This window comes from Flavobacterium sp., assembly GCF_965262375.1.
Classification (GTDB): Bacteria; Bacteroidota; Bacteroidia; order Flavobacteriales; family Flavobacteriaceae; genus Flavobacterium.
In genome coordinates this window covers 2,193,056-2,654,428 of the sequence record NZ_OZ253527.1, presented here as the reverse complement: position 1 = coordinate 2,654,428, position 461,373 = coordinate 2,193,056, and the positions used below count along the sequence as shown (strand labels likewise).

367 protein-coding genes, 3 tRNA genes, 2 other RNA genes and 4 pseudogenes (1 of these 376 running past the window's edge) are annotated in these 461,373 nt (G+C 33.5%); 181 read left to right on the top strand and 195 right to left on the bottom strand.

Annotated features, from left to right (window positions below; translation table 11 throughout):
* Positions 1-321 carry the 5' portion of a hypothetical protein gene (locus tag ACQY29_RS12130; protein ID WP_428225444.1) on the bottom strand. 600 nt of this gene lie to the left of the window's left edge, so only the first 321 of its 921 coding nucleotides appear in the window; the start codon lies at positions 319-321; its stop codon lies off the left edge, out of view.
* 120 nt (positions 322-441) lie between these two features.
* Here ACQY29_RS12130 and ACQY29_RS12125 point away from each other — a divergent pair, with 120 nt between their 5' ends.
* From ACQY29_RS12125 to ACQY29_RS12115, 3 genes are all read left to right on the top strand, one after another.
* Positions 442-1,746 carry a sugar MFS transporter gene (locus ACQY29_RS12125; protein ID WP_428225443.1) on the top strand — a complete coding sequence of 435 codons (1,305 nt, stop codon included), beginning with the start codon at positions 442-444 and terminating at the stop codon, positions 1,744-1,746.
* 82 nt (positions 1,747-1,828) lie between these two features.
* The gene (locus ACQY29_RS12120) at positions 1,829-3,079 is read left to right on the top strand and encodes a hypothetical protein (RefSeq protein ID WP_428225442.1); all 1,251 of its coding nucleotides are present in this window, start codon (positions 1,829-1,831) and stop codon (positions 3,077-3,079) included.
* Positions 3,080-3,081: 2 nt separating this feature from the next.
* On the top strand, positions 3,082-3,975 hold the full coding sequence (locus tag ACQY29_RS12115; protein WP_428225441.1) for an EamA family transporter: 894 nt from the start codon (positions 3,082-3,084) through the stop codon (positions 3,973-3,975).
* A 30-nt stretch (positions 3,976-4,005) separates the two neighbouring features.
* Here ACQY29_RS12115 and lysA read toward each other — a convergent pair whose 3' ends face one another.
* Positions 4,006-5,217: a diaminopimelate decarboxylase gene (lysA, locus tag ACQY29_RS12110; RefSeq protein WP_428225440.1), complete on the bottom strand. Its 1,212-nt coding sequence runs from the start codon at positions 5,215-5,217 to the stop codon at positions 4,006-4,008.
* A gap of 452 nt (positions 5,218-5,669) precedes the next feature.
* On the opposite strand from lysA, the gene ACQY29_RS12105 reads away from it, so the two are divergent.
* The 10 genes from ACQY29_RS12105 to ACQY29_RS12060 all read left to right on the top strand — a co-directional run bounded on the left by ACQY29_RS12105 (position 5,670) and on the right by ACQY29_RS12060 (position 13,036).
* Positions 5,670-6,296, top strand: coding sequence for a hypothetical protein (locus tag ACQY29_RS12105; RefSeq protein ID WP_428225439.1), 627 nt, complete (start codon positions 5,670-5,672; stop codon positions 6,294-6,296).
* A 60-nt stretch (positions 6,297-6,356) separates the two neighbouring features.
* Positions 6,357-7,664 carry a 2TM domain-containing protein gene (locus tag ACQY29_RS12100; protein WP_428225438.1) on the top strand — a complete coding sequence of 436 codons (1,308 nt, stop codon included), beginning with the start codon at positions 6,357-6,359 and terminating at the stop codon, positions 7,662-7,664.
* A gap of 1 nt (position 7,665) precedes the next feature.
* On the top strand, positions 7,666-7,974 hold the full coding sequence (locus ACQY29_RS12095; protein WP_428225437.1) for a 2TM domain-containing protein: 309 nt from the start codon (positions 7,666-7,668) through the stop codon (positions 7,972-7,974).
* Between the two features lie 119 nt (positions 7,975-8,093).
* The gene (locus tag ACQY29_RS12090) at positions 8,094-8,396 is read left to right on the top strand and encodes a 2TM domain-containing protein (protein WP_428225436.1); all 303 of its coding nucleotides are present in this window, start codon (positions 8,094-8,096) and stop codon (positions 8,394-8,396) included.
* Between the two features lies 1 nt (position 8,397).
* The gene (locus tag ACQY29_RS12085; protein ID WP_428225435.1) at positions 8,398-8,766 is read left to right on the top strand and encodes a 2TM domain-containing protein; all 369 of its coding nucleotides are present in this window, start codon (positions 8,398-8,400) and stop codon (positions 8,764-8,766) included.
* A 439-nt stretch (positions 8,767-9,205) separates the two neighbouring features.
* On the top strand, positions 9,206-9,958 hold the full coding sequence (locus ACQY29_RS12080; RefSeq protein WP_428225434.1) for a LytR/AlgR family response regulator transcription factor: 753 nt from the start codon (positions 9,206-9,208) through the stop codon (positions 9,956-9,958).
* A gap of 78 nt (positions 9,959-10,036) precedes the next feature.
* Positions 10,037-10,909 carry an OmpA family protein gene (locus tag ACQY29_RS12075; protein ID WP_428225433.1) on the top strand — a complete coding sequence of 291 codons (873 nt, stop codon included), beginning with the start codon at positions 10,037-10,039 and terminating at the stop codon, positions 10,907-10,909.
* Between the two features lie 76 nt (positions 10,910-10,985).
* Complete coding sequence (locus ACQY29_RS12070) at positions 10,986-12,164, top strand: AIR synthase related protein (RefSeq protein WP_428225432.1); 1,179 nt, start codon at positions 10,986-10,988, stop codon at positions 12,162-12,164.
* A gap of 68 nt (positions 12,165-12,232) precedes the next feature.
* Positions 12,233-12,589 carry a hypothetical protein gene (locus ACQY29_RS12065; protein ID WP_428225431.1) on the top strand — a complete coding sequence of 119 codons (357 nt, stop codon included), beginning with the start codon at positions 12,233-12,235 and terminating at the stop codon, positions 12,587-12,589.
* Positions 12,590-12,595: 6 nt separating this feature from the next.
* On the top strand, positions 12,596-13,036 hold the full coding sequence (locus ACQY29_RS12060; protein ID WP_428225430.1) for a hypothetical protein: 441 nt from the start codon (positions 12,596-12,598) through the stop codon (positions 13,034-13,036).
* Between the two features lie 44 nt (positions 13,037-13,080).
* Here the strand turns inward: ACQY29_RS12060 and ACQY29_RS12055 are convergent, their stop codons facing one another.
* Both ACQY29_RS12055 and ACQY29_RS12050 read right to left on the bottom strand, forming a co-directional pair.
* On the bottom strand, positions 13,081-13,569 hold the full coding sequence (locus tag ACQY29_RS12055) for a hypothetical protein (protein WP_428225429.1): 489 nt from the start codon (positions 13,567-13,569) through the stop codon (positions 13,081-13,083).
* A 328-nt stretch (positions 13,570-13,897) separates the two neighbouring features.
* Positions 13,898-17,398 (bottom strand): reprolysin-like metallopeptidase, encoded by a 3,501-nt coding sequence (locus ACQY29_RS12050; protein ID WP_428225428.1) that lies wholly within the window; start codon positions 17,396-17,398, stop codon positions 13,898-13,900.
* A gap of 672 nt (positions 17,399-18,070) precedes the next feature.
* Between ACQY29_RS12050 and ACQY29_RS12045 the strand changes: the two genes are divergently transcribed.
* Positions 18,071-21,889: a SprB repeat-containing protein gene (locus tag ACQY29_RS12045; RefSeq protein ID WP_428225427.1), complete on the top strand. Its 3,819-nt coding sequence runs from the start codon at positions 18,071-18,073 to the stop codon at positions 21,887-21,889.
* Between the two features lie 28 nt (positions 21,890-21,917).
* Positions 21,918-24,377: a hypothetical protein gene (locus tag ACQY29_RS12040; RefSeq protein WP_428225426.1), complete on the top strand. Its 2,460-nt coding sequence runs from the start codon at positions 21,918-21,920 to the stop codon at positions 24,375-24,377.
* 116 nt (positions 24,378-24,493) lie between these two features.
* Here the strand turns inward: ACQY29_RS12040 and ACQY29_RS12035 are convergent, their stop codons facing one another.
* The 7 genes from ACQY29_RS12035 to ACQY29_RS12005 all read right to left on the bottom strand — a co-directional run bounded on the left by ACQY29_RS12035 (position 24,494) and on the right by ACQY29_RS12005 (position 29,834).
* A complete protein-coding gene (locus ACQY29_RS12035; RefSeq protein WP_428225425.1) occupies positions 24,494-24,799 on the bottom strand; it encodes a DUF6787 family protein in 306 nt (101 codons plus the stop codon).
* Positions 24,800-24,826: 27 nt separating this feature from the next.
* Positions 24,827-25,264 (bottom strand): DUF6146 family protein, encoded by a 438-nt coding sequence (locus ACQY29_RS12030; RefSeq protein WP_428225424.1) that lies wholly within the window; start codon positions 25,262-25,264, stop codon positions 24,827-24,829.
* Positions 25,265-25,437: 173 nt separating this feature from the next.
* Positions 25,438-26,055: a DUF937 domain-containing protein gene (locus tag ACQY29_RS12025; RefSeq protein ID WP_428225423.1), complete on the bottom strand. Its 618-nt coding sequence runs from the start codon at positions 26,053-26,055 to the stop codon at positions 25,438-25,440.
* Between the two features lie 55 nt (positions 26,056-26,110).
* A complete protein-coding gene (locus ACQY29_RS12020; RefSeq protein ID WP_428225422.1) occupies positions 26,111-27,061 on the bottom strand; it encodes a D-2-hydroxyacid dehydrogenase in 951 nt (316 codons plus the stop codon).
* A gap of 61 nt (positions 27,062-27,122) precedes the next feature.
* Positions 27,123-27,527, bottom strand: coding sequence for an inner membrane protein YiaA (yiaA, locus tag ACQY29_RS12015; protein WP_428225421.1), 405 nt, complete (start codon positions 27,525-27,527; stop codon positions 27,123-27,125).
* A gap of 26 nt (positions 27,528-27,553) precedes the next feature.
* Positions 27,554-28,624: a 3-phosphoserine/phosphohydroxythreonine transaminase gene (gene serC / locus ACQY29_RS12010; RefSeq protein WP_428225915.1), complete on the bottom strand. Its 1,071-nt coding sequence runs from the start codon at positions 28,622-28,624 to the stop codon at positions 27,554-27,556.
* Between the two features lie 130 nt (positions 28,625-28,754).
* A complete protein-coding gene (locus ACQY29_RS12005; protein ID WP_428225420.1) occupies positions 28,755-29,834 on the bottom strand; it encodes an acyl-CoA reductase in 1,080 nt (359 codons plus the stop codon).
* Between the two features lie 147 nt (positions 29,835-29,981).
* Between ACQY29_RS12005 and ACQY29_RS12000 the strand changes: the two genes are divergently transcribed.
* Positions 29,982-30,332 (top strand): 4Fe-4S dicluster domain-containing protein, encoded by a 351-nt coding sequence (locus ACQY29_RS12000; protein ID WP_428225419.1) that lies wholly within the window; start codon positions 29,982-29,984, stop codon positions 30,330-30,332.
* 61 nt (positions 30,333-30,393) lie between these two features.
* On the opposite strand, the gene yidD is transcribed toward ACQY29_RS12000, so the two are convergent.
* The 5 genes from yidD to ACQY29_RS11975 form a co-directional block, all read right to left on the bottom strand.
* Positions 30,394-30,618, bottom strand: a complete 225-nt coding sequence (yidD, locus tag ACQY29_RS11995) for a membrane protein insertion efficiency factor YidD (RefSeq protein ID WP_428225418.1) — start codon at positions 30,616-30,618, stop codon at positions 30,394-30,396.
* Between the two features lie 63 nt (positions 30,619-30,681).
* On the bottom strand, positions 30,682-31,047 hold the full coding sequence (locus ACQY29_RS11990) for a hypothetical protein (protein ID WP_428225417.1): 366 nt from the start codon (positions 31,045-31,047) through the stop codon (positions 30,682-30,684).
* An 80-nt stretch (positions 31,048-31,127) separates the two neighbouring features.
* The gene (gene cysS / locus ACQY29_RS11985) at positions 31,128-32,609 is read right to left on the bottom strand and encodes a cysteine--tRNA ligase (RefSeq protein ID WP_428225416.1); all 1,482 of its coding nucleotides are present in this window, start codon (positions 32,607-32,609) and stop codon (positions 31,128-31,130) included.
* A gap of 93 nt (positions 32,610-32,702) precedes the next feature.
* Positions 32,703-33,374, bottom strand: coding sequence for a GTP cyclohydrolase I FolE (folE, locus tag ACQY29_RS11980; protein ID WP_428225415.1), 672 nt, complete (start codon positions 33,372-33,374; stop codon positions 32,703-32,705).
* Positions 33,375-33,448: 74 nt separating this feature from the next.
* The gene (locus tag ACQY29_RS11975; RefSeq protein WP_428225414.1) at positions 33,449-34,642 is read right to left on the bottom strand and encodes a pyridoxal phosphate-dependent aminotransferase; all 1,194 of its coding nucleotides are present in this window, start codon (positions 34,640-34,642) and stop codon (positions 33,449-33,451) included.
* Positions 34,643-34,858: 216 nt separating this feature from the next.
* Here ACQY29_RS11975 and ACQY29_RS11970 point away from each other — a divergent pair, with 216 nt between their 5' ends.
* On the top strand, positions 34,859-36,190 hold the full coding sequence (locus ACQY29_RS11970; protein WP_428225413.1) for an aspartyl protease family protein: 1,332 nt from the start codon (positions 34,859-34,861) through the stop codon (positions 36,188-36,190).
* Positions 36,191-36,268: 78 nt separating this feature from the next.
* Here ACQY29_RS11970 and ACQY29_RS11965 read toward each other — a convergent pair whose 3' ends face one another.
* A complete protein-coding gene (locus ACQY29_RS11965) occupies positions 36,269-36,895 on the bottom strand; it encodes a Crp/Fnr family transcriptional regulator (RefSeq protein WP_428225412.1) in 627 nt (208 codons plus the stop codon).
* Between the two features lie 105 nt (positions 36,896-37,000).
* Here ACQY29_RS11965 and ACQY29_RS11960 point away from each other — a divergent pair, with 105 nt between their 5' ends.
* Positions 37,001-38,599: a class I SAM-dependent methyltransferase gene (locus tag ACQY29_RS11960; protein WP_428225411.1), complete on the top strand. Its 1,599-nt coding sequence runs from the start codon at positions 37,001-37,003 to the stop codon at positions 38,597-38,599.
* A gap of 274 nt (positions 38,600-38,873) precedes the next feature.
* Here ACQY29_RS11960 and sucC read toward each other — a convergent pair whose 3' ends face one another.
* The 9 genes from sucC to ACQY29_RS11915 all read right to left on the bottom strand — a co-directional run bounded on the left by sucC (position 38,874) and on the right by ACQY29_RS11915 (position 49,605).
* Positions 38,874-40,067 (bottom strand): ADP-forming succinate--CoA ligase subunit beta, encoded by a 1,194-nt coding sequence (gene sucC / locus ACQY29_RS11955; RefSeq protein WP_428225410.1) that lies wholly within the window; start codon positions 40,065-40,067, stop codon positions 38,874-38,876.
* 313 nt (positions 40,068-40,380) lie between these two features.
* Positions 40,381-41,103, bottom strand: coding sequence for a TIGR00730 family Rossman fold protein (locus ACQY29_RS11950; RefSeq protein WP_428225409.1), 723 nt, complete (start codon positions 41,101-41,103; stop codon positions 40,381-40,383).
* A gap of 68 nt (positions 41,104-41,171) precedes the next feature.
* The gene (uvrA, locus tag ACQY29_RS11945) at positions 41,172-44,003 is read right to left on the bottom strand and encodes an excinuclease ABC subunit UvrA (RefSeq protein WP_428225408.1); all 2,832 of its coding nucleotides are present in this window, start codon (positions 44,001-44,003) and stop codon (positions 41,172-41,174) included.
* A 107-nt stretch (positions 44,004-44,110) separates the two neighbouring features.
* Positions 44,111-45,349: an MFS transporter gene (locus ACQY29_RS11940; RefSeq protein ID WP_428225407.1), complete on the bottom strand. Its 1,239-nt coding sequence runs from the start codon at positions 45,347-45,349 to the stop codon at positions 44,111-44,113.
* Positions 45,350-45,436: 87 nt separating this feature from the next.
* Complete coding sequence (locus ACQY29_RS11935; RefSeq protein WP_428225406.1) at positions 45,437-46,117, bottom strand: ATP-binding cassette domain-containing protein; 681 nt, start codon at positions 46,115-46,117, stop codon at positions 45,437-45,439.
* The gene (locus tag ACQY29_RS11930) at positions 46,114-46,809 is read right to left on the bottom strand and encodes an ABC transporter permease (protein ID WP_428225405.1); all 696 of its coding nucleotides are present in this window, start codon (positions 46,807-46,809) and stop codon (positions 46,114-46,116) included. Before ACQY29_RS11930 ends, ACQY29_RS11935 begins: the two co-directional genes overlap by 4 nt.
* A gap of 226 nt (positions 46,810-47,035) precedes the next feature.
* Entirely contained in the window at positions 47,036-48,724 is a 1,689-nt protein-coding gene (recJ, locus tag ACQY29_RS11925; protein ID WP_428225404.1) for a single-stranded-DNA-specific exonuclease RecJ, read from the bottom strand.
* Between the two features lie 91 nt (positions 48,725-48,815).
* Positions 48,816-49,157 carry a HopJ type III effector protein gene (locus tag ACQY29_RS11920; protein WP_428225403.1) on the bottom strand — a complete coding sequence of 114 codons (342 nt, stop codon included), beginning with the start codon at positions 49,155-49,157 and terminating at the stop codon, positions 48,816-48,818.
* The gene (locus ACQY29_RS11915; RefSeq protein ID WP_428225402.1) at positions 49,147-49,605 is read right to left on the bottom strand and encodes a DUF2750 domain-containing protein; all 459 of its coding nucleotides are present in this window, start codon (positions 49,603-49,605) and stop codon (positions 49,147-49,149) included. Before ACQY29_RS11915 ends, ACQY29_RS11920 begins: the two co-directional genes overlap by 11 nt.
* 710 nt (positions 49,606-50,315) lie before the next feature.
* Between ACQY29_RS11915 and ACQY29_RS11910 the strand changes: the two are divergent.
* The 4 genes and pseudogenes from ACQY29_RS11910 to ACQY29_RS11895 form a co-directional block, all read left to right on the top strand.
* Positions 50,316-50,519 (top strand): annotated as a pseudogene (locus ACQY29_RS11910) (hypothetical protein); the annotation flags it as partial.
* Positions 50,520-50,594: 75 nt separating this feature from the next.
* Complete coding sequence (gene pyrF / locus ACQY29_RS11905) at positions 50,595-51,428, top strand: orotidine-5'-phosphate decarboxylase (RefSeq protein ID WP_428225401.1); 834 nt, start codon at positions 50,595-50,597, stop codon at positions 51,426-51,428.
* 338 nt (positions 51,429-51,766) lie between these two features.
* Complete coding sequence (locus tag ACQY29_RS11900) at positions 51,767-52,603, top strand: ABC transporter substrate-binding protein (RefSeq protein WP_428225400.1); 837 nt, start codon at positions 51,767-51,769, stop codon at positions 52,601-52,603.
* Positions 52,604-52,613: 10 nt separating this feature from the next.
* Positions 52,614-53,390, top strand: coding sequence for an alpha/beta fold hydrolase (locus ACQY29_RS11895; protein WP_428225399.1), 777 nt, complete (start codon positions 52,614-52,616; stop codon positions 53,388-53,390).
* A 144-nt stretch (positions 53,391-53,534) separates the two neighbouring features.
* On the opposite strand, the gene ACQY29_RS11890 is transcribed toward ACQY29_RS11895, so the two are convergent.
* On the bottom strand, positions 53,535-54,272 hold the full coding sequence (locus ACQY29_RS11890; RefSeq protein WP_428225398.1) for a DUF4197 domain-containing protein: 738 nt from the start codon (positions 54,270-54,272) through the stop codon (positions 53,535-53,537).
* Between the two features lie 182 nt (positions 54,273-54,454).
* Here ACQY29_RS11890 and ACQY29_RS11885 point away from each other — a divergent pair, with 182 nt between their 5' ends.
* Both ACQY29_RS11885 and ACQY29_RS11880 read left to right on the top strand, forming a co-directional pair.
* Positions 54,455-55,006, top strand: a complete 552-nt coding sequence (locus tag ACQY29_RS11885; RefSeq protein WP_428225397.1) for a DUF4494 domain-containing protein — start codon at positions 54,455-54,457, stop codon at positions 55,004-55,006.
* 105 nt (positions 55,007-55,111) lie between these two features.
* Entirely contained in the window at positions 55,112-58,543 is a 3,432-nt protein-coding gene (locus ACQY29_RS11880) for a methylmalonyl-CoA mutase family protein (RefSeq protein WP_428225396.1), read from the top strand.
* Positions 58,544-58,698: 155 nt separating this feature from the next.
* Here ACQY29_RS11880 and ACQY29_RS11875 read toward each other — a convergent pair whose 3' ends face one another.
* The 6 genes from ACQY29_RS11875 to ACQY29_RS11850 all read right to left on the bottom strand — a co-directional run bounded on the left by ACQY29_RS11875 (position 58,699) and on the right by ACQY29_RS11850 (position 64,516).
* On the bottom strand, positions 58,699-60,750 hold the full coding sequence (locus tag ACQY29_RS11875; protein WP_428225395.1) for a DUF3732 domain-containing protein: 2,052 nt from the start codon (positions 60,748-60,750) through the stop codon (positions 58,699-58,701).
* Positions 60,750-61,259 (bottom strand): three component ABC system middle component, encoded by a 510-nt coding sequence (locus tag ACQY29_RS11870; RefSeq protein WP_428225394.1) that lies wholly within the window; start codon positions 61,257-61,259, stop codon positions 60,750-60,752. Before ACQY29_RS11870 ends, ACQY29_RS11875 begins: the two co-directional genes overlap by 1 nt.
* Complete coding sequence (locus ACQY29_RS11865; RefSeq protein ID WP_428225393.1) at positions 61,256-62,473, bottom strand: ABC-three component system protein; 1,218 nt, start codon at positions 62,471-62,473, stop codon at positions 61,256-61,258. The genes ACQY29_RS11870 and ACQY29_RS11865 overlap by 4 nt, the downstream gene beginning before the upstream one ends.
* Positions 62,474-63,037: 564 nt before the next feature.
* Positions 63,038-63,490, bottom strand: a complete 453-nt coding sequence (locus tag ACQY29_RS11860; protein ID WP_428225392.1) for a sensor of ECF-type sigma factor — start codon at positions 63,488-63,490, stop codon at positions 63,038-63,040.
* Complete coding sequence (locus ACQY29_RS11855; protein ID WP_428225391.1) at positions 63,490-63,876, bottom strand: hypothetical protein; 387 nt, start codon at positions 63,874-63,876, stop codon at positions 63,490-63,492. Before ACQY29_RS11855 ends, ACQY29_RS11860 begins: the two co-directional genes overlap by 1 nt.
* Before the next feature lie 97 nt (positions 63,877-63,973).
* A complete protein-coding gene (locus ACQY29_RS11850) occupies positions 63,974-64,516 on the bottom strand; it encodes an RNA polymerase sigma factor (protein ID WP_428225390.1) in 543 nt (180 codons plus the stop codon).
* Between the two features lie 101 nt (positions 64,517-64,617).
* On the opposite strand from ACQY29_RS11850, the gene ACQY29_RS11845 reads away from it, so the two are divergent.
* Positions 64,618-65,268, top strand: coding sequence for an HAD family hydrolase (locus ACQY29_RS11845; RefSeq protein ID WP_428225388.1), 651 nt, complete (start codon positions 64,618-64,620; stop codon positions 65,266-65,268).
* Positions 65,269-65,351: 83 nt separating this feature from the next.
* Here ACQY29_RS11845 and ACQY29_RS11840 read toward each other — a convergent pair.
* From ACQY29_RS11840 to ACQY29_RS11825, 4 genes are all read right to left on the bottom strand, one after another.
* Positions 65,352-65,425, bottom strand: a tRNA-Arg gene (locus tag ACQY29_RS11840).
* Positions 65,426-65,437: 12 nt separating this feature from the next.
* Positions 65,438-65,512 (bottom strand) — tRNA-Pro (locus ACQY29_RS11835).
* A gap of 20 nt (positions 65,513-65,532) precedes the next feature.
* A tRNA-Ser gene (locus tag ACQY29_RS11830) sits at positions 65,533-65,616 on the bottom strand.
* Between the two features lie 237 nt (positions 65,617-65,853).
* Positions 65,854-68,022 (bottom strand): DPP IV N-terminal domain-containing protein, encoded by a 2,169-nt coding sequence (locus tag ACQY29_RS11825; protein WP_428225387.1) that lies wholly within the window; start codon positions 68,020-68,022, stop codon positions 65,854-65,856.
* Positions 68,023-68,156: 134 nt separating this feature from the next.
* Here ACQY29_RS11825 and ACQY29_RS11820 point away from each other — a divergent pair, with 134 nt between their 5' ends.
* The 5 genes from ACQY29_RS11820 to ACQY29_RS11800 all read left to right on the top strand — a co-directional run bounded on the left by ACQY29_RS11820 (position 68,157) and on the right by ACQY29_RS11800 (position 73,218).
* Positions 68,157-68,609, top strand: a complete 453-nt coding sequence (locus ACQY29_RS11820) for an Lrp/AsnC family transcriptional regulator (protein ID WP_428225386.1) — start codon at positions 68,157-68,159, stop codon at positions 68,607-68,609.
* Positions 68,610-68,703: 94 nt separating this feature from the next.
* Positions 68,704-70,107 carry a dihydrolipoyl dehydrogenase gene (lpdA, locus tag ACQY29_RS11815; protein WP_428225385.1) on the top strand — a complete coding sequence of 468 codons (1,404 nt, stop codon included), beginning with the start codon at positions 68,704-68,706 and terminating at the stop codon, positions 70,105-70,107.
* 72 nt (positions 70,108-70,179) lie between these two features.
* Complete coding sequence (locus tag ACQY29_RS11810) at positions 70,180-70,632, top strand: hypothetical protein (RefSeq protein WP_428225384.1); 453 nt, start codon at positions 70,180-70,182, stop codon at positions 70,630-70,632.
* Between the two features lie 68 nt (positions 70,633-70,700).
* Positions 70,701-72,329, top strand: a complete 1,629-nt coding sequence (locus ACQY29_RS11805; RefSeq protein ID WP_428225383.1) for an amidohydrolase — start codon at positions 70,701-70,703, stop codon at positions 72,327-72,329.
* A 244-nt stretch (positions 72,330-72,573) separates the two neighbouring features.
* Complete coding sequence (locus ACQY29_RS11800) at positions 72,574-73,218, top strand: peptidoglycan-binding protein LysM (RefSeq protein ID WP_428225382.1); 645 nt, start codon at positions 72,574-72,576, stop codon at positions 73,216-73,218.
* 424 nt (positions 73,219-73,642) lie between these two features.
* Here ACQY29_RS11800 and scpA read toward each other — a convergent pair whose 3' ends face one another.
* The 6 genes from scpA to ACQY29_RS11770 form a co-directional block, all read right to left on the bottom strand.
* Positions 73,643-75,772, bottom strand: coding sequence for a methylmalonyl-CoA mutase (gene scpA, locus ACQY29_RS11795; protein WP_428225381.1), 2,130 nt, complete (start codon positions 75,770-75,772; stop codon positions 73,643-73,645).
* Positions 75,769-76,836, bottom strand: a complete 1,068-nt coding sequence (locus ACQY29_RS11790) for a PDDEXK nuclease domain-containing protein (RefSeq protein ID WP_428225380.1) — start codon at positions 76,834-76,836, stop codon at positions 75,769-75,771. Before ACQY29_RS11790 ends, scpA begins: the two co-directional genes overlap by 4 nt.
* 43 nt (positions 76,837-76,879) lie before the next feature.
* Positions 76,880-77,329 carry a hypothetical protein gene (locus ACQY29_RS11785; RefSeq protein ID WP_428225379.1) on the bottom strand — a complete coding sequence of 150 codons (450 nt, stop codon included), beginning with the start codon at positions 77,327-77,329 and terminating at the stop codon, positions 76,880-76,882.
* 58 nt (positions 77,330-77,387) lie between these two features.
* Complete coding sequence (locus tag ACQY29_RS11780) at positions 77,388-78,719, bottom strand: methylmalonyl-CoA mutase subunit beta (protein ID WP_428225378.1); 1,332 nt, start codon at positions 78,717-78,719, stop codon at positions 77,388-77,390.
* A 164-nt stretch (positions 78,720-78,883) separates the two neighbouring features.
* On the bottom strand, positions 78,884-80,842 hold the full coding sequence (locus tag ACQY29_RS11775) for a lipase family protein (protein WP_428225377.1): 1,959 nt from the start codon (positions 80,840-80,842) through the stop codon (positions 78,884-78,886).
* Positions 80,843-81,594: 752 nt separating this feature from the next.
* The gene (locus ACQY29_RS11770) at positions 81,595-82,734 is read right to left on the bottom strand and encodes an acyl-CoA dehydrogenase (RefSeq protein ID WP_428225376.1); all 1,140 of its coding nucleotides are present in this window, start codon (positions 82,732-82,734) and stop codon (positions 81,595-81,597) included.
* A gap of 135 nt (positions 82,735-82,869) precedes the next feature.
* On the opposite strand from ACQY29_RS11770, the gene ACQY29_RS11765 reads away from it, so the two are divergent.
* The 4 genes from ACQY29_RS11765 (at position 82,870) to ACQY29_RS11750 (ending at position 86,889) form a co-directional block, all read left to right on the top strand.
* Positions 82,870-83,943 (top strand): anhydro-N-acetylmuramic acid kinase, encoded by a 1,074-nt coding sequence (locus tag ACQY29_RS11765; RefSeq protein ID WP_428225375.1) that lies wholly within the window; start codon positions 82,870-82,872, stop codon positions 83,941-83,943.
* Between the two features lie 70 nt (positions 83,944-84,013).
* The gene (locus tag ACQY29_RS11760; protein ID WP_428225374.1) at positions 84,014-84,589 is read left to right on the top strand and encodes a chalcone isomerase family protein; all 576 of its coding nucleotides are present in this window, start codon (positions 84,014-84,016) and stop codon (positions 84,587-84,589) included.
* Positions 84,590-84,678: 89 nt separating this feature from the next.
* Positions 84,679-85,905 (top strand): Glu/Leu/Phe/Val dehydrogenase dimerization domain-containing protein, encoded by a 1,227-nt coding sequence (locus tag ACQY29_RS11755; RefSeq protein WP_428225373.1) that lies wholly within the window; start codon positions 84,679-84,681, stop codon positions 85,903-85,905.
* 72 nt (positions 85,906-85,977) lie between these two features.
* Positions 85,978-86,889 carry an energy transducer TonB gene (locus ACQY29_RS11750; RefSeq protein ID WP_428225372.1) on the top strand — a complete coding sequence of 304 codons (912 nt, stop codon included), beginning with the start codon at positions 85,978-85,980 and terminating at the stop codon, positions 86,887-86,889.
* 29 nt (positions 86,890-86,918) lie between these two features.
* Here the strand turns inward: ACQY29_RS11750 and ACQY29_RS11745 are convergent, their stop codons facing one another.
* A complete protein-coding gene (locus ACQY29_RS11745) occupies positions 86,919-87,458 on the bottom strand; it encodes a DUF1697 domain-containing protein (protein WP_428225371.1) in 540 nt (179 codons plus the stop codon).
* 320 nt (positions 87,459-87,778) lie between these two features.
* Between ACQY29_RS11745 and ACQY29_RS11740 the strand changes: the two genes are divergently transcribed.
* Positions 87,779-88,363, top strand: a complete 585-nt coding sequence (locus ACQY29_RS11740; protein WP_428225370.1) for an RNA polymerase sigma factor — start codon at positions 87,779-87,781, stop codon at positions 88,361-88,363.
* A gap of 51 nt (positions 88,364-88,414) precedes the next feature.
* Positions 88,415-88,558, top strand: a complete 144-nt coding sequence (locus tag ACQY29_RS11735; RefSeq protein WP_428225369.1) for a hypothetical protein — start codon at positions 88,415-88,417, stop codon at positions 88,556-88,558.
* 173 nt (positions 88,559-88,731) lie between these two features.
* Here ACQY29_RS11735 and ACQY29_RS11730 read toward each other — a convergent pair whose 3' ends face one another.
* Both ACQY29_RS11730 and ACQY29_RS11725 read right to left on the bottom strand, forming a co-directional pair.
* Positions 88,732-89,508, bottom strand: coding sequence for a T9SS type A sorting domain-containing protein (locus tag ACQY29_RS11730; RefSeq protein WP_428225368.1), 777 nt, complete (start codon positions 89,506-89,508; stop codon positions 88,732-88,734).
* A 12-nt stretch (positions 89,509-89,520) separates the two neighbouring features.
* Positions 89,521-90,126 carry an NUDIX hydrolase gene (locus tag ACQY29_RS11725; protein ID WP_428225367.1) on the bottom strand — a complete coding sequence of 202 codons (606 nt, stop codon included), beginning with the start codon at positions 90,124-90,126 and terminating at the stop codon, positions 89,521-89,523.
* 7 nt (positions 90,127-90,133) lie between these two features.
* Between ACQY29_RS11725 and pyrE the strand changes: the two genes are divergently transcribed.
* The gene (pyrE, locus tag ACQY29_RS11720) at positions 90,134-90,781 is read left to right on the top strand and encodes an orotate phosphoribosyltransferase (RefSeq protein WP_428225366.1); all 648 of its coding nucleotides are present in this window, start codon (positions 90,134-90,136) and stop codon (positions 90,779-90,781) included.
* A gap of 15 nt (positions 90,782-90,796) precedes the next feature.
* A complete protein-coding gene (locus tag ACQY29_RS11715; protein WP_428225365.1) occupies positions 90,797-91,189 on the top strand; it encodes an SRPBCC family protein in 393 nt (130 codons plus the stop codon).
* Positions 91,190-91,260: 71 nt separating this feature from the next.
* Here ACQY29_RS11715 and rocD read toward each other — a convergent pair whose 3' ends face one another.
* Complete coding sequence (gene rocD / locus ACQY29_RS11710; protein ID WP_428225364.1) at positions 91,261-92,502, bottom strand: ornithine--oxo-acid transaminase; 1,242 nt, start codon at positions 92,500-92,502, stop codon at positions 91,261-91,263.
* A gap of 267 nt (positions 92,503-92,769) precedes the next feature.
* Between rocD and ACQY29_RS11705 the strand changes: the two genes are divergently transcribed.
* The gene (locus tag ACQY29_RS11705) at positions 92,770-94,230 is read left to right on the top strand and encodes a hypothetical protein (protein WP_428225363.1); all 1,461 of its coding nucleotides are present in this window, start codon (positions 92,770-92,772) and stop codon (positions 94,228-94,230) included.
* A gap of 72 nt (positions 94,231-94,302) precedes the next feature.
* Positions 94,303-96,066, top strand: a complete 1,764-nt coding sequence (locus tag ACQY29_RS11700) for a cytochrome-c peroxidase (protein ID WP_428225362.1) — start codon at positions 94,303-94,305, stop codon at positions 96,064-96,066.
* A gap of 122 nt (positions 96,067-96,188) precedes the next feature.
* Here the strand turns inward: ACQY29_RS11700 and ypfJ are convergent, their stop codons facing one another.
* From ypfJ to ACQY29_RS11685, 3 genes are all read right to left on the bottom strand, one after another.
* A complete protein-coding gene (ypfJ, locus tag ACQY29_RS11695) occupies positions 96,189-97,040 on the bottom strand; it encodes a KPN_02809 family neutral zinc metallopeptidase (protein WP_428225361.1) in 852 nt (283 codons plus the stop codon).
* A 13-nt stretch (positions 97,041-97,053) separates the two neighbouring features.
* On the bottom strand, positions 97,054-100,995 hold the full coding sequence (locus ACQY29_RS11690) for a PAS domain S-box protein (protein WP_428225360.1): 3,942 nt from the start codon (positions 100,993-100,995) through the stop codon (positions 97,054-97,056).
* A 115-nt stretch (positions 100,996-101,110) separates the two neighbouring features.
* Complete coding sequence (locus ACQY29_RS11685; protein WP_428225359.1) at positions 101,111-102,325, bottom strand: glycosyltransferase; 1,215 nt, start codon at positions 102,323-102,325, stop codon at positions 101,111-101,113.
* 196 nt (positions 102,326-102,521) lie between these two features.
* Between ACQY29_RS11685 and ACQY29_RS11680 the strand changes: the two genes are divergently transcribed.
* On the top strand, positions 102,522-103,877 hold the full coding sequence (locus ACQY29_RS11680) for a thioredoxin-like domain-containing protein (protein ID WP_428225358.1): 1,356 nt from the start codon (positions 102,522-102,524) through the stop codon (positions 103,875-103,877).
* Between the two features lie 88 nt (positions 103,878-103,965).
* Here ACQY29_RS11680 and ACQY29_RS11675 read toward each other — a convergent pair whose 3' ends face one another.
* Positions 103,966-104,487 (bottom strand): hypothetical protein, encoded by a 522-nt coding sequence (locus ACQY29_RS11675; RefSeq protein ID WP_428225356.1) that lies wholly within the window; start codon positions 104,485-104,487, stop codon positions 103,966-103,968.
* Positions 104,488-104,656: 169 nt separating this feature from the next.
* Here ACQY29_RS11675 and ACQY29_RS11670 point away from each other — a divergent pair, with 169 nt between their 5' ends.
* From ACQY29_RS11670 to ACQY29_RS11655, 4 genes are all read left to right on the top strand, one after another.
* Positions 104,657-106,990, top strand: coding sequence for an ATP-dependent helicase (locus ACQY29_RS11670; protein WP_428225355.1), 2,334 nt, complete (start codon positions 104,657-104,659; stop codon positions 106,988-106,990).
* A gap of 101 nt (positions 106,991-107,091) precedes the next feature.
* Positions 107,092-108,210 carry a hypothetical protein gene (locus ACQY29_RS11665; RefSeq protein ID WP_428225354.1) on the top strand — a complete coding sequence of 373 codons (1,119 nt, stop codon included), beginning with the start codon at positions 107,092-107,094 and terminating at the stop codon, positions 108,208-108,210.
* Between the two features lie 4 nt (positions 108,211-108,214).
* Positions 108,215-108,562 (top strand): TfoX/Sxy family protein, encoded by a 348-nt coding sequence (locus tag ACQY29_RS11660; RefSeq protein WP_428225353.1) that lies wholly within the window; start codon positions 108,215-108,217, stop codon positions 108,560-108,562.
* A gap of 84 nt (positions 108,563-108,646) precedes the next feature.
* Positions 108,647-109,267: an L-threonylcarbamoyladenylate synthase gene (locus tag ACQY29_RS11655; protein ID WP_428225352.1), complete on the top strand. Its 621-nt coding sequence runs from the start codon at positions 108,647-108,649 to the stop codon at positions 109,265-109,267.
* Between the two features lie 31 nt (positions 109,268-109,298).
* Here the strand turns inward: ACQY29_RS11655 and ACQY29_RS11650 are convergent, their stop codons facing one another.
* The 4 genes from ACQY29_RS11650 to ACQY29_RS11635 form a co-directional block, all read right to left on the bottom strand.
* Entirely contained in the window at positions 109,299-109,883 is a 585-nt protein-coding gene (locus ACQY29_RS11650) for an alpha-ketoglutarate-dependent dioxygenase AlkB family protein (protein ID WP_428225351.1), read from the bottom strand.
* Positions 109,883-110,776: an EamA family transporter gene (locus ACQY29_RS11645; RefSeq protein ID WP_428225350.1), complete on the bottom strand. Its 894-nt coding sequence runs from the start codon at positions 110,774-110,776 to the stop codon at positions 109,883-109,885. The genes ACQY29_RS11650 and ACQY29_RS11645 overlap by 1 nt, the downstream gene beginning before the upstream one ends.
* 70 nt (positions 110,777-110,846) lie before the next feature.
* Positions 110,847-112,019 (bottom strand): DUF1501 domain-containing protein, encoded by a 1,173-nt coding sequence (locus ACQY29_RS11640; protein WP_428225349.1) that lies wholly within the window; start codon positions 112,017-112,019, stop codon positions 110,847-110,849.
* A 118-nt stretch (positions 112,020-112,137) separates the two neighbouring features.
* Positions 112,138-113,520 carry a DUF1800 domain-containing protein gene (locus tag ACQY29_RS11635; RefSeq protein ID WP_428225348.1) on the bottom strand — a complete coding sequence of 461 codons (1,383 nt, stop codon included), beginning with the start codon at positions 113,518-113,520 and terminating at the stop codon, positions 112,138-112,140.
* A gap of 97 nt (positions 113,521-113,617) precedes the next feature.
* Between ACQY29_RS11635 and ACQY29_RS11630 the strand changes: the two genes are divergently transcribed.
* From ACQY29_RS11630 to kdsB, 4 genes are all read left to right on the top strand, one after another.
* A complete protein-coding gene (locus ACQY29_RS11630) occupies positions 113,618-115,099 on the top strand; it encodes a DUF2254 family protein (protein WP_428225347.1) in 1,482 nt (493 codons plus the stop codon).
* Between the two features lie 126 nt (positions 115,100-115,225).
* Positions 115,226-117,424 (top strand): ATP-binding protein, encoded by a 2,199-nt coding sequence (locus tag ACQY29_RS11625; RefSeq protein ID WP_428225346.1) that lies wholly within the window; start codon positions 115,226-115,228, stop codon positions 117,422-117,424.
* A gap of 143 nt (positions 117,425-117,567) precedes the next feature.
* Positions 117,568-118,989: an ATP-dependent DNA helicase gene (locus ACQY29_RS11620; RefSeq protein ID WP_428225345.1), complete on the top strand. Its 1,422-nt coding sequence runs from the start codon at positions 117,568-117,570 to the stop codon at positions 118,987-118,989.
* 20 nt (positions 118,990-119,009) lie between these two features.
* The gene (gene kdsB, locus ACQY29_RS11615; protein ID WP_428225344.1) at positions 119,010-119,735 is read left to right on the top strand and encodes a 3-deoxy-manno-octulosonate cytidylyltransferase; all 726 of its coding nucleotides are present in this window, start codon (positions 119,010-119,012) and stop codon (positions 119,733-119,735) included.
* Positions 119,736-120,076: 341 nt separating this feature from the next.
* Here kdsB and ACQY29_RS11610 read toward each other — a convergent pair whose 3' ends face one another.
* From ACQY29_RS11610 to ACQY29_RS11595, 4 genes are all read right to left on the bottom strand, one after another.
* Positions 120,077-122,128, bottom strand: a complete 2,052-nt coding sequence (locus ACQY29_RS11610; RefSeq protein ID WP_428225343.1) for a M43 family zinc metalloprotease — start codon at positions 122,126-122,128, stop codon at positions 120,077-120,079.
* A 252-nt stretch (positions 122,129-122,380) separates the two neighbouring features.
* Positions 122,381-125,188, bottom strand: coding sequence for an excinuclease ABC subunit UvrA (uvrA, locus tag ACQY29_RS11605; RefSeq protein ID WP_428225342.1), 2,808 nt, complete (start codon positions 125,186-125,188; stop codon positions 122,381-122,383).
* 91 nt (positions 125,189-125,279) lie between these two features.
* Complete coding sequence (locus ACQY29_RS11600; protein WP_428225341.1) at positions 125,280-125,867, bottom strand: fused DSP-PTPase phosphatase/NAD kinase-like protein; 588 nt, start codon at positions 125,865-125,867, stop codon at positions 125,280-125,282.
* 13 nt (positions 125,868-125,880) lie between these two features.
* Positions 125,881-127,809, bottom strand: coding sequence for an LTA synthase family protein (locus ACQY29_RS11595; RefSeq protein WP_428225340.1), 1,929 nt, complete (start codon positions 127,807-127,809; stop codon positions 125,881-125,883).
* 125 nt (positions 127,810-127,934) lie between these two features.
* Here ACQY29_RS11595 and ACQY29_RS11590 point away from each other — a divergent pair, with 125 nt between their 5' ends.
* On the top strand, positions 127,935-129,359 hold the full coding sequence (locus tag ACQY29_RS11590) for an L-serine ammonia-lyase (RefSeq protein WP_428225339.1): 1,425 nt from the start codon (positions 127,935-127,937) through the stop codon (positions 129,357-129,359).
* A gap of 57 nt (positions 129,360-129,416) precedes the next feature.
* On the opposite strand, the gene ACQY29_RS11585 is transcribed toward ACQY29_RS11590, so the two are convergent.
* The 4 genes from ACQY29_RS11585 to ACQY29_RS11570 form a co-directional block, all read right to left on the bottom strand.
* Positions 129,417-130,898: a hypothetical protein gene (locus tag ACQY29_RS11585; protein WP_428225338.1), complete on the bottom strand. Its 1,482-nt coding sequence runs from the start codon at positions 130,896-130,898 to the stop codon at positions 129,417-129,419.
* A gap of 100 nt (positions 130,899-130,998) precedes the next feature.
* Positions 130,999-133,083: a hypothetical protein gene (locus ACQY29_RS11580; RefSeq protein ID WP_428225337.1), complete on the bottom strand. Its 2,085-nt coding sequence runs from the start codon at positions 133,081-133,083 to the stop codon at positions 130,999-131,001.
* Between the two features lie 95 nt (positions 133,084-133,178).
* Complete coding sequence (locus ACQY29_RS11575) at positions 133,179-134,198, bottom strand: helix-turn-helix transcriptional regulator (protein WP_428225336.1); 1,020 nt, start codon at positions 134,196-134,198, stop codon at positions 133,179-133,181.
* A 166-nt stretch (positions 134,199-134,364) separates the two neighbouring features.
* Positions 134,365-134,973, bottom strand: a complete 609-nt coding sequence (locus ACQY29_RS11570; protein WP_428225335.1) for an HD domain-containing protein — start codon at positions 134,971-134,973, stop codon at positions 134,365-134,367.
* Between the two features lie 92 nt (positions 134,974-135,065).
* Here ACQY29_RS11570 and ACQY29_RS11565 point away from each other — a divergent pair, with 92 nt between their 5' ends.
* The 6 genes from ACQY29_RS11565 to ACQY29_RS11540 all read left to right on the top strand — a co-directional run bounded on the left by ACQY29_RS11565 (position 135,066) and on the right by ACQY29_RS11540 (position 142,332).
* Positions 135,066-136,088, top strand: a complete 1,023-nt coding sequence (locus ACQY29_RS11565; protein WP_428225334.1) for an RNA ligase — start codon at positions 135,066-135,068, stop codon at positions 136,086-136,088.
* 49 nt (positions 136,089-136,137) lie between these two features.
* Entirely contained in the window at positions 136,138-137,457 is a 1,320-nt protein-coding gene (locus ACQY29_RS11560; RefSeq protein ID WP_428225333.1) for a class I SAM-dependent methyltransferase, read from the top strand.
* The gene (locus ACQY29_RS11555) at positions 137,450-138,655 is read left to right on the top strand and encodes a hypothetical protein (protein WP_428225332.1); all 1,206 of its coding nucleotides are present in this window, start codon (positions 137,450-137,452) and stop codon (positions 138,653-138,655) included. The genes ACQY29_RS11560 and ACQY29_RS11555 overlap by 8 nt, the downstream gene beginning before the upstream one ends.
* 97 nt (positions 138,656-138,752) lie before the next feature.
* Complete coding sequence (locus ACQY29_RS11550; RefSeq protein WP_428225331.1) at positions 138,753-139,664, top strand: AAA family ATPase; 912 nt, start codon at positions 138,753-138,755, stop codon at positions 139,662-139,664.
* 268 nt (positions 139,665-139,932) lie between these two features.
* Entirely contained in the window at positions 139,933-141,333 is a 1,401-nt protein-coding gene (gene mnmE, locus ACQY29_RS11545; RefSeq protein ID WP_428225330.1) for a tRNA uridine-5-carboxymethylaminomethyl(34) synthesis GTPase MnmE, read from the top strand.
* A 36-nt stretch (positions 141,334-141,369) separates the two neighbouring features.
* Entirely contained in the window at positions 141,370-142,332 is a 963-nt protein-coding gene (locus ACQY29_RS11540) for a Fic family protein (RefSeq protein WP_428225329.1), read from the top strand.
* 293 nt (positions 142,333-142,625) lie between these two features.
* Here the strand turns inward: ACQY29_RS11540 and ACQY29_RS11535 are convergent, their stop codons facing one another.
* The 5 genes from ACQY29_RS11535 to ACQY29_RS11515 all read right to left on the bottom strand — a co-directional run bounded on the left by ACQY29_RS11535 (position 142,626) and on the right by ACQY29_RS11515 (position 146,777).
* Entirely contained in the window at positions 142,626-143,192 is a 567-nt protein-coding gene (locus ACQY29_RS11535; protein WP_428225328.1) for a hypothetical protein, read from the bottom strand.
* 184 nt (positions 143,193-143,376) lie between these two features.
* Entirely contained in the window at positions 143,377-143,856 is a 480-nt protein-coding gene (locus ACQY29_RS11530; RefSeq protein WP_428225327.1) for an Lrp/AsnC family transcriptional regulator, read from the bottom strand.
* 55 nt (positions 143,857-143,911) lie between these two features.
* Positions 143,912-145,066 carry a M14 family metallopeptidase gene (locus ACQY29_RS11525; RefSeq protein ID WP_428225326.1) on the bottom strand — a complete coding sequence of 385 codons (1,155 nt, stop codon included), beginning with the start codon at positions 145,064-145,066 and terminating at the stop codon, positions 143,912-143,914.
* 243 nt (positions 145,067-145,309) lie between these two features.
* Positions 145,310-146,428: a DegT/DnrJ/EryC1/StrS family aminotransferase gene (locus tag ACQY29_RS11520; RefSeq protein WP_428225325.1), complete on the bottom strand. Its 1,119-nt coding sequence runs from the start codon at positions 146,426-146,428 to the stop codon at positions 145,310-145,312.
* On the bottom strand, positions 146,397-146,777 hold the full coding sequence (locus tag ACQY29_RS11515; RefSeq protein ID WP_428225324.1) for a sugar 3,4-ketoisomerase: 381 nt from the start codon (positions 146,775-146,777) through the stop codon (positions 146,397-146,399). The genes ACQY29_RS11520 and ACQY29_RS11515 overlap by 32 nt, the downstream gene beginning before the upstream one ends.
* Positions 146,778-147,030: 253 nt before the next feature.
* On the opposite strand from ACQY29_RS11515, the gene ACQY29_RS11510 reads away from it, so the two are divergent.
* The 7 genes from ACQY29_RS11510 to ACQY29_RS11480 all read left to right on the top strand — a co-directional run bounded on the left by ACQY29_RS11510 (position 147,031) and on the right by ACQY29_RS11480 (position 154,990).
* Positions 147,031-147,999, top strand: a complete 969-nt coding sequence (locus ACQY29_RS11510; protein ID WP_428225322.1) for a glycosyltransferase — start codon at positions 147,031-147,033, stop codon at positions 147,997-147,999.
* A gap of 178 nt (positions 148,000-148,177) precedes the next feature.
* On the top strand, positions 148,178-150,139 hold the full coding sequence (locus ACQY29_RS11505) for a glycosyltransferase (protein WP_428225321.1): 1,962 nt from the start codon (positions 148,178-148,180) through the stop codon (positions 150,137-150,139).
* A complete protein-coding gene (locus tag ACQY29_RS11500) occupies positions 150,136-151,209 on the top strand; it encodes a DegT/DnrJ/EryC1/StrS family aminotransferase (RefSeq protein WP_428225320.1) in 1,074 nt (357 codons plus the stop codon). Before ACQY29_RS11505 ends, ACQY29_RS11500 begins: the two co-directional genes overlap by 4 nt.
* Positions 151,203-151,850 (top strand): acetyltransferase, encoded by a 648-nt coding sequence (locus tag ACQY29_RS11495; RefSeq protein WP_324712347.1) that lies wholly within the window; start codon positions 151,203-151,205, stop codon positions 151,848-151,850. The genes ACQY29_RS11500 and ACQY29_RS11495 overlap by 7 nt, the downstream gene beginning before the upstream one ends.
* Positions 151,851-151,852: 2 nt before the next feature.
* Positions 151,853-152,419: an L-threonylcarbamoyladenylate synthase gene (locus ACQY29_RS11490; RefSeq protein ID WP_428225319.1), complete on the top strand. Its 567-nt coding sequence runs from the start codon at positions 151,853-151,855 to the stop codon at positions 152,417-152,419.
* A gap of 70 nt (positions 152,420-152,489) precedes the next feature.
* A complete protein-coding gene (locus ACQY29_RS11485; RefSeq protein WP_428225318.1) occupies positions 152,490-153,908 on the top strand; it encodes a CCA tRNA nucleotidyltransferase in 1,419 nt (472 codons plus the stop codon).
* A 56-nt stretch (positions 153,909-153,964) separates the two neighbouring features.
* Complete coding sequence (locus tag ACQY29_RS11480; protein ID WP_428225317.1) at positions 153,965-154,990, top strand: COX15/CtaA family protein; 1,026 nt, start codon at positions 153,965-153,967, stop codon at positions 154,988-154,990.
* A 351-nt stretch (positions 154,991-155,341) separates the two neighbouring features.
* On the opposite strand, the gene pheT is transcribed toward ACQY29_RS11480, so the two are convergent.
* Both pheT and ACQY29_RS11470 read right to left on the bottom strand, forming a co-directional pair.
* Entirely contained in the window at positions 155,342-157,762 is a 2,421-nt protein-coding gene (pheT, locus tag ACQY29_RS11475; protein ID WP_428225316.1) for a phenylalanine--tRNA ligase subunit beta, read from the bottom strand.
* 97 nt (positions 157,763-157,859) lie between these two features.
* The gene (locus ACQY29_RS11470) at positions 157,860-159,071 is read right to left on the bottom strand and encodes a cytochrome-c peroxidase (RefSeq protein ID WP_428225315.1); all 1,212 of its coding nucleotides are present in this window, start codon (positions 159,069-159,071) and stop codon (positions 157,860-157,862) included.
* 142 nt (positions 159,072-159,213) lie between these two features.
* On the opposite strand from ACQY29_RS11470, the gene fabG reads away from it, so the two are divergent.
* Entirely contained in the window at positions 159,214-159,960 is a 747-nt protein-coding gene (gene fabG / locus ACQY29_RS11465; protein WP_428225314.1) for a 3-oxoacyl-[acyl-carrier-protein] reductase, read from the top strand.
* A 298-nt stretch (positions 159,961-160,258) separates the two neighbouring features.
* A complete protein-coding gene (locus ACQY29_RS11460; protein WP_428225313.1) occupies positions 160,259-162,286 on the top strand; it encodes a hypothetical protein in 2,028 nt (675 codons plus the stop codon).
* Positions 162,287-162,547: 261 nt separating this feature from the next.
* Here the strand turns inward: ACQY29_RS11460 and ACQY29_RS11455 are convergent, their stop codons facing one another.
* The 5 genes from ACQY29_RS11455 to ACQY29_RS11435 all read right to left on the bottom strand — a co-directional run bounded on the left by ACQY29_RS11455 (position 162,548) and on the right by ACQY29_RS11435 (position 167,239).
* Positions 162,548-163,336: a PhzF family phenazine biosynthesis protein gene (locus ACQY29_RS11455; RefSeq protein WP_428225312.1), complete on the bottom strand. Its 789-nt coding sequence runs from the start codon at positions 163,334-163,336 to the stop codon at positions 162,548-162,550.
* 398 nt (positions 163,337-163,734) lie between these two features.
* A complete protein-coding gene (locus tag ACQY29_RS11450) occupies positions 163,735-164,931 on the bottom strand; it encodes an IS256 family transposase (RefSeq protein ID WP_428224620.1) in 1,197 nt (398 codons plus the stop codon).
* Between the two features lie 190 nt (positions 164,932-165,121).
* Positions 165,122-165,640 (bottom strand): hypothetical protein, encoded by a 519-nt coding sequence (locus ACQY29_RS11445; protein WP_428225311.1) that lies wholly within the window; start codon positions 165,638-165,640, stop codon positions 165,122-165,124.
* Between the two features lie 802 nt (positions 165,641-166,442).
* Positions 166,443-166,781 (bottom strand): n-acetylglutamate synthase, encoded by a 339-nt coding sequence (locus ACQY29_RS11440; protein WP_428225310.1) that lies wholly within the window; start codon positions 166,779-166,781, stop codon positions 166,443-166,445.
* Complete coding sequence (locus ACQY29_RS11435; protein WP_428225309.1) at positions 166,778-167,239, bottom strand: GNAT family N-acetyltransferase; 462 nt, start codon at positions 167,237-167,239, stop codon at positions 166,778-166,780. The genes ACQY29_RS11440 and ACQY29_RS11435 overlap by 4 nt, the downstream gene beginning before the upstream one ends.
* A 136-nt stretch (positions 167,240-167,375) precedes the next feature.
* Between ACQY29_RS11435 and ACQY29_RS11430 the strand changes: the two are divergent.
* Positions 167,376-168,938 (top strand): annotated as a pseudogene (locus ACQY29_RS11430) (IS1182 family transposase).
* A gap of 334 nt (positions 168,939-169,272) precedes the next feature.
* Here the strand turns inward: ACQY29_RS11430 and ACQY29_RS11425 are convergent.
* Complete coding sequence (locus ACQY29_RS11425) at positions 169,273-169,791, bottom strand: hypothetical protein (RefSeq protein ID WP_428225308.1); 519 nt, start codon at positions 169,789-169,791, stop codon at positions 169,273-169,275.
* Positions 169,792-169,957: 166 nt separating this feature from the next.
* Between ACQY29_RS11425 and ACQY29_RS11420 the strand changes: the two genes are divergently transcribed.
* Complete coding sequence (locus ACQY29_RS11420; RefSeq protein WP_428225307.1) at positions 169,958-171,520, top strand: IS1182 family transposase; 1,563 nt, start codon at positions 169,958-169,960, stop codon at positions 171,518-171,520.
* Between the two features lie 204 nt (positions 171,521-171,724).
* Here ACQY29_RS11420 and ACQY29_RS11415 read toward each other — a convergent pair whose 3' ends face one another.
* On the bottom strand, positions 171,725-172,399 hold the full coding sequence (locus ACQY29_RS11415; RefSeq protein ID WP_428225306.1) for an XAC2610-related protein: 675 nt from the start codon (positions 172,397-172,399) through the stop codon (positions 171,725-171,727).
* Positions 172,400-172,523: 124 nt separating this feature from the next.
* Here ACQY29_RS11415 and ACQY29_RS11410 point away from each other — a divergent pair.
* Both ACQY29_RS11410 and ACQY29_RS11405 read left to right on the top strand, forming a co-directional pair.
* Positions 172,524-174,085 (top strand): annotated as a pseudogene (locus ACQY29_RS11410) (IS1182 family transposase).
* A 1,458-nt stretch (positions 174,086-175,543) separates the two neighbouring features.
* The gene (locus ACQY29_RS11405) at positions 175,544-177,106 is read left to right on the top strand and encodes an IS1182 family transposase (RefSeq protein WP_428225305.1); all 1,563 of its coding nucleotides are present in this window, start codon (positions 175,544-175,546) and stop codon (positions 177,104-177,106) included.
* A gap of 864 nt (positions 177,107-177,970) precedes the next feature.
* Here the strand turns inward: ACQY29_RS11405 and ACQY29_RS11400 are convergent.
* On the bottom strand, positions 177,971-178,459 hold the full coding sequence (locus ACQY29_RS11400; protein ID WP_428225304.1) for a DMP19 family protein: 489 nt from the start codon (positions 178,457-178,459) through the stop codon (positions 177,971-177,973).
* An 850-nt stretch (positions 178,460-179,309) separates the two neighbouring features.
* Between ACQY29_RS11400 and ACQY29_RS11395 the strand changes: the two genes are divergently transcribed.
* On the top strand, positions 179,310-179,510 hold the full coding sequence (locus ACQY29_RS11395) for a hypothetical protein (RefSeq protein WP_428225303.1): 201 nt from the start codon (positions 179,310-179,312) through the stop codon (positions 179,508-179,510).
* A 98-nt stretch (positions 179,511-179,608) separates the two neighbouring features.
* Positions 179,609-181,171 carry an IS1182 family transposase gene (locus tag ACQY29_RS11390; protein ID WP_428225302.1) on the top strand — a complete coding sequence of 521 codons (1,563 nt, stop codon included), beginning with the start codon at positions 179,609-179,611 and terminating at the stop codon, positions 181,169-181,171.
* 849 nt (positions 181,172-182,020) lie between these two features.
* Here ACQY29_RS11390 and ACQY29_RS11385 read toward each other — a convergent pair.
* Complete coding sequence (locus ACQY29_RS11385) at positions 182,021-182,827, bottom strand: hypothetical protein (protein WP_428225301.1); 807 nt, start codon at positions 182,825-182,827, stop codon at positions 182,021-182,023.
* 119 nt (positions 182,828-182,946) lie between these two features.
* Here ACQY29_RS11385 and ACQY29_RS11380 point away from each other — a divergent pair, with 119 nt between their 5' ends.
* Positions 182,947-184,509 (top strand): IS1182 family transposase, encoded by a 1,563-nt coding sequence (locus ACQY29_RS11380; protein ID WP_428225181.1) that lies wholly within the window; start codon positions 182,947-182,949, stop codon positions 184,507-184,509.
* 202 nt (positions 184,510-184,711) lie between these two features.
* On the opposite strand, the gene ACQY29_RS11375 is transcribed toward ACQY29_RS11380, so the two are convergent.
* The 5 genes from ACQY29_RS11375 to ACQY29_RS11355 all read right to left on the bottom strand — a co-directional run bounded on the left by ACQY29_RS11375 (position 184,712) and on the right by ACQY29_RS11355 (position 188,168).
* Positions 184,712-184,924: a hypothetical protein gene (locus ACQY29_RS11375; protein ID WP_428225300.1), complete on the bottom strand. Its 213-nt coding sequence runs from the start codon at positions 184,922-184,924 to the stop codon at positions 184,712-184,714.
* A gap of 89 nt (positions 184,925-185,013) precedes the next feature.
* Entirely contained in the window at positions 185,014-185,514 is a 501-nt protein-coding gene (locus tag ACQY29_RS11370) for a hypothetical protein (protein WP_428225299.1), read from the bottom strand.
* 139 nt (positions 185,515-185,653) lie between these two features.
* Positions 185,654-187,216, bottom strand: a complete 1,563-nt coding sequence (locus ACQY29_RS11365) for an IS1182 family transposase (protein ID WP_428225184.1) — start codon at positions 187,214-187,216, stop codon at positions 185,654-185,656.
* A 221-nt stretch (positions 187,217-187,437) separates the two neighbouring features.
* On the bottom strand, positions 187,438-187,911 hold the full coding sequence (locus tag ACQY29_RS11360) for a macro domain-containing protein (protein WP_428225298.1): 474 nt from the start codon (positions 187,909-187,911) through the stop codon (positions 187,438-187,440).
* Positions 187,899-188,168, bottom strand: a complete 270-nt coding sequence (locus ACQY29_RS11355) for a hypothetical protein (protein ID WP_428225297.1) — start codon at positions 188,166-188,168, stop codon at positions 187,899-187,901. Before ACQY29_RS11355 ends, ACQY29_RS11360 begins: the two co-directional genes overlap by 13 nt.
* A 119-nt stretch (positions 188,169-188,287) precedes the next feature.
* Between ACQY29_RS11355 and ACQY29_RS11350 the strand changes: the two genes are divergently transcribed.
* A complete protein-coding gene (locus ACQY29_RS11350) occupies positions 188,288-188,827 on the top strand; it encodes a hypothetical protein (RefSeq protein WP_428225296.1) in 540 nt (179 codons plus the stop codon).
* A gap of 151 nt (positions 188,828-188,978) precedes the next feature.
* Here ACQY29_RS11350 and ACQY29_RS11345 read toward each other — a convergent pair whose 3' ends face one another.
* Together ACQY29_RS11345 and ACQY29_RS11340 are read right to left on the bottom strand one after the other, a co-directional pair.
* Positions 188,979-190,115 (bottom strand): hypothetical protein, encoded by a 1,137-nt coding sequence (locus ACQY29_RS11345; protein WP_428225295.1) that lies wholly within the window; start codon positions 190,113-190,115, stop codon positions 188,979-188,981.
* Between the two features lie 147 nt (positions 190,116-190,262).
* Positions 190,263-190,523, bottom strand: a complete 261-nt coding sequence (locus ACQY29_RS11340) for a DUF2752 domain-containing protein (RefSeq protein ID WP_428225914.1) — start codon at positions 190,521-190,523, stop codon at positions 190,263-190,265.
* A gap of 82 nt (positions 190,524-190,605) precedes the next feature.
* On the opposite strand from ACQY29_RS11340, the gene ACQY29_RS11335 reads away from it, so the two are divergent.
* On the top strand, positions 190,606-191,151 hold the full coding sequence (locus tag ACQY29_RS11335; RefSeq protein WP_428225294.1) for a Smr/MutS family protein: 546 nt from the start codon (positions 190,606-190,608) through the stop codon (positions 191,149-191,151).
* A 3-nt stretch (positions 191,152-191,154) separates the two neighbouring features.
* Here the strand turns inward: ACQY29_RS11335 and ACQY29_RS11330 are convergent, their stop codons facing one another.
* The 4 genes from ACQY29_RS11330 to ACQY29_RS11315 all read right to left on the bottom strand — a co-directional run bounded on the left by ACQY29_RS11330 (position 191,155) and on the right by ACQY29_RS11315 (position 195,826).
* On the bottom strand, positions 191,155-191,565 hold the full coding sequence (locus tag ACQY29_RS11330; protein ID WP_428225293.1) for a thiol-disulfide oxidoreductase DCC family protein: 411 nt from the start codon (positions 191,563-191,565) through the stop codon (positions 191,155-191,157).
* 22 nt (positions 191,566-191,587) lie between these two features.
* On the bottom strand, positions 191,588-192,481 hold the full coding sequence (locus tag ACQY29_RS11325) for an IS1595 family transposase (RefSeq protein WP_428224999.1): 894 nt from the start codon (positions 192,479-192,481) through the stop codon (positions 191,588-191,590).
* A 134-nt stretch (positions 192,482-192,615) separates the two neighbouring features.
* Positions 192,616-194,784: an endonuclease MutS2 gene (locus tag ACQY29_RS11320; protein ID WP_428225292.1), complete on the bottom strand. Its 2,169-nt coding sequence runs from the start codon at positions 194,782-194,784 to the stop codon at positions 192,616-192,618.
* 157 nt (positions 194,785-194,941) lie between these two features.
* Positions 194,942-195,826, bottom strand: coding sequence for an Rpn family recombination-promoting nuclease/putative transposase (locus ACQY29_RS11315; protein WP_428225913.1), 885 nt, complete (start codon positions 195,824-195,826; stop codon positions 194,942-194,944).
* 136 nt (positions 195,827-195,962) lie between these two features.
* Between ACQY29_RS11315 and ACQY29_RS11310 the strand changes: the two genes are divergently transcribed.
* From ACQY29_RS11310 to lpdA (ACQY29_RS11285), 6 genes are all read left to right on the top strand, one after another.
* Positions 195,963-196,631: a uracil-DNA glycosylase gene (locus ACQY29_RS11310; RefSeq protein ID WP_428225291.1), complete on the top strand. Its 669-nt coding sequence runs from the start codon at positions 195,963-195,965 to the stop codon at positions 196,629-196,631.
* A 135-nt stretch (positions 196,632-196,766) separates the two neighbouring features.
* Complete coding sequence (locus ACQY29_RS11305) at positions 196,767-197,123, top strand: hypothetical protein (RefSeq protein WP_428225290.1); 357 nt, start codon at positions 196,767-196,769, stop codon at positions 197,121-197,123.
* A gap of 56 nt (positions 197,124-197,179) precedes the next feature.
* Positions 197,180-199,387, top strand: coding sequence for a TonB-dependent receptor (locus tag ACQY29_RS11300; protein ID WP_428225289.1), 2,208 nt, complete (start codon positions 197,180-197,182; stop codon positions 199,385-199,387).
* Positions 199,388-199,566: 179 nt separating this feature from the next.
* On the top strand, positions 199,567-201,615 hold the full coding sequence (locus tag ACQY29_RS11295) for a prolyl oligopeptidase family serine peptidase (RefSeq protein WP_428225912.1): 2,049 nt from the start codon (positions 199,567-199,569) through the stop codon (positions 201,613-201,615).
* Positions 201,616-201,728: 113 nt separating this feature from the next.
* Positions 201,729-202,490 (top strand): cyclase family protein, encoded by a 762-nt coding sequence (locus ACQY29_RS11290; RefSeq protein ID WP_428225288.1) that lies wholly within the window; start codon positions 201,729-201,731, stop codon positions 202,488-202,490.
* A 118-nt stretch (positions 202,491-202,608) separates the two neighbouring features.
* Positions 202,609-203,997: a dihydrolipoyl dehydrogenase gene (gene lpdA, locus ACQY29_RS11285; RefSeq protein WP_428225287.1), complete on the top strand. Its 1,389-nt coding sequence runs from the start codon at positions 202,609-202,611 to the stop codon at positions 203,995-203,997.
* A gap of 478 nt (positions 203,998-204,475) precedes the next feature.
* Here the strand turns inward: lpdA (ACQY29_RS11285) and ACQY29_RS11280 are convergent, their stop codons facing one another.
* The 3 genes from ACQY29_RS11280 to ACQY29_RS11270 all read right to left on the bottom strand — a co-directional run bounded on the left by ACQY29_RS11280 (position 204,476) and on the right by ACQY29_RS11270 (position 206,553).
* Positions 204,476-204,805, bottom strand: a complete 330-nt coding sequence (locus ACQY29_RS11280) for an FtsB family cell division protein (RefSeq protein ID WP_428225286.1) — start codon at positions 204,803-204,805, stop codon at positions 204,476-204,478.
* 30 nt (positions 204,806-204,835) lie between these two features.
* Complete coding sequence (gene udk, locus ACQY29_RS11275) at positions 204,836-205,444, bottom strand: uridine kinase (protein ID WP_428225285.1); 609 nt, start codon at positions 205,442-205,444, stop codon at positions 204,836-204,838.
* Positions 205,445-205,536: 92 nt separating this feature from the next.
* Positions 205,537-206,553 carry a GyrI-like domain-containing protein gene (locus ACQY29_RS11270; RefSeq protein ID WP_428225284.1) on the bottom strand — a complete coding sequence of 339 codons (1,017 nt, stop codon included), beginning with the start codon at positions 206,551-206,553 and terminating at the stop codon, positions 205,537-205,539.
* Positions 206,554-206,916: 363 nt separating this feature from the next.
* Here ACQY29_RS11270 and ACQY29_RS11265 point away from each other — a divergent pair, with 363 nt between their 5' ends.
* The gene (locus ACQY29_RS11265) at positions 206,917-207,300 is read left to right on the top strand and encodes a hypothetical protein (protein WP_428225283.1); all 384 of its coding nucleotides are present in this window, start codon (positions 206,917-206,919) and stop codon (positions 207,298-207,300) included.
* Positions 207,301-207,392: 92 nt separating this feature from the next.
* On the opposite strand, the gene ACQY29_RS11260 is transcribed toward ACQY29_RS11265, so the two are convergent.
* From ACQY29_RS11260 to ACQY29_RS11250, 3 genes are read right to left on the bottom strand one after another with little or no spacing between them, the layout of a single operon-like run.
* Entirely contained in the window at positions 207,393-209,318 is a 1,926-nt protein-coding gene (locus ACQY29_RS11260) for an OmpA family protein (RefSeq protein ID WP_428225282.1), read from the bottom strand.
* A gap of 17 nt (positions 209,319-209,335) precedes the next feature.
* On the bottom strand, positions 209,336-210,253 hold the full coding sequence (locus ACQY29_RS11255; RefSeq protein WP_428225281.1) for a PorP/SprF family type IX secretion system membrane protein: 918 nt from the start codon (positions 210,251-210,253) through the stop codon (positions 209,336-209,338).
* A gap of 6 nt (positions 210,254-210,259) precedes the next feature.
* Positions 210,260-219,895 carry a gliding motility-associated C-terminal domain-containing protein gene (locus tag ACQY29_RS11250; protein WP_428225280.1) on the bottom strand — a complete coding sequence of 3,212 codons (9,636 nt, stop codon included), beginning with the start codon at positions 219,893-219,895 and terminating at the stop codon, positions 210,260-210,262.
* Between the two features lie 331 nt (positions 219,896-220,226).
* On the opposite strand from ACQY29_RS11250, the gene ACQY29_RS11245 reads away from it, so the two are divergent.
* From ACQY29_RS11245 to ACQY29_RS11235, 3 genes are all read left to right on the top strand, one after another.
* The gene (locus ACQY29_RS11245; protein ID WP_428225279.1) at positions 220,227-220,712 is read left to right on the top strand and encodes a SixA phosphatase family protein; all 486 of its coding nucleotides are present in this window, start codon (positions 220,227-220,229) and stop codon (positions 220,710-220,712) included.
* 5 nt (positions 220,713-220,717) lie between these two features.
* The gene (gene ppk1 / locus ACQY29_RS11240; protein WP_428225278.1) at positions 220,718-222,832 is read left to right on the top strand and encodes a polyphosphate kinase 1; all 2,115 of its coding nucleotides are present in this window, start codon (positions 220,718-220,720) and stop codon (positions 222,830-222,832) included.
* A gap of 62 nt (positions 222,833-222,894) precedes the next feature.
* A complete protein-coding gene (locus ACQY29_RS11235; protein WP_428225277.1) occupies positions 222,895-223,785 on the top strand; it encodes a Ppx/GppA phosphatase family protein in 891 nt (296 codons plus the stop codon).
* 40 nt (positions 223,786-223,825) lie between these two features.
* On the opposite strand, the gene ACQY29_RS11230 is transcribed toward ACQY29_RS11235, so the two are convergent.
* The 4 genes from ACQY29_RS11230 to panB all read right to left on the bottom strand — a co-directional run bounded on the left by ACQY29_RS11230 (position 223,826) and on the right by panB (position 227,726).
* Positions 223,826-224,566, bottom strand: coding sequence for a hypothetical protein (locus tag ACQY29_RS11230; protein WP_428225276.1), 741 nt, complete (start codon positions 224,564-224,566; stop codon positions 223,826-223,828).
* Positions 224,567-224,576: 10 nt separating this feature from the next.
* Positions 224,577-225,896 (bottom strand): aldehyde dehydrogenase, encoded by a 1,320-nt coding sequence (locus ACQY29_RS11225; protein WP_428225275.1) that lies wholly within the window; start codon positions 225,894-225,896, stop codon positions 224,577-224,579.
* Between the two features lie 27 nt (positions 225,897-225,923).
* Positions 225,924-226,616, bottom strand: coding sequence for an RluA family pseudouridine synthase (locus ACQY29_RS11220; RefSeq protein ID WP_428225274.1), 693 nt, complete (start codon positions 226,614-226,616; stop codon positions 225,924-225,926).
* Positions 226,617-226,907: 291 nt separating this feature from the next.
* Positions 226,908-227,726: a 3-methyl-2-oxobutanoate hydroxymethyltransferase gene (gene panB / locus ACQY29_RS11215; RefSeq protein WP_428225273.1), complete on the bottom strand. Its 819-nt coding sequence runs from the start codon at positions 227,724-227,726 to the stop codon at positions 226,908-226,910.
* A 147-nt stretch (positions 227,727-227,873) separates the two neighbouring features.
* Here panB and ACQY29_RS11210 point away from each other — a divergent pair, with 147 nt between their 5' ends.
* Positions 227,874-228,308: a nuclear transport factor 2 family protein gene (locus ACQY29_RS11210; RefSeq protein ID WP_428225272.1), complete on the top strand. Its 435-nt coding sequence runs from the start codon at positions 227,874-227,876 to the stop codon at positions 228,306-228,308.
* A complete protein-coding gene (locus ACQY29_RS11205; protein WP_428225271.1) occupies positions 228,305-229,363 on the top strand; it encodes an outer membrane beta-barrel protein in 1,059 nt (352 codons plus the stop codon). The genes ACQY29_RS11210 and ACQY29_RS11205 overlap by 4 nt, the downstream gene beginning before the upstream one ends.
* A gap of 25 nt (positions 229,364-229,388) precedes the next feature.
* Here the strand turns inward: ACQY29_RS11205 and ACQY29_RS11200 are convergent, their stop codons facing one another.
* Complete coding sequence (locus tag ACQY29_RS11200; RefSeq protein ID WP_428225270.1) at positions 229,389-229,979, bottom strand: ACP phosphodiesterase; 591 nt, start codon at positions 229,977-229,979, stop codon at positions 229,389-229,391.
* Between the two features lie 113 nt (positions 229,980-230,092).
* On the opposite strand from ACQY29_RS11200, the gene glmM reads away from it, so the two are divergent.
* Positions 230,093-231,481 (top strand): phosphoglucosamine mutase, encoded by a 1,389-nt coding sequence (gene glmM, locus ACQY29_RS11195; protein WP_428225269.1) that lies wholly within the window; start codon positions 230,093-230,095, stop codon positions 231,479-231,481.
* Positions 231,482-231,559: 78 nt separating this feature from the next.
* On the opposite strand, the gene ACQY29_RS11190 is transcribed toward glmM, so the two are convergent.
* The 4 genes from ACQY29_RS11190 to ACQY29_RS11175 are packed head-to-tail and all read right to left on the bottom strand — an operon-like array spanning position 231,560 to position 234,446.
* Positions 231,560-232,414 carry an OmpA/MotB family protein gene (locus ACQY29_RS11190; protein ID WP_428225268.1) on the bottom strand — a complete coding sequence of 285 codons (855 nt, stop codon included), beginning with the start codon at positions 232,412-232,414 and terminating at the stop codon, positions 231,560-231,562.
* A gap of 10 nt (positions 232,415-232,424) precedes the next feature.
* Positions 232,425-233,426 (bottom strand): glycosyltransferase family 2 protein, encoded by a 1,002-nt coding sequence (locus ACQY29_RS11185; RefSeq protein WP_428225267.1) that lies wholly within the window; start codon positions 233,424-233,426, stop codon positions 232,425-232,427.
* Positions 233,427-233,455: 29 nt separating this feature from the next.
* Positions 233,456-233,995, bottom strand: coding sequence for a hypothetical protein (locus ACQY29_RS11180; protein WP_428225266.1), 540 nt, complete (start codon positions 233,993-233,995; stop codon positions 233,456-233,458).
* 1 nt (position 233,996) lies between these two features.
* Entirely contained in the window at positions 233,997-234,446 is a 450-nt protein-coding gene (locus ACQY29_RS11175) for a type I restriction enzyme HsdR N-terminal domain-containing protein (RefSeq protein ID WP_428225265.1), read from the bottom strand.
* Between the two features lie 36 nt (positions 234,447-234,482).
* On the opposite strand from ACQY29_RS11175, the gene ACQY29_RS11170 reads away from it, so the two are divergent.
* The 6 genes from ACQY29_RS11170 (at position 234,483) to ettA (ending at position 239,009) form a co-directional block, all read left to right on the top strand.
* Positions 234,483-234,755, top strand: coding sequence for a four helix bundle protein (locus ACQY29_RS11170; RefSeq protein WP_428225264.1), 273 nt, complete (start codon positions 234,483-234,485; stop codon positions 234,753-234,755).
* 150 nt (positions 234,756-234,905) lie between these two features.
* A complete protein-coding gene (gene holA / locus ACQY29_RS11165) occupies positions 234,906-235,910 on the top strand; it encodes a DNA polymerase III subunit delta (protein ID WP_428225263.1) in 1,005 nt (334 codons plus the stop codon).
* Positions 235,911-235,918: 8 nt separating this feature from the next.
* A complete protein-coding gene (locus tag ACQY29_RS11160; RefSeq protein WP_428225262.1) occupies positions 235,919-236,332 on the top strand; it encodes a hypothetical protein in 414 nt (137 codons plus the stop codon).
* 90 nt (positions 236,333-236,422) lie between these two features.
* Positions 236,423-236,599: a CAL67264 family membrane protein gene (locus ACQY29_RS11155; protein ID WP_428225261.1), complete on the top strand. Its 177-nt coding sequence runs from the start codon at positions 236,423-236,425 to the stop codon at positions 236,597-236,599.
* Complete coding sequence (locus tag ACQY29_RS11150; RefSeq protein WP_428225260.1) at positions 236,600-237,232, top strand: hypothetical protein; 633 nt, start codon at positions 236,600-236,602, stop codon at positions 237,230-237,232. It begins immediately after the preceding gene.
* A gap of 88 nt (positions 237,233-237,320) precedes the next feature.
* A complete protein-coding gene (ettA, locus tag ACQY29_RS11145) occupies positions 237,321-239,009 on the top strand; it encodes an energy-dependent translational throttle protein EttA (protein WP_428225259.1) in 1,689 nt (562 codons plus the stop codon).
* Between the two features lie 318 nt (positions 239,010-239,327).
* Here ettA and mscL read toward each other — a convergent pair whose 3' ends face one another.
* The 3 genes from mscL to ACQY29_RS11130 form a co-directional block, all read right to left on the bottom strand.
* Complete coding sequence (gene mscL, locus ACQY29_RS11140) at positions 239,328-239,705, bottom strand: large conductance mechanosensitive channel protein MscL (RefSeq protein ID WP_428225258.1); 378 nt, start codon at positions 239,703-239,705, stop codon at positions 239,328-239,330.
* 69 nt (positions 239,706-239,774) lie between these two features.
* On the bottom strand, positions 239,775-242,219 hold the full coding sequence (locus ACQY29_RS11135) for a bifunctional UDP-N-acetylmuramoyl-tripeptide:D-alanyl-D-alanine ligase/alanine racemase (RefSeq protein ID WP_428225257.1): 2,445 nt from the start codon (positions 242,217-242,219) through the stop codon (positions 239,775-239,777).
* A gap of 1 nt (position 242,220) precedes the next feature.
* Complete coding sequence (locus ACQY29_RS11130) at positions 242,221-242,844, bottom strand: thymidine kinase (RefSeq protein WP_428225256.1); 624 nt, start codon at positions 242,842-242,844, stop codon at positions 242,221-242,223.
* Positions 242,845-243,078: 234 nt separating this feature from the next.
* Between ACQY29_RS11130 and ACQY29_RS11125 the strand changes: the two genes are divergently transcribed.
* From ACQY29_RS11125 to rsmI, 3 genes are read left to right on the top strand one after another with little or no spacing between them, the layout of a single operon-like run.
* Complete coding sequence (locus ACQY29_RS11125) at positions 243,079-244,080, top strand: hypothetical protein (protein ID WP_428225255.1); 1,002 nt, start codon at positions 243,079-243,081, stop codon at positions 244,078-244,080.
* A complete protein-coding gene (locus tag ACQY29_RS11120; RefSeq protein ID WP_428225254.1) occupies positions 244,080-244,865 on the top strand; it encodes a HEAT repeat domain-containing protein in 786 nt (261 codons plus the stop codon). Before ACQY29_RS11125 ends, ACQY29_RS11120 begins: the two co-directional genes overlap by 1 nt.
* A 10-nt stretch (positions 244,866-244,875) precedes the next feature.
* Complete coding sequence (gene rsmI / locus ACQY29_RS11115; RefSeq protein WP_428225253.1) at positions 244,876-245,547, top strand: 16S rRNA (cytidine(1402)-2'-O)-methyltransferase; 672 nt, start codon at positions 244,876-244,878, stop codon at positions 245,545-245,547.
* A gap of 142 nt (positions 245,548-245,689) precedes the next feature.
* On the opposite strand, the gene ACQY29_RS11110 is transcribed toward rsmI, so the two are convergent.
* From ACQY29_RS11110 to ACQY29_RS11080, 7 genes are all read right to left on the bottom strand, one after another.
* Entirely contained in the window at positions 245,690-246,037 is a 348-nt protein-coding gene (locus ACQY29_RS11110) for a DUF2200 domain-containing protein (protein WP_428225252.1), read from the bottom strand.
* Positions 246,038-246,609: 572 nt separating this feature from the next.
* Positions 246,610-247,152, bottom strand: coding sequence for a hypothetical protein (locus ACQY29_RS11105; protein ID WP_428225251.1), 543 nt, complete (start codon positions 247,150-247,152; stop codon positions 246,610-246,612).
* Between the two features lie 101 nt (positions 247,153-247,253).
* The gene (gene purL, locus ACQY29_RS11100) at positions 247,254-250,928 is read right to left on the bottom strand and encodes a phosphoribosylformylglycinamidine synthase (RefSeq protein WP_428225250.1); all 3,675 of its coding nucleotides are present in this window, start codon (positions 250,926-250,928) and stop codon (positions 247,254-247,256) included.
* Between the two features lie 71 nt (positions 250,929-250,999).
* Positions 251,000-252,382, bottom strand: a complete 1,383-nt coding sequence (locus ACQY29_RS11095) for an endonuclease (protein ID WP_428225249.1) — start codon at positions 252,380-252,382, stop codon at positions 251,000-251,002.
* A 69-nt stretch (positions 252,383-252,451) separates the two neighbouring features.
* The gene (locus tag ACQY29_RS11090) at positions 252,452-254,854 is read right to left on the bottom strand and encodes an alpha-ketoacid dehydrogenase subunit alpha/beta (protein ID WP_428225248.1); all 2,403 of its coding nucleotides are present in this window, start codon (positions 254,852-254,854) and stop codon (positions 252,452-252,454) included.
* Between the two features lie 179 nt (positions 254,855-255,033).
* Positions 255,034-257,757 (bottom strand): aminopeptidase, encoded by a 2,724-nt coding sequence (locus tag ACQY29_RS11085; protein ID WP_428225247.1) that lies wholly within the window; start codon positions 257,755-257,757, stop codon positions 255,034-255,036.
* Between the two features lie 140 nt (positions 257,758-257,897).
* Entirely contained in the window at positions 257,898-258,626 is a 729-nt protein-coding gene (locus tag ACQY29_RS11080; protein ID WP_428225246.1) for a biotin--[acetyl-CoA-carboxylase] ligase, read from the bottom strand.
* A gap of 102 nt (positions 258,627-258,728) precedes the next feature.
* On the opposite strand from ACQY29_RS11080, the gene rsfS reads away from it, so the two are divergent.
* The 7 genes from rsfS to ACQY29_RS11045 all read left to right on the top strand — a co-directional run bounded on the left by rsfS (position 258,729) and on the right by ACQY29_RS11045 (position 264,331).
* On the top strand, positions 258,729-259,100 hold the full coding sequence (gene rsfS, locus ACQY29_RS11075; RefSeq protein ID WP_428225245.1) for a ribosome silencing factor: 372 nt from the start codon (positions 258,729-258,731) through the stop codon (positions 259,098-259,100).
* Between the two features lie 11 nt (positions 259,101-259,111).
* Positions 259,112-261,034: an ATP-dependent zinc metalloprotease FtsH gene (gene ftsH, locus ACQY29_RS11070; protein ID WP_428225244.1), complete on the top strand. Its 1,923-nt coding sequence runs from the start codon at positions 259,112-259,114 to the stop codon at positions 261,032-261,034.
* A gap of 108 nt (positions 261,035-261,142) precedes the next feature.
* Entirely contained in the window at positions 261,143-261,748 is a 606-nt protein-coding gene (locus ACQY29_RS11065; protein ID WP_428225243.1) for an LUD domain-containing protein, read from the top strand.
* A gap of 1 nt (position 261,749) precedes the next feature.
* Positions 261,750-262,553, top strand: a complete 804-nt coding sequence (locus tag ACQY29_RS11060; RefSeq protein ID WP_428225242.1) for a phosphatidate cytidylyltransferase — start codon at positions 261,750-261,752, stop codon at positions 262,551-262,553.
* Complete coding sequence (locus tag ACQY29_RS11055; protein WP_428225241.1) at positions 262,543-263,196, top strand: phosphatidylserine decarboxylase family protein; 654 nt, start codon at positions 262,543-262,545, stop codon at positions 263,194-263,196. Before ACQY29_RS11060 ends, ACQY29_RS11055 begins: the two co-directional genes overlap by 11 nt.
* Before the next feature lie 2 nt (positions 263,197-263,198).
* Positions 263,199-263,468, top strand: coding sequence for an acyl-CoA-binding protein (locus ACQY29_RS11050; protein ID WP_428225240.1), 270 nt, complete (start codon positions 263,199-263,201; stop codon positions 263,466-263,468).
* Positions 263,465-264,331 (top strand): superoxide dismutase, encoded by an 867-nt coding sequence (locus tag ACQY29_RS11045; protein WP_428225239.1) that lies wholly within the window; start codon positions 263,465-263,467, stop codon positions 264,329-264,331. Before ACQY29_RS11050 ends, ACQY29_RS11045 begins: the two co-directional genes overlap by 4 nt.
* 516 nt (positions 264,332-264,847) lie before the next feature.
* Here ACQY29_RS11045 and ACQY29_RS11040 read toward each other — a convergent pair.
* On the bottom strand, positions 264,848-265,915 hold the full coding sequence (locus tag ACQY29_RS11040) for a glutaminyl-peptide cyclotransferase (RefSeq protein WP_428225238.1): 1,068 nt from the start codon (positions 265,913-265,915) through the stop codon (positions 264,848-264,850).
* 88 nt (positions 265,916-266,003) lie between these two features.
* Here ACQY29_RS11040 and ffs point away from each other — a divergent pair.
* The 5 genes from ffs (at position 266,004) to ACQY29_RS11015 (ending at position 269,628) form a co-directional block, all read left to right on the top strand.
* Positions 266,004-266,102, top strand: an RNA gene (ffs, locus tag ACQY29_RS11035) — signal recognition particle sRNA small type.
* A gap of 75 nt (positions 266,103-266,177) precedes the next feature.
* Complete coding sequence (locus ACQY29_RS11030; RefSeq protein WP_428225237.1) at positions 266,178-267,170, top strand: enolase C-terminal domain-like protein; 993 nt, start codon at positions 266,178-266,180, stop codon at positions 267,168-267,170.
* Between the two features lie 23 nt (positions 267,171-267,193).
* Entirely contained in the window at positions 267,194-267,997 is an 804-nt protein-coding gene (locus ACQY29_RS11025; protein WP_428225236.1) for an SDR family oxidoreductase, read from the top strand.
* Between the two features lie 127 nt (positions 267,998-268,124).
* Positions 268,125-268,781 (top strand): fructose-6-phosphate aldolase, encoded by a 657-nt coding sequence (gene fsa, locus ACQY29_RS11020; protein ID WP_428225235.1) that lies wholly within the window; start codon positions 268,125-268,127, stop codon positions 268,779-268,781.
* 136 nt (positions 268,782-268,917) lie between these two features.
* Positions 268,918-269,628, top strand: coding sequence for a YebC/PmpR family DNA-binding transcriptional regulator (locus ACQY29_RS11015; protein ID WP_428225234.1), 711 nt, complete (start codon positions 268,918-268,920; stop codon positions 269,626-269,628).
* Positions 269,629-269,668: 40 nt separating this feature from the next.
* Here ACQY29_RS11015 and ACQY29_RS11010 read toward each other — a convergent pair whose 3' ends face one another.
* The 7 genes from ACQY29_RS11010 to ACQY29_RS10980 are packed head-to-tail and all read right to left on the bottom strand — an operon-like array spanning position 269,669 to position 274,434.
* Complete coding sequence (locus ACQY29_RS11010) at positions 269,669-270,229, bottom strand: 2'-5' RNA ligase family protein (protein WP_428225233.1); 561 nt, start codon at positions 270,227-270,229, stop codon at positions 269,669-269,671.
* Positions 270,230-270,243: 14 nt separating this feature from the next.
* Positions 270,244-271,197, bottom strand: a complete 954-nt coding sequence (locus ACQY29_RS11005; RefSeq protein WP_428225232.1) for a transglutaminase — start codon at positions 271,195-271,197, stop codon at positions 270,244-270,246.
* Between the two features lie 19 nt (positions 271,198-271,216).
* Positions 271,217-272,062, bottom strand: coding sequence for a substrate-binding domain-containing protein (locus tag ACQY29_RS11000; RefSeq protein ID WP_428225231.1), 846 nt, complete (start codon positions 272,060-272,062; stop codon positions 271,217-271,219).
* Between the two features lie 22 nt (positions 272,063-272,084).
* A complete protein-coding gene (locus tag ACQY29_RS10995; RefSeq protein WP_428225230.1) occupies positions 272,085-272,612 on the bottom strand; it encodes a hypothetical protein in 528 nt (175 codons plus the stop codon).
* Positions 272,612-273,196, bottom strand: a complete 585-nt coding sequence (locus tag ACQY29_RS10990; RefSeq protein ID WP_428225229.1) for a GNAT family N-acetyltransferase — start codon at positions 273,194-273,196, stop codon at positions 272,612-272,614. Before ACQY29_RS10990 ends, ACQY29_RS10995 begins: the two co-directional genes overlap by 1 nt.
* A gap of 41 nt (positions 273,197-273,237) precedes the next feature.
* A complete protein-coding gene (locus tag ACQY29_RS10985) occupies positions 273,238-273,765 on the bottom strand; it encodes a GNAT family N-acetyltransferase (protein ID WP_428225228.1) in 528 nt (175 codons plus the stop codon).
* Positions 273,766-273,777: 12 nt separating this feature from the next.
* Positions 273,778-274,434 (bottom strand): endonuclease III domain-containing protein, encoded by a 657-nt coding sequence (locus tag ACQY29_RS10980; RefSeq protein ID WP_428225227.1) that lies wholly within the window; start codon positions 274,432-274,434, stop codon positions 273,778-273,780.
* A 33-nt stretch (positions 274,435-274,467) separates the two neighbouring features.
* Here ACQY29_RS10980 and bcp point away from each other — a divergent pair, with 33 nt between their 5' ends.
* From bcp to ACQY29_RS10965, 3 genes are all read left to right on the top strand, one after another.
* Complete coding sequence (gene bcp, locus ACQY29_RS10975; RefSeq protein ID WP_428225226.1) at positions 274,468-274,923, top strand: thioredoxin-dependent thiol peroxidase; 456 nt, start codon at positions 274,468-274,470, stop codon at positions 274,921-274,923.
* Positions 274,924-275,110: 187 nt separating this feature from the next.
* Positions 275,111-277,300 carry a glutamine synthetase III gene (locus ACQY29_RS10970; RefSeq protein ID WP_428225225.1) on the top strand — a complete coding sequence of 730 codons (2,190 nt, stop codon included), beginning with the start codon at positions 275,111-275,113 and terminating at the stop codon, positions 277,298-277,300.
* A 153-nt stretch (positions 277,301-277,453) separates the two neighbouring features.
* The gene (locus ACQY29_RS10965) at positions 277,454-278,293 is read left to right on the top strand and encodes a universal stress protein (RefSeq protein WP_428225224.1); all 840 of its coding nucleotides are present in this window, start codon (positions 277,454-277,456) and stop codon (positions 278,291-278,293) included.
* Between the two features lie 58 nt (positions 278,294-278,351).
* Here the strand turns inward: ACQY29_RS10965 and ACQY29_RS10960 are convergent, their stop codons facing one another.
* The 5 genes from ACQY29_RS10960 to rlmD all read right to left on the bottom strand — a co-directional run bounded on the left by ACQY29_RS10960 (position 278,352) and on the right by rlmD (position 283,962).
* Positions 278,352-280,208 (bottom strand): DUF349 domain-containing protein, encoded by a 1,857-nt coding sequence (locus ACQY29_RS10960; RefSeq protein WP_428225223.1) that lies wholly within the window; start codon positions 280,206-280,208, stop codon positions 278,352-278,354.
* Positions 280,209-280,447: 239 nt separating this feature from the next.
* A complete protein-coding gene (locus ACQY29_RS10955; protein ID WP_428225222.1) occupies positions 280,448-281,122 on the bottom strand; it encodes a hypothetical protein in 675 nt (224 codons plus the stop codon).
* A gap of 182 nt (positions 281,123-281,304) precedes the next feature.
* Entirely contained in the window at positions 281,305-282,000 is a 696-nt protein-coding gene (locus ACQY29_RS10950) for a DUF6048 family protein (protein WP_428225911.1), read from the bottom strand.
* Positions 281,981-282,475 (bottom strand): DUF6452 family protein, encoded by a 495-nt coding sequence (locus ACQY29_RS10945; protein WP_428225221.1) that lies wholly within the window; start codon positions 282,473-282,475, stop codon positions 281,981-281,983. The genes ACQY29_RS10950 and ACQY29_RS10945 overlap by 20 nt, the downstream gene beginning before the upstream one ends.
* Before the next feature lie 74 nt (positions 282,476-282,549).
* Complete coding sequence (gene rlmD / locus ACQY29_RS10940; protein WP_428225220.1) at positions 282,550-283,962, bottom strand: 23S rRNA (uracil(1939)-C(5))-methyltransferase RlmD; 1,413 nt, start codon at positions 283,960-283,962, stop codon at positions 282,550-282,552.
* Between the two features lie 153 nt (positions 283,963-284,115).
* Here rlmD and ACQY29_RS10935 point away from each other — a divergent pair, with 153 nt between their 5' ends.
* Positions 284,116-285,456 carry a T9SS type A sorting domain-containing protein gene (locus tag ACQY29_RS10935; protein WP_428225219.1) on the top strand — a complete coding sequence of 447 codons (1,341 nt, stop codon included), beginning with the start codon at positions 284,116-284,118 and terminating at the stop codon, positions 285,454-285,456.
* Positions 285,457-285,878: 422 nt separating this feature from the next.
* Here the strand turns inward: ACQY29_RS10935 and ACQY29_RS10930 are convergent, their stop codons facing one another.
* The 3 genes from ACQY29_RS10930 to ACQY29_RS10920 all read right to left on the bottom strand — a co-directional run bounded on the left by ACQY29_RS10930 (position 285,879) and on the right by ACQY29_RS10920 (position 290,505).
* Entirely contained in the window at positions 285,879-288,098 is a 2,220-nt protein-coding gene (locus ACQY29_RS10930) for a RelA/SpoT family protein (protein ID WP_428225218.1), read from the bottom strand.
* Positions 288,099-288,169: 71 nt separating this feature from the next.
* The gene (locus tag ACQY29_RS10925; RefSeq protein ID WP_428225217.1) at positions 288,170-289,708 is read right to left on the bottom strand and encodes a serine hydrolase; all 1,539 of its coding nucleotides are present in this window, start codon (positions 289,706-289,708) and stop codon (positions 288,170-288,172) included.
* Between the two features lie 11 nt (positions 289,709-289,719).
* On the bottom strand, positions 289,720-290,505 hold the full coding sequence (locus ACQY29_RS10920) for a TrmH family RNA methyltransferase (protein ID WP_428225216.1): 786 nt from the start codon (positions 290,503-290,505) through the stop codon (positions 289,720-289,722).
* Between the two features lie 107 nt (positions 290,506-290,612).
* Between ACQY29_RS10920 and ACQY29_RS10915 the strand changes: the two genes are divergently transcribed.
* Together ACQY29_RS10915 and ACQY29_RS10910 are read left to right on the top strand one after the other, a co-directional pair.
* Complete coding sequence (locus ACQY29_RS10915) at positions 290,613-291,575, top strand: FemAB family protein (RefSeq protein WP_428225215.1); 963 nt, start codon at positions 290,613-290,615, stop codon at positions 291,573-291,575.
* Positions 291,576-291,617: 42 nt separating this feature from the next.
* Complete coding sequence (locus ACQY29_RS10910) at positions 291,618-292,913, top strand: O-antigen translocase (RefSeq protein ID WP_428225214.1); 1,296 nt, start codon at positions 291,618-291,620, stop codon at positions 292,911-292,913.
* Here ACQY29_RS10910 and bla read toward each other — a convergent pair.
* From bla to ACQY29_RS10880, 6 genes are all read right to left on the bottom strand, one after another.
* Entirely contained in the window at positions 292,906-293,814 is a 909-nt protein-coding gene (gene bla / locus ACQY29_RS10905) for a class A beta-lactamase, subclass A2 (protein ID WP_428225213.1), read from the bottom strand. The two genes, ACQY29_RS10910 and bla, sit on opposite strands and share 8 nt — an antisense overlap.
* A gap of 9 nt (positions 293,815-293,823) precedes the next feature.
* Positions 293,824-294,504, bottom strand: coding sequence for a hypothetical protein (locus ACQY29_RS10900; RefSeq protein ID WP_428225212.1), 681 nt, complete (start codon positions 294,502-294,504; stop codon positions 293,824-293,826).
* A 217-nt stretch (positions 294,505-294,721) separates the two neighbouring features.
* Positions 294,722-297,964 carry a LamG-like jellyroll fold domain-containing protein gene (locus ACQY29_RS10895; RefSeq protein ID WP_428225211.1) on the bottom strand — a complete coding sequence of 1,081 codons (3,243 nt, stop codon included), beginning with the start codon at positions 297,962-297,964 and terminating at the stop codon, positions 294,722-294,724.
* A gap of 2 nt (positions 297,965-297,966) precedes the next feature.
* A complete protein-coding gene (locus ACQY29_RS10890) occupies positions 297,967-303,333 on the bottom strand; it encodes a LamG-like jellyroll fold domain-containing protein (protein ID WP_428225210.1) in 5,367 nt (1,788 codons plus the stop codon).
* 18 nt (positions 303,334-303,351) lie between these two features.
* Positions 303,352-303,870, bottom strand: coding sequence for an RICIN domain-containing protein (locus ACQY29_RS10885; protein WP_428225209.1), 519 nt, complete (start codon positions 303,868-303,870; stop codon positions 303,352-303,354).
* 20 nt (positions 303,871-303,890) lie between these two features.
* Positions 303,891-305,207 carry a hypothetical protein gene (locus ACQY29_RS10880; RefSeq protein WP_428225208.1) on the bottom strand — a complete coding sequence of 439 codons (1,317 nt, stop codon included), beginning with the start codon at positions 305,205-305,207 and terminating at the stop codon, positions 303,891-303,893.
* Positions 305,208-305,598: 391 nt separating this feature from the next.
* Between ACQY29_RS10880 and ACQY29_RS10875 the strand changes: the two genes are divergently transcribed.
* From ACQY29_RS10875 to ACQY29_RS10865, 3 genes are all read left to right on the top strand, one after another.
* Complete coding sequence (locus tag ACQY29_RS10875; RefSeq protein ID WP_428225207.1) at positions 305,599-306,288, top strand: Bax inhibitor-1/YccA family protein; 690 nt, start codon at positions 305,599-305,601, stop codon at positions 306,286-306,288.
* Positions 306,289-306,476: 188 nt separating this feature from the next.
* Positions 306,477-308,381 carry an acetate--CoA ligase gene (gene acs / locus ACQY29_RS10870; RefSeq protein WP_428225205.1) on the top strand — a complete coding sequence of 635 codons (1,905 nt, stop codon included), beginning with the start codon at positions 306,477-306,479 and terminating at the stop codon, positions 308,379-308,381.
* A gap of 4 nt (positions 308,382-308,385) precedes the next feature.
* Complete coding sequence (locus ACQY29_RS10865) at positions 308,386-310,569, top strand: T9SS type A sorting domain-containing protein (RefSeq protein ID WP_428225204.1); 2,184 nt, start codon at positions 308,386-308,388, stop codon at positions 310,567-310,569.
* On the opposite strand, the gene ACQY29_RS10860 is transcribed toward ACQY29_RS10865, so the two are convergent.
* The 3 genes from ACQY29_RS10860 to ACQY29_RS10850 all read right to left on the bottom strand — a co-directional run bounded on the left by ACQY29_RS10860 (position 310,564) and on the right by ACQY29_RS10850 (position 314,689).
* Positions 310,564-311,124 (bottom strand): exonuclease domain-containing protein, encoded by a 561-nt coding sequence (locus ACQY29_RS10860; protein WP_428225203.1) that lies wholly within the window; start codon positions 311,122-311,124, stop codon positions 310,564-310,566. The genes ACQY29_RS10865 and ACQY29_RS10860 overlap by 6 nt on opposite strands.
* Before the next feature lies 1 nt (position 311,125).
* A complete protein-coding gene (locus tag ACQY29_RS10855; RefSeq protein ID WP_428225202.1) occupies positions 311,126-313,036 on the bottom strand; it encodes a DUF294 nucleotidyltransferase-like domain-containing protein in 1,911 nt (636 codons plus the stop codon).
* 114 nt (positions 313,037-313,150) lie between these two features.
* The gene (locus ACQY29_RS10850) at positions 313,151-314,689 is read right to left on the bottom strand and encodes a DEAD/DEAH box helicase (RefSeq protein WP_428225201.1); all 1,539 of its coding nucleotides are present in this window, start codon (positions 314,687-314,689) and stop codon (positions 313,151-313,153) included.
* Positions 314,690-314,846: 157 nt separating this feature from the next.
* Between ACQY29_RS10850 and ACQY29_RS10845 the strand changes: the two genes are divergently transcribed.
* Positions 314,847-315,131, top strand: a complete 285-nt coding sequence (locus tag ACQY29_RS10845) for a DUF3817 domain-containing protein (protein ID WP_428225200.1) — start codon at positions 314,847-314,849, stop codon at positions 315,129-315,131.
* Positions 315,124-316,383, top strand: coding sequence for a mechanosensitive ion channel family protein (locus ACQY29_RS10840; protein WP_428225199.1), 1,260 nt, complete (start codon positions 315,124-315,126; stop codon positions 316,381-316,383). Before ACQY29_RS10845 ends, ACQY29_RS10840 begins: the two co-directional genes overlap by 8 nt.
* 177 nt (positions 316,384-316,560) lie before the next feature.
* Here ACQY29_RS10840 and ACQY29_RS10835 read toward each other — a convergent pair whose 3' ends face one another.
* From ACQY29_RS10835 to ACQY29_RS10815, 5 genes are all read right to left on the bottom strand, one after another.
* Positions 316,561-317,271 carry an MIP/aquaporin family protein gene (locus ACQY29_RS10835; RefSeq protein WP_428225910.1) on the bottom strand — a complete coding sequence of 237 codons (711 nt, stop codon included), beginning with the start codon at positions 317,269-317,271 and terminating at the stop codon, positions 316,561-316,563.
* Between the two features lie 19 nt (positions 317,272-317,290).
* Positions 317,291-318,844: an FAD-dependent oxidoreductase gene (locus ACQY29_RS10830; RefSeq protein ID WP_428225198.1), complete on the bottom strand. Its 1,554-nt coding sequence runs from the start codon at positions 318,842-318,844 to the stop codon at positions 317,291-317,293.
* Between the two features lie 86 nt (positions 318,845-318,930).
* The gene (gene glpK / locus ACQY29_RS10825; RefSeq protein ID WP_428225197.1) at positions 318,931-320,418 is read right to left on the bottom strand and encodes a glycerol kinase GlpK; all 1,488 of its coding nucleotides are present in this window, start codon (positions 320,416-320,418) and stop codon (positions 318,931-318,933) included.
* Positions 320,419-320,721: 303 nt separating this feature from the next.
* Entirely contained in the window at positions 320,722-321,585 is an 864-nt protein-coding gene (locus ACQY29_RS10820) for a bestrophin family protein (RefSeq protein ID WP_428225196.1), read from the bottom strand.
* A gap of 2 nt (positions 321,586-321,587) precedes the next feature.
* Positions 321,588-323,558 (bottom strand): KUP/HAK/KT family potassium transporter, encoded by a 1,971-nt coding sequence (locus tag ACQY29_RS10815; RefSeq protein ID WP_428225195.1) that lies wholly within the window; start codon positions 323,556-323,558, stop codon positions 321,588-321,590.
* 114 nt (positions 323,559-323,672) lie between these two features.
* Here ACQY29_RS10815 and ACQY29_RS10810 point away from each other — a divergent pair, with 114 nt between their 5' ends.
* From ACQY29_RS10810 to ACQY29_RS10795, 4 genes are all read left to right on the top strand, one after another.
* Positions 323,673-324,329 carry a hypothetical protein gene (locus ACQY29_RS10810; RefSeq protein ID WP_428225194.1) on the top strand — a complete coding sequence of 219 codons (657 nt, stop codon included), beginning with the start codon at positions 323,673-323,675 and terminating at the stop codon, positions 324,327-324,329.
* A gap of 21 nt (positions 324,330-324,350) precedes the next feature.
* On the top strand, positions 324,351-324,494 hold the full coding sequence (locus ACQY29_RS10805; protein ID WP_428225193.1) for a hypothetical protein: 144 nt from the start codon (positions 324,351-324,353) through the stop codon (positions 324,492-324,494).
* Positions 324,495-324,647: 153 nt separating this feature from the next.
* Positions 324,648-325,718, top strand: coding sequence for a tyrosine-type recombinase/integrase (locus ACQY29_RS10800; RefSeq protein WP_428225192.1), 1,071 nt, complete (start codon positions 324,648-324,650; stop codon positions 325,716-325,718).
* 232 nt (positions 325,719-325,950) lie between these two features.
* Positions 325,951-326,451: a hypothetical protein gene (locus ACQY29_RS10795; protein ID WP_428225191.1), complete on the top strand. Its 501-nt coding sequence runs from the start codon at positions 325,951-325,953 to the stop codon at positions 326,449-326,451.
* An 820-nt stretch (positions 326,452-327,271) separates the two neighbouring features.
* On the opposite strand, the gene ACQY29_RS10790 is transcribed toward ACQY29_RS10795, so the two are convergent.
* The gene (locus ACQY29_RS10790) at positions 327,272-328,834 is read right to left on the bottom strand and encodes an IS1182 family transposase (RefSeq protein ID WP_428225190.1); all 1,563 of its coding nucleotides are present in this window, start codon (positions 328,832-328,834) and stop codon (positions 327,272-327,274) included.
* 137 nt (positions 328,835-328,971) lie between these two features.
* Between ACQY29_RS10790 and ACQY29_RS10785 the strand changes: the two genes are divergently transcribed.
* Complete coding sequence (locus ACQY29_RS10785; protein ID WP_428225189.1) at positions 328,972-330,942, top strand: DUF2075 domain-containing protein; 1,971 nt, start codon at positions 328,972-328,974, stop codon at positions 330,940-330,942.
* 135 nt (positions 330,943-331,077) lie between these two features.
* Here ACQY29_RS10785 and ltrA read toward each other — a convergent pair whose 3' ends face one another.
* The 3 genes from ltrA to ACQY29_RS10770 all read right to left on the bottom strand — a co-directional run bounded on the left by ltrA (position 331,078) and on the right by ACQY29_RS10770 (position 333,890).
* Complete coding sequence (ltrA, locus tag ACQY29_RS10780) at positions 331,078-332,373, bottom strand: group II intron reverse transcriptase/maturase (RefSeq protein ID WP_428225188.1); 1,296 nt, start codon at positions 332,371-332,373, stop codon at positions 331,078-331,080.
* Positions 332,374-333,091: 718 nt separating this feature from the next.
* Positions 333,092-333,418 (bottom strand): hypothetical protein, encoded by a 327-nt coding sequence (locus ACQY29_RS10775; protein ID WP_428225187.1) that lies wholly within the window; start codon positions 333,416-333,418, stop codon positions 333,092-333,094.
* Between the two features lie 40 nt (positions 333,419-333,458).
* A complete protein-coding gene (locus ACQY29_RS10770; protein ID WP_428225186.1) occupies positions 333,459-333,890 on the bottom strand; it encodes a hypothetical protein in 432 nt (143 codons plus the stop codon).
* 990 nt (positions 333,891-334,880) lie between these two features.
* On the opposite strand from ACQY29_RS10770, the gene ACQY29_RS10765 reads away from it, so the two are divergent.
* Positions 334,881-335,189 (top strand): hypothetical protein, encoded by a 309-nt coding sequence (locus tag ACQY29_RS10765; protein ID WP_428225185.1) that lies wholly within the window; start codon positions 334,881-334,883, stop codon positions 335,187-335,189.
* A 401-nt stretch (positions 335,190-335,590) separates the two neighbouring features.
* Here the strand turns inward: ACQY29_RS10765 and ACQY29_RS10760 are convergent, their stop codons facing one another.
* The gene (locus ACQY29_RS10760) at positions 335,591-337,153 is read right to left on the bottom strand and encodes an IS1182 family transposase (protein ID WP_428225184.1); all 1,563 of its coding nucleotides are present in this window, start codon (positions 337,151-337,153) and stop codon (positions 335,591-335,593) included.
* Between the two features lie 137 nt (positions 337,154-337,290).
* Between ACQY29_RS10760 and ACQY29_RS10755 the strand changes: the two genes are divergently transcribed.
* Together ACQY29_RS10755 and ACQY29_RS10750 are read left to right on the top strand one after the other, a co-directional pair.
* Positions 337,291-337,923 carry a hypothetical protein gene (locus ACQY29_RS10755; protein WP_428225183.1) on the top strand — a complete coding sequence of 211 codons (633 nt, stop codon included), beginning with the start codon at positions 337,291-337,293 and terminating at the stop codon, positions 337,921-337,923.
* Between the two features lie 726 nt (positions 337,924-338,649).
* The gene (locus tag ACQY29_RS10750; protein ID WP_428225182.1) at positions 338,650-339,507 is read left to right on the top strand and encodes a hypothetical protein; all 858 of its coding nucleotides are present in this window, start codon (positions 338,650-338,652) and stop codon (positions 339,505-339,507) included.
* A gap of 195 nt (positions 339,508-339,702) precedes the next feature.
* On the opposite strand, the gene ACQY29_RS10745 is transcribed toward ACQY29_RS10750, so the two are convergent.
* Positions 339,703-341,265, bottom strand: coding sequence for an IS1182 family transposase (locus tag ACQY29_RS10745; protein WP_428225181.1), 1,563 nt, complete (start codon positions 341,263-341,265; stop codon positions 339,703-339,705).
* A 118-nt stretch (positions 341,266-341,383) separates the two neighbouring features.
* Here ACQY29_RS10745 and ACQY29_RS10740 point away from each other — a divergent pair, with 118 nt between their 5' ends.
* The 3 genes from ACQY29_RS10740 to ACQY29_RS10730 all read left to right on the top strand — a co-directional run bounded on the left by ACQY29_RS10740 (position 341,384) and on the right by ACQY29_RS10730 (position 346,604).
* A complete protein-coding gene (locus tag ACQY29_RS10740; protein ID WP_428225180.1) occupies positions 341,384-342,589 on the top strand; it encodes a hypothetical protein in 1,206 nt (401 codons plus the stop codon).
* 924 nt (positions 342,590-343,513) lie between these two features.
* Positions 343,514-344,206, top strand: coding sequence for a hypothetical protein (locus tag ACQY29_RS10735; protein WP_428225179.1), 693 nt, complete (start codon positions 343,514-343,516; stop codon positions 344,204-344,206).
* Positions 344,207-345,407: 1,201 nt separating this feature from the next.
* The gene (locus tag ACQY29_RS10730; RefSeq protein WP_428225178.1) at positions 345,408-346,604 is read left to right on the top strand and encodes a TlpA family protein disulfide reductase; all 1,197 of its coding nucleotides are present in this window, start codon (positions 345,408-345,410) and stop codon (positions 346,602-346,604) included.
* Between the two features lie 3 nt (positions 346,605-346,607).
* On the opposite strand, the gene ACQY29_RS10725 is transcribed toward ACQY29_RS10730, so the two are convergent.
* Both ACQY29_RS10725 and ACQY29_RS10720 read right to left on the bottom strand, forming a co-directional pair.
* Positions 346,608-346,733 carry a hypothetical protein gene (locus ACQY29_RS10725; protein WP_428225177.1) on the bottom strand — a complete coding sequence of 42 codons (126 nt, stop codon included), beginning with the start codon at positions 346,731-346,733 and terminating at the stop codon, positions 346,608-346,610.
* Complete coding sequence (locus tag ACQY29_RS10720; RefSeq protein WP_428225176.1) at positions 346,730-346,987, bottom strand: hypothetical protein; 258 nt, start codon at positions 346,985-346,987, stop codon at positions 346,730-346,732. Before ACQY29_RS10720 ends, ACQY29_RS10725 begins: the two co-directional genes overlap by 4 nt.
* 876 nt (positions 346,988-347,863) lie before the next feature.
* On the opposite strand from ACQY29_RS10720, the gene ACQY29_RS10715 reads away from it, so the two are divergent.
* From ACQY29_RS10715 to ACQY29_RS10705, 3 genes are all read left to right on the top strand, one after another.
* Positions 347,864-348,454 carry a hypothetical protein gene (locus ACQY29_RS10715; RefSeq protein WP_428225175.1) on the top strand — a complete coding sequence of 197 codons (591 nt, stop codon included), beginning with the start codon at positions 347,864-347,866 and terminating at the stop codon, positions 348,452-348,454.
* A gap of 1,304 nt (positions 348,455-349,758) precedes the next feature.
* Positions 349,759-350,373 (top strand): hypothetical protein, encoded by a 615-nt coding sequence (locus tag ACQY29_RS10710; protein WP_428225174.1) that lies wholly within the window; start codon positions 349,759-349,761, stop codon positions 350,371-350,373.
* Between the two features lie 1,146 nt (positions 350,374-351,519).
* Entirely contained in the window at positions 351,520-352,179 is a 660-nt protein-coding gene (locus ACQY29_RS10705; protein ID WP_428225173.1) for a hypothetical protein, read from the top strand.
* Between the two features lie 135 nt (positions 352,180-352,314).
* Here the strand turns inward: ACQY29_RS10705 and ACQY29_RS10700 are convergent, their stop codons facing one another.
* The 4 genes from ACQY29_RS10700 to dapF all read right to left on the bottom strand — a co-directional run bounded on the left by ACQY29_RS10700 (position 352,315) and on the right by dapF (position 355,684).
* Complete coding sequence (locus ACQY29_RS10700) at positions 352,315-352,713, bottom strand: group II intron maturase-specific domain-containing protein (protein ID WP_428225172.1); 399 nt, start codon at positions 352,711-352,713, stop codon at positions 352,315-352,317.
* Positions 352,714-352,984: 271 nt separating this feature from the next.
* Positions 352,985-354,007, bottom strand: a complete 1,023-nt coding sequence (mltG, locus tag ACQY29_RS10695; RefSeq protein WP_428225909.1) for an endolytic transglycosylase MltG — start codon at positions 354,005-354,007, stop codon at positions 352,985-352,987.
* A gap of 8 nt (positions 354,008-354,015) precedes the next feature.
* Positions 354,016-354,546 carry a GNAT family N-acetyltransferase gene (locus ACQY29_RS10690; protein ID WP_428225171.1) on the bottom strand — a complete coding sequence of 177 codons (531 nt, stop codon included), beginning with the start codon at positions 354,544-354,546 and terminating at the stop codon, positions 354,016-354,018.
* A 355-nt stretch (positions 354,547-354,901) separates the two neighbouring features.
* Complete coding sequence (gene dapF / locus ACQY29_RS10685; RefSeq protein WP_428225170.1) at positions 354,902-355,684, bottom strand: diaminopimelate epimerase; 783 nt, start codon at positions 355,682-355,684, stop codon at positions 354,902-354,904.
* Between the two features lie 183 nt (positions 355,685-355,867).
* Here dapF and ACQY29_RS10680 point away from each other — a divergent pair, with 183 nt between their 5' ends.
* Positions 355,868-357,253 carry a Do family serine endopeptidase gene (locus tag ACQY29_RS10680; protein WP_428225169.1) on the top strand — a complete coding sequence of 462 codons (1,386 nt, stop codon included), beginning with the start codon at positions 355,868-355,870 and terminating at the stop codon, positions 357,251-357,253.
* Between the two features lie 221 nt (positions 357,254-357,474).
* Positions 357,475-358,920, top strand: coding sequence for a glyceraldehyde-3-phosphate dehydrogenase (locus ACQY29_RS10675; RefSeq protein ID WP_428225168.1), 1,446 nt, complete (start codon positions 357,475-357,477; stop codon positions 358,918-358,920).
* A 160-nt stretch (positions 358,921-359,080) separates the two neighbouring features.
* On the opposite strand, the gene ACQY29_RS10670 is transcribed toward ACQY29_RS10675, so the two are convergent.
* From ACQY29_RS10670 to ACQY29_RS10650, 5 genes are all read right to left on the bottom strand, one after another.
* Positions 359,081-359,455: a methylglyoxal synthase gene (locus ACQY29_RS10670; protein ID WP_428225167.1), complete on the bottom strand. Its 375-nt coding sequence runs from the start codon at positions 359,453-359,455 to the stop codon at positions 359,081-359,083.
* Entirely contained in the window at positions 359,455-360,303 is an 849-nt protein-coding gene (locus ACQY29_RS10665) for an N-acetylglucosamine kinase (RefSeq protein ID WP_428225166.1), read from the bottom strand. Before ACQY29_RS10665 ends, ACQY29_RS10670 begins: the two co-directional genes overlap by 1 nt.
* Positions 360,304-360,676: 373 nt before the next feature.
* Positions 360,677-361,678, bottom strand: coding sequence for a type I glyceraldehyde-3-phosphate dehydrogenase (gap, locus tag ACQY29_RS10660; RefSeq protein WP_428225908.1), 1,002 nt, complete (start codon positions 361,676-361,678; stop codon positions 360,677-360,679).
* 223 nt (positions 361,679-361,901) lie between these two features.
* On the bottom strand, positions 361,902-362,888 hold the full coding sequence (gene pfkA / locus ACQY29_RS10655) for a 6-phosphofructokinase (protein WP_428225165.1): 987 nt from the start codon (positions 362,886-362,888) through the stop codon (positions 361,902-361,904).
* Positions 362,889-363,028: 140 nt separating this feature from the next.
* Positions 363,029-367,513 carry a translocation/assembly module TamB domain-containing protein gene (locus tag ACQY29_RS10650; protein WP_428225164.1) on the bottom strand — a complete coding sequence of 1,495 codons (4,485 nt, stop codon included), beginning with the start codon at positions 367,511-367,513 and terminating at the stop codon, positions 363,029-363,031.
* A 312-nt stretch (positions 367,514-367,825) separates the two neighbouring features.
* Here ACQY29_RS10650 and tsaD point away from each other — a divergent pair, with 312 nt between their 5' ends.
* Genes tsaD through ACQY29_RS10630 form a run of 4 tightly spaced genes read left to right on the top strand, consistent with a single transcriptional unit; the run spans position 367,826 to position 370,704 of the window.
* The gene (gene tsaD, locus ACQY29_RS10645; RefSeq protein ID WP_428225163.1) at positions 367,826-368,848 is read left to right on the top strand and encodes a tRNA (adenosine(37)-N6)-threonylcarbamoyltransferase complex transferase subunit TsaD; all 1,023 of its coding nucleotides are present in this window, start codon (positions 367,826-367,828) and stop codon (positions 368,846-368,848) included.
* Between the two features lies 1 nt (position 368,849).
* Positions 368,850-369,554, top strand: coding sequence for a 16S rRNA (uracil(1498)-N(3))-methyltransferase (locus ACQY29_RS10640; RefSeq protein ID WP_428225162.1), 705 nt, complete (start codon positions 368,850-368,852; stop codon positions 369,552-369,554).
* A gap of 5 nt (positions 369,555-369,559) precedes the next feature.
* A complete protein-coding gene (locus ACQY29_RS10635; RefSeq protein WP_428225161.1) occupies positions 369,560-370,198 on the top strand; it encodes a DUF4159 domain-containing protein in 639 nt (212 codons plus the stop codon).
* 2 nt (positions 370,199-370,200) lie between these two features.
* Complete coding sequence (locus ACQY29_RS10630; RefSeq protein WP_428225160.1) at positions 370,201-370,704, top strand: TrmH family RNA methyltransferase; 504 nt, start codon at positions 370,201-370,203, stop codon at positions 370,702-370,704.
* Positions 370,705-370,993: 289 nt separating this feature from the next.
* On the opposite strand, the gene ACQY29_RS10625 is transcribed toward ACQY29_RS10630, so the two are convergent.
* The 6 genes from ACQY29_RS10625 to ACQY29_RS10600 are packed head-to-tail and all read right to left on the bottom strand — an operon-like array spanning position 370,994 to position 379,267.
* Positions 370,994-371,314, bottom strand: a complete 321-nt coding sequence (locus ACQY29_RS10625) for a hypothetical protein (protein WP_428225159.1) — start codon at positions 371,312-371,314, stop codon at positions 370,994-370,996.
* A 2-nt stretch (positions 371,315-371,316) separates the two neighbouring features.
* Positions 371,317-372,222, bottom strand: coding sequence for a DUF5655 domain-containing protein (locus ACQY29_RS10620; protein ID WP_428225158.1), 906 nt, complete (start codon positions 372,220-372,222; stop codon positions 371,317-371,319).
* Between the two features lie 32 nt (positions 372,223-372,254).
* The gene (locus ACQY29_RS10615; protein ID WP_428225157.1) at positions 372,255-375,359 is read right to left on the bottom strand and encodes a type I restriction endonuclease subunit R; all 3,105 of its coding nucleotides are present in this window, start codon (positions 375,357-375,359) and stop codon (positions 372,255-372,257) included.
* Complete coding sequence (locus ACQY29_RS10610; protein ID WP_428225156.1) at positions 375,346-376,572, bottom strand: AAA family ATPase; 1,227 nt, start codon at positions 376,570-376,572, stop codon at positions 375,346-375,348. Before ACQY29_RS10610 ends, ACQY29_RS10615 begins: the two co-directional genes overlap by 14 nt.
* A gap of 8 nt (positions 376,573-376,580) precedes the next feature.
* Positions 376,581-377,723, bottom strand: a complete 1,143-nt coding sequence (locus ACQY29_RS10605; protein WP_428225155.1) for a restriction endonuclease subunit S — start codon at positions 377,721-377,723, stop codon at positions 376,581-376,583.
* Positions 377,720-379,267, bottom strand: a complete 1,548-nt coding sequence (locus tag ACQY29_RS10600) for a type I restriction-modification system subunit M (protein WP_428225154.1) — start codon at positions 379,265-379,267, stop codon at positions 377,720-377,722. Before ACQY29_RS10600 ends, ACQY29_RS10605 begins: the two co-directional genes overlap by 4 nt.
* Before the next feature lie 402 nt (positions 379,268-379,669).
* Here ACQY29_RS10600 and ACQY29_RS10595 point away from each other — a divergent pair, with 402 nt between their 5' ends.
* The 5 genes from ACQY29_RS10595 (at position 379,670) to ACQY29_RS10575 (ending at position 384,957) form a co-directional block, all read left to right on the top strand.
* On the top strand, positions 379,670-380,215 hold the full coding sequence (locus tag ACQY29_RS10595) for a helix-turn-helix domain-containing protein (RefSeq protein WP_428225153.1): 546 nt from the start codon (positions 379,670-379,672) through the stop codon (positions 380,213-380,215).
* A gap of 125 nt (positions 380,216-380,340) precedes the next feature.
* Positions 380,341-380,751: a hypothetical protein gene (locus ACQY29_RS10590; RefSeq protein ID WP_428225152.1), complete on the top strand. Its 411-nt coding sequence runs from the start codon at positions 380,341-380,343 to the stop codon at positions 380,749-380,751.
* Between the two features lie 828 nt (positions 380,752-381,579).
* Positions 381,580-382,533, top strand: a complete 954-nt coding sequence (locus tag ACQY29_RS10585) for a zinc metalloprotease (RefSeq protein WP_428225151.1) — start codon at positions 381,580-381,582, stop codon at positions 382,531-382,533.
* A gap of 218 nt (positions 382,534-382,751) precedes the next feature.
* On the top strand, positions 382,752-383,699 hold the full coding sequence (locus tag ACQY29_RS10580; protein ID WP_428225150.1) for a zinc metalloprotease: 948 nt from the start codon (positions 382,752-382,754) through the stop codon (positions 383,697-383,699).
* Between the two features lie 514 nt (positions 383,700-384,213).
* Complete coding sequence (locus ACQY29_RS10575; RefSeq protein ID WP_428225149.1) at positions 384,214-384,957, top strand: shikimate dehydrogenase family protein; 744 nt, start codon at positions 384,214-384,216, stop codon at positions 384,955-384,957.
* Positions 384,958-385,007: 50 nt separating this feature from the next.
* Here ACQY29_RS10575 and hutH read toward each other — a convergent pair whose 3' ends face one another.
* Entirely contained in the window at positions 385,008-386,510 is a 1,503-nt protein-coding gene (hutH, locus tag ACQY29_RS10570; RefSeq protein ID WP_428225148.1) for a histidine ammonia-lyase, read from the bottom strand.
* A gap of 131 nt (positions 386,511-386,641) precedes the next feature.
* Between hutH and gcvT the strand changes: the two genes are divergently transcribed.
* Positions 386,642-387,724, top strand: a complete 1,083-nt coding sequence (gene gcvT, locus ACQY29_RS10565; protein WP_428225147.1) for a glycine cleavage system aminomethyltransferase GcvT — start codon at positions 386,642-386,644, stop codon at positions 387,722-387,724.
* Between the two features lie 56 nt (positions 387,725-387,780).
* Here the strand turns inward: gcvT and ACQY29_RS10560 are convergent, their stop codons facing one another.
* The 3 genes from ACQY29_RS10560 to ACQY29_RS10550 form a co-directional block, all read right to left on the bottom strand.
* Positions 387,781-388,344 (bottom strand): matrixin family metalloprotease, encoded by a 564-nt coding sequence (locus ACQY29_RS10560; RefSeq protein ID WP_428225146.1) that lies wholly within the window; start codon positions 388,342-388,344, stop codon positions 387,781-387,783.
* 35 nt (positions 388,345-388,379) lie between these two features.
* Positions 388,380-389,948, bottom strand: a complete 1,569-nt coding sequence (locus ACQY29_RS10555) for a protein adenylyltransferase SelO (RefSeq protein WP_428225907.1) — start codon at positions 389,946-389,948, stop codon at positions 388,380-388,382.
* A gap of 230 nt (positions 389,949-390,178) precedes the next feature.
* The gene (locus ACQY29_RS10550) at positions 390,179-391,216 is read right to left on the bottom strand and encodes a hypothetical protein (RefSeq protein ID WP_428225145.1); all 1,038 of its coding nucleotides are present in this window, start codon (positions 391,214-391,216) and stop codon (positions 390,179-390,181) included.
* Positions 391,217-391,406: 190 nt separating this feature from the next.
* Between ACQY29_RS10550 and ACQY29_RS10545 the strand changes: the two genes are divergently transcribed.
* From ACQY29_RS10545 to ACQY29_RS10535, 3 genes are all read left to right on the top strand, one after another.
* Positions 391,407-391,928, top strand: coding sequence for an RNA polymerase sigma factor (locus ACQY29_RS10545; RefSeq protein WP_428225144.1), 522 nt, complete (start codon positions 391,407-391,409; stop codon positions 391,926-391,928).
* A 54-nt stretch (positions 391,929-391,982) separates the two neighbouring features.
* Positions 391,983-392,894 (top strand): FecR family protein, encoded by a 912-nt coding sequence (locus ACQY29_RS10540; RefSeq protein WP_428225143.1) that lies wholly within the window; start codon positions 391,983-391,985, stop codon positions 392,892-392,894.
* A 70-nt stretch (positions 392,895-392,964) separates the two neighbouring features.
* A complete protein-coding gene (locus ACQY29_RS10535; protein WP_428225142.1) occupies positions 392,965-395,412 on the top strand; it encodes a TonB-dependent receptor in 2,448 nt (815 codons plus the stop codon).
* Between the two features lie 56 nt (positions 395,413-395,468).
* Here the strand turns inward: ACQY29_RS10535 and ACQY29_RS10530 are convergent, their stop codons facing one another.
* The gene (locus tag ACQY29_RS10530) at positions 395,469-396,050 is read right to left on the bottom strand and encodes a tRNA-(ms[2]io[6]A)-hydroxylase (RefSeq protein WP_428225141.1); all 582 of its coding nucleotides are present in this window, start codon (positions 396,048-396,050) and stop codon (positions 395,469-395,471) included.
* A 230-nt stretch (positions 396,051-396,280) separates the two neighbouring features.
* Here ACQY29_RS10530 and ACQY29_RS10525 point away from each other — a divergent pair, with 230 nt between their 5' ends.
* Entirely contained in the window at positions 396,281-397,900 is a 1,620-nt protein-coding gene (locus ACQY29_RS10525; RefSeq protein WP_428225140.1) for an ABC-F family ATP-binding cassette domain-containing protein, read from the top strand.
* 287 nt (positions 397,901-398,187) lie between these two features.
* Here the strand turns inward: ACQY29_RS10525 and ACQY29_RS10520 are convergent, their stop codons facing one another.
* A complete protein-coding gene (locus ACQY29_RS10520; protein ID WP_428225139.1) occupies positions 398,188-400,296 on the bottom strand; it encodes a M1 family metallopeptidase in 2,109 nt (702 codons plus the stop codon).
* A gap of 62 nt (positions 400,297-400,358) precedes the next feature.
* Here ACQY29_RS10520 and ACQY29_RS10515 point away from each other — a divergent pair, with 62 nt between their 5' ends.
* From ACQY29_RS10515 to ACQY29_RS10500, 4 genes are all read left to right on the top strand, one after another.
* Positions 400,359-401,099 (top strand): diphthine--ammonia ligase, encoded by a 741-nt coding sequence (locus ACQY29_RS10515; protein WP_428225138.1) that lies wholly within the window; start codon positions 400,359-400,361, stop codon positions 401,097-401,099.
* A 119-nt stretch (positions 401,100-401,218) separates the two neighbouring features.
* Complete coding sequence (locus ACQY29_RS10510; RefSeq protein WP_428225137.1) at positions 401,219-401,725, top strand: hypothetical protein; 507 nt, start codon at positions 401,219-401,221, stop codon at positions 401,723-401,725.
* Positions 401,726-401,728: 3 nt separating this feature from the next.
* Positions 401,729-402,427 (top strand): aspartyl/asparaginyl beta-hydroxylase domain-containing protein, encoded by a 699-nt coding sequence (locus ACQY29_RS10505; protein ID WP_428225136.1) that lies wholly within the window; start codon positions 401,729-401,731, stop codon positions 402,425-402,427.
* Positions 402,428-402,429: 2 nt separating this feature from the next.
* Positions 402,430-404,973 carry a DUF559 domain-containing protein gene (locus tag ACQY29_RS10500; RefSeq protein WP_428225135.1) on the top strand — a complete coding sequence of 848 codons (2,544 nt, stop codon included), beginning with the start codon at positions 402,430-402,432 and terminating at the stop codon, positions 404,971-404,973.
* Here ACQY29_RS10500 and ACQY29_RS10495 read toward each other — a convergent pair.
* A complete protein-coding gene (locus ACQY29_RS10495; RefSeq protein WP_428225134.1) occupies positions 404,963-405,313 on the bottom strand; it encodes a helix-turn-helix domain-containing protein in 351 nt (116 codons plus the stop codon). The genes ACQY29_RS10500 and ACQY29_RS10495 overlap by 11 nt on opposite strands.
* A gap of 107 nt (positions 405,314-405,420) precedes the next feature.
* Here ACQY29_RS10495 and ACQY29_RS10490 point away from each other — a divergent pair, with 107 nt between their 5' ends.
* Positions 405,421-405,795, top strand: coding sequence for a hypothetical protein (locus ACQY29_RS10490; protein ID WP_428225133.1), 375 nt, complete (start codon positions 405,421-405,423; stop codon positions 405,793-405,795).
* 64 nt (positions 405,796-405,859) lie between these two features.
* Here ACQY29_RS10490 and ACQY29_RS10485 read toward each other — a convergent pair whose 3' ends face one another.
* Positions 405,860-408,007 (bottom strand): ATP-binding protein, encoded by a 2,148-nt coding sequence (locus ACQY29_RS10485; RefSeq protein WP_428225132.1) that lies wholly within the window; start codon positions 408,005-408,007, stop codon positions 405,860-405,862.
* Between the two features lie 219 nt (positions 408,008-408,226).
* On the bottom strand, positions 408,227-409,435 hold the full coding sequence (locus tag ACQY29_RS10480) for a GDSL-type esterase/lipase family protein (RefSeq protein ID WP_428225131.1): 1,209 nt from the start codon (positions 409,433-409,435) through the stop codon (positions 408,227-408,229).
* A gap of 115 nt (positions 409,436-409,550) precedes the next feature.
* Here ACQY29_RS10480 and ACQY29_RS10475 point away from each other — a divergent pair, with 115 nt between their 5' ends.
* Positions 409,551-410,012, top strand: coding sequence for a glucosaminidase domain-containing protein (locus tag ACQY29_RS10475; RefSeq protein WP_428225130.1), 462 nt, complete (start codon positions 409,551-409,553; stop codon positions 410,010-410,012).
* 241 nt (positions 410,013-410,253) lie between these two features.
* On the opposite strand, the gene ACQY29_RS10470 is transcribed toward ACQY29_RS10475, so the two are convergent.
* Positions 410,254-411,741 carry an aminotransferase class V-fold PLP-dependent enzyme gene (locus ACQY29_RS10470; protein WP_428225906.1) on the bottom strand — a complete coding sequence of 496 codons (1,488 nt, stop codon included), beginning with the start codon at positions 411,739-411,741 and terminating at the stop codon, positions 410,254-410,256.
* A gap of 221 nt (positions 411,742-411,962) precedes the next feature.
* Here ACQY29_RS10470 and ACQY29_RS10465 point away from each other — a divergent pair, with 221 nt between their 5' ends.
* From ACQY29_RS10465 to miaA, 4 genes are all read left to right on the top strand, one after another.
* On the top strand, positions 411,963-412,625 hold the full coding sequence (locus ACQY29_RS10465; protein ID WP_428225129.1) for a YggS family pyridoxal phosphate-dependent enzyme: 663 nt from the start codon (positions 411,963-411,965) through the stop codon (positions 412,623-412,625).
* 101 nt (positions 412,626-412,726) lie between these two features.
* Positions 412,727-414,088 (top strand): exonuclease domain-containing protein, encoded by a 1,362-nt coding sequence (locus ACQY29_RS10460; protein WP_428225128.1) that lies wholly within the window; start codon positions 412,727-412,729, stop codon positions 414,086-414,088.
* A 43-nt stretch (positions 414,089-414,131) separates the two neighbouring features.
* Positions 414,132-414,761: a CatB-related O-acetyltransferase gene (locus ACQY29_RS10455; RefSeq protein ID WP_428225127.1), complete on the top strand. Its 630-nt coding sequence runs from the start codon at positions 414,132-414,134 to the stop codon at positions 414,759-414,761.
* Positions 414,761-415,690, top strand: coding sequence for a tRNA (adenosine(37)-N6)-dimethylallyltransferase MiaA (gene miaA / locus ACQY29_RS10450; protein WP_428225126.1), 930 nt, complete (start codon positions 414,761-414,763; stop codon positions 415,688-415,690). The genes ACQY29_RS10455 and miaA overlap by 1 nt, the downstream gene beginning before the upstream one ends.
* Positions 415,691-415,705: 15 nt before the next feature.
* Here miaA and ACQY29_RS10445 read toward each other — a convergent pair whose 3' ends face one another.
* The 5 genes from ACQY29_RS10445 to ACQY29_RS10425 all read right to left on the bottom strand — a co-directional run bounded on the left by ACQY29_RS10445 (position 415,706) and on the right by ACQY29_RS10425 (position 422,512).
* Positions 415,706-418,411 (bottom strand): DNA gyrase/topoisomerase IV subunit A, encoded by a 2,706-nt coding sequence (locus tag ACQY29_RS10445; RefSeq protein WP_428225125.1) that lies wholly within the window; start codon positions 418,409-418,411, stop codon positions 415,706-415,708.
* 52 nt (positions 418,412-418,463) lie between these two features.
* Entirely contained in the window at positions 418,464-418,838 is a 375-nt protein-coding gene (locus ACQY29_RS10440) for a GxxExxY protein (RefSeq protein ID WP_428225124.1), read from the bottom strand.
* Between the two features lie 101 nt (positions 418,839-418,939).
* Positions 418,940-420,025 carry a PDDEXK nuclease domain-containing protein gene (locus ACQY29_RS10435; protein ID WP_428225123.1) on the bottom strand — a complete coding sequence of 362 codons (1,086 nt, stop codon included), beginning with the start codon at positions 420,023-420,025 and terminating at the stop codon, positions 418,940-418,942.
* A gap of 52 nt (positions 420,026-420,077) precedes the next feature.
* A complete protein-coding gene (locus ACQY29_RS10430) occupies positions 420,078-420,452 on the bottom strand; it encodes a GxxExxY protein (protein WP_428225122.1) in 375 nt (124 codons plus the stop codon).
* A gap of 197 nt (positions 420,453-420,649) precedes the next feature.
* A complete protein-coding gene (locus ACQY29_RS10425) occupies positions 420,650-422,512 on the bottom strand; it encodes a DNA topoisomerase IV subunit B (protein ID WP_428225121.1) in 1,863 nt (620 codons plus the stop codon).
* 212 nt (positions 422,513-422,724) lie between these two features.
* On the opposite strand from ACQY29_RS10425, the gene ACQY29_RS10420 reads away from it, so the two are divergent.
* From ACQY29_RS10420 to dnaK, 5 genes are all read left to right on the top strand, one after another.
* Positions 422,725-425,460 (top strand): TonB-dependent receptor, encoded by a 2,736-nt coding sequence (locus ACQY29_RS10420; protein ID WP_428225120.1) that lies wholly within the window; start codon positions 422,725-422,727, stop codon positions 425,458-425,460.
* A 51-nt stretch (positions 425,461-425,511) separates the two neighbouring features.
* Positions 425,512-426,252, top strand: coding sequence for a class I SAM-dependent DNA methyltransferase (locus tag ACQY29_RS10415; RefSeq protein WP_428225119.1), 741 nt, complete (start codon positions 425,512-425,514; stop codon positions 426,250-426,252).
* A 221-nt stretch (positions 426,253-426,473) separates the two neighbouring features.
* Positions 426,474-426,995, top strand: a complete 522-nt coding sequence (locus ACQY29_RS10410; protein ID WP_428225118.1) for a superoxide dismutase family protein — start codon at positions 426,474-426,476, stop codon at positions 426,993-426,995.
* 28 nt (positions 426,996-427,023) lie between these two features.
* The gene (locus tag ACQY29_RS10405) at positions 427,024-427,590 is read left to right on the top strand and encodes a YdeI/OmpD-associated family protein (protein ID WP_428225117.1); all 567 of its coding nucleotides are present in this window, start codon (positions 427,024-427,026) and stop codon (positions 427,588-427,590) included.
* An 875-nt stretch (positions 427,591-428,465) separates the two neighbouring features.
* Positions 428,466-430,349, top strand: coding sequence for a molecular chaperone DnaK (dnaK, locus tag ACQY29_RS10400; RefSeq protein ID WP_428225116.1), 1,884 nt, complete (start codon positions 428,466-428,468; stop codon positions 430,347-430,349).
* Positions 430,350-430,754: 405 nt separating this feature from the next.
* Here the strand turns inward: dnaK and ACQY29_RS10395 are convergent, their stop codons facing one another.
* Entirely contained in the window at positions 430,755-431,114 is a 360-nt protein-coding gene (locus tag ACQY29_RS10395) for a winged helix-turn-helix transcriptional regulator (RefSeq protein WP_428225115.1), read from the bottom strand.
* Between the two features lie 124 nt (positions 431,115-431,238).
* On the opposite strand from ACQY29_RS10395, the gene ACQY29_RS10390 reads away from it, so the two are divergent.
* On the top strand, positions 431,239-432,087 hold the full coding sequence (locus ACQY29_RS10390; RefSeq protein WP_428225114.1) for a DsbA family protein: 849 nt from the start codon (positions 431,239-431,241) through the stop codon (positions 432,085-432,087).
* A gap of 87 nt (positions 432,088-432,174) precedes the next feature.
* Here the strand turns inward: ACQY29_RS10390 and ACQY29_RS10385 are convergent, their stop codons facing one another.
* Positions 432,175-434,151: an alpha-ketoacid dehydrogenase subunit alpha/beta gene (locus ACQY29_RS10385; protein WP_428225113.1), complete on the bottom strand. Its 1,977-nt coding sequence runs from the start codon at positions 434,149-434,151 to the stop codon at positions 432,175-432,177.
* A 172-nt stretch (positions 434,152-434,323) separates the two neighbouring features.
* Here ACQY29_RS10385 and ACQY29_RS10380 point away from each other — a divergent pair, with 172 nt between their 5' ends.
* From ACQY29_RS10380 to ACQY29_RS10370, 3 genes are all read left to right on the top strand, one after another.
* A complete protein-coding gene (locus ACQY29_RS10380) occupies positions 434,324-435,277 on the top strand; it encodes an isopenicillin N synthase family dioxygenase (RefSeq protein ID WP_428225112.1) in 954 nt (317 codons plus the stop codon).
* A 114-nt stretch (positions 435,278-435,391) separates the two neighbouring features.
* A complete protein-coding gene (locus ACQY29_RS10375) occupies positions 435,392-435,724 on the top strand; it encodes a translation initiation factor (RefSeq protein ID WP_428225111.1) in 333 nt (110 codons plus the stop codon).
* 88 nt (positions 435,725-435,812) lie between these two features.
* Positions 435,813-436,679, top strand: a complete 867-nt coding sequence (locus ACQY29_RS10370; protein WP_428225110.1) for a nucleoside phosphorylase — start codon at positions 435,813-435,815, stop codon at positions 436,677-436,679.
* A 440-nt stretch (positions 436,680-437,119) separates the two neighbouring features.
* Here the strand turns inward: ACQY29_RS10370 and ACQY29_RS10365 are convergent, their stop codons facing one another.
* A complete protein-coding gene (locus tag ACQY29_RS10365) occupies positions 437,120-437,680 on the bottom strand; it encodes a DNA polymerase III subunit gamma/tau (protein ID WP_428225109.1) in 561 nt (186 codons plus the stop codon).
* Positions 437,681-437,775: 95 nt separating this feature from the next.
* Positions 437,776-438,861: a DNA polymerase III subunit gamma/tau gene (gene dnaX / locus ACQY29_RS10360; RefSeq protein ID WP_428225108.1), complete on the bottom strand. Its 1,086-nt coding sequence runs from the start codon at positions 438,859-438,861 to the stop codon at positions 437,776-437,778.
* Between the two features lie 314 nt (positions 438,862-439,175).
* Between dnaX and rnpB the strand changes: the two genes are divergently transcribed.
* The 13 genes and pseudogenes from rnpB (at position 439,176) to ACQY29_RS10295 (ending at position 449,913) form a co-directional block, all read left to right on the top strand.
* An RNA gene (rnpB, locus tag ACQY29_RS10355) (RNase P RNA component class A) lies at positions 439,176-439,484 on the top strand.
* Positions 439,485-439,509: 25 nt separating this feature from the next.
* Positions 439,510-440,379: a cupin-like domain-containing protein gene (locus tag ACQY29_RS10350; RefSeq protein ID WP_428225107.1), complete on the top strand. Its 870-nt coding sequence runs from the start codon at positions 439,510-439,512 to the stop codon at positions 440,377-440,379.
* Positions 440,380-440,500: 121 nt separating this feature from the next.
* Positions 440,501-441,325, top strand: coding sequence for a DUF3822 family protein (locus ACQY29_RS10345; RefSeq protein ID WP_428225106.1), 825 nt, complete (start codon positions 440,501-440,503; stop codon positions 441,323-441,325).
* The gene (gene rsmD, locus ACQY29_RS10340; protein ID WP_428225105.1) at positions 441,316-441,918 is read left to right on the top strand and encodes a 16S rRNA (guanine(966)-N(2))-methyltransferase RsmD; all 603 of its coding nucleotides are present in this window, start codon (positions 441,316-441,318) and stop codon (positions 441,916-441,918) included. Before ACQY29_RS10345 ends, rsmD begins: the two co-directional genes overlap by 10 nt.
* A gap of 268 nt (positions 441,919-442,186) precedes the next feature.
* Positions 442,187-443,038, top strand: a complete 852-nt coding sequence (locus ACQY29_RS10335) for an SRPBCC domain-containing protein (RefSeq protein WP_428225104.1) — start codon at positions 442,187-442,189, stop codon at positions 443,036-443,038.
* A 12-nt stretch (positions 443,039-443,050) separates the two neighbouring features.
* The gene (locus tag ACQY29_RS10330) at positions 443,051-443,485 is read left to right on the top strand and encodes a VOC family protein (protein ID WP_428225103.1); all 435 of its coding nucleotides are present in this window, start codon (positions 443,051-443,053) and stop codon (positions 443,483-443,485) included.
* Positions 443,486-443,564: 79 nt separating this feature from the next.
* Entirely contained in the window at positions 443,565-443,987 is a 423-nt protein-coding gene (locus ACQY29_RS10325) for a hypothetical protein (protein WP_428225102.1), read from the top strand.
* A 50-nt stretch (positions 443,988-444,037) separates the two neighbouring features.
* A pseudogene (locus tag ACQY29_RS10320) lies at positions 444,038-444,199 on the top strand (DUF1272 domain-containing protein).
* 17 nt (positions 444,200-444,216) lie between these two features.
* A complete protein-coding gene (locus ACQY29_RS10315; protein ID WP_428225101.1) occupies positions 444,217-444,645 on the top strand; it encodes an SRPBCC family protein in 429 nt (142 codons plus the stop codon).
* A 1-nt stretch (position 444,646) separates the two neighbouring features.
* Positions 444,647-445,009, top strand: a complete 363-nt coding sequence (locus ACQY29_RS10310) for a DUF1304 domain-containing protein (protein ID WP_428225100.1) — start codon at positions 444,647-444,649, stop codon at positions 445,007-445,009.
* 309 nt (positions 445,010-445,318) lie between these two features.
* Positions 445,319-446,728, top strand: coding sequence for a hypothetical protein (locus ACQY29_RS10305; RefSeq protein WP_428225099.1), 1,410 nt, complete (start codon positions 445,319-445,321; stop codon positions 446,726-446,728).
* Between the two features lie 313 nt (positions 446,729-447,041).
* Positions 447,042-448,202 carry an MBOAT family O-acyltransferase gene (locus tag ACQY29_RS10300; protein WP_428225098.1) on the top strand — a complete coding sequence of 387 codons (1,161 nt, stop codon included), beginning with the start codon at positions 447,042-447,044 and terminating at the stop codon, positions 448,200-448,202.
* Positions 448,203-448,437: 235 nt separating this feature from the next.
* Complete coding sequence (locus ACQY29_RS10295) at positions 448,438-449,913, top strand: hypothetical protein (protein WP_428225097.1); 1,476 nt, start codon at positions 448,438-448,440, stop codon at positions 449,911-449,913.
* A 115-nt stretch (positions 449,914-450,028) separates the two neighbouring features.
* Here the strand turns inward: ACQY29_RS10295 and ACQY29_RS10290 are convergent, their stop codons facing one another.
* The 8 genes from ACQY29_RS10290 to ACQY29_RS10255 form a co-directional block, all read right to left on the bottom strand.
* Entirely contained in the window at positions 450,029-451,090 is a 1,062-nt protein-coding gene (locus ACQY29_RS10290; RefSeq protein ID WP_428225096.1) for a nucleotidyltransferase domain-containing protein, read from the bottom strand.
* A 301-nt stretch (positions 451,091-451,391) separates the two neighbouring features.
* The gene (locus ACQY29_RS10285; protein WP_428225095.1) at positions 451,392-451,796 is read right to left on the bottom strand and encodes a hypothetical protein; all 405 of its coding nucleotides are present in this window, start codon (positions 451,794-451,796) and stop codon (positions 451,392-451,394) included.
* 162 nt (positions 451,797-451,958) lie between these two features.
* Complete coding sequence (locus ACQY29_RS10280; RefSeq protein WP_428225094.1) at positions 451,959-454,625, bottom strand: DEAD/DEAH box helicase; 2,667 nt, start codon at positions 454,623-454,625, stop codon at positions 451,959-451,961.
* Complete coding sequence (locus ACQY29_RS10275) at positions 454,625-455,563, bottom strand: HamA C-terminal domain-containing protein (protein WP_428225093.1); 939 nt, start codon at positions 455,561-455,563, stop codon at positions 454,625-454,627. The genes ACQY29_RS10280 and ACQY29_RS10275 overlap by 1 nt, the downstream gene beginning before the upstream one ends.
* 12 nt (positions 455,564-455,575) lie before the next feature.
* Positions 455,576-456,322 (bottom strand): nucleotidyltransferase domain-containing protein, encoded by a 747-nt coding sequence (locus ACQY29_RS10270; RefSeq protein WP_428225092.1) that lies wholly within the window; start codon positions 456,320-456,322, stop codon positions 455,576-455,578.
* Between the two features lie 187 nt (positions 456,323-456,509).
* On the bottom strand, positions 456,510-459,242 hold the full coding sequence (locus tag ACQY29_RS10265) for a M16 family metallopeptidase (protein ID WP_428225091.1): 2,733 nt from the start codon (positions 459,240-459,242) through the stop codon (positions 456,510-456,512).
* 114 nt (positions 459,243-459,356) lie between these two features.
* Entirely contained in the window at positions 459,357-459,896 is a 540-nt protein-coding gene (locus ACQY29_RS10260) for a helix-turn-helix domain-containing protein (protein ID WP_428225090.1), read from the bottom strand.
* A 540-nt stretch (positions 459,897-460,436) separates the two neighbouring features.
* Complete coding sequence (locus ACQY29_RS10255; RefSeq protein ID WP_428225089.1) at positions 460,437-461,336, bottom strand: metalloprotease; 900 nt, start codon at positions 461,334-461,336, stop codon at positions 460,437-460,439.
* Between the last annotated feature and the right edge of the window lie 37 nt (positions 461,337-461,373).

The following is a 461,373-nucleotide window of genomic DNA, read 5'->3' as shown; positions in this document are numbered from 1 at the left end:
AGAAACGGTCCATTGTTCTAGCATAGAAATTGAAGGAGCGTCGCAAATAGTACTACTAGTAATTGTTTGACTAAATTTTTTATAAGTGATAGCGTTTGTTGCGGAAATAGGTAAATTTTGAATTCCTTCTTTATTAGGGAAATTACTTTCTAAAGTGCTATAAATTAGTGCTTCATTGTCATTTAATTTATAAAGTGTATTAGAACTGCCACATTTTTGAACGCTCACTTTTGAAAAATTAAACGATTGTTCTATTAAATTACCATCATGGCAAGAAATCAATATAAAAAGACTAGCTAAAAGCGTTATAATTTTTTTCATTTTGAAAGATAAATTTAAAACAAAAATACAATTTTTAGCATCCATTCAAAGGATTGGAAGTAAGAATTGAAAGTTTTATAAACTTTATTTATATATTTGAGCAAACTAACTACCCAAATTATGAGTGAATCTTCCTTTAAAAATGAAACATTAAGGCCGTTAATTATCATAGTAGCCTTATTTTTTATCTTCGGTTTTGTTACTTGGGCTAACGGAACTTTAATCCCTTTTTTTAAGTTATCCTTCGGATTAAGTAATACGCAAGCATTTTTTGTAACCTTTGCTTCGTACATTGCTTATTTCTTTTTAGCGTTACCTTCTTCCTGGATTTTAAGACAGTTAGGGTTTAAAAATGGTATAATAATAGGCTTATTAATTTTAGGATTAGGCTCGTTATTGTTTATTCCAGCTGCGGCACAACGTTCTTTCCCATTGTTTTTAGGAGGGATTTTTATTCAAGGTGCGGCCTTGTCTTTGCTACAAACAGCTGCTAATCCGTATTTAACAATTATTGGACCTATTGAAAGTGCTGCAAAACGAATTAGTATCGCAGGTATCTTTAATAAGTTTGCAGGTATGATAGTTCCAGTGATTATGGGAACTTTATTTTTGAAAAATGCCAGCCAAATTGAGCAAAAAATACAAATAGCTAGTGAAATTGAAAAGCAAACCATTTTAGCGGATGTTTTAAGTCGTGTTAATACTCCTTATATTGTTTTAGCTATTATTTTTTCAGCTTTTGCTTTAATTATTAAGTTTACGCATTTGCCTGAAGTAGAATTAGATGAGCAAGAGGATATGGATACTAATTTTTCTTCAAAAACGAATACTAAGACTTCAATTCTTCAATTTCCACATTTGTTTTTAGGTGCATTTTGTATTTTTATGTACGTTGCTGCCGAAGTAATGGCGGGTGATATTATAGGTGTATATGGTAAAGCTTTAGGTATACCAGCAGATACGGCTAAATACCTCACTTCAGTTACTTTGTTTAGTATGCTTATAGGGTATGTAGTTGGTATTTTTGCTATTCCTCGATACATTTCTCAAGAATTAGCATTACGCATATGTGCCATTTTAGGGATAGTGTTTTGTACCATTGCTTTTTTAAGTGCAAGTTCGCAATATTCAGTACTTTTTATAGCTTTGTTGGGATTATCAAATTCATTAATGTGGCCTGCTATTTTCCCGTTAGGGATTCATCATCTAGGAAAATTTACAAAAACAGGTTCTGCTATTATGATAATGGGTATAGCAGGAGGCGCTATTTGGCCTTTATTGTATGGCTATTTAAGTGATCTTCCACAAGATGGAGGTTTAGGAATTCCTTTTCATATTGCTTTCTATGTAGCTATACTTCCTTGTTATTTGTATATCTTGTTTTTTGCTATTAAAGGACATAAAATAGGTTTGAATTTGAAATAAATTATTCTTAAATAAATATTAATATAAATGATCGAGGTAAAGGAAATGACTACTTTTACTTCGATTTTTTATTTAATAGCTAATGAAAAATAAAATTCTACTATTGTTTTTTCTAAGTTCTGTCAATTTCCTGTTCAGCCAGTCTGTTAAGGAATTGTACAAGCAAGGGACGAATGCCTATGAGTCTAAAGACTATGGCGGTTTTTTGCGTATTTGCAAAACCATAGATAGTATTCGCCCCTCGCATCCTACATATAGTTATAATTTAGCTTGTGCTTATGCTTTAAACAAAGAGTATGAGAATTCATTTTCAACATTAGAAAAATGTATTTTAGAAAACAAAGAACTTAATTTTGAGCAAGATGTTGATTTAGAAAGTTTAAAATCATTTGCACACTATGAAAAATTAGTGCAATTAAAAAAATCACTAGCACAAACTGTAGCAAACTCAAAAAAGGTAAGTGTACTTTCAGAAAAAGAGCTGCACCCTGAAAATATTGTTTATTTGAAACAACAAAAGTTATGGTTAGCTGCCAGTGTGCGAAAACGAAAAATTGTAAGTTTTGATGTAGCAACAGGCATCTGTGTCGATTGGTTTAAGGATAATCAGTTGCTTGCTGTGATGGCATTAAAAACAACACAAGATCAGAAATCAATTTGGGTTTGTACAAGTGCAGTTGCAGAAATGGAAGGTTATAACTCAAAGGATACAAATAGGTCAGAAGTTCTGCAAATTGATATAGCTACTCACCAAGTTTTGCAGCGTATTGTATTAGAGGGTAACCATGTACTGGGCGATTTATGTGTTACTGCTACGGGAGCAGTGTATGTAACAGATAGTGTTCAACCTATTATTTATAAAGTTGAGAATGGACAATTAGTAATTTGGCTAGATTTGACTTCACGAGCATACAATTTGCAGGGGATTATTTTTGATGAAAAAAGGAATTGCATATTTGTAGCTGATTATTTAAGAGGAATTTTAAAAATTAATGTATCGACTCCTTCAATTTATAACTGGTTGACTTTTCCAAGAGGATTTACTTTTAAGGGAATTGATGGTTTGAGTTTGTATAAAAATTCATTGATTGTTATTCAAAATGGGGTAAATCCTATACGTATTGCACGTTTAACACTTGAAAATGGTTATCAAATAAGTAAAATAACAATTTTAGATCATAATCGTAATGAATTTAAGGAACCTACATCAGGTTGTGTTGTTGCGAATCAGTTTTATTTTATTGCCAATGTTCCTTGGAGTGCTTATGATTCTAAGGGAAATTTAGATAGTCAGAAAATATCTAATCCTATGTTGTTTGTCACTAAATTATAAATATGCAAATCAATAAATATTTACTAGCCGCTTTTTCCTCGTTTTTTATATGGGGTTTTTTTAGTTTAGCCATTAAGCCTTTGCATGAGTATCCATCCTTGGATATTTTGTTTTATAGAGTATTTTGTGCAACCACTTTGCTTTTAGTTATAAATTTATTTTTTAGAAAAGAAAAAATTATTACCGATTGGCAAATGTTTCAATCGTTAGATGTAAAGCAGAAAAGGCAAACTTTTTTATTAACGGTTTTAGGAGGTTTTTTATTAGTCACAAATTGGTTTCTGTTTATGTATTGTGTAAATCATGTTAGTGTGAAATCGGCTTCTTTTGCCTATCTGATTTGTCCAATTATAACCACTATTTTGGCTTTTTTTATACTCAAAGAAAAGTTAAATCGTTGGCAATGGTTGGCAGTGGTATTGTTTGTATTGAGTTGTGGATTATTATCGTATGGACATGTAAGCGAACTTTTGTATTCACTTATAATAGCCACTACTTTTGCGTTATATTTAATTAGTCAACGCAAAAACAATTCGTTCGATAGGTTTGTAGTCTTAACAATACAATTGTCTATTGCTAGTTTTGTTTTGTTTCCTTTTTACCCATTTTACAAAGGGGATACTCCAAGTTCTCTTGTGTTTTGGAGTCTGATGGGATTAATAGTGGTGCTTTTTACAATTATCCCTTTGTTTTTGAATTTATTTGCATTAAAAGGGATTGCTTCTTCTACTGTTGGGGTTTTGATGTATACTAACCCGTTAATAAATTTCTTTTTGGCCCTACTTTATTTTAAAGAAACGGTAACATTTTTGCAAATCATAGCTTATGTGTTGATTATGCTGGCAATTTTATTGTTTAATAATGCTGTTTTCAAAAAACAAAAAAAGAGTTTATAAAGTGTCGGTTTTTTTTAAATAAGTCTGGAATTATTGATCCAGACTTATTTCAATTTGGTTGCGAATTAAATCATCAAAATTTTCATGTTGTCTAATTAAATGTGCCTTTTCATTTAGCCATAACACTTCTGCTGGTTTATAGCGGGAGTTATAATTTGATGCCATGCTAAAACCATAAGCACCAGCATTTTTGAAACACAAAATGTCACCTTCATTTATTTCAGCAATTTTTCGGTTTGAAGCAAAGGTATCCGTTTCGCATATATAGCCTACTACAGAATAAAAGCGTTCCTTGCCTTTTGGATTTGAAAGGTTTAATATAGTATGTTGCGAACCATATAACATTGGACGGATTAAATGATTAAATCCGGTATCAATTCCTGCAAAAACGGTTGAGGTTGTTTGCTTTACCACGTTTACTTTTGCTAAAAAATGTCCCGATTCACTAACCAAAAATTTTCCAGGTTCGAACATTAAAGTTAACGATTTGCCATATTCTTTTTCAAAAGCATGAAATCTTTTGGTTAATTTTTTACCTAACTCTTCGATATCTGTTTCAATGTCTCCTTTTCGATAAGGGACTTTAAATCCACTTCCAAAATCAATGAATTCTAAACTTTTGAAATGTTTTGCTGTTTCAAATAAGATTTCTGATGCATAAAGAAAAACTTCAATGTCTAGAATATCTGAGCCCGTATGCATGTGTAATCCATTTATATACATATTTGTATTTTCAACAATACGTAACAGATGGGGTAATTGGTGTATAGAAATTCCAAATTTGCTATCAATATGCCCCACAGAAATATTTGCATTGCCCCCCGCTAAAATGTGCGGATTGATACGGATACACACCGGTGTAGTGGGGTATTTGCTTCCAAATTGCTCAAGAATTGATAAATTATCTATGTTTATTTGAACTCCTAATTGGGCTACTTCTTCAATTTCTTTCAAAGAAACACCATTTGGGGTGTAAATAATTTTGTCTGGTGAGAATCCAGCTTTTAAACCTAAAAATACTTCTTGTATAGATACAGTATCTAAACCTGCATCTAATTTGCGAAATAGTTTTAAAATAGAAATATTAGATAAAGCCTTTACAGCATAATTGATTTGTAACCTTTCGATTTTTGAAAATGCTTTCAGTAATCGATGGTATTGATTTTCAATTTTGCTTGCCTGATAGACATACAAAGGCGCTTGATATTCTTGTGCAATTTGTAACAGAATCTCGTTTTCCATATTTTTTTTTTTGTAAAAATAGGATTCGTGTTGAATTCCTAAAAATTTATTTCGAACTAAAACTAAAATATAACAAAATGTTATAAATACAACAAAAAAAGCTTAATTGAAAATTCAAATTGATTTTATAAATGGTTATTTACATTTCATCCTCTAAAATTGACGGTTCAGTAAGTATCAGTTTTAATGGAGGTATTTGTAATGTACTTTTGGAATGAATTAAAAATTAACAGACAACAGATAACAGACAACAGATAACAGACAACAGATAACAGACAACAGATAATAGATGACAGATAATAGATAATAGATAATAGATAATAGATAATAGATAATAGTTAACAGTTAACAGATAATAGATAACAGACAACAGACAACAGATAACAGACAACGGACAACAAATAAAACAATAAACAATAAACAATAAACAATAAACAATAAATAGAATAAGTATGGTACGATTAGTTACAATTTTAGCAGTTTTAGTAAGTTCAGTAATTTTTGGACAAGAAGGTAACAAATTTGAACAAGGGATGGGAAAAGCCTTTGGAATATGGAAAGAAGGGAAATCGACAGAGGCATCTTTGCTTTTTGAGCGAATTGCTTCGGCTGAAAAAACACAATGGTTGCCAGATTATTATGTAGCTTTAATTAATTGCACCGACGCATTTAATCCAGCAAATAGAGAAAAAGCAAATGCATTGTTAGAAAAGGCGCAATCGTCTTTAGATAATGCAAAAACAAAGAGCGATACTAATTCTGAAATTTGTGTATTGCAAGCCTTAATTTATACCGCTATTTTGGTACAAGATCCCATGACTAATAGTATGAAATATTCTCCACTTGTTATGCAGGAGTATCAAAAAGCGTTGGTTCTTAACCCTAATAATCCTAGAGCTGTTTTTGGGCAAGCAGATTTTCAATTAAGTGGCGCTAAATGGACAGGTGTTGCTACCAAGCCTCTTTGTGCAGAAATTAACCGTTCGTTAGAACTTTTTGCTAACTTTAAGCCTGAATCGCCTTTTCATCCTAAATGGGGATTAGACCGAGCAAAACAAGTGGCTACAACTTGTCAATAATTTTAAATTTGTTACAAAAATCATAGACTGATGCAAGTTTTTTTGAAAAAATTTCGAATAATGTTTATCATTAATATTTTTCTATTTCTTTTTTTAAGTTTGGTCGAATATTTTTTAGATAACGAGGCTGTATTGAATTTCAAATGGCTTTATAACTTCGTATATTATGCAGTTTATGGTTTTGTAATAGGAACTTTGAATGAAACCTATTTCAGTTTGATTTATAATAAAGTTAAAATTGAAACTATTGGTCCTAAGCGGTTTATTATTGGTTTTTTAGGGAGTATTCCTATTGGACTTTTGGGAGTGTTTCTTTCCAGATTTATAATTCAAGTTTTAATGAAAGGGCAAACCATTTCGTATTTTTTCAAAAATCAACATAAGGCCGATTACTTTTTTAGCTCTTTAATTACTGTAGTTATTGTATTAATTTTTCACTTGGTTTATTTTTATAGATCCAATCAGGAGCAAAAATTAAAAGAACAAAAAGTAATTGCAGGAACAGCATCGGCACAATTTGAAAGCTTAAAAAATCAAATTGACCCGCATTTTCTTTTCAACAGTTTAAATGTATTGACTTCTTTGATTGAAGAAAATCCCGACCAAGCACAACGATTTACTACTTCTTTGTCAAAAGTGTACCGCTATGTGTTAGAACAAAAAGATAAGGAATTAATTTCTGTAGAAGAAGAATTAGCCTTTGCTAAAACTTATATGAATCTGTTAAAAATGCGTTTTGAGAATAGTATTAGTTTTGAATTGCCTACAGATTTTACTAATGCCGAAGCAAAAGTGGTTCCGTTATCCTTACAACTATTACTTGAAAACACGATTAAGCACAATGTTGTAAGCGAAAAAAAACCTTTGCATATTAAAATTTATATCGACAATGGGTATTTAATTGTTGAGAATAATTTACAGAAAAAAGAAGTACTCCAAGACCGTAAAGGTGTTGGATTGCAAAATATTGTGAATCGCTATGCGCTGATTTCGGCACGTAAAGTGATGGTTGAGGAAAATTCAGATTTTTTTAGGGTGCTACTCCCTATTTTAACAAAACAAATAACGATTATGGAAACTCAAAATATTTATAACGAAAATTTAGCTTACACTAAAGCAAAAGAACGCGTGGAACAACTGCGTGGGTTTTATGGAAATTTAATTTCATATTGCTGTGTGATTCCGTTCCTTATTTTTATTAACTTAAAAACCTCTGATTTTTTGTGGTTTTGGTTTCCAACTTTAGGTTGGGGAATGGGAGTTTTCTTTCACGCTTTTGAAGTTTTTGGTTTTGTCAAAAATTGGGAAGAACGAAAAATACAAGAAATATTAAATAAAGATAACGAACAAAAAAACAAATGGAACTAATATGGAACTAGTAAAATCAAAAGAAGAACTTCGATTAGAACTCGCTAAAGAACGTGTGCGAAAATTGAAAAAGTTTTATACACATCTTTTTATTTACATGATTGGGTTGTCATTGTATTTACTAAAAACCTATTGTGGTTTAGCACTCAACTTTTTTCCTATTCACTTTCTGAATGGTTTTGTAATGGGAATTTGGACTTTTGTGATGGCTGTAGAAATCTTTCAAATGTTTATCAGTGAATTGTTTTTTGGAGAAGACTGGGAAGATAGAAAGATTAAAGAAATAATGGAAAAGGAGAAGCAATTTTAGTATTCAGTGCTCAGTTTACAGTGTTCAGAGATGAGGAAAGTACGAAGCTACTGAACATGCTACTCACGCAGTATGTCAAGCTGAGAAAGAAGCATCTTTTAACTAAAAAAAAATAAAAAATGGATAATTATAATCAAGATTACGAACGATATCAAAAAGTGAAAGCACAAGTAAAAGAAATCAAAGAATTTTATTCTCACTTAATAGTGTATGTGTGTGTTATTGGCTTTTTAGTTTTTATCAATTTAAAATATTCCCCAGAACATATTTGGTTTTATTTACCCATGATGGGTTGGGCTATTGGGTTGTTATTTCATGGTTTAAAGGCATTTGACATCAAGTTTATGTCTAAAAATTGGGAAGAGCGAAAAATCCGTGAGTTTATGGAAGAAGAAAAAAAGAACCAACAAAAATACGAATAACATGAATCATCAAGATAGAAATGAAAGAAGAGAAGAACGCCGCAAAATGCGTCATTTTGTACCAGCAAATGAAGGCGAAGCGCGTTATTATGAGGCATACAAGCGCGTCAAGAAAATAAAAGGATTTTATACGCACTTATTCGTGTATGTTATCATCAATATCATGATAATAATTGTCAATATTCAGCAATTAGATGCTGGTGAATCCTACTTTCAATGGCATAATTTTTATACGGCTTTCTTTTGGGGAATTGGCTTGTTAACTCATGCGTTATCCGTATTTTTACCTAATTTTATCTTGGGAAGTAACTGGGAAGAACGCAAAATACAAGAATTAATGGACAAGCAAAAAGGAAATAAATGGGAGTGATTTTAGTATTCAGTAGTCAGTAGTCAGTGTTCAGTAATCAGTGTTCAGTAATCAGTGTTCAGTAGTCAGTGTTCAGTAATCAGTGTTCAGTAGTCAGTGTTCAGTATTCAGTATTCAGTATTCAGTAATCAGTGTTCAATAATCATTACTTAGTATTCAGATAATTGATAAACTGTAATTTATAGCTCATAACTCATAACTCATAACTGATAACTCATAACTGATAACTCATAATTCATAATTCATAACTCATAACTGATAACTCATAACTGATAACTCATAACTGATAACTCATAACTGATAACTCATAACTGATAACTCATAACTCATAACTGATAACTCATAACTGATAACTCATAACTGATAACTCATAACTGATAACTCATAACTCATAACTGATAACTCATAATTCATAACTCACAATTCATAATTTACCTCCGTGAATATCATTATTATAGAAGACGAAAAACCAGCAGCAAGGTTATTACAACGTAAAGTTGAAAAATTAGGTTTGCAAGTAAACCAATTATTGCATTCTGTAGAAGACGCTTTAGAGTGGTTTCAAAATAATACACATCCCGATTTAATTTTCTTAGATATTCAATTGTCTGACGGTTTATCTTTTGAAATTTTTGAAACCTTAGAAATTAAAAGTGCCGTAATTTTTACCACGGCGTATGACGAATATGCCTTGCGTGCTTTTAAATTGAATAGTATTGATTATTTATTAAAACCAATAGATGAAGATGACTTAGAAGTTGCCGTTACTAAATACAAGCAACGTGTGCAACCGCAACAGTTATCACTAGACTTCGACATGATAAAACGCATGTTAGTAAACCCTGTTGGCAAAGAATACCGCAAACGTTTTACTGTAAAATTAGGACAACAATTAAAATTAATTGATATAGAAGAAGTAGAATGTTTTTTTAGTCAAGATAAAGGAACATATTTACATACCTTAGATAATCGTGACTACTTATTAGATGGAACTTTAGAACAACTTGAAACCGAATTGAATCCCAAAGAGTTTTACCGTGTGTCCCGAAAATTTATTGTGCCATTAAAAACTATTAAAGAGATTCAAATGCATAGTAATTCACGATTAAAATTGATTTTACCGACTTATAAAGATGATGAGGTTATTGTGGCTAGAGAAAAAGTTAGTGATTTTAAAGAATGGATAGGGTAGACTTAAAATTTTACCTTTTATTTTTCAATTTCTAATGCTAAAAAGTTACATTGTAATAAGATTAAATAAGTATTGAAAATGAAAAAAATTCTGTTTTTTTTAGTATTGAATTTTAGTATGTTCGGTCAGGAGCAATTTTCTGTTTTTTTTCAAAGTAATAAACATGAGTTAGCTGTTGCTGAAATGAAGCAATTAGAAAAATGGATTACTCAAAATAAATCTAGTAAAATTTTAACCATCAGTGGGTACACCGATGAAGATGGAACCAATCAATACAACGATACTTTAGCTAAAAAAAGAGTTGAAACGGTTTTTAATTTGCTTAAAAATCAAGTTAAAATTCGCGAGGATTTCAAAAAGATTAGCTTTGGAGAAATGCATCAACAATCTCAAATAAAGTCCGAGAATCGAAAAGTAGTGGTGTATTATTTACAAGAAAAAGATTTGCATAAAGAAGCGATAATCTTAGGGAAACAAATTACGGATACACCCAAAAAGCAAGTGGTTTATTATCCCAAAAGTATCATCATTGGAAATCCAGATGGTTCGGAATCAGAAATTCTTTTAGATGTTGCTTTTATGCAAACCTTAAATGGAGCTCAACCAGGAGAAAAATTAAAATTAGAAAATCTTAATTTTGTACTTAATACTTTTGCTATTACCAAAGAATCTCGTGGAAAATTGTATGAATTGCTCGTAGTAATGCAACAAAATCCAAATTTGAAAATTGACATACAAGGGCATGTATGTTGTGTAAAATCGGACAAACAGGATTTATCAACTCAAAGAGCACGTGCGGTTTATAAATTTTTAGAAATGAAAAATATAGCTAAAGCACGCATGTCTTACCGTGGTTTTGGTAGTACACAACCTATATTTTCGGTGCCTGAACAAACCGAAGCAGAACGTGCTCAAAATAGAAGAGTAGAAATAGAAATTGTTTCCAATTAGACTCCCAAAAAACTTATCACTTATCACTTATAACTTGTAAGTTCTTTTTATCTTTGCGCCACACAACTAAATATTTATGAGTTCTGATACTTCTAAGCGTTATGCTATGCGTGGTGTTTCTGCATCTAAAGAGGATGTACACAATGCCATCAAAAACATTGACAAAGGATTATTTCCAAAAGCATTTTGTAAAATTGTTCCTGATTATTTAACAGGCGATGAAGACTATTGTTTAATTATGCACGCTGATGGTGCAGGTACAAAATCGTCTTTGGCCTATATGTACTGGAAAGAAACTGGCGATATGTCGGTTTGGAAAGGAATTGCTCAAGATGCTCTAATCATGAATATCGACGATTTATTATGTGTGGGAGCAGTAGATAATATCATGCTTTCTTCAACCATAGGTCGTAACAAAAACTTAATTCCAGGTGAAGTGATTTCGGCTATTATCAATGGTACGGAAGAGTTGATTGAAGAATTAAAAAACTTTGGCGTAACCATTCGTACTACAGGTGGCGAAACTGCGGATGTGGGCGATTTAGTACGTACAATTATTGTCGATTCTACGGTAACAGCGCGTATGAAACGTTCAGAGGTAGTCGATAATGCTAATATTCAAGCGGGTGATGTCATTGTAGGTTTAGCATCTTATGGACAAGCGAGTTACGAATCTTCTTATAACGGTGGTATGGGAAGTAACGGATTGACTTCTGCTCGTCATGATGTGTTTGCTAACGAGTTGGCTTCTAAATACCCTGAAAGTTATGATGCATCAGTGCCCTCGGATTTAGTATATTCAGGAAATGTAAATTTAACGGATGTCGTAGCTAATTCGCCTATCGATGCCGGTAAATTAGTACTTTCGCCTACACGTACTTATGCACCAGTAATTAAAAAGATTTTAGAGCAATATTCGCCAGCAACCATTCACGGGATGGTACATTGTAGTGGTGGTGCACAAACAAAAGTGTTGCATTTTGTAGATAATGTACACGTTATTAAAGACAATTTATTCCCCGTACCTCCTTTATTCCAATTAATTCAAGAACAATCAGGAACCGATTGGAAAGAAATGTATCAAGTATTCAACTGTGGACACCGTATGGAATTGTACGTTCCCGCTGAAATTGCTGAAGACATTATTGCAATTTCAAAATCATTTGCTATCGAAGCTCAAATTGTGGGTAGAGTAGAAGCAAGCGAAACTAAAAAATTGACCATTCAATCGGAATACGGTACCTTTGAGTACTAGATTTTTAAATTTATCAAAAAGGATTAATTTCTAAATTCTAAATCAGAATTCTAAATTTTAAATTCAATATGTACGAATTGTTATTTTGGAAATACAAAGAAGAAGTTTATCTAAACAATCATGAAGTTTATGAGCGCTTGTTAGAGCAAGAAACAATTGATGGTTTAGAAGAATTACAAATTGAGGTGATTATAAATCGCATAGCTAAAGTATTTTCAAAATGGGAACGTTTAGATGAAACCAGTTTTAAAAATACCGCAGGCGTAGGAGCTTTTCACTTGGTGACTACACCTCAAAGTGTTTTGATAAATTGCTATGGGACTAAAGGAACCGATATGGAGAAATTGTGCCAAATTATGGAGGAATTCAAATGTCCTTTGTATGACCCACAGGTACCCATGCGTTATGATGAATTTGCTGAATAAAAGAAGATGAAAATTACACCCAAAATAGGAATTGACCAATTGGTTTTTGGAATGAAAACCAAAGATGTTGAAAAAATATACGGAACCCCTGATAAGCAATTTGATGACGAAGAAGGGAATCTGATTTACTTGTATAATGCGCAACAATTGCGTTTGACATTCTACGAAGATGAAGATTTTAAGATGGGGTATATCATTTGTTCCAATCCCTCATTGACATTGTTTGAAACGGCGTTTTTAGGTAAAGAAATTAGTACAGTGGAAACACTTTTGCAATCTAAGAATTTCAAAGCCTTAGAAGTAGAATCATTTGACTCGGTTGATAATTTCTTTAATGAATCCAATTGGATGATTTTTCAAGTAGAATTCAATCGTGTAATTCGTTTTGAACTCGGAGCAGTTTTCAACGATAAAGAAGATGAATTTGATTGGAAGTTTAAAGGGTAAAATATATTATTAAAGAGGCTGTCTTTTTGGACAGCCTCTAATATTTAATCAAATTTATATCGGATTCCTAAAGCAATATCATTTTGCAGACCTTTACCATAATCATTGCTAAAGTATAATTCTGGGCGATAATCTAGTGAGATTTGAAAAGGCACGCCTTCAAAGTTGTATTCGACTCCTACATCTCCTGCTGCGAATAAAAATGATCCACTGCCATCACCATACTTGCCATCTATTTTCCATGAGCCTACACCTCCACCAGCACCTAAATACCAATTGAAACCATTATCAATTTCACCTACCCATTGGTATAAAGCTGTAAGTTTGAAAGCGCTAAAATTATCTCTATTTCTAAATCCTAAATCTGCTTCAAGTCTATTTTCATCAGAAAATTTTCTTTGATAGGAGATCTCTCCTCCAAAACCATGGTTATCACCTAATCTAACCCCTATTGCGTTTTTAGATATATCTTGAGCATTCGTTTGGCTACAAATGCCTAATGCAAATAGAAATGTATAAACAATTTTTTTCATGACGTTTTCCTTTTATTTTTGATGTTCATTTATAAGAATTTTAACGTCAAATATTTTAAAATATTTCGAAACTAGATTTTAGAATATGTTATTTATTTTCCGAATTGAACTTCGTCGTATGTTTTCATTTATAATGAATGTTTTATTAATCTGTCAGTGTAAGAGTTTTAAGTTCGGAATGGATAATTTAATAAATAAATCATTACGAATTAAGTAATTTTTGCAATAGAGTTATCCCCATTTTAAATATAATATCTATCTTATTTGTTTGCAATTCTAATAAAAAAAGGTGACAAAATGCCACCTTTTCCAGTTACAAAAAAGTGATTTATTTTTTGATGAATTTTTTTGTATTAGAAGTAAAACCATCAGAAACTTCTATAATGTACGTACCGCTACTTATTTCATTTAAGTTTATAGCGTTATTTTCAATATTTCCTTTAGCAATGTTTTGTCCCATTAGATTATATATTTTATAACTTGTATTTTGAGCTTCAATTCCTTCAAAATACAGTGTTGAATCTTCTACAGGGTTTGGATACACACTAAAATTTAATTTGCTATTTTCAATGTTTTTAGCAGTGGTAGTACTAGATTCTAAACGAGCAGTTGTAGAGGCAATGTTTATGGTGTAATCTTCCACTTCGCCAGTTGTAAAAGTTTCACAAGCAGTGGGTAAAACACTATTTTTCATAGATACTCTCATTTTAGTAGCACCTGTTAACGCTGTGCTTGGAATTGTAAAGCTACCACTCACCGAAGTTGCTTTTGTTTTAGATTTAGTAAATACCAATTCATTAGCATCAAAAGAACCATTTTTATTAAAGTCAATCCATACATTATAAGCTTCAAACCCTGCTGCGCCATTCCATCCTGGGGTTACCGTGATGGTAGCCGTAGCACCTATGCTTAAGCTGGTTGATTGCGCTGTGAAGTTTCCATACCCATAGTTGTTACCTGATAAATTGTTGATAGTTCCTATTTGAACTCTGTTGATGTATTCTTTGCTAGTCCCCCCTGTTGAAGTACAGTAAGTAGGAGCTACGGCTGTAGTGGTTACCGTTACAGTATTGCTGTTTGCAGAAAGATTCCCCGCTGCATCTTTAGCCACTACATAAAAGTTGTAAGCAGAAGAAGCTGATAAACCTGACACTGCTAAGGATGTAGCGGTTGTCGTTGTTTTTAAAACCCCGTTTTGATATACGTTATAGCCAGTTACTCCTGTGTTGTCTGTCGCCACTGTCCATGATAAATTCGTTGCTGAAGTAGTTGTACCTGATGCCGAAGCTGTAACAGTAGTAGGAGCTGTGGTGTCCGCTGCTGCCGCAGTTGTTACCGTTACAGTATTGCTGTTTGCAGAAGTATTACCTACAGCATCTTTTGCCACTACATAAAAATTATAAGTAGTGGATGCGGATAAACCTGATACAGCTAAAGAGGTAGTGGTTGTCGTTGTTTTTAAAACACCGTTTTGATATACGTTATACCCAGTCACTCCTATATTGTCTGTTGCAACGGTCCATGATAAATTTGTTGCTGAAGCTGTAGTACCTGATGCTAATGCTGAAACAGTAGTTGGAGCTGTGGTGTCTGCTGCCGCGGCTGTTGTTACCGTTACAGTATTGCTGTTTGCAGAAGTATTACCTGCAGCATCTCTTGCTACTACATAAAAACTATAAGTTGTAGATGCTGATAAACCTGATACGGCTAAAGAGGTAGCGGTTGTCGTTGTTTTTAAAACACCGTTTTGATATACGTTATACCCAGTCACTCCTATATTGTCTGTTGCCGCTGTCCATGATAAATTTGTTGCTGAAGCTGTTGTGCCAGAAGCTGAAACAGTCACGGTTGAAGGAGATGTGGTGTCTGCAACTGTGGTGCCCGCAGTGATGGTAAAATCAGCATTGTTAACATCAAAGAAAATATGATTGCTTCCTTTTACCATTATACGGTTAGTTGTCCCTGCTACATTCGGTAGGATTACATTATGTGAACCATCGTTTGGAGTTCCAGCGGCTAAAGTGATTGGGAAAGTTTGACCGCCATCCGTTGATAATAAGATATCCACATTGGCACAATTCACCCCATTCGCATTCGTACCGGCTACCGTCCAGTTAACAGTTTGTGTAGAACCACCTACATATGATGCAGTTGTATTTTGTGTATCTACCGAAAAAGGACCAGCAACCCCGTCTACAGTAACGATCATGTCATCCGTATTGTTTGCTCCACCACCTGCACGGTTGTCACGAACAGTTAAACGGAAGTTTAACGTACGAGCCACTGAAGGTAATGTTTCTGAAGCAATATAAACTCCTGAAGTAGTAGTTTGTCCGGCTAGAATTGTAGTCATAGTAGGGAAATATCTAGTTGAATTATTGCTTGGAGCGAATGAACGGAATAAAGGGCCTGTAGTTGCAGTAGCAGTTGGTACAGTAGCAGTTGCGCTCCCTAAATCCATTTGTTCCCAAGTATAAGTTAAAAGATCGTTGCTATTTCCATCAGACGCAGTACCTGTTAACATAAAAGGAGTTCCTTTAGGAATTGTAAAATCTAAACCAGCATTTGCAACTGGTACGGTATTACCTGTAGAAGTTGCTATTGGGCAGGTTTTAGTTTTGATATAATCGGTTACTTCTTGAATACTGATGGCATGAAAATAAGCATCTTTATAAGCCTGATAATCTTTTATCGTAGTACCACCATAGCTCATGATGGTAGAGCCACTTCCTACTTCCATTTGTGCTAATGAGCCGCTTTCTGTTTTGTAAGTAAAGGAATGATTTGCTCCTAATTGGTGTCCCATTTCGTGTGCTACAAAGGCTATATCAAATGTATCTCCTTGATAAGCTCCAGAGTACGCACATGTATACCCTCTGCCTTTATATAAATCGGAACAAACTGAACCTATTCCACCAGCATCACCACAGTTTCCAGTTCCTGCACCAAATAAATGCCCCATATCAAAATTAGAAAGGCCAATTATTGTTGAAAGGTTGTTATGGTTTTCTACCCCCCAGTTGTATTTCGTAGCAAAATCAGAATAAGGATCTGTAGAAGGATCTGTATAAATTAATAAATCATTATTTGCTACTAATTGCAAACGAACTCCAAAATCACGTTCATATACTGCGTTGATTCTAGTAATGGTATTATTGATACTTGCTAAAGTATTTATTTTTGATCCTCCAAAATAAGCAGCATATTCTCCTGTACAAGCCACAGCTAATCGGATTGTACGCAATTTACTATCGTCAGCGCCACGAGCAGTGAAACTATTTGCCTTTTTTTGGGTTAAATTTTCAATTTTTTTATGCGCACAATCAAAATCAGTTTTAATGCTATTTTCAGTGCTTTTATAAATAGTATATAAAGAATTTTTAGCATCGATTGGTTCTATATAGGATGTTACTGAATTAGAACTGATGATCATACCTTTTAAACCCAATGGAGAAATACTAAGATACGCTTGTTGATTAGGAACAGAGGTACTAATCGCGGTATAGGATTTGATTTCAGGATATTTTGCAGCTAATTCTGGAGCTAGACTAGAGTTTTCAAATACCTGAAATGATTCTAAAACTCCTTTTGAATTTGGTAAGCTGATAATAATATTTGATGCTTTGCTAGCGTTTTTGCTTGGTGCTTTTGCTAGTTTTTGAATCAAAGTAATTTCATCTAATTTATAAATATTGTTTTGAGGTAGGTTAAAATTTACTTTTTTGTAAGCTGTTGAATTAGTAGTTGTTTTTTCCCAAAGATTATTTTCGTTTTGTGCAGATCCAAGCAAACTGATGAATAACGATGTAATAAAGATTAGTTTTTTCATAGTATTATTTTTTTGTAACTATGTCAAAATTAATTAGTTATATTTGAATTATCGATGAAGTTAACAAAATAATCGATGAAATGCATTGAAATTTAAACTTTCACGGAAATAGCTTACAATTATTTTTAGAATAATAGTAATATGAATGAAGTAGTTTGTCGTAATTATTTGGTTTTTAATCGAATAGTTTTTTTTCTTTTGAAAGATTATTCTTTACTCATTAAAAATGAATTAAATTTGTTGTGTGAGAATTTAAACTGAATTTGATATAGAATAGCAATACTCTTTAGGAGATTAAATTTTATAATTTACTTCAAATACCGCATTAATCTCTTCTTTACAGGTTAAATGACCAAATTAAACATTGCTTTTTTTACAGTTTCTATGATTCGGTATTAAATCTATAGACGGTTTTATGGTTCATGTGATTGCTTAGCAATTTGAAATACCACCACATAAAGCCAAAAAGGTACTTTTGTAAGATAACATGCTTATTCCTTAATGTTAAAATTCCAATTTTAATTTGGAAAAATTATTCTTACTCCAAATCTAAATCACATTGTTGTAATTAAAATGTATTTATAAAATATACTAGATAGCATTATGTGATTTTAAAAAATTTACTATTAGCATGGTAAGTTTTAAAATGTTTTTATTTTAAATCGAATCGTTATGAAAAAAAAATTCAATTTATACAGTAAAGCGGTTTGTCATTCAGATGAATGGCTTTGCAAATTTTATGATTTAGTCAGAAAAAAATATCTATTCTTCCTTTTTTTGATTCTTAGTCCTTTTTATACGTCAACTATTTGGGCTCAAATTTCCATTGATGGAAATCCAAGCGATTGGCCTTCTGCATTGAATGATGCTAATAATACTAAAAAGGCTTTCCGACACGACCCTTTTAATTCAAATGTTGACGATCAATGGACGGGAGGTTCTCAAGACGGGGATGCCTCTCCAGCTGCTAATTGGAAATGGGCTTTAGGAAATTCTAATGATAAAGGTGACATCGCTAACGCTGGTGCGGTTTTAATAGGAAATACCTTGTATTTTTTTGGGGATAGAGCTGCGCAAAATGGAGATTCTCAAATTGGCTTCTGGTTTTTCTTAAATAATGTAGGACCTAATGCTAGTCCAACGAGTTTTAATGGTGAACATTCTAACGGAGATATCTTAATTATAAGTAATTTCACAAATGGGGGAGGAAATGCTAAACCTAATGTGTATGTGTGGAGTAATAAAACCGCTAATTCTCCTGGAGGGTTAGTCCAGATCGATGATAATCAAGTAAATGCTCTTATAAAAACCAATACACAAACTTATAATGCTCCTAACAATGTGATGTTTAATGGGGAACAATGGGATTTTGACCCTAAATTTGGCGATCCAGGTACTTATCCTCCTCCTTTATTTTTTGAAGGTAGTTTAGATTTAGGTTCTATTCAAGGTATAAGTCCATGTTTTAAAAAATTCTTATTAGAGACAAGAAATTCACAATCTCTGACCGCTTCATTACAAGATTTTGTTGCTGGTGGATTTTCAGGAGTACCAAATTCGCCAATTGTTGGTCCTAATGCCAGATGTGGAGCAGGAAGTGTTGCTTTATCAGCCTCAGGATGTAATGGAACATTAAGTTGGTATGCTTCATCAGCAGGTGGGTTAGTTTTAGGGACTGGTTCCTCTTTCAATACACCTTCCATTTCTCAGTCTACCACTTACTATGTGTCCTGTACTGTTGATGGTTGTGAAAGTGAAAGAACCCCTGTTTTGGCTACCATACGACCACTTCCAATTGTAGATGCAGTAGATAATAAGGTTTGTGTGGGAAGTTCTGTTCAGCTTTCAGTTTCACCGCCCGGTGGAACTTGGAGTGGAAATAACGTTTCGAGTACAGGTTTATTCGATGCAAGTAATCTGTCGCCAGGACAGTATAATGTAACATATAGTTTTAGCGATCAAAATGAATGTAATAATGCAGATACCGCAGTAGTTACAGTTAATGCACTTCCTCTGATACAATGCCCTTCAAATGAATCGGCCCCTGTTTTATGTGGTGTCAGTCAGAATATTGCTCAATCTCAAGCTAATACCGATTTTGCAGCTTGGTTGAATTTAGGACCAAAGTCCTCAGGTAATTTAGTGGTAACTCGTTCGTATAATTATAGTGCAGGTGCTACTCCTCCAAATATTGGAGACGCTCCTTTAATTTTAGCTTTTGCGGATCCCACTATAATAAGTACCTCAGTTACCGTTACTTGGGTGATTAAAGATAGTGTGACGGGATGTGAAAATCAATGTAGTGCCACATGGACTTTACGCTACGGTTGTGCTGTGAGTTGTAATAGTGTAGCAGTAGATGTTAAGTGTAATGGAGCAAATACAGGTTCTATAACTGTCACACCTACAGGAGGAATTTTGCCTTATAATGTTTATTTGTTCAAACTTCCTGATTTAGTTAATCCAGTGGCATCTTCTTTAGGTATTAATCAGGATGGGACACCAGTAGCTTTTTCAAATTTGTATGCAGGAGATTATGTTGCTATTTCTACTGATGCAACTACCAATGTAGATACAGGTTCAGCATGTCCAGCAAAAATAATAGAGCCTACAGCATTACAAGCAAGCGATAGTCATGCCGATGTAAAATGTAATGCAGGCAATGACGGTTCAGTAACAGTTACTTTTAGCGGTGGTACATCACCATATGAAGTAAACTTTAATGGAGGTGGATTTGAAGCAAAAGCATCGCCAGCATCATACAGCAATTTAACAGCAGGAACCTACACTTGGGTAGTCAAAGATGCTAACGGATGTATAATTGAAGGAAGCGAGAATGTGGGGCAACCTACGGAATTAGAAGCTAGCGATAGTCATGCCGATGTAAAATGTAATGCAGGCAATGACGGTTCAGTAACAGTTACTTTTAGCGGTGGTACATCACCATATGAAGTAAACTTTAACGGAGGTGGATTTGAAGCAAAAGCATCCCCAGCATCATACAGCAATTTAACAGCAGGAACCTACACTTGGGTAGTCAAAGATGCAAATGGATGTATAATTGAAGGAAGCGAGTCAGTGGGTCAACCTACAGCGTTACAAGCTAGTGATAGCCATGCCGATGTAAAATGTAATGCAGGTAATGATGGTTCAGTAACAGTTACTTTTAGCGGTGGTACATCACCATATGAAGTAAACTTTAACGGAGGTGGATTTGAAGCAAAAGCATCCCCAGCATCATACAGTAATTTAACAGCAGGAACCTACACTTGGGTAGTCAAAGATGCTAACGGATGTATAATTGAAGGAAGCGAGAATGTGGGGCAACCTACGGAATTAGAAGCTAGCGATAGTCATGCCGATGTAAAATGTAATGCAGGCAATGACGGTTCAGTAACAGTTACTTTTAGCGGTGGTACATCACCATATGAAGTAAACTTTAACGGAGGTGGATTTGAAGCAAAAGCATCGCCAGCGTCATACAGCAATTTAACAGCAGGAACCTACACTTGGGTAGTCAAAGATGCTAACGGATGTATAATTGAAGGAAGCGAGAATGTGGGGCAACCTACGGAATTAGAAGCTAGCGATAACCATACCGATGTAAAATGTAATGCAGGCAATGACGGTTCAGTAACAGTTATTTTTAGCGGTGGTACATCACCATATGAAGTAAACTTTAACGGAGGTGGATTTGAAGCAAAAGCATCGCCAGCGTCATACAGCAATTTAACAGCAGGAACCTACACTTGGGTAGTCAAAGATGCAAATGGATGTATAATTGAAGGAAGCGAGATTGTGGGGCAACCTACGGAATTAGAAGCTAGCGATAACCATACCGATGTAAAATGTAATGCAGGCAATGACGGTTCAGTAACAGTTACTTTTAGCGGTGGTACATCACCATATGAAGTAAACTTTAATGGAGGTGGATTTGAAGCAAAAGCATCGCCAGCATCATACAGCAATTTAACAGCAGGAACCTACACTTGGGTAGTCAAAGATGCTAACGGATGTATAATTGAAGGAAGCGAGAATGTGGGGCAACCTACGGAATTAGAAGCTAGCGATAGTCATGCCGATGTAAAATGTAATGCAGGCAATGACGGTTCAGTAACAGTTACTTTTAGCGGTGGTACATCACCATATGAAGTAAACTTTAACGGAGGTGGATTTGAAGCAAAAGCATCCCCAGCATCATACAGCAATTTAACAGCAGGAACCTACACTTGGGTAGTCAAAGATGCAAATGGATGTATAATTGAAGGAAGCGAGTCAGTGGGTCAACCTACAGCGTTACAAGCTAGTGATAGCCATGCCGATGTAAAATGTAATGCAGGTAATGATGGTTCAGTAACAGTTACTTTTAGCGGTGGTACATCACCATATGAAGTAAACTTTAACGGAGGTGGATTTGAAGCAAAAGCATCCCCAGCATCATACAGTAATTTAACAGCAGGAACCGTACACTTGGGTAGTCAAAGATGCTAACGGATGTATAATTGAAGGAAGCGAGAATGTGGGGCAACCTACGGAATTAGAAGCTAGCGATAGTCATGCCGATGTAAAATGTAATGCAGGCAATGACGGTTCAGTAACAGTTACTTTTAGCGGTGGTACATCACCATATGAAGTAAACTTTAACGGAGGTGGATTTGAAGCAAAAGCATCCCCAGCGTCATACAGCAATTTAACAGCAGGAACCTACACTTGGGTAGTCAAAGATGCTAACGGATGTATAATTGAAGGAAGCGAGAATGTGGGGCAACCTACGGAATTAGAAGCTAGCGATAACCATACCGATGTAAAATGTAATGCAGGCAATGACGGTTCAGTAACAGTTACTTTTAGCGGTGGTACATCACCATATGAAGTAAACTTTAACGGAGGTGGATTTGAAGCAAAAGCATCGCCAGCGTCATACAGCAATTTAACAGCAGGAACCTACACTTGGGTAGTCAAAGATGCAAATGGATGTATAATTGAAGGAAGCGAGATTGTGGGGCAACCTACGGAATTAGAAGCTAGCGATAACCATACCGATGTAAAATGTAATGCAGGCAATGACGGTTCAGTAACAGTTACTTTTAGCGGTGGTACATCACCATATGAAGTAAACTTTAATGGAGGTGGATTTGAAGCAAAAGCATCCCCAGCATCATACAGCAATTTAACAGCAGGAACCTACACTTGGGTAGTCAAAGATGCAAATGGATGTATAATTGAAGGAAGCGAGTCAGTGGGTCAACCTACAGCGTTACAAGCTAGTGATAGCCATGCCGATGTAAAATGTAATGCAGGTAATGATGGTTCAGTAACAGTTATTTTTAGCGGTGGTACATCACCATATGAAGTAAACTTTAACGGAGGTGGATTTGAAGCAAAAGCATCGCCAGCGTCATACAGCAATTTAACAGCAGGAACCTACACTTGGGTAGTCAAAGATGCAAATGGATGTATAATTGAAGGAAGCGAGATTGTGGGGCAACCTACGGAATTAGAAGCTAGCGATAACCATACCGATGTAAAATGTAATGCAGGTAATGATGGTTCAGTAACAGTTACTTTTAGCGGTGGTACATCACCATATGAAGTAAACTTTAACGGAGGTGGATTTGAAGCAAAAGCATCCCCAGCATCATACAGCAATTTAACAGCAGGAACCTACACTTGGGTAGTCAAAGATGCAAATGGATGTATAATTGAAGGAAGCGAGTCAGTGGGTCAACCTACAGCGTTACAAATTAATCTTGAAGCAAAACCAGAAACCTGTGATGGCACAAAAACAGGAAGTATAGTAGCAATATTTTCAGGTGGTTTAGGGACATATATGTTAAGTATTGATGGAGGTAATTATTTTACAGCAAATTCTCCTTATGAATTTACAGGATTAGGTGCTGGAGGACATTTAATTTCCATCAAAGATAATAATGATTGTAAAGATAGTGCTGAAATTACAATTGAATTAATTCCTTGTGAAACCACCCATTGTTCCTACACTCAAGGTTTCTACGGAAATGTAAATGGAAATGCATGTTTACCTAATGGAACTTTGTCTAAAGCACAAGCTATTATGGCAGCGGCTGTTGATGCACAACCAGGAGACTATTTTGATTTTGGTAGTTATGCTAATGGTAATTATTTTAGATTGAAATTATCTGATATTATAGGTAAACCAATAGCATCTGATAATAATATCTTTAGAATGTTACCTGGAGGTGGGACTCCAAGAAAATTAGTTGGATGGGCTACCTATGATGTTCCATCAACTTGGCAAACGGATAGCGATCCGTTAAATTATGCTAAAGGAAAACGCGGTTCTATCAATAATAATTTATTGAGTCAAACCATGACGTTGTTCTTTAATATTTCTATGGATAGTTCCCTTGGTAATGTAAAACTGAAATCTGATTTCAAAACAGTTGCTGAAGTAGGTTGTGGTACAGATGATGTTGATCCAAATGATCCTGGTCAAGTATTTAGTATATCCAATAATGTAATTAATTACTGGGGTGCTGGAGCAACTCCTACTGTGAAAGATTTGTTTAAATTAGCCAATGACGTTTTAGGAGGTGTTGTTACTACAGTTTCTGCTTCTGAAGTAAATGGTGCTGTTGATGCAATTAACAGAGGTTTTGATGAGTGTAGAATTGAAGTACCAGTATTATACTCTCCTTTAACCATTACAGAGGAAATTTCTATTGAAGAAGAACCTGCTTTGTTTAGTTCATATCCAGTTCCATTTGAAAAAGAGATAAATATAGTTTATGATTTTGATTCTAAATCAGATGTAAATATCCAAATGTACGATTCAAGAGGTACTTTGTTACTCAATGAAGTAGATAGAAATGTTTATAAAGGCAAAGAATATAAAATACAACCAGAATTTAGTGTGGGTAGAGGTAAATTGTACTTTGTGAGAATTGTTACAGATAAAGGGGTACAAATTAAAAAAGTACTCTCTCAAAATGACAATTAATTTATAATAGCAAAGTGTTTGAAGAATATTTGGTTAATAACTTTAACAGAGGCTGTATCTTAATATGGCCTCTTTTTTTGATTTCTAGTGGAGAATATCGCTTTTATATTGATTTGTTATTTTGAGAATATAAAACCCAATCCAATCGATTTTAATAATTTTTTTGAAAAAGGGAAAAAGAATTTAGATTGCCCAAACAGCCACCCAAATACCATAAGCATAAAAGGATAAAGAGGAAGAACAAGAACAAAAAAGAGGACATAATAGATAGACCAATGCAGGTTTTCTTTGGTTAAACCCAAAAACTTCATCAAATATCCTGATATTTTAGCCGATAACGAACCATTAATAGCAAATACAATAAAAATTACAGTCAATTGCCAATTGGAAGTGATACCCCAGCGTTCTTTTAGTTTGTTCATGAGTTACATTCGTTTGTACAAATATACTTAACGAGGGGGAACTCTGCCAAATAATTGTTGGTTATTTGCGTTTTGAAAATAAACCAGGTAGTTATAAATTAAATAATTGACTTCATAGCCATAACGTAGGGTACGGTCGTAATTGATTTGCATTTCGTATAAATTTGGATTAAAGCGTTGTGGTTGCATCACGCGGTTGTTCCACTCTTGTATCCATAATTGATTTTTGTTCTCTAAATAGCTCAAAGAATAATAACCTCTGGGTAAGGCACGACTGTATAACCAAGAGGAATAGCCAGGGTCTATGATGATGACTTCGTATTCTGTTTCTTCATTGGCAATTTTAATGGTATCACCTTTGATAACTTTAGCATTAGCCTCATTATTTTTTGAAGCATCAAATGTTTGTGATTGACAAGACACCGTCAAAGACAAAAATCCTAAAAAGAAAAATATTGCTTTCATTAGTTAAGTCTTTTTTAATATACCACAAAAATCATGCAAAAATGTACGGTTTAGAATATTAACACTTAAGGTTAAGATATCTAAAGTATAACTTTAAATAAAACCTAACAAGTATTTATGCTTGTTAGGTTTGTTTTAATATGAGATTATATTTTAAACTTCTTTAAACAGTATTATTTTCCAAAAAGTTTGCCTAACAAACCTCCCAAACCTCCTTTTTTAGAAACAGCTGCTACCGCATCGTTAATTCCTAATTGTCCATCACCATCTTGGTCTAGAACTGATGTTAATACGGAACCACCTGCTGATGCACCTGAACCACCTAGTAAACCTCCAAGTAAACCACCTAAATCAGAACCGTTTTGAACATTGCTATCTTTTGCTTTATTAGCTAAAAAAGCCATTAATAAAGGAGCTGCCATCTTTAAAATAGAACCAATTTTGTCTGTTGGTACTCCTGAACTTAGACTTAAATTGTTTTCTAATTCTGACTGATTGCCACCAAGCACATGACCTAAAATCTTTCCGCCATCTTCTGTATCTAAACCACCACCTAGTAAACCGCCAATATTGTCTAATAAGCCACCTTGCTTGCCACTCATAAGTGCACCTAATAAGCCACTAGCTCCATCTGCTGAAGAAGCATTGTTTTGCATAGCATTGACTAATTGAGGTAGAGCAGAAGTCAACACGGAAGAGGTTTCTCCTTCGCTAGTTCCTACTTGATTACTAATATTTCCTATAATTTGCTTGCCTAAATCGCTGTTGATTAAATCTAAAATTCCTGACATTTTACGTTTTTTATTTAGTTAGTAACTATAAAATTACGGAATATTAAATTAAAACTTAGTTAAAATGGTTTAGAATTCTTTCTACGAGTTCCATACTGCATCGTTCGATAGATTCTACAGTAGCTCCACCAATATGTGGGCTTAAAGAAATATCAGGATGCATTAATAATTGAACAGCGGGCGTAGGTTCGTCTTGAAAAACATCTAATCCTGCAAAACTTATTTTTTTGTTTTCTAAGTAGTTAATTAAGTCTACTTCATTGATTACTTCACCTCTTGAAGTATTGATAATTCCTACGCCATGTTTCATTAGCTCAAATTCTTTTTGTGTTAACAAGTATTCATTTTGAGCGGGAACATGTATGGAAATAAAATCTACTTGAGGTAAAAGTTCTTCCATAGGAAGAAGGGTTACTGGTAAGGTTAGGGTTTGATGGTTAAAAAATGAAAGAGTCACGTTTTCAATTCCTTTTTCTTTTCCTGTAGCTAGTACTTCCATGCCCAATGCTAAAGCTTTTTGAGCAACTGCTTTACCTGTTTTGCCAAAACCAATGATACCTAATTTTTTGTCTTTTAACTCTAAACCATTGGAATAGACTTTTTTCAATTGATTGAATTGTGTGTCTCCGTCTAAAGGCATATTTCTATTGGCATCATGCAAATAGCGTGCACCAGCAATCAGATGACCTATTGCCAATTCAGCTACAGCATTCACCGATGCATCTGGAGTATTAAAAACAGCAATTCCTTTTGATTGAGCGGTTGCAAGGTCGATATTATCTAAGCCAATTCCAGCTCTTCCGATACATTTTAGAGTAGGACAAGCTTGGATGATTTCTTGAGTAACTTTGGTAGCACTTCTTACAATTAGAATTTCTATTTCATTTTTTTGGATATAATTAGCCAATTGTTCCTGAGCAACTTTCGTAGTAAGCACTTCGTGTCCGTTTTCAGTTAATTTAGAAATAGCATTGGCAGAAAGCCCGTCGTTAGCAAGAATTTTCATTGATTTTATATTTTAAAAAAACTACTGCCCAAGAGTAACTATAAGGGCAGTAGTTTGTGTATTAATCTTGTTTTGATACGGCGATAGGTTGCGCATCGCGCGTGTTTTTTTGTACCGTGATAGCACCAAAAATGGCTAATAAAAAGGCAAAAGCATAAAACCCTTTTTCGCTAGGTAATAAAGTTGCATTCCACAACCCAACGGTTAAGAGAACGATGGATATAATAGTAGAAAACCAACTTAATCCATAGTATAAATCCGTCACTGGAATGTTTTCCAGTTTGTCTCGAACACTTTTTTGTAAAGAAATTACAGAAAATAAACCGTACATTAATACAGTGAAATAATATCCTTTTTCATTGAGTAACATTTCAGCTCTTACTAGACCAATTAAATAGCCTGCAATACCTGCTCCTAAAGCAATCCAAGAAGCTGCAATAAATGCATTTGATGGTTTTTGATTCATTTTTTAATTTGTTGTTTGAATTTATATTAAACTTTGTTTTCTAATGCTTTCATGGTATCTACTAATACCTGAACACTTTCTAAAGGTAAAGCATTGTAAAGTGACGCCCGATAGCCTCCCACAGAACGGTGTCCTTTTAAGCCAGAAATACCCGCTTGTTCCCATATTTGGTCAAAAATAGGCGTGTGGGCTTCATTTTCTAAAACAAAAGTAGCATTCATGTAGCTTCGGTCTTCTTTGACTGCTGTACCTTTAAACAATGGATTTCGGTCTATTTCAGCATAAAGTAATTCCGCTTTCGCATTGTTTATTTTTTCAATTCCAGCAATACCTCCTTGTTTTTTCAACCATTGCAAATTGAGTAACGAGGCATAAATAGAAAAAACAGGCGGGGTATTGTACATACTTTCTTTGGCTATATGTAATTGGTAATCCAGCATAGATGGGATAGTACGTCCCGTTTTGCCAAGAATTTCCTCTTTAACAACCACTAAAGTTGCTCCTGCTGGACCCATATTTTTTTGAGCTCCAGCATAAATTAAATCAAATTTTGAAAAATCTAAAGTTCTTGAAAAAATATCAGAACTCATATCACACACCCTAACAGTATCTACTTCAGGAAATGCTTTCATTTGTGTACCATAAATGGTATTATTGCTCGTGCAATGAAAGTAATCTAAGCTTTTAGGGATTTCGTACCCTTTAGGAATATGGTTGAAGTTAGCTTCTTTTGAAGAGCCTAAAATTAAGGTTTCACCAAAAAGTTTAGCTTCTTTAATAGCGCCACTGGCCCAAGTACCTGTTTCAAGGTAGCCCGCTTTTCCATTCACTTTCATTAAATTATAAGGCACCATCAAAAACTCTAAACTGGCTCCCCCATGTAAAAACAAGGCTTGGTATCCTTTGCCTTGTAAACCTAATAATTCTAAAACGAGTGTGCGTGCTTCCTCAATTACAGCTACAAACTCATCACTGCGGTGTGAAATTTCTAATAAGGATAAGCCCATTTGATTAAAATCTAAAATGGCTTGTGCCGATTTTTCAAAAACTTCTTGCGGAAGTATGCAAGGTCCCGCGCTGTAATTGTGTTTTTTCATAGTGTTGTGTTTTAGTTTGCTGTGAACTCGGTTAGCATTCACTTTTGCTTCCAAATTGAAATTAGGTTGGTGTTGGTGCACCTCTTGTTCCTTTTGTTTTTTGATGATGTCTAAAAATTTAGAAGCCATATTATAATTGGTTTAAAAATGCAATAGTATCTACGTTATCAGCATAATCCCAAAGTTTTGGTTTTTGTGTTTGTCCAAAAGGAATACTGTTAGCGATTAATTGATTTGAAACCACACATTGAATCAAATCAGTATCAGTTGCTAATTTAGTAGCCACATTGTCTAAATCTTCATAAAATTCATAAAAAACAGATGAAATAGGAGAGGCGTAACTTGTATCTTCTTTAATTGTCAAGAATTCATTGTCCAAAATTTGGAATAAACTCATTAGGAAAACCGCTTTGTTATAATCGTAATTATTGGCGTATTTTTCATAATGAATAATTTCTCCGTAAGGGAAAATGGCTTCAAAAAACAGTTTGAAATCATAGCCTTTTGGAACAAATAATTTAGAAACATTGCGACAGCCTAAACCAAAATATCTGAAGATATCTTCTCCTAATTGGAACAAATCTTCTCTCGATTCTTGACCGTTTAAAACCGCTACTGAATTTCTGTTTTTACGAATGATTGAGGGTTTATCTCTGAAATAGTATTCAAAATAACGAGCCGTATTGTTGCTTCCTGTAGCAATAACGGCATCAAAGTTTTCTAATTTTCCTTCAGAAAAAGAAATGCGTTCGGCTAGTTTAGGTTCAACAGCTATTAGATATTGCGCTAAAAAAGGTAAAAGTTTTTGGTCGTTAGAGGATAATTTAGCAAGCACTTTGTTTCCGCTTACCAAAACAGAAATAAAATCATGAAAACCTACCAAAGGAATATTTCCAGCTAAAATTAATCCGATGGTTTTGGGAGTATTTGTATTAAAAGTGTAAGCTTCTCCAGTAGTTTTTGAAGCAGAAAGCCATTCGTTTAAATTTTCTTCGGTCAATGCTTCTGCCCAAGATTGTACTGAAAAATAGACTTGTTCTGGGGTAAACCAACCGTTGTGTGATTGTGATAGTAAAATTAATTCTGAAAATTTGTCAAAAAAGTCGGCGTTGTGTTTTACGTCAGGATGTTGGGTGTTAGCTTCCAATTGGAATTGACTTAAGAATTTTCCTAATTCAGTAAATGCAATAATTATTTCCTTTTGTGACATGGGTTTCTTGCTTATATGTAGTTTACAATGTAATTTTGTACAAAAATAAGCTTTTTAGTATTAAACAGTATGTCTCGTGCTATAAGCTTTTGTAATTTAGTAAAAATAGCTTTTTAGCCTTAGGCATAAAGCATAAAGCAAAATAGAATGGCAATTATAATCACTGACGAATGTATTAACTGTGGGGCATGTGAGCCGGAATGTCCAAACACTGCAATTTATGAAGGCGCTGACGATTGGAGATGGAAAGATGGAACGAGTCTTTCAGGAAAGTTAGTTTTACCAGATGGTACTGAAGTAGATGCAGATGCAGCGCAAACGCCTGTTTCGGATGATATTTATTATATTGTTCCAGGAAAATGTACTGAGTGTAAAGGATTTCACGAAGAGCCTCAATGTGCAGCTGTATGTCCTGTAGATTGTTGTATTCCAGATGATAACCATGTGGAAAGCGAAGAAACGCTATTGAATAGACAAGCGTTTTTGCATAATGAATAAATAATTTGCTAGAGTAAACTTATAAAAAGATCGATGTTTTATCGGTCTTTTTTTATGGTTTTTACGGAACAGGGTCATAACCGCTACCACCCCAAGGATGGCAACTTAGGATTCTTTTTATTCCTAAAAAAAGACCTTTAAGTGGACCATGTTTTTTTAAAGCTTCTACCATATAATGGGAGCATGTAGGTTGATACCTGCACGTCGCTGGCATTAAAGGGGAAATGATGTATTGGTAGATGCGAACAAAAAAAACGAGTATTCCTATAAAGATTTTCTTCAACATGATTTTGTATATATTCTGGAGCTAAATTACATCAATATTTGAATTTAATAAGGGAATTGTTTTTTAGTTTTTCCTCTGAGCTATTTTTAATTCATAAAATGCTAATAGGCTAAGAATAATAATTTCAATGATAAAATAACTAATGCCTAAAAAGCTTAGTTCTCCATAGTTAATTAGCATAATAGCAGTGGTCAAACAGCAATATAATAGGTTAGCAAGGGCAATCGTTTTAATGTATTTTGGCCATTGATGTTTAGACCATAAATAAGCTGAAATAGAAAATAGGCTAAACAAAAATGGAAAAAGTATCAGTTGGTTGCATATTTGTTGGCTGATTCCGAAGATGGACTCAAATTGACTTACTACATATAGAGAAATGCCTGAAAAAAATGCCCCTATACTATCCAAAAGGAGAAGTTTTTGTTTCATATTCTATGTTTGTTATTTGAATTGTAACTTAAAATTACACTTTTTTGTATAAAAAAACTCCCAACTAGGGGAGTTCAATATTAATATGTAAAACTTGTTCCTTCTTTACCATCTTTCAATTGGATGCCTATGGCTAAAAGTTGGTCTCTAATTTGGTCTGACATTGCCCAGTTTTTATTAGCGCGTGCTTCTTTGCGCATTTCAATCAACATTTCGATTACACCATCTAATTTTTCAGAGTGATTACTTGCTGATTGAGCATTTTCGATACCTAAAATATCAAATACAAAATGATGTAAGGTTTGTTGAATCAATGCAATATCTTCAGCGGTTAGTGTCTCTTTACCATCGTTAACCAAATTGATATAACGCGTACCTTCAAACAATTGCGCGATTAAAATTGGCGTGTTGAAATCGTCGTTCATGGCATCATAACAGGTTTGTACCCATGCTTGAATATCTAAACTTGATTGCGTACTTGCTTGTAAGTTCCCGACTAATTTGATAGCTTCCATCAAGCGATTATAGCCTTTTTCGCTAGCAACCATAGCATCGTTAGAAATGTCTAATTCGCTTCTGTAATGTGCTTGTAAGAAGCAAAAACGAATAATGCTTGGGCTAAATGCTTTCTCAAAAAAGGTATTATCCCCTGAGATTAATTCCATAGGTAAAATGAAATTCCCAGTTGATTTGCTCATGCGTAATCCGTTCATGGTGAGCATATTGGCGTGCATCCAGTATTTTACTGGAGAAGTACCGTTACAGCCTTTACCTTGCGCAATTTCACATTCGTGGTGTGGGAATTTTAAATCCATACCCCCCCCATGAATGTCAAATTGTTCGCCCAAGTATTTTGTGCTCATGGCAGTACACTCTAAATGCCATCCAGGGAAACCTTCGCCCCAAGGTGAGTTCCAACGCATGATGTGTGCAGGAGAAGCAGACTTCCATAAGGCAAAATCTTGAGGGTTTTTCTTTTCATTTTGCCCGTCTAAATCTCTTGTATTAGCTAGTAAATCGTCAATATTTCTATTGCTTAATTCGCCGTAATTCAATCCTTGTTTGTTGTAGGCCTCTACATCAAAATAAACCGAACCTTGACTTTCATAAGCCAATCCTTTGTCTATTAGTTTTTGAGTCAACTCAATTTGTTCTACAATATGTCCCGTAGCTGTAGGCTCAATGTTTGGAGGTAAGAAATTGAATAAATCCAATACTTTATGGAAGTACACCGTATATTTTTGTACAACTTCCATAGGTTCTAATTTTTCCAAACGCGATTGCTTTACAAATCGGTCATTATCTACATTGCCATCATCGGTTAAATGCCCAGCATCGGTAATGTTACGCACATAACGTACATTATACCCTAAATGTAATAAGTAACGATAAATAACATCAAAACTCATAAAAGTACGTACGTTACCTAAATGTACATGGCTGTATACGGTAGGTCCGCAGACATACATACCGATATTGCCTTCATGAACAGGTACGAATGTTTCTTTTTCACCACTAAGGGTGTTGTAAACTTTTATAGGATTTGATTGATATAAATGCATTTTTTTATAAGTTTAAAAAGGTATAAAAGTATAAGGGTTTATTGTTTCCGAAAAAACGTATAAACCCTTAAACTGATAAACGAAATTATGAAATTAGAATTTTGTTTCTAATTTGATATAATCTAAGAATTCTTTACGTGTCGCTTCGTTTTTGAATTTACCACCAAATTCAGCAGTAACCGTGCTACTTTCAATGTCTTTGATACCGCGTGAATTTACACACAAATGTTTAGCATCTATAACACAAGCTACATCTTCAGTACCTAATACGCGTTGCAATTCTTGTACAATTTGCATAGTTAAACGCTCCTGTACTTGCGGACGTTTTGCATAATGTTCTACTAAACGGTTCATTTTTGATAAACCGATAACTGTTCCATTTGAAATATACCCCACATGTGCACGACCAATGATTGGTAATAAATGATGCTCGCAAGTAGAATAAACCACTATGTTTTTTTCTACAAGCATTTCATTGTACTTATAGTGATTTTGGAAGGTAGATGAACTTGGTTTTCTGCTAGGGTTTAATCCTCCAAAAATTTCTTTAACAAACATTTTAGCCACACGATTAGGTGTACCGCTTAAACTATCGTCTGTTAAGTCCATACCTAAGGTATTTAAAATGCTTTCTACATCCTTACGGATTAAAGCAATTTTTTCTTCATCTGTTTTATCAAATGCGTCTGGACGTAAAGGATTAGTAGCTGATGTTGCTATATGACTACATCCTAATTCGTCGTGAAAATCTTCGTTATTCGCCATTAATAAATTATTTATTGCAATTTTTCGAACCGCAAATATAGTGAATTACTAAAAAGAAAAATGTTTAATAAATCTTAATTATTGTACTCTTTTAAGGCTTCTCCTAAAATTTGTGCCGATTTTATAATATCTTCTTTTTTCAATACATAAGCAATACGCACTTCGTTTAAGCCAACTCCAGGGGTTGAGTAGAATCCTGCTGCTGGTGCAACCATAACGGTTTCACCGTTTAAATCATACGATTCTAATAACCATTGTGCAAAATCATCAGCATCTTTTACCGGTAATTGAGCAATACAATAGAAAGCTCCTTTAGGGGTTGCAATTTTAACTCCAGGGATTTTGTTCATTTCAGCAATTAAAGTATCACGACGGTCTTTGTACTCTTCAATCACTTCGTCAAAATAACTTTGTGGTGTATCTAATGCTGCTTCGCTGGCAATTTGTTCGTAGGTTGGCGGTGATAAACGCGCTTGTGCAAACTTCATGGCTGTTTCCATAACCGCTTTGTTTTTAGAAACGATACATCCAATACGAGCACCACACATGCTGTAACGTTTAGAAACTGAATCAATCATAATGGCATGTTCTTCGATGCCTGGAACATTCATTACGGAATAGTGTTTTGCTCCTTCATCATACACGAATTCTCTGTATACTTCGTCAGCAATTAAGAATAAATCGTGTTTTTTAACTAAATCAGCTAATTGATTGATTTCGTCTTGTGAATATAAATACCCTGTTGGATTCCCAGGATTACAAATTAAGATAGCTTTCGTATTTGCCGTAATTAATTTTTCAAAATCAGCAATAGGAGGTAAGGCAAAACCTGTTTCAATTCCAGACATTACCGGTACTACTTTTACTCCAGAGGCAGTGGCAAAACCGTTGTAGTTTGCATAAAAAGGTTCTGGGATAATGATTTCGTCACCAGCATCCATCGTACTTCCCAAAGCAAATAATAAAGCTTCAGAACCTCCAGTAGTTACAATAATATCTTCTTTGTTAATAGGTAAACCAATATTTTGGTAGCTTGTTGCTAATTTGGCTCTATAGCTATCAAAACCCGCCGAATGACTGTATTCTAAAACCTTGATGTCAGCATTTTTAATAGCTTCTAAAGCTACTTCAGGCGTTTTAATGTCAGGTTGACCAATATTTAAGTGATATACTTTGTGTCCTTTTTTCTTAGCGGTTTCTGCATAAGGAACTAACTTTCTGATAGGGGATTCTGGCATTAGAAGCCCTTTATTTGAAATTTTTGGCATGACTCTTTAAAAATTAATTTGGTAGTGCAAATTTGCAATATTTATTTATAAAAAGATATTTTTTGAATTGCTTTTTTGATTGTTAGATGTTAAAGGAAATAAGTTTGAATGTATTACTATTTGTTTTAGATGGAATTTCGTATAATATTAACTTTTTATAAAGAAAATCTTACGATTATAATTTGTAAATTTATATATTACCTAAAAAATATCCGTATGCTCCGAATTTTATTCATACTATTTTTTTCTTTTTTGGCTGTTACAGGGAATTGTCAAGAAGGATTTCATCTCAATGAAAATCGAAAGAAAATTAAAATCCCTTTTGAATCGAGTAATAATTTATTAGTTGTTAAAGTGATGTTGAATAATACTCCGCTGAATTTTATTTTAGATACGGGGGTTCAAAATACTATTTTATTTAGTTTAGAAGACACGGAGAAAATTGATTTTAAAAATATCGAAAAAATTAAAATTAAAGGCTTAGGAAGTGGTGATGCCATAGATGCTTACAAGTCGACACATAATAAAGTTGATATTAATGGGTTTCAGGATTTGGAACATGAAGTGTATATAGTTTTAGATCAAGAAATTAATTTTTCGGCACAATTAGGGGTGCCTATACACGGAATAATAGGGTATTATTTTTTTAAAAATCATCCAATAGCAATACATCCTACTTCGCATAAAATTTATGTCTATAAAGATTTAGGAGTGGTAACAAGAAGTAAGTTGAAAAAATATAGTGTATTGCCAATGTCTATAGAGCTTTCAAAACCCTATGTTGATTTAAAAGCAACTATTGGTGGGGTTGAATCTACTGTCAAAATGCTGGTTGATACGGGCGGGAGTGATGCGGTATGGTTGTTTGAAAATGATTCTAATATACAATGTCCTAGCTTGTTTTATGAGGATTTTCTTGGGCGTGGTTTCAGCGGTGATATTTTTGGCAAGCGTAGTCGAATTAGTGATTTAAAATTAGTAGATATTGCTATCCCTACACCAACAGTGTCCTTTCCAAGTGCGGTTTCATTGCAAAGTGTTGAAATGGTTGAGGGAAGAAATGGTTCTATAGGATCGGGAATTTTGCGTCGCTTTGATGTAATTTATGATTATTTGAATCAAAAAATGTATGTCAAGAAAAATAGTGATTTTGATTTGCCCTTCAATTATAATATGAGTGGAATGGAAATCCAACATAATGGGAAAGAGGTGATACAAGAATCGGTTTATTTAGCTAATTTGCCTCATAGAGATGATAATAAGGGAGGTATAGCGATTAATTTTGATAGTTCAACCTCTATTCAATATAAGTTTATGTTAAAGCCTATATTTGAGGTGGTTAATGTTCGTAAAAATTCCCCAGCAGACAAATCAGGGATTATGAAAGGTGATTTGATAAAAAAAATAAATGGGCAACCTACTTATAAATTTAAATTAAATGAAATCATCGAAATATTTCAATCTGAAGAAGGTAGAATTCTACAAGTGGAATATGAACGTGCAGGAAAGTTAAATAAAACTAAAATTCAATTAGAAAAAATATTGTAAACATTTGTAGTGTGCTACTCAAAAAAAGTTATTCGAAAATTGTACTTTATGTTAGTTTTCGAATAACTCAATAACATCTTAAAAATTTAGCTCAATATGGCTTCGGTGTAGTTTTACTTTGCCGCTTTGTTCAAGTTTTTTTAACAATCTAGAAATAACTTCTCTAGAAGTATTGAGTTCACTTGCTATTTCTTGATGCGAAAGTTTTACATCATTGCAGCCACAAGCATCGCGATGGCGTTTTAAATAAAAAACTAAACGTTCATCCATAGCTTTAAAAGCTATGCTGTCTATGACCACTAACACTTCTTCAAATCGACTTCGGTAGGTTTCAATAACAAATTCATACCAAGAGCGATGTTGACTCATCCATTTTTCCATTTGAGTTAAAGGGATCATGATCAGTTCAGCATCTTCAACCACTTTTGCCATCAAAGCACTCGTTTCTTGTTTCGTGGCACAGATCATGGAAATAGCACAAGCTTGTCCAGGTTGTAGGTAATACATGAAAAATTCATTTCCATCTTCATCTTCTCGGTAAATTTTTATTTTTCCTTTTACAACCAGTACGGTCTGTTTTATATATTGTCCTGATCGCATAATAACTTCTCCTGCGGCTACAGTTTGTATGGAAGCATTTTGCTGAATTTCATCTACTAATTGATGATGGAAATTTGGGAAATGAGATTTAATTAATTCTTTCATGTTAATAATAAGTAGTTTGCAAATATAGTGTACAAATAACTGATTTTGCTAGCTCAGGTTCGTTAAAAATGTATTAATTTGGCTTTACAAAACAATAAACTAATAATGAACACCACAGAATTAAGAGAATCTATTTTTAGACATTTGGATGGTATCGTCTTGGTACCTATTGCAGCTAAATTGCAAGAAAAAAAAATCACATCGTATTTAATTGAAAAAAAGGAAATTGAGTTAGATGCACTAGCTACTTATTTTAAAGCAAATTCAGGTTATTTGAATGTAGCTATGAAAGCTTTAGCATCTCAAGGTTTTATTGATTATGTTGTTGATAATAAAAATAATAAAATCAAAATTACTACTAATTCAACTACTGAAATTGCTTTTTCCTTATTTGACTTATATGAAGATGTGGCTAAAGCATTATTTCTTACGGATGTTTTTACGGCGAATTTAATTACAAGTCACTCCATTTCAATTTTAGCTCCCTTATTTGAGAAGTTTAAGAAATTAAAAAGTAATCTAAAAGAAGTTGTTACAGTAGCGGATGGTATTCATTATCAAATTCTTAAGCATATTGAAGGGATATTGGTAGGTTCTTTGATTGTGAATTTAGGTATGACAGGTATGTTTCATAAATATTTTATGGAATCTTCTTTTAGTGCGGATGAATTTCACCGCGAACCTGAGGCTTTTAGTGTCATGCTTGATTTTTTTACAAATTTAGGATGGTTTACTGAACGAAAAGGGAAATTTCAGTTTACTGAAGCGGGTTTGTTTTTTGCTAAAAGAGCTTCGGCCTATGGAGTAACGGTTTCTTATTTGCCAATGCTGAAAAACATAGACATGTTACTTTTTGGTAACCCAAATACGTTACGCGATATCGCAATCAATGAAACTGAAATTCACGTAAATCGTGAAATGAATGTTTGGGGTAGTGGAGGTGCGCACAGCACGTATTTTAAAGTTATCGATGAAATTATTATTGATTTGTTTAACAGACCTATATCAGAACAACCGAAAGGAATACTTGATATGGGGTGTGGTAATGGTGCTTTTTTGCAACATATTTTTAATGTAATTGAAAGACAAACGTTAAGAGGTAAGTTGTTAGAAGAACACCCTTTGTTTTTAGTGGGTGCCGATTATAATCAAGTAGCTTTAAAAGTTACACGCGCTAATTTAATTAAAGCTGATATATGGGCTAAAGTTATTTGGGGGGATATAGGTAATCCGGATTTGCTGGCACATGATTTAGATGAAAATTACAATATAGATTTAAAAGATTTGTTGAATGTTCGCACTTTTTTAGATCATAATCGTATTTGGAGTCAACCAAAATCGGATTATGAAATAGTAAGTACTTCCACGGGAGCTTTTGCTTATCGAGGTGAATTGTTATCGAACAATGCTGTTGAAGCTAATTTGTATGAACATTTAGAAAAATGGGCTCCTTATGTGCATAAATTTGGGTTGTTATTAATTGAGTTGCATACCGTTAATTCGTCAATAGTTGCTAAGAATTTAGGGAAAACTCCGGCTACTGCTTATGATGTTACTCATGGTCTTTCAGATCAGTATATTTTAGAAATTGATGAATTTAAGAAAGTGGCAGCAAAAGTCGGTCTGCAGTCCGATCCACGATTTTTTCAACGTTTTCCTAATACAGACTATGCTACAGTTAGTATACATTTATTGAAAGGGTAGTTGGTAGTTGAAATAAATGTGAGTTTGTGCTAATAAAGGAGGTAAAAAAACTTGTTTATTTTTGCTTTCTGAAGAATGATTAAACGCTTATAACAGGATTTAAACACCTTTTGTAAGTGTTTAATTTTTTTATCCCTAAAAACGTGCTAAGAGTTTCTATGCTTTATGGTTTGACTTTTTAATTCAGTATGTTTTTTATGTAAAAGTTGTGACTCCTCAAAAAAAAAGCTCCTGATTAATAATCAAGAGCTTTTTAAAAAAGTTTTCTATATACTTATGATAAAGCAGCTTTAACTTGATCAGCAGCTTCTTGGAATTGAACCGCAGATAAGATAGGCATACCAGAACCATCAATTAATTCTTTTGCAATTTCTGCGTTTGTTCCTTGTAAACGAACGATGATAGGTACTTTAATATCGTCACCCATATTTTTGTAAGCATCAACTACACCTTGAGCAACACGGTCACAACGAACGATACCACCAAAAATATTGATTAAGATAGCTTTTACATTTGGATCTTTTAAAATGATACGGAATGCAGTTTCAACACGTTTAGCATCAGCAGTACCTCCTACGTCAAGGAAGTTTGCAGGCTCGAAACCAGCATATTTGATTAAGTCCATAGTAGCCATTGCAAGACCAGCACCGTTAACCATACAACCTACAGTACCATCTAAATCTACGTAGTTTAATCCAGCTTCTTTAGCTTCTACTTCAATTGGACGCTCTTCTGTAATATCGCGCATTTCAGCTAAATCAGCATGACGGTATAAAGCATTGTCATCTAAAGATACTTTAGCATCTACAGCTAAAATTTTATTGTCAGATGTTTTTAATACAGGATTGATTTCAAACATAGAAGAGTCAGAACCCATATATGCTTTGTATAAAGCATCTACGAATTTTACCATTTCTTTTAAAGCTTCCCCTGACAAACCTAAGTTGAAAGCAATTTTTCTAGCTTGGAAACCTTGTAAACCTACAGCTGGATCAATTTCTTCAGTAAAGATTTTATCTGGAGTATGCTCAGCAACTTCTTCAATATCCATACCACCTTCAGTAGAATACATGATCATGTTACGACCTGTAGCTCTGTTTAATAATACAGACATGTAGAATTCTTTTGTTTCACTTTCTCCAGGATAGTATACATCTTCAGCAACTAATACTTTGTGTACTCTTTTTCCTGTTGGAGGTGTTTGAGGTGTAATTAAGTCCATCCCAATAATTTGATCAGCAATTTCTCTTACTTGATCTAAATTTTTAGCTAACTTAACGCCTCCTCCTTTTCCACGACCACCTGCGTGAATTTGAGCCTTAATTACGTGCCAACCTGTTCCTGTTTCATCAGTAAGTTGTTTAGCTTTTGCAACCGCTTCTTCAGCATTATTTGCTACATAACCACGTTGAACACGCACACCGTAGCTTGCTAATATCTGTTTTCCTTGATATTCGTGTAAATTCATAATTAGATTTTTGACTTTTTATAAAGTGCCACAAAAATAATAAATTCTAAAAGATTATTTGCTCTCTGTTTTAATTTTTTATTTCAAAAAAGCTATTTTATTTTACTTATTCGTAGTTGATAAAAATCAATAAAGCTTCTTAATGTAAGGGTATGCTATTTTTTGGTAATAAATGTAAATAGAAGCTTTACTGTTTTTTATTGAAATAAGTTTTGTTCTAAAGTCACAGGTAAAATAATCATAGTAGTATTAAAGTTTTTTTTATAAAATAAAAATTCCCCTAACAGTAGTGTAAGGGGAATAAGTTTTTTTATTAGAAATTAGGTGATAAATTGTATTTTTTGTAGAAATTATCTAACACTTCTACCACCTCATCTTCGTTGTCCACAATTTTTATTAAGTCCATATCACCTGGACTTACTGTTTTCTCTTGGTCAATCATTATTGTTTTAACCCAATCAATTAAGCCTTTCCAGAACTCAGAACCAACCAAAATGATAGGGAATTTTTCAATTTTTTTGGTTTGGATTAAAGTAATCGCTTCAAACAATTCATCTAATGTTCCAAAACCGCCAGGCATTACTACGAATCCTTGCGAGTATTTGACAAACATAACTTTTCGAACAAAGAAATAATCAAAATTTAAGTTTTTATCCTTGTCGATATACGGGTTGAAATGCTGTTCAAAAGGTAATTCAATGTTTAAACCTACAGAGATACCTTCGCCACGATGCGCTCCTTTGTTACCTGCCTCCATGATACCGGGGCCACCACCAGTGATAACTCCGTAACCTGCTTTGGTAATTTTGTAGGCAATCCTTTCGGCTAATTGGTAATATTTGTCTTCTGGTTTGGTACGTGCAGATCCAAAAATAGATACACACGGACCTATTCGAGCCATAGTTTCATAACCATTTACAAATTCTGACATGATTTTGAAAATTGCCCAAGAATCGTTTGATCTAATCTCATTCCAAGTTTTGTGTTTTAGTTTTTCTTGGATTCTTTCATCTTCATTTGAAAATTCTTCTTTCATTCTATTTAATTTATTGTTCTTAGTAAATTTTTAAAGGCTTTTACAAGTAATTTTAAAAGAAAAGCCGACTAAGATAATTCTTTTTTCAAAAACTGAGCGGTATAACTCTTTTTATTTTTTATAATTTCTTCAGGAGTACCTTCGGCAATGATTTGTCCACCGCCTTTACCACCTTCATAACCCACGTCAATGATATAATCGGCTAGTTTAATAACATCCATATTATGTTCGATAATAAGTACAGAATTACCTTTTTCAACCAATCGATTAATGACATCCATCAATACACGGATGTCTTCAAAATGGAGTCCAGTGGTAGGTTCATCCATGATATAGAAGGTGTTTCCTGTATCTTTTTTAGAAAGTTCGGTGGCTAATTTGATACGTTGCGCCTCACCACCAGATAGCGTGGTACTCTGTTGCCCAAGCGTAATATATCCTAAACCTACGTCTTGTATGGTTTTGATTTTGCGGTAAATTTTTGGAATATTTTCAAAAAACGGAACTGCTTCATCCACCGTCATGTTTAATACATCCGAAATCGATTTGCCTTTATAACGAATTTCCAATGTTTCGCGATTAAAACGTTTTCCCTGGCAGGTTTCACATTCTACATAAACATCGGGTAAAAAAGCCATTTCAATGGTACGTACACCACTGCCTTCACAAGTTTCACAGCGTCCTCCTGATACATTAAAACTAAAGCGTCCAGGTTTATATCCTCTGATTTGCGCTTCGGGGGTTTGGGTAAACAAACTTCGAATTTCAGAGAACACTTCGGTATAGGTGGCTGGATTTGAACGAGGTGTTCTTCCTATCGGACTTTGGTCAATATCAATCACTTTATCAATATGTTCCAAGCCTTCAATTTTTTTGTATGGGGCAGGTTTTTTTACCGCATTGAAAAAATGATGGTTCAAAATAGGGTAGAGCGTTTCATTGATTAGAGTTGATTTTCCGGAACCAGAAACCCCCGTAACCACGATTAGCTTGCCTAAAGGAAATTCAACCGAAACATTTTTTAGATTGTTTCCTGTGGCTCCTTTTAGTTTTATCGATTTTCCATTGCCCTTTCTTCGCTCTTTAGGAACTTCAATTGCCATTTTACCACTCATAAATTGTGCGGTTATGGTGTTTTCTTGAAGTAAAGCTTTAGGAGTACCCTGACTGATGATTTGACCGCCATATCGCCCTGCTTTAGGACCAATGTCAATGACATGGTCGGCACGTTCTATCATGTCTTTGTCATGTTCTACCACGATTACCGAGTTCCCAATGTCACGTAATTGTTCTAACGAATGGATTAATTTTTCATTATCTCTTTGATGTAACCCAATGCTCGGTTCGTCTAAAATATACAGGACACCCACTAATTGCGAACCTATTTGTGTGGCTAAACGAATGCGTTGTGCCTCGCCCCCCGAAAGCGATTTAGAGTTTCGTGCCAAGTTTAAATAGTTCAATCCCACATCGACTAAAAATTGTAAACGGGCTTTGATTTCTTTGACCACTTCCGTAGCAATGACTTTTTGTTTTTCGGTCAATTGCGATTCTAAAGCATTAAACCACGCACTTAAATCAGAAATATCCATAGTGGATAGTTCTTGTATATTTTTATCTAGAATTTTGAAGTATTGCGCTTCTTTTTTCAAACGTGAACCATGGCAATCAGGGCAGTCAACCTCATCCATAAAATCTTTTGCCCAGCGCTTGATAGAAGTGGATTCAGATTCATCGTGTTGTGACTTGATAAAGTTGGCAATTCCTTCAAATTCGATTTTATATTCTTTAGTTACGCCAGCGGTTTTAGATGCTATAGAAAATTTTTCATTTCCACCGTTCAAAATCATTTGCATTCCTTCGGGACTGATTTTCTCAATCGGGTCGGTCAATTTAAATCCAAATTTTTCGCCTATAGTTTCTAATTGTTTGAAAATCCAAGTCGATTTATATTCGCCTATAGCTGTAATTCCTCCACTTTTGATAGATTGTTTTGGGTCTGTAATGATTTTTTGTAAATTAATTTCATGTACTGTTCCTAAACCATTACAATTTTCGCAGGCTCCTTTAGGAGAATTGAAAGAAAATAAATTGGGTTCAGGGTTTTGATAGGAAATGCCTGTAGAAGGACACATCAAGTTACGGCTGAAATAACGAATTTCACCAGAATCTTGGTCTAAAATCATCAAAACATTTTCACCATGATACATAGCCGTTTTGATACTTTCGTTCAAACGTTTTTCATTGTCCGCACTATCATCTATGGCTAAACGGTCAATGACAATTTCAATATCATGGGTTTTGTAGCGGTCAAGTTTCATACCCGCAACGATGTCTTTTACTTCACCATTCACTCTAACTTTTAAAAAGCCTTGCTTGGCAATTTGCTGAAAAAGTTCGGCATAATGTCCTTTACGCGCACGGATGATAGGCGCTAAGATGTTGATGCGTTTGCCTTTGAAATTTTCAGAAATTAAGTCTTTGATTTGTTCATCGGCATACGAAACCATTTTTTCGCCTGTATTGTAACTATAGGCTTCACCAGCTCGGGCAAATAATAAACGCAGGAAATCGTAAATTTCAGTGATAGTCCCCACGGTGGAACGTGGACTTTTGCTTGTGGTTTTCTGCTCGATAGCAATTACTGGAGAAAGACCATCAATTTTATCCACATCAGGACGTTCTAAGCCACCTAAAAACTGACGGGCATAAGCTGAAAAAGTTTCTATATACCGGCGTTGTCCCTCGGCATAAATGGTATCGAAAGCTAAGGATGATTTACCAGAACCTGATAAGCCTGTAATTACCACAAGCTTTTCACGCGGAATGGTAACATCTATATTTTTAAGATTATGAGCGCGAGCACCTATAATTTCAATTGTTTCTTCTGTATGTTGCATAAAATATGAGCAAAACACAAAGGTACTTTTTTTGGGATAAATTTAGTGATAAGTAAAGAGTGAAAAGTAAATAGTTTTGATTTTAACTTGTTACTCTTGACTAATTACTATTTTTTAATATCCAGTTCTCTAAACTTTGGCGAAATGACCGCCGTACTTCCCACCACTACTAACGTCATAATCCCACCAAACACTACAGCATTAACGGTACCCATAAGTCGTGAGGTAAGACCACTTTCAAAAGCTCCCAATTCATTAGAAGAACCCACAAAAATAGAGTTAACAGATGAAACACGTCCGCGCATAGTATCAGGAGTGTACAATTGTAAAATGGTAGAGCGAATAACAACCGAAATACCATCGGTCACGCCACTAAGGAATAAAGCTAGTACGGATATCCAAAAATGGGTGGATATGCCGAAAACGATGATGCAAATTCCAAAGCCAAATACCGCCCATAGTAATTTTTTTCCTGCACGATGGTTCAAATCAAAGTGGGTGGCAACCAGCATGGTGATTAAACCACCTACAGCTGGAGCAGCTCGTAAAATTCCGAAGCCTTCGGAACCTACTTTGAGAATATCTTGTGCAAAGACTGGTATTAAAGCAACTGCTCCTCCAAAAAGTACCGCAAACATGTCCAAGGATATGGCATTGAGGATGGTTTTGTTTTGGAAAACAAAATGTAAACCTTCTTTTAAACTGTCAAAAATGGATTCTGATTTTTTTTGATTTGCAATGTGTTTTACACTTAGTTGAAATAACGCACTTATGCCCAAAACGACAAAAAGGACTACCACCCACATAGCGCCGTATACGCCTATCCAACCAATCATAAAACCAGCGAGAGCAGGACCTACGGTTGCCGATATTTGCCAAGTGGAACTGCTCCATGCCGCAGCATTAGGCTTTTCGGAATTGGGAACAATTAAACCCAGTAAACTAAACACCGATGGAATGATAAAAGCTCGTGCCATTCCACCTAAAAATACTAAGGTGTAAATACCGTACAATATACCTTGCGTAGTGAAATTTTGTGCAATATCAGGATGGGTGAGTGCTGTTAGCGCCAAGCAAATGAAAGTCATGGCGGAATAACAAAGAATCAGGATTTTTCGTTTTTCGTTTTGGTCAACTATATGCCCCGCAAATAAAGCAAGACCAATGGCAGGAATTACTTCCATCAAACCTATTAATCCTAACGACCACGGGTCTTTGGTTAGTCGGTACACTTCCCATTCAACCAGTACAAACTGCATGGACCAGGCTAAAACTACGGCTAGACGCATGGCGAGGAACCAACGAAATTCTTTGATTTTTAAGGAGGAATAGGGAGAAGGTTTCATTTGTTTTGTTTTATACAAATGTAAGAAAGTTTCTAGTAGTTACTAGGCGTCTGTTTTGAATTATACTTATTTGTATATCATTAAAATCTATTTTAAATCCAAACGTTCAATCATATTTCCTATGCTCAATTGTTTCAATTCTTTTTCAAGTTTATCAAAATCATTTTGAGCAACGGTTTGTGTAATTTTACCTTCTTGTAATCTGAAAATTAAATCGCAAGTTTCTTTGAGTGTAGCAAAAATATGTGAAGAAATAAGGACCGTTTTCCCCAAACGCTTTAGTTCTAAAATAATTTCAGTTATAATCAAATTGCTTTGAATGTCTACTCCATTAAAAGGTTCATCGAGTATATAATATTGGTTTTCTTGTAAAAGTATGGCGGTCAAAGCTAACTTTTTCTTCATTCCTGTAGAATAATCTGAGACATATTGGTCTAAAGGAAGATTAAAAATATTTTTATCCTCAATGGATTGGATTATTCTATTTCTGGCATTAGAAAGTAATTGAATGTATTCACGTCCTGTGATTTTTTCAAAAAAATACATTTCTGTGGGTAAATAACCAATATGATTTTTAAGACTATTCTCGGTTGCCGTTATACTACCTTGGTATTTTTCTAAACCACAGATACATTTAAATAAAGTAGTTTTTCCAGCACCATTTTCACCAACTATCCCGTAAACTTTTCCTTGTTCAAATTGAATGGAAATGCCATTCAGCACTTTTTTGGTTCCGTAGATTTTATGTAATGCCTCTATTTGAATCATTGCAAATAAATTTTAAGTTTTAGAATAGCTTCTTTATAAAAATAAGGTATAAATAGGAACAATAAGGGAGGCATGTACAAGCTAATTCCTAATAAAATGATTTGGGGTAATCCGATTTCATTAGGAAAAGAAGCATATTTCATTAAAATATTTGTCACAAAAAATAATGAACCTATGGCATAAAATAAAGCTATTTCATCGAGATTTTGATAAAAATAGCAACTTATTAATAGTAAATTAGGTAAGGTGAGAAGAAATTGGTTTTTGATCCCTTTTTTTAATTTAGCAATCAGGAAATTCTTGGGAGTGGCTTCATGTATCCAAACAAAATAGGGATTTTCGACTTTGGTATAAAAAGAACCGCTTATTAATTGTATAAAAACAATTGTTGCTATACCTAAATTCAAATTGTTTACTTTTAGGGCAATAAACCCTAGTGAAAAAAGGAGTAGGAGTAGTGGGAAACTTTTTCGAAATCCTACCATAAATTCAAAAGGTTGTTTTGAAAATGGAGTAGGAATCACCCAAGACGTTTTATAATTCAGATTGATGAAGGTTAACAGTGCAGGAATTACTAATGCGAAAACACTCTCAACATATTTTTCTTTTGTGATTAAAAATAGAAAAAAAGGTAAGCCAATAGCAATGTTTTCTAAACAGCGAATCCCATAAAAAGTGCTGTTGAAATACATTTGTTTTAAAAAGTTATTTCTATTAACATCCGATAATTTTAAAACTAAAAGAATTGGAAATAGCAAATAGATAAACGTATAGTGTTCGAGTTTTTCAACAATATATTGCGAACATAAGTAGAAACCAAGAATAACTAGTGGATAGCCCAGGATTTGTGAAATACCAAAATCAACCAGCTTTCTATTTAAGAGTTTACCTTGTAGCTTGAAATAGTCCGTCAACATCTTATCGAATATCCCTTAAACGCAATTGCAAACTTACATTCCCATTCCATTCGTTTTCCTCGATAGAAAAAGTAGCATCAAAACGGTTTTTATGTTCGGTGAGTTCCTTTTTTCTGGCTAAACCAAAACCGATAGCGCCATAACCTTCGCTTTTTCCTTGTTTGACAAACAGACGCAAATGTTCCTCATCTTGACCAATGGCTTTGCCGTAACCTGTATCATACAACTCAGTGGCTAAAAAAATAGGCGTCATATTTTCTGGACCAAAAGGTTCAAATTGCTTGATAATGCGCATCATCTTATCATTAATGTCTGATAACTTGATTTCGGCATCCACCGCTATTTCAGGAGTAAGCAAGTCAGGATGAATTGTTTTTTCAACTTCTTCTTCAAAAGCTTGTTTAAATGCTAAATAATTTTCCTCTTTTAAGGTCATTCCAGCGGCGTACATGTGTCCACCAAATTGTTCTAAATGTTGCGAACAGGCTTCGAGCGCATTGTAAATATCAAAATCTTTAACGGAACGCGCTGAAGCGGCAAGTTTTTCTCCACTTTTGGTAAATACTATAGTCGGTCGATAGTAATTTTCTACCAAGCGTGAAGCTACAATTCCTATGACTCCTTTGTGCCAATTTTCTTGATAAACCACGGTAGAAAAACGTTCGGTTTCTTGATTTTCTGAAATTTGTAGTAAGGCTTCCTTCGTAATTTGCTTATCCAAATCTTTTCGGTCGGCATTAAAGGCTTCTATATCTAAGGCACATTGTGCGGCTTGTAATAAATCAAATTCTGTGAGTAAGGCTACTGCATAATTTCCGTGTTTGATGCGTCCAGCGGCATTAATACGTGGAGCGATGATAAAAACGACATCGGTTATGGTTAAGGTTTGTTTTTTTACATTTTGAATCAATGCCTGAATACCAGGACGAGGATTGGTATTGATGACGTCTAAACCAAATTTTGCCAACACTCGATTTTCGCCTGTAATAGGGACTATATCAGCGCCAATGGCTGTAGCGACTAAATCTAAATAGGGGATTAAATCATGTATCGTTTGGTTTCTGTGACTTGCTAAGGCTTGAATCAATTTAAAACCCACACCACAACCACATAATTCTTTATACGGATAGGTACAATCTTCGCGTTTTGGATCTAAAACAGCCACAGCATCAGGAAGAGTGTCTCCAGGGCGGTGGTGGTCGCAAATGACAAAATCGATGCCTTTGTTTTTAGCATACGCCACATGGTCTATCGATTTGATACCACAATCTAAGGCAATGATAAGTGTGAAATCGTTATCTTCTGCAAAGTCAATCCCTTGATAGGAAACACCATAACCTTCTAAATAACGGTCAGGAATATACGTAGCTACATTAGGATAATAACTTTTTAGATACGAAGAAACTAAAGAAACCGCGGTAGTTCCATCTACATCATAATCGCCAAAAACTAATATATTCTCTTGGTTTGCGATGGCAGTTTCAATACGAAGCACTGCCTTGTCCATATCTTTCATGAGACAGGGGTCATGCAAATCATTTAAGGAAGGACGAAAGAATGCCTTGGCTTGCTCATACGTAGCTATACCGCGCTGAAGTAGTAAGGTAGCAATGGTGCTGTCGACTCCTAAGGCAGATTGTAAGGCTTGTAATTTTTGTGAGTCAGGCTTTGGTTTTAAGGTCCAACGCATAGAAAATTAAGAATTTAGAGTTTAGAATGTTTAATACCTAACTTAAGACCTAACAGGTTTTTAAAACCTGTTAGGTCTTGCGGTATAACTTTTAATTTTTGTTTTTTGTCAGTGCTTCGCCTTCAAATGCTATTCCGTCCCAACCTGAAATCATAAAATTACGAATATTTTGATGGTCTTCAGCTTCGGGTGTATTCAAAACGTCTTGGTAATAGCTACCAAATAGTTGTAAGGTTTGTGCTTGTGAAAGGTTTTGTAATTGGGCAAAGGCAAAAATTTTGCAAGAACCACTATTTTGTCCCGCTTCATTGTACTGATTTCCATTCTTGAAGGCAGTAGGAGTGAAGTGGTAGTTTTCCTCTATATAAGCAATAACTTCTGAGAATACTAAAGGTTGATTAGCGTGCAGTAGGTCTAAAATATTATTCGCCATAAAGTGCATTTTTAACTTGCGTTTCTAATTCTTCTATTGATTTGTAGTTGGTTAGTTTTACCGCCTTCTTTTTCTTTTTTAAAGTGGTTATGATTTCTAAAATCATTTCTAACGAATCGGCTTCATACCCATTCAGGTTACCGTCAAAATCAGTCCCTGCCATTAAGCCATCCATATCGATACCCACACACCAGTTCTCCATAAAATCAGCTAAGTCAATTTCATACAATTTGTAAGCCGTCCATTCGTGATTGATACAAGCTTTGGCTAAATTTTCTTCACTCCAAAAACAAATAATTTGAACAGGGTCACCTTCTTCATCCTCATAGTTATGCGAGTAGGTAATGGCAAACTCTTCTTTGTTTTGAAGCGCAAAAACCGTTTCCGTTTCACAAATAGTTTGTATGAATTTTTTATGGGTATTGATGATTTCTTGCGTGTCTTTCATGGGGCTCTATTTTTGAAATTTCGTACAAAGGTCGGAAAAGATATAATAAGAACTAATTAAAATCATAAGCTTTTTTAATAGACATTTTCGATTTTAGAAGTTCCATGGTTTTTAAGAAGTCTTCCTGATGCTTTTTATTTTCTAATAAGAAAAAGTACTTATAGTGTTTGTTTTCATGAGAATGACTCCTTTGCCAACTTCATTATTGATATTATTGAACTCTAAATTTATTCTGTGATGGTATTTCTTTGCTTGAAAAAATATAGTTTCCATTTTTAAAATCTAAATGCAATATGATTTTTTAGTTTTGTAGTGCTACTTAATTTTGAGTGTAAATTGTTTAAAGTTGAGCTTTGTTGGATTTAGAAAAGTAAATTTTTAGTCCTACTTTATCAAAAATAGTATGAATTTTGGTTTTTAAAATTTTGTTTGACTCTTCTAAGTCCTAAAAAAAAATGTTTCAATAATGCATTTTTTTTCAGGATTTAATATAAATCGTTTACTTTATAAGAATGACGGTTATATGTTTTTTTAAGATCCAAATATAAATAATTTTAAGAATCGGAAATGATGTTTTCAACTTAACGGTTGTTCATATTTATAAAAAACATCCAGCTTTGTTAAATTGTGGTAAGTGTTTGAAAGCTGTTTCGAAAATTTATGATGTCTGGTTTCTTTCTGAAAGATAGCCTTTCAATTTTCCTAATCCAGCAAACGTGGAGGAAATGAATTTTGATGCCGAAGAAGAAGGAGACTTAGAGTTCTTTGATATTAGTCGTAAAAAAATACTAGAAACACAAGTTTTAGCCGGAAGTAATACAATTGTTTCTAAAAATATTGCAAAAGGGGTGTGTTTTGGAAGATTTATTACCAAAAATGGAAATGAAGAAACCCATAAAATAATGATTAAATAAGGCATTTTAAATTTATTGGATTGGAAACCTCCTTTTGGGAGGTTTTTTTTATTTTTGCACACTCAAAACAACAACATGACAACACAACAACTTATTGCTCAAATTCAACAAAAAAAATCATTCTTATGCGTAGGCTTAGATGTTGATTTGAATAAAATACCAGAACATCTATTTAATACCGAAGATCCAATTTTTGAGTTTAACAAAGCCATCATTGATGCAACGCACGATTTGTGTGTGGCTTACAAACCTAATATTGCTTTTTTTGAAGCTTATGGTATTAAAGGTTGGATTTCGTTGCAAAAAACGATTGCCTATATCAATGAGAATTTTCCAGAAATTTTTACCATAGCTGATGCTAAAAGAGGTGATATAGGAAATACCTCTTCCATGTATGCTAAAGCTTTTTTTGAAGACTTAGAATTTGATTCGGTCACTGTTGCACCGTATATGGGTAAGGATTCGGTAGAGCCTTTCTTAGCCTTTGAGGATAAGCACACGATTATGCTTGCTTTAACCTCTAATGAAGGAGCTTTCGATTTTCAAACCTTACAAGTGGATGGAAAAGAATTGTATAAACAAGTACTTGAAACTTCTAAATCTTGGAAAAATAGTCAAAATTTGATGTATGTAGTTGGAGCAACTAAAGCGGAATACTTTACTGAAATACGTCAGATTGTACCCGATAGTTTCTTGTTAGTTCCTGGTGTAGGAGCACAAGGCGGTAGCTTACAAGAAGTGTGTAAATACGGTATGAATGATCAAGTGGGCTTGTTAATTAATTCTTCTCGCGGGATTATTTATGCTTCTAAAGGTGAAGATTTTGCGGAGAAGGCTAGGGAAGAAGCTCAGAAATTGCAAAAAGAAATGGAGGATATTTTAGTTTCAAGTTTAAAGTTTGAAGTTTAAAGTTTTGGAATCTTGTTGAAAATATAAAAAATCATAACCTATATAGCTGGTATCGTTTTGCATTTTTTTTAAGTTATATTGTTTTTTGAATAACTTTTGAAATAGTTGAATTTATCAATCCTTCAAAAAGATGTGATAAATACGGTCATCCAGAATTTATAATGCCTACAGGAGCGCTTTTTTTGAGCTTTGTATTTTCGATAATAATTTTCTTTTTTTTTTATTACAATAAATAAAATAGTAAAGAATAAATTTGTTTAATTTTTGAAATGGAAGATTCATCTTTCAAAGAACCTTAAACTGGAAACCTTAAACCTTAAATCTGAAATCTGAAACAAATGAACTTAACCGATCAACTTGGAACCCAACATACCTTTGAAACATCACCCAAAAGAATCGTTTCTTTAGTACCTTCGCAGACGGAGTTACTTTTCGATTTAGGTTTGGAAGAACAAATAGTAGGGATAACTAAATTTTGTGTGCATCCGTTTCATTTAAAAGCTACCAAAAAAATTGTTGGAGGTACTAAAAAAGTACATATTGATAAAATAAAGGAACTTCAACCGGATATTATCATTTGTAATAAAGAAGAAAACACTTTGGAAATGGTCGAAGAATTATGTCAAATTTGTCCAGTTTGGGTAACCGATATGTACACCATTGCTGATAATAATAAGATGATTGAGGATTTCGGAAAGTTGTTTAATGTACGTACTGAAGCTCAAAAATGGATAGATAAAATCAACTTTGCACATCAAGATTTTCTGAAATTCATAGCGCCTTTTGAGATGCAAAAAGTAGCTTATTTTATATGGGCAAATCCTTATATGGTGGCGGGAAACAATACGTTTATCAATCATTTGTTAGAACTAAATAAATTAGAAAATATTTACGCGCACAATGAAAAATACCCAGAGCGTTATCCAGAAGTCATTGTTCAAAAAATGCGTATTCAAGGGGACCCTGATTTAATTTTTCTTTCCTCTGAACCTTTTCCTTTCAAGGATGATCACGCTTTTGAATTAGGAAGGTATTCGCATCATGCTAAAACAGTTTTTGTAGATGGTGAAATGTTTTCGTGGTATGGTAGTCGATTAATTAAGGCTTTTGATTATTTTAAAAAGTTAAGGTTACGAATAGGAGAATTACATTTGCATCATTCGCATTCACACTAAAATATAAAAGATGATTCATTATACGCTTTTTGAAAATAAAACTTCGGATCAATGGGTGACTTTTGTGCATGGTGCTGGAGGAAGTTCTTCTATTTGGTTTAAACAAATTAGAGAATTTCAAAAGCATTTTAATGTGTTAGTCCTCGATTTGCGTGGTCATGGTGACTCCAAGAAAACAGGATTTAGTAAGAAATATACTTTTAAATCTATCGCTTTAGATGTATTGGAAGTAATCGATCATTTAAAGATTCAATCTTCGCATTTTGTTGGAATTTCCTTAGGTACTATTGTGATTCGCCAACTTGCAGAAATACACCCTAATCGAGTGAAAAGTATGGTTATGGGTGGGGCTATTTTGAAAATGAATTTCCGCTCCCAAATCCTGATGCGTGTAGGTAATCTTTTTAAATATATGTTGCCTTATTTGGTGTTGTATCGCCTTTTTGCCTTTATAATTATGCCTAAAAAGAATCATAAACAATCGCGTTTGTTGTTTATTAATGAGGCCAAAAAGTTATATCAAAAAGAATTTATCAAATGGTTTAAGTTAACCGCTGAAATTAACCCTGTTTTACGTTGGTTTCGTCAAGTGGAGTTGAATATTCCTACTTTGTATATAATGGGTGAGGAGGATTATATGTTTTTACCCTCTGTGCGTAAAGTGGTAGAAGCTCATTACAAATCGGCCAAATTGTTTGTTATAGCGCAATGTGGTCACGTGGTTAATGTGGAACAAGCTCGGGTTTTTAACGATCAAACTATTGCTTTTTTAAAGCAATTAAAATAAAAATGCCGACACTAAAGCATCGGCATTTTCGTAAACTAACCAAACCAAACAAAATTCTATGAATTCTTGTTACAAAGTTCGGTAAAAAAATGATTTACTAACGTTAAGAGAATGTTATTATCTTGTTGATTATGAAAATTTTAACTATTTTCGATCCTGCAAGGCAAATACTTTTTTTAACAAATCAGAAGTTCTTGAATTTAAGTTGGTTCTGATATTTTTTTCTTCTACGGCTATCATTTTAAACACTCCTTCCATAGCTTTTTGGGTTGTATAATCGGTTAAATCCGTATTAATTTTTTGTACAAAAGGAATAGCATTGTATTTTGAAATAATGTTTTTCCAAACTTTATCAGCTCCTACTTTTGTAAACGAATTTTTAATCACAGGATTAAATTTTCCATAAAGTGCTGTGGAAGTTGAACCTTCAAGATAGGTAGTGGCACTTCTTTCATTTCCTAACAAAATATTTTTAGCATCGTTAAAAGTCATTCCTTTAACGGCATCCACAAAAATAGGTGTAGAGGTTTTTACAGCATCTTCGGCAGCACGGTTTATCACTTGTAAACCTTGATCAGCTAGCTTACTCAATCCTACTTGTCTTAATTTTTGATCCACTGTTTTAAGTTCATCAGGAAGTAATATTTTAACCATTTCGTTTCTATAAAAGCCATCAGGTTTAGTTAACGAACTTACTTGTTTTTCTATTCCCTTATTTAAAGCTTCTTTTAATCCTTTGCCTATTTCCTCTTGGGATAAAGTAACTGGATTGATGACTTCAGAAATTTTGATATTTAATTTGTTTTCAACCTGTTTTAATAAATCATCAAATTGTCCGTAACTCAATGCAGGTAACAATAGGAATAATAAAATTTTTTTCATGTGATTCGAATTTGTTTCTCAAAGATAAACAAACATAATGCCATTTACACTTTGTATTCGAAATTTATCCATCACCCCACATCCATCATCCAACTCAAAGAAAATTGTGAATATCTATTTCAGTGGGTATTCAAATGTGAGTAATTAAGATTTACCTTTGCCTTTCTTAAAAATAAAATGTTATGGGAGCTATTTGGTACGAATGCAAAGTAAAATATAGAAAAATTGATGAAACAGGAATCCAAAAAGTTGTGACAGAACCCTATTTGGTTGATGCCTTGTCGTACACGGAAGCCGAGCGACGTATGAATGAAGAAATGGCGGCTTATGTGAGTGAGGAATTTAAAATTACCAATATTAAAGTCGCAAATTATTCTGAAATTCATCCTTTTGAAAATACCGACCGTTGGTTTAAATCGAAAGTAACGTTGATGGCTTATGATGAAGAAAGCGGGAAAGAACGCAAAACTAGTTTTTACCTTTTAGTACAGGCTAATGATGTTAAGGAAGCTTATGATAATACCGTAACCGCTATGCGAAATACTTTAGGGGAATACAGCATTCCTGCTATTTCTGAATCGCCTATCATGGATGTGTTTCCTTATTTTAGTGGGGAAGAGGACGGTTTGGAGCAAATTGAAAAGTTTAATGCATTAAAAGCATCAAAACCTAAATTTGAAGAAGCGGAAGATACTATGGAATTTGCTCCAGAAGTCTTAACTGAAATGGAATAAAGAGTTATTTAAAAATGAAGATTTCGGTGCAATAGAATTATGTGTTTTTTAAATCGTTAATTTTTAATAAATACGTAAATTGCGACCACAAATTCAAAACCAAAAATGGAACAAGCACAACCGTATCAACCAAAAAATAAAGTTAGAATTGTAACGGCTGCGTCCTTATTTGACGGACACGATGCAGCCATTAATATCATGCGTCGCATTATCCAAGCTACTGGAGTCGAAGTAATTCACTTAGGACACGACCGTAGTGTAGAAGAAGTGGTAAATACGGCTATTCAAGAAGATGCCAATGCCATCGCAATGACTTCGTACCAAGGTGGTCATAACGAGTATTTTAAATATATGTATGATTTGCTAAAAGAAAAAGGAGCAGGTCATATCAAAATTTTTGGTGGAGGTGGAGGCGTAATTCTTCCTTCTGAAATTGAAGAATTACACGCTTACGGAATCACAAAAATTTATTCTCCAGATGATGGTCGTGCCTTAGGGTTACAAGGAATGATTAACGAATTGGTTCAACTAGCAGAACCAGCCCCCCCCGCCCCCGATGGGGGAGCCAATGAGATAAACAATCAATTGGCTGAAAAAGATGTAAATACCATATCGAGACTTATAACATTAGCAGAAAACGAACCCGATACTTTTCATAAAGTATTTCAGGCACCCCCTTCGGGGGCGGGGGGGGCTTTTCCCGTTCTAGGTATCACAGGTACAGGTGGGGCAGGTAAATCTTCGTTAGTAGATGAATTAGTACGTCGATTTTTAATCGATTTTCCTGAAAAAACCATCGGATTAATTTCTGTCGATCCTTCCAAACGTAAAACAGGTGGTGCTTTACTAGGAGACCGTATTCGTATGAATGCGATCAATAACCCACGTGTGTATATGCGTTCGTTAGCGACGCGTCAATCGAATTTGGCTTTGTCTAAATATGTGGCAGAAGCTATAGAAGTATTAAAAGCTGCGAAATACGATATTATCATTTTGGAAACTTCTGGAATTGGTCAGTCGGATACGGAAATTTTAGAACACTCTGATGTATCGTTATATGTTATGACGCCTGAGTTTGGTGCGGCTACCCAGTTGGAGAAAATCGATATGTTAGATTTCGCCGATTTAGTAGCGTTGAATAAATTTGACAAACGTGGAGCGCTTGATGCGATTCGCGATGTGAAAAAGCAATACCAACGCAATCATAATTTATGGGATATAGATCCTGATAAAATGCCAGTTTTTGGTACCATCGCTTCTCAATTTAATGATCCAGGGATGAATACCTTGTATAAGTCGATTATGGATAAAATTGTGGAGAAAACAGGAGCTGACCTAAAATCGACTTTTGAGATTACTCGTGAAATGAGCGAAAAAATCTTTGTGATTCCGCCACATAGAACACGTTATTTATCTGAAATTGCTGAAAATAATCGTAAATATGACGAAACGGCTTTATCACAAGTGGAAGTAGCGCAAAAGTTATACGGTATTTTCAAAACTATCGAATCGGTGAATGGGAATTTGCCACAAATCGATAAAGCTGGAATCATTGAATCTTCTTTGAAAATAAATGAAAGCAACAAAGATTTCTTAGGCTTATTAATCAAAGAATTCGATCGTGTAAAAATGAATTTAGACCCTTACAATTGGGAAATTATTCAAACTTGGGACGATAAAGTAAACAAGTATAAAAACCCTATTTACGCTTTTAAAGTACGTGATAAGGTCATTGAAATAAAAACACATAGCGAGTCACTTTCGCATACTCAAATTCCAAAAGTAGCGCTTCCCAAATACCAAGCGTGGGGCGATATTTTAAAATGGAATTTACAAGAAAACGTACCAGGGGAATTCCCATTCGCATCGGGATTATATCCATTTAAGCGTGAGGGCGAAGATCCTACGCGTATGTTCGCGGGCGAGGGAGGTCCAGAAAGAACCAACCGCCGTTTCCATTATGTATCCTTAGGAATGCCAGCTAAACGTTTATCAACCGCGTTTGACTCGGTTACTTTATATGGGAATGATCCAGACCACCGACCTGATATTTACGGTAAAATTGGTAATGCAGGGGTGTCTATTTGTTGTTTAGACGATGCAAAAAAATTATACTCTGGTTTCGATTTAAGTCATCCTGCCACTTCGGTGTCGATGACGATAAACGGACCAGCGCCTATGTTGTTAGGTTTCTTTATGAATGCGGCCATTGACCAAAACTGTGAAAAATACATCAAAGAAAATGGTTTGGAAGCAGAAGTAGAGAAAAAATTCAAAGAGGTTTATGATGCGAAAGGATTAGAACGTCCTCGCTATAACGGAGAGTTACCAGAAGGTAACGACGGATTAGGGTTGATGCTTTTAGGACTAACAGGGGATCAAGTGTTGCCTGCCGATGTGTATCAAGACATCAAAGTAAAAACCTTAGCGCAAGTGCGTGGTACGGTTCAAGCCGATATTTTAAAAGAAGACCAAGCCCAAAATACCTGTATATTCTCGACTGAGTTTGCCTTACGTTTAATGGGTGACGTACAAGAATATTTCATCACACAAAACGTTCGTAATTTCTACTCGGTTTCGATTTCAGGGTATCATATTGCCGAGGCTGGTGCGAATCCTATTACGCAGTTGGCATTTACACTTGCCAACGGATTTACGTATGTAGAATATTACCTAAGCCGAGGTATGAACATCAACGACTTTGGTCCTAATTTATCGTTCTTCTTCTCTAATGGTATCGACCCAGAATATGCGGTGATAGGACGTGTAGCACGTAAGATTTGGGCAAAAGCCTTAAAGAATAAATACGGTGCTAACGAAAGAGCGCAAATGTTGAAGTACCATATCCAAACATCTGGACGTTCGTTACACGCACAAGAAATCGATTTTAACGATATCCGTACGACTTTACAAGCCTTATATGCGATTTACGATAACTGTAACTCGTTGCATACCAATGCCTATGACGAAGCGATTACCACACCAACAGAAGAATCCGTTCGTCGTGCGATGGCAATCCAGTTGATTATTAATAAAGAATTAGGATTAGCGAAAAACGAAAACCCTATCCAAGGTTCGTTTATCATTGAAGAGTTAACCGATTTAGTAGAAGAAGCCGTACTAGCCGAGTTCGACCGAATCACCGAAAGAGGTGGGGTATTAGGAGCAATGGAAACGATGTACCAACGTTCGAAAATCCAAGAAGAATCCTTGTATTACGAAACCTTGAAACATACAGGTGAATTCCCTATCATTGGGGTAAATACCTTCTTAAGTTCAAAAGGTTCACCAACTGTAGTGCCTGCGGAAGTCATTCGTGCGACGGAAGAAGAAAAACAATTCCAGATCAAAACCCTAGAAAACCTACATACAGCCAAAGCCAAAGAAGTAGAAGGACAAATCGCGATCATTCAAGAAGCCGCGATCCAAAACCACAACATCTTTGAAAAACTAATGGATGCCGCTAAGGTGTGTTCGTTAGGACAAATTACTAGTGCGTTGTTTGAAGTGGGAGGGCAATACCGACGTAATATGTAAAAAGTTAAACGTGTTATAGAATTGGATAAAAAAACCTAAAAGCTGTAAAGTTTTTAGGTTTTTTTTTGTTATTAGCGTTTTTAGTTAATAAACTAATTCATACTTTAAAAACTTCTTTGAGTTAAAATGAAGTATAAAAAGTAAATTATAAAAAATCAATCTAACTCGAACCATTCTCTTTTAATAAGAGCTTTATAATTTTTATCAGTAAGATCTTCTCCTCTCCATTCTTCAACTAAATGAATATTTGGGTCACCTTTCCAAGTTGATTCTGGAGCATGTTCTAAGATTATTATTTGTGTTTGAAAATTTGTTATTTTCATAAAATTGGAACAAGTGTTAAAAATTAGTTTTGTATTTTCTATATCCTGAGATATTTTTTGTTTTTTCTTTTCATCTACATTATTGTCGGATTTTGGATATTCTTCTGGAAAATATACTTGACTTGGTTGATCCAAAACTAAAAAAGATGGGATGTAATTAGTTTTACCTTCATTTGGGAGTTTTAAAAAGTATTCATGTAAACCCAGCATTGTAGCTAAATGATAGCACATATGATTTGCACCACTTCCTATTTTGGATAAATAATTCTGAGTTTTGGTTTTTGTGTCCTCAATTAAAATACCAACACTTTTTTCAGGTTCAAGCCAAACCTTTCTGCTTTTTTTTGATTCAATTGGCAACATTTGGATATAATTATCAATTGTATCGCTTACTTTTTTTAAACATAAATTTTTATCAAATCTTTTTGCTAGAGTATTTAAGTTTTCACGCTTTTCATTCAAAATACGCTTTAGTTCAACAAGTTCAGTAATTAATTCTCCTGTTGGAGCTAAAGAATCTAAAGTCTTTAAAATATGCTCTATTTTTCCTGAAAATTCAAAAACATCTTGATACTTTTTATAATATTCTTTATTTTCATCGAGTAATATTTTGATATTAGAATTAACATTTTGTAGTGCTTTTTCTTTATTTATGACATCGTTTCTCAAAGAGAATTTTTCTTTTTCAAAACTGAATGACATTTTTTTTGATTCTTTAATAATTGTATGATTATTAATTTCACTTTGTTTCAATGATAGTAATTCCTCAATTGCTTTTTCAGATTTTGAATCACAAAATGGGCATATATCTGTTCCTTTTTGATTTAAAAACCAATCTATTGGTTTTAATCTTTTGTCAAGTTCTAAAACTACATCATTTAAATATTCATTTTTAGACCTGTCAAATTGTTCTATTTTTGATAAATCAACTTTTAATGAATCTAATTCTCTGCTAAGTTTAATTCTATCTTTATCTAATTCTTCTAATTTTTCTGTATATCTTAATGATGAGTTTTCTTTCAAAAAAGTGTTGTTTTTCACATTTTTTACAACATTTTTTAATTCATTTTTAATTTGCTCGACATTTGATGTTTCTATATTGATATCCGCATTTGTTAAGCCAAGAGTTATAGCTTTTGTATAATATTCATATATGTCTTTTTGCCAATTCTCATAAGCTCCTTTCAAGTCTTCAATTTTTTTATCTTTTTCTTTATACTCTCTTTCGAGAATATCTATATCCTTTTCTATAATTAACATATCATAAGACTTGTAACCAAGTACTAATGGAAATAAATTTTGAAGTCTTTTTAAATGAACAAATGTATCGGTATTATAAAAAATAGTTGTAGAATTTGCAATAATTCCTTGTGGCTGAAATTGAAAAGCCGTTGTATCTCTAAAGCTTGCGGGAGTGTCTAACGGATTGTTTTGAGTATCATCATTATCGCTAATGTTTTTGAATCCTGAAACAGTAGTTAGGTAATTTTTTAATGTTTCTCTATTTATTTTGTAATCATCTTTATCTTCAATCCATTCATTAGTTCTTAACGATTTATTTTCACCTTTTATACTGACATTATAATAATACATATTTTCCGAAGTACCAGTGTCTGATGTTGGACAATCTCTAGCAATAAATATTTTTTCGTCTTTTAGATTTATGAAAATTGCAAATTTATCTACTTTATTTCTTATTAAATCAATTGGAATATTACAATCTTTACTGCCAAGACAATAATCAATAATAGAAATTATTGCAGATTTTCCTCTTTGGCTATAACCAGTTATTACATTTACTTTATCCTCGTCAAAAATTATAAATCTAGGTTTATAACTTTTATTTTTTGGATAAAGCATTATTGATACTATTTTAAGTTTCATTAGAAATTTATATTTAATTCTATTTGAATATTTTTTTTATTTTTTTTAGCAAAGATTGAACCTAATCTATAAGCAGTTAATTGAATTTTTTTAATGCTATTTTCTGAGTTTAAATTTTCATTATGGAATTTAATTCTTTCAGTTTTAAATCCTGGCATTAGCTCAATAGTTTTATTATCCTTATTATATGATAATATTTTTTTGCTAAAAGCAAGATTAAGTCCGTTAAATGTTTGTTCTGCCATTTTTTGAGCTCTCTCTTGAAGTCCTAATGTAATACTATAGTCTTTTGAAAGAGCAGTGTAGAGTTGGTCAGAACTTTTAAAAATTTCCATAGCGTTGTTATTATACACTAATGGTAAAACAAAAAAGGTGTATTCTATTCTTGGAAACTGAACTTCCTCATTTCTTCCTTTCGAAACTTTATTATAGCCAAGTGTGAAGCTATGTAGCGCAAGGGCACTTATAGCAGAATTTTGAATTAAATCGAAAAGATTTTCGGTTTTCATTTGTTTTTGTATTTTGTTTCCCAATCAGGTCTCCAGCCTATTTCAGGTTTATTAGATAAATTCAAAAAGCATCCATTTTTTACATAAATACTTTCTGTTGTAAAACTAAATCCTTCTTTAAATTTTAATTCAATATTTTTCATTATTGAGTCATAAATTTCGATTGAGATTAAATTTTTTTCTTCCTCATTATATTCATCTAGTTCTTTTAAAACTTTTGAATCATATAAGTCTTGCCAATAATCTTTACATTTCTCAACAAATATTTCAAAATCATATTCAGTGTAATCACCTTTAATAATTATGTGTTTAATTTCTACATCTGAATAAATAAAGTCGTGGATAGCTTTTAGTATTATTCTTTCTTTAGAAGCGCTATTTCTTTTAATATCTTCTAATTGTCTAACAAACAATTCTTGTCTAGTATTTTTAATTATTCCATCATCAATAGTTCCAAGTAGTTTTTTTGTTCTAAATACGGCATTCATGATAGAAGAATTAGTTATAATATGATAATATTTATTGTCAAAATCATTTTTACTAAAATTTGCTATTTCTGCATTTAGCCACTTTGCTTTTGCGCTTAAACTTACCCAACCATAAAATTCATCATAAATTGAACCTTTAATTGCATCAGTATAATTATCAGAAGTTAGATGTAATTCAACGAAAAATTTTTCTTTTACGTTTTCACCATCTTCAATTTGAAGATTATTTTTAATTGTTTCAAAAGCAGATTGATTTGATAAAACAAATTCAATATATTCTATGGTTTTTTTTATACTAGTTCCTTTTTTTGCTGTTGTAAGCTTGGTCTTTTGTGCAGTTAACAAGTAGTTTAATATTATAATTACATTATTAAATGGTTCGTCTTTTATTTTGTATAGTAAAGAATCGTTTGGAATTTTCTTGTTAGTAGAACAAATAAATAAAGTATTGTTATTAAAAGTTTTATTATTTATTTTTTTTATCCATATTTCAAATGTTCTCCAAATGGCTTTACTCGTATCTTCGAATGTCGTTCCAGTAGTCAATATACTATGCTTCGCTTGAAATGTCATTAAAACAGATCCATTGGAATCATGAGCAGCAACATCATCTACATTTTCTATTGAAACAGAATCCAATCCATTTTGTAATCTTGAAAGAGTTAGTAACGCTTTTTCAAATTGATATATGTAGCCTGAAGCAGAACCTAATGCTAAATCTGACATCTTAAATTCTTTAGTAAATTAAATATTTTTAACATTTATCGCGCAAATACTTTTCGTACTCATTTCTATTGGTTTTCAACACAAATATAAAAGTATAATTTGAAGTATTTTAGTAAAAAAGAAGCCAAGTCAAATTTAGTATTGAGAGGACTTCTTTTTATTGTTTTTCTCATTGCGGTCTGCAGTTAAGTTAATTAACTATGTTGGAATTTAAATTTTGTTTATATAAGGTCGATTAAAGAATTGAATGTGCTTTTTTGCTCTTATATCATTTAAGTTTTGAAATTACCGTTTTAATTTAGTAATTTAATTCATTAAATTGTTTCTAAATTTTCCTTTTAAAAATGAACAATTCTTTTTACACCTCTAGTGATCGATGTGAAGCCTGAAATTGAATAAAGGAGCGCTTTGATATGAATTTCCTGTAGGCTAAGATGGTACTAAGGAATTATAGTAAAAAAGAAACGGGCATGCTAGGTTAGGATGCCCGTTTTGTATGTTTTTTCTTGTAATTTCTATGTAGAGTTAGCAGTGTGTCCTTTTTTGTTTGTAGGGCAAATAAGTTTAGCGTCTGAACTTGCCTTCGCGTCGATTTTGAATTTGTTCTAAAAGTTTTTGTTTAAATTCAATTTCGAGTTGACGTAACATCATGATTTTTTGATTGGGTATTACTCCTTGAAGATTTTTTGCTAATTGCTTTTTGGTGTTATGCAATTCTATTTCTAATTTTTCTTCTTGATCCATTAACGATTGTACTTCCTTGTCTGATAAAGAGGAAGCATTTTCTGGACGCAGTTGAAACATTAAATTTTGTTTCTGACGACGTAATTCGAAATGTTTGTCTTCAAATTGATTAAAAATGGGCCAGAATTTTTGTGCTTCTTCTGGGGTTAAATCAAGTCTATCGGAAATAAAAGCAATGCGTAAAGCTTTTATTTTTTCGATTTTTTCTTCTCTTCTTTGGCTGAAACTCAAAGTTGAAAGGACTAATAGTACTAGTGTAATTATTTTTTTCATCAGTTTAAATATTCGTTAATGTATTTTTCAGTATCAGCATCAGCTAGAGTTAGATCGGATTCTATTTTTTGGATATCTTCTTCGGTCAAATGATCAGCAAGCTCGTCGATAGTCAACTCGTTGTCATAAGCTAAATAGTCTTGAGCGCTAGGATTGTATTCACTTTGATTTGGCCAAAAATGGAGGATCCCCAAGCTAATAATGAATAATGCAGCGATACCCACCCAGAGTTGTTTTTTTCTCCAAAACGATTGCAACGGTATGGTTTTGGGAGGTAATTGCTCAATGCGATTCATTAATTTATGTTCAAAGGATTCAAAATAATCCTCAGGGATTTTAAATCCATTGGTTAGTTTTGAATCGTTTTGTAAATCTATATTTTTCATAATGCGTTTGTTAGTTTTGTTGCATCTACGATTTTTTATTTTATTGAAAATTCCATTTACCAGCTTTATTGCTTTGACAAAAATAAGAGCAAATGGTTTAATTGGAATTTAAATATTCTTCAATTTTTTTTACAGCGTGAAAATACGAAGCTTTTAATGCGCCTACAGAGGTTTTTAGAATTTCACTCATTTCTTCATATTTTAACTCCTCAAAATATTTCATTTTAAATACTTGTTGTTGTTTGTCAGGTAGTTTGGCTATAGCTATTTGTAATTTGAGTTGGATTTGATCTCCATCAAAATGTACATCAGCTTCTAGGTTTTTGATCATTTTATCTTTGAGTTCCTCATTGCTAATATTATTTTTTTTGGCTTTTGAATTTAAAAATGTGATAGCTTCGTTAGTTGCAATTCTATACATCCAAGAATACAGCTTGCTTTCTCCTTTAAAATTATTGATGTTTTGAAAAACTTTAATAAAAGTATTTTGCAGTACATCGTCAGTGTCATCATGATCTAAAACCATGTTTCGAATATGATGGTATAAGGGGCGTTGGTATTCTTGTATGAGTTTTCTAAACGCTTCATTTTGCGTTTTAGGATTTAGTAGCTCATCGATTAATTTTTTTTCGTCTTGCAATTTTAGGTTGGTTTTATAGGTTAGACTAAAGATATTTAAAATGGTTTAATGAGGAATATCTTTTTTTTAGTTTATATCTTTGTGCTACACAACTAAATAATATGATAAAGACCATAATTTTTGATATGGATGGGGTTATTGTTGATACAGAACCTGTTCATAAGTATGCTTATTTTCAGCATTTCAATGAATTAGAAATTGAAGTTTCGGAGGCAATGTATGCTACTTTTACTGGAAATTCGACTAGAAATGTGTTTCAAAAACTTAAAGCTCACTTCGATTTAGACCATGAAGTAGAAGATTTGATATTACGAAAAAGACATTTGTTTAATGAAGCATTTGATACGAAACCTGATTTAGAATTAATTGAAGGGGTGTTTGAATTTATTCAACAATTACATGCCCATGGCTATCAGTTAATTTTGGCTTCATCGGCTTCGAAGAGTACTATAAATAGGGTGTTCACACGTTTTAATTTAGACCCGTATTTTAGCCATAAAATCAGCGGTGAAGATTTTCCGAAATCTAAGCCTGATCCTGCAATTTTTTTGCATGCGGCTTCATTAAGTGTAGGGGATAAGGCAAGTTGTATTGTGATTGAAGATAGTACTAATGGCGTTGAAGCGGCTAAATCAGCAGGGATATATTGTGTTGGTTATAATAGTTTGAATTCGAAACATCAAGATTTAGGAAAGGCTGATCGTGTGATAGCTTATTTTAATGAAATTGATATTCGAAATATTTGTGGATAATTGATAACGCCGGTTTGAAAAGACTTGGCGTTTTTTATTTGTGAAGTGAAGCAACAAAAAAAGCCCAATAATGGGCTTTAATGTGATCCAATCAGGATTCGAACCTGAGACCTACTGCTTAGAAGGCAGTTGCTCTATCCAGCTGAGCTATTGGACCTTTTTGTTTTTGTCGGGGTGGCAGGATTCGAACCTGCGACCTCCTGGTCCCAAACCAGGCGCGATGACCGGGCTACGCTACACCCCGAAAACTTAGTCAAAAAAAAGCGGAGAGACAGGGATTCGAACCCTGGCATCGGTTACCCGATGACAGATTAGCAATCTGCTCCGTTACCACTCCGGCACCTCTCCTTTATTTTGTTAGAACTTGTTGCTGTTTTGCGGTTGCAAAGATATAATAAGTTTGTGTTTTTACAAGCCTATTTTGAAAGTTTTTTTACTTTTTTTAATATCTATTTTTTAAACGATTGAAAATTAGTGTGTTTTGTGTTTTTTTTGAAATGAATACTATTTAAGATTTGTTAGGAAATAGAAATTTAAATAAAAATCGAGGACTAATTTTAGATTTAGGCCTCGATTTTAATCGTTTTACTTCTTCAAATGCGTATCAAAATAGTCAGCAATTTTAGCATACATGTGTATTCTATCTTTACCGCTTACATTATGTTCGTGGTTTGGATATAAGAAATAATCTACCTGCTTACCAGCTTTAATACATGCTTCAATAAAATTCATACTATGTTGTTGCACCACCACTGGGTCTTGTGCTCCGTGGATAACTAATAAGCGACCTTTTAAGTTTTTGGCTTTATCTAGTAAAGAAGTTTTAGCATAACCTTCAGGATTTTCTTGTGGGGTGTCCATATAACGCTCACCGTACATGATTTCGTAGTATTTCCAGTCAATTACTGGGCCACCAGCAACGCCCACTTTAAACGTATCAGCCTGATTTGTCATTAAAGTCGTGGTCATAAAACCTCCAAAACTCCAACCAAAAACACCAATTTTATCTTGGTCAACAAAAGCTTTTGATTTTAAAAATTCAACACCTTTTATTTGGTCGGCCATTTCATTAATGCCCAATTGTCTATGATTCACATCACAGAATTTTTTTCCTCGGGCATCACTACCACGGTTGTCTAAGGTGAAAACAACATAACCATTTTGCGCCATATAGTAATCAAAATAACCACCACCGCCTAACCATTTGTTGGTGACCAATTGTGCGTGCGAACCTCCGTACACATACACCATTACGGGGTATTTTTTAGTGGCATCAAAATTTGCTGGATAAATGATTCTTCCGTTTAAAGGGGTTTTACCGTCCGCTGAAGTAATGGTTACGAATTCCATTTTTGGCATATCAATTTTACCTGTAAATGGGTTGTCAGCTTTAAGTAAAGTGGTCGCTTTTTTTGTTTTGATATCCACTACAGCAATTTCATTAGGGGTTGTCGTGTTACTGTATTGGTCTAAAACAAGCGAGCCATCTGAAGAAACACTTGCATTGTGAGTACCACTAATTTGAGTTAATGGTGTGGTTTTTCCAGATTTTAAATCAACTTGGTACAATTGACGGTCTAATCCGTTGTTTGAAGTTCCTATGTAATTAATTTTAGTAGCTTTAGCATCAAAACCAAGTAAGTCTTTTACAACAACATCGTTATACCCTAAGTTTTTTAATAATTTACCTTCAGTATTATATAAATACATTTGGTTAAATCCATTAAAATCGGTTTGGTAAATAAATTGCGTTGGATTATTCGGTACAAAGGTCAATGCATGCTGTGGTTCTACCCAAGTGGATGCTTTTTCTTCAAACAATGTTTTTACAAAAGCTCCAGTTTGTGCATCGTATTTGTTGAATTTTAAGTGATTTTGTTCTCTATTTAAAATTCCAATAAAAATATGTTTCCCTGTGGGTTCCCAAGAAACCATTGTTAAGTATTGCTCTTTTGTTTCGCCGGTTTGAATAGTAACCTTTTTACCTGAAGCAATATCAAAAATCACCAGTGTTACTTGCTCACTAGTCATGCCTGCCATAGGATATTTGATGTCTTTGTTTACCGCTTCGCGCTCGTTCCAGTTCGTCAATGGGTAATTGGCTACCATAGTTTCGTCCTTGCGGTAATAGGCTAATTGTGTACCTGTTTCATTCCACCACATCCCACGGTCGATACCAAATTCTTGACGGTGTACATAATCAGAACCATTAACGATGGCTTTATCCGAGTCGTTGGTAACCTCGATAACAGTTCTAGTAGCTGTGGTGATTTTGATGTTGTTTTCGTGTAACCAAGCTACATTCCCATTAGACGCAAAACGGGCTTGCTCGCCTTCAGTCGCATATGAAAGTACTTTGGTTATCTGCTTTGAAGTAACATCATAGGTTATTTTATAATTGTTTTTCTTTCCAGTTAGTAAGGTTTGAAAACTAGTAGCGTTTACCCATTCGATAGCTGTTGGGAAAGTACGAAGTGTAATTTCATCGTTTGAAATTTTAGTTTTTAAAGCCGATTCTAATTCTGTTTTAGTGGCTAAAACCGTTTCTTTCCATTGGGATGTAGCATTTTTTTCTACTAAACTATTGAAATCTGAACTTAAATAGCTGATGGCTTTAGTGTCTTTGCGCCATTGTTGCGCGACTTGTGTGCTAGGTGCGTATTTTCGAGGTCCCATAACGGTTTCCTCTATCGTTAACTTTTGTGCAAAGGCCATGCTTCCCAGCAAAAGCAAACTGAAAGTGTATTTTTTCATTTTAGATTGGTTTTTTAATATAAAATCGTTCAAAAATAAGAATACTTAATTAGTTTAAGTGTTAAAGAAAAGTTTTAGTTTTTTTTTCGGTAAATCGGCATTTAGTGATATTTTTACCGAAAATTTACAAAACGATGGATGCTATAGATAAAAAATTATTGAAGTTATTGCAATTAGATAGTAAGCAAACCACGAAGGAGCTTTCGGGTAAACTGAATCTATCGGTAACGGCTGTGTATGAGCGAATCAAAAAACTGGAAAAAGACGGAACGATAAAAAAATATGTAGCTTTAGTAGATAGAAAAAAAGTAAATAAGAATTATGTGGTTTTCTGTCATATTAAGTTGGTGCAACATAACCATGAGTTCATAGCCGATTTTGAACAAGCAGTTTTGCAACTGAATGAAGTATTAGAATGTTACCATGTAAGTGGAGATTATGATTATATACTTAAAATCTGTGTGGCAGACATGGAGGAATACCGTGAATTTATGGTTACTAAATTAACTTCTATCAAACATATTGGTAGTACGCATTCTTCATTTATGATAGGAGAGGTGAAGAGTACCACAGTGTATGATGTTTAAAAAAATATAAAAATCTTCTGATAATTAAGCAGATTAATCATTTATAAATTGTTAATTTTGCTAGCTGATTTTTAAAACAACAAAATAAAGAAATATGAGTTCATTTGACGTAGTTGTAATCGGTTCAGGTCCTGGAGGATACGTATCAGCAATTCGTTGTGCGCAATTAGGAATGAAAACGGCTATTATCGAAAAATATGCCACCCTTGGAGGTACTTGTTTGAATGTAGGATGTATTCCTTCTAAAGCTTTGTTAGCTTCTTCTCATCATTATGAAGAATTACAACATTTTGCTGACCACGGTATTGAAGTGGCTGGTGAGGTAAAAGTAAACCTTCAAAAAATGATTGACCGTAAGCAAACGGTAGTTGACCAAACTTGTGGTGGGGTTAAATTTTTGATGGACAAAAACAACATCGCTGTGTATCAAGGGGTTGGTTCATTTGAAAATGCAACTACTTTAAATGTTACAAAAGAAGACGGTTCGGTGGAGCAAATCGAAGCGAAACATACCATTATTGCTACAGGTTCTAAACCATCGTCCTTGCCTTTTATCCAAATCGATAAAGAAAGAGTAATTACTTCTACAGAAGCTTTAAAATTAAGCGAAGTGCCTCAACACATGATTATCATTGGTGGTGGTGTTATCGGTTTAGAATTAGGGCAAGTATACTTACGTTTAGGTGCAAAAGTATCGGTAGTTGAATTCATGGACCGCATTATTCCAGGGATGGACGGTGCTTTGTCAAAAGAATTGACTAAAGTGTTGAAAAAACAAGGCATGAAATTCTACACTTCCCATAAAGTAAAAGAAGTAAATCGCAACGGAAACGTAGTTATCGTAAAAGCAGATGATGCTAAAGGTAACGAAGTGGTACTAGAAGGAGATTACGCTTTAGTTGCAGTAGGTCGTCGTCCGTACACCGATGGGTTAAATGCTGAAAAAGCGGGTGTAAAATTAACCGAAAGAGGACAAGTTGAAGTAAATGATCATTTACAAACAACAGCGTCTAACATTTATGCGATTGGTGATGTGGTACGTGGAGCCATGTTGGCACATAAAGCAGAAGAAGAAGGGGTAATGGTTGCTGAATATTTAGCAGGTCAGAAACCACATATTGATTACAATTTAATTCCAGGAGTGGTTTACACTTGGCCAGAAGTTGCTGCAGTGGGTAAAACGGAAGAGCAATTGAAGGCAGAAGGTAGAAACTATAAAGTGGGTAACTTCCCATTCAAAGCCTTAGGTCGTGCTCGTGCAAGTGCAGATACTGATGGTTTTGTAAAAATTATTGCAGATGCTTCTACTGATGAAGTATTAGGGGTACACATGATTGGTGCACGCTCAGCGGATTTAATTGCTGAAGCTGTAACAGCTATGGAATTCCGTGCAAGTGCAGAAGATATTTCACGTATGAGTCATGCGCATCCAACTTTTGCTGAAGCGATTAAAGAAGCCGCTTTAGATGCTACGGGTAAAAGAGCGTTGCATATTTAATATGAAAATAGTATTTTTTTAAAGCTGTTCTAATTTTAGAACGGCTTTTTTTATTAATCTAAATTGTAAATTATGGCTTCGTTAAAACAAATCATTCACAATCAATATTTACAAATACTGCAAGATAAAATAGATGTATTTCAGGATATGATTTCTGATTTAACAGATGACTCCTTGAATGATGCTAAAGGGTCAGCGGGGGATAAGCATGAAACAGGTTTATCAATGATGCATTTGGAACAAGAAAAATTAACAACAAAACTTCGTGAAGCAATCGAGCAGAAAGTTTTTTTAGAGAAAATTAATCCCGACCAGATTCATTCTAAAGTTAATTTAGGAAGTCTAGTTACTACTAATAAAATGATCGTATATTTAAGTTGTGCGCTTCCCAAATTAACGATTGATGAGCAAAACTATTTTGGAATCTCAACCAATTCCCCTTTGGGAGAACAGCTGATGGGACAAAGTGTGGGGCATGATTTTCAATTGAATGGTGTTTCGTACCAAATTATAGCCGTGGATTGAAAATGTAACTTTATCAAATAAAAACAAATATATAAAGTGTTATATATTTGTAAAAAACAATTTACAAAATGAAATACTTTACACGATTTTTTGCTTTAACACTTGCAATGCAAATAAATAGTTTTGCACAAAAGCAAAAAGCAGATATGCTAGTCACAAATGCTACAATTTATACTGTAAATAAAGATTTTTCAAAAGCAGAGGCAATGGCTATAAAAGCAGGTAAAATTATAGGTATTGGTTCTACAGTTGACATTCAAAAAAAATTTCAAGCATCCAAAATAATAAATGGTCAAGGCAAATTTGTTTACCCAGGTTTCTATGATGCACATGCTCATTTTTACAGTTATGGGCTTAATCTTCAAAAAGTAAATTTGCGTGGAACTAAAAGTTTTCAGGAAGTCTTAGACCGATTGGTTAAATTTCAAAAAGAGAAAAATCTAGATTTTATTACAGGACGTGGTTGGGATCAAAACGATTGGAAAGAGAAGGAGTTTCCAACAAAAGATGAATTGGATAAGCTTTTTCCAGAAATTCCGGTAGTTCTAACACGCATTGATGGTCACGCACTTTTAGCCAATAGTAAAGCCTTAGCTTTGGCAAAAATAACACCTGCTACTAAGGTCGAAGGTGGTGAAATTCAACAAAAAAATGGGCAATTAACAGGAATAGTAGTGGATAATCCTATGGATTTAGTATACAACATCATTCCGAAACCTAATGTTCAAATTCAAGCACAAGCGCTTAAAGATGCTGAAAAAGTAATGTTTGATTACGGTTTGACTACTATCAATGAAGCAGGATTAGAAAAAGAGATAATTAATTTGATTGATACTTTACAGCAGCGTAAACAGTTAAAAATTAATATTTATGCTATGGTTGCTGCCACTCAAGATAATATAGATTTGTATACTCAGTTGGGGCCATATAAGACTGATTGTTTAAATGTGCGATCGTTTAAATTTATGGGCGATGGTGCTTTAGGTTCACGTGGCGCTTGCTTACATCAGCCTTATAGTGATCGTCCTGAGCATAAAGGAGCGCTTTTGTCATCAGTTACCGATATAAAACGCATAGCAAAACAAATTGCTGATTCTGAATATCAAATGAATTCGCATGCTATTGGCGATTCTACAAATACGGTACTATTAAATATTTATAGAGAAGTTTTAAAGGATAAACCCAACCGTCGATGGAAAATTGAACACGCTCAAGTAATGCGTGAACAAGATTTTGATAGTTTTAGTTCTAATATCATTCCATCAGTGCAACCTACTCATGCGACATCCGATATGTATTGGGCTGAACAACGACTTGGCAAAGAGCGTATTAAGCATTCGTATGCCTATAAAAAAATGGTTGATAAAGCGGGTTTAATTGCTTTAGGAACCGATTTTCCAATTGAAGAAGTTAATCCGATGCTTACTTTTTATGCCTCAGTGGCTCGCAAAGATTTGAAAAATTTTCCTGAAAATGGATTTCAAATAGATAATGCCTTAAGTAGAGAAGAAACTTTAAAGGGGATGACTATTTGGGCAGCTTATTCAAATTTTGAAGAAAATGAAAAAGGAAGTCTTGAGTTAGGTAAATGGGCTGATTTTACCCTTTTTGACAATGATTTGATGACGGAAGATATAGATGCAATCCCTTATGTAAAACCTGTAAATACCTATATTAAAGGAGAGCAGGTTAAATAAAAATCAGGATAAAATTGGAATTTTATTTATTCGGTTTGTAGGAAAATAGTTATTTTTTTAAAGCGTAGAAAAAATTCTATTTCCATTGTTTATAGGGGTTTAAGTTTGTTTTTCAGATTGTTAACAAAATTTTAGCTGATTAAATAGAAAAAAGAGCTTATCTTTGCCGAGTTAAATTTTCTGACGATGATAGAATTTTATTACAAAAGTATTAGCATTCTTAGTTAGAAAGAAAATTTTATTTATGACAAAAAAACAAATATTCTATTTTGGATTATTTGCCTCAATCGTTCTTTTAAGTTCAGGTTTTAGACCTTTCAAAATGGAAATGTATCCGTGGTTGTATGCTTTTGAAAAGCGTGGCGTGTATACCGTACCATTAGAAGTTGAAGTAGGTCAGAAGTTCTTTGATGTGCCTTTTACAGGAAAAACATTTGTGGGATTTACACAAAGTTTAGCTGTTAGAGAGTCACAAGGAAAATACAACAAAGTAAATTCTTTGGGGTATTTAGGGAAATATCAATTCGGAGCAGAAACATTAGAAACGCTAGGGATTAGTGATGAAGAGCAATTCTTGCACAGTAAAAAATTACAAGAAAAAGCTTTTTTAGCTAATTTAGCTCGTAACAAATGGGAGCTACGAAAAGAAATTGCTAATTATTCAGGTGAAACCGTACGTGGAATTACCATAACGGAATCAGGAATTTTAGCGGCCGCACATTTAGGCGGTGTAGGTTCTGTAAAGCGTTTTTTACGTACTAACGGGAATCGTAGATTTAGAGATGGTTATGGAACATCGATAACCGAATATCTTAGAGAATTTGCAGGGTATGATACAAGTTGTATTGAACCCAATAAAAAAGCAAAAGCTGTACATTATACTTATTGATGGGTATAATATTTTTTAGGAAGCTAAATAGGCTAAAATAATAAAAAGAGTATTGATCATTTTCAATACTCTTTTTTATTTGGCAATCATTGAAATTTCTTTGGAGGTTAAATTTAGCTATGGGATGCCCGATGCTTTGAAAGCCATGCAATAAAATAGGAACTGCCCGAGAGGGCAGTTTTTTGTGGGTTTATTTTTGGATAATAATAGTATAATATCATTTAAGTTTTGAAATTACCTTTTTAATTTAGTCATTTAATTCATTAAATTGTCTCTAAATTTTCTTAATTCATTAATGTTTTTAAAGATGTTTTTTGCTTGCAGTAAATTTAAAGTTAAAACAGTATAACAATTGGGTTTAAGCATAAAAAAAACACCAACATTTCTGTTAGTGTTTTTATAAAAGCTAAAAAGTGACTGAAAATTACTCCTCCAGTAACACCTCCAATATCGTAATCGCCGCATCGCTAATTTTAGTCCCAGGACCAAAAACCGCTACAGCACCTGCCTCAAATAAGAATTCATAATCCTGTGCAGGAATTACTCCACCCACAATGACCATAATATCTTCGCGACCGTATTTTTTCAATTCCTCAATTACCTGAGGTACTAAGGTTTTGTGTCCTGCTGCTAAAGAAGAAACGCCTAAAATGTGTACATCGTTTTCTACCGCTTGTTTAGCAGCTTCTTGCGGGGTTTGAAATAGTGGTCCAATGTCCACGTCAAAACCTACATCGGCGTAACCTGTGGCGACTACTTTAGCGCCACGGTCGTGTCCGTCCTGACCCATTTTGGCAATCATAATACGCGGTCGACGTCCTTCTTGTTTGGCAAAGGCATCTGCGAGTTGACGAGCTTTTTCAAAGCTTTCGTCATTTTTTATTTCTTTACTATACACCCCACTAAAACTTCTAATTTGTGCTTTGTATCTTCCAAAAACGCTTTCTAAAGCATCACTTATCTCTCCTAAAGTCGCTCGGTTACGTGCAGCGGCTACGGCTAAATCTAATAAGTTGCCGTTTCCTGTTTGTGCACACTCCGTCAGTTTGGCTAAACAGTCAGCTACTTTTGCAGCATCGCGAGTCGCTTTTATTTGTTCCAAACGTTCAATTTGTTGTTTACGAACGGTTTGGTTATCGACCTCTAAAATATGTAATGGGTCTTCTTTTTCCAGTCGGTATTTATTAACCCCCACAATAATGTCTTGTCCGCTATCAATACGCGCTTGTTTGCGTGCTGCTGCTTCTTCAATGCGAAGTTTCGGGATTCCTGCTTCAATAGCTTTGGTCATGCCACCTAGTGCTTCCACTTCCTCAATCAAAGCCCACGCTTTTTCAGCGATTTCTGCCGTTAGACTTTCTACGTAGTAACTTCCCGCCCAAGGGTCTACCGTTTTGCAAATTTTGGTTTCTTCTTGCAAGTAAATTTGGGTATTACGGGCAATACGTGCCGAGAAATCGGTAGGTAACGCAATGGCTTCGTCTAAGGCGTTGGTATGTAACGATTGGGTGCCGCCAAAGGCAGCCGCAGCTGCTTCAATAGCGGTACGCGCCACATTGTTAAAAGGGTCTTGCTCGGTTAAACTCCAGCCTGAGGTTTGACAGTGGGTACGTAAGGCTAGCGATTTTTCGTCTTTAGGTTCAAATTGTTTTAAGAGTTTTGCCCATAGCATACGACCAGCACGCATTTTGGCAATTTCCATAAAATGGTTCATCCCAATGGCCCAGAAAAACGAAAGGCGAGGGGCAAACTCATCTATATTCATTCCTGCGGCTAAACCCGTGCGGATGTATTCTAAACCATCAGCTAAAGTATAAGCTAATTCAATATCTGCGGTAGCTCCCGCTTCTTGCATATGGTAGCCTGAAATAGAAATTGAATTGAACTTTGGCATATTTTTACTGGTATAGTCAAAAATATCGGCAATGATTTTCATCGAAGGGGTAGGTGGGTAAATGTAAGTATTACGCACCATAAATTCTTTTAAAATATCATTCTGAATCGTTCCTGAAAGTAAATTAGGCGCTACGCCTTGTTCTTCGGCTGCCACGATGTAAAACGCCATAATAGGTAATACGGCGCCATTCATGGTCATAGAAACCGACATTTCGCCCAATGGAATTTGGTCGAAAAGGACTTTCATGTCTTCTACGGAGTCAATGGCTACACCAGCTTTTCCTACATCTCCCACTACGCGCTCATGGTCTGAATCGTAGCCGCGATGCGTCGCCAAGTCAAATGCTACAGATAAACCTTTTTGTCCAGCGGCTAAGTTTCTTCTGTAAAAAGCATTACTTTCTTCGGCAGTGGAAAATCCTGCGTATTGACGAATGGTCCATGGACGACGAACGTACATGGTTGCATAAGGCCCCCGTAAGTTGGGGGCAAAACCTGCTCCAAAACCCAGGTGTTCTAATCCTTCTATATCCGATGGGGCATAGGAAGGTTTTACCGCTATGCCTTCGGCAGTGGTAAAGTCTTGTGCTGCGTTTAACGTTTCTTGTTTAACGTCTTTGGATTGCTCCAAAGTTAAATGTTGTATGTTTTTTCTCATGAATTTTTCTTTAGTAATTCTTCAAATTCATTTACTGTTGGGATATTTTTTTCTAATTGTTTTGGTAATATTTCTGTAAATGTATATTCACTCACGCCTATTGGTTTGTTGATGTCTTTTAAAGCGTATTCTACTTCAATCCCATTTTTGCCATTGCATAGCAAAATACCAATGCTAGGATTGTCATTTTCTGATTTTAATAAATCATCAACCGCAGACAGATAAAAGTTTAGTTTTCCTGTAAATTCAGGTTCGAAAGAAACTGCTTTTAATTCTATAATGATATAACACTTTAAGGTTATATGATAGAAAAGTAAATCCAATGCATAGGATTTGTTTCCAATTTCAATAGGATATTGTCTTCCTATATATGCAAAACCTTTACCTAATTCTAATAAAAATTTTGTTATATGATTAGTTAATGATTTTTCAATTTCTAATTCATGAACTTGCGGTTCTAAAGTGAGGAAGTCAAAATTATAAGGGTCTTTTAAAAGCTGGGTGGCTAAAAATGCTTGTTTTACTTCAAGTGTTTTATCGAAATTAGTTATCGCTTTACCTTGTCTTTCAAAAAGATTTTGTTTTAGTTGTAATGCTAAAATTGCTCGGCTCCAGTTATTTGAACTGGTTTCCTTTATGTAAAAGGATGCTTCTTCAATCGTTTTTGTTTTTTCTAAAATTAACACATGATGCCCCCAAGGGATGGTGCATAATTCGTTTAATCCAACGGCTTGTTGGATTGGTGTATTTGATGAATTTAGTCCAACAGCTTGTTGGATTGAAGCGTTAGCGTAAAAAAGATAAAATTTTCTAATGTTGAATAAATTGCTTCTAGAAAAACCAGATAGGTCAGGAAAAATACTCTTTATATCTTTTGAAAGTTGTTCTATATAATTATTTCTTGTTTCAAATAAATTTTGGTTTTCAATAATCATTTTTCCGATATTCCAGTATAAAAGAATGAGTTCTTTATTTACAGATATCATGGCTTTTTGTTGAGAATTAAGAATTTGATTCTTGATTTCAACAATTAAATCTTGATATTTTGAGAGATTCGGTGACAATTATTAAGTTTATAAATAATTTAAAAAGAGATTTTAAAAACAATTATTCTACAATTTTAAAAATATAATTGCGATAGATTAAGGTTTTATGCTTGTTGTTGACTAATGCACCCGTTAAAGCGGTAGCTGTACCACCTAAAAACAAAGAAAATGCATTTCCATTCTCGGCTAAACCAGCTACTCCAGAACTTACTATTAATCCTGACCCCACTCCAAATAAAATGTTCTTTAGTTTACGTCCTCCTTTTGGGTAGTTTTTAATACTAGCTAAATTATTTAAAATTATTTCCTGACCGTTTACAGCAATAGTTTCTGAATTTTTTAGAGTCAATTCACCGGTGTATTTTAATCGGTTTAAGGTGGTTATTTTTACACGATTCCCTTCTAATAACGTAATGGTTTGACCGTTTTGCTTGTTAGTTGCTTCAAATTTTTTTTGAGACCACATACAAATGCAATTCAAAATAAAGAGTATGGTTATGGCTTTTTTCATTTGTTTAAGTTTTATAGTAACGGTTGCTAGTTTTAATTGTCAATAGAACGATAATGAATTATTCTTCTGTGGCTAAACGTTCTTGTTCTAATTTTTCAGCTAATCGACGTTCAATTATTGGAGTAATTAATGTTTTACGAGGATTTTGCTTAATAAAAGGATACAATTCTAAGTCATTTTTCATACGGTCATTTTTATTAGGGTATTTGTTTGTACCTAATAATACTTCTTTACCCGTATCAAATAATTCTTGTTCTTTGTCGGCACTTTCTTTTATTTTACGTTGGATGGTGCCTTCGATCAATTGAGTGATAAGCCCACCATTATTTTCAATATCTTTGAATAATGCCAAAGCTTTGTCAGCTAACTGCTGGGTCAATTCTTCAATATAATAAGCACCGTCAGAAGGATTGTTTACTTTATCAAAATAACTTTCATGTTTTAATACTAACAATTGGTTTCTGGCAATTCGATCGCCAAATTCATTGTCTTTGTGATATATTGTATCGTAGGCAAGATTCGCCACTGCATTTGCTCCACCTAAAACTGCACTCATACATTCAGTTGTGGTACGAAGCATGTTTACATTATAATCGTAAAGCGTTTTGTTACGTTTAGTCGGGGTTGCAACAATATGACAATCAAAAGTGTGGTTATACTCTTTAGCTAAAAGATTAAAAAGTATACGAAGAGCTCTTAATTTTGCGATTTCAAAGAAATAATTACTTCCAATAGCAACATTAATGGTAATAGGAGAGGAAATAGTAGTAATTCTATTGAAGTATTCATTGGCGTGTGCTAAGGTATAAGCGAGCTGTTGTACCATGTTAGCCCCAGCATTTTGATAAATCTCAGCATTAATACGTAAGGTAGGCTTGATTTGATTGAGCAATTTGAAATCATTTTCTAAATTGTTAAACCAATTCCCATCCTTTGTGAGTTGACCAATAGGATCTGTTTCGATTATAGTAGTAGGTCTTACTTTATTTATTTTTTTGATGAATTCATCGTTCAAAAAAGTAGGATTTACATATACTTGAATCTCTTCAGGAATAGAAAGTAAAAGTTTTTCTATGTCCGTTGTTTCGTTTTCAATCGTAAATCGCAAACTTTCGGCACCACGACCTATTGTTTCTAAGGCTCTTTTAATAGATTTATCTAAATCGTGAACGAATATGTTTTGAACAATTACAAAAGAATTGAATTGCGGATTAAGTTTGTAAGGAACAACTGTTTCATCACAGTGATAAAAAGGTTTCACTTTAATACCTTCAGGGCTCTCCCAAACTAAAGTTTCATTATAATCGGCGCCTTTTAACTCGAATTGAATTTGTTGCTTCCATTGTTTGGTTGCAACATTATTGAATTCACTGAATAATGTTTCTTTCATGTTGTTTTAAACAAACTATTTTAAAAAATGAAGAGTAAATTGTTTTTTTGACAAATTTAACAAAATAACACTTAGTTCAATGATTGTTTGTTTAAAATGATTTTCCGAATATAGAAAAAGGAGATAGCTTTTGACTATCTCCTTTTAAACCTTGAGGGTTATGATTACCAAACGATTTTTTTAGTTTCAAAATCACCATTAGTATAAGTAACTTTTGCTATAATTACCCCATTAGTTTTTTGTACTGGGGTTGAAATTGATTTGCTAGACAATGAATTTTTATACATAAGGGTTTTTCCCTGTACATCTGAAATCAATAACTCAGCAATTTCTCGGGTAGATTGAAGTGTTAATTCCTCTCCATTTGTAGAAATTGTTAATTGATCCTTAATTTCCATTGGTTTTCTTTCAATTTCGGTATGTAAAGACACACTTTGAGAAACTAATTCTAAAATGTATTGATTGGTGTTTAATTTTGAAAAATCAATAGTAATTTCTTGATTTTTATCAAAAGCATTTGAGAAAACTAAGTTTTTTTGAGTATCAAAAATATTGATATGTATTGCTTCATTTTCTATTCCTCTTTTGTTAATTAGCCAAGATCCTTCCTTGGCTTCCGAAATTAATTCAGAAGGATTTACCTTTGTTGAATTTTCTTTTGCAAAAGCAATCTTATAAATTTGATTGTCATGCTTTAGTTCAACAATATAGGCTCCTTCTTTTAATTCTTCAAGGTTTTTGGTCACTATTTTACGACTCTTAGCGTTATTATCGAATCCTGAAATAGAAGTAATTTCAATATCTACATTTTTGTTAGTAGAAGCAATATTTGGGTGTAATTGTGATTTATTGAATGCTAAAGCAGGTTCTTGAGTGCTCGTTTTGCTATTAATCATAGCTGTCCAATTGAATAAACCTCCTTCACGATGCCAGTTGAATTTTGCTAATGAAGCAATCAACCAAGGAAAAACGCCCACAGAGTGACTAAAAGGACCTAAGTTAGTCGCATTAATTTTGTATTTCGACAAATCATGCCAAGGATAATAGCCTCTTTGTACTTTTTCGGTTTTAAGAGCATTTTGATAAGGTATTTCCTGATCAGAAGTGGTATAGGACATCGTTGTAGGTGTAGTGTTATGAAAATCATACACATTACTTTGAATCAAGAAGTCACGGAGTCTGTTGTTAGGGCTTGTTGCGTAAACTAAATAATCATTTTTAAACAACGATTTCCATTTTACAGGTCCCCAATCTAAGCCTCCCTCTTCATCAATTACATGCTTTTTGTAGGTTTCTTGAAATTCTGGTGCAATAATTTCGGTAAAACTATTTTCATATTGTTTGTATCCTATATTCTGTGCACCATTAATTATATAAGCAATAAAAGCTGAAGAAGGATAGTCCTCAATTTTTAATAAATAATCTTCATAAGTAGTTTGTGAAAGATCATAGGGACCAGCACCTGCGTATACTTGTTTGAAATTAAAGCGTTTGTACTTTTCTGTGTTATATTTTAAGACAGACATGGTTGCATGACCTCCTTGCGAATATCCAGAAAGGAAATACTCATTGTATCTTTTTACACCTTTTTCGTTAAGAAATTTGTCAGCAGCCGTAAGCATATCTAAGCTAGCTGAAGCTTCAGTTTTTGCATCAGCATAAGGGTGTACTCCTGGCGAATCACCCAGACCTAAATAATCTGGCGACACAACATAGTAACCGTTTAAGGCATAAAGCATGTCTAAAATAAACCCACCTTCTCTGGTGCTTTTTAAGTTTGAAGGTACATTTTCTCTTTTATCGGCTGTTGGGTGTTCAAGTAAAACCGTTGATAGCGCATAATTTACTTTAGGAAACATAACGAGTCCGTGTGCTTTTACTAATTTGTCATTATGATCTGTTGTCCAATAAGTCAATTTGTAACCTTCTAAATCTTTTACTAGATATTGGAAAAAATCAGCAACATTATTAGGTAGATTGATTTTTCCAAAACCAGCCATACGTTGTAAAACTTGACTAGCGGAATCGTCCATTTTTTTTTCTGCACTAATTAAATCGCCAGGTTGTTGAGCGAAAGTTGTTAGTGAGAATAATACTAAAGGGGCAAATAATTTTTTTCTCATAAGTAGTTAATGTTTAATAATTTGTAAATTAAATTTAATAAAAATTTAACACAAAATTTATATTGTAGAAAAATAACTACAAATTTTTATACTAACCAGTGTAATTAGCTTGAATACTTAAAAAAGTTTGCAAAAAATTGAGGTAGTACAGCAAGGGAAAACGGTATGTTTTTTTGCTCAGTTTTTTGGAATATAATTGAACTATGATACAGCAATTAATAGCATTAAACTAAAAATGTATAAGGGTAAAAAGTCAAGTTGTAAAATGTAGAATTTCGTGATATTTTTTATGTCATCCCAAAAAACAATCGTACTGATTATTAATCTTGAAGTTAGAGGTGTTATTGGTTTGATGGGATTTTTTTAAAAAGTAATATGAAATTTGTTTTTTTCTTGATAATATCTTAAAACTTCAATATTTGTGAGGTGCGTATAGAGAGCTTATGTAAATTTTAGTTGCTTTGTATCTGTTCTCTTTATAAAAGTAAAATTTAAAGTTAGAAAGGATTGAGAGGGGAGGGGGCTTCCAGGTATAAAAATTTAGAAGTAACAGGCTTGTATAAATTACCTGTTTTAGAGTTTTATAAATATAGAAAGGCAGTAAAAACCGCCTTTCTATTTCATCTTTTCTTTAAAAAAGTAGAAATCATTATCAGATTTGTGTTTTTTGAAAAAGTAAGTTTTATACACAGTTATGTTGTGTAAGTTGACTTTTCAATACAAATGTGTTGATTGTTTATTTCTATAAATTATTATTTAACTAAACCTCTTGAAATTACGATTCTTTGAATTTCTGAAGTTCCTTCATAAATTTGAGTGATTTTTGCATCACGCATCATACGCTCTACATGGTATTCGCTCACGTATCCGTTACCTCCATGAATTTGAACAGCTTCAACAGTAACGTTCATTGCGGTTTCAGACGCAAATAATTTAGCCATAGCTCCTGAATGAGAAATGTCTTGTCCTGCATCTTTTTCACAAGCAGCTTTAAAACATAACATTCTTGCTGCTGTAATTTGAGTAGCCATATCAGCTAATTTAAATGCAATTGCCTGATGCTGGAAAATAGGTTTTTTGAAAGCTACACGCTCCTGAGAGTATTTTAAAGCTAACTCATATGCTCCAGAAGCAATACCTAAAGCCTGTGATGCAATACCGATGCGGCCACCGTTTAATACTGCCATGGCAAAGTTGAATCCGAAACCATCTTCACCAATTCGATTTGCTTTAGGGACTTTTACGTCTGAGAACATCAATGAGTGTGTGTCAGAACCACGGATACCCATTTTTTTCTCTTTAGGTCCTACGGAAAAACCTTCCCAGCCCTTCTCTACAATAAATGCATTGATCCCTTTGTGTCCTTTTTCAACATCAGTTTGTGCAATAACAATATAGGTTGAGGCTGTACCACCATTAGTAATCCAGTTTTTAGTACCATTTAACAAATAATAGTCTCCCATATCGATGGCAGTAGTTTTCTGAGAAGTAGCATCAGATCCAGCTTCTGGCTCTGATAAACAGAATGCACCAATAACTTCACCTTTAGCAAGAGGTACTAAATATTTCATTTTTTGCTCTTCGCTTGCGTACTTTTCTAATCCAGCACAAACTAAAGAGTTGTTTACTGACATAACAACCGCAGCCGAAGCATCAACTTTAGCTATTTCTTCCATAGCTAAAACATAAGATACGCTATCTAAACCAGCACCTCCGTATTTCGGGTCAACCATCATACCTAGGAATCCTAGTTCTGCCATTTTTTTTACTTGTTCAGTAGGAAATATTGAGTGTTCATCTCTTTCTATAACACCTGGTAATAATTCTGTTTGAGCAAAATCTTTTGCTGCTTGTTGAATCATCAAATGTTCTTCGCTTAAATTAAAGTTCATTGATCTTGTGTTTTGGTTATTTTTTTAAAGTTTTCAAATATAGTCATTTCTATACACTTGTCAATATGTTTGCTTATTTTTGGAGCAAGTTATAATAAGCTTTGAACTTGATTTTAATAGGTAGTTTAGAATTAAATGGAAAAATATAATGTTGTAGGGGTTATGTCAGGAACTTCATTAGATGGAGTAGATCTAGCTCATGTGAGTTTTGAAATTGAAAATGGAAAATGGAATTTTCAAATTTTAGAAGCAGAAACAGTTCCCTATTCAAAAGATTGGGTACAACGATTGAAGGAGGCTGTCCATTGGAAAAGCCATGATTTAGAAATATTAAATGAAGAGTACACCCAATTGTTAGCTTCAATAATAAAACAATTTTTAAATAAATATGAATTATTCAAAATTGATGCAGTATGCTCACATGGTCATACAATTTTGCATCAGCCACATAATGGATTGACTTTACAAATTGGCAATTTGCCTCAAATAGCTCCTTTGATTGGGCAAACTGTAATTTGTGATTTCAGAGTTCAAGATGTAGCAAATGGTGGTCAAGGTGCTCCTTTAGTGCCTATAGGAGATCAAATTTTATTTTCAGAATATGATTTTTGTTTAAATTTAGGAGGATTTTCTAATATATCTTTTGAGGATAAGGGGCAAAGAATTGCTTTTGATATCTCACCGGTAAATACAGTTTTGAATCATTATGCTCAAAAGTTAGGGTTTGCATATGATGATTCGGGAGCATTGGCTAAAAGCGGTGTTTTGCATAACGAATTATTTGATGCTCTTAATGGTTTGGATTTTTATTCGCTCGATTTTCCTAAATCATTAGGTGTCGAATTTGTTAATTCAAGCATCTTACCATTAATTGAAAAATTTGAGTTGTCTGATTCAAAAATCATTTTAAGGACTTTTGTAGAGCATATAGCATTTCAGATATGTCAAATTTTAAAAAATAAAAAAGGGAAATTATTAGTTACAGGCGGAGGTGCTTATAACACTTTTTTGATCGAAAGAATAGTAGCTTTGTTACCTAATATTGAAGTCGTTTTACTTGATCGAAAAACCATTGAGTTTAAAGAAGCTTTAATTTTTGCCTTATTAGGTGTCTTAAAAATGCGTAATGAGATAAATGTATTGAGTAGTGTAACAGGAGCAAAAGAGGATCATTCCTCTGGAAAGGTGTATTTTTTAAATAAAAGTTAAATTTTTGTGATTTTAATTTTGGAATAATTTTTGAAATTGTATTTTTGTTATTCCCAAAAATATTAAAATCATGAAATTAAAGACTTTATCTATCGTAATGTTATTGTCCACTGTTTTTGCTTTTGGACAAACTCAGTTTGAAACAGATGGTGTAATTGTACCTAGAACAATTCAAGTTAATGGTGCTAAAAAAATTCAGTTGAATGGATTCGGTACCCGTACAAAAGCTTGGGTGGATGTTTATGTTCAAGCTTTATATTTAACGGTCCTTTCTCAGGATCCTGAATTTATCATGGAAAGCGAAACTGATATGGCTATTCGTATAGAAGTGTTATCTAAGCTAGTAACTTCTAGAAAATTAACGAACGCTATGGAAAAAGGTTTCGAAAAATCTTGTGGTGATAATTTGAGCGCAATGATGCCTAAAATTATTCAGTTTAAAGCATTGTTAGCAGATGAAATTGTAAAAGGAGATGTTTATATTTTATCTTACAATCCTAACGAATCAGCAGTGTTTGTTTATAAAAATGATAAACTGAAAGGGAAAATTGAAGGGAAAGACTTCAAAAAGGCTTTGTTTGGAATTTGGTTATCCGATAAACCAGCAGATGAAGATTTAAAAATGGATCTTTTAGGGAAAAGCTAATTTTATAAAGTAAACCTTATTTAAAAAGTTGCGTAAAATGCTTACATTTGCGCAACTTTTTATTTTTAAATAACACAAAACTAATTGAAATGAAAGAGCTTTTAAAGAAGTTTGAAAATAAAGAACCGGAAGTAGTTTTTCATTGGAAAGATGCCGAAACGGATGCAGAAGGTTGGACAGTAATTAATTCATTACGTGGTGGTGCTGCTGGTGGCGGTACTCGTATGCGTAAAGGGTTAGATATGAATGAAGTATTATCTTTAGCTAAAACCATGGAAGTGAAATTTTCAGTTTCGGGTCCTGCTATTGGAGGTGCTAAATCTGGGATTAATTTTGATCCGAATGATCCACGCAAAAAAGAGGTTTTACAACGTTGGTATAAAGCCGTTTCTCCATTGTTAAAAAGCTATTATGGTACTGGAGGAGACTTAAATGTAGATGAAATTCATGAAGTAATCCCTATGACTGAAGAATGTGGGGTTTGGCATCCACAAGAAGGGGTTTTTAATGGACATTTTAAACCTACTGAAGCAGATAAAATTAACCGTATTGGACAGTTGCGTCAAGGTGTGGTGAAAGTAATTGAAAATACAACTTTTTCACCAGATATTAATAGAAAATATACTGTAGCAGACATGATAACAGGGTATGGTGTGGCTCAAGCTGTACGCCATTTCTATGATATCTATGGAGGTTCGGTAGCAGGGAAAAAAGCAATTGTACAAGGTTTTGGAAATGTGGGTTCAGCAGCTGCATTTTATTTAGCAGAAATGGGTGCAAAGGTTGTTGGAATTATTGATCGTGATGGTGGTTTAATTAATGAAAATGGTTTTTCATTTGAAGAAATCACTGCTTTATTCTTAGCAAAAGATGGTAATAAATTAGTTGCTGATCAAATGATTTCTTTTGAAGAAATTAATGAGAAAATTTGGTCAATTGGAGCTGAAGTTTTTGCTCCTTGTGCAGCATCTCGTTTAGTAACTAAAGCGCAGGTTGATAGTATGGTAGCTTCAGGCTTAGAAGTAATATCTTGCGGTGCCAATGTACCATTTGCTGATAAGGAAATTTTCTTTGGTCCTATTATGGAAGAAGTAGATAGCAAAGTAAGTTTGATTCCTGATTTTATTTCAAATTGCGGAATGGCTCGTGTATTTGCGTATTTTATGGAACGCAAAGTGCAAATGACTGATGAAGCTATCTTTAATGATACTTCAGAGGTAATTAAAAAAGCTATTGAAAAAACATTTGATATGAGTTCAGATAAGAAAAATATCAGTGCTAGAGCTTTTGAAATTGCTTTGAAACAATTGGTATAATTCTTGATTTTATACTACCATACATAACAAAAAAATAGTATTTTCGTTACTATACTTGTAAAGTAGTACAAAATGAGAACATTAGAATTATCGGCAGTAGAAAAACGTAAATCTTTAGTTATTACTATCTTGATTTATAGTTTTTTACTGCTGATTTTGTTTTTTATACGTTTTTGGCCTCCTAATAATGTAGAAGAATTGGCGCAATTGTCTGGAGGAGGAGGGGGTGGAGTGACCATCAATTTTGGGAATAGTGATTTTGGTTCAGGTGAAGAATTTCAAAGTGAAGCATTAGATGTAAAAACAGTTCAATCTGTTGCTTCGCATGCTGAATCCGAAGAGCATATCATTTCAGAAGATAATGATGCTTCAAATTCAGTAGTAATTACTAAGAAAAATACTGCTCAAAAATTTGAAAAGTCTAAAATAAAAATTGATCCAAAACCAATTGTTGAATCAAAGTCCAAAGTCTCTAAAAATACGGATGATGCTTTGTCAAGTATTCTGGGAGGTTCTAAAAGGGGTGGTGATGGTGATGATGCACATTCTGGTAATAAAGGAAAATCTAACGGGACTTTAGGTTCTAAGGATTATTACGGAAACGGAGGTTCAGGCGGTGGAACAGGTGGTGGACAAGGTTCTGGTAACGGTACAGGAACAGGTAGTGGTTCTGGTTCTGGAAGTGGCGGAGGACACGGTAGTGGAATGGGGAATGGTAATTATCGTTTAGGTAACCGAAAACCATTAACGAAGCCTAAACCAAGTTATAATTGTGATGAGCAAGGTCTTGTTGCTGTTGAAGTTACAGTTGATAAAAATGGAAATACTATTAGTGCAATTCCAGGAATTAAAGGGACTACCAATACTGCATCTTGTTTGTTACAACAAGCTAAAATCGCTGCTATGAACACGCGTTGGCAAGCGAGTACTGATGCCCCAGAAAAACAAGTTGGTAAAATAATTTATAGTTTTACGCTAAACTAGTCATAAAAATATTCTTATTGGGTTTAGATTTAATCAAACATTTCTAAAAGTTTGGTGACAGTATTGTAATTTCTAATTGTTGAAAGGACATTTAGTTTTTTCTCAATATATTTATTATCCATTCTGGTTTTTCCAGCTCCTTTGATATATTTTAAATACAAACGGTTTTGATCTATAGTCGCTTCATCGGGTTTAACCTGACTCATTTTTAGATCATGTATTGCGTTTGAATTGAGTTCCTTATTTAGGAAACTAAAATATATTTTTGAAGTGTCTACATTTTCTTCTTTCAAATAAGGGTTATTCTGAATCGCTTTTTCCAAGTCGTTTTTTTCAATTATCATCACAGGAACTTCATACCCCCAAGTTTTAAAGATTTCCTGTTTGATTTTAAAGCCTATTGAAGCAGTATTTTCCTCTTCCGTTTCTATAAAAACATTGCCAGTTTGTATGTAGGTAACTACATTTTGAAAACCCATTTGTTCTAATAAAGTTTTTAGTTCCTCCATTTTTATCATGTTATGTCCAGAAACATTTATTCCTCTTAGAAGTGCAAGATATTTATACATTGTCTTTTTTTACTACAAATTTAGTCTTAATAATATTGGTGTCAAAATAGAAAAGTGCATTCTGGTTAAATGGATTTAATTCTTTTTTAACAAAAATAGAAATTTGACTAATAGAGAGAGGGGAATTTATTTTAGGAAGTAACTCATTTTGAAAGAGTTTATTTTATTTAAAATGTTAAAAAAATAAAATTTTATTGTTTTTGTAAAAAAAATAATCATAACTTTGTGTTATAACAAATAAAAAAGGGCCTATAGCATAACAATACTTTTAAAAGAGATTTCTCGAGATTAACGAAACCCAAAATCTTAAAAGTATTGTTATGGCTATGACTCAACTTCCGGATGCTTTATTAGTAAAGCAATATATAGATGGCAACGAAAATGCCTTAGCGATTTTAATAGAACGACATCAATCTAAAATTTACGGATTTATTTATTCGAAAGTACATGACAGTGATATTGCTGATGATGTATTTCAGGATGTTTTCATCAAAGTGATACGTACACTAAAAGGAAAGCATTATAATGAAGAAGGAAAATTTCTTCCATGGGTAATGCGTATAGCTCATAATTTAGTTATTGATACTTTTCGCAAGGAAAAACGTATGCCTATGTATAGAGAAACAGAAGAGTTTTCAATTTTTTCAATTCTATCGGATAATAGCCCTAATATTGAAAGCCAATTGATTTCTGAACAGGTTGAAAGCGATTTGTTACGTTTGGTCAAGGAATTGCCTGGTGATCAGCGACAAGTATTAGAGATGCGAATTTACGATGATTTAAGTTTTAAGGAAATTGCTGATATGACAGGAGTTAGCATCAATACGGCATTAGGTAGAATGCGTTACGCTTTATTGAACTTGCGTAAAATAATCGAAAAAAATCAAATTATTTTGAATAGTTAAATACTAAATGTGCAATATTAGCGTTATAGTTATATAATTTTAAAAAAGACTATGGCGAAACTTTACACTAAAAAAACAATTGCAACCCAAAATAAATTACCTAAAAAAGCGACGGTAGATTTTATTTTGAACTACTCTAAAGCACTGAAAGTAGTAAAGGTTGCTAATAAAAATTTTGAGTTATTAGTAAATTAGAACTTGATTAAGTACTGTTTTAAAGCATCCACTTGGATGCTTTTTTGTTTGATTATCAAAGATTTCTGAAAAAAAAACAGCTTTCTAAGACACTATCCTAAAAAATGTGTAAGTCATATTTTGTATGTTATGAGAAAAAAACAGAATATAACTTACATTAAAATTTGATTCTTTTATTGTTCTTGTATAATTAATTTTTGAGTTAAAGTCTGATTTACTGCTTTAATTTTCATGATGTAAACACCTTTTTTGATATTTACTAAAGGAGTAACCGTTTTGAAGTCTTTAAGGGTTAAAGTGATTTTCCCTGTCAAATCGTATAGTGTAACTTCCTCTATGTTTTTAAATTTTGAAAAATCTAAATAGTCTTGTGTAATAGGATTCGGAATTGAGTTTTGAATTTCTTGTAAAAAACTATCCGTTGCTAAAGTAGATATATCAAATAAGTTTATAATCCCATCCTTATCCTCATCATCATCCATTAAATTAAGATTTTTATTAGTGTCCTCATCTATATTTAGAATTCCATCTTTATCCTCATCGCCATTATAACGAACAGGATATAAATCATAGGTTAATCTTAATGGACAATATGTGTTAGGGTCGACCAATACGAGAGGGTCGTTAGCGGCATACATGTATTCAAATTCAATCCAATCAGTAGGAAATGTTGTTAAATTAGTATGATAATTAGCAATAAGTTGACGGTTACTATCATAAACTGTAAAAACGAAATTATTAACATCGTTTTTGTAATAGGATTTTAAAGCTTTAGGCACCATTTGTGTTTTTATATAATTGATATCAAAGCTTGCAAACCCATCATTATCAGTATCTACAAAGTAAACAGGATTCATCCCTGGAGGACAAGGGCTTGGGGTTTTGTTAGTTTGAGCTTGTACTGTACTATTTAATAGAATTATTACTAAAACAGTTTTTAAGAGTTTCATTTATATTGATTTTTATTCTTGTAGTTTTTTTTCTTCTTCAAAAAGGAGTTTGATGTTTTCGTACGAATTTTTTAAGGCGTCATCTATTTCTTCTGGATTTAACCAGGCTACTTTTTCAATGCCTTCTTCTAGCTGTCCTATTAATTCACCATCATAATCGGTTTGCATTTCATACCATTGGGTAATTTTGAGTTTATATTTACCATTTCTTTTGAAAACATGATACGTTTTTTGTAGTTTATTGGTAATTCGAAGGTTGTTTACGCCAGTTTCTTCTTCGACTTCACGTATTGCAGTTTCCTCCATTTCTTCTCCTTTATCCATGCCTCCTTTAGGTAAATCCCATTTACCACTTCGAAAAATAAATAAAACTTCACCTTTTTTGTTATAAACTAGTCCTCCAGCAGCGTGATTAACTTTGATTTTTGATTTTAAAGTATTTAGTATTTCTTTTTCATCAGGATGATAGAGATAGGCTTTTTTAATTTTATTTTGGAAATAATTAATAATAAGTTGATCTATATCAATGCTTTCCAATAGGAAAAACTTGAAATCAGTTTCTTTAACAATTTGATTTGTTAAGAAAAGTGGTCTGTCGTTCACAAAAACTTTATACATTTGCAGTATGATTTTTAATAAAGATACAGCGAGTAAAACTGCCGAATTGCTTTTACAAATAAACGCAATTAAATTGAGTTCTAAAAATCCTTTTACATGGGCTTCGGGTTGGAAATCTCCAATCTATTGTGATAATAGGATTATTCTTTCGTTTCCGGCAATACGAAATTATATTAGAGATGAATTTGCAAAAAACATTGAAAAACAATTTGGAAAACCCGATGTTATTGCAGGTGTGGCTACAGGTGCAATAGGGATGGGGATATTAGTTGCCCAAGAACTAGGGTTGCCTTTTGTATATGTACGTCCAGAACCCAAAAAACATGGTCGTAAAAATCAAGTTGAAGGGTTTTTGCAAAAAGGACAAAATGTTGTGGTGGTTGAAGATTTAATCAGTACTGGGAATAGTAGTCTTTTAGCGGTTGAGGCTTTGCGTAATGAAGGTGCTAATGTTAAAGGTATGGCTGCGGTTTTTACTTACGGTTTTCCTATTGCTGAAGAAAATTTCAAACAAGCAAATGTTGATTTATATACTTTGAGTAACTACGAGAATTTATTAGAATGGGCAGTTGCTAAAGAATATATTGCAGAAGATGAACATGAATTATTGACGGATTGGAGAAAAAATCCATCAGAATGGAGTATTGAAGTGTAACATTATAGTATAAAAATGAATTTAGAAAGTCCAAAGGTTACTGTTGCTAAATCTGCAGCATTTATTTTTAACGAACTCACTCAAGTTAAAAATTTCGAAAAATTAATGCCTGAAAATACAGCTAAATTTGAAGTAATTGATGAAAATTGTTTTGAATTTGGTTTAAAAGGTATGCCTGAAATTAAATTAGTAAAGAAAGAAGCAATTGCAAATTCAAAAATTGTTTTAGGAGCTGCATCTAGTAAATTACCATTTACTTTAACCGCTAACATTACAGAAAATTCTTCAGATTCATCAGATATTCAGTTGTTTTTCGATGGAGAATTTAATGCTATGATGGCTATGATGATAAAAGGGCCTATTTCAAAATTTATTGAGACTTTAGCTCAAAATATGAATAAATTGTAGTATTTATAAATATTTGTAATGCTTAATATAGAAAAGGCTGTCTTGATGGACAGCCTTTCTAATTTGTATTTCTATTCAAATTCTTTAAGTGTTGAAATAATAATCGAAACACAATCCATTAATTGTTCTTCATTCATAACTAAGGGTGGAGCAAAACGAATGATATTTCCATGAGTTGGTTTAGCTAATAAACCATTTTCAGCGAGTTTCATACAAATATTCCAAGCAGTATCACTTTCTTCAGTATCATTAATTACTACCGCATTCAACAATCCCTTTCCACGAACTAAAGTAGCAATTGTTGAAGTTTCTATATAGTTAGCTAATTCTGAACGGAAAATTTGCCCTAAACGCTCTGCATTTTCGGCTAATTGTTCATCTTTAACCACCTCTAAGGCTTCAATAGCCACGGCTGCCGCCACAGGATTACCTCCAAAAGTAGAACCGTGTTGTCCAGGTTTGATTACATTCATAATCGCATCGTTAGCTAACACCGCCGAAACTGGATAAGCACCGCCCGACAAAGCTTTACCTAAAATTAAAATATCGGGTTGAACATTTTCATGTTGTACGGCCAATAATTTACCTGTACGTGCAATTCCAGTTTGAACTTCGTCTGCAATAAATAACACATTATGTTTTTCACATAGTGCTTTTGCTTTTGCTAAATACCCTTCACTTGGTACATAAACCCCAGCTTCCCCTTGGATAGGCTCTACTAAGAATCCAGCAATATTTGGTGAAGAAGTAATTGCATTTTCTAAGGCTTCAATATCATCATAAGCAATTTTGATAAATCCAGCCGTGTACGGACCAAAGTTCTTACGTGCATTTTCATCATTAGAGAAAGAAATTATGGTAGTTGTTCTTCCATGGAAATTGTTTTCACAAACAATGATTTGTGCATCATTCTCCTGAATTCCTTTCTTTTCGTAAGCCCACTTGCGGCATAATTTTAAAGCGGTTTCTACAGCTTCTGCCCCAGTGTTCATGGGTAATACTTTATCAAAACCAAAATAATTAGTAATGTATTGCTCATACACACCTAATTTGTCATTGTAAAAAGCTCTAGAAGTTAAAGTAAGTGTTTGTGCTTGTTGTACCATTGCTCCCACAATTCTTGGGTGGCAATGCCCTTGATTAACAGCAGAATATGCTGATAAAAAATCATAGTACTTTTTTCCTTCTACGTCCCAAACATATACTCCTTCTCCTTTACTTAATACAACAGGTAGAGGATGGTAGTTGTGTGCTCCGTGTTTGTCTTCTAAGGCAATGGCTTCAGCTGAAGTTAATTTTTCTAAAACTGACATAATAATCGTTATTGATTGGAAAATCGCAATTCCTTCTTATGGTGAGAAATCAACCTATTAGTGTTCAAAAATACGAATTATTCTATGCAAACTCCAAACAATTCAATTTCAATTCGCTATTAATCTGATTTCAATTAGCAAACATGAATTTTACACTATTTTAATCATACAGCACATAAAATTACACTTTGATAACAATCATAAAAAAGACTTAAAACATTTAAATAACATTGAGGATTTATGTTTGCCAAAACATAAAATAATACCATGAACTTAAAAAAAATGATGCTTTCATGTACTATTGCAACTGCAATAATAGCATGTAACAAAGACGAAGAAAACGGAACTTCGACAGAAAACACGACTTCAACCGTAGAACTTAAGAATCATTCTCTAACGCCAACCTTATTAAAAACCATGCCTGATTTTGGTAACGTTGAAGCATTTTCTTTATTATCAAGTGAAGATGCATTAACCAATTCACCAGGGTTTGTTTTTGGAGGTTCTGCAGACGGAATTGGGCTATACAAACAAAATGACGGCTCATTCACATTATTAGTGAATCATGAAGATAATTTTGCAGTTTCAAAAATTCAATTTGATAAAAAATTCAAACCTTTAGCTGGAGAATACATACTTAATTCAACAGGTGCGGGTTCAAGAATGTGTGGGGCAACTTTAGCAACGCCAGAAGAACACGGTTTTGGGCCTTTATTTTTAACAGCTGGTGAAAGTAGCAACGAATCACAAATTCATGCGTTAAATCCATTTGACACAAAAGCTAACAGCTCGACTTCAAGAATTGTAAGCGCTTTTGGTAGATGGTGTACAGAAAATGCTGTACCACTTTCTAAGAAAGCTTATCCTGGTCAAACCATTGTAATGATTGGTGATGACGATTGGGATTCGCAAGCTGGTGGACAATTAGCTTTATACAAATCGACTACAGGAGATTTGAATAACGGAAAAGTCTATATCATTAAAAGAGAAGACAACATCCGTAACGAGAAAAACATGCAAGAAAACAATACTTATGCTGTTAAGTTTGTTGAAGTACCTAATGCAAAAAGTTTAACTGGAGAGCAAATCAATCAATTTGCTTTGGAAAACAACGCTATTGCTTTTGGTCGTGTAGAAGATATTGATTACAGAAAAGCAGAAGGTCACGAACGCGAAATCTATTTCAATGTTACAGGACAAGACTTCACAGGAGTAAACGCGGATAATTCTAGAACAAAATATGGTAGAGTTTACAAATTAGTTTTAGATGCAAATAATCCATTATTAGGACAATTGACTCCTATCCTTGATGGGGATAAAAAAGCTGATGGGAAAGCAAAACTTTTCCAAAACCCTGATAACATCATGGTGACTAAAAACTACATCTATATTCAAGAAGACCCTAATGGGTACGGAGATGAAACACACGATGCCTACATTTATCAATATAACTTAACAACTAAAGAGCTTAAAGTTGTATTTGAAATTGACCACAAACGTAATGATTCGAACAATAAGTACATGGGAACTAACAGTGCTAAAGGTTCATGGGAATATGGTGGTTTGATTGACATAAGCAATGAAACTGGAGTAGAAAATTTATTTATGCTTTGCGTGCAACCACATACATGGAGAAAAGATGCTTTCTTAAATCCTGACGGCGGAAGCATTAGAGTAAAAGAAAATCAAGGAAGTCAGATTGTATTAATCAAAGGTTTACCTCGATAAATAAAACGGCAATCCAAAAAAAATAAATTAGGAGTACTAATTGTGCTCCTAATTTTCAATTTATTATCATCAATGAAAAAATACATCTTCGCCCTAATCGTTATTTTTACTTTAAACGCTTGCAAAAAGCAAGAGTATAAGAGTATAACTGCCACCAAAGAAATAAAAAACAATTTGATTAAAAACACTGCTATTTTAACACAACAACTCACTACTTTAGAGCGACTCGCTAAAGATAGATCACCATTAAAAACTCTTCAGACCCAATTCAAAAAGACAAGAATTACCTACAAAAAAATTGAAAGTTTGACAGCTTTTTATTTCCCAGAAACTGCCGAGAACATGAATGGCGCTGCCATAGATAAAAACGATTTAATGGACAGTAATCGTAGACTAGAAGAGGCATCTGGTTTCCAAAAAATTGAGGAACTCATATTTAATAGTCCTATTGATTTAAAAGAAACGCAACTACAAATCAATATATTATTAGGATATACACGTGCTTTACAAAGTAAAATTAATAATCTAGATTTATCCGACAGTAATATTTTTGAAGCCCAAAAGTTAAACCTTATCCGAATTATGAGTCTAGGGATAACAGGTTTTGACTCGCCTATAGCTAATTACGCCATCCCAGAAACCCAAAGCGCAATTACTAGTATTTATAGAACATTAGCAAGCTATAAATCCGATTCAAAAATTGAACAAATAGAAAAGAAAACAACAATCTATTTAGAAAAAAATCAAAATTTCAATCATTTTGACAGAGCGTTTTTTATTACAGAATATTGCATTCCGCTTTACAAATACATCCATCATTTACAAAAGGAGCTAAAAATTGAAGCTAATACTTTTACAAGCGCAATTGATTTTTCTAAAGCGTCTCCATTTGAAGAAAAAGTTTTTAACGTCAATTATTTTGCCCCACAATATAATCGTAATCCCACCCAAGCGCAAATTGATTTAGGAAAAACACTTTTTAAAGACCCTATATTAAGCGGTGATAATACCGTTGCTTGCACCACGTGTCACCTCCCTGAACTTGGCTATGCGGACCACAAAGTAAAGGCAGTTAGTAACTTGAACAACGCACGCAATACCCCAACACTCCTAAATGCAGCTTTGCAAAATAATTTATTTTGGGACAGTAGAGTAACCTACCTCGAAGACCAAGCCAAAGCAGTTATCAATAACAAGAATGAAATGCATGGAAGTTTTAGTACAGCTTTAAAAAAATTGAATTCAGACAAAATCTATTTAAAAAAGTTCAAAGAAACTTTCCCAAATGCTAATACCATCACCGAGCAAAACCTTCTGATTTCATTAGCCAGTTATATACGAACATTAAGCCCGATGAATTCAAAATTTGACCAGTATTTAAGAAACAAAGCCGTTTTGAGTTCAAAAGAAAAAAATGGTTTCAATGTATTTATGGGCAAAGGCAAATGTGCTACTTGTCATTTTTTTCCATTATTTAATGGAAGCGTACCACCATTATACAACAAAACGGAAAGTGAAGTACTAGGAATTACAACTTCAGTAAATTCCAAAAAAATTGATACCGATTTAGGTGAATATCTTATTACAAAAGCGCCCTTAAAAAAACATGCTTTCAAAACACCAACGATTCGTAATAGCGCCTTAACATTCCCATACATGCATCATGGAGGTTTTAATACTTTAGAAGAAGTGATTTCTTTTTATAACAATGGGGGAGGAAAAGGGATAGGCTTAACGATAGATAATCAAACTTTACCTGATGATCATCTTAATTTGTCGGATCAGGAAATTAAAGATTTAATCAGTTTTATAAAAACTCTTAATGATACTTATTAATATTTTTGATATTCAATACAGTTTTGTTTTTTTCAGCAACTGTAGTAAAAGATGCAAATTATAAAATAAAAAAATGAAAGGCCTCTTTGAAGCCTTTCATTTTACTTTTTTTAATAGTTTTTTTATTTAATTTCTGCAAAAGTATCGCCAGCGCTCAAATCACCAGTTTGAAATCCTTTTGTAAACCATTTCTTGCGCTGTTCTGAGGTACCGTGAGTAAAAGATTCTGGAACAACATAACCTTGCATTCTTTTTTGAATCGCATCATCTCCTACGGCTTGTGCAGCACTTAGAGCTTCATCAATATCATTAGCATCTAAGTATTTTTGGTTGTGATGTGCCCAAACACCAGCATAAAAATCAGCTTGTAATTCCAAAGCTACAGATAATCGATTTCCTTCTTCTTTACTCATGTTTTGTTGAAGTTGTCTAACTTTGTTTGAAGTTCCTAATACGGTTTGTAAATGATGCCCCACTTCGTGTGCAATTACATATGCAGTAGCAAAATCACCTCCTTTGGCTCCAAAACGAGTACGCAATTCTTCAAAAAAATTCAAATCCATATAAACTTTCTCATCGCCAGGACAATAGAAAGGACCCATTGCCGCCGAAGCACTACCACAGGCTGTTTCCACAGCTTCTGTAAAAAGCACCATTTTAGGATTACGGTATTTCACATTATGTTCTTGCATTAGTTTACCAAAAATATCTTCGGTATCCGCAAAAACTGTCGATACAAAAGCTCCCGTTTCTTTTTCTTCGGCAGTAAGAGCTCTTTGTTCTTGTTGCGCAGGTGCTTGTTGTTGTGTTTGCTGTAATAAACCGCCAATGGTTTGCCCAGTTTCTCCACCAAACATATTTAGAAGTAAGATGATTATCCCTATGGCACCACCACCAGCTACAACTTTACCACTTGAAGACATACCTCTACGGTCTTCTACATTATCACTTTGACGTCTACCTTGCCATTTCATATTGAGTTTTTTTTTAAATTTTAGACAACCATTTTATCAAACTTTCTTCAAACAATTCTTTATCTATAGGTTTAGAAATATAATCGTTCATTCCTGCTTCAATACACTTTTCTTTTTCACCTTGAATAGTACCTGCGGTTAAGGCAATAATGGGAACTAGCTTATTTTCTTTTCTAATTTCTTGTACTGCTTCATACCCGTTCATAATGGGCATTTGGACATCTAAAAGAATTAAATCAGGTTGATGTTCTTTGAATTTTTCAACTCCCAAAATGCCATTTTCTGCTTCAAATACCATTACTTTAGGTAATAATTTTTTTAATAATGTTCGGGCTAACATCATATTAATACGATTGTCTTCAACGATTAATATTTTGAACGACTTTTCCACTAAATTTTCTATAGATTGCGAGATGTTTTCATAAGTAATATCTATTTCTTCTATTTCTTCAGACTGAATTTCATTTGAATTTACAAAATAATTCAAGTCTAACACAAAATTAAAATTGCTCCCTTTGCCGTATTCACTTTCTAATTCTAATTTAGTACCCATTAGTTGTAGCATATTGTTTGAAATAGCTAATCCTAAACCAGTACCACCATATTTTCGAGTGGTTGAATTATCTTCTTGTGAAAAAGGTTCAAATATTTTTTGTTGATTATCTTTTTTGATACCAATACCACTATCTAATACTGAAAACTTAATTTTAGCCATGTTTGATTCACAAGCTAGTAATTGTATTTTTAGCTCCACTTGACCAATATTTGTAAATTTTACCGCATTAGAAAGTAAATTTAACAAAATTTGTTTAACACGTAGTGGGTCAAGGGCTACATGTTTAGGGATTTGAGAATCAAAATTAAAAGTTAACCCTATATTTTTCTTTTCAGCATCAAAACGAATCATTTCAATTAGTTGATTGGCTAAATCAAATAAGTTGGTCTTTTTAAATTCAAGTTCAAGTTTTCCGGTTTCAATTTTTGAAAAATCGAGTATATCGTTAACCACCTCTAAAAGAATTTTAGCCGATTGATTCACTGTTGATAAATATTCATTTTGTGTAGTATCTAAAGTAGTTTCTTTTAACAAACCAGAAAAACCAATAATTGCGTTTAAAGGGGTTCTTATTTCATGGCTCATATTAGCTAAAAATTCGGATTTAGCTTTGTTTGAAGCTTCCGCAAATTGTCTTGCTTTTATTTCTTTTTCAATAATTTTTTTCTCCGTAACATCTACTAGTATTCCTCCTATATAGGCTACTTTACCGTCTCTGATAACGGTATCGCTAAATTCTTCTATCCAAACATATTCACCTGTTTTTTTCTTTATTCTGTAAATTAATTGAAAAGGAATATTGTTGCCAAAGGCCTTATTATTTTCGCTTATTACTAGTGGTTTATCTTTTTTGTGCACTAAATCGATAAGAAAAACCTTGCCTTCTAAAAATTCTTCTTTAGTATAGCCTGTTAAGGCTTCAACTTTGTCGTTAATGTATATTTTAGTAAATTTTTCATCGTCTTTAGAAAGAAAAACGACTCCAGGAATATTATCAGCTAAAAGCTTAAATTGGTTTTGACTTTCTTCAATTAAATTCAGATTTTCAATACGTTCAATAGTTATGGAAACATTATTAGCAAGAATTTGCAAAATACTAATTTCCTCTTCAGTCCAATCTCTATCTAAAGTACAATCGTCAAAGCCTAAAAAACCTCTAAAAACACCATTGATAAAAATAGGGAAGAGTAAGATTGATAGAATTCCTTGCGAATTTAATCGTTCTAAAATGTATGGATCGCTAATTTCCGAAGTTCTTCTTTTGAAAACTTTTTTCTGGCTTAAGACTTCATAATAAATTAAGTTTTTATCATGATCCATATTTTGCAATTGTGCATTAGCAATTTGAGGTGTAATATTGTTTTGAACCCATTCATTTTTTTGAGTAAAAGTTTTGTTATGTTCATCATTCTCAAAATAATAAATACGGTCAATATTAGTGGCCGTACCAACTATGGAAAATATTTCCTCAAATAATTGATCTAGATTGTTATTTTTTAAAAGTTTTTCAGTAGAAACTGCTATTGCGGTTAAAATTTTTGTACGTGATTCTAATTTTTCCTCTGTAGCTCTTCTTCGAAATGTTTCTATAGCTAAGGCCACAACATCAGCAATAGATCGTGCAAAATTGATATCGTCATTGTCCCATTCGCGTTTCATTTTTGTAGTTTCAAAACTTAATAAAGAATGAAATTTACCATTTATAAAAACGGGAATGTTGAGCATTGATAAAATTTTACCTTGTACAAAATAATCTTTTACAAACTCTGAGGTATATTCGTTTTGAAAAACATCTGTAGCGACAATTAGCTGCTCTTTTCCTAAATTTTCAAAGTATTTAGGTCTTTCATCTCTGTAAGTAATTAATCCTTTGCCTTTAAATTCATTTTGATCTAAAAGATACATTGAAAAACATTTCAAACTATCGGCATCATATTCCCAATAACTGATTCGGTCAATGGATGATCCATTAGAAACTGTTTTTAAAATTAATTGAATTCGATCTTCAAATTTTTCATTGGCTTTATAAGATAATGTGGCTAAAGAATTAATGATTTTATTAAACGATTCGTTCTTTTTTTGTCGTGTATTTTGTTCTTTTTCTAATTTTTTTATCAAAGTAACATCTCTAGCTATAGCTGAAAACCCAATAAGTTTGTTTTCTGCATTTCGTTTTACAGATACTTTTTGAGATACCCATATTTCCATATCACCATTTACAACAGGAAATTCAATAGATGAAACGCTTTCACGCTCTAACAATTGATTTCTATAAAAATTTAAAACGGTATATTGGAAATCATTGCGTATAAAGGCAACGAAATTTCTACCAATGACTTGTTCGTTAGTTAAATTAAAAATGTTTTTAGCATAAGAATTCACAAAAGTAAAATTACCTTCTCTATCGGTTTCATAAATGATATCATTGGCTGATTCAATTAAATTTTGATACAACTGTTCAAAATTATATTGCCCTGTAACATCTTGACCAATACCTACATAAATATCCTCAGAATATTTTGAATCTTTCCATTGTATATAACGATGCGAACCGTCCTTTGTCTTTAATTTTCGTATGTATAATTGTGAGTTTATTTCATAATTATCAATGGTAAATTCAGAATCTTGTGTTAATATCCAAAAATTACTTCCTAATACTTCCTCAGGAGTATATCCTAATATTTGTGTTATTGTTTTTGAACAATAAATAACTTCGCCCTCTTTGTTGACTCCTAAAACTAGAGAATTTCCTTTGTTCACGACATTGTCCGCAAAAAGGAAATTTTCAGTGGCATTAGTTCGTACTAAATAGCGTGCATGATTAATTAATGAAGCAATAAAGCAACAATAATTTAATGCTAAAAAAAGCGATTTATCGAGATGATGTGTAATAAACAAACAGCTGATTACAAAGTAATTTAGTAAAATAAAAATCCAATAATTTCGAAGTTTTGTAAATGAATGATACGAGAAAAAAAGGATAATAACAAAATCAAATGGCGCAGTAGAATGAGGATGTATATTGATTAAGCGCATAATTACACTTAAATAATACAAAAGGAATAAAGTGCTAAAAATTTTATCTAAATTATTTTTAATTAATTCTGAAATAAAACTAAAGATGAAAATAGCTATTAATACACTTGAAAATAAGTAGTTAATTCGAAAATTGAAATAGTGCATTAAACCTAAATAGGTGTAAAGTAGTTCAAAAACACCCAATGCTATACCTACAAATAAGAAAAAAAAACGGTATTGTTCGGTAGTATTTTCAATTTCAGAATAATCATGTATAATTTCTTTATTAACTAGAGAGATCTTTTTATAGCCATAAAAGAATAACCCAAATGTACAAATCAAAATTAAAACGAAATGCCACCATTCGTTAAAATGTATCATTTTAAAAATTTGAATTTCTAAAAAATTATATGTCTTAATCAAGGGTAACAATATCTGGTGCTAAAAATATTTAGTTCTGAATAAATTTATGAAAAAATCTATCAATTGTGATATTTTATAATTTGTTTTTTTCTTCAATCCATTTTGACATAAATTTTTGACTTGCAAACTGATTCTGATACAGTAAATTACCTATAAAATTATTTTTTCTATGTATGAGTAAATTCTGGCTCAATAAGCTAATTTTCTTTGAAAAATCGAGTGAGTAGAGTGATTTCTCAAATTTATGCTTTAATATTTCGAAACCTATTTTTTGGCATTGTTCCCAAAGAGTTTTGTTTGTATAAATTTCAATAGCATTAGTAACAAATTCATTCATTTGGTTTGTTACGCTTCCATTCCAGTGCGTGGTTGCTATTCCTTCTTGACCATTTGCGGTAGTCACTGAAGGGGTGCCTACAACCATAGCTTCTAATAATTTGCCTTTTATACCTGCCCCAAAACGCAAAGGTGCCAGCAAAACTTTTGCATTTTCTATGACTTCATAGGCGTCTTTTGCGCGTCCTTTAATCAAAAATCCTTCATTTTCATTATGCAGTTGAAACACTTTTGCAGACGGATAGGCGCCATAAATATGCAATTCAGTGTCAGGTAGCTGTTTTTTTATCGATTTCCATAGGTTTTTTAATTGCAATACAGCATCATAATTGGGATCATGAATAAAGTTTCCAATAAAAACAAAATCTTTTCTATCATCATAAGGGATTACATCATTTTTTGCTTCATAAAAAAGCGGTAAATAGCACAATAATTTTGAATCAATTTTAAAAAAATCAGTCAAAACAGTCATTTCAAAATCAGAAATCATTAAAGTTAAATCGCATCTATAGATACTTGCTATTTCTCTAAAGGATGAAGGTTCGTTGAGTAAATCAGCCATTTGGAAATCCTCTGATTTTTTTACTGCCTTTTGGCGTGCATATCGCAAGCAATGTAAATCCTCGGTATCAAGAATTCGGATAGCATTAGGGCAAGATTCAGCTACGCGCCAGCCAAATTGTTCCTCTGCTATGAAGCGATCAAAAACAACGATATTAGGGTTAGCTTGTTTTATATAGTCATCAAAACTAGAATTATTTAATTCAATTGCAATTGTTTCTACATCAATTGAGGCTAAATCGAAAGTGAAGTCTGATTTTTGTGCACTTGAAGCGAATAGTACTTTATAATTTTGAGCTTGAAACAAATGGATCAATTGAATAATTCGTGTACCCGCTGCTGAAGAATTAGGTTCAGGAAATACTAAACCGATAAATAAAACTGTTTTCAAGGTTTTTTTTACAAATTAAAAATATTTATTTTAAAGACTTTATAAATCTTTTTAATTTTATTTGAACTTTCTTATTTTATAGTAAGAAATAACTTTAACTGTCTGTTAACAGCAACTTTTAATATATAAAAATATATTTGCTTATTGTAAATACCATATAATGATTGCCTATTATAAAAAAATACTCTTCTTATTTATGACATCGTCATCATTTATCACTGTATCTTGTGGTGATATGTTGCATTCTTCAAGTGATGCAGCCTATTTTGGTGGCGAGATTATCAACCCTAATTCGAAATTTGTTTATCTCTGTAAAGGTGAAAAAATTATTGATACTATTGAATTAGATAATAACAATCGTTTTTTGCAAAAATATGATACCTTAACTCCTGGTATGTACACTTTTCGTCATGAACCGGAATATCAATATGTGTATTTTGATAAAGGTGATAGTTTAATGATTCGTTTGAACACTTACGAATTTGATAATTCTCTAACTTTTTGTGGTAGAGGAGATGAAAAAAACAATTTCTTAATTGAGTTATTTTTAAAGAATGAAGCGGAAAAAAATGAAAATTTTGACATTTACGATTACGATTTGAAAAAATTTGAAACAAAAATTGATTCAGAATTTAAAAATAAAAAAAGCTTTTATGACAAAAAAAGAAATCAAATAGATTGGGATGATGATTTTGATGTCTATGCTAAATCCATGTTAGATTTTCCTTATTTTGCAAAAAAGGAGTTATACCCTATGGTACATCAATTCAGAACGAATAAAGATGTTTGTAAAATTTTACCTAAAGATTATTATGATTTTAGAAAGCAAATTGATTTTAATAATGAAAAACTAACTCATTTTGCACCTTTTGTTGGATATTTAACCTCTATGCTCAATAATATTACATGTAAAAGTAAAGAAGATGCTTTGATTGTTAAAAATAATATTGACAAACTTAAAGTAACTGATTCTATTTTTTCAAATAGAGATATAAAAAACACAGTACTGCACAATGTCGCTTTTATGTATCTTTTAGAAGATCAAAATACTGAAAACAATAAAGCTTTTTTAACAGAATATTATAAATTATCAACTGATAAGGAAAGCAAAGAAAAAATACGATCTATAGCTAATTCGATACAAAAATTAGCAAAGAGTAGCACACTTCCTGATGTTGACCTGGAAAAAATAGATGGAACAAAAATTAAAAAAATACCTACAAATAAGCAAAAAACAGTCGTATTTTTTTGGAGTTCAGAAGCCAAATCACATTTAGAGCTCGCTCATAAAAGAGTGAAAGATTTGAAGAAAAGACATCCCGATTTAAATTTTGTCGCTGTTAATATTGATTCTTGTCCTAATGATTGGAAAACGACTATGAGTCATTATAATTTCAATATTCCAGAATTGCACGCCACCAATTTTGAACAAATTAAAAAAGAGTGGGTGATTACTAAAATCCACAGGTGTATGTTGTTAAATGCAGATGGTACTGTAAGAAATGCATTTATAAACCTTTTTAATGGGAATTTTGAAGATTACTTAGACTAAATCTGATAGTTCTACTAAAAGCTAATAAATTTTATTGTTTTAAATAAAAAGAAAAATGAGATTGTACGCTAAATACAATCTCATTTTGTTAGATCATTTGTGTAACTTCTTTTTTCAAATAAGCTAAAGCCACATCGGTAGGCGATTCCTGTGCGCTTAATTGTACCAAAATAGCTTCTCTTAAAGCCTCCGCATTTTTTACATCTTCGCGTAAGGCATTTTTACGAATGTTTTGAATAATAGTGTTTTTTGCCGTAGTAATTACTTTCCAACAATCATCAGAAAGATAGATTTGTTGGGTGATATTATGTTCTAATTCTTGTTCGATATGCTCTACTAAAAAAACTTCATAAAGCTTTTTGTCTTCACTCATCGGTGCCACGCGCAAAACCAATTTGTTAGGATTAATACGTTCTAAAAATAAAGCCATGCGTTCGTAAGCTTGCAATTTTAGAGGTAAAGCCTCTTTTTGATTTTCTTTTTGCAACACCCAATTGCGAGTATGTTGTTGGTCTTTAAAGTATGCAGTAAATAAATAATAAGCTACACCACCCGTAATTAAAGAAGGTAGGGTATACGCAGCAATTTCAAATAATTTTGTTGTATCCATTCTATTAGTTCAAAGTTCAAAGTTTAAGGTTTAAAAGTTTAAAGTTAATGAATCATAACTTGAAACATTGAACTTGAAACTTGAAACAAAAAGTTGAATACAAATAAACTCAAAAAAATAATTGTAATCCAATTTTTGGTGGCGTAATTTTGGCTTTTTGTTTTTGACTATGATTCAGGATATAATTGCTAAGTTAAATGATGCGCAACGTGCGCCTGTACTTCAGAAAGATGGAGCGATGATTGTTATTGCAGGTGCGGGTTCTGGAAAAACACGTGTACTGACGGTTCGTATTGCTAATTTAATGCACCAAGGTGTGGATGCGTTTAATATTTTAGCCTTAACCTTTACCAATAAAGCAGCACGTGAAATGAAAGTGCGTATTGCGGATATTGTGGGGAATAATGAAGCTAAAAACCTTTGGATGGGAACCTTTCACTCTATTTTTGCTAAAATTTTACGTATCGAATCGGAAAAATTAGGGTATCCTTCTAATTTTACAATTTATGACTCGCAAGATTCCGCACGTTTGATAGGTCAAATTATCAAAGAAATGCAATTGGATAAGGATATTTATAAACCCAAACAGGTTTTAAGTCGGATTTCACAGTACAAAAATAGTTTGATTACAGTAAAAGCGTATTTCAATAATCCTGAATTGCAAGAGGCTGATGCTATGAGTAAAAAGCCTCGTATTGGAGAAATTTATCAAAATTATGTAGAACGTTGTTTCAAAAGTGGGGCTATGGATTTTGACGATTTATTGTTAAAAACCAATGAACTTCTAACGCGTTTTCCCGATGTTTTGATGAAATATCAAGACCGTTTTCGTTATATTTTGGTTGATGAGTATCAAGATACCAACCATTCGCAATACTTGATTGTGCGTGCGTTATCGGATAGATTTCAGAATATATGTGTGGTGGGTGATGATGCGCAAAGTATTTATGCTTTCCGTGGTGCCAACATTAATAATATTTTGAATTTCCAAAAAGATTACGATAACGTACAAATGTATCGTTTGGAACAGAACTATCGTTCGTCTAAAAATATTGTAGAAGCGGCTAACAACGTTATTGACAACAACAAAACCAAACTTGAAAAAGTGGTTTGGACAGCTAATGAGGATGGCCCAAAAATTCGTGTGCATCGTAGTTTGACAGATGGAGAAGAAGGACGTTTTGTAGCCTCAACCATTTTTGAAACGAAGATGCAAAAGCAAATGAAAAACGGAGATTTTGCTATTTTGTATCGTACCAATGCGCAATCGCGCGCCATGGAGGATGCTTTGCGTAAACGTGATATTCCGTATCGTATTTATGGCGGTTTATCTTTTTATCAGCGCAAGGAAATTAAAGATGTCTTGGCGTATTTACGATTGGTTATAAATCCGAAAGATGAAGAAGCTTTAGTGCGTGTGATTAATTATCCAGCACGAGGCATAGGGGATACTACTGTGGAAAAACTAACCGTTGCGGCTAATTATTACAAACGTTCCATTTTTGAAGTGATGGAACATGTAGATAAGATTGATTTAAAACTGAATTCTGGTACTAAACAGCGTATTAATGATTTTGTAACATTGATAAAGAGTTTTCAAGTCATTAATGAAAATCAAGATGCTTTTTATTTGACTGACCATGTGACCAAAAAAACGGGTTTAGTTCAAGAATTGAAAAAAGATGGTACTCCTGAAGGTATTGCTAAAATTGAAAATATTGAAGAATTACTCAATGGTATCAAGGATTTTACCGAAGGTCAACAGGAAGTAGATGGGGCTCGTGGTTCTTTATCTGAATTTTTAGAAGACGTAGCTCTTGCCACTGACTTAGATAATGATACTGGAGATGATGACCGTGTAGCATTGATGACCATTCATTTGGCTAAAGGATTAGAGTTTCCAACCGTTTTTATCGTGGGAATGGAAGAAGATTTGTTTCCAAGTGCTATGAGTTTGAATACACGTAGCGAACTCGAAGAAGAACGACGTTTGTTTTATGTGGCATTAACCAGAGCAGAGCATCAGGCGTATTTAACCTATGCCCAATCGCGTTACCGCTGGGGGAAATTGGTAGATGGTGAACCTTCTCGTTTTATTGAAGAAATAGGCGATAACTTTTTAGAGTTTTTAACACCGGTAGAAACTAATTATAAATACAAACCGACTATCAATGCTGATATTTTCGGGGATGTAGATAAATCTAAACTACGTTTGTCAAAACCTGTGGCTGGTACACCGCCCAAATATATTACCGAGCAAGACCCCAAGCCGGAAGCAAATATACGTCGTTTGAAACCCATGACTACCTCAAGTGTTACTTTTAGTAGTGGTGTTGAAACCAAAGTAAACGTGGGTGATGTTGTGATGCATGAACGTTTTGGTAAGGGAGAAGTTCTTAATTTAGAAGGCGCTGGAGCCGATAGAAAAGCTGAAATCCGTTTTGATGTAGGAGGAATCAAAAAACTGTTGTTACGATTTGCAAAGTTGAACGTGATTGGATAATTTTTAATAGTCCTAAATAGAGGGTTTGTGTATTTTCTTGTTAAAAATGGCATAAAATTTGTTGATATTTTAAAGTATTAACAAATTTTAACCAAACTTTTATGATTTCAAACCAAATTTTAGCTAAATCGAATTGGTTTACAAAACTTTCTATTAGTTTTTTATCTATTGTAGGTATTGTAAATGTGATTCTGTTCATCGTAATGCCGTTGTTGCCCTTCACTTGGTCTAAGTTTATTCTACCTTTTGGACTTATAGCCATTGCTGTGGCTATACTTTTTTCTATTGGATTTTCCATCTATTGGCATTTAAAGGAAAAAAGAGGGAGCTTCAATTCTGAACAAAGACATATTTTTTTAACCTCACTTTTACGTTTTTGGTTGGCGTTACATATTTCAATCTTTGGATTTGAAAAATTAATGGGAATCAATTTTGCGCCTTCTTTTAGTGCAAGTGATACGCCTGCGGGGCTGTTAAGTGGTCAACAATTAACATGGATTTATTACAGTTATTCTTTCGGTATTTCGGTAGTTATTGCTTTTTTCCAGATTGTAGGTAGTTATTTATTGCTTTATCGAAAAACTATTTTAATTGGTATTTCTATGTTGTTACCGGTTATGTTTAATATTCTTTTGATTAATATTTTTTATGGAATAGGTCCAATTACCACTTTTACGGCTTTAACTATGGTTTTAGGGTTGTCGTATTTGTTATTTCAAAGGAAAGACGAGATTATAAGTTTATTTAAAAATTTTAATACGGATTTAGCCTCTGTTGGTACAAAAAGTTTTAGAAATGTAGCTAGAATTATATGTTTGATTCTCCCGATAGTATTTCTGACGCAATATAAAAATAAGGTCTACGCTTCTTCAAAATATTTTGGCAAGTGGAAAGTTGAAAAGTTGCAACGAAACGGGAAAAATATTGATACTAATGCTTGGCAAAAAGATACATTAGCTTGGAAAACTATCTATTTTGAAGAAAGAGGTAATTTATTATTTACGGCTAATCCATGGAAATATGATGATGATGTTTCTATTTATATGAAGTATGATTATGATAAAAATACGGATGCTTTGCGCGTTATTTCGTATGAAAAAAATCTTGAAACGCCAGATACTATTCCCGTAAATATTCGTAAATTTAAAAATGATTCTATGGAATGGAATATGGTGTTTTATAAGGATACGCTACAAATGCATTTAAAAAAAGTTCAATAATTATATGTCGTACAACGAAACTTTAGCCATCACTATAGAAAAACGGCTCTTAGAGCAAGGGATTGTTTTTGAATCCAAAAAAATGTTTGGTGGCTATGGTTGTATGATTAACGATAAAATGTGTGTTGGAATTGTTGATGACCAACTCATGCTTCGAGTACTAGAGGAACATTATGAAGGCTTATTGCAAGAAAACGGCGTTAGTCCTATGAATTTTACAGGCAAAATCATGAAAGGCTTTTTATTTATTGACCCAGAAGTGTTTCAAACCCATACTCAATTGGATAGATGGTTGCAATATGGATTAGAATTTGCCGAAAAAGGTGTTGTGAAAAGTAAGAAAAAGAAGTAACTTTAGTGAAAAGTAAAAAGTAAAAAGTGATAAGTAATTAGTTTTTTTTCTAAATTCTTATTTCTAATTTCTAAATTTAAAAGAATGGCGCAATTCATCAAAATTTACCCCGAAAACCCCAACGAAAAAGAAATAGCTAAAGTAGTAAAAGCTTTAAAAGATGGCGGATTAATTATTTATCCAACGGATACCGTATATGGATTAGGTTGTGATATTACTAATACCAAAGCCTTAGAACGTATTGCGAAGATTAAAGGAGTGAAGTTAGAAAAAGCTAATTTTTCATTTGTATGTAGCGATTTAAGTCATATTTCGGATTACATCAAGCAAATTGATACCTCTACTTTTAAAATTCTTAAAAGAGCCTTGCCTGGGCCTTATACTTTTATTTTGCCTGGAAATAATAATTTGCCTAAAGAATTCAAAAAAAGAACCACCGTAGGAATTCGTGTTCCCGATAATGTAATAGCCATAGAAATTGTAAAACGTCTTGGAAATCCCATTGTTTCCACCTCCATTCATGATGATGATGAAATTTTAGAATATTCCACCGATCCAGAATTAATTTTTGAGAAATGGCAGAATATAGTCGATGTGGTTATTGATGGAGGCTATGGTGATAATCATGCTTCCACAATTATTGATTTATCAGGGGATGAGCCAGAAGTAATCAGAGAAGGGAAGGGGAGTTTGGATGTTTTGTAAAGTTTATTTTTAAAGGAAAATAAATCATTGGTTATTTTATTATCCTAAAGGTCAAATTAATTCTACCACCCACTGGTTTCTGTGTTTTTGGGATTTGGTGTTTCCAAAAGTGTTGGGTGGTACCTTTCATAACGAGTAGGCTTCCATGAGCCAGTGTAATGTTTTGTTTGGCTGATTCAATGGTATTGTGTTTGAGTTGAAAGCTTCTTTCTGCACCAAAAGTAAGTGACGCTATAATTGGATTACGTCCCAATTCCTTCTCATTATCGGCATGCCACCCCATACTGTCTTGACCATTGCGATAGTAGTTGAGCAGAACGGTTGTAAAAATTTCTTGGCATTCTTTTTCAACTTCCTCTTTTATATACATTAATAACGGATTCCAATCATGAAGTTGCATCACAATATTGGAATACCCATACGGTTTGCCTTCATTGCCATATAGGGCTGTTAAACGCGGTTGCAAATACTCTTTTCCAAAAACGGTTAAAGTGTCTTGTTGCCAAATGATATCGGTTTTTAATTTTTCAAAGAGTTCTTGGGCTTTTTCAAATGAAAAAAATGCCGGAATATATTCTATTTCGGCATCAGGTAATATATTCTCAGGGAATAACATTATTTCTTAGACCAATTGAGATTCATAATCACTATGGCTAAGATAATCAAAATTATTCCAATCCATTGTGTGACAACAACAGTTTCATTCAAAATCATAAAGGCCATCATCACGGAAACGGGTAATTCTAATGAAGATACAATACTTCCTAAACCAATACCTGTATGAGGAAATCCTGCATTCATCAAGATAGGAGGAATGATAGTACCGAATAAGGCTAATACGATGCCCCATTTGGTGAAAATACCTAAGTTAAACGGGGTAACTTGTGTCGCGATTGAAAATCCAAATACAATTACAGCGCCTCCTAACAACATATACAAACTGCGTTGCGCTGATGAAATACCCAAAGCAATTCTATTAGCGGTGAACATGGTGGTCGTGAATGAAGCAGCTGCTAACATGCCCCATAAAATTCCTCTCCAGTCTAAAGCTAAAGATTTATTAAATAGATTGGTGGCTAAGGCTGTTCCTACTAACACGATTCCTACCGATACGATTTTTTGTACAGATGGCGCTTTTTTGTCTAAAAACCACTCAAGTAAAACACCCATCCAAACCGTTTGCATTAATAAAACGATACCAATAGAAACAGGAATGTATTTTACCGCTAAATAATAAAAAACACTGGTCATACCTAACGAAGTTCCCGCAAGCATCAAATGCATGATGTTGGTTGGGGTAGCTTTGATTACCTCTTCTTTTTTCTTTAATTTTTGGAAAGCATTTATCAATAACATTCCTAAAATTCCATAAATAAATTGCGAGGAAGTAACCTCGGCTGTGGTGTAATTTTCTTTGTAGGCTAATTTTACAAAAGTGGCTAACATACCATAACTTGTAGCACCTAATCCTACTAAAAATACTCCCTTTAAAATACTATTCTTCAACATTCTTTCAAAATTAAAAAGCCGGCAAAGATACTACATAGTTATGAGTTTATAGTTATGAGTTAATAGTTTTTTAAAAAATACTTGATAATTGCTTGTTGGTAATACCAATTTTACTCGCGTCAAAATTCATTTTTTGCTGTAAAAGTGTGGCATAAACACTTCTAAAATCAATTTCAAATTTCAAATCACCGTTGTCTAAATTGGTCAAATCAGGATTTTTGCCTAGTACGTTGCCTTTGTTATTTCCGCCAATGATGAACATAGGGCCTGCCGTACCATGGTCGGTACCGTTGCCGTTGTCTTTCACGCGTCTTCCAAATTCGGTAAAAACTACCAATGTCACGTTTTGCAATAGTTTAGCGTTTTTCAAATCGGTGTAAAAACTAAAAACAGCATCATTTAACTCGGTTAATTTATTTTTATGAATGGCCAATTGGTTGTCATGCGTATCAAATCCGCCCAAAGAAGTATAATAGACTTTCGAATTCAAATTGCCTTTGATTAAGCGGGCAATCCATTCAAGATTTTTACCCAACCCCGTTTTAGGATACGAATTTTCAGAGGTCGATTTTGCTAAAGCATTTTGAATTTCTTCAGCACCTTCCGTCACCGAATTGGCTATTTTTCTAACAAAATCCAATTGAGGATTATTGGATAAAGTGACACTTTCTTCATTGTTTTCTTTAGCTTTAAAACGGATCGGGTCTTTTACAGTTATGGCATTGGGTTCGTTGCCTTTTAACGCTAAATTGTCTATACTGTCTAGATTTATTCCAGCCGTTGGCGTGTGTTCGTGGCATTGTAAATCCAAATACCTGCCCAACCAGCCTTCATTTACGTATTGATTCGATGCTGAAGCGGTTTGCCAAATTTCTTGACTACGAAAATGCGAACGATTCGGTTCGGGATAGCCTACATTTTGAAGCACGGTCAAATCACCATTTTGTTGTATTTGGGCAAAACTTTTTAAAGCGGGATGAAATGCCATGCCTTTGTTTTTGCCTATTACCTCGTCTTTTGAAAGCGCAATTTTTGGTCGGTTATAATAATAATTAGGGTCGTCAAATGGGACAAAAGTATTCAAACCATCATTGCCACCATTCAATTGAATAAAAACCAAACACTGTTCACCCACTACCAAATTTGATTGATGTTGTGAACCAAAAGCATATAGAAAATCAGGTAAAAGAAGCATACCTCCTGTGAAAGTACCTGTGAGCGATAAAAAATTTCTTCTGTTCATTTTTTTAAAATGTTTAAAAGTTTATATGTTTAAAGTTTAAAAGTTTGTGAAATATTTCTGGTTTGTAGTTAAATTTCAGTATTCATGGAACAATTAACTAAAAACAATAAACCATTAACTATATGAGTTGAAATTCGGGTGTTTTGGTAATAGCGTTAAATAAACGTAAAACAGCTTGATTGGCATTTTGAGCTTCTGGATTGAAATCGTACTTCAAAACGGCTTCAAAATCTTTTTGATTGTTTTCATCTACCATAAATAAAAACCGGTCTGTGATGTGCTGAATGATTTCTTTATTTGTAACCCCTTTCCAATTAAATTTTGGGACAAAAGTTAGGTTCATTGCCTCATTCTCCTTGTCTTTACTTACCGATCGTCGGTTAAAAGTTTTTCCTTGTAGAACTAAATCGCAAACATTTTGACGTTGCAAATAAATTTGTGAGGTAAGCCATGTTTTACCACCTTCCCAACCTTTTACATTGGGTTGATTGAATAAATCCATGCCTTGTTCTTTCAAGAAAAAAACAATGGCTTTTTTGTTTTTTACATCGATTTGCAAGGCGTCAACCAATTGCAAAATGAATTCCAAAGGGTTTTTAATCTTTGAACCAGCATTTTCTTTTGCAAATTCTTCGGTAATGATTTTGGTTAAAAGCGGTTGTATTTCAAAATTTACTTTCTTGAAAAAGTCTCCGTAATATTTTATCAATGCTTCTTTGGGGGCATCATAAATAAACCATTGTAAGATTTTTTTGGTGATTAAATACGGAATGTTTTTTTGTTCGAAAATGATATCAACCAAATCATCTGCTTTGAATTTACCTGTTTTGCCCAGATAAGTAATTGTATCGTTATCTTCAAAATTACGACGATACATCGCTTCTTTTTCTCCAATACCTAATCCAGCCAAGGCTTTTGCGCCGTTTTTTATATCTTCTTCGGTATAATTGCCAATGCCTAAAGTGAAAAGTTCTAATAACTCCCGACTCAAATTTTCATTGATTTTCCCTTTTTTGTTATCAACATTGTCTAAATAACGAACCATGGCATTGCTTTTAAGTACTTTTTTGGTCAAATCTTTAAAATTGCCAAAAGCATTTTCGCGTAGGAGTTGGTTGTAATCAAAAATCCAATGATTGACTTTTACTTTTTGGAAGGTAGCCACAAAATGGTTGTGCCAAAAGCAAGTCATTTTTTCACGCAAAGGATATTTTTCGGTCATCATTTTGTCAATCCACCAGGCTTTCATTTCGTTTGAAATCTTGGCTTCTTGAACTACCATTTCTTTTACTTGTTCTGGACTTGAAGCTTTTAAATTTTTTCTTCTTTCTCGTAATTCCTTGATATTTTTAGGGCTATTTGCTAAAAACTCGGGTTCAATTGTCTTGGAATTCGTTTCAAAGGAATGTTTTAAAAACAAATCCAATCCCAACGACTCAATTGCTGAACTTTGTTGATTAGAAAAACCTAAACGTAAGGACCAAAGCGATGATTTTTGCATAAAACTTAGATTTTATACTTGGACTAATTTTTATTGAAAAGGTTTAAAAGTTGGTTTGATAAAGTTTAAATTTACGATTTCAAAATAGAACCATACGATGAGGAATTTCTTTACAGGAAGAACTGAACATGTCATTAAATATTTAGGAACGATAATGAGTGGTGTATACGCACTCTTTTTTGGATTATTGTTACTGTTTCTAGATTATAAACTCGGCAATAGAATATTTTTTGGTAGTGCATCATTAGAAATTTATCAACGCTTGATTCCTGTGGTTAATGTCTTGGTTTCCATTGTGATTGGAATTTCTCTAACCACTTTTTCGGTAATTTTTGTGGTGATGCAATTAGCCTCTTCGCAATTTTCACCGCGTATTTTGCGTCATTTTTTAGCCAATGATTTACGAGTACAACATTTTATTGCCTTGTTTGTGGGAACGGTGGCTCTGTGTATTTTACCGCAATTGGCTTCGGTAGTGTATCCTAATCAACCCTTTTTAGTGACATTGGTCATTGGAACGTTTTTGGCATTGCGCGCTTTGGTTTGGTCTTATCCGTCAATGATTACGTACTTGAGTGTAAATATGAATATTTCAAGTATAACCAATCAAATTAAAAAAGAAATGGTGCAAGAAATTCATGGATTGTATCGTGAAGTTTGGCAAAAAGGAGGGGAGCTACTTTATAAAAGACAGCAAGCAACGTCAACGGCTAAAGTTTTTTCTATTGTGAGTCCTTTTGAGTCAGGGTATTTAGAAAGCGTGAATTATGTGAAATTAGAGCAACTGCTTGAAGTTATTTTTAAAAAATATGGTGTGCATGCGGTTTATCAAAAACCTGTGGTAGGGGAGTATATTATGAAAGAAACTTCTGTACTATTAATGGTAGAGGCTGTTGCTTTTTCTGAAGATTTGAAAAAAGAATTGGAACGCCTTGTGGAAGTGACTTTTCTAGTTAATGTGTTTAGAAGTCATACTCAAGATATAAATTTTGGGGTACGAAAATTGGTTGATATTGCCATCAAAGCTATTTCTCCAGCCGTTAATGACCCCACAACGTGTTTGAATTGTATTGACCAAATTGGGGAGATTTTAAAACATTTATCCGACCGTCAATTTCCGTCCTCAGAAGCGAGACATTTGATGCATAAAAATATTCATATCAATGAATTTAACTATGATGAGTTTGTCGATTTTTGTTTTGACCAAATTTTTCAATGGGGCAAAAATGACCCAACAGTTATAAAAAGAATCCTCCGTACTTTACGCTTGATTGTACCTACGGTAGAAAACCCATTTCATTTGAAGGTTCTTCTCCAAGAAGTAGAAGATATGGATTTGTTATCCATTTATAACTTTGAGAATAAAGAAGGTAATTTTTCTAAAGAAAAAATTCTGACTATCAGGAAAGAATTAAAAGGTTTCCAGTTAAAGGCTTTATCTCAAATTGCGCATTTAAAAGAAAAAGGAATACTACATTATTATATTCAGGAACATCTGTGTTGCAACAATGAGATTACGCTTGTACAAAAAGAAACACTCGATTTTCTAGCTATGTATAATATAAATGAAGCGTTTTAAACATCTGCAAATACTTATCAGAAATAAATTACATTGAACTACTTTTTTTGCACAGTTAGATAGCCATAAGCATAATTATTTTAATTTTATACGGAAATAGAATTTAACCACAAGTACCTTTTTTAGATGAATCCAGAAGTGAATCAAATTGAAACTCTATTGACAGAAGCACATACTATTCGTGTCAATAATTTGGTGAAGAGTATTGTGATTGCTGAAAAAGCATTGGGGCTTGCTGAGGAAATTCAAAACTTACCACTCACAGCAAAGGCTTTTAGTCAGTTAGCCTTATATAATATGGTTATAGGCGAAATGGATAAAGCGACAGCTTATTCGCAACAAGCCATTTCAATTTTTGAAACGTTACAAGACGAACGTGGCGTGGCTGATGCTAAATATAGTTTAGCAGGGGTATATTATAAAACGAATCAGTATCATTTAGGTTTGATGAATTTTAGTGATGCACTAAAAATTTACCAAAAATATGGCGATTATTACAATCAATCCCGAACTGAAAAATCGTTGGGAACCATCTATGAATTTATTGGTGATGTGGCCAGTGCCTTAAATGAATACAAAAAAGCTATTCGGAATGCAAAGAGAGTAGGTGATTTCAACTTAGAATCTAACGTATATAATAATCTTTCAGGGGTTTTAGTAAAAAAAGGCAAATTGTATTTTGCCATGAAATTTATTGAAAAATCCATCGCATTGAAAGAACAAACCAAAGATGTTCGTGGTTTAGCTTATGCGATTTATGGTAAAGCTAAAGTATATCATTACGCAGAAGATGCAGAAAAAGCGGAGCTTTATTATTTTAAAGCCTTAGCTATGCATCAAGACATGGGGGAGAATACGGGGATTGCCATGACTTTGACAAAATTAGCAGAATATTACTACAAGTATAAAGATTTTGAAAAAGCATTGGAGTATGTGCACAAAGGGTTAGATTTGAGTAATGCACTCCAAATTTCGATGTCTTCTATTAAATTAAACAAATTAGCATATACGATTTATAAGGCGCTAGGTGCTCATGATAAAGCCTTGTGTTTTCTGGAAAATCATTTGAAAGAAAAAGATGTAGTAATCAATACGCAAACGTTGAAAGTTATTGAAAGTTATGAGTTGATTACTAAAATGAAATCGTTAGAAAATGAAGCCCATTTGCATAGAGAACGACAAAAATTATTAGAAAAGAAAAATCAAGAAGATTTAGAAACTTATCGTCAAAAACAAGAGTTTCTCTCGGTCATGAGCCATGAAATACGTACTCCTTTGAATGCCATAACTACCTCTATTTCGTTATTAGATGACAAGGTTACGCTTGAGGGTAAACGTATGCTTACTAATTTGAAATTTGCTTCAACAAATCTGATTAATATTGTTAATGATGTATTGGCATTTAATAAATTAGATAGTCACACCGCTAAGTTAGAAAGGACTTCGGTCAATTTGAACTTCTTTTGTCAGAATTCCATTGAACTTTTTGAGCGTTTGGCTAATGAGAAAAAATTAGCATTGAAATATGAAACCAATATCAAAATCACGAATTGTTATTGGATAGACCAAACAAAGTTGTCTCAAATTTTATGTAATTTAATCAGTAATGCGGTCAAATTTACAGATTCGGGGCAAGTGATGTTGCAATTAGAGTTGATAGACCAATTAGCGACTAAAGATATCATTCAGTTTAAAGTTACCGATACGGGTGAAGGAATAAAAGAAACTGATAAAAAGGAAATTTTTAATAGTTTTTCGCAAATTAAGCCCTATTTGACACGAAAGCAAGGGGGGACTGGTTTAGGTTTGGCTATTGTAAAAAAATTAGCCGAATTGCACGAAACGGAAATCCATCTGGAAAGTGAACCCAAAAAAGGTTCCGTATTTTATTTTCAATTGGAATTAGAAAAAGCAGAAGAAATTCACGAAGAAATTTCAGAAAAGAGCCAATTGAAAGGAAAATCGGTTCTTATTGTTGATGATACCAAAATGAATGCGGTGTTATTATCAAAATTATTGAAAAAATGGGAACTGCAGATTGATTATGTTAATAACGGGATGGATGCAGTTAAACTATGCCAAGAAAAGAAGTTTGATTTTATTCTTATGGATATTCACATGCCTATAATGAATGGTTTTGAAACGTCTAAACAAATCAAAGAAACGAAAAACTTGAATGTGCCAACTCCTATTTTAGCGCTAACCGCTGATATTTTAGCAGATACGGATGAAAATTTTGCTAAATATTTTTCGGGTATCATTTATAAACCTTTTGAAATTGAAAAATTGTACAATTTATTACGATTACATGCAGAAATAAACTAAAGATAGGGAAATATTTTATAGACAAATTATTGTTGAGTGAGACTTTTTTTTATTCCAATTTATTTTGTTTAATAATTATTTTAAGAAAGAAATCGTATTAAAACAATTATCTTTGAATCCCTAAAATCAAATTTCTACCACGCATGAAGGCTTCTTTGTTATACAGTACTTTACGAAAAAAATTCCCTTTTCAACCCACTGTAAAGCAAGATGTTTTTTTTGGAAAAATAGCCGAATTCATTGAAAGTCCTAATAAAAACGAAATTTTTGTTTTAAAAGGCTATGCAGGTACAGGAAAAACAACCCTTATTTCAACTATAGTCGAAAACTTAGCTGTGGTAAATAAAAAGTATGTATTGTTGGCCCCAACGGGACGTGCAGCTAAAGTGATTGCCAATTATGCTAACAAAACTGCTTTTACCATTCATAAAAAAATTTATTATCCCAAAAAAGGGAGTGGTGGTGGAGTGAGTTTCACCATGCAAACAAACAAACACACCAATACGATTTTTATAGTGGATGAATCCTCCATGATTTCTGATGTGGACTCTGATTCAAAAATGTACGAAAACGGTTCTTTGCTTGATGATTTAATTTCGTATGTATATTCTGGGCAAAATTGCAAAATGCTCTTGATAGGTGATACTGCGCAGTTGCCGCCTGTCAATCTAGATATATCTCCTGCGCTTAATTTAGATACTTTAAGTTTAAATTATGATAAAGAGGTGTATGCTATTGAGCTTGATGAAGTTATGCGTCAAGAAGAAAATTCAGGAATACTCTATAATGCGACCGAATTGCGTGAACTATTGAAAGATAGTTTTATGACTGAATTTCAGTTTAAATTAAAAGGATTTAAAGATATTATTCGTTTAACCGATGGATACGACATTCAAGATGCCATCAATCAGGCGTACAGTAATTACAGCATTGAAGATACTACTTTCATTGTACGTTCTAACAAAAGAGCTAATCAATACAATCAACAAATCCGAGCCAAAATTTTGGGAAAAGAAAGTGAACTCTCTGCTGGAGATTTGCTAATGGTAGTTAAAAATAATTATTTTTGGCTTAAAGATTCGGATGAAGCCGGTTTTATTGCCAATGGAGATATTATTGAGGTTTTAGAAATTCGTTCTATCAAAGAGTTATATGGATTTAAATTTGCCGTGGTAAAGATTCGCATGGTCGATTATCCTAATCAAAAAGCATTTGATACGATATTACTTTTGGATACTGTGATGAGTGAATCCCCTTCGTTAACCTATGAAGAGTCTAATCGTTTGTATCAGGAAGTAATGAAAGATTACGAAAACGAAACCGCGCAATATAAAAAGTACCTTAAAATTAAAAACAACGAATATTTCAATGCCTTGCAAGTAAAGTTTTCGTATGCCATCACCTGTCATAAATCGCAAGGTGGTCAATGGAATACGGTATTTATAGAACAACCGTATTTGCCTGATGGTATTGATAGAGATTATGTGCGATGGTTGTACACCGCCGTAACTCGTGCGAAAAATAAATTATATTTGATAGGTTTTAAAGATGAGTTTTTTTATTAATAGTTAAATAAAAAAAAATAATGAAAATAATCGCCGTTATACCAGCCCGTTATGCTTCTACGCGTTTTCCTGCTAAATTAATGCAAGATTTAGGTGGCAAAACTGTAATTCGTCGTACTTATGAAGCGGCCATGGCAACTCAATTATTTGATGATGTATTTGTAGTAACCGATTCGGATTTAATTTATAATGAAATTATTTCGAATGGAGGTAAAGCCATCATGAGTATCAAGGAACACGAAAGTGGTAGCGACCGTATTGCCGAAGCAGTTGAAAATATGGATGTAGACGTTGTTATTAATGTGCAGGGTGATGAGCCTTTTATTAATGCCACGCCACTTAAAGAATTAATTGAAGTTTTCAGAAACGACAAGGCTAAACAAGTAGATTTAGCTTCATTGATGTTTGAAATCAAAGATAAAATGGAGATTGAAAATCCTAATAATGTAAAAGTAATTGTGGATCAACAGGGCTTTGCGCTGTATTTTTCCCGTTCCGTGATTCCATATCCGAGAGAAGAAAATGTAGGGGTACGTTATATGAAACACATTGGTATTTATGCCTTCCGAAAAGAAGCTTTAATGGATTTTTATCGTCTGCCGATGTTGTCTTTAGAAGCTTCTGAAAAGTTGGAACAACTTCGCTATTTAGAATATGGTAAACGCATCAGAATGGTTGAAACTACCCATGGAAGTATTGGTATTGATACGGTTGAAGATTTGGAAAAAGCGAGACTTTTAGTTTAGTTATTGAAAAAATAATATAAAAGATTTTAAGGTTTATAAGATAGTATCCTTTACTTATTGTTTTTTGAAAATCTATAATAAAATAAAATTTTACGACTTATTTATGAATTAAAAAAGGTTTTGTTGAAGACTATTATTACTAGAATTAACAAAAAGGCTGTCCAAAAATTTGGGCAGCCTTTTTTGTTATCATATAATCATCAAATTTAATAGTGTTTGATTTCACTTCAGAAAACTAACACCGCTTCAATTAGGTTGGATATTAATTCATATTAAAAGTAAAAAAACTAATGAATTTTAGATTGCAGTATAGTTTTTTAAGCATTTTTGAAAACTATTTATTATTGATATACTATCACCTTTTTGGTATTGATTGTGCCATCAATAAATTTTACTTTAGCTATTATCATTTTTTCTGTAATTGATGAAATTTGTGAATTTTTTGAATTTATATTTTTGACTTCTTTTATTTTTTGTCCTAATAAATTAAATATTTCTATTTCTTCAATTTCTTTGTTGGTTTCAATAAATAAATTTTGATGATTACTGTATATTGATATGTTGTTTTCAGTCAATTCAAAGTTCTCATCTGCTAAAATGGTGCTTTCGTAAATTTTTACATTTCTAAAGAATGAAGTTGCATCGTTATAGCTCCCAGTTCCGTTAAATGTGTTACTGGCATTCCATGTATTTGTTTCGTCTAATAAGGAATTTTTAGCAGCAAATACTAAATAGTTTATGTTTCCAGTATAGGATTGTCCTATGTTAATTTTATAGTGTTTATAGTTATGTAAATCCGCATTGGTATAAGTGTTGAAATTAGTATTTACCGTTGAGGTATTTGTATCATTATTTGTGCCGTATAGTTTGTATCTATAGAGCGGATTTCCAAGTAAATCATTATCTATACCTATATAGTGGGCTTGTCCAGGGATTGTACTTTTAAAATCAAATTCAATTACTGTGTTAGGTGTAATTGTATAGTTTTTAGCTACAGCTTTCCAAGCGTTAATAGAGGTATGCAAAGTAGCTCCATTATCATATGTGAAACCTACACCTTTATCCAGTGTTGCGTCATAGTTTACATATGGTGTAGTGTTAAAATTTATGATAGGTAATAGCGGATCACATGCATCTGATTGACTGGGATTCGCATCAAGGTTTACATCAGGAAAACCATTGCAAAGATCTGCAGTGTCACATACACCGTCATCATCGGCATCATTTGTTGCGCTTGTTGGACAGGGATCACAACTATCAGGTATACCATCATTATCTGAATCAAGTCCTGTGGTACAACCATATATCTTAGCTAAAACATTGTCTTTTGACCATAAATTATTACGTTCAGCAACGTTAGATTCTAAGCAGGCAGTCATTCGATCTTTTTGCCCCTGTGTAAACATAGCGTAGGTAGCAGCTGTATAATCCATCATGTTGGTATAGTTATCTATTCCATTTTGAGTAATACAAGTATCTGTGGTACCTGGTGCTGGTCGATTATCAAAGTCAGCCAATTGATTACCTGTAGTTTGAGGGGTGTCAGCAACTAAGTCAGTTCCAGAAGAACAATTAGTGAAATCGCCATTATTTTTCATTTGATCCCATATGTGATAAACATTTAGCCAATGACCAACTTCGTGTGCCAGGTTATGATACCAAGTTTGGTAGGTGTTTTCATGCTCACCAAATGCCCATGCACTCATTATATGTCCGTCTAAATAAGCAGTAGCTTGGGTGTCTACTTCAAATGGGAAAGTGGCAAAACCAGACCTACCATCATTTTGCACAGCCTGCCTTACTATGTATATGTTAAAATAGTTTTTTCGTGGCCAGTTATAGGCTTGTCGCATACCATTATAATCACCTCTAAGGGTGTAAAAAGAATCTACAACACGGTGAATACCATTTGTTGCATTACCATTAGGGTCGAATTTTGCTAAAACGAATCGTAGTTTTTTTCCATTACCATTAAATCCTCCTCTTATATTTAAAAATGATTGAGTTTCATATTTATCAAAAGCAGAAGTACCGGCATAAAATGAATTAAGCATTTCTATAGCACGTTCAATAGTTTTGTCGGAAAGGTTTTCATACCCATTATTATGAACTACATGTACTACTACGGGTATGATATAATCAAAACCTACTGTTAAGTTTGCGACATTCACTCTTTTTGAAGCATCTGATTTTCTTTGATCAAGAATATGTTGTTGCGTGAATGATTCTAATTTTTTAAAACTAGGATTAACTTCAGGTTTTAAATTAGGATACTCTTTGTAAAGTTTTTGTTGATAATCACTTTGTCCGCAAAAGTGATTATTTTGCGAATATCCAAAATTACTAATAAATAGTGAGTTGATTAAGAATAAAGATAATTTTATATATTTCATAAATTTAGAGGTATTTATGTTTGATATACAAATATATGATTATTATTATATATTATTGTTTGTATTGTATAGAATTATTTCTATTTCGTTAATTTAATTAATCTTTTAGAAATAAGCATAAAAGCAAAAAAACTCCGCCCAATGGAGCGGAGTTTTAAAAACAAACCAACCTAACCAAATTTTATTATAACTTAGTTGTGCACTAATTTATGAATGAAATTCTAAAATATAGGTTGCAAATTGTATGCCAAACTATAGTTTTTCGGCTAAATATTTTCCTGTAATTGATTTTTTGTTCTTGATAATTTCCTCTGGTGTGCCAAAAGCGAGCAGTTGACCGCCATTTTCACCACCTTCAGGACCTAAATCAATAATGTAATCGGCACATTTAATTAAGTCTAGATTATGTTCAATAACCAAAATAGAATGTCCTTTTTCGAGTAAAGCATCAAAAGATTTTAGTAGTTTTTTAATATCGTGAAAATGCAAACCTGTAGTAGGTTCGTCAAAAATGAACAATGCTTTGTCTTTAGTAGCTCCTTTGACTAAAAAAGAAGCTAACTTGATACGCTGTGCTTCCCCTCCTGATAAGGTTGAAGACGATTGTCCCAATTGTACATAACCCAGTCCAACATCTTGTAAAGGTTGTAGTTTTTGCACAATTTTAGCTTGATTATACGTTTTAAAGAACGTCAATGCATCGTCTATAGTCATGCATAAAATATCGTCTATGTTTTTGTTTTCAAATTGAATTTCCAGGACTTCTTTTTTAAATCGCTTGCCATTACAAGTTTCACACGGAAGCGAAACATCGGCCATGAAAACCATTTCTACATTAATGGTTCCTTCTCCTTTACAAGTTTCACAACGCCCACCATCGACATTAAATGAAAAATGTTTGGGTTGGTAACCACGATGTTTCGATAATTTTTCTTTGGCAAATAAATCGCGGATGTCGTCGTAGGCTTTAATATAGGTCACTGGATTAGAACGCGAACTGCGTCCTATAGGGTTTTGGTCTACATATTCAATATGCTTGATATGTGCATAACTTCCTGATAATTCGGTAAATTGTCCTGCTTTTTCACTTACACCTTCTAGCTGTTTTTGAAGGGCTGGATATGCAATTTTTTTGACTAATGTACTTTTCCCTGAGCCTGAAACTCCCGTAATTACAGTCAAAACATCTAGAGGAATCGTAACATCTATATTCTGTAGGTTGTTTTCTCTGGCGCCTATAATGTCGAGATGATGTTTGAATTTGCGTCTTTTTTTAGGAACCTCTATTGCTAAATTGCCATTTAAATATTGCGAGGTTAATGAATCTGATTGTAAAATCTCTTCATAAGTACCTTGCGCGACCAATTCACCTCCAAATGTTCCTGCTTCAGGACCAATATCAATAATCATGTCGGCGGCTTTCATGATGTCTTCATCATGTTCCACCACAATCACGGTATTCCCTAAATTGCGCAAAGATTCAAGTACTTTGATAAGTTTTTCAGTGTCTTTAGGATGCAACCCAATGCTAGGTTCGTCTAAAATATACATAGAACCCACCAAACTACTTCCTAAGGAAGTAGCTAAATTGATACGTTGCGATTCGCCTCCTGATAAGGTGGCTGAATTTCGATTGAGTGTTAAATAATCTAAGCCTACATTGTCTAAAAAGGCTAAGCGATTATTGATTTCAATCAAAAGGCGTTTAGCAACTTTAGCATCATAATCAGATAATTCTAAGTCTTTGAAAAAAGGAATCAACTTTCGGATAGGTAAATCAACTAATTCGGGTAAGGTTTTGTTTCCTACTTTTACATAGCTTGCTTCTGGGCGAAGACGTTTTCCTTTGCAAACTGGGCATTTTGTTTTTCCACGATAACGCGAAAGCAAAACACGATTTTGTATTTTGTAATTTTTTTCTTCTAATTCTTTAAAAAATCCATGTAAGCCTTCAAAATAGGAGTTTCCAGTCCAAATCAATTGTTTTTGTGCTTCCGATAATTGAAAAAACGGTTTATGAATTGGAAAATCGAATTTATGTGAATTATTAACCAATTGGTCTCTATACCAACTCATGCTTTCTCCCTTCCATGGGGCAATACAATTTTCATAAACTGATAAAGCAGTGTTGGGAATTACTAAATCTTCATCGATGCCAATGATGTTACCATAACCTTCACATTGCGGACAAGCACCATAAGGATTATTAAAACTAAACAAATGGATGTTGGGTTCTAAGAAGCTAACATTATCGAGTTCAAAATTTGAACTGAATGTGATTTTGGTATCTGTATCAAAAGCTTGTAAGTGACAAATACCTTGTCCTTCGTAAAAAGCCGTTTGTACCGCATCAGCTAGTCGATTGTAAAAATCTTCTTCGTGACGAATGACCAAACGGTCAATGATGAGTTGAATGTCTTTATGGTCAAATTGATGTTGTTTCGTGACTTCTGGAGATGAGGCAAATGCATCCAAACGAAGGGTCTCATGGTTAACTAATACCCGGCTAAAACCTTGTTGTAGCAAAACATTCAGTTTGTTTTCTAAGGCACGACCTTCTTCTAAATGAATTGGAGCAATTAATAAATATTTGCTTCCTTCTTCAAGTTGCTCCACATGTTGAATAACATCCGTCACGGTATGTTTTTTTACTTCTAGTCCTGAAATGGGAGAAAAAGTTTTACCAATTCGAGCATATAATAATTTTAGATAATCATAAATTTCAGTTGAAGTCCCCACGGTAGAGCGCGCATTAGTTGTATTGACTTTTTGTTCTATCGCTACAGCGGGTGCAATCCCTTTGATATAATCCACTTTGGGTTTGTCTAATCGACCTAAAAACTGACGTGCATAGCTTGATAAACTCTCTACATAGCGACGTTGTCCCTCGGCATATAGCGTATCAAAAGCTAAACTTGATTTTCCAGAACCTGAAAGACCTGTAATTACGACCAATTGATTTCTAGGGATAGCTACATCTAAATTTTTTAAGTTATGAAGTTGAGCCCCTTTAATGATAATGTTTTTTTTAGGGTCAAGGGTTTGAATATCTTGAATCATTTTGCAAAAGTCAATTTGTACAAAGATAAGGATTTTGATGCGGAAAAGGTATTTGCCGTATTAGGAATACCTATTTAAAACAAAAAAAGGACTATTTAAGTCCTTTTTGTTTTTCTTTTCTTGTAACATAGTTATGTAAAAAATCTCCTTTGGGTTTTCCTAAATCAAAAGAAGAAAAAGGAATGAATAAACGGGAGGCTTTTCTAGCTTTGTCTTTATCCCAGCCTTCGTATTCGATTCTGTAAATTGCAGAATACATTTCAGCTCTACCTACACCATGATAGCAATGGATTAATACGGGATAATTTGCAGGGTTGTCCATTATTTTAAAGAAAGAATCTAAACTTGCTTGTGTTGGAACTTGATCAGATCCGTTGTTGAAATAATGAAGTCCAGGAATTTTTGCTGCTGCTTTTTGTTCAGCAATTAATTCTGCAGGAATTTCAGGGTTGTTTACCAAGTCTGTTGTGCCTGGAAATCGTAAATCTACAATGGATTTAATATGGTACTTATTGACATATTCTTTTATTTCATCAGGTGGGAGTACGCCACTTTTATAAACTTTTCCTTCAGAAATGACTTTGAAATTATGATTTACATGTAAATCATAATATTGTTTTCCGCCTAAAAAAGCAGCAATAAAAACAATTGTTACTATAATTTTTTTAAAAATTTTCATCTATATATTTTTATTAATTAACATACATTTTTCTATCCATGATGCGTTGCATATAATCTTGAAGAAAAGCTTTAGCACTAATCATATGTCCTTTAATTTCATTTTCAGGTAATTTTCCCAATAAATTTTTCTCAAGACTATAATCGTTTTTGGCAAATATACCTGTAATGTTATTTCCGTCAAAAGTACAAATATAATTTCCTTGCATAAATTGGTATTGGTTTCCGTTAAAATTAAAAGCAAATGGTTTAATGTCTTTTTCAGACAAAAGACTTCTTCCCCAACTTCTAAATGGTTTTTGATATCCAATCATATCTAAAATAGTAGGGTAAATATCAATTTGTTGTGCAAAATCAGCATTCACACCCTTTAAGCTGCCATCGGGTTTGTAAAATAAGATAGGTACAGCTTGACGATTAATTACTTGGTTGTAAAAAGGATAATAAACCTGGTTGCAATGATCAGCAGTGATGATAAAAATGGTGTTTTTAAACCAAGGTTCTTTTTTTGCAGTTTCAAAAAATTTACGAAATGCAAAATCAGTATAGCCTACAACTTGATGCATGGGCACATTTCCTTTTGGAAAAGTATTGCTGTATTTTGCAGGAGGAATAAAAGGTTCGTGTGAGGAAACTGTGAAAATAGTACTGAAAAATGGTTTTTGTTTTTGGTTAAGTTCTTTACGCATAAATTGCATAAACGGCTCATCCCAAATACCCCATGAACCATCATATTCACTATCATCATTAAACTCAGTTCTACCATAATAATGGTCAAAACCAAGGATGTTTCCAAAGCCTAAAAAACCCATCGAGCCATTAGCAGCGCCATGAAAAAAAGAGGTATCGTAATCTAATTCTTTTAAAGTAGAAACTAATGACTGTATTTTTTGATTAGGGTAGGGTGATGATGTAAAAGCGTCTTGAAAGGATGGTATGCCGGCTAAAACAGATGACATTCCGTGGATGGATTTGCATCCATTTGCGTAAGCATTTGTAAAAATTAAACTATTCTGAGCTAATTCATCTAGGAAAGGAGTGTAACTTTTGTAATTTTCTATTTTATAATCCTTGTTAAATGCCCCGCAATATTCACGTCCTAAACTCTCAGTAATAATTAGCACGATGTTTGGCTTGGTTAATGGATTGTTATGGTATTGTTTAATAGGTTTAATGTAAGTTTGTATATCGTGTTGGCTTACTAAGTAAATTTTTTTAAAACTATTTGTATTCCAAGTTCGGATTATAGAAAACGTAGTGTTCAACACTATATCAGCATGTTGCGGTAACCGAACGTGACGGCTGGCATCTACATTATTTACAGGTCTAGTACTTTTCTTTAAATCACCACCACGCAAACCTGCTACAACCAATATACCAAACAGGATAAAATAAACCAACGAATAACTAAAATAAGGGATTAGTCGATCGTTTTTCTGTTCAGTAACTTTTACTTTATTATATAGAAAAAACCAAATAATAAAACTTAAAAAAAACAGCAGATAAACATGCCAATAGGTACTAATAAAACGGATGAATAAGCTACTTGCATTACTCTCATTATTAATGATATCCATAACAGCACTTGTCGATCTACTATAAGTGAATTTGTAATAAATAAAATCAATAAAATTGACCGCAAAACCTATAAAGTTAAACGTAAAATAAATTGTTTTTAAAAAAGTTTGATACCCTTTTTTAGTATTAATACCAAAAGGTATAATCGAAAAGAGTATAAAAAATATATTGATGTATAAAATAGCAGAAGTATCAAAAACTAAACCGTGATAATTTAGGGCTAAATATTCACTGATCGACTGAACTTTTAATAATTTGTAATTGTAAATAAAAAAAAATAAACGTGCTAAAGAATAAAAAAGATAGGCCAAAAATAACCTGTAAGCTAAAGCTTTATATTCTTGAAAACGAATTAATTTAGTCATAATCTATATCAAAATATGCTTGCAAAAGTAAGGCTTAATATCCTATTCTTAATGGTATTTTAAAAAAATATAACTTTTTTGTTAGCTTTTGAAACGTATCTTTGTAAAACTAAATTAAGAGTTTTATGGAAGAATGTATTTCAGTATTTGATATGTTAAAAATTGGTGTAGGACCTTCTAGTTCACACACTTTAGGGCCTTGGCGCGCCGCTGAAAGATTTTTAAATGAATTGAGAAGTGAGAACATTCTTGAAAAAATAGTAAAAGTAAAAGTGGATCTTTATGGCTCACTTTCTTTAACAGGTGTAGGTCATGCTACTGACCTGGCAGTTATGCTTGGATTAAGTGGTCAAGATCCTGAATATATTCCTGTACAGGATATTGACGGGATTATTAAAAAAATTAAAAAGGATAATCAATTGTTGTTAGCGAATACTATAGCTGTTGATTTTAATCCGGAATCTGAAATTATTTTTAATAAAAATTTTCTTCCATTTCATGCCAATGGATTAACATTTACTGCTTTTTTTGAGGATAACTCATATGAATCCACATTTTATTCTATAGGTGGTGGATTTGTTGTAAAAGAAGAACGTACTACTGCAAAAGCTAATGAAGCTACCAAAAAGGCGTTTCCATATCCTATAAATTTTGCAACTGAATTACTGAATTATTGCCAAAGTCAAAATCGTAAGATTTCTGAAGTTGTATATGATAATGAAAAATCAATACGTACAGAAACAGAAATTCATAACGAACTTTTACGTGTTTGGAATACCATGTTAGAGTGTATGTACATTGGTTGTCATACAGAAGGAATATTGCCAGGAGGATTGAATGTTAGAAGAAGAGCTTTTGATATGCATCAAAACTTAATTGGTTTGGCCAACTATAATTCCCCCCAAGAATGGTTAGAAACTATTAGAAAAACTGAAGTTAAATTCAGACAAATTTTAAAATGGGTGTCTTGTTTTGCATTGGCAGTAAATGAAGTTAATGCTTCTTTAGGGCGAGTGGTTACAGCACCCACTAATGGTAGTTCAGGAGTTATTCCAGCTGTATTGATGTATTATATGGTTATTGAGAACCATCAAGCTGATGAAAATCAGATCAAGCAATTTTTAATGGTAGCCGGTGAAATTGGTTCTATTTTCAAAAAAGGAGCAACAATTTCTGCTGCAATGGGTGGATGTCAAGCTGAAATTGGTGTTTCTTCAGCCATGGCGGCTGGAGCCTTATGCGAAGTGATGGGAGGGAGTCCAGAACAAGTTTTAGTTGCTGCGGAAATTGCTATGGAACACCATTTAGGACTAACTTGTGATCCTATAGGTGGTTTAGTTCAAATTCCTTGTATTGAAAGAAATACCATGGGAGCTATTAAAGCAATTAATGCTGCGGAACTTGCTTTAGAAACCGATCCGAAAAATGCAAAAGTGCCTTTAGACAAGGTAGTAAATACTATGTGGGAAACGGCTAAAGATATGAATAATAAATATAAAGAGACTTCTGAAGGTGGTTTAGCGGTTGCGGTCAATATGGCGGATTGTTAAATTAAAAAACTCTTTCATAGAATTGCTATGAGAGAGTTTTTTTAAAAATTGAGGAGATTATTTTTTCCTTTTCAAATTTAATGTTGGATAAGTTGCTCCAGAAATTGCAAAACTAAAATCGCCAAAGATGTTGTTATTTATACTGTCCTTAGGGTAAGGAGCAATGGTACTATACACATGGCAACTAGTACAAGTATTTGTGTTTTGTACATAACTTTCCATAGTCGAATTTGCAACTATAGTTTTTCCACTTTGCATAGAAGAAGGGTTCAATGCTCTAGGGGCTTGTATGGGAGTTGTTGGATCTGGTTGTACAATTTGTGACCATATAACATCTACCAATTGATAATATTGAAAAACCGAGTTAGGATAAAATCCTTTAATGCTATTTTGCATTTTACTATTTATTGGAGCAGCATCTTCTGTATCAATACTATTTACTCTTGTAATTTGAATGGGTACTGGATTTGCATCGGTTAAATAATATGGAGGTGAAGTATTTGCAGTACAAGTTACACTGACATTTGTGCCATTTTTCAAACTAACTTGTTGTGGAGTACAATTAGGGTTATAAAAATTATAGCCATAAGGAGGTGGAGTTTCAGAAGTGGTATTGGGAACGTTATCAATGTGTTCAAAAGTTGCCCAAACCCAAGTAGGCTGATTGGTTGTTTTGTGCAAAATATGCAGTCCTACAAGTGCAACAGTAGTGTTTCGTAACTGCCCTGTTAATGCATCCATAACTACTGCTTTTGAAAGTTTGTATCTATTCCATTTAGGCGATTGCAAATCAGTAACTTCCATCCATGCTGCTTTCAACTCAATTGCTCCAACACTGCCATTATATACTCCTTTTGGGAAATTAATAGGGATTCCATTTTTTACAGAATTGTGTTGGTTTATAGCATTATAATAACCATTAGTAACAACAAAATTATAATAATCTTGATTAAGCATAATCTCATACCATACATTTGTTTTGTTTTGTGCACCTAACCAATTTGGAGCATTAAAAGGTGCTGCTTGGCTTGGACTCATACTGTTAATGGTATCCGTATCGGCAAACTTAGCACTAAACGTTAATAGTTTTGTTTTTTTAGTATTGAAAATGAGTCTTTGTGTTTTAAATTTTGAAGCAAAGGCGGGTGAAACTAAAGTACCCCATGCAGGTGGTTTTACTCCACCAGCTTGAAATAAAACCTCTTTTGGCATATAAGTTTCCCATGCTACTGGATCATAATCACCAGGTTGTCCAAAATTAGTGCTACCATCTGTTGGCCAATTTAAAGAAATAAATTCCTGCCATGCAAAACAATCCGCTTGCGATTGATTGCCAAAAGTGGCTAAATCTCCAGGTACTTGATTGTTGAAATTGATAACAATATTATACAGAGATGACGAGGAATAACAATTGCACGTATTATTTCCTTTTGAAATTTTTATATAATTAGTATTATCAATTTTTAAAGTTGTAAGTGATAACCAAACAAATGATAACCCGAAAAGTAGCCAAAGTATTCTGTTTTTATATTTTTCCATTTGAACTTTTTTCTAATTTTTTTTAAATGATTTAAAAAGAAAATGCTCAAAGAGTTTTCTTGAATAATTCAATAGAGCTCTTTAAGCATTTGATAAGAAATTATTTTACTTGTATGGTAACTTCAATAGAACCTAAATTATCTGTTAATCCAGCTCCATACATTCCGTTTAAATCATCATTAATACAAAGCTGAATTTCACCAGTTAAATTTGGAGGAGTTGTAGTTCCCATACCTATTAAAAAAATGGTTTCTCCAATTTTTCCAATCAAAGCCCCCTCATTTTGGCCGGGTAGGGTATACCCGTTTTTAGCAGCTATAAAAGTGGGGTTACCGTAGGCATTATACAGTTGTCCGTTATTTTCATTAGGGTTTGCAGTCCATAATCCAGATGTATAAGTAATTAGGGCTGTATTTGTTGCATTCAGAAAGATGCCTGTATTTTGCCAAGCGATGTCTGCCTGAATTGTAACTGGAGTAACTAAAAATAAGGCTGGCATGGGTACACTTGGGGATTGTCCAACATTTGTTACATAAACCCCTTTTTGTCCTATACTGGCATTTTGCCCAACAGTAACTGAAATATAAATGGCTGTACTTGTACTAGGCTGACTATTACCTGGTACAGCATAGTTGATATTTTCTTTAACTGCTGTAACTGTGGCCGTAATAGCAGGATCGCTAAAAGTAATGGTAGGAAAAGTAGCTGGCATATTTTCTTTTGCTGTACAAGTACCTGCTATAATGACCATTTGAGCCTTAGTAGTACCTACATTTACAGCCAGTGGAACATAGGTGCTATTACTTAAAAGCGAAATAGGATTATTAACGGGGTTAGGAACTAAAGTGTTATACATTGCTTCAAAATAGTCCTGATAGAAAATTTGTAAAGGTTGTGCAAAGGTGTTTTCTGGTGTCGTATCGCCTACTGGAGGATACCCTTGCGGCTTAGTCCCTGCGTAGGCCGATGCTACAATTTGCATTTTAAACGTTGATGCAATTTGTGATGCCCAATCTATAGTTTTTCCAGAAATGGTAATATCGCTAACGGTGTATCCTTTGTCCTCGGGCACTTCGTATACTGCGTGCAAAATAAAATTACCAGGTAATGGGTTGCCAAATTGATCGTTTAAAGTTTGTGAACCTCTTACAATAGTCCAAAAACTGGAAGCATCTGTTCCATCAGGAGTTGCATAATTTGAAAAATCAGGCATTTGGATGTATAATCCAGGAGGATCAGCTAAAGTAACCATATTGGCACCAGTAACAAAATTATTAACATTTCCTCCAATATTAGGATCACTGTTTCTAAAACGTTGACCAAAAACACCCACACAGATTAAATCGTTATACTGCGAAGAAGGCCACATCGTGTTATCTGAATAAGGTGGAGTAGGTGGGTTAAATCTCTGGATTCCTGAAGTAGTAGCTAAACCAATTTCTGTTTGTAATGTATTAGGTGTACTTGTTAAGTGAATAGCACCTCCAAGACTACTATCAGATACAGTACCAGAATTCCATTTATTTAAGGGGTTGTAAATAGGTTGATTCGTAATAGGATTAACCACACCTGGTAAACTTAAATCTTGTAAAGTAATTTGAGGTTTGTTTAAAATGTTTTGATACAATTCAAGAACTTTGTTAGGATCTATAGACCATAGGGTATTCCAATATTCAGGATTTTCACATGTAAAATCAATACGGGTTATTTTTCCCGCTGCATTTTTAGTAACGGCCCATTCACAATATTCATCTTGCCATCCTCTTGGACCGTATGGGAAATAAGCAACTGGCTGTCCAGAAGTGCTACAAGGAGCATTTGTTATTTGTCCTGTTATATTTCCTGTATCAGCCATTTCGTTTAATTGAGCCTGTGTGGCATTTGGGAAATTAAAGGCTAATCTTCCAGGGAACGCAGACCATTTAATACTAGCAGTTTCACTTTGAGGATTATTATCGATTGGATTATAATAATTCGTTGTAGCTGGAGTATTTGTTGAATTCCAAGGATTATTTAACATCCCTTGTTGTGTAAACCCATCAAGATTAGAACTCCAAGCATTATTCATTGCCTGTTGTTTTAAAGAATTGTCAGTGAAATCCTGAATATTCGCAGGGGTTCTAAATTGAAATTGATTTGTGTTTGTAGTTTTTTCTTCTAATTCTAAGTTTTCAATTGTTTTCATGTTTTAGATAAATTTTTAAGTTTATTGTTTGTGTATCTAAAATATTGAAAATCAAATTGAAGTGATTACGGTTTTACCGTACCTTTTGTTAAATTTTAAATTTCTTGTTTGTATCTATTAAAACCGTTTTCAAATATATATTGCATACGTTTGCGTAATCGTTCAGGTTTCAAGACTTCCATACTGGCACCAAATCCAAGGATTATGCGTTCTAATTCAAAATTTTCTTTTAGAAATAAATTAATGACGATACTACCATCTTCATTTTGCTGGAGTAGACGTTGAGTAGAGTGAATCGGTTTAGTTATAACATAGGGCGCATTATAGGCATCTACCCACAGTTGAATGACACGAGCTTGCATGCCTTCATTTACAGTTACTCCCACAACGTTTTGGTAATAAGCATCAGCATTAAATGAATAATCTAAAAACGGAATACTAAAATCGTAATCAATTGTAATAATTCTATCCAACGCTAAGTTTGAAATCGGTTGACTTCCTTTTTTCTTCCCCACAACAAACCATCGATTATTGAATTCCTTTAAAATGAAAGGATGAAAAGTAAATGTTTGTGCCTCTCTTGATTTAAAGGATTTATAGGTGATGACTAAAACTACTTTTTTCACAATGGCTTGATAAATTTCATCCAAAAAATGTAAGCCTTTTAGGTTTTCATTTTTATCTAAATGGATGATGGGTTGTGTATGTGTTTTTTCGGCATAAATTTTATCCTCTAATCGCTGTAATATATCTGAAACATCATTGAATAAAGAAAAATCTTTAAATTGTTTCAACATCGACACTGTTTCCGTCAACACATTGATGTCTGTTTCCGTCAACGGAATATCGGTTATACTAAAATCTTCATCAGCATAGCGATAATATTTCTTGTCATATACTTCGATAGGCGCATTATAGCCTAATTTTTCACTCCGCATCATTTGAATATCTAATTGGACAGTGCGTTTACTAACATTTGTTTCTTTGCCTTCATATTCATACAACGCATCAGAACAAGCTTCAATTAAATCATCAAGTGTCCAGGTGCGATATTTGTTCTGTAAACATTTATCAATGGTTTTGTATCGGATAAGCGCGTTTTTATTTTGAGCCATTTTTTTTAGTGTTCAGTTTTTTAGTAATCAGTTTTTCAGTGGTCAGTATTCAGTGGTCAGTATTCAGTGGTCAGTATTCAGTGGTCAGTATTCAGTGGTCAGTATTCAGTGGTCAGTATTCAGTGGTCAGATTACAGTATTAAGTGTTCGGTAATTACAACAATTTTCAAAGCAATTCAATTTCTCTTTCAATATTTTGCCTTGCTTGTTTCTCATATTGTGTTCGGAAGGTATCTGTTTGATAGATAACTTCTTTATCTAAGAAATGTAGTAAAGCTTTTTTACGTCCTGGATTGTACATAAAATTGGGATAAATGCGGTATTCTTTTCTAATCTGTTTATAATACATCTCATAAATATCCCAACTTCTGCCTAGGATTTGCAAATCAAAATCCACCAACCATTTTTCATCGTTGGTTGAGGCGTTGTGCGTTTGTGTACATAGAATAAGATTGTAAATTGCATCCAAATCAATTCCTTGAGCCTCTTTTAATTCTTTGCAAGCTAATTCGGCACTTTTTAACTCATTATCTTTTCTGGTACTTACATAAATGACATCGTGATAATAAATAGCGAGTAGTGTTTCAACGGGATTTTCTAATTGATTTTTGTATTCCATCCAACTTTTTATCATCGCTTCAATATGCTTCCAATTATGATAGTAGCGATTTTTTTGGGAATAATTCTTATGTAGTAATTCCCATTTTATATTGATTTCTGTTTGGCTAAAGCCAAGTGTAGAAAGGGTTTCTATAAATAAGTCTTGGATATTCATTAGAGTGATTTTACCAAAATTAGAAATATTTTTTTACTACGCAAAATAATTACGTAGTGTGTTTTGAATATTTGTATCAAAGAAATTAAAAAATGGATTTACAGCTTTTACATCAAATGATTGCACAAGACTACATTAAGGTAAATAAACACCCTAACGCCGAATTGTATATCTATAATTACACCCAGATTGCTCAATATGAAAGAGTTTGGAACGATGTAACCCTGGCGTGTAGAGGGTTGATTTTAAATGATAAAAATGAAATCATAGCCAGACCTTTTCCTAAGTTTTTTAATTTAGGTGAGCCTGAAGCACAAGAATTGCCACCGACTTCTTTTCAAGTTTTTGATAAATTAGACGGTTCATTAGGCATTTTATATTGGTTAGATGGTAAATCTTTTATAGCGAGTCGGGGTTCGTTTTCGAGCGAACAATCGGATAAAGCCAACGAATTATTATATCAAAAATATGTTGATGTAATTCCTAATTTGAATCCAGATTACACCTATTTATTCGAAATTATTTATCCAGAAAATAGGGTAGTAGTCGATTATGGAAACGAGGAAAAATTAGTGCTTATCGGAATAGTAGAAACCAAAACAGGAATCGAATTGCCGCTTGTAGATATTGGCTTTCCTTTAGTGAAAGAGTATACTAATTTTTCTAAAATAGAGGAATTAACACAGCAACAATGGGATAACCACGAAGGTTTTGTCATTCGTTTTGAAAATGGATATAGAGTGAAAATAAAATTTGAAGAATATGTTCGTTTACACCGAATTCTAACCCAATTCTCAACCGTTGATATTTGGGAAGGTTTATCAGGTGAGTCTTCTTTACAGCTTTTACTAGAAAATGTACCCGATAAATTTTTTGAATGGGTTAAAAAAGTGGAATCCAATTTAAAAAGGCAATTTCAAGCGATTGAAGAAGATTGTAAGAATTATTATAAAGTGTTAGAAACCAGAAAAGAGACTGCTTTTTATTTTCTAGCTCATCCACATAAAGATGTTTTGTTCAATATGTTGGACGGAAGGGAGTATGCTAAAACCATTTGGCGAAAAATTAAACCTAAATTTGAAAAGCCATTTACGAATTCTAATATTGACAATTAAGGTACACCTGACAGGTTTTCTAAACCTGTTAGGTTTAAAATAAATACAAATGATACTAAAAATAAAATCTGAAAATCCATATTTATTGGATATTCTACATAAAAACCCCAATACCGATTTTGGGTTGTATGCCAAAAATTTAAAAAATGGTGTAGTCATAGGTAATTGTGTTTCACCTAATGCATACGAAATCACATTCCAAGATAGTAAATACAGTTATTTGCCTGAAGATAGTAATGCTATCGATTTTCAAAGTTATGTGAGTCCGTTAGTGGTATTACACATCAGCAATGACTTTTTGGGTACTTTATTAAAACCTCGGACGGAATATTTAGCTAGTTCAATGAAATGGTTAGATAAAAGCTATCAAGAACTAGATAATCAGTCTTGTACGATTGAAGTATTATCTTTCTATATTAACTCTAGTTGGGTAAAAGGAAACGATTTTTTACTTTCTCGCTATTTCCCTAATGTTAGTGTGCAGCACAAAGTTGGACGAAATTACCATTTAACAATTGAAGGTAAAACGGTTTTTGAAGCCGTGAACTTGCTCAATCTAATTTCGGTTTTTGTGCATATCACTAATAATTACGGTCCATTCACTTTTATTGATGATAGTTTTGCCGAAAAATACACTCGATTGTTAACAAACCTTGAGGATGTTCCTTATTTTGTTTTCTATCTGTTTATTAAAAAAGCCATCAAATCGCCTAAACAGTTTGAAATGTTGAAACCTAAATTAGAGGACTATTTCGCACAGCAAGGAATTGTAGCCAAATTCAGTTATGGTTTCAACCATCAAGAAAGGGTGAATTATATTGCTGATAAACTTAGTTTAGATAATGAAATTCTAGACGTAGGTTGTGGAGAGTTTATCTATTTTAGAAAATTAGTAAAAATGGGGTATGAAAAACCTTATTATGCGATTGACGAAGATTCAAAATTTGAAGCGTTAAGTGAACAAGTACAACAAAAATTAAATGTCGATAATTTACGTTTTTTCAATTCGTTGGAAGCTTTTGATACGTCGTATAAAGGACAAAAATTAGATATTTTATTGACTGAGGTAATTGAACATAATTTGGAAGAAGAAGCGAAAGTATTAATTGAAAAGTTGTTAAAGTATAACTTTAACCAAATCATTATAACTACGCCAAATAAAGACTTTAACAAATATTATTTTGAGGATGAAGAAAGTAAGCGACACGACGACCACAATTTTGAAATGACCGCAAATGAATTTCTCCAATTTATGAATCAGTTCCAAAATGATTTATTAGAATTGAAATTTGACCAAATTGGAGATTCACTAGATAATGTATCGCCTACGCAAGTTTGTATCCTCACAAAAAAAGAACAGTATGATTAATTTACCCATAGAAGAAGTAACCAAAATAAAATATAGAATTGACAAGTTTTGTGAATTCAAAATCAACGCTTTTTCCCCAACGATTTCACCAGCACCCAAATCGTTGGAACGCAATGAAATTGAAAGCATCGCTAAAGGAATCGAATATTATATCCAAAAAGGAATCACCCAACTCGTATTCCAAAAGAAATATATGGGTTCCTATTGTGATATTTATTTAACTAAAAATTTAGAGGAAAGTTATCTCGTTAGCCGTAATGGTTATAAAATTGGGTCACTCGATAAAGAGTTGGTAACGGAAAAGTTACAACCACTGCATAATAAGTTCGATTGGGAAAACGAAAATTTGGAATTAGTCATAATTCAAAGTGAGCTAATGCCTTGGAATGCTTTGGGAAAAGGATTAGTGGAAAATGATTTCAAAGGTTATTTAGAAGCACATCAAACGCATTTTGACCACTTACAACAATCCGATTTGTATGCAAAAATTGAAAAGGTAAAACAATCGCCAGCATATCAGGAATACCAGAATGACAAAAATGAACTTTCGAATACCGATTTTAAGCAGAAGTACGCCAGTCATATTATTCGTCAATATGATGCCATAGCGCAATTTATAGTAAAGGATTTTACAATTTATGAAAAGGGTTTAACCGATTATCGTGCACAAATTGAGCATTTTGGAAACGAAGGAACATTAGAATTCAAACCATTTAATATCTTAAAGAAAGTTTTTTCAGATGGGACAGAAGTGTTGCCCAATGATAATACTACTTTCCGTTTACTGAATGACGACGAAATGTTGGTACTCGATTTTTCAGCGGAAGCTACTAGAAATGAAAATATAAATAAAGTATATCAGTGGTTTGAAAATCATTCTAGTCAAATGGAAGAAGGAATTATGATTAAACCAATGCAAAGTTTTATGGATGGTATTCCACCTGCTTTTAAAGTTAGAAACAATAACTATTTAACGATGATTTACGGAGTTGATTTTATGGGAAATTTCAAGCGAAATTTAGGTAAACGTAAAATCGATTCTAAATTGAAATGCTCTATAAATGATTGGATGCTCAATTGGAAATTGGTACAAATTCCTTATCACGAAATCCATTCTGAAAATTACAAACTGAAAAATTTAGTTTTGGACCGAATTTTAGGCGAAACCGATGAAAATAAGTTGGATATGAGGTTATGATTATACCTGTTAGGTTTTTAAAACCTAACAGGTATTAATGACGCAAGATAATTGCGCACATTCTTTCAAACCTTTGTAAAAGAAATTAAGAAAAGAAATGAAAACACCCGAAATAAAGATATTAATTGGCGCTACTGGAGCAGGAAAAACAACCTTTGCTGAATATTGGTTACGAACAGAGCCTAACTGGATGCGTGTGAGCCGAGACGATTTTAGAATGATGCATTTTAGTTCTACCAATTTGTCTCCAGAAGACGAATCAAAAATCACCGTAATGGTCGAAGGCACTATAGACGCCTTGTTGGATCGTGGGTCAAACGTGTTAGTAGATGCTACACATTGCCGTGCAGAATATATAAATGGATATATCAAAAAGTACATCGAAAAGGCAAATATTAGTTTTAAAGTGTTTGATGTAGCATTAGAAGAGTTAAAGCAAAGATGTCAGAAGCGATTTGTAGAAACAGGGCGATTTATTCCAGAAAAAGTTATTGAGAAGTACTATAAAGAATTGCAACATTTAAAATCAAGTTTCGATTTTTCCACCCGAAAAAGAGAGCGTTTGGATAATGTGCTTATCGAACAAAATGAAGCATTGCCTAAAGCGATTATTTGCGATTTGGACGGAACATTAGCCTTAATGAATGGAAGAAATCCGTTTGATGCAAGCAAATGTGATGAAGATTTACTAAATGTCCCCGTGGCGAATATATTGAAAAATTACCACCACTTAGGATACAAAATTTTGTTAGTTTCTGGTAGAGAAGATAAGTTCGAAGAGCCAACGTTACGTTTCTTAGTCAAACACCAAGTTCCATTTGATGCATTGCTAATGCGAAAAACCAAAGACAGCCGTAAAGATTCGATTATCAAAAAAGAAATTTACAAAGGACATATAGTTGCTAATTACTTTATCGAATTTGTATTGGATGACCGTAACCAGGTCGTAGATACGTGGAGAAAAGAATTGCATTTGCCTTGTTTTCAGGTTTTTTATGGGGATTTTTGATAAATATTGATAATTATATCCTTTTAACTTAGAATTTTCTTTAAAAAAGAACAATTCTTTTACAACGCTATAGTCCCCTCAAGGAGGCAATCTTCAAAATTATGTTATTGCACTACAAATAATGTTTTTCATAGGACAATTGAATGTTGCTAATTTTAAAGTTAGAATGGTATTAAAACAAAAAAAGAATTATCCTTTGTGAATCTATACATCCAAATTCGTCACTTACAACTTGGTTTATTATCTTTGCAAACTATTGAATATTATTATGATCCCAAAAGATACTATTGTAGCTTTAGCAACACCCTCAGGTGCTGGTGCTATTGCTGTTATCAGAATTTCTGGAAATGAAGCTATAACAATCGCTAACCAAGTGTTTAAGTCAATCCGTAATAAAGATTTGACCAAACAAAAATCGCATACACTACATTTGGGACATATAGTTGATGGTGGCAAGATTTTAGATCAAGTATTGGTTTCCCTTTTTAAAGGACCTAACTCCTACACAGGTGAGGATACCATTGAGATTTCCTGTCATGGTTCTACTTTTATTCAGCAACAAATCATCCAATTACTACTTCGTAAAGGCTGTCGCATTGCGCAAGCTGGGGAGTTCACCTTACGCTCCTTTTTGAATGGTAAAATGGACTTATCACAAGCGGAAGCTGTAGCCGACCTAATTGCCTCTGATAATGAAGCTTCTCATCAAATTGCCATGCAACAAATGCGTGGCGGTTTCAGTAACGAATTGGCTAAACTACGTGAGGAGCTTTTAAACTTTGCTTCCTTAATCGAACTCGAATTAGACTTTGCCGAAGAAGATGTTGAATTTGCCGATAGAAGTCAGTTTATCGACTTGCTCAATCGTATTGAATTTGTACTAAAACGATTGATTGACTCATTTGCGGTAGGAAATGTGATTAAAAACGGAATTCCTGTAGCGATAGTAGGAGAGCCTAACGTAGGAAAATCCACCTTATTAAATGCTTTACTAAACGAAGAACGTGCCATTGTCTCTGATATTGCAGGAACCACCCGTGATACCATAGAAGATGAATTAGTCATCAACGGTATGGGTTTCCGATTCATTGATACGGCGGGTATTCGTGAAACTAAAGATGTAGTAGAAAGCATTGGTATTCAAAAAACTTTTGAGAAAATTGAACAAGCACAAGTCGTAATTTACTTGTTCGACGGTTCGAAGTTTAAAGATTCAAGTTCTCAACTTATCCTTGAGATTGAACAAATTAAAAACAAATACCCTCAAAAACCGTTAATCGTATTAATAAATAAAAAAGATGTTTTAGCGTTAGAAGAAATTTCAACTTTAAACCTTAAACTTGAAACTTTAAATTTGAAACAAATTTTAATCTCTGCAAAACAGAATATTGGTATAGACGAATTAAAAAACACATTACTGTCATTTGTAAATACTGGCGCATTGCGTAACAACGAAACCATTATTACGAACACGCGTCATTATGATTCGTTGCTAAAGGCTTTAGAGGAAATCCAAAAAGTACAATGGGGTATGCAACAAGGTTTGTCTTCTGACTTGATGGCGATAGATATCCGTCAAGCTTTATATTATTTTGGAGAAATTACGGGGGAAGTAACTAATGATGAATTGTTAGGGAATATCTTTGCGAATTTTTGTATCGGGAAGTAATTATTTATATCTTTGATACTATCAAATGATACTATCATGTATAAACCACCATATCAAATTACATCCGAAATATTAAAGTTAATTACTACCATATCAGAACGAATTGGAGAAATTAATGCAACCCATTTATATAAACCTGCTACAGAATTAAGGAAAAAGAATCGTATTAAAACTATTCAGTCTTCTTTAGAAATAGAGGGCAATACACTTACAGAAGAACAAATAACTGCTTTACTAGAAAATAAAAGAGTACTAGCACCTCAAAAAGACATTTTGGAAGTGCAAAATGCTATTAAAGTGTACGACCAACTCAATTCATTTAATCCTTTAAAATTAAAAGACTTAGAAAGAGCCCATCAAATATTGATGCAAGGCTTGATTGAACAAGAAGGTAAATTAAGGACAACCAATGTTGGGATTGTAAAAGGTACTAAAGTAGAACATATAGCCCCAAGTGGAAATATGGTAAATGGACTAATGAAGGATTTGTTTGAATACCTCAACAAAGATGCTGACTTGATTTTAATTAAAAGTTGTGTATTTCATTATGAATTTGAATTTATACATCCATTTATTGATGGTAATGGAAGAATGGGAAGATTGTGGCAAACCTTATTGCTAATGCAACAATATCCCGTTTTTGAATATTTACCAGTTGAAGCCTTAATAAAAGATAATCAAGCGGAATATTATGCTGTCTTATCCAAATCAGATAAAATAGGAAGCTCTACACCGTTTATTGAGTTCATGCTAAACATAATACTACAAGCATTAGAAAACCTCCTTAAAACGCAAAATAATAACTTAACAGCCGTAGACCGAATTAACCTCTTTAAAGAAATCATAAAATCAAATTCCTTTAGTAGAAAAGATTATCTAATACACTTTAAAGAAATAAGTGAAGCTACAGCCAGCAGAGACTTGAAATGGGGTTTTGAAAATGATATTTTAATTAAATCAGGAGATAAAAGACTAACAACTTATAGCTACAATTCTTGATTTTAGTTTACTTTATTTTGCTTTAAATTTTATTATTTTGCTACGTTTTTAAAACTAAAAACTTATTAACCCTTATAAATAAACACTTTTAAATTTCTGTATAGGAAAGTAGTTAAATATCTAGATATTTACAAAAAAGCACAGCATTCAAAAAAAATGTACAGCAATAATTAACCGTACATTTTTTTTTAGAATACTATGAGAATATAATTTTTAAAATCTATATTGAGATTCGTTTAAATTTAGTTTTGTCTATTTATTGGGTTTAAAAAATAAAAAAACTAATTGCTCTTTTACTTTTTAACCAATTCATATTTTAGTGTCTTTTCATTAAATGCATATTTTTGAACACTAGTTTTATTGCTCAAAGTAAATTCACCTGTGTTCAACAATGTAAATGCATAACCTTCTGTGCGCTTTTTAATAACGGTTTGAGAGGCTGTTTTTAAACGGTCAAGAAATTGTATTTCGGTAATGTCTACAATTTTTTGAGTATTACCTATCAGAAGTGATTTTCCAACAGGATTCCAAATTTGATTTTCAATTATTGAAGCAATTTCTTTTCGCTCAGGTGTTTCTTTTTTTTCTATTGCATTCCAAGAAACATTATAAAAAGTATTTGTTTTAACTTTAAATTCGGTGATTTTTACATTTGTTGGATTAAAATCTATTTTATTTTTAGTTAGTAACATACTGTCTTTTTGAATAACTAAAAATAGATCTTTCTTTTTATTGTAAGCTACAGTTGCAGAAGCTGATTTAGCTAGTACCATATTAGATACTGGTGCATTACTTTTTTTCTTTTGACCATGTACAAAATTTAAAGAGGCTAGGGCAAAAAGTAAAATTATTTTTTTCATGATATCAGTTTTAGGATATCACAATATACTTATTTTTGAAATAAGTAGTTACTTTTAAGTACAAAATAAATTTAACCATTTATCCAATTAAAAAAAACAAGTTTAATGTTATTAGGAATTTCTATAAAACCTAATAAAATATACTTTTATGTAAAAAAAAAAGACCTCAATGAGGTCTTTTTTTTTACATTTCTCTAAAAATTGTATGCATCAAACGCTTTTTGTCATTAATGCTTTCTTCAAGTGAAATCATGGTTTCTGTTCTATACACCCCATCAATATCATCTATCATATAAATAACATCTTTAGCATGTTTTGTATCTCTTGCTCTAATTTTGCAAAAAATATTGAATTTTCCTGTTGTTACATGTGCCACGGTAACAAAAGGGATTTCATTGATTCTTTCCAAAACAAATTTAGTTTGTGATGTATTATTTAAGAAAACTCCAACATAAGCTATGAAAGAATAACCCAATTTTTCATAGTCCAATGTTAACGAAGAACCTTGAATGATTCCTGCGTCTTCAAGTTTTTTTACACGTACATGCACAGTACCTGCAGAAATTAAAAGTTTTTTAGCGATATCTGTAAACGGTATTCTTGTATTATCAATCAACATATCAAGAATTTGATGGTCCACTTCATCTAAACGAAACTTACTCATATATTTATATTTGTGTTTGTGTATTCTTATTTATATTAAATTCATGCTAAAATTATCAATTAATCTTTACGCCATTTGTAAATAAATTGTTAATTTTTATAGAAAAATTAGCATTTTTACCCAGTTTTGGTGTGTTTCCTTCATCATCTTTGAAAAGGCCTTGCTCACAGTCGTATTCAACATGACCAAATTTATCTTTAAGTTGACCTATTTCAATAATCTCAGCTTGTAAGAAAATTTTTTCATCTTTTAAAACCTCCTTGTATTGTGCTGCAAAGTTAGTGATTATTTCTAACGATTCCTTGTATATAGTGACATTTTTATAAATAAAGTCGTAAAAAACAGTTTTATTTTGCGGAATATTCAAATATTCCTGCAAATCGTTTTCAGTGTATTTTCTTTTAAAAATGCATTTCAAAGCACTTAAAATGGCAATGAAAATATATTTTCGAGTGGCTTCGCGTTCATAATCTTTTGGAAAATGTCCCGCTTCAAATAAGATTGTAGGAACTCCACGTGATTGAAAATAATCACCTATACAATTCAGATTAAAGGCATCATCAAAACACCCCACTTGGTTAGGTATAAATTGCTGTAAAACCTTATTCATTTCGTTAATAATGGCAACTGCATTTAAACGGCAATCATTAAATTCTCGTTGTTCGTTATAGGAAGGAGCCAAAAAAGATACTGTTGCAGGTTTTCCTGTTGCACCAGCTCCAAATATGGTTCTTTGATCATGAAGATTAAAACAAAAATCAGGTTTAAAATCTTCGAATGCTTTTCGTAAAATTTGTGCTTCAGGTTGGGTTAAATCAACGGAATCACGATTTAAATCGATTGAATTTGCGTTGACACGTGTATAAGACTCCGCACCATCAGGATTAAGAATTGGGAGTACTAAAAAAGTATAGTTTTCTAATATAGCTTTAGCTTCATTATCATTTGATTGCAAGAAATTGAACAAATCAAACAAAGCTTTTGTTGTTGTAGACTCATTACCATGCATTTGTGACCACATGAATATTTTAAGGTTTCCCGTGCCAAAACGAACACTTTTTATGGGTTTGTTTAACACTGAATATCCTATTGTTTCAACTTTAAAATTGAAGTTTAAACGCTGTAATATGGGTTCAATATGCTTATTAGTAATGTATCTGCCTGAAATGCTTTTTTCTTTATAAGTATTGAAAGTAGTAATAAAATCCATCAGAAACTTTTTACAAAGTTAATCAAGATAATTCTATATGCTCTAAAATTAGAATTCTTTCTACATAATTGTTCAAATTTTATAATGTTGTATACTGTGAAAAAATATTGCTTTTTCTAAGATATTAACATAAGTAAAAAACCTTTTTTTCTCAATAGAGAGCTAAAAAACGGTGTGGTTTTAGAAATGATTGAATGACTCACAATTTTTCAAGTTTTTATTTTAATAATCATTTTATAATATTTATAAAGCGTTTAAAAAAAACTGATTAATCATTTCCGTTACTTGTTTAACATCATTTAAAGAATTTGCAAAAGAAATAGGCAAACTTAATGTAGTGTTATGAATCTCTTCGCTTATGGGACATTCTATATCCTTGAAATATAAAGAATACCCTTTTTGTTGATTGGGTGAAACAGGGTAGTGAATTTCTGTATGTATACCATTTTCAAATAAGAAATGTTTTAATTCATCTCTGTAATTAGTTCTGATATTGTAAATGTGATATACATGTTGACCATTATCGTAAAACTTTGGCTTTATAACCTTATTAGTTAAATGGTCATTATAATATTGAGCTAATCGAATCTTATGATTTGTGAAATCATCCAAATGATTGAGTTTTATATTCAGAAAAGCGGCTTGCAATTCGTCTAATCTTGAATTCAAACCAACATATTTGTTAAAATATTTTTTTTCAGATCCGTAATTACGTAGCGCTTTCAATTTTAAATAAAGTGCTTCGTCAGATGTTGTAATTGCCCCTGCATCGCCTAATGCCCCTAAATTCTTTGTGGGATAAAAACTAAAAGCACCAATTTTTCCAAAAGTACCCACTTTAACGCCATTTAGCTGAGCACCATGAGCTTGAGCACAATCTTCAATAATTTCAAGATTATATTGCTTAGCAATCGATACAATCTTATCCATTTGAGCTATTAATCCATACAAATGAACAACCATAATAGCTTTTGTTTTGGGTGTTATAGCCTTTATAAGTAAATCTGGATCAATCGTATAGTCATCCATATTGGGTTCTATTAAAATTGGTTTATGCCCTGCATTGATGATTGCTAAAATAGTTGCAATATATGTATTTGAAGGTACTAAAACTTCAGAACCCTCAGGGAAATCAAAGGCTTTCAAACCTAAAATTAATGCATCGAGACCATTAGCAACACCTAAACAATATTTTGCACCACAAAACTTTGCAAAATTTGTTTCAAAATTTGTTACTTCTTCACCCAAAACATACCAACCTTTTGCTAAAAAAGAATCAAATTTTTGTTTGAATTCTTCTTCAAAAGACTTGTTTAAAAGGTTCAAATTCTCATAAGGAATCCATGGCTCTGTAGGGTTCATATATATAGTCTTTAGGGTCATATAATTCAGAAGCTAGTACGAGTAAAATTGCGTCCTCAGAGAAATCATACATCCAGTGGTAATCTTCAGGATAGAGTATCAAACATTTTTCAGGATGATCTAATAAAAAATGTTCAACACTATTACCGTTATCATTTGATATCCTGCATGATCCCTTAATGCATATTGCGGCTTGTATTGTTTTATGATGACGATGGTTACCACGAACGGCATAATCTACATTGTATATATAAAATACTCTTTTTATAGCAAAGGGTATATTATCTTCTAAAACAGTTAATGATCCTTTGGATTCATGAAAAGATTGTAATTGTAAAAACTGGGGCATATTTCAAACAAATTTGTTCGGTTTTTTTGTGAATAATTTCTGAAACCAGATTAAATAAATACACTTATACAAATATATACTTTACTTTGAAATCATTTCCTGTAAATTCTTAATTTTAAGTAAAGAGTTCTATTGGTTATATTTGTAAACAATAAACAAGGAATTCATAACCAAAATGATCTACTAAAACTAATATTTATAAGTATAAAAAGATAAAAATAACTACTTTTGTCATCGAATTTATATTGAGCTAATGAAAGTTTCTGTTGCATTATGTACTTATAACGGTGAAAAATATCTGAATGAGCAAATCGACTCCATACTAAATCAAACAAGAAAAGTTGATGAAATTATTGTTTGTGATGATCGATCTACAGATCAAACTTTAAGCATTTTAAAACAATATAAAGTTAAATATCCGAATGTTTTTAAAATTTTTGAAAATGCTACTACACTTCGTAGTGTTAAAAATTTTGAAAAAGCTATCCAAAAATGTTCTGGAGATGTAATTTTTTTATCCGATCAAGATGATATTTGGGCTTTAAATAAAGTTGAATGCTATTTACTTTTTTTTGATAAAAACCCTACAATTAATGTAGTAGCATCTAATGGTTATTGCATAGATGAGAATTCAAACATTCATGATAAATATGCCATTTGGGATGTTCCTTTTTTTCTAGAAAATAAAGGGGTAGAATTTGAGTTTTTCAAATTGATTTCGATGACTGGAAATATAGCTACAGGTGCTTCGATGGCTTTTAAAAAGGAAATATTGGTAAGCATATTTCCATTTCCAATAATTGAGAATTTTCATCATGACGAATGGATTGCAATTATATCAAGTTCAATGAACCAATTTGCTTTTATAAACGATAAGTGTTTTTATTATCGTATTCACAGTGATCAACAGGTGGGAGGTGTGTTTTATAAAAAAAGTGATTATCAAAGGAATATGCTTATTAATGTCTTTGATTTAAAGAATCCTGCGAATAATTTTGTAGGTTATAAAAGAAGGATCAAAAAGATAATTTCAAATTTTGAGCGTAATAGTTTATTGGAACAATCTGATCCTAGATATTCTATTTTATTTCAGAACAGTAAAAAAGAATTAATAGATTTATATCATTTTAATAAAAATCAAATGAAGAATGATTATCCTGTAAGAAATTTTTTATTGAATTTTTCTGATAAATTTCTGAATAAGAGAAAATTCAACTATTAAAGAAGTAATTTTCTAATTAATTTAAATCTCTTAAAACTAGTTTAGTTATTCATCTCATTTTTATTTCTGAAACTTTTTCAATAAAAAAGACTTTCAGTTTTAATAGCTAGGTAGTATTTATTGATTATAATAATATATATTCTTAATCAAATCATAATTTCATTTAATAAGTTACATAATGATAAAAGTTAGCGTTTGCATGATAACCTATAATCATGAAAAATATATTACTAAGGCTATTGAAAGTATTCTTATGCAAAAAACTGATTTTAATTTTGAATTAATTATTTCAAATGATAATTCTACAGATTCTACACATAAAAACATTTTAGAAATTTTAAATAAACATCCAGAATCAAAAAGAATAAAATACATTCATAATAAAGAAAATTTAGGAATGATGCCTAATTTTATCCAAGTAATACATAACTGTAAAGGAGAATATATTGCACTTTGTGAAGGAGATGATTACTGGACTAATCCTGAAAAATTGCAAAAACAAGTAGATTTTCTAGATGCTAATAAAAACTTTTCGATGTGTTTTCATCCAGTTAATATCGACTTTCATGGAAAAATAACAGAGGATAACATCACAAAACAAGTAAAAAAACATACTTCTATTTATGATTTAGCAGCAGGTAATTATATTCATACTTGCTCAGTTTTATATAGAAATAACCTCTATGATAATTTTCCTAAATATTTTTATTCTGCACCAGTTGGCGATTATTTTCTACATCTTTTGAATGCTCAATATGGTGATATTTATCGTTTAGAAGAAACAATGGGAAATTATAGAGTTCATGATACTTCCTATTGGTCATCTAAAAAACAAAATGAAAGAGAAAAAATTTGGATTGAATTTTTGGAAAACATTAAACCTTTATTTTCTAAAAAAATTCAAAAAGTAATAGATATCCAAATCAAGTCAAATCAACCAAAAAAAATTGGTTGGTTTAAAAAAAAGAGAAAAGCTTTTAAAAATATTTTTTTTCAAAAAATTCGACTATCAAATTTGAGAAAAAAATATGATTTAATAATAGCAGATGACATTCTTCCATCTACCCTTTCACCATGGAGAAATTTAGAATATAATGAGCTAATTAAAATTTTTGATAATTCTATCATATATACAGATACTAGTACTTATGTTTCATACTCACAAGATAAAACCTTTAATGAAAATCTAAATTCGTTAGAAAAGTTATACCCTTTTGTTAAAAATAAAATAAAAAAGTTAAAGCGAACCTCAAATATGAATTGCAACCTTTTTTATACCATATTTTACAATAATATAAATAAGCATTTTGATTTTTTAGAAGCAAACAAAATCCCCTTTGCTTTTACACTATATCCAGGAGGAGGATTTGTAATGAATAATGATGAAACAGACAAACGTCTAAAGGAAATATTTAGTTCTAAATTTTTCAAAGGTGTCATAGTAAATCAATACATAACAAAGGAATATCTCTTAAAAAAACGATTAGTAGATCCTGAAAAAATAAAACTTATTTTTGGAGTTCCAATTTCTATTGAAAAGACCCCTGAAAAAATTGAAAAATCCACAAACAAAATGAATATTTTATTTTTTGCCAATAAATATACTAAAAATGGAGAAGATAAAGGTTTTGATGTTTTTCAATTAATAGCTAAAGAACTTATTTCTAAATCTACCAGTTATAATTTTACTATCATTGGTAGTTTTGATTATAATGATTTAAAAATAAGTGATTTACAAGATTATTTCAACTTTAAAGGTATTCTTGATGAAAAACTATTCAATGAGGAATTAAAAAAGACGCATATAATAATTTCTCCTAATATGCCTTTCAAAATTGCAAAAGGAAGTTTTGATGGTTTTCCACTTGCAACATGCATAAGTGCATCTATCTATGAAAATGTATTAATCCTTACTGATTACTTCAATGAAGCTGAAAAGATAAATTTAATTGATGGGATAGATTTCATAAAGTTTGATTCTGATATAAATAAGGTCGTTAATGAAATAGAAGCATTAAAAATAGACCCTCAAAAAATGAATACTATAGCCATAAATGGGAAAAATAAATTATTAAATTTGTATAATTATAATAATCAAATCACTCCTAGAATTAATTTCATAAAAAATATATTAAATTGATAAACGTTACTAAAACTTTTTTACCTAATCAGGAAGAATACATTCAATACCTAAATCGAGCTTGGGAAAAAGTGTGGTTAACCAATAGAGGGGAACTAACCATTGAATTAGAAAATAAGTTAAAAAATCATTTGGGTGTGAATAATATAATAATCACTAATAATGGAACCATTCCCATTCAGATTGCTTTAAAAATTCTGGGTAATAACAGTGAAATTATTACGACTCCTTTTTCATATGTAGCCACTACTTCTTCTATAATTTGGGAAAATTGTACTCCCGTTTTTGTTGATATACATCCAGAATATTTAACAATTGATGAAAACCAAATAGAAAATGCAATAACACCTAAAACTACTGCTATTTTAGCTACTCATGTTTTTGGAAATCCATGTGAAGTAAAAAAAATAGATGAAATTGCAAAGAAACATGATCTTCATGTAATCTACGATGCAGCTCATGCCTTTGGTGTGAAATACGAAAATCAATCCATTTTTAATTTTGGAGATGTAAGTACATGTAGTTTTCATGCAACGAAAATATTTCATACAGGAGAAGGAGGTGCCATGTTTTGTAATAATCATGAACTAAATCACAAACTTTTTTATAGTCATAATTTCGGTCATAATGGACCACTTGATTTCCATGGCCTAGGAATAAATGCTAAAATTTCAGAATTGCAATCAGCTATGGGATTAGCTGTTTTCGATCATATTGATATGATATTTGAAGATAGGAAAAAAGTGGTTGAGTACTATGATATCAATTTAAATTTAAATAAGATGCAAAGACTAAAAATACGTGAAAAGACAATTTGGAATTACAGTTATTATCCTATTATTTTTGATACCGAACAAACACTTCTGAAAGTCCAAGAAGCGTTAAATAGACAAAATATATTTCCAAGGAGATATTTTTACCCATCATTAAATAAAATAAGTTATATTCAAGATGTTGAAATGCCTATTTCTGAATCTATCTCCTCAAGAATATTATGCCTCCCGCTATATGTAGGTTTAAAAGAAAATGAATTACAAACAATCACTTCAACGATTAATTCAGTATGTTAATAATTGGTGCTAAAGGTTTTGCAAAGGAAGTATTAGAGCTACTTCATCAAAATAAAAATCTTGAAAATGTTGCTTTTTTTGATAATATAAACCCTGAAATAAAAGGAACTTTATATGGAGTTTACCCTATTTTAAAAACTTTTGATGAAGTTAAAATTTTTTTTGAAACCCAAACAAATAAGTTTACTATTGGAATAGGTAATCCTATTTTAAGAAGAAAACTCTGTAAAGAATTTACTGATTTAGGTGGGGAATTTACTTCTACAATAAGCTCAAAATCTATCATAGGTAATTTTGGGAACACAATTGAAAATGGTTGTAATATAATGTCAGGCACTGTTATAACTAATGATGTAACAATAAAAAAAGGAGGTTTGATTAATCTAAATTGCACTATTGGACACGATTGTGTTATTCAAGAATATGTAGAAATATGTCCAGGTGTTAACATTTCTGGAAACTGTAATATTGGAAGTTATACTTTTATTGGAACTAATAGTACAATTTTGCCCAAAATAACAATTGGGAAAAATGTTATAGTAGCTGCAGGATCAGTTGTAACTAAAGATGTTCCTGATAATTGTATGATAGCTGGTATTCCAGCTATCATAAAAAAAACAATCCCTGCATTAGATTTTTAAAAATGGACATCAACACCGAAATACACAATGCCTTTGAAGTTATCAAAAACGGAGGCATCATTTTATATCCCACCGATACCGTTTGGGGTATAGGCTGTGACGCTTCCATTCCAGAAGCTGTACAAAAAATATATGCGCTGAAGCAAAGAGCCGAAAGTAAAAGCATGATTGTATTGGTTAATGGCGACCGGATGATATACAATATCTTTAACAACTTACCCGAAGTGGCTTGGCAAATCATGGATTTGTCAGAGAAACCAACTACTTTAGTATTAGATGATCCACGAAACGTAGCTCCTAATATTATTGCTGAAGATAAAACGCTTGGAATGCGTGTGGTTACAGAACCTTTTTGTTTTAAGCTAATGGAACGCATGAAAAAACCGCTGGTTTCTACCTCTGCTAATATTTCAGGGGAGCCTACACCAAAGTCTTTCAAAGAAATTTCCCCAGAAATTATAAATGGAGTGGACTATGTAGTAAATTTGCATCGCGATAAAATTTGTGACAAACCTTCCACTATCATCAAAATTACTAATGATAGCCAGGTAAAAATTATCCGTAAATAGTTTTTTTTAAGTTTAAAGTTTCAGAGTTGCTCTACATTGAACCTTAAACTTTAAACCTTAAACTCTTATAATGAATTACAAAGCGCATTTAGACCATAAAATATTCAATATCGTTTCGCAAGCTGCACAAGCACTTAATTTAGAGTGTTATGTGATAGGCGGTTTTGTACGCGATATACTTTTACAACGCAACCACAAAAAAGATATTGATATTGTAGCGGTAGGTAGTGGTATTGATTTAGCATTGAAGGTTTCTGAATTGATTCCTCATAATCCGAAAGTACAAGTTTTTAAAAACTACGGAACGGCCATGCTTCGTTTTGAAGATATGGATATCGAATTTGTTGGTGCTCGTAAAGAAAGCTATAATTTTGAAAGTCGTAAACCAGTAGTTGAAAACGGCACTTTGAAAGACGATCAAGAACGTCGAGATTTCACTATCAATGCATTGGCCTTTTCGTTAAACACTGTTACTTTTGGTGATTTGGTAGACCCTTTTGATGGGGTTGCAGATTTAGAGGCAAAAATTATCCGAACACCTTTAGACCCTGATATTACGTATAGTGACGACCCTTTGCGTATGATGCGGGCTATCCGTTTTGCTACGCAATTAAATTTTGAAATCGAAGCTGAGTCGTTAGAGTCTATTTCGAGAAACAAAGACCGAATCAATATTATTTCAGGGGAACGTATTGTAGATGAGTTAAACAAAATTTTACTTGCTCCCAAGCCTTCAATTGGGTTTTTGCTATTACATAAAACAGGACTTTTAGATATTATACTTCCTGAACTTACAGCATTGAACAATGTAGAAGAAGTGGAAGGGCACACGCATAAAAATAATTTTTATCACACCTTAGAAGTGGTAGATAATATTTGTCCAAACACCGATGATTTATGGTTGCGTTGGGCAGCACTGTTACACGATATTGGAAAAGCACCTACTAAAAGATACCATAAAAAACAAGGATGGACTTTTCACGGACATGAGTTTTTAGGCGGTAAAATGGCAAAAGCTATTTTTGTGCGTCTTCATATGCCGTTGAATCATAAAATGAAGTTTGTTCAAAAAATGGTTCAAATGAGTTCGCGTCCTATTGTTTTAGCACAAGATATAGTGACTGACAGTGCAGTGCGTCGTTTGGTTTTTGATGCAGGCGAAGATGTAGAAAGTTTGATGACGCTTTGTGAAGCGGATATTACAACTAAAAACCCAAAGAAATTTCAAAAGTATCATAAGAATTTTAAAATTGTTCGTGAGAAAATCGTTGAAGTAGAAGAACGCGACCGTGTGCGTGTGTTTCAACCGCCAATTACTGGTGAGGAGATTATGGAAATTTTCGATTTAAAACCATCTCGTGAAATTGGGACTTTAAAAGAAGCGGTGAAAGAAGCTATTTTGGAAGGCGTTATTCCTAATGCTTATGAACCAGCTTTAGCATTTGTTCTGGAAAAAGCAGAAAAAATGGGTTTGAAACGTGTAAAATGAATCTGAGCTTCAAATGATATTCAAAAACAAAATATTGAATCTTTAAAATAACAAGAATGAATCAAAAAAAGTCTGTAATCTACTGGTTACTTTCAGGTTGCATATTAGTCTTTATAATGGTAGTGGTTGGAGGAATTACTCGTTTAACCAATTCGGGTCTATCTATGACCGATTGGCATTTAATAACAGATACATTCCCACCGCTTACTGAAGAAAATTGGCAAAAAGCCTTTGATGCCTATAAGCAATTTCCCGAATACAAAAAAATCAACCAATTTCAAGAAGGAGGTTTTAATTTAGCAGATTACAAATTCATTTATTTTTGGGAATGGTTTCACCGTTTCATTGGACGAATTATCGGTTTGGTTTTCATGATTCCTTTTGTCTATTTTATTGTTAAAAAAAAATTAGACAAATCTACTATGCAAAAATGTTTGATTCTATTGGGAATGGGAGCATTGCAAGGTTTTTTTGGTTGGTTTATGGTAAAAAGTGGTTTAGTTGATAACCCAGATGTAAGCCACTTTAGACTTGCATTACATTTAACATTTGCTTTTATTACTTTTGCTTATACACTTTGGGTTGCATTAGATTTAATGTATCCCGATAGAAAAGCACCTATAACAGAATTAAGAAAAATTGCTAGAATTGCTCTGATTGTTTTAATTGTTCAAATCATTTATGGTGGTTTTGTAGCAGGATTAGACGCAGGAAGAATACACAACCATTGGCCTTTAATGAGTGATGGGCAATTTTTCCATGAAAGTATTTTATTAGAAAAAGACTCTTGGTTATTGCGTTTTACAGAAGGAAAAAGTGGTGTTCAATTTTTTCATAGAACAATGGCTTATATCGTTGTAGGCTTAATATCCTATCTATTCATTCAAGGTAAAAAACACCAATTAACTGCTAATCAAAAATTAGGTTTAAACGGTTTAATCATAATTGTTTTTTTACAATTCACACTTGGGGTCTTCACTCTTTTATTTAATGTTCCTATATTATTAGGATTAGCCCATCAAATTGTCGCTTTTTTTCTACTAACTGCAATGACTTTTACATTGCATAGATTAAGTAAATAATAAGTTGCTATACGCTTGATAGTGGAATGAAATATAAAAACCTAATCAAAGGTACATATATCTTAGACTTATTTTTGGACCAGATTTTTTTTTTTTTTAAATCTGGTTCTTTTTTTTTTTAGAATTTTAGCCTCTAATGTAAACTTCCCTCAATTAGCTACTTTCAAAACTAAAGAATTCCGAACGTTGTGTTTTTATAAACTCAATTCACTAAAAATTTTTTGACTATTAAACCTAAAAAAAAAGAAGCATATTGAATCAATTTCAATATACTTCCCTTGTATTGGTTTTAGCAATATATCGAGATACAATTCAAAATTGTTTCTCGATTATTTATAAAATTAATTATTTTTATCGTAAACTAGCTCCTAATTCGTTTTCAAAAATTTGAGTTAATTTGCTCATTACTTTATCAATTTGTGAATCGGTAAGTGTTTTAGAGGTGTCTTGTAAAATAAAACTTACTGCATACGATTTTTTACCTTCCGGTAAATTTTTGCCTTCATATACATCAAACAAGTCTACTTCTTTTAATAAAGCTTTCTCTGTTTTCTTAGCTAATTCTAAAATTTTAGCAAACTCAACATTTTGGTCTACTAACAATGCCAAATCACGACGTACTTCTGGGTATTTTGGAATTTCAACAAATTTTACATTTGTAGATAAATGTTTCAAAATAGCGGCCCAGTTGAAATCAGCAAAGAAAACTTCTTGTTTGATGTCAAAATGTTTAAGAACCGATTTTTTTACCGTACCAAATTCAACTAGGGTAGAAGTCCCTAATTCATACACCATACCTTCACTAAACACATCTGTTTTTAGAGCAGTAGTTACATAATTTTTTATACCTAATCGTTCTAAAATAGTTTGTACATAACTTTTGAATAAAAAGAAATCAGATGGTTTTTGTGCTCCAGTCCAAGACTCTTGGTTGCGGTTGCCACTCATAGTTAAAGTTAAATGCGCTTTTTCTTGGTGACCCGCTAATATTTTTTCGTATGTTTTTCCAAATTCAAATAATCGTAAATCCCCATTTCTACGGTTAATGTTGTAAGACACCGCTTCTAAAGCTGAAAACAACATCGACTGACGCATTGCTGATAAATCATTACTTAAAGGATTTAACATCAATACGTTATTTTTTTCATGCAAAGTTTCGCTTAAAGTAACATAAGTAGGCGTAGTTAATGAATTGGCCATCATTTCGTTGAATCCATTAGCCACTAAAAGATTAGCCACCACATTTTGCACTTTATAATCTTCCGTTCTGGTAGCGTGTGCCGTAGTTGCATTCAATTTTTGTGTAAATTGAATATTATTATAACCGTATACACGTAAAATTTCTTCTATAACATCAATATCTCTGGTTACATCAACACGGTAAGCAGGAACGGTTAAACCTAATCCAACTTTAGAGATGCTATTTACTTTGATATCTAAAGAAACTAATATTTTTTTGATAATATCATCTGGAATTTCTTGACCGATGATTTTTCTGACCTTTTCTAAGTTTAAAAGTACTGGAAAATCTTCCGCTTTTTTAGGATGCACTTCAACAATATCAGAAGTCATTTCGCCACCCGCAACTTCACGAATCAAAATTGCTGCACGTTTTAAGGCATACTCTGTAATGGTAGGGTCAATCCCTCTTTCAAAACGGAACGAAGCATCAGAATTGATTCCATGACGCTTAGCGGTTTTACGTACAGATACTGGATTGAAATAAGCACTTTCTAAGAAAATAGAAGTAGTTCTTTGAGTTACACCCGAATTTTTTCCACCCATAACCCCTGCGATGCATAAAGGGCCTTTTTCATCACAAATCATGATGTCTTCTTTACTTAATGTTCTTTCTACATCATCAAGCGTGATAAATTTATCCCCTTCGTTAGCATTTTTTACAATAATTTTACCATGAACTTTAGCAGCATCAAAAGCATGAAGCGGTTGCCCTAATTCGTGTAAAACATAATTAGTAACGTCTACAACATTGTTTTTTGGAGTTAATCCAATAGCTTTCAAGCGGTTTTGTAACCATTCAGGAGAAGGACCTACTTTGATATCTGAAATGGTAACTCCACAATATCTTGGAACTAATGTGGTGTTTTCAACAGTAACATCAATTTTTAAGGTTCTTTTTTCTACTTTATATGAGGAAACCGAAGGTGTAATTAATTCTGTATTGATGTCTTGTTGCATCATGCCCGCACGTAAATCACGAGCAACACCCCAGTGACTCATAGCATCTGCACGGTTAGGAGTAAGTCCAATTTCGAAAACTTCATCATTTTCAATATTAAAAACTTCAGCTGCTGGTGTACCAGGAACTAAATTTTCTTCCAAAACCATGATACCTTCGTGACTATCACCTAGACCAATCTCGTCTTCAGCACAAATCATTCCGTGACTTTCTTCACCACGAATTTTCCCTTTTTTAATTTCAAATGCATTGCCTTCTTTATCATAAAGTTTTGTACCAATAGTAGCTACAACAACTTTTTGACCCGCAGCAACATTACTAGCTCCACACACAATTTGTACAGGTTCGCCATTGCCTAAATCAACTGTAGTTACCTTTAGTTTATCAGCATTAGGATGTTTTTCGCAAGTTAAAACATGACCTACCACAAGACCTTCTAAGCCTCCTTTAATTGATTGATATTTTTCAACACTTTCAACTTCTAGACCTAAATCGGTAAGCATTTCAGCTGTTTTTTCCGATGACCAATCTGTTTTTATAAATTGCTTTAACCAGTTATATGAAATTTTCATTTTGGATATATCATTTTTTAAGAAATGCAAAGATAAAAAAATAAGTCAGGACACAAACAAACAAAAAATGCTTCTTTTTGCAGAAGCATTCATTTTTTTACGGTTGTTTGAAAGGTGAGGACCATTTTGGGTCGGTATATACATTGGTTCCCGAGAGTGTTCTTAAAAAAGCGATGACCGCATTGACTTCAGTAGCTGTGAGATGCAATTGCTGTCCCACACCATTTGGTTTTAATCTATTGTCTAAATTCGGATTATTCAGTGCTGCATTAGTCAAATTTCCGTAATGGCCAATAGCTGCTTGCAACGTACTGATAACGCCAGTGTGCATCATTGGCCCATTAGTGGTTCCATCCGTTTTTACTAAATCTCTTAAACTTGGGGCGCGAGTTACTGTAAAATCAGGACCACCATTAATTGAACCTCCAATACCGTTGTTTCTGGAGTTTGGGTCAATGTCAAATTCAGGAGCAGCATGACAACCAGCACAGCCCAAGCCCCCGCTGGTTCTGTTTCCTGATGCGTCAAAAACAGGAGGAGTCATAAAAATATTTTTACCATTGTTTTCTTGTGTCGTAAAATTAGGAAATGGTGTGTTTTCATTAGCCACTTGAGCTCTTCCCACATCATATTTAGAGTCGAAAGATTGAATACTTTTTACAAATTGTGCAAGGGCTAACTGAATTTTTGTTTCCGTTATTTCTTCAGTCCCATACACAAATTTGAACAATTCTTTATAATAAGGTATGGTATTCATTTTTGTTATCAACCCATTAAAATCCATATCGACATTGGTGCCGCTGAATCCCATTTCTACGTGATTACGGATAGGTTGTGTGGTTTGAAATTCTAAAGTCGCAGCACGTTCATCCCAGAAAAATTTCCTTTCTATAGCAAAACGATTGTTGATTAAGCGCATGGAATGTCTATCGGTAGAACCATTTATACCTGTGCTTGCAAGATTCGTATCACTGAATGCGTTGGCTTGTTGGTGACAACTGGCACACGCAATTTGATTGTTAGATGAAAGATTTTTATCATAAAAAAGCACTCGACCTAATGTAGCTCCTTTATCAGTTATCAAATTGGAACCAACATTGCTTTTAGTAATGTAATTGGGTACTGTTTGATTAGCATAATTGTATAAATTTTTCAAATCCAATTTAGTTCCAAAGGTAGCTTCAACGTTTGGATAGGTGGCTGTTTCTGGATTGGAATTAGAATTAGGGATAACTGTATAATCATCTGAATCCGAGTTGCATGAGGTAAAACCTAAAAGAATAAGCGGTAATAAGAATACTTTTTTCATAGGAATTGGGATTTGTTTACAGATTAGACGATATCGTTTTAAAAAGGTTTAATCAAAAATTTAAATTTTCTTTACATAGTAAAAAAACACAAAGTATTTCTATATTTGTTCGACCAAACTTTTTATTATAAAAAAATAGAAAATGAAATTATTAGAAGGAAAAGTAGCTATCATTACAGGAGCTAGTCGTGGTATTGGTAGAGGAATTGCAGAAGTTTTTGCAAAAAATGGTGCTCATGTAGCTTTTACTTATAGTTCATCAGCTGAAAGCGCTTTAGCTTTAGAAAACGAATTAAATGCTTTAGGTGTTAAGGCAAAAGGATACAAGTCGAATGCAGCTGATTTTAATGAAGCTCAAAAATTAGTGGATGATGTATTAGCGGAATTCGGAACTATTGATATTTTAATCAATAATGCTGGAGTTACTAAAGATAACTTGTTGATGCGTATGTCTGAAGATGATTTTGATGCGGTTATTGAAATCAACTTGAAGTCTGTGTTCAATATGACGAAAGCAGTTCAGAAAACCATGTTGAAAAACCGTGCAGGTTCAATCATCAATATGAGTAGTGTAGTAGGAGTGAAGGGGAACGCTGGACAAGCAAATTATGCAGCCTCTAAAGCGGGTATGATTGGTTTTACTAAATCAATTGCTTTAGAATTAGGTTCTCGTAATATTCGTTGCAATGCTATAGCACCAGGTTTCATTGAAACTGAAATGACGGCTAAATTAAACGAAGATGTGGTACAAGGATGGAGAGATACAATTCCTTTAAAACGTGGAGGTACACCAGAAGATATTGCTAATGCTTGTGTGTTCTTAGGTTCTGATATGAGTGCTTATGTAACTGGACAAGTGTTGAATGTAGATGGAGGAATGTTAACTTAGTAAGCAGTTGCAGTATTCAGTAATCAGATTCAAGAGATGAAAAATAAATTTATAATTATACTTTTTTTAATCGGTCTAATAGTCACAAGCATAGGTTCTTTTTTTAAGATTGCACATTGGGAAATTGGTTTTTTTAACGGAAGTAGAATTATATTTGTAGGATTGTTTATTAAAGTTTTATCTGTTATTATCCTTATAAAGAAATTGGTTTCTGATAAAAATAACTCTTTTTTGAATAATTAATTAACCTTTTAGAAAAACTGAACACTTTAAACTGAACACTGAACACTTTTTAAAAATGTCGATAAACACAATTTTACTCTTACTTTTAGCTTTACTAGTAGCAGCAGGAATTGCATTTTATCATTATTTATATAAAGCCAATTACAAATCAAAATTGCATTTGTCATTGGCTTTTTTGCGTTTTGCATCTTTATTTTTGGTGTTATTGCTTTTGATAAATCCCGTTATAACCCAGAAGAATTATGAAACGCTAAAAACACCTTTACTCATAGTGGTTGATAATTCCGAATCGATTTCTTTTTTGAAGCAAGATGCTAAGGCTAAAAAAATAGCCCAACGACTTGAAGAAAATGAGAATTTAAAAGAGCAATACCAAGTGCAATTGTTTTCTTTTGATGAAGATTTTAACTCCGACAAACCACTAGATTTTAAAGGAAAGCAGTCAAATATTTATAAAGTATTTGAGAATTTAAAGCAATTGTATCGCACGCAAAACCATCCTGTAATTTTATTGACTGATGGTAATCAAACCCAAGGAAGTGATTATGTGTATAATATTCAACCAAATGCGCAGGTGTTACCTGTAGTGTTGGGGGATACGATTGAACATTTAGATTTGCGTGTAACACAAGTCAATGCAAATAAATATGCTTTTTTGAAAAATAAATTTCCAGTTGAAATTTTCACCAACTATACAGGAAGTAAGCCTGTAACTGCTACAGTGAGTATTCAAGAAGGTAAAACTACTGTTTATAAGCAAAATGTTTCTTTTTCTACGCAAAAAAAATCAAAACTCGTAACGGCTTTATTGCCAGCAAACAGTATTGGAGTGCATACCTATAAAGTGGTAGTTTCATCCACTGAAAAGGAAAAAAATACATTTAATAATGTCAAAAATTTAGCGGTAGAAGTTATTGACCAGCGTACTGAAATTGGTATTATAAGCTCTATAAACCATCCTGATTTAGGAGCTATGAGGCGCGCAATTTCTTCTAATGCACAACGTAAAGTAAGTATTGTTAAACCAAATCAAATCAGTAGTTTAACAGATTACAATGTGGTAGTTTTTTATCAACCCGACGCTACTTTTAAAGCGGTTTTAGAACAAAATAAAAAGCTACAACTTAACAGCTTGTTGATTACAGGAGTTAATACCGATTTTGGCGTAGTAAGCCAATATTTCCCGCAATTTGATTATAAATTTTCTGGACAAAAAGAAGACTATTCGGCTGATTACAAATCGAATTTTAATGCTTTTGCATTGGATAATATTGGTTTTGAACAATTTCCGCCTTTAGAGCATCCCTTTGGGACCATTACACCTAAAGTAAGCTGTAATACATTGTTGCAAGCTCGCATACGTAATGTGACTACTGAAAATCCTTTGGTAACTTTTGTAGAAAATGGCATTCACCGTCACGCATTTTTATTTGGTGAAAACCTTTGGAAATGGCGTATGGAAAGTCATTTAAAAGAGAAAACCTTTGAAAAATTTGATGTTTTTGCCGACAAAATTATTCAATATTTAGCGTCTAATGCTAAAAAGAAAAATCTTGTGGTAACTCACGAAAGTTTCTATAATTCTGGGGAAACTGTGTTGATTTCTGCGCAATATTTCAATAAAAACTATGAGTTTGACGAAGAAGCACAATTAACTATTCAATTAAAACATAAAGAAACTAATTCGGTTAAAGTTTACGATTTTATTAAAGGAGCTAATGATTTTTCGGTTGCTTTTGATGATTTAGCTTCAGGGAATTATACTTTTATTGTTAAAGAAAAACAATCTAATGCACAATATGCAGGAAGTTTTCACATGGTTCATTTTGATGCCGAAAAACAATTCATCAATGCTGATGTAGCACGATTGAAGCAATTAGCTGAGAATACTGAGGGTAAAGCTTTTTATCCTTCAGAAGTTGACGCTTTAGTAAAGTATTTAGAAAACAATCCTAACTTTAAGCCTATTCAAAAGGAAGTGGTAAAAAAATCACCTTTGATTGATTGGAAATGGGGATTGGTGCTTTTAGCAGCTTTATTGTCGCTAGAATGGTTTGTTAGAAAATATAATGGTTTGTTGTAAACAAATCTTAAAAGAATCGAAGAAGATGTGTACTCGACTTAAAAAAGAGGCGTTAAATGTCTCTTGTTATTCTCTCTGAAAAAACTTTACGAAAAACCCATAATAATGGAAATAGAGCGAGCGGTAACCTAGCCCTGAGTTTATCGAGGGTTCAACAGAGGTTTACTTCACTAAGTTTTTTTGTTTTTTATAGTTGTTCAGTGATTGCAATTCATTGTTGGCTCTTCGAGCCCAACGAAACCTTAGCTGTTAGCAGTAGTTTTATTCTGTCCAAAATTCTCCAATTGAATATGTTTTTGCTTGTCCACTAATAATCACTCGATCTCCTTTGTCTTCACAATACAACTTGCCCAATCGTTCAGAAACTTGTTGAGCATAAAGTTCTTTTTTATTTAGTCTTTTCGCCCAAAATGGAATTAAAGAACAATGTGCAGAACCTGTTACAGGGTCTTCTAAAATTGATGCTTGCGGTGTAAAAAATCTTGAAACGAAATCGCAGTTATCTCCAATTGCAGTTACAATTAAACCTCCTGGGTCAAGATTTATAAGGTCAAATAATTGTTGGTCAATTTTAATATTTCTGATTTCTTTTTCGTTTTCATACACCAAGACATAGTCCCTTGATTTCAAAATTTCTTTCGGTTGAATATTTAAAGATTTTGAAATTGTTGGTGGTAAAATGTCGGCAATAGGCATTCGTGATGGAAAGTCCATTTTGTATTGACCATTTTCAACTTTAACAATTAGGTCGCCACTTAAAGTTTCAAAAACGATTTTATCTTTCTTGTAGTCCAGTATTGTCGTTAAACAATGAGCAGTAGCAAGTGTAGCGTGACCGCACAAATCCATTTCAATTTCAGGCGTAAACCATCGTAAATGGATTTTTTCTCCTTTGTCAACAAAAAAAGCAGTTTCAGCAACTGCATTTTCTTTTGCTATTTTCAACAAGATTTCGTCTGACAACCAATTGTCAAGTGGCACAACACAAGCAGGATTTCCTCCAAAAATTGTGTCCGTAAATGCGTCAATTTGATATATATTATGTTTCACTATGTTCTGTTTAAAATTACTGCTAATGTCAGTCTGTGAAAAAACCCACAAACTACGTCAAATATAACAAAATAGTTTGTTTAAAAAGGCTAGTTTTCGTATTCTCAATAATGCAACAGATTCAAGGAATTTCCCGCCACCAGCTACAAATAACGAGTTTAGAAGATGAAATTACTCCCGACAACCCTATTCGTTTTATAGATGCTTTTGTGAGCGTTTGATCTTGAAAAAGATTAACTACAAAAACCGTCAAAAAATCAACTTCAAAAAAAAGAGGCGTTAAATGCCTTTTGTATATTCTTAAATTTTTACTTTGATATTCCCATAGTGAATGGAATCTCAATGGTGACACTATCCTAAAAAGTGTGTAAGTTATAATAATGGGGTTTGACTTTTTATTAAAGTTGAACCCTTTTTTCAAATATAGTTAAGAACTGATTTAGTATTAATCCCCAATTAGGAATTGGCATTGACCATTTTTTAGTTGCTTCTCTAAGTGCCAAATATACTGATTTTAAAACAGCTTCATCTGTTGGGAATGATAATTTATTTTTGGTATATTTTCTAATTTTACCATTGAGATTTTCGATTAGATTTGTAGTATAAATAATTTTTCTAATTTCAATTGGAAAGTCAAAAAACACAGTAAGTTCCTCCCAGTTTTCTTCCCAAGATTTTACAGCATAAGGATATTTATGGTTCCATTTGCTTGCAAAATCTTCCAGTGCTCCTTTGGCTGCTTGTTTGGTTGGAGCATCATAAATCTGTTTCATATCTTTAGAAAACTCCTTTTTATCTTTCCAGACTACATAACGAGCCGAGTTTCTAATTTGATGCACTACACAAATTTGAGTTTGTGATTCAGGGAACACATTTTTAATTGTTTGTGTAAAGCCATTGAGGTTGTCAGTCGCAGTAATGAGAATGTCTTCCACACCCCGAGCTTTCAAATCAGTCATTACTCCTAACCAAAAGCTAGCGCTTTCATTCTTACCTAACCACATTCCCAAAACTTCTTTTTTGCCGTCTCTATTCAAGCCTACAGCTAAGTAAATAGTCTTATTGATAACCTTGGAGTTTTCTCGGACTTTAAAGACAATGCCATCCATCCAAACAATTAAATAAATAGGCTCTAATGGGCGATTTTGCCAAGCTATAATGTCATTAGTTACAGATTCTGTTATGCGTGAAATGGTGGAAGTTGAAATATCAAAATTATACACCTCTTTAATTTGTTCTTCAATATCGCTAACACTCATCCCTTTGGCGTATAATGATACGATTACATTTTCTAAACCATCAACCATATTTTGCCTTTTAGGAACAATCATAGGATTGAATGAAGCATCTCGATCTCTAGGAATTTGAATTTCTGATTCTCCAAAAGAGGTTTTAACTTTTTTTGTTGAATATCCGTTCCTAGAATTAGATGTTGCCGATTTTTCGTGTTTATCATAACCCAAATGGGCATCCAATTCACCATTTAAAATTGCTTCTAATCCACGTTTTTGTAGTTGAGCAAGAAATCCGTTTAAATCCTCGCCTGTTTTGAATTGCTTCAAAAAATCATCCGATAATAAATCTTCTTTTTTCATAAGACTGTGTTATAATTAAAGTTAAACAAAAAAATAATGGGGTTTTAAAACCCCATTATTTTTTATACTTACACAGTTTCTGTTATAGTACCGCGAACCCGCCGAGTACGTGACCCGTATGCTCGGTGGTGTGAGAGGCTCTCCCTGTTCTTAATGAGCAGGGCAGTCTACTCGATTATGCACTGGCTTTTTATTCGTCTAGTTCTTTCCAACAAACTTGAATTTCACGTTCTACTTGTTCTTCAAGTTTTGGCAGTTCGTTTATAATCCATTCTTTACTTTCTTTTGTCAGATAATTGACGTTTTCTTTTAATTTAAAATTCATCGCTCCAATTATCAAAGGAATCATTTCAATCGTTTCTGTTGTCCCGTTTGCAAAATTTGGACCTATCAGATACTTCAATATTTCCTTCTCGAATTGAGGTTTGTAGTATAAGATGTGAGTTACGATTGGAAAATAGAAGTAAAAAAAACTATTCGTATTTGAACCATACTTGATTTTATTAAACTCAGTTATTAACTCTTCAGAGTCTTCATCCTTGGTGTCAAAATTTAAGTTTCCTAACAGCTCATACGTTCTTTTAGCACTTGGAACTATTTCGCCCATTCTCTTTAAATCAGAAAATGCTTTTTCAAATTCCGATTTATTGTCTTTCTTATTGAATATGTTGTCAAATATTTTCAATGTCGTTTCTTTAAGCTTGTGCATAACGTCCTGCCCGCTTTGTCTAGTGGCGTAATTTAAGACTAGACTTCACAAAAATACACTAATTATTAAATTTAAAAATTATGATTTCAGATAATACCCAAGCCAAGCCATTAGACAAAACGGCTGTGTGTGCCCTGCATGAGCAGGACACACTCTGTAAGCTCGAATAAAAATTCGAAAATACAAATTTCGAATTATAAATCCAACTTATGGAGTGTTATTTTTCCAGAGGGTGCAAGTCCCTTATGGGCGGATTGAAACCCCGAACCATTAGTACGTCGCAAGGTTGCTAGTTGTGAAGCTAGGACTGAAGGAAGCGAGACGACAAAAGTCTGTACTGACGAACAGAAAGTACATAAGAGGCAGTATAAGAAGGATGAGTGTCCACAGCAACATGAAGTCCAAAACAGTGTCCTGAACATGCTATTAAATCAGGTTCTTATATTGTAGATGTACCAGCGATAGACTTAAAGGAAAAAGCTCTTACCGGGGGAGGTCTTTGCAACCACGGGTTGGTTAAGCAAAGAAGTCAGCAGAAGTCATAGTACTTGTGGTAACGAGTTGCGAATAGAGACCGCATAGGACTCACAACCAAGGAAGGACTGAACGTTATTTTCTGTAAAATTAAAATAAGAAAGATATTCTTAGCTTATTTATAAAGTCGCAGATAGCCCAATTGGTGTAAAGAGCAATTGGTTGATGGATAACGAACCGCCGTATACGTGAACCGTACGTACGGTGGTGTGAGAGGCGCACTCCGTTAGTTTCTAGCGGAGCCGTCTACTCGATTGTGTGTCAGCTTTTATTGTTCCTCGATTATTGATTGTCCTTTTGATTTATCTCCCGAAGTCCATTCCCAATTTTCGTGAAGACGGATTTTTCCATTTTCAAGTATTTCGGGTTTTGATTGGCAAATTCCTGTCATTAATTCTCCTTTGTCATTTATTTGATGGTAACTCATTTCTATATTTCCATCATTGTCAACTAAGCCAACTAGATGTCCATATTTAATTTTACCACCCGAATATTCAGAAGACAAGATATTGCCAACTTGTTGATATTTAAATACAGTTTCAGTGGATGTTTCTCCATTTTCTGTATTGCTTATTGGCCTAAATATTTTGCCGTGATAGTTTATCATAAATCAAATTGATAGTATAAATATTCTGGTAAATAATCTCGTTTCGCAAAGCCAAAATCTTCATACACTTTTTGTGCGATAAAATTATCTTTTGCGGTGTTTAAAGAAACGAATTTTGCTTTGTGCTCGGCTGCAAAATCTATGGCAGTTTGCAATAATTTTTGCCCAGTTCCTCTTTTTCGTTGGTTGGGCTCTACATACAAATCGCCAATATGCCAATTTTTGATTGCCGAAACCGAGGAAAATCTTGCATACAACAAAGTAAATCCTAATAATTCAGTCGTTTCATTGTCGTAAGCAACAAAAATCTGTGCTTCATTATTTGCTAATCTATTTTTCAAGTATTGTTTTGCCAATTCAATGTCAGAAGGTTGTTTGTAAAAAACTCGATATTTGTCGAACATATCGGCAACTAATTCATATTCATCTTTGTTAATTTTTCTTATTACTGTATTCAAAATTCAATTGTTTAATGTTTTGACTTATGTTCGGTTAAAGTTGCACACAACGTCAGTCTGTGAAAAAACTTCACAAACTCCGTCAAATATAACTAAAATAGTTTGTTTAAAAAGGCTAGTTTTCGTATTTTTAATAATGCAACACATCCAAGGAATTTCCCGCCACCAGCTACAAGTAACGAGTTTAGAAGATAAAATCACTCCCGACAACCCTGTTCGTTTTATAGATGCTTTTGTTCAATGCATAGACCTTCAAAAAGTAGGATTTGCGCCTGTTATTTTAAAAACCGAAGGTCGTCCTAGTTTTAAGAATCAAGTGTTTCTTAAAATCTATTTGTATGGTTATTTAAATGGTATTCGTAGCTCCAGAAAACTAGAAAAAGAATGCATTCGCAACATTGAAATCCAGTGGTTACTGGAAGATATTCGTCCTAATTATCACAGTATTTCTGATTTTAGAAAAGACAATCCCAAAGCACTTAAACAACTCTTTAAACTCTTTGTTTCTTTTTTGAAAGATGCCGATTTAGTGGCTGGTGAAATCATTGCCATTGACGGAACAAAATCTAGAGCACATAATGGTAAAAAGTCAAATTTTAACCAAAAGAAAATTGATAAGCATTTAGCCTATATTGAAGCCCGAACACAAGAATACTTAGACGAATTAGAAAAAAATGATACTAAAGAAAACGTAGAAAAAGTCACCAATATTCAACAAAAGATTAAGCGATTAAAACAAAACAAAATCAAGTACGAATTATTAGAAGAAGAATTAAAAACTAGTGGCGAACCTCAAGTGAGTACTACAGATGCTGATGAGAGAGCCCTACTGGTACAAGGTCAAGTGGTAGAGGTATCCTATTATATTCAAGCTGCGGTAGATGATAAACATAATTTAGTAGTGGCCACGCACACCATCAATAGGAATGATAAAAACGCACTTTCCGCCATTGCACTAGAAGCCAAAGAAAACCTAGCAAAAGAAACAATGACTGTTTTAGCTGACAAAGGCTATCACACAGGAAGAGAAATAGAAACCTGTACCCATAACAATATCACCACCATTGTAGCCCAACCCGACCAAGGGAAAAGCAACGAAAACGGCACCCAACCTGATTATTTAGTCTCTAAATTTATTTACAATAAACAAGAAAATACGTACACTTGTCCGCAAGGACAAACACTAACCACCACAGGACGCTGGCATAAGAAAAGTGGAGATAAGGAAAACACCAGCTATTTATTTCAAAAATACCGTACGCCAGGGTGTAAAACCTGCCTAGTAAAAGACCAATGCACTAGCCGAAAAGGAGGTAGGGAACTAGACCGAAGTCAGTATGCCACAGTAGTGGAACAAAATAACCAGCGCTACAAGGAAAATGCACAATTATACCGAAAACGACAAGAGATAAACGAACATATTTTTGGGACTATCAAACGCCAGTGGGGGTATAATCATACCAATTTAATAGGACTAGAAAAAGTAAACGGGTAACACAGTTTGATCATGTTGGTGTACAACATCAAGCGTACCATCAATATACTTGGAATCCCTGATTTAATAGCAAAAATTAAAGCTTGGAACTCGCCTTACAAGAGAAAGGACTTGTTTTTAATAAAAACGACTTATTTAAACTTGTTTGTAGCCTTTGTATTTTTTGAAACATCTCCAAATAAGTTAAAAATAAGCATTGCTTAAAACAAAGTTATGTTGGTTTGATAGGTTGAATTTTATTCAAAAAAGAGGTTTTTTCACAGCCTGACGTTCCGGCGCTTGGCGAGGTTGCGAACTTCGGAACAGATTAATTTCTATCAAAGATAAAATTTCTTGCGAAACGTAAACGTGAATTTACTACAAAATTCGCAATCTTGCCAAACGCCTGTGTGTGCCCTGCATATGCAGGACACACGCTGTAGACTTGTCAACCCATCTCTTTGCGAACCGCCGAGTACGTGACCCGTACGCTCGGTGGTGTGAGAGGCGCACTCCGTCAGTTTCTGGCGGAGCCGTCTACTCGATTAGCGGATGTTTTTTAATTTTTAAAGTATATTTTTTTCAGAAATTCAATTTTCTCGGTTCTGCTTTTCGGTTCTTTTTTGTTATTATCAGACAAACTTATTCCGATTAATTTGTTATTTCTTATTCCGCTAAAAATGAAACTTTCAATATTTTTATCTACAATCTTTAACCTCCAAATTATAAATTTTTCTTGTTCGTTAGTTTCAATTTTTTCAATTTCTACATTTTGGTCATCCTTTCCCCAAAATTCGGTTTCCCAAACATAGAAATTATTTAAAAAATCAAATTCGGATAGCTCTTTATTATAAAATTCAAAATTTTCCGGTTTCCTAACATTTATCAGCAATGTGAGCTTTAACTTTTCGTTTGCAAAACCCCATTGAGCAGAACTCTCAATTTTTCCAATATGTTTCCATTTTCCAGGTAACTCGAACAATTCGTTATTTATTAAAAATGGTGATTTTGATTGTCCAAAAGATAAATTTGAAATGATAAATATCGCAAAGATAATTTTTAAAAGTTTTAATTTCATAACGTTATATTCAATGTTTCAATTTCGATTTTTTTTTTAATATTTTTTGTCCGTAATTTTCGTCCTAAAATATCCGCTAACGTCAGTCTGTGAAAAAACTTCACAAACTCCGTCAAATATAACTAAAATAGTTTGTTTAAAAAGGCTAGTTTTCGTATTTTTAATAATGCAACACATCCAAGGAATTTCCCGCCACCAGCTACAAGTAACGAGTTTAGAAGATAAAATCACTCCCGACAACCCTGTTCGTTTTATAGATGCTTTTGTTCAATGCATAGACCTTCAAAAAGTAGGATTTACGCCTGTTATTTTAAAAACCGAAGGTCGTCCTAGTTTTAAGAATCAAGTGTTTCTTAAAATCTATTTGTATGGTTATTTAAATGGTATTCGTAGCTCTAGAAAACTAGAAAAAGAATGCATTCGCAACATTGAAATGCAGTGGTTACTGGAAGATATTCGTCCTAATTATCACAGTATTTCAGACTTTAGAAAAGACAATCCCAAAGCACTTAAACAACTCTTTAAACTCTTTGTTTCTTTTTTGAAAGATGCCGATTTAGTTTCAGGAGAAATCATTGCTGTAGACGGAACAAAATCCAGAGCACATAATGGTAAAAAGTCAAATTTTAACCAAAAGAAGATTGATAAGCATTTAGCCTATATTGAAGCCCGAACACAAGAATACTTAGACGAATTAGAAAAAAATGATACTAAGGAAAACCTAGAAAAAGTTACCAATATTCAACAAAAGATTAAGCGATTAAAACAAAACAAAATCAAGTACGAATTATTAGAAGAAGAATTAAAAACTAGTGGCGAACCTCAAGTGAGTACTACAGATGCTGATGCGAGAGCCCTACTGGTACAAGGTCAAGTGGTAGAGGTATCCTATAATATTCAAGCTGCGGTAGATGATAAACATAATTTAGTAGTGGCCACGCACACCATCAATAGGAATGATAAAAACGCACTTTCCGCCATTGCACTAGAAGCCAAAGAAAACCTAGCAAAAGAAACAATGACTGTTTTAGCTGACAAAGGCTATCACACAGGAAGAGAAATAGAAACCTGTACCCATAACAATATCACCACCATTGTAGCCCAACCCGACCAAGGGAAAAGCAATGAAAGCGGGACACAACCTGATTATTTAGTCTCTAAATTTATTTACAATAAACAAGAAAATACTTACACCTGTCCGCAGGGGCAAACACTAACCACCACAGGACGCTGGCACAAGAAAAGTAGAGATAAGGAAAACACCAGTTATTTATTCCAAAAATACCGTACGCCAGCATGTAAAGCCTGCCTAGTAAAAGATCAATGTACCAGCCGAAAAGGAGGTAGGGAACTAGACCGAAGTCAGTATGCCACAGTAGTGGAACAAAATAACCAGCGCTACAAGGAAAATGCACAATTATACCGAAAACGACAAGAGATAAATGAACATATTTTTGGTACCATCAAACGCCAGTGGGGCTACAATCATACCAATTTAATAGGACTAGAAAAAGTAAACGGGGAACACAGTTTGATCATGTTGGTGTACAACATCAAGCGTACCATCAATATCCTTGGAATCCCTGATTTAATAGCAAAAATCAAATCCTGGAACTCACCTTACAAGAGAAAGGACTTGTTTTTAATAAAAACGACTTATTTAAACTTGTTTGTAGCCTTTGTATTTTTTGAAACATCTCCAAATAAGTTAAAAATAAGCATTGCTTAAAACAAAGTTATGTTAGTTTGATAGGAGGAATTATATTCAAAAAAGAGGTTTTTTCACAGCCTGACGTTCCGCGGCTTGGCGCAGTAGCGGCTGCGTGAACGATTATTTTCTTGTTAAGTAAGATTTTCCAGCGGAAAATCGAACGTGTTGTTAATTGTAAATTTAGCTATTGCGCCAAACCGCTGTTAGCAGAGGTTTTTTTATTCAGTAAACTTGTTCCGTTTTAATTTTCTCATTAGTATTTATTAATTTTCCGTTTTTCCATTTGTAAATTAGATTCCAAACTCTTTTTCCATTTACATCATAATCAACGCTATCAATTAAAACACTTTTTGTTTTTTTATCAGGAAACATATTCTTTAAATTTTTAGCTTCTAAATGATTTTCAAACTTTTTTGTCAAAGGATTTACAATTAGCAAATATCCTTTAGACATTGAAATTCCGTTTGATGAAGTTGAGTTTAAATAAATGTCTTTGAAATTATCAAAATTATAATCTCTAAATAAGATTTCATATTGTTTATGAGGAACATCTAAATCGTTTAATTCATCAGTTTTTTTCCATTTCTTATTAATTAAACTATAAAGCTCAACTCTATAAGTCGAGTCAGTTGGACAATTTACAATGATTGCACTTTTTTCATTTTTTGAAAATAAGTTTCCACTTTTTATTAGTAAAAAAGGTTCGTGATTAGAAAATTCTAAAGTGTCTTTTGTCTTTGCATTTTCTAAAAGTTTATACAAAGTATCAACTTTAATTACACTTTTGTTTTTATGTTTTTCAACTTGTTTATTCCAAGTGTCAATTTTCTTTTCTGTTTCATTTTTACAAGAAATCAGAATTATAATTAGAATTAAAAAAGTTGATTTTACTTTCATTTTGTCTTATTTATGATTTTCTTCAAAATCTCTGCTAACGTCAGTCTGTGAAAAAACTTCACAAACTCCGTCAAATATAACTAAAATAGTTTGTTTAAAAAGGCTAGTTTTCGTATTTTTAATAATGCAACACATCCAAGGAATTTCCCGCCACCAGCTACAAGTAACGAGTTTAGAAGATAAAATCACTCCCGACAACCCTGTTCGTTTTATAGATGCTTTTGTTCAATGCATAGACCTTCAAAAAGTAGGATTTACGCCTGTTATTTTAAAAACCGAAGGTCGTCCTAGTTTTAAGAATCAAGTGTTTCTTAAAATCTATTTGTATGGTTATTTAAATGGTATTCGTAGCTCCAGAAAACTAGAAAAAGAATGCATTCGCAACATTGAAATGCAGTGGTTACTGGAAGATATTCGTCCTAATTATCACAGTATTTCAGACTTTAGAAAAGACAATCCCAAAGCACTCAAACAACTTTTTAAGCTATTTGTTTCTTTTTTGAAAGATGCCGATTTAGTTTCAGGAGAAACCATTGCTGTAGACGGAACAAAATCCAGAGCACATAATGGTAAAAAGTCAAATTTTAACCAAAAGAAAATTGATAAGCATTTAGCCTATATTGAAGCCCGAACACAAGAATACTTAGACGAATTAGAAAAAAATGATACTAAGGAAAACCTAGAAAAAGTTACCCATATTCAGCAAAAGATTGCGCGATTGCAGCAAAATAAAATCAAGTATGAATTACTGGAAGAAGAACTAAAAACTAGTGGCGAACCTCAAGTGAGTACTACAGATGCTGATGCGAGAGCCCTACTGGTACAAGGTCAAGTGGTAGAGGTATCCTATAATATTCAAGCTGCTGTAGATGATAAACACAATTTAGTTGTTGCTACACATACCATCAATAGGAATGATAAAAACGCACTTTCCGCCATTGCACTAGAAGCCAAAGCAAACCTAGCAAAAGAAACAATGACTGTTTTAGCTGACAAAGGCTATCACACAGAAGAGAAATAGAAACCTGTACGCATAACAATATCACCACCATTGTAGCCCAACCCGACCAAGGGAAAAGCAACGAAAACGGCACCCAACCTGATTATTTAGTCTCTAAATTTATTTACAATAAACAAGAAAATACGTACACTTGTCCGCAAGGACAAACACTAACCACCACAGGACGCTGGCACAAGAAAAGTAGAGATAAGGAAAACACCAGCTATTTATTTCAAAAATACCGTACGCCAGGGTGTAAAACCTGTTCAGTAAAAGACCAATGCACTAGCCGAAAAGGAGGTAGGGAACTAGACCGAAGTCAGTATGCCACAGTAGTGGAACAAAATAACCAGCGCTACAAGGAAAATGCACAATTATACCGAAAACGACAAGAGATAAATGAACATATTTTTGGTACCATCAAACGCCAGTGGGGCTACAATCATACCAATTTAATAGGACTAGAAAAAGTAAATGGGGAACACAGTTTGATCATGTTGGTGTACAACATCAAGCGTACCATCAATATCCTTGGAATCCCTGATTTAATAGCAAAAATCAAATCCTGGAACTCACCTTACAAGAGAAAGGACTTGTTTTTAATAAAAACGACTTATTTAAACTTGTTTGTGGCCTTTGTATTTTTTGAAACATCTCCAAATAAGTTAAAAATAAGCATTGCTTAAAACAAAGTTATGTTGGTTTGATAGGTTGAATTTTATTCAAAAAAGAGGTTTTTTCACAGCCTGACGTCTCGGCGCTTGGCGTTCGGTGCGGAATTCCAGCGCTGACCAACACAAACATACCAAAAGTTTTGATAATTACCAAGCCTTTCCAAAAAAGCATAAACCCGCACTGACGCCAAACGCTTGTGTGTGCCCTGCATGAGCAGGACACACTCTGTAAGCTCGAATAAAAATTCGATAATACAAATTTCGAATTATAAATCCAACTTATGGAGTGTTATTTTTCCAGAGGGTGCAAGTCCCTTTATGGGCGGATTGAAACCCCGAACCATTAGTACGTCGCAAGGTTGCTAGTTGTGAAGCTAGGACTGAAGGAAGCGAGACGACAAAAGTCTGTACTGACGAACAGAAAGTACATAAGAGGCAGTATAAGAAGGATGAGTGTCCACAGCAACATGAAGTCCAAAACAGTGTCCTGAACATGCTATTAAATCAGGTTCTTATATTGTAGATGTACCAGCGATAGACTTAAAGGAAAAAGCTCTTACCGGGGGAGGTCTTTGCAACCACGGGTTGGTTAAGCAAAGAAGTCAGCAGAAGTCATAGTACTTGTGGTAACGAGTTGCGAATAGAGACCGCATAGGACTCACAACCAAGGAAGGACTGAACGTTATTGTCTGTAAAATTAAAATAAGAAAGATATTCTTAGCTTATTTATAAAGTCGCAGATAGCCCAATTGGTGTAAAGAGCAATTGGTTGATGGATAACGAACCGCCGTATACGTGAACCGTACGTACGGTGGTGTGAGAGGCGCACTCCGTTAGTTTCTAGCGGAGCCGTCTACTCGATTAGCGGTTCGGTACAATTTGGACGTTAAGTTATATCTCGTTTTTTATAGTTTCGTTGAACTCGGTTTTCGGTTTTCTGTAATTTTTCTGCTTTATTTTTCAACGCAAATAGATTTCTGCATGCAGTTTGGTTTTTAGTTTTCGTTTTCAGTTTTCTGTAATTTTCCTGTTTTAGTTTTTCAGCGCAAAGAGTTTTCTACGTACAGTTCGGTTTTTCTGTTTCTGAAATTTTCAACTTTTCATTTTTCAACACAAAGTGGTTTCTACGTACAGTTCGGTCGTGAAGTTGCTTTTGTGTAAATTCTTCGATACGTTTCTTTCTTTATTGAAGTGAATTTCGTCAGCAGTTTTTCTTTCAACAGTTGCTGTATTTTTGTCCGCTTTTCCTTTTTCTGTCAAAAGAAAACAGACCATTAAATTATTCGGAAACTTTCAAAAACAGGAGCGAAGAAGTGGACATAAATTCAGTAACAATTCAACGTCAGATTGGTTTTCGGCGCTTCATTTCAGTACTGACCGCTAACGTCAGTCTGTGAAAAAACTTCACAAACTCCGTCAAATATAACTAAAATAGTTTGTTTAAAAAGGCTAGTTTTCGTATTTTTAATAATGCAACACATCCAAGGAATTTCCCGCCACCAGCTACAAGTAACGAGTTTAGAAGATAAAATCACTCCCGACAACCCTGTTCGTTTTATAGATGCTTTTGTTCAATGCATAGACCTTCAAAAAGTAGGATTTACGCCTGTTATTTTAAAAACCGAAGGTCGTCCTAGTTTTAAGAATCAAGTGTTTCTTAAAATCTATTTGTATGGTTATTTAAATGGTATTCGTAGCTCTAGAAAACTAGAAAAAGAATGCATTCGCAACATTGAAATGCAGTGGTTACTGGAAGATATTCGTCCTAATTATCACAGTATTTCAGACTTTAGAAAAGACAATCCCAAAGCACTTAAACAACTCTTTAAACTCTTTGTTTCTTTTTTGAAAGATGCCGATTTAGTTTCAGGAGAAATCATTGCTGTAGACGGAACAAAATCCAGAGCACATAATGGTAAAAAGTCAAATTTTAACCAAAAGAAGATTGATAAGCATTTAGCCTATATTGAAGCCCGAACACAAGAATACTTAGACGAATTAGAAAAAAATGATACTAAGGAAAACCTAGAAAAAGTTACCAATATTCAACAAAAGATTAAGCGATTAAAACAAAACAAAATCAAGTACGAATTATTAGAAGAAGAATTAAAAACTAGTGGCGAACCTCAAGTGAGTACTACAGATGCTGATGCGAGAGCCCTACTGGTACAAGGTCAAGTGGTAGAGGTATCCTATAATATTCAAGCTGCGGTAGATGATAAACATAATTTAGTAGTGGCCACGCACACCATCAATAGGAATGATAAAAACGCACTTTCCGCCATTGCACTAGAAGCCAAAGAAAACCTAGCAAAAGAAACAATGACTGTTTTAGCTGACAAAGGCTATCACACAGGAAGAGAAATAGAAACCTGTACCCATAACAATATCACCACCATTGTAGCCCAACCCGACCAAGGGAAAAGCAACGAAAACGGCACCCAACCTGATTATTTAGTCTCTAAATTTATTTACAATAAACAAGAAAATACTTACACCTGTCCGCAGGGGCAAACACTAACCACCACAGGACGCTGGCATAAGAAAAGTAGAGATAAGGAAAACACCAGTTATTTATTCCAAAAATACCGTACTCCAGCATGTAAAGCCTGCCTAGTAAAAGATCAATGTACCAGCCGAAAAGGAGGTAGGGAACTAGACCGAAGTCAGTATGCCAAAGTAGTGGAACAAAATAACCAGCGCTACAAGGAAAATGCACAATTATACCGAAAACGACAAGAGATAAACGAACATATTTTTGGGACTATCAAACGCCAGTGGGGGTATAATCATACCAATTTAATAGGACTAGAAAAAGTAAATGGGGAACACAGCTTGATTATGCTGGTGTACAACATCAAACGCACCATAAATATCCTTGGAATCCCTGCTATAATTGCAAAAATCAAATCCTGGAACTCACCTTACAAGAGAAAGGACTTGTTTTTAATAAAAACGACTTATTTAAACTTGTTTGTGGCCTTTGTATTTTTTGAAACATCTCCAAATAAGTTAAAAATAAGCATTGCTTAAAACAAAGTTATGTTGGTTTGATAGGTTGAATTTTATTCAAAAAAGAGGTTTTTTCACAGCCTGACGTTCCCAGGCTTTACGACTGTTGCGGACTAAAGAAGCCAAAACTTTCGGTTAAGCACTGACCTCAAAGATACAAAACAAACTTTAAATTAAGCCCAAAACCCGCAATAGCGTAAAACCTGTGTGTGTGCCCTGCATGAGCAGGACACACTCTGTAAGCTCGAATAAAAATTCGAAAATACAAATTTCGAATTATAAATCCAACTTATGGAGTGTTATTTTTCCAGAGGGTGCAAGTCCCTTATGGGCGGATTGAAACCCCGAACCATTAGTACGTCGCAAGGTTGCTAGTTGTGAAGCTAGGACTGAAGGAAGCGAGACGACAAAAGTCTGTACTGACGAACAGAAAGTACATAAGAGGCAGTATAAGAAGGATGAGTGTCCACAGCAACATGAAGTCCAAAACAGTGTCCTGAACATGCTATTAAATCAGGTTCTTATATTGTAGATGTACCAGCGATAGACTTAAAGGAAAAAGCTCTTACCGGGGGAGGTCTTTGCAACCACGGGTTGGTTAAGCAAAGAAGTCAGCAGAAGTCATAGTACTTGTGGTAACGAGTTGCGAATAGAGACCGCATAGGACTCACAACCAAGGAAGGACTGAACGTTATTTTCTGTAAAATTAAAATAAGAAAGATATTCTTAGCTTATTTATAAAGTCGCAGATAGCTCAATTGGTGTAAAGAGCAATTGGTTGATGGATAACGAACCGCCGTATACGTGAACCGTACGTACGGTGGTGTGAGAGGCGCACTCCGTTAGTTTCTAGCGGAGCCGTCTACTCGATTGTATGCTGTTGATTTATACGTTTGCTTGTTTTCTAATATAATCAGCTAATAATTTTCCTAAATCTTCATTTTCATTCAACTCGTAATATTTATTATCAAGTTCACTAAGTTTTGAGCTTATAAGGTTTTCGTAATCTTCATATTCTCTTTCAGTGACTAATTTTATAAATCTTTCGTCTGAATAAATTTTTGGATTAACATATTTAAGACCAGTTTCCAATATTTGATAACTCAAATTTGCACCAATCCTTTTGAAATCGGCGAGAGTTTCGTATGCAAATATTCCATAAGCATTATCAAAATATTGTATTAAGCCACCATTAACCATTTCTAAATTAAATATTCCAATTCTGTAAACAGTTGCTACAGACATTTCCATTTCGTTCACAACACTTCGCCATTTTGCGTAATCTGTAAAATCAGTTATTTTATCTCGAATTTGTTGTCCCGCTAGTTCACAATAGACAAAGTCGATTAAATCTTCGTCGGATAATATATTCATTTATGTTTTACGTTTGGTTTTTCAATAGCATACAACGGTTGCGTGTATGGGAAGTGGCGGAGAGTTTGCCGAAACTTCACAAGTACAGACTGATTTTTTAAATTAATAAACCAAACTCAAAAACACAAAACTAACCCGCCATTTCTTATACACGTTGTGTGTGCCCTGCATGAGCAGGACACACTCTGTAAGCTCGAATAAAAATTCGATAATACAAATTTCGAATTATAAATCCAACTTATGGAGTGTTATTTTTCCAGAGGGTGCAAGTCCCTTATGGGCGGATTGAAACCTCGAACCATTAGTACGTCGCAAGGTTGCTAGTTGTGAAGCTAGGACTGAAGGAAGCGAGACGACAAAAGTCTGTACTGACGAACAGAAAGTACATAAGAGGCAGTATAAGAAGGATGAGTGTCCACAGCAACATGAAGTCCAAAACAGTGTCCTGAACATGCTATTAAATCAGGTTCTTATATTGTAGATGTACCAGCGATAGACTTAAAGGAAAAAGCTCTTACCGGGGGAGGTCTTTGCAACCACGGGTTGGTTAAGCAAAGAAGTCAGCAGAAGTCATAGTACTTGTGGTAACGAGTTGCGAATAGAGACCGCATAGGACTCACAACCAAGGAAGGACTGAACGTTATTTTCTGTAAAATTAAAATAAGAAAGATATTCTTAGCTTATTTATAAAGTCGCAGATAGCCCAATTGGTGTAAAGAGCAATTGGTTGATGGATAACGAACCGCCGTATACGTGAACCGTACGTACGGTGGTGTGAGAGGCGCACTCCGTTAGTCTCTAGCGGAGCCGTCTACTCGATTATATGATGGCTTTTTATTCTGAAATTATTATGGCAATTAAAATAGATGAATCACAAGAATTTTTATTTGAAGAAGGTAAAAATGTATGTGTTGTTGGAAAATTCCCAATTAACGCAACAAGGTTATTTATAACTAAACAAAAGAAAATAATAAAAGGTTATTGCACTTCTTGGTGGCAAAATGGCGGTCACTTCAAATCTTCTTTTTTGATTTTAACCGATAGTGAGTAAGCTATCATATAACGTCAGTCTGTGAAAAAACTTCACAAACTCCGTCAAATATAATTAAAATAGTTTGTTTAAAAAGGCTAGTTTTCGTATTTTTAATAATGCAACACATCCAAGGAATTTCCCGCCACCAGCTACAAGTAACGAGTTTAGAAGATAAAATCACTCCCGACAACCCTGTTCGTTTTATAGATGCTTTTGTTCAATGCATAGACCTTCAAAAAGTAGGATTTACGCCTGTTATTTTAAAAACCGAAGGTCGTCCTAGTTTTAAGAATCAAGTGTTTCTTAAAATCTATTTGTATGGTTATTTAAATGGTATTCGTAGCTCTAGAAAACTAGAAAAAGAATGCATTCGCAACATTGAAATGCAGTGGTTACTGGAAGATATTCGTCCTAATTATCACAGTATTTCAGACTTTAGAAAAGACAATCCCAAAGCACTTAAACAACTCTTTAAACTCTTTGTTTCTTTTTTGAAAGATGCCGATTTAGTTTCAGGAGAAACCATTGCTGTAGACGGAACAAAATCTAGAGCACACAACGGTAAAAAGTCGAATTTTAACCAAAAGAAGATTGACAAGCACTTGGCTTATATTGAAGCTAAAACCCAAGAATATTTGGATGAATTAGAAAAAAATGATACTAAAGAAAACGTAGAAAAAGTCACCAATATTCAACAAAAGATTAAGCGATTAAAACAAAACAAAATCAAGTACGAATTATTAGAAGAAGAATTAAAAACTAGTGGCGAACCTCAAGTTAGTACTACAGATCCAGATGCTAGAGCATTGCTAGTTCAGGGGCAAGTAGTAGAAGTTTCCTATAATATTCAAGCTGCGGTAGATGATAAACATAATTTAGTAGTGGCCACGCACACCATCAATAGGAATGATAAAAACGCACTTTCCGCCATTGCACTAGAAGCCAAAGAAAACCTAGCAAAAGAAACAATGACTGTTTTAGCTGACAAAGGCTATCACACAGGAAGAGAAATAGAAACCTGTACCCATAACAATATCACCACCATTGTAGCCCAACCCGACCAAGGGAAAAGCAACGAAAACGGCACCCAACCTGATTATTTAGTCTCTAAATTTATTTACAATAAACAAGAAAATACGTACACTTGTCCGCAAGGACAAACACTAACCACCACAGGACGCTGGCATAAGAAAAGTAGAGATAAGGAAAACACCAGCTATTTATTTCAAAAATACCGTACGCCAGGGTGTAAAACCTGTTCAGTAAAAGACCAATGCACTAGCCGAAAAGGAGGTAGGGAACTAGACCGAAGTCAGTATGCCACAGTAGTGGAACAAAATAACCAGCGCTACAAGGAAAATGCACAATTATACCGAAAACGACAGGAGATAAATGAGCACATTTTTGGCACAATCAAACGCCAATGGGGTTACAATCATACCAATTTAATAGGATTAGAAAAAGTAAATGGTGAACATAGCTTGATTATGCTGGTGTACAACATAAAACGCACCATCAATATACTTGGGCTACCTGATTTAATAGCAAAAATTAAAGCTTGGAACTCGCCTTACAAGAGAAAGGACTTGTTTTTGATAAAAACGACTTGTTTGAACTTGTTTTTAGCATTTGTATTTTTTGGAAAACCTCAAGACAAGTTAAAAATTAGCATTGCTTAAAACAAAGTTATATTGGTTTGGTGGGATAAATTTTATTTAAAAAAGAGGTTTTTTCACAGCCTGACGTTTTGTGGCTTTGCGAGGTGCGGAACTCGAAAAGCACTGATTATTAATTATTTAACTGTACTCCGCAGGTACAAAATTATTTTAGTTTTAATATCGTTGTCCGCATCTTGCAAAACCGCTGTGTGTGCCCTGCATGAGCAGGACACACTCTGTAAGCTCGAATAAAAATTCGAAAATACAAATTTCGAATTATAAATCCAACTTATGGAGTGTTATTTTTCCAGAGGGTGCAAGTCCCTTATGGGCGGATTGAAACCCCGAACCATTAGTACGTCGCAAGGTTGCTAGTTGTGAAGCTAGGACTGAAGGAAGCGAGACGACAAAAGTCTGTACTGACGAACAGAAAGTACATAAGAGGCAGTATAAGAAGGATGAGTGTCCACAGCAACATGAAGTCCAAAACAGTGTCCTGAACATGCTATTAAATCAGGTTCTTATATTGTAGATGTACCAGCGATAGACTTAAAGGAAAAAGCTCTTACCGGGGGAGGTCTTTGCAACCACGGGTTGGTTAAGCAAAGAAGTCAGCAGAAGTCATAGTACTTGTGGTAACGAGTTGCGAATAGAGACCGCATAGGACTCACAACCAAGGAAGGACTGAACGTTATTTTCTGTAAAATTAAAATAAGAAAGATATTCTTAGCTTATTTATAAAGTCGCAGATAGCTCAATTGGTGTAAAGAGCAATTGGTTGATGGATAACGAACCGCCGTATACGTGAACCGTACGTACGGTGGTGTGAGAGGCGCACTCCGTTAGTTTCTAGCGGAGCCGTCTACTCGATTACCTGCCGTTTTTCTTTTGTCCATTTTGTATTATTTCAATTTTTGTATATCTAAATACTTTTCCTGCTTCTTCTTTTCCAACTTTTGCTAATTTTCTTTTAGGAAATCCATTTTTAGTTACAACTTGTCCTGTCACTTTGATAATCACTGGCAAATTTTCTCCGCTGAACAGCTTATCAGCATTAATAAGTTTTTCATTTGCAGGTTCCAACCAATAATTTTGGTTTGTGTCAATGTTTTCACTTTTTTGAGCATTACTCCATTGAGGACAAGTACAAGAAATTGCATTATAGATTAATGTTAATGTTTCAACTTTACTATCAGCTTTAAAATCTGGATTGTCAATTACTTCAAATTTTGTATATCTAAAAACTTTTGCTTTTGGCATTGGCTCTTCCATTTCAATTGTTTCCTGCGGATAATCTTTTTTTTCGTAAAATTGTCCAATAACTTTAAGTCTGTGTCTAAATGCGTCAAAATAAATTGGTAACTCTAAAGTTTTGTCTGCAGGTTCAAGATAAAAATGATAATCTATATAGTTTGTTTTTTCATTGTTTTGCTGAATAGTATCTTTAGTCTTAATCCATTGTGGACAAGCACAACCCCAAACAGTGTATTGAACTTCTAAATTTTCAATTTTGTCTGTAAGTATGTTCGTTGAATCAGAAATTACTTTTGTATACTTTTTCTCAACTTGCTTATTTGGAGTAACTTTATCGACTTTTTTCTTAGTTTCTGTCTGTCCACAAGAAATCAATGTCACGCAGCAAAGTAAAATTATCAATATTTTATTATGTTTCATCATTTATTCGGTATGTCGCTCTAAAATGGCAGGTAACGTCAGTCTGTGAAAAAACTTCACAAATTCCGTCAAATATAACTAAAATAGTTTGTTTAAAAAGGCTAGTTTTCGTATATTTAATAATGCAACACATCCAAGGAATTTCCCGCCACCAGCTACAAGTAACGAGTTTAGAAGATAAAATCACTCCCGACAACCCTGTTCGTTTTATAGATGCTTTTGTTCAATGCATAGACCTTCAAAAAGTAGGATTTACGCCTGTTATTTTAAAAACCGAAGGTCGTCCTAGTTTTAAGAATCAAGTGTTTCTTAAAATCTATTTGTATGGTTATTTAAATGGTATTCGTAGCTCCAGAAAACTAGAAAAAGAATGCATTCGCAACATTGAAATGCAGTGGTTACTGGAAGATATTCGTCCTAATTATCACAGTATTTCTGATTTTAGAAAAGACAATCCCAAAGCACTCAAACAACTTTTTAAACTCTTTGTTTCTTTTTTGAAAGATGCCGATTTAGTGGCTGGTGAAATCATTGCCATTGACGGAACAAAATCTAGAGCACACAACGGTAAAAAGTCGAATTTTAACCAAAAGAAGATTGACAAGCACTTGGCTTATATTGAAGCTAAAACCCAAGAATATTTGGATGAATTAGAAAAAAATGATACTAAAGAAAACGTAGAAAAAGTCACCAATATTCAACAAAAGATTAAGCGATTAAAACAAAACAAAATCAAGTACGAATTATTAGAGGAAGAATTAAAAACTAGTGGCGAACCACAAGTTAGTACTACAGATGCTGATGCGAGAGCCCTACTGGTACAAGGTCAAGTGGTAGAGGTATCCTATAATATTCAAGCTGCTGTAGATGATAAACACAATTTAGTTGTTGCTACACATACCGTCAATAGGAATGATAAAAACGCACTTTCAGCTATTGCACTAGAAGCCAAAGCAAACCTAGAAACAGCAACCTTTACCGTTTTGGCCGACAAAGGTTATCACACAGGAAGAGAAATAGAAACCTGTACCCATAACAATATCACCACTATTGTGGCTCAACCCGACCAAGGGAAAAGCAATGAAAGCGGGACACAACCTGAGTATTTAGTCTCACAATTCACATATAATAAACAAGAAAATACGTACACTTGTCCGCAAGGACAAACACTAACCACCACAGGACGCTGGCATAAGAAAAGTAGAGATAAGGAAAACACCAGCTATTTATTTCAAAAATACCGTACGCCAGCATGTAAAGCCTGCCTAGTAAAAGATCAATGTACCAGCCGAAAAGGAGGTAGGGAGATAGACCGAAGTCAGTATGCCACAGTAGTGGAACAAAATAACCAGCGCTACAAGGAAAATGCACAATTATACCGAAAACGACAAGAGATAAACGAACATATTTTTGGGACTATCAAACGCCAGTGGGGGTATAATCATACCAATTTAATAGGACTAGAAAAAGTAAACGGGGAACACAGTTTGATCATGTTGGTGTACAACATCAAGCGTACCATCAATATACTTGGAATCCCTGATTTAATAGCAAAAATTAAAGCTTGGAACTCGCCTTACAAGAGAAAGGACTTGTTTTTAATAAAAACGACTTATTTAAACTTGTTTGTAGCCTTTGTATTTTTTGAAACATCTCCAAATAAGTTAAAAATAAGCATTGCTTAAAACAAAGTTATGTTGGTTTGATAGGTTGAATTTTATTCAAAAAAGAGGTTTTTTCACAGCCTGACGTCCCGCCGGCTTTGTCGCCGTTGCGTAAATTTAGCTAAAACTTTTCAAGTACAAAACCCAGATTGGAAAAAACGGAGTTTTTTCCAAAGAAGCGCAAGCCTAGCAATGGCACAAAACCGCTGTTGTGCGTTCGTTTTTATTTATTAATTCCGCTTAATATTTCTAAAAGATGTTTTAAAAACATTGAGTTGCCCATTCTGTTATTAATTTTTTCAATCTCTTTCTTTCTGTCACTTTCGGACATTTGGCTTATTTTTCTACTTTCCTTTGTTGCATGAAAAATTAAAAAACCAGTAATTGTTATTGAAACAATTGCAAGAATAATTAGCGTATTATTTTCTGTTTTCATTGTTGAATTCTTTTAATTTCCATTAATTCTTTCAGTTGCATAATACAAAATTACTGCAAAATAATAAATGCTGTTGTGCGTTCGTTTTTCTATTTCGTTTCTACTGTCAATTTACCAATCGGAATTGTTTTTCCGTAATAATACTCATAAATGTTGTATTCCACCGTTTTTCCAATTTTAATTGCCATTTGTGGGTTTGGAAAAATAGTTGATTTTTCAATAGTATCATTCTCTATTATTATATCGCAAACTTTCATTTCGCAATTTTCAATATTCTTACATTCAAATCTTAATTTTAGGTAATTAGCATCTTCAATTTCTCTGCAAAAAAATATTCCGAAACATTCTACATCGAAATGTTTTTCAATCCAAATATCGTTCTCATCTATGATTTTTTTCAGTTTTAAATTTGTTTGATCAAATTCAATTTTCAGATTATCTTTTATAAATAATTCTCTTTTTTTAGAATCTAATTTATTATGAGAACAGAAACTAGTTGTATAAGTTAATCTTCCGTCCAAAAAAAAATAACTGATTAATAAATACAATCCAAAAACAACAAGAATACCTAAAATTATTTTCTTTAACATTATCTTCAGCTTCGATTAGTTTTTTACTTAAAATTTGAATGTTTCCTTTTTGTTCGGGTAAAATGACGCACAACGTCAGGCTGTGAAAAAACCTCTTTTTTGAATAAAATTCAACCTATCAAACCAACATAACTTTGTTTTAAGCAATGCTTATTTTTAACTTATTTGGAGATGTTTCAAAAAATACAAAGGCCACAAACAAGTTTAAATAAGTCGTTTTTATTAAAAACAAGTCCTTTCTCTTGTAAGGTGAGTTCCAGGATTTGATTTTTGCTATTAAATCAGGGATTCCAAGGATATTGATGGTACGCTTGATGTTGTACACCAACATGATCAAACTGTGTTCCCCATTTACTTTTTCTAGTCCTATTAAATTGGTATGATTGTAGCCCCACTGGCGTTTGATGGTACCAAAAATATGTTCATTTATCTCTTGTCGTTTTCGGTATAATTGTGCATTTTCCTTGTAGCGCTGGTTATTTTGTTCCACTACTGTGGCATACTGACTTCGGTCTAGTTCCCTACCTCCTTTTCGGCTAGTGCATTGGTCTTTTACTGAACAGGTTTTACACCCTGGCGTACGGTATTTTTGAAATAAATAGCTGGTGTTTTCCTTATCTCTACTTTTCTTGTGCCAGCGTCCTGTGGTGGTTAGTGTTTGTCCTTGCGGACAAGTGTACGTATTTTCTTGTTTATTGTAAATAAATTTAGAGACTAAATAATCAGGTTGGGTGCCGTTTTCGTTGCTTTTCCCTTGGTCGGGTTGGGCTACAATGGTGGTGATATTGTTATGCGTACAGGTTTCTATTTCTCTTCCTGTGTGATAGCCTTTGTCAGCTAAAACAGTCATTGTTTCTTTTGCTAGGTTTGCTTTGGCTTCTAGTGCAATGGCGGAAAGTGCGTTTTTATCATTCCTATTGATGGTATGTGTAGCAACAACTAAATTGTGTTTATCATCTACAGCAGCTTGAATATTATAGGATACCTCTACCACTTGACCTTGTACCAGTAGGGCTCTCGCATCAGCATCTGTAGTACTCACTTGAGGTTCGCCACTAGTTTTTAGTTCTTCTTCCAGTAATTCATACTTGATTTTATTTTGCTGCAATCGCGCAATCTTTTGCTGAATATGGGTAACTTTTTCTAGGTTTTCCTTAGTATCATTTTTTTCTAATTCGTCTAAGTATTCTTGTGTTCGGGCTTCAATATAGGCTAAATGCTTATCAATTTTCTTTTGGTTAAAATTTGACTTTTTACCATTATGTGCTCTGGATTTTGTTCCGTCTACAGCAATGGTTTCTCCTGAAACTAAATCGGCATCTTTCAAAAAAGAAACAAATAGCTTAAAAAGTTGTTTGAGTGCTTTGGGATTGTCTTTTCTAAAGTCTGAAATACTGTGATAATTAGGACGAATATCTTCCAGTAACCACTGCATTTCAATGTTGCGAATGCATTCTTTTTCTAGTTTTCTGGAGCTACGAATACCATTTAAATAACCATACAAATAGATTTTAAGAAACACTTGATTCTTAAAACTAGGACGACCTTCGGTTTTTAAAATAACAGGCGTAAATCCTACTTTTTGAAGGTCTATGCATTGAACAAAAGCATCTATAAAACGAACAGGGTTGTCGGGAGTGATTTTATCTTCTAAACTCGTTACTTGTAGCTGGTGGCGGGAAATTCCTTGGATGTGTTGCATTATTAAAAATACGAAAACTAGCCTTTTTAAACAAACTATTTTAGTTATATTTGACGGAGTTTGTGAAGTTTTTTCACAGACTGACGTTCTGGCGCTTGGCGAGGTTGCGAAGTTCGGAACCGATTATTTTCTGTTAAAGATAAAATTTCTTGCGAAATATAAACGTGAATTTACTACAAAATTCGCAATCTTGCCAAACGCCTGTTAACTGCTGCCCTTTTTTAATTAAAGTCATAAACATAAGTTTCAATTCCGTTTATCATTAGAGTTTTCTCAATTAACGGTTCAATTTTGTCCCAAGTTCCACCAGCAAGTCCGCATCCAATTCTTGGCATATGTACAGTTGCATTTTTCTCTATTGCAAATTGTCCAACTAATTCAAGGCCTGATAATATTGCTTCATAACGAATAGGAGCATTCCCGTTTTCGTCTCTATTGATTTTATGCTGTCCAATTAAATTTGCAACCCAAATTTCGTTTTCAACTTGTACAAATTGAACTTGTCCAAGCTCAAAACTTTCTTTTGATTTAAACCATTCTCTATATCTTAGTTCTGGTGCTTTCCAGCGTTTAGAAATAGCCATTACAAATCCTTTTCCCCAACCACCAATGTCATTGCAAATGTGAACAATGATTTTATTTCCTTCTATTTTAGGATTTGTTGCGTCACCAATTATATAATTTATTTTTGCCATTGATATTCAAAGTCATTTTTTGTTATAGAGAATTCTTCAAAATCTATAAGATTTATTGGTTGGTCTGCGAGAAACCCAAACTCGTCTTCGATAAATTGTTCGCTATATTTCAGTTTTTTGCCATTTTCATAAGATTCAACTTGTCTGAGTATTTCACCGTTCTGATTAGTTTCAAAATAATAAGTGCAAGTTCCCCATAATTCCAAATTCTCAGTTCGAATTTCATCAAAATGTCTTTTGTAGTATAGTGTTGTCATAGGGTTGCAGTTAACGTTTCGTGGCTTTGCTTAGTGGCTGAAAAGCAAGCCTAAATTATTGAATTAAAAACAAATTTTACAAACACAAAACAGTGCTGAAATTTTGCCCAAAACAGCCATTGAGCAAAACCACTGTTATAAGCCGTTATTTTATGGGATGTCATACTTGGTTTTATAGAAAAATAGAAAGAACACAGAAAGAAGCTAATGATGCTTGTATAGAAGGAATTAAAAAAAGTAGAAAATTAGCTTGGAAAATATATAAAAGACCAAAATCATATAGAAATATAAATTGGTTAGAAGATTTATATGATAACGATTTAAAAAAATGTATAAATACCCAAGAGCAAATAATTAACACCTCCAATAGAAAAATTAAAGCAATCTATAATGGTTATTATCAAAAAGCTGTTTGGAATCATCAAAACGATAAAGAATTGACAGAATACATCGAGGGTAAAGGGTTGTATATTGAAGACACTGGTTTTCACGATGTGTTTAGAAAATATGGTTATCCTGATGATAGGTTATTTTCATTGGAAGAAACATTAAATTATATTAATAACTATGAAAATAAATGTATTGTTTATGAAAATACAATAGACCTTTTAAAAGATTTTTGGAGCAAATATCCCGATGGTTTTATCGAGTTCGGATAATGGCTTATAACGTTCTGGCGCTTGGCGAGGTTGCGAACTTCGGAACCGTTTATTTTCTGTTAAAGATAAAATTTCTTGTGAAATGTAAACGTGAATTTACTACAAAATTCGCAATCTTGCCAAACGCCTGTTAGCAACAGTATTTTTTATTTTATTTATCATTCTTTTCAACAATATAGTCTTCAATTTCGCTTTCCTCTGTTCTAACTTTCAAAGGATCTTCAATTAGAATATCTTTATATATAGTTTCTATGTCTGGCTTGACATTAATTAGTAAATCCCCTTCTTGTTTAAAAGACTTTGAAATAAGTTTCCACTTAATTACAATTTTTGATTCTTTGTGAGATGGTTTTAAGTAAATATCGTCTGATTTAAAAGTGTCATCTCCAACTAATATGCTTTTTCTTGGCACAATTTTTCCTGTCATAGTTTCTGAATATAAAAATGTGTCAGGTATTGCATTATGTAAACTTAATATTCTATATCCTGTTGTTTTTTCATTAGTATCTGATAACTCAATTATTTCTCCTTCAAACTCAAAAAACACTTTATATTCTTCAATTGGCGAATCACCTGTGTTGTGAACTCTTAAATAGAACTGACAGAAGCTATAGTTAATTTCAGTTTTATTAGAGTTTACAGAAATTATTTGAGCATATTGTTTTTGCTGTCTTTCGATTAAATCAAAAATAGGATTTCCAAAAAGCGGATTTTGTGGAACAATCTTTTGTTTATAATGAGTAATTCGTTTTCTAAATTTAGGTACAATTGTTAGTTCTGTTGTATTATCAGGAAATGTAACCGATACGGAATTTGATGATTTAAAATTAATACTATTGACATAGTAATCATAAGTTTCTCGGTTTTCTTCAATAAGATCAACTATATCTTCCCACGAAAATATATGAACTTCAAAAAGTCCATTCTTTTTGTGTGCAGTATTTACTAAACGAATCATTTTTTCTATTTCAGCATCTTTTACAGCTGTTGTGGCAAAGTAGAGTTTTTTAAGTTTTGGCTCAAACGTTTTGGCTTTCTTTATTTCTGAATTAATTTCTTTGATTGTCAATTGTTTGTGTGTATATTCATCCTTTCCTTTACATTGAATACCATAATATTCATCATCATAACTAGGGATTCCATATACATCAACTCCATTTTGCGTTTGTCCAACTCTTCCATTTTTTTTAATTTCTGGACATTTCCAAATTTCACCCCAAAGTTTTTTACAAAGAGATTCAAAGTCTTGCCAATTTTCGGGTCTTCCTAATGTTTTTGAGATTTTCATCGTGTAATATTGTTGCTAACTCATAAATAGGCGCACCTATTAATTTATTGTTGTATTGATTTTATTGAAACAATACAAAAAGCGTATTTCGCTTTTTATATTGTTTATTCTGTTCAAAAATAGAAATTTTAATATTAAAATGTACATTTAAATATGCTTAAAAATATAAGAAATAGGAATCACTATACAATTTAAAAGGGTAAGTATTCTCAATCTTGATTTTGAAACCTTAGTTGGATAACATTGAGAATAGCAAAAAAATAACGCCCAAGGAATAACGGTAAATATGGGAGGATACATATTAAAGGCGGCTACCCAATCTCCCTGTAAAAGTAATACTAAGGCTCTTTGTCCGCCACAGCCCAAGCAATCTACATTGAAAAAATATTTAGAGGGACAAGGGAACATCATTTTTTTTACGATTTGTGGACTACAAAATTAGTTAAAACTTGACTTTTAGTTTTATTTTTGCAACTAAAAGGAACTAAATATGTTTGCTAAAGGAGATAAAGTAGCGGTTTTAGATGATAATATTAATGGTAAAGTTTTGAAAAATCAAAACGATTTGATTACCATTGAAACCAAAGATGGTTTTGAATTGATTTATGCAGCCAAAGAACTTATTCTTTTAGGAAATTCAGATTTAGATTTCTCGGCAACTAATTTTTCAGCGATTAAAAGAGAAAAAGAAGTCCCTAGGTCAAGAAGTTTTATCAAAGAAAAACGATCAAAAAAAGGCGAAATGGTACTTGAAGTGGATCTTCATATTGAAAAATTGGTACCTTCAAAAAAAGGGATGAATAATTATGATATTCTCAATATTCAGATAGAAACGGCACAACGACAGTTAGATTTTGCTATAAAAAATAGAATTCAGAAGGTGGTTTTGATTCATGGCGTAGGCGAAGGTGTGCTTAAAGCGGAGTTGGATTTTTTACTTAATCGATACAGTGGTATCAGTTTCCAAGAGGCTAGTTTTCAAAAATATGGCTTTGGGGCAACGGAAATTTATATCAATCAGAAAAATTTTATCTAAAAATTATAGGAATTTCCCTCTTATTTCTGCTGTAGGCAACATACAATTTTCTTTTTTGCCAAACCATTTATATCTGTTTTTGGCAATATAGTCGTAGATAGGATTTCGTAACGAAGTAGGGATAATTTTGAATAAACGTAACCAACTTAAATAAGGAAGTGATTTTGCAATTTCCAACACCGCATCCGATTTGATGAAATAGGCTTGATTAGGAATATAAAGGACGATACTATCTATTTTTCTATCTAAAATCCCTAAACGCTTTTGAATTCCTAACCCCATTTCAGACTGTAAGGCTACAAAACGAAAAACATCCCTTTGGTCTTTCTGGATGATATAATTCACCCAATCGTTACAAAAATTACAAACCCCATCAAAAAGGATGATTTGTTTGTCTTGTGGAATGTTTTTCATTTGTTTTTATAGAGATCATTAATTAACTACATACTAATTCCTTCTGATTAATTTTATCTGTCTTTACCATTTTATCAATCAAATTATGAAAGATTGATTCTTTATTTTGAGAACGATTTATTCTGTAGCAAAACTCGTTAAAATAGCGCTGAATATTCCCATCACTTACCCAAGAATGAGTCGTTCTAATCCAAGTTTTAACTTGATGGATCATTGTATGTAAAGCTTTGAAGTTGGAACCGTTTTTACTAAGAATTTGAGTGATGTTATACTCTTCTGAAATAGGTGCATATCCTTTCCACTTGTCAGTGGTTATTCTTGCTTCTTTTTCAATGTGTTTGTCAAAAATTTGACGAAGTGATTTTGAAGAAAAGTCCTTTATTTTAAGAATGTAAAATCGTTTAACTTTCCCGTCATCTGTTAATTCTAGAGCGCAAACAGCCTTTTTCTTCTTACTATCATAACTTCTTCCTTGTTTAGTTTCTTCATAACCTCCCACAACAAATTCGTCGACATGAACAATACCATCCATTGGGTGATTTTCGCTAGATTTCATGGCTTCTCTAACTTTATGCATAAACAAACGAGCGGTGTTTTCCTGGACTCCATAACGAACACTCATCTGCAGAGCAGAAAGGCTTTTAGTAGTGGTAGCCATTTCAAAACAGATAAAAAATGCTTTTCTCAAGCCAAATTTGCATTTGTGAAAAAGGGTATTGGCACTACTAGATTCTGTATGACTACAAATATTGCAAGTCCTAGAAAAATCTTTCCGAATTTGACTAGCTGTATGACCACATTTTCTGCATAAAAAACCTTCTTTCCACTTCAAATCTGACAAATATTTTTTGCAATCTTCATCTGTTTTGAAGCATTCAGCAAACTCTAAGAGGTTTTGTCCTTTAAAAATTTCCATTTTTCTCAGTATTTACAAGACTTTAAAGATATGAAATTATCTAATGACCTCAATGTTTTTATTTATATCTTTACATTGAACATCGCTTAGTACAGACAACTGATCACTGATTACTGACCACTAGGCTCTGCCCACTATTTCGGTTGTATATACTCTAATTGTTCCAAACTTACTTTAGAAGTGAAAATCCCGTAGTTCACAATTGCATTATTTTTTTCAATTTTATCAATTGTCCCAATAGATTTCCCGTCAATCATACGTACACGGTCGCCTACTTTAAGGATTACTTTAGGTTTATTTTCTTCTTCTTGTTTGGCTTTTTCTTTTTTCTCTTTCTTCTCCTTACGGATTTCTTCTACTTTTACTTGCACTTCGGCAATGACTTCTTTTTCAATTTTTTCTTTGATTTTCTTTTCTTTCAAGGTGATTTTCTTACGCTTAGAATTTTCAATTTCCACCATTTTCAAAAATTCACCAATTAAGTCTTTTTTGTTTTTATCATTGAAATATTTTTCAGAAATATCATCCATTTTTTGCCCTATATAAATCAAACGTTGATTCGAATCATATAATTCCTGATAACGTTCTAATTTTTCTTGGATTTTGGTATTGATGTTTTCCATACGCTTGCTTTCCTCACGCGCTTTGCTTTCTTCTTCTTTCAAGGTTTGAGAAGTTTTTTCCATTTTGGAACGTTCTTTCTGTAAAGAAGCAATGGTTTTGTCAAAACGTACTTTTCCACCTTCAATTTTCTTTTTGGCTCGGTTAATTAAGCCATAAGGTATACCATTCTTTTGGGCAACTTCAAAGGTAAATGAGCTACCAGCTTGACCCAATACCAATTTGTACATAGGTTCGAGGGAGCGTTCGTCAAACAACATATTAGCATTAGTCGCACACGGCAATTCATTGGCAAGCATTTTCAAATTGGCGTAATGCGTGGTGATAATCCCAAAAGCTTCACGATGGTAAAATTCTTCCAAGAAAACTTCCGCTAATGCTCCACCCAATTCAGGGTCAGAACCTGTACCGAATTCATCAATTAAAAACAAAGTTTTATCATTACATTTTTTTAAAAAGTAATTCATGTTTTTCAATCGGTAACTATAGGTACTTAAATGGTTTTCAATGGATTGATTGTCGCCTATGTCGGTCAAAATTCGGTCAAACAAACACGTTTCACTGCGCTCGTGTACGGGAATCAACATACCCGATTGTAACATTAATTGTAATAAACCTACGGTTTTCATGGAGATGGTTTTACCACCCGCATTAGGACCGGAAATGACTACGATACGGTTTTCTTGGCCAAATTCGAAGGTTTGCGGATACGTGACCGCTCCTTTTTCTTTATTGGTTAAATATAAAATAGGGTGGAAGGCTTCTCTTAAATAAACCTTGCGTTCCTCTGTAATATTCGGTAATAAGCCATTAATTTTTCTAGCGTATTTAGCTTTGGCAGCTATCACATCAATGTCACTTAAAAAATCTTGATATTGAATCAATAAAGGCAAAAAAGGACGTATAGCATCGGTTAATTGCTTTAAAATTTTAATGATTTCCTCACGTTCTTCATATTCTAAATTAGCCAATTCGCGTGAATAACGCAAGGTAGCTTCGGGTTCGATATAGGCAATACTTCCCGTTTTTGAACTGCCTAAGATACTTCCTTTTACCTTACGACGATACATGGCTAAAACTGCTAAAACACGTCGGTTTTCGACCACTGTTTCGCGAATTTCATCTAAATACCCAAGATTATTGTACTGGCTTAAGGCTAACCCAAAACTTTGATTGACTTTGCCACGTACCATATTCATATTTCTACGGATTTCCAACAAATCTGGAGTGGCATCATCTTTTATCTCACCATATTTGTCAAAAACTTGTTCAATTGCTTTTGAAATAGCTTTAGTAATTTCAATCGAACTCGCTTTACGATATAGGGCAGGGTAGTAGTCCTCAAATTTCTTTAAAAACAACAATAAGGCATTCGTGTTTTCAGAAATAGAATGAATTTTCTTGAAACTAGATGCTTCCAAGAAACTATCTTCTATGGCTAAGAATTTTAATTCATTCGTGATGTTTTCAAAACTATGATTGGGCAACGCATTATTATTATCAAAAGAAGAACGGTATTCAGATGTTTGCCACAACGATTCCATAACCTCTTCTTTATGGCGAATAGGTTGAATTTGTAAAGTTTTCTCGGTGCCAATATCGGTAATACAATATTCAGCTATAGTTTCTAAAACAGTTTGAAATTGTAAATCTTGTAGGGTTTTACTATGTATTGAAATCATTTTTTAAGCTTGCAAAAGCCCAAAGTTACGAAGAAAATATATAGTTATTAGATTTTTGAACATAGATTAAAGAAATGAGAATCCTCTTATTTATTTACCAATTAAATCAAAGAATTTCTGATGTAGTAATAAGTGATAATCATACTGAATGTTATTTTTATAGTTTTTCGATTTGTTCTCTGGTCAGATCGGTCATTTCAATAATAAAATCTATTTGCAGTCCTCTTTCTTTCAGTTTTTTAGCTGTTTCTAGTTTACCTTCAATTTTGCCTTCAATTTTACCTTCAATTTTACCTTCAATTTTGCCTTCAATTTTTCCTTCATCGAATGCAGAATCAATTACGCCTTTTAAATCTCTGTATGATTTCAAACTGTTTTCATAAATATCTAGTTCTATTGGGCCATAGTTAGCAATCGCAGCTTTTTCAAACGCTGTTGTAAAAATAGTATCATTAAAAATAGAAGGAATAGATTGAAAATCTTCTAAATGCTTTATAAAATAAAGCCATTGTTCAATTCTAGAATTTAATTCAGATTCCTTTTTTTTGAAATTGGGCATTTCAAGATATATGTATGTCAGCTTTTCATAAAAGGTCTTGCCGTTTTGATTTTTAAGCTTTACTGTATGTATAACTTCACTTTTTTCAGGTTCAGTTTCATAATCATCAAAAGTAAAATCAAGAATTCCTATACAATAAACAGCCTTTAAATTATAATTCCATTCGCCCTTTTCCGCTTGTTCCTGGATAGGGAAAGTTGAATAATATAGTGTTCTTTCTTTAAAATAATTTTGTTTAGCTTTTTGTAGTTCTACAATAAACTTTTCACCTATACTATTTTCACAATAAATGTCATAAATGGCTTTCCTGTCAAATTCGGTTTGTCCGAGTTGTTCATTATTTTTAAAAGAAAGTGAAGCAATCTTGTTATTCTCTGGTAAAAGCGAATTTAAAAAGTCAAGTAATAAAGGTTTACTTGCTTCCTCTCCAAAAATTTTTTTGAATCCAAAATCGGTAAATGGATTAATATATTTCGCTTTCATTTCAATTAATTTTATCAAAATTACAATTTTAAATCTTCAAATTGAAAATATTTATTTCTATAAAAGTATTAAATTTTAATTTCCCCTTTTTCTTACTTCAATAATTTAAACTTGAATATATTTGCCCAAAAAGAATATGCATTTTGATATACATCCTTCGTGGCAACCTATTTTTGATTGTGAATCTGAGAAAAAGTATTTTCAAGAATTGCAACTACAAGTGACTCAGGAATATCAAAACCATACCTGTTATCCTCCTCAAACACTTATTTATAATGCCTTCAACCAGTTTGATTTTAAGGATTTGAAAGTGGTTATCATTGGTCAAGACCCGTATCATGGCGAAGGAGAAGCTAATGGATTATGCTTTTCTGTAAATGAAGGCGTTGCAATTCCTCCTTCGTTAAAAAATATTTTCACCGAAATTAATAAAGAATTTGATCGCATATTTTTTCCTACCTCAGGTAACTTAGAGTCTTGGGCGAAACAAGGTGTTTTGTTATTAAACGCCTCTTTAACGGTTAGAAAAGATCAAGCAAATAGTCATAAACATTTGAAGTGGAATGTATTTACAGAAGCGGTTATTGAGTATATTTCTGAAAACAGCGAACATGTTGTTTTCTTGTTATGGGGAAGTTTTGCGCAAAAAAAAGGAAAAAAAATTAACCGAGATAAGCACTTAGTTTTAGAGTCTGGACATCCATCGCCTTTAAGTGCCAATCGTGGTTTTTGGTTTGGGAATAATCATTTCAGATTGGTAAATGATTATTTAGATAAACATTCGTTAGCAACTATTGAATGGTGATTTTAATAAGTTTTGAATATAAATAGATGAAAAAGTTAATAAATTATTTTTTTTGTTAAAAATAGCTCTTGGTTTGATTTTTTTTTTTTTCAAAGAATGAATGGTTAGGTAATTTCTTTTCATATTTTTGCCTTGATGAATTTCAAAAGAAAAATAGCTTTTTTTAGTTTTAGCTTGATAGGAGCGTTATGGTTTGCTATAGCGTTTCAGTCATTGCACTCTTTTGAGCATCTAGTTGATTTAATTCAAAAAGAGCATTGCCACCATAAATACGACCATGCTCATACTGTAATTTCTCACGGGCATAAAGATTTTGATGATTGTTTTGTTTGTCATTACAATTTTAGTACCTATTTGCCTATTGAAATTACTTTTTTTGAGTCAATTAAAATATCAAATTTTACTTCAGTTAAGTTTGTTTATTGTCAATTCCTTTCGAGTTATACTGGGAGTCGACAAAAATCAAGAGCTCCCCCTTATTTTATTGTTTAATTAGCTAAGACTTTGAAGTCTACTTTATCATTAATTAACAATAATATACCCATTTTATGAATAAATTATTAACAGCCCTGTTTTTAGGGTTGACTGCTATTGTATATAGTCAAAATACATTAAAAGGAAGCGTTACTAATCTTAAAAATTTGAAATTAGAACATGTAAGTGTTAATATTCCTGACTTGCATTTAGAAACTTTTACTTCTAATACAGGTGAATATAAATTTGAAAATTTACCTACAGGTACGTTTGCCATAATCTTTAATCATAAACAATATGACGAATTTGTATCTAATGTAGTTATACAAAATTCAGAAACGATTTATGATGTACAACTTTCAGAGTCGCATAGTCATCATATAGAAGAAGTAATTGTGTCTACAGCTTTTAATAAAGCACAACGACAAAATGTTATGAAAGTGGAGCATGCTTCTGTAAAAGAATTACAACAAAAGGGAGTAACTACTCTTATGGAAGGGTTAGCTACAATTCCTGGGGTAGCAAATGTTTCTACTGGAACGTCAATAGGCAAACCAGTTATTCGTGGTTTAAGTGGTAATCGAGTATTAGTTTATGCGCAAGGGGTACGTTTAGAAAATCAACAGTTTGGGGAGGAACATGGTTTAGGTTTAAACGACAGTGGCGTAGAAAGTGTTGAAGTTATAAAAGGACCAGCTTCTTTGTTATATGGTTCTGATGCCTTAGGAGGTGTATTGTACTTTATACCAGAAAAATTTGCATCTAAAAACACTTATGTAGCAGATTTTAGTCAAAAATACTTCTCAAATACTCTAGGAAGTTCAACTAGTTTTGGATTGAAAACAGCAGGTGAACATTGGAAATTTAATGTGCGAGGTTCACATAATACACATTCTGATTATACAACTGGAAATGATGAAAGAGTAACTAATTCAAGATTTAATGAAACAGATGCTAAAATGGCTTTAGGATATACTTCCAGCCGTTTTAATTCGGTTTTCAGATACAATGTCAACTTACTCAATGTAGGGTTGCCAGATGCAATTGCTGAGCAAAATACCGACAAAATGCCTTTATATCCTCGTCAAGCTGTTTTAGGACAAATAGCAAGCTGGGCGAATACTATTTATTTAAAAAAATCAAAAATAGAAACGCAATTAGGTTATATTGGTAATCAAAGGAAAGAATTTGAAGATGCTCCTGTTGCTCTTTTGAATATGAATTTGAAAACATTTAATTATGATTTGAAATACCATTTACCTAAAATGGCTCAGCTAGAAACTATTTTAGGAGTTCAAGGTATGCATCAAACTAATGTTAATTTTGGAGAAGAATTATTGATTCCGAATGCTAAAACGAAAGATTTTGGTGTATTAGCAACTTCAATGTTAAATTTGAAAAAAAATGTTTTTCAAGCAGGTTTCCGATTTGATACACGCAACATTTCTACAGAAAATCATGGAGTTGAAGGGGAAGAAGTTTATTTTAAAGCAATACAAAAGCAATATAATAGTTTTAATGCCTCATTAGGTTATAAAACAACGATTACTGAAAAGGTTAATTTGCGTTTCAATTTAGCCAGCGGATTCAGAGCGCCTAACTTGGCAGAGCTTACATCAAATGGGGTGCACGAAGGTAGTAATCGATTTGAAATTGGAAATGAAAATTTAAAAAATGAGCAAAACATTCAAGCCGATTTAAACCTTGAATATGGGAATACACATTTTGAGTTTTTTGCAAATACATTTTATAATCATATCAATAATTATATTTTTATTGCTCCTACTAATTTAATGTCCAATGATTATCAGGTATATGAATATCTGCAAGCAAATGCACGTCTTTATGGTGGTGAATTCGGCTTTCATATACATCCACATCCTATTGATTGGTTGCACATCACTTCAAGTTTTGAAACAGTGACTGGTCAGAAACAAAATAATGAATACCTACCTTTAATTCCTGCCAATAAATTAAATAATAGTTTACGTACACAGTTTAGTTTGGGGAAAACACTTAGAGATGCTTATTTTTCAGCAAACATTGAATCGTATTTAGCTCAAAATAAAAATTCTGAATTTGAAACAGCAACAAATGGCTATTCATTGGTGAATTTAGGACTTGGAGGAAGTTTTTCAATTTTTAAAATGAATTTTGATTTTAATTGTAATGCAACAAACGTTTTTAACCAAAAATATACTTCGCATTTATCACGTTTAAAATCAAATGGTATTTTAAATATGGGAAGAAATATTGTATTCGGAATCAATTTCAAAATATAAATTAGCAACTTTTATTTTAGAGCACCTTTATTAGAGGTGCTTTTTTTTTTGTGAATTTTTAAACAAAGAACCAATCAAACCTTATTTTTGTAAAAGAAAGCAACTGATTAATGAAACAAATTGCAAAAGGTGTATTTTTAATTATTGGCCTTAGTGTCATAGCACAATCTCCAAAACCTATGAATGGTATTAAATATCCAGTTACCAAAAAAAGCGAGCATACCGATACCTATTTCGGTACTGCTGTTAAAGACCCGTATCGATGGTTAGAAGATGATCGATCCGCTGAAACAGAGGCTTGGGTAAAAGAACAAAATACCGTTACTTACAATTATTTAAGCCAAATTCCTTATCGACTAACACTAAAGTCGCGTTTAGAGAAAATGTGGAATTATGAAAAAATAAGTGCTCCTTTTATAGAAGGTGAATACACCTATTTTTACAAAAATAATGGTTTGCAAAACCAATCTGTTTTGTATCGCAAAGATAAATCAGGTAAAGAAGAAGTTTTCTTGGACCCAAATACTTTTTCAAAAGACGGGACAACTTCCTTAGCAGGTATTACTTTTTCAGAAGATGGCAGCAAAGTTGCTTATCAAATTTCTATTGGTGGCTCTGACTGGAGAGAAGTGATAGTAATTGATGCACATACAAAATCTATTATAGATGTAAAATTAGTTGATGTGAAGTTTAGTGGGCTTTCGTGGTACAAAAATGAAGGTTTTTATTATTCTAGTTATGATAAACCTACAGGAAGTGAACTTTCGGCTAAAACAGACCAGCATAAATTGTATTATCATAAACTGGGAACTGCTCAAAAAGAAGATAAAGTCATTTTTGGCGCAGAACAAAAACGTCGCTATGTGGGTGGTGCTGTCACGGAAGACGGGAATTATCTTGTTATCTCAGCTTCAACTTCAACTTCAGGAAATGAGTTGTATGTTAAAGATTTATCCCAACCTAATAGTTCTATAGTTACTATAGTTGCTAATTTTAATACGGATAACGATATAATTGATAATGTAGGAAGTAAATTTTATATTAATACTAATTACAACGCTCCTAATAATCGTATAGTTACAATGGATTTAACTAATCCACAGCAAGTGAATTGGAAAGATTTAATTCCTGAAACTGAAAATGTTTTAACTCCAACAGTGGGTTCGGGGTACATTTTTGCTCATTATATGAAAGATGCTGTTTCTATGGTAAAACAGTTTGATTATCAAGGGAAATTAATTCACACTATAGATTTGCCAGGTGTGGGCACCGTAAGTGGTTTTTATGGTAAACGTAATGAAGAAACCTTGTATTTTACTTTTTCCAATTATTTTACACCAGGAAGCAGTTATGCCTTTCAACCTAAAACAGGGACGTCAAGTTTATATCAAAAACCAAAAGTTGATTTTGATAGCGAAAAATTTGAATCCAAACAAGTGTTTTATACATCAAAGGATGGAACTAAAGTTCCTATGATTATTACCTATAAAAAGGGGCTTAAACTAGATGGTAATAATCCAACAATTCTATATGGTTATGGTGGTTTTAATGTTAGTTTAACGCCTTCTTTCAGTATATCTAATGCACTTTGGTTAGAAAATGGAGGTGTTTATGCTGTACCTAATTTAAGAGGTGGCGGCGAATATGGTAAAAAGTGGCATCTAGCAGGTACTAAAATGCAAAAACAAAATGTATTTGATGATTTTATAGCTGCCGCGGAATATTTGATTGCCAATAAATACACCTCAAATCATTTTTTAGCTGTTAGAGGTGGTTCTAACGGAGGTTTGTTAGTAGGGGCAACCATGACACAACGCCCTGATTTAATGAAAGTCGCTATACCTGCAGTAGGTGTTTTAGATATGTTACGTTATCACACCTTTACAGCAGGAGCTGGTTGGGCGTATGATTATGGTACTGCCGATGAAAGCGCCTCTATGTTTGAATATATCAAAAAATATTCTCCAGTTCATAATGTTAAGTCAGGAATTCCTTACCCTGCAACTATGGTAATTACGGGTGATCATGACGATAGAGTGGTACCTTCGCATAGTTTTAAATTTGCTTCTGAATTGCAAGAAAAACAAACTGGCGATAACCCCACTTTAATTCGTATTGATATTAATGCAGGTCATGGAGCTGGAAAATCAGTAAGTGCTTTGATTAATGAAAGTATAGATGTACAATCGTTTATTTTATGGAATATGGGAATTAAAAAAATGAACTGATAATTTGATATTGATCTTTTAATTTCAACCTGTAGTATTTTAGTGTACTACAGGTTTTTATTTTATGTTAAAATATCTTTTATTTGTAAGTATATTCCTTTTAAAATATAAATATGCGCATTATAGATTTATCCAAAACTATATTTGAAAATCCTAACGACCCTTTTTTTATGAAGGTGAAAATTAATCAAAAAATTCATAAAAAAGCGAAGTGGATTATCCGACTTTTTGGTTTGCCGTTCAAATTATTTCCAAATGAATTTCAGGGTTGGGCAGATGATCAAATTAAAAGATTGGGGGTACACGCTTCCACACACCTCGATGCTCCTTATCATTATGGACCTATCAGTGAAGGTAAAAAAGCCAAAACTATTGATGAAGTACCATTGGAATGGTGCTATGGGGAAGGCGTGGTGATTGATATGTCGTATAAAGCTGACTTTGAACCCATATCAGCTCAAGATATTGAGATTTTTTTAGAGAAGCATGCTATTGTAATTAAACCAATGATGATTGTTTTGATAAAAACAGGCCGCGATAAATACATTTACGATAAAGATTATTATAAAAAAGGCACTGGAATGACGGCCGATGCAACTTTATATCTCATAAATAAAGGCGTTAAAGTTATGGGGATTGACCAATGGGGATGGGATTTACCTTTACCTTATCAAATTGAGCAGGCTAAAAAAACGAATAATAAAAATTTGTTTTGGGAAGCACATTTGGTTGGTGTAAACCACGAATATTGCCACATGGAACAATTAGTTAATTTAGATGCTTTACCATATACTGGTTTTAAAGTAGCTTGTTTTCCTTTAAAAATTAAAGGAGGTTCGGCTGGTCCTGCTCGTGTAGTGGCATTTTTGGATTAATAAAGAGTGCGTTAAGTCAGTTTTTTCAACTATTTAACAGGGCTTTTTATAGTATTTTTTTATTATACGATAAATTATATTTAATTTCGTGCTCTGAAAACTTGAAAAATCAAATAAAATGAAATACGATGTTATAGTTTTAGGTAGTGGACCTGGTGGTTACGTTACTGCTATTCGCGCTTCGCAATTAGGCTTTAAAGTAGCTGTAATTGAAAAAGAAAATTTGGGTGGAATTTGCTTAAACTGGGGATGTATTCCTACTAAAGCTTTATTAAAGTCAGCTCAAGTTTTTGATTACCTAAAACATGCTTCTGATTACGGATTAAAAGTTGATAATGTTGATAAAGATTTTGGAGCTGTAATCAAACGTTCTCGTGATGTTGCAGAAGGAATGAGCAAAGGTGTTCAGTTCCTGATGAAAAAAAATAAAATTGAGGTAATCAATGGTTTTGGTAAAGTAAAACCAGGAAAAAAAGTAGAGGTTACAGCGGCTGATGGTACACTTGCGGAATATACAGCGGACCATATCATTATTGCCACTGGTGCTCGTTCTCGCGAATTGCCTAATTTGCCACAAGATGGTAAAAAAGTAATTGGTTACCGTCAAGCTATGGTTTTACCTGAACAACCTAAGAAAATGATTGTTGTAGGTTCAGGGGCTATTGGTGTTGAATTTGCTCATTTTTATAATTCTATGGGGACTGAGGTTACTATTGTAGAATTTATGCCAAACATTGTTCCTGTAGAAGATGAAGACGTTTCAAAACAATTTGAGCGTTCTTTAAAGAAAGCAGGAATCAATATTATGACGAATGCTTCGGTAGAAAAAGTTGATACTACAGGAGCTGGTGTTAAGGCAACGGTGAAAACAGCTAAAGGGGAAGAAATCTTAGAAGCTGACATTGTTTTATCTGCGGTAGGTATTAAAACAAATATCGAAGGAATCGGTTTAGAGGATGTTGGTATTGCAACGGATAGAGATAAGATTTTAGTAAATGCTTACTACCAAACAAATGTACCTGGTTATTATGCTATTGGTGATGTAACACCAGGGCAAGCTCTTGCGCACGTAGCTTCAGCAGAAGGTATTTTATGTGTGGAGAAAATTGCTGGTTTACATGTAGAAGCGTTAGACTATGGTAATATCCCAGGATGTACGTATGCTACTCCTGAAATTGCTTCTGTAGGTTTAACTGAAAAAGCGGCTAAAGAAAAAGGATACGAAATTAAAGTGGGTAAATTCCCATTCTCTGCTTCGGGTAAAGCAACGGCTGCTGGAACAAAAGACGGTTTCGTAAAAGTAATTTTCGATGCTAAATATGGTGAATGGTTAGGTTGTCACATGATTGGTGCTGGCGTAACGGATATGATTGCCGAAGCTGTAGTAGCTCGTAAATTAGAAACTACAGGGCATGAGATTTTAAAAGCAGTGCATCCACACCCTACCATGAGTGAGGCAGTAATGGAAGCAGTTGCTGACGCTTATGGTGAAGTAATTCACTTATAATCGAATATAGATTCTAGAAATATTAAATCCGTTAAGTATTACTTAGCGGATTTTTTTTATATTTTTAAATGATTATTAATCCTTATATGTTGGTTTGTAGAAAATGATTTTAAGCAAGAATTTAGGAACAATCCCAATAATTAGTCAAACGTTTACGTAGAGTAATTTTAAAATGCTAATACAAATTTTAAATTATAATTTGATGCTTTAGCTTGGGAAGTAGTCATTGTATTTATTGGGGATTTCATTGTTATTGAGTGTTTGGCACAATATATCCCTTATTTTATTGAAGGTATTTTGATTTTTTTTGAAAACTGACGCTTGTAATACTTCTTGAGGGTGTTATTTTTATATATAAATCAAAATACTTTAGAAATTGTTACGCCTTTAATTGCTAAAATTAAATTTACCTTAAATAGAAAAGGGCATTCTATAAATAGTGCCCTTTCTTTATAAGTGTTTTTGTTTGTAGTAAAAATTATTTTAAAGTGTCATCTTCAAACTCAATAATATAAATATCTTCATTTTCACGCTTCATGTAATATTTTTCACGAGCATATTTTTCGATTTCATTAGGACTTTTAAATTTACTAATTTGTTCTTTATCTTTCAAAATTTCTTCCTTATAATAACTTTTGTTATCCTCAAGTTCTTCTATTTCGTGGTTAAGTACTCGGTGGTCGATATATGAATAATTGTCTAGGAATAATAACCATATTACAAAAAATCCAGTAACTAAAACATACTTGTTGCTTATAAAACGCAACCAGGTTACTTCTTTGAATATTTTTCGAATTTGTTTTAGCATAAAAAAGGGAAGGATTTTTTAATTACAATACTATGATATTCTTTGATTAATTACAGCTCTAACTACATCAATAGCAACGGTATTGTGTTTATCATTCGGAATAATAATATCTGCGAAAGCTTTTGTGGGCTCAATAAACTGTTCGTGCATTGGTTTTAGCGTGTCTTGGTATCTATTTAAAACTTCTTCCATATCTCTTCCTCTTTCGGCAATATCACGTTTTAAACGTCTAATCAACCGTTCGTCAGAGTCTGCATGTACAAATACTTTGATGTCAAACATATCACGTAATTCTTGATTGGTAAAAATAAGAATACCTTCAACTATCATTACTTTGCGAGGATGAGTATGTATCGTATCACCAGTTCTGTTGTGTTTAACAAAAGAGTAAACGGGTTGATCAATAGCTTTGCCTTCTTTTAAGTCTTTTAAATGTTCAACTAATAATGGAAAATCGATAGCACGAGGGTGGTCAAAATTTATTTTTGAACGCTCTTCATAACTTAAATCATGAGTTTCTTTGTAATATGAATCTTGTGAAATGATACCAACTTCAGTCTCAGGAAGTTCGTTCATGATTTTGTGTACTACAGTTGTTTTTCCAGAGCCAGTTCCACCAGCAATTCCAATAATTAACATATATTTTAAAATTGTTATAAAGAGCAAAAATAGTGATTTTTTGCAGATTTAATTTTAAAAAATATAGGATAACTTGCTTTTTGCTTAATAAACTAGTTGGTTGGAGTGGAAGGTGTGATATTTGTGAGACTATCTTTTTTTATAGACTTGATTTTAACAACTGTTTTTTTAGGTTTTACAGGAAAATAAAGCTCAGTTACTAAATTTGAAGCTGATTTTTCAGTAATGGCTGTTTTTACAAGCACTTCAATTTCTTTAAATTTATAACTTTTTTCAAGTTTGTTCTCATCCATGAATTTAGTAAATGCAGTATAAGCTTTTGCTAAATGGCGATAATTTCCTTTTATGGTTGCTTTAATAGTACTTGATGGGTCTATTTGCCCATTAATAATGTCACTATCTGAACTCAAAAATATTTTATGTTCAGTGGGTACAGCGATAGAATATTTAAATTGATTTTTTAGACTGTCTTTTTGATGATAAATTAGGAATGGAGCTCCTTTTGTTTTTGTATTTGTGCTTGATAATATTTTTTCCAACTTAGGAACAAAATGCTTAATCATAGTTGGAATTTGTTCTTTAGTGGAAACTATTGGTTTTTGTATATAATACACTGTATCTCTTTTTACAAATCCATCAAGTTTAAAATTAAAATTGTTTATTTCGCGTATTAAAGTTTTGTTTACAAAGGTTAAAGCATCTTTAAAACGATCTTCAAAGTCATTTTTGGCTCCTCTACCAATGATACTTAAAAATTTATCTTTAAAAGTAAGTTGACCTTGTGTAAACCAAATGGCATTAGTTTTGTTAGATAAAGTATCGTGAAATTCTAATCTCAAATCATTTACAACATCATTAAGCAAAACTTTTTGAATAATGGATTGGTTTAAGTTGTTTTTACTTTCAACAATTTTGAAATTTTCGCCCTTCCAAGGGTTAATAGAATCCCAATTACTAGGATTTGTGAAGTATTTATAAGCAATATCTTTAGGGACTTCTATAATTTGTTCGTGCTTAATAGTGTAATTACCGTCTTTAGTAGCTACAAAAACCGAAATGGTGCCTGCTAATAATAGGAGAAGTAAAAATAGATATTTAGCAACTTTCATAGTTTTTTAGTTGATTGTCCAGTGTAAAGTTATTAAAAAATGTTAAAATTCAAATTATCTATTGATTTTTTAGTAAAAACTTTATAGCGAATAATAAACCTATAAAAAGAGTAAACCCTACTAAAATCCATAAACTCCCTCTATAATGTATTTTGTGTAATTTGATATCTTTGCGATAAGAAAAAACCATTAATGCGACAAAAGCGACTAAAAAAGTGACTGCAAAAAGAAGTTGTCCTTGACTAAACATAGATTTTTTTGTGTAAAAGTACATATTTATGGAGTTATAAAGCCACTTTGTTTTCAAAATAATGCAGTTCTTTTCGATTAAATACCTTAAAGGATTTAGAATTATAGTTGAATATGAAGAAACAAATTAAAGCGGTAAGAGAATTTCATACGGCATTTGGACTTGGAGTTAATGAGTTTCCTACAGCTAATTTAGAAGAGAGTGTTAGTATTTTGCGTTATACTTTGATGAAAGAGGAAAATGAAGAATATTTGCAAGCCCTTGAAAAAAAAGATATTGTTGGAATTGCAGATGCATTAGGTGATATGCTTTATGTTTTATGTGGTACAATTTTAGAACATGGATTGCAATATAAAATTGAAGAAGTGTTTGAAGAAATTCAGCGTAGTAACATGAGTAAACTAGGGGAGGATGGTAGACCAATTTATAGAGAAGATGGAAAAGTAATGAAAGGTCCAAATTATTTTAAACCTAATGTAGCAAAGATTCTAAAATAATATTTTTTGGGTATATGATTCAAAATAAAGAAAACAGCCATGATTTTTTTTCAAGGCTGTCTTCCAAATTAAGTATTGAAAGGGAAAAATACTTATTTCATTTTCAATATTGTAAATACAGATCGTCTGTTGAGTTGGTGAGAAGATTCCGAACAATCAACCCCGTCCTTACAGTCGTTCACTAAATTGTATTCCCCAAATCCTTCATGTTTTTTAATTCTATTAGGGTTAATACCTCTAGAAACTAAATAATTGTAAGTAGCATTTGCTCTTCTTATTCCTAATGCTTCATTGTATTTGAAACTACCTCGACTATCTGTGTGTGAGCCAATTTCAATTTCCATTGCAGGATAAGTTTTTAGTAATAAATCGGCTATTTTTTCTAATTCTATAGCTGCATCCGTTCTAATATTATGCTTGTCAAAGTCAAAATAGATATTTTGAATATTTATATCGGCCAAAATATCTACGTTTTGTACTGGATCTAATTCAAAATCTACTTGTATGAATGATTTGCCTTTTGAATTATGCGTATCGGCTACTTTTGATGGTTCTGGCTGATATTTAGGATGTGAGGCTTCAATGGTGTAATTGGTCTCTCTATCAGCAGCTATATTATATTTCCCTTTTTGATCAGTTAATAAATCGGCAATAATATTTCCATCTTTGTCTTTGATTATAATTTTAGCATCTTTTACAGGTTGTTTGTTAATTACATCTGTTACTATACCTTTAATAGAAAATGGAGGAATTCGATCAAAACCGTAAATGTCATCATCGCCTTTACCGCCTTCTCGATTTGAAGAAATAAATCCTGTTTCCCCTGAATCATTCAGAAAAAAAGCAAAATCATCAGTATTGGAATTTACAGGTACACCTAAATTAATAATTTCCTGTATATTCCCTTCGTCATCGAGTACAGTAGTAAAAATGTCTAATTCGCCTAAACCTTGTAAACCATCTGAAGAGAAAAAAAGATTACCGTCATTATGTACAAATGGGAATAATTCATTGCCTTCTGTATTAATTTTATCTCCTAGATTTTCAGGTTTACTATAATTATCACCACTTATAGTTACTTTGTATAAGTCTGATTTTCCTTTTCCTCCTGGCATATCAGAAGCAAAATATAAAGTTTTCCCATCAGCAGACAAACTTGGATGTCCAACGGAATAGTTATTACTGTTAAAAGGCAGTTCAGTAATATTAGTCCATTTTTCTTTATCATTTAAAGTTGCTTTATATATTTTTAAGTTATTTGTTCCATTTTCATCTTTTTGTTTTTTTCCATTATTATAATTATTGCGAGTAAAGAACATGGTTTTTCCATCTTTAGAAATACTAATTTGGCCTTCGTGAAATTTTGTATTTACATCACCATTGATTTTTTCTGATTCTGTGTAGTTTTCTCCTTCTTTCTTGGTCGTGTAGAGGTCTAAAAATGGTTGCTGATTCCAAGTATAAGTTCTTTTAATACCTACACCTTTGTCTCTAGTTGAAGCAAAATAAATGGTTCCATTGTTTTCAATTGCCCCAAAATCACTTAATTCAGAATTAAACGGTACGGATTTTGAAAAATATTGCTGTTTTAGGTTATAGATATTGGTTATGAAATTTTTATCTTCTGCTATTTTTTGAATTCTAGAATCGTTAGCTCCTGATTCTTTATATTTGTTTAGCCAAACTTCGGATTCTTCATATTTTTTTAGCGACCGTAAAGCTAATGCATATTTCAAATAATATTCAGGATCTATGTTAGGTTGCTTTACAGCATCTGAATAATAATAAGCGGCATTTTGAGGGTCTCTAAGCATAGAATAACTATCTCCTAGTTTCCTCTTTGCATATTCTACATTGTAATTGTTTTCTATTAAAATTTTATAGGTCTCAATGGCTTTTACAAAAGAAAAGCTATTAAACAAAGCATCAGCTTTTTTCTGTTTCCCAAATTGTGCTGAAGCGTACGGTGTTATTCCGAAATAGAGTACAGCAGTTAGGAAAAATAGTACTTTTTTCATGGTTCAGACTTTTTGGGTTAGAAATAACGAGGTGATTTGTATTTTGATTTATCAAATTTGAAATCAAATAATAAGAAAATTTCATGTGAACCAGAATTGTAAGGTTTTATTTTAGAAATGGGGTAATCATATGCATAACCAATTCTGAGTTGTTTTGAAATTTGAAAATCTACCAATCCTGCTGCAGAGTCATCTACTCGATAAGCACCACCTATCCAGAGTTTTTCATTAAAAAGAAATGATAAAGTACCATCGATAGAAGCTGGAGCTCCTTTGGTAAGTTTAACCAGTGCAGTAGGTCTCATTTTTATACTCCCGTCGTTTGTTAGGTCAAAAACATATCCTGCTATGCCATAAAAATGCGATTGTTCTATGGCTTTATAACCGCCATCTTTGTTATAATCATTTTCAATAAGTCTAGGGGATGAAAAGCCAACATACCATTTTGGTTGATGTAAATAAATTCCAGCACCTAGATTGGGTTTCCAAATATTGAATCGATTATTGAAATAAGGGTCAGTATTTACTTGAGGATCATTATATAATGCTTCATCAATTGAGTAATAGCTTAAACCTCCTTTTAAACCAAAAGCAAGCTTTGTTTCTATTCCTAAATTTACGGTATATGAAAAATCACCATAGAGATAATTATTTCGTTCGTAACCTAGTTTATCATTTATAAAAGAGAAGCCTACGCCAAATCTTTCGTTTCTAAGTGGACTATGTATGGATAATGTTTGGGTAGTTGGTGCACCTTTCATGCCCACCCATTGACTTCTATGTAATGCAACAATAGATAATGCTTCTCTACTTCCTGCATATCCGGGGTTTACAGCTATAGTGTTGTACATATATTGTGTAAACTGAGGTGTTTGTTGTGCAACTGCGCAAGAACTGATAACACCTACTAATAAGGTAAGAATTATACGTTTCATATGGTGTTAGTTTTTGGTTCCTAAATAAAAATAGCCATTAAAAATGCCAAATCCGCTTCGTAAGATATTGACTATATAATAGTAAGTACCCGATGGTAAATTATCTCCTGATATAGCTCCTTTAGCTTCTCCACTCCAGTCATTTTGATAATTTTCGTTTTCATAAACTAAATTTCCCCATCTATTGAAGATTTTAACTTCATAAGCAAAACCACAACTTTCTAAACCACCGATTCTGAAGAAATCATTTTGACCATCACTACCAGGTGTTACAACCTTAGAAATGTTTAAATCAGTTATAGAACATGGAAGTACGACACAGTCATCAACTACACTCATATGAATTTCAATTATTCTCGGGCAAGTCCCTTCTTTAATGGTGTATCTAAGTACATAGAATCCTGGTGTTACATTTTTTGGATCAAATTGACTTCCATTTAAGCCTCCAGAATTATTAACATCGAGCCAAATCCCATCTTTTTCAATAGTAGGTTCTAATAAACTAAATAAATCAATTGCTGCTTCTTTTATACACAGACTTGAAATTACATTAGAATAGGCACCTATACTTACATTTATGATTTGTTTGATAATTGTTGCATTACCACATTCATCTGTAGCAATCCATTCTCGAGTTATTACATAGCCATAATCATTTTGATTACTTATATTTTCGCTATAATCTATATGTATTGAATTAGAACAATTATCTTCAAATTTTAATTCAGGTTTTAATGGAATTTCGTTACACTTAGCGTCTATGTTTTCTGAAATCGGAGTAACTAAAATAGGTGCTTTTGTATCTTGTACTTGTATCAACTGTTTGTAAAGTGTTGAATTTCCAGAACAATCTATAGCAGTCCATGTTCTTTCCAATGTATATTGAGAATTGCAATTTTCTTCATTTTGAATTCTTTTCTCAACAAAATTTACTTTCACATTATTATCACAATTGTCACTTGCTGTAATTGTTGGTACATCGGGAATTTCATTACATTCAGTAATAATATCTTTTGGTAACTCAATTGTGAATTTTGGTTTTGTAGTATCTTGAACTGTAATGGTTTGGAAATATTCATTTTTATTTCCTTTACAATCAATTGCTGTCCAAATTCTTTTTATTGTATAATTAGAGCCACATTCGTTATCTTTATTTTCAATAATTTCATTGAAAACAACATCAATATTTCCTTGGCATAAATCTGATGCTTGTAATTGTATAGGAACTGGAATGTTATCGCATTCAACAGTTATATCAGATGGAGCTTCATTTGAAAATACGGGTTTAATGGTATCCTGTATTGTAAATGTTGCATCGGTATTCGTTTTGTTACCACAATCATCCATAGCTGTAAAAGTCACCGTTATTGTGCCTGTAGCACCACAATCATCATAAATAGTATGGTAATTATTTGTCCAGACTATGTCCGAACTACAATTATCTATAGCTGTGGCACCAGCATGTGTTAGTAACCATTGATTTAAAGCTTCTACATTGCCTTGTCCGTCGCATTCTACGGTTTGGTTTGCTGCTTGAATGGCAATACTTGGCGCTGTTTTATCTTCGATAGTAAAGGTAGCTGAAGTAGTTGAACTGTTTCCACAATCATCCGTTGCGGTGAAGGTTACGGTAGCCGAACCTGAAGCTCCACAATCCTCTGACAATGCAGTGTAGTTGTTTGACCAAGTTACATTCGAACACGCATCAGAAGCTGAAGCACCTCCATTTGATGCCAACCATGCTGCTAATGCTGCTTGATTGCCTTGTCCGTCGCATTCTACGGTTTGGTTTGCTGCTTGAATGGCAATACTTGGTGCTGTTTTATCTTCAATCGTAAAGGTAGCCGAAGTAGTTGAACTGTTTCCACAATCATCGATTGCGGTAAAGGTTACGGTAGCCGAACCTGAAGCTCCACAATCCTCTGACAATGCAGTGTAGTTGTTTGACCAAGTTACATTCGAACACGCATCAGAAGCTGAAGCACCTCCATTTGATGCCAACCATGCTGCTAATGCTGCTTGATTACCTTGTCCGTCACATTCTACGGTTTGGTTTGCAGCTTGAATGGCAATACTTGGTGCTGTTTTATCTTCGATCGTAAAGGTAGCCGAAGTAGTGGATTGGTTTCCACAATCATCCGTTGCGGTAAAAGTTACGGTAGCTGAACCCGAAGTTCCACAATCCTCTGACAATACAGTGTAGTTATTTGACCAAGTTACATTCGAACACGCATCAGAAGCTGAAGCACCTCCATTTGATGCCAACCATGCTGCTAATGCTGCTTGATTGCCTTGTCCGTCGCATTCTACGGTTTGGTTTGCAGCTTGAATGGCAATACTTGGCGCTGTTTTATCTTCGATCGTAAAGGTTGCTGAAGTAGTGGATTGGTTTCCACAATCATCCGTTGCGGTAAAGGTTACGGTAGCCGAACCTGAAGCTCCACAATCCTCTGACAATGCAGTATAGTTATTTGACCAAGTTACATTCGAACACGCATCAGAAGCTGAAGCACCTCCATTTGATGCCAACCATGCTGCTAATGCTGCTTGATTTCCTTGTCCGTCGCATTCTACGGTTTGGTTTGCTGCTTGAATGGCAATACTTGGCGCTGTTTTATCTTCAATCGTAAAGGTAGCCGAAGTAGTTGAACTGTTTCCACAATCATCGGTTGCGGTAAAGGTTACGGTAGCCGAACCTGAAGCTCCACAATCCTCTGACAATGCAGTGTAGTTGTTTGACCAAGTTACATTCGAACACGCATCAGAAGCTGAAGCACCTCCATTTGATGCCAACCATGCTGCTAATGCTGCTTGATTGCCTTGTCCGTCGCATTCTACGGTTTGGTTTGCAGCTTGAATGGCAATACTTGGCGCTGTTTTATCTTCGATCGTAAAGGTAGCTGAAGTAGTTGAACTGTTTCCACAATCATCGGTTGCGGTGAAGGTTACGGTAGCCGAACCTGAAGCTCCACAATCCTCTGACAATGCAGTATAGTTATTTGACCAAGTTACATTCGAACACGCATCAGAAGCTGAAGCACCTCCATTTGATGCCAACCATGCTGCTAATGCTGCTTGATTGCCTTGTCCGTCGCATTCTACGGTTTGGTTTGCAGCTTGAATGGCAATACTTGGCGCTTTTTTATCTTCAATCGTAAAGGTAGCCGAAGTAGTTGAACTGTTTCCACAATCATCGGTTGCGGTGAAGGTTACGGTAGCCGAACCTGAAGCTCCACAATCCTCTGACAATGCAGTGTAGTTATTTGACCAAGTTACATTTGAACACGCATCAGAAGCTGAAGCACCTCCATTTGATGCCAACCATGCGGCTAATGCTGCTTGATTGCCTTGTCCGTCGCATTCTACGGTTTGGTTTGCTGCTTGAATGGCAATACTTGGTGCTGTTTTATCTTCGATAGTAAAGGTAGCTGAAGTAGTTGAACTGTTTCCACAATCATCCGTTGCGGTAAAAATTACGGTAGCTGAACCCGAAGCTCCACAATCCTCTGACAATGCAGTGTAGTTGTTTGACCAAGTTACATTCGAACACGCATCAGAAGCTGAAGCACCTCCATTTGATGCCAACCATGCTGCTAATGCTGCTTGATTGCCTTGTCCGTCGCATTCTACGGTTTGGTTTGCAGCTTGAATGGCAATACTTGGCGCTGTTTTATCTTCGATAGTAAAGGTAGCCGAAGTAGTTGAACTGTTTCCACAATCATCCGTTGCGGTAAAAGTTACGGTAGCCGAACCTGAAGCTCCACAATCCTCTGACAATGCAGTATAGTTATTTGACCAAGTTACATTCGAACACGCATCAGAAGCTGAAGCACCTCCATTTGATGCCAACCATGCTGCTAATGCTGCTTGATTGCCTTGTCCGTCGCACTCTACGGTTTGGTTTGCTGCTTGAATGGCAATACTTGGCGCTGTTTTATCTTCGATAGTAAAGGTAGCTGAAGTAGTTGAACTGTTTCCACAATCATCCGTTGCGGTAAAGGTTACGGTAGCTGAACCTGAAGCTCCACAATCCTCTGACAATGCAGTATAGTTATTTGACCAAGTTACATTCGAACACGCATCAGAAGCTGAAGCACCTCCATTTGATGCCAACCATGCTGCTAATGCTGCTTGATTACCTTGTCCGTCACATTCTACGGTTTGGTTTGCAGCTTGAATGGCAATACTTGGCGCTGTTTTATCTTCGATCGTAAAGGTTGCTGAAGTAGTTGAACTGTTTCCACAATCATCGATTGCGGTAAAGGTTACGGTAGCCGAACCTGAAGCTCCACAATCCTCTGACAATGCAGTGTAGTTATTTGACCAAGTTACATTTGAACACGCATCAGAAGCTGAAGCACCTCCATTTGATGCCAACCATGCTGCTAATGCTGCTTGATTGCCTTGTCCGTCGCATTCTACGGTTTGGTTTGCAGCTTGAATGGCAATACTTGGCGCTGTTTTATCTTCGATAGTAAAGGTAGCTGAAGTAGTTGAACTGTTTCCACAATCATCGGTTGCGGTGAAGGTTACGGTAGCCGAACCTGAAGCTCCACAATCCTCTGACAATGCAGTATAGTTATTTGACCAAGTTACATTCGAACACGCATCAGAAGCTGAAGCACCTCCATTTGATGCCAACCATGCTGCTAATGCTGCTTGATTGCCTTGTCCGTCGCATTCTACGGTTTGGTTTGCTGCTTGAATGGCAATACTTGGTGCTGTTTTATCTTCAATCGTAAAGGTAGCCGAAGTAGTTGAACTGTTTCCACAATCATCCGTTGCGGTGAAGGTTACGGTAGCCGAACCTGAAGCTCCACAATCCTCTGACAATGCAGTGTAGTTGTTTGACCAAGTTACATTCGAACACGCATCAGAAGCTGAAGCACCTCCATTTGATGCCAACCATGCTGCTAATGCTGCTTGATTGCCTTGTCCGTCGCATTCTACGGTTTGGTTTGCAGCTTGAATGGCAATACTTGGCGCTGTTTTATCTTCGATAGTAAAGGTAGCCGAAGTAGTTGAACTGTTTCCACAATCATCCGTTGCGGTAAAAGTTACGGTAGCCGAACCTGAAGCTCCACAATCCTCTGACAATGCAGTGTAGTTATTTGACCAAGTTACATTTGAACACGCATCAGAAGCTGAAGCACCTCCATTTGATGCCAACCATGCGGCTAATGCTGCTTGATTGCCTTGTCCGTCGCATTCTACGGTTTGGTTTGCTGCTTGAATGGCAATACTTGGTGCTGTTTTATCTTCGATAGTAAAGGTAGCTGAAGTAGTTGAACTGTTTCCACAATCATCCGTTGCGGTAAAAATTACGGTAGCTGAACCTGAAGCTCCACAATCCTCTGACAATGCAGTATAGTTATTTGACCAAGTTACATTCGAACACGCATCAGAAGCTGAAGCACCTCCATTTGATGCCAACCATGCTGCTAATGCTGCTTGATTGCCTTGTCCGTCGCATTCTACGGTTTGGTTTGCAGCTTGAATGGCAATACTTGGCGCTGTTTTATCTTCGATAGTAAAGGTAGCCGAAGTAGTTGAACTGTTTCCACAATCATCCGTTGCGGTAAAAGTTACGGTAGCCGAACCTGAAGCTCCACAATCCTCTGACAATGCAGTGTAGTTATTTGACCAAGTTACATTTGAACACGCATCAGAAGCTGAAGCACCTCCATTTGATGCCAACCATGCTGCTAATGCTGCTTGATTACCTTGTCCGTCACATTCTACGGTTTGGTTTGCAGCTTGAATGGCAATACTTGGTGCTGTTTTATCTTCGATAGTAAAGGTAGCCGAAGTAGTGGATTGGTTTCCACAATCATCCGTTGCGGTGAAAGTTACGGTAGCCGAACCCGAAGCTCCACAATCCTCTGACAATGCAGTGTAATTGTTTGACCAAGTTACATTCGAACACGCATCAGAAGCTGAAGCACCTCCATTTGATGCCAACCATGCTGCTAATGCTGCTTGATTGCCTTGTCCGTCACATTCTACGGTTTGGTTTGCTGCTTGAATGGCAATACTTGGCGCTGTTTTATCTTCGATAGTAAAGGTAGCCGAAGTAGTTGAACTGTTTCCACAATCATCGGTTGCGGTAAAGGTTACGGTAGCTGAACCCGAAGCTCCACAATCCTCTGACAATGCAGTGTAGTTATTTGACCAAGTTACATTCGAACACGCATCAGAAGCTGAAGCACCTCCATTTGATGCCAACCATGCTGCTAATGCTGCTTGATTGCCTTGTCCGTCACATTCTACGGTTTGGTTTGCAGCTTGAATGGCAATACTTGGCGCTGTTTTATCTTCGATAGTAAAGGTAGCCGAAGTAGTTGAACTGTTTCCACAATCATCGGTTGCGGTGAAGGTTACGGTAGCCGAACCTGAAGCTCCACAATCCTCTGACAATGCAGTGTAGTTATTTGACCAAGTTACATTTGAACACGCATCAGAAGCTGAAGCACCTCCATTTGATGCCAACCATGCGGCTAATGCTGCTTGATTGCCTTGTCCGTCGCATTCTACGGTTTGGTTTGCTGCTTGAATGGCAATACTTGGCGCTGTTTTATCTTCAATCGTAAAGGTAGCCGAAGTAGTTGAACTGTTTCCACAATCATCGGTTGCGGTAAAGGTTACGGTAGCCGAACCTGAAGCTCCACAATCCTCTGACAATGCAGTGTAGTTATTTGACCAAGTTACATTCGAACACGCATCAGAAGCTGAAGCACCTCCATTTGATGCCAACCATGCTGCTAATGCTGCTTGATTGCCTTGTCCGTCGCATTCTACGGTTTGGTTTGCAGCTTGAATGGCAATACTTGGTGCTGTTTTATCTTCGATAGTAAAGGTAGCCGAAGTAGTGGATTGGTTTCCACAATCATCCGTTGCGGTGAAAGTTACGGTAGCCGAACCCGAAGCTCCACAATCCTCTGACAATGCAGTGTAATTGTTTGACCAAGTTACATTCGAACACGCATCAGAAGCTGAAGCACCTCCATTTGATGCCAACCATGCTGCTAATGCTGCTTGATTGCCTTGTCCGTCGCATTCTACGGTTTGGTTTGCTGCTTGAATGGCAATACTTGGCGCTGTTTTATCTTCAATCGTAAAGGTAGCCGAAGTAGTTGAACTGTTTCCACAATCATCGGTTGCGGTAAAGGTTACGGTAGCCGAACCTGAAGCTCCACAATCCTCTGACAATGCAGTGTAGTTATTTGACCAAGTTACATTCGAACACGCATCAGAAGCTGAAGCACCTCCATTTGATGCCAACCATGCGGCTAATGCTGCTTGATTGCCTTGTCCGTCACATTCTACGGTTTGGTTTGCAGCTTGAATGGCAATACTTGGTGCTGTTTTATCTTCGATAGTAAAGGTAGCCGAGGTAGTTGAACTGTTTCCACAATCATCGGTTGCGGTAAAGGTTACGGTAGCCGAACCCGAAGCTCCACAATCCTCTGACAATGTAGTGTAATTGTTTGACCAAGTTACATTCGAACACGCATCAGAAGCTGAAGCACCTCCATTTGATGCCAACCATGCTGCTAATGCTGCTTGATTGCCTTGTCCGTCGCATTCTACGGTTTGGTTTGCAGCTTGAATGGCAATACTTGGCGCTGTTTTATCTTCGATCGTAAAGGTAGCTGAAGTAGTTGAACTGTTTCCACAATCATCGGTCGTTGCGGTAAAGGTTACGGTAGCCGAACCTGAAGCTCCACAATCCTCTGACAATGCAGTGTAGTTGTTTGACCAAGTTACATTCGAACACGCATCAGAAGCTGAAGCACCTCCATTTGATGCCAACCATGCTGCTAATGCTGCTTGATTGCCTTGTCCGTCGCATTCTACGGTTTGGTTTGCTGCTTGAATGGCAATACTTGGCGCTGTTTTATCTTCAATCGTAAAGGTAGCCGAAGTAGTTGAACTGTTTCCACAATCATCGGTTGCGGTGAAGGTTACGGTAGCCGAACCTGAAGCTCCACAATCCTCTGACAATGCAGTATAGTTATTTGACCAAGTTACATTCGAACACGCATCAGAAGCTGAAGCACCTCCATTTGATGCCAACCATGCGGCTAATGCTGCTTGATTGCCTTGTCCGTCGCATTCTACGGTTTGGTTTGCTGCTTGAATGGCAATACTTGGCGCTGTTTTATCTTCGATAGTAAAGGTAGCCGAAGTAGTTGAACTGTTTCCACATTTATCTGTAGCAGTAAAAATGACATTTACGTCACCTGCTTTTCCACAACTTGTAGGAAATGAAGTATAATTGTTAGACCAAGTTACAATTCCACAATTGTCTGTTGCTACAGCACCTGCATTAGAGTTTAACCATGTGTTTAATGCGTTTGAATTTCCAAGACCATCACAAGCTACGGTCATATTTGATGCTAGGATAGTAATGGTTGGGGGGGTGGAATCTTGTACGCTAACAATACGTGTTTTTATGATTTGGTTACAAGGAATTGCAGTGTTCGGATCTGTTACCCTCAAAGCTACGGTATAATTACCGCAATTTGAATAACTGTAATTAGGTGTTATTCCAGATGCCATTGAATTAAAAGTACTGCCATTGTAATTGAAATCCCATTCATAAATTAAATTATTTGGAGGCGTATTATCAACTGATAAAGAGCCATTGAAATTTACATTATATGGGCAAGAACCAAATGAATAAGTAAAATCTGCTAATGGAGCTTCTAAAATGGTAATAGTCTTAGTTGTGATATGTGTACATCCATAATTATCAGTAACTTTGAGTGCAACTACATGACTTCCTCCTGTAGTGAAAATGTGGTTGATACTTATCCCACTACCTTCGTTATTAAAAGTTACCCCATCATAGCTAAAATCCCATAGGTAACTAGTTATAAAATCGTCTGTATCGGGATAATTAGTGTTATTATAAACATCAGAATTGAAGAAAGTAGAGCAACTTGCATCGAATGAAATTGAATTGTTTTTGCAAAGACCGCCGTTAGTTGTAAAACAAGCTTTAGGTGTAGAATTGATTCCTATTAAAAAAGGAACCACAAAAGTATCTTTTAAAGCTGAATTAGGACTACCACCTGCTAGAGAGGAGCCTACTTCTATGGTTAGTTTATTACAATTTGTTGTAGCATCACAAGTATTGAAAATATCAGTAAGTTTAATTCTTAATTCGAAGAATAGACCCAAATTAGTATTAACACAATTAATGTTTCCCAGTTTAGCATCAAAAGTTGTAGTGCTTTGGACGAATTGAGAGCCGTTCCATTTGTAAATAAAATTATCTGTAATTGTTGGATTAGATCCTGGGCTAATCGAAAAGAAGGCTGCAAGATCAGCGCCATTTTTTGTTGGGTCACCAGTAGAATTGTTACAGTCTGTATTGATGAAAAACGAGAATGAACTGTTACCAGTTGCTTCTCTGTCGAAGGCTAGATACAAATATTGATGATCATTATCATACCAAAAATTAATAATATCAGCCGTTCCTGTAGAAGTATCGTTTCCATCAACTACATCTGGAACTCCCCATTCGTCACCATTGTTAGTAGTGTTACAGTTAAAACCGTCGAATTGGATAATTTGAGCATTTATTTTTATTGCGCACAATAAAAATAAAAAAGTTAGTATAATTTTCCCTTTCATAATAACCATTTTAAGATTAATAATACACTGAAGTTGATTAGTTAAAAAATCAACTAAAACTTTATACTTTAATCCGGAGATTTAAGCATTAGGGTCATCTGAAAGTATATTCTATGAAAAAAGAGAAAATACTTTTCTGTTTTTGGGAATTACAAAAGTTATATCCGCAACTTTTGAATACTAAAATTACTACTTTAATACTTAGATAGTTAAACTTTGGTTTTCTTTTCGATAAAAGAATAATTAATCCCTTTGAATTAACATAAAATTTGTAAAACCTAGTTTATTTATCAGTTTTTGTATATTTTAGATTCATTAAATTTAATGAACTATGCTATCACTAATTTTAGTTAGACATGCCAAATCCAGTTGGGATTTGCCTGATAATGATAAACAAAGAAAATTGACTGCTCAAGGTGAAAATACAATTCGAAAAGTGGCTATATTAGTTAAGGATGAAGTAAGTGAGGAATTCTCTATTTGGAGTAGTTCCGCAGTACGAACTATGTCTACTGCTTCGTTGTTTTGCGATTATACAGGACTTGATAAGAAGTCAATTGTTTTTAAAGATGATTTGTATACATTTAGTGTAGGTGATTTAGAAAGAATAATTAAACAATGTGAAAATAGTGTTAAACAACTAATTCTTTTTGGGCACAATGAGGCTATTACAGATTTTGTCAATAAATTTGGGGATATAAATGTAGATAATGTGCCTACAGCAGGATTGGTTTACTTACAATTTGATGTTGACTGTTGGGAAAATATTAACAAAGGAAAGATTATCAAACATATTTTTCCAAAAGAACTAGACTAAAGTATATGTCATTGGTTGAAAACAGATACATAGATAGAGAAAAAAGTTGGCTTGCTTTCAATTTTAGAGTTTTGCAAGAAGCTGCAGATGAAAGGGTTCCTCTTTTAGATCGCTTGCGGTTTTTAGGAATTTTTTCTAATAATCTCGATGAATTTTTCAGAGTGCGCTATGCAGCCATTAGACGATTGGCGTTAGAAGGTAAATCAGGTGAGGAAATTTTAGGAGGTATTTCTTCCCAACAGCTTTTAAAAGATATTACCGATACTGTTATAGATCAGCAATCGGAAAGTTTAAGAATACTAAGCATCATTGAAAAGGAATTAGGTAAAGAAGGTATCTTTATTATTAATGAAACTGAAATTAATAAAGAGCAACAGAATTTTATCCGTGATTTTTTTATTCAAAAAGTAAGTCCTGAATTAGTAACGATTATCTTAAATGATTTAGATGAGTTTCCGCTTTTGAAAGATACCTCGGGTTATTTAGCCGTAAAAATGGTGATGAAAACCAAAGAAGATGCGTCGTTGCTTGAAAAAATGAAAATCAAGCGCGATGTACGTTATGCTGTTATCGAAATTCCTAAAACCATAAATAGATTTGTTGTTTTACCTTCTACCAATGATAAACAATATGTAATCATGCTAGATGATGTAATTCGATATAATTTGCATCATATCTTTACCATATTTGATTATGAAAGTATTTCGTGTCATATGATTAAAATTACACGGGATGCAGAATTAGAGCTTGACACCGATTTGAATAAGAGTTTTTTAGAGAAAATATCATCTGGAGTAAAAGATCGTCGTATTGGTGAACCTGTTCGATTTGTATATGATCAAAATATAGAAAAGGATACATTAAAGTTTTTTCTTAAACGAATGGCTATTAATTCTAAGGATAGTTTGATTCCAGGAGGAAGGTATCATAATAGGAGAGACTATATGAGTTTTCCAAACTTGGGGCGTTTTGACTTATTATACAAAGCTAATGTACCCTTGCAAGTTGAAGGTTTGGGACTTGATGGAAGTATTCTTAAAAAGATTGAGAAAAAAGATTATTTGATAAATGCTCCTTATCAATCCTACTCTTATTTAATTAAATTCTTGCGCGAGGCGGCTTTAGATCCCTATGTGACTACCATTAAAATTACGTTGTATCGTTTAGCTAAAAATTCACAAATAGTGAGTTCGTTAATCAATGCAGCTAAAAATGGTAAAAAAGTTATAGTTCAGATTGAATTGCAAGCTCGTTTTGATGAAGCTAGTAATATTTCGTATGCCGAAATTATGCAAACCGAAGGCATTGAACTCATATTTGGGGTCAAGGGATTAAAAGTTCATAGTAAAATATGTTATATTGAGCGTGTAGATCAAAAAGGAAAATTAAAACGCTACGGAATTGTCTCTACAGGAAATTTCAATGAAGCCAGTGCCAAAGTATATACAGATGTGACTTTGTTTACAGCCCATCAGAAAATTTTAAAAGATATGGCAAAGGTTTTTGAATTTTTCCAAATAAATTATCGTGTTCATAGGTATAAGCATTTGATTGTGTCTCCACATTATACAAGGTCAAAATTTACTAAAATGATTGAAAGAGAAATCATAAATGCAAATTTGGGCTTACCAGCTTACATAAAATTGAAGATGAATAGTTTATCAGATTATAAGATGATTGATAAATTATATGAGGCAAGTAGGGCAGGGGTTAAAATTCAATTGATCATTAGAGGTATTTGTTCCTTAATACCAGGGGTTCCTGGAATGAGTGAAAACATAGAGGCGATATCTATAGTTGATGCTTATTTAGAACACGCCCGTGTGTATATTTTTTGCAACAACGATAACCCTGAGGTTTATATTTCCTCAGCAGATTTTATGACTCGTAATTTAGATGCACGTGTAGAAGTTTCTTGTCCTATTTATGATGAAAATATAAAAAAAGAATTAATAGACACCTTTGATATCGGTTGGAAAGGAAATGTTAAGGCTCGTTTTCACTCAGAAAGATTAGATAATAAGTATCGATTAAGAGGGGATAACCCTGTATTCAGAGCGCAACATGAAACTTATAAGTATTATCGCGATCGAATTGATGTAGTGACTGAAAACGTATAAAAAATGAATTTTGAGTAACGATTAATGCTAATCATTTTTATCATTAATCAAATAACTATAGGATGATTACAATTAAAAAATATGCTGCTATTGATATAGGTTCGAATGCTGTTCGATTACTTATAATGAATATAGTTGAACAAGAAGGTAAGGAAACACAGTTCAATAAAAGTGCTTTATTTCGAGTGCCCATACGTTTAGGACAAGATGCGTTTACTGTAGGTGAAATTACTGAAGAAAATATTGCACGCATGGTTGATGCCATGAAAGCTTATAAACTTTTGATGGGGGTGTATAAGGTAGAAAAATATAAAGCTTGCGCAACCTCGGCCATGCGCGAAGCTTATAATGCTAAAGAAGTAGTTGATATTGTAAAGAAAAAAGCGGATATCAAGATAGATATCATTGATGGAAAAAAAGAAGCAGCTATAATTGCAGCTTCAGATTTGCATGCTTTTATAAAAACGGAACAAACCTATTTGTATGTTGATGTAGGGGGAGGCAGTACTGAATTTTCACTTTTTAGTGAAGGTAAAATGGTAGCCTCAAAATCTTTTAAGAATGGAACAGTTCGTTTATTAAATGAGATGGTCAATGATATTGTTTGGCAAGAAATAGAAAAATGGATTAAAAATGTGACTGAACCTTATGAGGAAATCACCCTTATAGGTTCTGGAGGAAATATCAATAAAATTTTTAAGTTATCTGGTAAATTACAAGATAAACCACTTTCGTATATCTATTTGAATAGTCAATACCAGTATTTGAATTCATTGACTTATGAGCAGCGTATTGCGGAATTAGGTTTAAATACTGACCGTGCGGATGTAATTATTCCAGCACTACGCATCTATTTGAATGCTATGAAGTGGAGTGGTGCGACTAAAATATATGTGCCCAAAATAGGACTTTCAGATGGTATTGTAAAGGCGATGTACTCAGATAAACTTTAAAAAAAGAGAGCCGTTTCTGTTACGAAACGGCTCTCTTTTTTTAGGCTTTATCTTTAAATTTTACCTCAAGACTATCATAAACTGAATACTGGATGGCAAAGAATATGGGGAATGAAAAGAAAATTCCGATGCATAAAGCAAAAATACCTAAATAGCCAATAAGTGTACCTATGATTATTAGAAGTAAAATTTGAAAGAAATTTGATTTACACTCAGTAACACTTTTAGAAATGGCATCCATAGCACTCAAATTACCAAAGATAATGTTAGGTAACATCGTAAACGTGAGTACAGAAATTGAAACAGAGCCTACAAATGATAAAATTTCACCTAAAAAATTATTTTTAAAAATAAAATCTATTGAAGATGAATACAGAAAATTTATAATTGAAATTATAAATGTACTCAATACAATTTTTGAAAAATAACTAGAATTTACATAAAAAAACAGAGCGTTAAAATTAGTTTTTTCTGTTTCATCTGTTTCTTTCATCATTTTTAAAATCCCTGCGGTAAAAGGAGCCGTTAGTACAGTTACAGAAACTAAAACCACAAAAAATACAAGTTTTGCTGTACTGCTTATGTTAGCTGTATTTAGTTTTTTGATATCTTCTAAAATATTGTCACCGGTATAAAAAGTTTGAATTGCAATACTATATAAGGTTACTAAAGCAAAGGTTAAAAACATAAAAGCTATACCCACTAGCCAAAAATTCTTTTTATAAATTTCAAAACTCTTTTCAATTGTTTTACCTAAATCTATTTTCTTCGTTGTATTCATTTTTTTTGGATTATAACCACTTTAAAATTTGTTTCACTAAATTGTACTTGCCTTTATAAGGTGCATATCGAAAAGGCATATCGATAAGATTTGATTTTTTTACGATAGATTTTTGATGCGAAAAAGTATCAAAACCTAATTTACCATGGTAACTTCCCATACCACTATGTCCTACACCTCCAAAAGGTAAGTTTTTATTTGAAAAATGCGAAACCGTATCGTTAATGCATCCGCCACCAAATGAAAATTTTGCTAAAACTTCTTCTTGGAACTTTTTATCGTTTGAGAAGAAATAAAATGCTAAAGGTTTTTCATAGCTTGAAAGTATTTGATACAATTCCCCTTTAGTCGTATACGTTAGTACAGGTAGGATGGGACCAAAAATTTCTTCTTGCATTACCGGACTCTCTAATTTAGGTTCATCCACTAAGGTGGGACTTACATAAAAATCAACCTCATTAGTTACGCCACCATAAAGGAGTTTTTGATTTTCTAATAGACCTACTTGTCTTTTCCAGTTTTTCAGATTAATGATACGAGCAAAATCTTCAGATATTTCAGGGTTTTCTCCTAATGCTTTTTCAATTTCTTGAATTAATAAAGAAACAAAAGTTTCTTTTACTCGCGCATGAACCATTAAGTAATCCGGAGCAATACAGGTTTGTCCAGCGTTGAATAATTTTCCCCAAGCAATGCGTTTGGCTGCTAATTTCAAGTCGGCTGTTTCATCGACAATACAAGGGCTTTTTCCGCCTAATTCGAGTGTGATAGGTGTTAAATGTTTGGCAGCCGCTTCAGCCACAATTTTCCCTACAGGTACACTTCCTGTAAAGAAAATATAATCCCAACGTTTACTCAATAAATCCTGAGCAATGGTATAATCCCCTGTAACTACGACCACTTGTTTGACATCAAAGGTTTCTCGAACAATTTTGGAAATAATTGCAGCACAATTTGGCGTTAATTCCGAAGGTTTGAGCGTTACACTATTTCCCGCAGCAACTGCAGCAATCAAAGGAGAAAAAGCCAATTGAATAGGGTAGTTCCATGGACTGATGATTAAAACTTTTCCGTAGGGTTCTGAATAAATATAATCAGAAGATGGGAAATTTAATAACGATGGAAATACACGTTTGGGTTTTGCCCACGAGTTCAAATTTTTCAACGTATATTTTAAATCATTTAGGATATACGAAGTTTCAGAAACCATACTTTCAAATACGGGTTTCTTGAAATCTTTTTGCAAAGCCTCGTGCATTTCATTTTCATAACGCTTTAGATTGGATAATAATTTTTCTAAAGCTATTTTTCTTTCTTTTACGGTGTACATAGCTGGGGATTTTTACAAAAATAGAAATTAAATAGCATTCCAAATCACTTCGTCTGGAACGGGTGCGGTTATATTTAAAATTTCTTTGGAAACGGGATGTGTCAATTTCAAATTTCGCGCATGTAAATGAATCCCTCCATCGGGGTTACTTCTGTCAAAACCATATTTCAAATCACCTTTTATAGGACAACCAATAGCTGACAATTGCGAACGTATTTGATGATGACGACCCGTGTGTAAATTAATTTCTAAGGCCACATAATTTTTCAATTCCTTGATGATTTTATAGTCTAAACTGGCTTTTTTACTCTCAGGAATTTCTTTTAAGTGTGCTTTAGAAGTATTGTTTTTTGGATTCCTTTTGAGAAAATGAACCAAATTATCCTCCGCTTTTGGCGGTTTGTTTTTGACTACTGCCCAATACGTTTTTTGAGTTTCTCTGTTCTTGAACAAATCATTCAAACGGGTTAAAGCCTTTGACGTACGGGCAAAAAGTACAATACCTGTAGTAGGTCTGTCTAAACGATGCACCACACCTAGAAATACTTCACCAGGTTTGTTGTATTTAGCTTTTATATATTCTTTGACTACATCAGAAAGCGGTTTGTCACCCGTTTTATCGCCTTGAACAATATCGCCTACACGTTTATTCACCACGATAATGTGGTTGTCTTCATATAAAACTTGTAGGTTTTCTTTGGTAGAAAGTATTTTAGACATTTAGAATTACTTAGATATTTAGATTGCTTAGATTTTTAAATTAGAACGAAATTTAGATGTCATTTTAATAATTTCATCGAGTTGAGCTATAATTAATTCCGATTTTCTGGACTTATAAAGCCTAAATCAGTAGCGATTAAAAGTAGTGTTTCAATTTCATATTATTTGATATATTTCTGAACATAACAATCTACTTTTTTTCCAAATACTTAACTCTTTGAATTTATGCATTTATAAATCTAATAAGTCTAACAATCCAATTAAGTCTAATAATCTAAAAGTTATTAAAAATTAATATTGTTCATTAGCATTAGGGAAATCCACAGCTTTTACATCTGATACATATTGTCCAATAGCCTTGGTCATATCTTCGTATAAATTCATATAACGACGTAAAAAACGTGGGCTAAATTCATGTGTCATGCCTATCATATCATGGGTTACTAGCACTTGTCCGTCCACACCGCTACCAGCACCAATTCCAATAACTGGAATCGAGATACTCTCGGCTACTTTTTGCGCTAAATGCGCTGGAATTTTTTCTAATACTAAGGCAAAGCAGCCTATTTTTTCTAATAATTTAGCATCTTCAATCAATTTTTCCGCTTCAGCTTCTTCTTTAGCACGTACGGTATAGGTTCCGAATTTATAAATCGATTGTGGCGTTAATCCTAAATGTCCCATTACAGGAATTCCGGCTTGTAATATTTTTTTGATAGAATCTTTTATTTCCTTTCCACCTTCTAATTTCACAGCATGACCGCCACTTTCTTTCATCACTCGAATTGCTGAACGTAACGCTTCTTTTGAATCAGACTGATAAGTTCCAAAAGGTAAATCTACCACGACTAACGCTCGCTCACAGGCTCTTACAACGGCTGAAGCATGATAAATCATTTGGTCTAATGTAATCGGTAAAGTAGTTTCGTGACCAGCCATAACATTACTTGCTGAGTCACCTACTAGAATTACATCCACTCCTGATGAGTCTACAATTTTTGCCATAGTGTAATCGTATGCCGTAAGCATCGAAATTTTTTCACCTTTGGCTTTCATATCAAATAACGATTTGGTAGTTACTCTTTTGTAATCACTTTTTGCTGTTGACATATTAAAATTAGCGTTTAGGATTTAGAATTCAGAAAATCAAATTTAGATTCTAGAATTCGGAAAAATCGAATTTAGAGTGTAAAATTAGTAAAAAGAAAACGTATGTAACAAATAAGTTAAGAAATCGTCCTATAATAAACGTGTATTATGAGAAGATTCATTTTTTTACTTTTGATTTTGTTGCCCTTTTATTCGAATGCCCAAGAAATGGCGGTAAAAAAAACGATTGAAACCTTCTTTGAAGCCTTTCATGCTAAAGATTCTTTACAAATGAAATCAGTCTGTCATCAGGATTTGTTGTTGCAGTCCATTTTAGAAGGTGCAAAAGGAACCAAATTAATAACCGAAGACCAAAAAGATTTTTATAAAGCCATCACATCTTTCCCGAAAGATTTAAAATTTGAAGAAAGACTATTGGAATATAAAATTCAATGGGATGGAGCTATGGCACACGCTTGGACACCGTATATGTTTTTAATTAATGGGAAAGTAGTTCATACTGGTGTAAATTCCTTTACTTTGTTATTAGAAAACGGACAGTGGAAAATAGTCCATATTATAGACACAAGAAGGAAGAAATGAAATTTTTAAAATTACTGGTTTTAGCATCGAGTTTTGGGTGCATGGCACAAGATAGTTTAGCAGAGAAAAAAGTAAAGGTTGATTTTTCAGGATATATCGAAACTTTTTATGCTTATGATTTTGAAGAACCTGAGCAGCGAAATAATTATACTTTTCTTTATAATCATAACCGTCACAATGATTTTAATGTTAATATGGCTTTATTAAAAGCAGCAATAAATTACGAAAATGTATATGCTAATATCGCAATACATGGAGGTACCTATGTTACGGATAATTATGCATCAGAAGATATTAAGTTTTTAAATGAAGCTTATGTAGGTTTATTTTTAGATAAAAAACAACAAACTAGTATTGAAGCGGGTATTATGCCAAGCAATATAGGTTTTGAAACAGCAAATTCGCATGCAAATTTAACCGTTACACGTTCAATTCTTGCCGAAAACTCTCCTTATTATTTAACAGGTTTCAAATTAAATCATCAAGTAAACGAAAAATTATCGTTCGCTTTCTTAGTTACTAATGGTTGGCAACGTATCAAGAAAATAAATGGAAAAATAGCCCCTTCAATAGGTACACAATTAACATATAAAACAAATTCAAAATCTGTTTTCAACTGGAGTACTTTTTTGGGTAAAGAAACTCTAGGGTCTGATTTTACAACTCGTTTTTTTAATAATTTATATTATGATTTTGCGTACAACGATCGTTGGAGAAATATTTTAGGTTTTGATTTAGGACTTCAAAAATCTATTGATTCAAATGCTTGGTATAGTTGGTGTAGTCCTGTTTTTATCACCCAGTTTAAATGTAATCCGAAATGGAATTTGGCTTATCGTATGGAGTATTATGATGATGCTAAAAATATATTGATAGCTATAAATGATGTGCCATTTAAAACAATAGGAAATTCATTTAATATTGATTTTTTACCTAATTCAAGAGCTAAAGTTAGGGCAGAAGCTAAATGGTTTCATGCAACAGAAAATATATTTGATCAAGGAAAAAGCAAAGAAAATTTTTCGATAACCAGTACTTTGAGTTTCGAATTTTAGAATTAGCTAAATAATATTCGTTTACTTATACATCTAACATGATTAAATGCTCATGGCTAGCTATGATTAATTCCTCAAAAAAAAGGGTGAATTCGTTTTCAAATTCTTTATAATTCAAAGTTAATTCCTGTATAGCCATTGGCATATTTGCTTTGTGTTGTGTTTTATAATCCATTTGAAAAAGAATCATTTCAAGACCAGCAATACTGGCATAGCTACTTAGCCAATCTCTAGCAATCATGTATGGGAGCATGTTTTTTGCTTTGTCAGTTAGAAGTTGATAATTTTTTTGTAGTGAATTGTAAAAATTTTCAGCAAAAGAATTTAGAGGGATATTGTGATATTTTTTCCAATTTTTAGCTAAAAAATGATCATACACGATATCCATAATCACACCTGAATAATGACCAAAATTTTGATGCAGTCGGTGTTTACTTTTCCTATATACGGGATGGTTGTCGGTAAAGGAATCAATAAAACGATGCAAAATAACACCCTTTTGGATTTCTGGATGCATGGTTAAATAGTCTTTACCACGAATTCCGTCGGCCATAAAATTGCCAATAGCTAATAATTCGCGATCACCAGATAAATAGATATGAGCTAAAAAGTTCAAAATTGATTTTTGTTTTTTTAGGAGTTTTCTAGTTATAAATATAGTTTTTTTAGTTGAATCTTTGATTTATATTTGTTCACTTTTATTATAAACTTAAAATAACTACACATAGAATGACTTTAATAAAATCAATCTCAGGTATTAGAGGAACAATTGGTGGTAAAGTGGGAGATAATCTAACTCCTGTTGATGCTGTTAAATTCGCATCGGCCTATGGAACTTTTCTAAAACGTAATATAAATAAAGATAAACTTAAAGTATGTATTGGGCGTGATGCACGTATTTCAGGGCCTATGATTCATAATCTAGTGGTAAATACACTAATAGGTTTAGGGATAGATGTAATTGATTTAGGTTTATCTACAACACCCACAGTTGAAGTTGCTGTACCCTTAGAACAAGCGGATGGCGGTATCATATTAACGGCTTCTCATAATCCAAAACAATGGAATGCACTTAAATTATTAAATGCTAAAGGAGAGTTTTTAAGTGGTGCTGATGGTGCACAGATTTTAGAAATTGCTGAAACCGAAGCTTTTGATTTTGCTTTAGTAGATGATCTAGGTGAGTTGACTGAAAATAATGCTTATATGGACATTCATATTGATGAAGTATTAGCATTGCCATTAGTTGATACAGATTTAGTAAAATCAAAGAAATATAAAGTTGTAGTTGATGGTGTCAATTCTTCAGGAGGAATTATAATTCCAAAACTTTTAGAAGAAATGGGGGTGGAAGTAGTAAAATTATACTGCGAACCTAATGGGCATTTCCCTCACAATCCAGAACCCTTAAAAGAGCATTTAGGAGATATTTGTAAATTAGTAGTGGATGAGCAAGCTGATTTTGGTATCGTAGTGGATCCAGATGTTGATCGTTTGGCATTTATTTCAAATGATGGCGAAATGTTTGGCGAAGAGTATACTTTAGTGGCTGTTGCTGATTATGTGTTGAGCAAAACACCAGGAAACACAGTTTCTAATATGTCTTCGTCAAGAGCTTTACGTGATATTACTTTGAAGCATGGAGGGGATTATCAAGCAAGTGCTGTGGGTGAAGTAAATGTAGTTGAATTGATGAAATCAACTCATGCAATTATAGGAGGCGAAGGTAACGGTGGTATCATTTATCCAGAGCTTCATTATGGGCGCGATGCTCTTGTAGGGGTTGCTTTATTCTTAACCTATTTAGCAAATCAGGAACAAACTGTTACTCAACTGAGAGCTTCATATCCACAGTATTTTATGAGTAAAAATAAAATTGAATTAACACCTCAAATTGATGTTGATGCGGTTATGAAGCAAATAGCAACTATTTATAGTAAAGAAAATATTTCAACAATTGATGGGGTTAAAATTGATTTCGAAAAGGAATGGGTACATTTAAGAAAATCAAATACAGAGCCTATTATACGAATTTATACAGAAGCACCAACACAAAATGAAGCAGATGTTCTTGCAGAACGTTTTGTGGGCGAATTGAAACAAATAGCCGCTGTTTAGTTAAAGATTTTGTTAAAATAAAAAAAAAACGCAATGATTTGATTTTCATTGCGTTTTTACTTTAGAAAAAAATAAATTTTATTTACTCAAATTTTTCATTTCTTTTTCTATCATTTCATAAAATTGGTCAATTTTAGGCATAATGATAATACGTGTTCTACGGTTTTTAGCACGATTGTCGGGAGTATCATTTTCCGCTAAAGGAATATGAAAACTTCTACCTGCTGGAATCAATTGTTTTGGATTTACTGCCAAATCTTTCTCTAAAACACGAACAATTGAGGTAGCACGCTTAACCGATAAATCCCAGTTGTCTAATAAAACTGAATTTTTAATAGGTAAATTATCCGTATGACCTTCAACCATACATTCAAAATCAGGTTTACTATTGATAACCTTGGCTACTTTTCCTAACACGTTTTTCGCACGGTCACCCACTTCATAACTACCAGATTTGAATAATAAATTATCCGCAATAGAAATCATAACTACACCTTTTTCAACATTGATGTTGATGTCAGGATCGTCTATGCCCACTTCTTTTTTCAAGCTGGTCACTAAAGCAAGGGTTACCGAATCCTTTTTGGTTAAAGCATCTTGAAGACGGTTGATTTTTAAATCTTTTTCTTTAATCGTCTCTAAGGCTTTTTCGATATTTTGAGCTCCTTTTTGTGTTAAAACCGTCATTTCTTTTGACGAATTAATCAAATCGGAGTTGTTTTTTCTTAAATTTTGATTTTCATTCTGTAGGGCGGATAAAGTCGCATTAAGTCCTGATTTTTCTTCTAAACACGAATTTAATTTGATAGTTGCCGTATTTAGCAAGTCTTGTGTTTCTTTATTTTTGGCTTCTAATTCAGCAAATTTCTTCTTAGATACACAAGAAGTGGTTACTATACTTAAGGCAGATAAAACTAAAATAGATTTTCTCATAGTTTTTGGTTTAATTTTTGAATAGGTCAGCAAAAACTTTGCCGTTTTTAATAAAATAACGATAAACAATCGAGTTTATTTTGTAATAATTTTCTTTCTGTGTTTGATTTCTCTTTTTCAAATACTTAGGTAAATGGGTATAGAAATAAAAATGCGATTTTAAAACGGCCCATAAGTGTTTGGGTTTGCCTTCGGCTAAAAACTTAACACCGGCAATACCATCAAAAATCATTCGGATGAATAAAACTGGGAATAATTTTCTTGTGGGTAGATTTTTAGTCATCATCCATAAAGAATTACGGAAATTCAAAAATGTTTTCATTGGACTACCTGTTTGTAGGGTTGCGCCTCCCACATGATACACCGTAGAAAGTCCACAATATTGAATTTTATAGCCTTGGTTAAAAGCTCGCCAACACAAATCAATTTCTTCTTGGTGGGCAAAAAAATCAGCATCTAAACCATTTAAAGCTCTAAAAACCTCTTTTCGAATAAAAAAACAAGCGCCTGTAGCCCAAAAAATATCAATGACATCATTATATTGCCCTTTATCTTCTTCCAAAGTATCAAAAATACGTCCTCTACAAAAAGGAAATCCGTATTTATCTATAAATCCTCCACCAGCGCCTGCATACTCAAACATTTTTTTGTTTTTGAAATCAAGAATTTTAGGTTGGGCGATGGCTAGTGTTGCATCATTTTCAAATAAAGTAATGATGGGTTGCAACCAATTTTCAGTAACTTCAATATCTGAATTTACTAGAGCGTAAATTTCCTCTTCCACTTGCTCCAACGCCACATTGTAGCCCTTAGCATAACCAAAATTTCCTGTGTTTTGAATGATTTTTACACTTGGAAAAGTCGATTGCACAAACGAAACAGAGTTGTCAGTTGAGGCATTATCAGCTACATACACCGTAGCTTCTGGAGAATATTGAATGACGGAGGGTAAAAATTGTTCCAGCAACTTTTGTCCATTCCAATTGAGTATAACAACAGCGATTTTTTTCATAGAAAAGGGCAACTAATTTTATAAGAAGCCTATTTTTTAATGTATTTGAATAAAATTTTTAAAAGCACAAAAATAAGCACAAGGAAATAAAAAGCTGTTAAAACATACTTAATAATCGTGCAAGTGCTCGAAAAACGTACCAACTCTTTTGAAACAGTAGGATGACTTATTAACAAACGCATCACACTGAAGTTTTCTAAATAATCGAAAGTATTGGCAACTATGGGTAAATAAATTCCATACTTCAAAGAACTCTCTAAAGCATTTATTTTTTTAAGGAAAAAAGCTAAGAATAAACAACAACTCACAGCAAATAAGAAGGGAAACACCATATCTAATGGCAGTTGTTGGGTCAAATATACGTGTCTACCTTCTGCTCCTAATTTCTCTAATAATAGTTGTGCTTCCTCAAAGGAATAACCTGTAACTCGAGCATCAAATATTTTAGTATCGGTAAAATTTGTATTAGGTACTTGTAGCCCAAGCATCAAAATAAAAACGATTTGAGAGAGAAGCAACCATAGTGCTACTTTCTTGCCCTGCAAATGTTTTTGAATGTAGTACAACATGTTACAATCTTTTAAATTCAGGTAAATCTCGTAAAAAATGATAGGTTTCCATTTCAAAATCCATTGTACAAAAAAAATGGTTCAAACCATTAGTAACCATTAAATATTGAGCCTTCAAAATTAAGTTGTAACGCGCAATTTGGTCAAAAGTTTGTTGACTTATCGGTACTTCGGGGGCTTTACATTCAATCAATAAAAATATCGAACCATCCGGTTGAAAAACAACAATATCATAGCGTTTGTTCATGCCATTTATCCGTACAATTTTCTCTACATTAACATAGGATTTTGGATATTTTTTTTCGTCTAATAAAAAACGAACCACATGTTGTCGTACCCATTCCTCAGGAGTTAGTACCACGAACTTTTTGCGAATTTCATCAAAGATAGATACTTTATTTTCGCTATTTTTGAACCGAAAGTTATAATTAGGAAAATTGAGTTTATTCAAATTGTGTTTATAGTTAATGGTTAGTTGTTTTTTGTTATGGCAAAAATAGAAAAATTTGAGGATTTAGAAATTTGGAATATTGCTAGAGAGATTTGTATCGATATAGAACAATTATTTGAAACAACAAGTTTAGGAAAACGTTATGCTTTAAAAGACCAAATGGACAGAAGTTCTGGTTCAATAATGGATAATATAGCCGAAGGGTTTGAACGAAATGGTACTAGAGAATTTATAAATTTTTTAAGTTTTTCGAAAGGTTCCTGTGGCGAACTAAAATCACAATTATATAGGTCATTGACAAAAAATTAATTACTAATGAAGAATTTACTATTTTATCTGCTAAAATTGAACTTGTTAAGAACAAAATTGGTTCATTCATGAAATATTTGAATAATACCGATACTAAAGGTTTGAAGTTTAACAATAAACAATAAACAACAAACCGTAAACGATAATATAATGGATGAAGTTTTAAATATAATTAAGGATATAAAAGCAGGGAACATTAAGCCTATTTATTTTTTAATGGGCGAAGAACCTTATTATATCGACAAATTGTCAGAATATATTGAAGAAAATATCTTGCAGGAGCACGAACGTGATTTTAATCAAACTGTCCTGTATGGTCGTGATATTACGGTTGAAGACATTGTAGCCAATGCGAAGCGTTATCCTATGATGGCCGACAAACAAGTGGTCATTGTGAAAGAAGCACAGGAACTTTCTAGAACGATTGAAAAGTTAGAAAGCTATGCTGAAAAACCTCAAGAGACTACCGTTCTTGTGATTTGTTATAAATATAAAACACTAGATAAAAGAAAGAAAGTAACGAAAGTCTTGGAAAAAAATGGGTTGGTTTTTGAAAGTAAAAAACTTTATGAAAACCAAGTTGGGACTTGGCTTACTCGTGTATTAAAAGGAAAGAAACTGCAAATTGAACCTAAAGCTTCACAAATGTTTGTCGATTTTTTAGGCACCGATTTGAGTCGCATTGCAAATGAAGTAGATAAATTAGCCATCATTTTGCAACCAGGCGAAACCATAACGCCAGCTATTATTGAAGAAAATATTGGTTTTAGTAAAGATTTTAACCCCTTTGAATTTCGCAAAGCCATTGGAGAAAAAAATCAATTGCAAGCCTACAAAATTGCCGACCATTTTGCCCAAAACCCAAAAGATAATCCTATTGTATTGACTATTGGTTTAGTGTTTAGTTTCTTTTCACAACTCTTACAATACCATGGATTGAAAGATAAGAATCCAAAAAATGTTGCTTCGGTTTTAAAAGTGAACCCTTATTTTGTAAAAGATTACGAATTGGCCGCACGTAATTATCCCATGAAAAAAGTAAGTGCCATAGTAGCAACTTTAAAAGATGTTGATTTGAAAAGTAAAGGCGTTGGGGCTAGTAACATGCCCATGGGGGATTTATTAAAAGAAATGTTGGTTAAAATTTTTAGTTAAGAAACTATATGAAGACAATAATTAAAAATACAGTTTTAGTATTTCTGGGTTTACTATTAGGAAGTTTTGTAAATATGGGAATTTTAATCGCTGGGAGTTCATTAATTCCTTTACCTAAAGGCGTTTCTATGGCTAATCCACAGAGTTTAAAGGCGGGGATACGTCTTTTTGAACCCATACATTTTGTTACTCCTTTTTTAGCCCATGCTTTAGGTACTTTTATTGGGGCATTTCTAGTTGCTAAATTTGCAGCATCAAATAAGTTTACACTTGCTATGATTGTAGGAGCTTTCTTTTTATTGGGAGGAATTTCTAATGTAATTTCCATTCCTGCACCAAACTGGTTTTGTACTATAGATTTACTTTTTGCGTATATTCCTATGGCATTTTTAGGCTGGAAAATTACAACAATGAAGAAATAGTAAGGTTAAGTTTTATAAAACCTTAAAAATCCCGATATTTGCAATCCAAATTATAAATCGACCATAACAAAAAAAAAGATGAGTGTAGGAATGAATAAAAATACTGTTTTAGGCTGGGCAACCCTAATTATGATATTGATGGGGTTAATAATTTTAGGTTTAGCAGTTTACCGTTATGATGATGTTGCAGGCTGGGGTTTTGGAGCGGTAGGTATTGGTTTTTTTGCTATAGCTTGGGTGTTTAACGCGTTGAAAGGGAGGGTTTAAATGATTAAACAAATTGCTTTATTTAGTTCTTTTTTTATTGTAGTAAATCATAGTAGCGCACAAGTAGGTATTGGTACTACAAATCCTACTAATACTTTAGAAATTACAAATGGAACTGCTGGTCAATCTGGTTTGCGATTTTCTAATTTAAATTCGAGTTCAGCAGTTTCATCTGATACGAGTTCAAAGCTGTTAGCAGTTGATGCTTCTGGAGATGTTGTTGTAAGTCCTATTAATAATTTTATTTCTAAAACGGGTAGTTACACAGCTGCCACTCCTTCAAACTCAACAATTGTAATAGGAGAAATTGAGTGCAGATATAAAGGGGCAACCGTAGGGGCTCCTGCTTCTGGACCTCAAGTAAATTTAGAGTTTCGTTCTTCTTCAGCGAGTACATTAAATGCTACCAGTTGTGGTTATGAAAGATATCAAGGAGGAATAGGTAGTAGTACATGTACTAATGTGACTTTAAACACTAATTCTGGAGCTTTTACTGAGTTAGCAGCTGGAGGTTTAACAAACAATGAAATACTAATATATACTCTAGTAACTGCTACAGGTTCTATATATGAAATTACTTTAATGGACAGAGCAGGAACACAATGGTATATTTGGGCAAAAAGGATTAAATGATCTGAATGAATATTTTTTTGCTTGATTTAAAGTGAAAAATTATTCGTTTTATTGAATACTAAAATTATAATTTATAATACAAAAAAGAATGTCAGACGATAAGAAAGTAATATTTTCCATGCAAAAGGTAAGTAAGACTTACCAAGGTGCAGACAAACAAGTTTTAAAAAATATCTATTTAAGTTTCTTTTATGGAGCTAAGATTGGTATTTTGGGTTTAAATGGTTCTGGTAAATCTTCATTACTTAAAATTATTGCTGGGATTGACAAAAACTATCAAGGCGATGTAGTTTTTGCGCCTGGTTATACTGTAGGTTACTTAGAACAAGAGCCACAATTAGATGAAACTAAAACCGTTATTGAAATTGTTCGTGAGGGTGCTGCGGAAGCGGTAAAACTTTTAGAAGAATTCAATAAAATTAACGACGATTTTGGTTTACCAGAGGTTTACGAAGATGCAGACAAAATGCAGAAATTGATGGACCGTCAGGCGGAATTACAAGACAAAATTGACGCTTGTGGTGCTTGGGAATTAGACAATAAATTAGAAGTAGCCATGGACGCATTACGCTGTCCAGATGCTGATACTCCTATTAGTGTATTATCAGGAGGGGAACGTCGTCGTGTAGCATTGTGTCGTCTATTATTGCAAGAACCAGATGTTTTATTATTGGATGAGCCAACCAACCACTTAGATGCTGAATCAGTGCACTGGTTAGAACAACACTTACAGCAGTATAAAGGAACTATTATTGCTGTGACCCACGACCGTTATTTCTTAGATAACGTAGCTGGTTGGATTTTAGAATTAGACCGTGGTGAAGGTATTCCTTGGAAAGGGAATTACTCGTCTTGGTTAGACCAAAAAGCAAAACGTTTAGAACAAGAAGAAAAAACAGCTTCAAAACGTCGTAAAACCTTAGAACGTGAGTTAGATTGGGTACGCCAAGGTGCTAAAGGTCGTCAAACAAAACAAAAAGCACGTTTACAGAACTACGACCGTTTATTAAACGAAGACCAAAAACAATTAGAAGAAAAATTAGAATTATATATTCCAAATGGGCCACGTTTGGGTACTAATGTGATTGATGCTAAAAATGTAGCTAAAGCTTTTGGAGATAAATTATTATATGATAATTTAAATTTCACCTTACCACAAGCGGGTATTGTAGGGATTATTGGTCCCAATGGTGCTGGTAAATCTACTATTTTCAGAATGATTATGGGGGAACAAGTACCTGATGGTGGTTCTTTCGAAATCGGTGATACTGTTAAAATTGCGTATGTAGACCAGTCGCATGCTAATATTGACGTTAATAAAACTATTTGGGAAAACTTTTGTGATGGGCAAGAATTAATTATGATGGGTGGTCGTCAGGTGAATTCGAGAGCTTATTTATCAAAATTCAATTTCTCTGGTAGCGAGCAAAACAAAAAAGTATCCGCTTTGTCGGGTGGTGAACGTAACCGTTTGCACCTAGCTATGACTCTTCGTGAAGAAGGAAACGTATTGTTATTAGATGAGCCTACCAACGACTTAGACGTAAATACACTACGTGCTTTAGAAGAAGGTTTGGATAACTTTGCAGGATGTGCAGTAATCATTTCCCACGACCGTTGGTTCCTTGACCGTGTTTGTACACATATTTTAGCTTTTGAAGGGGATTCTCAAGTTTACTATTTTGAAGGTGGTTTCTCAGATTATGAAGAAAATCGTAAAAAACGCCTTGGTGATTTAGTGCCTACAAGAATCAAATATAAGAAGTTAGTTAGATAATTTTGAAGCTGTCCAAAAAGGACAGCTTTTTTTATGGCTGGATTCAAATTCATAATTACGGTCAAGCTTTATGAAATTATTTCCTTAATCAAGTCATAATCAAGTTGTATAATTGTATATGTGAAAAGGAGGAGGGGGGTAGGTAAAGTTATGTTATAAAAAGAGACTTTATTTCTAGTATTTTATCCTATAATTAGGTATTGCTTGGTTTTATCACTTTTAAAACATTGCTTTATATAAGAAAGTAATAAAAAAAGCTGCCCCAATTTTTTTGGAACAGCCTCTTGATAATAAGAATATATAGTATAGCGATGCAGACTATTTCTTTAATAAATCTCTGATTTGAGTTAACAACTCTTCTTGAGATGGTCCTGCTGGTGCTGCTGGTGCTGGTTCCTCTTTTTTCTTTAATGAGTTTAAAGCTTTTACCATCATAAAAATTACAAAAGCAATAACTAAGAAACTAATTATAGCAGCTAAGAATTTTCCGTATAAAATTCCACCGTCAGTCTTTAAATCAGCCAAGTTTTCTACTTGAGCGGCCTTTAAAGCTGGATTTAACAAAGCTGGTGTGATTACATCTTCAACAAAAGATTTTACAATCGCACTGAAAGCTCCACCAATGATAACTCCCACTGCTAAATCCATTACATTTCCTTTAGAAATAAAGTCTTTAAATTCTGAAACAAATCCCATAATCTTAATTGTTTTATTTGGTTAATATTTTAAAGCTACAAAATTATTTTTAAATATCATAAACTAAGATTATTCTCTGTAGAAAATTCTCGACACGCGACGCGAAATCCCAGTTAATATTTCATACGGAATGGTATCTATCGCTTTTGCAATAATTGTTACAGGTAAATCTTTTCCAAAAACTACCACTTCATTCCCTTCGGCACAATGAATATTTGTAACATCAATCATCAACATATCCATACAAATACTTCCTAAAATAGGTGCTTTTTGACCATTAACCAACAAATATCCCACACCACGTCCCCATTTTCTTGAAATTCCATCAGCATACCCTACAGGAACAACAGCCATTTTAGTTGGTTTTTCAACTAGGAAACGACGATTGTACCCCACGGTATCGCCCACTTTAAGTGTTCTAATTTGTGAAATCACCGATTTCATAGTACCTACTGTTTCTAAATACTTCATTTCGGTTTCATCATTAGAAACACCATACAAACCAACCCCTACACGCACCATATCAAATTCGCCTTCTGGATAATTACTAATCCCAGATGAGTTGCAAATATGTCGGGTGATTTTATAGTCTAACTGTTGTACGATTTCAGAAGATAAGGTATCAAAAAGCTTGATTTGACCAAGTGTAAATTCACGGTCGCTAGCGTTATCACTTTCCGCTAAATGCGATAGAATGGTTTTAATACTAACCAATTTGGTTTGTTTTACAATGGCAATCAATTCAGGTAACATTTCGGCGTCAAAACCCAAACGATTCATACCTGTATTCAGTTTTATATGAATCGGATAATGTTTTAACCCTTTTTCTTCTACAATTTTTAAAAAAGCTTTCAGCCCTCTTAAACTATAAATTTCAGGTTCCAACTGGTATTGAATAATCGACCTAAACGTGGTCATTTCAGGATTCATAACCATAATAGGGATGTCAATCCCTGCTTTTTTTAACTCGATACCTTCATCCGCAAACGCAACACCTAAATAATCAGCTTTGAGATGTGCCAATAATTTCGCAATTTCAAAACTACCGCTACCATACCCAAAAGCTTTCACCATTGCCATGATTTTGGTTTTGGGGTTTACTTTCGATTTGTAATAATTATAATTATGACTGATCGCATTCAGATTGATTTCTAATACTGTTTCATGTGTTTTTTCCTCTAACAAAGACACAATACGCTCAAACTCAAAGGTACGAGCTCCTTTTATCAATATGGTTTCATCTGAGAAATTTAAAGTATCAAATGCGTTAATCAAAGCATCCGTAGATTCGAAGGCGGTTGCATTAAGAAATTTAGCTTTGAACGTATTAATAGTATGTCCCACGCTTATGACACGTGTAATTTTATTAGATATAATTAACTGAGAAACCCTTCCATATAGCTCTTCATCCGTCAAACCTGATTGTAAAATATCCGAAATAATTAGGGTACGTTTTTTATGCTGTTTTTGACTTTGTAAGAAATCTAATGCAATTTTAAGAGATTGAAAATCGGAACTATAACTATCATCAATTAAAGTACAATTGTAAATCCCATTTTTTACTTTCAAACGCATTTCCACAGGATACAATGCAGACACTCGTTGCTGAATACTATCCTGGTCATAATTCAAATACAACAGGGTTAGTATACAATGCATGATATTTTCCAACGAAGCTTCATCGGTAAACGGAATGGTGACTTTAAAGCACAATTTTTTATACGTAATCAACAAATCCGATTGATTCCCCACCACTTTTTTCTGAAAGAAAACATCTGCCGCTCGGTCTTGAGTACTCCAAGTAAAGGTTTTGATACTTTTACTTAAAAAAGCTTCTATGGTTTTATTTTTATTTAAAATCAAAACTTCTACGGAGGTAAACAGTTTTAATTTTTCTTTTATTTTCTGAGCTACATCTGCAAAACCTTCATCGTGTGCCGAACCTATATTGGTCAAAATTCCAATGGTAGGTTGAATAATTCGTTGTAATTGTTGCATTTCATTCACCGTTGAAATACCAGCTTCAAAAATACCTAGATTATGCATTTCATTGATACCAATAACCGAAAGGGGTACCCCAACTTGCGAATTGTAACTCTTTGGACTTCTGATGATATTATAATCTGGACTCAATAAATAGTTTAACCATTCTTTGACTATGGTTTTCCCATTACTTCCCGTAATTCCAATGACTGGAAAATGAAATAATGTTCGGTAATAAGCCCCAAAATCCTGAAGTGCTTGTAACGAATTAGGAACGAGTATAAAATTAGCTTTTCCTTCACAACCTTCAGGTATGGTCTGTACTACAAAACTTCGTACACCTTCCTGTATCAATTGCGGGATGTATTGATGCGCATCATGATGTGGACCGACTAATGCAAAAAACAACGTATGCTCATTATTTTGATGCGAACGACTGTCTATAGAAACAGAATCGATAACTAAAGAACTGTCAATTCCTTTGAATTCACAGTCCAGTGCCGAAACAATTTGTTGTAAAGGAAGTGCCATATTATTCCTCTTCTTTTTGTATTATTTGTTCATCTATAACTTCCATATTGTTGCGCATGGCATTAAAATAAGCCGCGCGACTCAAAGGTTCGTATTCTTCCTTTTCGCCTAACATCACTAGCTTGTCGTTAGCCGCTTTTCTAAAACTATAATGCGCCAAATTTCCTGTGCGAGTGCATACCGCATGAACTTTAGTAACATACTCGGCCGTAGCCATAAGTGCTGGCATAGGGCCAAAAGGATTGCCTTTGAAATCCATATCTAATCCAGCTACGATAACACGTACCCCAGCATTAGCCAAATCGTTACAAACTGCCACAATTTCTTCATCAAAAAACTGTGCCTCATCGATACCAACCACATCACACCCCTGTGCTAAAATTCGAATATTTGCTGCTGCAGGAACTGGGGTCGAACGAATTTCGTTCTTATTATGAGAAACTACCATTTCTTCATCATAACGCGTATCTATGCTTGGCTTAAAAATTTCAACTTTCTGTTTAGCAAATTGAGCTCTGCGTAATCGACGGATTAACTCCTCGGTTTTTCCGGAAAACATTGAACCACAGATTACTTCAATCCAACCAAACTGTTCTTTAGGGTTTACGGTATTTTCTAAAAACATTTTTTAATTTTATAATGATAAAAATGAATAGTTTTTATTACTTTGTAACTGAACAAAATTATTAAAATAAGACGGTCTTTTGACAGCCTACTTAATAAAGTTATTAATAAATTTTAATTCCTTCAACACTAAAAAATTAAGTCAAATGAAATTTTAAAACACTCCATTTTTTGTAGTATTTTTAAAACAAATTAAGATTTCATTTTAAAGTAAAACACAAATAAATTGCAACAGATGAAAAAGAAATTGGAAGCCGAATTAATCAGTATTGCACACCGCGTATTACAATTAAAGCACAAAGACGATATTCGTGAATTGCATCGTGAAGCGCAAAAGCTTTATGAAAAACTTTCTATTTTATTATTTGTTGAAGAAAACTTGGGTGAAGTTAAACCTACCATTGGTTTAAAAGAAATTGAAGACAAGTTAGAACACGCTTTTGACTATGATGATAAAGTAGTAGTGGCACAATTAGCAGAGGAAGAATTAGACGAAATCATCGAAACTAAATCGGTAGAAAGTTTGAAAAAAATTGACCCGAAAATCGAGGAAATTCAATCGCTTGAAGCCGCAGAAGAAGATAAACCTTTAGCAGAACTATTCATGGCACCTTCTCCGAAAATGGTAGAAAGCACTCCAGAAGTTATAGCCCCTATAATCGAAGAAAAAACTGAAACTACTGAAACTGTTTCAGAAACACCAACTGTAGAAACACCTACTGCTGAAATCAAGCAAATTTCTATTGACGATTTGCTAACTCAAGTGGCACAAGAACCAGTGTTTGAAAAAAGAGACACTCTTGTTCAAGAAGAAAAAATACCAGTAGAAATTCATAAAATCCTTGAAGAAAAGGTAGAAGAAACTAAAGCAGAAATCCCAGTAGTTGCAGAAACAGTTAAAGAAACTGTAAAAACTGAAAATTTTGCGAGTTTTATCCCAGATTTCAAAGAAATCACATTTGAACGCGTGGTTGAAAAACCCATTGCTAACCTGAATGATAAAATGACCAAAACGGCTGGTTTGTCTTTAAACGACCGTATGGCATTTGAAAAAAATCTTTTTGACGGAAGCACCGAAGATTTGAATCGTGTTTTATCGCAATTAGAAACCTTTAACAATTATACGGAGGCCAAAGAGTTTATTGACGAAATGGTAAAACCAGATTATAACGAGTGGGCTGGCATGCAAGAGTTTGAAGAACGTTTTATGGAATACGTACAAAGTAAATTCGCCTAATGGCTTTTTATGATTTGAGCATAGAAGCACGTAAGCAAACAGTCGGAAAAATATATTCCGACTGTTTGCTTTCATTCCAAAATAAGAACATGGAAATGCTTTTGCCTCATTTCGAAAACGAAGACACCTATATCCGTAAAAACGCTTATTTATCTGTTGGAAAAATCTATACGAGTCAACTTTTTCTTCAAAAAGACATTATCAACGAACTCGCTACTTTATATACACATTCCGATGAAAAAGTACGCCAAACCGTAATCAACTCGGCAGGTGAAATAGGAAAATACTATTTTGAAGATGTCGTTTCTTTTTTTGACCAAGGATTGTTTGATGTGCATTATTCGGTACGTAATGCTGTGATAGGTTCTATGAAAAAAATGGGTGAGAAAAATCCTAAACCTGTTTTAGAATGGTCTAAAAAATACCTGCATCATCCTGAAAAGGAAATCCGAAGAGAAATTTGCCACGGAATCGAACTACGCGGACGTACGCATCCTGAGGATGTATTGCCGCTACTCGAAGAATTGCAATTTGACGAAACCAAACGCGTACGCACCACTTTAGTACATGTTTTAGGACAAATTAGTTACAAAAAGAATTGTCTTGAAAAGGTGATAACACATTTAAACACTTGGAAAAATAACGCCTTAGTACACGATGCCATAGATGAAATTGTAGATGTACACAGCGAGAAACGATATGCCAAGTTTACCGCACTCACCCAACAAGAAGTTATTGATTATATTGATAAAAATTTAGTCGTTACAAAACCGACAAATCCCTAATATTACACTTATGAGTAAATTATATATCGTTCCCACGCCCATTGGCAACTTAGAAGACATGACTTTCAGAGCAATTAGAATTCTAAAAGAAGCCGACTGTATACTCGCAGAGGACACGCGCAACAGCGGTAAATTGCTAAAACATTTTGAAATTGCTACACCTATGCAAAGCCATCACATGCATAACGAACACAAAACGGTAGAGCATATTGTCAAGCGTTTGCAAACTGGTGAAACCATTGCTTTAATTAGCGATGCGGGAACTCCAGCCATTTCCGACCCTGGATTTTTATTAACCCGTGCTTGCGTGGAAAACGGGATAGCAGTAGAATGTTTACCCGGCGCAACGGCATTTGTACCCGCATTAGTAAACAGCGGATTACCCAACGACAAATTTATATTTGAAGGTTTTTTACCCGATAAAAAAGGACGCCAAACCCGTTATTTAGCGTTAGCCGAAGAAACACGTACTATGATTTTATACGTGTCCCCTCATAAATTAGTAAAAACATTAGGTGAATTTGTTCAATATTTCGGTGCTGAACGTCAAGTAACCGTATCCCGTGAACTGTCAAAACTACACGAAGAAACTGTTCGTGGAACCGCCGAAGAGGTTTTAAAGCATTTTGAAGCCAAACCTCCCAAAGGTGAAATCGTAGTGTGTGTGGCGGGGAAAAAGTAGGTTTTGTTTTAATAGACGCTATTCGGCTTAAAGTTCTGAACTTAAAGGGGATGGTAATTGTATTTGAATTTTTGCAAACATTAAATTGTTAATTTTTTTTATTGCTTGAATCTAAGTTTTTATTAATTTCTAAAAGAGGAATTTAGTACCTAAGAATCATCCCCATTGCTTTCCCTTTTGCTAACTCATCGATGAGTTTGTCTAAATATCGAATTTGTTGCATCAATGTATCTTCGATTTCCTCCACACGATAACCACAAATCACGCCTGTAATTTTAGATGCATTTGGGTTTATTTGTGGGGCTTGACCGAAAAAGGTTTCAAAATCAATTTTAGTAGCAATGATTTCCTCTAATTGTGCTTGACTATAACCAGTTAACCAACAAATAATGGTGTCGACCTCTACTTGTGTACGACCTTTCTTTTCCGCTTTAGTAATGCAATGTGGATAAACGGAAGCGAAGGGCATTTTGAAGATGTGTTGGAACATAGCTATTAAAAAAATGTAATTAATTTTTAAAATTTCGTTAAAAAATTTCAATTAGGTCAAACTGTAAATTTGTAAATGCCTAAATTACTCGAAAGTATGATTAATTGACTTTTTTTTATTTTTTCTATGTCTTTTTTTCCATTTGTATTATTTTCATCAATGAGATAAAAGGTGTTTATATTTAATTTACTTTTACTAAACTTATCTGTTTTCAAATACAGGGCATAATTTCTATTTTTATATTTTATAAATATTGGTATGTCAGATTTTATAAGTAAAGATATTTTTTTTGAATTAATTTTTTTGAAAATATAATTGATAGTATGGTGTAATTTGTATGGATTTATTTCTGATGGGTGGAAAGTTTTAGAATTATAAATTATATTGTTTGAAGATATTTTTGCAAAATGTCTATTTAAAATATGAATTAAAGTGCCATAATTGTAATATATATTAATTCCTTTTAAATTTAAAATAATTTCTTCAGTACCAATATTCTCAATAATTTTTAATGATTCAATATGAACATGTTTCGATCTAAGTAAAGCTTTAAAAATATCTATTTTTAAATTTTATGAAAGATTATTGTCAATGTAATCTATTAAGTTTTTTTTCTTGATGTTATCTCGGGTTTCTTTAGAAAGCAAAAATAAATTTTTGTTAGTATGATTTTCTTTTATCATTTCTAGAGCCCATTCTCTAGCTATTTTTTCTAAGTATTTTTTATCAATTTTTTTTTCATCATCATTGATAGGAATAAGAATATTTAATTTTTGACATAAAAAATTGAATTTATCGAAGTTACTTTGATTAAATTCTTCTTGATTTATTTCGAATAGTAATTTATAATCAATGATTTCTGATGAATTGATGTTTAAGTTGTGTTTGTAATATGTTTCAGTAAAACTTAAATCAGTATAATAAATGAGGTATAGATGACGGAATTTGTAGTTTGGGAAAGCTTTATCATCCAATTTGTGGATGTTTTTAATTTCCCTCAAAAAATAAAGTCCTAGTATTTCTTCTTCTTCAAAAGTTAAAATTTTATTATCTACATATTTATTGTATATTTTGGTTAAAATTTTTTTAGCTTCAATGGGATTTTTAATATTCATGTAAAATCAATATTTTAAATAAAATATTAGTAAGTTAAGAATAATTGATATTTTATTCAAGAAATCTACAAAAAAAAGCGGTCTTACAACCGCTTTTCCTTTTATTTATTTTGATTCTCAATCCATTTTCTAGCATTGACAAAAGCTTCTAACCAAGGCGAAACTTCGTCTTTTTGACCTCTTTCTGGATAGTGTGCCCAGTTCCAAGGGAATATCGAACGCTCAATGTGTGGCATCATGACCAAGTGACGTCCTGTGGTGTCGCACATCATAGCAGTGTTATAGTCAGAACCATTAGGGTTAGTAGGATAACCTTCGTAAGCATATTTACCTACAATATTGTATTTGTCCTCACTGTACGGTAATTTGAATTTACCCTCACCGTGCGAAATCCAAACGCCTAAAGTCAATCCTTCTAAAGAAGACAACATCACCGAGTTATTCTTTTGAATTTTTACCGAAGTAAAACCACTTTCGTGTTTGTTAGAGGTATTATGGTGCATTTTGCCGTGTACTTCGTGTTCTGGATTAATTAACTCTAATTCCATTAACAACTGACAGCCGTTGCAAATTCCAACCGATAAAGTATCTTCTCGTTTGAAGAAGTTTTGTAAAGCGGTATTTGCTTTTTCGTTGTATAAGAAGGCACCTGCCCAACCTTTTGCCGAACCTAATACATCGGAGTTAGAGAAACCACCCACAGCTCCAATGAATTGGATATCTTCAAGAGTTTCACGACCCGAAATTAAGTCGGTCATGTGCACGTCTTTTACATCAAAACCAGCTAAGTACATCGCATTGGCCATTTCACGCTCAGAGTTACTTCCTTTTTCACGGATGATAGCCGCTTTAGGACGTGCACCCGCTGGAATTTCAGGTTTTGCTCCATTAAAGTTGGCAGGGAAAGTAAATGCTAACGGTTGGTTTTTATAGTTCGCATAACGCGCTTCTGCCATACCGTTGCGTGATTGTTTTGTGTCTAGTAAGTAGGAAGTTTTGTACCAAGTATCTCTTAACTGAGCCACATCAAAATGGAATTGGTCGTTGAAGTTTTTGATTGAAACGGTGTTTCCTTCAGTAACGGTTCCAATTTTGAATGCTTTTACATTGCGTTTTGCAAAAGCTAAATCGATAGCATCATCTCCTAAATTAGATTGGAACACTACCCCAATATTTTCGTTGAATAGTGCTTTTACCGTATCGGCTTCGTTTAATATTGTTAAATCAATGGTTGCGCCCACATTTACATCGGCAAAACACATTTCAAGTAAAGTAGTAATTAAACCACCGCTACCTACATCGTGTCCCGCACTGATGTTTCTTTCTTTGATTTGGTTTTGGATTTCGTTGAATGCTTTACGCACATAAACAGCATCTTTCATCGTTGGTACTTCATTACCAATTTTATTTAAAATTTGGTAGAAAGAAGAACCGCCTAATTTAAAAGTATCTTGTGAAAGATTGATATAGTAAATGTTACCGCCGTTTTTCTTAAGTACAGGTTCAACTACTTTAGTAATGTTTGAACAGCTTCCCATAGCCGAAATAATTACCGTTCCTGGCGCAATTACTTCATCATTAGGGTATTTTTGCTTCATAGAAAGCGAGTCTTTACCCGTTGGGATATTGATGCCTAATTCGATAGCAAAATCCGAACAACCTTTTACTGCTTCGTACAAACGAGCATCTTCACCTTCGTTTTTACAAGGCCACATCCAGTTTGCGGATAAGGAAACTGATTGTAATCCGTCTTTTAAAGGAGCCCAAACTAAGTTGGATAACGCTTCACCAATCGCATTTTTAGAACCTGCCACTGGGTCAACAATTGCGGCTACTGGTGCGTGACCAATAGAAGTTGCAATACCTTCTTTGCCTTTATAGTCTAAGGCCATTACCCCCACATTATTCAATGGTAATTGTAAAGGACCCGCACATTGTTGTTTCGCTACACGTCCGCCTACACAACGGTCAACTTTGTTGGTTAACCAGTCTTTACAAGCAACGGCTTCCAACTGTAGCATTTGATTTAAGTAGTTTGGAACATCAGCAACAGTATAATCAGGATTTGAATAGTTACGATTAATCTTTTTATCCGTCATAATCGTTTTAGGCGAACTACCAAAGAAATCCTCTAAAGCATAATCCATTGGTTTTGCACCCGTTGTTTTTGATTCAAATGTGAATCTATGGTCATTCGTTACATCACCCACAGTGTACATAGGCGAACGCTCTCTTTCCGCAATACGGTTTAGTGTTTCGATGTCTTTTTCACCAATGACTAATCCCATACGTTCTTGAGATTCATTACCGATGATTTCTTTAGCCGAAAGGGTAGGGTCACCTACTGGTAATTTATCTAAATCGATATGTCCACCTGTAGCTTCTACTAATTCTGATAAACAGTTTAAGTGTCCACCAGCGCCGTGGTCGTGAATCGAAACAATAGGGTTATTGTCACTTTCAACTAAACCACGAATGGCATTAGCGGCACGTTTTTGCATTTCAGGATTCGAACGTTGAATAGCATTTAATTCAATTCCTGAACCAAAAGCACCTGTATCAGCAGAAGATACCGCAGCACCACCCATACCAATTCTATAGTTTTCACCCCCTAAAATAACGATTTTGTCGCCTGCTTTAGGTTCGTGTTTTTTAGCTTGTTCTAATTTTCCGTAGCCTATACCACCCGCTTGCATGATTACTTTATCGAAACCTAATTTGCGAGCCTCTTCTTCGTGTTCAAAAGTTAAAATTGAACCTGTAATAAGCGGTTGGCCAAATTTATTACCAAAATCGGAAGCACCATTAGATGCCTTGATTAAAATATCCATAGGAGTTTGGTACAACCATTTTCTTTCGTCCATTGCATTTTCCCAAGGGCGATTTTCCTCTAAACGTGAGTAAGAAGTCATGTACACCGCTGTACCAGCTAAGGGTAATGAACCTTGTCCACCCGCTAAACGGTCACGGATTTCACCTCCTGAACCTGTAGCGGCGCCGTTGAAAGGTTCTACCGTGGTAGGGAAATTGTGGGTTTCTGCTTTTAAGGATAATACCGATTCGAATTCCTTTTCTTGGTAAAAATCAGGTTTGTCAGCACTTTTTGGGGCAAACTGAACAGCTGTAGGACCTTTAACAAAAGCTACGTTGTCTTTATAGGCTGAAACAATCTCGTTAGGATGTGTTTCAGAAGTTTTTTTAATTAATTTGAATAGGGAAGTAGGTTGTTCTTCACCATCAATGACAAAAGTTCCATTGAAAATTTTGTGACGGCAGTGTTCTGAATTGGCTTGCGAGAAAGCAAAAATTTCAGAATCGGTTAGTTTTCTTCCAATTTTAGTAGAAAGATTATGTAAATATTCCACCTCTTCTGGGCTTAAAGCCAAACCTTCTTGTTGGTTGTAAGCTTCAATATCTTCAATTTCCAGAATGGGTTCCGGTTGAATATTGATGGTGTAAATTTCTTGATTTAACTCCGAATATTTTTGTGACAACATCGGGTCAAAATCAGCGAAATCTTCGGTTACCTTTTGGAATTCTTCGATACGAATAACTCCATTGATTCCCATATTTTGAGTGATTTCAACAGCATTGGTACTCCAAGGAGTCACCATAGCGGCACGAGGACCAACAAAAAAATCCGCCAATACGGATTTTTCTATTTTATGTGCGTTGCCAAAAAGCCAGTTTAATTTGTTGATATCTTCTGTCGATAATTCGTTTTGCGTTTGAACGGCAAATACAGTGTTGGTTGAGTTACCAAAAAAATGAATCATTGTTGTGTGTTGTTGTTTTGCAATGCAAATTTACTATTTCGATTTTGAATAATAAAACCTTATTTAAAAAATTATTGACAACTGTCTATAGGCAGTATTTTCCAATCGTTTTTGTTAAAAAGACTATTTTTTTTATCAGGAAACTTGGTACGCACTAAAGTTTCATTTTCTGAAAAAGGAGTTGTACTATTATTTTCTTGACCAAGTATGTCTACTAATTCAGATTTATAAAAGAGTGCAATTGGATCATTTCCATTGAAAGCTAAGGCGTCGTTTCCTGTAGTAATCTGTTTTTGGGTTTTGCAATTTAATTTTGATTTTGCATAGACAATTAAAAGCGTCTCTTTCGCCTTTAAATTTCCTTTTAATAGGTAACCTTTGTTCCAATTGCCTTTTCCATTGACTTGTTTTCTGATTTTGTATTCGGTTAAATCAATAGTTTTATTGGTAACATTGGTGATAGCCAAAGCTTTGTTGTGTCCGCTTCCTTCAATATATAGGGAAAAATAGACACTTGAAGAGGAAGGTTTAAAGGTAGAATTTGTTTTTTTAGTTAAAATAGATGCTTCTTTTTTAACGGGTTTCTCTTTTGTTAGTAAAGTTGGCGAAGTCATTTTTTTATTCGACACTTTGATTTTTTCGGGTTGATTTTTAATGGCCAATCCACCCCATATTTGTGCAACAAACTCGGGATGATCTATATACGGGTTACGATTCCCTTGACGCTTATAAATAGCATTGTTTCTAGCAATCTCGCTTGCACTTACAGGATCGATTTGATGCCAATTAATAAGCATCTTTTTAAAACTTTCTGTAAATACTTGATCATCGGAACCATTAAACATTTCGTAACGAAAATGGGCTACTTTATCTTCATAGCAAGTAGCAAAGTAAAAATACATTCGGGCAATATCGCCTTTAAATTCGTCTATGGGTTCAAAAACTAAGCCATCGTAACCATTTATTTTACTACTGCCGAGTTTACCTCCGTTTTCAGAAGTCCATTTAGCATTTTCTACCTCTCCATGTGGGTAACTACTACGCATACCGTTTACTTTTCCATCTGTAGGTGGAATAAAATGGGCATCAGAAACCATGGGAGATGCCGAATTGAACGATGATTGTGGGATAATATGTTCCCGATTATAACAGTCGCCTTCTTTGCCATAGATACCACATTGATCTGAACCCAATTTGTAAGTATAAGGGTCTTTTCCCTTAGGGTTTTCTGAATAAATGTCCAAAACGGTTTGGTCTTTTTCGTAAAATGCATCAACGTCTGAGGTTTTGTAGGTTTGCCACAAACCACCGTAACCTAAGTCTTTATGTTTACTGATTACTTTATGAAGTTGGGTTTTTAATGTATAGCCCGTGCCATTTACGGTATTGTAATAATCTTTAGGGGCTTGTGCTAAACAAGTGGTCGATAAAGTTATGAAGAGTAGACGTTTCATTTAAACCATTTTTGTGGAATAAATATATAAAAAAAAGTGGCTTTTATTTAAAAACCACTTTTTAAAATTTTAGTATAAACTTGGATACTTTGTTGGATTCGATTCGTTCATGATTTCATAAACCTTCTCAAAAATATCTTCGATTGAAGGTTTTGAGAAATAATCACCATCCGTACCATAAGCAGGGCGGTGTGCTTTAGCTGATAAGGTTTCTGGTTGGCTATCTAAATGTTTGTACCCTTTTTGTTCTTCTACAATTTGTTGTAAAATGAATGCAGCAGCGCCACCAGGTACATCTTCGTCAACGATTAACAAACGATTTGTTTTTGCTAACGATTTTACGATGTCATGGTTAATATCGAATGGCAATAACGATTGAATATCGATAATTTCAACATCAATACCTACTTCTAATAATTCTTTTGCTGCTTGTTCAACTAAACGTAATGTAGAGCCATAAGAAACTATCGTGATATCTTTACCTTCTTTTAGCGTTTCAACTACTCCAATTGGTGTTTTGAATTCTCCTAAGTTGGTAGGCATTTTTTCTTTTAATCGGTAACCATTCAAACATTCAACTACTAAAGCCGGTTCATCTGTTTGTAATAATGTGTTATAGAAACCAGCTGCTTTAGTCATGTTTCTTGGTACTAAAACATGAATACCACGAATCGCATTGATAATCATTCCCATAGGAGAACCTGAATGCCAGATACCTTCTAAACGGTGTCCACGGGTACGAATGATTAATGGTGATTTTTGACGTCCCGCAGTACGGTATTGTAATGTAGCTAAATCATCACTCATGATTTGGATAGCATACAATAAATAATCTAAATATTGGATTTCAGCAATCGGACGTAAACCTCTCATTGCCATACCTATCCCTTGACCTAAAATTGTAGCTTCACGGATTCCAGCATCACTCACGCGCATTTCTCCGTATTTTTCTTGCATCCCTTCTAAACCTTGGTTTACGTCACCAATGTTACCAGAATCTTCTCCAAAAATTAAGGTTTCAGGATATTTTGCAAAAATGGCATCAAAGTTATCACGAATTACCAATCGTGCATCTACTTCCTCAGCAGTTTCATCGTACGTTGGTTTTACTTCACTTACTGCAAAAACGTTTTGTGCCGATTGTGAATATAAATGTGAACTGAATTTAGGTTGAATTTTGGCGGTATACTCAGTAATCCATACGGCTAATTGGGTTTTACCACTTTCTAGAGCCACCATGCGTAATACTTTTCTAGCCGTAGTAATAATATCTTTACGGATAGGTTCTTTGATTGCTGCTAAATCATTAGCGTATTTTTCAATGAAAACTTTGTTTGCAGATGATGCAGCAACTGTTTGTAAAACTTGTACTAATTCGTCTCTTTCCGCTTTGATAGGTGAAGTAAAGTTAGTCCAAGCGGCTTTTTTACCATCTAAAACATCTTTCTTAGCTTGCGAATCGATTGCTTCTAATTCTTCGGTGGTAGCTAAGTTGTTTTCTAATAACCACTTACGCATTTGCGCTAAACAGTCAAATTCAGTTTCCCAAGCCAAACGCTCAGCCGATTTGTAACGTTCATGCGAACCTGAAGTAGAGTGTCCTTGTGGTTGTGTTAACTCATCAACGTGAATCAATACCGGAACGTGTTCTTCACGAGCTATTTGTGATGCTCTTTGGTAGGTTTCTACTAGGGCAGGGTAATCCCAACCTTTCACGTTCATAATTTCATAACCATTTGACTCTTCATCTCTTTGGAATCCTTTTAAGATTTCAGAGATATTTTCTTTAGTGGTTTGATAACGTGCATGCACTGAAATCCCATACTCATCATCCCAAACACTCATTACCATGGGCACTTGTAATACCCCAGCAGCGTTGATAGTTTCGAAGAATAAGCCTTCTGAAGTGGAAGCATTTCCAATAGTACCCCAAGCTACTTCATTTCCTTTTTTAGAGAAATTAGTAGTATCTATACCTTCTACGTTTCTAAATATTTTTGAAGCTTGCGCTAATCCTAACAAACGTGGCATTTGACCAGCTGTAGGAGAAATATCAGCACTTGAATTTTTTTGTTCGGTTAAGTTTTTCCAGTTTCCGTTTTCGTCAAGCGAGTGTGTTGCAAAATGCCCACCCATTTGACGACCAGCACTCATGGGGTCAAAATTGATGTCCGTGTGTCCATATAATCCCGCAAAAAACTGCTCGATGTTCATGGCGCCAATAGCCATCATAAAAGTTTGGTCTCTATAGTAACCTGAACGGAAATCTCCGTTTTGGAAAGCTTTCGCTAAAGCTAGTTGCGGAACTTCTTTTCCGTCTCCGAAAATTCCGAATTTAGCTTTTCCAGTCAATACTTCTTTACGACCTAGTAAACTACATTCACGGCTGATGCGTGCAATTTTGTAATCGTTTAAAACTTCTGTTTTAAAATCTTCAAAAGTCAACTCTTTTTTTTCTACTACTTGTGCCATTTTATAAAATGTGAATAGGCAAATTTAATCAAAATACGGTTACTTTTTTATTATATTTCAAAAAAATAAATTTAATTATTCGTATTTTTAAGCTAATTATTGATTATTGTGTTGAAATATGTTTATTGAAAAATGGATAATACTGTTTTAAATTTATTTTTTTTGATTTTTTGTTGCCATTAAAACCATTTTCTATTAAAAATGCCTAATAAGGCAGAAGTACTAATTGTGAATTGAAATCGTAATTTTTCATTATAGTTTTTCTGACCAATTTCCCAACCGTTTTTTGAATATACAGGACAAAATACTTCAAAATAGCCTGGCACTATATTAAAGTGGATGCCTGTGTCAAAGACCCATTGTGGAGCAGTAAATTTGTATTTATAACAACCTACATCGCCATATAGTTGTATCCATTTCCAAAGTGATGAAGTTAGGTTGATACTGGTTAGCCATTGGTTCGCATAAGGATTTGCAAATTTTGATTTAAACCCACCTTCGGCAATAATAATTTGCTGTGAAAAAAAACCTTTGGTTTCATTTCTGCCATAAAAGGAATAGTCAAATAAATAATCCTTTGGGCGATCCAATCCAAAGCTGTAATAATCGGTATTAGTATGATTGTAAAGGAAAAATCCACCATAAAAACGCATCCCAAATTGATAATTGTTCTCAAATAATTTGTGAAAACTTACTTCATTTACCCATTTTCCCATTGAATTGCCTAGTTGTAAATTTGTAGTTACATTGTAACTTTTTGCTGTTTCTGAGTTTCCTAGGCTGAAACGTGTATCAAATATTGCATACTTTAAAGGGATGGTCTTGTCTATTAAAAAAGGACTATCTTGTTTGTTAACAATTACTTCTCTAAAAGATAATACCTTGTATTTGTTACTTGCTATTTCTTGTGTTCGAAATCGAAATACTATAGAAGGCGTTATTTTAGTATAAGAAGCATTAGGTAGATAGTGGAAATATGAGCCTGACAATGAGAAACGCGTTTGAAAATTGCTGACATTTTGGCGGTTTAAAATATAGCTAAAATAGCCCGAACCAGTCATAGATTGTGTGTTTGTGGAATAACTTGGACTAAAATCGTAATTATAAATTTTGTTAATTAATCCTGTATTGTTGAATGTGACTGAAAAAACAGATCCATCATAAACATTATAAGTATATTCTGGATAATAGAATATTTGATTACAGTTTTGATTTTCAATGTCTTGATAAAAAGTGAATTTTAAAGGTCGGTTATAGCCTAATTTTCGTTTTACGTTTATAAAATTATTTGTTTTGTTAACTTCAGGAAACAAATTATCGTAATTAAGTGCTAAATGATCGACTTCCTTTTTAGAGAATGTTAATGTCGTGTCAATAGTGGCATTGGGTGTAATCCATTGTGAAAAAACCTTGTTTTTGTTTTTGAAACCTGTAATTTCAAAAGGTATTTGCGAATGTTTTCTGTTTTTTATTTCAATATTTATTTGGTTGTCCTTTCTATGGGTAGTACCAAAACTATAATCTACAGGCGTATTTCCAGCAAGGAGTTCGTTAAAAAACCAATCTATTTTTTTGGGACTATTTTCTTTTAGGAGTTTTTCAAAATCATTCAAACTAGTTGATTGATTGGTGTTAAGAGTTATAAATTCGGATAGTGTTTTTGCTACGGTTTGATCCTGTAAATAGTTATCTAAAAATTTTAGAGTTAATCCAGCTTTGTAGCGTACGGCAATTTGCTCGTTAAATTTTACTAACTTTTCTTTAGATTCAAGTAGCGATTGATCCAAATTTTTTCTTGCTGATAGCAGATAGGCTAAATAATATTGATCATTAAAGTTAGCTTTTGCAATTTCGTAGTTTTTAATTAATTTATACTTCGATAAGTTGCCAATAAGGTGTAAATTAGGGTAATTTTCTTCAATATAATTGTATATCACATAGCTTTGAATAGCATCTAATAAATAATGATCTTTTCTAAAATTGATGTTTAAATTAGCTTTTAAATAATTTTGAGTGTAAACTTTCAAAAATTTTAATTCATATAAAAAAGCGTTTGAAAATGGACTTAAGAAAGCGGGGAGTTGGTTCAATCCGTAAAAAGGGTTGCGTTCGTATTCAATTTGTGTGATTAATATTTTTTTTGTTTTTCCTTTGCCAAGATTGCGATGAATATAGTTAACTATTTTATCTATAGCAACCGCTTTTTCTAAAGTGCTTATTTTAGTACTCTCAAGATTGGTTGCAATTTCCATATGATCAGTACTGAAATTCTCAAAATTTGATGTTTTTTCTATGGCAAATTCAAATTCTTTGCAATTCAGTATTTTGAAAGTATTTTTTGTAATTTCAGACAAATTTGTTTGTATGTTGTAATTATCGGCTACTTCAAAATGAATTTGTAACTCTTGTATATCTTCTAAAAAGGCATCTTCGAGGTTTTCATTGCTATAGTAAATTGGACCTGATGGGGTGTTTTTTGCCATCATGATAAATACATCTTTTAAATAAAAATTATTCTTATGGAAACCCCATTTGGTGAATTTTGAATCAGGAACTTTAATCTGATAGTTTAGTTCAATTTCTATCGAATCGTTAGTTTTTAAATCAGGTATATCAACTTGAATTAAGTCAATTTGATTGTTATTTCGAGTCCAAAGTGTGTTTTTTTTGTTTATTTTAATGAAATTCAGGGTAGTATACCCTCTTTCTGATTCAGTAGATAAATGGAAATTTCGTATAAATTGATTCGAAAAACGTTGTCCTAAAGCCGTACGTCTGTTGCTATAACTATGATTCCAGTCGTTAAAAACAAGATTTTTTATAGTATTAGTAGAATTGTTTTTAAAATTTATATGTTGGGTTACCTCTAGCGTTTTATTCTCAGGATTTATTTTAACGTTCATCAAAAGGTGTTGCTGTGCTTGTGCCATAAGTGAGATAAAGACAGCGAGAAATAACGAAAAAGATTTTTTTGATTTCAAAATGAATGAATTTGGGATGTCAAAATACTTAAAATTATTGAATTATCTTTATTTCTATAGGATTAGTACAACATCGTAATTTCTTTGATGCCGTAATTTTGAATAGAATCGTCTTCATGCAAAATTTGAAGTAGGCCGTTTTGGGTTACTTTTTGTATAATCCCCATAAATTTTTGATTATTTGTATTTTCAAAAGCCATGGGTTTACCTAATTTGAATAGGATATTATGATATTTTTCCCAAAGGAAGTTTGGTGCGTTATTGATGTAAACTATGTTTTTTTGTATATTGTCAATTAAGGTGTGTAGAATGGTTTCGATATCAAATTCTGTAGAAGTAATTACTTTTAAAGAGGTTGCTTTAGGAAGGTTTTCGAAGTTTTCTTGATTGATATTCAAACCTATTCCAACAATTGAATCAATTTTTGTATCATTTTTTATACTATTTTCAATCAATATTCCGCCAATTTTTTTTGTTCCTGACATAATGTCGTTTGGCCATTTGATCGCTAAGTTTGGAATTTTAATAGTTTCTAAAGTTTCATAAACGGCAATGGCTATGGTTATATTGAGTGTGAAAATAGTATCAATTTGAGTAATAGTATCTTTAATTAATATGCTAGTTATTAGGTTTTTACCCTCTTCCGTTGACCATTTACTTCCCATTTGCCCTTTGCCTTTCCACTGACTATTTGCGGTTACGACAGTAAAGTTATCTAAGGTCTGTTTTTGTGAAAGTTTTCTTAAAAAATCATTTGTAGAATCTATGGCATTGAGTTTGATAAATTTCATCGTAGCAATTTTTGAAATTATAATTTAAAGTATCCTATATTTATCTTTCAAAATAAAGACAAAAAACAATAACTTTGCGAAAATAATTTTATTAGAGAATAAATGGCGAACAAAGAAGTAGGAAACGATATTTTATTAGCAAATATCATCAAAGGAATTGAGGATGTTAAAGGTAATGATATAGATATTTTAGATCTTAGAGCATTAGAAAATACGGTTTGTGATTATTTTGTGATTTGTAATGGTACCTCAAACACACAAGTTAATGCAATTGTTAATTCCGTGCAAAAAGCAGTTTCAAAAGAACTTAAAGAAAAACCGTGGCATGTAGAAGGAACTGATAATGGTGAATGGGTATTGATGGATTATGTACACATCGTAGTTCATGTTTTCCAAAAACATATCAGAGAATACTACAACATTGAAAGTCTTTGGGGTGATGCTAAAATTACTTCAATAGAAAACAAATATTAATTAAAGTATCTATGTCAAAGGAAACGAAACAGAATAACTTTAAATTTAACCCTTGGTGGATTTATGGCTTAATAGGAGCCATTTTTATTGGTATGTATTTGTCTGGACAATCAAGATGGATAGAACCAAAAAAAACAAATGTATCTAAGTTTTATCAGTATTTAGATGCTGGAGATGTAGATGTCGTTGAGATTGATAATGATCGATATGTTACTGTTTTCTTGAAAGAAAAGGCTTTAACAAAACCGGCTCATACAAAATTGCCTAAACAAGATTTGTTAGGTAATAAAAATCTAGGGCCACATTATACTTTCGAAATAAGTGGAAGAGATGCTGATTTTTCAAAAGATCTGAAGCAGGCATTGAAAGAAAAGAAGATTAAAGATTATGATTATAAAACCTCAGGGGGGTGGACAGATATCTTAATCAACTTTTTACCTATTGTTATTTTAATAGGTTTCTGGATTTTTATGATGCGTCGTATGTCTGGCGGTGGTGCCGGCGGCGGCGGTCAAATTTTTAGTATTGGACGTTCAAAGGCTAAATTATTTGATGAAAAAACAGATGTAAAAGTAACTTTTAAAGATGTAGCTGGTTTAGAAGGTGCTAAAGAAGAAATACAAGAAATTGTAGAATTCTTGAAAAACCCTAAAAAATATACCGATCTTGGAGGTAAAATACCTAAAGGAGCCTTGTTAGTAGGCCCTCCAGGTACAGGGAAAACCCTTTTAGCTAAAGCCGTAGCTGGTGAAGCACAAGTACCCTTTTTCTCTTTATCAGGTTCTGATTTTGTGGAGATGTTTGTAGGGGTAGGAGCCTCACGCGTTCGTGACTTGTTTAAACAAGCCAAAGAAAAATCGCCAGCAATTATATTTATTGATGAGATTGATGCAGTAGGTAGAGCTAGAGGTAAAAACAATTATTCAGGTTCAAACGATGAACGTGAAAATACACTTAATCAGCTTTTAACTGAAATGGATGGTTTTGGAACTGATACTAGTGTAATTGTTTTAGCAGCTACAAACCGTGCAGATGTTTTGGACAAAGCTTTAATGAGAGCGGGTCGTTTTGATAGACAAATTTATGTAGATCTTCCAGATATTCGTGAGCGTAAACAAATTTTTGAGGTGCATTTAGCTCCTTTGAAAAAAGTGGAAGGTTTAGATACTGATTTCTTAGCTAAGCAAACTCCAGGATTTTCGGGAGCTGATATCGCTAATGTATGTAACGAAGCAGCCTTGACTGCAGCAAGAAAAAATAAAACTGCAGTTGATAAACAAGATTTCCTAGACGCTGTTGATAGAATCATAGGCGGTTTAGAAAAGAAAAATAAAATTATTAGTACCGAAGAAAAACGTGCAATAGCCATCCATGAAGCGGGTCATGCTACAGTGAGTTGGATGCTTGAACATGCTGCTCCTTTAGTAAAAGTAACTATTGTACCAAGAGGACAAAGCTTAGGTGCGGCTTGGTATCTTCCAGAAGAACGTCAAATTGTTCGTCCACAACAAATGTTAGACGAAATGTGCGCCACTATGGGAGGTAGAGCTGCTGAGAAAGTGGTTTTTGATATGATTTCTACAGGTGCATTGAGCGACTTGGAAAAAGTAACTAAACAAGCTCGTGCCATGGTAACCATTTATGGATTGAATGACAAATTAGGAAATGTAACGTATTACGATTCATCAGGACAATCAGATTATGGTTTTTCTAAGCCTTACTCTGAAGAAACTGCCCTAGTAATTGATAAAGAAATTTCTGCAGTTATTGAAGCTCAATACCAACGAGCTATTCAAATTCTTCAAGAAAATAAAGAGAAATTAGAACAGTTAGCTGACATTTTAATAGAAAAAGAAGTTATTTTCAAAGATGATTTAGAGACTATATTCGGTAAACGCCCATTTGATAAGCCTTTACACGAAGAAATTGTTTAAAACTTAGTTAATAAAATCTATAAAAAACTCAATCTTATGTTAAAATTAGATTGAGTTTTTTTTAACTTTGATTTGAAAAACCTAACTACTTCTATTTGCAAGAGATTTATGAGTATTTTTAGAAAAATATTTGGGTCAAGTAGTGAAGCTTCAAATGAAGCCAATGACAATGAGTATAACCCATTCCAAGAAGTAAATACAAGCTTACCCGTTGATGAGTTGTTTACTTTTAACTTTAAAAAGAACGGCGGAAAGTTTTTATATTGTGAAAATATAGCCGAATTGAACGAACAATTTGAAAATATCTTAGAGGAGAACGACTGGTTTGAATCGGAAGCTATTTGTTTAGAACCTAAATTGTTTGCCATGCTTGAAACTAATAATATTAGTTATGAACAAGCAAAGTTTCCTAAATTTTTATTAGCAAGTTGTGAAAGTTTAGTGGCTGAAGATGGCGCAATAATGTTTTCTTCTTCTCAAATTAAACATCATAAAATTAACGAGCTTCCTGATAATATTGTTGTAATTGCTGGTACTAGCCAAATGGTATTGGGTAAAAGCGACGGTTTGCGTGAAATAAAAAAGCGCTACATTTCTGATTATCCCACTAATATAACAACGATTAAGTATTTTGAAAAAATTAAGGAGGAAGATTTTCTGCATTACGGAAGTTCTCCTAAAAATTTGTACTTACTCTTGTTAGAAGATTTATAGTATGAATGAAACCTTGGTTCGTGCCCTTTCTGGCGCAGTGTATGTAGTACTATTAGTTGCAGCTACTCTTTTTTCAAGAGAATCTTTACTTTTGCTTTTTGGACTTTTTTTATTGCAAACAGTGAATGAATTTTCAAAATTAATTAAGATCAATACCTTATTGGCACTGCTCTTAGCAATTTTGTCTTTTCTGAATTTCTCATACTTTAACAATAGCAACTTTAATAATTGGCTTTTAGGAGGTATTACTGTAGTAACCTTACTTTTTTTAACGAATTGGTTGTTTATGCCTAAAGTGCAAAATTTAAATCAACTGGGTTGGGGACTTTTAGTAGGTTATATCATAATTCCTTTTATTTTAATCACTAAATTAGGTTTATTAGGTGGGCAGCATTATCCACATTTTATAATTGGTGTTTTTATTCTAATTTGGTGCAATGATACCTTTGCTTATTTAGTAGGTAAGCAATTTGGAAAAAGAAAATTATTAGAAAAAATTTCCCCTAAAAAAACGATTGAAGGTTTTATAGGAGGAGTTGTTTTTGCAGTATTAGCCAGTATTTTTATTGGTATTTATTACGTAACTTTGTTGCCCGTTACTTATTGGGTAATTATAGCACTTTTAACTAGTTTTTCCGGAACAATTGGCGATTTGGTAGAATCTAAATTTAAGCGAATTGCTAAGGTTAAGGATAGTGGTGCTATTATGCCAGGGCATGGAGGTATGCTAGATCGATTAGATAGTATTATATTTGCCGCACCAATAGTTTATTTATTTTTAAAAATTGTATCGTATGTTTCATAAAGAAGGAACTAAAATTATTGCAGGAGCTTCAATTGTATTGATTGCTTCATTATTGTTGACTGAAAAGTTTTTGTTTGATATCAATTGGTTAAAAATCAGTTTACAAATAATAGCTTTGTTTTTCTATGTAATGATACTGCAATTTTTTAGAAATCCCAATCGTACTATTGCTCCAAATGAGCATACTATTGTAGCTCCAGTAGATGGAAAGGTGGTAGTTATTGAGGAAGTTTATGAAGAGGAATATTTTAAAGATAAAAGATTGATGGTGTCTATTTTTATGTCACCTATTAATGTTCATGTAACGCGTTATGCTGTTTCAGGTAAAGTAAAATATAGTAAATATCATCCTGGGAAATATTTAGTTGCGTGGCATCCGAAAGCAAGTACTGAGAATGAACGTACTTCTGTAGTAGTTGAAAACCCAGTGTTTGGTGAAATTTTATACCGTCAAATTGCTGGAGCGCTTGCAAAACGTATAGTTAATTATGCTCAAGTGGATGATGTTGCTGTTCAAGGAACAGATGCCGGATTTATTAAATTTGGCTCACGTGTAGATTTATACTTACCACTTGGAACTAAAATAAATGTGAAATTGCAAGATAAAGCAGTAGGGAATCATACTATAATTGCACAAGCTTAACAATGGCTGAAAAAGAATTAGATATTGCATTTAATGAAGCTTTCATTAAAGTTTCTAATATGGAACAAGATTCTTTGCCACAGGATGTGATGTTGCGTTTATATGCTTATTATAAACAAGCTAGTTTTGGATCAATGTCTCCTTCTAATTTTGGAAGTTTGGAGGTTAGAGATGCGTTTAAAATAAATGCTTGGATGCAAGTAAGTCATCTTTCTTCGGATGAATCTAAAAAATGTTATATTGAACTAGTCAATGAGATATTTTCAAAATGATGAAAAATAAAGCACTATTCTATTTAGCTGTAGCTACCGTTGCATTAGTCAGTTGTAAAAAGGATACTTTGGTTGAAGTGATCGATGTGCCTTCAAAGCCAATAGTAGCTATAGAGCAAAAAGGAGGCAAACCTTCTGATTTGAAAGCTGCTGAAGGAGCTTTTGAGTTAATGCAATTGCCTTATAACTATAATGCTTTGGAACCCTATATTGATGCCACTACTTTAGAGTTGCATTATGCAAAACATTTATTACCTTATGTCAATGCTTTGAATAAAAGTGTTGTAGGAACCAAATATGAAGTTTTAGATTTAGTTTCAATTTTTAAAAATATAGCTTTTAAAGATGTTGATGTAAGAAATTATGCTGGAGCAGTATACAATCATAATTTTTATTTTGAAGCCATCGCGCCAAAATCGGGTGGAGTGCCCGATGGCGATTTAATGGAAGCGATTGTCAAAGATTATGGTTCGTATGATGATTTTGTAAAAGCCTTTGCAGATTCAGCGGTTAAGATTAATGGTTCAGGTTGGATTTGGCTGATGTCAGACAAATATGGACGATTACGCATCATTACTACACCTAATAATGATGCGCCACAGATGAAAGGTTTAGGAATAACAGGTGTTCCTTTATTATGTTTAGACATGTGGGAACATGCTTATTATTTGAAATTTCAAAATAAAAAACGTGAGTATGCAAATACTTTTTTTAGTGTGCTTAACTGGTCTAAGGTTGCTGAACGTTATGGCGCTTTTTCAAAATTAAGTGCACCAAGTTCTTCTAGCGCTCCTTCAGCTGTAACTACAGAATCTACTGACAATGTACCTCAATTAGAAGAAGTTGAAAAGGCTAAAGAGTAATTTTATGTATAAAAATTCATACCAAGGAGCTGCCCTAAAGGGGTAGCTTTTTTTATGTTTCAAACTCACAATAATGGAGATGACAAGTGAATTTTTATTTTTTCTAAATCAAATATAGGCCAAAATAGATATCTATTTGTAAAGGGACTTCTATCTATAAGTGAAGGAAATCAGACTAAAAACCACCTAAAGTAGACTTCAAAAAAAGAGGCGTTAACTGCCTCTAGTATATTTTTTAATTTTTACTTCGATTTTATCTTTGAATTATGCTTTATAAATAGAATATCTCTTTGAAAATCCAATTAGTTTCCTAAACTGGACAGTCTTAAAAATATGATAGCAGGAAAACAAATAACTTCTTTCATAAGACTTTTGAATGTTAGTTATTTCAAAGCAAAAAATGACATTAAAAACTACACTTTTTTGTGATATAGCAATAAAAAAATGGCCTATATAAAACTATAGAGACCATTTCATATAAAAAGGTTGGAATCACAATTGAAAATTCCTCAAAAATTAATTTGAAATTTTAATTTCAAAAAGTTTATCCCAGTTTTTGCCAGTCACAAATATTGTTTTGGTTTTAGGATTGTATGCAATACCGTTCAAAACATCTATATCGGGATGTTGGGAAACTTTCGTTTTTAAATCACTTAAATTAATCACGGCTTCTACAGCACCTGTTGTAGGATTAATAATAGCAATTGCATCTTTTTGATAAATATTACCGTAAATTTTCCCATCTATCCATTCTAATTCGTTTACAGCAGGAACTTTCGAACTGTTTGTATATACATTTATATGGTCAACTTCTTTAAAAGTCATAGGGTCAAGGATACTGATTCGTTCTGAACTATCAGTGATAAAAAGATTTTTTCCATCATTAGTTAATCCCCAGCCTTCCATTTTTCTTGGGTATTTGAAAGTTTTTTCTTTTTTGAATGTTTGCGCATCATATACATAACCTTCATTGTTCAACCAAGTCAATTGGTAGATTTTATGATTTAAAACTGTAATGCCTTCCCCGAAAAACTCTTCAGCTAATTCTACTTTTTGAGTTACTTTTCCTGTTTTGAAATCGGTTTTACGTAAACTTGAAATACCTCTTTCGCCAGTTCCATTTCCTGCACCATTTCCAGTTCCTTCTAATAATATATCGTTATGGAATTCTAACCCTTGGGTATAGGCTTTTAAGTCGTGAGGGTAGGTGTTTACAATAGTATAATTCAATAATTTTGGTTCGGTAGTTGCTACAAGTTCAATTCGAGCGGTAGTTTCTTGTTTTTCGCCTTCAAAGAAAATCTCTGCTTTTAAATTCTGGTAACCTAGTTTTTCTTCCTCAATTTTATGGTTGAACGTTTCGTTTCCTTTGGTAGTTCCTATTTTTTTATCGTTAGTATAGTATACAATAGAATCAATAGTTTTCTCTTTTTTGTTTGTAATTACTAGCGAAATGTCTTCGCCAGTGTGATACATGGCCTTAAATTTAGCCTCATCAAAAGAAAATAAATTTTTTTTATCACCACTACACGCCGTTACAATTAATAATAACGAAGTGACAACTAACAAGTTATGTTTTTTCATTTTAAAATTATTTACCATCACAATATACAAAAGGTATTTTGTTTGACAAAAGTGCTTGCAAATTTAAATTTTGGTCGTATATTTGCACCGGCAAGTCCTACACGACCAGCTCCTGCAGACTCCTCCAGGGTGGGAACGCAGCAAAGGTACGCGGTTGTAGCGGTGCGATGTAGGTCGCTTGCCTTTTTTGATTGCAATAAATACCTTAAGATATAATCCCGAATGTGTTCGGGATTTTTTATTTTTGAGCCAAATTATAACTATGCAACTTTCTTGGCAAAAAGTCAAACTTCCTCTTAAGGAAACTTTCTCCATTGCGTATGGAAACTATTCCTATCGCGAAGCACTCATTGTTACTTTGCAATATTTGGATAAAACGGGATATGGCGAATGCACAGCTATCGATTATTATGGTATTAATGTGGAAGATTTAATTACGCAACTTAATTCAAGCAAAACTTTAATTGAATCTTTTAAAATCGCTAATCCAAAAGAGTTTTATGCGTTTTTATCAAGTATTGGTTTATCCTCATTTCTAAAGTCTGCTTTGGATTGTGCTTACTGGGATTTGTTTGGAAAATTAGAACATAAAAATTTTTTGGAATTGAATAAAATTGATTCTAAAAATATTCCTGAATCTTCTATTACTATAAGTGTAGATACATTGGAAAATCAGTTAAAAAAAATTGATAAATCCCAATGGAATAGCTTTAAAGTAAAAACGAAGGGTTTGCAAAAGCAAACTATAGAAATATTAGCTGAATTAGGCAGGCCTATAGCAATTGATTCCAATGCTAGTTTTACGGTCGCAGATTGTGAATGGATTGGGGCTAATGCCTTAGCATCTAAGTTTACGTATTGGGAGCAACCGATGGCTGTGGGAGATTATGCTACTTTGAAAAAAGATAGCTATGCAAATTGGATGGCAGATGAAGATTGCCAAAATAAAGAGCAATTAGTGGCATTGAAAGCGCATTATAATAGTATTAATATCAAATTAGTTAAATGTGGAGGCTTAACCCCAGCTTTAGATTTGATCGCCACTGCTCGAGCTTTACATTTCAAAATTATGATAGGATGCATGACTGAATCGACCGTAGGAATCACAGCTGGTGCAATGTTAGCTCCTTTGGTTGACTATGCTGATTTAGATGGGGCTAATTTGATTGCGAAAGATATTGCCAAAGGGAGTCAGGTTATAAACGGAAAAATTGAATTAACTTCGAAACCTGGATTAGGAATCGAATGGTTATAAATTTATAATAAAATAGAACACTAATGAGTAAAGTTGTTGTCATTACAGGCGGTTCGTCAGGAATAGGAAAAGCCATAGGAGAATATTTACAGGATAAAGGATGCATAGTTTACGGGACGAGTCGTACACCAGAAAATGTGCTAGATTCAAAAATCAAATTAGTCGCTTTAGATGTTAGAAATGTAGCGTCGATACAAACAGCTATCGCTACTGTGATTCAAGAAGTAGGTAAAATAGATGTACTCATCAACAATGCTGGAGTTGGAATTACAGGGCCTATTGAGGAAATTCCAACCCAAGAAATGCGCAATAATTTTGAAACTAATTTTTTTGGACCTATTGAAGTTATGAAAGCGGTTTTACCTCAAATGCGTAAACAGCAATCGGGCTTGATTATCAATATCACGTCTATTGCAGGATATATGGGTTTGCCGTATCGCGGAATTTATTCTGCTTCAAAAGGTGCCTTAGAGCTGGTTACCGAAACATTGCGTATGGAAACCAAACAATTTGGCATTGAAATTACTAATATAGCCCCAGGCGATTTTGCTACCAATATTGCTTCAGGACGTTATCATGCCCCTGTGATTTCTGGTTCAGCTTATGAAAAAGTATATGGAAATACGTTAAACGAAATGAATTCGCATGTTGATAGCGGGAGTAACCCTATAGCAATGGCGGAAGCGGTTTACCGTATTATGAATACTTCAAAACCCAAAATTCATTATAAAGTAGGGGCGTTTATGCAAAAATTCTCTATCGTTTTAAAAAGAGCTTTACCTGATAAAATGTATGAGAGAATGTTGATGAATCATTATAAGTTATAGATACAACGATTCAATTAATATCGCAAGTAGTAATTGGATATTGAAATTGCGCTTTGTAATTGTTATTACTATTGTTTATTTGTAATTTTGCACCAACACAATATAATTTTAAATAAAATATAAAATAATGAAATTTTTTATTGACACAGCTAATTTAGAGCAAATTAAAGAAGCACAAGCCTTAGGGATTTTAGATGGGGTTACGACTAATCCGTCATTAATGGCTAAAGAAGGGATTACGGGTAAAAATAACATCTTAAAGCATTACGTTGACATTTGTACTATTGTAGATGGTGATGTAAGTGCAGAAGTTAATGCTTTGGACTTCGAAGGCATGGTTAAAGAAGGGGAAGAGTTGGCTGATTTGCACGAGCAAATTGTTGTAAAATTGCCAATGACAAAAGAAGGAATTAAAGCATGTAAATATTTTTCTGACCGTGGTATTCGTACTAATGTTACTTTAGTTTTCTCAGCAGGTCAAGCGTTATTAGCAGCAAAAGCAGGTGCTACGTATGTATCGCCTTTCTTAGGTCGTTTAGACGATATTTCAACTGATGGATTAAATTTGATTTCTGAAATCCGTGATATTTATGACAATTATGCTTTCGAAACACAAATTTTAGCAGCATCTGTGCGTCACACCATGCACGTGGTTAACTGTGCTAAGATTGGTGCTGATGTAATGACAGGTCCTTTATCATCAATTACAGGTTTGTTAAAACATCCTTTGACCGATATCGGTATTGCGCAATTTATTGCTGATTACGAGAAAGGGAATAAATAATAAAATAAAAGGTTCTGTAAAAAAGAACCTTTTCTGTGAAATATTTTTTAGAATCTAAAGTAGAAATTTGCATTACTAGTAGAGTACTTCTATTTTTGTATTATAAAATCATCTACTAAAGTACAAGAGTTTAGAAATGGGAAGAGCGTTTGAATTTAGAAAAGCACGTAAAATGAAACGTTGGTCAGCAATGGCTAAAACGTTTACAAAAATTGGCAAAGATATCGTAATGGCAGTTAAAGAAGGAGGTCCAAATCCTGAAACTAACTCCCGTTTACGTGCTGTTATCCAAAATGCAAAGGCAGCTAATATGCCTAAAGATAATGTTGATCGTGCTATTAAAAAAGCTTCAGATAAGGATACTGCTAACTATAAAGAAGTTTTATTTGAAGGTTATGCACCTCATGGTATTGCAATTTTAATTGAAACAGCTACTGATAATAATAACCGTACAGTTGCTAACATTAGAAGTTATTTTAATAAATGTAATGGAACTTTAGGAACTCAAGGTTCTGTTGAATTTATGTTTGATCATACTTGTAATTTTCGTATTGCAGCTGAAGGACAAGATGTTGAGGAACTTGAATTAGAAATGATTGATTTTGGAGTAGAAGAAATCTTTGCTGATGAAGACGGTATTGTTATGTATGCTCCATTTGAAAGTTTTGGTGCGATTCAGAAAGAATTAGAAAATAGAAGTATTGAAGTATTATCTTCAGGTTTTGAAAGAATTCCTCAAATAACAAAAGAGCTTAATCCAGAGCAAATTGCTGATGTAGAGAAATTATTAGAAAAAATTGAAGAAGATGACGATGTGATGAATGTTTTTCACACGATGCAAGAATAATTTACTTAACTGCCCTGTTTTAACTAGGGCAGTTTTTTTTTTAAAATAAACATAATTGTGGATTTTCCTGAATCGTATTTCCAAACAAAAATTCATCTATAGTATCAAATTGTTTTCGTTGGGTGTTAAAAATTCTAAGTGCAAGCCGATCGCAATTGAATCGTATTTGAGGTTTATTAGAGAAACAGTTGTAGGTTTTTTGTATATTTTCAGTTGTTATTCTTCTGCCTATTGATAGATGAGGCTCTGTACTTTTAAGGGTAGTTTTGAAGTTGAATTTTTTGTGAAATTCTTGCATTATAGTTTTAAAATATTGTTTGGAGTCTGCATTTGGTGCTAAGAAAAAAGCACCATTAGCAAAATGGTCAAAATGATCAAAAACTACTTCTTGCGTTTGAAAAGGTAAAACTATTTTTGAAAGCTGTTCTTTTATTTTTTCAATTTGATCATTTGAACATTCAAATTCGTTTAAAGTGATATGTGCCAAAGAATTTCTGCTGTTGTACCATCCGATTTCCGTAAATAAAACATCTTTCATTTTTTTTACTTCTTGAATTACTTCTGGTGAAGGTTGTATAATAACGGAATAAGTGTGTAGCATTTTGTTATTTTAAATTAATCACTTAAAGTAAGTTGTCCTAAAATAGACTCACTCATAAATTTACCTCCTGGATAAGTTCCTGTATAATCGAGGTTTAGCCAAATGTGTCCACGTTCGTCTAAATGATAATGAATTTGTTTGCCTTTACTTTCTTGCACAAACAATACTTTACGAATAAGGTAAGTAATATTTTCTAAATCTCGCTTGGTACCTATATACATTTCTGGATAAATATGCGCATCGGTATGAATAAGTCTTGGTATTCCACCTACTGCTTTAACTCCCGCAGCCATCAAAATAGCATGATCATCACAATCACCCGAAAAGTGTTGTAGTGATTCTGTAGCGGAAGCTATGTAGTTATTCCCTAACGGATCATTCACATAATTCCAACGAGATTTGACTTCTTTAAATACAGCAAAGCATTGAATAATAGTACGGTATTCTTGATAGCCTTTTAGTCTCACTTCATTTCTGAAATGTTTTGTAGTAGCCCATAAGGCAAAGTTTCTAACTTTAGGATTACTATAGTTGATGGCTTTTATAACTTTATATTTATTCGGAAATGGAAGTAATTTATCAATGATAATATCCTGTGGGTACGGATTGTCTCCCATAGTATACATCATGGAACGATAATCGTCATAAACACGATAAAATCCGTAATTTCCTAAAAAAGTACCATAGGTTAAAATAAGACCATAGGCAAAAATCCCTACAATTATATATTTCTTTATTTTCCGAAGTACTAAATAATAAGAAAAAAGTATGAGGATAAACAGTGTAATTCTATCCCAAGGAATCATCCATTGCGTTTCAAGTAAATTGTGATGTGCAATGATAAATGAAGGTATAGTCAATAAAATAGATAAAATAAAAATGACTACTGCATCCCAAGGTTTAGGCAAGGAAAGTTTGCTTTTAAACTTTTCGTACATATTAGGTGTTGATGGAGTAGTCATTGTCATACAACGGTAAAAATAACTATTATTTTACAACCGTATCAAACAAAATTTTATGTTCAATTAAATTTAATTCAAAAAGTTGGTCCTGTACTTTGTCGAATGTTTTTTTATCCAATTTCTTTTGTGACCAACGTGTTATTTTTAACCAATCTTGAATGTCTTCCAGCTTTTGATTATAGCGAGAAGCTAACGTTCGATCTATACTTGGAATGTCTTTAAATTCAATAGTAGTATTGTTTATGATATCTAAAATCAATTCAATTGTACTCTCATTTTCTTTTAAAAATGAATTACGAACAGCAATTACAAAACAAGGCCAAGGTGTAGGACAATCGGCAATTTTTCTAAAAATCCCATTATCTACAAGCGGTTTGGTCATGAATTTCTCCCACATGAAATAGTCAGCTTTGCTATTTTGTAAGGCATCTACAGCTCCATCTATCGTATTTACAATTTCAAAATTAAGGTTTGACGTCTCCCAATTTTGTTGTTGTGCATTAATATAGCTCATCAAATGAGAACCTGAACCTATTCTTGAAATAGCCGCCGTACTATTTTTTAATTCAGTTAGTTGATTGAATTCTGATCGAGCATCTACATGAATTCCCCAAATTAAAGGCGATTGCACGTAAACTTGAATTATTGTACTGTCATTCCCTGCAGCAATGTCTTTAATTATGCCTTCTGTCAGAATTACGGCTATATCAGTTTCTGCATTGCGAAGCATTTGACACATTTTTCCGGTACCTTCTGGTACATCAGTCCATTGTAAATCGATACCTACTTGGTCAAATTCGCTATTTTCAATACATAAGTGCCAAGGCAAATTGAAATGTTCTGGTACTCCTGCAATTTTTACTGTTTTCATAGTTATTTTCTAGATTTTTGGACTATTCAGATAGTTTTTGAATACAAGTTTCTCTTATTTTCCAAATTTCATCAAAACTTTTGGATTGATGGGTTTCTTGCATCCAATTTTTTAAAAATTCTTTATGATAGTGTACTTTATAATCACTTACCTGATAAGGTTCGATTTCAATTTCCTCTAAAATATCATTTTTAATTTTAGGATATAAGGAATCTTCAACAGTATAATCAAATGGTACACCGTCAATTTTAAGATAACAATGTGCTTCTGGAATATATTCTAATTGATTTTCATTCAAATAATTAGCTAGAATAGGCATATTCTCAGCATTCATCTTAAAGATTCCTATAATAAGTTGCACATTGTCTTTGTTGAAATCCTTTGCTAAGGTTTTTAATAAGGCATGTTTAGAGCTACAGGTACCTTTATTTTCGGTTAATACTAAGGAAAAATCTTCGCGATTAGCATTTCTGCCGTATGGAATTGCTTTGATATATAGGGTTAGTGCATCCCAACTTGCAATGTTTTTTTTATGTAAGTATTTGAGCATCAAATATTTTTTATTAGATAAGGGATATCATGAAGCACTCCTTTAGTGATTAACATATCGTATTTTAAAGTTCCTAATTCATACCAATTCCAAGTGTCTTTGCCATCTAAAAAATCATTAACTAAGCGCATATGAATTTTATGAGCCATTTTGTTACTACTCATATTATTAGATTGCGTGTAGGCAAAAATTTTGGGTAGTTTCAAATTTTTAAAGGCATATTTGATCCAAACATGAAAAATTTCGAAACCTAATTTTTTATTCCAATGGGCTTCATCAATACATATGCCTATATCGTAAAAGTTATTCTGTCCATTTACGGTGTTTTCGTTGAATTTTAATCCTCCCCAACCAATAAATTCATTGGTTTCTTTTAAAATTATGGCATAACGACCAATTTTATGTTTGATGTATTGACTCGATATAGTGTTAACTAAAAATTTAGTTTGATTGATATCGGTAGCGGGTTTTCCCCATAAATATTCATGCACATTTGGATTTGAATCCATACGGAATAAATCCTCAACATCTTCTTGTTGAATAGGGCGCATAAGTAATCTTTCGGTTTCCAGTATAAAACTCATATTTTGGAGCGATTAGAAGAATTTTACTACTAAAATATAAATTATTTTTGATTTAATTGCCACCAATTCCACTGTACACCATCTTCTGCGGTATATTCTTCCATGAAATTAAATCCCGTTTTCTTTAAAATATGATTTGAAGCTTGATTTTCAAAATGGGTGTATGCATGCAAAGTTTTGATTTCCATAGTATTGAAAGCATATTTAATCCAAGCTTCGGTAGCTTCGCTAGCATAACCCTTGCCCCAAAACTTTTCATTTAGTCGATAACCATAATCGTAAAAATTTGTGTTACCATTTTCTATATGATCATTTACAAATTTGATACCTGTCCAGCCTATAAGTTCTCCAGTTTCTTTTAATAGGGTAGAAAAACGACCAATACCTCTTTCTTTATATTGTTTTTGCACCATTTCAATTACCTTATATATTTCATTAATATCGGTCACAGGGGTTTGCCATAGGTATTTGTGTACATTAGGATTTTTATCTAACTCAAATAATTCCTCAGCATCTTTTAATTCGAATGGACGGAGTAAAAGTCTAGGTGTTTCTAGTTGTAGTTTCATAGCTGTAAAATTTTATTTTTTCTTTTTTAGTTGTTCTTTTATTACGGTACTTCTACCTATAGTTTGTGTAATAATATCTTTTTCTAAATTCCAGCCTCTTGCTGGAGAATATTCGCGCCCGTACCATATAATTTGTAAATGCAAATCATTCCAGCAGGATTCAGGGAACAAACGTTTAGCATCTTTTTCGGTTTGTTGAACAGTAGAGCCATCACTTAAATTCCAACGATACATTAATCTATGAATATGTGTGTCAACAGGAAATGCTGGAACTCCAAAAGCTTGACTCATAACTACACTTGCTGTCTTATGTCCAACAGCGGGTAAGTCTTCTAAAGCTTCAAAGGATTGAGGAACTTGACCTTGGTGTTTTTCAATCAAAATTTGTGATAATCCATATATTCCCTTCGATTTCATAGGAGAAAGTCCGCAAGGACGGATGATGTCTTGAATTTCTTCGATGCTCATTTTTACCATATCATACGGATTATCTGCTTTAGCAAATAGTATAGGAGTAATCTGATTCACTCTTACATCGGTGCATTGAGCAGATAGGAGTACAGCTATTAATAAGGTATAGGGATCTTTATGATCTAAAGGAATAGGTATTGTAGGGTAAAGTTCGCTTAAAGTATTAATAACGAATTTAACTTTTTCCGCTTTGGTCATTTTGAATTATTTTTACCAAAAATACATAAAACAATGACAAATTTAAAAATTGGTGATCAAGCACCTGATTTTACAGCTTGCGATGAAAACGGTACTTTACATAGTTTAGCGGATTATAAAGGAAAAAAAATTGTACTTTTCTTTTATCCAAAAGCAAATACCCCAGGTTGTATTAATGAAGCGTGTGACTTGCGTGATAATTATGATCGTTTTGTTGCTAATGGCTATGTTTTACTTGGCGTTAGCGCGGATTCAGTAAAAATTCAAAAAAAATTCACAGAAAAATATAATTTCCCTTTTCCTTTATTAGCCGATGAAAGCAAAGAGGTTATAAATGCTTATGGGGTTTGGGGACCTAAGAAATTTATGGGGCGTGAGTTTGATGGAATTCATCGTACTACATTTGTAATTAATCAAGAGGGAATTATTGAGGATATTATTTTGAAAGTTAAAACAAAAGAGCATACCAATCAATTATTAAAAATATAATCAACCTTTTTAAAATACATAAATTAAAGTTTGAAGCATCACTTAATAAGGGGGGGGGGGTAAATGTGTTAAATTGTTTTTTTAGACAAATCATGTGAAAAAAAGAGGGGGGTATGTGTCTTTTTATTTGAAAAATTTAGTAGATTTGCATCAAAATTAAAGGGTATAAACTACTTAAAAACATTTTATGGCAACATTTCGCTTCCAATCGCTTCAAAAAGCAACAAGCAGACCAACCGTTTTGGTTGAAGAGCTAGACAGAAAATCAGCTATTTTTGGTTCAAACGTGTTTAATGACAAAGCTATGCGTCAGCATTTGACATCTGAAGCTTACAAGGCTGTTCAGAATGCTATCCAACACGGAATTAAAATAGACCGTAAAATTGCAGACTATATTGCAATGGGTATGAAAGAGTGGGCTTTATCTAAAGGCGTTACGCACTATACACACTGGTTCCAACCTTTAACAGGTACTACGGCTGAAAAACACGATGCTTTCTTTGAAACGTCTATGGACGGAAGTGACCCAGTTGAAAAATTTGGAGGTAGTCAATTAGTACAACAAGAGCCAGATGCTTCGTCTTTCCCTAACGGAGGTATCCGTAATACCTTTGAAGCTCGTGGATATACGGCTTGGGACCCAACATCTCCAGCATTTATCTTTGGTACTACTTTATGTATTCCTACTGTTTTCATTTCGTATACAGGAGAAGCTTTAGATAATAAAACACCTTTGTTACGTGCTTTGCAAGCTATAGATGTAGCGGCGACAGATGTAGCTAAATATTTTGATAAAAACGTTAAAAAAGTTACGCCAACTTTAGGTTGGGAGCAAGAATATTTCTTAGTAGATGCCGCTTTAGCAGCTTCTAGACCTGATATTTTAGCAACTGGTAGAACGTTATTAGGGCATACTTCTGCAAAAGGACAACAATTAGAAGACCATTATTTTGGTTCTATTCCTACACGTGTGTTAAACTATATGCGTGACTTAGAAAATGAGTGTATGTTATTAGGGATTCCTGTAAAAACACGTCATAATGAGGTGGCACCTAATCAATATGAATTAGCACCTATTTTTGAAGAGACAAACTTAGCGGTGGACCACAATTCATTATTAATGGATGTGATGCAAAAAGTAGCAGAGCGTCATAGCTTCAAAGTGTTAATGCACGAAAAACCTTTCAAAGGAGTAAATGGTTCAGGTAAACACAACAACTGGTCTTTAGCGACGGATACAGGAATCAACTTGTTATCTCCAGGTAAAACACCTATGAGTAACTTACAATTCTTGACCTTCTTTGTGAATACTATTAAAGCGGTTCATGATTATGAAGAATTATTAAGAGCGTCTATTGCTTCAGCAAGTAACGACCACCGTTTAGGAGCTAACGAAGCGCCACCAGCAATTATTTCAGTATTCATTGGTCAGCAATTGACTAAAGTATTAGAGGAATTAGAAGGGGTTTCTAACGGTAAATTATCGCCAGAGGAAAAAACAGATTTAAAATTAAACGTTGTAGGTCGTCTTCCAGATGTATTCTTAGATAATACTGATAGAAACAGAACGTCTCCATTTGCTTTTACAGGAAATAAATTTGAATTCCGTGCAGTAGGTTCTTCAGCAAACTGTGCTACTTCAATGGCTACCTTAAATACCATTGTAGCCAAACAATTAAAAGAATTCAAAAAAGAAGTTGATGCGTTAATTGAAGCAAAAGACTTGAAAAAAGACGAGGCTATCTTCAATATTTTACGTGAGTACATCAAAGAAACTAAAAATATCCTTTTCGAAGGTGATGGTTATAGCGATGCATGGGAAGTGGAAGCTGAAAAACGTGGTTTAAGCAACCATAAAACCACTCCTAAAGCTCTAAAAGCTAAAGTTTCTCAAAAAGCAATCGAATTGTTTGGTGAAATGGGAGTAATGAACCATGTTGAGATGGAAGCTCGTTACGAAATTGAATTAGAAGAGTACACTAAGAAAATTCAAATTGAAGGGCGTGTATTAGGGGATATAGCTCGTAATCACGTAATTCCTACAGCTATTCGTTACCAAAACGTACTAATCGAAAATGTAAAAGGATTGAAAGAAATCTTTGGTGCAGATTTCGAAAAAGTTGCAAAAGAGCAAATAGGATTAATTAAAGAAATCTCTGAACATATTGAAGGTATCAATAAAAATGTGGATGCTATGATTGAAGAGCGTAAGAAAGCTAATAATCTTACTTCTTCAGAAGAAATGGCAGAAGCGTATTGTGATAAAGTTAAACCTTACTTTGATATTATTCGTGAACACTCTGATAAATTAGAGCTATTAGTAGATGATGAAATGTGGACATTAACTAAATATAGAGAGCTATTGTTTACGAAGTAATTTTCTTAATTCTTATAAAGTTAAAACCGTTTCTTGAAAAAGAGACGGTTTTTTTTGTTTAATTATTTGTTAATGATATTTATCATTAAAAAGTTGAGTTTTTAGTTGTAAATTTATTACATGATTTAATGCATTTAACTTAATCAAAATCAAATGAAAACTATACTTGTACCGACCGATTTTTCCGAAATAGCTGATAGTGCTGTTCTTTTTGCGATGCAAATCGCTAGTAAAATTGATGCAAAAATTGTTTTATTGCACACTTATAATTATCCATTGGTAGATCCTCAAAATTTAAATATTTCAGTAAATTATGTTGCTGCCAATTTAGATTTGGTCGAATTTGAAGAATTTAAAAATAACAAGAAACATTTACATGATAAAGCATTTGAAAATGGTTTTGAAAAAGGTTTTGAAAATATTGAAATGACACATCGATTGGTTTTAGGAGAATTAAATTCGACAATTAAAGAATGTATTACTGAAGAAAAAATAGACCTGTTAGTTATGGGGACTAACGGAGAAGAGGATTGGTTTACTAAATTATTAGGTAGTAATGCGGATTCGGTAATGTTAAATGTAAATATCCCAGTACTTATTTTGCATGACGCTATTGAAATTGCAAATTTTGAAAATATTGGTTTTGCAACTCGTTTCAGAGCTAAGGATAAGATTTTTTTGAATGATACCATTCATTTTGCAGAGCAATTGAATATAAATGTCAAATGTTTTCACGTCTTAGATAATAATGAGGAAGTATTAAATGATACTAAAGCCGAATGGGAAAAAGAGTTTGGAAACAAAGTAACATTTCATCTCCATCCGGATACAGATGTTGTAGAAGCAATAGATTTTATGGTCAATCATCATCAAGTAGATATTTTAGCTATGGTTACCTATAAACGTGATTTTTTAACAGAATTGTTTACAAAACGATTAACACAAAAAATAGCTCACAAACTTAAGATTCCAATACTGGTTTATCATGCCTGAAAAATAGGATAGATAAAGCATAAAAAAGGTTGCACTAAGGCAACCTTTTTTTATGAATTTATATGCTACGAATTTGTTTCAATTTTTCTTTCCAAACAGCTAATTCTTCTTTATGACGTTCAATGCTTTTCTTTACCTCAATCACCATAGGGTTATCTTTTTTGGCATTAGCAAAGAATTGAATATTATTTTCTAATTGAAAAATTTCATTTTGAACTTCTTCTACTTTACGTTGAATAAAGACTTTTTCATTGTCTATTTTTCGTTGACCTTCTTGTGATAGTTGTTCTAATCGGTTGTTAAAACGCACCATTTCGGCTTCACGTTTACTACTAGTAAGATTTTCAAACAAGCCGTCTAGCACTTTATTAAATTTTCCATCAATATGACGACGTGAAAAAGGCACTTTACCTAAAGTTTTCCATGTTTCTATATGAACTTTAATGGCGTCTAAATCCGCTTTATGTTCACCAGTGAAAGTGAAGGCTTTAACGATTTCTAAATATTCCTTCTTCTTTTCAAAGGCTTCTAATTCTACAGCTTCGTTTTGATTTCTAAATTGGTGCAAACGATCAAAATAGTGGTTACAAGCTTCCTTAAATTCAGCCCATACAGCATCCGAGAACTTTTTAGGTACATGACCTACTTGCTTCCATTCTTCTTGAATTTTTTTCATGATTGGAGTTGTGATTTCAAAATTATCACTCTCCATCAATTCTTTAGCTCTAGCCACTAAAGCATTTTTTTTATCCAGATTTGTTTGCTGCTCTTTTTTAATATCTTTATAAAAAGCATTTTTATTGGAGTTAAAATTCCTAACAGCAGTTTTGAAATCAGCCCAAGTTTGTTCGTTTACTTCTGCTGGAACTTTACCTGTTTCGAAAAAAGCTTTTCGTAAGGCTTCAATTTTGTTTATTTGTCCTTGCCAAGCAGAGTGCACCGTAATTTTTTCCTGTGCAACTTCTTCAATTTGATTAATCAAATTACGTTTAGTTGCTAAATTTTGATTTTCTTTTTCTCTTTGTTGTTCAAAAAGATTTTCACGTTTTTCATGCATTTGGCGGGTAACTTCGCTAAAAGCTTTCCAAATTTCCTCGCGTTTTTCTTTTGAAACAGGACCTATTTCTTCTTTCCAAACTTTATGTAAGAGTTGTAATTCTCTAAAAGCTTTGAAAACATCTTGCTCATTCAAAAGACCTTTTGCTCTTTCGATGATGATTAATTTTTTATCTAAATTGTGTTTGAAGTCTAAATCACGTGCTTCGCGATCAAGATGTAAAATATCATAGAAATTTTCTACATGGAAATGGTAATTATTCCAAACATGGTTGTATTTGTCTTTTGGAATAGCTCCCGCATTTTTCCAACGTTCACGAATATCATTAAATTGTTTTAATAAATCTTTGATATTTTCTTTTGATGCAACTAAAATTTTTAATTCTTCAATTAAATGTAAACGCGTTTGTAGGTTGTTTTTTAATTTAGTCTCTAAATTTTTAAAATGGGTATTTTTTTTGTTTTTATACTCATTATATAAAGTGTCAAATTTAGATTTTAAAGGAAAATGATATTCAAATTCTTCAGTAGGATTGTCAACTAAAAATTCTTCTTTTTTTTCCTCTATGAAATGGTAATATTTCGATAAAAATGCATTTTTGATTTCCTCAACATGATTACGAATAGCCATAACTTTGTCTAAAGCTAGCAAGTCAGTCAACTCGTTAACTAAGATTTCCATATCCATAGTGTCATATTCCTTCATAGGAATCTGATGTTCTTCCTCCAAAGTTACATCTTCACTGACTTCAGCGTTTAGGTTTTCAATGGTTTCAATCGCTTCATTTAAAGTGTTTTGCGATTCTTGTAATTCAATTCCATCTGCTTTTAGCAGGTTATCATTCATTTCTTCTTGCATAGCGCAGGATATTTACAGTTAGTTAATTTCAGACCAAGTTAGTAAAATCATACTAAAATCAAAAAGAAATCACGTTATAATGCATTTTTTTTAAGTTGAATTACGTATTAATACTTCAACTGTTTGTAAAATAGAAAGATAGGTAGATGGTCAACTGTATTGAAAAAAGAACTACTTGCTTGTTAAATTATGAAAAGGAAAAGCCCCATACGAATACAGGGCTCTTTAATGTCGATTTTTTACTTAGTTTGTGAAGGCTGACTTTCTAGCTTTTCTTTGTTTTGACGATAATACATAGTATTGCTTTCTACATTTCCTAAGGATGTATCTTCAGGAGTAGAACGGTAACAATAATCATCATTAGTATTCGAATTACGAGGGAAATCATAAGGGCGAATGTAGCCACTACGCGATCCTTTAACAGATCCAAAGATATCTATAATTCGTCCTTTGCAATCGTATACAATACGCATGCCTCCAATTTGTGTTAGTGCAAAATTGTTATATCGCATAAATACAGTACCTATTCTATTTACTCGGTCATAGGCATCATAATTGATAAAAGTATTGCCCACCCTACGAACACGTCCTAAAACATCTCGTTCTATACGCACACCATAATTTTCAGGGCAATGTTTATCAGTTGTCAGACTACTTCTTTTTCCTGCTGTTTTAAAATAATAATCTCCTTGCGCTCCATCTTCAGGGCGTGTATTAAAATCAAATTCACCGTTAGGAAAAACAAAAAACTCTATACCTCTCTCTATAAATTGTATAGGTTCGGCTTCTCTATAATTAAATTTAGTATAAGTTATAGGATTATCTAATAGAGTTTTAGTGATTAACTTTTCTGAAGCATTGGATGCATTTCCAAATAAAAATAATCCTGTCAATAAAAATGTAAAGTTTTTCATAGTAATTCAGATTAAAATTAGGCTTACTCTTTATCCGATTTTCAGCGCTCTCGGGTTTTTAGAATTTTTTTCTAATTATCCCTATTCAAGTTATGTGCCAAATTTTAATTTTCTGAATTCTGAAGTTTTTAAATGGGTATGAAAATTATATATGTTATTGTATGTCAGGGTTATGCTGATCTTTATTTTTTCTTTTTATAGAGAGGTATAAAATAAGTAATTGTATAATTCCAGCCAGCCCCAAAGCTACCGTTATACGTGCGGTTGAAACCAGGAATATAGAGATTGTCAAAATTTTCAGGTTTCTGTTCAGCTATAAGGTAATTGATTCTAAAACTAAATCCTGCATAAACATTATTGAATAACTTAGCTTTTAATCCGGCAACTACTTCTGCCCAATGCGCGTTCAAACCGTCAAATTTTGTTCCAGGTTCTACGGCAGCACTTTTAGGAAAATAGCCATTCACATCGTATATCTGATAGGAATTTAATTGTTGGCTAAAAGTACTTGCACCATAACGCAAACCTAAATGAATCATATTTTCCATGTTTAGCCAATTTTTATAAAAATTGGTGTCAAATCCAGCTTTGATATAACTCCCTTTTGTGGTAAAATCTAAGCGAGTGTCTTGAGTTGTTTTGTTTTCATTACCAATTTCGGCGGCTAAATATGTTTTCTTAGAAATTCGATAATCGCCCACGAGTTCTATTCCTTTATAATTCTTGTCATAGATAGAACGAGCAATTTTTGAAATATCAGCCCCAAAACGTAAACCATAACGTTCTGTTTTTTTTATAGTATCATTGGGTTTTTCTTGTGAAAAACTATTAGCAACAGTCAATACTATGAAGATAATACTAGAAAAATATTTTAACATGTGTTTCTTTTTCATTTGTAATGGAATGATTTAGGATAACAATCTCTTGGATCCATTTTTTAGGACTACTTAGGGTGATACCGTCAACAGCGTTTAATTCAAAAACTGAAATATAACCACAAGCTCTAGAGATAAACAAATCATTTCGTTTGTAATTCATTGTGATTTTATCTTCTAAATTTAGAGTTGTACTTTTAGAATTGATGGTAAAAGTATAATTAACTAAGTTATCGTTTACTTTTAAAGGTAGTTCAATTTTGTTCGTACTTGTAAAATTCAAAGCATTAGTTTGTCCCTCAGCGATAACTTTTAAATCAGTTATATTTTTTTTATTGGTAGGACTGTTATTGTCATAAAATTCAACAATCAATCGTGGAGTAGTGGGAGTGCCTTGTTCACAAATATCATCTTTTTCACAGTTTAAAAAAGCTGATGTGAAAATGATGCCAAATAATCCAAAAAGTATTTTTTTCATATTTATAGCTTTATTGATCTTTAAAAAAGAGTGATTAATTATATTTATGATTAATCACTCTTTTATTTATTGACTTATTTTTTTTCAAGAAGAACTACATTTTCCACATGATGCGTTTGCGGAAACATATCAACAGGTCTTACTCGAGTTACTTTGTACATACGATCCATCAAAGCTAAATCACGGGCTTGAGTTGCCGAATTACAACTTACGTAAACCACTTTTTCTGGAGCAATTTTCAAAATTTGTTCCACTACATCAGCATGCATACCATCGCGTGGCGGATCAGTAATGATAACATCCGGGTGACCATGAGTACTAATGAATTCATCGTTGAAAACATTTTTCATGTCTCCTACAAAAAACTCACAATTGGTAATTTTATTGCGCTCTGCATTCACTTTTGCATCTGCTATTGCCTCTGGAACGGCTTCAACGCCTATAACTTTCTTAGCTTTTTTAGATACAAATTGCGCAATAGTACCTGTTCCTGTATACAGATCGTATACTAATTCATTTCCTGTCAAGCCTGCAAAATCTCTAGTTATTGCATATAATTCATAAGCTTGTTCTGAGTTGGTTTGGTAAAACGATTTAGCATTAATACTAAATTGCAAACCTTCCATTTCTTCCAATATATAATCTCGTCCTTTAAACAAAATAATATCTTGGTCATACAAAGTATCGTTTGCTTTTTGGTTAATTACATATTGTAACGAAGTTATCTCTGTAAAACGTTCTGCTAAGAAATTCATGATCAATTCAATGGCTTTTTGATTGTTTTCAAAAAACTGAATTAAAACCATGATTTCTCCCGTTGAAGCGGTACGGATCATTAGGGTACGCAACAAACCACTATGTTCACGTGGATTGAAAAAAGAAAGATTATTTGTATTAGCAAAATTTCTAATTTCGTTACGAATAGCGTTCGACGGATCTTGTTGTAAGTGACAGTTGTTAATGTCAAGAATTTTATCCCACATTTTCGGGATATGGAAACCTACTGCATTTTTATTGTCTAATTCTACAGCACTATTAATTTCTTGGGGAGTCATCCAGCGCGTAGAAGAGAAGCCAAACTCCATTTTATTGCGATAGAAAAACTGTTTTTCTGAACCCAAAATAGGTTCAAAATCAGGTAAATCTATTTTTCCTATACGCTTTAGGTTGTTTTCAACCTCTTGATGTTTATAAGATAGTTGTTGATTGTAGTTCATGTTTTGCCATTTGCAACCACCACAAACTCCAAAATGCGCACAGATAGGATCTACTCTATGTTCAGAATAAGAATGAAATTTGATGGCTTTTCCTTCATAATACGATTTTCTTTTTTTGAAAGTTTGCACATCTACTACATCACCAGGAACTACATTACTGATGAAAATTACTTGTCCTTCTGGAGCTTTTGCCACACATACGCCTTTTGCACCTGCATCAAGGACTTTAACGTTTTCGAATACGACTTGTTTGTTTCTGTTTTTTCCCATGCCACAAAAATACATATTTAAGACAAAAATCTATAAAGATTGTACTTCTTTGCATGAAATTAATGTTTTTTTAAAGTTTATTTTAAATTTTAAATGTAATATTGCCACCCCTTTAAAAAAAGAAATAGTTAAAGGGATAAATAAAAGTATATTATGAAAAACAATTATTTTAAGGCAAATGCTTTAAGAAGTTTGGGGGTTCTATTGTTGTTTAACATGGGAGCTTTTGCACAAGAAGAACGCCACAATGGTGTAATTAGATGTCATTCGACTGTTTATGAGCAACATTTGAAAGAGAAAAATCAAGGTAGATCAACGACAGCTGAATTTGAGAATTGGATAGCCAATAAAATTGAAAGCGTAAAAAATAAGGTAGGTAAAGAAGCTAAAGCTACTGTAATTAAGATACCTGTCGTTGTTCACGTAATTCATAATGGTGATGTCTATGGTACTGGCGAAAACATCAAAGATGAGCAAGTTATGTCTCAAATTCAGGTAATGAATGAAGACTATAGAAGAATGTTGAACACACCAGGTTATAACACAAATGCAGTAGGTGCAGATGTAGAAGTAGAATTTTGTTTAGCAAAAACAGATCCGAAAGGTAAATTAACAAATGGAATTGATCGTGTAAATCTTGGTATTGATGCATTTCAGGAAGCTGATGTTGAAAATAATTTGAAGCCTAATACGATTTGGAATCCTGAAGAATATTTAAATATGTGGACTTGCCGTTTTACAGGTGATCTGGATGGAGTATTAGGATACGCTCAATTTCCTAGTGATTCTGGCTTAGGAGGGCTAGACGCTGATGGAGGTTTAGCCACTACCGATGGTGTGATTGCTGCATACGATACCTTTGGTTCATCAACTATTTTCCCTGGAGGTACTTATAATGCTCCATACGATAAAGGTCGAACTATGACACACGAAGTAGGACACTGGTTGGGTTTACGCCATATTTGGGGTGATGGAACAAGTTGTACCACTAATACCGATTATTGTAATGATACTCCTGTGGCTAAAGCAGAAAATTATAATTGTCCTACAGGAAAAGATTCTTGTGCATCTAAACCTGGAAAGGATATGATTGAAAACTATATGGATTATACCGATGATACTTGTATGAATGTTTTTACGAATGATCAAAAAACGCGTATCCGTACTGTATTGTCTGTTTCTCCTAGAAGAAAAAATCTTGGAAGCTCAACGAAATGTTCTGTGCCTTTGGCTTCAGAAGAATTTGGCTACTTGAATAGTATCTCAATTTATCCTAACCCTACTGCAACAGAATTGTATATTTCGATGCCTGAGAATTTTGAATTACCTGATAAAATTAGTATCACAAATGCAATGGGGCAAATTATGGTCGTAAAAGAAACGGTATCAAACTCTGATTTAAAAATTTCAGTTGATAATTTCCAAAATGGAATTTATTTCTTGAAAATAGATAAGGATGGAAAAAATATTGTTCTGAAATTCGTAAAGAATTAATTTATTTTGCTATGTAAATGTCTTCAATTTAAATTTTCTAAAATTTTTAAATTGGAGTTTTAAAAAACAAGGCTCAGTTTATTATGATCTGAGCCTTATTTCAAATAGAGGTTATATACAATCAAACTATTTCAAAAATTAAAATGACATAAACATTTTAATTTTAAATAAATAAAGCTTTATGCAAGCAGGTATAATGTCTTTTTAATCCCACCCGCTTGATTTATAATGAGCTTGTCGATGTGCTATTTCTAACGATTACTTCCTTTAGGAATTCGACTACTTAATATTTTTCTCCGCTAATTTTTTATTTAAAGTTAATCCAAATTATTAAGGAATTATTATTTATAAAGCCTATTTTCTAAGTTTTAACTCGTATGCTATAACTAAAAAAATAGGCTTATAAATATTAAAAAAAAGTATTAATTAGTATACTCTCGTGTAACACGCTCTACACCATCAATTTTTTTGATATTATCAATCATTTTCTTTAGAACGGTGTTATTCGGCACAACCACAGTAACCGTACCTGTAAAGATACCTGCTTCTCCACTTAAAGCAATACTTTGTATATTTACATGCATATTGTTAGAAATCACTCTCGTAAGTTCATTAGTTAAACCTAAAGTATCCATACCTGTAATTTCTAAAGTTGCTTTGAAATCTTGTTGGGTAGAGTCAATCCATTTAGCAGGAATAATACGGTATGCATAATTAGATTGCATACTTATGGCGTTTGGACAATCTTTTTTATGAACTTTTATTCCTTCATTGATGGTCACAAAACCAAAAACTGCATCCCCAGGAATCGGATTGCAACAGCTTGATAATTTATAATCCAAGCGGTCTTGTTCAATTCCGAAAACTAATAAATCATATTTGTGTGTAATTTCATCTTTTTGGATGATTTCTGGATTTACATTTTGTCCCTTTTTTGATTTTCCTCTAAAAAAGTTGAAGAACGTATTGTTTTTTTGTGCTGCAAATAATTTTAATTGCTGATTATCTATAGAACCAATTCCTACGCGATAAAACAAATCTAAACTTGTTTTAAGTTTTAAATAGGCAACTAATTCGTTGACCGTACTTTCGTTGAAATTAATTTTTAAGTGCTTTAATTTACGAACTAAAATTTCTTTACCATCTTCGGCTATCTTTTTAGTGTTTTCATTTAAAACATTTCGAATTTTATTTTTGGCTCTCGAGGTAGTTACATAGTCCAACCATGTAATTGTAGGTTTTTGATGCACAGATGTGATAATTTCAACTTGGTCACCACTTTTGAGTTCATAGTTTAAGGGAACTAATTTGCCGTTTACTCTCGTTCCTCGAGTTTTAATCCCTATTTCTGAGTGTACCGCAAAAGCAAAATCTAAGGCTGTAGCTCCTTTAGGTAAGGATTTAATTTCTCCTTTTGGAGTGAATACGTAGATTTCTTTAGCATACAGATTCATTTTAAAATCTTCAACGAAATCAACCGCATTACTGTCAGCATTTTCAAGGGCTTCGCGTAAAAGATTCAACCAAGTGTCAAGTCCGCTTTCTTCAGTTGCGCCTTGTTTGTATTTATAATGAGCAGCATATCCTTTTTCTGCAATTTCATCCATACGCTCACTACGTACCTGAATTTCAACCCAACGACCTAAAGGCCCCATAACGGTTATGTGTAAAGCTTCGTATCCTGTAGATTTTGGTGAAGAAATCCAATCGCGTAAACGGCTAGGTGAGGGGCGATAATGGTCTGTTACAATAGAGTAAATTTTCCATGCCAAGAATTTTTCATCATGAGGATTAGATTTATAAATAATTCGCAACGCAAATTTGTCATAAACCTCATCAAAAGTAACCTTTTGAACTGCCATTTTTCTACGAATAGAATAGATAGATTTTGGTCTTCCTTTGATGATATAATCCACACCTTCCTCGTCTAACGATTTTTGTAAAACATCAGAAATGTTTTTAATATACGCATCTTGTTCTTGTTTGGATTCTTTGATTTTGCTAACAATATCGTTGTAAACCGTAGGTTCGGTATATTTTAAACCTAAATCTTCCAGTTGTGTTTTAATATTATACAATCCTAAACGGTGGGCAAGGGGCGCATAAATATATAAAGTTTCAGAAGCGATTTTGATTTGTTTATGCTCAGCCATTGATTCCATGGTTTGCATGTTATGCAAACGGTCGGCTAATTTGATGATAATTACTCTTACATCATCATTTAAAGTTAAAAGCATTTTCCTAAAATTCTCAGCTTGCATAGAGATATTCATATCTTTTTTTACCTGAGAAATTTTAGTTAAACCTGCAACGAGTTGAGCCACTTTTGGGTTAAAAGTCTTTTCAATTTCTTCTACCGTAACATCCGTATCTTCCACCACATCATGGAGCAGGGCTGCGGCAATTCCCGTCGCGCCTAAACCAATTTCTCCTGCTACAATTTTGGCAACAGCTATGGGGTGAAAAATATAGGCTTCTCCTGATTTTCTTCTTTGGTCTTGGTGTGCATCTACAGCAAAATCAAACGCTTTACGAATGAGTTTTTTGTCATCGTCAGATAAAGTTTGGTAACTTATACGAAGTAACTCTTTATATTCTTGCGCAATGGCTTTATTTTCTTTTTCAATATCTATTTCTACCATGGTCTTTGGGGTGTAAGTATTGCTTAAATGTAATAAAAATTGAATAAAAATCCAATAACTACCTGACTTCTTTATTTGGATGTCATTGTAAAATACAAATCCTGAAAATCATAACTAAAATCAGTTAATGGTGATATCGCTTTCATGGTTAAGCTTTTGTTTTTGTTGGTGTTATCTGTTTTTAATTCAATAAAAGCATCAGCTTCCATAGAACGATTATACCACTTTACAGCATAAGTGTTTTCTTTATAATAAAAAACTTCACCTGTTAGATTGGGTGATTTTAAAGACTTAAAAATGAAATGGTTGTTTTCAAAATTAATTTCAATGTCCCCAAACCAAACATCAGTATATTTCCCCACTAAATTTTGACATTTTTCTGCTTGAATTGCATTGTTTTTTTGTGCAGTATTCCAAACTTCGTCTAAAATTTTGTTAGCTTCATTGTCGTTAACCGCTGTGCTTTTTGAATATAAGCTGATATAGTCGATGTGAGGAACTTTTAAATAGGTGTTTTTTATAGTATTAGTAATGGTTTGAAATGCAGCACCCGATTGTTGATTGGTCAACACGATGATGCCTAAATTTATTTCTGGGATAAGGGTAACTTGTGTCACCATACCTTCTAAGCCACCTGTATGACTGACTTGTTTGTAGCCTTTCACATCGGTTATAAACCAGCCTAATCCGTAGGCACTGTAATGTGAATGATAAGGTGCTTTAGTGGTAGTGGGTATTAAGGTCTGCGGTGCCCACATTTCTTGGTGTTGTTTTTCACTGAAAAGGGTTTTATTCTCATATTTTCCCTTTCGGAGTTGGGTTTTTACCCATATGGCTAATTCGTCTATATTTGAAAAAATGCCACCTGCCGCATCCATAACCAGATTTTTGCTTTGTTTGGTTGTACGTAGTTTTTGGTCAATTAAAACGTGAGGGGTAACCACATTGGTAGTATCTTGAATGCGATGCCAAGAACCTTTGCTTTGGTTCATTTGCAAGGGAAGCATGATTTTTTGTTCGACAAATTCCGCCCAAGTCAACTGGCTCACTTTTTGAATAATTTCGCCTGCCACGATATACAAGAGATTGTCATAATCAAATTTTGACCTAAAACTAGAAACGGGTTTTAAAAAGCGCAAATTATGAACGATATCTTTTTTAGTAAAATGATTTCCTTCGGGCCAAATCATTAAATCTCCGGCTCCTAAGCCTAAGCCGCTTCGATGGGTGAGTAAATCGCGTATGGTAAATTCCTGGGTCACATAATCGTCATACATTTTAAACTCAGGAATGTATTTTACAACTTTATCATCCCAATCTAATTTGCCTTCATCTATTAAAATGGCTAAAGCTGTTGCTGTAAAGGCTTTACTATTCGAAGCAATACCAAAAAGCGTTTGTGTATCAACCGGTAATTGTGTTTTTATGGACCGTACGCCATAGCCTTTGGCATGGATAACGGCATTATCTTTTACCACTGCGACTGCCATGCCAGGTACGGAGAAGGTTTTCATGGTTTTTTGAACCAAGGCGTCTATTTCCTTCGTACTCATCTGAGCATGAAAGGTAACACTCAATAGGAGTACACTTGCTTGTATAATTTTTTTCATACGTTTAGTTTTTAAAATCCTCTTTGTCTTTTGGCTTCAAAAATTAAGATGGCCGCTGCGACAGAAACATTCATACTATCAATAGCGCCTTGCATGGGGATAATGATGTTTTGTGTCGAGGCTTCTCTCCAAGCTTCAGAAAGCCCTGTAGCTTCCGTACCTACCACTAATGCTGTAGGTTGCGTATAATCCTGCGTATGATAATAGGTTGAATTTTGCAAGGTTGCCGCGTAGAAATTGATGTTTTTCTCTTTTAAAAAAGAGATTATTTCCTCTGTAGTTCCTGTGGCAATTTGATTGGTAAAAATACAGCCCACACTCGAACGCACAATATTAGGACTGTACATATCGCTTTTAGGATTGGCAATAATCACAGCATCTAAGCTTGCCGCATCCGCCGTACGAAGCATGGCGCCAATATTTCCTGGTTTTTCAGGAGCTTCGGCGATTAAAATTAAAGGGTTTTGAGGCAATTGAAGGTCGCTCAAGGCAAAAGACTTCGTTTGTGCTACTGCCAAAACACCTTCGGTGGTATCGCGATAAGCTAGTTTTTGATAGACTTCTTTAGATATTTCAATAGTTTCATTGGATTGAAAAGTCGATAAATTGAAAGTGTTTGGGACAAATTCAGGACAAAGCAATATAGTTTCTATTTGGTATCCCCCTTTGACAGCTAATTCGATTTCCCGAACGCCTTCTATGAGGAAAGTGCCTGTTTTCTTGCGTTCTTTAGCTTTTTCTTGCAGTTGTACTAAGGATTTTATATAGGGATTTTGAACGGATGTGATTTGTTTCATTTATAGAATGTAGAATAAAGATTCAAAAATAATTAAAAAAACAGAATTGTTAAAATTTGTATTTCGCTTTAAAATATATACTTTCGTCAATTCGATTTATAAAAGTTTTGATAAAAGTAATTAAATATAATGTCTCTTATTTCAAAGTTTGGAATGAATTTATAACAGATTCTAAAAACGCTACTTTTTTATTCCACCGAGATTTTATGGAATATCATCAAGACCGTTTTGACGATTATTCATTACTGGCATTTGAGGGTGAAAAATTGGTAGCTGTTTTACCAGCCAATAGGGTAGAGGATGAAGTTTATTCGCATCAAGGTTTGACGTATGGAGGATTTTATTTTGCACCTAAATTAAAAATAATTGAAATAGAAACCATTTTGAGTAGTATTTTTCAATTTTTAAAAAAGGAAAAAATAAAGAGATTAGTCGTTAAAAACATTCTCCCTTTTTACGAAGTGGAAGCCCAAGGGGTAAGTTTTTTACTCATGAATCGTTTTAAAGCTCAATTAATCAAGCGTGAAATGAATTTGATGATTGATTATAAAATGCCTTTGAAAATTTCAAAAAGTAAACTGAAACATTTTCGCAAAATAGCTAAATTAGGTTTAGAAATTCGACAGGACAATGATTGTACACCTTTTTGGAATTTAGTACTGTTGCCTAGACTTGAACAAAAATATGGTACAAAACCTGTACATTCTTTAGAAGAAATTAATGCACTGATGTACACTTTTCCAACTAATATTTTTCAATATTCGGTATATTTTAATGATGAAATTATTGCAGGTTTAACCCTCTTTATCAGTAAATATGGGATAAAATCGCAATATGGTGCCACAACTGCTTTAGGCGTAAAATATAGAGCGCTGGATTTTTTGTTTATCAATTTGATTGAGAATTTTAAAAATCAAGGCTTTAGTTTTTTTGATATGGGAACTGTATCTGAAGATAATGAAAAAGGGTATAACGAAGGATTATTACAGCAAAAATTAGAATTAGGTTGTAGCATTTTTAATCAAGACAGATTGTTACTAAACCTGAATGAATTAAAGGATTTGAACTAATTGTTTTAATCATTTGTACAAACATTTATAAATAGAAATTTGATGGAACGTTTTAAAAGGTTAAAACAATCTAAATTATTAAAGTTTTCTTCTTTAAATGCTATCAATGTATTTATAAAAATTGGGGCAGGTGTAATATCTGCTAAACTTTTGGCATTATTTGTAGGGCCTATTGGAATTGCTTTTATAGGTAATTTCAGGAATTTTATGAATTCGTTAGAGACGATGGTTGGTTTAGGTTTTCAAAATGGTATTGTAAAATATGTAGCAGAGCATAAGGAAGAACCTAAAAAATTAGCAAAAGTAATTTCAACTTTATTAATATCACTTTTAGTAACCTGTTTTTGTGTTAGTCTTTTGCTGTTTATTTTTGCTAATACGTTGAATCGTTACATTTTTGGAATTGCAAACGATTTTGTATATCTCTTTTACACACTACCTGTTTTACTTCCTTTTTATTTGGCAGCAATTTACATTACCTCTATTATAAACGGTTTTGGAAAAAGTAAAGAAGTACTTTATATAAATATTATAGGAAATGTATTAGCCTTAGTTATAACAACCGTATTGGTAACAAATTATCAAATAAAGGGTGCGCTGTTAGCATTAATCGTTTCACCAGCCCTATTATTTGCAGTTACATTGTTTTATTTGAACCAAATTTTTAAAATAAAAACAGTTATTCATTTTAAATTATTTGAATTTGAAATTGTAAAAGTACTATCACAATATTTTTTAATGGCACTGGTTTCAGGAGTTTTAGGACCTATAGTTGCCCTTGCTATACGAAATCATTTGATTGAAATTTCGGGTTTAACTCATGGTGGTTATTGGGAGGCCATGCAACGAATTTCTTTTTATTATTTTATGTTTATCAGCGTTTTGGTTTCTGTTTATTATTACCCACAATTGATTGAAGCCAAAAATAACAAGGAAACGAATGCCGTTTTTTGGGATTATTATAAAAAAGTTATTCCTGTTTTTGTGGGATGTATGATTGTTTTTTTTCAATTAAAATATTATTTAATAACTTTTTTATATTCTGCAAAGTTTATACCTGTAGGAGAATTGTTTATTTGGCAAATTATAGGTGATGTGTTTAAATCGATTTCACTGATTTTAGGAATGCAGTTTTTTGCAAAAAAAATAACCAAAGCCTTTATTATTACTGAACTCATTTCATTAGCAGTAAGTTACTTTTTTAGTGTGTATTTTATTGATAATTATGGCTATACAGGTGTTGCAATGGCTCATACTTGTACCTATATTCTTTATGTTTTAGTATTGAGTATCTATTTTCGAAAAATCTTATTTTTTTCAAAATCAAGAATTAATTAGCCGATTGATTAGTATAAAAATCATATGCCGCTTTTGTAATATCGGCTATGATTTTGTCGTTAGCACTTTCGTTTTCTTGTGAATGATTTACAAATACACTGATTATAAAGTGATTTCCATTAGGTAGAAAAACGACACCTATATCGTTAATAGCTTCAGTTATACCCTCATCACTAGTTCCAGAAGTACCTGTTTTATGTGCAACAATAGTCCCCTTAGGTAATTGCCCTTTAATGCGGTTAGGTGCTGTTGAAGTGGCTTTCATTGTTTGCCAAATAAAATTATAACTTTCTTTAGAAAGTAAGTGGTTTTGAGAATTATAAAATTTTTGTAATATTAAGCTTGAAGTTTTTGGAGTCATCCAATTTTGGTACATATTTTCCCAATTTGCTTGCATTTTTTCCTCATTGAGTTGAATATCAAACGCTACAAATCCGTGTTTCTTCAAATATTGGGTAATGACTTTAGGTGTACCTAAGAGATCAATCAAAACATCACAGGCCACATTATCACTTTTAGCCACAGCATATTCTATTAATTGAGCAATAGTAAATACCCCACCTTTAGGATTATTTTCTCGAAGAGGGCTCCATAAATTGGGTAACAAATCTTTAGCTGTAACTTTTATTTTTTGTTGCAATAAAAGATTGCCTTTGTCTATTTCAGACAAAATTGTCAATGCTAAATGAAATTTAAATACACTTTGCAATGGAAAATGCTTGTCTGCGTTTATGGCTATTGGGTTCTTTATATCGGGTGGAATAATATAAACCCCCACTAATGCATTTTTATTTACAATAATTTGATTTATTTTTCCTTGTAAATCTTGTTTCGTTTGACTTTTGCATGAAATACCCAATAAGAAGCATAGGGGTAAAACAAATGAATAAATTTTTTTCATGGTATGTGTTTAATTTTGTTCGCTTAATAGGACAAATTTATAAAAAACATACAAAGCGGCTGTATTTAAAATGATACTAACGGGCTCAAAAAGACCATCAAATTGATAATATTTCTGGAGCAAGAAGATTAAATTTTGCATTACAAAAAGAATAATACTTACCAGTAATAATGCATTTTTATTATTGTAATCATTATGATCTAAATAATAATTAGATAAAGAAATGCCTCCTAGAAAAGACATAAATAAACTATTTAGAAATAAAGAAAAAAAGCCAAGTGAAAACAATTCCTCTGCTAAAAAAATCATATACAAATAAAAAAACAAAAAAGGTATTGAAGCAATAATAACAGGAAATGCTTTAATTCCTTTTATGGATTTATATACTAAAACTACTGTAAAAAGGCGGTTAAAAAGATAAGCAACCATCCCGTAGGCTAGAAATTTTTGATCTTTGAGTTGAAAAAGATAGTTGCTTATAATGACAAATACAAGTACACCTAAATAGATACTGTTTTTTTTTGAACTACTATATAGGTATAAAATAACCAGAATAAATAAGCGTATAGTACCACTAAAATTAAGGATAGGGTGTATTTTGAAAATCTCATTGATTAAAAACAAAAAGGCTGTACCAAAATAAGCGAAGCTAATTTTTTCAATAGTCCTTATGTTTAACGAATTTTCCATGGTATATTTTTGAAACTAATGGCATAAAATTGTATTGACATTCCCGAAAAAATAAGGGGCAACCAAATAGACAAGTTATTATCAAATTTAACAAAATTTATTTCGTTATTTTTATTTTTTTATGGAATTGATTGTAGTTTTATTTCTACAAAGGTTGTAAAATTAAAAGCCTGTTGGCAAGATACCAACAGGCTTTATTTTATAAAGTGGTTTAAAATTATTTAACAATCACTTTTAATGTTTCAGTAATAGTATTTGAACTCAAATGTACAATATAAGTACCTGACGGTAAATTATATGTTTGTTTATCTAATTCAATATACTGAATTGTGTTAGCAGTTATAAAGCCTTGGTAAAGCGACACAACTTTTGCTCCTGTCAAATTAAATAATTCTAAATTGTACACGGCTGATTGCGAAGGCATCAAACTAATCATCGCTTTATCAACTATTGGATTTTGATCAATAGCTAATAATTGCTTAGTGGTATTCACATCATTTTTCAAATGTAGCGAATATGATTTTTGAGTACTTCCTATGAAAGTATCATTATTAAAAGCTAATTCTTCTTCTAAATGATGGGTCGTATCAGCTGTAATTAATTCAAAATTTACTTTTTCGTTAGTATGACCATAAACAGTCATATAATAGCGCGTTTCGCCTGCAATGACAATAGGTTTTGCAATGCCTCGGTATTCACCATTAACTTTAGCAACTAGAATCATATCAGCTGCCAGTTGTGATAAATCACCTCCTATAGTAGCCGTAACCGCCATGGTTTGTGGATAAGCACGATCATTAACTTTAATTCCTTTTGCTGTTGCACGATTCAAATATTCCAAATCTATTTCCTCATTAGCAATGTCTGCACTAGGAATTTGAGATGTAATTTTTGCACTATTAGTGTAGCCAGAATAATTTAAAATTCCATTATTAGCCATTCTAATTCTATAGGCTTTACTTGGAATTAAATGCGTTAATGTTCCTGTCCAGCCCGTATCAGTTAATTCTGCAAAGCCTTCACGACCTGAAATACGGTCTCCTATACTAAATTTGTTTGATAGGGAACGTAAACCATATGTCATACTGTACATGGTTTTAGGCAAATATCCCACATAATTGTCAGTATAAATATTATTAATTTTACCAGTAATAGTGATATCCGTTTTTAGTGGCGCATCCATACCTTCGGCCATAATCAATTTGCTAGCAGTGGAATATACTTGATAAGCTTTTTTATAATCAAGTGTTGTTAATGTACCACTAGGCATACCGTTAGCATCAAAGACTGCCTTTTTAGTAGTACCCAGTTCAAGTATTTCGTCACCTTGTGACATCCCTTTGATGGCAGTAATAGGCAAACTATTATTGGAATCAACTACATTGAAAGTAACCCATTGGTAACCATTTAACACAGGAATACGACGAATGATTTGATTTCCTGTCACAAATGGTACAGGTTGATTTATAGTACCCTCGGTATCAACTTCGTTAAGCATATAAGATTGCGTTAGCCCCACATATTCTTTACACTGCGAATCGTCCCAAACATGAAAGGTTAATTCTCCTTGTTCTCCTTGATTATAGAAAACATCAAGTATAACAACTGGTTTACCGTTGAATTTAGAAACATTTGCCACTCCACGAATTTCGTTATTGTAATACGCCACTACTTTATCATTAGTATCTAACGACAATTCATCAGCTATGGAAAGTTGTCCCGTAAATTCTTTCATTAATGCATAGGTCGCATTATTAAAATCATAAGTAGGAGCTTGGCAATTTACTGTCAATTCTAAATTAAAGTATTCATACCCTGTTTTTTCACCTGCTTCATTATAAGTAATTACACCAATATTAGCAAAATAGGTGCCTTTGTTCAAATAAGCAGAAGTATTAAACGTAAGTTTTTTCTCGAAACCAGCATTTAAACTTGTAGCAGTATTTAAGGCTACATTACTACATTTTAGCCATTCTGGTAAGGCCTGCAACTCGAATGTAGCATTACTACCTCCATTATTCTTAATCCATGCCTCGACAGTAATAGATTGTCCCATGTTTTGTGATGCACTTATGTTAGCTTTTGACCATGTAACATTGTTCTTGTTGATAGTAAACGACCAACTCGCACCGTTTACAAAATTACCATCTATCCCCTTAATTTTATTAGGAGCAATTACAGCCGTAAGTTTTGCACCTTCTAAATAATATTCTTGGAAATTAAGTGGTGAAATTATTATTTGTGTTTTGGTAACGTCGGTACTAACACTAACTGGAATATCCTGAACTAATTGCTCAATGGTTAGAGGAGCAGCCATGTCGCCATCTATCCAACTGATTCCTTGGGCTGTACTTCCTTTAGTATTTCCTGTATAATCTCGTACAGCTTCTTGAATTCCGTCTATCATTAATGCATTATTATCTAAGGTATAGTAAGCATTTAAACCCGTTTCATTTCCTAACAATTGACGATTTTTAAAGGACATAATTTGTGCTTGTGAGCGCATGGTATTCCAAATACGTATTTCGTCCATTTGTCCTAAGAAACCTTCATTGTTATCCGAACCTGCAACAACTAAATTATTAATGTTAGGTAGCAGTTGCGTTTGGTCGGCATTGAAATTGGTTACCGAATGGGCTAGTTCACCATTGAAATAAAAATTAATTGCATTCGCTCCATCATGTACTACTGCTACATGAGTCCATTCGTATTGTGCAATTGCCTTATTGGTATTAAAATTAGTTGTACCACTTTGATAATTAATTTTCCCATCAGGTTGTAAACTTAATTTATAGTTATTTCCTTTCCCTATTAAATTAGTTCCGTTTGATATGGGATAACTAGATGGGTTTACCCAAAACTCAATAGTGTATGCCCCTTTAAGGTTTAAGAATTCACCATGAGGAATAGTAATTTGTGCGCCTTTGGTCTTAAAATCAACAGCTGTTAATTTTTTAGGAGCACCACCAAGAGTTCCTCTTAATGCGATATTTAGAGCAGATAGAGTAGTAGGATCTAAAGGTTTATTATATGTTGCAGTAATACTTCCTGTTTGTAAAATCCCTCCATCTACTGGAGTTGTTTCTAACAATTTTGGTGCTTCTCTAGAAATAATCCCATAAACATAAGCAGTTGGAGTATTTTTTCTCCACGATTCGGTTCCTAACCCACATACTGGAGTTAAACGGAATCCGTATTCCCCATTGGGAATCCCCGATACGTCTAATGCGATACGGAAAGCATTTTCCTTATACGATTGCTTTAATTCTTCTACTTTGATAGAACGGATTAATTTAGCTGAATTATTATCTTTCAAAGCATACTCAATATCAACAGCTGTTAACGTTTCAGGTAAAGTAACAACACCCTCTTTAACTGTTACACCTGGAATAGTGAAAGCAAATTCTTGTTTGTTCTGATTCTCAGCATTTACTACCCAATTTGATTGTGGTGTGCTCATTGCTAATCCAGAAATACAAGTCCGTGAAATTGAGCCGTAAGGTACAAATAGTCGATGCTCTTCATGTTAGAGGCTTCATAAACGTCAGCATTGTGTGTGTAACCTATATCGTTATGTTCTTCACAAGGAACTGAAAATGCTAATTGAATATCTTTATATTCTGCTTCAGTACGGGTGTCATTAGCATTCATTTTGATTTCAACTGTTGCTGCAATTTCTTGCTTTATCCCTGTTGGCGATGATGGATCAGGACCAAAAGTAAATAAGGCTCCATTAGCAGACGAACCGTTTATAGTTACAGAAGCACCATAAGGATTAGAGGTAATAGGTACCGATAATTTATAGGTCTTAGACGAATCCTGATTATCTGCAGTTTGTGTATTACGTAATTTGATATTGTATTTTAAAACTTCGGTATTTAATCCATTAGCAATGGTTGCACTTTCAGCTACAATTTCAACACCATTTCTTAATTGCGTACCTTTTTCAGCTGGACATGAACTTTTACCAGCAATAGTTTTGAAAATAGGGGAGGCATCTTTATAGTAAGGGTCTTTTTTTACTTCAATAGCAAAACGATCGCCAGCATCGTTATCAGATAATTTGAACTGACTTAATGTATAATCTGTTTCTGCATTGCTGTACCCACCCCCAGCACCAATATTAACTATGTTTTTATACTCAATTTCGGTACTAACTGTTCCTAATTTTCCTTTGATATTTGTTTTATATCCTAAGTCAAAAGAGGTATCAAAATCGATACTATTTGTTGATACATTTGATTTTAAAATACTAGCTGTAGTGGTAGCTCCACCACCGTCAAAACTTCTGTTTTTATCAAAACTCTTATATTCAGAATAATTAGCCCAATTATAAGTAGATGTGTTTACAGTAGTTGGTAAACTATTGAATTTTTCAACTAAAAATGGATAATTTTTCATGTATTCATAATCCGATTTTTTATAATCGTTGAGTGTATAGTCATTTCTTAATAAAACTTCTATCCATTTTAAAACAGAATTTTCATATGAATCTTTTTTATTACTGTCCGTTTCTTGAGTATAAGCCGTTAATAAATTGGGAATCATATTTTTTTGAATATCATAGTAGGAATGTACAAATACGTTTTTTATACGATTGTCTAATACTTGTGCATCGGTTTGATAATCAATAGCACAACGTGTAGTGTCATAACGTAATACTTCACCTCTTCCCACAGTAATAAGATAACCTTTTCCTACAAAAAGATCCGCTTTTTTACCTACTAAATTTTCGGAAGTAGATGTAGTGATATCCGTAAAAGTCTCGGTTTCAGTTACCGTAGTACCATTGTAAACTGCTGTAAATTTGAACCCGAAATCTAGTCCGCTAGTACCATTCACTTCAGAAGCAGTAATTGAAGTACCTACTCCCATAACCGTATAAATAAAGTCTTGCTTGTATTCGGCACCCACTTTGTTTACCATAGCGTGCGTATATCCTAAGGAGTTTTTCCATTTTCCGGTAGTAACGGTTTTAGAACCTTTCTTTAAAGTAGCGCTACTTGCATCACCTGGAGGGTCATGTACAACCATATCTACAATAGGATCATCTATAGTAAAATCACTTTGATTCATCTTAGCACCTTCAACAAATCCTTTTACGGTTATTATTTTACTTCTGCTATCCTGTGCCGTTTGTACAGTTAGTGTTCGTAAAAACGGTGCAATGAAGTTAGGTGCATCAACATAGGTTGTAAATACAGAGCGACCTTGTTGATCTGTAGTACCCGTTACTGAAGTTGTTCCGTCTGGCATTTTTAGTAAATCTCCAGAAAAAGTGATGTTTGCATTAGGAACTAAGCATTTTTGATCGCCATATTTCTCATAAGCTACTGCTTGAAATAATACCGAATTACCTTCCTTTAAAACATAAAAATCATTTGAATTAGGCGAAGCGGAACATGCTTTTTGAATTAATTCAAAATCTTCAGTTTTCAAATCTTTAAGAGGTGTAGTTATTTTAGTATCCTTAACTACATAGGCATTTACTTCTACCAATAGTGGTGAGCGGTATTCAAAATCATAAATTTTCCAACCTTTAGTTAAATCAATAATTGGAGATACTAATTTAATACTTCCATCAGCATTAGTCAACGTAACTTGATATTGACCAGGAACTAAATCATCTACTTTGAATACTTTATTATCCAAGTCAAAGTTTTCAGCTCCAATGGTTTTTGCATAAGGTGTAGCAACAACATCGGTACGTTTTATAGTTCCAGTTAATACGCCAATGTTATTATCACATGGTACAACAATATTTCCTATAAATCCATAACGCGTGGTCATTTCAAAATTTACCGATGTTAAAGGATCTACTACATTTAAATTGTAATTTGCACTACCTATAGTAGGATTATATAGCGCATTAGAGGCTATGTATGCGTAATTATATTTTTTAGAGCAGTTGTATTTTGAATTTGTATCAATTTTAGCTGATTCCTGTAATACTAAATAATTGTCAAAACCTGATTTAGTTTTAGATATTAGTCGAGTTCCTTTTTCTTGATCCATTTCAAAAGCTAAATCAATTGTAGTAGTCTCATTTGTTATGATTTCACCGTTTTTGATTGCTCGTAACTCTGCTTCAGAATAATTTTTATTTCTTATCTGAAGATTACTGATGTTTGAAACACAATTTTTAGTAATGACTCCCAAATCATTAACTGTAGCTCCTGTATAAACTATTTCATTTGTAAAAGCAATAGAATTGATGCTTCCTGTTTTGTAATCGTCATTAACTAACAAACCATAATTTCCTGATGGAGCAATGCTGAGACTGAAAAAGTTAAAGTCATTTGGAATGGTTATTGCACTTTCTGCTTGCAAATTACCATTGTACCAAAATTGGATTGTATTGTTATTCACTAAAAATACAGAAAACTTACCCCAATCGATCAGACTTTGAATTTCAGGTTGGTAATTAGGTAGTTCTGCTGAAGAATATGGCTTTACAGCAGCAGAAAAAGTAATCCCATTACCGCTAAAAGCATAACTTTTTTTAGTACTAGCATATCCGTTACTTATGGCTTTACCGTTCTCAATTGTTGGTGAAAAAGAAATACTATTCAAAGTCTTGTTTTCCGTCAATTCTGGATTATAAACCTCAATAGTATGACGCCCTAAAGAGGAAGAAACGCTATATACGCCATCAATGTTACTTTCTAAAGTTGTACCAACACCTAATAATGGTTTTCCATCTATAGCTATTTTTTTTCCTGCGGGTACTGGATAGTTTACACCATTTACTTTATAAAGAATGTTTCCAGCGATAGGCAATTCAGAAATATCTGTAAAATTTGCAACTTTACTGTAATCTGAAGCCAGTGTAGACTGTTTTATAGTTACTCCAATAGTAGCAGGACGAAACTCATGATTAGGTTTAAGTGCTACAACATTATAGTCGTTACCATTAGCAGATTTGCTAAACAAGGTATTAAAATTATAATTTCCATTAGCATCTGTAAAAGTTATATATTTTAAGTTCGAAGGTTGTGTAGTAAAACTTAACGCTTTTTCAGATTTTCCTACATAACTTCCTCTAGAGTTTAAGGCATGGTTATAAATTTCGTTGGTACCCGTAAAGTCAAAACTATAGGCAATAGCTAAGTTTTTTTCGTCAGAATCAACTACGTATTTAGCAAATTTAGCAACGTCAGCAGGCGATTTCTTTTCGCTCCATACACGAAATTCATCAATAGCATAATCGTACCCTGCTGTGTAATTCAGATAGGCATTCATATCTATAGCAGAAGTATTCCAAAAATAAGCTTCAGGTGCTGAGCCTATAGAGATACCATCTTTAAAAACTTCAATACCATTAGCTCCTAAGGTAAATGCATAATGATGCCAAGCTGTATCTGCCGTCCCTAGTGCAAAGCTTTTACTATTCGAATTTCCCCAATTTAAGATAACAGTACCAGGCAACATATTAATTTCGGTAGTCGCTAATTTGAATACCGTATTTGCCATTGTAGCAGTGGTATTTCCATTTTTGTACCAGAATTCGATAGTAGTATTGTTGTTTTCCGTAAATAATTGGCGATCTAAAATAGTAACTTTAGCAGCTCCTTTACTAAATGCAAGTGCAGCACCGTTAATACCTGAATTAGGAGCGCTTAATCCTATTTCAATTCCTACTTGATCAACATATACATCGGATTGCGTTTTTACTAAACCCGTAATGGAACCATTAGGAAAAATAAAACCTAATCCGTTAGCTGTTCTAAAGTTTGTCCCCCCTGAATTGTTACCTTCTACCTTATAGGTGTACAGTGTTCCGGGTAAGACATCGGTATCCACAAAATTTAATTGTTCACCTACTTTGTTTGCAATATTACTTAGAGTTCCTATTTTCAAACCATCTCTATAAATGGTATAATAAGTAATTTCTCTAGCATGAAACCATTGAATATCAATTTTATTATTGTATTTACCTTTAGAAGCATTTACAACAATATCTTTCAATTCTTCAATGGGGTTTGTATAGCTTGTATTTATATCAGCAAGCGTTTTATTAATTTTAGTATTTTTAATAGTAGCCGTGATTTTTGCAGCTGTGGGATATCCTGCTTTCTGAACTGTATTTGTCCAAGTCGCTATGCTCAATTCTGGCAATTGTACTGTAACTTGTGGAGTAGTTGCAGGTCCTGAATAATTAGCGATCAAACCATTTTCAACTTGAGTATTTATGGCTGTTGCATTATAATTAAAATAGCTTATAAAACGATTCAAAGCGAGTTGCTCATCCGTTTTACTTGTATTCCAAGCTCTTATTTCAGTAAGCATAATTTCATCAGTTACTTGCCCTTTTGTGAAATAGATATTGCTTTTTGTGGCTATTTCTATTCCATTAAAAGAGGTAACTCGCACACCATCAACATAGATTGCAAAATTATATTTATCAGTTCCATACCCTTTTGAAAGAGTTATGGCAAAATGTTGCCAAACACTAGCTACAGGTAAGCTTGAAGGATTAATTGTATAGCTCGTGTTAATTTGTGCACTTACAATCGCTATTTGACCTTTCTGAAAAGTAAGGCTAAATTTTTTGTTTTGAGGCGCATCAGTAGTGAGTACCAGTTTTTGACTGTTACTAGGAAATTTTGCCCAAAACTCTAAGGTGCCTTGTCCTATTGTTCCTTGATCTAAAACCATAGTTTTAAGATCAATGTTAGTGTCAAGGAACGAATAATGGTTGGCATCGCCATACATTTTTAATACTGACATTTTATCGGTACTAGTTTGTGCCCAAATAAAATTCAGTTGCAAAAAGCATAGCAATATCCAACTCAATTTTGTAATTGAGGTAAATATATTTTTTTTCATATTTTTTAAGTCAAGTAATTAAAACGTGTTGCTTATTTTTTTGATTTTGAAACGATAAGCATCCCCCTTAGTGTCAGAATTATTAGTTAATCCCCAGTTGACACTTTGTACTTCCTTTATAATTAAGTTTTGATTTTCAATATGCAATGCCCTTTTAGGAATTAAAGGATTCACAATAGCTACATAGGGCAGACCAAAATATTGTATTTCCCATTGATAGCTCAAATTAGAAGTATCTGTAGTTATATCTTTATATTCTATAACACCGTTATTGCGTCTCAAATACAAATTGTTTTTTTGAGCAGCAATTAGATATACATATCTAGGATCTTCAGAAGGTTTTATGATAAAGCCATCAAAATAGGTATCTGTATCCGTAGTTGCTTTTTCAACAATAACCGGCTTCAAGGTTTCCTTATTAATGCCTATTACATTTTTTTTAGTACTACTTTCTTGATAAAAGACATAAAGGTTAGTATCCTGTGCTTGTAACCAACTATAGCAACAGCATAGCAAAATTGTTATAAATGTTTTCATTTTAAATGCCTTTAGTCCGTTTATTTTTGCAATGCAGTTTTTTGCTCAATTTGATCTAAACGTTTCATCAAACTTTCAATCATTTTTTCCAGCGATTTGATTTTATCGTTTTGTTGAATCGTGTACAAGGTTAGTTCTTCAATTTTTTCAACCATTTTTGTACTCAATTTTGTCACGTCTAAACCTGATGCTATCATTTCTTTTTCAGAAGGAATATTAGGCAAATGTTTGTGTGAGTTAATATAAGTAGCAACTTCTTCCAAAGGCATTAATTTGTAGGTATCTTCAAAAACATAGTCAGGAAAACTTCCAATACTTAAAATTACTTTATCGGTTTGTATACCACCATTTTTAAAAATTCTAAGCGTTTCTTTCGAATCTGTAGCACCCGTTGCACTATAAAATACATGATCATTATTAGATTGGTAACGTAAAGTACCCGCATTAGTTCCAAATCCATAAAATTGATGATCATTAGAGGCATCTTCCCATAATACAATTTTTTTAGTATTATAATTGTTTGCAAATTGTAATTCTCCATTAGGAGTAATAGTTCCTAATCCTAATTTTCCACTGTTAGAAACAACCATTTTATCTTGATTACCAACTCTAAAACCGATATATCCATCGTTAGTGTTTTCTTTATTAATAACCGTATATTTACCATCATTACTACTAGCTAGAGTAAAAGTCGTATTGGTTTTTTTAGCATTATTAGCAATACTTGCCCATGAAGTTCCAAGTCCCACATCGCCTATAAATAAATTACTGATTAAAGCATTGTTTTTTACATGTAAATTTTGTTCAGGTGTGGTAATACCACCAATTCCTACATTTCCTGAACGTGCAATTCTCAAACTTTCGCGGGAGGTACTTTCGTTCACTACATTATAAAATACGTGATCTTTAGTAGCTTGATATCTTAGCGCTGCATCGTTAATACCAAAACCACTAAATTGTACATCGTTATCAGCATCTTGCCATAAAATTAATTTGCGATTATCCATAGTGTTAGGAAAATGTAGTTCAGCCCTAGGATTGCTTACATTACCTAAACCTACATCTCCATTTTCTTTCACTCTAAAAATTTCGGTACCATAAACGTCCCAATTCGTTCCACTGGTTACATTTAAAGCTAAACGATCTGTAAAATTTGAAAAAGTAAATGCTTTTTGATTGGTTTGTAAACGGATTTGTCCCCAATGGTTCGTTGCATCTTTATTAACTAATAAGTTGTCATAATTGCTCCCCCAGTCAGCACCTACCGATTGTGCATTTGCTGTTGTAATAAATGCCGTTAATGCAAGGGTTGTTCCTAATAATTTTCTTTTTTTCATTGTTATGTAATTAAGGTTATTGTTTGTATTGTAAAAAATTGCTTTTTACTCTAGTATCAGACGTAAGTGTGTAAAAAAACTTTCGGTTTTTTTTACATTTTTTTTATTTTTCAGAGTGATTACAAACAAAAATCTAGTTATTGTTATATAATTAAACTTAAAGTTATTTTTAAACAGAGCTTGTAACTTTTTGATTATAAGGCAAAATTAAGTTTGTAGAAAAAATTCTACGGTTATTATTATTGCAAATGCTAGTATTAATATTGCATAGACTAATCAGGAAGAAATTCATCTACCAACTTTTATATTTAAAGAAAAAATGACTAAAACTGAGTTTCATTTTTTGAAATCAGGATTTAATTGTATATTCGAAAAACTAAAAATTTCACTTATGTATTCACAAAACGACTTAGTATCAAGAGTTTCTCAGGTTGAGCAAGCTGAATTTTTCAAAAAAACGTATCTACATGTGGCAGGTGCTATACTTGCATTTGTAATGGTGGAGACTTTTTTAATTAATTTTCTTCCTGAAAATTTAATTTTTACTATGCTAGGCGGTAAATATGTTTGGCTTTTTATTTTGGGTTTATTTTGGTTAGGATCAACTTTATCAAATAATCTGGCATTTCATCCTTCTCAACAAAAACAATATTTAGGGTTAGGTTTATATGTAATTTTAGAAGCAATCATTTTCTTACCCATGATAGCCTTAGCCACTGTTTATTCAGATTCAAATGTGATCATGCCAGCTGCAATGATTACTTTATTTATGTTTTCAGGTTTAACAGCTGTGGCATTATTTTCTAAAACTGACTTTTCATTTTTGAGAACTATTATCACTATTGGTGGTTTTGTTTCTTTAGGAACTATAGTAGCAGGTGCATTGTTTGGTTTCAATTTAGGATTATGGTTTTCTGTAGGAATGGTTGTTTTAGCCTCAGGAAGTATACTCTATCAAACGCAGCAATTAAAAGAACAATATACGACCAATCAATATGTTGGAGCTTCGTTACAATTGTTTGCATCTATTATGCTTTTGTTTTGGTATGTCTTACGTATTTTATTAAGCAGAAAAGATTAAATAATATATCCAAATACTTAAAGAGAGTCCGTAGAGCTCTCTTTTTTATTTTAAAAAATCGTTATAAAATCAAATATGCAATTTTAATTTGGGTAACTTCCTTAATTTGTGGTAAATTTGCCAGCTTATTTCTGTTAAACTAGAAATATATTTTTTTCAAAAAAAACTAAAATTTCAAAAGACTTTTTATGAGTTATTACGCTATCAAAGACTTAGAGAATTATTTTAAAATGTATAAAAAATCGGTACGTGAACCCAAAAAATTTTGGGACAAAGTAGCCGATGAAAACTTTGTTTGGTATCAAAAATGGGATAAAGTTTTTGATTTTGATATGCAAGAAGCGCAATTCAAATGGTTTATCGATGCTAAAGTAAATATTACTAAAAACTGTATTGACCGTCATTTAAGCCGTCGTGGTGATAAAACTGCTATAATTTTTGAACCTAATAATCCTGATGAAGCTGCACAAAAAATTACTTATAATGAGTTGTATGCACGAGTTTCAAAGATGGCCAATGTGCTACGTGACCAAGGAATTCAAAAAGGGGATAGGGTATGTATTTATCTGCCAATGATTCCTGAGTTAGCTATTGCGGTTTTAGCATGTGCACGTATAGGAGCAATTCATTCGGTGGTTTTCGCAGGATTTTCTGCTGGTGCTTTGGGAGAACGAATTAATGATTGCGAGGCTAAAATGGTAATTACAGCCGATGGTGGATTTCGTGGGGATAAGATTACGCCATTGAAATCTATTGTAGATGAGGCTTTATGGAAGTGCCATTCGGTTAAAAACGTTTTGGTTGTAAAAAGAACTCATGAAACTGTTGACATGATGGCAGGTCGTGACCAGTGGTTGCAACCTTTGCTCGACAATGCTCAAGATACTAGTACACCAGAAGTTATGGATGCAGAAGATCCGTTGTTTATTCTATATACTTCAGGTTCGACAGGTAAACCAAAAGGTATGTTGCACACTACCGCTGGATACATGGTGTACACCGCTTATACATTCAAAAATGTTTTCAACTATAATGATGGAGATATCTATTGGTGTACAGCTGATCTTGGTTGGATTACTGGACATTCATATGCCTTATATGGTCCTTTATTAAATGGTGCGACTACTGTAATGTTTGAAGGGATTCCATCTTATCCAGATTTTTCTCGCTACTGGCAAATAATCGAAAAACATAAAATAACACAGTTCTACACTGCACCTACAGCGATTCGTTCCTTAGCTAAAGAAAGCTTAGATTATGTACAACCTTTTCCTTTAAAATCATTAAAAGTTATTGGTTCTGTGGGTGAGCCCATCAATGAGGAAGCTTGGCATTGGTACTATGACCATGTGGGAGGGAAGCGTTGTCCTGTAGTTGACACTTGGTGGCAGACAGAAACAGGTGGTATCATGATTGCACCTATTCCTTATATGACGCCTACTAAACCGCGTTATGCAACTTTACCTTTACCAGGGGTGCAACCCGTTTTGTTAGATGAAAATGGTAAAGAAATAGTAGGAAATCAAGCTGGAAGTTTATGTATTAAATTTCCTTGGCCGAGTATCGCACGCACCATTTGGGGTGACCATGAGCGTTTTAAAGAAACTTATTTTTCACAATATCCAGGTAATTATTTTACGGGTGACGGCGCTACGCGTGATGAAGTAGGCTATTATCGTATTACAGGTAGGGTAGATGATGTGATTATTGTATCGGGGCATAATTTAGGAACGGCTCCTATTGAAGACTCTATCACCGAGCATCCTGCCATTGCAGAAAGTGCTATTGTAGGTTTTCCACATGAAATAAAAGGTAATGCACTATATGGTTATGTGGTTTTGAAAGAAACTGGTGAAAGTCGTGACCGTGAAAATTTAAAAATAGAAATCAATCAGATTATTGCAGACCAAATAGGTCCCATTGCTAAATTAGATAAAATTCAATTTGTGAGTAATCTACCTAAAACACGTTCAGGGAAAATCATGCGTCGTATTTTACGTAACATAGCAGCAGGCGATACTACTGATTTTGGTGATACATCAACTTTATTAAACCCAGAAGTGATTGAAGAAATACAAGCCGGAAAATTATAAATTAATGAAAAATAAATTTTTGACAATTTTAGCACTCTTTTTTTCAGTGCTTAATTATGGACAAGTTTTACAACCTTTCAATATCATATTCTCAAAAACTTTAAATGGTGATTTTGATATTATAGGGAATAATATTTTATCCGTTCATCAAACATCAGCTTATAATGGTTCTGGTATGAATCATTATAGGGTTATGGTTAATGTTGATATAGATGCTGATCCAACTACTTATGCTTCAAGTTCAGCGGTATACCAATTACCGAATAATGCAAGAAATTGCAGTAAAATCAAGAAAGCTTATTTGTATTGGTCGGCAACTTACGAAGGAACCGATCGCTCAAACATTTATAAAGTAAAGTTTAAGGTTCCAGGAACAACTACTTATATTGATATTGAAGGTCAGCTTATTTATGATTCAGTCGTTACTAATACAATATCATCCAAGCCTTATGCAAGTTATGCAGATGTTACCCCATATATTAATGCTTCAAATCCTGAAGGGAATTATACAGTAGCCAATGTAGTAGCCAGTACGGGTTTACATCAAGCAAGTGGTTATAGTGCGGGTTGGTCTTTATACCTTATCTACGAAAACCCTTTGCTCACTAAAAAAAATATTACACTTTTTAATGGTTTTATAGCAAATCTAGGAGAACAAAGCATAAATTATAGTTTACAAGGAATTTTAACACCTCGTACAGGGCCGGTAAATGCTACTTTCGGTATGTGTGCTCTTGAAGGTGATTTGGGGATTATTGGTGATAGGTTAAATATAAATAACAATCCATTAAGTTTAACATCAAGACAATCTGACAATCTTTTCTGTAGCTCCATAACTAATACTAGTGGTAGCTTTACTAATCGATTTCCCTCAAGTCAAAATACTTTAGGTTTTGATATAGCAAAAGGCTTTATTAGCAATCCTGCTAATTCAGTTATCTACAACTCTACGTCAAGTATTGATATGAAATCTATAGATCAAGGCGATGTCTATTTCATTTTCTCAAATGCTTTAGCTTTTGAGTACCATGAACCTAAGTTATATGTATTAGATAAATTGAAAGATTTATATGGAATTGATGTGACTGGAGATCTTCAACTTGGACAAAAATATACAAGAGAATTAGAATTAGTGTATAAAGGAAATGATATTTTAGATAAGCTAGTTTTAAAAACAATACTTCCACTAAATATACTACCACCATCTAATTTTAATTTACCAACAGGTTTTACTTCAACTTACAATTCAGCGACACGAGAATTGGTTTTTACGTTAACAAAAGAGTATTATTTCAACTCTTCTCCAAAAATAACATTTGACTTTGAATTAAGTCCGTTTTGTGAAAATTATAAGGATGCATGCAGTAATCAAATTGCAAATATGACTTTTGCTAGTTATAGAGGCAGTTTATCACAAATTGAAATTATTAATGAGCCAAGTTCTAGTGCTTATGCAGATTGTGGTTTACCTAATAATTTGCCGTCTAGGTATACAGTAAATGTTGAAAACTGCAATTATACTTCAAGTGTTTTATTATGTGATAAAAACCAACCCATAGTTTTAGATCCTAAAGTAGATGGATATAATTCATATTCTTGGCATGATATAAATAACAATACTATAGCCAATTCTAAAACATTAACTGTAAATCAAGCGGGTACATATATTGTAGAATGTACTTCTGCAAATTGTAACAAATTGACACAAACATTTAATGTGAGTTGTAATCCAAACTTAATGATTAGTCAAGAAGGCAATGCATTAAAAGCAAATTTAACATCAAATAATTATACTTGGATGGATTGTGATAATGCAAATACAACAATTGTTGGTGAAAACAATCAATATTTCACGCCACAACAATCGGGTAATTATGCTGTAAGCATGCTTAATGATGTTGGGGAAACTTTGACAAGTTCTTGTTTTAATTATACTTTTTTAAATTCTGAAAAATTTAATTCAACAGAATTTAAAGTTTATCCAATGCCTGTTCAAAATGAATTGAGTATCGATGGTTTATCAAACGAAACTGTAGCTATAGAAATTTTAAATGTTTTAGGTCAAAAAATGATGAGTTTTGATAAAAAACAAGATAAATACAATATTGATGGATTAACAAAAGGAAATTATTTGCTGAAAATAAAAAATGGTAACTCAGTTTCGAATTACCATTTAATCAAGTTATAATTTTAATTTTCCTCGCATTTTTAAAAATAAAAGTGCGATTGCATAAGCTGAATTCCCTGAGGTGTGTACCTCGGGGTTTTTTATTTTATAATAGGTGAGTAGTTCTTCTAATGAAAATTGTTTAGATGCCAAATCTAAAATTCGAGTTTGCATCACTTCTACATCAAGCAGGTTATTTTTGATACGACCACTGTGCAATTTTGATAAATATTCATTGATAATTTCAATATCATAATGTATACGATGTCCAACTAAAGTAGCATTACCTATAAAATGAATCAAAGCTTCAACGGCTTGCGCTTCTTCGTAGGTCAATTCCTTGGCATTGATAATTTTTTCACTATCCAAATCAATTTCTAAACTTTGCTCCACTACAATCTGGTTATTTTCAATAGCGACTGCACCAATGGCAAGTATCTTATCTTTGGAAGGATTGAGTCCTGTAGTTTCAATATGAAGTGCCACCTTACGCGTGGAAGGTGTTTCTAATTGAGACAAATAATTTTTCCAAAAATCAGGATATTCTTTACCTAAATGTTTTAACCAATCGAGCATTTTATGAAAATTGTGTTAATTGAAATGTATCTTTTACGATTTCTTCTAAATCTTTTAAAATAGCCAAAGCCTCTTTCAAGCGTTCTTTTTCTACTTTTGGCAAATGTTCCACATCGATATATTCACCAGTAGTGTCATTATTCAAGCCTTCCATGGTACGATAACGGGACAGCAATAAAAAAGTTTCTGATGCTTGACGATAAGTTTCAGCATTTTCTGGATTTTTAATAATCAATTCTTTATAACGAGAAAAAGTATTGTTTATTCCTTTCAATCCAAAATGAATGGCCAACAAGCGCGCTATGTCTACCAATTGGTTCAAGCCTTTTTCCTTAATATTAAATTTCCCATAAAAAGGACCGCTGTCTTCTTCGTTGAATTTTTTGAAGAAATTCAATGGAGCAGGTTTTTTCAAAGCATCATTTCCTAAATAATCAAGAAATAAAACTTTATTTTTTTCTTTAAAAATGGCTTCTGTTATAGCTGTTTCAAAACTCTGGTCACCATATACAAATTCATAATCAAAGAAAATAGAACAATGTTCATTAGTATATTCACCAGGTGCTTTCATCCAATTTTGGTATTGAGCGACCCATTCTGACAACGGTTTACACCATTTTTCATTAGTAATACTATTACCAAAATTGCAATGTTTATACCCCACACGCTCTAAAATCTCAGCGGTACGTTTGGCCAACTGGCTAAAGTAAAACTTTACATTGCGTGCTTGTTGAATGTCAACATCGTTGTATATCAATATATTATCGTGGTCTGTTAAAAGCAATTGCTCTTTACGCCCTTGACTACCAACACTTAAGAAGGCAAAAGCAACAGGAGGGGAGCCTAATTCTAATATAGCCAACTCAATGGCTCTGGAAACCAGTGCCAAAGTAATTTCACCCGCCACGTTGTATAAATGTTGCAGCGGAATGTTTTTGGTTAAAGCTTGTTGCATCATCGACGCCATTGAATTGTAAACTATGCGCAAATCGGTAGCATTAGTTGCACGTTTTGCTTCTTTTATCAAAACTCCGGGTGAATTTGCTTGCGCTTGCACCAAATCATTTTGGGTAATCACACCTTTTACTTCCGAATGCGGTGTACCATCGAGCGTTACGCATAAGTGATGTACTTTATTAGAAAGCATTACTAATTGAGCCTCTGCTAGGGAAATATTCTCAGCTACAGTAATCACAGGAAAAGTCATTATTTTATACACATGTGATTGAATGGCGTGTTTGCCTGTAGCCACCTTGTATCGGAAATCAGCATCAGTAACAATTCCAACCAATTTGTTTTCTTCGATAACAAAAGCATTGTCTAACAATTGGTCAGTCATTGCTAAAGCAACTTCACGAATGGTTTGATCCTGTTGCACCAATAAAGGTGTTTTATTATAATTTAAAGTCTGTATAAATGAAAAATCATTCTGAAATTCAGATAGTTGTGCATTTTCAGCCAATAATTCTCGACGTTCATTATCTGAAGGATTATTAGAATTTAAAGCAAAACTTTCTAATAAAAAGTTTAAAACTTGTGAATTATTAATCACATATGGGCGAACTCTGTCAATAGGAATGGCAAAAAGGATGGCTTCTTCGTTAGCCTTCGAAGTCATTTGATAATTGTTTTTAGCAAAAAAAGGACGCAACCCAAAAACATCACCTGGATAACATTTGTTTAAAAGCGTTTCCTCTGCATCTGAAACAACGGTTAAATGAATTACGCCTGAATTGACAACATAAAAACTATCATGTAACGCATCGTTAATTTGAAACAATTGTTGTTTCTTATCTAAATGGATGACTTTTATAAATTTTGCAATTTCAGTTAAATCTTCAAAAGTTAAAAAACTGAATGGTTTGAAATCTTTTAAGAAATTGGCAATACTTTCTGCAATCGAATTTTTCATAACAGAGGTGTTTTACTGTGAAAGTAAAAGTACTAACAATTTCAAAATAATACAGAAAAGGATTATAGAAAATTTTCTATTTTACATAATATAAATTATAGTTCATTTATGTGGTTAATCTTCCATAGCAAAAAGACGCTCACGGTACAATTTACCAATAGCCACTTGCAAACGGGTTTTATAGTCATCAACCAACCAATCACGGTAATTTTTTGTAGAATTTGCTAAGCAACGGCAAAATATTTTTACACGGTATTCAATATCTTCGCTCAAATATTTAGCTAATTGTTTAGCTTCGTTTAATTCTTCGGCATTATCCACACACAATCCTGCATGTTGTTGTATAGAATCATCAATTACAATTTTTGGTCGTAAATTTTTAGCTAAAGCTTTATTGAATTCTTCTTCGATATCAAATTCAACTTCTAAAGTATTTTTAAATAATTCACGTACATCTGCCGGCATTTCATATTTGAAATAACGCTCAATTTCAGCGTCTGAACGTAAATTTTCTAAATAATATTCAGGAGATTTAAAAATATGTTGCCAATCAATTGGGTCGTCCCATAAGCCAAAACGTGCTGCATTATTTCCTAAATCAATGATAGAAAATTCATGTTTATTTGGCAATCTTCTAGAACCACGACCAATCATTTGAAAATATAAAGTAATCGATTTTGTAGCTCTATTGATAATGATTGACTCTACGGTAGGCTCATCAAAACCAGTGGTTAGGATTCCTACCGATGATAAAATTGCGTTAGGCGTATGCTTAAACCATTTCAATATATCTTTACGTTCTTCGGTACTCGTTGTATTATCTAAATGACGAATATCATATCCTGCTTTTTTGAACGTTTCGTAAACATATAAAGACGTATTGATACCATTGTTGAAAATCAAAGTCTTTTTCCCTTTCGATTTTTCTTCGTAGGCGCTCAATAATTTGGATTGCATATCTAATTGCGAATACAATTCGTCAGAAGATTTTACAGTATAATCACCATTAATTCCAACTTTTAAACTCGACAACGTTACATCATAACTATAGGTGGTTGCTTTAGCCAAGAAACCATTGTCAATCAGTTTTTTAATTGGATCACCAACTATTAATTCCTTGTAATTTTCATACATAGGAAGCTCGATATTAGAACTTAAAGGAGTCGCAGTAACCCCTAAAATAAATGAGTTTTTAAAACGATTTAATAATTTTCGGAATGAATTATAATGGGCTTCGTCAATAATTACAAGTCCCACATTATCAATTTGTAACAAGTCGTCATTTAAACGATTTTTTAAAGTCTCAACCATAGCCACAAAACATTCAAACTCGTCTTGATCAGGTAATTCTTTAACTTTAGAATTGATAATTTTATTTTTTACTCCAAAGGTATCAAGCATTTTAGAAGTCTGTTTGCACAACTCAATGCGGTGAGTCAGTACAACTACTTTTTTTTGATGCGTTTCTATATAACGACGCACGATTTCCGAGAAAATTACCGTCTTCCCCCCTCCTGTTGGCAATTGATACAACAATCGGAAGTTGGGTTGGGTATTATCCATACGGTCAAATATGGTGTTAATATCTCGCGACTGATAGTCGTAAAGTGTTTTTTTCTCTGCTTTAACGGGGTCTAAATCGCTACGTGTCATACCTATTTTGGAATTTTTGCAAAATTACGTCTAAAAAACGGTTATCCCCACTTTTTTTTAAAAAATAAAATTTATATAATATTTAACTCGAAAGCCTTATTTTGCAGTAGATTTCTTGCCAAACTTTGCTTTACTTTGCAGTATATTTTCAAATCTTATGCTTAGAAATTTTAGGTATGTAGCCTTATTAGAGGGTATTTCGTATATTATCATCTTATTCAACATGTTAGCAATCAAACCAACGAATATGAGTTTGTATAAAACTTTGTTATTCCCATTTGGAATGACTCATGGGGTTTTGTTTATCGCTTATGTATTTTTAGCTTTGAAACTTAGAAAACCACAAGGCTGGAATGATAAAACTATGTTAGAGATTTTAATAGGTTCATTAATACCATTGGGAACTTTTTATATTGAAAAAAAATATTTAAAAAATGTTTGAGAAGACGGAAAAAATATTTGGCTGGGTTTATAAATTTTTCGAAAAATTTGATTTCAATACTACTGTTGAATCTTATATAGGACTATTGGTAAATATTGCTTTACTAAGCGGTATTGTTTATCTTATTTATCTAGTTTGTCGTTTTGTTTTAGTTACTGGAATGGCCATTGTAGCCCAAAAAACACGAACAAAATTTGATGATTTGCTGATTTCAAATGAAACAGCAAAGTATATGTCTCATCTTATTCCGCTGATTTACATTTATAAAGTGGTACCAGTCATACTCGATGATTTCAACTCTTGGGAGACTATTTTTGGTCGTTTAGTTGGTGTATATATTGTGTTATTGACTTTATGGATTGTAATTTCTATTTTAAAAGCTATTCGTGATTATTTAAAAACCAAGCCTGAATACATGGATAAACCTATAGATAGTTATCTACAGGTTATTATGATTCTGTTATGGATTTTGGGAGCAATAACCATTGTTGCTAAAATTTTTGATGTGAGTACGGATACTTTAGTAAAAACACTAGGAGCAGTTTCTGCTTTAGTCATTTTAATTTTCAGGGATACTATTTTAGGTTTTGTAGCTTCAGTTCAAGTATCTGCTAACGATTTGATTCGAATTGGTGATTGGATCACGATGGATAAATTTGGAGCCGATGGGGATGTTATTGAAATTAACTTGACTACGCTTAAAGTCCGAAATTTTGATCATACTATTACTACAATTCCTACTTACAGCTTAATTTCTGATAGCTTTAGAAACTGGCGTGGTATGATAAATTCGGACGGAAGACGCATTAAACGACATATTTTAATCAAAGCCAATTCGATACGTTTTATACGTGAAGAAGAACTTGAGGATTTTAACCGTATTCAACTGTTAACTAATTATATACAAAAAAAACAAGTTGACATTAAACGTCATAACAACTTACATGAAATAGACAAATCTTTATCAATAAATGGTCGTAATTTGACAAATTTCGGGTTATTTAGAAAATATATCACCAAATATTTGGAAAATTATCCTGGGTTAAATAAAGATATGATTTTGTTGTGTCGTCAATTGCAACCTACTCAATATGGTATTCCTTTAGAGATTTATTGTTTTTCGAACGATAAGCGTTTTGAAAACTACGAATACATAATGAGTGATATTTTTGACCATATTTTAGCGGCTATTATTTATTTTGATTTAGAAATTTTTGAACTGCCTGCTGGTAAAAATAACTTGGAAGGTTAAAATTCTTTAAATACTTATGAAGATAAGAATTTAGAATAAATCTTTTAAAAATCAATAATTTCCCACTTGAAAACTCAACGTTAAAAGGTAAAGTAACTGAATAAACCGTTGTTATCGTGTGGGAAATTCTTTTAAATTGTAAATTCAATAATTATACTAATAAATCCGATGCTTTTTTTAAACACCTAAAAGCTGAAAAACTCCTACAGCGAGTAAACTTCCAAGAATAGGACCTATTACTGGGATCCAAGCATATCCCCAATCACTCGTTCCTTTATTTTTAATAGGTAAAAGCGCATGCATAATTCTAGGACCTAAATCACGTGCTGGATTAATTGCATATCCAGTAGCTCCACCTAATGAAAGCCCGATACCTAATACTAACAAGGCAACAGGTAAAGCATCAAGACTTCCTAAAGTGTGCTCTGCACCACTTAAAAATAAGATACCAAATACTAAGGCAAAGGTTGTAATAATCTCTGTCAATAAGTTATGAAAAGTGTTTCGAATTGCGGGCTCATTACAAAAAGTAGCTTTAATTAGCCCAGCATCAGTCGTTTCATCATAATGCTGTTTATAGGCCAAAAACACAAGCGTTGTACCTGCCATAGCACCTAAAAATTGTGCTAAAACATACAGCGGCAAATCAGACCAAGCAAATTTCCCCATAGCCGCCAAAGCTAAAGATACAATCGGGTTAAGATGTGCTCCACTAGCAGCTGCTGATACATAAACTCCCACAAATACAGCAATAGCCCAACCAAAGGTTATCACTATCCAACCGCCATTATTACCTTTAGTTTTGTTTAGAACCACATTAGCCACCACACCGTTTCCTAATAAAATGAGCAGTAAAGTGCCAACAAATTCAAATACGTACGGATTTATCATAATTTTGTTTTTGGTTTTAATTAATTAAATATTGCAAAGCAAGTTTTTTAAATTCAGTCAATTGAGTCTCTTTCCAAAACTGACTTTTTTTCATTTCAATTACAAACAATTCTGCGACTATCTCCGCAGCTTCAATGGCTGCTTGAGCATCCAAAAATAACAATCTTATTCTTCTGGCCAAAACATCTTCAAGGGTTTGTGCCATTTCATTTTGAATAAACCAAACCACTTCTGCTTTTGTATATGGATAGTCGGGATGAATTTTTAAACTTAATTCGGGTTGTCTTTGCATTAGTTGCTCAATAGCTACTTTATCGCTGCCATAAACAGCCAAATGTCCGTCAGAAACTACTGGTGTACAACCGTGAATAGGAAGCCGTTTTGTTTTGCATTTTACAAAATTCAAACCTGCATGTTCAATAGCCACATCAATTGCGTGTTGAGCCATACTTCTATAGGTAGTCCACTTCCCTCCTATTATATGTATTAAACCTGATTCTAAGACTTTTACTGCATGATCACGAGGCATTACTGCAGTAGAGCTTTCATTTTCAACTTTTACGAGTGGTCGTAAACCTACAAAAACACTTTTTACATCTGAACGCTCTAATTTTTTAGCAGTATACATATTAAAATGATGTAGTATAAAAACAATTTCTTCCTCTAAAGGTCTAGGTTCAACATGTACTTCTGATACAGGAGTATCCGTAGTTCCTAAAATCCATTTGTTATGCCATGGGATTACAAAAAAAACGCGTCCATCTTCAGTTTTAGGCATCATTAACGCTGTTTTACCTTCAAAAAAATGCTGATCAACAACTAAGTGAATACCTTGAGATGGAGCAATAGTTTTAACATGTTCCTTTTCGGCTAAAACCAGAAGCGAATCGGCAAATACCCCCGTAGCATTAATTACGGTTTTAGCAGTACAACGTATTGATTCGTTAGTAAAAATATCAGTAGCTACAACCCCTATTATTTGATTATCCTGCTTTATAAAATCGGTTACCCCAAAATAATTAATTACTATCGCACCCTGTTCGACCGCAGTTTGTGCTAGGTTAATAGCTAATCGACTATCATCAAATTGTCCGTCAAAATATTTAATTCCACCGGACAATCCTTTAGCTTTGATGCTAGGTAAAAGCGCTAAGGTTTCTGTTTTAGATAAAAAATCAGTTTTTCCTAAACTTAGTTTGCTCGATAAAAATTCATACACCCATAACCCCATTCCATAATACCATTTATCATACCAATGATAAGCGGGCATTACAAATGGAAGTTTTTGACAAACATGAGGAGCATTACGCAACAATCTTCCTCTTTCAAAAAGTGCTTCACGTACTAATCTGATATTACCCTGTGCTAAATAACGAACACCACCGTGCACTAATTTAGTAGCGCGACTTGATGTCCCTTTTGCAAAATCATATTTTTCTAATAACAAAGTTTTATAGCCTCGAGATGCCGCGTCTATAGCACAACCCAAACCTGTTGCACCTCCCCCAATAATGATACAATCAAAATGAGTGTCAAATTTTAATTTTTCAATTTGGGTTAATCTGTCCATTACTTGTGCGATTATTTTTTTAAGTTTTTGAAAAAAAAAGCCTCAAAATATGCAGCGCAGCTATAATCTGTTCGCTTTAACAACTTTTAAATAAATGCTACCGAAGCATTAATGGCTTTTTTCCAACCTTCATTTAACTGAGTTCTGGTTTCGTTATCCATTCTAGATTCAAAAACGGTATCAATTTGCCATTGATTTTGTAAAGCTTCCATACTTTCCCAAAAACCTACAGCCAAGCCAGCTAAATAGGCTGCCCCAAGAGCTGTAGTCTCAGTTATAGTAGGTCTAATGACTTTAGTATCTAACACATCCGATTGAAATTGCATCAATAAATTATTTGCAGTGGCTCCACCATCAACACGCAATTCTTTAATATAAATCGAACTATCTGCTTGCATCGCTAATAATACATCTCTGGTTTGATATGCAATACTTTCAAGGCATGCTCTAGCTATATGAGCACTCGTAGTGCCACGGGTTAAACCCGTAAGAGTACCACGAGCATGTTGATTCCAATATGGAGCTCCTAAACCTGCAAAAGCTGGCACAATATATACGCCATCGGTAGTAGTTACTTGTTGGGCTAAACTTTCAACTTCTGCTGAAGATTTAATAATTCCTAAACCATCACGTAACCATTGTACCACAGCACCTGCAATAAACACACTTCCTTCTAAAGCATAATGCGTTACCCCGTTAATGCGCCAAGCTACGGTGGTTAATAAGTTGTTTTGAGAAGGAACCAGTTGTTCACCTGTATTCATAAGCATAAAACAACCCGTTCCATAGGTGTTTTTAACCATTCCTGGTTGCGTACACATTTGCCCAAATAATGCCGATTGCTGATCACCTGCAATTCCTGCAATGGGAATACGCGTTTGAGAATCTAATAAAGTAGTATATCCATATACCTCACTACTGCTAGATATTTTAGGTAACATTTGTGAAGGAATGGTAAGTATCTCTAATAATTCAGTATCCCACTCACAACTTTGAATGTTACACAACATAGTCCTACTGGCATTACTTACATCTGTGGCATGCGTTTGTCCTTCAGTAAGTTTCCATAACAACCAAGTATCAATAGTACCAAAAAGCAAGTCTCCTTTTTCGGCCATTTTTCGTGCTTCTGGAATAGTATCTAATATCCATTTCGCTTTAGTTCCACTAAAATATGCGTCAACGACTAAACCTGTTTTTTGTTGAATAAACGGACTAAGCCCTTTGCTTTTCAATTCATCACAAAATACGGCAGTTCTTCGGTCTTGCCATACTATAGCATTGTATATGGGATTTCCAGTGTTTTTATCCCAAACCACAGTAGTTTCTCTTTGATTTGTTATACCAATTGCTGCAATATGACTCACAGATATGCCAGCCGTAGCAATAACCTCGAGCATCGTTTCCTTTTGCGTTTCCCAAATTTCAAGCGGATCATGTTCTACCCATCCAGGGGAAGGAAAAATTTGTTGGAATTCTTTTTGGGCAACCCCAATCACATTACCTTGATAATCAAACAATATGGAACGACTACTGGTTGTACCTTGATCTAAGGATAAAATATATTTAGACATTTTATTGAATTTTAATACTGTTTTTATCCAAATATAAAGAAGAAGTGTTAATTTTTAAAGAAAAGTGATTTTATTTACTGCAAAAAAATTAAACATCTCAGAAAAATACATCCTTTTTTTTAAAATTAAACGATGGCATTTCTGAAATGGATAACTTACGTTGATATAAAATTTTGTAATTTATTGGATGCAACATATGCAAATGCAGAAATTAAAAAATAAGAATTAAAAAATAAGAATTAAAAGTTTCAAAGAAACGTAATAAAAAAAGACAGTGCTAAACTCCATAGACTGTCTTTTATTTTATAAGATTTCTTCAATATTTTTTCTGATATTTTCGGCTATTTTATCAGTAGGTAAGTCATTTTGATCGTTACCAAAAGGTTCTTCAATTTCTTCAGCAATTAATTCTAAACTAGCTAAGACATAAAAAATAAACATAACTACTGGAATCGTATAGTATCCTAAAGAAAATACATAACCAAAAGGCAAAGTCATGACATAAAAAAATATGAACTTTTTAAGAAAAACACTATACGAAAAAGGTATAGGTGTGTTTTTAATACGTTCGCAGGCGCCACAAATATCTAAAAAAGAAGTTAACTCAGGATTTATGAATAATATATTCTCATCGGTCAACTTATTTTCACTTCGCAGCTCCTGAATTTTTTTTACCATCAATTTGATAATTTGATTGGGTTTGTGCTTTTTGTTTTCAATATTAATATTGAACTCTTCAAAAAGCTCTTGACTGATTTTTTCATTTTTTAAATGCAAACTTAAAGCTTGTGCAAAATGTGGAATGGCTTTTTTAAACAAAATACGATCTTGTTTATTAGATAACAAAGCCGATAATTTAACTGCTAAATTTCTACTGTTATTGACTAATGCGCCCCATTGTTTGCGTCCCTCCCACCAACGATCATAAGCGGTATTTGTGCGAAAAACCAAGAGTAATGAAATAACAAATCCCAGCATGCTATGCATGATGGGAATGTTTTTTAAATTATGATCTTCTGCTAATTGAAAATATTCAAGTTCCAAAAAAGCGACACAACCCGCATAACCGCCAATGCTAACCATCAACGGAAAAAGTTGCCTAAAGGTATCGGCTTTATGAATTTTAAAAATAAATGTAAACCAATCTTTAGTATTATACGATATCATAATTAGTCTTTATATACGCGTTCCATTTTAATTTTTTCAGGAGCATGAAGTACCATTGGGAATTTTTCAATTTTAACAGAACTGATGTCTAAACCAAAAGCACTTTCTTCTGACAAGGAGAATCTTTTTAAGAAGAAATATGTATTCATAATGATCTTTTCAGTAAATCCTAAGAAACTATCGTTAGATAAATATTTTTCAGACAATACAAATTTGAAATCCCCCAATATTTTGTTTTTGTGTAACGATTCGTATCGACTGGTTATATCCACTTCCCCTTTTTCAACCATATCTTTGATTACTTCCTTGAACATCAAATTGATTTTTGTAGGCTCACGGAAACCTAAGTTAAAGTCAATTCTGTACAAATCATCTTTTATAATTTCAGTCACACGATACTCTTTACAATACGGTTCGTTAGTTACATTTACATGGATAAACCAGTAAATATCGGCTCTTTTAGGACGTTTTTGAAGTATAGAAAACATCACTTTTTCCTCTATTTCATCTACACGATTGGCATTAGTCATATAAACTAAATGCGTAGCATATTTTGGAATAGATAAATCCACACTCAATTCAGCCAATACTTTTTTATAATGATCTACTTTTACAAATTTGGTGTAATTTTTACCAATTTGTTTAGCTCTGTACCAAACAGCCATAATAAAAATTAAGACAGAAGCAATAATAAGCGTCACATATCCTCCATGCGGAAATTTATCTAAACAAGCGATCAAGAAACTAAATTCGATAGCTAAATAAAATAAGATTACAGGTACGATTATATACCCTGCAATGCGTTTCATAACCATATAATACATCAGTAATATAGTAGTCATTATCATACACAATACGATAGCTAAGCCATAAGCCGCTTCCATTTTGCTAGATTCTTTAAAATATAATACAATACCAATACAGCCTGCTAACAGCAACCAGTTGATAGAAGGAATGTACAATTGCCCTTTTAAAACGGTAGGATATTTGATTTTAACTTTAGGCCAAAAGTTTAATCGAACCGCCTCATTAATTAAGGTAAAAGATCCTGAAATTAACGCTTGCGAAGCAATAACCGCAGCCAATGTAGCAATCAAAATACCAAAAGGCTGAAACCATTCTGGCATTACTAAATAGAAAGGATTTATATTATTAGGGTTTATACTTTTTAAAGTTTCCCCTTGATGTTTAATCAAAAAGGCTCCCTGACCAAAGTAATTAAGCATTAAAGCTATTTTTACAAAAATCCAACTGATACGTATGTTTTGACGTCCACAATGCCCCATGTCTGAATATAAAGCTTCAGCACCAGTAGTACATAAGAAAACAAAACCTAATACATAAAAGCCTTCTGGATGAATTTGCAACAAATGAATTGCATAATAAGGGTTTACCGCTTTTAAAACGTCAAAATTATGTGAAATTTGAACAATTCCTAAAACTGCCAACATTCCAAACCAAATGGTCATCATAGGCGCAAAAAATTTGCCCACTAAACTGGTTCCAAATTGCTGAATTAAAAACAAAAGTACTAAGATACCAATAACAATAGGAACAGTGTTAATTTCTGGGAAATACAACTGCATCCCTTCAACAGCTGAAGATACTGAAATAGGTGGCGTAATAATACCATCAGCTAATAAAGCCGATCCTCCAACAATAGCTGGAATAATAAGCCATTTCACTTTCGTTCGTTTTACTAAAGCATACAATGCAAATATTCCTCCCTCGCCATTGTTATCGGCAGAAAGCGTCATAATTACATACTTTAAAGTAGTTTGTAAGGTTAGGGTCCATAAAATGGCTGAAATCCCCCCTAAAACAACATCTGCATTGATAGCGTGACTACCAATGATGGCCTTCATTACATATAAAGGCGATGTACCGATGTCTCCATAAATAATTCCAAGAGTTACAAGAATTCCACCTAAGGTAAATTTGCTGTGGAGGTCTTGATGATGCGATGCGCTCATAATTGAAGTTAATAAAAAATAAACAACAAAATTAAAATATTTCCTACTAATAGTTTGTATTTTTAACCAAAATTTATTCAAATAGATTACACTACTGATTAGCAATTATTTACCATGATAGAATATTATTTATTACCACTCCTATTGGTTCTTTTAAACGCTTGTAAATCAACCCATGAAACAAAAACAAATCCATATTATACAAAAATCAAAATAGACACCTTACTCCACGATAAAATTAGTGTTAGAGCCTTACTGGTTGATCAGCATAAAATATGGTATGCCGGGAATGGAAATAAATTTGGATTCCTTACTCTAGAAAAAGATGCTCAAAGCTACCAAACAACCATTCAAAACAACAACTTAAAATTAGAATTCAGAAGTATTGCTCAAACCAACAACAGTGTTTTTATACTAACCGTTGCTAATCCAGCTTTATTGTATCGTATTGATAAGAAAACTTTGCAAACTGAGTTAGTGTACCAAGAGCAACACGAAAAAGTTTTTTATGACGCCATGCTTTTTATGAATGAAAAAGAAGGAATTGCGATAGGCGACCCTACCGAGAATTGCCCAAGCATCATTAAAACGGCTGATGGCGGCAACACTTGGACCAAACTACCTTGTTCTACCTTACCTCAATTTGCTACAGGTGAATCGTTTTTTGCTGCTAGTAATACAAACATTACTTATAAAGAAGGGAAATTATTTATGGTTTCAGGTGGTAAAAGTGCCAATTGTTATGTATCAGACAACAAAGGATTTAGCTGAAAAAAAACGGAAACCCCAATAGTGCAAGGACAAACAATGACAGGTATTTTTACTTCTGATTTTTACAATGGTAAAATAGGCATACTAGCGGGGCGAAATTATGAACAGCTAACTGATAACAAACAAAATAAAGCCATTCCCCACGATGGCGGCATAACTTGGTAATTAACCGCTAATGGTACCGATTTTTATAGTAGAAAAAGGATTTAAGCTGTATAGATGATGGATGCAGGATGATGGATGCAGGATCATGATGATTCTATAACACATTGTTTTTCAAATGAATATTTAGTATTTTTATTCTAAATATGCGCCAAAATGAAAAACTATCAGCCATTTAGCTACCTTTTAGGAGAACATCGCGAGCAGAAAGTTATTTTTATAGCTTTTGAAAAAAAAATTGAGTTAATTGAAAAAGTCAAGCAATTAAAGGGAATTCGTTGGAGTCATAGCAACAAAATGTGGTATGTCCCCGATGTGATTGAATATCGAAAACTTTTTGGTTTACCTACCGAATATGAAGTGGGTAAAATTGTTTTTTCAAAAATACATCCTATCCATCAAGGCGTTTTGAATAAGCTTATCGAGCAATTGAAACTGCTGGGGTATAGTCCAAGTACCATCCGCTGTTATAGTTTAGAATTAGCACAGTTCCTTTATTATCTTAACGACAAAAGTATTTATGATTGTACTATAGATGATGTTAAAAACTACTTATTGTACTGCATTACTACTTTAAAACTTAAAGAAAACACGTTACATAGTCGAATAAATGGCATCAAATTTTTCTTCTTAGAAGTTTTAAAACAACCCAAATTAGCTTTAGAAATCCCTAGACCGAAAAAACAAGCACTATTACCTAAATATTTACATACTACTGAAGTAAAAGCTATTTTTGACCATGTGGCTAATTTAAAACACAATACCGCTTTGAAACTATGTTACGGCATGGGATTACGAATTTCTGAAATTGTTAGTTTGAAAATTACCGATATAGATAGCAAATCCATGAGGGTACATATACAAAGAGGCAAAGGCAAAAAAGACCGCTATGTAAACTTACCTCAATCGATACTGGAGCAACTACGGGCGTACTACAAAGCTTATCAACCCAAAGAATACCTCTTTGAAGGGCAATATGGAGGAATGTACTCCAAACGAAGTCTTCAAAAAGTTTTCAAAGATGCGCTGCGCAAAGCAGGAATTCAGAAACCTGTGGGCATTCACAGTTTGCGCCATAGTTATGCAACCCACTTGCTTGAAAATGGTACAGATATACGATTTATACAAGAATTATTAGGGCATCGAGACATTAAAACCACATTGATTTATACTTATGTAAGCGATAAAAGTTTACAAAAAATCATCAGTCCTTTAGATACATTATAATTTTAAATTTTATATTTTTGGAATCAGAAACAATTTAGTTAGCGAAGTACGCTTTTTGTATTGTTTCAATAAAATCAATACAACAACAAATTAATAGGTGCGCCTATTTATGAGTTACCTGCTATTTTGAAAAAATGCGTAAATCAAACGATTAAAACAAGTTATGAGACTCAACAATTTTTTAATATTAACTTTACTTTTATCTGTATTAGTTTCTTGTAAAACTAAACCAATGGAAATAGTTTATGAAGCAACGAATGAAAATAAAGCGACTGAACTAAATGAAACTAAACTTTATATACTCAAAAAGCAGACAAACAATTCTGACTTTGATTATTCAAAATTAAATGATGTCGATGATAATTTTGGTTTATTTAAAAAAACAAAAAAAATAATTACAGCCTTTGAGCCGATAAATGGTAAATACAATTATTATCAATTTATCGCAACGTTTAAAGGAAGTAGCTATAATGATGGTAGTGGTTCAATAATAAAAGATTTTAATGATATTTTAATCATAAAAACTAACGATGAAAATCAAATAATTGATGCTTATCAATATACTTTAGAATGGGCTGAACCTCCTTTTCAATATGATGTTTTTAGAAGCTCGGTAAAAAACATAAAACTTACAAACAATTTAGACATCGAAAAACTCAAATTAATGCGAACCAATAATTGGAGTGAAGAAAATAATGAGCATAAAGATGGTGGAATAATTAGATTAAAATAAAAAACAGCAGGTAATCGAGTAGACGGCTCCGCTAGAAACTAACGGAGTGCGCCTCTCACACCACCGTACGTACGGTTCACGTATACGGCGGTTCGTTATCCATCAACCAATTGCTCTTTACACCAATTGAGCTATCTGCGACTTTATAAATAAGCTAAGAATATCTTTCTTATTTTAATTTTACAGAAAATAACGTTCAGTCCTTCCTTGGTTGTGAGTCCTATGCGGTCTCTATTCGCAACTCGTTACCACAAGTACTATGACTTCTGCTGACTTCTTTGCTTAACCAACCCGTGGTTGCAAAGACCTCCCCCGGTAAGAGCTTTTTCCTTTAAGTCTATCGCTGGTACATCTACAATATAAGAACCTGATTTAATAGCATGTTCAGGACACTGTTTTGGACTTCATGTTGCTGTGGACACTCATCCTTCTTATACTGCCTCTTATGTACTTTCTGTTCGTCAGTACAGACTTTTGTCGTCTCGCTTCCTTCAGTCCTAGCTTCACAACTAGCAACCTTGCGACGTACTAATGGTTCGGGGTTTCAATCCGCCCATAAGGGACTTGCACCCTCTGGAAAAATAACACTCCATAAGTTGGATTTATAATTCGAAATTTGTATTTTCGAATTTTTATTCGAGCTTACAGAGTGTGTCCTGCTCATGCAGGGCACACACAGGGGTTTTGCAAAAGCTGCCATAAACATTGTGCGAACTTTAAGCATCCGTTAGGCAGCCTTCGCCAAGCCGCAAAACGTCAGGCTGTGAAAAAACCTTTTTTTTGAATAAAATTCAACCTATCAAACCAACATAACTTTGTTTTAAACAATGCTTATTTTTAACTTATTTGGAGATGTTTCAAAAAATACAAAGGCCACAAACAAGTTTAAATAAGTCGTTTTTATTAAAAACAAGTCCTTTCTCTTGTAAGGCGAGTTCCAAGCTTTAATTTTTGCTATTAAATCAGGGATTCCAAGTATATTGATGGTACGCTTGATGTTGTACACCAGCATAATCAAACTGTGTTCCCCGTTTACTTTTTCTAGTCCTATTAAATTGGTATGATTATACCCCCACTGGCGTTTGATAGTCCCAAAAATATGTTCGTTTATCTCTTGTCGTTTTCGGTATAATTGTGCATTTTCCTTGTAGCGCTGGTTATTTTGTTCCACTACTTTGGCATACTGACTTCGGTCTAGTTCCCTACCTCCTTTTCGGCTAGTGCATTGGTCTTTTACTGAACAGGTTTTACTCCCTGGCGTACGGTATTTTTGGAATAAATAACTGGTGTTTTCCTTATCTCTACTTTTCTTATGCCAGCGTCCTGTGGTGGTTAGTGTTTGCCCCTGCGGACAGGTGTAAGTATTTTCTTGCTTATTATATGTGAATTGTGAGACTAAATAATCAGGTTGTGTCCCGCTTTCGTTGCTTTTCCCTTGGTCGGGTTGAGCCACAATAGTGGTGATATTGTTATGGGTACAGGTTTCTATTTCTCTTCCTGTGTGATAGCCTTTGTCAGCTAAAACAGTCATTGTTTCTTTTGCTAGGTTTTCTTTGGCTTCTAGTGCAATGGCGGAAAGTGCGTTTTTATCATTCCTATTGATGGTGTGCGTGGCCACTACTAAATTATGTTTATCATCTACCGCAGCTTGAATATTATAGGAAACTTCTACTACTTGCCCCTGAACTAGCAATGCTCTAGCATCTGGATCTGTAGTACTAACTTGTGGTTCGCCACTAGTTTTTAATTCTTCTTCTAATAATTCGTACTTGATTTTGTTTTGTTTTAATCGCTTAATCTTTTGTTGAATATTGGTGACTTTTTCTACGTTTTCTTTAGTATCATTTTTTTCTAATTCATCCAAATATTCTTGGGTTTTAGCTTCAATATAAGCCAAGTGCTTGTCAATCTTCTTTTGGTTAAAATTCGACTTTTTACCGTTGTGTGCTCTAGATTTTGTTCCGTCAATGGCAATGATTTCACCAGCCACTAAATCGGCATCTTTCAAAAAAGAAACAAAGAGTTTAAAGAGTTGTTTAAGTGCTTTGGGATTGTCTTTTCTAAAGTCTGAAATACTGTGATAATTAGGACGAATATCTTCCAGTAACCACTGCATTTCAATGTTGCGAATGCATTCTTTTTCTAGTTTTCTGGAGCTACGAACACCATTTAAATAACCATACAAATAGATTTTAAGAAACACTTGATTCTTAAAACTAGGACGACCTTCGGTTTTTAAAATAACAGGCGTAAATCCTACTTTTTGAAGGTCTATGCATTGAACAAAAGCATCTATAAAACGAACAAGGTTGTCGGGAGTGATTTTATCTTCTAAACTCGTTACTTGTAGCTGGTGGCGGGAAATTCCTTGGATGTGTTGCATTATTAAAAATACGAAAACTAGCCTTTTTAAACAAACTATTTTAGTTATATTTGACGGAGTTTGTGAAGTTTTTTCACAGACTGACGTTAGCAGTCAGGCATGAGCGACACCTCAAACGAAAGAAACGACATCCGAAAATGAATAGAAGTTATTACCAAAACACGACAGACAATTTTTTAATAGAAGACACAAATTCGATTTTTGGACAGCTTGCAAAAAATCACCAACACGACCTTGAAGACCAGCAAAAAAATGCTTGGCTCAAACAAATTGACTTTTTAAAATCGTGTCTCAAAAACATTCAAGGAAATCTTTATTTCGAATTTTCCATTCCGCGAATGGGCAAACGAGTAGACAATATTTTAATTTCAAATAATTTCATTTTTGTAATTGAGTTTAAAGTTGGCGACAATCATTACACGAAAGACGCACAATACCAAACAATAGATTATTGCCTCGACTTGCTAAACTTTCACGAAGGTAGCCACGACAAAACAATCATTCCAATCTTAGTCGCGACAAAAGCACCAAATGAAACAAGCAACATTCAAAGTGCAATTCGTTTAGACAACTGCATTCTTTGCAATGCAGACAATTTTGAAAGCACTCTAAAAAACATTTTAGCTAATCAAACTGCTGCACAAAATATAAATGCTTCTGATTGGGAAATCAGTACATATAAACCAACACCAACAATTATTGAAGCAGCGCAAGCGCTGTACAAAGGACATAATGTTCAAGAAATTTCCCGAAGCGATTCGGGTGCAATAAATCTTTCACGAACTGCAAAAGCAATCAATAATATTATTGAAAATGCAAAAGCGAAAAAACAAAAATCAATATGTTTTCTCACAGGCGTTCCTGGCGCTGGGAAAACACTTGCAGGTTTGAATATTGCAAACGAACGTCTTAAAGCAGACGAATCAGAACACTCTGTTTTTCTTTCCGGTAACGGGCCTTTGGTTGATGTACTAAGGGAAGCGTTAACGCGTGATTCGGTTGCAACTGCAAAAGAAAATGGAGACAAATTAAAGCGAACAGATGCAGAACGTGAAGCAAAAGCGTTTATTCAAAACATTCACCATTTTAGAGACGACAACTTAAAAACAGAGAAAGCACCTATTGAAAAAGTTGTTGTATTTGACGAAGCCCAAAGAGCTTGGCAAAAAGAACAAGTTTCAAAGTTTATGAAAACCAAAAAAGGAATTGAAGACTTTGAAATGTCCGAACCAGAATATTTGATTAGCGTAATGAATCGCCACGAAGATTGGTGCACAATTGTTTGTTTAATTGGTGGCGGACAGGAAATCAACACAGGCGAAGCCGGTGTTTCAGAATGGATTGAATCGTTAAAGCAAAAATATTCTGATTGGAACATTTACTATTCAGACAAAATTTTAAGCGAAAAGACAACATATTTAAATGACGAAGTGCTTTTGAATTGGCTACAAATAAATGGAAACAAAGAAACTGACTTGCATTTGGCAGTTTCAATTCGTTCGTTTAGAAGTGAAAAAATTGCATTATTCGTTCAATATGTTTTAGAAAACCAAAGTGAACAAGCAAAGTATGTATTTGATTCATTCAAAGACAATTATCCAATTTTTTTAACAAGAAATTTAAAAACCGCGAAAAAATGGCTAAAACAAAAAGCAAAAGGAACGGAAAGAATTGGTGTTGTAGCAAGTTCGGGCGGACGCAGATTGCGGGCGGACGGGATTGACGTTAAAAATGAAATTGAACCAGCAAATTGGTTTCTAAATGGTAAAGACGATGTTCGTTCATCATATTACTTAGAAGAAATCGCTACTGAATTTGACATACAAGGTTTAGAAATTGACTTTACATGTGTTGCATGGGATATCAATTTGTATCAAGACAATAATAAATGGAATTACCAGAATTTTAAAGGTTCAAAATGGCAAAACGTTAATCAAGATTCTGCAAAAAAATATCTTTTAAATTCGTATCGTGTTTTGTTAACACGTGCTAGACAAGGAATCATTATTTTTATTCCTGAAGTCGACAACACAGACACTACAAGGCCAAAAGAATATTATGACAAGACATTTGAATATTTTAAACAATGCGGCCTAACGATAATATAACAATTGCCCGAACTGCTAATCGAGTAGACTGCCCTGCTCATTAAGAACAGGGAGATCCTCTCAATTTAGCGAAGCGGTATCTTGAAATTCCAATAAAAAATAAACACGTATTTCAAACACCACCGAGCATACGGGTCACGTACTCGGCGGTTCGCAAAGAGATGGGTTGAGTTGTAAATGTAATTCGGTTAAGGAAACATAACCTCTTTGTTTCAAGCGTTGTAAAGTAATGGTAGTGCCTAAAATAGGACTCTGTGCAATAGCCCATCCGCCTTTCCGTGTTCTGCTCCACATATAGGCGTGGTCATGGTCTATTCCTAGTCGGATGAGATTCTTTCTTTTTCGCTCAGGTTTCTTCCAATGATGCCAAATGCAATAGCGCAGGCGATTGCGTAACCAACCGTCTAAATCGCGTAATTTCCCTAAGATACTTGTGCCTTGAAAATAGGTTAACCATCCTCGCTGGACTTCGTTTATCTTGGTAATTCGTTCTTCAAAGGTAGCTGGCGTGGTTTTGCGGGTGATGCTTTTAAGACGTTCTTTGAGGCGTTTCCATGCTTTGTCTGCCACCACGAGTTGGTATTGATTTTTGCTTCCTTTTTCGTACGTAGGCACGAACCCAAATCCCAAAATATTGAAAGTTACAGGACGTCGAATCCCGCTTTTCTCTTGATTTACGGTTAATTTGAGTTTGTTTCTTAGGAATTTTTCAATGACTGCTCGGGTAGCTGTTGCTTGATTGTGGCTCTTGCAGTACATACTGAAATCATCGGCATAGCGCACAAACTTATGTCCTCTTCTATGCATTTCCTTATCCAATTGATGGAGTAAAATGTTTGATAGTAACGGACTTAAAGGCGAACCTTGTGGAACGCCTTTTTTGCGTTTGTGTAGTTTCCCATTGATTTTAATAGGCGCTCGGAGCCATTTGCGAATAAGTCGCATGGTGGTTTTGCATTTTACTTTTTGAAATACCAAATTCAGGAGCAGACAATGGTCTACTTCGTCAAAGAAGTTTTTCAGGTCAATATCCACAATGTGGTTGAGTCCTTGATGGATGTATTCCCTTGCCTGTCCAATGGCTTGTCGGGCGTTTTTGTTGGGTCTAAATCCAAAACTATGACTACTAAATTCAGGTTCAAATAGCGGTGCTATGCTTTGCATCACGGGTTGTTGCAACACCCGTTCTGTAGTGGTGGGAACGCCCAGTAATCGGGTTTTCCCGTTTCCTTTGGGAATTTCAATACCTAAAATGGGTTGTACTTGGTAGTTTCCTTGTTGGATTGCCTCAATAAGCTGTAGTTTCTTTGCTGAAAAGACCTTGCGGAGTTCTCGGATAGAAATACCATCGACACCTGCACTACCTTTATTGGCAATCACGTGTTCCAGTGCTTTTTGAAGATTGTAAGGATGTACTACTCTTGCTATCATTTTAGTTGGTTTTAACCTGTTTTCGTTGAATAGGACTATTGTTCATTTCTTTATTCATTGAAAACCTCTTTACGTTCAGTCCTTCCTTGTTTGTGAGACCTGTGCAGTATCTATTTGCACCTCGTTTGCTTTCAAGTACTATGACCTCTGCTGACTTCTCTTTGTGGCTACACGTAACCTAAGAGACCTCCCTTGGTAAATGCTTTTTCCTTCTTCCAATCCCTGCGTCATCTACAAGTTAAAGTTTTGGTAAACTTTGGACGTTACGTTGCTGTGGACGCTTATCCACTTTAACCTGCCTCATATGACATTTCTGTTCGTCAGTACCGGATTTTGCAGTCTTGCTTCCTTCACTGCTTGAATCACTTCAAACCAGCTTGCAACTTGCTAACGATTCGGGGTTTCAATCCGCTCGTAAGGGACTTGCACCCTCTGGAAAAATAACACGCTGATACGCTTGCTTTCTTCTGCGAAATTTGTATTTTCGAAGTTTTTAACAAGTCTACAGCGTGTGTCCTGCATATGCAGGGCACACACAAGCGTTTGGCGTCAGTGCGGGTTTGTGCTTTTTTGGAAAGGCCTGGTAATTATCAAAACTTTTGGTATGTTTGTGTTGGTCAGCGCTGGAATTCCGCACCGAACGCCAAGCGCCGAGAAGTTGTACAACAGCTTAACCAAACAGAAACTATAAACATTGATAGAAACCCATGAAAACAAATTAAGGTCTTTCTAAAAATTCGCTAGTTTTAAATAAAGCATCAAAAACCAAATCTTTAAACCTTTGATAATTCTTTAAATCAATGTGTTTCAAATCCGAGCTGTTGTGTTCCTCGATAATATCCCAACACAATTTTCTTAATTTTATTTCATAAATGAACTGACATTTCTCGTCAAAGGACATCCAACCAATTCTATAATTATGAAACATTTCCTTTTCAGAATGTTCGCCAGAAAAAATAGATTTTTTATACTCATCTTGAAGCGGAATGATTTGGTTTTGGAAATTAATTGTGGCGGGAATATCAGCAGAAGTGTAACTTTCCATAAAATTAGTTTAAGACAAATATTAGAAATGATTATAGAGGTTAATTACTTGTTTCCTCGTATATTACTTTATTAATTTGATTATAGGAATGATTAATATAATCCGTTACTTCACTATTAGACACGAAGTTAATCTTTGTTGATTTTATTTTATCAACATATATATTCCATCTTCTAATAATCCTATCTTTAGCCTCTCTATTTATATTTAACGCATAAATTTTATTACTAATATCATTGAAAGCGTTTGAAAATCTCTCATAATTGTAATTATATTTTTTTTGTAATTCACTTTGAGTTCTTCCTGATTCATACGCATCCCTCGTATAATCTACAGCTGTACCATAAGGATTTGGTTTAGGTGTCTCAACAATATATATGTTAGTAGTATTGTTGTTTGAACCTCCATAACCATATTGAGAATATCCGTAACTGGATATTAATACGAAAAGTAATAACAATATTTTTTTCATAATAAAGATGTATTTTTTCAAAAATACAAAATAATCAAATGCTATAAAAAAATAAAAATTCAAAATCAAAGCCGTCGTACAATCGAGTAGACTGCCCTGTTCATTAAGAACAGGGAGAGCCTCTCAATTTAGCGAAGCGGTATCTTGAAATTCCAATAAAAAATAAACACGTATTTCAAACACCACCGAGCGTACGGGTCACGTACTCGGCGGTTCGCAAAGAGATGGGTTGAGTTGTGTTTTAACCTGTTTTCGTTGAATAGGACTATTGTTCATTTCTTTATTCATTGAAAACCTCTTTACGTTCAGTCCTTCCTTGTTTGTGAGACCTGTGCAGTATCTATTTGCAACTCGTTTGCCCCAAGTACTATGACCTCTGCTGACTTCTCTTCATGGCTACTCGTAACCTCACTCACTCCCGCCTCCTGGCTCGTTCGCTAAAAATGTCCACTGGACATTTTCTTTACGCTCCGCCCTCCTGGTAAATGCTTTTTCCTTCCTCCAATGCCTGCGTCATCTACAAGTTAAAGTTTTGGTAAACTTTGGACGTTACGTTGCTGTGGACGCTTATCCTCTTTAACCTGCCTCATATGACATTTCTGTTCGTCAGTACCGGATTTTGCAGTCTTGCTTCCTTCACTGCTTGAATCACTTCAAACCAGCTTGCAACTTGCTAACGATTCGGGGTTTCAATCCGCTCGTAAGGGACTTGCACCCTCTGGAAAAATAACACGCTGATATTCTTGTTTTCTTCTACGAAATTTGTATTTTCGAAACTTTTAACAAGTCTACAGCGTGTGTCCTGCATATGCAGGGCACACACAGCGGTTTGCCGTCAGTGCGGGTTTCACGCTTTTTTGGAAAGTCAATTTTTAAATCAAATTTTGTTTATATTTGTGAAGTCTCAGGCTAAAATCCGCACCGAACGGCAAGCCGGCGGGACGTTAGCGGTAATGCTACAGCAGAATCAAGAATCTAAAGAAACATAACTTGAAAATTAACTATCTACTTTTACTAAAAATTGTTGCATTAGAAATTTTATATTCTGTAGCATTATTTTTTATTTCGTTTTTCGCTCTTTGGGGATATTTTGGTGAAGGAGCTGGAGCAGAAAGTCCTCGCGCAATATTGTGTGGTCAAATTGCAACGTGTATTGTATTGTTTCCTCCTATAATTTTCAATATTTACAAAATGTTTACTCCAAATGGAAAACAAAACTCTCTAACTTATTTAGGTGCTCAAATCGTAATTATTTTATTATTTGTTTGTGCATATTATAAAGGTTTTATTGCAATTTAAAACAAATTAAATTCTTGGAACAAATGGAAACAGTTATGTGTTGTTTTTGCGGAGAAAGTTTAACTCATAAAGATTCTGTTGAGATTGAAATCACAATTGTAAACTCCGAAGAATCACAATGTATTTTTAGCCATAAAAAATGTCTGAAAAAAGTGCTTAATTAAAACGTACCTATTGGAATTGATATAGATGACAAAAATTAAAGCACTACCGCTAACAGGCGTTTGGCAAGATTACGAATTTTGTAGTAAATTCACGTTTATTTCTCGCAAGAAATTTTATCTTTGATAGAAAATAATCGGTTCCGAAGTTCGCAACCTCGCCAAGCCCGAAAACGTCAGGCTGTGAAAAAACCTCTTTTTTGAATAAAATTCAACCTATCAAACCAACATAACTTTGTTTTAAGCAATGCTTATTTTTAACTTATTTGGAGATGTTTCAAAAAATACAAAGGCCACAAACAAGTTTAAATAAGTCGTTTTTATTAAAAACAAGTCCTTTCTCTTGTAAGGTGAGTTCCAGGATTTGATTTTTGCTATTAAATCAGGGATTCCAAGGATATTGATGGTACGCTTGATGTTGTACACCAACATGATCAAACTGTGTTCCCCATTTACTTTTTCTAGTCCTATTAAATTGGTATGATTGTAGCCCCACTGGCGTTTGATGGTACCAAAAATATGTTCATTTATCTCTTGTCGTTTTCGGTATAATTGTGCATTTTCCTTGTAGCGCTGGTTATTTTGTTCCACTACTGTGGCATACTGACTTCGGTCTAGTTCCCTACCTCCTTTTCGGCTAGTGCATTGGTCTTTTACTGAACAGGTTTTACACCCTGGCGTACGGTATTTTTGAAATAAATAGCTGGTGTTTTCCTTATCTCTACTTTTCTTGTGCCAGCGTCCTGTGGTGGTTAGTGTTTGTCCTTGCGGACAAGTGTACGTATTTTCTTGTTTATTGTAAATAAATTTAGAGACTAAATAATCAGGTTGGGTGCCGTTTTCGTTGCTTTTCCCTTGGTCGGGTTGGGCTACAATGGTGGTGATATTGTTATGCGTACAGGTTTCTATTTCTCTTCCTGTGTGATAGCCTTTGTCAGCTAAAACAGTCATTGTTTCTTTTGCTAGGTTTGCTTTGGCTTCTAGTGCAATGGCGGAAAGTGCGTTTTTATCATTCCTATTGATGGTATGTGTAGCAACAACTAAATTGTGTTTATCATCTACAGCAGCTTGAATATTATAGGATACCTCTACCACTTGACCTTGTACCAGTAGGGCTCTCGCATCAGCATCTGTAGTACTCACTTGAGGTTCGCCACTAGTTTTTAGTTCTTCTTCCAGTAATTCATACTTGATTTTATTTTGCTGCAATCGCGCAATCTTTTGCTGAATATGGGTAACTTTTTCTAGGTTTTCCTTAGTATCATTTTTTTCTAATTCGTCTAAGTATTCTTGTGTTCGGGCTTCAATATAGGCTAAATGCTTATCAATTTTCTTTTGGTTAAAATTTGACTTTTTACCATTATGTGCTCTGGATTTTGTTCCGTCTACAGCAATGGTTTCTCCTGAAACTAAATCGGCATCTTTCAAAAAAGAAACAAATAGCTTAAAAAGTTGTTTGAGTGCTTTGGGATTGTCTTTTCTAAAGTCTGAAATACTGTGATAATTAGGACGAATATCTTCCAGTAACCACTGCATTTCAATGTTGCGAATGCATTCTTTTTCTAGTTTTCTGGAGCTACGAATACCATTTAAATAACCATACAAATAGATTTTAAGAAACACTTGATTCTTAAAACTAGGACGACCTTCGGTTTTTAAAATAACAGGCGTAAATCCTACTTTTTGAAGGTCTATGCATTGAACAAAAGCATCTATAAAACGAACAGGGTTGTCGGGAGTGATTTTATCTTCTAAACTCGTTACTTGTAGCTGGTGGCGGGAAATTCCTTGGATGTGTTGCATTATTAAAAATACGAAAACTAGCCTTTTTAAACAAACTATTTTAGTTATATTTGACGGAGTTTGTGAAGTTTTTTCACAGACTGACGTTAGTGGCAATTTTGCAAAACCGACTTCGAAAGATTTCATTAGAAAGTAAAATGACAAGTACCAAGAAATTAATTCTAACTTTTCTTTCCATAGGACTGATAATACTATTAATAATTGTTGGATTTATAATTTGGTGGAAATTACCAGTTTCAATCAATAGACATAATGACATAAAATTTGGAAATAAGATTATTAATTCAATTGAACATTACAGAGAAAAAAATAGACTTCCTGAAACAAATGAATGGAATAAATTAATTGAATTAGGCTTCAAACAACGTGGAGACCTTTTAATCCCAGATTATCAAAAACTAAATGACACTGCTTATCAACTTGTTTATTTAGAAAGCTTTGATGGACCTTATTTAAATTGGAATTCGTTTGACAAAGAATGGAAAAATTCAATGCTGACACATTTTAAAGATAATCATACAGAAGAAGACATAGTTAGTTTAATTGAACAATCAAAACTTTATTTAGACAAAGAAAAACTTATTGACAGTTTATCAAACGGAAAACGAAATTTAAGTTTGTCTGTTTCATTAGACGACACTATAAAAAATATTTACATAGTGAAAGTATTTGAAGACAATGGAAGTAATTTGGTAACACATTTTAATATTCTAGTTGACGCAAACAAAATGAAAATATTAAACCCAACAGGAAAATTAGAAGGACAATAAAACTGCCACTAATCGAGTAGACTGCCCTGCTCATTAAGAACAGGGAGAGCCTCTCAATTTAGCGAAGCGGTATCTTGAAATTCCAATAAAAAATAAACACGTATTTCAAACACCACCGAGCATACGGGTCACGTACTCGGCGGTTCGCAAAGAGATGGGTTGAGTTGTGTTTTAACCTGTTTTCGTTGAATAGGACTATTGTTCATTTCTTTATTCATTGAAAACCTCTTTACGTTCAGTCCTTCCTTGTTTGTGAGACCTGTGCAGTATCTATTTGCACCTCGTTTGCTTTCAAGTACTATGACCTCTGCTGACTTCTCTTTATGGTTACTCGTAACCTCACTCACTCCCGCCTCCTGGCTCGTTCGCTAAAAATGTCCACTGGACATTTTCTTTACGCTCCGCCCTCCTGGTAAATGCTTTTTCCTTCCTCCAATGCCTGCGTCATCTACAAATTAAAGTTTTGGTAAACTTTGGACGTTACGTTGCTGTGGACGCTTATCCTCTTTAACCTGCCTCATATGACGTTTCTGTTCGTCAGTACCGGATTTTGCAGTCTTGCTTCCTTCACTGCTTGAATCACTTCAAACCAGCTTGCAACTTGCTAACGATTCGGGGTTTCAATCCGCTCGTAAGGGACTTGCACCCTCTGGAAAAATAACACGCTGATACGCTTGCTTTCTTCTGCGAAATTTGTATTTTCGAAGTTTTTAACAAGTCTACAGCGTGTGTCCTGCATATGCAGGGCACACACAGCAGTTTGGCGCCATTGCTGGGCTTGCGCATACTTGGAAAAAACTCCGGTTTTTCCAATCTCGGTTTTGTACCTGTAAACTTTTGTGCTATATTTACGCAACGGCAAGCCAAGCTGGCGGGACGTTAGCAACAATTATGAAAAACATCGCGTTAATAACTTTACTTTTATTTATTTGTTGCAGTAAAAAAGCTGAAATAAAAACTGTTTTAGAAACTAAACCAGAAAAATTAATCGTTACTGATACACTTGAAGTTTTTTCAGATTCAATAAGTTTTGGCAAAAAAAAGAGTAATAAAATTACCATTTACAAAATTGGTACAGAAGAGAATACAATTGCCAAAGTTTATCTTTATGAAAAAAGAAAAGTTCAATGGGAATTAAAAGATAGTCTTTCTTTAGAAGCAGTTAGAATTAATGATTTAGATTCTGAAATTAAAGATTTTAATAATGATGGCTTCAATGACATTATTTTCACAACAGGAATGGCAGCACGAGGAGGAAATAATGTACAAACATTAATTCTATATTCTCCTAAAAATAAATCTTTGCATTGGATAAAAAATTCAGAAAGTTTTCCAAACTTAATGTATAATGAAAAACTGAATTGTATTGACGCATGTGTGTTAACTGGCGGACAGACAACCTACTTCCTAAAAATTGAAAATGACAGTCTAAAAGAGTTTGCAAATGTTGATCAAAGGGACGGACGAATTATTGCAGAAATTCTTGATGTTAATGGAAAATGGAAAGAAATTGAGAATATTAAAGATGAGCCCGAAGGTTTTGATAGATTTATTAATTTCAATCCAATAGAAAAAAGACAATAACTGTTGCTAACAGCGGTTTCACGCAATAGCGAGAGTTGTTTAAGCCGGTTGCCGATTTTCCGCTGGAAAATCTTATATTAGCAGAAACAAATCAGTCACAAACTTCGCCACTTCGTGAAGCCGCCGGAACGTCAGGCTGTGAAAAAACCTCTTTTTTGAATAAAATTCAACCTATCAAACCAACATAACTTTGTTTTAAGCAATGCTTATTTTTAACTTATTTGGAGATGTTTCAAAAAATACAAAGGCTACAAACAAGTTTAAATAAGTCGTTTTTATTAAAAACAAGTCCTTTCTCTTGTAAGGCGAGTTCCAAGCTTTAATTTTTGCTATTAAATCAGGGATTCCAAGTATATTGATGGTACGCTTGATGTTGTACACCAACATGATCAAACTGTGTTCCCCGTTTACTTTTTCTAGTCCTATTAAATTGGTATGATTATACCCCCACTGGCGTTTGATAGTCCCAAAAATATGTTCGTTTATCTCTTGTCGTTTTCGGTATAATTGTGCATTTTCCTTGTAGCGCTGGTTATTTTGTTCCACTACTGTGGCATACTGACTTCGGTCTATCTCCCTACCTCCTTTTCGGCTGGTACATTGATCTTTTACTAGGCAGGCTTTACATGCTGGCGTACGGTATTTTTGAAATAAATAGCTGGTGTTTTCCTTATCTCTACTTTTCTTATGCCAGCGTCCTGTGGTGGTTAGTGTTTGTCCTTGCGGACAAGTGTACGTATTTTCTTGTTTATTATATGTGAATTGTGAGACTAAATACTCAGGTTGTGTCCCGCTTTCATTGCTTTTCCCTTGGTCGGGTTGAGCCACAATAGTGGTGATATTGTTATGGGTACAGGTTTCTATTTCTCTTCCTGTGTGATAACCTTTGTCGGCCAAAACGGTAAAGGTTGCTGTTTCTAGGTTTGCTTTGGCTTCTAGTGCAATAGCTGAAAGTGCGTTTTTATCATTCCTATTGACGGTATGTGTAGCAACAACTAAATTGTGTTTATCATCTACAGCAGCTTGAATATTATAGGATACCTCTACCACTTGACCTTGTACCAGTAGGGCTCTCGCATCAGCATCTGTAGTACTAACTTGTGGTTCGCCACTAGTTTTTAATTCTTCCTCTAATAATTCGTACTTGATTTTGTTTTGTTTTAATCGCTTAATCTTTTGTTGAATATTGGTGACTTTTTCTACGTTTTCTTTAGTATCATTTTTTTCTAATTCATCCAAATATTCTTGGGTTTTAGCTTCAATATAAGCCAAGTGCTTGTCAATCTTCTTTTGGTTAAAATTCGACTTTTTACCGTTGTGTGCTCTAGATTTTGTTCCGTCAATGGCAATGATTTCACCAGCCACTAAATCGGCATCTTTCAAAAAAGAAACAAAGAGTTTAAAAAGTTGTTTGAGTGCTTTGGGATTGTCTTTTCTAAAATCAGAAATACTGTGATAATTAGGACGAATATCTTCCAGTAACCACTGCATTTCAATGTTGCGAATGCATTCTTTTTCTAGTTTTCTGGAGCTACGAATACCATTTAAATAACCATACAAATAGATTTTAAGAAACACTTGATTCTTAAAACTAGGACGACCTTCGGTTTTTAAAATAACAGGCGTAAATCCTACTTTTTGAAGGTCTATGCATTGAACAAAAGCATCTATAAAACGAACAGGGTTGTCGGGAGTGATTTTATCTTCTAAACTCGTTACTTGTAGCTGGTGGCGGGAAATTCCTTGGATGTGTTGCATTATTAAATATACGAAAACTAGCCTTTTTAAACAAACTATTTTAGTTATATTTGACGGAATTTGTGAAGTTTTTTCACAGACTGACGTTGTAAGCAATTTAAAACCACGATAACGAAAAATGCCTGAATTATATTTCCCTCAAACAAAAACAATTGAGTTGATTTCAAGCTTGGTTCAAGGTTTTTGGATTGAATTTGATGAAGATAATGAAATTGTTTTACATTTCAAATTTGAAGCCTCAATACTGACAAAACTTATTAATGGTTGCAATTTCGAATTAATTATTCGAAACCCTAAACTAGCTCCTCGAAGTATAACTTTATATATTTTTGACAATATTAAAGATCCTTTATGGATTACCGGAAATAATTTTGGAACTGAAGACATCCAATATTTAGGGTTTGATGATATTACGCTGCAACTAATAAAAACAGAAAAAATAAGAGTGGTGTATTATAATCATCTAAATTTGCCAGTTTTTACAACAATTTTAGAAAAAGAAAACCTAATCAAAGAATTTGAACCCTGGATTTTAGATATATATAATAACAATGAACCATTAACTCTTGTTAATGATGGTTATTATGTACCAGAAAATGTATTAAAAGGTTTTAAAATTAAAGTTCAAAATATAGACAATTCTAAGGAACCTAAAATGAATTTTTATACCCCATTAGAATCACTAAAATGGGAGGAGGAAATTTTAGACGTCAATGGATATAATTTCAATGATTTTTTAGATGATGGTAAACACGGTTTCAATCAAGAAATTTCGATAAAAAGCTTCTTATCAAATATATTTGAAGCAAATGAAGAATTCTTTTGCTCGCCTACAAAATATGATGAAAATGAATTAATAGATTTTTTAATTTGTCATCAAAATGCTGCAATACTTATTGAATCAAAATACATTCTTAGTGACAAAAAAACAAAATTAAATAAAGCTTTAACGAAAGCTGTTAATCAATTAAATCATGCTGAAAAAATTATCTCCACTAACCTTGATTTAGTTATAAATAATCATAATGTTGTTGAAAAACTTAAAAACTGTGACATTTTCATAAGGATTTGTCTATATAACGACTCGCAAAGTCTTTTCGGAGGTAAAACAAACAATATAATTAAGTCTTTCTCAAAAAATGAATTACCAATATTTATTTCAGTAACTGTATTTTTCCAATTAATCGGTGATATTAAAATAACCTACGGTAAAGATTTCAAATTTAATATCGTACAAAACTTAATTTATTTGTACCAAGATTATTTAGAAAATGAAGAAAAAATTCTACTTATTCGAGAATTCAAATTAAACCCGAAAAAATAAACTGCTTACAATCGAGTAGACTGCCCTGTTCATTAAGAACAGGGAGAGCCTCTCAATTTAGCGAAGCGGTATCTTGAAATTCCAATAAAAAATAAACACGTATTTCAAACACCACCGAGCATACGGGTCACGTACTCGGCGGTTCGCAAAGAGATGGGTTGAGTTGTGTTTTAACCTGTTTTCGTTGGTTAGGGCTACTATGCGTTCCGTTAACCATTGAAAACCTCTTTACGTTCAGTCCTTCCTTGCTTGTGAGACCTATGCAGTATCTATTTGCACCTCGTTTGCTTTCAAGTACTATGACCTCTGCTGACTTCTTGGTTTGACTATCTCGTAGTCGCCCTCCCTTCCGCCTCCTGGCTCGTTCGCTAAAAATGTCCACTGGACATTTTCTTTACGCTCCGCCCTCCTGGTAAATGCTTTTTCCTTCCTCCAATGCCTGCGTCATCTACAAGTTAAAGTTTTGGTAAACTTTGGACGTTACGTTGCTGTGGACGTTTATCCTCTTTAACCTGCCTCTTATGACATTTCTGTTCGTCAGTACCGGATTTTGCAGTCTTGCTTCCTTCACTGCTTGAATCACTTCAAACCAGCTTGCAACTTGCTAACGATTCGGGGTTTCAATCCGCTCGTAAGGGACTTGCACCCTCTGGAAAAATAACACGCTGATACACTTGCTTTCTTCTAGGAAATTTGTATTTTCGAAGCTTTTAACAAGCTTACAGCGTGTGTCCTGCATATGCAGGGCACACACAGCGGTTTGCAGAAATGGCGAGAAAATTGCTAAATTCATGTTTGTTTTTCGCTATTATATTTTTATCTTAGTGGAAAATTTATAGTCCCGAAGTTCGCCACTTCTGCAAGCTACGGGACGTTAGCAGAAAATTTTGAAAAAACTAAATATAAAACCAAAAACAAATGAAAATGAAAATGAAAAATAAAATTATCGCTTTAGTATTAGTTTTTGGAATATTTTTTCAAATTAGTTGTAACAAAGATGAGCCTGAAAATGACGGTTTACCTTATTATCAATTCACACAGGATGAAAAAAATAAATTAATCAATGAACCAAATGTTGGTGACGAAATAATTTATAAAAATCAAGATAATGAATTACTAAAATTTAAAATATATAATTCTAAAAAAGGAAAAACGACATATACAACAGGAACTTTTGCAGGCAGTTATTCTTCACAACATTTTCATTATGATAGACAAGAAATTTCAATGTGGTACGCTGAAGGCTATGTATTCACAAGTTGTGAAATTAATATACAAAAATATCCAGTTGGCTCAAATTATCAAATAAGTCCTATAATTCAAGGAACTCCTAAATTTTATGGATATTTTAAATTTCCGCTTTGGAATGGATATTATGGAACGAACATTTATGAAAATATTATTTCAATAGATTTTAACATTCCAACGACAACAATGACATTTAATGGAAAAACCTATACAAAAGTTAGAATATTTGAATCTAATAAAATAGAAGTTTTAGACTCAACAGTATCCTTACCTTTACGTCCAAAAAATGTAAACATAATATATTATGATGATAATTTTGGAGTTATTGGTTTTGACGACTTAAATGGAAAATTATGGAGAATACAATAAATCTTCTGCTAATCGAGTAGACTGCCCTGCTCATTAAGAACAGGGAGAGCCTCTCAATTTAGCGAAGCGGTATCTTGAAATTCCAATAAAAAATAAACACGTATTTCAAACACCACCGAGCATACGGGTCACGTACTCGGCGGTTCGCAAAGAGATGGGTTGAGTTGTGTTTTAACCTGTTTTCGTTGAATAGGACTATTGTTCATTTCTTTATTCATTGAAAACCTCTTTACGTTCAGTCCTTCCTTGTTTGTGAGACCTGTGCAGTATCTATTTGCAACTCGTTTGCCCCAAGTACTATGACCTCTGCTGACTTCTTGGTTTGACTATCTCGTAGTCGCCCTCCCTTCCGCCTCCTGGCTCGTTCGCTAAAAATGTCCACTGGACATTTTCTTTACGCTCCGCCCTCCTGGTAAATGCTTTTTCCTTCCTCCAATCCCTGCGTCATCTACAAGTTAAAGTTTTGGTAAACTTTGGACGTTACGTTGCTGTGGACGCTTATCCTCTTTAACCTGCCTCTTATGACATTTCTGTTCGTCAGTACCAGATTTTGCCGTTTGACTTCCTTCAGTGCATACCTCACGGTAAGCCACCTTGTCACGTGCTAACGATTCGGGGTTTCAATCCGCTCGTGAGGGACTTGCACCCTCTGGAAAAATAACACGCTGATACACTTGCTTTCTTCTGCGAAATTTGTATTTTCGAAGTTTTTAACAAGTCCACAGCGTGTGTCCTGCATATGCAGGGCACACACAGCTAAGGTTTCGTTGGGCTCGAAGAGCCAACAATGAAACCTCTGTTGAACCCTTCGATAAACTCAGGGCAAGCTTACCATTGAGATTCCATTCACTATGGGAATATCAAAGTAAAAATTTAAGAATATACAAAAGGCATTTAACGCCTCTTTTTTTTGAAGTTGATTTTTTGACGGTTTTTGTAGTTAATCTTTTTCAAGATCAAACGCTCACAAAAGCATCTATAAAACGAATAGGGTTGTCGGGAGTAATTTCATCTTCTAAACTCGTTATTTGTAGCTGGCGGCGGGAAATTCCTTGAATCTGTTGCATTATTGAGAATACGAAAACTAGCCTTTTTAAACAAACTATTTTAGTTATATTTGACGGAGTTTGTGAAGTTTTTTCACAGACTGACGTTGTGCGACAGCATCGTGCGACGGAAACCTAATAATTAAACTAAATTTATGAAAAAAGTTATTTTTTTAATTCTAGTTATTTTTTTAACTGGAAATCTTTATTCACAAGATACTTTAAGAATTGGAGATAAAGCTCCAAAAATAAATATTACAGATTATATTTTAAATGCTCCAAAAGATAAAAAAATTGAAAATAAATTTATAATTCTTGAATTTTGGGCAACTTGGTGTGCTCCTTGTTTAGGTTCAGTTCCACACTTAAACGATTTACAAAATAAGTTTAAAAGCAGAAAAGATTTATTTTTTCTTTCTTTAACTTATGAAAAGCCAGAAAAGACAAAACGAACTCTTGAAAAAGTAAAATTTAAAACAATAGTCGTTTCTGACCAAACAAAAAAAACAGAAACAAATTTTAACGTTGAAGGAATTCCTCATACTGTTTTAATAGATAATAAAGGAATCGTCAAATGGATTGGAAAACCTTATGAATTAAATAGTACAATGATTGAAAACTTTTTGAATGGACAAAACATTTTAACTGATAATATAGAATTAAAGACAGAAAAAAATGAAGGAATAGAAGCCGAAAAAAAAGAATCAGAAATCAACACTTACGTTGCATTAGGTTTTCTAAAAGATAAAAATACTCAATATATTTTTAGTCTAATAAATGCAAATAAAAATGATTATGGAATGGCCATTGAAAATTTTGCAAAAGGAAAATACATTGACCTAAATAACAACTTAAAATCTATACTTTCAAAAATAATTAAAAAACCTGAATCTCAAATTATTATTCCAAATGCATTAATTGAAAATAAATATAATCTTTTATATAAAAATTCAAATAATGTTGATGTGGAAGTTCATATTAAAAACTTAAAAAACAATTTGTTAAACTCTTTAAACTTGACTGAAATAATTGAATCAAAAAATATAGAAGTTTATAATCTCAAAGTTAAAAATGTAAAAAAAATAAACATTTCTGTAAACCAAAATGAAGAAGAAAGTCATAATAGTGATAATGATACACATTTTGTCTTTTCAAATTCTAAAATTGAAACACTTATTAAAGAAATTGGTGATTATCAAAAAATAATAATATTCAACGAAACAGGACTAAATGATAATTTAGACTTTATCATAAGAAAAGGAAATTTAAACGAGTTGATTAATGATTTAGAGGAATATGGATTGATTTTGGAAAAAGTTTCAAAAGAAATTGAATTTTATAACTATAAATAGACACTATCCTAAAAAGTGTGTAATCATAATATCTCCATTTTCTAAAACTTCCGAAATAGGCAAACATTTACAAGTTGAATTTTCCAAATGTTCTTCTAAATCATCTATCGGTAATAAGTGCCAAATCATTTAGTACTGAAAATTTCAACGAGAGATTCATTCGTTTGTAAACGCCCATCTTTATGTTTAAACATTTTTACATCTTCATTGTACCTATATCCTGAGTTTTCTAGCCAATTTAAAAAATCAACTGTATTTTCATTACATATATTAACACATTTTTCAGCATTTGATTGTATTGTTTCAGGATATTCTGTGTTTGTAAGCATTGAACTTCCTACATAACCATTAACTAATGGCTTGAATTTTTCTAATAATTTCATTGTAATTCTGCTTTAAATAACCGCCACTAACTATAATCGAGTAGACTGCCCTGCTCATTAAGAACAGGGAGAGCCTCTCACACCACCGAGCATACGGGTCACGTACTCGGCGGTTCGCAAAGAGATGGGTTGAGTTGTGTTTTAACCTGTTTTCGTTGAATAGGACTATTGTTCATTTCTTTATTCATTGAAAACCTCTTTACGTTCAGTCCTTCCTTGTTTGTGAGACCTGTGCAGTATCTATTTGCAACTCGTTTGCCCCAAGTACTATGACCTCTGCTGACTTCTTGGTTTGACTATCTCGTAGTCGCCCTCCCTTCCGCCTCCTGGCTCGTTCGCTAAAAATGTCCACTGGACATTTTCTTTACGCTCCGCCCTCCTGGTAAATGCTTTTTCCTTCTTCCAATCCCTGCGTCATCTACAAATTAAAGTTTTGGTAAACTTTGGACGTTACGTTGCTGTGGACGCTTATCCTCTTTAACCTGCCTCATATGACATTTCTGTTCGTCAGTACCGGATTTTGCAGTCTTGCTTCCTTCACTGCTTGAATCACTTCAAACCAGCTTGCAACTTGCTAACGATTCGGGGTTTCAATCCGCTCGTGAGGGACTTGCACCCTCTGGAAAAATAACAAGCTGATACGCTTGCTTTCTTCTGCGAAATTTGTATTTTCGAAGTTTTTAACAAGTCTACAGCGTGTGTCCTGCATATGCAGGGCACACACAGCGGTTTCACGAAATGGCAGGTTATTAAGTGCCGGATGTTTTTTCTTCACGAAAAAACATTAAATTTAACCGAAAATAAACCGTCCGCTAAATCGCCACTTCGTGAAGCCGGCGGGACGTTGGCAGTAATGCGAAATAAAAGCAGAAAAATATGAGGAAACTAATATCATTATTATTTGTTATAATTATTTTATGTCAGAGTTGTAAAGGACAAAATAATACTGAAAAAAAAGAACTTTACAATAAAGAGTTTAAATGGAAAATTGCTATTCCTGAAAATTTTGAAAGTGTAACCGAACAAGATTGGCTAAAATTACAAAATAAAGGAAGTGATGCAATTGAAAAAACTTTTGGTGAAGAAATAGTAAATAATGCGAAAACAATATTCGTATTTAAAAGCGATAAATTCAATTATTTTGAATCAAATTGTCAACCATTTGATATGGAAATAGATGGCGATTATTTCGAATCTTTCAAAAGTGTTAATGAAGTATTACTTGAAACATATAAATCTCAAATGCCTGGAGCAATTATAGATACATTAACGACTAAAGAGAAAATAAATAAGTATGATTTCTACGTAAGTAAAACTAAAATTACTTTTCCGAACAAAATGATATTGACCACAGTAATGTATAGTAGATTATTTGACAAAAAGGAATTTACGGTTAACATTATGTATATTGACGAGAAAAAAGGAAAATCAATGATTGAATCTTGGAAAAATTCAACATTCGAGTAAAAATAAGACACTTCCGCTAATCGAGTAGACTGCCCTGCTCATTAAGAACAGGGAGAGCCTCTCAATTTAGCGAAGCGGTATCTTGAAATTCCAATAAAAAATAAACACGTATTTCAAACACCACCGAGCATACGGGTCACGTACTCGGCGGTTCGCAAAGAGATGGGTTGAGTTGTGTTTTAACCTGTTTTCGTTGAATAGGACTATTGTTCATTTCTTTATTCATTGAAAACCTCTTTACGTTCAGTCCTTCCTTGTTTGTGAGACCTATGCAGTATCTATTTGCACCTCGTTTGCCCCAAGTACTATGACCTCTGCTGACTTCTTGGTTTGACTATCTCGTAGTCGCCCTCCCTTCCGCCTCCTGGCTCGTTCGCTAAAAATGTCCACTGGACATTTTCTTTACGCTCCGCCCTCCTGGTAAATGCTTTTTCCTTCCGTCTATCGCCGGTACATCTACATAACAATAATCTGATTTGTTAGCATGTTCAGAACACTGTTTTGGACTTCGTATTGCTGTGGATACTCATCCTTATTGTTATGCCTCTTATGTACTTTACTCACAAGTTTTCATTGCCTTTTTTGTGTTCGTGATACCGCTTCGCTAAATTCTGTTCGTCGGTACAGAACAAATTAAGGAACCTATTGCTATCGCAATAATCTTCAGTGCATACCTCACAGTAAGCCACCTTGTCACGTGCTAACGATTCGGGGTTTCAATCCGCTCGTAAGGGACTTGCACCCTCTGGAAAAATAACACGCTGATACGCTTGCTTTCTTCTGCGAAATTTGTATTTTCGAAGTTTTTAACAAGTCTACAGCGTGTGTCCTGCATATGCAGGGCACACACAGCTAAGGTTTCGTTGGGCTCGAAGAGCCAACAATGAAACCTCTGTTGAACCCTTCGATAAACTCAGGGCAAGCTTACCATTGAGATTCCATTCACTATGGGAATATCAAAGTAAAAATTTAAGAATATACAAAAGGCATTTAACGCCTCTTTTTTTTGAAGTTGATTTTTTGACGGTTTTTGTAGTTAATCTTTTTCAAGATCAAACGCTCACAAAAGCATCTATAAAACGAACAGGGTTGTCGGGAGTGATTTTATCTTCTAAACTCGTTACTTGTAGCTGGTGGCGGGAAATTCCTTGGATGTGTTGCATTATTAAAAATACGAAAACTAGCCTTTTTAAACAAACTATTTTAGTTATATTTGACGGAGTTTGTGAAGTTTTTTCACAGACTGCCGTTAGCTGTGATTTTAGGAAACCGCAGTAAAATCGACATAAAATTAAAAAATGGAAATGAAAACATTACTTATAATTGGCGGAATAATTGTTGTCGGATTTATTTTGAAATCTTGCATTTCAAATAATAATAGTAAAAACGAAAGCAGACCAATTAATGCCGAAATGCCAACGGAAAAAATTAAAAATGATAAAATTGTACTTATAGAAAACGTAAAATTGGAAGATTTTAAAAATGTGTTACAAAAGTTCTGTAACAATTATAATCAAGAAAATTTAAGAGCTTTACCTCTACTTACAATTTTGTCGGAAAATAAGTTTGTAGTTACGTTTCCTTATGACACAGATTTTGCTACTTATTGTTTTTTTGTTAACTATATGTACTATCCTAATGACATAATTTACAAACCAACAATAAAAGCGTGGACTTCAACTAAGCAAAGTGATGATTGGATGACAAATGATATAGCAAACAAAAAAGTTATGTTATATATTCCGAGTGACGACAAAGATTATGACAATGTATATTTAACAACTTTTGACAATATTGGCTACAAAATGGGCTTTGCAATGGGTGAAGAAAAGCAAAAATTAAATAATCCGAGACAAAGTTACGTTGAACCAATCAAACTTGAAGAACTAAACGGAAAAGAAGAAATTCAATATAAATAAGAAAAACCACAGCTAATCGAGTAGACGGCTCCGCCAGAAACTGACGGAGTGCGCCTCTCACACCACCGAGCGTACGGGTCACGTACTCGGCGGTTCGCAAAGAGATGGGTTGAGTTGTGTTTTAACCTGTTTTCGTTGAATAGGACTATTGTTCATTTCTTTATTCATTGAAAACCTCTTTACGTTCAGTCCTTCCTTGCTTGTGAGACCTATGCAGTATCTATTTGCACCTCGTTTGCCCCAAGTACTATGACCTCTGCTGACTTCTTGGTTTGACTATCTAGTAGTCGCCCTCCCTTCCGCCTCCTGGCTCGTTCGCTAAAAATGTCCACTGGACATTTTCTTTACGCTCCGCCCTCCTGGTAAATGCTTTTTCCTTCTTCCAATCCCTGCGTCATCTACAAATTAAAGTTTTGGTAAACTTTGGACGTTAAGTTGCTGTGGACGCTTATCCTCTTTAACCTGCCTCATATGACATTTCTGTTCGTCAGTACCGGATTTTGCAGTCTTGCTTCCTTCACTGCTTGAATCACTTCAAACCAGCTTGCAACTTGCTAACGATTCGGGGTTTCAATCCGCTCGTAAGGGACTTGCACCCTCTGGAAAAATAACACGCTGATACGCTTGCTTTCTTCTGCGAAATTTGTATTTTCGAAGTTTTTAACAAGTCTACAGCGTGTGTCCTGCATATGCAGGGCACACACAGCTAAGGTTTCGTTGGGCTCGAAGAGCCAACAATGAAACCTCTGTTGAACCCTTCGATAAACTCAGGGCAAGCTTACCATTGAGATTCCATTCACTATGGGAATATCAAAGTAAAAATTTAAGAATATACAAAAGGCATTTAACGCCTCTTTTTTTTGAAGTTGATTTTTTGACGGTTTTTGTAGTTAATCTTTTTCAAGATCAAACGCTCACAAAAACATCTATAAAACGAATAGGGTTGTCGGGAGTAATTTCATCTTCTAAACTCGTTATTTGTAGCTGGTGGCGGGAAATTCCTTGAATCTGTTGCATTATTGAGAATACGAAAACTAGCCTTTTTAAACAAACTATTTTAGTTATATTTGACGTAGTTTGTGAAGTTTTTTCACAGACTGACGTTAGCAGAAACCATTGAAAAAAATAACGCTAAAAAAAATTACAATGAAAAAATTAATTATACTGCTTGCAATCATTGCTAATTTAGGTTGCTCAAATGAGAAAGAAGAAATTAGCGATAATCTTCAATATTTCAAATTCCAGCAAACAGATAGTGATAAATTTATTAACTCTACAGAAGTTGGAAAAGTTTTGATATATAAAAACCAAAATAATTCTGAATTGAAATTCAAAGTTTTAATAAACAAAACAGAAAAGCAACTTGAAAGTAGAGGTGATTTTGTTAATGGTTCAACAAAATATTTCTATTACGATGAGCAGAGAATTGAAATGCAATCAACTTTATTTGCTGAAGGCGATTTTTGTTGTAATAGTTCGTTTTATTTAAGTTTAAAAAGATGGCCGAAAGTATATCAAACAAACCCAACTTTAATTTCTCAAGATTCTAAATTTATTACAAATATTGGATTAGTTCCTTTTGAAACAGGAATTCAAAGTGCTTTTTTAGATTATTCTGAAGCGTTATTGAGTATAACGATAAATGGAACTGCGTATAATAAAGTTAGAAAAATCGAAATAAATCCAAATCCATCTCCAAATCCAAATTGGCAATTACCAAGTTTAAAGAACATATATTTTGAACAAAACAAGGGAGTTATTGGGTTTGACGATTTACAGAATAATGAATGGAGATTACAAAACTAAAATTATGGCTATCTGCTAATCGAGTAGACTGCCCTGCTCATTAAGAACAGGGAGAGCCTCTCAATTTAGCGAAGCGGTATCTTGAAATTCCAATAAAAAATAAACACGTATTTCAAACACCACCGAGCATACGGGTCACGTACTCGGCGGTTCGCAAAGAGATGGGTTGAGTTGTAAATGTAATTCGGTTAAGGAAACATAACCTCTTTGTTTCAAGCGTTGTAAAGTAATGGTAGTACCTAAAATAGGACTCTGTGCAATTGCCCATCCCCCTTTTCTCGTTCTGCTCCACATATAGGCATGGTTATGGTCTACTCCTAGTCGGATGAGATTCTTTCTTTTTCGCTCAGGTTTCTTCCAATGATGCCAAATGCAATAGCGCAGGCGATTGCGTAGCCAACCGTCTAAATCGCGTAATTTCCCTAAGATACTTGTGCCTTGAAAATAGGTTAACCATCCTCGCTGGACTTCGTTTATCTTGGTAATTCGTTCTTCAAAGGTAGCTGGCGTGGTTTTGCGGGTGATTTCCTTCACTTATGGACACAAATCCCTTACCCCTAAAATTAGCTCTTACAGGAATTTGAGTTTTAGCTATCGCCAAGATACCACGCCGGTGGCCCTCTTTTGTCAAAAACAGCTAGGGTATGTAAATTTCCTTTTTTACAACACGGACAGTTTCTTTAAACTTTATAAATCCATTTTAAAAATAATTCTAATTCGAAACAAATTATCAAAAAAAAAAGCCATTCAATTTCTTGAACAGCCTTTTAATTAACAATCAATATTTTATTATCTAAAAATCATATTACAAACCTAATTTATTCACCCACTCCGCATATTTCTTCGCATTCACTTGGTGTTCTTCATAGGTCTCTGCAAAATCATGATATCCTCTACGTTCTACACTGGCACAGAAATACACATAATTGTGTTTTTCATAATTTAAAACCGCATCAATAGCTGAAATATCCGGCATTGCAATAGGCCCTGGAGGCAAACCAATAGTTCGGTACGTATTATAAGGTGAATTTACAAAAAGCATATCCCCTTTTACTCTTTTGATAACTTGGTCAAAATCGTTTGCATTTTTCTTAATCGCAAAAATAATCGTTGGGTCGGCCTGCAAAGGCATTTCTTGTTTCATACGATTCAAATACACTCCCGCCACACGAGGACGCTCATCTTCTTTTACTGATTCTTTATGTACAATAGAGGCTAATGCTACCACTTGCTGTGGCGTTAACTGCAACGCTTTGGCTTTTGCCATACGCTCTTCGTTCCAGAATTTTTTATATTCGTCCAACATTTTATCTCTAAAATTATCAGCAGAAATATTCCATTTAATTTCATAGGTATTAGGAATGAACATCCCTAACACATTATCCGTAGTAAAGCCATTTTTTTGTAAAAAAGTAGCATCATTAAACGATTGCATCAATGCCACACTATCCGCTTCAATTTGCCCAGCAACTCTAGAAACTAATTTCTCTAAAATTTCTTGATTATTAAAAGACAAATTCAAAGGCATGTTATGACGTAAAGCCGAGACAATTTGAAAACTTCCCATCCCTTTTTTTAGCAAAAATCGGCCAGGGAAAACATTTTCGTTATACGAACGTTTTTCAGCAATGAATTTAAAATTGTCTATATCTTCAACTTCTGTGGATAGAATTTCCAACACCTTTTCATACGTTGCGCCTGTGGGTACAAACACATATTTTTCTTTATCTGCAAATTTTGTATTGCTAGCAAAAGCTTTGAAATACACAAAAGCCCCAACAAGCAAGCCCAATAAACCTATTCCTACTACTAATTTCTTTTTCAAAATAATTCGTTTTAATGATTTGGATTGATTAACTGAAAAAGGAGTTCATCTTGATACATTCCGTCTTGAAATACCCAATCTTTTTTTACTCCAATTTTTTGGAAACCAAAATTACTAAAAAGCTTTAAACTAGCTTCATTCTTTGCACCTATATTTGCATACAATTGATGCAATTGCAAATGACTAAAAGCATATTGAATTAACAACTGCAAGGCTTCCGAGCCTACACCCTTTCCTCTATCCTTGCTTTTTTGAATCACCACCCCTATACCTGCCCGATGATTTTTAGGGTCAAAATCAAACAAATCAATCAAGCCAATAGGTTTATACGACTCATGCTCACATATAGCCAAACGCAATTGTTTAGCCTCGTAAATATCTTGATGCGCATTTTCGAGGTATTGTTTGATTAAAAACCGAGAATAAGGCGTTTGCGTATTACTCACTTCCCAAATGGATTCATCATTTTCAATTTTATAAATAAATGACACGTCCTCAGGTTCCAAAGCACGCAAAAATATTTTCTCTCCTTTTAAGGTCATTGATTTTTGTTTAAGGTTTGAAAGTTTAAGGTTGAAAAGTTATAGCTAACCGTAAATACATAACTCTTCACTTTTCACTCTTCACTTTTCACTTTTCACTCTTCACTCTTCACTCTTCACTCTTCACTCTTCACTCTTCACTCTTCACTCTTCACTCTTCACTTTTCACTCTTCACTCTTCACTCTTCACTCTTCACTCTTCACTCTTCACTCTTCACTCTTCACTCTTCACTCTTCACTCTTCACTCTTCACTCTTCACTCTTTACTCTTTACTCTTTACTCTTTACTCTTCACTTTTCACTTTTCACTCTTCACTTTTCACTTTTCACTTTTCTAAATTCTAAATTCTAAACTCTAAATATGTATCTCTCCTTGAAAAACAAACTGAGCTGGACCTGATAAGTGCACCTCCTTATAGATTCCATCTTCTTTTTTGAGGCTAATTTGAAGTTGTCCTCCTTCCACTTGAATCCCAATACTAGTAGCATCTGCCTTACCCAGTTCACACATGGCAATAGCTACCGCAGTAGCTCCTGTACCACAAGATAAGGTTTCATCCTCCACGCCACGTTCATACGTACGAATTGCAAATTGATTATCACTTAATTTTAAAACAAAATTGATATTACTTCCTGCTTGTCCGTACAAATCACTATAACGAATTTTAGCGCCTTCCGTTTTTACATCTAAGGATTTTAAATCCTCCACCTCCTGCACATGATGCGGAGAACCTGTATTCAAATACACATAATCAGCATACACTTTCACCTCTTGTACATCAATCATTTGTAAAGAAACCAAACCATCTTCATTTATTGTGGCATGATGCAAACCATCTACCGCCATAAAAGTAGTTTTGTTTTGAATCACTCCCATTTTCTTTGCAAAAGCCACCAAACAACGCCCCCCATTACCACACATGGAGCTTTCATTCCCGTCAGCATTGTAATAAACCATTTTAAAATCTGTCGAATTGTCATTTTCTAACAACATTAACCCGTCAGCTCCTATCCCAAAACGTCTATCACATAAAAAATTTATCAGTTTGGTATCATTTTTGGGAAAAGTCAAATCACGGTTATCCAGGATAACAAAATCGTTTCCCGTTCCTTGGTATTTATAAAAAGTGTATGTCATAATTGTAGTAATTATTGAAAAAAGGTCAATGCGAATGCAAATATCAGCAACCTTTTAGAAGAATCAAAGATACAAATATTAACGGGAAGTTAAAGATTGTTAAACAGGCGTTAAACCCTTTACAAGCAAATCATAAAATTATATTTTTACGTTTAGAAATAAAAACCACATAAAGAAGATGCTATGAGAAAATTAGGCAGTTTATTTTTAATTTCAATGCTCAGTGGAGCGACCACCTTAGCAGGTTATAAATTATTTGTAGAAAACAATGCTCCTTCCTCTTCCTTATCCATTGCCCCCGATTATTCAAGAGCTGTAGGCATGGGTGCTGAAAATATCGATTTCACACAAGCCGCTGAGAAAGCTGTACACACAGTTGTACACGTAAAAAACAAAACGGTGTATAATGTACCTTCCGACCCTTTGATGGAGTTTTTCTATGGCCATCGTGGCGGACAACAACAAACCCAAGTGGGAACAGGTTCAGGTGTTATTATCAGTAAAGATGGTTACATTGTTACTAATAACCATGTGATTCAAAATGCTACTGAATTAGAAGTAACTTTAAACAACAACAAAACCTATAAAGCAAAATTAGTGGGCACCGATAGCAAAATGGATATTGCGCTATTAAAAATAGAAGCCGAAGGCGACTTACCTGCCGCTACTTTTGGCAATTCAGAACAAATTAAAGTAGGCGAATGGGTTTTAGCAGTGGGTAATCCCTACAATCTTACATCAACGGTTACCGCCGGTATTGTTTCTGCCAAAGCGCGTGACCTTAGCAACCAAGGTATCCAATCGTTTATTCAAACTGACGCTGCGGTAAACCCTGGTAACAGTGGTGGCGCATTAGTAAACACTCGTGGTGAACTTATAGGCATCAACACTATGATTTCCTCTCCTACGGGAAGTTACACAGGTTATTCCTTTGCAGTGCCTTCAAATTTAGCGCGTAAAATTGTTGAAGATTTAATGGAATACGGCAATGTACAACGTGCTGTTTTAGGTATTGAAGGTCGTGAGTTGAATGCGGTAGCTGCTAAAGAGGCAGGAACCGCAGAAACCGCAGGGGTGTATGTAGCACGAGTTTCTAAAGGAACAGGTGCTGAAAAAGCAGGATTAAAATCAGGCGATGTCATTAAAAAACTTGATGACAAAACCATAAACTCCTTTGCCGATTTGACAGCCTACATCAACACCAAGCGTCCTAATGAAGAAGTAAAAGTAGGTTTTATCAGAGAGGGTAAGAACATGACTACTTCGGTAAAATTAGTTAAAAAAGAATTGGTTAATTACGATTTAAAAGGCTTAGAGCTAGAAGACTTGGATGCAAACGACAAAAAACGTTTCCGTTTAAGCTACGGTGTTAAAATTAAAGACGTAAGCAACGAGGAATTAGCAGAATACGCCGAACAACTAAAAGGGGGTATCATTTTGAAAGTAGATAACATCAAAGCAACTGATATTGAAACCGTGACTCGTGTATTATCTAAAAAAAGTGACACACAAAAAACACAAATTGAGATGTTAACGAATTCAGGCGATTTATTACGCTTCCTTTTATAAAAATCAACTAGACGAGTGCTTTTAAAAATGTTTTTTTAAACACTAGACTATAAAAACCAAAAAGCTTCATTTCCTTGAAAATGAAGCTTTTTCTTTTACAACATCTTCACTTGAAAAAATTTTTAAAACAAACAGTCAATTTGTAAAAAAATCACTAAAAAAAGTTTATCAAAACATTAGAAATAAATACTTTTGCAACGTCTAATTTTTTACACAAAGAAATGAGCAATACAACTTATGAAAAAGAGTTAGCTTTTCAAGCTGACAGAAGAAAAGCAGCAGTGGAGTTTATCAAAATCGTTAGCGATTTATGGTACGACAAATCTATCGAGATGGTTTTATTCAGAAACCACTTATTAGACCGTAACGTAAGTGACATTATGAACTTACATGATTATGCGGGTGAATTCGTACAAAAACCAATCAATGTTTTTGATTCAGTAGAAATATTAAGAGCTATTCAAGCTTTAGATTTACCACCTTCACGTTTAGATATTGGTAAATTAACTTACGAATATCATTTAGAAGATGATAAATATGCTGATGCTACTGCCTTCGTACTTGACAAATTAAAAGAAGCAAAAAGTACAGAAGAAATCAAACCTAAAGATGTAGTACTTTACGGATTTGGTCGTATCGGTCGTTTATTAGCGCGCGAATTGATGGCTAAAATTGGTAAAGGGCAACAATTGCGTTTACGTGCTATCGTAACTCGTGATAAAAGTGATGCAGTTTTATTAGAAAAACGTGCTACTTTATTACGTATGGACTCTGTTCATGGTGATTTTGCAGGTACGGTTCAAGCTGACCCTGAAAATAATGCTTTAATCATCAACGGTGCTACGGTTCATATCATTACTGCTAATTCTCCAGAAGAAATTGATTATACTGCTTACGGTATTGACAATGCTTTAGTGATTGATAATACAGGTGCTTTCACAACTGAAGAAGCGTTAAGCCGTCACTTAACTTCAAAAGGGGTTGACAAAGTATTATTAACAGCGCCAGGTAAAAGTGTTCCTAATATCGTTCACGGTGTAAACCACGAAGCTTACAACCCAGACGAGGTGAAAATTTGGTCTGCCGCTTCATGTACAACTAATGCCATTACGCCAGTATTAGCCGCTATGGAAGAAACTTTAGGTGTAGTTAAAGGACACTTAGAAACTATCCACGCGTATACTAATGACCAAAACTTAGTAGATAACATGCACAAGAAATACCGTCGTGGTAGAGCTGCTGCTTTAAACATGGTTATCACTGAAACAGGAGCTGGAAGCGCTGTAGCTAAAGCTTTACCAAGCTTAGCTGGTAAATTAACATCAAACGCAATTCGTGTTCCTGTTCCAAACGGTTCGTTAGTAGTTTTAAACTTAGAAGTTGAAAAACCAACTACTCGTGAGGACTTAAACAACATCATGAAGAAATATGCGCTTGAAGGTAAATTAGTTGAGCAAATCAAATATGAGATGAACAACGAATTAGTATCTTCAGATATTGTAGGTACTACAGCGCCATCTATTTTTGATAGCAATGCTACTATTGTTTCCGCAGATGGTAAAAACGTGGTAATGTATGTATGGTATGATAACGAATATGGTTACAGCCACCAAGTTATCCGTTTAGCGAAATATATTGCTAAAGTAAGACGTTATACGTACTATTAATAGATAGTATAATTTAAAGCAAAAGGGCTATTCATTTAAACGAATAGCCCTTTTACATTATAAATGGATTTAGAAATTGCTAAATAGTATAGATCAAATACATGATTTATTCAGAAATACAATCACTTTTTCAAGAATAAACAGCAAAAAAATTCATGCGTTATTTGCTAATAGCAGTCACTAACATTTGCGCTGTTGCCTCATTGGTAGCAACAGGAACATTGTGCACATCGCAAATACGAATTAACATATTAATATCAGGCTCGTGTGGATGACTACTCATAGGGTCTTTAAAGAACAAAACCATTTTGCATTTCCCTTCGGCAACACGTGCTGCAATTTGCGCATCGCCACCTAAAGGACCACTCAATAGTTTTTTAACTTTAATCCCTGTAGCTTCCGCTTTTCCTCCTGTAGTTCCCGTAGCTATAATTTTGATATTTTCCTTAACTAAAATATCTAGGTTTTTATTTAAAAACTGCACCATATCAGCTTTCTTGCCATCATGGGCTATAATTGCGATTTCAAATTTCATTATTTTGTGGTATGATAAGCTATTAAACCATCTATTGGACGTTGAATCACTTTTCCTAAGGTAACGCCATAACGGTTTAAAACGGTTTGAATTTCATTTTGCAAATAATAAGCAATAGAACCTATAAAATGCGCTGGTACTTCTTTGTAATTTTCAAATTGTAAGAAATTATTTTCTACAAAAGATTCTATTTCTTCAAAAATAATTTTTTGGCAATAATCTGTATCCTTGTGTTGAATCAAAAAACCAGCAAAAGAGGCTAAATACGCATTGGGATTAGCTTCTTTGTAAAGATTTTGCTTAATCACATCGGCATCTACATTATAGGTTTGTTCAAATTCAGTAGCAAGTGCCAAAGGCATTTTATTAAAATAATAGCCTCTTAACAAATGCCTTCCGAAACGATTCCCAGAACAATCGTCCATCACGATATAGCCAAGTGATTGCACTTTTTGATGTAAAACATTTCCATCAAAATAACTACAATTAGAACCCGTACCTAAAATACTAACTATTGCCTTTTCACCTTTTTCTGCTGTGGCATACACGGCTGCATACGTATCTTCATAAACTTCGACAGCAGCCTTTGAAAAATAAGTAGCAAAAACAGATTTAAGAAAATTTTTCATTCTATCCGTTCCACAACCCGCACCATAAAAGAATACATGCGTAACCTCTGCTTTATGCTTTACAATGGATTCGCTACTGTTCAAGCGATGTATAATTTCGGATTCCTCCAATATTTCTGGATTAAGACCAAGAGTATGGGTATCAAAAAGTACGGAACCACTCTCGTCTATAGCCACCCAATCGGCTTTGGTAGAACCACTATCTACTAATAATTTCATTTTTAAATTTTTATTTAACCACAAAGAACACCAAGAAGGCACTAAGCACTGTAGGATAATTATGAGTTATGAGTTGTCTGTTGTCTGTTATGAGTTGTCTGTTATGAGTTGTCTGTTATGAGTTGTCTGTTATGAGTTATGAATTATGAATTATGAATTATGAATTATGAGTTATGAATTCTAACTATTAGACTTCTAAACTTCTAAACTTTTAAACTTCTAAACTTTTAAACTTTTAAACTGCTAAACTTCTAAACTTTTAAACTTTTATACTGCTAAACTTCTAAACCTCTAAACTTTTAAACTTCTAAACTTTTAAACTTTTAAACTGCTAAACTTCTAAACTCTTAAACTTCTAAACTTTGAACTAATCCTATAACCCTGCAATATGTGCCGATAAATCGATTAATTTACTTGAATAGCCGTACTCATTGTCATACCATGAAACCAACTTAAAAAAAGTACTATTTAATCCGATACCTGCTTTGGCATCGACAATAGAAGTCCGGGTATCGCCCACAAAATCTTGCGAAACCACATCATCTTCAGTAAATCCTAAAATTCCTTTCATTGAGGTTTCAGAAGCTTCTTTAAGCACTTGCATAATGGCATCATAAGTGGTTTCTTTTGCTAATTTCACTGTTAAATCCACTACAGAAACATCAGCCACAGGTACACGCATAGACATACCCGTCAATTTTCCATTCAAATCGGGAATTACTTTTCCAACGGCTTTGGCCGCTCCAGTTTGTGAAGGGATAATATTGATAAGTGCTGAACGTCCGCCACGGAAATCTTTTTTAGAAGGACCATCCACGGTTAACTGTGTCGCTGTAGTGGCATGTATGGTAGTCATTAAGCCTTCAACGATACCAAAATTATCATGAATCACTTTTGCCAAAGGCGCTAATCCGTTGGTCGTACAAGATGCATTAGACACTATCGTATCTTGAGCAGTAGCTTGCTCATGGTTAACTCCCATGACAAACATAGGTGCATCGGCAGAAGGCGCAGAAATCACTACTTTTTTAGCCCCACCATCGATATGAGCTTGCGCTGTTTCAAGTGTGGTAAAAATGCCGGTACATTCCGCTACGACATCCACTCCTACTTCATCCCAATGGATTTGCTTTGGGTCTTTTTCTGCTGTTACTCGAATGTATTTGTCATTGACATACAATTTTCCTTCTTTCACCTCGACCGTCCCTTTGAAACGACCATGCACCGAGTCATATTTTAACAAATAAGCTAAGTGTTCTACCTCTAACAAATCGTTAATTGCAACCACTTCTACATTATCTCTATTTAAAGATTCTCTAAAAACAATACGGCCAATACGACCAAAACCATTAATTCCTAATTTTACTTTCATCATCATTATACTTTTTCATTATTGGAAAGTTTAAATGTTTAGAAGTTTAGAAGTTTAAGAGACTGCGTGTTTCCATTAGTATATAATCAACTTATAAACTATAAACTATAAACTATAAACTATAAACTATAAACTATAAACTATAAACTATAAACTATAAACTATAAACTATAAACTATAAACTATAAACTTAAAAAATTCTAAATTCTAAATTCTAAATTCTAAATTAAGTAGACATTATATCCGATACGCGCAACAATTCCGCATCAATTTTTGTATGCCCTTTGATAGCCTGTTCTAGTGGGGTTAATGCCATTTTATCATCTAGCAAGCCCACCATAAAATTCGATTTGCCTTCCAGTAACGACTCAACCGCTTTAACTCCCAAACGGGAAGCTAACACACGGTCAAAACAAGAAGGCGCTCCTCCCCTTTGCATGTGTCCTAAAACAGAAACACGTACATCGTACTCAGGCAAGTTTTCTTCTACATATTCTTTGAGTTCAAAAACATTTTTTCCAATCTTGTCTCCTTCCGAAACAACTACGATACTCGACGATTTCCCTGAAGCTTTACTTTTTTTCAGAGAATCTAAAAGACGTTCCAAACCTAAATCTTCCTCAGGAATCAAAATTTCTTCTGCTCCCGCACCTATCCCTGCATTCAAGGCAATGTGACCAGCATCTCGCCCCATTACTTCTACAAAAAACAAGCGGTTATGAGAACTTGCCGTATCACGAATTTTATCAATAACTTCCACAACAGTATTCAGTGCCGTATCATACCCAAGCGTGTGACTTGTGCCATAAATATCATTATCAATAGTTCCAGGAATTCCCATCACTGGAAAATTATATTCGTTATTAAAAATTTCAGCTCCAGTAAAAGTACCATCACCACCTATCACTACAAGCGCATCAATTTGTGCTTCTTGCAACTTTTCATGGGCTATTTTACGTCCTCCTGGTGTTCTAAAATCCTTAGAACGCGCCGATTTTAAAATAGTTCCACCTTTATTAACAATATGATTCACGGAGCGAGGACCCATTTCTTTGAAATCGCCTTCAATCATTCCTTGATAACCTCTATAAATCCCAATACACTCTATATTATGATAGGCACACGTTCGCACTACCGAACGAATGGCCGCATTCATACCTGGGGAGTCTCCCCCTGAGGTTAAGACACCTATTTTTTTTATACTAACTGACATTTAAAAAATGGATTAATAAGTAAATCTACAATGTAATAGAAATTGAAAAAATGATATTTGTTATCTAAAATCATTTTCTCCATTTCTTTTTAGAAGTGTTGTTGTTTTACTAAAGTAAGAAAAATATTTTATAAAACAAATTAATTCAAGTCAGGAACTTTATCTTCATCTTCATTTGGCTTTTCGGAAGATTTTTTTTGACGGGGTTCGTTAAACTGAATAATATCTGGAGAGATTTCAGAATCAGGAATTTGATCATTTCCATCATCGGAACTTTTTTTATTTTTTATTTTTTTAGAATTAAATATTTTATACATCAATTCTTTAAAAGTACTAAAATCGACTTCATAATTCAATCCCACGCCTTGTGTATAACCTATACCGCCTTGTCCTAAATAAGTAATATCATTTTCCCTATTAAAAACTCTTGCTTTCAAAGTTCCATCTTCATTTAAACGAAGCTGAACTTCAACATCACCTACAACCACCGACTCATTAACACCGCCTACAGGCACACCAAATTTACCATTTATTGTAATTTTATCGCTAATTTGAGTGGAGACACTGAAACCTAAACGATTCGTGTTGTTATTATTTAGGTTTTGAAGATTTGTCTTATCGTTTTGAACATAGTTCAATCTAAAATTGAAACGATCATCATTAGCAAAAATATCATCAAACAAACTGTTAGCCCTTTCTAAAATATTTCCAGTAATGGTATTTTCAAGCAAGCCTTTATCGGTCAAAAAGCTCCCTGTTGATAGTAAAGAAATAGCTTGTTTCTGACGCGTGTCCTGATCATTTAATTTATAATCAATTTCAGAACGTACTATAGAACCAATAGTAGGGAAATTGATCGAAATATCAGGTTTTGGATTACTCAACTTATCGGTTAATTTAATAACCACTTCAGTAGGCACTTTTTTATTAAAACTTGGATTATCTAATAGTATCGAAGGATTGGCTTCTGTTTTATAAATCGCTTCCATATTCAATGTAGCATTTAACGGATCGCCATCCCAAGAGATGTAGCCTCCATTTTTTACTTTGAATTTTTTATCTACGATACCTCCATATTTAAAATTGTAATTCCCTTCATACACCTGAAAATCCCCCCACATATTGAATTTCCCTAAGGTATTAATTTCCATCAATAAGGAACCGCGTCCTCTACCTTTCAATCCATGACCATTGTTTTTATTTACAATCACTTCAATTTCAGCATCAGGGGTAATATCTAATTCAAAATTTAATTCAAGGCCGTTATAATCTTTAACAATTTCTTTATTTTTTTGAGCCGATTCTTTAGAATTTGTAAAATTAATATACCCTTTTTCAGAAGAAGCAATGTCATCACTAATAGGAATTTTCAAACTCGATCCTTTAGCAGAGGTAGCATCCACTTTAATCACTAATCCATCGGTAGGTCCTTTTATAGTAGCATTGCCATCCATAAAAGCGGTACCATAATACAAGGCGCCGTCGTGGTCTTTGGTATCTAACACTACGATACGTTTGGAATTGATATCAAAATCTAAATTCCAATCGCCCAATTTCGTATGTTTCACTAAACCACTGATGGTCCCCGTGGTCTTATATTTAGAGTCGGTTATGCCTACATTTCTAAACGAAAAAGTTTCTTCCGTTACATCTACTATGGCGTTGTTTGCAAAATTGTAGTCCGTATTCAAGTAAGGCACTTTTATACCTGCCTTGGTCAAATACAGACGCCCATTGATGTCAGGATTATACAAGTCGCCTTCAAATTTTGCCGAGCCCGACGCCAGTCCGCGTATGTTGGTAATCACGTCACCCCCCATAGGCGTAAAAAAGGACAAATCGAAACCATTGAGACGCACATCTAAATCTAAGAATGGATTTTTACCTTTAAAAAAGATATTTCCCTCTGTTTTTAAAATATCCTCTCCTTTATTATTTAAAACAGAATTGACTTTAAAATTTCTAAAACTATCATCTCCTGTTACGGCTATATCAAATTTCCCCAAAGGCAAATTATTAATACTAAAATCTTCAATTGTCAGTGCTGACGAAGGTTCGTAAATAGATTTTTCTTGTTTGAAATCGATTTTTCCATTAATTCGCCCTTTAAATTTCAAACTATCGACGGCGGGCGTAATTTTATCCAAATCTACATCGGTAAAGGACAGTTTCAAATCTTTATAGGTAGAATCCCGCAACACGCCCATCAACTCCATGGCTTGCTGGTTATGCGTCAACGAAATTTTTTCAATAGAAAAATCGGTTAGTTTTTTATTAAATACAATCTTATTATCTTTTGATTCTCCTTCATTCAAAAACCATAAATAATCCTTGAAACTCACTTCCGATTTCTTGATTCCCACCACACTCTTATTGTCCTTATCAATGGTGTGGTATAAGTTCAAGTTGTAAAAATCCTCTCCTTTATCGCCACCTTTAAATTCGGTTCTAACAAACAAGGTATCGTTAGCCGTTACATTAATCAAACTCATTTTAGAAACTTTATAGTATTTGGTTTTAATACTATCCATTTCCACATAAGCGTTGTATAATGGGTTTTTATTATCAATTTCGATACTGATATTATCAAAAACATTGTCGTAAGCTTTGATTTTTGGCGATTTAAAATTCAATTTAAACAAACCTTCGTTCGAGTCAATTTCACCTTTCATAAAAGTATTTTCACCCAAAGAAATTTCAGGATAAAATACTTCTACCAACTTGCTATACACATTGAAATCAAAACGCATAAACTGCCCTTTGCTTACTTTATTAGGAGAATAATTGGCATACAAACTTCCTAAAGAGTTCTCGACTAAATCGCCTAATTCTTTGAATTTAAACTTTCCTTCTACCCTACCTTCTACAATATCTGGCGAGTTTACAACAATGGTTCTAAATCCATCTTTTGCAAAAGTAGATTTGACCATAAAATCGTCAAAGAAATACGTATCTTTTGCATTTTCATAGGAAGTTTTATTGATATACACATTACCATAAAGGTTATCTATAGAATTTCCTTGCAAATCCATTTTGACATCTCCACGAAACACTGAAACAGCATCAGCAGTATACAAATTCAGTTTTTTCAAATTGGCATATTCCACCTTTGCATGGAAATTATATTTATTTTCCTGTTTAGTCAAATCCAGAAAACCATCAAAATCCATGACCAAATTAGGGTCATTGGCTTTAATATTCCCTTCAAAAACGGCTTGATTCATCGAACCATCGACATCAATATTTCGATAATTGTATTTATTGAAATAAATGCTTCCTACTTTACCTTTAATTTTGGTTTTCAAATATTTCTGAACAAAACCTTTACCATCAACATCGGTATCTAAATTCACGATACCTAAATCGGTACGATTAAGAAATTTACCTAAATCAAATTCGTTCAACTTCACATTTCCTTTGTAGGCTGCATTATCGATATTATCAATATTAGCCATCGCCAAATCAGCACGCACATTACCCAAAGCTGAATTCAAATCGACATCAGCCTTTAGATTTTTCAAATCGATTTCAGCTTCACCTGAAATTGAAAATTTACCGAGCTTTTTGAAATTAGAAGGTAATTTTTTTCCTAAAATATTCGGTAGTATTCTAATAATATCTTCATAACGAGAAGTAATTTTAGAAAACTTCCCTTTGATGTAATAAGCGTCTTTTTGTTTAGAAAATAAATTTTTAAATCGGAAATCGCCTCGAATTTCAGAACCGTACGCATCTAATAGCACTAAACGCTTGGTGAAAAAATTATTTAAAGTACCTAACAACTTCCCTTTTAATTGGTATTGCTGATTTTTACCAAATTCACCATAAAACTTATTCAAATCATTAGAAGAAACCGAACCTTCCTCAATGCGAACATCAAAAACTACTTTATTATTAAAATCGGCAAAATCCTTACGGTCATAACGTAACTCCACATTCCCTATCAAATTCGATTCGGGTGTTTTTAATTTGAGTTTATCTAAGAGTATATTCTTTTTAGTATAGGTAAAATCGGCAATCAAATCCTCAGCCACCAAGCCACGGTTATCCACAAAACTCATTTCTTTGATTTTGGTAGTCACATCTGGGCCTAAAATTTTAAAATCCGTGGTTACAGCATTTAGCTTTTTAGCACTAAACACCATAGGGTCTTGCATGTTATCATCCACAAAATAAAATTCACTATTCATCAAATGAATATCTTTTATGGTCATCAAGAACTTTTTCTTTGAAGTAGAAGGCGTTCCATCATCAAAAAGTTCGATAAACTTATCCAAACTCGTATCGCGTTCGCCTTTATAGTTTCTGATTTTAAATTTTAAACCGTCCATACGTACTTCGCCAAAATGCAAATCACCGTCTATCAGTTTTTTAAAATCTAGAATATTCGTTTTTAAGACATTAATATGAAAAAGGGTATCTTTTCGATAATCTTTCACATATACTTTTTTCAGTTTAATCCCACCAAAGATGGTAAAATTAGCTTCTTGTATGGTAATATCCGTTCCAAACTCCTTATTAAGTTGTTCGGTGGCATATTGTCCCAAGCGGGTTTGCACCGAAGGCATAGAAAGTAGGATACCCAAAATAAGTAAAAGCGTAGCCAATCCAAAAATGATATACATTTTGAACTTCAAAATCCGTACCCAGAGCGACGATTTTTTTACCACTTCTTGCGTTTCTTTTTTTGGTTCTTCCAAATGGAATTATTTAATATTACATATTTATGATATAACAAAAAAACATATTAACAATTATAAATCAACTATATAATTCATGTAATTAAAGTATAACTTTAATTGTTTTGCGCTCTCAATATTTTCGATTCCATTGAAAACAGAAAAATGATAGGCTATTTTTTGTAACTTTGGCACCAGCTGTAAAAGTAGGGTATTCCTATGTTTTATACAACTTTGCAATCAAATTCTATGCCTATAATGAATACAAAAGACGTTTATATATTAGCCATTGAAAGTTCATGCGACGATACTGCTTGTGCTGTACTACATAACGACAAGATGTTGTCTAATGTTGTGGCACGCCAAAGTATCCATGAAGAATACGGGGGTGTCGTACCTGAATTAGCTTCTAGAGCGCATCAGCAAAACATAGTTCCTGTAGTAGATGTAGCCTTAAAAAAAGCAGGAATTACTAAAGAACAATTGACAGCTATAGCCTTTACCCAGGGCCCTGGCTTGATGGGTTCTCTGCTGGTAGGTTCGTCATTTGCTAAAAGTATGGCTATGGCATTAAACATCCCTTTGATTGCGGTGAACCATATGCACGCCCACATACTTGCGCATTTTATAGCAGAAGAAGGTTATGACAAACCCGAATTTCCTTTTCTAGCGTTAACCATATCTGGAGGACATACCCAAATTGTGAAAGTAAATAGTTTTTTCCACATGGAAATTATTGGTGAAACCACCGATGATGCCGTGGGAGAAGCTTTTGATAAATCGGCTAAAATTTTAGGATTGCCCTACCCAGGAGGCCCATTGATTGACCAGTATGCGCAAACGGGTAACCCCAAACGTTTTGAATTTACTAAACCTAAAATAGAAGGTTTAGATTTTAGTTTCAGCGGATTGAAAACCCAAATTTTATATTTTGTCCAAAAAAATGTAAAAGAAAATCCAAATTTCATAGCAGAAAATCGCGATGATATTTGTGCTTCTATCCAACATATCATCATCAAAATTTTGATGGATAAAATGAAAGAAGCTGTAAAACAAACCAATATCAAGCAAATTGCTATTGGCGGTGGGGTTTCTGCAAATAGCGGTATCCGACAAGCCATGAAAGATGCCGAAAGCAAATACGGTTGGAAAACTTATATTCCTAAATTTGAATACACCACTGACAATGCAGGTATGATAGGCATTGTGGGCTATTACAAATATTTAGAACAACATTTTAGCGACGCCACTGTCACTTCAAAAGCCCGAATCGAATTTTAGTATGCAATTATTTTACAATCCTCAAATACAAGCTAACTCCAACGCCTTTTCTTTTGACAAAGAAGAAAGCAAACACATTGTTAAAGTATTACGCAAAAAAGAGGGCGATATTTTACACGTAACCAATGGTTTAGGAGAATTATTTAGTACCGAAATTATTTTGGCTTCTGAAAAAAAATGTACCGTACAAATTACTGCTACAGAAATATTTCCGAAGCACGATTTCTATTTGCACTTGGCCGTAGCACCCACCAAAATGAATGAGCGCTACGAATGGTTTTTAGAAAAAGCTACCGAAATAGGCATCGATGAAATCACTCCTATTATATGTGAACATTCCGAGCGAAAAGCCATTAAAACAGAGCGTTTTGAAAAAATTGTGCAATCGGCCATGAAACAATCCAATCAGTTTCATTTGCCCAAATTAAACGAAGCCATTAGCTTTAAAGATTTTATCAATCAAACCCACGAAGGGCAACTTTTTATCGCACATTGTGAAGAAACTGAAAAAAGATTATTAAAAGAAGCCATAACCTCAAAACAACACTATACTATATTAATAGGTCCCGAGGGTGATTTTTCAGAAAAAGAAATTAAATTAGCTCTCGACAAGCAATTTATTCCAGTATCTTTAGGCAACACACGATTGAGAACTGAAACGGCCGCTGTAGTCGCTTGTCATAGTGTGGTTTTCACCAACGAATAAGCAATATGAAGTATTTAGTATTTTGCATCCTTTTTTGTAGTCAATGGGCTTTTTCACAAGAAATAGCCTTATTAAAGTATAGTGGTGGTGGCGACTGGTATGCCAACCCTACTTCCCTACCCAACTTGATTCGTTATGCCAATCAAACGATAAATACCCGTATCAAACAAAAACCTGCAACAGTAACTCCAGGCAGTACCGATATTTTTTCCTATCCATTCATCCACATGACGGGGCATGGAAACGTAGTTTTTTCTCCACAAGAAGCTGAAAACTTAAAGAATTACTTAAATGCCGGAGGCTTTTTGCATATTGATGACAACTACGGTATGGATAAATATGTGCGTAACGAAATCAAAAAATTATTTCCTAATAATCCCCTGATGGAAATACCCTCTACACATGCAATTTTTCAAAAACCCTTTGCATTTCCTTCCGGTTTACCTAAAATACACGAACACGAGGGCAAACGACCACAAGCTTTTGGGATTTTTATTAATAATCGATTAGCCCTCCTATATACTTATGAATGTGATTTAGGCGACGGTTGGGAAGATTATGAAGTACATAGCAATCCTAAAGAAGTTAGAGAAAAAGCCTTAAAAATGGGCGCTAACCTATTAAATTACGTATTCAATAATTAGCTTTGGAACAACTTACCCATTACAATACCACTTTTGAAAACAAACAATTCCCTATCACGGTGATTTGTGACGAAGTCTATTTTCAAGATAACATAGGCAGTATTTTCAGAATTTGCGACGCCATGGGGGTTTCAAAAATCATTTTCTCAGGCGAAGATTTTATTTTTTCCGAGCGCAAAATCAATAAGACTTCCAGAAGCACTCACAAACACCTCCCCTTCGAAATCCTAAAAAGCAAAGAGGCTTTAATACAATATATCCAAAAATCAGAAGCACAAGTGGTTGCTATAGAAATTACTGCAACGAGTCAACCGCTTAATACACTGCAACTTATCCCCAACCAACCTTTACTCCTTATTATAGGGAATGAAATTCATGGCATTTCGGATGAAATTTTAACAATAGTCCCTACACATGCCCATATTCCCATGTTTGGTAAAAATTCGAGTATGAATGTAGTACAGTCGTTAGCGATTGCGTTGTATGAGATTACAAATACTCTTTAAGCTTTGTTTAAACAAACTTATTTTTGCCATCACCCTATATATATTTTCTAACATTAACTTAGAATCCAGTATAAAGTTCTCGATACATTTTTCTCTTTTTATTACAAAAAATTACTCGAACTGACGGTACTTGATGCTATCGGATTCTTCGTCAGCTCGAGTGCGAAACGTATCGTGAGCTAATACAAATTTTAGCTAGTTCAATATGTGTACACTTCCAAAAGGAAAACTCAAAGTTTAAATAGTATATCTCTTTTATAAAAATTACTATCGAACAAAACAGGAAGGTCTAAAACAAACTTTTCTTACTCAAATCCTGCACGCTATCGCTCACCTCAACTTGAAACCATTCGCAAAAAGTTTTGAAATCGCGGGTTGGAGGCCAATCTTCTTCCTCTGTCCAAATACTATCTAGTTCTTCTTCAAAAATTTGGTTGAAATATTCTTTCAGATGTGTTTCTGCATCATCAAAGTCAGGATTTGTTAAATACGTGTGTGATTCACCTAACATATTTACCTCCATGGGTAATTCAGGGGTTAAGGCATTTGCCCAATCTACAAAGGGTTGCTTAGGCGTGACGGTAATGGCAGAACGGTTAAGGATTTTCATAATTAAATACAGGCTTGTTTGATTAAACTCATAATATACTCTAAATGGGTAGTGTCAGTAACTATAAGTTCATAATCACCATTACCCCAATGCCCAGTTTCAGATACATCTTTAGTTAATCCTTTTGGGTCATCTAATTGTCCTTTTTTAAGATTGATAAAAAACTTCAATCCTTTTTTCATGATTACTAAATCAGTTATATTCTTATCCTTTTTAAAAGCAATGTATAGTTTTTTAGGAACTACTTCTATTTCATCTGCAAGGTTTAAAATAGCATTTTTGTACGTTTCATATAACTCAATGATTTCATCAGTACCATTAACCAAATGGTCTTCTTCGGTATAGACTTTTATTTCGGCAGTGACTGATTTTGTTTTCTCATTTTGTTGAGTGACAGGCTTTATACTCTCAGCCGACCTAGTTTTCTTGATAGGGTTAATGCTGATAATATCATTCTCAAAACGTTTAATTTCCCATAACTCAATCGCAATATCTTTAAAATTGGTAGCTAAACGCTGATTCTCCGTAAAACTAGGCGATACAAAAACTACACGAGTTTGTGACCAATCCACTTTGCTACTATGCAAGTTTTTATTAAGCGTTTCATTATAAGTCAAGACAAAATCGGCTTTATTTTCTAGCATCAAACTCAAATAGGTAAATCCTTGGTCAACCACACTCGCATTTTTATCACGCTTATATTCTATGATAATAAATGATTCTGATTGCGTATCATACGCAAGGGTATCAATGCGTTTGCCTTTTATACTAAATTCGCTTTTTACCATTTCTAAACCCGTTAGCAATGTCAAGTTTTGCTCAAAGAGGTTTTGTATTTCGCGTTCTAGCTTGAAAGGTTTCTCTTTTAATGTAGATAAATTGGTTTTATTAATTTGATATAAATTCATTCTTAAAATTTTAAATTAATTGGAGAAATAAATTAAAGCTGTCCTCCAACCCCTTTAAACTTCTCCACAAATGCATTTATTTTTTGAAAAACACTTTGTTTTTTTGTGAGGTATTGCGGGTTTAACGGACTCATTTTAGGTAATATGGCATTGAGTTCTGTGCCATTTTCACTTGCAAATTCACGTTTTAGTGATGCGGTGATGTATCTTTTTGTGGCTTCTTCATTCAAATTCTCTTCTTCAATCAATTCTTTTGCTTCTATTTTTTGTTTTTGTTGTGCATATTTAAAGAATGAATCGATAATATTAGCTTTTTCTTCGATAGCGTCTAATTCCGTTTCGTTAATAAAATCAACTACTAAACTTTCTTTAGCTCTATTGCCAATACTAGCACGAATAACACGACGCACTTCTTCTATTAACGCAACTTTATCTTTGGACTTTTTATTGTGCTCAAAAATTAATTCCAAAATATAATCTAGGTTGATTTCTTGTGATTTTAATAAATCAATTTCAAACACTACATCATCCCAATCAATTTTTGATTCTTCAGCTTCTTTACCGTTTTTCTCACGACGTAACCAATCACGGATATCATTATAGGTGGAACGATAATCCTGAACGGTTCTTTCTGGCAATATACTTATTTCTTGCATTACTGCTATATCTTCATCAGATACAAAGTAAGTTTCCTTAAAAGCTTCGATTGCTTCACTATCATTTATGTCAATATTTTGTAAAGCTTTTAGATGAGTAAATTCATCGTAATTCTGTAAAATATTCTCAACTCGTAAGTATTCTCCAAATAGTTTTGCAAACTCTTTTTTGTCCTTTTCGGTAACGATTTCATCTGGATTTGGAAACTTTTCATTTAACTCATTCACTACATCCTTAAATCCTCTGCGTGCTTTACCTGTAACAATATCTGTAAAACCTTCTAAATATTCTTTATAGCTTTTTTCAAGCACTACATTTTTGGTGTTTTTATCTCCAAATAATGTAATAGCATCAATGGTTGCTTGTTCTAAATCTCGGAACGTTACAATATTTCCAAAAGTTTTGGTGGCATCGTAAATTCTATTCGTTCGTGAAAAGGCTTGCATCAACCCATGGTAACGTAAATTCTTATCTACAAACAAGGTATTCAAGGTTGGCGCATCAAAACCGGTAAGAAACATTCCGACTACAATAATCAAGTCGATTTCTTTACTTTTTACGCGTTTTGCTAGGTCACGATAATATTCTTGGAATCCACTTTCAATGTTAAAATTCATTTTAAACATTGCATTATAATCGTTGATGGCTTTTGTTAAAAACTCTTTTGCACTCAAATCTAATGCAGTTGGCTCAAATGTTTCATCTAAAATCTCTCCGATGGAATTTTGCTCTTCGTTTGCTGCAAAAGAAAAAATGGTTGCTATTTTAAGCGGTTTTTCGCTGTCTTTTTGTAGGTTGTTTAATTCCTCGTAATAACATTTAGCGGCATCCACACTACTTACGGCAAACATTGCGTTAAACCCAGCGTTGCCTCCTTTTGTTCTGTGTGTTTTATGTCTGAAATTTTGTAGTAGGTACTGTGAAATTTCTTTAATACGCTTAGGGTGAAGCAAAGCGGTATTGTTTTCGGCAGCAGTTAATTTTTTTTCGTCTTGTTCTGCTTCGATATTTTTAAATTGCGGGCGGACATTGTTATAGTCAACTTTGAACTTTAGTACTTTTTCATCTCTTATAGCATCTGTAATCACATAGGAATGTAACTCACGACCAAAAACACTTGCCGTAGTTTCTGCACCTAAAGCATTTTGCGGAAAAATAGGCGTTCCTGTAAAACCAAATTGGTAGAATTTTTTAAACTTTTTATTTAGGTTTTTTTGTGCTTCGCCAAATTGTGAACGATGTGCTTCATCAAAAATAAACACCACTTGCTTTTGGTAAATAGCCAAATCACTTTCGGTTTTCATTAAGTTATTTAACTTCTGAATGGTGGTAACAATAATCTTATTGTCGTCTTTTTCTATGTTTCGTTTTAAACCAGCCGTACTATCAGAACCATTTACACTATCAGGCGAAAAGCGTTGGTATTCTTTCATGGTTTGAAAGTCTAAATCTTTACGGTCGACCACAAAGAATACTTTATCTATAAAATCTAGTTGGGTAGCTAAACGTGCGGCTTTAAAACTGGTTAGGGTTTTTCCTGAACCTGTGGTATGCCAAATGTACCCACCACTCTCCACATTAGACCAATTTTTAGCGTTAAAAGAACTTTCTATTTTCCATAACATTCTTTCGGTAGCGGCAATTTGGTAAGGACGCATTACTAACAACGTATCACTAGTATCAAAAACCGAATAGGTTAACAATACATGTAAAAGCGTATTTTTTTGAAAGAAGGTCGCCGTAAAATCTTTTAAGTCTTTAATTAAGGTATTATCGGCTTTTGCCCAGTTCATGGTAAAGTCGAAACTGTTTTTATTGCGTTCCGTAGTGTTGGCAAAATATCGGGTATCGGTGCCGTTAGAAATAACAAATAACTGTAAGTATTTAAAAAGAGAATTGGTAGTATTGAAACTCTCTTTCGAGTATCGGTGTACCTGATTGAAGGCTTCACGAATAGCCACCCCACGTTTTTTAAGTTCCACTTGTACAAGAGGCAAACCATTTACTAATAGGGTTACATCGTAACGATTGGCGTGCGTTCCTTTTTGTTCAAATTGAGAAATTACCTGCACTTTATTGCGGGTAATATTCTTTTTATCCACTAAATAGATGTTTTGGATATGCCCATCATCAAATACAAAATCGTGTATATAATTATCGTGTATTTTTCTTGTTTTATCAACTAAGTTATCACTTGGTTTGTCAAGATATTCTTCTACAAAACGTGTCCATTCGCTATTGGTAAACGTCATGTTGTTTAAGGCTTGCAGTTGTACCCGTACATTTGCCAGCATGGTTTCTATTGATTTAATATCGAAAGCATTTTCATAGCCTTGATTGATTAAATCTTGGATAAACTCACGCTCTAAAGCCGATTCGGTTTGATACGTTGACGGTGAATCGTTAAATACAGATTGTTTGGTATATTTATCTAAAACAATAAAATTGTTTGATTCGGCGATGGTGTTATACTGTGACATTTGATGTAATCAGATTAGAAAATTTGTACTCTGTTTCTAAAAATTCGATCAATTCAATAAATTTAGTTTTATCGTTCTCCTGAACTTCCGCTATTTCTTCACCAGCATGAGCTGAATGACTAGATAAATTTAAAATACGATTTGCGAATGGATCACGTTTACCATCAGACATCAATGGCAATAAGCTTTCCCATTTAGAATACCCTAAAAATGTTGCGGTTTTTTCTAATATATTTCTAAGAAAATTAAAGTGATACTTTTGCACTTCCTCTATTTGCTTGACTTTCTGTAGTTCAAATAGCAGAGTTAGATGATATGAAAAAGGTGTTCTTCTACCAATTGGAGAAAGATTAAAAGTTCCATCATCCTTTTTAACTAATTTATACTTACACGACTCATCTTCTATGTATAGCCATTCTTTTTTTAAACCTTTTTTATTAATAATTTTAGGATTTTTGTTCGGATAATTATTATTTAATTCATTTGAAATCACATTATAAAACAAAGGATTGTGAGTTGTGATTATAAATTTTAAATCTTTTGATTCACAAGACTTCACTAATGTAGCAACATCCACAGCTAACTCAATAAGATGATTATCATCTAATGAGCTTACAGGGTCATCTATAAAAATATACTTTAAATCATTAAAAGTATCTTCCTCCCTATCATCGTACTTCAAAATTCCAACAATCTCCACAAAAAGTGTGTAAAATACACTCCAAATAAAGCACCTTTCTTCTGCTTTAGAAATTTTGATATTGTCAAATCGTTCTGTCCCTTTCAAATATGAAAAAGTAACTTCAGGATAGAATGTTTGATTACGAAGTTTACCATCTACATTAATAACCCTTGTTTGCTCATTAAACAAAGGGTTAAGCTTATCATTAGTATAACGTTGAAAATGATTTATAATATTTTGATCTTGACCTCTATCTCTAATAATCCAATTCGTAAACCAGTTTGAGTGAATTTTTAATATATTATTTTTATCTTCATTTTGCCAATAAAACAAGTCTTCCGAAAATGCATTATAATAAAGCATTTGCTTTTTATTTATATTTCCTTCGTCTTTATCCTCATCCTGCCCAAAATTTTTTTTGAACTCATTAGATAATTGTGTTTTACCCGTACCATTAAACGCATAAATTAATTGCACTTTTTTATTGGCTTTTATTAATGTTTCTGCTATTTCTGTTAAAGTTTGACTCATATATTTTACTAATTATCTTTAGGAAACGTCAACAACATATCCCTATAGTATTCATACTGTTTTTGTCTCAATTCTATCTCTTTTGGTAAACCTTCGCTTATAGATGTAGTCAAGGTATCAAATTTATCAAGAATAGCAACGATGCGCTCTTGCTCTTCTAGTGATGGAACAGGAATTGGAAATTTTTCAAACATAGGTTTTCTCATAGATGTAACTGAAGAGCTAACTGAAGTTTTTTCAATATATGAGTAAAATTTATTTACAATATAATGGTATACATATCTAGAATTAATATTTGATTCATTTGGAACTATCCTATAAGCTCTTTGATGAAGAGCATATTTACCAATAGCCCAATGAAAAACCTTACCAACACCAACGCCATCACCTGCCGTTATTATTGCTGTTTCGTCAAAATCGTATGAATTGAGTCTTAATGGCTTTATACCTCTTGCATAAAAAATATAATCTCCTTCATCAATTGCATCTTTTGTATCGTGTTTACCTGTACCTATAATCGCTACTTCACCCAAAGTCTTCCATTCCACTTCACCCTCTTCAAAACTCAACAACTGCTCCCTATAATAACTATACTGCTGTTTACGTGCTGTAAGCTCTGCTGTAAGCTCTGCTGTAAGCTCTGCTGTAAGCTCTGTAAACTTATCGAGAATTCCAACTATTTTTTGTTGAATTTCGAGTGATTTTTTTGGGTTGTCTGGGCAAGGAATGGGGATGAGTTTATTTGCGTAGTTACTAATCCATTGCCTTTTATGGTCACCATCAACTAGGTCACTAGGCAGAGTATTCATCCAATAATAAATGTATTTCAATAAAGCTTTTGATTCATCTTTAGTTGTAATCATTTTCATAGCTGATGACTTAGCCTTAAAATCAAAATCAACCCATTTGTTTGCAGTAGTAAAATCATCAAAAATGATTACAGGGTTCTCAGATGCTTTATAAATACCTGCTGTTTCATCAGTATATCCTAAAATAAATGTTTTTCCAGCAGTTAAAACAGGTATTGAAAAATCATCATTATAATTATTTGATTTTACTAAATATTTTGTTGGTTGTTCGTAATCTGCATACTCACCCAAAGGAAGCAATTCTACTGAAACACCTTCTAATAATTTATCTAAAAAACTCATGCTTCAATCTCTTTTATAATGTTATCGATATCGCTACGAAGTTGGTCTATTTTTACTACGGTTTTGGCTACGTTCTTGTTTAATTCGGCAATGTCAATCTTTACACGATTATCTTTGGCTTCCACATACGAACTCACTGATAAGTTATAGTCGTTTTCGGCTATTTTAGCATTGTCTATAGTAGTAGCAATATGAGGTACTTCGACTTTGCTATCAAACATATCCATAATTTTATCAATATGCTTGTTAGTCAGTTCGTTATTGTTGGTTACTTTCTTAAAGAAATCTTCACCAGTTGCATCTATAAATTGGGTTTTGGTTTCGGTTTTATTTTTGGCTAAAACTAAAATATTAACCGCTATAGAAGTCCCATAAAATAAGTTAGGTGCTAAAGCAATTACGCTTTCAACAAAATTGTTATCTACTAAATATTTTCTAATTTTTTGTTCGGCACCGCCACGATAAAATATTCCAGGAAAGCATACCAAAGCCGCTCTTCCTTTACCTGATAAATAACTTAAGCAATGCAACACAAAGGCAAAATCGGCTTTTGATTTTGGTGCCAATACGCCTGCTGGCGCAAAACGGTCGTCGTTAATCAAGGTAGGGTCATCAGAACCAATCCAATTTACCGAGTAAGGCGGATTAGATACAATGGCATCAAATGGTTTGTCATCTAAAAAATGGGGGTCTAACAAGGTATTCCCTAAAGCAATGTTGAATTTATCGTAGTTGATGTTATGCAAAAACATATTCATACGCGCCAAGTTGTAAGTCGTATGATTGATTTCCTGCCCGAAGAAACCTTCTTCTATAATATGACTGTCAAAATGTTTTTTAGCTTGCAATAATAAAGAGCCTGAACCGGCAGCTGGGTCGTAAATTTTATTCACCGTGGTTTGCTTGTGCATGGCTAGTTGTGCAATCAGTTTGGATACGGTTTGCGGGGTAAAAAATTCTCCACCCGATTTACCCGCATTGGCAGCATAATTGGAAATTAAAAACTCATAAGCATCACCAAAAAGGTCAATTTGATTGTCTTCGAAATTGCCAAAGTTCAAATCTTCAACCCCTTTTAGTACAGCAGCTAAACGCGTGTTTTTGTTTTCAACCGTATTTCCTAAACGTGTACTCGTGGTATCAAAATCGGCAAACAAACCTTTGATATCTTGTTCCGAAGGATAGCCATTTGGTGAACTTTCAATAGCATCGAAAATCGCTTTTAAGTCGGTGTTTAGATTGGTGTTCGTATTGGCAGTTTTAGCTATGTTTTCAAAAAGCTGACTTGGATAAATAAAATACCCTTTCGTTTTAATGGCATCGTCTTTAATTTCGGGCGTAATAACGCTGTCCGATAAGTTGGCGTAGTTAATACTATCATCATCCGCTTCGATGTAATTTTTGAAGTTTTCACTAATGAAGCGATAGAATAATGCGCCTAGAACGAATTGTTTGAAATCCCAACCATCAACGGCACCACGTACCTCATTGGCGATTTTCCATATTTTATTTTGTAATTCTTGTTTTTGAATGGTGCTTGTCATTTTATGTATTTATCACTATTTAAAAATAGTTATTATTTATTTTTTTCCTACAAATTTATTAAAACCTTTTGCATAGGTCTAAACAATGTAAAACTATTTAATATAAATCTCTCTAATTAATACAGTACTTCGTGTAATTTCATATAGATGTAGTTTTTCAATGTTTGCATTTAAATCATCAAAACAAAGTAGACTTTTATTTTGACAGTCATGTAATACTTAACCATAATTAAAAAACTATACAATCACCCTAACAAATAATAATTTCAATCGAAATTAAGTGCTAAAACATTCTTTTGAAAAAATTTGACACGGTTTTTGTGTCAAAATAATTTGTACGATGGTATTAACACCTTTTTTGTGTCAAAAAAATTTTAATAACGCTTTTAACACCTCTGAACCATGCAAAAAGAAAACATTAAAAACCGTTTAGGCTGTACCCAAGAAGAAATGGCGCTGTTACTGGAAATCCCCCGTAGCCAATGGTCGATGTACGAATCTGGTAAAAGAAACCTTCCACTACAGGCCAAACAAAAGCTCACGGCCTTACTTACTGCCTCTTCATCAAATAAAACCAGTAGTAAGAAAGTACAAAAAATTGTAGCTACTCAAAACAAAGCGGCTATACAGGAATTACAAAAGACTATAAAAGAAACACAATACTTGCTCGAGCTGACCGAGCAAAAAATTAAAATCGCTGAAAAAATGCGGCACCAAAGCTTTGCGGCACTGCAACTGATTAGCCTGATTGAAAAAATACCTCTATTTAAGGATACACAGTCCGTATGCGCAGCCATACAAGCGCGATCAGAAAAGCAACTGAATAGATATTCTGAAAAATACGTCATGCACTTACAACTAAAAAAAGAAACCATCAACCATCAAATGAATCGGCTAACTAAAAAAATTAAAAGCTATACTAACGACGCGCCTAGTGCTATAGTATAATTTTTAACTACAATTTATGCTTTTTCTTACAAAAAGTTAAACTTATCCCAAATTGATTTTCAGCCTTTGGTTTCGGCATTTTGTTTGTTATTTCTTACAGTGTTAAACAATTTAAAAAATAAATTATGAGTTATTCCATTAACAAAATAACACAAATTGCAGATTGTGATGTGTTATTGACTTGGGCTGAAAAAGAAAAAGCAGATTTAGTTTTTAAAAGAACTTCGGTAGAACGACTAACAACTAATTACAGCAGTACCTCACTCGAAATTGATGCTATATTACAAGGCGTTTTAGCAGAAATTGCCGCGGTAGAAGCCGTACTCAATGTTTTACCCGAAGGATCTACAAAGGAAACAGAAAAAAAACGCAAAGTTCGTTTAGAGTACAAAAAATTTCTCCTTGAAAACCGTAAGGAAAGCTATGGTACTGTAGCCTTACTCGAGAAGGAATTGGACTTGCAACGCCTTTCAAAAGAATTAGAGGAAATTGATGCTTTTATCACACTAGTCACTCAAAAGAAAGCCTCGCTCTAAATTTTAAGGAGTAATGCTTGGGAATCCTCAGAAGTCATTTTCTGGGGATTTTTTTTTAAAGAAAGCTTTAAGCTACTTAACCACAAAGGACAAAATTTAACCACTAAGAGCGCAAGGAAAGCACAATGCGCACAAAACTTCTTTGTGTGACTTAGTGCTCAACTTTGTGTAACCCTGTGTAACGTTTAACCACTAAGAGCTCAAGGAAGGCACAAGGCACACAATTTTACTTTGTGCAACTTGGTGCTCAACTTTGTGTAACTCTGTGTAACGTTTAACCACTAAGAGCGCAAGGAAGGCACAAGGCACGCTAAATTTATTTGTGTGACTTAGTGCTCAACTTTGTGTAACTCTGTGTAACGTTTAACCACTAAGAGCGCAAGGAAGGCACAAGGCGCACTATATTTCTTTGTGGGACTTAGTGCTCAACTTTGTGTAACTCTGTGTAACGTTTAACCACTAAGAGCTCAAGGAAGGCACAAGGCACGCTAAATTTATTTGTGTGACTTTGTGCTCAACTTTGTGTAACTCTGTGTAACGTTTAACCACTAAGAGCGCAAGGAAGGCACAACGTACACCATTTTTCTTTGTGTAACCCTGTGTAACGTCCCCCCTATCGCAGGATTAACCTAAAAATAAAATTTATGTTATATTCAATAAAAAAACATTAAAAAAACACTATACATAATTAAATCACTTATTTTTTTGACAAAATAAAAAAAATATACATTTTTAATAAAATTTATTTTTTTATTTAAAATTAATTTTCTAGTATTGCATCACAATAAAAAACCAAAAATTATCAACCCAATTAAAAAACCATTGATTATGAAAAAACTATTATTATCCGCTTCTGTAGCCATGATGTTATTTTCTTGCCAAAAAGAAGACAACTCTACTAACACACAAGTTGACACAGCTGCTAACAGAGGATGTGCTTCTCACGAAGTTTTAGAGCGTCAAATGCAAGAAGACCCTACTTTAGCTTCTAGAATGGCTAACATTGACAAGTTTACAAACGAGGCTGTTAAAGCTGGCCGTTTAGTAAATGGAGTAATTGAAATTCCAGTTGTTTTCAACGTATTATACAGAACTACTACTGAAAACACTTCTTTAGCTCAATTACAATCGCAAATCGATGTTTTAAATGCTGACTTCGCTGCTACAAATGCAGATTACAACACCGCAAACAACCCTTATTCAGCAGTACGTAGTGGAAACATGAATATCCGATTCGTATTAGACCAAGTTATCCGTAAATCAACTACTAAAACTTCTTGGGGTACTACTGACACAATGAAAAATGCAAAAAGAGGAGGAATTGCAGCTACTTCTCCTACAACTAAATTAAACATTTGGGTATGTACAATTGGCGGAGGCATCTTAGGTTATGCTCAATTCCCTGGAGGCGCTTCTTCTACTGACGGCGTTGTATTAGATTCTAAATACACTGGAAATACCGGTACTGCAACAGCGCCTTTCAACTTAGGAAGAACTGCTACTCACGAAGTAGGTCACTGGTTAAACCTACGCCACATTTGGGGTGATGCTACATGTGGAAGCGACCAAGTAGCCGATACTCCTACGCATGATTCAGCTAACTATGGTGTTCCTGCAGTAGGTCACAGATCAACTTGTTCAGGTACTCCACTTGAAATGTACATGAACTACATGGATTACACAGACGACAGAGGTATGTATATGTTCTCTGCTGGTCAAAAAGCACGCACAGCAGCATTATTCGTATCTGGAGGCGCTAGAGTTTCTTTTGCTCAACCATAAAAAATAAAAAAATACAAGACATTTAAAGCCACTTATTTCAAGTGGCTTTTTTTTACATTTATACCAACAAACAATAAACAAAAATACAAATACACAAATAAATACAGGTTATAATTGAAAATAGTGAAAAAAATAATAAAATATTTTGTGAATTCACTTTTTATTTATTAAAATTGCATCGCAATAAAAAACAATTTTTAACCTAACCAAAAAAAACAATGAAAAAATTATTATTGTCAGCTACTGCTGCTTTGACCTTATTCTCTTGCCAAAAAGAAGAAACTACAAACACAACCGTTGATACCACAACCCATAGAGGCTGTGCTTCTCACGCTGTATTAGAGCGTCAAATGCAAGAAGACCCTACAAGAGCTTCTAGAATGCAAGACATTGAAAAATTTACTAAAAATGCAATACAAAACGGTCGTTTGTTAGCAGACGGCACTATTGAAATCCCAGTAGTATTCAACGTTTTATACAGAACTACTTCAGAAAACACATCTTTAACACAACTACAATCGCAAATTGATGTTTTAAATAAAGATTTCTCTGCAACAAACTCTGATTACAACACTTCAAACAATCCTTACGCTAGTGTACGAAGCGGTAACGTAGGTATCAAATTCGTTTTAGACCAAGTAATCAGAAAAAGCACTACTAAAACTTCATGGGGTACTGCTGATGCTATGAAAAAATCTACACAAGGAGGTATTAACCCTACTTCACCTACAACTAAATTAAACATTTGGGTTTGTACAATTGGTGGAGGTATCTTAGGATATGCTCAATTCCCTGGCGGATCATCTGCTACTGATGGTGTTGTTTTAGACTCTAAATACACTGGTAACACTGGAACTGCAACCTATCCATTCAACTTAGGTAGAACAGCTACACACGAAGTGGGTCACTGGATGAACTTACGCCACATTTGGGGTGACGCTACTTGCGGATCTGACTTAGTTTCTGACACACCAGTTCATAACGCAGCTAATTCAGGTGTTCCAGCTGTAGGTCACAGATCTACTTGTACAGGCACTCCACTTGAAATGTACATGAACTATATGGATTATACTGATGATAGAGGAATGTATATGTTCTCTGTAGGTCAAAAATCAAGAATGAAAGCTGTATTTGCTGTGGGTGGATCTAGAGCTTCATTTAGATAATAAAATACTAACATACAACATTAAGCCTTCAGAAATGGAGGCTTTTTTTTATTTTTAAAATTTATCTAAAACCGTTTAAACTTAAAAATACTGAATTAAAAATGTGATGTCATAAAATGTATAAGTTCTCGATACGTTTTTTTTCTATTACATTACAAGAACTCGAACGACGGTAACCACTAAAACTGGGATTATCGTCAACTTGAGTGCGAAGCGTATCGAAAACTGTTAAAGAGAAAAGTTCTCGATACTTTTTTTCAATTTCATTCCAAAAATTACTCGAAAGGACGATACTTGATGCTATCAAAATCCTCGTCAATTCGAGGGCGAAGCGTATCGAGAGCTTAAATAAATTTTAATTGCTTTGCAGATCACTCTTCTATGGAAATCAAAAGGGTATCAAAAAAATGTTCTTTTTTAAAGGAAAATTTAAAGTTAAAATAGCACAAAACCATAGATCATCACTTATTTCTCAATTCTTTTTTTGGTATTTTTGAACTCATAAATTCATTGCATGAAAAAACTAGGTTTAGTAGGCAGAAATATAGGGTATTCTTTTTCGAAAAATTATTTTGCTTCAAAATTCAAAAGAGAAAACATTACAGATACGTATGAATATGAAAATTACGACCTACCTTCTAAAGAGGAGATTACTACTATTCTAAAAGAGACAACCAACCTTATTGGTTTAAATGTAACGATTCCATACAAAGAAGAAATCATACCATTTCTAGATGGTTTAAGTGAAGATGCCAAGCAAATAGGCGCTGTAAATACTTTAAAAAAAACAGAAAGTGGACAATGGATAGGTTACAACACCGATTATTATGGTTTTTTAAATTCATTATTCCCTCTTTTACAACCTCATCACACCAAAGCTTTGATTTTAGGCACTGGGGGGGCTTCAAAAGCTGTTTGCTATGCATTGGCACAACTTAACATCAGCACACAACTGGTTTCAAGAAACGCATCGCCAACAACAATATCCTATACTGCATTAAATCAAGAAATAATCAACTCACACACTATTATTGTCAATTGCAGCCCCTTAGGCACATTTCCTGACATAGAAGTATCACCAGAAATTCCGTACCAGTACCTTAGCCCGAATCATATTGCATACGACCTTATATACAACCCTGAAAAAACAGCTTTTTTAACTAAAGCCCAACAACAAGGGGCTACCATAAAAAACGGTTATGAAATGTTGATCTTACAAGCCGAAAAAGCATGGGAAATTTGGAATGACAACGCATAAAAAAAACTGTTCCAAAAGAACAGTTTTTTTTATTAAAAATCGATAACGAATTATTCAAAACTTTCTACATAAAAAGTATTCAAGAAAGCAATCGATTTTTCAATATCATAATGCAAAATTCGATCTTCATGCACTAACGGAACATCTTCGCGATATAATTTAATAAAACTTTCAAGGAACTCGCTCGATTGTAATGGTCGTCTGAATTCTATAGCTTGCGAAGCATTCATTAACTCTATAGCAAGAATACGTTCTAAATTCTCCATGATTTTCAAACACTTCGTAGCTGCATTCGCTCCCATACTTACATGGTCTTCCTGACCGTTGCTCGATACAATACTATCAATACTTGCCGGAGTAGCTAATTGTTTGTTTTGACTTACAATACTTGCAGCAGTATATTGCGGAATCATAAAACCTGAGTTTAAACCTGGGTCACTCACCAAAAAGGCTGGTAATTCTCTTAACCCAGAAATCAATTGATAGGTTCTTCTTTCAGAAATGTTTCCTAATTCTGCCAAAGCCAAACCTAAAAAGTCTAAAGCTAATGCTAAGGGTTGTCCGTGGAAGTTTCCTCCAGAAATGATTAAATCATCTTCTGCAAAAATATTTGGATTATCCGTAACCGAGTTGATTTCTGTTTTGAAAACTTTTTTCACATAATCAATCGTGTCTTTTGATGCTCCATGTACTTGTGGAATACAACGGAAAGAATACGGGTCTTGCACGTGTTTTTTAGGCTGTGCTATAATTTGGCTTCCTTCTAACAATTCTTGAAAACGCTGAGCAGTTACAATTTGCCCTTTGTGCGGACGCACCATGTGAATCAATTCGTTAAAAGGCTCAATTCGCCCATCAAAACCTTCTAAAGAAACAGCTCCGATAACATCAGCTAGGTAACTATATTTCATCGCTTTTAATAAAATATAACAACCGTAAGCACTCATAAACTGCGTACCATTCAATAACGCCAATCCTTCTTTAGATTGCAATTGAATAGGTTGCCATTCCATTTTATCAAGCACTTTATTCGCAGGTTGTCTGAACCCTTCAAAATACACTTCCCCTTCTCCAATAAGTGGTAAACACAAATGTGCCAAAGGTGCTAAGTCGCCCGATGCCCCTAAAGACCCTTGGGTATACACAATAGGAAAAATATCATTGTTATAAAAATCAATCAAACGCTCCACCGTATCTAATTGTACGCCAGAATGTCCGTAGCTTAACGATTTAATTTTTAAAAGCAACATGATTTTCACTACATCTTGAGGCACTTCCTCTCCAGTTCCACAAGCGTGTGATTTCATCAAATTTTCTTGCAATTTGGTCAAATTATCATTAGAAATCTTCACATTACACAACGAACCAAAACCCGTATTAATCCCATAAATAGGTTCTTTATGCGATTCCATTTTTTTATCTAAATACTCACGACATTTCATAATATTTAATCGTGCTTCTTCTGATAAAGCTAGTTTTTGATTTTGAGAGATAATCTCTTGCAGCGTTTCTAATGAAAATACATCAGAACTGATATAATGGAAAGTATTCATCTTGATTTAAAATTTGACGTCCAAAATTCAACAAAAAAGACGGGAAATCAAAATAATTATAACGTCATTTCATTTTAAGACTCAAAATATAATGCCTAATTTTGCCAGCAATTATCAAACTACTTAAAAAAATGAAAAACACAGCTCTAACACCTGTACATGAAAAACTAGGCGCAAAAATGGTTCCTTTTGCAGGTTATAATATGCCCGTGCAATACGAAGGAGTAAATATTGAACACGAAACGGTTCGTAACGGCGTAGGTGTATTTGATGTTTCTCACATGGGAGAATTCTTCTTAAAAGGAGAAAATGCTTTAGCTTTAATTCAAAAAGTAACTTCAAACGACGCTTCTAAGTTAGTAAACGGAAAAGCGCAATACTCATGTTTACCAAATAATGAAGGAGGTATTGTAGACGACTTGATTGTTTATAAAATTGAAGACAATCACTATATGTTAGTGGTAAACGCATCTAATATTGAAAAAGATTGGAACTGGATTTCTAGCCACAACGATTTAGGAGTCGAAATGGAAAATCGTTCGGAAGCTTATTCTTTATTAGCGATTCAAGGGCCTAAAGCGGCAGAAGCTATGCAAAGCTTAACCAGTATCGATTTAATCAATATGGGATACTATACGTTCCAAATTGGTGAATTTGCTGGCGTACAAGATGTAATTGTTTCCGCAACAGGATATACGGGTTCAGGAGGATTTGAAATTTATTTCAAAAATGAAGATGCTGAAACCATCTGGAATAAAGTTTTTGAAGCAGGTGCTTCTTTTGGTATCAAACCGATTGGTTTAGCGTCTCGCGATACTTTACGTTTAGAAATGGGCTTCTGCTTATATGGCAATGACATTAACGATACAACTTCTCCATTAGAAGCTGGTTTAGGTTGGATTACTAAATTTGATAAAGATTTCACAAACGCTGAAAACCTTAAAAAACAAAAAGAAGCTGGCGTTACGCGTAAGCTTGTAGGTTTTGAATTAGTAGAAAGAGGAATTCCACGTCATGATTACGAAATTGTGGATGCAGAGGGTACAGTAATTGGTATCGTAACTTCTGGTACACAGTCGCCTTCATTAGGAAAAGGAATTGGATTAGGGTATGTACCTACAGCGCTTTCTACGGTAGATTCTGAAATTTTTATCCGTATCAGAAATAAAGATATTAAAGCAAAAGTGGTAAAATTACCTTTTTACAAAAAATAAATTTTCACTTACAAAAAGAGCTCGAAATTTCGAGCTCTTTGCTTTTTTTATTTTAATTACCAACCTTTTTGAAGCAAGACCGCTTTACAGCTTGAACAAAATTCAGTTTCAAAATCAAGTACATCTTTCCCTTTAGCATTTCGCATAAAACAAGATGCGATTGGGCAATGTGATAGTCCTTGTGTATGTCCAAGTTCGTGTATAGCAACTTTAAATAATTTTACATCTTTATTCCCTTTAAGCCTAAAAGTAGAAGCAATACAAGATTTACCTGGACGATAGCCTAACCCAAAAACGCCCCAATCCTTATATTGATTCTTTGTTGTACTTATATCTTCCGAAGTTAATCCGATATACAGCTGATCAGTTTCTGCCAAATTATTTAAGTATTTAATAAGTTTATCGGCTCTTCTACGCGATTTCTCAGCATTCCAGCTATCTTGAGGAAATGAAATAGCAGGATTTACTTTGCAATTTTTATAAATTTTTCGAATTTCCTTTACAACAGTAGTCACTCGCGATTTTGGAAAATTAGCAAAAGGCTGTACTATGATTGTTATATTTTTGTTTGTATCTAGTTCGCTTTCCTTTTTACATTGAAAATAAGAACAAGCTAACAAGCAAAACCCACTTAAATAAAATGCTATGCTTCATATTACGAACTACATGATAATTGCGAACAACCTATTTTTGTTCTAGCCCAATCGGGACGTTTAGCAAACCACTGTTGCTGCTCCAATTGTTCTTCGTATGGATTTTGTAGCACTACAAAAAACTGTTCAATTAAGGAATAATCGCCAGCATCTGCCTTTTCAATAGCTAATTGTGCCATGTAGTTACGTAAAACATATTTGGGATTCGATTGATTCATCGTCTGCATACGCTGTTCCTGAGTACTTGTTTCAAATTGTAAACGATTCAAATAATTTGTAAACCAAGTTTCCCAATTGTTCAGTACCTTATTTTTTAAAAGTGTAGTATCATAAAAAGCCTCGTTTATTTTAGCTATAGCTTCTGTGGGGGCATCAGTAACTTGTACTTGTGCCAATAAGCGGAAGAAAATGGTATAGTCCGTTTCGATATTTTGCAGCTGATGCAAAAGTTGGTAAATAAGTTCTTGATCAGATTCAATTGCAGTTAGTAATCCCATTTTTTTACGCATCATTGCTATAAAATCTTGTTCATAAAGCGTTTCATAGGATTGTAATAGTACTTCTAAATCCTCCGTTTCATTAATCAAAGGATACAATGCATTAGCCAATTGATATAAATTCCACAAAGCCATTTGTGGCTGATTCCCGAAGGCATATCGATGTTGACTCGCATCAGTAGTATTAGGTGTCCAATTAGGATTATAGTCTTCAAGCCAACCATAAGGCCCGTAATCAATAGTAATACCGTGTATAGACATGTTGTCCGTATTCATTACCCCATGCACAAAACCCACACGTTGCCATTCCACAATCATTTTTCTCGAGGAATGCATTACTTGTTCAAAAAAATCTAAGTATTTTTTCTTTCCTGCTGACTTGATTTCAGGAAAATACGCTTTAATGGTAAAATCAGCTAAAGCTCGAAGATTTTTAATATCATTACGCGAGGCAAAAATTTCAAAATTCCCAAAACGAATAAACGAAGATGCTACCCTACAAACAATGGCCCCTTTTTCATAAGCAGGATTACCATTATACATCACATCACGTAATACCTCGTTTCCTGAAGTAATAAGACTTAAGGAACGAGTGGTAGGAACCCCTAAATGATGCATGGCTTCTGCACACAAGTATTCCCTAACTGAGGAACGCAATACGGCCAATCCATCTGCACTGCGTGAATAAGGCGTTTTACCAGCCCCTTTGAGTTGCAAGGTCACTTTTTCCTGATTTGTTTCCAACTCAAATAAATTTATTGCTCGACCATCGCCTAACTGACCAGCCCAAACACCAAATTGATGTCCCCCGTAACACATAGCAAAAGGCTTGGTATTGGGGTAAATAGTTTTTCCAGAAAAAACATTCAAAAAAGCTTCCGATTCTACCGCCTCAATGGGTATCCCTATTTTGTTTGCTAAATCGTTGTTAACGTGTAACACACGAGGTGCTTTAGGAACAGTAGGCATAACAAAGGAATAAACCGCATCAAACACTTTTCGAGGTTCATTAGATGTTTCTATATCTGCTGTTAAAGCATCAATAAATGTATTTTGTATAGGTAAACGCATGATGTATCATTAATATTCCAAAATTAAAACTTAATCTTTGGTAATACCTAGAATTTAACATAAAATACGTTCTTAACCCTTTTTGACTTTGAATATACTATTTCAAAAAAGAGCAACTACCTAACATTCATATCGTTAACTTAAAAGAACTATCCTTAAAACAATGTTCTTCTATAACTAAAAATGTATCTATTATAAGATTTTTGAAATTTGGTAAGTTCAAAATGATGCCATCAATTTATTTTTGTAAAATATAAATAATTCACGGTATTACTACTACCGCTGTTTTTCAAGCGAATAGTGGTATTGGTAAAAACAATCATTTGCCAGTTTTCTTCAATGAGCTTCAGGGCATCTCCATCAAAATTTAAATTAATTTTTAAGGCATCTTTATCAAAAACCGCCGACCAATTCCCTGTAGTTATTTGCGCGCTTTTTGTTGCTTTAACAACGCCTCCTGAAAGAAAATTAAAAGTATAGTCTGAATAATTCAACGTAATCTCATTGGGATGCTGCAAAAGAGTAATTTTCCAAGCTCCCGAAGTTAATACGACATTAAAGTCAGCATTTGTATTGCCTCCTCCTCCATGTTGATTATGACAATCATTCAATGCCAATTCAATTAAGTTTTTCAAATCCGTATGCGAAGTAATCGTAATGGTTTGTCCATCGGTATTAATGAGTTGTATAGGAAATTTAATAGCGAGCAAATCGTTATTTTTTAAACTTTTAAAAAAATTAAAAAAAGTAGGATTATTGTTAAAAGTCAAAACGGTGGGCGTTTGATTTCCAGAGTTATAAAGATTAATTACTAAAGGATACACAAAACGTATACAATCTATTTCATCTGAATCCTCGCCAGTACAATTTTCAATAACCGTTTCTAATTCTTTTGGTGTATGCACAATTTGAGTTTGAAAATTTTGAAATTGAATGGTAAAGGGATATACAAAATTGACCAAGTCATCATCATTTGAAAAAGCATCAATCGCATTTTTAACTAATACATAATCTGCTTGGGTGTTTACGGTTATATTTTTAGTATTTACAATCACGGTTACGGGTAATTGGACTTTAAAACAACTTGAATTATCCAAAATATTATCGCTAGCCGTTGGATTTTGAGTAACTCTTGTAATTAAGGAGGTTAAAGGAGAAGTAACTGAAAGCGTTTCAGGATTACTTTCGTTTATAATTTCAAGTTCTTCTTTTTGACAAGCCATAAGGAGCCATAGCAACAGGAGAAATGTATAGTTAAAAATCGTTTTCATAATTTATTTTTTTTCAGGTTAAACCTAAATTATCGTTAACACAATTGTTGATCGTCTTACTACTCAAAAAAATACTAAAGACTATTTTAAAGCATTGATAGGCATTTAAATAAAAAACAAACTTGTCCCGTTTTCCCCTACCTCTTTTCAAAAGTTTTTCATAAATTTATAATAAAATTCTGAAATTCTTATGTCAGAAGCCTATAATTCAAACACTTGCAATGAAGCATTATTTACTTCATTCTTTAAAACTCAAGTAAAAACATTGAGGAATTTTTTAATATACAGGTTTGGTAGTGAAGCAATGGCAGAAGATGTAACGCAAGAGGCATTTATCAAACTTTGGCAAAATTGTAAAGAAGTTCCTATAGAAAAAGCGAAAGCCTATCTCTACACTTTAGCTAATAACGCCTGTTTAAATCAACTGTCGCATCAAAAAGTAGTTTTACACTATCAAAAAAAACACAATACTCCTGACAAAACGATAGAAAACCCAGAATTTTTACTGGAAGAAGCTCAATTTAAAGCTCGTCTGTTAAAAGCGATTGACAACCTTAATGAAACCCAACGCACAGCTTTTTTAATGCATAGAATAGATGGAAAAAAATATGCTGAAATTGCTGAAGAGCTTAATATCAGTGTTAAAGCTGTTGAAAAAAGAATCCATTTGGCATTAATAGAAATTCGGCAACATTTTGAAAATTTTAAGTAGGGTATTTTACCTTTTAATTGTTTTAACAATGATTAGCAAAAAGAAGAAAGCCCCATGGAAGAAAACTACAAAATAACACAATGGTTCAATGATGATTTAGAACCTGAAGCTTTAAAAGAATTTGAAGCCCAACCTGATTTTGAATTTTACAACAAAATAAAAAAATACAGCGCTGAGTTACAAACTCCTCATTTTGATGAAACGGAAATGCTGAACACGATCCTACAATCAAAAAAACAAACTCGAAAAACAAAAAGGTTACTACTTTGGATGGGACGAATTGCAGCAGTACTAATTCTTGCAATTACTATAACTTATACCTACAGATTTGCTGGATCGACAACACAACTGGCCGAGAAAACAAAAACAACACATTTCCTACTTCCTGATGCTTCCCAAGTGGTATTAAACGCTGATTCTAAGGCGAGCTACAATCGTTTTACATGGAGCACAAACCGACAAATTGCACTGGAAGGTGAAGCTTTTTTTAAGGTTGCTAAAGGGAAAAAATTTGAAGTTCAAACACATTTAGGTAAAATAACGGTTTTAGGCACACATTTTAATGTTAAAGCCAGAGATAATCGCCTCGATGTAGTATGCTATGAAGGAAGGGTATTAGTTAGTTATAAAAACTCCAAAAAAGTTATTACAAAAAATGAATCTGTTGCTTACGAAAATGGAAAAATACTTCAAGTAGCAATACCTAATAGTGTAGAACCCGAGTGGCTAAACCAGCAAATAGCTTTCTCTCAAGCTACTTTAACTGCAATAACTAAAGAACTAGAAAGACAATATGGAATAACCATTAGTACAGCGCCCAATCTGTCACAACAATTATTCACTGGTAAAATCCCTGCTAATAATTGGGATAATGCTTTGCAAATTGTAACCGCTACCTATCATTTAAATGCCATTCAGAAATCAGCAAATCACTATTTATTAACGCCCATGCATGCAAAAGAATAAAATATATTTTTTTCTTATTTTTCTTATTTACTCTTATACTTGGGCACAAGTAACTAGGAGCATACTTCCTTTGAAATCAATATTAACTAAAATAAGTACGCAGCATCAAATTAATTTCACCTATTTAGAAGACGAAATCGTTGTTTTTAAACTAGAAGAACCTGACATTAGTTGGGATTTAGACAAAAAACTAGATTATATAAAAGAAAAAACTAAGCTTAAAATCAAAACAATCAACAAAACTTACTATTCCCTATACAACGATCAAAACCAAGACAAACCGCTATGCGCATTTATAATAGATGCAGATAGTGAGCAACCTGTAAGTGATGTAAATATTTCCATTGAGCAAACCACAATAGGAACTACAAGTAAAACCAATGGTTACTTTGAATTACCCACTATATCCTCTAATACTATTGTAATTACACATCTAAATTACGAACCCCTATTCGTATCACCTAAACAACTGTACATTTCCAATTGTCCTATACTAAAATTCACCCCTAAAACCACGCAATTAGCAGAGATAGTCACAAATAGGTATTTAACCGTAGGTATTTCAAAAAAAAATGATGGTAGTGTGCTAGTAACCCCAAAAACTATAGGGCATTTACCTGGTTTGACAGAGCCTGATGTGTTCAAAACCATACAACAAATTCCTGGCATTATCAGTGTAGATGAAACCTTGTCAAATTTGAATATACGTGGGGGTACACACGATCAAAATTTGGTACTTTGGAATGGAATACACCTGTTTCAAACGGGGCATTTTTTTGGGATGATTTCTGCATTAAATCCAAATTTAGCCCATCAAGTTAAAATTATAAAAAATGGAAGTTCAGCACATTATGGCGATAGCGTATCAAGTATTTTAGACATTTCTACCCATACCGATTCGATCCAATCGCAATCCAATGCAATAGGCGTGAATTTAATAAATCTAGATTTTTATAATAAAAGTAAAATTTCCAAGTCTAGCAATTTAGAAATTAGTGGAAGAAGAGCCTATACCGATATTGTAAATACACCTACATATACCACCTATTCCAATCGTATTTTTCAAAATACGGAAGTTAAAAATACCACCGATAATAAAAACATTTCTATACATAGTAAAGAACGATTTTACTTTTACGATTTTACCTTGCAATGGCATCAAAAAATAGGCACACACACTGACATTTATTTGGATGGGATTACTATAGGAAATCAATTGGACTTACAACAAAGCAAAATTGAAAAAGGAAATACTATAGACCGTAAGAGTAATTTACAACAAAATACCTTAGGAGGCAATTTTCAGCTCAAAACGAATTGGAATCCTAAAAACAATTTGCTTTTCAATACCTCCGCATCGTCGTATAAAATTGATTCTGAAAACCAATCCATTGAAGGCAATCAAATATTTAATCAAGAAAATACCGTTTTAGATTTAGGAATTTCCATTCAAAACAACAATCAGTGGACCAAAAATTTGAAATGGCTAACAGGGTATCAATACAATGAAATTGGCATACGAAATTTTGACAAAATAAATAGTCCTGTCTTTTCAAGACGCATCAAAGAGGTTCTAAGAAATCAGGCTTTATTCTCAGAATTTCAGTGGCTATCCACCAATAAAAAAATGAGAACTTCTATAGGAATTCGTGCCAATTATTTTGAAAAATTTAAAGAACTACGTGTGGAACCCAGATTACAATTTCATTATAAACTTTCAAAAACAATTGCGACGGAGTTATTAGCCGAGGCTAAAAATCAATCGACCACACAAATCATTGATTTACAACAGGATTTTCTAGGCATTGAAAAGCGAAGATGGATTTTAGCCAATGGCACTACCCTACCACTAACAAAAAGTCAGCAAATAGCAATTGGATTCCATTTCAAAAAAAACAACTGGCTTATAACTTCCGAACACTTTTATAAAAAAGTGGATGGTATAACAGCACAAAGTCAAGGATTTCAAAATCAATTAGAATTCAATACAGCTATAGGTTCCTACATACTTTGGGGAAGCGAATGGTTATTACAAAAACAAATTTCAAAGTTTACTTCTTGGTTTTCTTATACTTATAATGACAACCAATATAATTTTAACACATTAACACCATCCCAATTTCCTAATAATTTTGAAATTAAACATGCCATGGCAGTCGCCTGCATCTTTGAAGACCATTATTTAAAAATAGCCCTTGGTGGTAAATGGCACAGTGGCAAACCCATTACGACTCCCCTAACTAATCAAGCGGATAATCCCCTTAAAAAAATTAATTTTAACACTCCCAATTCTGAACATTTAAGTGCTTATTTTGCATTAAATTTCTCGGGTAGTTATACTTTTAAATGGCATACCAAAAATAGCTTACAGCTGGGGGTTGCTTTAGAAAATATTTTGAATCAAAGAAATATTGTCAATCAGTATTACCGTATCAATCAAAATACTAATAGTATTGAACAAGTAAACACTTATGGATTAGAACGCAGTTTGAATGGTTTTGCACGTTGGTGTTTTTAATTGCAAAAACAAGTACCATAAACATAAAAAAGCACCCTTTTTAGAGTGCTTACTATCTAACCGTGTATGGTTTCTTTTTTTCCATAATTGTTTATGATACTTTCTTCATAAGCAATCCATTCTTTCCAACGATTATCTACATAATCACGTTCACCATATTTGCGGGCAAAATTCAAAAAAGTGGTATAATGATTAGCTTCGGAAATCATTAATTCTCTATAAAATTTTGCCAACTCTTCATCCTTAATATTATCGGAAAGCACTTTAAATCGTTCACAACTTCTCGCTTCAATCATTGCAGCAAATAACAAACGATCGATCATCGAATGCTCTCGCCCACCATCTTTTTTCAAGAATTTCGTCAATTGTCCTACATAATCGTCTTTACGTTCGCGTGTAAACTCATAATTACGCTCTTTAATAATATCATGAACCATACGAAAATGATCCATCTCCTCGATGGCTATTTTAGTCATTTCAGTAACTAAATCCTCTTTTTCAGAATTATTAATGATCAAACTAATCGCATTAGTAGCTGCTTTTTGCTCACACCAAGCGTGATCAGAAAGTATTTCTGCAAGATTTCCTTCAGCAATATTTACCCATCTTGGGTCTGTTTTTAATTTTAAACCTAACATACATTCTATATTGAGCTGCAAATTTACATTATTTACAACTTTTTAAAAAATTAAGGAAACTAATAAGAAAGGCTAAGATTTTAGTTCAGAATACAGATAAATCAAGCATTCAGAAATTTTATCTTTCATCATGAATTTTATTTGCTTGCAAATTATAAAAATCTAAACACTATTTTACTAATTACTAATTACTAATTAGTATTTTTGCACGACTTATAAAAAAATAGAAAATGCTTACAGTTTCAAATTTATCAGTACAATTTGGTAAACGAATTTTGTTTGACGAGGTAAACGTAACTTTTACACAAGGTAACTGTTATGGTATTATTGGTGCAAACGGTGCAGGAAAATCTACATTCTTAAAAATATTATCAGGCGATATTGACCCTACTTCTGGACATGTAATCCTTGAGCCAGGAAAACGTATGTCGGTCTTAAATCAGAACCACAATATGTTTGACGAGCATACCGTTTTGGAAACCGTTTTAATGGGGAACAAAGTATTGTATGCGGTTAAAAAAGAAATGGATGAGTTGTATTTAGATTACAACGATGCCAACGCTGACCGTATAGGCGAATTGCAAATGCAGTTTGAAGAAATGAACGGTTGGAATGCGGATTCTGATGCAGCAACTATGCTTTCTAACTTAGGTATTGGACCTGATTACCATTACACATTGATGAGTGAAATGGAAGGAAAACTAAAAGTTCGTGTGTTATTAGCGCAAGCTTTATTTGGTAATCCAGATGTATTAATCATGGACGAGCCTACCAATGACTTAGATTTTGAAACTATCGGATGGTTAGAAAACTTCTTAGCTAACTATGAAAATACCGTTCTAGTAGTATCGCACGACCGTCACTTCTTAGATGCGGTTTGTACACACGTTTCAGATATTGACTTCGGAAAAATCACACATTATTCAGGGAACTATACGTTTTGGTACGAATCGTCTCAATTAGCGGCGAAACAACGTGCACAACAGAACAAAAAAGCCGAAGAGAAAAAAGCAGAATTAGAAGAATTCATCCGTCGTTTCTCGGCTAACGTGGCTAAATCAAAGCAAGCTACTTCACGTAAGAAAATGATTGAGAAATTAAATATTTCAGATATCAAACCTTCAAGCCGTAGATACCCTGCAATAATTTTTGACCAAGAACGTGAAGCGGGAGACCAAATTTTGAATGTTCAAAATTTATCAGCTTCTGTGGATGGGGAAACCTTATTCCAAAACGTAGATTTGAATATGGCTAAAGGAGATAAAATTGTTGTTTTCTCTAAAGATTCACGTGCTACTACAGCTTTCTATGAAATTATTAATGGAAATATGACGGCTGACTCAGGTACTTTTGACTGGGGGGTTACTACTAACCAATCGTATTTGCCGGCAGACAACCATGAGTTTTTCCAAAATGATTACACTTTAGTAGACTGGTTACGTCAATGGGCTAAAACGGAGGAAGAAAGAGACGAGGTTTATGTACGTGGTTTCTTAGGAAAAATGATTTTCTCAGGAGAAGAAGCCTTAAAAACAGGACGCGTATTATCGGGTGGTGAAAAAGTACGTTGTATGATTTCGCGCATGATGATGTTACGTGCTAACGTTTTAATGTTAGATGAGCCTACAAATCACTTGGACTTAGAGTCGATTACGGCTTTCAATAACTCCTTGAAAAACTTCAAAGGTTCTGTGTTATTCACCACGCATGACCACGAGTTTGCACAAACAGTAGGTAACCGTATTTTAGAATTAACGCCAAATGGTGTGATTGATAGATATATGACTTTCGATGAATATCTTGAAGATGATAAAATTCAGGAAATGAGAAAGAAAATGTATAATGCATAGTACCAAATAAAATAATTTCATCTCGGGATTCTTTAAAATAAGCTTAAAGAATCCCGAGATTTTTTTTACGGAAAGTTTTACAATGGGTTTAACTATAAAAGAACGCAAAGATTGACTTAGGTTTTTTCTAAATTCTGAATTTTCTATAACACAGAGTTGCACAAAATAAGACACGAAGTTTCACAGAGGGTTTAACCACAAAGAACGCTAGGTTTTACACTAAGTTCGCAAAGTTATGTCGTAATATTTGTTAATCTTAACAGAATTTAAATATCACCCCCTTATTTTCACTTCAACTCCCCTTTCATAAACTCCAGTTCTTTGCCAGACAATTTAGGCAGCAAGGCTTCAAAATCTTTTCTAAAAGATTCTTTTTTAAGCATACTTCGGATGGTATTTTTAGCAAAACGTACAAATTGCCATTTATGATGTGTGGTTGCATTTACTAACGAAAGTAATACTTTTTCCTCCGAAGGATTCAAACGCAAAAGAACTTCCAAAGCATTTTGACGAACCGAGGCACTATAGCCCACACTAGCATAATCTAATAATTCAGTATAAAAGGCGTCTTGCTTTTCAGGCTGAAACACTTTGCTTTTCAATGCCAGTTCTAACCAAACGGTTCTAAAGCTTTTGTCGTTATTGCCTATCCATTCTTGTGTCATGGCCAGATAACGATTTTGCTCCTCAGGAAATTGCTTACACAATTGAGCCAAAACCACTTCTTTAGTAACATACGAATCGTCAGCTAGCAAAGTTTCGTAACTTGACTTAAAATCTAAAGGAATGCTTTTAGTGGTTAGCGCAATTGCTTGACGAATACGAACATCTTTAGATTGCATAGCCATGGCTAATAAATCCTTTTTTTGGTCATACGGAAGCGTATTCATTTGATAAATTACTTCTTGAGGTAAAATATAAAAATAATCTGATTTTAAAATAGTTAAAAACAAATCTTTTTTCTTTTCAAAAGGTAGATTTTGCATATTTTGCAACTCAAAATATTGCTGCATCGTTTTGTTTTTAGAAAGCAAACTAATAGCTACTTGGGTGTCAAAAGTTTTGCTTTCTAACCAATTTTTCTTAAAAGCTTGGGTAGCAAATTTAGGAGCAACTTTTCTAATCTCATTTAAAAAATCATCGGTTTCCACATTTTTAAACTGATACTTTTTCAAATAATTCCGAACCGCATTTTTAAAATTCTCATGCCCTATCGATTCGCTGATAAAATGTAATGCCCAAGCGCCTTTTTTATAAAAACTCAACACACTCGCTTTTTCGTTCATTACAGGAATCGTATCACGTTTACTAGCTTCCTGTAACTCTTCTGCATTTTGCAATAATTCATATTGAAAATGGTCATCGCCAAACAAATGTTTTTCCGCTAAAAGCGCATAATAGGTAGCAAAACCTTCCTGTAACCAATGGTGCTTCCCTTCTTTAGCAGTCACCAAATCACCAAACCAATGGTGCGCCAACTCGTGCGCATTGACATTAATATAATTTCGGTCGTTAAACCCAATCTTATCCACCATATAATCCTGAGAAAACAAGGTGGCCGTAGTGTTTTCCATACCCGCATACAAGAAATCCTCCACAGGAACCTGCTTGTACACGCTCCAAGGGTATTTTAAACCTGTTTCCTTTTCTAGAAAATTAAATATTTCATTGGAATAGCGATAGGCATAATCAAATTTATCTGCATCTTCATACTTATAATACAAATGCTGTGGCACACCGTTATTAGAATAAAGTGTTTTCGATTGATAAAGCCCGATAGCCAACATCACTAAATAAGAAGACATGGGCTTTTGCATGGTATAATGCCAAGTTTTAGGTGCTTTTATAGCTGGATGAGTCACTTTTTTCAATTCACCATTAGCAATAACATTAAAAAAAGGTTCAGCAGAAACACTCAAATTAAAAATCAATTTCTCATTTACATCATCAAAACTCGGCAACCAGTGCGAGGTGTACTTCCCTTGCCCTTGTGTCCAAATCTGATAATCCTTGTATTTAAAATCATCTAAATTACTACTCGACAACCCATCAGATTTTTGTTCGACAAAATACATGGTTTGCTTAGGTTTTGCCGTATAAGAGAATCGTAAAGTATTCATTCCTTTTTTGTAACCTTCAAATAATACTAGGTTTTTACCCGAATTCTTAAATTGGACCTTTTTCCCATTAATTTGAACGGCGTCAAATTCCATTTTCACCGCATCAATTTTAATAGAATCTATTGGAAGTAAAACTTTAAACTGAAACTCACAAGTTCCTGAAATAGAACGTGTATAAAAATCAGGCTGAACCGTAGCATGTAATCGAATAAAATCAACCTGTTGGGTCTGTTGTGACCATAAAGACAAGGAAAAAAGTAAAAATAAGAATCGCATATACTTTAATTAGCTTTTCAAAAATACAATGTTTTCGTAAGTTTACACTAAAATTAGCAAATTTGAAACCAAAAGCCATATTCAACTGGAGCAGTGGAAAAGATTCTGCCCTAGCCTTATATAAAATTTTACAAACGGGAACCTACGATGTACATACCCTTTTAACGAGTGTTAACCAACATTATGACCGCATTTCTATGCATGGTGTTCGTGTGGAATTGCTAGAAAAACAAGCCGAAAGCTTGGGACTGCCATTACACAAAATGGAAATTCCAGAAATGCCCACCATGACTGATTATGAAAACATCATGCGAACTACGCTTGAAAATTTCAAAAATCAAGGAGTTACGCATTCTATTTTTGGAGATATTTTTTTAGAAGATTTACGCCAATACCGTGTCAATAAGTTAAATGAAATTGGTTTTGAAGGGGTATTTCCTCTTTGGAAAATTGACACCAAAATATTAATTCAAGAGTTTATAGCTTTGGGTTTTAAAACCATAGTGACTTGTGTGAATGAAAAATATTTAGACCAAAGTTTTGCGGGAAGAATCATTGACCAACAATTTATAGACGATTTACCCGATAATGTGGACGTATGTGGAGAAAATGGTGAATTTCACACTTTCACCTTTGATGGTCCTATATTTAGCAAACCCATCGCCTTTGAAATAGGTGAAGTGGTTCATCGTAAATATGAACGTCCCAAAAATGAAGATTCCAATGACGCTTGTAATGCCAATACAGATGATACGGCATTTGATTATGGATTTTGGTATTGTGATTTGATTCCAAAAAATTAATCTTTACCTTTTGGATAAAATTCATACTACAACAAATAAAATTCCATTTTTATAGGTTGTTTCATAAATTAGCTAACAACAAATAAGTACATCATTTCAAAAATCCACTCATTTCGAATATGAATCCAAATCTTTCCTCAGAAATTAATACAATCCTTAGATTCTTAACATCTATAGGAATTCCATTTCATGAGAAAAAATTGGAGGACAACACTTTTTTACCGGGTTTACACATCAGCTCCAACGGAATAGAAATTGATGTAGCAAAATTACGCTATCCAGGCGATATACTACATGAAGCAGGACATTGGGCAGTAACTCCAGCAATACAACGAAGTCTCATTGACACTCCGAAAATGCCTGAAGAATGGCCTACGCAAGGAGATGAAATCGCAGCAATGTTATGGTCCTATGCTGCTTTAACCCATTTAAATTTACCAGCCAATTATGTATTTCATGAGCAGGGTTACAAAGGACAATCGGAGTGGTTCATTGAAAATTACAGCCAAGGCAACTATATAGGACTTCCCTTATTGCAATGGATGGGTTTAGCTTTTGCTGAACAAGAAGAAAACATAAAACAAGGAAACATTTTTCCCAAAATGAATCAATGGTTAAGAGATTAGCAAATGACTGAGTTGGTACGCTACATAAAATTTCCGTTTCAGTTTAACGTTTCTTTACTGGAAAAAGAAGTGCTAAACATTTTATCGACCCATTGGATAAATCATTATAACACTAATGATTATGAAGGTCGTTGGACTTCCGTATCTTTAATGTCCGAAGGAGGGAAAACAGACAATATTTATGCTTTACCTACCCATAATGATGCGGTCATGCCCACCGAAATACTTGACCATTGTGACTATATCAAAGAGATATTAGATACTTTACAATTTCAAAAAACAGCCGTACGTTTATTAAATTTAGCCCGTGGCGCCCGCATTAAACCTCATAAAGACTATTGTTTGGGGTATGAAGATGGTTGTTTTCGGATACACATTCCTATACTAACTAATCCACAAGTAGAATTTTTATTAGATAATCATTTACTTGAAATGAAAGCTGGTGAATGTTGGTACATTAATGCAAATTTTACGCACTCCGTTGTCAATAATGGTGAAAACGATAGAATTCATCTAGTCATCGATGGGATTCGAAACGAGTGGACCGATGCTTTATTTTTTAAGCATGCACCTGAAGAACAACTAATAAAAAAAGAAAACACATTCAAGAATAGCGAAGAAAAGGAAAAAATCATTGAGGAATTACGAAAAATGAATACGCCCATTGCTGATAAATTAATCGCCGATTTATTAAACGAATAAACATGCAAAACAATCTCCTTGAAACTCCTATCGAATATCTGAAAGGCGTAGGTCCACAACGCGGGGATTTGTTACGCAAAGAACTCGGCATACACAAATACGGTGATTTGGTTAATTTATACCCAAACCGTTACATAGACCGCACTAGATATTATAAAATAAATGAATTGCAACCCAGCAATAGCGAAGTTCAAATTCTAGGAAAAATAATTCATCTTAAAACGGTTGAATTTGGTAAAGGCAAAAAGCGATTAGTAGGAACTTTTCGTGACGACACTGGCGAAATGGAGTTGGTGTGGTTTCAGGGGATTAAATGGATACGTGAAAGCATTAAAATAAATACACCTTATGTAATTTTTGGAAAAACCAATGCTTTTAATGGGCAATTCTCTATGGCGCATCCCGAAATGGAACTACTCGAAGAGCATAAAGCTAGTTTGCGTAGTGCTATGCAACCTGTTTATCCATCTACGGAAAAACTGGCCAACAAAGGGATTTCAAATAAAGTAGTCAATAAAATGATGCAACAGCTTTTTATTGAAACCCACACGCTATTTGAAGAAACTTTACCTGAGGCAATTTTAAATGAATTGCATCTAATTCCAAAGAATGTAGCCTTATTTAATGTGCATTTTCCAAAAAATCAGGAATTATTAGCCAAAGCGCAATTTCGTTTAAAATATGAAGAACTCTTTTTCATTCAATTGCAATTGATTTCGAAAAACTTAGTGCGTAAAAACAAGATAAAAGGGAATCCATTTGACAAAGTGGGGTTTTATTTCAATGAAATGTACACCAAATACCTTCCTTTTGACTTAACTAATGCGCAAAAAAAAGTGCTCAAAGAAATTCGAAATGACATGGGAAATCCTGCCCAAATGAACCGATTGTTACAAGGCGATGTGGGTTCAGGAAAAACCATAGTCGCCTTGATGAGTATGTTACTTGCCATTGACAATGGTTTTCAGGCTTGTATCATGGCGCCAACGGAAATCTTGGCAAACCAGCATTTCATTGGAATCTCTGAATTAGCCAAACCATTAAACCTTACTATCAAAATTTTAACAGGTTCCACAAAAACTGCGGAACGAAGAATCATACACGAGGAGCTCGAAAATGGAAGTTTACATATATTAGTAGGAACACATGCCCTTTTGGAAGATAAAGTACAATTTCAAAAATTAGGTTTAGCGATTATAGATGAACAACATCGTTTTGGCGTAGAACAAAGAAGTAAATTGTGGCGGAAAGCCTCCCCTAACCCCTCCAAAGGAGGGGAAATAGCACGTGTATTGCAAAAGTACCAAACGGCACGTCCATCAACCTACGCACTTTTAAAAGAGTTAAAAAATCAAAATAAAAAACACCCCACACAAGCTGAAACTATGCTGTGGGAGCATTTAAGAAATAAAAGCATCAAATATAAATTTAGAAGACAACATATCATCGATATGTTCATTGCTGATTTCATTTGTATTGAAAAACAACTCATTATAGAAGTAGACGGAGGATATCATAATACCGCAGAACAAAAAGAAGTTGACGCGTTAAGAACTGAAATTTTAAACGAGCTAGGCTATAAAGTCATTCGATTTACAAACGAAGAAGTAATTGGAGCTATAGATGTTGTAATAAAAAAAATCAACACAATCTTGGAAAGCCTCCCCTTTGGGGAGGTTGGAGGGGCTATCATACCTCCACATATTTTGGTGATGACCGCCACGCCAATTCCTCGAACCCTAGCAATGAGTTTGTATGGCGATTTAGATATTTCCATTATAGATGAACTACCTCCTGGACGTAAACCCATACAAACGGTACATCGTTATGATGCAAATCGTTTAAAAGTTTGGAAATTTATGCGCGATGAAATTGAAAAAGGGCGTCAGATATATGTGGTTTATCCCCTAATTCAAGAATCAGAAACACTGGATTATAAAGATTTGATGGATGGCTACGAGAGTATTTCTAGAGATTTTCCATTGCCTAAATATTCTGTTTCCATAGTTCATGGTAAAATGAAACCTACCGAAAAAGATGAAGAAATGCGTCGCTTTGCGGAAGGCAAAACCAATATCATGGTAGCAACTACTGTGATTGAAGTGGGTGTAAATGTACCCAATGCTTCCGTTATGATAATTGAAAGTGCCGAACGTTTCGGATTGTCACAACTTCATCAATTGCGAGGTCGTGTGGGACGTGGTGCCGAACAGAGTTATTGTATTTTAATGACAGGACATAAACTAAGCAATGAAAGTAAAATCCGTATGGAAACCATGTGCAAAACCAATGATGGCTTTGAAATTTCTGAAGTTGATTTAAAACTTCGAGGCCCTGGTGACATCATGGGCACACAACAAAGTGGGGTTTTAAACCTACAGATAGCCGATTTAGTCAAGGATAAAGACATTTTACAATTGGCACGTCATCATGCCATTCGCCTATTTAAAGAAGACCCATCGCTACAAAAACCTGAGCATCAAAAATTAAAAGAGGTTTTGATAGCCTTGGGTAAGAAAAAGAATATTTGGAATTTTATAAGTTAAGTTGCTTTTCTCTTAATTCCTGTAATTCTCTTTTGAGTTCTGCATTCTCCTTTTTTAGATCTATGATACGTTCTTTTTGAAGTTCTATCATATAATCGAGTTGATTAATACTATGCGAAGAAGGATCTAAATGCGTACCTCTAAAGAGCCAATTTGCATCTAAATCGCTAAAAATGTTCAATATTTTGTACATTTTATCCGTTCCAAAGACTTTTCCGTTTTTTATGTTGCTAATTTGACTCCCTGACATTTCTACCAAACGTGCAACTTCATTAACACCTAGCCCTTTTGTTTTCATATATTTATAAAAACGCAACCCTATTGTATCAAAATTTTCCATAACACTTTATTAAGTTATTCAAAATATTGTATATTTGCACAATAAAATGAATACTTTCATTTTTACAGAAACAAATTTACTTATTCTTAACCTTTAAAAAAAAGTATATGTCAGAATTCCTAAAACAATTTGGTGAAGAATGCCAAAAGAACATTCCTGGTTATATTGCTATTGCGGTAACCGAAACTAAAAGTGGTATTTGCTACTACTCTAACTCGGCAGTTGCAAATTTTGATCCTGAATTAGCTTCTTCATTCAACTTAGAAGTTGTAAAAGCAAAATTAAATGCCATTAGCGCTTTAGGTTTAAAAGAAACAATTGATGATATTTTGATTACTTTATCTTCTCAAATACACATTTTAGATGTTTCTGAAGATGGATCATATTTCATTTATCTTGCTGTAGACTCTACTCGTGCCAATTTAGGTATGACAAAAGCATTATTAAACAAGTACAAAAAAGAGATACAAGGAAAAATCTAATTATTCCAATTGTTGAAGAAACGAAAGACGGTATGCTAAATAGGTATCGTCTTTTTTTTTATACCTAGGCATATCTTTTTAACATGTTGATAAAGTCATCATTATTAAAAGGCTTTACAATCACGTCGTTAATTTTAGCTTTTTTCAATTGTTTTTCAATTTCATGACGGTCAGTAGCCGTTAGCGCAATAATAGGTATCTGTAAATTAAATTCCCGAATAGCAGTTGCGGTTTCAAAACCATCCATACCAGGCATATTGATATCCATCAAAATAATATCAAATTCCTGATTCTGTGTAGCCTCAAGAGCTAAATAACCGTTTTCTGCTATACTGACAGTTATCCCTTGTTTTTCTAACATTTTTCGAGTAACCATTTGATTGATATGATTATCCTCAACGACTAAAACAGAAATTGTATTTAATACCTTATTAGAATGTAAATCAATAGAGTTTCCACACGTTTGTTGCCCAGTTTTTAACGGAATTTGAAAACTTACTTTAGTACCTATTTTTTCAGTACTTTCAATTTGAATTTCCCCTCCCATGGATTCAACCGTTTTTTTTACAATTGTTAAACCCAAACCGGTACCCTGATATTGTAAGGTAGAATTACGCTCTACTTGAACGAATTTTTCAAAAATTTTATCTAAATATTCCTTTGGAATTCCAATACCTGTGTCAGAAATCTCAAAACATAATTGACTTTGCTCTTTTTCAAAAACGTTAATAGTTATCACACCGTTTTTCGTGAATTTATAAGCATTGCTCAATAAATTAATAATTATTTGAGACAATTTAGTTTTATCAGTCAATATAAATTTTGGTACTTCACTAGCAATGGTCAAACTAAATGTATTGTTGTTTTTACTAGCCATAACTTGTAAACTCTCCATAATTGAAGAAAGTTCAAATTCTAATTGTATAGAATCTTCATGAAATTCTAACTTACCTTCTTCAATCTTATAAACGTCTAAAACATCATTTATTAAGGATAATAGATGCTTAGAAGAATATTTTAAAGCGGAGAAATACTTATCTTCTTTGAGATGTTCGTTTTCATTTTCAAGTATATCCGTTAAACCTATAACTCCATACAGTGGCGTTCGCAACTCATGACTTACAGTAGATATAAACTGATTTTTGAGTTTAGCAGTGGCTTCTGATTCTTGTTTGGCAATTTTCAACTGTGCATTTGCATCTTTTAATTTTTTGTTTCCTCTTGAGATAAAAAACAACACTAAAACCACTAAAGCAATACCAACGATTAAAGCTGTTATATACAATTCGCTCTGTTTTAGTTTTTCAGAATTTACTTTATTTTCGTATTCAATCTTCAAAATTTTATCATTAACCTGACCTAATTTCATAGATTGAAATTCCTTATTCAACATATTCTGTTTGCGTTCATCGAAAACTATATCTTCTAGCGAATCGTGTTTTTTCATAAAAACATAGGCCTGACTAAAATTCTTTTTTCTTTCATAAAAATCAGCCACATCTTTATACAAATCAACCACATTGAATTGTAAATATTGATCTTGAATTAGATTGGATTCCGCAATTGCTTTTTGATAAAAATTTTCGGATACTTTTGCGTTTATGTTTTCATAATATTTTGCATAAATGGTATAGGCAAACATCTTATAATCATTCGAACTTAGTTTAGGTATTTTACTTCTTACCCCTTCTAAATAATTAAAAGCAAGATCTAATCGTTTCAAATTACTATACCCCACTGCAAGATCAATGGTACTTCCAGTAATTTGTTCATCCATTTTTAACTTTTTCGAATATTCTAATGCACTATGGTAATATTTAATACCTTCATTTAAATTTACTTTTCTATAAATGTAAATACCTCCTATATTCGTACAAAACCAATTACATAAGGTATCATTCTTAGCTTTCTTGGCATAATAAAAACCCTTTAGCAAAAACTCAATTGCCTTTTTAGGTTCAGAAAACTCTTCATAGTTCAAACCTATAATATTGTAATTTCTTGCAACTAAACTATAATTATTTGCTTTAAGCGCTAATTGCAACGATTTTTCAGCATAAATAACCGATTTTTTATGCTTTAAAGTATGTAGACTCTTACGGGCTATTTTATAATATTCTTGAGCGTTTTTATCTATTGTAAGTTCATTTTGTGCTCCTAATGAAACACTAAACAGGACAAAAAAAACTAAAAGTGGCCTAGTTATGCCCATCAAATGAAAAATTTTTATATTCAAGTTAACTACTATGCGTTAAATACCTGTTACTAAATATACAATTTTTTATTTATTTTTCATAAAATTTATCAAAAGTATCTTTAATTTATTACACAAAACCCTAAAAATACGAGAATAACAATTAAAAATAACAGCAACCATTCATATAAAACCCCAATGAATTATAATTAGTATGAATCGTAGAAAGCCGCTAGATTAATTATTTTTAAGATAAGAATTCCAAGATTTAGCAAAAGCTTCTATAAATAAATGGCCCTGAAATTCATAACCCTTACGTGTAAAATGCACTAAATCAGCCCCCAGCAATTGCTTTGTTTTCCATTGATTTGCACCTTCTAACCCCATTGAGATTTCAAATAAATCCCAAACCGCTATTTCTTCTTCTTTTGCAAATGTCACTAAAGCCTCTGAAAAAGCTTTTAACTTTTGATTCGGACTATGCTTTTGGAAATATGAAACGGGAGGTGTAATAAGTATAAATATGGCTTGAGGATTAAAACTTCTGATTTTTTCAATACTATTTGCAACAGACTGAATAAATACTTCTGGTGTCAAAGATTGATTTTGAGCTTCATTAGTACCCATTGAAAAAATATAACAATCGCTTTTTAAATGTGCTAATTGATCCCAAAAAAGAGGTGTCTCATTATAATCTGAATATTTTGCACCATTTACACCTATGGCATGGTACAGAATGCCCTTTTGGAATGAATTTTCTAAAACAATTCCAAAAATTTTAGTAGGGATAGTATCTCTTAACTGTAGTTTAAAAATAGAAACTTTTTTATCAGCTACTAAATGCGCAATTTGTGCATCAATATGTTCTATTTTAAATGGTTCAACCATTAATTTATTTGCTTCAATAGTGCTAAAAAGAGTAATCTTATTAAAGTTATAAATGCTATCTTTTATACTTCGAAAATGAAAATTAAAATCTGAGATACCCGATGGAGATTTTAAAACAAAACCACTTACACCACAAGTCATTTCACTGTTTTTTTTAATCAATCTATTACCTTTCCAATCATTGTTTGAGTTAAAAATTAAATCACTAGGTGCATTACTATGAGCAAGTTGGTAAGGAAAAATCAATCCTCTTCCAGCATTTCCAAAAAAACCTTGCATCTCTTTTCTTATTATGGCTGTTTCCATATCCGCTTGAATGTGCGAATCACCTATATGCACAAAAGATACGTTTTGCTGACTACCTTGTTTTAATTCTTTTAATTTTTGAAAAAGTTTACCTAATGAAGTAGGATTTTGAATTAGATTTTTCTCATAATTAAGAACGATGGAAGGGTATAAAGAATCCGTTCTTTTGGGTTGCCATTGTACGTCTTTTTGGGCATAAAGTCCTTGAAAAAAAAAGAATAAAAACGGCCATAATCTTCTTAAAAAAATCATAAATACTTAATAATGAGTTAAATTTAACACAAACAATTAGAATTCAAAGATAAGTTTTTTATATATTTGCATCCCTACATTAATTGGTTTAATGTTAAATTTAAAATGCTTAGGTATGAAAAAAAATATAGTATTACTACTGGTAGCAGTTACTTTTTTTATTAGTAATATCTCGTTTGCTCAGACAAATTCTTACGTAGATGAGTACAAAGGTTTAGCTAAAAGTTTATCTATGGAATTTGGTATTCCTACATCAATTATATTAAGTATAGCCATTGTCGAATCTGGTGCAGGTTCGAGTAAAGTCGCTAAAAAACTAAATAATCACTTTGGCATTAAAGGAAAAAACGAGGTAACTTGGTCGAGTTTCAAACAATATACCAGTCCCGAAGAATCATTTAGAGATTTTTGTTTAAAAATGGCTTCAAAAAAGTTTTATTTGAACATGAAAGGGAATGCGGATTATGCGCTTTGGATAAAAAAAATAAGTATGACTGGATATTCTACGCAACCCAAACAATGGCGATCAAAAATTAACAAAACCATTCAAAAGAATAAATTAGATAACGAACAGTAAAAAAAGGATCTTGGGATCCTTTTTTTGTTTTTAAAAGAAAATGAGATTTTATAAGAAATTCTATATCAACTTTTAGAAATAAATTATAAAAACGGAATTTCAAATAAATTCTTTTCGTTTCAATTACAAATTATTTATCCGACTTTCTTAATTCCATAAAAGACTTAATTTCGGCTATCTCTTTTATTATATTAAAAAAAAACTGTCCAAAAGAACAGTTTTTTTTTAATATATTGATTCACTAAATTTTAAACCAGCTTAAAACCAATTCCTTTTCATTATTTAAAGCCTCTTTGTGTACATATTCATTGGTCTTGGCATTATAATCATATTCCTGTCCCCATTCGGAAAAATTTTCTGCTAAAGCAATAATAGCATCACATACATACGCAATCTCATCATTAGTTGTTGTAGGATGTATTGACATTCTGATCCATCCAGGTTTTTCTGTCAAAATTCCTGAATCGATATTACAAGTAATCGCATTGGAAGTATCTTGGTCAACATGCAGTAAATAATGTCCATAAGTTCCTGCGCAACTACATCCACCGCGGGTTTGAATCCCAAATCGGTCATTCAATAATTTTACACCTAAATTATAATGTAAACTATCAATGTAAAAAGAAATTACGCCTAACCTATTTGTGTGCTGACCCGCTAGGATATTGACATTTGTTTGAGGTGCTAATCTTTCGAAAATATAATTTACAATTTCGTGTTCGCGCTCTAAAATGTTCGCCACCCCCATCTTTTCTTTCAGTTGAATCGCTAAAGCTGTTTTTATAACTTGCAAAAATCCTGGCGTTCCCCCATCTTCGCGATCCTCTATATTGTCAATATATTTGTGTTCGCCCCATGGATTAGTCCAAGAAACAGTTCCACCACCAGGACAGTCCGGCACATTATTTTTATACAAATTTTTATTAAAAACAAGCACACCTGAAGTTCCAGGTCCACCAAGAAATTTGTGTGGTGAAAAGAAAATGGCATCCAAATAGGCGTCCTTATCTTCAGGATGCATATTGATAGTGACATAAGGTCCCGAACAAGCAAAATCTACAAAACAAACGCCCCCATATGCATGAATAATCTTAGCTACTTCATGGTAAGGGGTCTTTATACCAGTTACATTAGAACAAGAAGTAATGGAAGCAATTTTAAAACTTCTTTCTTTGTATTGTTCTACTATTTTTTTAAAATTCTCTAAACAAAACAAACCTTCAGCATCGGCAGGAATTACAACAACATCCGCAATTGTTTCTAACCATGAAGTCTGATTTGAATGATGCTCCATATGTGAAACAAAAACAACGGGTTTCAGTTCTTTCGGTATAGCCGTGTACTCCTTTAAATTTTCAGAAACACGCAAACCTAAAATTCGTTGAAATTTATTAACAACCCCAGTCATACCAGTTCCATCGGTAATCAGCACATCATTTTCATCGGCATGTACATGATTTTTAATAATATGTCTAGCCTCATGATAAGCCATCGTCATAGCCGTACCTGATACAGTAGTTTCAGTATGTGTATTAGCTACAAAAGGTCCAAAATCGTTAATTATTTTTTCTTCAATAGGTCGGTATAATCGACCTGAAGCGGTCCAATCGGTATAAATAATTTTTTTACGACCAAAAGGGGTATCAAATTCTTGATTTAAGCCCACAATGTTAGCTCTAAATTCTTCAAAATAGTGTTCTAAAGCAGTCGTTTTTTCAGTAGTTATCATTTCATTAGTATTATTGCTCAAATATACATTTTTTAATAAAAACTAAATATAATATAGCTTTATTTGAAATAAAACTTCTAATTTATTTTAGAAAAAAGGTTTTACTTTCAATTTTCAAAAACAAATTGTTTCTAATTAAAATTGTAATATTCTATATTTGTTTCGCTTTTTACAACATCTAATAAAACAAGAAATTTTAAAAATTTTCAATAGCAATTAAAATGTCAATCCAACATAACCTCAACAACATAAAATCCTCTCTACCATCACACGTTACGTTGGTTGCAGTTTCAAAAACCAAACCCGTAAGTGACTTAATGGAAGCTTACCAAGCTGGACAACGCATTTTTGGTGAAAACAAAATCCAAGAAATGACGGAAAAATGGGAGCAAATGCCAAAAGATATCCAATGGCACATGATAGGTCATGTACAAACTAACAAGGTAAAATATATGGCGCCTTTCGTGAGTTTGATTCATGGTGTAGATAGCTTAAAATTATTGCAAGAAATCAACAAACAAGCGCAAAAAAACAACCGTATCATTGATTGTTTATTACAAATTTATATCGCTGAGGAGGAAACAAAATTTGGTTTAAATGAAACGGAACTAGAAGAAATTCTTCACTTAGTGCAAAATGAAAATTCGTTACAAAACATTAGAATTATTGGTTTGATGGGAATGGCTTCCTTTTCTGAGGACCAAAACCAAATAAAAAAAGAATTTTTAGAGTTGAAATCTTTGTTTGACAAACACAAAGCTGTGAAAACTGAAAATTGTTATCTGCAAACCCTTTCTATGGGAATGAGTGGTGATTATCAGCTAGCTATCGATTGCGGGAGTACCATGGTTCGCATTGGAAGTAGTATTTTTGGGGTTAGATAAAAAAAAAGCCCCCTAACCCCCAAAGGGGGAACGAAATAGATTATGTATATTTGTCACGAATTATTAACTTATAAATATTCCCCCTTTGGGGATTACGGGGCTTGTACTGCATACTCGACATAGAAACCACGGGCGGTCAATACAACGAAGAAGGTATTACCGAAATAGCCATCTATAAATTTGATGGGCATGAGATCGTTGACCAATTTATCAGCTTGGTTAATCCCGAAATTCCGATTCAACCCTTTGTGGTTAAACTTACGGGCATCAACAACGCCATGTTGCGCAGTGCTCCTAAATTTTACGAAATCGCCAAACGTATTATCGAAATCACAGATGGTTGCATTATTGTGGCTCACAATGCATCCTTTGATTATCGAGTGATAAAAACAGAATTCCGAAGATTAGGATTTGACTTCCAAAAACAAACGCTTTGCACCGTAGAATTGTCTAAAAAATTACTTCCTGATTTGCCCTCGTATAGTTTAGGTAAGTTGGTTCGTAGTTTAGGCATTCCTGTAGCCGACAGACATCGTGCCAGTGGTGATGCTATGGCTACCGTGCGCTTGTTCAAACTTCTTTTAGCTAAAGATATTGAAAAAGATATTGTCAGAAGTTTTGTAAAAACCGAAATCAAATCGGGGATGACGCCTAAATTATTGGATATTGTAGAAGCTTTACCCTCTAAAACGGGTATTTACTATATTCATAATGAAAAAGGCGACTTGATTTATATAGGTAAAAGTAAAAATATCAAAAAAAGGGTCAACCAACATTTTACTGGTACTTCTAAAAAAAGCAAGAAAATACAAAAAGAAGTCTATGCTGTTACTTTTGAAGAAACAGGCAGTGAATTGATTGCCCTTTTGAAAGAAAGCGAGGAAATTAAGATAAACAAACCCATTTATAACAGAGCCCAACGTAAAACCATTTTCCCATGGGCGCTGTATGCTGAAAAGGACTCCCAAGACTATCTAGCCTTGAAAGTGTTGAAAGCTGATGGTCGCAAAAAAGAAATCACTTCTTTCAGCAGTCAACTGGAAGGCAAAAATGCCTTGTTCCAAATTACAGAAAAATACCAATTGTGTCAGAAAATTAACGGCTTGTACGATACTAAAAAAAGCTGTTTTCAGTATGACATTAAACAATGTTTTGGTGCTTGTATCCAAAAAGAAGCACCTGATGCCTACAACTTGCGTGTGAATGAATTCATCAGCAACCATCAATTCCATAATAATACTATGGTGATTGTTGATAAAGGTCGAACTTTAGAAGAAAGAAGTGCGGTGGTCATTGAAAACGGGATTTACAAAGGCTATTGTTTTTACGATTTAAACCATCAAATCAATACCTTACAAATATTAAAAAACATTCTTGTTCCGATGCAAAACACTCGTGACAGTCGTAATATTATTCAGCATTATATCAATAAAAAGAAGATGTTGAAGCTTGTAAAGTATTAACATTAAGTACCGTTTACGTTTTACTACAAACTAAATTCAAAACATGTTCAATATTCCAGATAAAAACAATCCCTTTCCATTAAACGGATATAACAAACTTTGTTTTTTAAAAAATATCATTCAAAATCCTAATATCATAGTGGGCGATTATACCTATTATGATGATTTTGACGATGTGGAAAATTTTGAAAAGAACGTCAAATATCACTTTGATTTTACAGGTGATAAATTAATCATTGGTAAATTTTGCATGCTTGCATCAGGAGTCAAATTCATTATGAATGGAGCTAATCATCTCACGGAAGCCATTTCGGCTTATCCGTTTGCTATTTTTGGACACGATTGGCAAGACGCTATGGAAGGCAAATCGTATCCTACTAAAGGCGACACCGTAATAGGCAACGATGTTTGGATAGGGCATAATGCCACGATTATGGCTGGCGTTACTATAGGCGATGGCGCCATTATTGCGACTAACGCCACAGTAACTAGAGACGTTGCGCCCTACACTATTGTAGGGGGAAATCCCGCGCAATTAATCCGCAAACGCTTCTCTAACGAAGTTATTGACCTTTTATTAGAAAAGCAATGGTGGCATTGGGATATTGCAAAAATCACCCAAAATATACAACTCCTTACTAGTAACGATTTTGATAAATTAAAAACAATCTAATGGCACAAAATTATTTGATTACCATTATAGGTCCTACAGCTATTGGCAAAACCGTTTTGGCTATTCAACTAGCTAATCATTTTGGTTCCGAGATTATTTCTTGTGATAGCCGTCAGTTTTTTAAGGAAATGTGTATCGGAACGGCTGTGCCTTCGCAGGAAGAATTAGCACAAGCACCGCATCATTTTATCCAAAACAAATCCATTTTTGAAAGTTACTCAGTTGGTGATTATGAAGTTGAAGCCTTAGAAAAGCTTGAGCAATTATTCCAAAAAAATAACATTCAAGTACTTGTGGGCGGTAGTGGTCTGTATGTAGATGCCGTTTTAAAAGGTTTTGATGAATTTCCTGACATTGATGCTTCTGTACGTGAAACCGTTAACAGCAAATATGATGAATTAGGCATCTCCTATCTTCAAGATAATTTAAAAAAATTAGACCCTGATTATTATCAAAAAATAGCGAGCGAAAATCCACAAACGCTTCAAAACCCACAACGTATGAAACGTTTTGTAGAAGTTTGTATCGGTTCAGGGCAACCTTACTCTAGTTTTTTAGGCAAACGCAAAAATCCACGCAACTTCACGCCTATAATTATAGGTTTAGAAGCAGACCGTACGTTGATGTATGAACGCATTAACCTTAGAGTTGACTTGATGATGCAACAAGGCTTATTGGAAGAAGTTAAAACACTTTTACCACACAAAGAACTTAACGCCTTACAAACTGTGGGCTATCGCGAATTATTTGATTATTTTGAAGGAAAAGTTTCTTTAGAAGAAGCCATTGACCAAATTAAAATGAATACGCGTCGTTTTGCCAAACGCCAAATGACTTGGTTCAAACGTACTGAAAATACGCAATGGTTTGATTTTAAAACCGCATTAGTTGAAGTTATTAAAAGTATTGAAACAAAAATGGGAAGCTAAAACTTCCCATTTTTGTTAATCTAAACTCAAAGTAATCTGACCATCATCCTCTAAAGTGATATTGTAATCTGTTAAATCAGTTCCATCACCAGTTTCGTTATCTTGATGCACTATTTCTGTGGGATGCACTTCAATAGGTTCTTCATACGGCAATGGTTCAAGCATACTAATCTGTTTGATTTTGTCGGCTGTTAACTGGTTTCCGAGAGCTTTTATTCCTTTTACAGCAATAAATTGTTCCAAATCAACTATCATATTTTCTTTTTGAACGCCTCCTTTTTTGGCAAATACAATTTCTGCCACTGGACGCCAATCGGTTGAAACAATTTCTAACTGTGATTTTTCATGTTCAGAAATAAACAGTTCTTCTTTGTTTTCATTTTCCATTAAGAAACGTTTTACAAAATAACGTTCTTTTTCACCATCAAAATAAATAGCTGAAATAGGCTTTTTAGGGTTCCATTTTTCTAACGCTATCATATCATCCTCAAAATGGGTAGTCAACTCAGGAACTACCGTTTTAATCTTACCCGATTGATGGATAATTAGCAAACGGTCACTAGGTTTGAACTCGCCTAGCAACTCTCCTCTTCCATCTACATTCAAACGTTGCACCGTATCGTCAAACCATACCTTACGCGGGCGCAACGTAGAAATACCTCTTTCTTTTAACTCAATTTTCTTAATCGGATATTTAGCTACCGTGTTTCCTTTAGAAGCACGTCCTTTTATCATAATTTCAGCAAAATCAACGTCCCATTTCAGTTTCTTTACGCTACCCACTTGACGCAACAAAATCGTAACCGTTTCTGCTTCTCCATTAGGATTAGCAGAAAAATACAAAACTTGTGAACCTGCTTTTTCTTGGGTCAAATCATATTCCTTGTCACGAGTTACCCCCGAAACATTAAAACGCTTTATAAACGATGGTCCTGATTTCCCATCGCGGTAAATCATGTTATAGATGGTACGCTTATCATTTTTATCAAAAACAGCAATATGGATAATATCTTTGCCAATGAATTTTTTCTCGTCCACTTTAGTAATAATCATTTTACCATTGCGCAAGAAACAAATTACATCGTCAATATCAGAACAATCCGCTACGTATTCGTCTTTCTTTAAACCAGTACCTATAAAACCTTCTTCTCGGTTTACATAGAGTTTTGTATTACGTAAGACTACTTTTGTAGCCTCAATATTCTCAAAATTTCTTATTTCAGTTTTACGCTCACGTCCTTTACCATATTTCTCTTTCAATCGGGCAAAGAAATCTATCGCAAACAGTGTCAAATGCTCTAAATGATGTTTTATTTGTGCAATTTCATCTTCCAATTTAGCAATCAATTCATCTGCTTTGGCCGAGTCGAAACGAGTGATACGAATCATCGGAATTTGCGTTAACTTTTGTAAATCCTCATCAACTATATCACGCAACAATAGATTTTTGAAAGGTTCAAAACGCTCGTACATATAGGTATATAACGACTCTTTATCACTATACAACTTAAAGTCAATATACATTTCTTCACGTATGAATATTTTTTCTAAAGTTGAAAAATGCCATTTGGTTTCCAATTCTGCTAATTGCACTTCCAACTCTTGACGCAATAAATCGACAGTACGATGCGTGGACATTCTGAGCATATCAGAAACCCCAATAAACAAAGGTTTGTTGTCCTCGATAATACAGCCCAATGGAGAAATAGAAGTTTCACAAGCCGTAAAAGCATACAACGCATCGATTGTCTTATCTGGAGAAACACCAGGTGGCAAGTGAATCAATATTTCAACTTCCGCTGCCGTATTGTCTTCAATTTTCTTGATTTTAATTTTCCCTTTATCATTCGCTTTCAAGATACTATCAATCAAGGAAGTTGTATTAGTAGAAAAAGGAATTTGCGTAATTACCAACGTTTGCTTATCCAATTGCGAAACTTTTGCACGCACGCGTACGCGACCGCCTCGCAATCCGTCATTATAATTGGATACATCAGCAATACCAGCCGTTGGAAAATCTGGATATAACGTAAAGGCTTTACCTTTTAATATTTTAATTGAAGCGTCAATTAACTCGTTGAAATTATGGGGTAAAATCTTAGTAGATAAACCTACAGCAATCCCTTCTCCCCCTTGTGCTAATAACAATGGGAATTTCACGGGCAAATTAATGGGTTCTGCACGACGACCATCATACGACAATCCCCACTCGGTAATTTTAGGAGAATATAAAACTTCAAGAGCAAATTTACTCAAACGTGCCTCGATATAACGGGATGCCGCTGCGCCATCGCCCGTTAGTATATTCCCCCAGTTTCCTTGGGTATCTATCAACAAGTCTTTTTGACCTATTTGCACCATGGCATCACCTATACTGGCATCACCGTGTGGATGGTATTGCATGGTATGTCCTACCACATTGGCAACTTTATTGTAACGCCCGTCGTCCAACTCTTTCATGGAGTGCATGATACGACGCTGTACGGGTTTGAATCCATCCTCAATGGCAGGCACTGCACGCTCCAAGATTACGTAAGAAGCATAATCCAAGAACCAATCCTTATACATTCCCGTTACCTTGGTAATGGTAGCTTCTGGATTTTCTTCATTCTGGTCGTAAAAATGTTCCCCTTCAAAATGACTTTCCTCTGAAGTATTTTCTTCGGCTTGGTTTTCGTCTTGTGGGGTTAAATCTTCTATATTTTCGTTTTCTTCGCTCATAATTTAGGGTCACAAAGTCGCACTAAGTTCTACACAAAGCTTCACTATGTTATTAAATAACTAATCTTTTTATTCCTTCCTTTAATGATCTTTTATAAAAGTTTAAAAGTAAGCCCAATCTACAATCTGCTAAACGCATATATGTTAAACATTGTGCAGTATGTTCGATTGTAAAATCCTCAACTACTTTTAACTCGATAATAACTTTATCATTTACAATTATATCTACTCTATATCCGCAATCAAATTTGATATCTTCATAAACTACTGGAAATCCTTTTTCTTGTTTAACATTTAATCCAGATTTTTCTAATTCATAAGCTAAACACTCTCGATATACTTTTTCCAACAATCCCGAGCCTAATTTTGTATGCACTTTATAAGCACAGTCTAAAATTATTTTACTGATATCGTTTTCTTCTTGCATAATCATATTTTTGTTACACGAAGTTTCTCAAAGTACTTCACAAAGTTTTTTTAATTTCATTGACTTTGTGCTTAACTTAGTGTGACTTTGTGTAACCATTCTTACGAAATTATCTTTTTAAATTCTTCTACTGTTGGCAACACTGTTTTGTATTTGCTAGCGAATATTTGGTCATTTTCTTCTGGTAATGAATATTCTACCAATAAATCGCTTTTATTTTGACATAAAATTATTCCAATGGTTTTGTTTTCGTCTTCCAAACGCATTTCCCTATCATAATAATTCACATACATTTGCATTTGGCCTAAATCTTGATGCTTGAGTTCCCCTATTTTCAAATCAATAAGTACAAAACATTTTAAAATTCGATTATAAAAAACCAAGTCAATATAAAAATGTTTTTCATCAAATGAAATTCTTTTTTGACGCGCCACAAAGGTAAAACCGTGACCTAATTCCATCAAAAAAGCTTCTAATTTGTCTATGATTTCAGTTTCAAGTTCTTCTTCCGAATATTGTGCTTTTTCAGCTAATCCTAAAAACTCTAATATATACGGGTCTTTTATTAAATCTTTTGGTTTTTCGATAATTTGACCTTCTTGTGCAAGTTTTAAAACTTCATCTTTATTTCTGCTCAATGACAATCTTGTAAATAATGCTGAATTGTATTGACGTTTTAATTCTCGAACACTCCAATTGTGTTTGATAGATTCTATTTCGTAGAAGTTGCGCTCTAGTTTATCATCCATCGAACTAAGAAATATATAATGTGACCAAGAAAGTTTGAATTGCGCAGTCAGTGTCTGCGTTTTTTGTTTTATATCAAAAATCCGAGGCAGTGATTCGGATTTTGAGTTTTCTAATTCCGCAGACAGTGTCTGCGGAATTGTAAATACTTGATAAAACCTGCGCATTTGCTCTAGATTACGAATACTAAATCCTTTTCCAAATTCTTGTGTTAGTCTGTTAGATAGTAATTGGATTAAATATTTGCCATATTCTGCGCGTTCATTGCCCTTTTGTTCTTCTTCAACTATTTTCCGACCAATTTCATAATTAGTCATAACTAAAGTTTGATTGACGGTACGTAGTAACTGCTGCTGTGAACTTTTAACAATAGTAATCACCTCCTGAAAGAAATTATTTTCAGGGTTGAGGGATGTTTTATTGTTTAATTGTTTGTTCATTAATGAGTTTCACTAAGTCTCACAAAGTTTAGCACAAAGCTTCACTATGTTATTAAATAACTAATCTTTTTATTCCTTCCTTTAATGATCTTTTATAAAAGTTTAAAAGTAAGCCCAATCTACAATCTGCTAAACGCATATATGTTAAACATTGTGCAGTATGTTCGATTGTAAAATCCTCAACTACTTTTAACTCGATAATAACTTTATCATTTACAATTATATCTACTCTATATCCGCAATCAAATTTGATATCTTCATAAACTACTGGAAATCCTTTTTCTTGCTTAATATTCAATCCAGATTTTTCTAATTCATAAGCTAAACACTCTCGATATACTTTTTCCAACAATCCCGAGCCTAATTTTGTATGTACTTTGTATGCACAATCTAAAATTATTTTACTGATATCGTTTTCTTCTTGCATAATCATATTTTTGTTACACGAAGTTTCTCAAAGTACTTCACAATGTTTCACAAAGTTTTTTAATTTCATTGACTTTGTGCTTAACTGAGTGTGATTTAGTGTGACCTTTTCTCAATAAATAGTAATAAGACTAAATTTCTCAAAATTAAACCTAAAAAACTTCTTTGACTTCGTGCCAAACTTTGTGTGACTTTGTGCTACGACGTCAACTCCTCCACCGTATCCAACTCCACTTTCAAATTCTTGATAATAAATTCCTGACGGTCAGGAGTATTTTTACCCATATAGAATTCTAATAATTTTTCGATAGAAGTCGCTTTGTCCAACATTACGGGGTCTAAACGAATATCTTCTCCAATAAAATATTTGAATTCATCTGGTGAAATCTCTCCTAATCCCTTGAATCGGGTGATTTCTGGTTTTGGTTTTAACTTCTCAATAGCATTACGTCTTTCCTCATCGCTGTAGCAATAAATGGTTTCTTTTTTGTTACGCACGCGAAACAAAGGCGTTTGCAATATATACAAATGTCCCTCTTTGATGATTTCTGGGAAAAACTGCAAGAAAAAGGTAATTAACAACAAACGGATGTGCATCCCATCCACATCGGCATCGGTCGCTATTACAATGTTATTGTAACGCAAATCTTCCATGCTTTCTTCGATATTCAATGCGGCTTGAAGCAAATTGAATTCCTCGTTTTCATACACTATCTTTTTGGTCATTCCATAGGTATTCAAAGGCTTTCCGCGCAAACTAAATACCGCTTGTGTATTCACATCACGCGATTTCGTTATCGAACCAGAAGCCGAGTCACCCTCGGTAATAAACAACGTACTTTCAAGACTTCGTGCATTTTTTGCATCGGTAAGATGCACCCTACAGTCGCGCAATTTTTTATTATGTAAACTCGCTTTCTTAGCACGTTCTTTAGCCAACTTACGAATACCTGACAATTCTTTACGTTCGCGTTCCGCTTGTAGAATTTTACGAAGTAATAAATCGGAAATTTCAGGATTTTTATGTAAAAAGTTATCTAAATTGGTTTTGATAAAATCATTAACAAAAGTTCTAACTGTAGGACCATTCGGACCAATATCAGTCGAACCTAATTTAGTTTTGGTTTGCGATTCAAAAACGGGTTCTTCAACCTTAACCGAGATAGCTGAAACTATGGATTTCCTAATATCAGAAGCGTCAAAAGGTTTATTGTAAAACTCTTTAATTGTACGAACAATAGCTTCACGAAAAGCGCTCAAGTGTGTCCCCCCTTGAGTTGTATTTTGACCATTTACAAACGAGTAATATTCTTCCGAATACTGTGTTTTACTATGCGTCATGGCAATTTCGATATCATCCCCAGTCAGGTGAATGATAGGATATTGCATATCTTCTTCGGTAATGGTTTCTTCCAGGAGGTCTTTCAACCCATTTTCAGAGAAGAATTTTTCACCATTATATACTATCGTTAAGCCTTTATTTAGGTAACAATAGTTTTTAAGCATACGAACCACATACTCATTTCGATACTTGTAATGCTTAAAAATTGTATCATCAGCAATAAAAGAAACTTTTGTTCCACGTCGTTTTGTAGTTTCAATTACTTCTTCCTCAAGAGTCAAATCACCTGCTGAAAACTCAGCGGCTTTTTGTTGGTTATCTCTTACAGATTCTACACGAAAGAAAGTCGAGAGTGCATTAACCGCCTTGGTTCCCACTCCATTTAAACCTACCGATTTTTTAAACGCTTTGGAGTCGTATTTTCCTCCCGTATTCATTTTAGAAACTACGTCTACAACTTTTCCTAGCGGAATTCCACGACCATAATCACGTATCGTAACCAAACGGTCTTTCAAGGTAACCTCAATGGTCTTACCCCCTCCCATCACAAATTCATCGATACAGTTATCGAGCACCTCTTTCAAAAGGATATAAATACCATCATCAGGCGATGAACCGTCTCCTAATTTCCCTATATACATACCCGGTCGCATACGGATATGTTCTTTCCAATCGAGAGAACGAATATTGTCTTCGGTGTATTGATTTTGTTCGAACATAAGTAAAAAATCGATTTGGTGCTAAGATAGCGTAATTCTATTGAAACAAAAAATACGCTTTTTAGAAATATTCAGATTAGAATCAATACAAAAAATAACAGTAAAAAAATATTAAAAACACAAAATATTGTTAAATATTTAAAAATATTTTACCATATTTACAAAACCAACAACTAAATAATTATTTTATAAAAAAAATTCTATTTTTATTTTTGGGCTTTATCTTCTGCAATTACGGGATATCTCAAAGTAAACTTACAGGAAAAATCACTGACGATAAGGGTCAAGGACTCCCAGGTGTTAACATTAAGATCTCTAATGGTAAAGCTAACACCACCGATTTTGATGGAAATTACACATTTACATTAAACAATGGAGATTACAAAATCACATTCAGTTATTTAGGCTACCTAAGTACTACGAAAGAGGTATCCATAAACGGAAACAACATTACTTTAGATGTATCCTTACAAGAAGATTCAAAATCCCTTGATGAAGTTGTAGTTGTAGGATCCAGAACTGCTCCGCGAAGCAACACTACTACCCCACTACCTATTGATTTACTTTCATCAAAAGAATTAGCTTCTACAGGACAACCTTCATTTGATAAAGCATTACAATATCGAATCCCTTCATTCAACACGGTGCAAACACCAGTAAATGATGCTACGTCGCTATTAGCCCCCTATGAAATCAGAAATATGGGACCTAGTAGAACCTTAATCTTAATTAATGGTAAGCGTAAGAATATGAGTGCCTTATTGTATACGCAAACCTCTCCAGGACGTGGTGAAACAGGTGCCGATATTTCTGCAATACCTCAAGATGCTATTGAAAGAGTAGAAATTTTGCGCGATGGTGCATCAGCGCAATATGGTTCAGATGCTATAGCTGGAGTTATGAATATCATACTAAAAAACAACCCTAACGCAGGCTCAGCAACACTTCGTACAGGAATTACAAGCAAAGGAGACGGAAAAATGATTGGGGCAAGTGTAAACAACGGTACTACAGCATTTAATGAAAAAGGTTTCTTAAATTATACTTTAGATTTTTCAAAAGTATCTTTAGCGAATCGCCCTGGAACTGTTGATGCGCAAGGGGAAGCGAGCGATTTTGGAGCTAACATCAATGATGTCAAAAGCTTTTTACTTCGACATCCAGATGCAGGAAATATTAATGGTTCTCCTGAAACTGCAACAGGTAAATTTGAATTAAATGGAGGGCTAGAAGTTTCTGAAAATTCTAAACTATATTTCAACGGGGCTTATGTGTATAAAAAAGTAAACTCATTTGCTAATTACAGAACACCTTATTGGAGGACATTAGCAGATTATCCTTTTTTAAATCAACTTTTCCCAGCAAATGTTGCTGGAGGCTATGATGGTTATGTACCTACTTTTGAAGGAGATCTTAACGATTACAATGCTACTTTAGGTTTAAAATCAACCAAAAATGGATGGAATACTGATTTAAGTATCACTTTTGGAGGTAACACACAAGAGTATACCGTTAATAACTCATTTAATAGATCTGGTATAACAGATGGAAATGGAGCCAATGTATATTTAGAAAATAGTCCAATATCATTCAAACCAGGAGGCACAAAATTTGACCACATTGTTGGTAATATTGATATCAACAAAAACTTAACCGATAAAATTAGTTTCGCTATTGGATCTGAGTTCAGAACTGAAAATTTTACAGTTATTGAAGGGGATAAAGCTTCATGGGAAGGTGTAGGTGCCGATTCATTTGCTGGGAATAGACCTGAAAATTCAGGAAAATGGAATCGTTATAATATTGGAGGCTATGTGGCTACAACCGTAGATTTTACAAAAGATTTCTTGATTGATGCTACAGCACGTGTGGAAAATTATAGTGACTTTGGAAATGCATTCGTAGGAAAATTAAGTACTCGTTATAAATTTTGGGAAGATAAAATCACCTTAAGAGGATCTATTTCTACAGGTTTCAGAGCTCCTTCGTTACATCAAATCTATACTCAAAAGTCTCAATATAGTTTTGTACCTGGACAAGGCATTCAAGTAAGTGGTTTAGTTAATAATGTTTCGCCACAAGCAAGACAAATGGGTATCGAGAAATTAAAAGCGGAAGAATCAGAAAACTACACTATAGGATTAGGATTCAAACCTTTCAAAAATGTGACATTTACTGTTGATTATTACCACATTAATGTAAAAAACAGAATCGTATTGAGTGACGAGATTAAAGATGTAACTGTAAATGGTAAAAACTTAGGTACATTGTCCTTTTTCACCAATGCGTTAGACACAAGAACCAGAGGTATTGATGTAGTTGCTGGTATTAAAGACATAAAAGTAGGAAGTGGTGAATTAGGATTTAACTTATCTGGAAATTATACTTTTGAAAATTGGAATACTAATGAAATTCCAGTGAAATTTGGAAAATCAGTAATAGACGCTACTCAACAACATTTACTTTTCACATCAAGACCAAAAACAAAATGGATTTTAGGGACTAACTATGATATTGGAAAATTTGGAATCTCAATTAACAACACGCTATTTGGAAAAACTTCTTACCAACAAGCTGGTTTGCAAGATTTAGAAAAGACTATTCTAGATGCTGGATATGTAATCGATCCTAAAGATACAGATGGTAAATCAGATTTAATGACTGAATTTAAACCAAAAGTTGTAACGGATTTAGGCATCAATTTCAATTTAAATCAGAAAATAACTATAGCTTTCAATGCTAACAATATTTTTAATATTCTTCCAGAATGGGAATTCAAAGCTTTGACAAAAACAGGAGAAGATATTCTAAATCAAAAACACACTGTTACAAACACACCATCAAATTTAATCACTTTCAACCAACGTTATTCACAAATGACCTATGATGGATACCATTTCAGTCAATTAGGTTCAATGTTCAATTTATCCGTAAATTACAAATTCTAAAAACTTAAAGGCTGATGCAAAAAACATCAGCCTTTTTTATTGCTAAAAAATATGGCTACATTATATGAAGGACAAATGGCTGAAATCTACGAAATTATGTATCAACATTTTATAGATTATGATGCCGAATATAATTTCTATAAAAATTTATTAGAACAATACAATTGCCTAAACACCGTTGAAATAGGTGCTGGAACAGGACAATTAGCGTTACGATTTTCACAAAACAATTTCCCTTATCAAGGTGTTGATTACAGTAATGACATGCTAGAAATTGCCAAAAGAAAATGCCCTAATACGACGCTAATTTTAGGCGATATGAAAACATTCGCACTTAACTCCCCTGTAGATTCCATCATTATGACTGGAAGAACCTCTAGTTATATCATTTCAAATCATGATCTCAATCAAACCTTTAAAAATTTCCACAAGAATTTAAATGATAATAAAATTCTAATTTTCGATTTTATTGATGCCAATCGTTACATTCCTTTCATCCTTCAAAATAAAAATATTGAACACAAAGTAATAACTAATGACGCTACTTATAGTCGTATAGCCAATTGGTTTCCAACTGATTTTGATAATTTTTTATTAAACTGGAAAGCAACCTATTATATCGAGAAAAATGGTGTGAAAAATGGCATCCAAGAGGATTTTTCAACGGTTAGAGTTTTTACCAAAGATGAAATGATATTACATCTTACTATGAATGGTTATACTATTCTAGAAATGATAGATAGAAAAACCTATGCTTATGATACTTATGTTGTAGTGGCACAAAAAAAATAAAAAAACGTTGAAAAATACCTTTTCGTTATTATTTTTCAAGATGCAACACGCATTAAAAAAATTAGCTATCACATTTAAACCACTGATTGAAAAACGTTTGAAAAAAATTGCCAAAGTCACAAAAAAAATCAAGATACAACTATAAATTTTAACTATTTAACACCTTTAACTTCCCGAATTATTCCTGTAAATTTGTGTAAAAACTCACAAAAATTAATCAGATGAAAAAATTACTATACATTACCTTTATTGGCTCTAGTTTATTTTTAGCCTGCAAAACATCTTCAGGCAATAAAAACGAAATCAAAGTCGCATTAACTGCTAAAAGCGATAGTCAAGTCAGCGGAACTGCTATATTTACAGAAGAAAAGGGCAAAGTAACTTTAGTAGCCAATATGCATGGATTAACGCCAGGTGAACATGCAATTCACATACACGAAAAAGCCGATTGTACCGCAGCTGACGGCTCAAGTGCAGGCGGACACTGGAATCCTACGTTTAAACAACATGGCAAATGGGGCACTAACGAACACCATAAAGGTGATATTGGAAATTTTATTGCTGATGCTAAAGGCAATGCAACGGTAAAATTTACTACAGAGGAATGGTGTATAAGCTGTGGAGACGAAACCAAAGACATTACAAACAAAGGATTAATTATTCATAAAGGTGCCGATGATTTTACAACTCAACCTACCGGAAATGCTGGCGGAAGAATTGCCTGTGCTGGAATAATTAAATAATTTTTTACCGGATTTATAAATTTCAAAATTGAAACAAAAGGAACTTTTATATTTTAAAAACTCACAAGAATGGCGTGTTTGGTTGCATGAAAATCATCAAACGTCAAAAGGGGTTGAATTAATTTTTTATAAAGTTGAATCTGCACAGACCTCCATGCGTTGGGAAGAAGCAGTAAAAGTGGCGCTCTGTTATGGTTGGATTGACTCAACCGTACGAAAAATTAATGACGAACAACGCAAACAAGCTTTTGGTCCCCGAAAAGATAAAAGTGTATGGAGTAAACTCAACAAAAGCTATATTGAGGTATTAATAGCCGAAAATTTAATGCATGAAAGTGGCTTACAAAAAATAGCAATCGCTAAGCAAAATGGTTCATGGACTGCTTTAGATGCTGTAGAAAATCATGAAATCCCTAATGATTTACAACTTGCTTTTAATCAAAATCCTATAGCGTTAAACAATTATCAAAATTTTAGTCCCTCCTACCGAAAGGCATATTTATATTGGCTCAATCAAGCCAAAAGGGAGCTAACTCGTCAAAATAGAATCATGGAAATCATACAATTGTGTGAGGCAAATAAAAAACAAAAATAATACATCTAACCTCAATGATAAGGATAGTGTTGCTGACGCTATCCTTACCACTAAAAAACTATATTAACAAATTCCCCTTCCTATTTGATTTCACTTAAGACCAAACTTAACTCCAACCTAAATTTTTCATATTCTTCGTTATAAGTATTCTTCTTTACAACACCTTTTTCGATTATATCAAATTTATCTTGACATAATATTACCGACTCCCTCAAGGCTCTATATTCTTGCTGATTAAATTTTAAAAGCTCTAATCCATCAGGATCAAAAAAAATAAAAGTTGGATTAATAGTATTCTTATAAAAAACAAAACAGTTTAACAACTCTTCTTTACATTTTGAATTTGGGTTAGAAAAATTTGATTGAACAATAATAATTTTTTTTATTTTAGACTTCGGATGCTTTATTAAGTAACTATCAATACACTGATTTCCTCATTTTTCTGACTTTCTAATATACTTCAATCCATTAAACTTCAATCCACTTTCTATAATTGACAGCTTATTTACAATTGTCCTAAATTCAATTAAATTTTCTTCACAAATATAATCAACACCATGTGCTTCTTGCTTAAGCACACCAATTTCATTTTTCAATCTTTTTTTCAAATTTAAAAATAGTTCCTGACAATGTAATTGCATTGCAAACAACAGGAATATCATAACCAAAAACTTAATCATACTGCAAATTTGTCTATACTAACAGTAAAAAGCAACTATTTTTGCCAAAATGTCACTAGACAAACCATTCAAACTGACAATAATCTTTATTTTTCTACTTGGCACAAAACTTGTCATAATCCAAGCGTGCAAGTCACAACCTATTTAGTAAAATAGGAAACGGAATATGAATTAAAATTTAAGGAGAATTATATTATGAGTAAAATTATCGGAATCGACTTAGGAACTACCAACTCATGTGTGGCAGTTATGGAAGGTGGAGAACCAGTTGTAATTGCTAATGCAGAAGGTAGAAGAACTACCCCTTCAGTAATTGCTTTTGTTGAAGGTGGAGAAATTAAAGTAGGTGATGCTGCAAAACGTCAAGCAGTAACTAATCCTACTAAAACGATTGCTTCAGTAAAACGTTTCATGGGTAACAAATACACTGAAAGCGCTAAAGAAGCTTCAACAGTGGCATACAAAGTGGTAAAAGGAGACAACGATACGCCACGTGTGGATATTGATGGACGTTTATACACGCCACAAGAATTATCAGCAATGACCCTTCAAAAAATGAAGAAAACTGCTGAAGATTATTTAGGACACACAGTAACACAAGCGGTTATTACTGTTCCTGCATACTTCAACGATGCGCAACGTCAAGCTACTAAAGAAGCAGGACAAATTGCTGGTTTAGAAGTAATGCGTATCATCAACGAACCTACAGCTGCCGCTTTAGCGTATGGTTTAGATAAAGCAGCTCAAGATAAAAAAATCGCTGTATATGACTTAGGTGGTGGTACTTTTGATATCTCTATCTTAGAATTAGGTGATGGTGTATTTGAAGTGTTATCTACTAATGGTGATACGCACTTAGGAGGTGATGATTTTGACCAAGTAATCATTGACTGGTTAGCTTCTGACTTCCAATCTGCTGAAGGAATTGATTTACGTCAAGACCCAATGGCATTACAACGTTTGAAAGAAGCGGCTGAAAAAGCTAAAATTGAATTATCGGCTTCTGCACAAACAGAAATCAACTTACCATATATCACTGCTACAGCTACAGGACCGAAACACTTAGTACAGTCTTTAACAAGAGCTAAATTTGAGCAATTAGCAGATACTTTAGTAAAACGTTCTATGGAACCTGTTGCTAAAGCTTTAAAAGATGCTGGTTTATCAACTTCTGATATTGACGAAGTAATCTTAGTGGGTGGTTCTACACGTATCCCAGTTATCCAAGAGCAAGTAGAGAAATTCTTTGGTAAAAAACCTTCAAAAGGAGTTAACCCTGACGAAGTAGTAGCCATTGGTGCTGCTATCCAAGGTGGTGTATTAACAGGAGATGTGAAAGATGTATTATTATTAGATGTTACGCCGTTATCATTAGGTATCGAAACTATGGGTGGTGTATTCACTAAATTAATCGAGTCTAACACGACTATTCCTACTAAAAAATCACAAGTATTCTCAACTGCGGCTGATAACCAACCGTCGGTAGAAATCCACGTGTTACAAGGTGAAAGACCTATGGCAAACGATAACAAAACTATTGGTCGTTTCCACTTAGACGGTATTCCACCTGCACAAAGAGGTGTGCCTCAAATTGAAGTTACTTTTGATATTGATGCTAACGGTATCATCAAAGTTTCTGCTACAGATAAAGGTACTGGTAAATCACACGATATTCGTATCGAAGCTTCTTCGGGATTAACGCAAGAAGAAATCGAGAAAATGCGTAAAGAAGCTGAAATGAATGCTGAAGCTGACAAAGCAGCTATGGAAAAAGCGGGTAAATTAAACGAAGCTGACAGCATGATTTTCCAAACTGAAAAACAATTAGCTGAATTTGGTGACAAATTATCAGAAGGTAACAAATCGAACATCAGTGCTGCTTTAGAAGAATTGAAAAAAGCATACGAAACTAAAGATGTAGATACGATTACTCCAGCTTTAGACAAAATTAATGAAGCATGGAAAGCTGCTTCTGAAGAAATGTATAAAGCACAAGCTGAAGGTCAAGCACAAGGGCAACCTCAAGCTGATAATGCTGGTGACGCTACTCAAGATGTAGAGTTTGAAGAGGTAAAATAATTCCTTTTACAATTATATCTAAAAGAAAACCGAGAATGTTATGTTCTCGGTTTTTTTATTCTAAATTTAAAAATTAATAAGCCAACAGAGTTTTCAATTCGTTCTCAAATCGAACTTTTGGCAAATATTGTTTTTCTAAAGCTTTTACAACCGGAATGGCACTTTCCAAACTTCGTACTCTGCACTCAGGAGCATCTAAATAATCCAAGCAATTTTCTGAAAAAATTCACCTAAATATCACTCCTAAAGTTCAAAGCATTGTATTGTTACTTGGCTTTAAGAATAAGTTATAATAGTTCATGATTTAATAAATCGGGTACTGATGATGTACTGCGTGACAAATGAGATTGTAGTTTTTTTTAAAAAAATTATATATCAAAAAACAATGATTTACAATGCTAAAAATTAGCTGTTTTCCTTAAAAATATATTCTCGATGTTGTATACCCCATTCCGTAATTTTATGAATTAAATACTCCATTTTTCTTCCATAAGGAGTGATTTCATATTCTACAGTTATAGGTTTAGTGTTCATAACTGTTCTTGTAATGAGTTTGTTTATTTCTAACTCTTCCAAATCTTTAGAAAGTTTTTTAGCTCCAATACCATTTGTTGTCTTCTTCAACTCCATGAATCGCATTTTGCCATGTATAATTAGCGTAGCAATAATTTGTATTTTCCATTTTCCAGATAATATTTCCATAGTGTCTGAAATGGCTCTTATCTCTCGATTACATTCTTGTGTTAGAATAATTTCTTTTTTCATTTTAGTCATTTAGTCTTAATTAGTTTCTTTTAGGAAACCAGTTTCCTATAGGAAACACATATCAAAAATATGCTATTAGTATTTAAGTTTGTGAATACAAAAGTAAAAATAAGATTATTAAATAATGAAAGCGAAATTTTTTTTCTGGATTGTAGCGGGAGCTTGTGTTATAATTCTTAGATGTTCGCTATTTAAAAATGAAACCTCAAAAACTATGGAAAACACAACTAATACAAAAAAAACCGAATTCGAAAACGGTTTTGCGTGTGATTTGAATACCGGAAAATGTACAACATCTACAAATTCCAATGATGAAATTGAATCTTCCTTATCAAATGTTAAAAGTGGGAATTTAATTTATGTGGGAGACCCGATTTGCTCTACTTGTTTGGCATTTTCGTCAGAAATCAAGGCGTTGAAAAAAGAGTTTGAGGGAGAATTAAACTTTCAATTGGTATTAGGTGGACTTAGACCTTATGGAACAGAGCCTATTACTAACATAAGAGATTATTTATTACCGCATTTTGATAACCTAGCTAAAATGACAGGACTCCCAATCAATAATAAAATCCTGTATGATAATTCATTTATCCTTGATACTGAACCACCTTCTAGAGCAGTAGTCGTAATGAGAGCGCTTGCTCCTAAAGCAGAAAACGAGTTTTATGAGAGTGTGCAAAAAGCCTTTTATATAGATAACCGTAATACAAATTATGTTGAGGCTTACTTAGATATTGCAGAGGATTTTGGAATTAAAAAGGAAGTATTTAAAGAAAGGTTTGAATCTAATGAGATAAAAGAGTTGGTGAAATCAGATTTTGAATTTGCACGCAAATTAGGAGTTAGATCATTTCCTACAGTATTGCTTGAGTCAAATGGTCAATTTTCTGTTATTACTCAAGGGTATTCAAAAAGTGAGGTGATGATAAATAAAGTTAAGAGCCAGTTATATTCGAAACCAATAGAAAACTAATAGTGCATTAATAAACAATTCTTTTACCTATTAAAACAAGAAAGCCAGAGCAATCGTTCTGGCTTTTTGTTTATAAACTGTGAAATATTAATATTTCAATAAATCCAATAATTCCGACTCAAATCGAACTTTTGGTAGATACTGATCTTCTAATGTTTTCATAAATGGAATTGCAGACTCTAAACTACCTACTCTACGAACAGGAGCATCTAAATACTCAAAACAATTTTCCATGATCATGGAAGAAATATCACTTGCTACTCCACCGAACAATGTATCTTCTTGCAGAATAATTACTCGACTTGTTTTCTTTACCGAAGCATAAATTGCGTCCCAATCTAATGGTTGCAAGGTTCTTAAATCTAGTAAATCAGCTGAAATCTCTGGATTATTTTTCAACGTTTCTAATGCCCAATGGACTCCTGCTCCAAAAGAAATAATAGTCACATCATTTCCTTCTTTAATTAAAGATGCTTTTCCGAAAGGTAAAGTGTAATAATCTTTTGGTACATCTTGATAAATTGAACGATATAATAATTTATGCTCAAAGAACATTACAGGATTAGGGTCATTAATAGCTGTATTTAGCAACCCTTTTGCGTCACACGGGAAAGCGGGATAAACCACTTTTAATCCTGGAGTTTTTGTAAACCATGCTTCATTGGTTTGTGAATGAAAAGGTCCCGCTTGAGTTCCTCCACCACAAGGCATACGAACTACGACATCGGATTTTTCACCCCAACGGTAATGTTGCTTCGCTAATAAATTCACAATGGGGTTAAATCCAGAGGATACAAAATCAGCAAATTGCATTTCTACCACAGCCTTATACCCATTAATAGACAAACCATTAGCAGCGGATACAATTCCACTTTCACAAATAGGAGTATTTCTTACACGGTCTTTACCAAATTTTTCTACAAATCCATCTGTAATTTTAAAAGCACCTCCATATTCTGCAATATCTTGCCCCATCAAAACAAGCTTAGGATGTTTTTCCATCGATTGACTCAAACTTTGCGAAATAGCATCAATCAAACGGATATTTTCTGTTTCTGAATTTGGTTCAATATTTTCGAAAGAATACGGAGCATAAACATCGTTTAATTCTTCTTCTAAACTAGCAACAATTGCTGGTTCTTCTTGTACTTTTGCCCAATCGCGGTCAATTTCTTCCTTGATAGAGGTTTTTATCATTTCATCATCTTCATCCGATAAGACCATCGTTAGACTCAAATATTTTCTAAAGTTTTCAATTGGGTCTTTGGTTGCCCAAGTATCCATTAATTCTTGTGGGACATATTTTGTACCACTCGCCTCTTCATGACCACGCATTCTAAACGTTTTGAATTCTAACAACACAGGACGAGGATTCTCAATCATAGAAGCTTTTAACTCTTTAATCAAATGATAGACTTCTAAAATATTGTTTCCGTCCACGACATGACTTTCCATACCATAACCTACACCTCTATCGGCTAAATCTTCACAACGATATTGTTCCGAAGTAGGTGTAGATAATCCATAGCCATTATTTTCAATGATAAATAAAACCGGTAAATCCCACACAGAAGCCACATTTAAAGCCTCATGAAAATCACCTTCACTGGTTGCTCCTTCGCCAGTAAAAACCGCAGTAACTTTATTATTTTTCTGTAATTTATTAGCTAAAGCAATTCCGTCAGCAATTCCCATTTGTGGTCCCAAATGAGAAATCATTCCAATAATTTTAAATTCTTGTGTGCCAAAATGAAAACTACGGTCTCGACCTTTAGTAAAGCCATTCTTTTTTCCTTGCCATTGCGAAAAAAGACGATGTAAAGGAATTTCGCGAGTGGTAAAAACGCCTAAGTTGCGATGCATGGGTAAAATGTATTCATCCGAATCCAAGGCGCACGTTACTCCTACGGCAATAGCCTCTTGCCCGATACCCGAAAACCACTTGGATACTTTGCCTTGACGAATCAAAATCAGCATCTTCTCCTCCACCAATCGTGGTTTTAAAAGTTTTTTATAAATGTCTAAGAGCGCTTCATTAGTTAAATGTTTTCTTTCAAAATTCATAAGTTAATTAGTTAGGTTACTCAAAAATAGCGATTAATCCTTCGGTTAAACTGATAAATATTAGTTTTTTTAAGATTGTTAATAACTTTTATTCAATTCAAAAAGTTTTTCTAATTATATTTGCAATATCAAGGGCTTAGCCCAATTGAAGTTATTAACAAAAACTAAGACAATGCAAAAAATTCCTAGTGTTGACTTACGTGATTTCCTATCGGACGACCCGGTACGTAAACAAAAATTTGTAAATGAAATCGGAAAAGCCTACGAAGAAATTGGTTTCGTAGCATTAAAAGGTCACTTTTTAGATGACAATTTAGTTGAAAACTTGTACAGTGAAGTACGCAACTTTTTCAACTTGCCACTAGAAGTGAAATCGAAGTATGAAATCCCTGGTATTGGCGGACAAAGAGGTTATGTTTCTTTTGGTAAGGAACATGCTAAAGGACGTTCAGCTGGAGATTTAAAAGAGTTCTGGCATTTTGGTCAGTATGTTGCTGAAGGCTCTAAATGGGCTGGCGAATATCCTGATAATGTTATGGTAGATGAATTACCTAAATTCAATGAAGTAGGTAAAGAAGCTTTCCAAATGTTAGAAAAAACAGGTGTTTACGTATTAAGAGCTTTAGCTTTGTATGTAGGATTAGACGAGTTTTATTTTGATAACTTTATCAAAGACGGTAACTCTATCTTAAGACCTATCCACTACCCTCCTATTACTGACGAACCTAAAGATGGTGCCGTACGTGCAGCTGCTCATGGTGACATCAACTTGATTACCTTATTAATGGGTGCTCAAGGAAAAGGTTTACAAGTGCAAAACCACGCTGGTGAATGGATTGACGCCATTGCTCAAGAAGATGAATTAATGATTAATGTGGGCGACATGTTATCACGTCACACAAACAATAAATTAAAATCAACTATCCACCAAGTAGTAAATCCACCAAGAGAGTTATGGGGAACTTCACGTTTTTCTATCCCTTTCTTCATGCACCCAGTAAGTGATATGTCATTGAACTGCTTACCAGAGTGTATTGATGCTGAAAATCCAAAATTATATGAAGATATTACAGCGGGTGAATACTTAAACGAGCGTTTAGTAGAATTAGGTTTATTAAAAAAATAAGCGTTTAAAAAATAAAATTCCAAATCTCTACAATACCCAAATCAAACTCTTTTTAAAGTCAGTTTTGATAAAAGTATTGAGATTTGGGATTTTTGTTTTTATTATTTTTACAGCATGGATTTACAAGACCAATTAAAAAATTTATTCCCTGACCATATTCCTTCAAACGGACCAGAAGAAATTGAAGTCACCAATCATGAGCTTTACATTCAAAAAGAACCCATGATTTGTAAATACGAAAAAAGGAAAGGCAAACCAACAACCATAATTTCAGGCTATGAAGGTGAAGATGAAGATTTCAAGATTTTAGCCAAAGAAATCAAAAGCAAGCTAGCCGTTGGTGGTTCATTTAAAGATGGAGAAATCATCATTCAAGGGGATTATAGAGATAAAATCATGAAATTCCTTCAAGAAAAAGGATTCAAAACAAAACGTGTAGGCGGATAATTTTGTTTCAAGTTTAATGTTCCAAGTTGAAAGTTCTTTAAAAAGACAATTTGAAACCTTAAACTTCAAACTTTAAACTAAAATACTTATGATAAAAAATTCAGAACTTATATTAAATCCAGATGGTAGTATTTACCACCTCAATTTAAAACCAGAACAAATTGCTCAAGATGTTATTTTTGTAGGCGACCAAGACCGTGTAGAAAAAATCACTCAACATTTTGATTCCGTAGAATTTACCGTTCAAAAACGAGAATTCAAAACACAAACTGGAATCTACAAAGGCAAACGTATTACGGTAATGTCAACAGGTATTGGTCCTGATAATATTGACATTGTCATGAACGAATTAGATGCTTTGGTAAATATTGATTTAGAGACCAAACAACCTAAAGAAACTCTTACGTCATTGAACATCATTCGTATAGGAACTTCTGGTTCTTTGCAAGCCGATATACCTGTAGACAGTTTTTTAATGTCAAAATTCGGATTAGGACTAGACAATATGCTGCGTTCTTACTTAATTGATGAGGTTAGCGAAATTGCCATTGAAGAAGCTTTTATAGCACAAACCAACTGGGATATGCGCAAAGGGCGTCCGTATGTAATTGCGGGTAGCGAAAATCTTGAAAAACGTTTTGAAAGCGAAGTAATGTTAAAAGGTTTTACAGGTACTGCAGGAGGTTTTTATGGTCCACAAGGGCGTATTTTACGTTTAGACATCCAAGACCGAGATTTAAACCGCAAAATGGATGCTTTCAATTACCAAGGCACTCGCATGACCAACCTTGAAATGGAAACTGGAGCAATTTATGGTTTAGGCAAACTCTTAGGTCACCAATGTATTTCTTTAAACGCCATCATTGCCAATAGAGCTAATGGTACTTTCAGCAGCAAACCTTACGACACAGTGGACGCTTTAATAGAATATACTTTGAAAAAGATGGTGGAATAGTATGCTCGAGCAAATCAATTATTATTTTTCAGTAATCACAAAGCCATTACTTTTAAACTTATTTTTAATATTTCTAGTTCTAAATATCTTCTCGATATTTAGAACTATTCGTTTGGAATCGAAATTATTAATGCTTATTGCATACGGTTTAATAATTATTGCATTTTTAGGTTTACTCCTTTTTGTCATTAATTTCAATGAAAACAAAGAACGCTTTTTGGGAAATTATGCAATAATAAGTTGGTTCATGGTTTTAACACATTGTTTGGCACCTTTTTTATTGCTTATTAAAAAATTCCAGCAAAAATTGATAGCATTTCTAATTGTATTATTTTTAATGAATTTTGGTCGAATAATGGAATTATTTACCTTATTTTAGTTGAAATTCATAGAGATTATCTTTAAATCTACAATCAAAAATCAGAAAAACAATTCAAATTTTAAACATCCAGATCAAATAATTTTCGTAAAGTATCTAAAGCAGGATTAATTTCTTTGAGTTGCTGGTATTTTTCTTCTGAAGTGAATGCTTTTTTAGTCTCGATAGACTCATTTAATCTAACCTCTAATTGAATACTATGATTATGTAATTTCCCACGAATATACCCTAACAAATCATGTCGTTCTCCTTCAAAATCAATCTTCGAACTTTCGTTTGGCAATTCATGAACTATTGTATTTCCTTCTAGCTTAGGATCGTTAATCAGCATTAAAGATTCTAAAATTTTATACCCTTTATTCCCTAATCGTTGTGCATACTTCAACCATTGCTCAACCATTTCCGTTTCGGTAAAAGGTTCCATAGGCAATTCTTCATGATGCTTTTGTTCAGGTTTCGATTGCGCTTCAAATTCGCGACGGGCACGAATACTAGACAAAGACAAAGAAGGAATTTTAGTTGCATTTATCACCTGATTCGCAGCAATGGCAACTTCATTTTTTTCTAAACTGGTCGAATCCGTTGTATTTACAACATTTGCAACCGTACGCTCCGTAACCACATGACGTTCTTCGACTGTTTTTTCAGGAGTAGAATTGACAACTTGTTTTACTTCCGTGATCGAAAAAGAAGCATTTCGATAATAGGTTGGAGGAATTATAAATGATCTAACTTTTTTTTTTCGCCTTCAAAAGTAATAGAGGCCAATTGCATCAAACACAACTCTACTAACAATCGTTGATTTTGTGACGTTTTATATTTCAAATCACATTCATTTGCTAGTTCTATACCTTCTAAAAGAAAAGCCTGAGCAGCCTTTTGAGATTGATCGCCAAAAAGTTTTTGAGCATGTTCACCCGCTTCTAACAAAACTAGAGTTGCTGGATTTTTACATACCAATAAATCTCTAAAATGCGAAGCCAAACCCGCAATAAAATGATGCCCATCAAATCCTTTAGCTAAAATATCGTTATAAGCTAACAATAATTCTGGAATTTTATGCTCTAAAATTAAATCGGTTACTTTTACATAATACTCAAAATCTAAAACATTAAGATTTTCAGTAACTGCAGTTCTAGTCAAATTTGAACCACAAAAAGAAACGACACGATCAAAAATAGAAAGCGCATCACGCATAGCTCCATCAGCTTTTTGAGCAATAATATGTAGTGCATCATCCTCAAACTGGATATTCTGACTTTTGGCTACTTCTGCCAAATGCTCTTTAGCATCTTTTACAGTAATACGCTTAAAATCAAAAATCTGACATCTTGACAATATCGTTGGGATGATTTTATGTTTCTCGGTAGTTGCTAAAATAAAAATAGCATGTCTAGGAGGTTCTTCTAATGTTTTCAGAAAAGCATTGAAAGCCGCTGTAGAAAGCATATGCACCTCATCGATGATATACACTTTATACTTTCCTGTTTGTGGTGGTATTCGAACCTGATCAATCAAATTTCGAATATCATCAACCGAATTATTTGAAGCAGCATCCAATTCGAATACATTAAATGCAAAATCTTCATTAGGATCATCGTAGCCTTCCTGATTGATTTTTCGAGCTAATATCCTTGCACATGTGGTTTTACCCACTCCTCTTGGCCCAGTAAAAAGCAAAGCCTGAGCTAAGTGATTATTTTCTATGGCATTCAATAAAGTATTGGTAATCGCTTGTTGCCCCACAACATCTTTAAATGTTTGAGGACGGTACTTTCGAGCTGATACTATAAATTGTTCCATATATACAAATGCTAGGCAAATATAGTCCAATAGATACACATTTTCCAAATTAAATTACAAAACTCAGACTACATCAAACTTTAAAATTAGAAGTTCTTAAAATTGACTCCTTGCAACTCAAAACTAAAAAAGTAACACCATGAAAACTAATCACACCAAATCCCCCAAACAAAAACTTAACAATCAAACATTTATCACGAAAACCAAAAGATAAAATATCGTAAAACACAAACCTAAAAACAATATCATTTCTTAAAATTTTAATAATTTATTAAATTATACTACTCAAACTAAAATCAAAATTTTAAATTTGCCGTGCAGACCGCCTTATCGCTTCATGTAATTGAAGAGGAAAGTCCGGACACCACAGAGCAAGCATAGCGGGTAACGCCCGTCACTCGTCTTGACGAGGAGGACAAGTGCAACAGAAAGTATGTACAGGTAATGCTGTAGTGAAACCAGGTAAACTCTATGCGGTGAAATGCCATGTATATCAGCAGTTAAGGGCTGCTCGCCCGTTGCTGAGGGGTAGGCAGATGGATCCTAATAGTAATATTAGGGCTAGATAAATGATAAGGGTCCGCCTGCGGATACAGAATCCGGCTTATAGGTCTGCATTTTTTTTAATAAAAGTCAGTTTTGTATTCTATGAAGTTGAATTTAATTGAAATCCCAAGAGTAAAATCAATCACTAAAGAAGAATTTTACAACAACTATGTAAAACCACAAAAACCAGTAGTTGTGGAAACACTAACAGCAGACTGGCCAGCGTATGAAAAGTGGAAATTACAATATATTAAGGAAATAGCGGGGCAAAAAATAGTCCCTCTATATGATGACCGTCCTGTTTCTCACAAAGATGGTTTTAATCAGGCTCACGCAGAAATGAAAATGAGTGATTACATTGATTTAATGCTAAAAGAACCTACTAATTATCGAATATTTCTTTACAACTTAATGAAAGAAGTGCCCAGTTTAAAATACGACTTCAAGTGGCCTTCCGTAGGACTAAAACTAATTAAGCAATTACCCATGCTTTTCTTTGGAGGTGAAAACTCTAAAGTTTTTATGCATTTTGATATTGATTATTCAAATATCTTACATTTCCATTTTCACGGCGTTAAACAATGTATTTTGTTTGCTCCTGATCAAACGAAATATCTATATAAAATTCCGCATGCCTTGATTTCAAGAGAAGATATAGATTTTGATAATCCGGATTTCGAAAAATTTCCTGCATTAGCTAAAGCTCAAGGATTGGTATGTAACTTAAAACATGGTGAAATGTTATATATGCCCGAAGGATATTGGCATTATATGAAATATGTTACTCCTGGTTTTTCTATGAGCTTACGAGCCTTCCCTACAAAGTTAAGTAATTTAATAAAAGCCGTATATAACATAGGGGTTATGAGGCATTTTGACGTAGCAATGCGAAAAATGAAAGGACAATCTTGGATAGATTACAAAAATAAAAAAGCAATAGAAATCACACACAAAAGAGTAGGTATAAACTAAGTTTTAATAAAAGTCTTGAATTTTTTCTGGACTTTTATTTTTTTAAACATTCTTAATACTACCTAGAAAGCATTATTTTACTAAAAAATTGTAGTTTTGCCTTAAATACATTTCATAGATAATGCAATCATCTCATCCAAACATACTGGAGAAAAAATACAAAAAACTAGTACTGCAAATTTCATTTCATGAAGTATCATTTTGCTTATACAATACTTTAGATCATAAAATAGAGACTTTTGGTAGTTATATCTTAACCAAAACTAATTCGTTTAAAGATACTGAAACAGAAATTATAAACTTGATTAAGCAGAGTACAGTACTGCAATCTGGGTTTGATAATGTTATTGTTTTACACAACAATACATTGAATTGTTTTGTACCACAAGCTTTGTTTGACGAAAAGTCATTAATTTCCTATTTACAATACAATGTAAAAGTTTATGAAAATGATTATGTTGCTTATGATGAAATTTCTAACAATGAAATGAATACCGTTTACATCCCATTTGTAGGAATTAACAACTCATTATTAGACATCTATCAAACCTTTATATTCAAACATTCGCATACTGTTTTAGTAAAAAAAATAATTGAACTTGCTAAAAACAGTATCGAACCACAACTATATGTACATATTGAGGAACATCATTTTCAGTTAATTGCTGTAAAAAATCAAAAAATGATATTATTCAATACATTTGATTTTACTAGCGATCAAGATTTTATTTACCATCTGCTTTTCGCTATCGAACAACTAAAATTTAACCCTGAAACTATACAAGTAAAACTTTTAGGCAATATCCATCAAGAAAGTGAACTCTTTAGCATTGCCTACAAGTACATCCGAAATGTAGCTTTATTTACAGACCACTACAATTCTGATCAAATGATTACTCAAGAAAATTATTTAAAACATTTTATACTCATACACGCATGCGAATAATATCAGGAAAATTTAAAGGTAGACGATTGATAGCTCCAAAAAATCTCCCCGTACGACCTACTACTGACATGTCTAAAGAAGCCTTATTTAATATTTTAAATAATTATTTCAATTTTAGTGGTCTAAGTATTTTAGACTTGTTTGCAGGCACTGGAAACATCAGTTATGAATTTGCTTCCCGTGGTGTGGCACAGATTGTGAGTGTTGATGCCGATTTTGGATGTATTAATTTCATAAAAAAAACAGCCAAAGAATTTGATATGGACATTACCCCTATTAAAAGTGATGTTTTTAAATTCTTAGAAAAAAACAAAAGTTCCTATGATATTATTTTTGCTGATCCACCGTACGATTTATCGCAAAAAGATTTTGAAAAAATAGCTGAATTAATTTTTGAAAATAATTTATTAGATCCAGACGGAATGTTAATTATTGAACATTCTAAGCATACCTCTCTAGAGCATCAAGATAATTTTTCTTTTGCAAAACAATACGGAGGTTCAGTCTTTTCATTTTTCGAATTTGAACAGGAAGAAGAAGATGAATATGATGAAGAAGAAATTGATGATTTATCTGAATTAGAAGATAATTAACCATAAAAGCTGTCTCGAGACAGCTTTTTTTATAGCCTATACCCTACGACTATAATTCAATTTTAACTAAGGTCTCTCTTTTTTTCAAACCTATACCCCTGCCTTAATACAACCGCAGCAAGGTACAACTCTAAAAATAGGTTTTAAGCTAACTGATATTTTTTTTTTTAATAAGTGTTAATTAAAAGTTTTAATGATATAATTTTCATGCTCCCTACCGCTCCTATCTATTTTATTTTATAAATTTAACTTTTACAAACAAACAATCATGAAAACCTTAACCTTTGAAATTAGCATTCAAGCAACAAAAGAAAAAGTATGGTACAGCTTATGGGACGAGCCCAATTATGAATATTGGACAACATCTTTTTGCGAAGGTAGCAACGCCATTTCATCCTGGCAGGAAGGCGATAAAATCCATTTCCTAGACCCGAATAATAACGGCATGTCGTCAAGAATATTCAAAAAAACACCTTTCGAATGCATGATCTTTGAACATATAACAGAGATACGAAACGGAATTGAAGTAGCAATAGATGATACTATTCAACAATGGACTGGTTGTCAAGAGCAGTACTTTTTATCTGAAAAAGAAGGCATAACAACCTTAAAAGTAATCACCCAAACCATTACAACTTTCGAAGATTTTTTTATGCAGACTATGCCTAAAGCCTTAGAAAAAGTAAAAGAACTTGCCGAACAACCTACCACGCAAAACCTAACTGTGCGAACCCATATTAAAGCTTCCATAGAAAAAACATGGAACTATTTTACACAAGCGCAACACATACAGCAATGGAATCATGCGTCTGACGATTGGCATTGTCCAAAATCAGAAAATCCATTAGTTGTGGGAGAAAAATTCGCAACCTTGATGGCAGCAAAAGACAATTCAGTAAGTTTTGAATTTAGTGGCACCTATACACAAATTGAAAGTCCCAACATCTTGAGTTATACAATAGCGGATGGTAGAAAAGTAACCGTTAAATTTAATACTTTAGAGAACCAAACCTTAGTTACTGAAATTTTCGAACCAGAAACCACTCATGCTTTAAGCTTACAACGTCAAGGGTGGCAAGCTATTTTAGATAACTTTAAAAAATATGTAGAACAAAATTAAACCAATACAACTATGGCAACAGTCACCCCTTACTTAATTTTTAACGGACAATGTGAAGCCGCTTTTAACCTTTATAAAAAAGCATTTGGCGGAGAGTTTTTAACTTTTTCAAAATTTAGCGATATGCCTAATGATGGAACAACTCCCCCACTATCTGACGCGGATGCTAATCGTGTGATGCATGTGTGCTTACCTATAGGAGAAACAACCGTCTTGATGGGAAGTGATAGCAACACCCAAAGTGGCGATGTTCAGTTTGGCAACAACATTTCAATTTCCATAAACGCAAAATCAAAAGACGAAGCCGATACACTTTACACAAATTTATCGGAAGAAGGACAAATCACTATGCCACTCCAAGATACTTTTTGGGGAGCTTATTTTGGGATGTTTATCGATAAATTGGGGGTCAATTGGATGATAAATTACGATTACCCACAATCATAACTCCAACTGATTCGCTTGTTTAAACAAGCATATCTAACACCTATTAGGAATTCATTTAAAATAAAAATTTATGAAAAACATGAGTCGAATACTATTGCTATTTTTTATATCTTTTATAGGTATGGAAACTATAATTGCACAAGGACCTCCTCCTTGGGCGCATGCCCATGGTTATAGAGCTAAAACACGTTATGTTTACTTCCCGGATCATAATGTGTATTATGACTTACAAGCTAGAAACTACATCTATCTTAGTGGTCGAAATTGGGAAATAAGAGCCAATCTCCCTACAACTTTATTCCATTTAAATTTAGGACGAAGTGCTCAAGTAGAACTGGATTTTGCTGGGGATCGCCCTTACCGATACAATGCTGACCATCTTGTGCGTTATAAAAAACCTAAAAAAATAAAACATCGCTCTATTGAAATTATCAATATTGAAGACGAACATCATGAACATGGTCATGGACACGGTCGTGGACACGGCAGAGGACATCATTAATCTATACAATTCAAATTTCATTATAGCTATTAAAACAAAAGCTTTGGAAAATGAGAAAACAATGTGAGCGTTGCCTTAAAGAACTTCATAAACAATCTGAAGCCTATATATGCCGCTACGAATGAACATATTACAAGGAGTGCTATACAGAATTAAAAAAGGTTTGTCCAAATTGCAACGGAGAACCCGTAGTACATCCTATAAAGAAATAATAGATAATTAAAATGTTATGGCAACTATTTATCATGATTTTTGGATCGCAGCACCAGCTGAAACCATATTTGATGCTGTATCAACACCTTATGGACTGAATGATTGGTGGACGCAAAAATGCACGGGCAAATGTGAAATCGGGGCTGTTTATCATTTATTTTTCACAGAAGAATACAACTGGCGAGCCGAAATTACACTTTTAACACATAATGAAGCCATCGAATTCAAAATGATAAAAGCCTCTGAAGATTGGCTTCCTACCAGTTTTGGTTTTATTTTAAAAGAAGAGCGACCTAATTTTACGAAAGTTGCTTTTTATCATAAAGATTGGCAAGCATATTCGCAAGAATATCGAATTGCAAACTTTTGCTGGGGTAGTTTACTCAAGCAATTAAAACAGTATTTAGAGAAAGGAATAGTAACCCCATTTGAAGAAAGAGATTAATATGAATTATATTGCCACAACCTTAATTCTAGGCATAGCCCTATTACATTTGTACATTTTATGGTTAGAAATGTTTGCTTGGACTACCCATGCAAAAAAAGTATTTCGAAATTTCCCCGCGCATTTGTTTGAACCTACTCGTGCCATGGCTGCAAATCAAGGTTTGTACAACGGTTTTTTAGCTGCGGGCTTACTATGGTCATTGCTCATCTCAAATCCCGATTGGGCAAAAAATGTAGCCAGTTTTTTCTTAACCTGCATTGCAATTGCTGGCTTGTATGGAGCTCGTAGTGTTTCTAAACGAATATTGTACGTACAAACCCTACCTGCCTTAGCAGCGCTGCTTGCCTTATTTTTATTATAACATCAAGAAGAATGCACCTGTAAAGCAACTAAAATTTATAAAAGCTCTCGATACGCTTCGCACTCGAGCTGACGATGATAGCATTTTTAATGATCACCGTCGGTTCGAGTTTTTGAAATGAAATGGAAAAAACGTATCGAGAACTTCTACATTTTATGACATCACTATTTAATCCAGTATTTTTTTAGTTCAAATGGTAATAGGTTTACTTTTATAGCTATTCCATTTAAAAACAAGAAAAAAATCTTCAAAAAAACATCAGAATACCTTTTTTTAATACTTTTGCGTTCAAATTCTGACAAACATTAAATGAACCATAATCATAAAGTAATTACCTATGTAATTACAGTGGCGATTACCTACTTTACGCTTTCTTTTTTTGCCAATGAAGTCGCTGTTTACGTACCTTCATTCAAAAATGTTGCCCTTTTTGCTGATATTACGACTCAAAGTCCTGTTACCCAACAACCACAACAGTTAGCTAAAAATACTTTTACTCCTAAACCGAAACAAATCTTTTCGACATTTGAAAAATTTGAAAACTATACGGACTCAAATGCGATAATTGATTTTGACGGGGAAAAGCAAAGCTTAGCCTGGCAAAAATTAGCTCAAAAACTATTTGATTTATCACAAAATAAAAAAACCAAAATTAGAATTGCTTGGTTAGGCGATAGTCAGATAGAAGGCGATCTAATTACTCAAGATATTCGAAAAATGCTCCAAAGTTATTTTGGAAATCAAAAAGGAGTTGGTTTTTTACCCTTACAATGCGTTTCGTCTGATTTGCGTGCTACAGCTGCAACCACGCTTAAGGGTAATTTCACGCCCAATCATTTCAAAAAAAATGTAGAAAATGGCGTGTTTTTGTCGGGTTACTCTTATTTTAGTCCTAATTTGAATGTTTTTCTTAAAGATCGTATTCAAAAAGATTCTACTCAAATCGTAGAGAAATGGTTGCTCTATGGAAAAGGAAACCCGATTTCAATTGTACAAAATGGTAAAGAAATTACTCATACTGCAACAAACCATTTCAATAGAATTTTATTAGACAAATCAACTTCAAACAGCATTGCTTTCTCTGGAAAATTCCCTAGTACTCCTGTTTATGGAGTCAGTTTTGAACCAGAAAGCGGTATCGTTGTCGATAATTTATCATTTCGAGGAATTACAGGGGTAGAACTAAAATCGATACAAAATGAATTGCTCCAAAAACTAAATGAAGAAAATTATTATGATTTAGTCGTTTTTCAATATGGGGTGAATATGATGTTTAGAGCAAAAGACACCAATTATGACTACTATCATAAAATTATGACTCCCGTTTTGCAAAAATTCAAAACCCAAATGCCCAATCCAGAATATTTGGTTTTTAGTTGTTCAGACCGTGCCTTTAATTATGACGGAGTATGGGAATCCGCTATTGGCATTGATAGTTTAGTAAAAGTACAAGCGCGATTAGCTTTTGAAAACAAAATGCCTTTTTACAATTTGTTATCTTCCATGGGAGGCAAAGGAACTATGAAAAAATGGTGTGATACGATACCTAAATTAGCTAATAAAGATTACATCCATTTTAACCACCGAGGTGCTAAAGTAGTAGCTCAAATTATTACTAAAGCCTTACTAGATGAATTCAAAAAAGCCATTGATTCCAAAAGAAATCAACTTCAAAAAAAACTAAAAACTGTTCACGTAAAAGAAAAATCTAATGCTTAATATCGATTTAAACCGATTAATCGACCAACTTTTTTATGACCCAAAAAATCCATTGCTTTTCAACAGTGGCTTTTTTGTGTATTTCTTTTTAGTCTTTATACTTTTCTATTTTTTATTTCGCAAAAGCTATTTAGACCGCGCTTATATTCTAAGTTTTTTCTCATTGTATTTTTTTTATAAAGCCAGTGGCAATTTTGTAGGTTTGGTTATTATCGCTGCCCTAGTAGATTATTGGCTCTCCATTTTTATCTATAAATTTCATACTAAAAAAAGACTCAAAAAAGCCCTGCTTATTTTCTGTATCCTTTTTAATTTGAGTTTACTTTTTTATTTTAAATACACTAACTTTTTTATTAGCCTGCTTAATGATTTCCATTTAGCACAAATAGATCCAGTACATATTTTACTTCCCATAGGTATTTCGTTTTATACTTTCGAAAATATTAGTTACGCCGTTGATGTGTATAAAGGCGAAATTAAACCCGAAAAAAACATAGCTAATTATGTGCTTTTCTTATCTTTCTTTCCCAAGTTAGTCATGGGACCTATAGTTAGAGCTAAAGATTTTATTCCTCAGTTAAAAAAAGAATATCATGTAAGTGCGGAAGATTTTTCTAAAGGGTTTTATTTAATTTTAAGTGGTTTAATAAAAAAACTAATCATTTCAGATTATATCACTCTAAATCTTGTCGATTATATTTTTGATGGTCCTCAATTACACAATGGTTTTGAATGTTTGATGGCTTTATATGGCTATGCCATTGTGATTTATTGCGATTTTAGTGGTTATAGTGACGTTGCTATCGGAATTTCAAAATGGTTAGGGATAACTATCCCATCTAACTTTGCCTCGCCTTATCAAAGTGTTTCACTTACCGAGTTTTGGCGAAAATGGCATATTTCCTTATCAACTTGGTTACGTGATTATTTATACATCCCTTTAGGAGGCAACAAAAGTGGAAAAATAAGAACCAATATCAATTTGTTTTTAACCATGCTTATCGGTGGATTTTGGCATGGAGCCAGTTGGAATTTTATCATCTGGGGTGCGCTACACGGATTCGGTTTAATTGTAAATAAATATTGGACTCAACTCTTTGGCAAATACCAAATCCTTCCTCGTGGACTTGTTCATTTAATTTATGGGGGTATCACTTTTCATTTCGTCTGTTTTTGTTGGATTTTCTTTAAGGCCGATAGCCTAGAAACCTCTTTAACGTTTATAAACCAAATTGCAAATCAATTTACACTAGAAGGCATCGATGCTTTTTTAATGAATTATAAAAATCCTATACTTATGATTGCTATAGGTTATTTGTTTCATTTAGTACCCGAGAATTGGAGTGTACAATTTGTAAAGATACAAGCTCGATTTCCGTTATTTTATCATGTTGCACTTACTTTAGCCTTTGTTGTATTATATTCCTTTTTTAAAGGAACAGAAGCTGTTATGCCCATTTATTTACAATTTTAGCTTCTGGTTAAACTAGATAAAATTTTTACAAAAGGAAACAACTAAATTTCTCAATTCACTAAGGGCTACTCTAAACAGTAAGCCCTTTTTTATTGCCGTTAAATTAAAGATACACAAGAAATTCAGAGATATTAACAATAATTTTATTAGTTTGCATCATAATTTTAAACAAACAAAACAAAAAGCTAATATTTTTTTAGTATTTTTCAATCTTAACTAACCAATCAAATTTACAATGAAAAAAAACTTTCCAATCAAAGCGATGGTTCTATCGCTTGCGAGTCTATCTTTTATGAGTTGTCGTGATACGTACAACAAACTTCCACAAGATGTAAAACCGATATGCGAATTAACTGATGCGGAATTCGATTCTTGGTTTAAATCAGGAACAAACACCGAAAATGGCATCGTAACACCCGCAAATAGTGTTGACTTTGTTCATGACAACAATTGTGACTTTTACAAATGGTCAGAACGTATGTTTTTATGGATGACTTCCAAAGAAGGAAACCAAACGGTATTTGAATCGCCTGAATTTTACACTGTTTCTCCAAAAGTTAACGGAAAAAGAGAATTAATTCCACATAAGCAAGGTCAGTTACTACGAGCGTACGCAAATGTGGATAAAACCAGTAGAATTGTAACGGAAGAAGGCCAAGCAACCGATGACGTGCTAATGGATGCTAATGGTGAATTAGTCTATTACATTTCAATGGTCAATGATGTTTATGCTGAATTTTTGAATGCCGTAAACCAAAAGAAAATGTCAGGCAGCACTTTTCCAACTACGAAAGCGGAAAGAGACAGTATTTTTAATTTTGCTAAAAACAATGGCGTGGTTTTAAAAAACCCGAACACTTTAGCTATTGAAATCAAAACTTCATGGGTAGATGTTTCTAAAGTAAAAAATCAAGAAGATTTTGTGACAATAGATGCCATGGTGCCTGTGTATAACAAGGTGAGCGACAAATTATGGATTATTAAAGGCGAAAGACAAACCAAGTTAGCGCTTGTGGGGATGCATATCGTAGGAAGTACCAATGGACATCCAGAAATGGTTTGGGCTACTTTTGAACATCAAAAAAATACACCAAATGCTGCCTATTCTTACTTAACCAAAGACGATAAAGTGAAGAATGTACCTGCAGATACAGGTAATAATTGGTTATTTAATACGAACCTAAGTGATGACCCTAATCAGTCGCACATGACATTCTCAGGAGATTCTATAAAAGCGAAAGAAGGCTATAAAATTACGCCAAGCAATACTGTTAGAACTAAACCTTGGGGCAGTGCAATAAATACACCTCCTAATCCAGAAGATAAATCTGTAGCGGCTGCAAATAGTGAAATCTTAGCCATTAACAATGCCGTACTTTCCAGACTTAAGGGTAAAGATGTTCGTAAAAACTATTTATTTATCGGAGCTACCTGGACTGCAAATGGCACTGCTCCCAATGGTAATAGCTACAATCCTAGTATTGATTCCTTAAAAATAGCTGGAGTAGCCATAGGAACGAGCCAACTGGCGAACTCTACGATGGAAACCTATATTCAAAATGGGGAAGAATATAATTACCAGGGGTCGTGCTTTTTATGTCACTCTAACAATGGCTTAAAACCAGATGATTTGAGTCATATTTACAACGGTTTATTAAAAGGCTTATCTGCCCCTCCGCAACGTGTGGGACAAAAAGTAGTTAAGAAATAAACCTCCGCATACAGAAAAAAACTGGCTAAAATATTTAGAACGAAGTACTTTAGTCCTTGTGGTACTATAAAATGCAACTGATAGAAATATTATTTTTTATTTCTATCAGTTTTTTTTATAAATCATATAACTCCTTTCTCATGTGTACCAAAACAGATTCGCCCCTAATTTTATTGGGCGCCTCTGGGAGTTGAGCCAAAGGATAAGTCATTTCAACAGCAGCTATCAATTGCTCGGCTTTTTGCATTAAAGCTTCATATTCCATGTTGCCCGCTTTGATGTTTAACAACTCCTCCCGATTACTTACTCGGATATTTATAGTACCTGATTGCGCAATTTGCAATGCCGATTGCAGCAAACGAACGGTATGCATCATATTCTTGCTATCGTAATTCTTCCCGTGGGATACATTCACATTGTATCGCTCTTCATTGCGTTTTGCTATCCAATCCCAATATTCCTTGTATTCTTTGCAATATTGCGAATAACCGTCTTGGTTGCAATACAAATAACCTATTGCCTTTTCATCTTTGGGAATGGAAGATAAGGCAACCTCATTGGACAGTTCTTTTTTAACAATTCCTTTGTAACCCAGCGATTGCTTTGCGTCATAAAACACCGCATACATTCCTCGAGAATGCGGAATATTTATGAGTCCACAGTGTGCTTGAGAATAATTCTCTGACATCAACCATTGCTTTAGGTCAATAGTGCTATGCCCTTGTAAAATAAAACAAAAATCTATTAACGACTTCCGTTCTTTATCCATCGGATTCACGATTTTCTTTTTGAGTCCGCGTGCCTTTTTAATTTGCGTCATGGCATAGCCTGCAAAAGTATCTTTACACAATTTAGACAAAAAATCTTCCAACCGTAAGTACTCCATAATAGGATGTTTGTACAAAATACAATCTTCTGGAGTGGCTAGCATTTCAAGAATATTCGGATTGTTTTTGAGCAACAGTTCCACAAATCTGCCCAATTCATAGTACACAATATCGTTGGTTTCGTTACTAATTTGTGGAATATATTCTAACCCAAAGAATTTATCTTTAGGCAAATAAAATACGCCTTTGATATCCGTATCTGAAGAAGGTGTATCTAATCCAAAGGCTTTGCTTCCCGCAATCACTTCGAAGAGGATAAGGTTTTGTGCTTTTAAATCTGCAATGTTCATGGCTTTCTATTTTCAAAGTACAAAGCTGCGAAAGAAGTACGTAATTATTTTGCGGAGTGGAGTTACGGGGTTGCTTAACTGCGAAGGTTTTGTATCTAGTTTGTCAATCCTTGTTTTTTTAACCGCAAAGGGCGTAAAGGTTTTTACAAAGTTCCTTCTCCTAGTTTGTCACACCTAGCAGTTTTAACCACAAAGAACACAAAGGTTTTCACTAGGTTCGCAAAGTTATTCCTCTCAGTTTGTCACTCCGACGTCAGGAGGAGTCTATATCAGTAATTCAATTATATAACCAAATAGTTACTTATCTCAAAAGAAAAAAATTATTTTCATTAAGTTCAAACTTTAATTCATTTAAAAAACAAAATTGTTCAACTTCATTAGCACTCAGGAATTGATAAAAATCCAACGAAAAATAGTCGCATAAAGCTCTAATGACTGTATAATTCATAAGTTCTGAAGATGTATCGATGGGAAACCAATGTATGTTATGTATTACAATTTCAAAATACTTATTGTACTTTTCTTTAAGACTATTTTGAAAGCTCTTAACTGCATTTTCTACAACATCCAGATAATGTTTCAATATACTTTTATCTTCAAAGAGGATTTTGCTTTGATTTTCTGTGAATTGTATTGTAAATGAAAGCCCAGCCATATATCCTCTTTGTTGAAATTGCCTTTTTATTAAATAATCTAATTTTTTCATTGTTTTATTTTTTGTTATACTAAGTCACACAAAGTAATGCACAATGTTTCACAAAGGTTTTTAACCGCAGAGTTCACAAGGGTTTTCTCTAAGTTCGCAAAGATTTAAAAAATATTTATGGATAAAATTTAATTCTAAAAGTCTTAAATGATTATTTTTTATTTATTCATTATTATCTAGCAAAAGAAAACCTTTTCTTTTTAAATACTTATTATAAATATTTTTAATTTTTAATTCCTTTTGTTTTGACAGCCATTCAATTGGATTTTCTGCTTCTTCTTCAGGAATTAATTTATATATTTTAATTGCGATTGATCTTGAAATACCTTTAGAAATTAATAGTAAAACCAAAGTATTACTTGTTCCTAATTCTAACATAGTTGGTAAAGAAATACTAAGTTTATGCTTTTCTAATTCTTCTTCGTTAAGAATAAATTTCAATATATCTGATAGTAGCTTTGTGTACTTTACTAAAACATAACTTATAATTGAAGAGTAAACTTTAATAACTTCTTTTATTGTTTTATTTATATCATTTTTATTTTCTTTATCTATTATACCTTTTTTGTCTGCATTAAAACTTATCTCTCTAATTATAAGCTCTTTAAAACCTCTATTATCTAACCATAATGTCGCATAAAAAACCATTTGAGATAATGATCTAGATATGTCATGCTTAAAATAAGCTTCATTATTAAAATCGAAAACTTCATCAAGTTTAAATAAAATATTTTTCAACTGACCATAAAAATTGCTTTCCTCATGACTCTTCGTTATTAATATTTCTTTTTTCCATCTTGCGTAAAAATTTTTATGATCGTGAAAAACCCATTTTTCAATTCCTTCATTTTTAATTTTTAAATAAAGTTCATTTTGCAGTTCTGGATCAATACTTGGATTAAGTTTTACCAATTCACTTGGGATTTTAATTCCTTTTAACCTTTCAGAGAGATTTTCAACTATCAAATTAATTGAATCTTCATCTACATTTTTATTATTAAGATAATCAATAAGGTTTTGTTCTCCTTTGAGGTATTTTAATTTTAAAAAAATAACTCCAAATTCATTTTTTTTGTTGTTAGCATCTAATGGTTGATTTAAAGCAGCAATTAATTCATTAATAGGATACTTTAGAATTTTATTAATAGCAGGAGTAATCTCTTTATCAGGTTCGTTTTCAAAAAACTCTTCAGCCCAATCTTCATCATTTTTCTCTAAACATATTATTGTGCCTGTAAGAGCGTCTCTGATTCTTCCTGCTCTTCCAACAATATTTCCAAATTCAAATTTACTTAGATCGTTTCCATCCTTTTTGGGGTATGGTATAAAAACTTTTTCTGCAGGTAAATTAACTCCTTCTACTAATGTAGAAGTACATATAATATTATCAAGATAACCATTTGCAAAAAGATATTCTAATTCACCTCTAATAATCTCAGGTAACTTACCATGATGAAATGCAGACTTAACCTTTAATGTATCAATTAAATAATAATCTGAATGTATCTCTTCTTTAATTAAATCAATTAATTCAAGTATTTCATTACTTAAAATAAATTTTTTATCATCATTGTTTTTTGATTTTGCTAAATAGATTGCAAAATCTTCTACATAATTAGCCTTAGGTAGATAAATGATATTTTTGCTTTTATCTCCAAATCGTAATAATATTTTAACTGTTGTTTTAAGTTTATTTTGCACAACATCTTTTCCATAATCAAAATCAATTGGAACTTCAATAGTATTTATCAATTTCTCTTGAAAAAATATCTTAGAAGTTATTGAATTATTGTTTTTGCTAGGTTTAAATGATATTTTTAACTGAAAGACAGGCGAAAACATTGTTTTTAAATTTTCACTAACTTCTTTAAACATTAATTTTAACAATACATCTGGATTATCTAAAAATGGTCCTGCAATTACCTTTCTTGATCTAAACCAATAAGTTTCAATCTCATTTATTAAATATTCAAAAAGAAAACCTCTATTCCCATCATCTTCAATATTTTGTACTTCATCAATAAAAATTAAATCAGGTGAGAAATCATTCTCATAAGAATACTGCATTAATTTTAAAGTTCTTTCTGGTGTTAAGATAAATATCTCTTTATTTGTAAATTGTCCTTTATCTCTATTTTCTTTTTCAATAAAAGCTGTATTTATGCTAACATCATTACCTAATATTTTCTTAAAATCTTCAGATACTTGAGAAATTAAAGCTCTAGTTGGCACAATATAAACCACATAAAACGAATCCTTGTTTAAAAAAGTTTGTCTAATATAGTTTTGAATAATGAATGATTTTCCTGCTGAAGTAGGTGCTGATATTGCAGTGTTATAATTTGTTTTTGTTAAAACATTCCACAAATGTTTTTGATAATCAGAACCTAAAATTTTACCATTTCCACTCTCTATTTCGTTTAATGCAATTTTTGAACCTAATTCAAAATCCATTATTGTCCCGAAACTTATATTAAACAAAAGATTTCCTGTAATTGAATTAATTGTCATTAATTCCTTAAAAAATCTAGATGCAATTAAATTACCTGATCTAGATAAAATTATATAAGCCGTTTTTCTGTATTCTTGAGAATCATATTCAAGAAAGAGAGCAATTCCAAATACAGAACTTAAATATTTATCTTCCTCTTCAGTACTTGTAGAAATAATACTTGCTAACCATATCGATTTGTCAAGTATATCTTTTTCAATTATGACTTTTTCTTTTTCAATCTGCAACTCTGAATAAAATCTATTAGTTATCAATGCGTTCAAAACTTGATTGAAAACAGGATGGTTTTTGGCAGATTCAATAGTTAAATTGCTCATTATTCTTTTCTTTCAAATTTTTTTCCATTATGAAAAACTGCGTAACACTCTTCTCTAAAAGAGCTAACATCATCAACAGGCATCATAAAAAATTCAAATGTTATATTATTAATTTCAGATAAGGATGCTTTAATATAATTTGATCTTCGCTTTATCATTGATTTTAAAAAAATTAAAACTTGTTTTTCTATTTCTAGAATATTTTGTGAAATTATTTCTTTGATTTTACCTTCTTTATACATTAAGAAAGCTGGGTAACAAATCTTATATTCCTGAAATTCAATTTGCTTTGTTCTAAGACTTTGGTAAATAAGATCCAAATCATTTTCATCAAGATTATTTAGATCTCGACTTAGATGTTTTTTTGCAACTTCTAATTCTCTATCAATTGATTGAGGATTATTTATATACCTTTTTAGTGAATCTAGAGCTTCTCCAGCACATCCATAGAAGTTATTCTTCATTTTTGATTCACCTAATAATAAAGTTGCTTGACCATTTATATTACCAATAAAAATCCCATCTGAACCCTTTACTTGATCATTATTATTATATGTTTGTGAAATTTTATGAACTATCATAGGTGCTTGCAAAACCGCTTCAATAAATAAATATAAAATTAGCTCACCATATCTTCCATCCGTTAAAGGATCAATATCTCCAAAGTAACTTAATGCTTTATCAGTAGGTGTGTATCCATCCTCAATAAGTTCTTTAATATCTTTTTCATCAAAGACATAATGTGCAGCAGCCTCATATAGATGATTTATAAAATCTGAATCATCAAGACCATTATCATTATATTTTAAACTGTAGAATTTTATTTTTACTTCATCAGAAATTGCTACTTCTTCATTTAAAATAAACAAATCAAAAAAGAAATCTCTATTAACTTTAAGTAACTTCTCCCAATTAATATCGCTTATTTTTTTTGTCATTCTACTTAACTTTTATTGAATAATTCCTTTAAACACCCCATCCAACTCCTCACTTCTCTTCTTCCCGCTCCCTAGCCCACTCGCTTTTTCCTGATTAAACGCTATCGTTTCTAGTAGGAAGTTAGTTATTATTTCTTCTTTAGGATGCCAATAGTCTTCGTCTTGGTTGGCTTTTATTTCCAGCAATTCGTTTATTTTTTCGTGTATTACTGGTGGAGCTATAGGTAGCAATTCCTTAAAAGCTACAAGAGGAAAACTGTTCTTTTCTATAATCCATGTTCCTGCTAGAGCCGTGCGTAAAGCATAAAAATAACTCTTGAGCTTTACTTGGTCTTGGTTACAGGCATCCATAAACTTCTTAGTGGTACCTAGATAATGGTGCAAACAGGCTATGGGCGAAAAACAGTCTGCAGCAAGCGCACGCAGGGGCGCAATAGTAGCCGTATTTTCATAATATACCACAGGACTATAGAGCCACTCGAGCAAAGGTGCATTGGATTTTGCTAATAACCTTACGGTTTTCCGTAAATCCCAACCGCTACCGTCTAACTTATCGACGGTCATAAACTCGATGGTATCAGCTTGTTCCCAAAGGGATAGGTAATACGCCAGGTCGTGTTTGTAGATAAAACGGATGTCGTAATCGCTATCAGACGAGGCAAAGCCCCAGGCGCGACTGCCGGATTCGACCGCATAGAGGATTTCTACATTTTTCTCCAGCGCGACTTCATGTAGTTTGTTTCGTAGTTTAGTTTGCATGTTTCTCAAATTTAATACTTTTCGTTTTATACCCAAATGATTTATCAAGAAACAAAATAAAAAAGGGACTGCGTAATTATTTTGCGTGGTTCATGCCAGATGGTTAATAGGGTACATTTTTGAGACTTTACCGCATAAAAAAAGCTGCCCAAAAAAGGCAGCTTCTGTCAGATATTATGCAAAAGGATTAGTTTTTGAAATCTCCTGAATAAATAAACTGGGCTTTGTCTAAAGTGATATATTTTTTAACCACTTCATTGATTTGTTCCACTTTAAGTTGGTCTACTTTAGCTTCTAAAGCATCAAAGTCTTCCAGTGGAGTTCCGTGATTAAGCTTGTTGTTAATCAAATTCATCAGGTAATTATCGGAACCTAAATCGGTTTTTCTTTGATTTTTCCAACCTCCTAAAGCGCTAGTAAACTCTGCTTGTGTAAATCCGTTGCTTGAACCAGCTTTTTGGATTTCATCTGTCATAGCTTCTTCCACTTTGGTTAACTTCGTTGGATTAAAAAATGCGTAGAAACCTATCGAAGAGGCATCATTATCAGTAGAAACTTCAAGATATGAACCAGCACCATACGAAATACCTTCTTTTTCTCTTAAACGCATCGGAATACGAGAAGTCATAAAACCACCACCAAACATTTCATTTGCCATCAACATTGCAGGGTAATCGGCATGCTTAGTATCCATTACAAAATTGATTTTACCAGCTACTGCAGCATTTTCCTTATCACGAATTACAATTTTTTCGATTCCTTTTTGTGAAGCAAAATTAGTAGGTTGAACTTTTTTGTAAGTCGATTTAGAAGTCCAACTTCCAAATGTCTTGTTAACTAAGTCACTAACTTCTTTTTCTTTGACATTCCCCACGATGGTACCAAAACCATTGTTAGAACCTAAAATAGTTTTATAAAACGTTACTAACTGTTCTCTTGTAATCGTATTTAAGGCTGCTAGTTTTTCATCAGGCGTAGGCAGATAAAAAATATGTCCTTTGGCATAAGGATTTGCTTTACGTTCTACAGTTTCAAAAGCTACATTTTGAGGATCGTTTTTATAGGTTTCTATTTGTGTCTTATCTTCTGTAATGGTTTTAGCCAATTCCGCCTCAGGAAATACCGAGTTAGTTAATAAGTCTTGAAGCAAATTGAATGTAGGAATAATATGTTCTTCGTACGTGTTTACACGTACCTGCAACGTTTGTCCTGAAAAGTAGCAGGTAATATCACTTTTCATTTTATCCAATGCATCCTGAATTTGCTCTTTGGTTTGAGTAGTCGTTCCTGATTTCAGCATTCTAGCTACTACATAGCCTAGTTCTGATTTTCCAGCTAAATCGTCAGCATTACTTACTGGGAATTTAAAGTTGGCCACAACTTTTTTACCTTTAATTGGTTTTTTCAAGATGGCATACTTTAAACCTGTAGATAGCTGGAATTCAATGGTATTGTTTTTAATATTAGCAATCGTAGTTTCAAAAGCTACATTTTCTTCGGTAACAGCTTTTCCTTTGTAGGATTGCGTTAAATTAGCGATGGTTTGATCAGCAATTTCAACCGATTTTACACGTTCTTCTTCTTTAGAAGGAATAAAAACACCATAGGTACGGTTGTTAGCATTAAAATACTTTTTAGCTACTCTTTCTACATCAGCAACGGTCAATTTTTCAATCGCATCACGATACAAAAGTCCTAAACGGTAGTCGCCTGCCCCAATAATTTCGGTCAAGGCAATAGCATAGTTTATCGTGTTATTTTGAGTGTTTTCAAGACTTTTCAAGATTTTAGCTTTAGCTCTATCTACATCTGCCTGAGTAAATGCTTTGTTCTTGATGTTGTCTAATTCTGTTAAAAATATAGCTTTAGCTTCCTCTAATTTTTTATCTTTTGGTACAGCAACATTGAATAATAAATAACTCGCATCGCGCACCTGAGGTTGGTAAGCATACAAACTAGATGCTTTTTGACTTTCTACCAATGCTTTATATAAATATCCAGAGGGATCTGCCGTTAATATTTCTACTATGGCATCAATAACAGCATAATCTTGGTGCGCAAACGGTACGGTGTGATATACTGCTTGTAGGGCTTGTACATCGCCATTACGTTTTAACTCTACATAGCGTTCACCATCTTGAGCAGGTTCTACCGTATAGGTTTTTTCTAATGTACGTGAAGGACGCTTAATGGTTGCAAAGTATTTGCTAATATACTCTAGCGCTTTATCTGTATTAAAATTACCTGCCACCACTAAGGTTGCATTATCAGGTTGATAATACTTCTCATAGAAAACACGTAACGTTTTAGCTTTTACTCTTTCAATATCTTCCTTAGAGCCAATAGTACTATTTCCATAATTATGCCATAGGAAAGCGGTAGATATTAAACGCTCCGACAATACACTCTCTGGAGAATTTTCGCCAATTTCAAACTCGTTTCTTACCACAGAGAATTCTTTATCTAAATCTTGTTGCAAAATGGTAGCATTAATCATTCGGTCAGCTTCCATTTCCAAACTCCATTTTAAGTTTTCATCTGAAGCTGGGAATACTTCATAGTAATTTGTTCTATCAAACCAAGTTGTTCCATTAGCATTACCTCCTTTAGAAGATAGTTCTTTTTTTATATCGGAAATTTTTTTGGTGCTTTTGAATAACATGTGTTCAAGTAAATGCGCCATTCCTTTTTCGCCATAACCTTCGTGTCTTGAACCTACGTTGTACACAATATTGACTAACATATTACTTTGGCTTGCATCAGGCAACAAAAGTATTTTTAATCCGTTTTTTAAGCTATATTCTTTGATTCCCTCGACAGAACCCACGAATACAGGTTTTTCGACAGCTACAGGACTTTTTTTCTGCGCTGCTACTTGCATCCCCACCGCAAGGCAGGAAACTAATAAAAGTTTCTTCATTTTTTTATTTAATTAATTTTTGCAACATAGTGCATACCATTTACAAAAATAAGTCTGTGCAGGTAAAGCACCATCCTCTTAACAACGTTTTAACAGTGAAAATATTTTACAAATTTAAAGGTAGCTTGAAAGTAGTTCTTGCAAACGTATTAATTCGTTTTGCAAATTTTCAATTTGCAATTGATATTTAAGTTGTTGCAATGGACCGCTTATTTTTATTTTGTCTTTAGCAAGCAAACGCAACCATCGGGCAGTTTGTTGCTCATCTGAATTTTGTTGCTTCCCTTCATTGTCAAAATAGGTAGCTAATTGCAAGTTAGCAAGAGCTTTTTTGTATTTATGCTCTAAACTTGTCAATTTGCTGGTGCTTTTGTGTAGTTGCAATTCCTTTTTTTGAATTTCTTTTTCTAAAAAAGCTTTGATCTCATCTTTTAATACTAACTGATCTGGAAATGTATTCGATTCTTGTAATTTTTTAAATACATAGTTGTACCACCGAGATAACTCAAGCATAGCCATAGTAGGTAAATCCCGCTGTCCTATTTCATACATTGCTATGACACCGGGATGAATGCTGAGCAATTGTGCCAATTCTAATTGGGAAACCCCTAAAGTTTCACGCAATTCATTCCTTCTGTTTGTTTTCTTTCTCATACATAGGTGCTAACAAAAATCATGTCATATTGAAGGGTTGTGAGATTTTTTTTAAAAAAAATCATTTTCTAACCACTCTGTTAGAATTTTTCTGTGAGGTTTATTTTTCTCACAACTTTTTTCTCACAACTTTGTGTATTCTTTTTTTAAAAAATTGAAAATAAATCGCTACTCATTTATATACCAATTAAAAACTACAGTCCATATTACACCCTTTTAACTTTGAAATCACCAACATTCAAATGTCTTCTAAAAAATATTATTTGTAGTCCAATAACATAATTTTGAAGATTGTTCCCTTGAGCAGACCATAGGAGTGTCAAAGGATTGTACTTTTTTAAAAGGAAAGCTTAAAACTAAAATGGTATTACTAGCAAAAGTGCAAAACTTTAAATATTAAGACCTCAATGCAAATTGCAAAAAGTAGGTGAAGTACTTTCTAAAAAAAAATGAGCCCGATACTGGATCGAGCTCATTCTAAAAAAATTCCCATTATATTAAACTTGAAATTGTACTCCACTATCGAGAGTCAACCATTGCTTAGTTCAAATTGAAGTATTCTTGATCAGACATTTGACCATTTTTAATGCGCATTAACTCATCCATATGCAACATAATACGACTGTGAATAGCCTCATCAATATTAGCTGGTTTAGCCATACGGTAAGTACCCGCTAAGACACCTTCGTAGTAATAGAAGAAATTGTAATCAAAATCTTTAGCATTTAACTTAGGATTAGAAGCATCTGCTAATAAGAATCCTAAACGTACAGCCGAACGTCTTTGTGCAGGTAAACCATGGTGCCCTGAGCTAGTAGTGTTTTTATCACCAATAGATGCAGCAAATTCATAAGCTGTTGAAATTTGCGCGAAACTTGTTTTGCCGTATCCTCTACGTAAATAATAGCCTGCCATTCCATCAGCCTCTAATTCACCTGAGCGAACAGTAGATTCTGTCTTAGAAGGCAAATTGAATGCATATTGCAACTGATGTCCATACTCATGTGCTAAAATCATCACATTAATTAAATTAGTAGCATCTTTAGATTTTGCATCTTTAAAAATACCTTCACCAAAATAAATTTTTCCATTGCTGTACGAAATGGCGTTATACGTTGAATTCCAGTCTTTACCATTGTTTACAAATCTGAAAGTGGGGGCTGCTACGGTAGCACCTCTCCAAAAAGTTTTGATGGCTGTGTTTTGACCAGACAAGAAAGTAGCATCAGCAGAAGTACCTGCAGCGGCAGTTAGTGTTGTAGACAATTTTGCCGTTGAAGGCCAATTAGAGTCTACATAACCACAGTCTCTTTCGATTCCTTGAGCTTGCTCTAAAACTTCTGCAATAGGAGTTTCTTCATTAGTAGCCGTTTCTTTTGTACAAGAAAACAAAGTCATTACAAATAATGCACTTAAAACGGTCAATTTTTTCATTTTCATAAATTATTGGGTTAAAATGTTAATGATACAAAAATAA

Coding starts and splice junctions, on each gene's coding strand:
- ACQY29_RS10280 (WP_428225094.1), bottom strand. CDS start 454,625: ATGAGCAATTTAACTATTGAATCTGCCAAAAACCATCCTGTTTTCAAT.
- ACQY29_RS10260 (WP_428225090.1), bottom strand. CDS start 459,896: ATGAGAAAGAAAACAAACAGAAGGAATGAATTGCGTGAAACTTTAGGG.
- ACQY29_RS10390 (WP_428225114.1), top strand. CDS start 431,239: ATGAAAGCGAAATTTTTTTTCTGGATTGTAGCGGGAGCTTGTGTTATA.
- ACQY29_RS10475 (WP_428225130.1), top strand. CDS start 409,551: ATGAAAAAAAATATAGTATTACTACTGGTAGCAGTTACTTTTTTTATT.
- yidD (WP_428225418.1), bottom strand. CDS start 30,618: ATGTTGAAGAAAATCTTTATAGGAATACTCGTTTTTTTTGTTCGCATC.
- ACQY29_RS10815 (WP_428225195.1), bottom strand. CDS start 323,558: ATGAGCGCATCGCATCATCAAGACCTCCACAGCAAATTTACCTTAGGT.
- ACQY29_RS10665 (WP_428225166.1), bottom strand. CDS start 360,303: ATGAAATTATTAGTAGATAGTGGTTCTACCAAAGCCGATTGGGTGGCT.
- ACQY29_RS10615 (WP_428225157.1), bottom strand. CDS start 375,359: ATGTCACAGTATAACACCATCGCCGAATCAAACAATTTTATTGTTTTA.
- folE (WP_428225415.1), bottom strand. CDS start 33,374: ATGGCGAATAACGAAGATTTTCACGACGAATTAGGATGTAGTCATATA.
- ACQY29_RS10330 (WP_428225103.1), top strand. CDS start 443,051: ATGGCAACAGTCACCCCTTACTTAATTTTTAACGGACAATGTGAAGCC.
- ACQY29_RS11770 (WP_428225376.1), bottom strand. CDS start 82,734: ATGAACTTTAATTTAAGCGAAGAACATTTGATGATTCAACAAGCAGCA.
- ACQY29_RS10465 (WP_428225129.1), top strand. CDS start 411,963: ATGTCAATCCAACATAACCTCAACAACATAAAATCCTCTCTACCATCA.
- ACQY29_RS10345 (WP_428225106.1), top strand. CDS start 440,501: ATGCAATCATCTCATCCAAACATACTGGAGAAAAAATACAAAAAACTA.
- ACQY29_RS11395 (WP_428225303.1), top strand. CDS start 179,310: ATGGCAATTAAAATAGATGAATCACAAGAATTTTTATTTGAAGAAGGT.
- ACQY29_RS10675 (WP_428225168.1), top strand. CDS start 357,475: ATGAGCAATACAACTTATGAAAAAGAGTTAGCTTTTCAAGCTGACAGA.
- ACQY29_RS11780 (WP_428225378.1), bottom strand. CDS start 78,719: ATGAAAGAAACATTATTCAGTGAATTCAATAATGTTGCAACCAAACAA.
- ACQY29_RS11135 (WP_428225257.1), bottom strand. CDS start 242,219: ATGGCACTTCCTTTACAACAAATTGTTTCGGCACTGGACTGTGAATTC.
- ACQY29_RS11415 (WP_428225306.1), bottom strand. CDS start 172,399: ATGAAAGTAAAATCAACTTTTTTAATTCTAATTATAATTCTGATTTCT.
- ACQY29_RS11230 (WP_428225276.1), bottom strand. CDS start 224,566: ATGAATACAACGAAGAAAATAGATTTAGGTAAAACAATTGAAAAGAGT.
- ACQY29_RS10770 (WP_428225186.1), bottom strand. CDS start 333,890: ATGAAAAAAATATTGTTATTACTTTTCGTATTAATATCCAGTTACGGA.
- ACQY29_RS11820 (WP_428225386.1), top strand. CDS start 68,157: ATGGATGCTATAGATAAAAAATTATTGAAGTTATTGCAATTAGATAGT.
- ACQY29_RS10740 (WP_428225180.1), top strand. CDS start 341,384: ATGCCTGAATTATATTTCCCTCAAACAAAAACAATTGAGTTGATTTCA.
- ACQY29_RS11520 (WP_428225325.1), bottom strand. CDS start 146,428: ATGAACCCTACAGAGCCATGGATTCCTTATGAGAATTTGAACCTTTTA.
- ACQY29_RS11150 (WP_428225260.1), top strand. CDS start 236,600: ATGATTAAACAAATTGCTTTATTTAGTTCTTTTTTTATTGTAGTAAAT.
- ACQY29_RS10440 (WP_428225124.1), bottom strand. CDS start 418,838: ATGCAAGAAGAAAACGATATCAGTAAAATAATTTTAGACTGTGCTTAT.
- ACQY29_RS11595 (WP_428225340.1), bottom strand. CDS start 127,809: ATGACTAAATTAATTCGTTTTCAAGAATATAAAGCTTTAGCTTACAGG.
- ACQY29_RS11420 (WP_428225307.1), top strand. CDS start 169,958: ATGCAACACATCCAAGGAATTTCCCGCCACCAGCTACAAGTAACGAGT.
- ACQY29_RS10955 (WP_428225222.1), bottom strand. CDS start 281,122: ATGAAAAACTTTACATTTTTATTGACAGGATTATTTTTATTTGGAAAT.
- ACQY29_RS10585 (WP_428225151.1), top strand. CDS start 381,580: ATGAAAAAACTATTATTATCCGCTTCTGTAGCCATGATGTTATTTTCT.
- ACQY29_RS10315 (WP_428225101.1), top strand. CDS start 444,217: ATGGCAACTATTTATCATGATTTTTGGATCGCAGCACCAGCTGAAACC.
- ACQY29_RS11960 (WP_428225411.1), top strand. CDS start 37,001: ATGAACACCACAGAATTAAGAGAATCTATTTTTAGACATTTGGATGGT.
- gcvT (WP_428225147.1), top strand. CDS start 386,642: ATGAAAAACACAGCTCTAACACCTGTACATGAAAAACTAGGCGCAAAA.
- ACQY29_RS11360 (WP_428225298.1), bottom strand. CDS start 187,911: ATGGCAAAAATAAATTATATAATTGGTGACGCAACAAATCCTAAAATA.
- ACQY29_RS11085 (WP_428225247.1), bottom strand. CDS start 257,757: ATGAACGTTAAAATAAATCCTGAGAATAAAACGCTAGAGGTAACCCAA.
- ACQY29_RS11585 (WP_428225338.1), bottom strand. CDS start 130,898: ATGGAAAAATATAAAAACAGAATACTTTGGCTACTTTTCGGGTTATCA.
- ACQY29_RS11665 (WP_428225354.1), top strand. CDS start 107,092: ATGATTTCAAACCAAATTTTAGCTAAATCGAATTGGTTTACAAAACTT.
- ACQY29_RS10490 (WP_428225133.1), top strand. CDS start 405,421: ATGTCAGAATTCCTAAAACAATTTGGTGAAGAATGCCAAAAGAACATT.
- ACQY29_RS11675 (WP_428225356.1), bottom strand. CDS start 104,487: ATGGATACAACAAAATTATTTGAAATTGCTGCGTATACCCTACCTTCT.
- ACQY29_RS11055 (WP_428225241.1), top strand. CDS start 262,543: ATGTTTCATAAAGAAGGAACTAAAATTATTGCAGGAGCTTCAATTGTA.
- ACQY29_RS10705 (WP_428225173.1), top strand. CDS start 351,520: ATGAAAAAATTAATTATACTGCTTGCAATCATTGCTAATTTAGGTTGC.
- ACQY29_RS11630 (WP_428225347.1), top strand. CDS start 113,618: ATGAGGAATTTCTTTACAGGAAGAACTGAACATGTCATTAAATATTTA.
- ACQY29_RS11525 (WP_428225326.1), bottom strand. CDS start 145,066: ATGGATTTTATTACTACTTTCAATACTTATAAAGAAAAAAGCATTTCA.
- ACQY29_RS11305 (WP_428225290.1), top strand. CDS start 196,767: ATGAATTTCAAAAGAAAAATAGCTTTTTTTAGTTTTAGCTTGATAGGA.
- ACQY29_RS10285 (WP_428225095.1), bottom strand. CDS start 451,796: ATGAAAAAATTAGATTATTTAATAAAAAGGCAATTTCAACAAAGAGGA.
- ACQY29_RS11650 (WP_428225351.1), bottom strand. CDS start 109,883: ATGTTATTCCCTGAGAATATATTACCTGATGCCGAAATAGAATATATT.
- ACQY29_RS12095 (WP_428225437.1), top strand. CDS start 7,666: ATGGAACTAGTAAAATCAAAAGAAGAACTTCGATTAGAACTCGCTAAA.
- ACQY29_RS11810 (WP_428225384.1), top strand. CDS start 70,180: ATGGCTTCGTTAAAACAAATCATTCACAATCAATATTTACAAATACTG.
- ACQY29_RS12105 (WP_428225439.1), top strand. CDS start 5,670: ATGGTACGATTAGTTACAATTTTAGCAGTTTTAGTAAGTTCAGTAATT.
- ACQY29_RS11575 (WP_428225336.1), bottom strand. CDS start 134,198: ATGGCTCAAAATAAAAACGCGCTTATCCGATACAAAACCATTGATAAA.
- ACQY29_RS11380 (WP_428225181.1), top strand. CDS start 182,947: ATGCAACACATCCAAGGAATTTCCCGCCACCAGCTACAAGTAACGAGT.
- pfkA (WP_428225165.1), bottom strand. CDS start 362,888: ATGTCAGTTAGTATAAAAAAAATAGGTGTCTTAACCTCAGGGGGAGAC.
- ACQY29_RS11765 (WP_428225375.1), top strand. CDS start 82,870: ATGGAAAAATATAATGTTGTAGGGGTTATGTCAGGAACTTCATTAGAT.
- ACQY29_RS11390 (WP_428225302.1), top strand. CDS start 179,609: ATGCAACACATCCAAGGAATTTCCCGCCACCAGCTACAAGTAACGAGT.
- ACQY29_RS11625 (WP_428225346.1), top strand. CDS start 115,226: ATGAATCCAGAAGTGAATCAAATTGAAACTCTATTGACAGAAGCACAT.
- ACQY29_RS10725 (WP_428225177.1), bottom strand. CDS start 346,733: ATGATTTGGCACTTATTACCGATAGATGATTTAGAAGAACATTTGGAA.
- ACQY29_RS12065 (WP_428225431.1), top strand. CDS start 12,233: ATGTACGAATTGTTATTTTGGAAATACAAAGAAGAAGTTTATCTAAAC.
- ACQY29_RS10625 (WP_428225159.1), bottom strand. CDS start 371,314: ATGAAAATCCTTAACCGTTCTGCCATTACCGTCACGCCTAAGCAACCC.
- ACQY29_RS11060 (WP_428225242.1), top strand. CDS start 261,750: ATGAATGAAACCTTGGTTCGTGCCCTTTCTGGCGCAGTGTATGTAGTA.
- ACQY29_RS12020 (WP_428225422.1), bottom strand. CDS start 27,061: ATGAAAATTCTTGCTAACGACGGGCTTTCTGCCAATGCTATTTCTAAA.
- ACQY29_RS11400 (WP_428225304.1), bottom strand. CDS start 178,459: ATGAATATATTATCCGACGAAGATTTAATCGACTTTGTCTATTGTGAA.
- ACQY29_RS11445 (WP_428225311.1), bottom strand. CDS start 165,640: ATGCACAAGCTTAAAGAAACGACATTGAAAATATTTGACAACATATTC.
- ACQY29_RS11225 (WP_428225275.1), bottom strand. CDS start 225,896: ATGTACACCGTAAAAGAAAGAAAAATAGCTTTAGAAAAATTATTATCC.
- ACQY29_RS10745 (WP_428225181.1), bottom strand. CDS start 341,265: ATGCAACACATCCAAGGAATTTCCCGCCACCAGCTACAAGTAACGAGT.
- ACQY29_RS10810 (WP_428225194.1), top strand. CDS start 323,673: ATGATAGAATATTATTTATTACCACTCCTATTGGTTCTTTTAAACGCT.
- ACQY29_RS10455 (WP_428225127.1), top strand. CDS start 414,132: ATGTTCAATATTCCAGATAAAAACAATCCCTTTCCATTAAACGGATAT.
- miaA (WP_428225126.1), top strand. CDS start 414,761: ATGGCACAAAATTATTTGATTACCATTATAGGTCCTACAGCTATTGGC.
- ACQY29_RS10605 (WP_428225155.1), bottom strand. CDS start 377,723: ATGAGTTTTTTAGATAAATTATTAGAAGGTGTTTCAGTAGAATTGCTT.
- ACQY29_RS10790 (WP_428225190.1), bottom strand. CDS start 328,834: ATGCAACACATCCAAGGAATTTCCCGCCACCAGCTACAAGTAACGAGT.
- ACQY29_RS11170 (WP_428225264.1), top strand. CDS start 234,483: ATGGCAAAAATAGAAAAATTTGAGGATTTAGAAATTTGGAATATTGCT.
- serC (WP_428225915.1), bottom strand. CDS start 28,624: ATGAAAAAACACAATTACAGCGCGGGACCTTGCATACTTCCGCAAGAA.
- ACQY29_RS10375 (WP_428225111.1), top strand. CDS start 435,392: ATGGATTTACAAGACCAATTAAAAAATTTATTCCCTGACCATATTCCT.
- recJ (WP_428225404.1), bottom strand. CDS start 48,724: ATGCGTTGGACCTTAAAACCAAAGCCTGACTCACAAAAATTACAAGCC.
- ACQY29_RS11405 (WP_428225305.1), top strand. CDS start 175,544: ATGCAACACATCCAAGGAATTTCCCGCCACCAGCTACAAGTAACGAGT.
- ACQY29_RS10720 (WP_428225176.1), bottom strand. CDS start 346,987: ATGAAATTATTAGAAAAATTCAAGCCATTAGTTAATGGTTATGTAGGA.
- lpdA (WP_428225385.1), top strand. CDS start 68,704: ATGAGTTCATTTGACGTAGTTGTAATCGGTTCAGGTCCTGGAGGATAC.
- ACQY29_RS11990 (WP_428225417.1), bottom strand. CDS start 31,047: ATGAAACAAAAACTTCTCCTTTTGGATAGTATAGGGGCATTTTTTTCA.
- ACQY29_RS11180 (WP_428225266.1), bottom strand. CDS start 233,995: ATGTTGTACTACATTCAAAAACATTTGCAGGGCAAGAAAGTAGCACTA.
- ACQY29_RS10640 (WP_428225162.1), top strand. CDS start 368,850: ATGCAATTATTTTACAATCCTCAAATACAAGCTAACTCCAACGCCTTT.
- ACQY29_RS10935 (WP_428225219.1), top strand. CDS start 284,116: ATGAAAAACAATTATTTTAAGGCAAATGCTTTAAGAAGTTTGGGGGTT.
- ACQY29_RS11160 (WP_428225262.1), top strand. CDS start 235,919: ATGAAGACAATAATTAAAAATACAGTTTTAGTATTTCTGGGTTTACTA.
- ACQY29_RS11000 (WP_428225231.1), bottom strand. CDS start 272,062: ATGAAAACAGTAAAAATTGCAGGAGTACCAGAACATTTCAATTTGCCT.
- gap (WP_428225908.1), bottom strand. CDS start 361,678: ATGATGAAAGTAAAATTAGGAATTAATGGTTTTGGTCGTATTGGCCGT.
- ACQY29_RS10575 (WP_428225149.1), top strand. CDS start 384,214: ATGAAAAAACTAGGTTTAGTAGGCAGAAATATAGGGTATTCTTTTTCG.
- ACQY29_RS11260 (WP_428225282.1), bottom strand. CDS start 209,318: ATGAAAAAAGTACTATTTTTCCTAACTGCTGTACTCTATTTCGGAATA.
- ACQY29_RS10495 (WP_428225134.1), bottom strand. CDS start 405,313: ATGGAAAATTTTGATACAATAGGGTTGCGTTTTTATAAATATATGAAA.
- ACQY29_RS10295 (WP_428225097.1), top strand. CDS start 448,438: ATGAAAAAAAACTTTCCAATCAAAGCGATGGTTCTATCGCTTGCGAGT.
- ACQY29_RS10980 (WP_428225227.1), bottom strand. CDS start 274,434: ATGACCAAAGCGGAAAAAGTTAAATTCGTTATTAATACTTTAAGCGAA.
- ACQY29_RS10990 (WP_428225229.1), bottom strand. CDS start 273,196: ATGAGTTTTATACTGGAAACCGAAAGATTACTTATGCGCCCTATTCAA.
- ACQY29_RS11190 (WP_428225268.1), bottom strand. CDS start 232,414: ATGAGAAAATCTATTTTAGTTTTATCTGCCTTAAGTATAGTAACCACT.
- ACQY29_RS12115 (WP_428225441.1), top strand. CDS start 3,082: ATGCAAATCAATAAATATTTACTAGCCGCTTTTTCCTCGTTTTTTATA.
- ACQY29_RS10865 (WP_428225204.1), top strand. CDS start 308,386: ATGAAAAATAAATTTTTGACAATTTTAGCACTCTTTTTTTCAGTGCTT.
- ACQY29_RS10350 (WP_428225107.1), top strand. CDS start 439,510: ATGAAGTTGAATTTAATTGAAATCCCAAGAGTAAAATCAATCACTAAA.
- ACQY29_RS10680 (WP_428225169.1), top strand. CDS start 355,868: ATGAGAAAATTAGGCAGTTTATTTTTAATTTCAATGCTCAGTGGAGCG.
- tsaD (WP_428225163.1), top strand. CDS start 367,826: ATGAATACAAAAGACGTTTATATATTAGCCATTGAAAGTTCATGCGAC.
- ACQY29_RS11280 (WP_428225286.1), bottom strand. CDS start 204,805: ATGCTAAAACAAATTCGAAAAATATTCAAAGAAGTAACCTGGTTGCGT.
- ACQY29_RS11125 (WP_428225255.1), top strand. CDS start 243,079: ATGAAAAAGAAATTGGAAGCCGAATTAATCAGTATTGCACACCGCGTA.
- lpdA (WP_428225287.1), top strand. CDS start 202,609: ATGAAATACGATGTTATAGTTTTAGGTAGTGGACCTGGTGGTTACGTT.
- ACQY29_RS11965 (WP_428225412.1), bottom strand. CDS start 36,895: ATGAAAGAATTAATTAAATCTCATTTCCCAAATTTCCATCATCAATTA.
- ACQY29_RS11315 (WP_428225913.1), bottom strand. CDS start 195,826: ATGAAAGCGAAATATATTAATCCATTTACCGATTTTGGATTCAAAAAA.
- ACQY29_RS11080 (WP_428225246.1), bottom strand. CDS start 258,626: ATGAAATTTATCAAACTCAATGCCATAGATTCTACAAATGATTTTTTA.
- ACQY29_RS10610 (WP_428225156.1), bottom strand. CDS start 376,572: ATGAGTCAAACTTTAACAGAAATAGCAGAAACATTAATAAAAGCCAAT.
- ACQY29_RS11760 (WP_428225374.1), top strand. CDS start 84,014: ATGAAATTAAAGACTTTATCTATCGTAATGTTATTGTCCACTGTTTTT.
- ACQY29_RS12045 (WP_428225427.1), top strand. CDS start 18,071: ATGAAAAAAAAATTCAATTTATACAGTAAAGCGGTTTGTCATTCAGAT.
- ACQY29_RS11015 (WP_428225234.1), top strand. CDS start 268,918: ATGGGAAGAGCGTTTGAATTTAGAAAAGCACGTAAAATGAAACGTTGG.
- ACQY29_RS11660 (WP_428225353.1), top strand. CDS start 108,215: ATGTCGTACAACGAAACTTTAGCCATCACTATAGAAAAACGGCTCTTA.
- ACQY29_RS11610 (WP_428225343.1), bottom strand. CDS start 122,128: ATGAAATATATAAAATTATCTTTATTCTTAATCAACTCACTATTTATT.
- ACQY29_RS10530 (WP_428225141.1), bottom strand. CDS start 396,050: ATGTTAGGTTTAAAATTAAAAACAGACCCAAGATGGGTAAATATTGCT.
- dnaK (WP_428225116.1), top strand. CDS start 428,466: ATGAGTAAAATTATCGGAATCGACTTAGGAACTACCAACTCATGTGTG.
- glpK (WP_428225197.1), bottom strand. CDS start 320,418: ATGTCTAAATATATTTTATCCTTAGATCAAGGTACAACCAGTAGTCGT.
- bla (WP_428225213.1), bottom strand. CDS start 293,814: ATGAAAAAAATTTATTCATTTGTTTTACCCCTATGCTTCTTATTGGGT.
- ACQY29_RS12120 (WP_428225442.1), top strand. CDS start 1,829: ATGAAAAATAAAATTCTACTATTGTTTTTTCTAAGTTCTGTCAATTTC.
- ACQY29_RS10485 (WP_428225132.1), bottom strand. CDS start 408,007: ATGGGCATAACTAGGCCACTTTTAGTTTTTTTTGTCCTGTTTAGTGTT.
- ACQY29_RS11365 (WP_428225184.1), bottom strand. CDS start 187,216: ATGCAACACATCCAAGGAATTTCCCGCCACCAGCTACAAGTAACGAGT.
- yiaA (WP_428225421.1), bottom strand. CDS start 27,527: ATGAATCAAAAACCATCAAATGCATTTATTGCAGCTTCTTGGATTGCT.
- ACQY29_RS10595 (WP_428225153.1), top strand. CDS start 379,670: ATGCAAAAAGAAAACATTAAAAACCGTTTAGGCTGTACCCAAGAAGAA.
- ACQY29_RS12055 (WP_428225429.1), bottom strand. CDS start 13,569: ATGAAAAAAATTGTTTATACATTTCTATTTGCATTAGGCATTTGTAGC.
- ACQY29_RS11010 (WP_428225233.1), bottom strand. CDS start 270,229: ATGCTACACACTTATTCCGTTATTATACAACCTTCACCAGAAGTAATT.
- ACQY29_RS11560 (WP_428225333.1), top strand. CDS start 136,138: ATGATACTAAAAATAAAATCTGAAAATCCATATTTATTGGATATTCTA.
- ACQY29_RS10500 (WP_428225135.1), top strand. CDS start 402,430: ATGCAAAACAATCTCCTTGAAACTCCTATCGAATATCTGAAAGGCGTA.
- ACQY29_RS11690 (WP_428225360.1), bottom strand. CDS start 100,995: ATGATACATTTTAACGAATGGTGGCATTTCGTTTTAATTTTGATTTGT.
- ACQY29_RS10395 (WP_428225115.1), bottom strand. CDS start 431,114: ATGAAAAAAGAAATTATTCTAACACAAGAATGTAATCGAGAGATAAGA.
- ACQY29_RS11030 (WP_428225237.1), top strand. CDS start 266,178: ATGCAACTTTCTTGGCAAAAAGTCAAACTTCCTCTTAAGGAAACTTTC.
- ACQY29_RS10985 (WP_428225228.1), bottom strand. CDS start 273,765: ATGAAACTACAACTAGAAACACCTAGACTTTTACTCCGTCCATTCGAA.
- ACQY29_RS11745 (WP_428225371.1), bottom strand. CDS start 87,458: ATGTATAAATATCTTGCACTTCTAAGAGGAATAAATGTTTCTGGACAT.
- ACQY29_RS12075 (WP_428225433.1), top strand. CDS start 10,037: ATGAAAAAAATTCTGTTTTTTTTAGTATTGAATTTTAGTATGTTCGGT.
- ACQY29_RS12030 (WP_428225424.1), bottom strand. CDS start 25,264: ATGAAAGCAATATTTTTCTTTTTAGGATTTTTGTCTTTGACGGTGTCT.
- dnaX (WP_428225108.1), bottom strand. CDS start 438,861: ATGGAACAATTTATAGTATCAGCTCGAAAGTACCGTCCTCAAACATTT.
- cysS (WP_428225416.1), bottom strand. CDS start 32,609: ATGCATTTATATCAATCAAATCCTATAAAAGTTTACAACACCCTTAGT.
- rsmD (WP_428225105.1), top strand. CDS start 441,316: ATGCGAATAATATCAGGAAAATTTAAAGGTAGACGATTGATAGCTCCA.
- ACQY29_RS11655 (WP_428225352.1), top strand. CDS start 108,647: ATGGCGCAATTCATCAAAATTTACCCCGAAAACCCCAACGAAAAAGAA.
- ACQY29_RS10710 (WP_428225174.1), top strand. CDS start 349,759: ATGAAAACATTACTTATAATTGGCGGAATAATTGTTGTCGGATTTATT.
- ACQY29_RS10415 (WP_428225119.1), top strand. CDS start 425,512: ATGGCTACATTATATGAAGGACAAATGGCTGAAATCTACGAAATTATG.
- ACQY29_RS11900 (WP_428225400.1), top strand. CDS start 51,767: ATGAACTTAACCGATCAACTTGGAACCCAACATACCTTTGAAACATCA.
- ACQY29_RS11320 (WP_428225292.1), bottom strand. CDS start 194,784: ATGATTTCAATACATAGTAAAACCCTACAAGATTTACAATTTCAAACT.
- glmM (WP_428225269.1), top strand. CDS start 230,093: ATGACTTTAATAAAATCAATCTCAGGTATTAGAGGAACAATTGGTGGT.
- ACQY29_RS11515 (WP_428225324.1), bottom strand. CDS start 146,777: ATGCCCCAGTTTTTACAATTACAATCTTTTCATGAATCCAAAGGATCA.
- ACQY29_RS10590 (WP_428225152.1), top strand. CDS start 380,341: ATGAGTTATTCCATTAACAAAATAACACAAATTGCAGATTGTGATGTG.
- ACQY29_RS11090 (WP_428225248.1), bottom strand. CDS start 254,854: ATGGCACAAGTAGTAGAAAAAAAAGAGTTGACTTTTGAAGATTTTAAA.
- ACQY29_RS10840 (WP_428225199.1), top strand. CDS start 315,124: ATGTTTGAGAAGACGGAAAAAATATTTGGCTGGGTTTATAAATTTTTC.
- ACQY29_RS12050 (WP_428225428.1), bottom strand. CDS start 17,398: ATGAAAAAACTAATCTTTATTACATCGTTATTCATCAGTTTGCTTGGA.
- ACQY29_RS11550 (WP_428225331.1), top strand. CDS start 138,753: ATGAAAACACCCGAAATAAAGATATTAATTGGCGCTACTGGAGCAGGA.
- ACQY29_RS11235 (WP_428225277.1), top strand. CDS start 222,895: ATGATTACAATTAAAAAATATGCTGCTATTGATATAGGTTCGAATGCT.
- ACQY29_RS11700 (WP_428225362.1), top strand. CDS start 94,303: ATGAAAAAATACATCTTCGCCCTAATCGTTATTTTTACTTTAAACGCT.
- ACQY29_RS10430 (WP_428225122.1), bottom strand. CDS start 420,452: ATGCAAGAAGAAAACGATATCAGTAAAATAATTTTAGATTGTGCATAC.
- panB (WP_428225273.1), bottom strand. CDS start 227,726: ATGTCAACAGCAAAAAGTGATTACAAAAGAGTAACTACCAAATCGTTA.
- ACQY29_RS11570 (WP_428225335.1), bottom strand. CDS start 134,973: ATGAATATCCAAGACTTATTTATAGAAACCCTTTCTACACTTGGCTTT.
- ACQY29_RS11325 (WP_428224999.1), bottom strand. CDS start 192,481: ATGGAAATTTTTAAAGGACAAAACCTCTTAGAGTTTGCTGAATGCTTC.
- ACQY29_RS11485 (WP_428225318.1), top strand. CDS start 152,490: ATGAATTACAAAGCGCATTTAGACCATAAAATATTCAATATCGTTTCG.
- holA (WP_428225263.1), top strand. CDS start 234,906: ATGGATGAAGTTTTAAATATAATTAAGGATATAAAAGCAGGGAACATT.
- ACQY29_RS10730 (WP_428225178.1), top strand. CDS start 345,408: ATGAAAAAAGTTATTTTTTTAATTCTAGTTATTTTTTTAACTGGAAAT.
- ACQY29_RS11580 (WP_428225337.1), bottom strand. CDS start 133,083: ATGAAAACAATTGAAAACTTAGAATTAGAAGAAAAAACTACAAACACA.
- ACQY29_RS11870 (WP_428225394.1), bottom strand. CDS start 61,259: ATGAAAACCGAAAATCTTTTCGATTTAATTCAAAATTCTGCTATAAGT.
- fsa (WP_428225235.1), top strand. CDS start 268,125: ATGAAATTTTTTATTGACACAGCTAATTTAGAGCAAATTAAAGAAGCA.
- ACQY29_RS11530 (WP_428225327.1), bottom strand. CDS start 143,856: ATGAGTAAGTTTCGTTTAGATGAAGTGGACCATCAAATTCTTGATATG.
- ACQY29_RS11355 (WP_428225297.1), bottom strand. CDS start 188,168: ATGACAACACTATACTACAAAAGACATTTTGATGAAATTCGAACTGAG.
- ACQY29_RS11155 (WP_428225261.1), top strand. CDS start 236,423: ATGAATAAAAATACTGTTTTAGGCTGGGCAACCCTAATTATGATATTG.
- ACQY29_RS12000 (WP_428225419.1), top strand. CDS start 29,982: ATGGCAATTATAATCACTGACGAATGTATTAACTGTGGGGCATGTGAG.
- ACQY29_RS11825 (WP_428225387.1), bottom strand. CDS start 68,022: ATGAAAAAATACACTTTCAGTTTGCTTTTGCTGGGAAGCATGGCCTTT.
- ACQY29_RS10385 (WP_428225113.1), bottom strand. CDS start 434,151: ATGAATTTTGAAAGAAAACATTTAACTAATGAAGCGCTCTTAGACATT.
- ftsH (WP_428225244.1), top strand. CDS start 259,112: ATGTCAAAGGAAACGAAACAGAATAACTTTAAATTTAACCCTTGGTGG.
- ACQY29_RS11865 (WP_428225393.1), bottom strand. CDS start 62,473: ATGTCAGATTTAGCATTAGGTTCTGCTTCAGGCTACATATATCAATTT.
- ACQY29_RS11040 (WP_428225238.1), bottom strand. CDS start 265,915: ATGAAAAAACATAACTTGTTAGTTGTCACTTCGTTATTATTAATTGTA.
- ACQY29_RS11110 (WP_428225252.1), bottom strand. CDS start 246,037: ATGTTCCAACACATCTTCAAAATGCCCTTCGCTTCCGTTTATCCACAT.
- ACQY29_RS10265 (WP_428225091.1), bottom strand. CDS start 459,242: ATGAAGAAACTTTTATTAGTTTCCTGCCTTGCGGTGGGGATGCAAGTA.
- ACQY29_RS11310 (WP_428225291.1), top strand. CDS start 195,963: ATGCATTTTGATATACATCCTTCGTGGCAACCTATTTTTGATTGTGAA.
- ACQY29_RS10950 (WP_428225911.1), bottom strand. CDS start 282,000: ATGTTAAAATATTTTTCTAGTATTATCTTCATAGTATTGACTGTTGCT.
- uvrA (WP_428225408.1), bottom strand. CDS start 44,003: ATGCAACATACAGAAGAAACAATTGAAATTATAGGTGCTCGCGCTCAT.
- ACQY29_RS10895 (WP_428225211.1), bottom strand. CDS start 297,964: ATGAGCACACCACAATCAAATTGGGTAGTAAATGCTGAGAATCAGAAC.
- ACQY29_RS11510 (WP_428225322.1), top strand. CDS start 147,031: ATGAAAGTTTCTGTTGCATTATGTACTTATAACGGTGAAAAATATCTG.
- ltrA (WP_428225188.1), bottom strand. CDS start 332,373: ATGATAGCAAGAGTAGTACATCCTTACAATCTTCAAAAAGCACTGGAA.
- ACQY29_RS10830 (WP_428225198.1), bottom strand. CDS start 318,844: ATGGACAGATTAACCCAAATTGAAAAATTAAAATTTGACACTCATTTT.
- mscL (WP_428225258.1), bottom strand. CDS start 239,705: ATGGGATTTGTTTCAGAATTTAAAGACTTTATTTCTAAAGGAAATGTA.
- ACQY29_RS11590 (WP_428225339.1), top strand. CDS start 127,935: ATGGAAGAATGTATTTCAGTATTTGATATGTTAAAAATTGGTGTAGGA.
- ACQY29_RS11095 (WP_428225249.1), bottom strand. CDS start 252,382: ATGAAACGTCTACTCTTCATAACTTTATCGACCACTTGTTTAGCACAA.
- ACQY29_RS10255 (WP_428225089.1), bottom strand. CDS start 461,336: ATGAAAATGAAAAAATTGACCGTTTTAAGTGCATTATTTGTAATGACT.
- ACQY29_RS10480 (WP_428225131.1), bottom strand. CDS start 409,435: ATGATTTTTTTAAGAAGATTATGGCCGTTTTTATTCTTTTTTTTTCAA.
- ACQY29_RS11800 (WP_428225382.1), top strand. CDS start 72,574: ATGACAAAAAAACAAATATTCTATTTTGGATTATTTGCCTCAATCGTT.
- ACQY29_RS11785 (WP_428225379.1), bottom strand. CDS start 77,329: ATGAAAAAAGCCATAACCATACTCTTTATTTTGAATTGCATTTGTATG.
- ACQY29_RS10635 (WP_428225161.1), top strand. CDS start 369,560: ATGAAGTATTTAGTATTTTGCATCCTTTTTTGTAGTCAATGGGCTTTT.
- ACQY29_RS11670 (WP_428225355.1), top strand. CDS start 104,657: ATGATTCAGGATATAATTGCTAAGTTAAATGATGCGCAACGTGCGCCT.
- ACQY29_RS10775 (WP_428225187.1), bottom strand. CDS start 333,418: ATGGAAAGTTACACTTCTGCTGATATTCCCGCCACAATTAATTTCCAA.
- ACQY29_RS10425 (WP_428225121.1), bottom strand. CDS start 422,512: ATGTTCGAACAAAATCAATACACCGAAGACAATATTCGTTCTCTCGAT.
- ACQY29_RS11065 (WP_428225243.1), top strand. CDS start 261,143: ATGAGTATTTTTAGAAAAATATTTGGGTCAAGTAGTGAAGCTTCAAAT.
- ACQY29_RS10470 (WP_428225906.1), bottom strand. CDS start 411,741: ATGATAACTACTGAAAAAACGACTGCTTTAGAACACTATTTTGAAGAA.
- purL (WP_428225250.1), bottom strand. CDS start 250,928: ATGATTCATTTTTTTGGTAACTCAACCAACACTGTATTTGCCGTTCAA.
- ACQY29_RS10960 (WP_428225223.1), bottom strand. CDS start 280,208: ATGCAAGAAGAAATGAATGATAACCTGCTAAAAGCAGATGGAATTGAA.
- ACQY29_RS10900 (WP_428225212.1), bottom strand. CDS start 294,504: ATGGAAAATTCGTTAAACATAAGGACTATTGAAAAAATTAGCTTCGCT.
- ACQY29_RS11330 (WP_428225293.1), bottom strand. CDS start 191,565: ATGAAAAACATTCCACAAGACAAACAAATCATCCTTTTTGATGGGGTT.
- ACQY29_RS10380 (WP_428225112.1), top strand. CDS start 434,324: ATGCAAAAAATTCCTAGTGTTGACTTACGTGATTTCCTATCGGACGAC.
- scpA (WP_428225381.1), bottom strand. CDS start 75,772: ATGAGAAAAAACATACAACATTTAACTTTGGAGCAATCCAAAGACGTT.
- rsfS (WP_428225245.1), top strand. CDS start 258,729: ATGGCGAACAAAGAAGTAGGAAACGATATTTTATTAGCAAATATCATC.
- ACQY29_RS10650 (WP_428225164.1), bottom strand. CDS start 367,513: ATGTATATCATTTTTGGATTGGCTACGCTTTTACTTATTTTGGGTATC.
- ACQY29_RS11185 (WP_428225267.1), bottom strand. CDS start 233,426: ATGAAAAAAATCGCTGTTGTTATACTCAATTGGAATGGACAAAAGTTG.
- ACQY29_RS11740 (WP_428225370.1), top strand. CDS start 87,779: ATGGCTATGACTCAACTTCCGGATGCTTTATTAGTAAAGCAATATATA.
- ACQY29_RS11845 (WP_428225388.1), top strand. CDS start 64,618: ATGATAAAGACCATAATTTTTGATATGGATGGGGTTATTGTTGATACA.
- ACQY29_RS11460 (WP_428225313.1), top strand. CDS start 160,259: ATGTCGATAAACACAATTTTACTCTTACTTTTAGCTTTACTAGTAGCA.
- pyrF (WP_428225401.1), top strand. CDS start 50,595: ATGACAACACAACAACTTATTGCTCAAATTCAACAAAAAAAATCATTC.
- ACQY29_RS11255 (WP_428225281.1), bottom strand. CDS start 210,253: ATGAAACGTATAATTCTTACCTTATTAGTAGGTGTTATCAGTTCTTGC.
- ACQY29_RS12125 (WP_428225443.1), top strand. CDS start 442: ATGAGTGAATCTTCCTTTAAAAATGAAACATTAAGGCCGTTAATTATC.
- ACQY29_RS12100 (WP_428225438.1), top strand. CDS start 6,357: ATGTTTATCATTAATATTTTTCTATTTCTTTTTTTAAGTTTGGTCGAA.
- ACQY29_RS11895 (WP_428225399.1), top strand. CDS start 52,614: ATGATTCATTATACGCTTTTTGAAAATAAAACTTCGGATCAATGGGTG.
- ACQY29_RS11735 (WP_428225369.1), top strand. CDS start 88,415: ATGGCGAAACTTTACACTAAAAAAACAATTGCAACCCAAAATAAATTA.
- ACQY29_RS10820 (WP_428225196.1), bottom strand. CDS start 321,585: ATGATATCGTATAATACTAAAGATTGGTTTACATTTATTTTTAAAATT.
- ACQY29_RS11555 (WP_428225332.1), top strand. CDS start 137,450: ATGATTAATTTACCCATAGAAGAAGTAACCAAAATAAAATATAGAATT.
- pheT (WP_428225316.1), bottom strand. CDS start 157,762: ATGAAAATTTCATATAACTGGTTAAAGCAATTTATAAAAACAGATTGG.
- ACQY29_RS11345 (WP_428225295.1), bottom strand. CDS start 190,115: ATGAAAATCTCAAAAACATTAGGAAGACCCGAAAATTGGCAAGACTTT.
- ACQY29_RS10335 (WP_428225104.1), top strand. CDS start 442,187: ATGAAAACCTTAACCTTTGAAATTAGCATTCAAGCAACAAAAGAAAAA.
- ACQY29_RS11730 (WP_428225368.1), bottom strand. CDS start 89,508: ATGAAACTCTTAAAAACTGTTTTAGTAATAATTCTATTAAATAGTACA.
- ACQY29_RS10965 (WP_428225224.1), top strand. CDS start 277,454: ATGAAAACTATACTTGTACCGACCGATTTTTCCGAAATAGCTGATAGT.
- ACQY29_RS11935 (WP_428225406.1), bottom strand. CDS start 46,117: ATGATTCAAATAGAGGCATTACATAAAATCTACGGAACCAAAAAAGTG.
- ACQY29_RS11640 (WP_428225349.1), bottom strand. CDS start 112,019: ATGAACAGAAGAAATTTTTTATCGCTCACAGGTACTTTCACAGGAGGT.
- ACQY29_RS11755 (WP_428225373.1), top strand. CDS start 84,679: ATGAAAGAGCTTTTAAAGAAGTTTGAAAATAAAGAACCGGAAGTAGTT.
- ACQY29_RS11025 (WP_428225236.1), top strand. CDS start 267,194: ATGAGTAAAGTTGTTGTCATTACAGGCGGTTCGTCAGGAATAGGAAAA.
- ACQY29_RS10845 (WP_428225200.1), top strand. CDS start 314,847: ATGCTTAGAAATTTTAGGTATGTAGCCTTATTAGAGGGTATTTCGTAT.
- ACQY29_RS11930 (WP_428225405.1), bottom strand. CDS start 46,809: ATGTATTTCAACAGCACTTTTTATGGGATTCGCTGTTTAGAAAACATT.
- ypfJ (WP_428225361.1), bottom strand. CDS start 97,040: ATGAAATGGCAAGGTAGACGTCAAAGTGATAATGTAGAAGACCGTAGA.
- pyrE (WP_428225366.1), top strand. CDS start 90,134: ATGATTTTTAATAAAGATACAGCGAGTAAAACTGCCGAATTGCTTTTA.
- ACQY29_RS11600 (WP_428225341.1), bottom strand. CDS start 125,867: ATGAAAATTTTTAAAAAAATTATAGTAACAATTGTTTTTATTGCTGCT.
- ACQY29_RS11300 (WP_428225289.1), top strand. CDS start 197,180: ATGAATAAATTATTAACAGCCCTGTTTTTAGGGTTGACTGCTATTGTA.
- ACQY29_RS11205 (WP_428225271.1), top strand. CDS start 228,305: ATGAAATTTTTAAAATTACTGGTTTTAGCATCGAGTTTTGGGTGCATG.
- acs (WP_428225205.1), top strand. CDS start 306,477: ATGAGTTATTACGCTATCAAAGACTTAGAGAATTATTTTAAAATGTAT.
- ACQY29_RS10290 (WP_428225096.1), bottom strand. CDS start 451,090: ATGAACATTGCAGATTTAAAAGCACAAAACCTTATCCTCTTCGAAGTG.
- ACQY29_RS11375 (WP_428225300.1), bottom strand. CDS start 184,924: ATGAAAACAGAAAATAATACGCTAATTATTCTTGCAATTGTTTCAATA.
- hutH (WP_428225148.1), bottom strand. CDS start 386,510: ATGAATACTTTCCATTATATCAGTTCTGATGTATTTTCATTAGAAACG.
- ACQY29_RS11915 (WP_428225402.1), bottom strand. CDS start 49,605: ATGAAAGACACGCAAGAAATCATCAATACCCATAAAAAATTCATACAA.
- ACQY29_RS11880 (WP_428225396.1), top strand. CDS start 55,112: ATGGAACAAGCACAACCGTATCAACCAAAAAATAAAGTTAGAATTGTA.
- ACQY29_RS10310 (WP_428225100.1), top strand. CDS start 444,647: ATGAATTATATTGCCACAACCTTAATTCTAGGCATAGCCCTATTACAT.
- ACQY29_RS10305 (WP_428225099.1), top strand. CDS start 445,319: ATGAACCATAATCATAAAGTAATTACCTATGTAATTACAGTGGCGATT.
- ACQY29_RS11725 (WP_428225367.1), bottom strand. CDS start 90,126: ATGTATAAAGTTTTTGTGAACGACAGACCACTTTTCTTAACAAATCAA.
- ACQY29_RS11210 (WP_428225272.1), top strand. CDS start 227,874: ATGAGAAGATTCATTTTTTTACTTTTGATTTTGTTGCCCTTTTATTCG.
- ACQY29_RS11875 (WP_428225395.1), bottom strand. CDS start 60,750: ATGAAACTTAAAATAGTATCAATAATGCTTTATCCAAAAAATAAAAGT.
- ACQY29_RS11440 (WP_428225310.1), bottom strand. CDS start 166,781: ATGATAAACTATCACGGCAAAATATTTAGGCCAATAAGCAATACAGAA.
- ACQY29_RS11950 (WP_428225409.1), bottom strand. CDS start 41,103: ATGAAAGAAGAATTTTCAAATGAAGATGAAAGAATCCAAGAAAAACTA.
- ACQY29_RS11635 (WP_428225348.1), bottom strand. CDS start 113,520: ATGCAAAAATCATCGCTTTGGTCCTTACGTTTAGGTTTTTCTAATCAA.
- ACQY29_RS11540 (WP_428225329.1), top strand. CDS start 141,370: ATGTATAAACCACCATATCAAATTACATCCGAAATATTAAAGTTAATT.
- ACQY29_RS11120 (WP_428225254.1), top strand. CDS start 244,080: ATGGCTTTTTATGATTTGAGCATAGAAGCACGTAAGCAAACAGTCGGA.
- ACQY29_RS10925 (WP_428225217.1), bottom strand. CDS start 289,708: ATGAAAAAAATTATACAAGCAAGTGTACTCCTATTGAGTGTTACCTTT.
- ACQY29_RS11005 (WP_428225232.1), bottom strand. CDS start 271,197: ATGACAATGACTACTCCATCAACACCTAATATGTACGAAAAGTTTAAA.
- ACQY29_RS11705 (WP_428225363.1), top strand. CDS start 92,770: ATGAACTTAAAAAAAATGATGCTTTCATGTACTATTGCAACTGCAATA.
- ACQY29_RS10855 (WP_428225202.1), bottom strand. CDS start 313,036: ATGAAAAATTCGATTGCAGAAAGTATTGCCAATTTCTTAAAAGATTTC.
- ACQY29_RS10850 (WP_428225201.1), bottom strand. CDS start 314,689: ATGACACGTAGCGATTTAGACCCCGTTAAAGCAGAGAAAAAAACACTT.
- mnmE (WP_428225330.1), top strand. CDS start 139,933: ATGATCCCAAAAGATACTATTGTAGCTTTAGCAACACCCTCAGGTGCT.
- ACQY29_RS10580 (WP_428225150.1), top strand. CDS start 382,752: ATGAAAAAATTATTATTGTCAGCTACTGCTGCTTTGACCTTATTCTCT.
- ACQY29_RS10620 (WP_428225158.1), bottom strand. CDS start 372,222: ATGAATTTATATCAAATTAATAAAACCAATTTATCTACATTAAAAGAG.
- rocD (WP_428225364.1), bottom strand. CDS start 92,502: ATGTCAGTTTTAGAAAAATTAACTTCAGCTGAAGCCATTGCCTTAGAA.
- ACQY29_RS12070 (WP_428225432.1), top strand. CDS start 10,986: ATGAGTTCTGATACTTCTAAGCGTTATGCTATGCGTGGTGTTTCTGCA.
- ACQY29_RS11290 (WP_428225288.1), top strand. CDS start 201,729: ATGCGCATTATAGATTTATCCAAAACTATATTTGAAAATCCTAACGAC.
- ACQY29_RS11805 (WP_428225383.1), top strand. CDS start 70,701: ATGAAATACTTTACACGATTTTTTGCTTTAACACTTGCAATGCAAATA.
- ACQY29_RS11130 (WP_428225256.1), bottom strand. CDS start 242,844: ATGTTTTTAGAAAATACCGTAAACCCTAAAGAACAGTTTGGTTGGATT.
- ACQY29_RS10785 (WP_428225189.1), top strand. CDS start 328,972: ATGAATAGAAGTTATTACCAAAACACGACAGACAATTTTTTAATAGAA.
- ACQY29_RS11940 (WP_428225407.1), bottom strand. CDS start 45,349: ATGAAACCTTCTCCCTATTCCTCCTTAAAAATCAAAGAATTTCGTTGG.
- ACQY29_RS11885 (WP_428225397.1), top strand. CDS start 54,455: ATGGGAGCTATTTGGTACGAATGCAAAGTAAAATATAGAAAAATTGAT.
- ACQY29_RS12025 (WP_428225423.1), bottom strand. CDS start 26,055: ATGTCAGGAATTTTAGATTTAATCAACAGCGATTTAGGCAAGCAAATT.
- ACQY29_RS11050 (WP_428225240.1), top strand. CDS start 263,199: ATGGCTGAAAAAGAATTAGATATTGCATTTAATGAAGCTTTCATTAAA.
- ACQY29_RS11270 (WP_428225284.1), bottom strand. CDS start 206,553: ATGAAAGTTGCTAAATATCTATTTTTACTTCTCCTATTATTAGCAGGC.
- ACQY29_RS10505 (WP_428225136.1), top strand. CDS start 401,729: ATGACTGAGTTGGTACGCTACATAAAATTTCCGTTTCAGTTTAACGTT.
- ACQY29_RS10930 (WP_428225218.1), bottom strand. CDS start 288,098: ATGGTAGAAATAGATATTGAAAAAGAAAATAAAGCCATTGCGCAAGAA.
- ACQY29_RS10540 (WP_428225143.1), top strand. CDS start 391,983: ATGGAAGAAAACTACAAAATAACACAATGGTTCAATGATGATTTAGAA.
- ACQY29_RS10525 (WP_428225140.1), top strand. CDS start 396,281: ATGCTTACAGTTTCAAATTTATCAGTACAATTTGGTAAACGAATTTTG.
- ACQY29_RS10325 (WP_428225102.1), top strand. CDS start 443,565: ATGAGTCGAATACTATTGCTATTTTTTATATCTTTTATAGGTATGGAA.
- ACQY29_RS11340 (WP_428225914.1), bottom strand. CDS start 190,523: ATGTTCCCTTGTCCCTCTAAATATTTTTTCAATGTAGATTGCTTGGGC.
- ACQY29_RS11495 (WP_324712347.1), top strand. CDS start 151,203: ATGTTAATAATTGGTGCTAAAGGTTTTGCAAAGGAAGTATTAGAGCTA.
- ACQY29_RS11370 (WP_428225299.1), bottom strand. CDS start 185,514: ATGTTAAAGAAAATAATTTTAGGTATTCTTGTTGTTTTTGGATTGTAT.
- ACQY29_RS10550 (WP_428225145.1), bottom strand. CDS start 391,216: ATGAAAACGATTTTTAACTATACATTTCTCCTGTTGCTATGGCTCCTT.
- ACQY29_RS12085 (WP_428225435.1), top strand. CDS start 8,398: ATGAATCATCAAGATAGAAATGAAAGAAGAGAAGAACGCCGCAAAATG.
- ACQY29_RS10800 (WP_428225192.1), top strand. CDS start 324,648: ATGAAAAACTATCAGCCATTTAGCTACCTTTTAGGAGAACATCGCGAG.
- udk (WP_428225285.1), bottom strand. CDS start 205,444: ATGTTAATTATTGGAATTGCTGGTGGAACTGGCTCTGGAAAAACAACT.
- ACQY29_RS10735 (WP_428225179.1), top strand. CDS start 343,514: ATGAAAATGAAAAATAAAATTATCGCTTTAGTATTAGTTTTTGGAATA.
- ACQY29_RS11565 (WP_428225334.1), top strand. CDS start 135,066: ATGGATTTACAGCTTTTACATCAAATGATTGCACAAGACTACATTAAG.
- ACQY29_RS11045 (WP_428225239.1), top strand. CDS start 263,465: ATGATGAAAAATAAAGCACTATTCTATTTAGCTGTAGCTACCGTTGCA.
- ACQY29_RS11450 (WP_428224620.1), bottom strand. CDS start 164,931: ATGAAAAAAGAAGATTTATTATCGGATGATTTTTTGAAGCAATTCAAA.
- ACQY29_RS12090 (WP_428225436.1), top strand. CDS start 8,094: ATGGATAATTATAATCAAGATTACGAACGATATCAAAAAGTGAAAGCA.
- ppk1 (WP_428225278.1), top strand. CDS start 220,718: ATGTCATTGGTTGAAAACAGATACATAGATAGAGAAAAAAGTTGGCTT.
- ACQY29_RS11480 (WP_428225317.1), top strand. CDS start 153,965: ATGAATCAAAAAAAGTCTGTAATCTACTGGTTACTTTCAGGTTGCATA.
- ACQY29_RS10920 (WP_428225216.1), bottom strand. CDS start 290,505: ATGAAACAAATCACATCCGTTCAAAATCCCTATATAAAATCCTTAGTA.
- ACQY29_RS11645 (WP_428225350.1), bottom strand. CDS start 110,776: ATGTTGAAGAATAGTATTTTAAAGGGAGTATTTTTAGTAGGATTAGGT.
- ACQY29_RS11715 (WP_428225365.1), top strand. CDS start 90,797: ATGAATTTAGAAAGTCCAAAGGTTACTGTTGCTAAATCTGCAGCATTT.
- ACQY29_RS11855 (WP_428225391.1), bottom strand. CDS start 63,876: ATGAAAAATATAGATTTACAAAACGATTCAAAACTAACCAATGGATTT.
- ACQY29_RS10520 (WP_428225139.1), bottom strand. CDS start 400,296: ATGCGATTCTTATTTTTACTTTTTTCCTTGTCTTTATGGTCACAACAG.
- ACQY29_RS11620 (WP_428225345.1), top strand. CDS start 117,568: ATGAAGGCTTCTTTGTTATACAGTACTTTACGAAAAAAATTCCCTTTT.
- rlmD (WP_428225220.1), bottom strand. CDS start 283,962: ATGGGAAAAAACAGAAACAAACAAGTCGTATTCGAAAACGTTAAAGTC.
- ACQY29_RS10690 (WP_428225171.1), bottom strand. CDS start 354,546: ATGACCTTAAAAGGAGAGAAAATATTTTTGCGTGCTTTGGAACCTGAG.
- ACQY29_RS11490 (WP_428225319.1), top strand. CDS start 151,853: ATGGACATCAACACCGAAATACACAATGCCTTTGAAGTTATCAAAAAC.
- ACQY29_RS11335 (WP_428225294.1), top strand. CDS start 190,606: ATGTTTGCTAAAGGAGATAAAGTAGCGGTTTTAGATGATAATATTAAT.
- ACQY29_RS11775 (WP_428225377.1), bottom strand. CDS start 80,842: ATGAGAAAAAAATTATTTGCCCCTTTAGTATTATTCTCACTAACAACT.
- ACQY29_RS10715 (WP_428225175.1), top strand. CDS start 347,864: ATGAGGAAACTAATATCATTATTATTTGTTATAATTATTTTATGTCAG.
- ACQY29_RS11250 (WP_428225280.1), bottom strand. CDS start 219,895: ATGAAAGGGAAAATTATACTAACTTTTTTATTTTTATTGTGCGCAATA.
- ACQY29_RS10880 (WP_428225208.1), bottom strand. CDS start 305,207: ATGAAAAAAAGAAAATTATTAGGAACAACCCTTGCATTAACGGCATTT.
- ACQY29_RS11105 (WP_428225251.1), bottom strand. CDS start 247,152: ATGAATATTAAAAATCCCATTGAAGCTAAAAAAATTTTAACCAAAATA.
- ACQY29_RS11890 (WP_428225398.1), bottom strand. CDS start 54,272: ATGAAAAAAATTTTATTATTCCTATTGTTACCTGCATTGAGTTACGGA.
- lysA (WP_428225440.1), bottom strand. CDS start 5,217: ATGGAAAACGAGATTCTGTTACAAATTGCACAAGAATATCAAGCGCCT.
- ACQY29_RS11970 (WP_428225413.1), top strand. CDS start 34,859: ATGCTCCGAATTTTATTCATACTATTTTTTTCTTTTTTGGCTGTTACA.
- ACQY29_RS10755 (WP_428225183.1), top strand. CDS start 337,291: ATGACAAGTACCAAGAAATTAATTCTAACTTTTCTTTCCATAGGACTG.
- ACQY29_RS10910 (WP_428225214.1), top strand. CDS start 291,618: ATGGAACGTTTTAAAAGGTTAAAACAATCTAAATTATTAAAGTTTTCT.
- rsmI (WP_428225253.1), top strand. CDS start 244,876: ATGAGTAAATTATATATCGTTCCCACGCCCATTGGCAACTTAGAAGAC.
- ACQY29_RS10945 (WP_428225221.1), bottom strand. CDS start 282,475: ATGAAAAAAATACTTTTTGGATTATTTGGCATCATTTTCACATCAGCT.
- ACQY29_RS10760 (WP_428225184.1), bottom strand. CDS start 337,153: ATGCAACACATCCAAGGAATTTCCCGCCACCAGCTACAAGTAACGAGT.
- ACQY29_RS11245 (WP_428225279.1), top strand. CDS start 220,227: ATGCTATCACTAATTTTAGTTAGACATGCCAAATCCAGTTGGGATTTG.
- ACQY29_RS11860 (WP_428225392.1), bottom strand. CDS start 63,490: ATGAAAAAAATAATTACACTAGTACTATTAGTCCTTTCAACTTTGAGT.
- ACQY29_RS10275 (WP_428225093.1), bottom strand. CDS start 455,563: ATGACAAAAAAAATAAGCGATATTAATTGGGAGAAGTTACTTAAAGTT.
- ACQY29_RS10795 (WP_428225191.1), top strand. CDS start 325,951: ATGGAAATAGTTTATGAAGCAACGAATGAAAATAAAGCGACTGAACTA.
- ACQY29_RS10370 (WP_428225110.1), top strand. CDS start 435,813: ATGATAAAAAATTCAGAACTTATATTAAATCCAGATGGTAGTATTTAC.
- ACQY29_RS11535 (WP_428225328.1), bottom strand. CDS start 143,192: ATGAAAAAAATAATTTTACTTTTTGCCCTAGCCTCTTTAAATTTTGTA.
- ACQY29_RS10885 (WP_428225209.1), bottom strand. CDS start 303,870: ATGAAAACATTTATAACAATTTTGCTATGCTGTTGCTATAGTTGGTTA.
- ACQY29_RS10445 (WP_428225125.1), bottom strand. CDS start 418,411: ATGAGCGAAGAAAACGAAAATATAGAAGATTTAACCCCACAAGACGAA.
- ACQY29_RS10670 (WP_428225167.1), bottom strand. CDS start 359,455: ATGAAATTTGAAATCGCAATTATAGCCCATGATGGCAAGAAAGCTGAT.
- ACQY29_RS11470 (WP_428225315.1), bottom strand. CDS start 159,071: ATGAAAAAAGTATTCTTATTACCGCTTATTCTTTTAGGTTTTACCTCA.
- ACQY29_RS11505 (WP_428225321.1), top strand. CDS start 148,178: ATGATAAAAGTTAGCGTTTGCATGATAACCTATAATCATGAAAAATAT.
- ACQY29_RS11425 (WP_428225308.1), bottom strand. CDS start 169,791: ATGAAATTAAAACTTTTAAAAATTATCTTTGCGATATTTATCATTTCA.
- ACQY29_RS10270 (WP_428225092.1), bottom strand. CDS start 456,322: ATGCAAACTAAACTACGAAACAAACTACATGAAGTCGCGCTGGAGAAA.
- ACQY29_RS10995 (WP_428225230.1), bottom strand. CDS start 272,612: ATGCTCAAATACTTACATAAAAAAAACATTGCAAGTTGGGATGCACTA.
- bcp (WP_428225226.1), top strand. CDS start 274,468: ATGACAAATTTAAAAATTGGTGATCAAGCACCTGATTTTACAGCTTGC.
- ACQY29_RS11385 (WP_428225301.1), bottom strand. CDS start 182,827: ATGATGAAACATAATAAAATATTGATAATTTTACTTTGCTGCGTGACA.
- ACQY29_RS12005 (WP_428225420.1), bottom strand. CDS start 29,834: ATGTCACAAAAGGAAATAATTATTGCATTTACTGAATTAGGAAAATTC.
- ACQY29_RS10435 (WP_428225123.1), bottom strand. CDS start 420,025: ATGAACAAACAATTAAACAATAAAACATCCCTCAACCCTGAAAATAAT.
- ACQY29_RS10890 (WP_428225210.1), bottom strand. CDS start 303,333: ATGAAAAAAAATATATTTACCTCAATTACAAAATTGAGTTGGATATTG.
- dapF (WP_428225170.1), bottom strand. CDS start 355,684: ATGACATACACTTTTTATAAATACCAAGGAACGGGAAACGATTTTGTT.
- ACQY29_RS11220 (WP_428225274.1), bottom strand. CDS start 226,616: ATGTCTAAAATACTTTCTACCAAAGAAAACCTACAAGTTTTATATGAA.
- kdsB (WP_428225344.1), top strand. CDS start 119,010: ATGAAAATAATCGCCGTTATACCAGCCCGTTATGCTTCTACGCGTTTT.
- ACQY29_RS11265 (WP_428225283.1), top strand. CDS start 206,917: ATGAAGAAACAAATTAAAGCGGTAAGAGAATTTCATACGGCATTTGGA.
- ACQY29_RS10875 (WP_428225207.1), top strand. CDS start 305,599: ATGTATTCACAAAACGACTTAGTATCAAGAGTTTCTCAGGTTGAGCAA.
- fabG (WP_428225314.1), top strand. CDS start 159,214: ATGAAATTATTAGAAGGAAAAGTAGCTATCATTACAGGAGCTAGTCGT.
- ACQY29_RS11920 (WP_428225403.1), bottom strand. CDS start 49,157: ATGGCGAATAATATTTTAGACCTACTGCACGCTAATCAACCTTTAGTA.
- sucC (WP_428225410.1), bottom strand. CDS start 40,067: ATGAATTTACACGAATATCAAGGAAAACAGATATTAGCAAGCTACGGT.
- ACQY29_RS11295 (WP_428225912.1), top strand. CDS start 199,567: ATGAATGGTATTAAATATCCAGTTACCAAAAAAAGCGAGCATACCGAT.
- ACQY29_RS10410 (WP_428225118.1), top strand. CDS start 426,474: ATGAAAAAATTACTATACATTACCTTTATTGGCTCTAGTTTATTTTTA.
- ettA (WP_428225259.1), top strand. CDS start 237,321: ATGTCAGACGATAAGAAAGTAATATTTTCCATGCAAAAGGTAAGTAAG.
- ACQY29_RS10970 (WP_428225225.1), top strand. CDS start 275,111: ATGGCAACATTTCGCTTCCAATCGCTTCAAAAAGCAACAAGCAGACCA.
- ACQY29_RS11680 (WP_428225358.1), top strand. CDS start 102,522: ATGACATCGTCATCATTTATCACTGTATCTTGTGGTGATATGTTGCAT.
- ACQY29_RS11975 (WP_428225414.1), bottom strand. CDS start 34,642: ATGCCAAAAATTTCAAATAAAGGGCTTCTAATGCCAGAATCCCCTATC.
- uvrA (WP_428225342.1), bottom strand. CDS start 125,188: ATGATTCAAGATATTCAAACCCTTGACCCTAAAAAAAACATTATCATT.
- ACQY29_RS12060 (WP_428225430.1), top strand. CDS start 12,596: ATGAAAATTACACCCAAAATAGGAATTGACCAATTGGTTTTTGGAATG.
- ACQY29_RS10600 (WP_428225154.1), bottom strand. CDS start 379,267: ATGACAAGCACCATTCAAAAACAAGAATTACAAAATAAAATATGGAAA.
- ACQY29_RS10860 (WP_428225203.1), bottom strand. CDS start 311,124: ATGCTCGATTGGTTAAAACATTTAGGTAAAGAATATCCTGATTTTTGG.
- ACQY29_RS10545 (WP_428225144.1), top strand. CDS start 391,407: ATGTCAGAAGCCTATAATTCAAACACTTGCAATGAAGCATTATTTACT.
- ACQY29_RS12035 (WP_428225425.1), bottom strand. CDS start 24,799: ATGAACAAACTAAAAGAACGCTGGGGTATCACTTCCAATTGGCAATTG.
- ACQY29_RS10510 (WP_428225137.1), top strand. CDS start 401,219: ATGAATCCAAATCTTTCCTCAGAAATTAATACAATCCTTAGATTCTTA.
- ACQY29_RS11750 (WP_428225372.1), top strand. CDS start 85,978: ATGAGAACATTAGAATTATCGGCAGTAGAAAAACGTAAATCTTTAGTT.